General features: G+C 59.6%; 433 protein-coding genes, 15 tRNA genes, 3 rRNA genes, 9 pseudogenes and 1 riboswitch (2 of these 461 running past the window's edge). Of the genes and pseudogenes, 285 read left to right on the top strand and 175 right to left on the bottom strand.

The window, feature by feature from the left end:
• From CGLUCO_RS11780 to CGLUCO_RS11765, 4 genes are all read right to left on the bottom strand, one after another.
• Positions 1–126, bottom strand: the 5' portion of a protein-coding gene (locus tag CGLUCO_RS11780; protein ID WP_040428702.1) for a hypothetical protein. It extends 66 nt beyond the left edge of the window; 126 of the gene's 192 nt are visible here — the first part of the coding sequence; it begins with the start codon at positions 124–126; its stop codon lies beyond the left edge, outside the window.
• 62 nt (positions 127–188) lie between these two features.
• Positions 189–1385 (bottom strand): hypothetical protein, encoded by a 1197-nt coding sequence (locus CGLUCO_RS11775; protein ID WP_084037110.1) that lies wholly within the window; start codon positions 1383–1385, stop codon positions 189–191.
• Positions 1386–1491: 106 nt separating this feature from the next.
• Positions 1492–1565 (bottom strand) — tRNA-Gly (locus tag CGLUCO_RS11770).
• 65 nt (positions 1566–1630) lie between these two features.
• A complete protein-coding gene (locus CGLUCO_RS11765) occupies positions 1631–3151 on the bottom strand; it encodes a bifunctional ADP-dependent NAD(P)H-hydrate dehydratase/NAD(P)H-hydrate epimerase (RefSeq protein ID WP_084037108.1) in 1521 nt (506 codons plus the stop codon).
• Positions 3152–3184: 33 nt separating this feature from the next.
• On the opposite strand from CGLUCO_RS11765, the gene dcd reads away from it, so the two are divergent.
• The 4 genes from dcd to CGLUCO_RS11745 all read left to right on the top strand — a co-directional run bounded on the left by dcd (position 3185) and on the right by CGLUCO_RS11745 (position 7940).
• Complete coding sequence (gene dcd, locus CGLUCO_RS11760; protein ID WP_005388416.1) at positions 3185–3748, top strand: dCTP deaminase; 564 nt, start codon at positions 3185–3187, stop codon at positions 3746–3748.
• 34 nt (positions 3749–3782) lie between these two features.
• Positions 3783–5105 (top strand): UDP-glucose dehydrogenase family protein, encoded by a 1323-nt coding sequence (locus CGLUCO_RS11755; protein WP_084037180.1) that lies wholly within the window; start codon positions 3783–3785, stop codon positions 5103–5105.
• Positions 5106–5116: 11 nt separating this feature from the next.
• On the top strand, positions 5117–6718 hold the full coding sequence (locus CGLUCO_RS11750) for an inorganic phosphate transporter (RefSeq protein WP_084037106.1): 1602 nt from the start codon (positions 5117–5119) through the stop codon (positions 6716–6718).
• A gap of 91 nt (positions 6719–6809) precedes the next feature.
• On the top strand, positions 6810–7940 hold the full coding sequence (locus CGLUCO_RS11745; protein ID WP_198481466.1) for an HNH endonuclease signature motif containing protein: 1131 nt from the start codon (positions 6810–6812) through the stop codon (positions 7938–7940).
• A gap of 54 nt (positions 7941–7994) precedes the next feature.
• On the opposite strand, the gene CGLUCO_RS11740 is transcribed toward CGLUCO_RS11745, so the two are convergent.
• From CGLUCO_RS11740 to CGLUCO_RS11730, 3 genes are read right to left on the bottom strand one after another with little or no spacing between them, the layout of a single operon-like run.
• Positions 7995–8408, bottom strand: a complete 414-nt coding sequence (locus CGLUCO_RS11740) for a hypothetical protein (protein ID WP_005388432.1) — start codon at positions 8406–8408, stop codon at positions 7995–7997.
• Positions 8405–8893 carry a hypothetical protein gene (locus tag CGLUCO_RS11735; RefSeq protein ID WP_005393431.1) on the bottom strand — a complete coding sequence of 163 codons (489 nt, stop codon included), beginning with the start codon at positions 8891–8893 and terminating at the stop codon, positions 8405–8407. Before CGLUCO_RS11735 ends, CGLUCO_RS11740 begins: the two co-directional genes overlap by 4 nt.
• A gap of 53 nt (positions 8894–8946) precedes the next feature.
• Positions 8947–10176, bottom strand: coding sequence for a pyridoxal phosphate-dependent aminotransferase (locus tag CGLUCO_RS11730; RefSeq protein WP_084037102.1), 1230 nt, complete (start codon positions 10174–10176; stop codon positions 8947–8949).
• Positions 10177–10230: 54 nt separating this feature from the next.
• Here CGLUCO_RS11730 and CGLUCO_RS11725 point away from each other — a divergent pair, with 54 nt between their 5' ends.
• Together CGLUCO_RS11725 and CGLUCO_RS11720 are read left to right on the top strand one after the other, a co-directional pair.
• Positions 10231–10917, top strand: a complete 687-nt coding sequence (locus CGLUCO_RS11725; RefSeq protein ID WP_084037100.1) for a hypothetical protein — start codon at positions 10231–10233, stop codon at positions 10915–10917.
• 15 nt (positions 10918–10932) lie between these two features.
• Complete coding sequence (locus CGLUCO_RS11720) at positions 10933–11517, top strand: RBBP9/YdeN family alpha/beta hydrolase (RefSeq protein ID WP_084037098.1); 585 nt, start codon at positions 10933–10935, stop codon at positions 11515–11517.
• A 3-nt stretch (positions 11518–11520) separates the two neighbouring features.
• Here CGLUCO_RS11720 and CGLUCO_RS11715 read toward each other — a convergent pair whose 3' ends face one another.
• Complete coding sequence (locus CGLUCO_RS11715) at positions 11521–12045, bottom strand: DUF1707 SHOCT-like domain-containing protein (protein WP_084037096.1); 525 nt, start codon at positions 12043–12045, stop codon at positions 11521–11523.
• A 23-nt stretch (positions 12046–12068) separates the two neighbouring features.
• Positions 12069–14606, bottom strand: a complete 2538-nt coding sequence (locus CGLUCO_RS11710; protein WP_084037094.1) for a (Fe-S)-binding protein — start codon at positions 14604–14606, stop codon at positions 12069–12071.
• Positions 14607–14722: 116 nt separating this feature from the next.
• Here CGLUCO_RS11710 and CGLUCO_RS11705 point away from each other — a divergent pair, with 116 nt between their 5' ends.
• The gene (locus tag CGLUCO_RS11705; protein ID WP_084037092.1) at positions 14723–17431 is read left to right on the top strand and encodes a choice-of-anchor M domain-containing protein; all 2709 of its coding nucleotides are present in this window, start codon (positions 14723–14725) and stop codon (positions 17429–17431) included.
• Between the two features lie 99 nt (positions 17432–17530).
• Here CGLUCO_RS11705 and CGLUCO_RS11700 read toward each other — a convergent pair whose 3' ends face one another.
• The 5 genes from CGLUCO_RS11700 to CGLUCO_RS11680 are packed head-to-tail and all read right to left on the bottom strand — an operon-like array spanning position 17531 to position 22044.
• Positions 17531–18394, bottom strand: a complete 864-nt coding sequence (locus CGLUCO_RS11700; RefSeq protein ID WP_084037090.1) for an anchored repeat-type ABC transporter permease subunit — start codon at positions 18392–18394, stop codon at positions 17531–17533.
• Complete coding sequence (locus CGLUCO_RS11695; protein WP_084037088.1) at positions 18388–19056, bottom strand: metal ABC transporter ATP-binding protein; 669 nt, start codon at positions 19054–19056, stop codon at positions 18388–18390. The genes CGLUCO_RS11700 and CGLUCO_RS11695 overlap by 7 nt, the downstream gene beginning before the upstream one ends.
• On the bottom strand, positions 19053–19808 hold the full coding sequence (locus CGLUCO_RS11690; RefSeq protein WP_084037086.1) for a choice-of-anchor M domain-containing protein: 756 nt from the start codon (positions 19806–19808) through the stop codon (positions 19053–19055). The genes CGLUCO_RS11695 and CGLUCO_RS11690 overlap by 4 nt, the downstream gene beginning before the upstream one ends.
• Positions 19805–21223: an anchored repeat ABC transporter, substrate-binding protein gene (locus CGLUCO_RS11685; protein WP_232621963.1), complete on the bottom strand. Its 1419-nt coding sequence runs from the start codon at positions 21221–21223 to the stop codon at positions 19805–19807. Before CGLUCO_RS11685 ends, CGLUCO_RS11690 begins: the two co-directional genes overlap by 4 nt.
• A gap of 29 nt (positions 21224–21252) precedes the next feature.
• Positions 21253–22044 carry a choice-of-anchor M domain-containing protein gene (locus CGLUCO_RS11680; protein ID WP_084037082.1) on the bottom strand — a complete coding sequence of 264 codons (792 nt, stop codon included), beginning with the start codon at positions 22042–22044 and terminating at the stop codon, positions 21253–21255.
• A 215-nt stretch (positions 22045–22259) separates the two neighbouring features.
• Between CGLUCO_RS11680 and CGLUCO_RS11675 the strand changes: the two genes are divergently transcribed.
• From CGLUCO_RS11675 to CGLUCO_RS11645, 6 genes are all read left to right on the top strand, one after another.
• Complete coding sequence (locus CGLUCO_RS11675; protein WP_084037080.1) at positions 22260–23930, top strand: nitrite/sulfite reductase; 1671 nt, start codon at positions 22260–22262, stop codon at positions 23928–23930.
• Between the two features lie 225 nt (positions 23931–24155).
• Entirely contained in the window at positions 24156–24920 is a 765-nt protein-coding gene (locus tag CGLUCO_RS11665) for a phosphoadenylyl-sulfate reductase (protein ID WP_005393471.1), read from the top strand.
• A complete protein-coding gene (cysD, locus tag CGLUCO_RS11660; RefSeq protein ID WP_070739376.1) occupies positions 24920–25813 on the top strand; it encodes a sulfate adenylyltransferase subunit CysD in 894 nt (297 codons plus the stop codon). The genes CGLUCO_RS11665 and cysD overlap by 1 nt, the downstream gene beginning before the upstream one ends.
• Entirely contained in the window at positions 25813–27018 is a 1206-nt protein-coding gene (locus CGLUCO_RS11655; protein WP_084037078.1) for a sulfate adenylyltransferase subunit 1, read from the top strand. Before cysD ends, CGLUCO_RS11655 begins: the two co-directional genes overlap by 1 nt.
• Positions 27019–27044: 26 nt before the next feature.
• Positions 27045–27746, top strand: coding sequence for a sirohydrochlorin chelatase (locus tag CGLUCO_RS11650; RefSeq protein ID WP_084037076.1), 702 nt, complete (start codon positions 27045–27047; stop codon positions 27744–27746).
• Entirely contained in the window at positions 27743–28639 is an 897-nt protein-coding gene (locus CGLUCO_RS11645) for a sulfite exporter TauE/SafE family protein (RefSeq protein ID WP_005388468.1), read from the top strand. Before CGLUCO_RS11650 ends, CGLUCO_RS11645 begins: the two co-directional genes overlap by 4 nt.
• A gap of 94 nt (positions 28640–28733) precedes the next feature.
• Here CGLUCO_RS11645 and CGLUCO_RS11640 read toward each other — a convergent pair whose 3' ends face one another.
• Entirely contained in the window at positions 28734–29561 is an 828-nt protein-coding gene (locus CGLUCO_RS11640) for an AAA family ATPase (RefSeq protein WP_232621964.1), read from the bottom strand.
• Positions 29562–29646: 85 nt separating this feature from the next.
• Between CGLUCO_RS11640 and CGLUCO_RS11635 the strand changes: the two genes are divergently transcribed.
• Positions 29647–30192: a nucleosidase gene (locus tag CGLUCO_RS11635; RefSeq protein WP_005393478.1), complete on the top strand. Its 546-nt coding sequence runs from the start codon at positions 29647–29649 to the stop codon at positions 30190–30192.
• A gap of 52 nt (positions 30193–30244) precedes the next feature.
• Entirely contained in the window at positions 30245–30532 is a 288-nt protein-coding gene (locus tag CGLUCO_RS11630) for a hypothetical protein (protein ID WP_084037074.1), read from the top strand.
• Positions 30533–30609: 77 nt separating this feature from the next.
• Here the strand turns inward: CGLUCO_RS11630 and CGLUCO_RS11625 are convergent, their stop codons facing one another.
• The 3 genes from CGLUCO_RS11625 to CGLUCO_RS11615 form a co-directional block, all read right to left on the bottom strand.
• Positions 30610–31125: an META domain-containing protein gene (locus CGLUCO_RS11625; protein WP_084037072.1), complete on the bottom strand. Its 516-nt coding sequence runs from the start codon at positions 31123–31125 to the stop codon at positions 30610–30612.
• 98 nt (positions 31126–31223) lie between these two features.
• Entirely contained in the window at positions 31224–32606 is a 1383-nt protein-coding gene (locus CGLUCO_RS11620) for an AI-2E family transporter (RefSeq protein WP_005388476.1), read from the bottom strand.
• Between the two features lie 122 nt (positions 32607–32728).
• The gene (locus CGLUCO_RS11615) at positions 32729–33871 is read right to left on the bottom strand and encodes a saccharopine dehydrogenase family protein (RefSeq protein WP_005388477.1); all 1143 of its coding nucleotides are present in this window, start codon (positions 33869–33871) and stop codon (positions 32729–32731) included.
• Here CGLUCO_RS11615 and CGLUCO_RS11610 point away from each other — a divergent pair.
• The 5 genes from CGLUCO_RS11610 (at position 33870) to CGLUCO_RS11590 (ending at position 38916) form a co-directional block, all read left to right on the top strand.
• Positions 33870–34553 carry an MOSC domain-containing protein gene (locus CGLUCO_RS11610; protein WP_084037070.1) on the top strand — a complete coding sequence of 228 codons (684 nt, stop codon included), beginning with the start codon at positions 33870–33872 and terminating at the stop codon, positions 34551–34553. The genes CGLUCO_RS11615 and CGLUCO_RS11610 overlap by 2 nt on opposite strands.
• Positions 34554–34751: 198 nt before the next feature.
• Positions 34752–36599: a molecular chaperone DnaK gene (dnaK, locus tag CGLUCO_RS11605; RefSeq protein WP_034988741.1), complete on the top strand. Its 1848-nt coding sequence runs from the start codon at positions 34752–34754 to the stop codon at positions 36597–36599.
• Entirely contained in the window at positions 36599–37264 is a 666-nt protein-coding gene (gene grpE, locus CGLUCO_RS11600; RefSeq protein ID WP_084037068.1) for a nucleotide exchange factor GrpE, read from the top strand. Before dnaK ends, grpE begins: the two co-directional genes overlap by 1 nt.
• 41 nt (positions 37265–37305) lie before the next feature.
• On the top strand, positions 37306–38481 hold the full coding sequence (dnaJ, locus tag CGLUCO_RS11595) for a molecular chaperone DnaJ (protein WP_084037066.1): 1176 nt from the start codon (positions 37306–37308) through the stop codon (positions 38479–38481).
• A 36-nt stretch (positions 38482–38517) separates the two neighbouring features.
• Positions 38518–38916, top strand: coding sequence for a heat shock protein transcriptional repressor HspR (locus tag CGLUCO_RS11590; RefSeq protein WP_005393490.1), 399 nt, complete (start codon positions 38518–38520; stop codon positions 38914–38916).
• A gap of 115 nt (positions 38917–39031) precedes the next feature.
• Here CGLUCO_RS11590 and CGLUCO_RS11585 read toward each other — a convergent pair whose 3' ends face one another.
• Positions 39032–39667: a hypothetical protein gene (locus CGLUCO_RS11585; protein WP_084037064.1), complete on the bottom strand. Its 636-nt coding sequence runs from the start codon at positions 39665–39667 to the stop codon at positions 39032–39034.
• A gap of 48 nt (positions 39668–39715) precedes the next feature.
• On the opposite strand from CGLUCO_RS11585, the gene CGLUCO_RS11580 reads away from it, so the two are divergent.
• Entirely contained in the window at positions 39716–40489 is a 774-nt protein-coding gene (locus CGLUCO_RS11580) for a carbon-nitrogen hydrolase family protein (RefSeq protein WP_084037062.1), read from the top strand.
• On the opposite strand, the gene CGLUCO_RS11575 is transcribed toward CGLUCO_RS11580, so the two are convergent.
• The 5 genes from CGLUCO_RS11575 to CGLUCO_RS11555 form a co-directional block, all read right to left on the bottom strand.
• Positions 40486–41130, bottom strand: coding sequence for a response regulator transcription factor (locus tag CGLUCO_RS11575; protein WP_005388489.1), 645 nt, complete (start codon positions 41128–41130; stop codon positions 40486–40488). The genes CGLUCO_RS11580 and CGLUCO_RS11575 overlap by 4 nt on opposite strands.
• Before the next feature lie 3 nt (positions 41131–41133).
• The gene (locus tag CGLUCO_RS11570) at positions 41134–41256 is read right to left on the bottom strand and encodes a hypothetical protein (RefSeq protein ID WP_256381078.1); all 123 of its coding nucleotides are present in this window, start codon (positions 41254–41256) and stop codon (positions 41134–41136) included.
• 71 nt (positions 41257–41327) lie between these two features.
• A complete protein-coding gene (locus CGLUCO_RS11565; protein WP_231285995.1) occupies positions 41328–42455 on the bottom strand; it encodes a sensor histidine kinase in 1128 nt (375 codons plus the stop codon).
• A 265-nt stretch (positions 42456–42720) separates the two neighbouring features.
• Complete coding sequence (locus CGLUCO_RS11560) at positions 42721–43869, bottom strand: FAD-binding oxidoreductase (protein ID WP_005388494.1); 1149 nt, start codon at positions 43867–43869, stop codon at positions 42721–42723.
• The gene (locus CGLUCO_RS11555; RefSeq protein WP_084037058.1) at positions 43862–45094 is read right to left on the bottom strand and encodes a YibE/F family protein; all 1233 of its coding nucleotides are present in this window, start codon (positions 45092–45094) and stop codon (positions 43862–43864) included. Before CGLUCO_RS11555 ends, CGLUCO_RS11560 begins: the two co-directional genes overlap by 8 nt.
• A 179-nt stretch (positions 45095–45273) precedes the next feature.
• Here CGLUCO_RS11555 and clpB point away from each other — a divergent pair, with 179 nt between their 5' ends.
• The 5 genes from clpB to CGLUCO_RS11530 all read left to right on the top strand — a co-directional run bounded on the left by clpB (position 45274) and on the right by CGLUCO_RS11530 (position 50920).
• The gene (clpB, locus tag CGLUCO_RS11550; RefSeq protein WP_005388496.1) at positions 45274–47829 is read left to right on the top strand and encodes an ATP-dependent chaperone ClpB; all 2556 of its coding nucleotides are present in this window, start codon (positions 45274–45276) and stop codon (positions 47827–47829) included.
• Between the two features lie 91 nt (positions 47830–47920).
• A complete protein-coding gene (locus CGLUCO_RS11545; RefSeq protein ID WP_084037056.1) occupies positions 47921–48622 on the top strand; it encodes a queuosine precursor transporter in 702 nt (233 codons plus the stop codon).
• 125 nt (positions 48623–48747) lie between these two features.
• Positions 48748–49338 (top strand): hypothetical protein, encoded by a 591-nt coding sequence (locus CGLUCO_RS11540; protein ID WP_143336972.1) that lies wholly within the window; start codon positions 48748–48750, stop codon positions 49336–49338.
• A gap of 359 nt (positions 49339–49697) precedes the next feature.
• Positions 49698–50165: a pentapeptide repeat-containing protein gene (locus tag CGLUCO_RS11535; RefSeq protein ID WP_084037054.1), complete on the top strand. Its 468-nt coding sequence runs from the start codon at positions 49698–49700 to the stop codon at positions 50163–50165.
• Positions 50144–50920, top strand: coding sequence for a pentapeptide repeat-containing protein (locus tag CGLUCO_RS11530; RefSeq protein WP_234985042.1), 777 nt, complete (start codon positions 50144–50146; stop codon positions 50918–50920). Before CGLUCO_RS11535 ends, CGLUCO_RS11530 begins: the two co-directional genes overlap by 22 nt.
• A gap of 15 nt (positions 50921–50935) precedes the next feature.
• Here the strand turns inward: CGLUCO_RS11530 and CGLUCO_RS11525 are convergent.
• A pseudogene (locus tag CGLUCO_RS11525) lies at positions 50936–51920 on the bottom strand (LLM class flavin-dependent oxidoreductase).
• 181 nt (positions 51921–52101) lie between these two features.
• Here CGLUCO_RS11525 and CGLUCO_RS11520 point away from each other — a divergent pair.
• From CGLUCO_RS11520 to CGLUCO_RS11490, 7 genes are all read left to right on the top strand, one after another.
• Positions 52102–52932, top strand: a complete 831-nt coding sequence (locus CGLUCO_RS11520; protein WP_005388507.1) for a sulfurtransferase — start codon at positions 52102–52104, stop codon at positions 52930–52932.
• A gap of 3 nt (positions 52933–52935) precedes the next feature.
• Positions 52936–53697: a type III secretion system chaperone family protein gene (locus CGLUCO_RS11515; RefSeq protein WP_084037052.1), complete on the top strand. Its 762-nt coding sequence runs from the start codon at positions 52936–52938 to the stop codon at positions 53695–53697.
• On the top strand, positions 53694–54227 hold the full coding sequence (gene pyrE / locus CGLUCO_RS11510; RefSeq protein WP_005388509.1) for an orotate phosphoribosyltransferase: 534 nt from the start codon (positions 53694–53696) through the stop codon (positions 54225–54227). Before CGLUCO_RS11515 ends, pyrE begins: the two co-directional genes overlap by 4 nt.
• Positions 54220–54861 (top strand): TrmH family RNA methyltransferase, encoded by a 642-nt coding sequence (locus tag CGLUCO_RS11505; protein WP_084037050.1) that lies wholly within the window; start codon positions 54220–54222, stop codon positions 54859–54861. The genes pyrE and CGLUCO_RS11505 overlap by 8 nt, the downstream gene beginning before the upstream one ends.
• A gap of 42 nt (positions 54862–54903) precedes the next feature.
• Positions 54904–56094: a glycoside hydrolase family 76 protein gene (locus CGLUCO_RS11500; protein WP_084037048.1), complete on the top strand. Its 1191-nt coding sequence runs from the start codon at positions 54904–54906 to the stop codon at positions 56092–56094.
• An 85-nt stretch (positions 56095–56179) separates the two neighbouring features.
• Positions 56180–57211: a class II fructose-bisphosphate aldolase gene (gene fbaA / locus CGLUCO_RS11495; RefSeq protein WP_084037046.1), complete on the top strand. Its 1032-nt coding sequence runs from the start codon at positions 56180–56182 to the stop codon at positions 57209–57211.
• A gap of 187 nt (positions 57212–57398) precedes the next feature.
• A complete protein-coding gene (locus CGLUCO_RS11490) occupies positions 57399–58472 on the top strand; it encodes an FUSC family protein (RefSeq protein WP_070739444.1) in 1074 nt (357 codons plus the stop codon).
• Here the strand turns inward: CGLUCO_RS11490 and CGLUCO_RS11485 are convergent.
• On the bottom strand, positions 58469–59374 hold the full coding sequence (locus CGLUCO_RS11485; RefSeq protein WP_084037044.1) for a hypothetical protein: 906 nt from the start codon (positions 59372–59374) through the stop codon (positions 58469–58471). The genes CGLUCO_RS11490 and CGLUCO_RS11485 overlap by 4 nt on opposite strands.
• A 27-nt stretch (positions 59375–59401) precedes the next feature.
• Here CGLUCO_RS11485 and CGLUCO_RS11480 point away from each other — a divergent pair, with 27 nt between their 5' ends.
• Both CGLUCO_RS11480 and CGLUCO_RS11475 read left to right on the top strand, forming a co-directional pair.
• On the top strand, positions 59402–60685 hold the full coding sequence (locus CGLUCO_RS11480; protein ID WP_005388523.1) for an adenylosuccinate synthase: 1284 nt from the start codon (positions 59402–59404) through the stop codon (positions 60683–60685).
• A gap of 269 nt (positions 60686–60954) precedes the next feature.
• The gene (locus CGLUCO_RS11475; RefSeq protein ID WP_084037042.1) at positions 60955–63375 is read left to right on the top strand and encodes a leucine-rich repeat domain-containing protein; all 2421 of its coding nucleotides are present in this window, start codon (positions 60955–60957) and stop codon (positions 63373–63375) included.
• A 301-nt stretch (positions 63376–63676) separates the two neighbouring features.
• Here CGLUCO_RS11475 and CGLUCO_RS11470 read toward each other — a convergent pair whose 3' ends face one another.
• Positions 63677–64816 carry an HNH endonuclease signature motif containing protein gene (locus tag CGLUCO_RS11470; protein WP_084037040.1) on the bottom strand — a complete coding sequence of 380 codons (1140 nt, stop codon included), beginning with the start codon at positions 64814–64816 and terminating at the stop codon, positions 63677–63679.
• 234 nt (positions 64817–65050) lie between these two features.
• On the bottom strand, positions 65051–66604 hold the full coding sequence (locus tag CGLUCO_RS11465; protein ID WP_005393519.1) for an MFS transporter: 1554 nt from the start codon (positions 66602–66604) through the stop codon (positions 65051–65053).
• 600 nt (positions 66605–67204) lie between these two features.
• Here CGLUCO_RS11465 and CGLUCO_RS11460 point away from each other — a divergent pair.
• Complete coding sequence (locus tag CGLUCO_RS11460) at positions 67205–68200, top strand: ATP-grasp domain-containing protein (protein ID WP_084037176.1); 996 nt, start codon at positions 67205–67207, stop codon at positions 68198–68200.
• Here the strand turns inward: CGLUCO_RS11460 and CGLUCO_RS11455 are convergent.
• From CGLUCO_RS11455 to CGLUCO_RS11445, 3 genes are all read right to left on the bottom strand, one after another.
• Positions 68190–68636, bottom strand: a complete 447-nt coding sequence (locus tag CGLUCO_RS11455; RefSeq protein ID WP_084037038.1) for a GNAT family N-acetyltransferase — start codon at positions 68634–68636, stop codon at positions 68190–68192. The two genes, CGLUCO_RS11460 and CGLUCO_RS11455, sit on opposite strands and share 11 nt — an antisense overlap.
• A gap of 48 nt (positions 68637–68684) precedes the next feature.
• The gene (locus CGLUCO_RS11450) at positions 68685–69173 is read right to left on the bottom strand and encodes a GNAT family N-acetyltransferase (RefSeq protein ID WP_005393526.1); all 489 of its coding nucleotides are present in this window, start codon (positions 69171–69173) and stop codon (positions 68685–68687) included.
• A 101-nt stretch (positions 69174–69274) separates the two neighbouring features.
• Positions 69275–70645, bottom strand: coding sequence for an FAD-dependent oxidoreductase (locus tag CGLUCO_RS11445; protein WP_005388536.1), 1371 nt, complete (start codon positions 70643–70645; stop codon positions 69275–69277).
• 353 nt (positions 70646–70998) lie between these two features.
• On the opposite strand from CGLUCO_RS11445, the gene pta reads away from it, so the two are divergent.
• From pta to CGLUCO_RS11410, 7 genes are all read left to right on the top strand, one after another.
• Positions 70999–72399 carry a phosphate acetyltransferase gene (pta, locus tag CGLUCO_RS11440; RefSeq protein WP_084037036.1) on the top strand — a complete coding sequence of 467 codons (1401 nt, stop codon included), beginning with the start codon at positions 70999–71001 and terminating at the stop codon, positions 72397–72399.
• A complete protein-coding gene (locus CGLUCO_RS11435; protein ID WP_084037034.1) occupies positions 72400–73596 on the top strand; it encodes an acetate kinase in 1197 nt (398 codons plus the stop codon).
• A gap of 734 nt (positions 73597–74330) precedes the next feature.
• On the top strand, positions 74331–77090 hold the full coding sequence (locus CGLUCO_RS11430) for a COG1361 family protein (RefSeq protein ID WP_198481468.1): 2760 nt from the start codon (positions 74331–74333) through the stop codon (positions 77088–77090).
• Between the two features lie 646 nt (positions 77091–77736).
• On the top strand, positions 77737–78384 hold the full coding sequence (locus tag CGLUCO_RS11425) for a hypothetical protein (RefSeq protein WP_232621966.1): 648 nt from the start codon (positions 77737–77739) through the stop codon (positions 78382–78384).
• The gene (locus CGLUCO_RS11420) at positions 78385–79872 is read left to right on the top strand and encodes a Rib/alpha-like domain-containing protein (protein WP_232621967.1); all 1488 of its coding nucleotides are present in this window, start codon (positions 78385–78387) and stop codon (positions 79870–79872) included.
• A gap of 10 nt (positions 79873–79882) precedes the next feature.
• Positions 79883–80956 carry a thrombospondin type 3 repeat-containing protein gene (locus tag CGLUCO_RS11415; protein WP_232621968.1) on the top strand — a complete coding sequence of 358 codons (1074 nt, stop codon included), beginning with the start codon at positions 79883–79885 and terminating at the stop codon, positions 80954–80956.
• 491 nt (positions 80957–81447) lie between these two features.
• Positions 81448–84885: a Rib/alpha-like domain-containing protein gene (locus CGLUCO_RS11410; RefSeq protein WP_198481469.1), complete on the top strand. Its 3438-nt coding sequence runs from the start codon at positions 81448–81450 to the stop codon at positions 84883–84885.
• A gap of 103 nt (positions 84886–84988) precedes the next feature.
• Here CGLUCO_RS11410 and CGLUCO_RS11405 read toward each other — a convergent pair whose 3' ends face one another.
• The 3 genes from CGLUCO_RS11405 to CGLUCO_RS11395 are packed head-to-tail and all read right to left on the bottom strand — an operon-like array spanning position 84989 to position 89677.
• Complete coding sequence (locus tag CGLUCO_RS11405; protein WP_005388546.1) at positions 84989–87301, bottom strand: serine/threonine protein kinase; 2313 nt, start codon at positions 87299–87301, stop codon at positions 84989–84991.
• Between the two features lies 1 nt (position 87302).
• Positions 87303–88313, bottom strand: a complete 1011-nt coding sequence (locus CGLUCO_RS11400; protein ID WP_084036488.1) for a glutamate ABC transporter substrate-binding protein — start codon at positions 88311–88313, stop codon at positions 87303–87305.
• Entirely contained in the window at positions 88310–89677 is a 1368-nt protein-coding gene (locus CGLUCO_RS11395; protein ID WP_084036489.1) for a GlnX family signal transduction membrane protein, read from the bottom strand. The genes CGLUCO_RS11400 and CGLUCO_RS11395 overlap by 4 nt, the downstream gene beginning before the upstream one ends.
• A 494-nt stretch (positions 89678–90171) precedes the next feature.
• On the opposite strand from CGLUCO_RS11395, the gene CGLUCO_RS11390 reads away from it, so the two are divergent.
• The 8 genes from CGLUCO_RS11390 to CGLUCO_RS11355 all read left to right on the top strand — a co-directional run bounded on the left by CGLUCO_RS11390 (position 90172) and on the right by CGLUCO_RS11355 (position 99201).
• Positions 90172–90633 (top strand): NUDIX domain-containing protein, encoded by a 462-nt coding sequence (locus CGLUCO_RS11390; protein ID WP_084036490.1) that lies wholly within the window; start codon positions 90172–90174, stop codon positions 90631–90633.
• 18 nt (positions 90634–90651) lie between these two features.
• Entirely contained in the window at positions 90652–91623 is a 972-nt protein-coding gene (locus CGLUCO_RS11385) for an ABC transporter ATP-binding protein (protein WP_198481470.1), read from the top strand.
• A 5-nt stretch (positions 91624–91628) separates the two neighbouring features.
• Positions 91629–92405, top strand: a complete 777-nt coding sequence (locus CGLUCO_RS11380) for an ABC transporter permease (protein ID WP_005393553.1) — start codon at positions 91629–91631, stop codon at positions 92403–92405.
• Positions 92406–92564: 159 nt separating this feature from the next.
• Positions 92565–93005 (top strand): Lrp/AsnC family transcriptional regulator, encoded by a 441-nt coding sequence (locus tag CGLUCO_RS11375; protein WP_005388556.1) that lies wholly within the window; start codon positions 92565–92567, stop codon positions 93003–93005.
• A gap of 127 nt (positions 93006–93132) precedes the next feature.
• Entirely contained in the window at positions 93133–94503 is a 1371-nt protein-coding gene (locus tag CGLUCO_RS11370) for an aspartate aminotransferase family protein (RefSeq protein WP_232621969.1), read from the top strand.
• A 592-nt stretch (positions 94504–95095) separates the two neighbouring features.
• Positions 95096–96241: a class II histone deacetylase gene (locus tag CGLUCO_RS11365; RefSeq protein ID WP_070741492.1), complete on the top strand. Its 1146-nt coding sequence runs from the start codon at positions 95096–95098 to the stop codon at positions 96239–96241.
• A 2-nt stretch (positions 96242–96243) separates the two neighbouring features.
• Positions 96244–97695 carry an APC family permease gene (locus tag CGLUCO_RS11360; protein WP_084036492.1) on the top strand — a complete coding sequence of 484 codons (1452 nt, stop codon included), beginning with the start codon at positions 96244–96246 and terminating at the stop codon, positions 97693–97695.
• A 198-nt stretch (positions 97696–97893) separates the two neighbouring features.
• Positions 97894–99201 carry an aromatic amino acid transport family protein gene (locus CGLUCO_RS11355; RefSeq protein WP_005393562.1) on the top strand — a complete coding sequence of 436 codons (1308 nt, stop codon included), beginning with the start codon at positions 97894–97896 and terminating at the stop codon, positions 99199–99201.
• Here the strand turns inward: CGLUCO_RS11355 and CGLUCO_RS11350 are convergent.
• The 3 genes from CGLUCO_RS11350 to gabT are packed head-to-tail and all read right to left on the bottom strand — an operon-like array spanning position 99182 to position 103553.
• On the bottom strand, positions 99182–100696 hold the full coding sequence (locus CGLUCO_RS11350) for a PucR family transcriptional regulator (protein ID WP_231285998.1): 1515 nt from the start codon (positions 100694–100696) through the stop codon (positions 99182–99184). The two genes, CGLUCO_RS11355 and CGLUCO_RS11350, sit on opposite strands and share 20 nt — an antisense overlap.
• A gap of 46 nt (positions 100697–100742) precedes the next feature.
• Entirely contained in the window at positions 100743–102197 is a 1455-nt protein-coding gene (locus CGLUCO_RS11345) for an NAD-dependent succinate-semialdehyde dehydrogenase (protein WP_070741498.1), read from the bottom strand.
• 21 nt (positions 102198–102218) lie between these two features.
• Positions 102219–103553 (bottom strand): 4-aminobutyrate--2-oxoglutarate transaminase, encoded by a 1335-nt coding sequence (gene gabT / locus CGLUCO_RS11340; RefSeq protein WP_034988754.1) that lies wholly within the window; start codon positions 103551–103553, stop codon positions 102219–102221.
• Positions 103554–104346: 793 nt separating this feature from the next.
• Here gabT and CGLUCO_RS11335 point away from each other — a divergent pair.
• Genes CGLUCO_RS11335 through CGLUCO_RS11325 form a run of 3 tightly spaced genes read left to right on the top strand, consistent with a single transcriptional unit; the run spans position 104347 to position 108365 of the window.
• On the top strand, positions 104347–105297 hold the full coding sequence (locus tag CGLUCO_RS11335) for a universal stress protein (protein ID WP_070741501.1): 951 nt from the start codon (positions 104347–104349) through the stop codon (positions 105295–105297).
• Positions 105297–106967 (top strand): APC family permease, encoded by a 1671-nt coding sequence (locus CGLUCO_RS11330; RefSeq protein ID WP_232621970.1) that lies wholly within the window; start codon positions 105297–105299, stop codon positions 106965–106967. Before CGLUCO_RS11335 ends, CGLUCO_RS11330 begins: the two co-directional genes overlap by 1 nt.
• 21 nt (positions 106968–106988) lie before the next feature.
• Complete coding sequence (locus CGLUCO_RS11325) at positions 106989–108365, top strand: NAD-dependent succinate-semialdehyde dehydrogenase (protein WP_084036493.1); 1377 nt, start codon at positions 106989–106991, stop codon at positions 108363–108365.
• An 89-nt stretch (positions 108366–108454) separates the two neighbouring features.
• Here the strand turns inward: CGLUCO_RS11325 and CGLUCO_RS11320 are convergent, their stop codons facing one another.
• From CGLUCO_RS11320 to CGLUCO_RS11305, 4 genes are all read right to left on the bottom strand, one after another.
• On the bottom strand, positions 108455–109375 hold the full coding sequence (locus CGLUCO_RS11320) for a Na/Pi cotransporter family protein (protein ID WP_005388577.1): 921 nt from the start codon (positions 109373–109375) through the stop codon (positions 108455–108457).
• Between the two features lie 21 nt (positions 109376–109396).
• Entirely contained in the window at positions 109397–110860 is a 1464-nt protein-coding gene (locus tag CGLUCO_RS11315; RefSeq protein ID WP_005388578.1) for a phospholipase D-like domain-containing protein, read from the bottom strand.
• Positions 110861–110939: 79 nt separating this feature from the next.
• Positions 110940–111641 (bottom strand): exodeoxyribonuclease III, encoded by a 702-nt coding sequence (locus CGLUCO_RS11310; RefSeq protein ID WP_070741510.1) that lies wholly within the window; start codon positions 111639–111641, stop codon positions 110940–110942.
• 17 nt (positions 111642–111658) lie between these two features.
• Positions 111659–112195 (bottom strand): peptide deformylase, encoded by a 537-nt coding sequence (locus tag CGLUCO_RS11305; RefSeq protein WP_034988756.1) that lies wholly within the window; start codon positions 112193–112195, stop codon positions 111659–111661.
• Positions 112196–112241: 46 nt separating this feature from the next.
• Here CGLUCO_RS11305 and CGLUCO_RS11300 point away from each other — a divergent pair, with 46 nt between their 5' ends.
• The 5 genes from CGLUCO_RS11300 (at position 112242) to CGLUCO_RS11280 (ending at position 116253) form a co-directional block, all read left to right on the top strand.
• A complete protein-coding gene (locus CGLUCO_RS11300) occupies positions 112242–112436 on the top strand; it encodes a DUF3263 domain-containing protein (protein ID WP_005388585.1) in 195 nt (64 codons plus the stop codon).
• Positions 112437–112439: 3 nt separating this feature from the next.
• Entirely contained in the window at positions 112440–113168 is a 729-nt protein-coding gene (locus CGLUCO_RS11295) for a LytR C-terminal domain-containing protein (protein WP_084036494.1), read from the top strand.
• A 7-nt stretch (positions 113169–113175) separates the two neighbouring features.
• Positions 113176–114246 (top strand): glutamate--cysteine ligase, encoded by a 1071-nt coding sequence (locus tag CGLUCO_RS11290; protein WP_084036495.1) that lies wholly within the window; start codon positions 113176–113178, stop codon positions 114244–114246.
• A gap of 499 nt (positions 114247–114745) precedes the next feature.
• Positions 114746–115351 carry a hypothetical protein gene (locus CGLUCO_RS11285; protein ID WP_232621971.1) on the top strand — a complete coding sequence of 202 codons (606 nt, stop codon included), beginning with the start codon at positions 114746–114748 and terminating at the stop codon, positions 115349–115351.
• A 287-nt stretch (positions 115352–115638) separates the two neighbouring features.
• Positions 115639–116253 carry a M20/M25/M40 family metallo-hydrolase gene (locus tag CGLUCO_RS11280; RefSeq protein WP_084036496.1) on the top strand — a complete coding sequence of 205 codons (615 nt, stop codon included), beginning with the start codon at positions 115639–115641 and terminating at the stop codon, positions 116251–116253.
• A gap of 41 nt (positions 116254–116294) precedes the next feature.
• Here the strand turns inward: CGLUCO_RS11280 and CGLUCO_RS11275 are convergent, their stop codons facing one another.
• The 6 genes from CGLUCO_RS11275 to CGLUCO_RS11250 are packed head-to-tail and all read right to left on the bottom strand — an operon-like array spanning position 116295 to position 122902.
• Entirely contained in the window at positions 116295–116849 is a 555-nt protein-coding gene (locus tag CGLUCO_RS11275; protein WP_084036497.1) for a monovalent cation/H(+) antiporter subunit G, read from the bottom strand.
• Positions 116849–117112 carry a monovalent cation/H+ antiporter complex subunit F gene (locus tag CGLUCO_RS11270; protein ID WP_005388595.1) on the bottom strand — a complete coding sequence of 88 codons (264 nt, stop codon included), beginning with the start codon at positions 117110–117112 and terminating at the stop codon, positions 116849–116851. The genes CGLUCO_RS11275 and CGLUCO_RS11270 overlap by 1 nt, the downstream gene beginning before the upstream one ends.
• A complete protein-coding gene (locus CGLUCO_RS11265) occupies positions 117109–117672 on the bottom strand; it encodes a Na+/H+ antiporter subunit E (RefSeq protein WP_005393585.1) in 564 nt (187 codons plus the stop codon). The genes CGLUCO_RS11270 and CGLUCO_RS11265 overlap by 4 nt, the downstream gene beginning before the upstream one ends.
• A complete protein-coding gene (locus tag CGLUCO_RS11260) occupies positions 117669–119390 on the bottom strand; it encodes a Na+/H+ antiporter subunit D (protein ID WP_005393587.1) in 1722 nt (573 codons plus the stop codon). Before CGLUCO_RS11260 ends, CGLUCO_RS11265 begins: the two co-directional genes overlap by 4 nt.
• Complete coding sequence (locus tag CGLUCO_RS11255) at positions 119387–119935, bottom strand: Na(+)/H(+) antiporter subunit C (protein ID WP_005388600.1); 549 nt, start codon at positions 119933–119935, stop codon at positions 119387–119389. Before CGLUCO_RS11255 ends, CGLUCO_RS11260 begins: the two co-directional genes overlap by 4 nt.
• Complete coding sequence (locus CGLUCO_RS11250; protein WP_084036498.1) at positions 119936–122902, bottom strand: Na+/H+ antiporter subunit A; 2967 nt, start codon at positions 122900–122902, stop codon at positions 119936–119938.
• Between the two features lie 352 nt (positions 122903–123254).
• On the opposite strand from CGLUCO_RS11250, the gene CGLUCO_RS11245 reads away from it, so the two are divergent.
• On the top strand, positions 123255–123851 hold the full coding sequence (locus CGLUCO_RS11245; protein ID WP_005393593.1) for an Ltp family lipoprotein: 597 nt from the start codon (positions 123255–123257) through the stop codon (positions 123849–123851).
• A gap of 150 nt (positions 123852–124001) precedes the next feature.
• Here the strand turns inward: CGLUCO_RS11245 and CGLUCO_RS11240 are convergent, their stop codons facing one another.
• Positions 124002–125357 (bottom strand): M20/M25/M40 family metallo-hydrolase, encoded by a 1356-nt coding sequence (locus tag CGLUCO_RS11240; protein WP_005388609.1) that lies wholly within the window; start codon positions 125355–125357, stop codon positions 124002–124004.
• Between the two features lie 181 nt (positions 125358–125538).
• On the opposite strand from CGLUCO_RS11240, the gene groL reads away from it, so the two are divergent.
• The 4 genes from groL (at position 125539) to ppk2 (ending at position 129070) form a co-directional block, all read left to right on the top strand.
• Positions 125539–127182, top strand: a complete 1644-nt coding sequence (groL, locus tag CGLUCO_RS11235) for a chaperonin GroEL (RefSeq protein WP_034988764.1) — start codon at positions 125539–125541, stop codon at positions 127180–127182.
• 448 nt (positions 127183–127630) lie between these two features.
• Positions 127631–127822, top strand: a complete 192-nt coding sequence (locus tag CGLUCO_RS11230; RefSeq protein WP_005388613.1) for a hypothetical protein — start codon at positions 127631–127633, stop codon at positions 127820–127822.
• 40 nt (positions 127823–127862) lie between these two features.
• Positions 127863–128048, top strand: a complete 186-nt coding sequence (locus CGLUCO_RS11225) for a hypothetical protein (protein ID WP_005388614.1) — start codon at positions 127863–127865, stop codon at positions 128046–128048.
• Positions 128049–128173: 125 nt separating this feature from the next.
• Positions 128174–129070 carry a polyphosphate kinase 2 gene (ppk2, locus tag CGLUCO_RS11220; RefSeq protein ID WP_005388615.1) on the top strand — a complete coding sequence of 299 codons (897 nt, stop codon included), beginning with the start codon at positions 128174–128176 and terminating at the stop codon, positions 129068–129070.
• Here the strand turns inward: ppk2 and CGLUCO_RS11215 are convergent.
• A complete protein-coding gene (locus tag CGLUCO_RS11215; RefSeq protein WP_198481507.1) occupies positions 129067–129561 on the bottom strand; it encodes a MarR family winged helix-turn-helix transcriptional regulator in 495 nt (164 codons plus the stop codon). The two genes, ppk2 and CGLUCO_RS11215, sit on opposite strands and share 4 nt — an antisense overlap.
• 67 nt (positions 129562–129628) lie before the next feature.
• Entirely contained in the window at positions 129629–130111 is a 483-nt protein-coding gene (locus CGLUCO_RS11210; RefSeq protein ID WP_005393598.1) for an inorganic diphosphatase, read from the bottom strand.
• Between the two features lie 81 nt (positions 130112–130192).
• On the opposite strand from CGLUCO_RS11210, the gene dacB reads away from it, so the two are divergent.
• From dacB to CGLUCO_RS11170, 9 genes and pseudogenes are all read left to right on the top strand, one after another.
• On the top strand, positions 130193–131437 hold the full coding sequence (dacB, locus tag CGLUCO_RS11205) for a D-alanyl-D-alanine carboxypeptidase/D-alanyl-D-alanine endopeptidase (protein WP_005393600.1): 1245 nt from the start codon (positions 130193–130195) through the stop codon (positions 131435–131437).
• Position 131438: 1 nt separating this feature from the next.
• Positions 131439–132326 carry a tRNA lysidine(34) synthetase TilS gene (gene tilS / locus CGLUCO_RS11200; protein ID WP_198481471.1) on the top strand — a complete coding sequence of 296 codons (888 nt, stop codon included), beginning with the start codon at positions 131439–131441 and terminating at the stop codon, positions 132324–132326.
• Positions 132323–132883, top strand: coding sequence for a hypoxanthine phosphoribosyltransferase (hpt, locus tag CGLUCO_RS11195; protein WP_005393603.1), 561 nt, complete (start codon positions 132323–132325; stop codon positions 132881–132883). Before tilS ends, hpt begins: the two co-directional genes overlap by 4 nt.
• A 4-nt stretch (positions 132884–132887) precedes the next feature.
• Entirely contained in the window at positions 132888–135218 is a 2331-nt protein-coding gene (gene ftsH / locus CGLUCO_RS11190; RefSeq protein WP_084036501.1) for an ATP-dependent zinc metalloprotease FtsH, read from the top strand.
• Positions 135218–135787 (top strand): GTP cyclohydrolase I FolE, encoded by a 570-nt coding sequence (gene folE / locus CGLUCO_RS11185; protein WP_005388630.1) that lies wholly within the window; start codon positions 135218–135220, stop codon positions 135785–135787. Before ftsH ends, folE begins: the two co-directional genes overlap by 1 nt.
• A gap of 3 nt (positions 135788–135790) precedes the next feature.
• Positions 135791–136630, top strand: coding sequence for a dihydropteroate synthase (gene folP, locus CGLUCO_RS11180; protein ID WP_070741557.1), 840 nt, complete (start codon positions 135791–135793; stop codon positions 136628–136630).
• Positions 136623–136976, top strand: a pseudogene (gene folB / locus CGLUCO_RS13085) (dihydroneopterin aldolase); the annotation flags it as partial. The gene folP and the pseudogene folB, both read left to right, overlap by 8 nt.
• 15 nt (positions 136977–136991) lie before the next feature.
• The gene (folK, locus tag CGLUCO_RS13080; protein WP_363325319.1) at positions 136992–137402 is read left to right on the top strand and encodes a 2-amino-4-hydroxy-6-hydroxymethyldihydropteridine diphosphokinase; all 411 of its coding nucleotides are present in this window, start codon (positions 136992–136994) and stop codon (positions 137400–137402) included.
• Entirely contained in the window at positions 137399–137860 is a 462-nt protein-coding gene (locus CGLUCO_RS11170) for a DUF3180 domain-containing protein (RefSeq protein ID WP_005388634.1), read from the top strand. The genes folK and CGLUCO_RS11170 overlap by 4 nt, the downstream gene beginning before the upstream one ends.
• 96 nt (positions 137861–137956) lie before the next feature.
• On the opposite strand, the gene CGLUCO_RS11165 is transcribed toward CGLUCO_RS11170, so the two are convergent.
• Together CGLUCO_RS11165 and CGLUCO_RS11160 are read right to left on the bottom strand one after the other, a co-directional pair.
• Positions 137957–139087 carry an HNH endonuclease signature motif containing protein gene (locus tag CGLUCO_RS11165; RefSeq protein WP_198481472.1) on the bottom strand — a complete coding sequence of 377 codons (1131 nt, stop codon included), beginning with the start codon at positions 139085–139087 and terminating at the stop codon, positions 137957–137959.
• Between the two features lie 144 nt (positions 139088–139231).
• A complete protein-coding gene (locus tag CGLUCO_RS11160) occupies positions 139232–139909 on the bottom strand; it encodes a pantoate--beta-alanine ligase (RefSeq protein WP_070741566.1) in 678 nt (225 codons plus the stop codon).
• A 73-nt stretch (positions 139910–139982) separates the two neighbouring features.
• Between CGLUCO_RS11160 and CGLUCO_RS11155 the strand changes: the two genes are divergently transcribed.
• From CGLUCO_RS11155 to CGLUCO_RS11145, 3 genes are read left to right on the top strand one after another with little or no spacing between them, the layout of a single operon-like run.
• Positions 139983–140936, top strand: a complete 954-nt coding sequence (locus CGLUCO_RS11155; protein WP_084036503.1) for a DUF6779 domain-containing protein — start codon at positions 139983–139985, stop codon at positions 140934–140936.
• A 2-nt stretch (positions 140937–140938) separates the two neighbouring features.
• A complete protein-coding gene (locus CGLUCO_RS11150; protein WP_084036504.1) occupies positions 140939–141481 on the top strand; it encodes a hypothetical protein in 543 nt (180 codons plus the stop codon).
• Between the two features lie 48 nt (positions 141482–141529).
• Positions 141530–142156, top strand: a complete 627-nt coding sequence (locus CGLUCO_RS11145; RefSeq protein ID WP_143336905.1) for a hypothetical protein — start codon at positions 141530–141532, stop codon at positions 142154–142156.
• Here the strand turns inward: CGLUCO_RS11145 and CGLUCO_RS11140 are convergent.
• Both CGLUCO_RS11140 and CGLUCO_RS11135 read right to left on the bottom strand, forming a co-directional pair.
• Positions 142116–142316: a type II toxin-antitoxin system antitoxin gene (locus CGLUCO_RS11140; RefSeq protein WP_084036505.1), complete on the bottom strand. Its 201-nt coding sequence runs from the start codon at positions 142314–142316 to the stop codon at positions 142116–142118. The two genes, CGLUCO_RS11145 and CGLUCO_RS11140, sit on opposite strands and share 41 nt — an antisense overlap.
• Positions 142316–143197: an SPFH domain-containing protein gene (locus CGLUCO_RS11135; RefSeq protein ID WP_084036506.1), complete on the bottom strand. Its 882-nt coding sequence runs from the start codon at positions 143195–143197 to the stop codon at positions 142316–142318. Before CGLUCO_RS11135 ends, CGLUCO_RS11140 begins: the two co-directional genes overlap by 1 nt.
• A gap of 128 nt (positions 143198–143325) precedes the next feature.
• Between CGLUCO_RS11135 and lysS the strand changes: the two genes are divergently transcribed.
• Genes lysS through CGLUCO_RS11120 form a run of 3 tightly spaced genes read left to right on the top strand, consistent with a single transcriptional unit; the run spans position 143326 to position 145690 of the window.
• Entirely contained in the window at positions 143326–144870 is a 1545-nt protein-coding gene (lysS, locus tag CGLUCO_RS11130; RefSeq protein WP_084036507.1) for a lysine--tRNA ligase, read from the top strand.
• A gap of 42 nt (positions 144871–144912) precedes the next feature.
• Positions 144913–145479 (top strand): hypothetical protein, encoded by a 567-nt coding sequence (locus CGLUCO_RS11125; protein WP_084036508.1) that lies wholly within the window; start codon positions 144913–144915, stop codon positions 145477–145479.
• On the top strand, positions 145469–145690 hold the full coding sequence (locus CGLUCO_RS11120; protein WP_005388649.1) for a type II toxin-antitoxin system Y4mF family antitoxin: 222 nt from the start codon (positions 145469–145471) through the stop codon (positions 145688–145690). Before CGLUCO_RS11125 ends, CGLUCO_RS11120 begins: the two co-directional genes overlap by 11 nt.
• On the opposite strand, the gene CGLUCO_RS11115 is transcribed toward CGLUCO_RS11120, so the two are convergent.
• Entirely contained in the window at positions 145665–146618 is a 954-nt protein-coding gene (locus tag CGLUCO_RS11115) for a Sir2 family NAD-dependent protein deacetylase (protein WP_084036509.1), read from the bottom strand. The two genes, CGLUCO_RS11120 and CGLUCO_RS11115, sit on opposite strands and share 26 nt — an antisense overlap.
• Positions 146619–146637: 19 nt before the next feature.
• Between CGLUCO_RS11115 and CGLUCO_RS11110 the strand changes: the two genes are divergently transcribed.
• From CGLUCO_RS11110 to CGLUCO_RS11055, 12 genes are all read left to right on the top strand, one after another.
• Complete coding sequence (locus tag CGLUCO_RS11110; protein ID WP_005388653.1) at positions 146638–147528, top strand: nucleoside hydrolase; 891 nt, start codon at positions 146638–146640, stop codon at positions 147526–147528.
• 42 nt (positions 147529–147570) lie between these two features.
• Entirely contained in the window at positions 147571–148302 is a 732-nt protein-coding gene (locus CGLUCO_RS11105; RefSeq protein WP_084036510.1) for a glycosyl transferase family 9, read from the top strand.
• Complete coding sequence (locus CGLUCO_RS11100; protein ID WP_084036511.1) at positions 148299–148943, top strand: energy-coupling factor transporter transmembrane component T family protein; 645 nt, start codon at positions 148299–148301, stop codon at positions 148941–148943. The genes CGLUCO_RS11105 and CGLUCO_RS11100 overlap by 4 nt, the downstream gene beginning before the upstream one ends.
• Positions 148940–149800 carry a P-loop NTPase family protein gene (locus CGLUCO_RS11095; protein ID WP_084036512.1) on the top strand — a complete coding sequence of 287 codons (861 nt, stop codon included), beginning with the start codon at positions 148940–148942 and terminating at the stop codon, positions 149798–149800. The genes CGLUCO_RS11100 and CGLUCO_RS11095 overlap by 4 nt, the downstream gene beginning before the upstream one ends.
• A gap of 24 nt (positions 149801–149824) precedes the next feature.
• Positions 149825–150829, top strand: a complete 1005-nt coding sequence (locus CGLUCO_RS11090) for an L-lactate dehydrogenase (protein WP_005393625.1) — start codon at positions 149825–149827, stop codon at positions 150827–150829.
• 85 nt (positions 150830–150914) lie between these two features.
• Complete coding sequence (locus CGLUCO_RS11085) at positions 150915–151538, top strand: mismatch-specific DNA-glycosylase (RefSeq protein WP_070741595.1); 624 nt, start codon at positions 150915–150917, stop codon at positions 151536–151538.
• Between the two features lie 9 nt (positions 151539–151547).
• Positions 151548–152276 carry a hypothetical protein gene (locus CGLUCO_RS11080; RefSeq protein WP_084036513.1) on the top strand — a complete coding sequence of 243 codons (729 nt, stop codon included), beginning with the start codon at positions 151548–151550 and terminating at the stop codon, positions 152274–152276.
• Positions 152277–152534: 258 nt separating this feature from the next.
• A complete protein-coding gene (locus tag CGLUCO_RS11075) occupies positions 152535–154667 on the top strand; it encodes a glucose PTS transporter subunit IIA (protein WP_260322331.1) in 2133 nt (710 codons plus the stop codon).
• Between the two features lie 30 nt (positions 154668–154697).
• Positions 154698–155546 carry a PRD domain-containing protein gene (locus CGLUCO_RS11070; protein ID WP_005388667.1) on the top strand — a complete coding sequence of 283 codons (849 nt, stop codon included), beginning with the start codon at positions 154698–154700 and terminating at the stop codon, positions 155544–155546.
• Positions 155539–157224 carry a phosphoenolpyruvate--protein phosphotransferase gene (gene ptsP / locus CGLUCO_RS11065; protein ID WP_005393636.1) on the top strand — a complete coding sequence of 562 codons (1686 nt, stop codon included), beginning with the start codon at positions 155539–155541 and terminating at the stop codon, positions 157222–157224. Before CGLUCO_RS11070 ends, ptsP begins: the two co-directional genes overlap by 8 nt.
• A gap of 211 nt (positions 157225–157435) precedes the next feature.
• Positions 157436–157849: a hypothetical protein gene (locus tag CGLUCO_RS11060; RefSeq protein WP_084036515.1), complete on the top strand. Its 414-nt coding sequence runs from the start codon at positions 157436–157438 to the stop codon at positions 157847–157849.
• A gap of 224 nt (positions 157850–158073) precedes the next feature.
• The gene (locus CGLUCO_RS11055) at positions 158074–158463 is read left to right on the top strand and encodes a hypothetical protein (RefSeq protein WP_005393640.1); all 390 of its coding nucleotides are present in this window, start codon (positions 158074–158076) and stop codon (positions 158461–158463) included.
• Positions 158464–158908: 445 nt separating this feature from the next.
• On the opposite strand, the gene CGLUCO_RS11050 is transcribed toward CGLUCO_RS11055, so the two are convergent.
• Together CGLUCO_RS11050 and CGLUCO_RS11045 are read right to left on the bottom strand one after the other, a co-directional pair.
• Positions 158909–159850: a zeta toxin family protein gene (locus CGLUCO_RS11050; protein WP_232621973.1), complete on the bottom strand. Its 942-nt coding sequence runs from the start codon at positions 159848–159850 to the stop codon at positions 158909–158911.
• Complete coding sequence (locus CGLUCO_RS11045; RefSeq protein ID WP_084036558.1) at positions 159850–160095, bottom strand: hypothetical protein; 246 nt, start codon at positions 160093–160095, stop codon at positions 159850–159852. The genes CGLUCO_RS11050 and CGLUCO_RS11045 overlap by 1 nt, the downstream gene beginning before the upstream one ends.
• A 269-nt stretch (positions 160096–160364) precedes the next feature.
• Here CGLUCO_RS11045 and CGLUCO_RS11040 point away from each other — a divergent pair, with 269 nt between their 5' ends.
• From CGLUCO_RS11040 to CGLUCO_RS11030, 3 genes are all read left to right on the top strand, one after another.
• Positions 160365–161660, top strand: a complete 1296-nt coding sequence (locus CGLUCO_RS11040; RefSeq protein WP_084036517.1) for an ATP-binding protein — start codon at positions 160365–160367, stop codon at positions 161658–161660.
• 160 nt (positions 161661–161820) lie between these two features.
• The gene (locus CGLUCO_RS11035; protein ID WP_084036518.1) at positions 161821–164433 is read left to right on the top strand and encodes an ATP-dependent Clp protease ATP-binding subunit; all 2613 of its coding nucleotides are present in this window, start codon (positions 161821–161823) and stop codon (positions 164431–164433) included.
• Positions 164434–164519: 86 nt separating this feature from the next.
• The gene (locus CGLUCO_RS11030; protein WP_232622017.1) at positions 164520–164981 is read left to right on the top strand and encodes a hypothetical protein; all 462 of its coding nucleotides are present in this window, start codon (positions 164520–164522) and stop codon (positions 164979–164981) included.
• Between the two features lie 750 nt (positions 164982–165731).
• On the opposite strand, the gene CGLUCO_RS11025 is transcribed toward CGLUCO_RS11030, so the two are convergent.
• From CGLUCO_RS11025 to CGLUCO_RS11015, 3 genes are all read right to left on the bottom strand, one after another.
• A complete protein-coding gene (locus tag CGLUCO_RS11025; RefSeq protein WP_005393652.1) occupies positions 165732–166439 on the bottom strand; it encodes a pentapeptide repeat-containing protein in 708 nt (235 codons plus the stop codon).
• Between the two features lie 92 nt (positions 166440–166531).
• A complete protein-coding gene (locus CGLUCO_RS11020; RefSeq protein ID WP_143336907.1) occupies positions 166532–166945 on the bottom strand; it encodes an LGFP repeat-containing protein in 414 nt (137 codons plus the stop codon).
• 109 nt (positions 166946–167054) lie between these two features.
• Positions 167055–167660 carry a pentapeptide repeat-containing protein gene (locus CGLUCO_RS11015; RefSeq protein ID WP_005388689.1) on the bottom strand — a complete coding sequence of 202 codons (606 nt, stop codon included), beginning with the start codon at positions 167658–167660 and terminating at the stop codon, positions 167055–167057.
• 155 nt (positions 167661–167815) lie between these two features.
• On the opposite strand from CGLUCO_RS11015, the gene CGLUCO_RS11010 reads away from it, so the two are divergent.
• The 4 genes and pseudogenes from CGLUCO_RS11010 to CGLUCO_RS13075 all read left to right on the top strand — a co-directional run.
• Positions 167816–168412, top strand: coding sequence for a peroxiredoxin (locus tag CGLUCO_RS11010; RefSeq protein ID WP_084036520.1), 597 nt, complete (start codon positions 167816–167818; stop codon positions 168410–168412).
• A 4-nt stretch (positions 168413–168416) separates the two neighbouring features.
• On the top strand, positions 168417–168941 hold the full coding sequence (ahpD, locus tag CGLUCO_RS11005; RefSeq protein WP_005393661.1) for an alkylhydroperoxidase, AhpD family: 525 nt from the start codon (positions 168417–168419) through the stop codon (positions 168939–168941).
• Positions 168942–169210: 269 nt separating this feature from the next.
• Positions 169211–169834, top strand: a complete 624-nt coding sequence (locus tag CGLUCO_RS11000; protein WP_198481473.1) for a type IIL restriction-modification enzyme MmeI — start codon at positions 169211–169213, stop codon at positions 169832–169834.
• Positions 169758–170006 (top strand): annotated as a pseudogene (locus CGLUCO_RS13075) (type IIL restriction-modification enzyme MmeI); the annotation flags it as partial. The gene CGLUCO_RS11000 and the pseudogene CGLUCO_RS13075, both read left to right, overlap by 77 nt.
• A gap of 224 nt (positions 170007–170230) precedes the next feature.
• Here the strand turns inward: CGLUCO_RS13075 and CGLUCO_RS10995 are convergent.
• Together CGLUCO_RS10995 and CGLUCO_RS10990 are read right to left on the bottom strand one after the other, a co-directional pair.
• Positions 170231–170839 carry a DUF7768 domain-containing protein gene (locus CGLUCO_RS10995; RefSeq protein ID WP_232621974.1) on the bottom strand — a complete coding sequence of 203 codons (609 nt, stop codon included), beginning with the start codon at positions 170837–170839 and terminating at the stop codon, positions 170231–170233.
• A gap of 68 nt (positions 170840–170907) precedes the next feature.
• The gene (locus CGLUCO_RS10990; protein WP_005393664.1) at positions 170908–171756 is read right to left on the bottom strand and encodes a phage antirepressor; all 849 of its coding nucleotides are present in this window, start codon (positions 171754–171756) and stop codon (positions 170908–170910) included.
• 315 nt (positions 171757–172071) lie between these two features.
• On the opposite strand from CGLUCO_RS10990, the gene CGLUCO_RS10985 reads away from it, so the two are divergent.
• Complete coding sequence (locus CGLUCO_RS10985; protein ID WP_005388703.1) at positions 172072–172989, top strand: Abi family protein; 918 nt, start codon at positions 172072–172074, stop codon at positions 172987–172989.
• Positions 172990–173062: 73 nt separating this feature from the next.
• On the opposite strand, the gene CGLUCO_RS10980 is transcribed toward CGLUCO_RS10985, so the two are convergent.
• Both CGLUCO_RS10980 and CGLUCO_RS10975 read right to left on the bottom strand, forming a co-directional pair.
• Positions 173063–173245 carry a hypothetical protein gene (locus CGLUCO_RS10980; protein WP_005388705.1) on the bottom strand — a complete coding sequence of 61 codons (183 nt, stop codon included), beginning with the start codon at positions 173243–173245 and terminating at the stop codon, positions 173063–173065.
• 185 nt (positions 173246–173430) lie between these two features.
• Complete coding sequence (locus tag CGLUCO_RS10975; protein WP_084036521.1) at positions 173431–174222, bottom strand: hypothetical protein; 792 nt, start codon at positions 174220–174222, stop codon at positions 173431–173433.
• 760 nt (positions 174223–174982) lie between these two features.
• Between CGLUCO_RS10975 and CGLUCO_RS10970 the strand changes: the two genes are divergently transcribed.
• Positions 174983–176713, top strand: coding sequence for a DUF262 domain-containing protein (locus tag CGLUCO_RS10970; protein WP_005388708.1), 1731 nt, complete (start codon positions 174983–174985; stop codon positions 176711–176713).
• Between the two features lie 723 nt (positions 176714–177436).
• Here CGLUCO_RS10970 and CGLUCO_RS10965 read toward each other — a convergent pair.
• Positions 177437–177789 (bottom strand): annotated as a pseudogene (locus tag CGLUCO_RS10965) (hypothetical protein); the annotation flags it as partial.
• A gap of 256 nt (positions 177790–178045) precedes the next feature.
• Between CGLUCO_RS10965 and CGLUCO_RS10960 the strand changes: the two are divergent.
• From CGLUCO_RS10960 to CGLUCO_RS10950, 3 genes are read left to right on the top strand one after another with little or no spacing between them, the layout of a single operon-like run.
• Entirely contained in the window at positions 178046–178423 is a 378-nt protein-coding gene (locus CGLUCO_RS10960; RefSeq protein ID WP_005388710.1) for a GntR family transcriptional regulator, read from the top strand.
• Positions 178416–179261: an ABC transporter ATP-binding protein gene (locus tag CGLUCO_RS10955; protein WP_005388711.1), complete on the top strand. Its 846-nt coding sequence runs from the start codon at positions 178416–178418 to the stop codon at positions 179259–179261. Before CGLUCO_RS10960 ends, CGLUCO_RS10955 begins: the two co-directional genes overlap by 8 nt.
• Positions 179258–179887 carry an ABC-2 transporter permease gene (locus CGLUCO_RS10950; RefSeq protein ID WP_005388712.1) on the top strand — a complete coding sequence of 210 codons (630 nt, stop codon included), beginning with the start codon at positions 179258–179260 and terminating at the stop codon, positions 179885–179887. Before CGLUCO_RS10955 ends, CGLUCO_RS10950 begins: the two co-directional genes overlap by 4 nt.
• 43 nt (positions 179888–179930) lie before the next feature.
• Here CGLUCO_RS10950 and CGLUCO_RS10945 read toward each other — a convergent pair whose 3' ends face one another.
• Positions 179931–180389 (bottom strand): hypothetical protein, encoded by a 459-nt coding sequence (locus tag CGLUCO_RS10945; protein WP_196793906.1) that lies wholly within the window; start codon positions 180387–180389, stop codon positions 179931–179933.
• Between CGLUCO_RS10945 and CGLUCO_RS13070 the strand changes: the two genes are divergently transcribed.
• The 7 genes from CGLUCO_RS13070 (at position 180276) to CGLUCO_RS10910 (ending at position 188341) form a co-directional block, all read left to right on the top strand.
• The gene (locus tag CGLUCO_RS13070) at positions 180276–181073 is read left to right on the top strand and encodes a type IIL restriction-modification enzyme MmeI (protein ID WP_331252799.1); all 798 of its coding nucleotides are present in this window, start codon (positions 180276–180278) and stop codon (positions 181071–181073) included. The two genes, CGLUCO_RS10945 and CGLUCO_RS13070, sit on opposite strands and share 114 nt — an antisense overlap.
• 77 nt (positions 181074–181150) lie before the next feature.
• On the top strand, positions 181151–182656 hold the full coding sequence (locus CGLUCO_RS10935) for a DUF3375 domain-containing protein (protein WP_143336909.1): 1506 nt from the start codon (positions 181151–181153) through the stop codon (positions 182654–182656).
• Positions 182649–183251 (top strand): DUF4194 domain-containing protein, encoded by a 603-nt coding sequence (locus CGLUCO_RS10930; RefSeq protein WP_005388720.1) that lies wholly within the window; start codon positions 182649–182651, stop codon positions 183249–183251. Before CGLUCO_RS10935 ends, CGLUCO_RS10930 begins: the two co-directional genes overlap by 8 nt.
• Positions 183244–186600 carry an ATP-binding protein gene (locus CGLUCO_RS10925; protein WP_084036522.1) on the top strand — a complete coding sequence of 1119 codons (3357 nt, stop codon included), beginning with the start codon at positions 183244–183246 and terminating at the stop codon, positions 186598–186600. The genes CGLUCO_RS10930 and CGLUCO_RS10925 overlap by 8 nt, the downstream gene beginning before the upstream one ends.
• Positions 186587–187702, top strand: a complete 1116-nt coding sequence (locus CGLUCO_RS10920; protein ID WP_005393688.1) for a DUF3322 domain-containing protein — start codon at positions 186587–186589, stop codon at positions 187700–187702. Before CGLUCO_RS10925 ends, CGLUCO_RS10920 begins: the two co-directional genes overlap by 14 nt.
• A gap of 30 nt (positions 187703–187732) precedes the next feature.
• Positions 187733–188134: a pyrimidine dimer DNA glycosylase/endonuclease V gene (locus tag CGLUCO_RS10915; protein ID WP_005393689.1), complete on the top strand. Its 402-nt coding sequence runs from the start codon at positions 187733–187735 to the stop codon at positions 188132–188134.
• Between the two features lie 33 nt (positions 188135–188167).
• Entirely contained in the window at positions 188168–188341 is a 174-nt protein-coding gene (locus CGLUCO_RS10910; protein ID WP_005388727.1) for a DUF4236 domain-containing protein, read from the top strand.
• Positions 188342–188455: 114 nt separating this feature from the next.
• Here CGLUCO_RS10910 and CGLUCO_RS10905 read toward each other — a convergent pair whose 3' ends face one another.
• Positions 188456–189298 carry an HhH-GPD family protein gene (locus CGLUCO_RS10905; protein ID WP_005393691.1) on the bottom strand — a complete coding sequence of 281 codons (843 nt, stop codon included), beginning with the start codon at positions 189296–189298 and terminating at the stop codon, positions 188456–188458.
• Positions 189299–189323: 25 nt separating this feature from the next.
• Here CGLUCO_RS10905 and CGLUCO_RS10900 point away from each other — a divergent pair, with 25 nt between their 5' ends.
• Both CGLUCO_RS10900 and CGLUCO_RS10895 read left to right on the top strand, forming a co-directional pair.
• Positions 189324–189911 (top strand): carbonic anhydrase, encoded by a 588-nt coding sequence (locus CGLUCO_RS10900; RefSeq protein ID WP_070741690.1) that lies wholly within the window; start codon positions 189324–189326, stop codon positions 189909–189911.
• A gap of 56 nt (positions 189912–189967) precedes the next feature.
• Positions 189968–190660, top strand: coding sequence for a hypothetical protein (locus CGLUCO_RS10895; protein WP_005388733.1), 693 nt, complete (start codon positions 189968–189970; stop codon positions 190658–190660).
• Positions 190661–190808: 148 nt separating this feature from the next.
• Here the strand turns inward: CGLUCO_RS10895 and CGLUCO_RS10890 are convergent, their stop codons facing one another.
• From CGLUCO_RS10890 to CGLUCO_RS10880, 3 genes are all read right to left on the bottom strand, one after another.
• Entirely contained in the window at positions 190809–191366 is a 558-nt protein-coding gene (locus CGLUCO_RS10890; protein ID WP_084036523.1) for a hypothetical protein, read from the bottom strand.
• 18 nt (positions 191367–191384) lie between these two features.
• Complete coding sequence (gene radA, locus CGLUCO_RS10885; RefSeq protein ID WP_084036524.1) at positions 191385–192758, bottom strand: DNA repair protein RadA; 1374 nt, start codon at positions 192756–192758, stop codon at positions 191385–191387.
• A 286-nt stretch (positions 192759–193044) separates the two neighbouring features.
• Entirely contained in the window at positions 193045–193548 is a 504-nt protein-coding gene (locus tag CGLUCO_RS10880; protein WP_231286002.1) for a hypothetical protein, read from the bottom strand.
• A 382-nt stretch (positions 193549–193930) separates the two neighbouring features.
• On the opposite strand from CGLUCO_RS10880, the gene CGLUCO_RS10875 reads away from it, so the two are divergent.
• From CGLUCO_RS10875 to CGLUCO_RS10850, 6 genes are read left to right on the top strand one after another with little or no spacing between them, the layout of a single operon-like run.
• Positions 193931–194512, top strand: a complete 582-nt coding sequence (locus CGLUCO_RS10875; protein ID WP_005388737.1) for a CarD family transcriptional regulator — start codon at positions 193931–193933, stop codon at positions 194510–194512.
• A gap of 10 nt (positions 194513–194522) precedes the next feature.
• A complete protein-coding gene (ispD, locus tag CGLUCO_RS10870) occupies positions 194523–195245 on the top strand; it encodes a 2-C-methyl-D-erythritol 4-phosphate cytidylyltransferase (protein WP_005388738.1) in 723 nt (240 codons plus the stop codon).
• On the top strand, positions 195223–195699 hold the full coding sequence (gene ispF, locus CGLUCO_RS10865; RefSeq protein ID WP_081446673.1) for a 2-C-methyl-D-erythritol 2,4-cyclodiphosphate synthase: 477 nt from the start codon (positions 195223–195225) through the stop codon (positions 195697–195699). Before ispD ends, ispF begins: the two co-directional genes overlap by 23 nt.
• 10 nt (positions 195700–195709) lie before the next feature.
• Positions 195710–197065 (top strand): cysteine--tRNA ligase, encoded by a 1356-nt coding sequence (gene cysS, locus CGLUCO_RS10860; RefSeq protein ID WP_005393704.1) that lies wholly within the window; start codon positions 195710–195712, stop codon positions 197063–197065.
• The gene (gene rlmB / locus CGLUCO_RS10855) at positions 197058–197966 is read left to right on the top strand and encodes a 23S rRNA (guanosine(2251)-2'-O)-methyltransferase RlmB (RefSeq protein ID WP_005388742.1); all 909 of its coding nucleotides are present in this window, start codon (positions 197058–197060) and stop codon (positions 197964–197966) included. Before cysS ends, rlmB begins: the two co-directional genes overlap by 8 nt.
• 12 nt (positions 197967–197978) lie before the next feature.
• Positions 197979–198239 (top strand): hypothetical protein, encoded by a 261-nt coding sequence (locus CGLUCO_RS10850; RefSeq protein WP_005388743.1) that lies wholly within the window; start codon positions 197979–197981, stop codon positions 198237–198239.
• Between the two features lie 26 nt (positions 198240–198265).
• Here the strand turns inward: CGLUCO_RS10850 and CGLUCO_RS10845 are convergent, their stop codons facing one another.
• The 3 genes from CGLUCO_RS10845 to CGLUCO_RS10835 are packed head-to-tail and all read right to left on the bottom strand — an operon-like array spanning position 198266 to position 200669.
• Entirely contained in the window at positions 198266–199096 is an 831-nt protein-coding gene (locus CGLUCO_RS10845; protein ID WP_005393706.1) for a metal ABC transporter permease, read from the bottom strand.
• Positions 199093–199752, bottom strand: a complete 660-nt coding sequence (locus CGLUCO_RS10840) for a metal ABC transporter ATP-binding protein (protein ID WP_084036525.1) — start codon at positions 199750–199752, stop codon at positions 199093–199095. The genes CGLUCO_RS10845 and CGLUCO_RS10840 overlap by 4 nt, the downstream gene beginning before the upstream one ends.
• 2 nt (positions 199753–199754) lie before the next feature.
• A complete protein-coding gene (locus tag CGLUCO_RS10835; RefSeq protein WP_232621975.1) occupies positions 199755–200669 on the bottom strand; it encodes a metal ABC transporter solute-binding protein, Zn/Mn family in 915 nt (304 codons plus the stop codon).
• Positions 200670–200740: 71 nt separating this feature from the next.
• On the opposite strand from CGLUCO_RS10835, the gene CGLUCO_RS10830 reads away from it, so the two are divergent.
• On the top strand, positions 200741–201763 hold the full coding sequence (locus CGLUCO_RS10830) for a LacI family DNA-binding transcriptional regulator (protein WP_005393708.1): 1023 nt from the start codon (positions 200741–200743) through the stop codon (positions 201761–201763).
• On the opposite strand, the gene otsB is transcribed toward CGLUCO_RS10830, so the two are convergent.
• The 5 genes from otsB to thrE are packed head-to-tail and all read right to left on the bottom strand — an operon-like array spanning position 201723 to position 206003.
• The gene (gene otsB / locus CGLUCO_RS10825; protein WP_084036527.1) at positions 201723–202406 is read right to left on the bottom strand and encodes a trehalose-phosphatase; all 684 of its coding nucleotides are present in this window, start codon (positions 202404–202406) and stop codon (positions 201723–201725) included. The two genes, CGLUCO_RS10830 and otsB, sit on opposite strands and share 41 nt — an antisense overlap.
• Before the next feature lie 8 nt (positions 202407–202414).
• Entirely contained in the window at positions 202415–202807 is a 393-nt protein-coding gene (locus CGLUCO_RS10820) for an META domain-containing protein (protein WP_232621977.1), read from the bottom strand.
• A gap of 8 nt (positions 202808–202815) precedes the next feature.
• A complete protein-coding gene (locus CGLUCO_RS10815; RefSeq protein WP_005388761.1) occupies positions 202816–204135 on the bottom strand; it encodes an alpha,alpha-trehalose-phosphate synthase (UDP-forming) in 1320 nt (439 codons plus the stop codon).
• Positions 204135–204524: a hypothetical protein gene (locus CGLUCO_RS10810; RefSeq protein WP_005393716.1), complete on the bottom strand. Its 390-nt coding sequence runs from the start codon at positions 204522–204524 to the stop codon at positions 204135–204137. Before CGLUCO_RS10810 ends, CGLUCO_RS10815 begins: the two co-directional genes overlap by 1 nt.
• A 39-nt stretch (positions 204525–204563) precedes the next feature.
• Complete coding sequence (gene thrE / locus CGLUCO_RS10805) at positions 204564–206003, bottom strand: threonine/serine exporter ThrE (protein WP_005388764.1); 1440 nt, start codon at positions 206001–206003, stop codon at positions 204564–204566.
• Between the two features lie 71 nt (positions 206004–206074).
• On the opposite strand from thrE, the gene CGLUCO_RS10800 reads away from it, so the two are divergent.
• The 7 genes from CGLUCO_RS10800 (at position 206075) to CGLUCO_RS10770 (ending at position 213511) form a co-directional block, all read left to right on the top strand.
• Positions 206075–206147, top strand: a tRNA-Thr gene (locus CGLUCO_RS10800).
• Positions 206148–206366: 219 nt separating this feature from the next.
• Positions 206367–207581, top strand: coding sequence for an ABC transporter substrate-binding protein (locus CGLUCO_RS10795; RefSeq protein ID WP_084036528.1), 1215 nt, complete (start codon positions 206367–206369; stop codon positions 207579–207581).
• 3 nt (positions 207582–207584) lie between these two features.
• Positions 207585–208631, top strand: a complete 1047-nt coding sequence (locus CGLUCO_RS10790) for a FecCD family ABC transporter permease (RefSeq protein ID WP_005388767.1) — start codon at positions 207585–207587, stop codon at positions 208629–208631.
• Entirely contained in the window at positions 208622–209422 is an 801-nt protein-coding gene (locus CGLUCO_RS10785; RefSeq protein ID WP_084036529.1) for an ABC transporter ATP-binding protein, read from the top strand. Before CGLUCO_RS10790 ends, CGLUCO_RS10785 begins: the two co-directional genes overlap by 10 nt.
• Complete coding sequence (locus CGLUCO_RS10780) at positions 209422–211173, top strand: pyruvate dehydrogenase (protein ID WP_084036530.1); 1752 nt, start codon at positions 209422–209424, stop codon at positions 211171–211173. The genes CGLUCO_RS10785 and CGLUCO_RS10780 overlap by 1 nt, the downstream gene beginning before the upstream one ends.
• 244 nt (positions 211174–211417) lie before the next feature.
• Complete coding sequence (locus CGLUCO_RS10775; protein WP_005388772.1) at positions 211418–212119, top strand: response regulator transcription factor; 702 nt, start codon at positions 211418–211420, stop codon at positions 212117–212119.
• 6 nt (positions 212120–212125) lie between these two features.
• On the top strand, positions 212126–213511 hold the full coding sequence (locus tag CGLUCO_RS10770) for a sensor histidine kinase (protein WP_084036531.1): 1386 nt from the start codon (positions 212126–212128) through the stop codon (positions 213509–213511).
• Here the strand turns inward: CGLUCO_RS10770 and CGLUCO_RS10765 are convergent.
• The gene (locus CGLUCO_RS10765; RefSeq protein WP_005393731.1) at positions 213508–213768 is read right to left on the bottom strand and encodes a 2Fe-2S iron-sulfur cluster-binding protein; all 261 of its coding nucleotides are present in this window, start codon (positions 213766–213768) and stop codon (positions 213508–213510) included. The genes CGLUCO_RS10770 and CGLUCO_RS10765 overlap by 4 nt on opposite strands.
• Positions 213750–214148 (bottom strand): HIT family protein, encoded by a 399-nt coding sequence (locus CGLUCO_RS10760; RefSeq protein ID WP_005393733.1) that lies wholly within the window; start codon positions 214146–214148, stop codon positions 213750–213752. Before CGLUCO_RS10760 ends, CGLUCO_RS10765 begins: the two co-directional genes overlap by 19 nt.
• A 27-nt stretch (positions 214149–214175) precedes the next feature.
• Here CGLUCO_RS10760 and purD point away from each other — a divergent pair, with 27 nt between their 5' ends.
• Positions 214176–215420 carry a phosphoribosylamine--glycine ligase gene (gene purD / locus CGLUCO_RS10755; RefSeq protein ID WP_084036532.1) on the top strand — a complete coding sequence of 415 codons (1245 nt, stop codon included), beginning with the start codon at positions 214176–214178 and terminating at the stop codon, positions 215418–215420.
• Complete coding sequence (gene purB, locus CGLUCO_RS10750) at positions 215420–216847, top strand: adenylosuccinate lyase (RefSeq protein ID WP_084036533.1); 1428 nt, start codon at positions 215420–215422, stop codon at positions 216845–216847. The genes purD and purB overlap by 1 nt, the downstream gene beginning before the upstream one ends.
• A gap of 150 nt (positions 216848–216997) precedes the next feature.
• Here purB and CGLUCO_RS10745 read toward each other — a convergent pair whose 3' ends face one another.
• Together CGLUCO_RS10745 and CGLUCO_RS10740 are read right to left on the bottom strand one after the other, a co-directional pair.
• Entirely contained in the window at positions 216998–217357 is a 360-nt protein-coding gene (locus CGLUCO_RS10745) for a hypothetical protein (RefSeq protein ID WP_070741742.1), read from the bottom strand.
• Positions 217354–218181: a hypothetical protein gene (locus CGLUCO_RS10740; protein ID WP_070741745.1), complete on the bottom strand. Its 828-nt coding sequence runs from the start codon at positions 218179–218181 to the stop codon at positions 217354–217356. The genes CGLUCO_RS10745 and CGLUCO_RS10740 overlap by 4 nt, the downstream gene beginning before the upstream one ends.
• A gap of 134 nt (positions 218182–218315) precedes the next feature.
• Here CGLUCO_RS10740 and CGLUCO_RS10735 point away from each other — a divergent pair, with 134 nt between their 5' ends.
• The 10 genes from CGLUCO_RS10735 to CGLUCO_RS10690 all read left to right on the top strand — a co-directional run bounded on the left by CGLUCO_RS10735 (position 218316) and on the right by CGLUCO_RS10690 (position 228827).
• The gene (locus CGLUCO_RS10735) at positions 218316–219209 is read left to right on the top strand and encodes a phosphoribosylaminoimidazolesuccinocarboxamide synthase (protein WP_084036534.1); all 894 of its coding nucleotides are present in this window, start codon (positions 218316–218318) and stop codon (positions 219207–219209) included.
• 113 nt (positions 219210–219322) lie between these two features.
• On the top strand, positions 219323–221410 hold the full coding sequence (locus CGLUCO_RS10730; protein WP_084036535.1) for a S9 family peptidase: 2088 nt from the start codon (positions 219323–219325) through the stop codon (positions 221408–221410).
• 115 nt (positions 221411–221525) lie between these two features.
• Positions 221526–222200, top strand: a complete 675-nt coding sequence (locus CGLUCO_RS10725) for a DUF2334 domain-containing protein (protein WP_084036536.1) — start codon at positions 221526–221528, stop codon at positions 222198–222200.
• Positions 222200–222442 carry a hypothetical protein gene (locus CGLUCO_RS10720; protein ID WP_005393757.1) on the top strand — a complete coding sequence of 81 codons (243 nt, stop codon included), beginning with the start codon at positions 222200–222202 and terminating at the stop codon, positions 222440–222442. Before CGLUCO_RS10725 ends, CGLUCO_RS10720 begins: the two co-directional genes overlap by 1 nt.
• A 143-nt stretch (positions 222443–222585) precedes the next feature.
• Positions 222586–223704, top strand: a complete 1119-nt coding sequence (locus tag CGLUCO_RS10715; protein ID WP_084036537.1) for an ABC transporter ATP-binding protein — start codon at positions 222586–222588, stop codon at positions 223702–223704.
• 5 nt (positions 223705–223709) lie between these two features.
• Positions 223710–224930 carry a DUF4032 domain-containing protein gene (locus CGLUCO_RS10710; protein ID WP_005393761.1) on the top strand — a complete coding sequence of 407 codons (1221 nt, stop codon included), beginning with the start codon at positions 223710–223712 and terminating at the stop codon, positions 224928–224930.
• 192 nt (positions 224931–225122) lie between these two features.
• Positions 225123–226460 (top strand): ABC transporter substrate-binding protein, encoded by a 1338-nt coding sequence (locus CGLUCO_RS10705; protein WP_196793908.1) that lies wholly within the window; start codon positions 225123–225125, stop codon positions 226458–226460.
• A gap of 58 nt (positions 226461–226518) precedes the next feature.
• Positions 226519–227364: a carbohydrate ABC transporter permease gene (locus CGLUCO_RS10700; protein WP_005388804.1), complete on the top strand. Its 846-nt coding sequence runs from the start codon at positions 226519–226521 to the stop codon at positions 227362–227364.
• On the top strand, positions 227364–228248 hold the full coding sequence (locus CGLUCO_RS10695) for a carbohydrate ABC transporter permease (protein WP_005393764.1): 885 nt from the start codon (positions 227364–227366) through the stop codon (positions 228246–228248). The genes CGLUCO_RS10700 and CGLUCO_RS10695 overlap by 1 nt, the downstream gene beginning before the upstream one ends.
• Complete coding sequence (locus CGLUCO_RS10690; protein WP_084036538.1) at positions 228249–228827, top strand: MusI family membrane protein; 579 nt, start codon at positions 228249–228251, stop codon at positions 228825–228827.
• A 42-nt stretch (positions 228828–228869) separates the two neighbouring features.
• Here CGLUCO_RS10690 and CGLUCO_RS10685 read toward each other — a convergent pair whose 3' ends face one another.
• From CGLUCO_RS10685 to CGLUCO_RS10670, 4 genes are all read right to left on the bottom strand, one after another.
• Positions 228870–229460 carry a hypothetical protein gene (locus CGLUCO_RS10685; protein ID WP_232621978.1) on the bottom strand — a complete coding sequence of 197 codons (591 nt, stop codon included), beginning with the start codon at positions 229458–229460 and terminating at the stop codon, positions 228870–228872.
• Positions 229461–229704: 244 nt separating this feature from the next.
• On the bottom strand, positions 229705–230733 hold the full coding sequence (trpD, locus tag CGLUCO_RS10680; protein ID WP_232621979.1) for an anthranilate phosphoribosyltransferase: 1029 nt from the start codon (positions 230731–230733) through the stop codon (positions 229705–229707).
• 125 nt (positions 230734–230858) lie between these two features.
• Positions 230859–231008: a hypothetical protein gene (locus CGLUCO_RS10675; RefSeq protein WP_232621980.1), complete on the bottom strand. Its 150-nt coding sequence runs from the start codon at positions 231006–231008 to the stop codon at positions 230859–230861.
• Between the two features lie 145 nt (positions 231009–231153).
• Positions 231154–231489, bottom strand: a complete 336-nt coding sequence (locus CGLUCO_RS10670; protein ID WP_232622018.1) for a TetR/AcrR family transcriptional regulator — start codon at positions 231487–231489, stop codon at positions 231154–231156.
• A 268-nt stretch (positions 231490–231757) separates the two neighbouring features.
• Here CGLUCO_RS10670 and CGLUCO_RS10665 point away from each other — a divergent pair, with 268 nt between their 5' ends.
• From CGLUCO_RS10665 to purM, 7 genes are all read left to right on the top strand, one after another.
• A complete protein-coding gene (locus tag CGLUCO_RS10665) occupies positions 231758–232885 on the top strand; it encodes an alpha/beta hydrolase (protein WP_084036540.1) in 1128 nt (375 codons plus the stop codon).
• On the top strand, positions 232878–235160 hold the full coding sequence (locus CGLUCO_RS10660; protein WP_005393775.1) for a bifunctional lysylphosphatidylglycerol flippase/synthetase MprF: 2283 nt from the start codon (positions 232878–232880) through the stop codon (positions 235158–235160). Before CGLUCO_RS10665 ends, CGLUCO_RS10660 begins: the two co-directional genes overlap by 8 nt.
• Before the next feature lie 116 nt (positions 235161–235276).
• Positions 235277–236461: an HNH endonuclease signature motif containing protein gene (locus CGLUCO_RS10655; protein WP_084036541.1), complete on the top strand. Its 1185-nt coding sequence runs from the start codon at positions 235277–235279 to the stop codon at positions 236459–236461.
• A complete protein-coding gene (locus CGLUCO_RS10650; protein WP_005388815.1) occupies positions 236458–236829 on the top strand; it encodes a sterol carrier family protein in 372 nt (123 codons plus the stop codon). Before CGLUCO_RS10655 ends, CGLUCO_RS10650 begins: the two co-directional genes overlap by 4 nt.
• Positions 236830–236887: 58 nt before the next feature.
• Positions 236888–237577, top strand: coding sequence for a VIT1/CCC1 transporter family protein (locus CGLUCO_RS10645; protein WP_005388816.1), 690 nt, complete (start codon positions 236888–236890; stop codon positions 237575–237577).
• A 17-nt stretch (positions 237578–237594) separates the two neighbouring features.
• A complete protein-coding gene (gene purF / locus CGLUCO_RS10640; protein ID WP_005388817.1) occupies positions 237595–239103 on the top strand; it encodes an amidophosphoribosyltransferase in 1509 nt (502 codons plus the stop codon).
• Positions 239104–239117: 14 nt separating this feature from the next.
• Entirely contained in the window at positions 239118–240170 is a 1053-nt protein-coding gene (purM, locus tag CGLUCO_RS10635; RefSeq protein ID WP_005388818.1) for a phosphoribosylformylglycinamidine cyclo-ligase, read from the top strand.
• A gap of 52 nt (positions 240171–240222) precedes the next feature.
• Here the strand turns inward: purM and CGLUCO_RS10630 are convergent, their stop codons facing one another.
• The gene (locus tag CGLUCO_RS10630) at positions 240223–240408 is read right to left on the bottom strand and encodes a DUF3073 domain-containing protein (RefSeq protein WP_196793910.1); all 186 of its coding nucleotides are present in this window, start codon (positions 240406–240408) and stop codon (positions 240223–240225) included.
• Positions 240409–240535: 127 nt separating this feature from the next.
• Positions 240536–241561 carry a CAF17-like 4Fe-4S cluster assembly/insertion protein YgfZ gene (gene ygfZ / locus CGLUCO_RS10625; protein WP_232621981.1) on the bottom strand — a complete coding sequence of 342 codons (1026 nt, stop codon included), beginning with the start codon at positions 241559–241561 and terminating at the stop codon, positions 240536–240538.
• A 33-nt stretch (positions 241562–241594) separates the two neighbouring features.
• On the opposite strand from ygfZ, the gene CGLUCO_RS10620 reads away from it, so the two are divergent.
• A complete protein-coding gene (locus tag CGLUCO_RS10620; RefSeq protein WP_084036543.1) occupies positions 241595–242467 on the top strand; it encodes an aminodeoxychorismate lyase in 873 nt (290 codons plus the stop codon).
• Here the strand turns inward: CGLUCO_RS10620 and CGLUCO_RS10615 are convergent.
• The gene (locus tag CGLUCO_RS10615) at positions 242464–243117 is read right to left on the bottom strand and encodes a heme-binding beta-barrel domain-containing protein (RefSeq protein ID WP_301386955.1); all 654 of its coding nucleotides are present in this window, start codon (positions 243115–243117) and stop codon (positions 242464–242466) included. The genes CGLUCO_RS10620 and CGLUCO_RS10615 overlap by 4 nt on opposite strands.
• A 38-nt stretch (positions 243118–243155) precedes the next feature.
• On the bottom strand, positions 243156–243854 hold the full coding sequence (locus CGLUCO_RS10610) for an LmeA family phospholipid-binding protein (RefSeq protein ID WP_084036545.1): 699 nt from the start codon (positions 243852–243854) through the stop codon (positions 243156–243158).
• Positions 243855–243870: 16 nt separating this feature from the next.
• Here CGLUCO_RS10610 and mshD point away from each other — a divergent pair, with 16 nt between their 5' ends.
• The 5 genes from mshD (at position 243871) to pstB (ending at position 249126) form a co-directional block, all read left to right on the top strand.
• Positions 243871–244662 carry a mycothiol synthase gene (gene mshD / locus CGLUCO_RS10605; RefSeq protein WP_084036546.1) on the top strand — a complete coding sequence of 264 codons (792 nt, stop codon included), beginning with the start codon at positions 243871–243873 and terminating at the stop codon, positions 244660–244662.
• 330 nt (positions 244663–244992) lie between these two features.
• Positions 244993–246132: a phosphate ABC transporter substrate-binding protein PstS gene (gene pstS / locus CGLUCO_RS10600; protein WP_232621982.1), complete on the top strand. Its 1140-nt coding sequence runs from the start codon at positions 244993–244995 to the stop codon at positions 246130–246132.
• Between the two features lie 156 nt (positions 246133–246288).
• Positions 246289–247407, top strand: coding sequence for a phosphate ABC transporter permease subunit PstC (gene pstC / locus CGLUCO_RS10595; protein ID WP_005388832.1), 1119 nt, complete (start codon positions 246289–246291; stop codon positions 247405–247407).
• A 15-nt stretch (positions 247408–247422) separates the two neighbouring features.
• Positions 247423–248334: a phosphate ABC transporter permease PstA gene (pstA, locus tag CGLUCO_RS10590; RefSeq protein ID WP_084036560.1), complete on the top strand. Its 912-nt coding sequence runs from the start codon at positions 247423–247425 to the stop codon at positions 248332–248334.
• A 15-nt stretch (positions 248335–248349) separates the two neighbouring features.
• Positions 248350–249126 carry a phosphate ABC transporter ATP-binding protein PstB gene (gene pstB / locus CGLUCO_RS10585; protein WP_005388835.1) on the top strand — a complete coding sequence of 259 codons (777 nt, stop codon included), beginning with the start codon at positions 248350–248352 and terminating at the stop codon, positions 249124–249126.
• Positions 249127–249181: 55 nt separating this feature from the next.
• Here the strand turns inward: pstB and phoU are convergent, their stop codons facing one another.
• Both phoU and dusB read right to left on the bottom strand, forming a co-directional pair.
• Positions 249182–249910 (bottom strand): phosphate signaling complex protein PhoU, encoded by a 729-nt coding sequence (phoU, locus tag CGLUCO_RS10580; RefSeq protein WP_084036548.1) that lies wholly within the window; start codon positions 249908–249910, stop codon positions 249182–249184.
• Positions 249911–249964: 54 nt separating this feature from the next.
• Positions 249965–251080 (bottom strand): tRNA dihydrouridine synthase DusB, encoded by a 1116-nt coding sequence (dusB, locus tag CGLUCO_RS10575; RefSeq protein ID WP_084036549.1) that lies wholly within the window; start codon positions 251078–251080, stop codon positions 249965–249967.
• 191 nt (positions 251081–251271) lie between these two features.
• Between dusB and scpC the strand changes: the two genes are divergently transcribed.
• Complete coding sequence (scpC, locus tag CGLUCO_RS10570; RefSeq protein ID WP_005388839.1) at positions 251272–252780, top strand: succinyl-CoA:acetate CoA-transferase ScpC; 1509 nt, start codon at positions 251272–251274, stop codon at positions 252778–252780.
• 125 nt (positions 252781–252905) lie between these two features.
• Here the strand turns inward: scpC and CGLUCO_RS10565 are convergent.
• Positions 252906–252978, bottom strand: a tRNA-Lys gene (locus CGLUCO_RS10565).
• A 72-nt stretch (positions 252979–253050) separates the two neighbouring features.
• On the opposite strand from CGLUCO_RS10565, the gene CGLUCO_RS10560 reads away from it, so the two are divergent.
• The 6 genes from CGLUCO_RS10560 to CGLUCO_RS10535 all read left to right on the top strand — a co-directional run bounded on the left by CGLUCO_RS10560 (position 253051) and on the right by CGLUCO_RS10535 (position 254604).
• Positions 253051–253608, top strand: a complete 558-nt coding sequence (locus CGLUCO_RS10560; RefSeq protein WP_084036561.1) for a GNAT family N-acetyltransferase — start codon at positions 253051–253053, stop codon at positions 253606–253608.
• A gap of 45 nt (positions 253609–253653) precedes the next feature.
• Positions 253654–253726: transfer RNA gene (locus CGLUCO_RS10555), tRNA-Glu, on the top strand.
• Positions 253727–253771: 45 nt separating this feature from the next.
• Positions 253772–253848 (top strand) — tRNA-Asp (locus CGLUCO_RS10550).
• Between the two features lie 193 nt (positions 253849–254041).
• Positions 254042–254115, top strand: a tRNA-Asp gene (locus CGLUCO_RS10545).
• 1 nt (position 254116) lies between these two features.
• A tRNA-Phe gene (locus tag CGLUCO_RS10540) sits at positions 254117–254189 on the top strand.
• Between the two features lie 106 nt (positions 254190–254295).
• Entirely contained in the window at positions 254296–254604 is a 309-nt protein-coding gene (locus CGLUCO_RS10535; RefSeq protein WP_084036550.1) for a GNAT family N-acetyltransferase, read from the top strand.
• A gap of 54 nt (positions 254605–254658) precedes the next feature.
• Here the strand turns inward: CGLUCO_RS10535 and epsC are convergent, their stop codons facing one another.
• A complete protein-coding gene (epsC, locus tag CGLUCO_RS10530; RefSeq protein WP_005388844.1) occupies positions 254659–255252 on the bottom strand; it encodes a serine O-acetyltransferase EpsC in 594 nt (197 codons plus the stop codon).
• Between the two features lie 92 nt (positions 255253–255344).
• Positions 255345–256286, bottom strand: a complete 942-nt coding sequence (gene cysK / locus CGLUCO_RS10525) for a cysteine synthase A (protein WP_141759693.1) — start codon at positions 256284–256286, stop codon at positions 255345–255347.
• Positions 256287–256443: 157 nt separating this feature from the next.
• Between cysK and CGLUCO_RS10520 the strand changes: the two genes are divergently transcribed.
• A complete protein-coding gene (locus CGLUCO_RS10520) occupies positions 256444–256899 on the top strand; it encodes a hypothetical protein (RefSeq protein WP_005388847.1) in 456 nt (151 codons plus the stop codon).
• Between the two features lie 125 nt (positions 256900–257024).
• Positions 257025–257852 (top strand): acetate metabolism transcriptional regulator RamA, encoded by an 828-nt coding sequence (ramA, locus tag CGLUCO_RS10515; RefSeq protein WP_260322345.1) that lies wholly within the window; start codon positions 257025–257027, stop codon positions 257850–257852.
• Positions 257853–257905: 53 nt separating this feature from the next.
• Here ramA and CGLUCO_RS10510 read toward each other — a convergent pair whose 3' ends face one another.
• Both CGLUCO_RS10510 and mscL read right to left on the bottom strand, forming a co-directional pair.
• Positions 257906–258478, bottom strand: coding sequence for a cob(I)yrinic acid a,c-diamide adenosyltransferase (locus tag CGLUCO_RS10510; RefSeq protein ID WP_005393799.1), 573 nt, complete (start codon positions 258476–258478; stop codon positions 257906–257908).
• A 66-nt stretch (positions 258479–258544) separates the two neighbouring features.
• Positions 258545–258976, bottom strand: a complete 432-nt coding sequence (gene mscL, locus CGLUCO_RS10505) for a large conductance mechanosensitive channel protein MscL (protein ID WP_084036551.1) — start codon at positions 258974–258976, stop codon at positions 258545–258547.
• Positions 258977–259078: 102 nt separating this feature from the next.
• Here mscL and murA point away from each other — a divergent pair, with 102 nt between their 5' ends.
• The 4 genes from murA to hypE are packed head-to-tail and all read left to right on the top strand — an operon-like array spanning position 259079 to position 262814.
• Positions 259079–260335 carry a UDP-N-acetylglucosamine 1-carboxyvinyltransferase gene (gene murA, locus CGLUCO_RS10500; protein WP_005388854.1) on the top strand — a complete coding sequence of 419 codons (1257 nt, stop codon included), beginning with the start codon at positions 259079–259081 and terminating at the stop codon, positions 260333–260335.
• Between the two features lie 5 nt (positions 260336–260340).
• Entirely contained in the window at positions 260341–260607 is a 267-nt protein-coding gene (locus CGLUCO_RS10495) for a HypC/HybG/HupF family hydrogenase formation chaperone (RefSeq protein WP_005388855.1), read from the top strand.
• A complete protein-coding gene (gene hypD / locus CGLUCO_RS10490) occupies positions 260604–261746 on the top strand; it encodes a hydrogenase formation protein HypD (protein WP_005393804.1) in 1143 nt (380 codons plus the stop codon). The genes CGLUCO_RS10495 and hypD overlap by 4 nt, the downstream gene beginning before the upstream one ends.
• The gene (gene hypE, locus CGLUCO_RS10485; protein WP_084036552.1) at positions 261747–262814 is read left to right on the top strand and encodes a hydrogenase expression/formation protein HypE; all 1068 of its coding nucleotides are present in this window, start codon (positions 261747–261749) and stop codon (positions 262812–262814) included.
• Between the two features lie 117 nt (positions 262815–262931).
• On the opposite strand, the gene CGLUCO_RS10480 is transcribed toward hypE, so the two are convergent.
• Both CGLUCO_RS10480 and hypF read right to left on the bottom strand, forming a co-directional pair.
• Positions 262932–263240, bottom strand: a complete 309-nt coding sequence (locus CGLUCO_RS10480) for a hypothetical protein (protein WP_084036553.1) — start codon at positions 263238–263240, stop codon at positions 262932–262934.
• A 93-nt stretch (positions 263241–263333) separates the two neighbouring features.
• Positions 263334–265619, bottom strand: a complete 2286-nt coding sequence (gene hypF, locus CGLUCO_RS10475) for a carbamoyltransferase HypF (protein WP_084036554.1) — start codon at positions 265617–265619, stop codon at positions 263334–263336.
• 91 nt (positions 265620–265710) lie between these two features.
• On the opposite strand from hypF, the gene CGLUCO_RS10470 reads away from it, so the two are divergent.
• From CGLUCO_RS10470 to CGLUCO_RS10445, 6 genes are read left to right on the top strand one after another with little or no spacing between them, the layout of a single operon-like run.
• Complete coding sequence (locus CGLUCO_RS10470; protein ID WP_084036555.1) at positions 265711–266043, top strand: hydrogenase maturation nickel metallochaperone HypA; 333 nt, start codon at positions 265711–265713, stop codon at positions 266041–266043.
• A 24-nt stretch (positions 266044–266067) separates the two neighbouring features.
• The gene (hypB, locus tag CGLUCO_RS10465; protein WP_198481474.1) at positions 266068–266922 is read left to right on the top strand and encodes a hydrogenase nickel incorporation protein HypB; all 855 of its coding nucleotides are present in this window, start codon (positions 266068–266070) and stop codon (positions 266920–266922) included.
• Positions 266919–268136: a hydrogenase small subunit gene (locus CGLUCO_RS10460; protein ID WP_005388872.1), complete on the top strand. Its 1218-nt coding sequence runs from the start codon at positions 266919–266921 to the stop codon at positions 268134–268136. The genes hypB and CGLUCO_RS10460 overlap by 4 nt, the downstream gene beginning before the upstream one ends.
• Positions 268136–269890 (top strand): nickel-dependent hydrogenase large subunit, encoded by a 1755-nt coding sequence (locus CGLUCO_RS10455; RefSeq protein WP_084036556.1) that lies wholly within the window; start codon positions 268136–268138, stop codon positions 269888–269890. Before CGLUCO_RS10460 ends, CGLUCO_RS10455 begins: the two co-directional genes overlap by 1 nt.
• The gene (gene cybH / locus CGLUCO_RS10450) at positions 269890–270792 is read left to right on the top strand and encodes a Ni/Fe-hydrogenase, b-type cytochrome subunit (protein ID WP_005388875.1); all 903 of its coding nucleotides are present in this window, start codon (positions 269890–269892) and stop codon (positions 270790–270792) included. Before CGLUCO_RS10455 ends, cybH begins: the two co-directional genes overlap by 1 nt.
• On the top strand, positions 270792–271415 hold the full coding sequence (locus tag CGLUCO_RS10445; protein WP_005388877.1) for a hydrogenase maturation protease: 624 nt from the start codon (positions 270792–270794) through the stop codon (positions 271413–271415). The genes cybH and CGLUCO_RS10445 overlap by 1 nt, the downstream gene beginning before the upstream one ends.
• Here the strand turns inward: CGLUCO_RS10445 and CGLUCO_RS10440 are convergent.
• The gene (locus CGLUCO_RS10440) at positions 271390–271728 is read right to left on the bottom strand and encodes a hydrogenase maturation nickel metallochaperone HypA/HybF (protein WP_005388880.1); all 339 of its coding nucleotides are present in this window, start codon (positions 271726–271728) and stop codon (positions 271390–271392) included. The genes CGLUCO_RS10445 and CGLUCO_RS10440 overlap by 26 nt on opposite strands.
• 27 nt (positions 271729–271755) lie before the next feature.
• On the opposite strand from CGLUCO_RS10440, the gene CGLUCO_RS10435 reads away from it, so the two are divergent.
• The 7 genes from CGLUCO_RS10435 (at position 271756) to CGLUCO_RS10405 (ending at position 281446) form a co-directional block, all read left to right on the top strand.
• Positions 271756–272868, top strand: a complete 1113-nt coding sequence (locus CGLUCO_RS10435) for a hydrogenase (protein WP_084036557.1) — start codon at positions 271756–271758, stop codon at positions 272866–272868.
• Between the two features lie 4 nt (positions 272869–272872).
• The gene (locus tag CGLUCO_RS10430) at positions 272873–273112 is read left to right on the top strand and encodes a HypC/HybG/HupF family hydrogenase formation chaperone (RefSeq protein WP_005393823.1); all 240 of its coding nucleotides are present in this window, start codon (positions 272873–272875) and stop codon (positions 273110–273112) included.
• 519 nt (positions 273113–273631) lie between these two features.
• Positions 273632–275156: ribosomal RNA gene (locus CGLUCO_RS10425) — 16S ribosomal RNA — on the top strand.
• Between the two features lie 376 nt (positions 275157–275532).
• Positions 275533–278631: ribosomal RNA gene (locus CGLUCO_RS10420) — 23S ribosomal RNA — on the top strand.
• 135 nt (positions 278632–278766) lie between these two features.
• A 5S ribosomal RNA gene (rrf, locus tag CGLUCO_RS10415) occupies positions 278767–278883 on the top strand.
• The 16S, 23S and 5S rRNA genes sit together here, the layout of an rRNA operon.
• Positions 278884–279117: 234 nt before the next feature.
• Positions 279118–279693: a DUF3558 domain-containing protein gene (locus CGLUCO_RS10410; protein ID WP_084036129.1), complete on the top strand. Its 576-nt coding sequence runs from the start codon at positions 279118–279120 to the stop codon at positions 279691–279693.
• A complete protein-coding gene (locus tag CGLUCO_RS10405; RefSeq protein ID WP_084036128.1) occupies positions 279674–281446 on the top strand; it encodes a hypothetical protein in 1773 nt (590 codons plus the stop codon). Before CGLUCO_RS10410 ends, CGLUCO_RS10405 begins: the two co-directional genes overlap by 20 nt.
• A 270-nt stretch (positions 281447–281716) precedes the next feature.
• Here the strand turns inward: CGLUCO_RS10405 and CGLUCO_RS10400 are convergent.
• Both CGLUCO_RS10400 and CGLUCO_RS10395 read right to left on the bottom strand, forming a co-directional pair.
• Positions 281717–282166, bottom strand: a pseudogene (locus CGLUCO_RS10400) (ABC transporter ATP-binding protein); the annotation flags it as partial.
• A 314-nt stretch (positions 282167–282480) separates the two neighbouring features.
• Positions 282481–283062 carry a lipoprotein LpqH gene (locus CGLUCO_RS10395; protein WP_084036126.1) on the bottom strand — a complete coding sequence of 194 codons (582 nt, stop codon included), beginning with the start codon at positions 283060–283062 and terminating at the stop codon, positions 282481–282483.
• Between the two features lie 268 nt (positions 283063–283330).
• Positions 283331–283596: riboswitch (cobalamin riboswitch) on the top strand.
• A 70-nt stretch (positions 283597–283666) separates the two neighbouring features.
• Here CGLUCO_RS10395 and CGLUCO_RS10390 point away from each other — a divergent pair.
• From CGLUCO_RS10390 to CGLUCO_RS10375, 4 genes are read left to right on the top strand one after another with little or no spacing between them, the layout of a single operon-like run.
• The gene (locus CGLUCO_RS10390; protein WP_084036125.1) at positions 283667–284356 is read left to right on the top strand and encodes an energy-coupling factor ABC transporter permease; all 690 of its coding nucleotides are present in this window, start codon (positions 283667–283669) and stop codon (positions 284354–284356) included.
• Positions 284353–284703, top strand: coding sequence for an energy-coupling factor ABC transporter substrate-binding protein (locus CGLUCO_RS10385; protein ID WP_084036124.1), 351 nt, complete (start codon positions 284353–284355; stop codon positions 284701–284703). Before CGLUCO_RS10390 ends, CGLUCO_RS10385 begins: the two co-directional genes overlap by 4 nt.
• Before the next feature lie 4 nt (positions 284704–284707).
• Complete coding sequence (locus CGLUCO_RS10380; RefSeq protein ID WP_005388913.1) at positions 284708–285421, top strand: energy-coupling factor transporter transmembrane component T family protein; 714 nt, start codon at positions 284708–284710, stop codon at positions 285419–285421.
• On the top strand, positions 285418–286152 hold the full coding sequence (locus CGLUCO_RS10375) for an energy-coupling factor ABC transporter ATP-binding protein (protein ID WP_005388914.1): 735 nt from the start codon (positions 285418–285420) through the stop codon (positions 286150–286152). Before CGLUCO_RS10380 ends, CGLUCO_RS10375 begins: the two co-directional genes overlap by 4 nt.
• Positions 286153–286267: 115 nt before the next feature.
• Here CGLUCO_RS10375 and CGLUCO_RS10370 read toward each other — a convergent pair.
• The 6 genes and pseudogenes from CGLUCO_RS10370 to CGLUCO_RS10345 all read right to left on the bottom strand — a co-directional run bounded on the left by CGLUCO_RS10370 (position 286268) and on the right by CGLUCO_RS10345 (position 290551).
• Positions 286268–287615, bottom strand: a pseudogene (locus tag CGLUCO_RS10370) (MFS transporter).
• 188 nt (positions 287616–287803) lie between these two features.
• Positions 287804–288136, bottom strand: a complete 333-nt coding sequence (locus tag CGLUCO_RS10365) for a fluoride efflux transporter FluC (protein WP_084036123.1) — start codon at positions 288134–288136, stop codon at positions 287804–287806.
• Positions 288130–288432: a CrcB family protein gene (locus tag CGLUCO_RS10360; RefSeq protein ID WP_084036122.1), complete on the bottom strand. Its 303-nt coding sequence runs from the start codon at positions 288430–288432 to the stop codon at positions 288130–288132. Before CGLUCO_RS10360 ends, CGLUCO_RS10365 begins: the two co-directional genes overlap by 7 nt.
• 10 nt (positions 288433–288442) lie before the next feature.
• Positions 288443–288781 carry a FluC/FEX family fluoride channel gene (locus tag CGLUCO_RS10355; protein WP_231286011.1) on the bottom strand — a complete coding sequence of 113 codons (339 nt, stop codon included), beginning with the start codon at positions 288779–288781 and terminating at the stop codon, positions 288443–288445.
• 2 nt (positions 288782–288783) lie between these two features.
• Positions 288784–289119 carry a CrcB family protein gene (locus CGLUCO_RS10350; RefSeq protein ID WP_084036121.1) on the bottom strand — a complete coding sequence of 112 codons (336 nt, stop codon included), beginning with the start codon at positions 289117–289119 and terminating at the stop codon, positions 288784–288786.
• Between the two features lie 13 nt (positions 289120–289132).
• Entirely contained in the window at positions 289133–290551 is a 1419-nt protein-coding gene (locus tag CGLUCO_RS10345) for an alanine/glycine:cation symporter family protein (protein WP_084036120.1), read from the bottom strand.
• 413 nt (positions 290552–290964) lie between these two features.
• On the opposite strand from CGLUCO_RS10345, the gene pgm reads away from it, so the two are divergent.
• The 7 genes from pgm to CGLUCO_RS10310 all read left to right on the top strand — a co-directional run bounded on the left by pgm (position 290965) and on the right by CGLUCO_RS10310 (position 296592).
• Positions 290965–292626, top strand: coding sequence for a phosphoglucomutase (alpha-D-glucose-1,6-bisphosphate-dependent) (pgm, locus tag CGLUCO_RS10340; protein ID WP_084036119.1), 1662 nt, complete (start codon positions 290965–290967; stop codon positions 292624–292626).
• Between the two features lie 76 nt (positions 292627–292702).
• The gene (locus CGLUCO_RS10335; protein ID WP_005388926.1) at positions 292703–293158 is read left to right on the top strand and encodes a MauE/DoxX family redox-associated membrane protein; all 456 of its coding nucleotides are present in this window, start codon (positions 292703–292705) and stop codon (positions 293156–293158) included.
• Positions 293159–293248: 90 nt separating this feature from the next.
• On the top strand, positions 293249–293977 hold the full coding sequence (locus CGLUCO_RS10330; protein WP_231286012.1) for a DsbA family protein: 729 nt from the start codon (positions 293249–293251) through the stop codon (positions 293975–293977).
• Between the two features lie 129 nt (positions 293978–294106).
• Positions 294107–294179 (top strand) — tRNA-Ala (locus CGLUCO_RS10325).
• A 170-nt stretch (positions 294180–294349) separates the two neighbouring features.
• The gene (locus CGLUCO_RS10320) at positions 294350–295360 is read left to right on the top strand and encodes an MDR family oxidoreductase (RefSeq protein ID WP_084036118.1); all 1011 of its coding nucleotides are present in this window, start codon (positions 294350–294352) and stop codon (positions 295358–295360) included.
• Positions 295361–295405: 45 nt separating this feature from the next.
• Positions 295406–295822, top strand: coding sequence for a pyridoxamine 5'-phosphate oxidase family protein (locus CGLUCO_RS10315; protein ID WP_005394265.1), 417 nt, complete (start codon positions 295406–295408; stop codon positions 295820–295822).
• A complete protein-coding gene (locus CGLUCO_RS10310) occupies positions 295822–296592 on the top strand; it encodes a fructosamine kinase family protein (protein ID WP_070738886.1) in 771 nt (256 codons plus the stop codon). Before CGLUCO_RS10315 ends, CGLUCO_RS10310 begins: the two co-directional genes overlap by 1 nt.
• Positions 296593–296637: 45 nt before the next feature.
• Here CGLUCO_RS10310 and nadE read toward each other — a convergent pair whose 3' ends face one another.
• A complete protein-coding gene (gene nadE / locus CGLUCO_RS10305; RefSeq protein WP_084036117.1) occupies positions 296638–297498 on the bottom strand; it encodes an NAD(+) synthase in 861 nt (286 codons plus the stop codon).
• Between the two features lie 11 nt (positions 297499–297509).
• Between nadE and CGLUCO_RS10300 the strand changes: the two genes are divergently transcribed.
• The 5 genes from CGLUCO_RS10300 (at position 297510) to nrdE (ending at position 303006) form a co-directional block, all read left to right on the top strand.
• A complete protein-coding gene (locus CGLUCO_RS10300; protein WP_005388937.1) occupies positions 297510–298865 on the top strand; it encodes a sugar porter family MFS transporter in 1356 nt (451 codons plus the stop codon).
• Between the two features lie 108 nt (positions 298866–298973).
• Positions 298974–299096: a type B 50S ribosomal protein L36 gene (gene ykgO / locus CGLUCO_RS10295; RefSeq protein ID WP_005388940.1), complete on the top strand. Its 123-nt coding sequence runs from the start codon at positions 298974–298976 to the stop codon at positions 299094–299096.
• Between the two features lie 917 nt (positions 299097–300013).
• Positions 300014–300247 (top strand): glutaredoxin-like protein NrdH, encoded by a 234-nt coding sequence (gene nrdH / locus CGLUCO_RS10290; RefSeq protein WP_005388942.1) that lies wholly within the window; start codon positions 300014–300016, stop codon positions 300245–300247.
• A 180-nt stretch (positions 300248–300427) separates the two neighbouring features.
• The gene (gene nrdI / locus CGLUCO_RS10285) at positions 300428–300853 is read left to right on the top strand and encodes a class Ib ribonucleoside-diphosphate reductase assembly flavoprotein NrdI (RefSeq protein ID WP_198481475.1); all 426 of its coding nucleotides are present in this window, start codon (positions 300428–300430) and stop codon (positions 300851–300853) included.
• Positions 300850–303006 carry a class 1b ribonucleoside-diphosphate reductase subunit alpha gene (gene nrdE / locus CGLUCO_RS10280; RefSeq protein WP_084036115.1) on the top strand — a complete coding sequence of 719 codons (2157 nt, stop codon included), beginning with the start codon at positions 300850–300852 and terminating at the stop codon, positions 303004–303006. Before nrdI ends, nrdE begins: the two co-directional genes overlap by 4 nt.
• Before the next feature lie 325 nt (positions 303007–303331).
• On the opposite strand, the gene CGLUCO_RS10275 is transcribed toward nrdE, so the two are convergent.
• Positions 303332–304057: a FadR/GntR family transcriptional regulator gene (locus tag CGLUCO_RS10275; RefSeq protein WP_005388951.1), complete on the bottom strand. Its 726-nt coding sequence runs from the start codon at positions 304055–304057 to the stop codon at positions 303332–303334.
• Positions 304058–304547: 490 nt separating this feature from the next.
• On the opposite strand from CGLUCO_RS10275, the gene nrdF reads away from it, so the two are divergent.
• From nrdF to CGLUCO_RS10250, 5 genes are all read left to right on the top strand, one after another.
• Positions 304548–305555 (top strand): class 1b ribonucleoside-diphosphate reductase subunit beta, encoded by a 1008-nt coding sequence (nrdF, locus tag CGLUCO_RS10270; RefSeq protein WP_005394278.1) that lies wholly within the window; start codon positions 304548–304550, stop codon positions 305553–305555.
• Between the two features lie 665 nt (positions 305556–306220).
• Complete coding sequence (gene ctaD / locus CGLUCO_RS10265) at positions 306221–307915, top strand: aa3-type cytochrome oxidase subunit I (RefSeq protein WP_084036114.1); 1695 nt, start codon at positions 306221–306223, stop codon at positions 307913–307915.
• Positions 307916–307997: 82 nt separating this feature from the next.
• Positions 307998–309110 (top strand): phosphoserine phosphatase SerB, encoded by a 1113-nt coding sequence (serB, locus tag CGLUCO_RS10260; RefSeq protein WP_084036113.1) that lies wholly within the window; start codon positions 307998–308000, stop codon positions 309108–309110.
• On the top strand, positions 309111–309812 hold the full coding sequence (locus CGLUCO_RS10255; RefSeq protein ID WP_005388958.1) for an aminoacyl-tRNA hydrolase: 702 nt from the start codon (positions 309111–309113) through the stop codon (positions 309810–309812).
• Positions 309813–309872: 60 nt separating this feature from the next.
• Positions 309873–310496 carry a hypothetical protein gene (locus tag CGLUCO_RS10250; protein ID WP_005394281.1) on the top strand — a complete coding sequence of 208 codons (624 nt, stop codon included), beginning with the start codon at positions 309873–309875 and terminating at the stop codon, positions 310494–310496.
• Between the two features lie 169 nt (positions 310497–310665).
• Here CGLUCO_RS10250 and CGLUCO_RS10245 read toward each other — a convergent pair whose 3' ends face one another.
• The 3 genes from CGLUCO_RS10245 to CGLUCO_RS10235 all read right to left on the bottom strand — a co-directional run bounded on the left by CGLUCO_RS10245 (position 310666) and on the right by CGLUCO_RS10235 (position 315481).
• On the bottom strand, positions 310666–312075 hold the full coding sequence (locus CGLUCO_RS10245; RefSeq protein ID WP_084036112.1) for a class I adenylate-forming enzyme family protein: 1410 nt from the start codon (positions 312073–312075) through the stop codon (positions 310666–310668).
• Positions 312076–312252: 177 nt separating this feature from the next.
• A complete protein-coding gene (locus CGLUCO_RS10240; RefSeq protein WP_084036111.1) occupies positions 312253–314172 on the bottom strand; it encodes an ATP-dependent DNA helicase in 1920 nt (639 codons plus the stop codon).
• 4 nt (positions 314173–314176) lie between these two features.
• Positions 314177–315481, bottom strand: coding sequence for a nicotinate phosphoribosyltransferase (locus CGLUCO_RS10235; RefSeq protein WP_084036110.1), 1305 nt, complete (start codon positions 315479–315481; stop codon positions 314177–314179).
• A 580-nt stretch (positions 315482–316061) separates the two neighbouring features.
• Between CGLUCO_RS10235 and clpS the strand changes: the two genes are divergently transcribed.
• From clpS to rdgB, 10 genes are all read left to right on the top strand, one after another.
• On the top strand, positions 316062–316364 hold the full coding sequence (gene clpS, locus CGLUCO_RS10230; RefSeq protein ID WP_005394293.1) for an ATP-dependent Clp protease adapter ClpS: 303 nt from the start codon (positions 316062–316064) through the stop codon (positions 316362–316364).
• Positions 316365–316898 (top strand): DUF2017 domain-containing protein, encoded by a 534-nt coding sequence (locus CGLUCO_RS10225; RefSeq protein WP_084036109.1) that lies wholly within the window; start codon positions 316365–316367, stop codon positions 316896–316898. It begins immediately after the preceding gene.
• Entirely contained in the window at positions 316895–317833 is a 939-nt protein-coding gene (locus CGLUCO_RS10220) for a P1 family peptidase (protein ID WP_005394294.1), read from the top strand. Before CGLUCO_RS10225 ends, CGLUCO_RS10220 begins: the two co-directional genes overlap by 4 nt.
• A 256-nt stretch (positions 317834–318089) precedes the next feature.
• Positions 318090–318809 (top strand): rhomboid family intramembrane serine protease, encoded by a 720-nt coding sequence (locus tag CGLUCO_RS10215; protein WP_034989124.1) that lies wholly within the window; start codon positions 318090–318092, stop codon positions 318807–318809.
• Positions 318806–319669 (top strand): hypothetical protein, encoded by an 864-nt coding sequence (locus CGLUCO_RS10210; protein ID WP_005394297.1) that lies wholly within the window; start codon positions 318806–318808, stop codon positions 319667–319669. The genes CGLUCO_RS10215 and CGLUCO_RS10210 overlap by 4 nt, the downstream gene beginning before the upstream one ends.
• A gap of 26 nt (positions 319670–319695) precedes the next feature.
• Entirely contained in the window at positions 319696–320616 is a 921-nt protein-coding gene (locus CGLUCO_RS10205) for a serine hydrolase (RefSeq protein ID WP_084036108.1), read from the top strand.
• Positions 320616–321401, top strand: a complete 786-nt coding sequence (gene murI, locus CGLUCO_RS10200) for a glutamate racemase (RefSeq protein WP_005388980.1) — start codon at positions 320616–320618, stop codon at positions 321399–321401. The genes CGLUCO_RS10205 and murI overlap by 1 nt, the downstream gene beginning before the upstream one ends.
• Before the next feature lie 17 nt (positions 321402–321418).
• Positions 321419–322186 carry an MBL fold metallo-hydrolase gene (locus CGLUCO_RS10195; protein WP_084036107.1) on the top strand — a complete coding sequence of 256 codons (768 nt, stop codon included), beginning with the start codon at positions 321419–321421 and terminating at the stop codon, positions 322184–322186.
• A complete protein-coding gene (rph, locus tag CGLUCO_RS10190; protein WP_084036106.1) occupies positions 322183–322896 on the top strand; it encodes a ribonuclease PH in 714 nt (237 codons plus the stop codon). Before CGLUCO_RS10195 ends, rph begins: the two co-directional genes overlap by 4 nt.
• On the top strand, positions 322893–323456 hold the full coding sequence (gene rdgB / locus CGLUCO_RS10185; RefSeq protein WP_084036105.1) for an RdgB/HAM1 family non-canonical purine NTP pyrophosphatase: 564 nt from the start codon (positions 322893–322895) through the stop codon (positions 323454–323456). The genes rph and rdgB overlap by 4 nt, the downstream gene beginning before the upstream one ends.
• On the opposite strand, the gene CGLUCO_RS10180 is transcribed toward rdgB, so the two are convergent.
• Together CGLUCO_RS10180 and CGLUCO_RS10175 are read right to left on the bottom strand one after the other, a co-directional pair.
• Positions 323428–323787 carry a DUF3817 domain-containing protein gene (locus CGLUCO_RS10180; RefSeq protein WP_084036104.1) on the bottom strand — a complete coding sequence of 120 codons (360 nt, stop codon included), beginning with the start codon at positions 323785–323787 and terminating at the stop codon, positions 323428–323430. The genes rdgB and CGLUCO_RS10180 overlap by 29 nt on opposite strands.
• Positions 323771–324175, bottom strand: coding sequence for a hypothetical protein (locus CGLUCO_RS10175; protein ID WP_005388988.1), 405 nt, complete (start codon positions 324173–324175; stop codon positions 323771–323773). Before CGLUCO_RS10175 ends, CGLUCO_RS10180 begins: the two co-directional genes overlap by 17 nt.
• A gap of 81 nt (positions 324176–324256) precedes the next feature.
• Between CGLUCO_RS10175 and CGLUCO_RS10170 the strand changes: the two genes are divergently transcribed.
• Positions 324257–324341: transfer RNA gene (locus tag CGLUCO_RS10170), tRNA-Leu, on the top strand.
• Positions 324342–324595: 254 nt separating this feature from the next.
• On the opposite strand, the gene CGLUCO_RS10165 is transcribed toward CGLUCO_RS10170, so the two are convergent.
• Positions 324596–325963 carry a GntT/GntP/DsdX family permease gene (locus CGLUCO_RS10165; RefSeq protein ID WP_084036103.1) on the bottom strand — a complete coding sequence of 456 codons (1368 nt, stop codon included), beginning with the start codon at positions 325961–325963 and terminating at the stop codon, positions 324596–324598.
• A gap of 248 nt (positions 325964–326211) precedes the next feature.
• On the opposite strand from CGLUCO_RS10165, the gene CGLUCO_RS10160 reads away from it, so the two are divergent.
• From CGLUCO_RS10160 to CGLUCO_RS10150, 3 genes are read left to right on the top strand one after another with little or no spacing between them, the layout of a single operon-like run.
• Positions 326212–326502: a DUF3618 domain-containing protein gene (locus CGLUCO_RS10160; protein ID WP_084036102.1), complete on the top strand. Its 291-nt coding sequence runs from the start codon at positions 326212–326214 to the stop codon at positions 326500–326502.
• Entirely contained in the window at positions 326499–327086 is a 588-nt protein-coding gene (locus CGLUCO_RS10155; protein WP_084036101.1) for a DUF305 domain-containing protein, read from the top strand. Before CGLUCO_RS10160 ends, CGLUCO_RS10155 begins: the two co-directional genes overlap by 4 nt.
• A gap of 42 nt (positions 327087–327128) precedes the next feature.
• Positions 327129–327404 carry a DUF3618 domain-containing protein gene (locus CGLUCO_RS10150; protein WP_005394328.1) on the top strand — a complete coding sequence of 92 codons (276 nt, stop codon included), beginning with the start codon at positions 327129–327131 and terminating at the stop codon, positions 327402–327404.
• Positions 327405–327453: 49 nt separating this feature from the next.
• Here the strand turns inward: CGLUCO_RS10150 and CGLUCO_RS10145 are convergent, their stop codons facing one another.
• From CGLUCO_RS10145 to uxaC, 7 genes are all read right to left on the bottom strand, one after another.
• Complete coding sequence (locus tag CGLUCO_RS10145; protein WP_005394329.1) at positions 327454–327933, bottom strand: gluconokinase; 480 nt, start codon at positions 327931–327933, stop codon at positions 327454–327456.
• The gene (gene manD / locus CGLUCO_RS10140; protein ID WP_005388996.1) at positions 327933–329162 is read right to left on the bottom strand and encodes a D-mannonate dehydratase ManD; all 1230 of its coding nucleotides are present in this window, start codon (positions 329160–329162) and stop codon (positions 327933–327935) included. The genes CGLUCO_RS10145 and manD overlap by 1 nt, the downstream gene beginning before the upstream one ends.
• Before the next feature lie 53 nt (positions 329163–329215).
• A complete protein-coding gene (locus CGLUCO_RS10135) occupies positions 329216–329665 on the bottom strand; it encodes a peroxiredoxin (RefSeq protein ID WP_005388997.1) in 450 nt (149 codons plus the stop codon).
• 156 nt (positions 329666–329821) lie between these two features.
• Positions 329822–331846, bottom strand: a complete 2025-nt coding sequence (locus CGLUCO_RS10130) for a cytidylate kinase family protein (RefSeq protein WP_084036100.1) — start codon at positions 331844–331846, stop codon at positions 329822–329824.
• Positions 331833–333554: a beta-glucuronidase gene (gene uidA, locus CGLUCO_RS10125; protein WP_084036099.1), complete on the bottom strand. Its 1722-nt coding sequence runs from the start codon at positions 333552–333554 to the stop codon at positions 331833–331835. The genes CGLUCO_RS10130 and uidA overlap by 14 nt, the downstream gene beginning before the upstream one ends.
• Positions 333547–334734, bottom strand: a complete 1188-nt coding sequence (locus CGLUCO_RS10120; RefSeq protein WP_198481476.1) for a mannitol dehydrogenase family protein — start codon at positions 334732–334734, stop codon at positions 333547–333549. Before CGLUCO_RS10120 ends, uidA begins: the two co-directional genes overlap by 8 nt.
• Positions 334731–336140, bottom strand: a complete 1410-nt coding sequence (gene uxaC, locus CGLUCO_RS10115; RefSeq protein WP_084036097.1) for a glucuronate isomerase — start codon at positions 336138–336140, stop codon at positions 334731–334733. Before uxaC ends, CGLUCO_RS10120 begins: the two co-directional genes overlap by 4 nt.
• A gap of 154 nt (positions 336141–336294) precedes the next feature.
• On the opposite strand from uxaC, the gene CGLUCO_RS10110 reads away from it, so the two are divergent.
• Together CGLUCO_RS10110 and CGLUCO_RS10105 are read left to right on the top strand one after the other, a co-directional pair.
• Positions 336295–337422 carry a gluconate:H+ symporter gene (locus CGLUCO_RS10110; protein WP_232621984.1) on the top strand — a complete coding sequence of 376 codons (1128 nt, stop codon included), beginning with the start codon at positions 336295–336297 and terminating at the stop codon, positions 337420–337422.
• A 498-nt stretch (positions 337423–337920) separates the two neighbouring features.
• Positions 337921–338925, top strand: a complete 1005-nt coding sequence (locus CGLUCO_RS10105) for a putative endonuclease domain-containing protein (RefSeq protein WP_234985025.1) — start codon at positions 337921–337923, stop codon at positions 338923–338925.
• Here the strand turns inward: CGLUCO_RS10105 and CGLUCO_RS10100 are convergent.
• A complete protein-coding gene (locus CGLUCO_RS10100) occupies positions 338915–339958 on the bottom strand; it encodes a LacI family DNA-binding transcriptional regulator (protein ID WP_005389004.1) in 1044 nt (347 codons plus the stop codon). The genes CGLUCO_RS10105 and CGLUCO_RS10100 overlap by 11 nt on opposite strands.
• A gap of 97 nt (positions 339959–340055) precedes the next feature.
• Between CGLUCO_RS10100 and CGLUCO_RS10095 the strand changes: the two genes are divergently transcribed.
• Positions 340056–341930 (top strand): hypothetical protein, encoded by a 1875-nt coding sequence (locus CGLUCO_RS10095; protein ID WP_084036095.1) that lies wholly within the window; start codon positions 340056–340058, stop codon positions 341928–341930.
• Positions 341931–342091: 161 nt separating this feature from the next.
• Here the strand turns inward: CGLUCO_RS10095 and CGLUCO_RS10090 are convergent.
• Together CGLUCO_RS10090 and CGLUCO_RS10085 are read right to left on the bottom strand one after the other, a co-directional pair.
• Positions 342092–342164 (bottom strand) — tRNA-Lys (locus CGLUCO_RS10090).
• Positions 342165–342198: 34 nt separating this feature from the next.
• Positions 342199–342271 (bottom strand) — tRNA-Lys (locus CGLUCO_RS10085).
• An 85-nt stretch (positions 342272–342356) separates the two neighbouring features.
• On the opposite strand from CGLUCO_RS10085, the gene CGLUCO_RS10080 reads away from it, so the two are divergent.
• Complete coding sequence (locus CGLUCO_RS10080) at positions 342357–343556, top strand: L,D-transpeptidase (RefSeq protein ID WP_084036094.1); 1200 nt, start codon at positions 342357–342359, stop codon at positions 343554–343556.
• Here CGLUCO_RS10080 and CGLUCO_RS10075 read toward each other — a convergent pair.
• Both CGLUCO_RS10075 and CGLUCO_RS10070 read right to left on the bottom strand, forming a co-directional pair.
• Positions 343475–344464 carry an LLM class flavin-dependent oxidoreductase gene (locus CGLUCO_RS10075; protein WP_084036093.1) on the bottom strand — a complete coding sequence of 330 codons (990 nt, stop codon included), beginning with the start codon at positions 344462–344464 and terminating at the stop codon, positions 343475–343477. The two genes, CGLUCO_RS10080 and CGLUCO_RS10075, sit on opposite strands and share 82 nt — an antisense overlap.
• Positions 344465–344474: 10 nt before the next feature.
• The gene (locus CGLUCO_RS10070) at positions 344475–345125 is read right to left on the bottom strand and encodes a hypothetical protein (protein ID WP_232621987.1); all 651 of its coding nucleotides are present in this window, start codon (positions 345123–345125) and stop codon (positions 344475–344477) included.
• A gap of 66 nt (positions 345126–345191) precedes the next feature.
• Between CGLUCO_RS10070 and CGLUCO_RS10065 the strand changes: the two genes are divergently transcribed.
• Positions 345192–345803 (top strand): hypothetical protein, encoded by a 612-nt coding sequence (locus tag CGLUCO_RS10065; protein ID WP_084036092.1) that lies wholly within the window; start codon positions 345192–345194, stop codon positions 345801–345803.
• Positions 345804–345855: 52 nt separating this feature from the next.
• Here the strand turns inward: CGLUCO_RS10065 and CGLUCO_RS10060 are convergent.
• The 3 genes from CGLUCO_RS10060 to cmrA form a co-directional block, all read right to left on the bottom strand.
• Positions 345856–345928, bottom strand: a tRNA-His gene (locus tag CGLUCO_RS10060).
• A gap of 54 nt (positions 345929–345982) precedes the next feature.
• Positions 345983–346594: an oligoribonuclease gene (orn, locus tag CGLUCO_RS10055; RefSeq protein ID WP_005394350.1), complete on the bottom strand. Its 612-nt coding sequence runs from the start codon at positions 346592–346594 to the stop codon at positions 345983–345985.
• Between the two features lie 13 nt (positions 346595–346607).
• Entirely contained in the window at positions 346608–347408 is an 801-nt protein-coding gene (cmrA, locus tag CGLUCO_RS10050) for a mycolate reductase (protein WP_005389016.1), read from the bottom strand.
• A gap of 38 nt (positions 347409–347446) precedes the next feature.
• On the opposite strand from cmrA, the gene CGLUCO_RS10045 reads away from it, so the two are divergent.
• Positions 347447–348571: an N-acetylglucosamine-6-phosphate deacetylase gene (locus CGLUCO_RS10045; protein WP_084036091.1), complete on the top strand. Its 1125-nt coding sequence runs from the start codon at positions 347447–347449 to the stop codon at positions 348569–348571.
• Here CGLUCO_RS10045 and CGLUCO_RS10040 read toward each other — a convergent pair.
• Positions 348568–349323: a hypothetical protein gene (locus CGLUCO_RS10040; protein ID WP_198481477.1), complete on the bottom strand. Its 756-nt coding sequence runs from the start codon at positions 349321–349323 to the stop codon at positions 348568–348570. The two genes, CGLUCO_RS10045 and CGLUCO_RS10040, sit on opposite strands and share 4 nt — an antisense overlap.
• A gap of 309 nt (positions 349324–349632) precedes the next feature.
• Positions 349633–350418, bottom strand: a complete 786-nt coding sequence (nagB, locus tag CGLUCO_RS10035) for a glucosamine-6-phosphate deaminase (protein WP_084036090.1) — start codon at positions 350416–350418, stop codon at positions 349633–349635.
• Between the two features lie 76 nt (positions 350419–350494).
• Here nagB and CGLUCO_RS10030 point away from each other — a divergent pair, with 76 nt between their 5' ends.
• On the top strand, positions 350495–351385 hold the full coding sequence (locus CGLUCO_RS10030; RefSeq protein ID WP_231286017.1) for an ROK family protein: 891 nt from the start codon (positions 350495–350497) through the stop codon (positions 351383–351385).
• Positions 351372–352043 (top strand): N-acetylmannosamine-6-phosphate 2-epimerase, encoded by a 672-nt coding sequence (locus CGLUCO_RS10025; protein WP_084036089.1) that lies wholly within the window; start codon positions 351372–351374, stop codon positions 352041–352043. The genes CGLUCO_RS10030 and CGLUCO_RS10025 overlap by 14 nt, the downstream gene beginning before the upstream one ends.
• On the opposite strand, the gene CGLUCO_RS10020 is transcribed toward CGLUCO_RS10025, so the two are convergent.
• A complete protein-coding gene (locus CGLUCO_RS10020) occupies positions 352036–352842 on the bottom strand; it encodes a FadR/GntR family transcriptional regulator (RefSeq protein WP_005394357.1) in 807 nt (268 codons plus the stop codon). The two genes, CGLUCO_RS10025 and CGLUCO_RS10020, sit on opposite strands and share 8 nt — an antisense overlap.
• A gap of 216 nt (positions 352843–353058) precedes the next feature.
• On the opposite strand from CGLUCO_RS10020, the gene CGLUCO_RS10015 reads away from it, so the two are divergent.
• The 6 genes from CGLUCO_RS10015 to CGLUCO_RS09990 all read left to right on the top strand — a co-directional run bounded on the left by CGLUCO_RS10015 (position 353059) and on the right by CGLUCO_RS09990 (position 360257).
• A complete protein-coding gene (locus CGLUCO_RS10015) occupies positions 353059–354633 on the top strand; it encodes an ABC transporter substrate-binding protein (protein WP_084036088.1) in 1575 nt (524 codons plus the stop codon).
• A gap of 64 nt (positions 354634–354697) precedes the next feature.
• Positions 354698–355645 carry an ABC transporter permease gene (locus CGLUCO_RS10010; protein ID WP_005389040.1) on the top strand — a complete coding sequence of 316 codons (948 nt, stop codon included), beginning with the start codon at positions 354698–354700 and terminating at the stop codon, positions 355643–355645.
• A gap of 4 nt (positions 355646–355649) precedes the next feature.
• The gene (locus tag CGLUCO_RS10005) at positions 355650–357704 is read left to right on the top strand and encodes a dipeptide/oligopeptide/nickel ABC transporter permease/ATP-binding protein (protein ID WP_084036087.1); all 2055 of its coding nucleotides are present in this window, start codon (positions 355650–355652) and stop codon (positions 357702–357704) included.
• Positions 357701–358519: an ABC transporter ATP-binding protein gene (locus CGLUCO_RS10000; RefSeq protein ID WP_084036086.1), complete on the top strand. Its 819-nt coding sequence runs from the start codon at positions 357701–357703 to the stop codon at positions 358517–358519. Before CGLUCO_RS10005 ends, CGLUCO_RS10000 begins: the two co-directional genes overlap by 4 nt.
• Positions 358520–358529: 10 nt before the next feature.
• A complete protein-coding gene (locus CGLUCO_RS09995; RefSeq protein ID WP_005389045.1) occupies positions 358530–359444 on the top strand; it encodes a dihydrodipicolinate synthase family protein in 915 nt (304 codons plus the stop codon).
• A 3-nt stretch (positions 359445–359447) separates the two neighbouring features.
• Positions 359448–360257, top strand: coding sequence for an alpha/beta hydrolase (locus CGLUCO_RS09990; protein ID WP_084036085.1), 810 nt, complete (start codon positions 359448–359450; stop codon positions 360255–360257).
• A gap of 61 nt (positions 360258–360318) precedes the next feature.
• On the opposite strand, the gene CGLUCO_RS09985 is transcribed toward CGLUCO_RS09990, so the two are convergent.
• A complete protein-coding gene (locus CGLUCO_RS09985; protein ID WP_005389050.1) occupies positions 360319–360588 on the bottom strand; it encodes a hypothetical protein in 270 nt (89 codons plus the stop codon).
• A 138-nt stretch (positions 360589–360726) separates the two neighbouring features.
• On the opposite strand from CGLUCO_RS09985, the gene CGLUCO_RS09980 reads away from it, so the two are divergent.
• Positions 360727–361419, top strand: coding sequence for an AIM24 family protein (locus CGLUCO_RS09980; protein WP_231286018.1), 693 nt, complete (start codon positions 360727–360729; stop codon positions 361417–361419).
• 75 nt (positions 361420–361494) lie between these two features.
• Here the strand turns inward: CGLUCO_RS09980 and CGLUCO_RS09975 are convergent, their stop codons facing one another.
• Positions 361495–361980 carry a hypothetical protein gene (locus CGLUCO_RS09975; RefSeq protein ID WP_005389053.1) on the bottom strand — a complete coding sequence of 162 codons (486 nt, stop codon included), beginning with the start codon at positions 361978–361980 and terminating at the stop codon, positions 361495–361497.
• Between the two features lie 249 nt (positions 361981–362229).
• Positions 362230–362303: transfer RNA gene (locus tag CGLUCO_RS09970), tRNA-Arg, on the bottom strand.
• A 60-nt stretch (positions 362304–362363) separates the two neighbouring features.
• Here CGLUCO_RS09970 and CGLUCO_RS09965 point away from each other — a divergent pair.
• From CGLUCO_RS09965 to CGLUCO_RS09945, 5 genes are all read left to right on the top strand, one after another.
• Positions 362364–364352, top strand: coding sequence for a bifunctional copper resistance protein CopD/cytochrome c oxidase assembly protein (locus tag CGLUCO_RS09965; RefSeq protein ID WP_084036084.1), 1989 nt, complete (start codon positions 362364–362366; stop codon positions 364350–364352).
• 127 nt (positions 364353–364479) lie between these two features.
• Positions 364480–365034 carry a single-stranded DNA-binding protein gene (locus tag CGLUCO_RS09960; protein WP_232621988.1) on the top strand — a complete coding sequence of 185 codons (555 nt, stop codon included), beginning with the start codon at positions 364480–364482 and terminating at the stop codon, positions 365032–365034.
• Between the two features lie 29 nt (positions 365035–365063).
• The gene (locus CGLUCO_RS09955) at positions 365064–365672 is read left to right on the top strand and encodes a cation efflux transmembrane domain-containing protein (RefSeq protein WP_005394373.1); all 609 of its coding nucleotides are present in this window, start codon (positions 365064–365066) and stop codon (positions 365670–365672) included.
• A gap of 81 nt (positions 365673–365753) precedes the next feature.
• On the top strand, positions 365754–367421 hold the full coding sequence (ettA, locus tag CGLUCO_RS09950; protein WP_084036082.1) for an energy-dependent translational throttle protein EttA: 1668 nt from the start codon (positions 365754–365756) through the stop codon (positions 367419–367421).
• 308 nt (positions 367422–367729) lie between these two features.
• On the top strand, positions 367730–367936 hold the full coding sequence (locus CGLUCO_RS09945; RefSeq protein WP_084036081.1) for a hypothetical protein: 207 nt from the start codon (positions 367730–367732) through the stop codon (positions 367934–367936).
• On the opposite strand, the gene CGLUCO_RS09940 is transcribed toward CGLUCO_RS09945, so the two are convergent.
• From CGLUCO_RS09940 to CGLUCO_RS09925, 4 genes are all read right to left on the bottom strand, one after another.
• Complete coding sequence (locus CGLUCO_RS09940; protein WP_084036080.1) at positions 367905–368240, bottom strand: DUF202 domain-containing protein; 336 nt, start codon at positions 368238–368240, stop codon at positions 367905–367907. The genes CGLUCO_RS09945 and CGLUCO_RS09940 overlap by 32 nt on opposite strands.
• Positions 368237–368620, bottom strand: a complete 384-nt coding sequence (locus CGLUCO_RS09935; protein WP_198481478.1) for a YidH family protein — start codon at positions 368618–368620, stop codon at positions 368237–368239. The genes CGLUCO_RS09940 and CGLUCO_RS09935 overlap by 4 nt, the downstream gene beginning before the upstream one ends.
• 253 nt (positions 368621–368873) lie before the next feature.
• Positions 368874–369272, bottom strand: a complete 399-nt coding sequence (locus tag CGLUCO_RS09930) for a globin domain-containing protein (protein ID WP_232621989.1) — start codon at positions 369270–369272, stop codon at positions 368874–368876.
• 8 nt (positions 369273–369280) lie between these two features.
• Positions 369281–370372 (bottom strand): App1 family protein phosphatidate phosphatase, encoded by a 1092-nt coding sequence (locus CGLUCO_RS09925; RefSeq protein ID WP_084036079.1) that lies wholly within the window; start codon positions 370370–370372, stop codon positions 369281–369283.
• A gap of 120 nt (positions 370373–370492) precedes the next feature.
• Here CGLUCO_RS09925 and CGLUCO_RS09920 point away from each other — a divergent pair, with 120 nt between their 5' ends.
• The 3 genes from CGLUCO_RS09920 to CGLUCO_RS09910 all read left to right on the top strand — a co-directional run bounded on the left by CGLUCO_RS09920 (position 370493) and on the right by CGLUCO_RS09910 (position 373529).
• Positions 370493–371317 (top strand): sce7726 family protein, encoded by an 825-nt coding sequence (locus CGLUCO_RS09920; protein WP_143336846.1) that lies wholly within the window; start codon positions 370493–370495, stop codon positions 371315–371317.
• Positions 371318–371333: 16 nt separating this feature from the next.
• Positions 371334–372338 (top strand): sce7725 family protein, encoded by a 1005-nt coding sequence (locus CGLUCO_RS09915; protein ID WP_084036077.1) that lies wholly within the window; start codon positions 371334–371336, stop codon positions 372336–372338.
• A 453-nt stretch (positions 372339–372791) separates the two neighbouring features.
• Positions 372792–373529, top strand: a complete 738-nt coding sequence (locus CGLUCO_RS09910) for an HNH endonuclease (protein WP_084036076.1) — start codon at positions 372792–372794, stop codon at positions 373527–373529.
• 12 nt (positions 373530–373541) lie between these two features.
• Here CGLUCO_RS09910 and CGLUCO_RS09905 read toward each other — a convergent pair whose 3' ends face one another.
• The 8 genes from CGLUCO_RS09905 to CGLUCO_RS09880 form a co-directional block, all read right to left on the bottom strand.
• Positions 373542–373709 (bottom strand): hypothetical protein, encoded by a 168-nt coding sequence (locus CGLUCO_RS09905; protein WP_159447574.1) that lies wholly within the window; start codon positions 373707–373709, stop codon positions 373542–373544.
• Between the two features lie 28 nt (positions 373710–373737).
• Positions 373738–374511: a hypothetical protein gene (locus tag CGLUCO_RS09900; RefSeq protein ID WP_143336845.1), complete on the bottom strand. Its 774-nt coding sequence runs from the start codon at positions 374509–374511 to the stop codon at positions 373738–373740.
• 29 nt (positions 374512–374540) lie between these two features.
• Positions 374541–374966 (bottom strand): DNA cytosine methyltransferase, encoded by a 426-nt coding sequence (locus CGLUCO_RS09895; RefSeq protein WP_232621990.1) that lies wholly within the window; start codon positions 374964–374966, stop codon positions 374541–374543.
• Positions 374967–374969: 3 nt separating this feature from the next.
• A complete protein-coding gene (locus tag CGLUCO_RS09890; RefSeq protein WP_232621991.1) occupies positions 374970–375353 on the bottom strand; it encodes a DNA cytosine methyltransferase in 384 nt (127 codons plus the stop codon).
• Between the two features lie 333 nt (positions 375354–375686).
• The gene (locus CGLUCO_RS13065; RefSeq protein WP_363325314.1) at positions 375687–376007 is read right to left on the bottom strand and encodes an integrase core domain-containing protein; all 321 of its coding nucleotides are present in this window, start codon (positions 376005–376007) and stop codon (positions 375687–375689) included.
• Positions 375964–376173, bottom strand: coding sequence for an integrase catalytic domain-containing protein (locus CGLUCO_RS09885; protein WP_336244995.1), 210 nt, complete (start codon positions 376171–376173; stop codon positions 375964–375966). Before CGLUCO_RS09885 ends, CGLUCO_RS13065 begins: the two co-directional genes overlap by 44 nt.
• Before the next feature lie 2 nt (positions 376174–376175).
• Positions 376176–376502, bottom strand: a complete 327-nt coding sequence (locus tag CGLUCO_RS13060; protein WP_363325318.1) for an IS3 family transposase — start codon at positions 376500–376502, stop codon at positions 376176–376178.
• A 44-nt stretch (positions 376503–376546) separates the two neighbouring features.
• Positions 376547–376783 (bottom strand): transposase, encoded by a 237-nt coding sequence (locus CGLUCO_RS09880; RefSeq protein WP_084036074.1) that lies wholly within the window; start codon positions 376781–376783, stop codon positions 376547–376549.
• A gap of 156 nt (positions 376784–376939) precedes the next feature.
• On the opposite strand from CGLUCO_RS09880, the gene CGLUCO_RS09875 reads away from it, so the two are divergent.
• Both CGLUCO_RS09875 and CGLUCO_RS09870 read left to right on the top strand, forming a co-directional pair.
• Positions 376940–377326, top strand: a complete 387-nt coding sequence (locus tag CGLUCO_RS09875) for an acyl-CoA thioesterase (RefSeq protein ID WP_336244996.1) — start codon at positions 376940–376942, stop codon at positions 377324–377326.
• Positions 377323–377568: a DUF8010 domain-containing protein gene (locus CGLUCO_RS09870; RefSeq protein ID WP_084036072.1), complete on the top strand. Its 246-nt coding sequence runs from the start codon at positions 377323–377325 to the stop codon at positions 377566–377568. Before CGLUCO_RS09875 ends, CGLUCO_RS09870 begins: the two co-directional genes overlap by 4 nt.
• 512 nt (positions 377569–378080) lie before the next feature.
• Here the strand turns inward: CGLUCO_RS09870 and CGLUCO_RS09865 are convergent.
• Positions 378081–379172: an App1 family protein phosphatidate phosphatase gene (locus CGLUCO_RS09865; RefSeq protein WP_084036071.1), complete on the bottom strand. Its 1092-nt coding sequence runs from the start codon at positions 379170–379172 to the stop codon at positions 378081–378083.
• 225 nt (positions 379173–379397) lie between these two features.
• Here CGLUCO_RS09865 and CGLUCO_RS09860 point away from each other — a divergent pair, with 225 nt between their 5' ends.
• The 13 genes and pseudogenes from CGLUCO_RS09860 to CGLUCO_RS09800 all read left to right on the top strand — a co-directional run bounded on the left by CGLUCO_RS09860 (position 379398) and on the right by CGLUCO_RS09800 (position 393144).
• Complete coding sequence (locus tag CGLUCO_RS09860) at positions 379398–379586, top strand: hypothetical protein (protein ID WP_005394392.1); 189 nt, start codon at positions 379398–379400, stop codon at positions 379584–379586.
• 2 nt (positions 379587–379588) lie between these two features.
• Entirely contained in the window at positions 379589–380224 is a 636-nt protein-coding gene (locus CGLUCO_RS09855) for a hypothetical protein (RefSeq protein WP_084036070.1), read from the top strand.
• Positions 380225–380383: 159 nt separating this feature from the next.
• The gene (locus CGLUCO_RS09850; protein ID WP_143336840.1) at positions 380384–380785 is read left to right on the top strand and encodes an acyl-CoA thioesterase; all 402 of its coding nucleotides are present in this window, start codon (positions 380384–380386) and stop codon (positions 380783–380785) included.
• Complete coding sequence (locus CGLUCO_RS09845; RefSeq protein WP_005394401.1) at positions 380782–381309, top strand: DUF8185 domain-containing protein; 528 nt, start codon at positions 380782–380784, stop codon at positions 381307–381309. Before CGLUCO_RS09850 ends, CGLUCO_RS09845 begins: the two co-directional genes overlap by 4 nt.
• Before the next feature lie 511 nt (positions 381310–381820).
• Positions 381821–383812 carry a glycosyltransferase gene (locus CGLUCO_RS09840; protein ID WP_331252980.1) on the top strand — a complete coding sequence of 664 codons (1992 nt, stop codon included), beginning with the start codon at positions 381821–381823 and terminating at the stop codon, positions 383810–383812.
• Between the two features lie 40 nt (positions 383813–383852).
• Positions 383853–385850, top strand: coding sequence for a glycosyltransferase (locus CGLUCO_RS09835; RefSeq protein WP_301386949.1), 1998 nt, complete (start codon positions 383853–383855; stop codon positions 385848–385850).
• Positions 385831–386496 (top strand): hypothetical protein, encoded by a 666-nt coding sequence (locus tag CGLUCO_RS09830; protein ID WP_143336917.1) that lies wholly within the window; start codon positions 385831–385833, stop codon positions 386494–386496. Before CGLUCO_RS09835 ends, CGLUCO_RS09830 begins: the two co-directional genes overlap by 20 nt.
• Entirely contained in the window at positions 386496–387044 is a 549-nt protein-coding gene (locus CGLUCO_RS09825; protein ID WP_198481482.1) for a hypothetical protein, read from the top strand. Before CGLUCO_RS09830 ends, CGLUCO_RS09825 begins: the two co-directional genes overlap by 1 nt.
• Positions 387045–387193: 149 nt before the next feature.
• On the top strand, positions 387194–388441 hold the full coding sequence (gene wecC, locus CGLUCO_RS09820; RefSeq protein ID WP_005394405.1) for a UDP-N-acetyl-D-mannosamine dehydrogenase: 1248 nt from the start codon (positions 387194–387196) through the stop codon (positions 388439–388441).
• A 973-nt stretch (positions 388442–389414) separates the two neighbouring features.
• Positions 389415–389702 (top strand): annotated as a pseudogene (locus tag CGLUCO_RS09815) (ATP-binding protein); the annotation flags it as partial.
• Positions 389703–389808: 106 nt separating this feature from the next.
• Positions 389809–390443 (top strand): annotated as a pseudogene (locus tag CGLUCO_RS09810) (IS3 family transposase); the annotation flags it as partial.
• Between the two features lie 521 nt (positions 390444–390964).
• Positions 390965–391879 carry a DUF6492 family protein gene (locus CGLUCO_RS09805; protein WP_005394412.1) on the top strand — a complete coding sequence of 305 codons (915 nt, stop codon included), beginning with the start codon at positions 390965–390967 and terminating at the stop codon, positions 391877–391879.
• Between the two features lie 740 nt (positions 391880–392619).
• Entirely contained in the window at positions 392620–393144 is a 525-nt protein-coding gene (locus CGLUCO_RS09800; RefSeq protein WP_143336921.1) for a hypothetical protein, read from the top strand.
• Between the two features lie 150 nt (positions 393145–393294).
• On the opposite strand, the pseudogene CGLUCO_RS09795 reads toward CGLUCO_RS09800, so the two are convergent.
• The 10 genes and pseudogenes from CGLUCO_RS09795 to CGLUCO_RS09750 form a co-directional block, all read right to left on the bottom strand.
• Positions 393295–394482 (bottom strand): annotated as a pseudogene (locus tag CGLUCO_RS09795) (IS3 family transposase).
• Between the two features lie 59 nt (positions 394483–394541).
• Positions 394542–395147 carry an ATP-binding protein gene (locus tag CGLUCO_RS09790; protein WP_232621992.1) on the bottom strand — a complete coding sequence of 202 codons (606 nt, stop codon included), beginning with the start codon at positions 395145–395147 and terminating at the stop codon, positions 394542–394544.
• Positions 395148–395303: 156 nt separating this feature from the next.
• Positions 395304–395648, bottom strand: a complete 345-nt coding sequence (locus tag CGLUCO_RS09785) for a hypothetical protein (RefSeq protein ID WP_084036467.1) — start codon at positions 395646–395648, stop codon at positions 395304–395306.
• Entirely contained in the window at positions 395645–396538 is an 894-nt protein-coding gene (istA, locus tag CGLUCO_RS09780; protein WP_159447585.1) for an IS21 family transposase, read from the bottom strand. Before istA (CGLUCO_RS09780) ends, CGLUCO_RS09785 begins: the two co-directional genes overlap by 4 nt.
• The gene (locus tag CGLUCO_RS09775) at positions 396525–396932 is read right to left on the bottom strand and encodes an Lrp/AsnC family transcriptional regulator (protein WP_159447586.1); all 408 of its coding nucleotides are present in this window, start codon (positions 396930–396932) and stop codon (positions 396525–396527) included. The genes istA (CGLUCO_RS09780) and CGLUCO_RS09775 overlap by 14 nt, the downstream gene beginning before the upstream one ends.
• A gap of 422 nt (positions 396933–397354) precedes the next feature.
• Complete coding sequence (locus CGLUCO_RS09770; RefSeq protein WP_005394425.1) at positions 397355–398512, bottom strand: adenine nucleotide alpha hydrolase family protein; 1158 nt, start codon at positions 398510–398512, stop codon at positions 397355–397357.
• An 11-nt stretch (positions 398513–398523) separates the two neighbouring features.
• Positions 398524–399348, bottom strand: a complete 825-nt coding sequence (locus CGLUCO_RS09765; RefSeq protein WP_005394428.1) for an ABC transporter ATP-binding protein — start codon at positions 399346–399348, stop codon at positions 398524–398526.
• Between the two features lie 15 nt (positions 399349–399363).
• A complete protein-coding gene (locus tag CGLUCO_RS09760; protein ID WP_005394431.1) occupies positions 399364–400281 on the bottom strand; it encodes an ABC transporter permease in 918 nt (305 codons plus the stop codon).
• Positions 400244–402361, bottom strand: a complete 2118-nt coding sequence (locus CGLUCO_RS09755) for a glycosyltransferase family 2 protein (RefSeq protein ID WP_159447588.1) — start codon at positions 402359–402361, stop codon at positions 400244–400246. Before CGLUCO_RS09755 ends, CGLUCO_RS09760 begins: the two co-directional genes overlap by 38 nt.
• Positions 402362–402413: 52 nt before the next feature.
• Entirely contained in the window at positions 402414–402983 is a 570-nt protein-coding gene (locus tag CGLUCO_RS09750; protein ID WP_005394437.1) for a hypothetical protein, read from the bottom strand.
• 970 nt (positions 402984–403953) lie between these two features.
• On the opposite strand from CGLUCO_RS09750, the gene CGLUCO_RS09745 reads away from it, so the two are divergent.
• Positions 403954–405123, top strand: a complete 1170-nt coding sequence (locus CGLUCO_RS09745; protein ID WP_005394438.1) for a nucleotide sugar dehydrogenase — start codon at positions 403954–403956, stop codon at positions 405121–405123.
• A gap of 964 nt (positions 405124–406087) precedes the next feature.
• Here the strand turns inward: CGLUCO_RS09745 and CGLUCO_RS09740 are convergent.
• On the bottom strand, positions 406088–406375 hold the full coding sequence (locus CGLUCO_RS09740; protein WP_005394439.1) for a hypothetical protein: 288 nt from the start codon (positions 406373–406375) through the stop codon (positions 406088–406090).
• 779 nt (positions 406376–407154) lie between these two features.
• Between CGLUCO_RS09740 and istA (CGLUCO_RS09735) the strand changes: the two genes are divergently transcribed.
• From istA (CGLUCO_RS09735) to CGLUCO_RS09690, 10 genes are all read left to right on the top strand, one after another.
• Positions 407155–408837 (top strand): IS21 family transposase, encoded by a 1683-nt coding sequence (istA, locus tag CGLUCO_RS09735; protein ID WP_198481485.1) that lies wholly within the window; start codon positions 407155–407157, stop codon positions 408835–408837.
• Positions 408834–409595 carry an ATP-binding protein gene (locus CGLUCO_RS09730; protein WP_198481486.1) on the top strand — a complete coding sequence of 254 codons (762 nt, stop codon included), beginning with the start codon at positions 408834–408836 and terminating at the stop codon, positions 409593–409595. Before istA (CGLUCO_RS09735) ends, CGLUCO_RS09730 begins: the two co-directional genes overlap by 4 nt.
• Positions 409596–409726: 131 nt before the next feature.
• Positions 409727–410146, top strand: a complete 420-nt coding sequence (locus CGLUCO_RS09725; RefSeq protein ID WP_005395196.1) for a hypothetical protein — start codon at positions 409727–409729, stop codon at positions 410144–410146.
• Entirely contained in the window at positions 410073–410699 is a 627-nt protein-coding gene (locus CGLUCO_RS09720; RefSeq protein WP_143336937.1) for a hypothetical protein, read from the top strand. Before CGLUCO_RS09725 ends, CGLUCO_RS09720 begins: the two co-directional genes overlap by 74 nt.
• 134 nt (positions 410700–410833) lie before the next feature.
• Complete coding sequence (locus CGLUCO_RS09715) at positions 410834–411001, top strand: hypothetical protein (protein WP_155806354.1); 168 nt, start codon at positions 410834–410836, stop codon at positions 410999–411001.
• Entirely contained in the window at positions 410973–411284 is a 312-nt protein-coding gene (locus CGLUCO_RS09710) for a hypothetical protein (protein ID WP_005395203.1), read from the top strand. Before CGLUCO_RS09715 ends, CGLUCO_RS09710 begins: the two co-directional genes overlap by 29 nt.
• Before the next feature lie 535 nt (positions 411285–411819).
• Positions 411820–412425, top strand: coding sequence for a hypothetical protein (locus CGLUCO_RS09705; RefSeq protein WP_034989404.1), 606 nt, complete (start codon positions 411820–411822; stop codon positions 412423–412425).
• On the top strand, positions 412409–413422 hold the full coding sequence (locus tag CGLUCO_RS09700) for an XRE family transcriptional regulator (RefSeq protein ID WP_081446691.1): 1014 nt from the start codon (positions 412409–412411) through the stop codon (positions 413420–413422). Before CGLUCO_RS09705 ends, CGLUCO_RS09700 begins: the two co-directional genes overlap by 17 nt.
• A 120-nt stretch (positions 413423–413542) precedes the next feature.
• Positions 413543–415885: a TOTE conflict system archaeo-eukaryotic primase domain-containing protein gene (locus tag CGLUCO_RS09695; RefSeq protein WP_084036704.1), complete on the top strand. Its 2343-nt coding sequence runs from the start codon at positions 413543–413545 to the stop codon at positions 415883–415885.
• Positions 415886–416160: 275 nt separating this feature from the next.
• Positions 416161–416418 carry a hypothetical protein gene (locus CGLUCO_RS09690; RefSeq protein ID WP_005395213.1) on the top strand — a complete coding sequence of 86 codons (258 nt, stop codon included), beginning with the start codon at positions 416161–416163 and terminating at the stop codon, positions 416416–416418.
• Positions 416419–416431: 13 nt separating this feature from the next.
• Here CGLUCO_RS09690 and CGLUCO_RS09685 read toward each other — a convergent pair whose 3' ends face one another.
• The gene (locus CGLUCO_RS09685) at positions 416432–418057 is read right to left on the bottom strand and encodes an SWIM zinc finger family protein (protein ID WP_084036842.1); all 1626 of its coding nucleotides are present in this window, start codon (positions 418055–418057) and stop codon (positions 416432–416434) included.
• Between the two features lie 126 nt (positions 418058–418183).
• Positions 418184–419362 (bottom strand): hypothetical protein, encoded by a 1179-nt coding sequence (locus CGLUCO_RS09680; RefSeq protein ID WP_232621993.1) that lies wholly within the window; start codon positions 419360–419362, stop codon positions 418184–418186.
• A 365-nt stretch (positions 419363–419727) separates the two neighbouring features.
• Here CGLUCO_RS09680 and CGLUCO_RS09675 point away from each other — a divergent pair, with 365 nt between their 5' ends.
• Both CGLUCO_RS09675 and CGLUCO_RS09670 read left to right on the top strand, forming a co-directional pair.
• Positions 419728–421272, top strand: a complete 1545-nt coding sequence (locus CGLUCO_RS09675; protein WP_084036708.1) for a hypothetical protein — start codon at positions 419728–419730, stop codon at positions 421270–421272.
• 111 nt (positions 421273–421383) lie between these two features.
• A complete protein-coding gene (locus CGLUCO_RS09670) occupies positions 421384–422313 on the top strand; it encodes a mechanosensitive ion channel family protein (protein WP_084036844.1) in 930 nt (309 codons plus the stop codon).
• Here the strand turns inward: CGLUCO_RS09670 and CGLUCO_RS09665 are convergent.
• The 3 genes from CGLUCO_RS09665 to CGLUCO_RS09655 form a co-directional block, all read right to left on the bottom strand.
• Positions 422310–422894, bottom strand: coding sequence for a hypothetical protein (locus CGLUCO_RS09665; RefSeq protein WP_084036710.1), 585 nt, complete (start codon positions 422892–422894; stop codon positions 422310–422312). The genes CGLUCO_RS09670 and CGLUCO_RS09665 overlap by 4 nt on opposite strands.
• A gap of 10 nt (positions 422895–422904) precedes the next feature.
• On the bottom strand, positions 422905–423675 hold the full coding sequence (locus CGLUCO_RS09660; RefSeq protein WP_232621994.1) for an HAD family hydrolase: 771 nt from the start codon (positions 423673–423675) through the stop codon (positions 422905–422907).
• Between the two features lie 61 nt (positions 423676–423736).
• Positions 423737–424969 (bottom strand): lipase family protein, encoded by a 1233-nt coding sequence (locus CGLUCO_RS09655; RefSeq protein WP_005389150.1) that lies wholly within the window; start codon positions 424967–424969, stop codon positions 423737–423739.
• Positions 424970–425039: 70 nt separating this feature from the next.
• Between CGLUCO_RS09655 and CGLUCO_RS09650 the strand changes: the two genes are divergently transcribed.
• Together CGLUCO_RS09650 and CGLUCO_RS09645 are read left to right on the top strand one after the other, a co-directional pair.
• A complete protein-coding gene (locus CGLUCO_RS09650) occupies positions 425040–425663 on the top strand; it encodes a DUF4230 domain-containing protein (RefSeq protein WP_070740144.1) in 624 nt (207 codons plus the stop codon).
• Between the two features lie 82 nt (positions 425664–425745).
• Complete coding sequence (locus tag CGLUCO_RS09645) at positions 425746–426369, top strand: mycothiol-dependent nitroreductase Rv2466c family protein (RefSeq protein WP_084036714.1); 624 nt, start codon at positions 425746–425748, stop codon at positions 426367–426369.
• 54 nt (positions 426370–426423) lie between these two features.
• Here the strand turns inward: CGLUCO_RS09645 and CGLUCO_RS09640 are convergent, their stop codons facing one another.
• Positions 426424–427665: a TIGR04053 family radical SAM/SPASM domain-containing protein gene (locus tag CGLUCO_RS09640; protein WP_005389154.1), complete on the bottom strand. Its 1242-nt coding sequence runs from the start codon at positions 427663–427665 to the stop codon at positions 426424–426426.
• Between the two features lie 24 nt (positions 427666–427689).
• On the opposite strand from CGLUCO_RS09640, the gene CGLUCO_RS09635 reads away from it, so the two are divergent.
• The gene (locus tag CGLUCO_RS09635) at positions 427690–428157 is read left to right on the top strand and encodes a ribose-5-phosphate isomerase (protein WP_070740137.1); all 468 of its coding nucleotides are present in this window, start codon (positions 427690–427692) and stop codon (positions 428155–428157) included.
• Between the two features lie 79 nt (positions 428158–428236).
• On the opposite strand, the gene CGLUCO_RS09630 is transcribed toward CGLUCO_RS09635, so the two are convergent.
• Positions 428237–429052, bottom strand: coding sequence for a hypothetical protein (locus CGLUCO_RS09630; protein WP_084036716.1), 816 nt, complete (start codon positions 429050–429052; stop codon positions 428237–428239).
• Between the two features lie 147 nt (positions 429053–429199).
• Entirely contained in the window at positions 429200–429424 is a 225-nt protein-coding gene (locus CGLUCO_RS09625) for a hypothetical protein (protein WP_005389174.1), read from the bottom strand.
• Between the two features lie 411 nt (positions 429425–429835).
• Here CGLUCO_RS09625 and CGLUCO_RS09620 point away from each other — a divergent pair.
• The 5 genes from CGLUCO_RS09620 (at position 429836) to CGLUCO_RS09600 (ending at position 433032) form a co-directional block, all read left to right on the top strand.
• Positions 429836–429907, top strand: a tRNA-Gly gene (locus tag CGLUCO_RS09620).
• A 287-nt stretch (positions 429908–430194) separates the two neighbouring features.
• Positions 430195–430268: transfer RNA gene (locus tag CGLUCO_RS09615), tRNA-Pro, on the top strand.
• A 66-nt stretch (positions 430269–430334) separates the two neighbouring features.
• Positions 430335–431675, top strand: coding sequence for a trigger factor (gene tig, locus CGLUCO_RS09610; protein ID WP_005389176.1), 1341 nt, complete (start codon positions 430335–430337; stop codon positions 431673–431675).
• Positions 431676–431812: 137 nt separating this feature from the next.
• Positions 431813–432397: an ATP-dependent Clp protease proteolytic subunit gene (locus CGLUCO_RS09605; RefSeq protein WP_034989413.1), complete on the top strand. Its 585-nt coding sequence runs from the start codon at positions 431813–431815 to the stop codon at positions 432395–432397.
• 11 nt (positions 432398–432408) lie between these two features.
• Positions 432409–433032: an ATP-dependent Clp protease proteolytic subunit gene (locus CGLUCO_RS09600; RefSeq protein WP_084036718.1), complete on the top strand. Its 624-nt coding sequence runs from the start codon at positions 432409–432411 to the stop codon at positions 433030–433032.
• A gap of 49 nt (positions 433033–433081) precedes the next feature.
• Here the strand turns inward: CGLUCO_RS09600 and CGLUCO_RS09595 are convergent, their stop codons facing one another.
• Entirely contained in the window at positions 433082–433933 is an 852-nt protein-coding gene (locus CGLUCO_RS09595) for an alpha/beta fold hydrolase (RefSeq protein WP_232621995.1), read from the bottom strand.
• A 190-nt stretch (positions 433934–434123) separates the two neighbouring features.
• Between CGLUCO_RS09595 and clpX the strand changes: the two genes are divergently transcribed.
• Positions 434124–435380 (top strand): ATP-dependent Clp protease ATP-binding subunit ClpX, encoded by a 1257-nt coding sequence (clpX, locus tag CGLUCO_RS09590; protein WP_005395269.1) that lies wholly within the window; start codon positions 434124–434126, stop codon positions 435378–435380.
• A gap of 69 nt (positions 435381–435449) precedes the next feature.
• On the opposite strand, the gene CGLUCO_RS09585 is transcribed toward clpX, so the two are convergent.
• Entirely contained in the window at positions 435450–436199 is a 750-nt protein-coding gene (locus tag CGLUCO_RS09585; protein ID WP_005389185.1) for a TetR/AcrR family transcriptional regulator, read from the bottom strand.
• Positions 436200–436634: 435 nt separating this feature from the next.
• Here CGLUCO_RS09585 and CGLUCO_RS09580 point away from each other — a divergent pair, with 435 nt between their 5' ends.
• The gene (locus CGLUCO_RS09580) at positions 436635–437624 is read left to right on the top strand and encodes a malate dehydrogenase (RefSeq protein WP_005389186.1); all 990 of its coding nucleotides are present in this window, start codon (positions 436635–436637) and stop codon (positions 437622–437624) included.
• A gap of 86 nt (positions 437625–437710) precedes the next feature.
• Here CGLUCO_RS09580 and CGLUCO_RS09575 read toward each other — a convergent pair whose 3' ends face one another.
• Both CGLUCO_RS09575 and CGLUCO_RS09570 read right to left on the bottom strand, forming a co-directional pair.
• Positions 437711–438070 (bottom strand): hypothetical protein, encoded by a 360-nt coding sequence (locus tag CGLUCO_RS09575; RefSeq protein ID WP_232621996.1) that lies wholly within the window; start codon positions 438068–438070, stop codon positions 437711–437713.
• Positions 438071–438293: 223 nt separating this feature from the next.
• Positions 438294–440498 (bottom strand): fibronectin type III domain-containing protein, encoded by a 2205-nt coding sequence (locus CGLUCO_RS09570; protein WP_084036724.1) that lies wholly within the window; start codon positions 440496–440498, stop codon positions 438294–438296.
• A gap of 246 nt (positions 440499–440744) precedes the next feature.
• On the opposite strand from CGLUCO_RS09570, the gene CGLUCO_RS09565 reads away from it, so the two are divergent.
• The 6 genes from CGLUCO_RS09565 to ndk all read left to right on the top strand — a co-directional run bounded on the left by CGLUCO_RS09565 (position 440745) and on the right by ndk (position 446937).
• Positions 440745–443405, top strand: coding sequence for a valine--tRNA ligase (locus tag CGLUCO_RS09565; protein WP_084036726.1), 2661 nt, complete (start codon positions 440745–440747; stop codon positions 443403–443405).
• The gene (folC, locus tag CGLUCO_RS09560) at positions 443402–444862 is read left to right on the top strand and encodes a bifunctional tetrahydrofolate synthase/dihydrofolate synthase (protein ID WP_070740115.1); all 1461 of its coding nucleotides are present in this window, start codon (positions 443402–443404) and stop codon (positions 444860–444862) included. Before CGLUCO_RS09565 ends, folC begins: the two co-directional genes overlap by 4 nt.
• Positions 444859–445269, top strand: coding sequence for a DUF4233 domain-containing protein (locus tag CGLUCO_RS09555; protein ID WP_084036728.1), 411 nt, complete (start codon positions 444859–444861; stop codon positions 445267–445269). Before folC ends, CGLUCO_RS09555 begins: the two co-directional genes overlap by 4 nt.
• On the top strand, positions 445269–445589 hold the full coding sequence (locus tag CGLUCO_RS09550; RefSeq protein ID WP_005389196.1) for a hypothetical protein: 321 nt from the start codon (positions 445269–445271) through the stop codon (positions 445587–445589). The genes CGLUCO_RS09555 and CGLUCO_RS09550 overlap by 1 nt, the downstream gene beginning before the upstream one ends.
• 527 nt (positions 445590–446116) lie before the next feature.
• A complete protein-coding gene (locus tag CGLUCO_RS09545) occupies positions 446117–446512 on the top strand; it encodes a hypothetical protein (RefSeq protein WP_084036732.1) in 396 nt (131 codons plus the stop codon).
• 14 nt (positions 446513–446526) lie between these two features.
• Positions 446527–446937 (top strand): nucleoside-diphosphate kinase, encoded by a 411-nt coding sequence (ndk, locus tag CGLUCO_RS09540; RefSeq protein WP_005389202.1) that lies wholly within the window; start codon positions 446527–446529, stop codon positions 446935–446937.
• 72 nt (positions 446938–447009) lie between these two features.
• On the opposite strand, the gene CGLUCO_RS09535 is transcribed toward ndk, so the two are convergent.
• Positions 447010–447765 carry a hypothetical protein gene (locus tag CGLUCO_RS09535; RefSeq protein WP_084036734.1) on the bottom strand — a complete coding sequence of 252 codons (756 nt, stop codon included), beginning with the start codon at positions 447763–447765 and terminating at the stop codon, positions 447010–447012.
• 174 nt (positions 447766–447939) lie between these two features.
• On the opposite strand from CGLUCO_RS09535, the gene CGLUCO_RS09530 reads away from it, so the two are divergent.
• The 4 genes from CGLUCO_RS09530 (at position 447940) to CGLUCO_RS09515 (ending at position 452362) form a co-directional block, all read left to right on the top strand.
• Positions 447940–450633 (top strand): translation initiation factor IF-2 N-terminal domain-containing protein, encoded by a 2694-nt coding sequence (locus tag CGLUCO_RS09530; RefSeq protein ID WP_418884429.1) that lies wholly within the window; start codon positions 447940–447942, stop codon positions 450631–450633.
• A gap of 155 nt (positions 450634–450788) precedes the next feature.
• Positions 450789–451094 (top strand): 50S ribosomal protein L21, encoded by a 306-nt coding sequence (gene rplU, locus CGLUCO_RS09525; RefSeq protein WP_005389206.1) that lies wholly within the window; start codon positions 450789–450791, stop codon positions 451092–451094.
• A 17-nt stretch (positions 451095–451111) separates the two neighbouring features.
• Positions 451112–451378 carry a 50S ribosomal protein L27 gene (gene rpmA / locus CGLUCO_RS09520; protein ID WP_005395302.1) on the top strand — a complete coding sequence of 89 codons (267 nt, stop codon included), beginning with the start codon at positions 451112–451114 and terminating at the stop codon, positions 451376–451378.
• Between the two features lie 60 nt (positions 451379–451438).
• Positions 451439–452362, top strand: a complete 924-nt coding sequence (locus CGLUCO_RS09515) for a D-isomer specific 2-hydroxyacid dehydrogenase family protein (protein ID WP_084036736.1) — start codon at positions 451439–451441, stop codon at positions 452360–452362.
• Here the strand turns inward: CGLUCO_RS09515 and CGLUCO_RS09510 are convergent.
• Positions 452356–452562 carry a hypothetical protein gene (locus CGLUCO_RS09510; protein WP_005389209.1) on the bottom strand — a complete coding sequence of 69 codons (207 nt, stop codon included), beginning with the start codon at positions 452560–452562 and terminating at the stop codon, positions 452356–452358. The two genes, CGLUCO_RS09515 and CGLUCO_RS09510, sit on opposite strands and share 7 nt — an antisense overlap.
• Before the next feature lie 71 nt (positions 452563–452633).
• Here CGLUCO_RS09510 and obgE point away from each other — a divergent pair, with 71 nt between their 5' ends.
• Both obgE and proB read left to right on the top strand, forming a co-directional pair.
• Positions 452634–454109 carry a GTPase ObgE gene (obgE, locus tag CGLUCO_RS09505; RefSeq protein ID WP_034989491.1) on the top strand — a complete coding sequence of 492 codons (1476 nt, stop codon included), beginning with the start codon at positions 452634–452636 and terminating at the stop codon, positions 454107–454109.
• Positions 454109–454240, top strand: the 5' portion of a protein-coding gene (gene proB, locus CGLUCO_RS09500; RefSeq protein ID WP_005389211.1) for a glutamate 5-kinase. The gene runs 957 nt beyond the window's last position; only the first 132 of its 1089 coding nucleotides appear in the window; it begins with the start codon at positions 454109–454111; its stop codon lies off the right edge, out of view. Before obgE ends, proB begins: the two co-directional genes overlap by 1 nt.

Genomic DNA, 454240 nt, shown 5'->3' with positions numbered 1-454240 from the left:
GATCGCAGCGACATCCCAGTAAGAAAGCGACATCGCGCTGCCCGTGACCCACTTGACGAGCATGAATAGGCCGAAGACAAGCGCCATGCTGACAAGGAACGTGACGATGGCCCTGATGAGCCTCACGGACTCTCCTTCCGTCGGTTTAGGTTTTGTCGCCACCCTCCCACTTCCGTGAGGGGGCATGGCTACTTCCACTTCTTGCGGATATCGTCGATCACTTTGTCGTCATAGTCCTGGCCGAGCTCATCGGCGAGGATCTTCAGGCGGCCGAGCTCGACCTTGCTGCATTTGCCGTCGATAACCGCGGCGAGGATGGCGACGTGGAAAAGTGTGGGCGCATCGCTTGTGGGGAGGCGGTTGATCCGCTGCCACAGGTCCCTCTCATCGAGCTCAACCTGGTGTTCAAAGCCGTCCAGGAAGTGGCTGTATTCCTCGCCGTGGGCGTCGTCTTGTTCCGCCGCAATGGTCATGTTGTGGAGGAAGAGGCATTCCTCGTTGCGTGCGTACTGGTCGGCACCCATGATCCACCACATGGTGAGGAGAAACGTCTCGATGTCGGTGGCGCGGGCAACGAGACGTCGAGAAGCCTCAATGATGCGCGCCTCCTTGCGCAACATCGCCTTCGCGTTTCGGCCGGCGACTTTCGTCGTCCAGAAGTTGACTCCGGAAGACAAGGGGATGGACACGCCGGGGATGCTGAACTTCACGATGTTTCGCTGAAGCAGGTATTTGCCCACCCCAGGCAGGGACTTGAGCGCGTTGAGCGTCGGACCGCTGAAGATTTTCTTGACCATAGGCTGCACAACCATCGGCACGCCCTTGGTCACGCCGTTGCCGGCAACCTCCCCGGCCTTGATGCCGAAGGCGAGCCTGACCAGCTTCATCGTGTCCTCCGGATCGTGCAGGTCGAGCGGGATCCCGTAGAGGACGGAAATGTCGTAGGCCATGCGTAGCTGCAGGTAGGACACGTAGCTCAGATCGACGACGAAGCTTGCCCCGCCGGCGGGAAGCGCGAGTGGTGACGCCGCTCCGCCGGAGCCAATCGTGGCTGCAACGAGCCCCGTGTACGCAGTGGAGCTGAGCCCGCCCTCGATAGCGGCGTAGCTCGCGGCGAGGGCGATCCGCTTATCCACAATCGCGTCGGGCGGCAGGTGGGGGTACTTCTTCCGGAAGTAATCGCCGTTTACCTCGCGAACGTACTGTGCGAGGGAGAAGGAAAGCAGTTTGAGAAACCAGTCGCCACTTTTCAAGTCATCCAGCGAGATGCCGGACACGAAGTCGCGGGTGTGCTCCATCTCCTTTTTTACATGGGTTTTGTGATCTTCCGACGCTTCCAGATCCGGGGCATCGAGGAGGTCTTCTGCGGTTTCATCGTGTGCCATGTCGCTTCTCCTACTCACTCACATTTTATTATGACATGAGAAGGTCATCCCCGCTGGCAAACGAAAAATCCGACAGGCGCGTGGCCTGCCGGATGAGAAAAAATTTTGGAGCCGATGACGGGAATCGAACCCGCGTATTCAGCTTGGGAAGCTGACATTCTACCATTGAATTACATCGGCAGGCACTGCAAAGCAGTGCGTTTTAGCCTACCACCGGCGCACGCGGCTACCAAACTCGGGGGTCGCTACCCCTGGAGCTGCAACGCAATGGCCAGGCTGATCGCGTCGACGATCTTGGACGCGCGCGTCGGCGCCGGCCCCGCGGGTGTCCGCGCCGAGAGATACGCGGCCAACGCATGCAGGCACACAGGTCCTAGCGGGGTGAAAAGCTCCCGTGGCGCGCCGGGGTACTGCGCGTGCACGGCCGCCAGCGACGCGCCGATGATACCCGCGAGGACATCACCCGATCCGGGCACGGCGCCCCAGCTGCAGCCGGCGTTGACGGTCGCCACGAACACGTCGCCGTCCGACCACTCGGCCACTGCGGTGATCCGCCCCTTCAACACCACGGTGCACCGCAGATCCTCGGCGAGCGCCCGCGCCCGTTCCGCCGCGGTTCCCGTCGCGTCGCTGAGCCGGGCGAACTCGCCCTCGTGCGGCGTCAGGATCGTGGTCGCCGTCCGCTTCCGCACCGCCTGTTTCAGCAGGTCGGAAGACCCCAGCGCCGTCAACGCGTCGGCATCCACCACCACGGGCACGTCCAGCGCCAACACCTGCGCCAGCTCCTCTGCACACTCGCCGCGCCCCGGCCCAATCACCGCCGCATCAACTTTCTTTAGCTTGTCGACGCTCTCCCGCACCACCACTTCCGGATAGTGCCGAAGTATCGGTTCCCCCGCACCGACGTAATAGGTGAGCCCCGAGTGCGTGTTGAGTGCCGCCCCCGTGCACAGGATTCCCGCGCCGGGGTACTGGGCGCTGCCCGCCAGGATGGCGAGCACCCCGTTGGTGTACTTGTTGTCGTGGATCTGCGGCTCAAACCGCTGCACCATGGTGTGCGGCATCGGCGGGAGCGCTGGCACGCCCTGCAGCTCGGGGTGGGGGTTGACGGCGAGGAAGGTTTCCAGTTCCTCCTCGCCGGAGTACTCAAGATACTCCCCAAGCGTGTCTTCGTCGTCGATCGTCTCGCCGATGTCCGCTACGAACACGGTGCCGCACTCCGGCGCCAGCGCGTGCGCGAGGCGCAAGCCCCCAAAGGTGACGGTGATGTCGGCGGTGACGCACGCGTCGGCCGCCTCACCCGTGTCGGCGTTCACGCCACTGGGGACGTCGACGGCGAGCACGGGGCAGTCGCAGCGGAGGAACAACTCGTAAACCTCGGGCGCGAGCGGTCGGCCAGCACCCAGCCCGGCTACGCCGTCGATAAGCAAATCAAACTCGGGGTCGAGATCGTCGGGGTAGCGGAACACCTCGCCGGTGAACTGCTCGAGCGCCCGCGTGTGTGGCGTGCCGGGGATGACGGCCGTGACATCGGCGCCGTTCTCGATGAGCATCTGCCCGGCGTACAGCGCGTCGCCGCCGTTGCCCCCTGTCCCCACCACGAGCAACACCCGTTTGTCCGTCCCCTGCAGCATCGCCTCTGCCACGTGAGCCACGGCTGCGGCGGCCTCCAGCATGAGCTGATCGTCGAACTCTTGGGCGACGAGGAGGGGGGCCTCGCACTCGCGGATGGTAGCGGCCGGATACGCCTTGCGGGGAATCATCATGCCCCCACTCTAGCCACCAACTACACTGAAGGCGTGCTACTTTCAGACCGCGATATTAAACGTGCCATCGAGGACGGCACCCTGGGCATCGACCCGTACGACCCGGCGCTCGTCCAGCCCTCCAGCGTGGACTGCCGCATGGACAGCTTCTTCCGCGTCTTCAACAACTCGAAGTACACCCACATCGACCCGAAGCTGCGCCAGGACGAGCTGACCACGCTGGTAGAGGTCCCCGAAGGCGACCCGTTCGTCCTCCACCCCGGCGAGTTCGTGCTCGGCTCCACCCTTGAGCGCTTCACCCTCTCCAACACGATCGCCGCGCGGCTGGAGGGCAAGTCCTCGCTCGGCCGCCTGGGGCTGCTCACGCACTCCACCGCCGGTTTCATCGATCCGGGTTTCGACGGCTGCATCACCCTCGAGCTGTCCAACGTCTCCAACCTGCCCATCACCCTGTGGCCGGGCATGAAAGTCGGCCAGCTCGCCATCTTCAACCTGACCTCCCCGGCGGAGATCCCCTACGGTTCCGGCAAGCTGGGCAGCAAGTACCAGGGGCAGCGCGGTCCTACCCCCTCTCGGGCGTATTTGAATTTCCAGTAGCGGGCCGGGGCGAACCCACCTACACTCAGTGTTCATGAAAATGACAGTGATTGGAACTGGGTACCTCGGTGCGACGCACGCCGCCTGCATGGCCGAACTCGGCCACGAGGTCTGTGGCGTTGACGTTGACGAATCCAAAATCGCGGCGCTTGCCTCCGGGCAAGTGCCGTTTTTCGAGCCGGGGCTCCCGGAGATCCTCACCCGCACTGTCTCCTCCGGCCGTCTCTCGTTTACCACCTCCTACGAGGAGGCCGCCGACTTCGCACACGTCCACTTCCTCGGCGTCGGCACCCCGCAAATGCACGGCTCCTACGCCGCCGACCTCACCTACGTCCACGCCGCCATCGACACGCTTGTACCTTTGCTCCGCGGAGCCCACATCATCTTCGGCAAATCCACCGTCCCCGTCGGCACCGCCGCCGACCTGCAGGCCCGCGCCGATCGCCTCGCCCCCGAGGGCACCCATGTGGAGATCGTCTGGAACCCCGAGTTCCTCCGCGAGGGTTTCGCCGTCACAGACACGATCAGCCCGGATCGCATCGTGCTTGGCACCGCCTCGCCCGATTCGCCCGCGATCGACGTGGCCCGCGAGGTCTACGCGCAACCCCTCTCGCAAGGAACACCCCTCATTGTCACCAACCTGCCCACCGCGGAGCTGGTCAAAGTCTCCGCCAACTCGTTCCTCGCCACCAAAATCTCCTTTATCAACGCGGTCAGCGAGATCTGCGAGGTCACCGGCGCCGATGTGGTGAGGCTCGCCGAGGCCATCGGCTACGACGACCGCATCGGCAAGAAGTTCCTCCGCGCCGGCCTCGGCTTCGGCGGCGGGTGCCTGCCCAAAGACATCCGCGCCTTCATGGCCCGGGCCGGCGAGCTCGGCGCGTCGGAAGCCCTCTCGTTCCTCCGTGAGGTGGACTCCATCAACATGCGTCGCCGTGAGCACGTGGTTGAGCTCTCCAAGTTGCTTTGCGACGGCTCGTTGCTGGGCAAAAACATCACCGTTCTGGGAGCTGCGTTCAAGCCCAACTCGGACGATGTCCGCGACTCACCCGCCCTCTCGGTCGCCGGTTCCCTCTCCCTCAAGGGTGCCAACGTGACCGTCTACGACCCAGAGGCCATGGACAATGCGGCGAGGGTTTTCCCCACGCTCGACTACGCACAAAACGTTAATGATGCGTTGTCGGGGGCAGACCTCACCATACTTGCTACAGAGTGGGACGAGTTCCGCCAGCTTGACCCGGAAAAGGCCGGTGAACTGGTGAATCGGCGCGTCATGTTGGATGCCCGCAACGTATTAAGTACCTCTGATTGGTCTGAAAAGGGGTGGCAAGTTAAAGCTTTGGGATGCGGTGAGTGACAATAGGAGGTATGGCCGTCACCTCAAAGCCGCGAACAGGGAAGGGAACAGATAAAGTTCTCCATCTCGTATTCGCGATTCTGCTTACCGCAACAGTCATCTCCTTTACCTTCTGGGCAATCGGAGTCGTTGGGATCAACTCCCACTTTCCCATCCTCATTCTCACCATCCTGTTCGGCTCCTTCATGGCCTTCAACATCGGTGGTAATGACGTGGCAAACTCGTTCGGTACCTCCGTCGGTGCAGGAACGCTCTCCCTCAAACAGGCACTGCTCATCGCCGCTGTCTTCGAAATCGGCGGCGCGATGCTCGCCGGCGGGGAGGTGACGGACACCGTCAAATCCGGCATCGTCGACCTCGACGGCATCTCCTTGAACCCCATGGACTTCGCCTACATCATGATGTCGGCGCTGGTGGGGGCCGCCGTGTGGCTGCTGCTCGCCACCCTCAAAGGCTGGCCGGTATCCACCACCCACTCCATCGTCGGCGGCATCGTCGGCGCCGCCGTCACCACGGGTTTCGTCGCCAGCGCGTCCCGCCACCCCTGGCAGATGGTGCAGTGGGGTGAGATCGGGCAGATCGTCCTCAGCTGGTTCATCTCCCCGCTGCTCGGCGGCCTGTGCGCCTACTTCCTCTTCAAGACGATCAAGAGCTCCATCCTCCGCTACAACGACCAGGCGGAAGAAAAACTCTCCCAGATCCGCGCCGAACGCAACGACTGCCGCCGCCGCAACAAGGAAGCCCTCTCCCGCATGAGCGAGGCCGACCGCGCTGAGCAGACGGCCGCCATGGGCCGCGACACGATCACCATGTCCGGCGAAAACTACAGCCTAGAAGACCTCGAATCCTCCTATTACCAGGAGCTCTACCGCATCAACCAGCGCGCAGAGTCGATCAACTCCCACCGCGCCCTCATCCACGGCACCCCGTTCCTCGCGGCCCTCGGTGCCGTCATCATCGCGGCCATGCTGCTCCTCAAAGGCCTAAAGAACATTGGCCTCGACCTCACCCCGATGACCACCGTCATCGTCCTCATCATGGTGGGCGTGACCGCCTGGTTCGCAGTCCACGTCTTTGCCAAGCAGCTGACCAGCAAGCCCCTGGACATGGCCACCTTCATCATCTTCTCCTGGATGCAGGTCTTCACCGCCGCGGCCTTCGCCTTCTCCCACGGCTCGAACGACATCGCCAACGCCGTCGGCCCCTTCGCCGCTGTTATCGACGTCCTCCACTACAACGCCATCGTCGCCGAAACCCAGGTCCCCCCATTCCTCATGCTCACCGCCGGCGTGGCTCTCATCTCCGGCCTCTGGTTCATCGGCCGCAACGTCATCCACACCGTGGGCACGGGCCTGACCAAGATGCACCCCGCCAGTGGCTTCGCCGCCGAGCTGTCCGCCGCCGCCGTCGTCATGGCGGCCTCGATGCTCGGCCTCCCCGTCTCCTCGACGCACATTCTCATCGGCGCCGTCCTCGGCATCGGCGTGGTCAACCACTCCGCCAACTGGTCCCTCATGAAGCCCATCGGCATGGCCTGGGCGATCACCGTCCCCGCCTCCGCTCTCATCGGCGCAATCACCGTTGTCGTCATCCGGTTCTTCTTCGCCATGTAGTTGTGGATAACTTTTCTGGCCCGGCCTGAGTTATCCACAGTTTTACGGCACTGCGTTTGCGGCCTCCCCAGCGCTGTTTATCCTAAAAGCCATGACCGCTTTAACGGATTGTGCTGTGTTCCTCTCGCAGGCGATGGTGATCGCCGGGGAGGCGTTCGGCATGTCCAAAAAAGCACTCGTCCGGGCAGGCTACGACCCCACTACCGCCCACACCATTAAGAAACTCGCCGACATTTACTACGGCCGCTGTGGCGCACCACGCAAACAAGAACGTACACGCGAGAAAGCCACCACTGCCGGCTGCTCCTTCGCCTCGCTTCAAGCTATTGAACGGTTTGTGGCGAAGCTCCCGAAGAAGCACGCGTGGACGATCCGTGAGGCCCTTGTCCCCTTCGGCCGGGACATCACCGCGATTAACGCGGAGGGCGCGCGTCTCCTGCAGGAGTACACCCGGGCGGATAATCCGGATAAGAAGTTGACGTATCGGGCGATCCCGAATTCCACGTTCGCAACACTCACCTTGACGGCGGAGTCGTCGCGGGTGAAGCAGATTTTTGACCGGGCACAAGCAACGGACACGAAGTGTCCTGCCGATGGTTTGATCAAGCTTGCGCTTGCGGCTAACGATGGGGAGCTTCCCCCTGTTGCTATCCCACTGATGGTGATTCCGTTTACGATGCCGTATGTTCACGTTACGGAGGTGGAGCGGGGGAAGTTTGTTTTCTCCATGACTAACGGTTCTACTATTTCCGGGGCGGAGATTGTGAAGGCGAAACTTGCTGAGGAGCGTCTTGTTGCTCTTGTTAGTCCTTTGGGGCCGAAGGATTTTGGTGTGTATCGGGTGGAGATGACGCCGGATTCTCGTGGTGCGGATCCGTTGGAGCGGTTTATTCAATCAACCCGTAACCCGGTGTGTGCCTGGCCCGGCTGCGGCAGACCCGCATCCAAGTCGCAGATTCACCATATTAAACCGGTGAAGCATGGTGGGAAGACGGTGTCGGAAAACCTGATGGTGTTGTGTGACTACCACAATGGCATTAACGATGATGATCTGGATAAACCGAAGCATGGTCACATGGTGAGAATCAATGGCCTGGAATACTGGAAACCTGCCTTCGGTGGGCCACTGAAGTTGAATATGCACCCGTGTGCCCAAGGCGGTGCGGTGCGTCTTGCCCGGATGCAACTCGGCATCCCCATCGACCCCAGCCCACCGGGCTAGCAACCTAGCCCGCCCAATGACCCGACACCGTCGGGCCATTAGGCATGCGAAAAATTAGACCAAGTCGGGGAGGAGTGTGCCGTTAAGTTCCTCGATATCCCACAGCTTGTCTGGATCGAGCGTTTCGACAATGTCTCCCATACGAGCGTGTTTATGCAAATCGTTCATGCTCAAAGACCAGAATCCGTGCTTACGCTCCTGGGAGAGGATAAGCACGCTAATTTTCTGGTCATCAGCCCTGCCAACGGGGACGATAACCTTCGGTTCCCCGCTTGCAAAGTGGCGCTCAGCCGCTTCGCGAATGTGAACTGCGAGCGTATCGCTTAGCGCTGGAAGAATCGCCGGTAGCTCACTTGCCTCAAGGCTTTCCAGGAATCGAGCTCGATTGCTCCCGCGCCCAATAGAAGTTAGAAAGCGTTGAGCGATGAACATCGTGTCGCGATAACGTTTTTTCTGCTCGTTGTTCACTGCTTGCCTTCTTTCCAATACTTCAAATAGTCGAACGGGTCGTACAGCATCTCAGTGTAGTATTTTTTGAAAGTTCCGCTGACAGTGTGCTGAGATCTTTCCTCTCGCGAACCCCCGGCGAGTTGCTGGTGAACCTCAATCTCTTCATCTGAAGAATGGAGGAAAAACTGATGGCTATGTACCGTGCTGTGCCAGGTGTCGGTACGTCTTACTTGTGCGAAGTTCGGGGCTGCGCCTTTAATTTCCTTGCAAAATTTGTAGTCAGGATGCCCGGCCGTGACATTTAGCATGATGGCGAAATGCTTGACTGAGCCACCTGCGGTTTCCCAGGTTCTCGCGTACACAGCTGTGCAAAACTCCGCATTTTCAATGCAGGTGGTGTCGGGGTCTTTGGATTCATCCGGATCAGGGTATGGAACCTCACCGTCCGGCTGAATGCTCATGTCAGCCAGACGGTAGCTCTTGTTGTTCGCGTTGAGGGGCACGTCTACGGATTGTAGAAGTGTGGGGTCACGTCCGCGCTGCCAGCGAAAATCGCTTACTGCTTGTAGCTCGCCAGGAAGTTCCCCAGCCGCTCGATCGCCTCGGCGAGTTCTGCCGCGTGCGGGAGCGTGACCACACGGAAGTGGTCCGGCGTGGGCCAGTTGAAGCCGGTTCCCTGGACGAGCAGGATCTTCTCCTGAAGGAGCAGGTCGAGCATCATCTTGGTGTCGTCGTGGATCTCGTACACCTCGGGGTCGAGGCGCGGGAACGCGTAGAGTGCACCCATCGGCTTGACGCAGCTGACACCGGGGATGGACGTGAGTTTTTCGTACGCCGTGTTGCGCTGTTCGAGGAGGCGTCCCCCCTCGCCGGTCAGTTCGTAGATGGACTGCCGTCCGCCGAGCGCTACCTGGATGGCGGATTGCCCGGGCACGTTGGCACACAGGCGCGTGCTGGCCAGGAGGTCGAGGCCTTCGATGAAGCCGCGGGCGTGGTGCTTCGGGCCGGTCAGCACCATCCAGCCGACGCGGTAGCCGGCGACGCGGTACGCCTTGGACAGGCCGTTGAGGGTGATGCACAGCAGGTCGGGCGCGAGCGTGGCGATGGAGATGTGCTTGGCACCGTCGTAAAGAATCCGGTCGTAGATTTCGTCGGAGAGAATAAGCAACCCGTTTTCGCGCGCGATCTGTGCGATCTCTTTCAGCACGTCGCGGGAGTAGACGGCGCCGGTCGGGTTGTTCGGGTTGATGACGACGATGGCTTTGGTCTTTTCGGTGACCTTGGCGCGGATGTCCTCCACGGATGGCATCCACTCGTTGTCCTCATCGCACAGGTAATGCACCGCCTTGCCGCCGGCGAGAGAGGTGGCGGCCGTCCACAGCGGGTAGTCGGGCATGGGGATGAGCACCTCGTCGCCGTCGTTGAGCAGCGCCTGGGTGATCATGGTGATGAGCTCGGAGACTCCGTTGCCGATGTACACGTCGTCCACATCGAAGTCGGGGAACCCGGGTATCGTCTCGTACCGCGTGACGATAGCCCGCCGTGCGGGGAGGATACCTTTCGACGTCGAGTAGCCCTGTGCATGCGGAAGTGCCGCAATCATGTCGCGCATGATGACGTCCGGCGCGTCGAAGCCGAAAATCGCCGGGTTGCCCGTGTTGAGCTTCAGGATCCGGTGCCCGTCGAGCTCCATTTTCTCGGCGGCCGCCGCCACCGGCCCACGGATCTCGTACAGAACGTTTTTCAGCTTTTCTGACTGGTCAAACTCTCGCGTCGTCATAGCCATTCACAATACCCTGTTGCGCATGAAAAAATGACGGGCTAGCCGTATCATTCTTTTATGAGCGCACCCTTGAAGCCCCGAAAGCGGAAGCCACTTATCGCTTTTCTCTTCATTTTGCTGCTCGGTTCGGCGTATCCGCTCGGCTTGTTCGTATGGATGGGGATTCCGATGTATTTTAACCACGGCCTGATGCCGGAACAGATCCTCACCGAGGAAATACCTGGGCGTACCGGTCTTGCGCGTGCTGAAAACGGCGAGTGGCAGCTCGTTTACAACCCGTGTGGCGCGGACGTGGATCACGTGGCGGTGTCGGACAACATGACAGGCGTATTCGCCGTGGATAGCAGCGTCGCAGATGCCACAAAAAGGGGGCGGCAGGTGCAGGTGTGGACTCCGCAAAGCCGTGAGGCTGCGGCGCACCCGTTTACGGCACGCCTCTTCCCGCCCGATCCTCCACCGGGTTGGGCGGTCACGGAGAACACTTTTCGGGATAATTCTCCCCAAGACGGTACCGTGACTATTGGTTACACAGCCACCGGCACAACCGCGCTTCCTGCGCGCGTCTCGCACAAGGAAACCGTCGCTCGGCTATCATCGGATGCTGTGCTGGTAGGCGAGTACCGCCCACTGACCATGTCGAGAGCGGACTTTTTCGATTGTGAAACGTTGACGCCACGGATGTCGGACGGTGCGGCGCGCCTCGCGTTGGCCGAGCTTATTTTGACTGGCCAGTATCAGCACTGAGGTACCCTTAAAACCATGTCGATTGAAACGTTCCTCCTCCACCCGCCTGTGACGCAGGTTTTCATGATCCACGGCTACCATTCGTCGCCGCATAAGAAGTGGTTCCAGTGGCTGAACCTGCAGGGCATTATGAAAAGCATCAAGTTCAAGGCGATTGAGCTGCCGGATCCCGACAATCCGGATCCGGAGAAGTGGCGCGAGACGATCGCCCTGGAGATCGGCGTTGTCACCAAGCAGATTGGGATCGTCGGTCATTCTCTCGGCTGTCAGGCTGCTCTTCAGTACCTCGATTCGCTTTCCGACGATCAGTGGAAGCTCGGCCGTATGGTCCTGGTCTCCGGTTTCAACGAGCCATTTGGCGACGATCCCGTACTAAACAACTTCGTCGGCGACGGCGTCGACCTGGGCAACATCAAGGACCACGTCGGCGGCATCACCGTCATTCGTTCCGACGACGACCCCGAAGTCCCCGCAGAGCTCACCGATAAGCTCGCCATCGGCCTCGGCGTTCCCCCGACCGTTGTCCCGGGTGCCAAGCACTTCCGCGATTCCGACGGCGTCGGCCAGGTCCCCGAGGTCCTCGAGGGGCTCGTCAAGTAGCCCTTACTTATCCAGGAACTTCTCCGCGGCGCCAAGCGCCCTGTTCTTCAGGGCGCGCACGCGTTCCTGGTCGCTCTTCTTCTGCTCGAGCGCCATGAGTTTCTGCTGGTACGATAGCTCGCGCAGCCGTGTTCTGCGCAGTTGCGCCGCCGACGGCATGTACCACGAGTCGGGCCCGATCTTCATCACATACAGGAGGATAAACACGACGACGGGCAGTATAACGAATACGGCATCGAGTGCTCCGGTGGCGAACACTGCTCCGACAAATCCCCCCACGATCGACAGCCCCAAAATCCCCGCCTTGGGGTGCCCAGATTCCTTCCGGTATTCCTCAATCTCGCTGACGGTATACGACTCCTCCGGTAGGTCCCGAAACAGCCCCGCCACCTGGTCGTCGGTCACGGCCTCGGCGACCTTTTGCACCCGCTCTTCGTATTCCGCGAGCGTCAGCCGGCCGTCCGCAAAGTGCGTCCCGAGCACGTTCATCGCGCGCGTCCGTTCCTCGTCCGACAACCTGTAGTTCATACCCTCAGCCTACCGCATTTTTCTTACTTGTCAGCGTCCTCCTCTTTCGAATCTACAGCTGTTGGTCGCGGTGCGTTCGGCGTCGGCGCTGCGGGCGTCGGCGTGGGGACGTGGTTTCCTGCCGGGACCTGCGGGGCGGCTGGTACCGGAACGGCTGGGGACGAGGGGGTAGGTGTGGCAGGTGTGGGTGTCTGTCTTGCGGTCGGCTTGGGTACCGCTGGTGCCGCAGGGGTAGGTGTCGGTGCACCTGGCACGGCAGGCGTCGGTGTTGCTGGAGTTGGGGCCGCAGGCTTGGGTGTTGGTACAGCGGGGGTTGGTGCCTTCGGCGTTGCAGCAGCTGGCGTTGGCGCAGCCGGTGCCGTGGGTTTCGGAATCGATGGCGTTGGTGCGCTGGGGGTTGCCGGTGCTGCCGGCGTCGGAATGGACGGCGTGGGTGCGCTCGGTGCGGCTGGTGTAGGCGTTGCTGCGGTGGGCGCGGAAGGTGTCGGCACGGAGGGTGCAGCAGGCGCGCTCGGTGCCACAGGTGGAGTCGACGGCGCCGGTGCTGGCGCAGCTTCCTTGGTTTTCTTCACCGGTCGGATCGGCAGCTGGCCGTCGACGAGGATGGAGTCGCGGAGGCGGACGGCGACGTCGGTGACGGTGGTGGTGTAACCGCCGGATTTCACGCCGGTTTCCAGCATGGTGGAGCAGAACGGGCAGGCGACGGCGATGTCGGTGGCGCCGGTCGAGGCGGCTTCCTCGGCGCGGAAGTCGGAGATACGACGACCGATGTTTTCTTCCATGAACATGCGGGCGCCGCCGGCGCCACAGCAAAACGCCTCGTTGCGGTTGTGGGGCATCTCGGCAAGGTCGGCGCCGGTGGCGGCGAGGAGTTCGCGGGGCGGGTCGAAGACCTTGTTGTGGCGGCCGAGGAAGCACGGGTCGTGGTAGGTGATGCGCTCGCGGTGCTCGGGGCCGCGGGGAGTGGGAGTGAGCTTACCGTCGCGAACGAGGCGGTTGAGCAGCTGCGTGTGGTGGAGAACGCGGTAGTTGCCGCCGAAGTCGGGGTACTCGTTGCTAAAGGTGTTGAAGCAGTGTGCGCAGCTGGTAATGATCGTCTTCACGCCGGCGGCGTTTAGGTTCTCGATGTTTTCGGCTGCGAGCTGCTGGAAGAGGAATTCGTTGCCGGCGCGACGCGCGGGGTCGCCGGTGCAGGTTTCGGATTCGAGGACGGCGAAGGAAACGCCGGCGACGTTCAAGAGTTCGACAAGCGCGCGGGAGGTTTTCACGCCGTTGTCGTCAAGGGATCCGGCGCAGCCGACCCACAGCAGGTACTCGTACCCGTCCGCAGAATCGCCGGGCTTGAGCGCCGGGACGTCGATGCCGTCGCGCTGGGCCTTTTTCACCCACGCCATGCGGTCCTTGCGGTTGCGTCCCCAGGGGTTGCCCTTGACCTCGAGGTTCTTGAACATGCCGGTGAGCTCGCTGGGGAACTGCGATTCCTCGAGGACGCGGTAGCGGCGCAGGTTGGCCACGTGGTCGATGTGTTCGATGTCGACGGGGCACTGCTCGACGCAGGCGCCGCAGTTGGTGCAGGACCACAGGACGTCGTCGGTGATTTCGAGGCCGTCGCGGATGTCGGTGATGACCTTGCGGGGGCTCAACGGCTTGCCGGTGTTCCAGGCGGGGCAGAGATCCTGGCAGCGGTTGCATTCGGTGCAGGTATGAGCGTCGAGAAGCCCCTTCCAGGAAAGGTCCTCTGGCGTGCCGACGCCGAGACGTGGGGCCTCCGAGGCGTTGTCGAGCGTCAACGGTTGGCCGTCGTACTCCAGTGGCGCGAGCGCACCGAGGGCGGGCGCCCCATCGGGGTTGCGCTGCAAGAAGATGTTGAAGAACGCGAGGAAACGGTGCCAGGCCACGCCCCAGGACAGCTGGGTGCCGACGACCCACAGCCAGATCGTGCCGGTGGCGAGCTTGATGAACGCGAACACGGACACGAGCACGGCGGAGGCGGGGAGTAGCTCCGCGACAAAGCGGCTGAAGAAGTCGACGACGGGGTGCCCGCCGCCGTAGGTGGCGATCTTGCCCGCCTTGACGAGGATCATCCCCAGTCCCTCGAGGAGCACGACGAGCTCCACGAAAAGTGCTGCGCGCCAGTTGGTGCCGCGGTGGCGTTTCCCCAGCCAGTGGACGGCCATGAGGACGAGGATGCCGACGACGGTGCCAAGGCCCAAAAGCTCGTCGATGAAGTGGTAGACCGCAGTAGAGCCGACGAGCGGCCAGCCTCCAGCGGGGTTGAACATCTGGATGTAGGCCTCAAACCAGACGACGGAGCCGAGGAGGAACCCGACCATGACAAGCCAGTGCATGGCGGAGACGAGCGGTTTGCGGGCGAGCTCCGTGTGGAAAACGACCTCTTTGATGAGCGTGCCGAGGCGCGTCATGGGTTTGGCAGTGCGCGTGGTGGTGCGTTTGCCGCGCGCGATGGTGGCATACATCGTCCACGCCCCACGCAGGAAGAAGAACCAGGCGGGGAGGGTGATGACGATGCCGATGAGGCCGATGATGGTGGTCGCATCCATGTGCAAAGTGGGTCCTACTCTCGTGTTCGCTTGTGTAGCTTTAGCGTACCTGGCGTGGTGGTGCGCGCGAAACGATGTATAGTTGAAAACGGTTTTCAGCTAATTGGAGGTTTGTCGTGTTCGCTACACCCGTCGTCGGTGCGCTTCTCGCCGCACTCACCGCCCTCGCGCCTACCGTCATTGACGTCGGCCACACGGATTCACCGAAGGCCTATTGGGATGACACTGCGAACACGTTCACCCTCATGACAGATAACGGTGCGCTCGAAAAACCGGTCCCCATCGAGGAGACGGTCTCCTGGTTGAAGGCAGACGACACGTGGACAGTTCCCGACGATGAGGCCTACAGCAGCTTCGGCAACCCGGGCGACACGTACTACGCCTCCCCGGAAAACGTCGGCATGAACTGGGACACGAAGCTGTGGCAGGGTATCGGCGCCGACGCGGGCGTTCCCGTCGATCGCTTCCGCGACGCCACGTTCTCGCTGGATCTCGTCGATTTTTCCGGCCCCGGCGAAATGACGATGTTCCAGGACGCGGTTAATCCCGGAGAATCCCCGGTCATCTTCCTCTCCAGCGCGCGCCCCGGCCGCCAGTGGACACCGCTGACCGCCGGCTCCCACACGCACCTCAACACGGTATTTTCCCGTCCCGGCCTCTACCGCCTCACCTACCGTGCTACCGCCAGGCTTGTCGACGGCTCCGTCATCGCCTCCACCCCGCAGCAAACGACGTGGTGGGTCGGCGACGAGCGCCTCGTGCCCACCCCCGACCCAGATGCCCCGCAGTTCACCGGAAACGTGCGCTTCGACGATACGGGCCTCACGCTCACCGCCGACGCGCCGGGTGTAGCCATCTTCTACGTCGACGGCCACGAACTGGCACAAGTACAGCTCGCAGACGGCACGGCGCACTTCCCCCGCCCGAAGGGGGAGGGGATGTACGAAGCACAGTTCGTTTCCGAGGACGGCGCCGTGTGGGGAACCGTCAGTGAGCCGACGGCGTGGGACAACAAGCCGGAGCTGGTGCAGCATGACCTCGCCGCGCCGGACTACGTCGTCACCAATACCGTCCACGAGGGCTACCACGAGGTCTCAGTCACCGGCCCCGAGCCGGTACGCGTCACCGGTGGGGTGTACAACACCCCAGAAGATACGTACCCCACGTGCGAATTCAACTACGTGGCAACCCCCGACGAGCCCGCGCAGCGCTACACCGACTACTGCACGGAGGGCCTCGTCCGCGCCACCCTCACCCCGCACCCGCTTGTCAATGACGCGCCCTCCCAGCAGGTGTCCTTCCCCGCAGGCGATGGCCAAGCGACGGCGAGCTTCGCTGAGCACGAGGAGATTACCGCCGGCCACGTGGATATCGGCCCTGTGGTGGAAAACGGAACCGTCGTCATGCGCATCATGGACGAGAACATCCACCGCCCGGATTCCACCGCCCTCGTGGTGGACGGGAAGGCCCGCCGCACCCGCAGCACGGGGCGGATGCTGGATTCCGCCTACGATTTCATCGGCCCGAAGGGGACGGAATTTTCCCTCCTGGAACAAAGTGGGGCTAACCAACAGTCGCAGGTGTGGCCTGGTTTCTCCACCGAGCACCTGCCCCTGGAGCTGCGCCAGCAGGGCTGGGATATAGAGGTGGAAAAGGTCTCAGACACTGGGTGGTTCGGGTTCCTCACGGGGCTCTCCGGCCCCACCATGCTCCTTCCCGGACGGATTGAAAACGCCGGACACCTGCACCTCAACTGGATTTTCCTGGACACCGGTGACCACGAGCTGCGCGTGCGGGCGGTGAACCGCACCACGGGCAAAGCAACGGGCTGGGAAACCGTCACCTTCCGCGTCAAGGAGCGCGAAAAGGGTGGGGGAGAGGTCACACCGGAAAAACCGAAGGAAGAAAAACCCCACGAGGGGGAGAACAAACCGGGTGAGGAAGCCGTCGACAAGCATGTTGAGGTCCGCCGAGGACACGTCGACATGGCGTTTAAGAGTGGCCGTGCATACTTCGACATCGACGGGGCCGGCAAACGCGACTCCGGCGCGGTGACCTTCGTCGTGCCGGGCGGGGTCATCCCGTTTACGCAGGATCAGGACCTGCCGTGGCTCGGATTCTCGTGGTCGCCCGTCGGCGGCACCGTGCGCCTTGCGCGGGTGGATGGGCCGGGAACCATGACAGTCTTCACGCCAGACACCTTCGGTGAGCGACACGTCCATTTGGCTAGCGATAGCGACTCCACCCTGCGTCTCGACGGCGACCACGGGCATGCCCACTACGCGTTCACGTTCAGCGCGCCGGGCACCTACGACGCCGACTTCGCCTTCACCGGCGACGATGGCTCCACCGCGACGCTGCGCGCCCGCTTCGACGTGGGCGCAGCCGCAGATGAAACGAATACGCAGGATAATCCCTCCACGCAGGCCACCACGCCGCGCGCGCCTGGCGCTCCGACGAAGAACGGTAAGCCTGCACCGAAAAACGAGATGCGTGCCCGCGGCCCGTATGCGCAAGGCCAGGAGCGGGCGGAACGTGCAAGCGGGGCACCGGGGGCTAAGACAGCGGCCCGGCAGGTGAAGAAAAATACGACCTCGCACGCCGCGCCGAAGCGGAGCCACGATGCGAAGAAACACGCCATACCGCGAGCAGGAGGAACAGGTGAGGCAGGTCAGGTGCTGTCCTCACCGCGGACGGTGCAGGCCAGCGCGGAACCGACACGCGTGACGTGGGCGGCTGGTGTTGCGACCGGCGCAGGAGGCGCATTCCTTCTCGTCGGCGTCGGACTCCTCGGCGTGGCGTTGGGACGCAGGCAGCGGAGCTAGTCGGCTTATCGGTGTGCGGGGTCAGCCGGATCCAGCGCACCTTGAGGAGCGATAGTCCGGTGACCCAGCTAACTCGCAAGCAGCTAACTCGCAAGCTCGTTAGCTGTTTAAGGGAAGGCGGTCGGGATTTTCCCGGCCGTCTTTGCGCTGCGCGACCCAAAAGACGAGGAAAATGCCGGTGAGGGTGAGAACAATGGTTGCACCTGTGGGAAGATCAAGCGCCCAGGACAAGTAGATGCCGGTGATGGAGCCCGCGACACCGATCGCCACCGCCACGGCCATCATCGTGTGCAGGCGCTGGGTGACAAGCCTGGCCGTCGCAGCGGGGGTAAGCAGCAGCGCGAGGACAAGGATGTTACCCACCGTGCGAATCGACAATACGACAGCGGCAGTGACGCAGAGGTAGAGGGCGAGGTCGAGAAGGAAGACGTTATATCCGAGTGCGCGGGCGGTCTCCCTATCGAGGGCGACGATGGTGAACCGGCGGGTGAGTGCGAGGACAAGGGCAATAATGAGCGCGCCGCCTACCGCCGTGATCGTCACGTCGCGGGCAGGAACGCCCGTGATGGATCCGAACAGGAAGCTCGTCAGCGAGGCAGAATAGCCGTCGATACGGCTCATCACTACAAGGCCGCCGGCAAACGCAGCCGCGAAGAAAATCCCGATGAGGGCATCCTCCTTCACGCGTCGTCGCTGCGAAAAATAGGCGACGGCCACAGCCACGGCAGCCCCGGTGAGCGCCCCGCCGAGAAGAACCGACACCTGCAGCGCAAAGGCAATGGCGATGCCGGGGAACACCGCGTGGGCGACAGCATCGCCGATGAACGCCATACCGCGCAGCACGACGTGGCTGCCCACCACCGCGCACACCGCAGAACACACTAGTGCGATGACGAGCGCGCGGGGGAGGAAGGCGAGGGCGGGGTTAGCAAGATCGTGAAGAAACTCAGTGATGGTCAGCACGTGAATCCTCCTAGGACGCGGGTGTACGGAACGTGGAACGTGTCCTGCCAAGCTGAGGCGTTGCGCGAGAGCTCCTCCGGGGTGCCCGTTGCAACGATGGTGCGGTTGAACAGGCTCGCCCGGTCGCAGGCGGTCAGCGCCTCCGCGATGGCGTGGGTGGACATGAGGATGCCGGCGGATAACCCCTCAAAGAGCTGGAGGAGCGCGTCGGTGGTGGGGAAGTCCAGACCGGTGAACGGCTCGTCGAGAAGCAAACAATCGGGGCGCGAGACAAGCGCGCGGGCGATGAGGACGCGCTGACGCTGGCCACCAGAGAGCTCCCCGATGGGGCGGCGGGTGAGGTCCGTAAGACCCACGTGGGTAAGGGCCTCCTCGACGGCGGTGGCATCGTACTTTCGCAATCCGGTGCCCACGCACCGATCGACGGTGATGGGGAAGTCCCAGGCGAATTCGTGGCGCTGCGGCACGTACCCGATGTGCCCGAAGGTGGCGCGCCCGGTCGTGGGGAGCAACCCGAGGATGCCCCGGAACATGGTGGTCTTACCGGCGCCGTTGGGGCCGAGCAGCACGTGCAGCTCACCGGGGGAGACCGTGAGGTTCACGTCCCAGACCACGGCGGGACGGGTCACGGCGAAGTCGGTGAGGGTGAGCGCGGGGTTCATCGGCGCCCCCGCACGACGGCGACGATCCCCACAACCAGCACGAGCGCACCGATGCCGAGGAGCCACCACGGAAGGGAGGATTGCTGGGTGGTGCCGGCTTCCTCGCCCTCAACGGCAAAGCGAAGGGGGACGGGATTCGTCGTCGTCTCGCCGACGGTCACCGACAGGGGCACCGTATGCGTGCCTGGCGCGGTGAACACCCAGTTGGCGTGGGCGTGCGTGCCCGCGGGGACGAACATCGTCTCGGCGACGACTTGCGGGGTAGAAAAGCCACCGTTTTGCAAAAATACGGAAAAGTCGCCGTCGCCTTCGTGTGTGCCAAAGTGGAGTGTGGCATCCTGGCCGTTCAGGGAGGGGTGCTGCGTGTTCCAGCCGAGCCAGGGAACGCCGGTGACCTCCGTCTGGGGAACAACCCAGACACTATCGCCTGCGTGGGCGCCGGTGAAGTCGTAGCCCTTCGCCACGGTCTGCACCGCCTCGTCGGCAAGCACGACGGTGACATCCTCCAGGTAGCGCCACGTTGGCGGTGTCGCGGAGTCGTCGCGAAGCAGGAGCTCCACGTGGCCATCGACGATGACGGGGCCGATGTCCGCGTGCCCCTCAGTGAGCCGGACGGCGGTGCCCCGGGGTGCGATCGGTTCGTCGTCGGTGACCGTTTGGACAAGCGCGGCATCGGTGAGCTGCGCGGATGCCGTTACGGGCGCAAGTGCGGCGACGAGGGTAACAGCGAGCGTGGCTGCGAGCTTCTTCATGAGTTCTCCTTTGCAAGGCAGGTGCGGATGGCGGTGGCGTTGGCATCCATGAGTTCCAGATAGGTGGTAACCGGTGGGGCGAAGGCGTCACCGTACAGGCGGCAGACGCGCACGCCGTGGTCGTGGGCGAGGGTGGTGAGGTGCGTGGGGCGCCGCTCAGCTGCGGGTTCGACGAAGACCGCCGGTGCCTGGAGATCCTGGATCGCCCGGGACAGGGCAGCTAGCCCCGTGGCGGAAGGTTCAATGTCCTCGTTGGGGGAGACGATGCCGGACAAGGCGAGCCCGTACCGGTGGGCGAGGTAGGCGTAGCCCTCGTGGCTGGTAATGAGGTGCCGGTTTTCCTGCGGGACGGCGGCGACGGCTTCCTGCATGCGCGCGTCGGCACCGGCGATGGCCTCCTTGTAGGCCGTGGCGCGGTCGGTGTACCCCGCGGCGTGGCCGGGGTCGATGGCGATGAGCCGCTCGGCGATGACATCGACCATCGCCTGGGCGTTGGGCGCCGATTGCCACACGTGGGGGTCGATCTCCCCGTGCATGTGCTTGCCCGCCACGGCCTGCGGCAGGACGTAGGCCTCCGACCCGGGCTTGCCGATGAACCGGAACGAGGGGTCGCCGGGAATCGTGTCCACGGAGGTCGCCGGCACGGCGATGACCGCCTTATCGACGCCCTCCCCCTCGTACTCCACATCGATCGCACCGGTGGCGTAGTTCGCGCGAACATCCACGTGCCCCTCGGTGATGATCGTGGTGTTTTGCGTGGCTCCGTGCGGGTCGACGCCCACCACCACGTCCAGGTCGAGGGGCTGAAAGCCGGGGGCGCTGAAGCGCAGCACATACCGGCCGGGCTCCGTGAAGGCCCAGCTCATGTGTGTGTGCGCGCCGGTGGGGAGCGTCATGGAGCCGGGCTTTTCTTCGGCGAAGAACCTCTCCGGCGCGCCAAACGTACCGGTGACGTAGGCCGACGCCGCGCCGGGGCCCGAAATCTGCTCGGCGGTGAGTGTCGTCGGGGGCAGGCCGTGGTCGCCGTCGGCGCGGATTCCCAGCCACGGGGTATCGAGGCTGACGTTTTCCACCAGTGGGATGAGCTCCCCGCCGTGGAGGACAATATCCTCAGCGACCGCCACTGGGGGAGTAGCACTTGCTGCATCGATGGCGGAGACCATGGATTGCGGTTCGAGCAACAGGCCGTTGGTGAACACGACATCGGCGTTGGCAATATTCCGCACGGCGCGCAGGCTCGGCTCGTAGGTGTGCGGGTCAGCCTGCGCGGGGATAAGCCCATCCACGTGCGCGTCGTCGCCGGCGATAACGCGCACCATGTCCGTGAGAATCGGGGTCGTCGCCGCCACCCGAATCCCCGCGACGTCCTGCGTGGGGGCGCTCGCGCACCCGGAAAGTACCAGAAGCGCGCTCATCGCTGCGGCTCCTATCGCTTTACGCCAGTTCATGCGCGCCGGGCGGCGACGATGCCCGCGCCGAAGACGACGAGCCCGAGCCCCAGGAAGGCGATGGCGAGGCCCAAGACGGAGATCCCCGTGTCGGCGAGGGCGCGCTGCTCAGCGGGTGCGGAGGTGGGCGTCGGTGCTGAGCTGGCGGGCGACACCGTAGTTGCCGTGGCTGCCGGCGCTACTTCTTCCTCCTCAGCATTGTCAGCATTGCCGACGACCCACCGGTACGTCGCCGTGTTCGTCTCCCGGCCGTCGGGGGCGACGGCCTTGACAGTCATGGTGTACGTGCCGGGGGCGGTAAACGCCCAGTTGGCGTGGACATGGCCGGGGTGGTCCTGGGGGATCGCGGAACCGCTGGTGAGTTCGAGGGAGTCGCCGTCGAGAAGTGGTGCCGTGCCGCCGAAAGTGCCCTGGCTGAACAGGTAGACGGAGCCGGGGCCCTGGACGTCGAGGAACTGGATGGACAGGGCCGTGCCGGATTCGGTTGTGTCCCAGCCGGGCCAGATGAGGGCGGGGTCTTGGGCTTGTGGCAGAAAATATGCGCCTTCGCCCAGGATAGCGGCGGTTTCCTCCCGGTAGGCGGAGGCGGGGATAGCAAGCGTGACATCCTCTGGCGCGTGCAGCCCGGCATCGTCCTTGAGTGTGAGGGTGAGGTCGCTGGTGACATAAAAGGCATCGATGTGGCCCTCGGTGAGGGTGAGGGCGCGGGCGACAGGCGCGGCGGCGAACATGGCGAGTAGCAGCGCGATGGCGACGAGCGCGCGCGGCAGGCGCAGGCGTGTGAGCATGGCTAACCCCTTTTAGTGAAAACAATATGCAATAGCAAAGGTTAGCTTTAATAGAAACCGTTGTCAATTGGATGTAATGGACAGACTGAGTGGTCTGCCGGGTTGGTATTGGCGTGCGAAAACGCCACGTCATAGCAGTGAACTGGTATGTCTATTGCGGGTAGACCGAACGGTATGGTAAAAACGTCTATACACGAACAGAGAGGTTCAAAACCATGACTACACAGCTTGCCATCCACACGGACATCCCCCGCAGGAAACGCTCCGACGGGCAATGGGCCCTGGACGGCCGCGAACCGCTGAACGCAGACGAGGCCATCAAGCAAGAAGACCCCGGCCTCGCCGTCAAGCAGCGGATTATTGAGCACTACTCTCACGAGGGGTTCGACTCGATCGTCCCCGATGACCTCGCACCGCGCATGAAGTGGTGTGGGATTTACACGCAGCGCCGCCAGGATCTCGGCGGGGAGATGACCAACAAACTGGAAAACTCCGAGCTGCAGGACAAATACTTCATGATGCGCGTCCGCTTCGACGGCGGCCTAGCTACACCGGAGCAGCTCCGCGTCGTCGGCGGCGTCTCTCGCGACTTCGGCCGTGGCACGGCAGATTTCACCGACCGGCAGAACATTCAGATCCACTGGATCGAGATCGAGAACGTACCGGAGATCTGGAACCGCCTCGACACCGTCGGACTATCCACGCTGCTCGGCTGCGGCGACATCCCCCGCGTCATCCTCGGCTCTCCCGTCGCAGGTGTCGCGGCAGACGAGATCATCGACGCCACACCGGCCATCGAGCGGATCAAGAACGAATACCTGCCAAGCCCGGAGTTCCACAACCTGCCCCGCAAGTTCAAGTCCGCCATCTCCGGCAACTCCCGCCAGGACATCACCCACGAGATCCAGGACCTCGCCTTCGTCGGTGTCAACCATCCCGAATACGGCCCGGGCTTCGACGTGTGGGTCGGCGGAGGACTCTCCACCAACCCGATGATTGCCCAGCGCCTCGGCGTCTGGGTGCCCCTCGAGGAGGTGCCGGAGGTGTGGGCGAACACCGTCCGCATCTTCCGCGACTACGGCTACCGTCGCCTGCGCAACCGCGCCCGTCTTAAGTTCCTCGTTGCCAGCTGGGGTGTCGAGCGGTTCCGTGCGGTGCTCGAGGAGTACCTCGGCTACCAGCTACGCGACGGCATCGCACCGCCGATCGTCACCGGCAACCGCGATCACATCGGCGTCCACCTGCAAAAGAATGGCCGCTACTACGTCGGCGTGAAGCTCACCGTCGGCCATGCCTCCGGCGACCAGCTCATCGCCATCGCCGACGTGGCCGAGAAATACGGCATCACCCGCATCCGCACAACCCCGGGCAAGGAACTGCTCTTCCTCGACGTGGAAAAGGACGATGTCACACCGCTGCAGGACGAGCTCGAGGCGTTGGGCCTCTACCCGCGCCCGTCCGAGTTCCGCCGCGGCATCATCAGCTGCACCGGCCTGGAATTCTGCAAGCTCGCCCTCACCACAACCAAAGCCCGCGCCATCGAACTCGTCGGTGAACTGGAGGAGCGCCTCGGCGATCTGGACGTTCCCATCACCATCTCGCTCAACGGGTGCCCCAACTCCTGCGCCCGCACACAGGTCTCAGACATTGGACTGAAAGGCCAGATCGTAGAGGGCGAGGAGGGCTTCCAGGTGCACCTGGGTGGAGCACTCGGCGTGCAGGACCCGGAGATCGGCTTTAAACTGCGGGGGCTCAAGGTCAAAAGCCGTGACCTCGGAGACTACGTGGTAAAAGTCGTCGAAAAGTTCAAGGAGCAGCGTCACCCCGGTGAACAGTTCCGTGACTGGGTGCGACGAGCCGCAGAGGAGGACCTGCAGTGGCAGTAAGACGAAAGCCCAACTCCAACAGGAACTTCCCCACGCACTGCCCCTACTGCGCGTCCACCGCACTCACCCCACATGAAGTGGATGAGTTCGGTTGGAAGTGTGGCGAATGCTTGCGCGTATTCTCCGTCCGCTTCCACGGCCAAGATGACCCTGACAACCGCCCCCAACCCTCATCCTCTACGCACGAGGCGCATCTCAAAGATGCGAGAAAAGGAATAAAACGCGATGATTAATCTCACAGGTGGCTCGTTTGTCAGCATCAAACGCCCAGCCGTCACCCCCACCCCGCCGTTGGACCCGGACATCGCCGAAACCAACGCCCGGCTCGTGGAGGACTACGCGGACAGTCTTTACGATGCCTCCGCCGAAACCATCCTCACCTGGGCCCATGAGCACGCACCGGGGCCGCTCGTTGTCACCCTCTCCATGGAAAATACGGTGCTCAGTGAGCTAGCCAGCTGCTACCTCCCGGACGCCGACGGCCTGTTCCTCGATACCGGCTACCACTTCCCGGAGACCCTCGAGGTGGCGGATGCCGTCGAGAAACGCTACCCCAACCAAAAACTCGTGCGCGCGGTGCCCCGCCAAACCGTTGCCGAACAGGATGCCGAATGGGGCACGGACCTCTTTGCCACAAACCCCACCGCCTGCTGCGACCTGCGCAAAGTTGACCCCCTCAACCGCGCGCTCGGCCCGTACACCGGCTGGGTGACAGGCCTGCGGCGCGCCGACGGCCCCACCCGCGCCACCGCACCGGCGGTGAGCCTGGACAAGACCGGGCGGCTGAAAATCTCCCCGATCATCACGTGGACGCTGGACGATACCGAGCGCTACATCCACGAACACAACCTCATCGAAAACCCCCTCACCCACCAGGGCTACCCCTCCATCGGCTGCGCGCCCTGCACCCGCAAGGTGCGCCCGGGCGAAGACCCCCGCGCTGGGCGCTGGGCAGGATTTTCCAAGACAGAATGCGGGCTTCACCAGTAATGCTTTCACCTCACTTAAAAGACCTAGAAAACGAGTCCATCTACATCCTCCGCGAAGTCGCAGGGCAGACCGATAACGCGGCGATCCTCTTCTCCGGAGGCAAGGATTCCTGCCTCGTCCTCGAGCTGGCCAAGCGCGCGTTCGCGCCGGCCGCCATCCCGTTCGATCTCCTACACGTGGACACCGGCCACAACTTCCCCGAGGTCATCGAGTTCCGCGACCGGGTTGCAAGCCAGGCGGGCATCCGCCTCCACGTCGCCCACGTGCAGGACTGGATCGACCGCGGAGAACTGCAGGAGCGCCCCGACGGCACCCGCAACCCCCTGCAGACGGTGCCGCTCGTGGAGACGATCGAGGAGCGTGGCTACGAGGCCGTCCTCGGCGGCGCCCGCCGCGACGAGGAGCGCGCCCGCGCCAAGGAGCGCATCTTCTCCGTCCGCGATTCCTTCGGTGGTTGGGACCCGCGCCGCCAGCGCCCGGAGCTGTGGAACCTGTACAACGCGAAGGTCCTCCCCGGCGAAAACGTCCGCGTGTTCCCTATCTCCAACTGGACGGAGATGGACGTGTGGGAGTACATCGGCGCTCGCAACATTGAGCTCCCGCCGATCTACTTCGCGCATCAGCGCACCGTCTACAACCGCGACGGCATGTGGCTCACACCCGGCCCGTGGGGCGGCCCGAAAAAGGGCGAAGAGCTCGTGGAAAAGACGGTCCGCTACCGCACCGTCGGCGACGGCAGCTGCACCGGCGCCGTCGAATCTACGGCGGCCACGGTGGAGGAGGTCATCGCCGAAATCGGCACCTCGACGCTCACCGAACGCGGTGCCACCCGCGCGGATGACAGACTCAGTGAATCCTCGATGGAGGACCGGAAACGGGAGGGATACTTCTAATGGTTAACACGCTTGAGAATCGAGACAACCTGCGCTTTTGCACGGCCGGTTCCGTCGACGATGGTAAGTCCACCTTCGTCGGTCGGCTGCTGCACGATACGAAGTCGGTGCTCGCCGATCAGCTCGCCTCGGTGGAGGCGACCTCCGCATCTCGCGGTTTCGATGGACTCGACCTTTCCTTGCTTGTCGACGGCCTCCGCGCCGAGCGTGAACAGGGCATCACCATCGACGTCGCATATCGGTACTTCGGCACCGATAAGCGCACGTTCATCCTCGCCGACACCCCCGGCCACGTCCAGTACACCCGCAACACCGTCACCGGCGTCTCCACCTCCCAGGTCGTCGTCCTTCTCGTCGACGCCCGCAACGGCGTCGTCGACCAAACCATCACCCACCTCAAGGTCGCAGCGCTCATGGGCGTGAAGACGGTGATCCTCGCCGTCAACAAGATTGACCTTGTAGATTACTCCCAGGATCGCTTCAACGATATCGCCGCCGCCTTCACTGCCGAGGCCGAAAAATTCGGTGTCGCCGAACCGATCGCCGTGCCGATCTCCGCCCTCAAGGGCGACAACGTCGTGGAGAAGTCCACCAACATGGACTGGTATGACGGCCCCACGGTTCTCGACATCCTGGAGACCGTCCCCGTCACCGGTGGCCGTGCCGAAGGCCTCGGCTTCCGTTTCCCCATCCAGTACGTCATCCGGGAGCACGCCTCCGATTACCGTGGTTACGCGGGCCAGATCGCAGCCGGCACCGTGCGCGTGGGGGACACCGTCGAGTTCGACGGCGGCTCCACCACCATCGCCCGGATCGACACCACCGATGGCCCGGTGGACGAGGCCGTCGCCGGCGACTCCGTCGTCCTCATCCTCGACGGCGAATTCGACCTCACTCGCGGCTCCCTCATCGCCGACACGCTTCCCGAGGCCGTCCGCACCTTCGACGCCACCCTCGTCGGCGTATCCGACGAAGGCATCACCCCCGGCAAGCAGGTCCTCATCCGCTACGGCACCTCGCTCGTCCGCGGCAAGGTGAGTGCTGCCGTCGGCACCAACGACATCGTCCCCGCAACTATCACCCTCGCCGAGCCCCTCCACGTGGAGACCTACGCCGCCCGCGGCGCCGTCGGTTCCTTCATCGTGGTGGACAAGCAGTCCGGGTCCACCCTCGCTGTCGGCCTGGCGGGACCAACAGGCAGTTAGCCGCAACTAGTTAGAAGGTCACCACCATGATCGCCTCCACCGTTTCGCCTTTGGCACCCACAACTCCCGCGCAGCCGGGGGACAATGCGCAGCGCACACCGCTGATCATCTTGTCCCACGGCTCCCGCCACCCGCAGGCAGACAAGGAGGTCGAGACCCTGGCCCAGCACATGTGCCGCCCACAGCGTGATGTGCGCGCCGCCTACCTCGACTTCTCGGAGCAGACCTTGCAGGCGGTCGCCGGGACGATGTGCGGATGCGCGGAGGCCATCGTGGTACCGCTGCTGTTCACATCTGCATTCCACGTCACCGACGATGTTCCCGCCGTCGTCGCGGAGGCCTCCCGCGCGACGGGCGTGCGCCTCCACCTCGCGGCACCGTTGGGAACCGGTGAGGACATCGCCCAGCTCGTCGCATCGCGAATCCCCCATGGTGCCGAAGCCGCCGTCGTCTACTACGTCGGTTCCCGCCGCGCGCACGCCAACGCTGCCGTGGAGTCGCTCGCCGCGCGCGTCGCGGCGCTGACCGGGGTGTCCACCTTCGCGCACCGGGCTACCGGCCGCGATCCGCTGCTGGATGTTGCCCGCGCCCACGTCGTGCCACTGTTCGTTACCCACGGTCTGCTGCTGGACAAACTCCAGCTCCCCGCGGGCTGGACGATGAGTGAGCCCCTGTCGGTCGCGCTCGCGGACATCGTCGCTGCCCGCTACGAGGAGGTCGCAGCATGAACGCCATCATCGTCGCCATCACCGGCTTCCTCGCCCAACTCGTCGACGGCGGCCTCGGCATGGGCTTCGGCGCCACCTCCACCACCCTGCTCATAACCCTGGCCGCCCTCACCCCGGCGCATGCCTCCGCCGTCGTCCACGTCGCCGAACTCGGCACGACGGCGGTCTCCGGCTTCAGCCACTGGCGCTTCGGCAACGTCGACCTCCGCCAGGCCCTCTGGCTTGGCATCCCCGGTGGCGTCGGTGCCTTCATCGGTGCGCTTCTTTTGACATCCATCACGTCCCCCGTGGTTACCGCAGTCATCCTCACCGGCCTCGGCCTGAACGTCATGCGCCGCTTCGCCCGCCGCCACCAAAAACCCACTGCCGGCACGCACTCCCGCAGTTTCCTCACCGGCCTTGGCTTCTTCGGCGGGCTCATCGATGCCACAGGAGGTGGCGGCTGGGGCCCCGTCACAAGTTCCACCATGCTCACCCTGCACAAGCAGGACCCCCGACGCATCGTCGGCACAGTGAACACCGCCGAGTTCCTCGTCACTGCCTCCGCCACCGCCGGCTTCATCGTCGGACTATGGGAGGAGCTGCTCGCCACCTGGCCCCTCATCCTGGCCCTCCTCATCGGTGGCAGCATCGCAGCCCCCTTGGCCGCCTGGATCGTGAGCCGCTTCAACCCGAGCTTCCTCGGCGTTCTCGTCGGCACCCTCCTCGTCGTCCTCAACGTGCCCCGCATCTTCCCCGATGTCACCATGTGGCCCGTTCAGTTGATTATCATCGCTTTCGGCGTATTCCTCGGCTGGCGCAGCTGGCGCTACGAGCGCGCCCACCGCCGCGCCCGCCAGGATCACGTCAACTCGACCGAACCGGAAAGTCTCGTCGCGACGGTGGGCTCCTAGAACAGGGGCGTGACAAAACGTGGGCGTTTAAGAATTGGGCTCACCCATTGAGCCAATCCGTCACATCTGCTATTCCACAAACGCCCATCAACTGTCACGCGTAAAGGTATGTCTCTACCGGGATGAAGCGGACCTCGTCCAACATGAAGTCCTCCGACCCCTGGTAGATGACCTGCCGGCGGGAGGCATCCACACCAAGTTTGTCGCCCACCGTGTTAACCGCATCTGCACAGTCCACCCGTGGCATAGTTGACGGTTCGATCCCCGTCAGTGTGAGTGTCTGCGGATTGATCCCATTGACGAGTACACCTCGGTACCAAAACAGATTGTTTTCCGCTCCCTGGTTGGTGAGGTTCTTTGCTGTTTCGGCGACGACGAAATTCTCAAAGATGGCGGGATCGGCTGCATCACTGCCTAAGAGCCCCGTGTTCCAAAAATACCGCTTGGTCTCCTCGCATGATGGGGACGCCTGCAGGTCGAAGGTGGTGTAATTCGCTTCGCTCGGCTCTTCCGGGTAGTCACCACTGGTATAGAGCAGAAACTCGTCAAGGGGGAGCCCCATCTCCCGAAACGATAGCGGCGGGAGGTGAACGAGCCCCACCCTGCCTGCAAGAGATTCCGTGACGGAATCAAGTCGGAGGTAATTCACAGAACCGGAGATGATGAACTGGGCAGGTTTTTCAGATTCGTCGGCCACCACTTTGAGTGCTCGGAACAGTGCCGGCACGTTTTGAACTTCGTCGAGAATCAGTTGCGAACCATGCTCCCGGAGGAAACCGATGGGATTCGCGCGCGCTTTCTCAGCTATAGCCCCATTTTCGAGATCGAGGTAGTGGTAGTCCGGGAACATCCTTGTGAGAAGAGAGGTCTTCCCGCAACCACGAGCGCCACCTACGAAGACGATGGGAAACCAGGTCGTCATGTTCCGTAGGTGGGGCTCAATTTCGCGCGCGATGTACTCCACGGCTCCCCATCCTAACCTCGATAGACCACGTACAATACTGACTATGACAACGTTGTTCGTGTCCGCCACCGCGGAAGAGGCAGTCCACCTGCCACAAGATAAGCAGATCATCGTCACAGGTGTGGGCCTTGTCGCCGCCGCTACTGCGGTTATGGAAGCCGCCATCACCACGCGCCCCGACCGCATCGTCAACCTTGGCACCGCCGGCGCACTTGCCGACGGCCACTCCGGCGTCTACGAGATCACCCACGTCGTCCAGCACGACTTCGCCGGAACCGGCATGGACGACGACTTCGCCCAGAAGGAATTCGAGCTCGTCACCTCCGGTGAACTCCCCACTGCCCGCCTGGCCAGTGGCGACCACTTCGTGTCCTCCACCGAGGAGCGCAACCGCATTGTCCAACTTGCCGAGCTTGTAGACATGGAAGGTTTCGCCGTTGCGTGGGTCGGTAACCGCCTCGGCATCCCCGTGACTCTCCTCAAGCAGGTTTCCGATCAGGCCGATGAGGCAGCAGCCGCCAAATGGGCAGGCGCTGTGGAACCGGGCGCAGTTCAGCTAGCCAAGGCCGTCGAGAAGCTCGGCCTGTAATTCTGTAGAGTGGGGCGCGTATTCCACACAACATCGAAAGGAGCACGCCCGTATGCGGCTTTTACGGATAGCCCTTAGCTGGATCGCCTTCCTCGCCCTCGTCATCTACCTTTTCACCAGGCCCGACCATGACTGGCTCATTTTCGTCGCCCTGGCAGGCATCGTCCTGTCTGAGGTGTTTAACTGGATCGACCGCAAAAACGGCTCCGACCCGTTGCGGGGATCGTACGATGGCGGAAAAGTCACCGATGAGCAGATAAAGCAGGCGCGAAGGCTGCGGGAGGAAGACCCGAGCATCTCCATCCCGGAGGCGCTGAATCAGGTGAAGCGGAACGCATAGACCGGGAGCATGCAAAAAGTGGGGACGGTGTAGCCGTCCCCACTTTTCACGTTTTTACCTACATTCACGTTCGAGTTCTAGCGGATGAACTCGATTTGCTTGTCGCCACTCTTCAGGACGAGCTGACCATCGGCACCTTTCAGCACCTGCGGGTGGGCGAGCAGGACGCTGCGCAGCGCTGCGCCGAGCTCGTCGTCGCGCGGGGAGCAGGCCATGAGGGTTGCGCCACCGCCGGTGACGGTGAGGTTGCCGTCGGCAAGGGCCACATCGGCCTGGGTGACGGGGTTGCAGTCGCCCTGGTAGGTGAGCTTGTTGTGACCGTAGAAGTCGAGGGTCACCTCGTCCGGGAAGATGGCGGAACGCCAGTAGCCGGCGAGGAGCTTCTGGGCTTCCTCGTTGTTCGGGACGGTGGTTTTGACAGTGGATGCCGTCAGAGCTGCGGGGACGGTCGGCGCTGTAGTGGCGACGTTGGTGATGGCATCGGAGCTCATGTTCTCAGCCATGGGGACCCCCATATCGCTGGATAGCGCAGTGGCGAAGGCGACTGCGGCTGCGGAAATGGACTTAGCGATTGGGAATAGTGTTATTGCCATGGCAGCTACGCTAGCAGAAACCGCTGGCAGCAGGTGCTCTAACGGAAAAACGCCCGGCTCAGAGCACTGAGCCAGGCGTGTGGTTACGCGTCGACGGTCTAGTCGTCGTCGCCTTCCCGCTGCTTTTCGACGGCAGAGTCAACGACCGTGCGGGCCTTCGTGCGGCCACCGCCCATGCGCTTGAAGCGGGCGCGGACGTTGGCAAACGCCTCCTCGGTGGTAATCGAGGGGTCGCCGTCGGCCGTGGAGATCTTGATGTCGTCGTAGGTGATTTCCCCGGTTCTCAAGGAAACCATTTCCTGGTGGTAGCGGATCCACACGGCAACGGCAGCGGCGACCGGGACGGCAAGGAAGGCGCCGATGATGCCGAACAGGCCACCACCGACGGTGACGGACAGCAACACCACAACCGGGTGCAGATCCATCGCCTTGGATTGCAGCATCGGGGAGAGGATATTGCCCTCCAGCTGCTGGACGAGGACGATGAGGATGAGGGCGAAGATAGCGGTCTTGAGACCGCCGTCGACAAGCGCAATCAATACAGCCAGAGCGCCAGCCGAGAACGCACCGACGATCGGAATAAAGCCGGCGAAGAACGTGATAACGGCGAGGGCAAGAGCCATCGGAACCTTGAGGATCCACAGGCCAAGGCCGATGATGACAGCATCGATGGCGGAGACAGCAGCCTGTGCGCGGATGTACCCACCGAGGGTATTCCACGTGCGGGTGAGAACCTCAGACAGGTGCCAGCCAACATTCTGGCCAACGACGCCACGGATCGTCGGCAAGAGCTTGGAGCCATCCTTCAAGAAGAAGAAGCTCAAGATCACAGCAACACCGAAGGTGACCAACGCGGAGGAGGCAGCCGACAGGCCGCTGAACACACCAGAGGCGATGTTCGATGCCTGATCCTGGAGCCACCCGAAGACCTCGTCGATGACCTGGTCAACCTGCTCCGCCTGGGCGTTCAGTGGCGGGCCTTGGATCCAGTCGCCGAGCTGGTACACACCTTCCTTACCCGATTCGAACAGGCGCTTGCCCTGGGTGCTAAACGTCGGCGCGATGGCGGCGACCACGGCGGAAAAGATCGCCACAAACCCGAGGAGGGTGAGGATTACAGATAGCGTAATCGGGATCTTGTGATCCTTCATCCACTTCGTCGGTGGCCACAAAACCGTACACAGCAAAACGGCGATCAGGATGGGGAGGATACCAGCCCAAATGGAGCCGATGACCTTGCCCAAAATCCACATGGCAATGGCCAGACCGATGAACCGCCACGCCCACGCAGCGACGAGCTTTGCGTCGGCACTCAACACGACGGAGCGGTCGGCACCATCGGCACCGGACTCGGGCCAAGGATCCTTGCGCGGGTCTGCGTCGTTGGCATCCTCGAGGGACTCCTCGATGGCCTCGTGAAGCTCCTCGCGGGTGCGGCCGTCGACGTTGTCGTCGGCTGTAACTTTCCTACTTGAACTCATGACTACTTTCAGGGTTATACAAAATTACTAGTAACGGTGGGAATCTTAACGCAAAACGGCTGTAGTTAATAGTCAGAGCTTCATTGCCGTTATCGAGGGGCCGGATTTTCCGGGCCCTTTATTTACACCACCGTCCGCGTCGTAATCGTGAACCCGGCTGCGCGCAGTCGGTCGAGGTACGGTGCGCCGAGGCCGGAGGCGGGGGTGAGGATGCCGCCGCCGATTCCGTCGGCGACGTTGTTGAGGAGCGTCATCGCGGCCTCGCCGAGGAATTTCGCTGTGCCTTTATATCCGGGGTCCTCGTCGCCGTGGAAGGTGGCGGTGACGTGCGTGCCGCTGACGGTCAGGCCGTGGTGGACGGTGGTGAAGTGGCCGGCGTCCTGGGCTTTCGGGCTGGGGCCCTCGCCCGGCTTGGGGATGAGCTTCTGCCACGGGCCGTCCTTGCTCGCGGCTTTAAAAGCCGCCGTCAGGGCGCCGGCCAGGGCGTAGGCGGCGAGCTTGGAGCCGGTTTTCTGGCGCTCCGTGTAGCGCAAGTTAAAACCGTAGGCGTGGTCGAGGAGGCTGTTGGAGCGGCGCACGACGCGCGTGTTGAAGCTGGCCATGAAGAAGGGGCCCGCCCAGCCCTCCGGCGTGCGGTCAATGTCCATGTCCTTCTGTCCGACGAGGTTTGCCTCCTTGTCGGGGTCGGGGCACAGCGAGTACTTGCCGTGCAACGCGTTCTCGCCGTCCTGTTCTGCGAGCGCTGCCTTCATGGAGGCGATGGTGCCACCGGAGAGCCCGCCCTTTAAGTCGGTGACCACCATCTGCACGCGGGTGAATTCTTCGCCGGCGGCCTCGGAAAGCGCGAACATGCCCATGTCGCTGGGCACGGAGTCGAAGCCGCAGGAGTTAACAATCCGCGCCCCCGTCGACACCGCCTGCGCGTGGTACCGGTCGATCATGCGCCGGATGAACGGCGCCTCGCCGCACAGGTTGACGTAGTCGGTGCCACGTTCGGCGCAGAACCGAATGAGGTGTTCACCGTAGTGCGTGTACGGGCCGACGGTGGAGATCACCACGCGGGCGTGCTCAGCGAGGAAGTCCATGTCGGCTGGGTCGTCGGCGTCGGCGATGATGAGCGGGGCATCGATCCCCAGCGCCTCGAGCTTGTTCTGGTTCCTCCCAGCGAGCGCAAGGGACAGGTCCGGGTAGGTGGCGTGCAAGTAGCGGGCGGTGAGCTGACCAACGAAGCTTGTCGCGCCGAAGATGATGACGTCGAAATCCATGCCCCCATTGTGGCACGCGGGATACGATTGCCTCATGGCACACGTTCTGTCCTGCAATAAGGCGATTCCGCGCACCGATCCAGGCGGTACGGCGCGCGTTTCCGGCATGCACAAGGTCCCTGTTGATTCGCTCGAGCTGTTCACCCCCGGCCCGAATTACGGCGACGGCCCGGGGGTTGTGGGGGATACGGTCGGTGACACGAAGCACCACGGTGGCGCGCAGAAGGCGGTCTACGCGTTCGCCCGCGAGGAGCTCGATTGGTGGGAGGGGGAGCTCGGCATGTTGCTTGTCGACGGCTCGTTTGGCGAAAACCTCACAACTTCCGGCATTGTGTGGGAGGAGGCCATTGTCAACCAGCGTTTCCGGGTCGGTACCGCGGAGCTGGAAGTGTCGGTGTCTCGCACCCCCTGCCGGACGTTTGCTGGCTGGATGGGCGTTCCCGGGTGGATAAAGAGGTTCTCGGCGCGTGGTCGCACGGGCAGCTACCTGCGGGTCGTGGTTCCCGGTGTCGTCCACCCCGGCGACGAGCTGGTGGTCCTCCACACCCCGGACCACGGCATGACGATGGGCGATGTCTTCGCGGGGGCGCTCGGCGATAAAAAGGTGGCGGAAAGGCTCGTGGCGGCGCACTGTTTGCCGGACATGTACCACCAAAGAATGGTCAATTTACTGCGGAAATAGAAAAAGTTGAGTCGAGGGGGAATAACTTTAGGGAGTCTGCGTTGTACTGAGTGTGAGATTGAGTAGCACACGCTCAAGGCGGCTGGTACAGTTGCTGTTGAAGTTGAGTGAGACTCAATCAAGTCACACCGGCTAGGCGGTGACAGGCCAGGCTGGATGACAAGACAAACGGATTTCGAAAAAGGAGAAGATTTTATTATGGGACGCGCAGTAGGTATTGACCTCGGTACAACCAACTCTGTAGTTGCAGTACTGGAAGGTGGAGATCCCACCGTTATCGCCAACTCTGAGGGCTCCCGCACCACCCCGTCGGTGGTCGGCTTTGCCAAGAACGGCGAGGTACTCGTCGGCCAGTCCGCCAAGAACCAGGCGGTCACCAACGTCGACCGCACCATCCGCTCCGTCAAGCGCCACATGGGCACCGACTGGACGGTAAATATTGATGACAAGAAGTACACGCCGCAGGAGATCTCGGCACGTACACTCATGAAGCTGAAGAGGGACGCGGAAAGCTACCTCGGCGAGGATGTCACGGATGCCGTGATTACCGTCCCCGCATACTTCGAGGACGCACAGCGTCAGGCCACGAAGGAAGCTGGCCAGATCGCCGGACTCAACGTCCTGCGTATTGTGAACGAGCCGACGGCTGCAGCTCTTGCTTACGGCCTGGAGAAGGGCGACAAGGATCAGACGATCCTCGTGTTCGACCTCGGTGGCGGCACGTTCGATGTGTCCCTGCTGGAAATCGGCGACGGTGTCGTCGAGGTGAAGGCCACCGCCGGTGACAACAAGCTCGGTGGCGATGACTGGGATCAGCGCATCGTTGACTGGCTCGTTGACAAGTTCAAGGCCTCCCACGGCATTGACCTGACCAAGGACAAGATGGCCCTGCAGCGTCTGCGCGAGGCAGCGGAGAAGGCAAAGATCGAGCTGTCCTCCTCCCAGTCCGCAACGATTAACCTTCCGTACATCACCGTGGATGCGGAGAAGAACCCGCTGTTCCTGGATGAGACCCTGTCTCGCTCTGAGTTCCAGAACATCACCAAGGACCTGCTGGATCGCACCAAGCAGCCGTTCAACCAGGTGGTCAAGGACGCGGGCATCTCCACGTCGGACATTGACCAGGTCGTCCTTGTCGGTGGTTCCACCCGTATGCCCGCCGTGGCCGACCTCGTTACCGAGCTGACCGGCGGCAAGAAGCCGAACAAGTCCGTGAACCCGGACGAGGTTGTGGCCGTCGGTGCTGCTCTTCAGGCTGGTGTTCTCCGCGGCGACGTGAAGGACGTCCTGCTTCTCGACGTCACCCCGCTTTCCCTCGGTATTGAGACCAAGGGCGGCGTGATGACGAAGATCATCGAGCGCAACACCACCATCCCGAAGCGTGAGACGCAGACCTTCACCACGGCTGAGGACAACCAGCCGAGCGTGCAGATCCAGGTCTTCCAGGGCGAGCGCGAGATCGCTGCTCACAACAAGCTGCTTGGCTCCTTCGAGCTCGGCGGCATTGCCCCGGCACCGCGTGGCATCCCGCAGATCGAGGTCACCTTCGACATCGACGCCAACGGAATCGTCCACGTGACCGCTAAGGATAAGGGCACGGGCAAGGAAAACACGATCACCATCCAGGACGGCTCCGGCCTCTCCCAGGAGGAGATCGACCGCATGATCAAGGATGCGGAGGAGCACGCCGACGCCGATAAGAAGCGTCGCGAGGAGCTCGAGATCCGCAACCAGGCTGAGTCCATGGTCTACTCCACTCGCTCCTTCATGGACGAGAACAAGGACAAGGTCTCCGAGGACATCCGCACCAAGGTGGAGGATGCAGCCAAGGAGGTCGAGAAGGCTCTCGAGGGCGACGATATCGACGCCGTGAAGACGGCCGTCGAGAAGCTGTCCACCGAGTCCCAGGAGATGGGCAAGGCCATCTACGCCCAGGAGGCAGCACAGGGCACGACCGAGGCAGGCGCCGCAGGTGCCGCCGGTGATGACAACGTTGTCGATGCCGAGGTTGTTGACGAAGACGACAACAAGGATGGTGACAAGTAGTGATGGACCCCGAGAACCGCGAGCACCCCACACCCGAGGAGCCCGAGGTGACGGAGTCGGCTGCTGATGCCACCCCCGGTGAGGGCACACTGCCGGAGGCCGATATTGCAGACACCGCCGCAGACGCGGCGGCGGCCTCGCAAACTCACGCTCAGGAAAGCGGAGCACCTGAGGCTAGCGAAGCGCCTAAGACAGCCCCGGAGCCGTCTGCGGAGGAGAAGCTCACCGCGCTCCTCGCAGAGCGCACCGACGACCTCCAGCGCATCAGCGCCGAGTACGCCAACTACCGCAAGCGGGTCGCCCAGGAGAGGCAAGCAACCATCGACCAGGCGACGTCGAATGCGGTGCAGAAGTTCCTCCCCGTCTTCGATGACCTCGATCTGGCGGAGCAGCACGGGGACCTCGCCGAGGGGCCGCTCAAAGCGTTCGCTGGCAAACTCACCGGCATCCTCACCGACCTGAAGGTGACCGCCTTCGGAGAGAAGGGCGACGAATTCAACCCGGAGATTCACGAGGCCGTCCAAGACCTGTCCTCCGGCGACGAGAAGCGCCTCGGTGTGGTTCTGCGCAAGGGCTACATGATCGGCGACCGTCTCCTGCGCACCGCGATGGTCATCATCGACGATGTCGAGGACATCGAGGATGCCAAAACAGACGAAGAATAACTAAATAACGACACAAATTTAAGGAAAGGAGGAGATGCCCAGTGGCAGAAAGCGAATGGGCTAATAAAGACTATTACGCGGACCTGGGGGTCTCCTCGTCCGCAAGCGCGGATGAGATCAAGCGGGCCTACCGAAAGCTGGCGCGTGAGAACCATCCGGACACTAACCCTGGCGATCCCGCCGCAGAAGAGAGGTTCAAGAAAGCCGCCGAGGCCTACGACGTTGTAGGCGATGCCAAGAAGCGCAAGGACTACGACGAGTTCAAAGCCATGGTTGGTTCCGGCCGATTCTTTGGCGGAAACGGAGGCCCGGGCTTCCCGGGCGGGTTTCGCTCGTCGACGAACAGCGCGCCCGGCGGGTTCTCGGACTTCTTCGCCCAAGGCGGATCGGGATTTGCTGGAGAAGGTGGCTTTGGGGATATCCTCGGTGGTCTTTTCAACCGCAGCGGGTCTGCTTCTCGCACGGCGCAGCCGTCGCGGGGGGCCGACGTCGAAACGGAAATAACGCTCGACTTCCGCGAAGCGGTGGAGGGAACCGTCATCCCCATCCAACTGACCGGCGACGCGCCCTGCGGGACGTGCCACGGGTCAGGCTCGAAATCCGGGAATCCCACCACGTGCCCCACGTGCCACGGGTCGGGATTCACCTCAGAGCAAAAAGGTGCGTTCGGTTTCTCCGCCCCCTGCTCCGATTGCGGTGGCAGCGGGCAGAAGATCACCGACCCGTGCACCAACTGTCACGGAACCGGAACCGTGCGCCGGACTCGATCCATCACCGTCCGCATCCCCGCCGGGGTTCGCGACGGTCAGAAGGTTCGACTCGCCGGACAAGGTGAGGCAGGCCCCAACGGGAAACCTTCGGGCGACCTGTTTGTCAACGTCACCGTCCGGCCGGACAAGGTGTTCACCCGTGAGGGCAACGACCTCGAAGTGACGGTCCCCGTCACCTTCGCCGAGGCTGCCCTCGGCGACACCATCACCGTGCCCACCCTGGGGAAACCCGTGAAGGTGAAACTCCCCGCGGGCACCCCCACCGGCCGCACGCTTCGGCTCAAGGGGCGTGGCGTGAAGGGCGGCGACCTCATGATCACCGTCACCGTCACCGTCCCCACCAACCTCGACTCGGCGGCGGCAAGCGCCCTGCGCACCTACGCCCAGGCGGAGAAAGACTCCGGTTTTTCCCCGCGCGAGGATTGGATGAAAAAGAATAACCAGTAGCAGCAACAACCACGAGAATGGCAAAGGAGGTGACGGATGTCTGAGGAAAACAACGCACACGATACCGAAGTCTTCGTCATCTCCGTGGCCGCCGAGCTCGCCGGGATGCACGCCCAAACACTGCGCTCCTACGATCGCATGGGCCTTGTCACCCCGCAGCGCACCCGCGGAGGCGGGCGGCGGTACACCCGGGATGACGTAAAACAGCTCCGGGAAATCCAACGGCTCAGCCACGATGAAGGCGTCAACCTCGCCGGCATCAAGGCGATCACGCGGCTGCAAGAGGAAAAGTCCCGGCTCGAAGCCAAGCTGGCCGAGCTCGAGGCAGAAAACGAAGCACTGCGCGTGAAGCTGGATCGCTCCCCGCGCCGTGGTGGTGAGCTGGTCCACGTGCCGAGCTCCACCGCCGTGGTGTTGTGGAAACGCCGTCGCTAGCTACGAACAAAAAATGGGAACCCCCTGATGGGTTCCCGTTTTTTATGCCTTAATCTTTTTGCCTAGGTTTATTTCCCAGATTTTTGCCTAGGATTGTTCCCCAGCTGTTGCGCCTCTAGGAGGAGCTGGAGGAGGTCGCTTCCTCCGGGGCGTTCTCGGGTTCGAGCGCAATGATCGGGCTGCCGAAGACGAGTCCCGGGTACACGGGGGAGGTGCCGTGCTTGGGGGTGATGGTGATGGTTGTTGCCTCGCCCGGGTTGAGGTACACAGACCACAGCTGGCCGCCGAAGGTGTTGCCCATTTCCTTTTGCGTGGGCTCGTCGACACTCGGCCGGGTGATGGTCACCATGTACGGGGCCTTGGTGCGCCCGCCGACGGTGTTTTCATCGTCGTAGCCAAGGTGGAAGTACAGGGTGGCCTTCTTCGGTGACGTGACGGTCAGCGTCGGGCTTCCTTTGCCCAGGGAGGTGTAGGACTTGGGGCAGTCGGAGCGGTCGAGGTACGTGTCGCCGAAGGTGAGGTCGGTGAGTTCCACCGTCACGGTTGAATCTGCAAGCAGCTTGTTGGTTGTGCCATTGATCAGGGGAAGGTCGTCACCAGCCCAGTTGCAGGTCGTTTCCTTTTCCGGCGCGGGCTGCGTCGCCGCGACACTGATCCCAATAATGGTGGACAGCAGCGTGATGACGCCGAGGACGGCGCCTGCTACCTGTGTGATGTCGAACTGGCCGAGGCCGGGAATGGTGATTTTCATACTCGCCTTTCATGCACGGGTTGTTGTGTTAAGTCTACAATCGCTGCCATGAAAGTTGCGTTGTGTCAGATCAATAGTTCCGGAGACATCGATTCGAACCTCGCCCTCGTGGAGGAGAACGTGCGCACGGCGGCCGCGGAGGGCGCGCGGCTCATCGTGTTCCCTGAGGCCACGATGCACGCCTTCGGCGCCGGTCCCCTCACCGGTTCTGCCGCCCGTTTCGGTTGGTTCACCACCGCCATCCAGTCGCTTGTCGACGACCTGTCGGTTGCGGTTGTCTGCGGCTGCTTCCGCCCGGAGGAGGGGGAACGCGTGTACAACACCGCGCTCATCGCCCGCCCGAACGAGGAACCGCTCCTCTACGACAAGACCCACCTGTACGATGCATTCGGTTTCGCCGAGTCGGACACCGTCGCGCCGGGAGAAAACGTGGTGACCTTCGACTGGGAGGGCATCACCTTCGGTGTCGCCATCTGCTTCGACATCCGCTTCCCCGCACTGTTCAAGAAGATGGCCTGCGCGGGTGCGCAGGCCATTATCGTCCCCACAAGCTGGACGCCGGGCGAGCAAAAGGTGTACCACTGGCGGCTCCTGTCCCGCGCCCGGGCCCTGGACTCCGCCACCTTCATCCTCGCGACGGACCAGGCCTTCCTCGACGACGGCCGCACCGACCCCGTCGGCGTCGGCTACTCCAGCGTCATCGACCCCCTCGGCCAGGTCGTCGCCGAACTGGAGCAAGACGAGGGAATCCTCTACGCAGAACTCGACACCACGGCGGTGGAGAAGGCGCGCCAGAGTCTCCCCGTGCTGGGTGCGGACTAGCCCCCGAACCCGGAACGCAGCGCCTTGACCACGAGGTTGAGGCGCGAACTCGCGCCAAAGTGAGCAATGAGCTTAGACACCTGCTTCTTCACGGTGGACTCGGAATAGCCGGACTTTTCGGCGATTTCGCTGTTGGACAGGCCGTCGCAAAGCAAATCCAGGATGAGACGCTGCGCCTCCGGCAGGTCCTCCGCCACAAGAGGCGGGGCGACGTGCGTCGTGGGGAGGTAGCCCACGAGCCGCGACATAGGCTCGGGGGAGACAACCGTCCCACCGTGTGCGGCCTGGCGGACCGTTTCGATGATGAACGATGCCTCGGCCGATTTGATGATGTAGGCGGCGGCACCATGGGACAGCACCTCAAGCATGATCTCGTCGGAGTCAAGCGAGGTCATGGCCACAAATGTGGGGGGATGCGACATCCGTTTCATGGCACGCAAAAGTTGCACCCCGTCCATGCCAGGCATGTGGATGTCCGCCACGATGACATCAGCCAGGGTGGAGTGCAGAACATCGAGGGCTTCCGACCCATTGCTGGCCGTGCCGACAGTCACGATGTCCTCGGTCGTGGCAAAGTACCGCTCTAGAGTGTCGGTAACAATGTGATCATCGTCAACGACGATGACACGAATCTGGTCCAATTCCTACCTGCACCACACGTTCCCAGGGCAGGTGAAGAACTCGTCGGCGATAGAGATCGCGCTTGCTGCAGGGGCTGCTGCGGTGATGGTAAGAACGGTCAGTGCAGAGGCGATGAAACGCTTCATGAGTAACTCCTTTGTGATTGCTGCCCTCCTATACTAGGCAGCTCGGTCGCAATTTTCCACCTGAGCCGGATTTAGGGCGTGGGCAGGGTCAGCGTCAGTGTCCACATCCGGCCATCATTCTCGGTGTGCACATTTCCGCCAACTCTCTGCGCAAGTTCCGTGATCGAGGGCAGTCCCAAGCCAGAGCTGAACGCCGACGGAGTGAGGGGCAAAATGGAGCGATCCGCGTCGCCGGTCAGCATCTCGTTTTCCATGGAGATAGCCACGGTTTGCTTGCGGTCTGTCACCAAAAGCGTCACCGTCGATCCGGGTTTAGAGTATTTGATCGCATTGATCGATGCCTCGTTGAGGATGTCCGCTATCGCCCGCAAGGTCCGCGCGTTGAAGCGAAGGGCCTCCGCCGGTGCCATGGACACAACATCCACATGCAACCCCACGGACTCGAGCCGCTCTGTGACGATCTCGCAGATCGCGTGGAACGTCGTGGGGGAAGCGGAGTCCGTATGCAGGGCATCCATATCGTTTGTGGACAGCACCTTCATGAGCGCCCGTGTTTCCGACATCGCAGACCGCACGTCCTGCGCGATTTGGTTAAGCTCATGTGCCAACGCCTCATCATGAGCCCGCTCAAGCGCGAGGGCCTCCGAGCGCATCGCGGTGGCGGTGAGAGAACTAGCGACGGAATCGTGCAGGGCCAGCGCCAGTGCCTTGCGGTGCTTGGCCAAGTCCTCCGTCCACTCCTCCACGAGTTTCTCGTGCTTGCGCTGGTAGCGTCCCGCGGCCCAGCCGAACGCCGTGCCCGCGCCGATGATTGCACCCCACACGAGAATGCCCTGTGCACTGGTGCCGTGCTGGAGATCCCGGGGGTCGATGACGCCGATCCCCCACAAACCCAGGCTCACGCAGAGCGTGAGGATCCGGCGGCCCCGAAACGCCACCACGCCCGCAAGGATCGGTGCCAGGAGAACGGAACTCACCAGCCGGTAATCGCTGGCGGCGATGGTGAGGAAGACGACGATAAACAGCGCGGAGCTGACAATAGGGAAGCGGAACGCGGTGAGGGTGAACACGACGAGTGCCGTTCCGGAGGCAATCACCACGGGGTGGACGGCCTCTGGGCGTAGCAGCAGGTTGATGATGAGGACGGTGATACCCGTCATCGCGACGATGACGACCGGCCTGTTCCGCAAGAGATCCATAACACCACAAATAATAAACGCCGCCACCGGCATCGTCTACGGTCGTGCCGGTGGCGGCGTCATCTGTGAGATGATCCCGCGGATATTTGGTAGCTTAACGCCCAAGAAAGGCTACCCCGGTCCGGGACCACCCAAATAAAGGGTGGTTTAGGGAACTCCCCTTTATTATGACCCACCCGCCGGTAGCCAAAGGGGTGTCAAAAGTACCCACTTTGCGGAACTTTCGTTCCCCTTTCGGATACTTTTGGTCCGTGATGGGAGGGGGCTACAGCGCGTTGTACAAGATGTTCTCAGGCGGGGTGCCGCCTTCGACGAGGGCATCGCGCATGTCGGGGATCCAGGCAGGGGGCCCGCCGATGAGGATCTGGCGGTCCGCCCACGTGCCGTAGCGGGGGAGAACCTCCTCCAACGTGCCGTGCTCTGTGAGATTGAGACCGCGCGGGCACTGCGACCACTCGGTGGCACGCACCCACCACTTGTCGGTGTCATGCTCCACCACAGGGGTGACCGTAAGCCACGGGGCGGTTGCGGCGACCTCCCACAAAGTGCGCAGATCGTACAGTTCACCGGGGTACTCAGCGCCAAAGAACAGGTGAACGCGCGCAGGATTCAGCTGGCCCACCTGGGAGAGGATAAGGGAGCGAAGCGGCGCGAGCCCCACGGAGTTCGCAATCATGAGCACATCCCTGTCTCCGTCGATAGACGCGCGCCCGTACGGGTTGCCCAGCAGCCACTTATCGCCGATGCGGGAATTGGCCAGTGGCACGGAGGACAGACCACCCTCATTCGTGCGCACGTGGAATTCCATTTCCCCGGTCTCCGTCGGTGGCAGGGCCGACGTGTAGAAGCGCCAGATGCCGGGGGTGACCTCCGAAGAAATGGGGAAGTAGGAGCCGGGTTGGAAGTCGATGGGCGTGCGCGTCTTCAAGCGGACGACGGAAATCCGCCGGCAGCGGCGCTGCACATCGACAACGGTGGCGGTGTAATTGCGGGGAATACCTGCGGCATCATCACGCGCGATGGACCGCGCAAGCAAGGTGGACACCTCACCGAGGGCGGTGTCGGCCCCGTTGAGATACTTAAACTGCAGGTCGGAGCACAAAGTGAGAAGCGAATCGCGGAGGCACTCCACAAAGGGGTGGAAGTAGCGCGGCGAGACATTATATTTACGGTGATCTTTGCCTAGCTGGGTGATGAGCGTGCGCATCTCATCGGTCAGGTGCCCGTCCACCGGCGTGCGGTCGAACACGAAGGAGAGAACTCGCCCCAGGTCTGCATGGACATTTTCCTTGTGCAGTGGGAATACGAGCATCGTCTCCGGGCACTTGTCAAAGAAGTTGGCGCGCACGTGTTCATGGAACTCGGGGGAAACAGAACGCAGCCGCTCGGCTACGGGTGAAAGCGTGTCATTCACTGTGCGTCGTCCTTTGGGCGTGATTTAGCCATTGCTTACTTTTATCGTAGTGTAATGACTTTTTGCGCGCGGGGATGACGAGTGCCGCAATAAATGTGGTTAAGGGGACAGCGCACACAATCGCCAGCGCGCCGGTGCCGGAACGCAGCAGCTCTGTGGCCACCTGGTCGCCGGTGAGGATGAGGCCGGCGGAGCGCGAGGAAACGGACTGTAATAACAGCATCGGCAGCGCGGTGCCCGTGTACGTCAAGACGAGTGTGTACGTCATGGAGGAGACGTGGTCGCGGCCGACCTTCATGGCGGAGGTGAATAGTGACCACGGCCGCGCGCCGGGGTCGGCGGTGGACAGCTCCTGCACGGTGGATGCCTGGGCAACCGTGACATCGTTGAGGCCGCCGACGGCGCCGATGATGAAGCCGCACAGCATGACGCCGAGGATCTGCACCTCAGGGAGGTAAAGGACGAGGTTGAGATTCTCGTCGTCGCCAAGCCCCCGCAGGTTGGTGGTGCCGATCGCCCACGTGGCGAGGACGGCGGTCACGAGGATGGACAGCAAGGTGCCGGACAGTGCCGAGGCGGATTTCCAGTTGAGGCCGTGGACGAGGGGGACGGAGACGATGATGATGGCGCTCACTGCGGTGACGGCCAGGGGGATCGCGGGTTCGCCGTGGAGCAGCGCGGGCACAAGAAACACGACGACCACGCCCAGGGAGTAGGTGAGCCCGATGAGAGAGCGGAGTCCGTACCAGGCGGCGAGGGCGATGATGGCGAGCCCGATGACGATCCCCCAGATCGCCAGCGGGATGGCGCGCTGGTAGTCCCCGAAGGCGTAGGTGTAGCCGTCGGGGGTGGCGGTCTGGGTGAGGAGAATCTTGTCGCCGACGTTAAGCTGCGGTTCGCCGACCACGTCGTGGGTGACGAGCTGCGTGGAGATGCCTTCGTTGGGCCCACCGGTGATGGCCACGGTGTTGCGCTTGCAGCCGGTGTCGTTGGGCGGCGGGCAGCCGCCCTCGTCCACGGTGGTCACCGTGCCGGGGACGTAGTTCTGGTTGAGGGCGAAGTTGGCGGTGAATGACTCGTTGATGGCGGGCGCGGTGGACGGCGGCCAGTAGGCGGCGAGTCCGATGAGCGTGAGGAGGGTGCTTATGCCGATGAATACGAGGAGCGCCAGCTGCGCGCCGGTAAAGCCGCTGCGGCGACTGTCCTGGTGTCCGTGTTTGGCCATCGTTGTGCTCCTAAGCCGTGGGGATATCGAATCCTAACTAGGATACGTTTTCAATAACCGGAGGGGAAACCGAGGAGTAAAGTTGAGTCAAAGCGACTCAAAAATATTTTTCCTTGAGTGGAACATACTCAACTTGTGGTGCGTTATAGATGATAGGTAAAGAAAAGGAGCAATAAACCATGAGTGATTTCACACCAACAACTAAAACAGGGGAGGCCCTGCAGACAGCACTGCAGCTCGCTTCCGGAAAAGGTAACCCGGATATCCGCCCCGCGCATATCCTCGTCGCTATCGTTGAGCAGCAGGACGGCGTCGCCGCCCCGGTGCTTAAGGCCGCAGGCGTAGACCCGCAGGTGATTGCCACCGAGGCTCGCAAGCTTGTTGAGGGCTACCCCTCGGCGTCGGGCTCGAACATGACGAACCCGAACTTTAACCGCAGTGCCCTCAACGCCTTCAACGCCGCGCAGGAACTCGCCGGTGAACTAGGCGACGAATATGTGTCCACCGAGGTGCTCCTCGCGGGCATCGCGCGCGGCGATTCGGATGCAGCAAAGATGCTTGCCCGCCACGGCGCCACGTACGAGAACATTAAAGCGGCTTTCGAGCAGGTCCGCGGTGGTCACAAGGTCACCAACGCCGATCCGGAAAACCAGTTCCAGGCGCTGGAGAAGTACTCCACGGATCTGACGGAGCGCGCCCGCCAGGGCAAGATTGACCCGGTGATCGGCCGTGATCAGGAGATCCGCCGTGTTATGCAGGTGCTGTCCCGCCGGACGAAGAACAACCCGGTGCTCATCGGCGAGCCCGGTGTCGGTAAGACGGCTATCGTCGAAGGCCTTGCCCGCCGCATCGTTGCGGGCGATGTCCCGGAGAGCTTGAAGAACAAGCGCCTCATTAGCTTGGATTTGGGCTCGATGGTCGCCGGTGCGAAGTACCGCGGCGAGTTCGAGGAGCGCCTGAAGGCGGTTCTTGAGGAGATTAAGAACGCTGAAGGTGAGATCGTCACCTTTATCGACGAGCTGCACACTATCGTCGGCGCGGGTGCGACCGGTGATTCCGCAATGGATGCCGGCAACATGATTAAGCCCCTGCTCGCCCGCGGTGAGCTGCGTCTTGTCGGTGCGACCACGCTCGACGAGTACCGCAAGTACATCGAGAAGGATGCAGCGCTGGAGCGCCGCTTCCAGCAGGTGTACGTCGGCGAACCGTCCGTCGAAGACGGCATCGGAATTCTCCGTGGCCTGAAGGAGCGTTATGAGGTGCACCACGGCGTCCGCATCCAGGACTCTGCCCTAGTCGCCGCCGTGACGCTGTCCGATCGCTACATCACCAACCGCTACCTGCCGGATAAGGCCATTGACCTGATCGACGAGGCCGCGTCCCGCCTGCGCATGGAGATCGACTCCTCGCCGCAGGAGATCGACGAGGCCGAGCGCATCGTCCGCCGCCTCGAGGTGGAAGAGCTGGCGCTGCAGAAGGAGACGGACGCCGCCTCCAAGGAGCGTCTGGAAAAGCTCCGCCGCGAGCTCGCCGACGAGAAGGAAAAGCTCTCCGAGTTGCGCGCACGCTGGGCCAACGAGAAGGAGGCTATCAGCCACGTGCAGAAGGCGAAGGAGGAACTCGACCGCCTGCGCACGGAAAGCGAGGAGGCGGAGCGCGAAGGCGACCTGGCCAAGCTCTCCGAGATCCGCTACGGCAAGATTCCGGCTGCCGAGAAGGCCCTGCAGGAAGCCGAGGATGTGGTGAACAAGGAGCAGGACACGATGCTGACGGAGGAGGTCACCCCGGACACGATCGCCGAGGTTGTCTCCGCCTGGACGGGCATCCCCGCCGGCAAGATGCTGCAGGGTGAAACCGAGAAGCTGCTTTATATGGAGGATGTCCTCGCCGGCCGTGTTGTCGGTCAGAAGCAGGCCGTCACCGCGGTCTCGGATGCGGTCCGCCGCGCCCGCGCCGGTGTCGCCGATCCGAACCGCCCGACCGGTTCCTTCCTCTTCCTCGGCCCCACGGGTGTGGGTAAGACGGAGCTGGCCAAGGCGCTCGCGGAGTTCCTCTTCGACGATGAGCGCGCCATGGTCCGCATCGATATGTCCGAGTACGGCGAGAAGCACTCCGTTGCCCGCCTCGTCGGCGCTCCCCCCGGATACGTCGGCTACGACCAGGGTGGTCAGCTCACCGAGGCTGTTCGTCGCCGCCCGTACACGGTTGTGCTTTTCGACGAAGTGGAGAAGGCCCATCCCGACGTCTTCGATATCCTCCTGCAGGTTCTCGATGACGGCAGGCTTACCGACGGCCAGGGGCGCACGGTCGACTTCCGCAACACGCTGTTGATCCTCACCTCGAATCTTGGTGCCGGTGGTACCAAGGAGCAGATGATGGATGCCGTGAAGCGGACGTTCAAGCCGGAGTTCGTCAACCGCCTCGACGATGTGGTGATCTTCGACTCCCTTACAAAGGAGCAGCTCACCGGCATTGTCGACATCCAGGTTGGCCAGCTTGCCGAGCGCCTCGCCGCCCGCCGCCTCACGCTGCAGGTCTCCGACGCCGCCAAGAGCTGGCTTGCCGACCGCGGCTACGACCCCGCCTACGGCGCGCGCCCGCTGCGTCGCCTCATCCAGCAGGCCATCGGCGATACCCTCGCCCGCAAGCTGCTGGCCGGCGACGTCCGCGACGGTGACACCGTCCACGTCGATGTTGCAGACGGTGGCGAGCACCTCGACATTGAATCGAGGTAACGCACAAAAAATCCGCAGTTCACGCGAACTGCGGATTTTTGTCGGTTCTGGGTGCGCCTCAGGCTAGCAGCTACCTGTACCCTTTTAGTCCATGACAACGAATAACCCCGGGTCTGGGCAGGGCGCAGTCGCAGCGGCTGCGTCCGGTAACACCAGGCACATTGAAATCCAGCGATCGCTGTACACCCCGCTCGTGGTGGTGTTTGTGGTCGTTTTCCTTATCTCTAACATCAACGCGACCAAGGGCGTGGAAATCGGCCCCTTCGTCCTCGACGGCGCGTTCTTCCTCTTCCCGCTGGCCTACGTCGTCGGCGACGTGCTCAGCGAATGCTTCGGTTTCCGCGCCACCCGCCGCGCCATCTTCTTAGGCTTCGGCTGCATGCTCCTCGCTGTGGTTGCCTTCTATATCGGCATCGCCCTTCCGCCGGCCTCCTTCTATGACGGCCAGGAGGCCTTCGCCGCCGTCGTCGGGCTTGTTCCCCAAATCGTCGCCGCGTCTCTCGCTGGCTACCTCGTGGGCCAGCTCCTCAACTCGTGGACGCTCGTCAAAATCAAGTTTCGCACGGGCGAAAAGACCCTGTGGGCACGCCTGATCGGCTCAACCGTGGTGGGGGAGCTCGGTGATACGGCCATCTTCTGCACCATCGCCGCGCCCGTCATCGGCATCGACTCGGTGGGTGCCTTCCTCAACTACGTCATCGTCGGCTTCGTCTGGAAGACCATGATCGAGGTCATCATGCTCCCCATCACCTATCCTGTGATCAACTGGGTTAAGCGCCGGGAGAATTACTAGATGTGAAGCAGTTGTGGACCTTCTCATTCAGTTTGATCCCAATTTGAAACGAGAGAAAAGGCGTGGTTGATAGTGTTTCTGTAAACTGAGATTCAGAATATGCTTCAAACCGGTCGGAGAAATTCATGAAAGGGCTACTACTACTCGCGGTTGCACTTGCTAGTTTGCTCTCTTCGTCTTTTGTCTTTCCAGCTGTGGCATTGGAATCGACACCTGCGGATGATTATGTTGCGAATAGAAACGAGCCTTCGATCGAAGAGAAGTTAGAGTCTCTGGCGAACGCTCGTCCTGATAGAGATGATGCGGGCTGGGGGTGGGAAAAAATCTCTAAGAAACACAACATAAAAAACGTCAAAATTTTAGAAGCAATTGTGCGTTTGGATCGGGCACCTGTTGAGAGTTCGATAGAAAAAGGGAATTTCAAGTCAACCTCCAAGGTTAGGTTTTACGACTGTGGCTTTGTAGTTAACGGGGTAGGGGGCCAATGTCGCCAAATTTATACCCCAATTTTCGTAAGCGAGGTATTTCGTCCACTTTCCCAACCATATTACAAAGGAGTTCGTGCTCAAACGAGAAAGAGAGGCGTGAAAGATAATCATCCGGTAGGCGTTGTAACCGCATGGTGTCACCGTGATTCAGAGGACGCTTCTGGGAAGAACTTTTCCCGCTGTCCTGATTATGTCAATACGACTAAGGAGTTTGGGAAATGGCAGTAGACTCCGCAGCCGAATTCAGGTTGAGCTCTCTTACGCTGTATTCTCATGATTTGGCTTCCGCTAGACGGGCTGTCAATCGTTTATTTGAACTGCTAGATGGTGACACAACTGGAAGTGGTGCGCTCTCGCAAGCAATAGTCACATCGCTTATTTCTTTCGCGCAAGATGGCGAGGCGCGCATTCCTCCCGCCGCGAGGACTCAGCTGGTTAGCGATATTCTAACTGGACTTTTTTTACGAATTGAAAGACCTCTGTTTAGACAGTGGTCTGCGTATGGGTCAATTCGGAGAACACTGCAGAGCGAGACTCGGAGGGGATACGCTAGGAATATTCACCTGATGAATGGCAGAGATGTTTGCATGCCTATTTCATTTCTTCATGCTGATGGGGGCAAGGTCGGAGGAGGAGACCTTTCACAGCTTGATGCGCAGTATTCAAGTTTTCAGAACGCAGAGTTCAGTGGTGTCACGGCAGTGGGAACGCTCTTCGCTGCAGCCACCTTCTCGGCAGCGATATTGGAAGGCGATTTTGAGGGTGCGGATTTCACGGATGCTATCATGTGCGGAAGCCGTCTCTGCGGTAACTTTCGCAATTGTATCTTCCATGGCAGCGATCTGAGAAAATCTGACCTTAGCGGTAGCGACCTCTTAGGGGCGGATTTCTCCGATTGTGACGTTTCAGGAGTGAGTTTTCGCCATTGCCGTGTAAGCACCGATTTTCTATTGGGCGTTGGAATTTTGGAGGGCGTAACGCTCCCTAACGGGAGAAGAAGTGACAGGTTTACCCCGCAGCAATTATCGGAAATGTGGCCTGGTCTGGGGTGTTAGCGATGGATTTGGCAAGTCATGAATTTCCGGCTCATGAGATATCGCTTCTGTATACGATGTTTGACGAATGTGACAAAAGTGTGAAGATATCTCAAAATTTAGGGGCAATTATTGGGTTGCTGAACAGGCCTGGCAGATTCGCGGAAAGTCGTAGCTTCGAGTCTGTGAGAACGTATGCGTTAAGTGGTCTGCTGGATCGGATCTACTATAAAAATGGAAATTTTTACTTCTGTACTGACCAGGTCGAATTTTCCTGGGAATGCCTGAAAAACGTGAAAATTGGATATTGCTCGGTGGATTTTTCTGCTATGACATTTGCCAACGTGGAGCTGCATTTTGGGATTGATTTGGTTGATACCAGGGAATTGTACTTCGACCATTGCGATCTCTCGGGCAGTCAATTTAGTGGCGAAATGAAGGAATGCAGTTTCGAAGGCTGTGATTTGCAGAGCGTCTATTTCGAATACGTAGATTTCGACTGCGTGCAATTTGTAGACTGCGATTGTCGTTATGCTTCGCTGCACTGTTGTGATTTGGATGGGGTTTGTTTTGTTGGAAGCGATCTCCGTGGTGTCCAACTAAATACTGGTGACTTTGCGTATGGGGTTGATGGTACTTCTGCTGAAAATGTCACTTTCCGTGATGTACTGATTGATAGGTGGACCGTGCTTCCTGATGGTATGACGGTGGGTAGAAACGGTGCTGAGGATGTCCAGCACCGTTGGCCAGGAATAGTTGTGGAAGATTGCGACTAAGTGTGAGAAGGCCTTCTAAGTATTAGCGGGCTCCCACCCCAGCGCCGGGGCAACGTGCTCGGCGAAGGCCTGCAAAATTTTTACATTCAGGTCGACCCCATGGTGTTCGGAGCGGTCAGCATCAACGTATCTGCGTCCATCACCGCACGGTCTGCTCGGAGCTTTTGGACGAGCACATCCGGCTCAGCCGCATACGTCTTCCCAAACGTGACCTGCCTGCCCTCACCCAGCGGCCCAATCTGGTCCTTGCTGGAACCCTGAAGGGAGAAGAGACGGCGAGTCTCGTCGTCGACAAGCGAAAAGACGGTGCGGGAGACGGAGACCCGGGGGCTCCCAGTTGTGGCCTAGGCCTCGCGGTACTGGCGGATCTGCTCGGCCTGGATGTCGCCGAGGGTGGAACTCATGAGGCTGACGCCGTCCTTTGCGGCCTTTACGGCCGTGGCGTTCGTGCCGGAGCCCCACCAAATGCGCCGGTCGAGGCCCGGGGAGTGGGGCCGGGCTGGTACATCTGCGGGTACTGGTTTTCCAGCGAGTCAGCCTCGGCGGTGCCCTCGCCGCGGATGGCAGACAGGAAGAGCTTGAACTTGGCGCGCGCCATGTCGGAGGCGTTGGCTTCCGCAGCGGCGTAACCGAAGACGCGCCAGCCGTCCTTGGCGGGCTCGGGTGACCCGCAGGATACGCCGAGTGCCACGCGCCCGTCCGCGAGCTGATCCAACGCCGCCGCCTCCTCGGCGAGGTAGAGCGGGTTTTCGTAGCGCATGTCGATAACGCCGGTGTCCACCTCTATATGTTTGGTGGAGTCGGCTATCGCGCCGAGCAGCGGCATTGGGGAAGCCGCCTGCGGGGCGAAGTGGTGCACGCGGAAGTAGGCGCCGTTTACGCCGAGGTCATCGGTGGCCTGTGCGAGGTCAAGAGATTGTTTGAGGGCGTCCGCGCCGCTGATGCCGCGCTGGCGGCCGATTGCGAAGTCTCCAAAGCTCAAGAATCCAAATTTCTTCATGCCGCAATTGGATGTGACGTGTCAACAAAATGGAAGGTGGCGGGGAAAGTGGTAGGACACGTGTCCAGGTTTCCTGGGGCTTTGGTCGGCGGGTGGCTCTGGCCCGTGGCGAGGTGCCTGGGATCCCTCGGCAAACGCGGCAGGGTAGGCAAAATGCGGGGAGGCATTTAAAATTGGGGCCATGAGTATCCTCGTGACCCCTGAAGAGCTGAAAGCCAACCTGCAAAAGGGCGGGAAGCAAATCCTCCTACACGCGATGTACGAGGAAACCCGCAGCGACGGGTTTGCCATGTTCAACGCGTCCCACATCCCCACCGCGCTGTTCTGCGACGCGGCCAACGCGCTCGCCGGCACCCCGAGCAAGCTCGGCGGCCGCAACCCGCTGCCGAATCCGGATATCCTCCAGCGCTGGTTCGACCGCTGGGGCCTGGGCGATGATCACCACGTCATCTGCTACGACGAGGCGCGCGGCATCCTCGCCGCCCGCGCCTGGTTCGTGCTGCGCTGGGCGGGCGTCAAGAACGTCTCCGTCCTCGACGGCGGCCTGACCAAGTGGCGTGAGCTGAAGTACCCGCGCATGGGCGGCCCCGGCAACCCGCGCTCGCTGGGGGCGCTGAAGGTCGATCCGGGCCACATGCCGATCGTGACCACGGAGGACGTGAAGAAGCATTCAGGTCTGCTCGTCGATACGCGCGGGCGCAACCGCTTCACCGGCAAGACGGAGCGCCTGGATCTCAAGGCGGGCCACATCCCGGGCGCGGTGAACGTGCCCACGGCGGATTTCCTCAACGAGGACGGCACCTTCAAGGATCCGCAGGTCATCCGCCAGGCCTTCGACTCGAAGGGGATTACGGACGCCTCCGATGTCATCATTTACTCGGGCTCCGGCCTGCACTCGGCGCAGGGCCTGATCGCCATGGAGCTGGCGGGCCTGCCGGGCGCCGCCACCTACCTCGGCGGCTGGTCGCAGTGGTGCGCCGATCCGAAGAACCCCGTGGCAACGGGTGATTAGTTCATGCGGCTAGCGCTTATTGTCCTTGCCCTCGTCCTCCTCGCCGTCGGCATCTACCTGCTGCGCGCGCCGGGCGGTCGGGGGCAGCTGAAGGCGTGGGCCGCTGCTAACGGCTTCGAGGTTGTCCCGTCGGTGCCGGGTTTTCCGGCCTCGCCCGCAGCCCGTGGCATCGTTGGTGGCTACGAGGCGGCCGCCGGTAACTGCCTGTGTGGCCTGCGCCGCGACGAGTCGGCAGGCCCGTCGGTGACGTTCACGCGCGGGGCCGATGGGTTCTCCGTCGAGGCCAGCGAGCCCGCGGGTCGCCGTTTCCTCGACTCGCGTGTCGACGCCGCCCTGGCCACCCTTCCCGCCGAGGTCACCCGTGTGTCCGTCGATGGGGAGTGGGTGCGTGCTGAGGGCAGCCCAGACGCCTTCGAGTCCCTCCAATTGCTTGCCGACGCCGCCTACGCGCTTCCTCCCGCAGGTGGCTACCGCGAACGCACCGCCCCAGAGTCGGACCCGACGCGCCCGGTGCGGGCCATTCGCGCCCAGCGGGACGACCAGGGCGTCGACAAGCCAAAGGTAGAGCTCCCACAACGAGCCGTCGGGGCGACGCTCGGGCAAGCCGACGACTACGTCGTCGCCGCAGATGACGTGGTACCCATCGCCGACGGTTCCCGCCGTATCGATCCGGCACCCCAGACCGGCCCCGCGCCGGCGAAAGCCACCCGCAAGATGGAGCCGAGCTCTATTTTTGACGAGGGCTGTGGCACACTAGATTCGTGACTGAAAAAGAAGAACTCGCCCAGCTTGTGACCGACCTCTGCGTAGTCCGCGGAAAGGTCACCCTGTCCAGCGGCAAGGAAGCCGATTACTACGTCGACCTGCGCCGCGCCACCCTCCACCACCGCGCCTCGAAGCTCATCGGAAAGCTCATGCGCGAGATGGTTGCAGACCTTGAGTTCGACGCCGTCGGCGGCCTCACCATGGGCGCCGACCCGGTCGCCGACGCCATCATGCACGCCGACGGCCGCCCGATCGATGCCTTCATCGTGCGCAAGGAAGCCAAGAAACACGGCATGCAGCGCCGGATCGAGGGCCCGGACATCGCCGGCAAGAAGGTGCTCGTCGTGGAGGACACCACGACCACCGGCAACTCCCCGCTGACCGCCGCCAAGGCCTGCGTCGAGGCGGGCGCCGAGGTCGTCGCCATCGCCACCGTCGTCGACCGTGAGACCGGTGCCGACGCCGTTCTCGCCGAGGCCGGCTACGAGTACCGCCACCTCCTGGGGCTGAAGGACCTCGGCCTTGACTAAAGGCCCAACCGAATGGGGAGAAGGCCGCCACGGGGTTGGCCCCTGGGACGGCCCGCTTCCCACAGATCCCCGCTACGACCCGGAACTACTCGCCGAGGGTGACCACCGCAACGTCGTCGACGCCTACCGGTACTGGACCCGCGAGGCCATCGTCGAGGATGTCGACACGCGCCGCCACCCGCTGCACATCGCGATCGAAAACTTCGAAAACGACATGAACATCGGCACCGTCGTGCGCACCGCCAACGCGTTCGCTGTGGACACCGTCCACATCGTGGGCCGTCGGCGCTGGAATCGTCGCGGAGCCATGGTCACCGACAGGTACCAGCACCTCATGCACCACGACACCATCGCCGACCTCATCTCGTGGGCAAATGAACAGGACCTTCAGGTCCTGGCGATAGATAACATCCCCGGGAGCGTTCCACTCGAGACCGCGACGCTACCCGAGCGCTGCCTCCTCCTCTTCGGCCAGGAGGGCCCCGGCGTCACCCCAGAAGCCCAGGACGCGGCGGTGATGACGCTGTCCATCGCCCAGTTCGGATCCACCCGCTCCATCAACGCCGGCGTCGCCGCGGGAATCGCCATGCACACCTGGATCAGGCAGCATGCGGATCTCAGCCGGGCGTGGTAGAACTCATGTAATAAACCAACGCGCGTCAGCGAAGGAACTAATGTGTTAGAGATTTGGGCCCACAGGGCCGACCTTGCAGAGGCCGCGATCAACGATCGCCACGCCTCCAAAGTGTGGGGTATCCCGGGAACCAACCTGGGCGTTGTCGCCTGGCCGTCGGCCAGCCGCGATGAACTTTTCTTGCACTGGCATTACTGGTGGCAAGCCCACTACCTCGACTGCCAAATCGATGCTTTCAACCGCGGTGCCACCAACGTCCGCGCCAAACGGCTCACCCGCACGGTGCGCGGCATCCGCCTGCGCAACCTCGGCCCCCTGACACGCAACCGCTACTACGACGACCGCGCCTGGATGGCCCTCGCCCTCGGCCGGATGCGCGGCCTTCCCCGTGTCCACCCGCCGTCAACGCTCGACGCCCTGGAGATGGACATCATCGCTGGCGTCGACCCCAACCTTGGCGTCCTGCCCTGGAAGACGGGTGCTAGCTTCTTCAACGTGCCCGCCAACGGCCCGATGGCCATCATGTGCGCCCGCAGCGGTCGCCTCGACCTCGCCGTCTCCGTCACCGACTGGATCAGCCGCAACCTCATCAACGATGACGGCATCGTCATGGACGGCGTCCGCATGAGCATGCACGGACCCGAGGTCGTCACCGATATCCACCCCTACAACCAGGGCACCTTCATGGGCGCGGAGCTGGAGATCGCGCTCGCACTGCGTGGACAGTCCGCCACGCCCGTCGAGAACCTCGAGTACGCCGAGGCTGACTCCGCCGACGCCTACATCCCGCACATCATGCTCATCCGCGACCTCGTGCAGTCCACGGCAACCCACCTCGCCTCCACGCACTACGTCCTCAACTGGCCCACAACCGGCGGCGACGGCGGGCTATTCAACGGCATCCTCGCCCGCTACCTCGCAGACATCGCCCTGCGCCTGCCCGCCGATAGCCACCTGAACCGCGCCACTAAGCGCCTCGCCGCCCGCATGGTGCTGAACTCCGCCGAATCCGAGTGGCGACACCGCCTCGAAGTCGACGGCCTGCCAGTTTTTTCCAACCACTGGGACACCGATGCCCAGCTGCCGCGCAATGCCGTTCCCGCCACGAGCGAGCGCGGAACGATTCTTGGCTCGACCGTGCCGGAGCGTGACCTCTCTGTCCAGCTGTCCGGCTGGATGCTCATGGAGGCCGCCGCGCGGGTGTCGGAGAAATACTCCGCTACGCGTGTGTGATAACGGTCATGGACGACAAATTCTCCCGCGAATTGTGCATAATAGAGGGTAGACACGTCTAAAAACTCCTGAGGAGGAAAACTACATGCCAATTGCAACTCCGGATATCTACAACGAGATGCTGGATAAGGCCAAGAAGGGCGGCTTCGCCTACCCGGCCATTAACTGCACGTCCTCTGAGACGATCAACGCCGCGCTGAAGGGCTTCGCTGAGGCCGAGTCCGACGGCATCATCCAGTTCTCTACCGGTGGTGCCTCCTTCGGCTCCGGCCTGGCCGTGCAAAACAAGGTGAAGGGCGCTGTCGCCCTCGCGGCGTTCGCACACGAGGCTGCGAAGAGCTACGGCATCAACGTTGCGCTGCACACCGACCACTGCCAGAAGGAAGTTCTCGACGAGTACGTCCGTCCCCTCATCAAGATCTCCCAGGATCGCGTCGACGCCGGCGAGCTCCCGCTCTTCCAGTCCCACATGTGGGACGGCTCCGCTATCCCGATCGATGAGAACCTGGAGATCGCCAAGGAGCTCCTGGCCAAGGCCCACAAGGCCAACATCATCCTCGAGCTCGAGATCGGCGTCGTCGGCGGCGAAGAGGACGGCGTTGAGGCCAAGCACGGCGCGAACCTCTACACCTCCGCCGAGGACTTCGAGAAGACGATCGATGCCATCGGCACCGGCGAGAACGGCCGCTACCTGCTGGCCGCTACCTTCGGCAATGTCCACGGCGTGTACAAGCCGGGCAATGTGCAGCTGCGCCCCGAGGTCCTGAAGATGGGCCAGGAAGTCGCAGCGAAGAAGCTCGGCCTCGAGGCCGGCGCACAGCCTTTCGACTTCGTCTTCCACGGTGGCTCCGGCTCCGAGAAGGAGAAGATCGAGGAGGCCCTGACCTACGGCGTCATCAAGATGAACGTTGACACCGACACGCAGTACGCCTTCACCCGCCCGATCGTGTCCCACATGTTCTCCAACTACGACGGCGTTCTGAAGATCGACGGCGAAGTGGGCAACAAGAAGGTTTACGACCCGCGTTCCTACATGAAGAAGGCCGAGCAGTCCATGTCCGAGCGCGTCATCGAGGCCTGCAAGGACCTGCACTCTGTGGGCTCCCACAACAAGTAAGTTTTTACGCTTCACGCGCCGCATGACTTCGGTCGGCGGCGCGTTTTGCTATTGGCAGAATTCCACCCCAGGCGCAGTCTTGCATAGTATGTAAGGGACGAAAGGAGTCAGTATGCATATTCCATCTGCCAGGGAAGCGCGCTCGTACGTGAGCGACAGAGTGGACATTCCGCACCGGCTGCGGCGGATGCGCAGCTCCATTTTTCCCGCGATCCAGGGCGGCATCGCTGCGGGCCTCGCGTTCTACGTCGCCCGCCACGTCGTCGGCCACGCGCAGCCGTTCTTCGCGCCGATGGCGGCGATCATCATCTTGTCGATGTCTGGCGGCGGCAAGGTCAAGCGCGCGGTGCAGATGGTCATCGGCTCCTCCCTGGGCGTGGGGCTCGGCGATCTCATCATCTCCAACATCGGCTCCGGCGCGTGGCAGATTTCGCTGGCCGTGATGATCGCGTTGACGCTTGCCTCTTTCGTGGACACGGCACCCCTCGTCATGAACCAGACAGCGATCGGCGCGGTGCTCATCGCCACGATCATGCCGCCGGGGACTTCTGGCGGCACAGACCGCATGGTGGACGCGCTCATCGGCGGCGTGATCGGCATTATCGTCGTGGCGTTCCTGCCGCAGTCGTCGATTCACGGGGAGCGGGAGATCGGCAAGGTGTTGGCCACGGCGTCGGGCGTGTTGCACGACGTGTCCCGCGCCCTGCACACCAAAGACGCGGAGCTCGTCGGCCTCGCCCTTAACCGTGCGCGCGGCTCGCAGGCGGGGATCAACAACATGATTACGCGCGCGAAGGCGGTGGAGGAGCAGACGAAGGTGTCGCCGCTGAAGTGGAAGAACCGCCGCCGGATGGTGAGCCTCTTGCTGCTTCTCGGCCCGGTGGACAACACGATGCGCACGACCCGCGTGTTGGCTCGCCGGGCGCAGGTGTTGGTGGAGGACCGGGACGAGGTCGCCCCGGAGCAGGTGGAGCTCATCGCGAAGCTGGCGGATATCACGCAGCGGTTGGCGGAGGTGTATCTGGAGGAGAGCGATGATGCTGCGGAGACGATCGGCGAGCTCGCCCACGAACTCCGCGAGCTCGGCCCGCAGACCCCCGAGACGCTCGCGAAAGGCCGCGTGTTCTCCGCGTATTCGATCCTCGCGCAGACCCGTTCGCTCATCGTGGACTTGCTCATGGTGTGCGGTCACAACCTGCATTCCGCCCGTGCGGTGCTTGCCCCCACGTCGGATACGCCGGCGGTTCCGCCGGAGAATTAGCGCACGATTTGCATGTCGCGCAGGTGGCGGTAGAACGTCACGCGCGTGAGCGGTCGGGGGTGCGCGATGCCGTCGATGGTCACCCCGAGGTTTTCGCCGCCGGCCTGCACGGCCCTGCCTGTGCATACGCTTGTCGGGTCGCTGAGGCCTGTCACTGCTCCCCGCATTTGCTTGCCGACGACGGGTAGCGCCGCGAGCCTCTGCCTTTCTTCCGGCTCACGGCCGGCGAAGGGGCCGCTGGGCGGGTCTGCCTCCAGCGGGGAGGTGAGTCGCACGGCGGCGATGCCGGGGGCGTCCATCATGGGCACGAGGCGGGCGCCGAAGGTGCCAAAAAACCGCGCCGCGGGGTCGGCGCCGTGGTGGACGAGGACGTGATCGTCAACGATGATTTCGCCGGAGATCTCCGTGCGCCGATCCATATTGGTGATGGTCGCCGCCCCGGCGACGACGGTGCCGAGGTCGTTGCGGACGACGGGGGTGGGGACGGCGACCGCATCCACCGCCTGCCCAGCGTCGACAAGCCCAAACGTGGTGAGAGACTTACCGGTAGGCATGAAGGCGACCTCCACCCACATCGTGTCCGCCCGCATGAGACGGGTGAGTACCGCGCTGAGCGCCGCGTCCGACCCGCAGACGATGAGCCGCACGGGCTCGCTGGGGTGCTGTGGCGCGGGCTGGGGGTGCCCGAGGTGCCTGACATCGGGCTGGGCGGCGATCTCGTCCAGCGACGGTGTGGGATCGTGGGGGAGCGCCTGACGCGCCAGCTCATCGACGGGGCGCAGCTGCTGGCGAGTGGGGACGTTGTCGCAGTGGATGGCATCGATGCCGGGGATAGACGGGGTTCCGCAGGCCACACAGAGGAGCTTCATACTGTAAGAGAGTACAATGCCTAGACGGTTCATAAGGCAACGAGTGATTTGGAAACCAATATGGCTGTAATCGTAATTGTGGGCGCCCAGTGGGGCGACGAAGGCAAGGGCAAGGCTACCGACATTCTCGGCGGCAAGGTCGACTACGTGGTCAAGCCCAACGGCGGCAACAACGCCGGGCACACCGTCGTGGTGAACGGCGAAAAGTACGCCCTCAAGCTCCTTCCGGCCGGCGTCCTCAGTGAAAACGCCGTCCCCGTCCTGGGCAACGGCGTGGTCATCAACCTGGAGGCGCTTTTCGACGAAATGGACGGCCTCCTCGCCCGCGGCGCCAAGGCCGACCGCCTGAAAATCGCCGCCAACGCCCACGTGGTGGCCCCCTACCACCGCGTTCTCGACCGCACCCAGGAGCGCTTCCTGGGCAAGCGCGCGATCGGCACCACCGGCCGCGGCATCGGCCCGACCTACGCCGACAAGGTCTCCCGCGTCGGCATCCGTGTGCAGGACATTTTCGACGAGTCCATCCTCCGCCAGAAGGTGCAGTCCGCCCTGGACGTGAAGAACCAGATGCTGGTGAAGATGTACAACCGCCAGGCCATCGACGTGGAGGAGACCGTCCAGTACTTCCTCTCCTACGCCGACCGCCTGCGCCCCATGGTCATCGAGGCCGAGCTGGAACTCAACAAGGCGCTTGACGCCGGCAAGTCCATCCTCATGGAGGGCAGCCAGGCCACGATGCTCGACGTTGACCACGGCACCTACCCGTTCGTCACCTCCTCCAACCCGACCGCCGGCGGTGCCTGCGTCGGTTCTGGCATCGGCCCCACCAAGGTGACGCACTCCCTCGGCATCATCAAGGCGTACACCACCCGCGTCGGCGCCGGCCCGTTCCCCACGGAGCTTTTTGACAAGTGGGGCGAGTACCTCCAGACCACCGGCGGTGAGGTCGGCGTGAACACCGGACGCAAGCGCCGCTGCGGCTGGTACGACTCCGTCGTCGCCCGCTACGCTGCCCGCGTCAACGGCTTCACGGACTTCTTCCTCACCAAGCTCGACGTGCTCACCGGCATCGGCGAGATCCCGATCTGTGTCGCTTACGATGTCGACGGCACGCGTTACGACGAAATGCCCGTCAACCAGTCCGATTTCCACCACGCGGAGCCCATCTACGAGACGATGCCCGCCTGGGAGGAAGACATCACCGGCTGCCGCACCTTCGACGAGCTTCCCGAGAAGGCCAAGGACTACATCCTCCGCCTCGAGGAACTCTCCGGCGCCCAGATGAGCTACATCGGTGTCGGCCCCGGCCGCGAGCAGACGATCGAGCGCTTCCCGATCCTCTAATACAAACCCACTGAGGTTCACCCCGCACCTTTATGGTGCGGGGCTTTTTGTGTTTGGGATATTCTGCCGCCACTGAAACCAGCACAGAAGCTGAGCGCGAAAGTAAAGAAACCTGTCAAAAAATTGAAAAAAGAATCAATATGTCGCAAGATGAAATAAAAGGACATGGACGCGATTTCCGGATTCTGAGGGCATCTTCGTTTGGAAAAACCATTCCGGAATGGTCGACCATGCCATTTTTGTAAACCGCAAGTTTGGAAGGAAAAGATATGGTGTGGAAAGCGCCAAAAAAGCGTCCAACACAAAAGAAAGTGATTGGTCTCATCGCTGGCTTAGCGATGGCAACTTCTGTCGTTACTCAACCAGCCCTGGCTCAGCCACAGGAGCCCGTCGGTAATGAAGTATCCGTGACCAACGATGCATGGAGTGGCCAGCCGACAAACGCCCCAATTGATTACGGGGATTCGCAAGCAGGTTCAAATCTGCCACCAGTACAAAGGTATGCTCAGCCACTCTTCGACCCCGCCGCAATGACTGTCAATATCGGTGGCAACGTGATTCCCCTGCCACAGGTTGTCGGCGGTGCCGTTCTTGCTCTCGGCGTTATTGTTGGCATCATTCTAGGTGTCATCTACGGTGGAAAATCCCAATCTGCGGACGCCGATAGTGGGGAAACGCCCAAACCAGGAGGAGATGGATCTGGCAGTCCATCGACGGAGAAGCCAGAAGCTCCTGCCCTAAAAGACGGTGAGATCCAAGTCAACCCCAAAGCGAAGGGGATGGAAACTTGGCAGGCGACTGATCTTTTCGGGAGCCTGGAAGGCCTCGGAGATACCAAGAAAGAATTCATAATCAGGCAAAGTGAGCTAAATTCCGCGGAAGTTTCTGAAGGAAGCGTTCTGTCGCTCCCGCCATCCTCGTCTTTACCTGAAGGACGGATCATCCGAGTTTCTTCTGTGGATGATAGTTCGCCATATTATGCCAAGGTCACAGTCGAAAAGGGTGATTTAGGTGACATCCTTGAAAACACCGGAGGCATGGTTGCTCTTCCCGTAGTGGGCGTAGAAACTACAAGACTCGACCCGGGCTACGGAGTGAGTGTGACCCAAGGGAGCCATTCGCCGTACCGGGATAGGGCCTCTTTTTCAGGAGAAGAATCATTCTCAGAGGATATAGTTAATGTCAATTTGGCGAGACACATTCCTAAGCTGAAAGGTCTTGATACCGCCACAGTTAAGTCGACTATCACAGCAACATCGACACTTGAAGTTGAAGTCAAATCCAAAGATATTAAACAACTCAAGACTGGTGTTGATGTTTCTTCTAGAACCGAAATTGATCTCAAAAAGACTGGCCACTTTGAGGACTCCGTTGGTGGAGATCTGTTCGGGACAGATAAGACCTTTACATTTATGGCGGGCCCAGTTCCTGTTTGGCTTGTAGCTAGCTTCGACGTGAAATGGGAAGTAAATCTCGAGATCGACGCTGAAGCGCGCTTCAACCCCATTATTGAAGGTGGCATCGGCGCTGGTGTCACGTACAAGGATGGCGTGATAGAGCCTTATAAGGAAGTGCAGCCACTTACTCAGACGAACCCCAACGTGATTGCTCTCACTGGTAGTGCAACTCTTGAGCCTTCTCTGCCCATTGAATTCGGCCTTAAGCTGTATGACCTGATTGGGGCTACAGGAGGCATAACACTGGGGGCCAGGTTTGGGGCTCAAGCAGATTTCTTAGCACCTTCCCTCGTCTGCTCAGGATCGTATTACTTACGCCCCCGACTTGAGTATGGTTTTTATTTCCCCGATCTGGATTTTGATTGGCCTTGGAATCGGTGGTTTGAAATGGACGAGGAGGATTTGCCTCAGGGCACGGATAAATTTGTAAAGGATGTAAATTTCGATCCCATAACGTTACTGGACACGGGAGATGTGTGTGGATCCTGGGATCTTGATGAAACTCTCAACGTTGTGCCGGATGAGCGCCTACGGAGCCAGATCAACCGGAATGTTTTCGGAAAGTCGGGGAACCGGCAACTTGAATCGATAACCAAGAAGCAAATGGAGTCGATCACCCAGCTTGAAGTTGCTGAAGGAGCTGACCTAGCAGATCTGAACTACACAGGACTTGAATTCGCAAGCAACCTGAAGGAATTGACCATTCGTGGAGCGACTAAATTCCCGGAGCAAACAACGAAGTTGTCGAATTTGAAGTCACTGAAGTTGACCAGGTCCACGTTCTCAGAAATTCCCGAAAGCATTTCTAACCTCAGTGGTCTTGAGACATTCAAATATGATGGTTCAAACCTGACTAGATTGCCGGATGGATTTTCGAAGCTGATGTCTCTCAAGCATTTGAAGCTGTCAGATAACTCCATTGAAGAGCTTCCAGATTTCCTTGGTTACTTTGCGGATTTGGAAATTTTTGAGTTTTATGGCGACGGTGTTACTCGTGTTCCTTCCAGTCTAGGAAACCTCACTGAAGTGCATGAGTTTAGCCTCGATGGAAACGGTATAACAAGTGTGCCTGAGAGCTTGGGTAATCTTCACAGAGTACGAACCATGAGCTTGGTTAGTAGGAATCTCCGTTCAATACCAAAATCATTGGGAAATCTAAATCTGCAGAAGCTCTACCTGAGTTACACTACGGAGTATCCGAGTTTCATCAAAGGCCTAATTATCTGGAAGTAAAACACGGAATTCTGTGTTGGTCTCCTTGAAAGTGCAGTCCTTATTGTCACACGCAAGAGGTTAGTTGAGCACGGGGAATCCAACGACGAAGTGTCGTATAGCAGGTTGAAGAGGCTGCCAAGGACTGCGGACCAATCTCGGCTCCGGACGTGAGCAGGCAAGGGCACAACCCGATTATCTGACGAGGTGCTCTGAGATTTTCAATCTCTCTCGTTAGCTACCGTCCTCCGCTTCTTGCGAGCATGTCGAGGAACCCGATGACCATCGGGTTCCTCGACATTTTTGCAGTTTTCCTTACACCTTAGCCTGGTGGGCTGGGGTCGATGGGCATGCCGAGTTGCATCCGGGCAAGACGCACGGCCCCGCCTTGGGCGCACGGGTGCATGTTCAACTGGAGCGGCCCACCGAACGCAGGCTTCCAATACTCCAACCCATCGATACGCACCATCCGGCCGTACATGGGTGTAGCCGGATCATCATCATTGCGACCGTTGAAAAACTTACACAACAACATCAGGTTAGAGGAGATTGTTTTGCCTCCGAGTTTGACGGGCCAAATGTGGTGCACCTGGCACTCACTAGCAGGAGTCGAACACCCCGGATGCGGACACACCGGATTACGAATCGACTGGTTAATAAACTCCAACACATCCGCAAACCGGGAATCCTCCGTCATCTCAAACGAGTAGAGGCCGAAGTTTTCAGGAGCAAGAGGGCTGACAAGAGCAATAATCCCCTCTTTTTCAAGCTCTGCTTCCACAATCTCCTTACCCGTAATAGTCGCACCGTTGGTAGCCGAGAACACGAACTGGTTTCGTTCCTCCTCCGTGTAGCCTATAAAGTCCATAGTGAACGGGAGCACAAACAGAGGTTTGCCAACAGTGGGAAGCGACCCATCTGATTCAGACAAAGCTAGCTTGACTAACCCATCAGCAGGACACGTCTTGTCCGTGGCTTTCGCACGATCATAAATCTGCTTCAACCGGGAGGATTCTGCTGTGAGCGTCAAGGTGGCGAACGTGGAGTTTTTGATCGCCCGATACGTGAGTTTCTTGTCCGGGTTATCGGCCCGGTGCTCATTCAACTCCTGGAGGAGGCGTGCGCCTTGCGCGTTAATCGAGGTGATATCTGCCCCGAGTGGCGTTAGTTCTTCGCGCACACGCCACGCGTAGGCCTTCTTTTCGAGCTTCGCCACCTGAGACTCAATGGCCATGAGCGACCGGAACGTGTGTCCCGCTTGGCGAGCCGCTTCCCGAGCACGCTCCTGCTTGCGCGGTGCCCCACAATGCCCGAAGTAAATGTTGGCGATCTTCGTGATGTGCGAGGCGTTGACAGTGTCGATTCCGCGACACACAAGCGCGGCCTTGGACACCCCGTAGAGTTCCTCAGCGACATCTATCGCCTGTGCTAGTACCCGGATATAATCCCCCGCTATGCTCACGCCTGACACTATAAAACAGGTCGCTCAACCTTGCATGACAAGTGCCAAAACCGCAGGAAAAAGGCCCCGCACCGGGGTGCGGGGCCTTCGCGTAGGTTTCCTTAACAGCTTAGCGAGCGAAGCGAGCTAAGCTGCGAGCTAAGCTGCGAGCTAAGCTGCGAGCTAAGCTGCGAGCTAAGCTGCGAGCTAAGCTGCGAGCTAAGCTGCGAGCTAAGCTGCGAGCTAAGCTGCGAGCTAAGCTGCGAGCTCGTCATCGGCAAAAACCGCGACTCCCTCGGGGCAGTCCTTGCAGGGACGGTGGGCGTCGAGATCCTCGGTGTTATCAAGGGTTTCGGAGGTCTGGGTGACCTTCGGGATGAACACGAGGATGAGGGTGATGGCGATGGCGCACATGACGGCGTTCGTGCCGAGGGCCATGAAGCCTGCCTCGCGGATCGTGATGTTGTCCTGGCGGCCGACGAAGTCGAGGATGTACGTCGGCAGGGCGGAGCCGGTGTCCCGCAGCGCGGTGTAGGTGGCGGCGGCGATGGCTGCGCCGAGGCCCGCGCCGAGGGAAGAAGCCATCTTGAAGATGCCGGCACCGGAACCGTACTGGTCTTCCGGCAGGCCGCAAAGGGCGGCGTCGGTGACCGGAGTGGCGAAGAGGCCGAGGCCGAGGCCGTAGAGGCTGAAGGCGACCGCTGCGATGATGACGTAGGTGCCGGTCATGACGTTGGTGAACATGAGCATGATGATGGACACGAAGACGATGGAGCAGCCGAGGAGCATCGGGGTGCGGACGTTGTAGCGCTGCATCATCTTTTCACCGACGCGGATGAACGCGACAACGAAGATGGCGTACCCGAGGGTGATGAGGCCGGCTTGGCCGGCGGAGTAGCTCGCACCGTCCTGCATGACCCAGAGGAACGCGGCGAGGATGCCGCTGGTGGCGTTCATGATGGCGTTGACCACGCAGGTGGCGGAGAACGTCTTGTTGCGAAACAGGCGGAAGTCCACGAAGGCGCTGTCGTTGGAGGTCTCCATCCGGACGAAGAACCAGAAGGCGGCGATGAAGGTGACGAACAGGCCGATGACGGTCGGGGACAGCCAGCCGAAGGAGGCGCCCTGCGTGATGATGAGCTGGAGGGCGACGATCGTGATCATCAGGCTGAGGATGCCGTTGAGATCGAAGCCGGAGGTCTTGACGTTGGCCTTGGCTTCGGGCATTTCGCGCATGAGGAGGATGGATGCGACGGAGACGGCGGCGCAGAGGAAGAAGATAGAGCGCCAGCCGAGTGCGGAGGATGCGAGTACTCCACCGAAGACGGCGCAGATGCCGCCGCCGCCCCAGGAGCCGATGGACCACATGGACAGGGCGCGCTGCCTGTCGCGGCCGCGCCAGTACGTCTGGACGAGGGCCATGGTGGAGGGCATGATGGATGCTGCGGCAATGCCCTGGAAGATGCGGCCGCCGATCATCATTGTCGTGCCGAACGGCCCGAAGGCGGTGGCGACGAGCAGGGAGCCGACGATGTTGATCAGGTTACCGATCATGGCAACGCGCTTGCGGCCCCACCGGTCGGCGAAACCACCGGCGACGACGATGCACATGCCGGAGAAGAGTCCGGATGCGGAGATCGCCACGTTCATGATGTGCATGGGGATTCCCACGTCTTTGGCCATGAGCGGGCCGACGTTGAGGGTGGACTGGGCGAACAGCCAGAATGTCATCACTCCCAGGACGATGCCGACGAGAGCCTTGTCAGTACCTTGGTACGTCTCCCGTGTGGCAGCTTGTGTGTTAGTCATGGTTTTAACCGCCTCAAGAGTTGTCGTGTCGTGGTTTTTAAATCAGCATTATCTTTTTTAGGAATACCTTTACGCTACCGGGGAAAACGACGACTTTATGCGAATTGCCAAAAGTTTTAAGTCACACTTTTTCTTTACTACCCCCGAAAGTGATAAGACTTTTCGGCGGATTGTCCCCTATTTTTAGCGCGGGCACGCGCGGTGGCCTGTGGTAATCACAAATGCTTTAGTTTTCGAGTAAAAGTAGACCAACATCACACTTGGGGGTATGTTCACTTTTTGTGAATGTGGGGGTGGTTGCGGGGTTAGCGGGTGGTTGCACGATGTTGCTCCTTGTTTGGGGCGAGATAGACATTTTCATGCGTGTAAAACACGTGGTCGGTATTATTTCTCCGCATTTTTTAGGATGGAGTTGCATAATATACATCGTTGCCAAGGATTGCCACAAGACTTCTGGAGCTTCCGTGCCCGTTTGGCAACAGTGAAGTAGTGATTGTGCTGCGTATTTCCCTATTGGTCGCGGAGAATTGCCCTCTAGTCACGGGAGTGCATTGTGCGTCTCCCTTTGGCCTCGTTGCCTCCGCGTGGGATACTGGGGGCATGAATGAGACGTCGCCAGAAAATGATTCGGCATCGCCCAGATACGCGGGGGCGTACGGGCGCGGGCGCTACATCACCGACGAAGGGCCTGAGCTTCCGGACGCGCCTGTGGGCTCCTCGGAGGCGGTTACCGCCATGCATGATCACGAGGCGGCCGAGGCGCTGTCCCACCTGGGGGACGTCGCCGCTGAGCTGACGCCACGGGATTTGCGGCCGATTTCCTTCAATCGCGCAGATAGTCGCTGGCTTGCCGGGGAGTCTTTGGGCAGCCCGGTGGTAAAAACCCGGACGGCGACGTCGCTGGATCAGGTGCAGGCTGCGGTGGAGTCGGTGGGCGTGCCCGCCCGGCTGGTGCCGGCCGTCGGCCCCTATTCCTATATTGAGGTGCAGTCCGTGGAGGATGCCCAGCGTCACTGGAATGGCCAGGACACTCTCGTGGAGGAGGTCATTGAGGGCGTCGAGCTCGTCACCATTCAGGTGGTGCGCAGCGTGGATCCCTCGACGGGGGAGGAGGCCTCCTGGTTCTCGGAGCCGATTGGCCACGATGTGTCGCAGGCGGTGCAGCCAATGCCGATTTCGTCTGCGGCGCGGGACGCGGCGCATTCCATTGCGGTGCGGATTGTGCAGTCGATGAACGACGGGCGCGGCCTGTATTCGGTGACCATGTGGGTGGCGGGGGACTGCTGCTATTTTGAGGACGTGGTGTACGGCCCCCGCCGTATCGGGCTGGTGACGCTGTACACGCAGCGCTATTCGCAGTATGAGTTGCACGCCCGCGCGAAGCTGGGGTTGCCCGTCGATGTCACGCTGACGTCTCCTGGTGCGGCGATGATTACGGAGCGGACCGTGGATGTGAAAAAGGCCCTCGCCCTCGATGAGGTGGACGTGCGGGCCTGTGAGATCGGGAACATTATCGTGGCGACGGCCCCCTCGGTGGAGGAGGCCGCCGCCCGGATCGCCGAGGTGGAGAACCTGGCGATGGAGGTTACGCGCTGAGCGTCATGGGGACGTGCGTGACGCCGTCCCAGTCGTATTCCTCACCGCTGACGGTAAAGCCGAGCTTCTCGTAGAAGCCCTGGGAGACGACCTGTGCGTCGAGGCGCACGGGCGGGCCGGGGAACTGGCCGTCGATCATGGCGAGGGATTCGCGGACGATGGTTGCGCCGAGCCCCGTGCCACGGTGGTCCTTCCGCACGGCGATGCGTCCGAGGTGGACGGAGTCGCCGTCGCGGTAGACGCGGGCGCAGCCAACGAGCTGTTGGTTTTCCAGCGCGCGGATGTGGAGCGTCGCCGGGTCGGCGTCGCGGTCTTCGAGTTCTTCGTAGGGGCACTTTTGCTCAACGACGAAGATGTCGGTGCGCAGCTTGTACAGGTCGTGGACCTCACGTGCGCTCAGGTGTCCGAGGTGGGACACAGCAAAGTATGTAGTCATGAGCGGGGAGGATAACTCTTCACCTCCCCTATTGCCAAATCGGGTCTGTTATTTCAGGTCGTTGGCGGGGCAGACCATCTTGATGTGGTCGATGCCGCCGAGGTCAAACACCTCTCCGACGGTGTGGAAGCCGTGCTTTTTGTAGAAGTCGATGGCGTGGGTCTGTGCTTCCAGTGCGATGTCGATGTCGTGGAATTCTTTCTTGCACATCTCGAGCGAGTACTCGATGATTGTGCGCCCGAGCCCCTCGCCCCGATATTGCTTGTCGACGGCCACCCTCCCGATCCTTACTTCAATCTCACCCTTGGTCGTGTCGTCGATGCTGGGGGTCAAAAAGAGACGCGTGTAGGCCTTCAGATGGCCCGCCTCGTCGTAGGCGCGGACGTGCCACGTGGTCTCGCGAGAGTCGATCTCGTCGGCCTCCGCCCAGCTGGCGCCCTGCTCCGCAGTGAACACCTCCGTGCGGAGCTTATACAGCTCATGCACCTCATGCGGACTGAGATCCTGGAGGTGCGCGCTTTTGTAGAGTGTCGTCATGTCCACAAAAAATACCGAAAACGGTCTCACCCTTCAATTGGAAGAGCAAAAACGCTGGTAAAAAGAAAACCCCGCCAGCCGGCGGGGTGAGTGAGCGTTAGTTAGTTGTCGCGCTCGGAGTGGGTGTACTTGACCATGTCGTCCCACTCGACAACCTTCTTGCGCTCGCGGCCTTCGGCCTCGCCGAGGGCGCGCTCGTGGGCGTCGAGGTTGTACCAGCCCTTCCATGTGGTGTAGGCGATGCCCCGGTCGTCGAGAAGCTGAAGAACCTCGTCGCGCTCGGGCTTGGCGGGCGCGGGGAGCTTCCCGGTGCGGTAGTCGGACAGGAGCATATCCGTCGTCTCCTTGGCGTCGGACTTGGTGTTGCCGATGAGGCCGACGGGGCCGCGCTTGATCCAGCCGGTGGTGTAGAGGCCGGGGATGCGGTCGCGGGTCTCGGCGTCGATGACGTGGCCACCGTCGTTGGGGATGACGGCGGAGCGGTGGTCGAAGGGCACGCCCTTGACCTCGTCGGAGCGGTAGCCCACGGCGCGGTAGACGGCCTGGATGTCCCACTCGGTGATTTTTCCGGTGCTGCGGATGCCGCCCTTGCCGTCGTATTCCTGGCGCTCGGTCTTCAGCTTGGTCACCTTGCCGTTTTCGTCGCCGACGATTTCGACGGGGGCCTCGAAGAAGTGGATGAACAGCTTGTGCGGGGCGTTCTTCGGCTCGCGGAGGGCGTACTGCTCGAGGGTCTGGCAGACGAGGTCCTGCGTCTTGGAGTCGCGACGGGCCTGCTCGGCGGCCTCGTCGTAGATGATGTCCTCGGGGTCGACGATGACCTCGATGGTGGGGGAGTGGTCGAGCTCCTTGAGCTCGAGCGGGGTGAACTTGGCGTTGCCGGGGCCACGGCGGCCGAAGATGTGGACCTCGTCGGCGGCGTTGGCGCCAAGTCCCTCATAGACGTTGTCGGGGATCTCAGTGACGTGCAGCTCGTCGGCGGTCTTGGCGAGGATGCGGGCGACGTCGAGGGCGACGTTGCCCACGCCGATGACGGCGACGTGCGGGGCGGTGAGGTCCCACTCGCGCTGGAAGTTGGGGTTGCCGTCGTAGAAGCCGACGAACTCGGCGGCGCCGCGGGAGCCTTCGAGGTCGATGCCGGGAATGTCCAGGTCGCGGTCGCCGGTGGCGCCGGTGGCGAAGATGATGGCGTCGTAGAATTCGTGGAGCTCTTCGACGGTGATGTCCGTGCCAATTTCTACGTTGCCCAGGAGTTTGATCTGGGGCTGGTCGAGGACCTTGTGCAGGGATTTAATGATGCCCTTGATGCGCGGGTGGTCGGGTGCCACGCCGTAGCGGATGAGACCGAAGGGGGCCGGCATTTTCTCGTACAAGTCGATGGCGACGTCCTGCCCGGACTTGATGAGGATGTCCGAGGCGTAGATGCCTGCGGGGCCGGAACCGACTACTGCGACGCGAAGTGGGCGAGTCATATTTCTCCTGTTTCGAATACGTGTAAACCGTTACTACCTTAACCCGAAAAACTAAGGCGGGCTAGTACCTGTAAGGTGTGCGGGATTTACATTAGCATACTAAGCGGTCTAGTAAAAGGAAACCGTCTGGTCTAGATGGGACTAAAAAACCAGGAAGCGGACGGTAACGATCGGTCGCGTCTATGATGCAAGACAAACCACCGCCCCTGAACTCGCGCATGTAGTCTGACGTTTTGTAGAGTGGTGTGTTGGCGCCTACTTGGTCACCTTGGGTGTGTCCGGTAACACTGCCGACTGGTTCGGCTAGGGTGGTGGCGCTTCAGACCATGACCTATATATAAGGACTTGCCATTATGAATTCTCCTCGCTCTGCGCTGCTCACCACTGTCGGCCGGACGTCGGCAGACTTCGACGCCAGTGCCATTGCTGCCGACCTCGGCCTCCGCCACCTCGACCTCGTCTCGATCGTTCCCGCGACGGGCGACGACGAGCCGACCCCCATCCGCCGCCTCATCGTGGAGGATCCGCTGGCGGCTGGCCCGGCACTCATCGAGGGCACGGGCAACGTCTCCTACGACTCCGAAGCCGCCGCGGCACTGGGCATTCCGGTGATCTTCATCGTCGACAAGCGTGGACTGACCGAGAAGCTCGCAGTGCGTGAGGCGGGGGGCTACCTCGCCACCGTCGGTGGCGTGTTCACCGAGGGTGAGCTGACGGCCGACGCCATCGCCGAGGCCCTTACGGGCGTCGATACGAAACCCGTCATGAGCCCCGACTACCTCCAGACGTGGCTGCAGAAGAAGGCCCAGGAGAAGACCACCCGCATCGTGCTTCCCGAGGGTGACGACGACCGCATCCTCCAAGCCGCCCACGAGGTGCTCGCCGAGGGCATCTGTGAGCTCATGATCCTGGGAGACAAGGAAACCGTTACTTCGCGCGCTAGCGCGCTCGGACTCGACATTTCCCGCGCGGAGATCATCGACCACCTCACCGACCCGCGCGCCGAGGAGTTCGCCGCCCAGTTCGCCGAGCTCCGCAAGAAGAAGGGTGTCACCCTCGAGCAGGCGCGCGAGACGATGAAGGATGTCTCCTACTTCGGCACAATGCTCGTCCACACCGGCCAGGCCGACGGCATGGTCTCCGGTGCGTCCCACACGACGGCTCACACCATTCGCCCGAGCTTCCAAATCATCAAGACGAAGCCGGGCACCTCCGTCGTGTCCTCCATCTTCCTCATGGCCCTGCGCGGCCGCCTATGGGCCTTCGGTGACTGCGCCGTCAACCCGAACCCCACGGCCGAACAGATCGGCGAGATCGCCGCCGTCTCCGCGCAGACGGCCGCCGCTTTCGACATCGACCCCAAGGTCGCCATTTTGAGCTACTCGACGGGCACCTCCGGTGCTGGCCCCGACGTCGACCGCGCGGTCGCCGCCACCGCCAAGGCCAAGGAACTCGCCCCTGAGACGCTTATCGACGGCCCCCTGCAGTTCGATGCCGCCGTCGACCCGGGTGTTGCGGCCAAGAAGGCCCCCGAATCCCCCGTCGCCGGTAAGGCCACCGTCATGATCTTCCCCGACCTTGAGGCCGGCAACATCGGCTACAAGACGGCACAGCGCACCGGTGGCGCGCTCGCCATCGGACCGATCCTCCAGGGGCTCAACAAGCCCGTCAACGACCTCTCCCGTGGCGCGACCGTCCCGGACATCATCAACACGATCGCCATCACCGCGATCCAGGCAGGAGAAACAAAGTAAATGGCTTACGCTCTCGTTATCAACTCCGGCTCATCGTCCATCAAGTTCCAGATCGTCGATTCCGACGCCGATGCCACCGAGGATCCCTTCGTCTCCGGCGTGGTTGAGCAGATCGGTGAGCCCAACGGCAAGCTGACCGTCAAGACGGGCGGCCAGAAGCACGTGGTGCAGACCCCCATCGCCAACCACACGGAGGGTCTCGACCTCTCCTTCAACCTGCTGAACGACCTCGGCGTCGGCCCCGAACAGGTGGACCTCAAGGCCGTCGGCCACCGCGTCGTCCACGGCGGTCTCCTCTTCTCCCAGCCGGTCGTCATCACCGACGAGGTGATGGGCATGATCCGCGACCTCATCCCGCTGGCACCGCTGCACAACCCCGCCAACATCGACGGCATCGAAGTGGCGCAGAAGATGTTCCCGGAGCTCCCGCACATCGCGGTTTTCGATACCGGTTTCTTCCACACGCTGCCCCCGGCAGCCGCCCTCTACGCCATCAACAAGGACGTCGCCGGCGAGGCAGGCATCCGCCGCTACGGCTTCCACGGCACCTCCCACGAGTTCATCTCCAAGCAAGTGCCCGGAATGATCGGCCGCGATCCGGAGCACACCCGCCAGATCACGCTCCACCTGGGCAACGGTGCGTCCTGCGCTGCCATCCACAACGGTGCCGCCATCGACACCTCCATGGGGCTCACGCCGCTGGCCGGCCTCGTCATGGGCACCCGCTCCGGCGACATCGATCCCGGCATCGTCTTCCACCTCTACCGTCGCGGCATGTCCATCGATGAGATCGACGAGCTCCTCAACCGTAAGTCCGGTGTGAAGGGCCTGTCCGGTGTCAACGATTTCCGCGCCCTGCGTGAGATGATCGACAACGACGACCAGGACGCGTGGGTGGCCTACAACGTCTACATCCACAACCTGCGCAAGTACATCGGCGCCTACATGCTGCAGCTCGGCCGCGTCGACGCCATCACCTTCACCGCCGGTGTGGGCGAGAACGATCAGGACGTCCGCTGGGATGCCCTCGCCGGCCTGGAGAACTTCGGCATTGAGCTCGACCCGCAGAAGAACAAGCTGCCCAACGACGGCCCCCGCTTCATCTCCACCGACAGCTCAAAGATCCCCGTGCTGGTCATCCCCACCAACGAGGAGCTGGCCATCGCCCGCTACGCGGTTGAGCTTGCGGGGGTGTAGAAACACACGCCCGTCACGTGAAGGAGTAGAAGAAGGACAGCACTTTTCCTGAGGAACACATGGCTTTGGTGAACACTCTGCTTTGTCCCCCTCCTAAGGAAAATGCTTTCCCATTACGGTTTAGGCAGTTCCCTGCTGGGGACCCGAGGATTCATGGTTTCTCCCCTTTTGGGGTGGGTTATGTTTGTTCCGGTCCCTGCTTAGCAGCGGGACTCGTCACTGGCTTCGGTATGGCTTGTTTTTGTCCCTGTCTGAAAATGATCCGGGGGGTGATGCCGGCGAAGGCAGTGACATACTTCAACAGCTCAATAGGAACCTGACTCGCCGCAAACCCCCCAAAAAATGTATACGTGTCTACACAGTAAACCCGTTAAATAATTACACTACGTGCGCAAATAGGAGTAAAAAGAAACCTAAGTGTACCTTAATATTTAGTAAGAGGTTAAAGAAACCTGTTAAAAGGTGGACAATCCTCCGAAAATTCTTTAAACTGGGCGATGGTTACGAACGGTGAGGTAGCACTGGTGATTAGCTGCGTTCTAGTCACTAGCGCTAACTGGCAAATTCGTAATAAAGGCTTTCACCTTCAATTTCTTCGAAAGGAACAGTTCTTATGACTGCAATCCGAAACCAACGGGGGGGGGGTCCGTCGCGGAATTAGCATCGCGGCGGCTGCTCTTTCTCTAGCCCTCGTTGCACCTGCGATCCAGCCGGCGGGTCCGATCTCTACCGGTGTGGTCGCGCAAGCTGAAACCGCGCTGCCCACAAAGTTTGATCCAGGCGTTAAAACGCCTAAGCAGGTCAGTTCTCAGGGTACTGAATACTACATTTCCGATGCGGAAAAAGCTGGTGCTTACGAGTCGGTAAATGGTAACGCCTACATTGACGTTACTGGCTGGCCTTCTGGCCTAGACGCATATGACGTTCCGCTGGAGGGCAAAGTTGTTTTTGCGCAGTGGAAGGACTACGCCCCGGTTAAGGACGGTAATGGCCGTATTTCTCCGGTATACGCCGCAACGGTGAAACCGGATGGTTCCTGGGCGATCCACTTGCCTGTGTGGACCGATGAATTGGGGCAGGAGCACAACTGGGAAGCGACAGCTGGCCAGTACCTCCGAGTATGGATTGAAGATTACGATACTGAGAAGTACCAACTGGGCTTTGCCGAATTCCTCGGCCAATGGACTGGTGCGGCCTATCGCCAGAAAGCTACTTGGAAGGGGTTAGCCGCACGCTATGCTGGCCCATATAACATTGCTTTACAGGAACGCCCGCAGAGCTGGCTGACTCAGCCGGAGGATCAGTGGGTCAAGTCCACGGACGTTCAAACCTACGGCAATACTAGTGGTCGTATCTTCCGCGAGAATGAAATCGGTATCGCTACCAGCGGTGGTGTAACCACATTCAAGGGTACCGATGTTGCGCTTCCTAATGAGAAAATTGTTGGTTCGTACCTTCGCGATGAGCTGAAAACACAGCTGGATAAGTGGAAGGAAGCCAATAAGGGCTTCAAGTATGATGAGCTTGTTGCTGAGCAAAAGCGCGCCATCGAGGCCTGGGATGCTGATCCTGCCAATGCTGGCAAGCCTGCTATTGCCGAGACCGTATGGACCACGAGTGACAAGGACGGTAATTACAAGCTCCAGTTCAAGGGAATTTTCAACGATACCCATGAACTAGCTAAAAGCCCCAGCGATGGTGTATTCATCGCCGGAAGCGATGACTTGGTTACAAAGGGTAAGAAGCACGTCAACACGGACTATATGTACGTGTACCCGGCGCTTACTGTTTCGGATGGAAGCACATCGACGTCAGAAAACGGTGCCAACATGCGGACCATGGGTGGCGCCTACTTCAGTGACATCGCTTCTCCCGGTGCGATGGCTACGATTGGGACCGCTGGACGTTCCAACCCAATCAACGTGTTGTTTGCCGTGAATAACGGCTTCCCCAAGTTCGACATCCTGGACTACAACACCACTGATAAGCCCGCTCCGGCTGGTACTAAGGTAACCGCGAAAACAACCTCGTTTAAGTCTGAAATGCCGTACCGCATTGAGTGGTATGTCGACGGTAAGCTGGTAGACAAGGTACAGGGGACAACCAATCGTTACGGAAACCTCGAGGATCACACTTTCACAGTTCCAGAGGGAACCCCGGACAATACGATCGTGGAAGCTCGAATTTACCGGACCACCGAAAAAGAGGGATCCGCGAACTTCGAAGCCGTTGATCAGTTCCGTGTAGAAAATCCGAGGGTTGTTCCGGGTACTGCTGTGGATGAGGTTCCAAACGATGGGACCGGTAAGAAGTTGGATGACACGGTGAAGAATCCGACTGATGGCATGTCTGGCACGGTGACCGATAAGGATGGCAAACCTGTTGAGGGTGCCACGGTGACTGTTGATCCTAAGACTGGTGAGATCACTGTGTCGGTGCCTGAGGGTACGAAGCCTGGTGCTGGTTACAAGGTTCAGGTGAAGGATAAGGACGGTAAGAATGTTGGTGATCCGATTGATGTGAAGGTCACTGATGCTTCTACCACGCCTGCTCCGTCGGTTGTTCCGGGTACTGCTGTGGATGAGGTTCCAAACGATGGGACCGGTAAGAAGTTGGATGACACGGTGAAGAATCCGACTGATGGCATGTCTGGCACGGTGACCGATAAGGATGGCAAACCTGTTGAGGGTGCCACGGTGACTGTTGATCCTAAGACTGGTGAGATCACTGTGTCGGTGCCTGAGGGTACGAAGCCTGGTGCTGGTTACAAGGTTCAGGTGAAGGATAAGGACGGTAAGAATGTTGGTGATCCGATTGATGTGAAGGTCACTGATGCTTCTACTCCGGCGGTTGTTCCGGGTACCAACGACACGGTCCCGAACGACGGGCAAGGTAAAACCATTGATGGAAAAATTACCGGCCCAGTCGACGGTCTGACTGGCAAGGTTGTTGATAGCAACGGTAAGGCGGTTGATGGTGCCAAGGTTGTCATTGATAAAAATGGCAAGGTGACGGTGACGGTTCCGGATGGAACCAAGCCGGGCAAGTACGTTGTTGAGATCACCGACAAGGGTGGCAACAAGATCGGCGAACTGCCCATCACAGTTGTGGATAAGGGTACCGCTGAGGGCTCTATCCCGGGTCTCACTGAAGACCAGGCTCAGGTCTGCGTTGGTGCTTCGGCTGCTTCTGCTATCCCGTTGTTGCTTCTGACCCCGATTGCTCTTGGTCTTGCCATGGACAATCCTCAGGTGAAGGAGCTGACGGCTGGCTTCGGTAAGACGCTCGAGGATATCAACACTGGTATTCAGAAGACTCTGGGTATTTACAACCCGGCTCTTGCACATCAGTTCAAGGTTCAGGTTGCTCCGCACCTGCAGAACCTTGCTCTGGCGGCCGGCTTCATAGCCTCCATCGGCCTGCTGGCTGGTGTCGCGGCAACGCAGTGCACCCCGAACGGTGGCAGCTCCAACGGCTCCACCGCGAACAAGTAAAAACTTCCTCTTTGGAGGAGAAATAGACTCCCTTCCTTGGGAGAACAGTCGCTAGATCTTCTGCAAAGAAGCTAGAGACTACCGTCAAGGATGGCCTCACGTGGCAACGCGTGGGGCCATCTTGGTATCTGTTGGGGGGGGTGACGTTCATGTCCTGGCGTGCAGCGGTCCGCTTCGTGAGTGGCTATCAGTCTTGCTGCGGTGCGTGTTCGGGTTTGGACTCCGTGTGCAGGCAGCGCTCGTATTCTCCTTGTTTTGTGGGGCGTGGTCGCTCGTTGTGAAGTGGGGGAGGAGCTCATAAATATCGGGATTCAATTAGTGCCGAGTGTGTGCGACTCCCTCGATGTGGGGTAGTAGGCTGGCTGATACTGAGGAATTCTGAGAGGGGGATGGGGATCTGGGTTGCTGTTCATTTTTTAGGCGTGACCTTGGATGATGCGGTCCAGTGTGTCGCCGCTGGAGCGCTATTGTGTGGAAAAGTAAATAATTTATTGAGTGGAAGACAGGCAAAAGGGTAAGAAAACCTTAGAAGCAAGTACATACAGATCAAGAGGGCTGGTAAAACGCACGTGAATCGCGGGTTGTCTTAACGGGCTCTTAGGGTTTGAAAAACTCCACAGATAAGTCATTTGAAAGAACCAGACTAATGGCTACCATCCGTACCTGTCACGGGCGTATTCGCCGTGGCATCTCCATCGCTGCGGCCGCATTTTCCCTCGCCGTCGTAGCCCCCACCATTCAGCCCCTCGTGGCACCCCAGTTTGCCGGCGTCGCCAACGCTGAAACTACCCTCACCTACGACGAGGCCGTGAAGATCAAGGACGAGGCTATCGAGGCAGACGGCATCGCCAGCGGCAAGATTACCAGCGCCGCCCAGTTTGGCTACGGGCTCAAGTACGCGGGCCAAATCAATGGCCACGTCTACGAGGCACACCCGAACGGCAACCCGGGCGCCACCTACGATAACGACAACATCCCGGCCACAGGCCAGACCGTGTACCTGCAGCTGCGGGAGAAGGATGCCAACGGAGAGCTCTCCGAGTCGCCGTGGTTCAAGGCTAAGACCCATGACCTCAAGGACGTTGTTGCTGGCAACGGCGGCAAGGGTACCTTCTCCTTCAATAACCCCGACGGCGGGCGACTGAGCTGGGTGGACAAACTCGGCGATAAGCACGAATACCGTGCCCACCGCGGCCAGTGGTACCGCCTGTGGATTGATAACTACACCAACCCGGCTACGGGTAACACCATGATCCCGATGCGTCAGGCTGGCGGCCTCACCGTGGGAGAGTGAGTGAAGTCGGGCGACCAGCTCCTCGGCTCGTTCCAGTACGCGGGCGTGTCCATGCAGAAGGTGGCCCTGTTCATGTACGAGGCCCCGCACGATAAGTTCGTGGCCAAGAACGTGTCCAAGAGCGCAGGCAAGGCGTTCAACCGCTCCCAGGCGCAAACGACCGGCGAGAACGATTTCATCGCCGGCCGCGTGTGGTTGGAAAACGGTGCGGGTTACCAGAACCTGTCTGCCGCCAACGGCCCTCGCTATGACGGCGTGACCAAGGGCGGCGAGGTGCTCGCCAACGGCTACAAGGTGTGGGCTACCACCCTCAACAGCGAGGGCTACACCCGCCTGTCGCAGCTCATGGAATCCGAGCCGAAGGAAACTCAGGTGGCTGCCACGCAGAAGATCCTTAAGGATCACCCCGAGTACCTGCAGCAGACGAAGGTTGCCACCGTCAACGCGGATGGCTTCTACACCCTCCGCTTTGATGAAGTCAACGGCCAGCGCCCGAACATGGAGCGCGTGTACATGTGGGTGACGGACCTGGATGGCAACATCGTTCCTGCCTGTTCCAACTTTGTTAAGGCGATTTTCGTTGCGCCGAACAACGTGGTCATCGGCTCGTGGCGCACCTCGTCCCTCGAGGCGCAGTGGCGCGATGAGCGCAAGGCCTGGGCTGCCATCGACTTCGCGGTTGCACCGCAGGACATCAAGAGCGAGCTTCCCGCGATGGACACCAAGGTAGGGGAGACCGAGGCGAATAGGCACGCGCCGGAATCCGCCCCGCAGACCGTCCGCGTGGGCGAGACCCCGGATGCAGCGAAGTCCCTCAAGGATGCTGCGTTCCTGCCCGAGGGCACTGCGGTCGCCTACGCCACCGATGTGGATACCTCCACTCCTGGTGCCAAAGAAGCCACCGTCGTGGTGACCTACCCTGATGGTTCCACCGACAGGGTTCCGGCCACGGTTACCGTTGCTGACAAGGATGCCGCTGCCTACGCGCCCGGGTACGCCCCGGCATCCGGCAAGGCCGGTCAGTCGGTTGAGGTTTCCCCGAACGGTGCCGAGGAGCTTCCGGAGGGAACCGTGTACTCCACCGATCAGTCCAAGGTTCCGGCCGGTTTTACCGTCGAGGTTGACCCCGTCACCGGTGTGGTCACCGTGACCCCGGGGCCGGATGTTGCGAACAACACGACGGTGGAGATTCCGGTCACCGTCACCTACCCGGACAAGTCCACTGATACCGCACCGCTGAAGTTCACCGTGGGCACGGACTCTGACAACGATGGTGTCACCGACGCCGACGAGGCTTCCGGTGCGCTCAACACCCACTTTGGTAACAAGCCCACCGACCCTGCGAAGGCTGACACTGACGGTGATGGGCTTACCGACGGTGAGGAGCTGGCCGGCAACGCCCAGGTTCCCTCCCTCACTGTGACTGATAAGGACGGCAACGTCAAGGTTGTCGCGGGCCCGTTCTTCACGGACCCGAACAAGGCTTGATAACCCATCCTTGACGTTCACCGTGGGCAAGGACACTGATAAGGACACTATCACCGACGCTGATGAGACCTCCGGTTCCAAGAACGATCACTTCAACAACGAGCCGACCAATCCGAACGAGGCTGATACCGATAAGGATCGCCTGACCGATGGTGAAAAGATCGACGGTAACCCGCAGGCTCCGGATATCGCCTACGTTGATAAGGACGGCAACAAAAAGGTCATCGAGGGCCCGTTCTACACCGATCCGAATAATGCCGACACCGATGGTGACGGCATCACCGATGGTGATGAAATTAAGAGCGGCACGGATCCGACCAACCCTGACACCGATGGTGATGGCACCAACGGTGGCAAGATCAATCCGAACCCGATTGCGGAAGGCAACCCGGCATGGGATGACACCACGGCTCCTGAGGGCGGTAAGTCCGATCCGGTCAAGAATGTCGGTGAAAAGGTTCCAGGGGGTGCCAAGTTCCACGTTGAGAAGAACGGCACGAAGGTTCCGGGCTTGGCGGGGGATGTTAAGGACTTCGCTACCAAGGACGGCAAGATTTACTTCGACCCGCCCACTGGCGATATCACCCTGGACACAAAGGAATACAAGTACGGTGACACCATCAAGGTGACGGTGACCGACAAGGACGGCAACAAGCTCGACGATGTCACGATCACGATCGGCATGTGCGACGATTACCTCGGCATCTGCATCGGTGCTTCCGTCGCCTCCGCCATCCCGTTGCTGCTCCTGCCCCCGGTTGCTCTCAGCCTGGCCGGCAACAACCCGCAGGTAAAGCAGATCGCCGACGGGTTTGCCAAGCAGGTTGAGGATATCAACACCGGTATCCAGAAGACTCTGGGTATTTACAACCCGGAGCTCGCTCTCGCCTTTAAGCAGAACGTTGCTCCGCACATGCAGAACCTGGCTCTGGCTGCAGCGTTCATCGCATCGCTTGGCCTGCTTGTCGGCGTTGCTGCAACGCAGTGCGCACCTGGTGGAGATCAGTTGAGCTCCAACCTGTCGAGCGACAAGGACATGACGAATACGACGAAAACTACGCCGAATGAGAATTCTGGTAAGTAGTACATCGAGTCGCTGGACTTGTTAACAACTAAATAGTGAGTGCCCCTTCCTCCTCAGAGGGGACGGGGCACTTCTTTTTGTGTGTTACCTCACTCGTGGTCACGCTAAGGGATCCTGATAGGAGCATGAGAAGGGCTACGGCTCCGGTCATCTCCAATGAAATCTTGCAGAGTAGGTACATCCCTGCATGGGGGTAGTCGAAGGATTTATATCAGAATGTAATTTAGGCCCATTACCTTATTATTGTGCATATAAACGTGCGTTATTCCCGCAGGGGGTTAAACAATTTTGAGACTTATTGAGGTGTGAATAAGTTACGGAAGGTTAACTTAAACATTAATGTATTTTGGTCTTTCGCTTAGGGGATTTTAAGATAGTAGCGGTTGCGAACTTTGTGTTCCGATTTTGGGACTCGAAGGTATGGTTTTGAATGTGAAAACTCAACCGTCGTAATGAACGAAAATCTCTTTCAAGCTGAGAGGACCAGTTACATGGCTATCCACATGAAGAACGGAAAGATCCGCCGTGGCGTTTCGCTCGCCGCTGCTGCTCTTTCCCTGGCGCTCGTTGCGCCGACTATCCAGCCCGTTGTTGCGCCGCAGTTCGCTGTGACTGCAGCTGCAGAAGAGGCTACCAATGCAAACCCTGACAAGAAGCACTTCTACGGCAGCGTAGACAAGCCGGGCCTGACGCAGCCGAAGCTGCAGGCCGATGGCTCCTACAATGTCGATGCGATTGCATCTGGCCAGATCGCTAAGGCTGTTGATCTCACCAGCGCTCAGACCGCCGGTAAGGACGTAGTTTCCGGCCGTGCACAAATTCTCACCCCTAAGGGTGGCGCCCTGTTGACGGCGAACTGGGGTGGATTCGATTCCATTCCAGCTGGCACCCCGGTTTACATGCAGTGGATGGATAGCGATGGAGCTGTTTCTCCCGTGTACTCCACCAAGACCTCCGATACCATTGCTGAGGAAAGCGATGGAAAGGCCGGTACCGTCGGTGGCAAGGGTACTTACGCGTTCGCTCTTCCCCGGTGGGTAGATGCCGCTGGCAAGACGCACCGTTTTAAGACTCAAGGAAAGCAGCGCTACCGCATTTGGGTCGAGCCGACCCAGAATCCTCAGACCGGTAACACCCTCGTTCCGTTGCGCACTGCTCCTGGCATGATTCCGTTCGCCTACGATCGTGGCAACGGTGGCGGCATCGGCGAGTTCCCAGGTGCTGTTGAGACCAACGGCAACATGGCTAAGACCGGCGTGTGGATGTTTGAGGTTCCCAACGCCGACGGCGTCAACTACATGAAGGCTAAGGGCGACAAGCTCGTCGAGGATCCGGCACACGGCGATTACAACGCGAATGTTCCCGGTTACATGACCCGTACTGTTTCCGGTAGCATGTGGCTGGAGACCGGTAACGAGCGTCAGCTGTTCACCGGTGCAACGAGCACTGCGAACCCGGCGGCTCAGGGTTACACTGTCTTCGCTTCCGCGTTGACCCCGGATGCCATCCAGAAGTACGAGCGCGACGTCCGCTCCCTCCCGGCTGAAAAGCAGGCCGCAGCCACCAAGAAGTTCCTTGCTGAGAATCCGGATGCCATCGCCGGCACCGTCTATGGCAAGACCGATAAGGACGGCCACTACAAGCTTCGCTTCTCCGACGAGATGTTCACTCACGAGAAGACCCTCGGAGCAGCTGACAACTTCCAGAAGTACCTGTACATGTGGGTTGAAGATCCGCAGGGCAACGTTGTTCCCTCGTACTCCACGTACCTGCAGCCGGTCTTCCAGCCGTACGATCAGGTTAACCAGTGGCGTCCTGCTCCGGCTAGCGCTATTAATAACGCCTGGTCTGCTTCTAACAACTCCCGCATGAGTCGTCTGTACAATGTCAACTTCGCTGGCGTTCCTTACAGCCAGGTCAAGCTGGACATCACCAACTTCGACGCGACGGATAAGCCCGCTGCTCCTGGCGATGTCGCTGAGGCCAAGCTCAACGGTGAGCTTCCCATCACCGGTGCCACCATGGAGTGGCGCGACGGCAGTGGCAAGGTTCTGAAGTCCTGCAAGATCACTTCCATCTCCAACCTCACCGATGGTGACAAGGACTGCTCCAAGTTCGAGGTTCCTGCCGATGCTAAGGACGGCGACTTCTTCTACGCTGTCGTGAACAACGGCGCAAACGACATTGCTTCTGACTCCTTCATCGTCACCTCCACCCCGAGGATTGCCGATGTAGCGGACCAGAACGGCACCGTTGACAAGGCCATCGACCCGGTCAAGGTCAACACCACCAACCTCCCTGAGGGCGGCAAGGTCGTTGCTGAGGGTCTGCCTGAGGGCCTCAAGCTCGTCGAGTCCAAGGATGAGAACGGCAAGCCCGTTTATACCATCGAGGGCACCCCGACCAAGGCTGGCAACTACGATGTCACGCTGAAGGCTGTGGACAAAGACGGCAACCCGATCACCGATAAGGACGGCAAGCCGGTCGAGCAGACCTTCAAGTACACCATTTCCGACAAGGAGACGGACGCTTCCAAGTACGATCCTCAGGGCAAGGATCAGACCGTCAACAAGGGTGACACCCCGAAGGCTGAGGACTCCATCGCTAACCTTAACGAGCTTCCCGAGGGCACCAAGACCGAGTTCAAGAAGCCGGTTGACACCACGACCGAGGGCGACAAGGATGCCACCGTCGTTGTGACCTACCCGGATGGCTCCAAGGATGAGGTTCCGGTTGTTGTTCACGTTGGCAAGGATTCCGACAAGGACGGCATCACCGACAAGGACGAAGAGAGCGGCGCAAAGAACCCGTTCAACAACGAGCCCACCGATCCGAACAAGGCCGACACCGATGGCGACGGTATCAAGGACGGCGACGAGGTTGACGGTTCCAAGAACGTTCACTTTGGCAACAAGGCAACCAACCCGAACAAGGCCGACACCGATAACGATGGCCTGACCGATGGCCAGGAAATCAACGGTAACCCGCAGGTTCCGTCCATCACCATCAAGGACAAGGACGGCAACACCAAGGTTATCTCCGGCCCGTTCTACACCGATCCGAACAAGGCTGACACCGATGGTGACGGCATCAACGACGGTGACGAGCTGAAGAACGGCACCGACCCGACCAACCCCGACACCGATGGTGACGGCGTGAACGATGGCGACGAGGTCAAGCAGGGCAAGAACCCCGCCGACGGCACCGACCAGGGCGATGTCAACCCCGGCCCGATCAGCAAGGATACCCCGAAGTGGGAAGACAGCAATGTTAAGGAGGGTGGCGAAGTCACCATCCCGAACACGGGTGGCAAGTACGACCCCAACGCCGGTTACACGACCGAGGTTGAACCCGCCGGTAATGGCGCAACCGCTGAGATCGATCCCAACACTGGCGATCTGAAGGTCAAGCCCGGTAACGCCAAGTACGGTGACACCATTACGGTTACCGTCAAGGACAAGAACGGCAAGGTTATTGACACCGTAAAGATCACCGTTGGTATGGATGACAAGCACCTCGGAGTGTGCGTTGGCGCTTCGGCTGCTTCCGCTGTGCCGCTGCTGCTCCTGCTCCCGGTCGCTCTCGGCCTGGTAGGAAACGTTCCTGAGGTTCGTGGCATCGCTGATGGCTTCGGCAAGCAGGTTGAGGACATCAACACGGGCATCCAGAAGACTCTGGGTATCTACAACCCCGAGCTTGCTGTTGCTTTCAAGAACAACGTTGCTCCGCACCTGCAGAACGCTGTCCTGGGCGCTGGCTTCCTGGCTGCTATCGGCCTCCTCGCTGGTGTCGCTGCTACGCAGTGTGCCCCCGGTGGCGATCAGCTGAGCTCCAACCTCTCCAGCGGTAAGGACGTGAAGGTTGAAGGTTCCTCCACTGAGGACACCACGACCACCACGACCACCCCTGCAGCTGCCGACGAGAAGTAAGCAGTTGATCTCCTAGGAGAATAAAGTCTGGTCCCCGAAAGACCCTCACCATTACGGTGGGGGTCTTTCTGTGTGTCCGGGGCGGATACGCGGAGGGTGCGCTTTAGAAAAGAGTGGAGGGACGCACTGCGTTGGCAAGGTCGACGAGGGCGTAGCGGTGCCGGGCAAAGGGGGCAGTGCGGGCAAGGGCCCGGAGGGTCTCAGAAAGTCCCTCACGGATACCGGTCTGGGTAAAGGAATACTCGAATAGGGGATTGGTGCTGGCTGCGGCGTCGAGGTTGTGGCTGCGCAGGAAGGAAAATGCTGCGGAAAGGACGGCGGCCTTCACCTGCAAAAGACGGGGCTCGTTCGTAGGGATCTCCTCCAACCGACGGGCGGCGCGACGGATACGGGACTCGCTCGGATCGTCGGAGATGAGCGTGACAATCGTTGTCAGTTTGCTCATGCGGTGGTGGCGGGAGCTGGCATTGAGCCGGTCCAGGACGTGGACGGCAAGCTCCACCTGATTCTCCACGACAAGCAGGCGCGACAGGCCGAAAGCACTCGACACAGTCGTAGGGTTGGTCATCCACACGAGGGCGTAGAGGCGCATGGCGTGGAAGCGGAGAGCCGCCGGGTCGATGGTGAGGTGGGACCACGTGTCGCTCATGATCTCCAGGTTGACGGCATCCATCTGCTGGTTGAGGATGGCGGTTGCACGAGACACCTGGTCTTCCAGGAGCGGAGTGCGGGCCATGCCCATGCGTTGCAGGAGTAGTTCGTCGGTGGCGGCGAGGGCGAGTTTCGGTGCGGCTTCACCGGGAAGGATGGCGAGGACGGTGTCGAAGTGGTGCTGGGCGGCCGGGAGGTCGTCGAGAAGCAAACTGGTGATGCCGGATAGCCAGGCGATTTTCCACGTGGTGCCGAGCTCCGATTCGAGGGCGGTGAGCCACGTCTGGGCCTCGGAGGTGAGCCCCATGTCCAGGAGGATACGGACGATGTTGTAGGGGATCTCGTGGGAGGAGCGGTACTCTTCCACCTGCAGGGCCTGCTGCATGGACTCGAGTTCCTCGCCCGGTTCCGCGTAGATGGCGGAGTTGATGATGGGGGCGCCGATGTCGGTGGCATCAATGTTGGGGATGGGCAGTGCCGAGACGATTTCCTGGGGTGTGAGGACGACGGTGCGGTTGATGCCGTCGATAAGCTGATCGGTGCGGAAGATCCGATGTTTGGTGCCGAAGGTGGCGCGCTGCGGGGAAAATAGGGAGTGCTGGGCCGGGAAGAAAGTGTGGTCGCGGACGGCGAGGATTTCCCGCAGCACCCCGTAGAGCTGGGTGGATAGTTCCTCCACGCTCGCCATTCGCTTGGCAGGGTCGGGGTTGGTGGCACGCAAGAGCAGGCGGTAGAGGGAAAGGTGGCGGCGAAACAGTGGCTCTACCTTGGGGGAGGGGATGCCCGGCAGGTAGCGGCCGTCCTCGCCCTTGGGCAAGTCGACGATAAGGCAGGCGAGCGTGCGGCCGATGGAGTAGATGTCGCTGGCTACACTCGGCCCCTCGGTGGGGACCTCGGGGGCGGCGAAGCCTTTGGTGCCATAGATGTATCCGTAGGCGCCGATGCCGGAGACGGCTCCCAGGTCAATGAGTTTGACCTGGTCCTCGGTGAGAATAATGTTCGACGGCTTGACGTCGTTGTAGACCACACCGCGCGAATGCAGGTAGCCGAGCGCGGGGAGGATCTCGAGGATGTAGCCGATGGCGAGGTCGGCGGGGTAGCGCCGGTTCTCGTAGGCTTTGCGCCGTTCCTTGAGGGAGGGGCCGCCGACGTACTCCATGACGATGAAGCCGTCTTCCACGCGCGGGTCGTCGACGAAGTTGTAAATGCGGACGATCTCGGGGTGGGTTATGTCGGCGAGGAATTCCCGCTCGGCGACGGCAGCGCCCTTGTCTTCGGCTTTCACGTCGCCGCGCATGCCTTTGAGCACGACCCAGCGACCGGAGACGTTACGATCCTGGGCGAGATAGATCCATCCGAGGCCGCCGTGAGCGAGGACGCCCTTGACGTCGTACTGGCCGGCCACGACATCGCCGGTGGACAGAGTCGGTGGTTCCACTCCGGTAAACGTGGTGGGATCAACGCACGCGGTGAGCGGGTCGGTGAGCGCGACGAACGGCAGCGTGACCATGCCGTCGGCGACGACGCGCCCGGCACGGTCATCGGTGCGCCGCTTCCGAAATTCCTCAAGTGCGATCTTCCGGTACTTCGCCGAGGGGTCGTTGGTGGTACCTGCCGAGGCCTGCAACGGCCCCATCGCCGATGTCGCCGGGTAGTCGGTGCCGGTGAGATTGTCGATGAGCGCCTGCAGCTCCGTTCCGCCGTACTCGTCCTCGTCGTCATCGTCGTCGAACGGGTTGAAGGCGACAGCTTCGGTCTCAGCCATGTCAGGACCTCCCTTGGCGGTGTTGTTGATCTTCCTGGTAGAGCGGGGTCGGCGGACCCTGGGTGGCGAGATATGGCCCGAACCACTCGGCGAACAGTGACCGCCACGTGCCGTCGGCAATGATGCGCTCAATCGTCTTGTTCACCTGCCGGGTGAGGTTATCGTTGCCCTGCTTGATGCCGATTCCGTAGTAGTCACGCTCCTCCGAGATGACAGTCATGGAGGTGTAGGCATCCTGCGCCGCCATCCCGGCGAGGAGCGCAGTATCACTGAACACGGCATCTACCTGCTGTTGCTGCAGCGCCATGAGGCAGTCCGACCAACTCAGCGTGGTGATGAGGGTAGCGCCCGGGGCGATGCGGGCGACGCGGTACTGGTTAATAGACCCCTGTGCCACGCACACCGTCGCCTTGTTCAGATCGTCGACGGTGGTGACGGAGGAATCCTTGTCCGTGAGGAAGCCCGCAGAGGTGGAGAAATACGGTGCGGAGAAGTCGACGTTATCGGCGCGTCCCTTGGTCATCGTCATTGCGCGGATGACCACATCGACGCGTTCGGTGGGAGGGGCGGATAGCGCCTGCTCCCGGTTAGCGGCATCGACGTAGCGGAAGGCCACCTTGGACGGGTCGCCGAAGATGTCGCGGGCGATCTCGTGGGCGAGGTCGATCTCAAAGCCGATGAGTTCGCCGGTGGCGAGGTCGCGGTAGCTCATGAGGTTTTGGGATTGCTCCACACCGACGATGATGTAGCCCCGCTTGTAGATGTCGGGAATGAGCTCCGACGCCGGCGTGGACACAGGCTTGAGGCTCGGCTCCAGCAGGCCCGAGTCGGTGTCCACGGTATCGACCTCGGAGGCGGGGATTGAACTTGCTCCCTGTGGCAGAGCATCGTGCTGGGTGAGTGCGGGTTCGGTGAACAAGGCGTCGGCGGGCGGGGCCGGCGTAACCGAGCTGCAGCCGGAGGCGACCATGGCGACGAGGCCAGCCAGGGTTGTGAGGGTGGCGCGACTCATAAGTACTCCTGCAATCTTGGTCGGATCCCCAGCCAGATGGCGAGGAGAGCGAGAACGCTGAGGGTGAGTACGCCCACTCCCGTCCCCGTCGTGGACCGCAAGCCCTGCGTAATGTAGGAGCGAGTGCCTGCGCGGGAAGCGTCGATAAGCGTGGTCAGGGCGGCATCGAGGCCCGTGAAGGCCTCCCCGGTCGAGTTCCCCGGCGCCAAAGCGAGCCTTGTCGACGCCTCGTAGTCGCCCTTTTCCAGAGCCTCAACGAAGTCCGCGTGGACGCTCTCCCAGTAGTACAGGGCAGCCCGCGCCGTCGCCACATCCTCCTGCGAGGTCGGGTTTAATGCCGAGTGGTCAAACTGCTTGATCGCATCCTCTACCTGCACTGTTGCGTCATCGAAGCTCACCTGCGACTCGTTGAACGCCCCGCGACGGACGAGCGCCAGCGTCTCGGCCGTGCGGGCCTGCTGGGCGACGATCCGGGCATCGGTGAGCGCGGTATAAGGGGTCGCTGCCTCGTGCGTGCCGACGCTCGCCGCGTGGTAAGCCACGGCATTGCTGCCACTGAGCCACACGAGCGCGATGGCGACGAGAAGGTTCGCAGCAAGGAACCCGATATTCAGCCGCCGCCGCGTCCGTCTCGCCAGCCACAGCTGGGCCAGAACGAGAAGAACGAAGGCGAGCGCAAGCAGCCCCACCGACCACCATTGTGGCATCGTCAGATTCCGGAGCTGGGCCTGCACCCGGTCGGAAGAGGAGCGGAACACCTCACCGGCGGCGGGCAGCAGCTGCTCGCGCATGAGAGCGTTGGCCTCGGCCATGTAGGCGGAGCCGATAGGATTGCCCGCCCGCACGTTCATCCGTGCCGCCATGACGAGCCCCGCGTACGTAGGCAAATTCTGGTTCGCCCTGGCGACGGCCATGAGCTCATCCGCACCGCTGGCGTTGGCGGCGGTCTCGTTGCCGGCGAGCGCCGCCCGGTTGAGCGGTTCGAGGTAGGCAGTCTGCTCCTGCCTCGAATTGCTGCCGAACTCCGCCAGCCCCGTGACGGCGAGGGTGTCCGTCAGGGCCAGGGATGTGTACAGGTTGTGCGCGGCGTAGCTTGCCGGCTCCATCGTCTGCGACAGTTCCTGATACGAGGTTCGCCGGGCATCGGTGGAGGTCAGCGTGACGATTCCGGCGGCGAGGAGGGTGACCGAGATGATGAGGGTCATTGCTGCCATGATGCCGGGGGTTGTGCGGACGAAGTCGCCGGCACCGCGGAGCCACTGGATCGGCTGGCCAATCCACTCCTTGATTTTGTCGCGCCTGCGCACGGCCAGTGTGCGGGGCACATCTAGCCAGCTGTCGTCGGCTCCCACAATCCTCGCCATTCTCCACAGTCTAATAGGTTGCATTGGCGGCCGAAAGAAGTTGCGCAGTATTGCGTGCACCAGCGGTTGGATCTCCCGCTCCCCAGACCCCTTAACTCGCGAATTAGCTTGATTTTGAGGGGAATTGTGGGGTTAGCGATCCTGAGGCGGTGCCGGGTTGCGGGTGGCGGCGGGTGCCGGGTGTGCCAGGTCCTTTAACTCGCGAATTAGCTTGATTTTGAGGGGATTTATGGAGTTAGCGATCCCGGGTCGGTGCTGAGGCGATCCCGGCGCGATGCCGGGATGCGGTGTGGTGGCGGGTGCCGGGTGTGCCAGGTCCCTTAACTCGCGAATTAGCTTGATTTTGAGGGGAATTGTGGAGTTAGCGTTCCCGAGAATCACGCACAGCCACCAAACGCCAAAGCAAATCCCCCACAGCCACCAAGGCCAAAGCAAGCCACCAAGCGCCAAGCAAACCCCAAAGCAGCCACCCGGAAAAAGGTAGGCTGAGGGCTATGCGTGGTGATGGCAACGGTTTCGTGGATGGTTCGGATGGCGTGCGCCGTTGGGGGCGGTTCGGATCTGCGGGGTTATTCCTGGTGTCTGGCGCGGATACGGTGCTCCTGCAGCACCGGGCGCTGTGGACCAACATGGGTGGGACGTGGGCGTTGCCCGGGGGCGCGCGGGATTCACACGAGAGCGCGCGCGAGGCGGCGCTGCGCGAGGCGGAGGAAGAAACGGGGATGGACGTGGGTCTCGTTCACGTGATTGAGGAGCTGGTGACCACGCGCGTGGATGGGTGGACGTACACCACCGTCGTCGCGCGGTGTGCGGAGGAGCTGCCGGTGACGCCGAATGCGGAGAGCTTGGAGCTGCGGTGGGTGCATGTGAATAGCCTGTCAAAACTTCCGTTATTGTCCCCATTTGCTAACAGTCTGCCTAAACTCACACAATTGGTTATGCGCAAAAGTAGCTAACGTGTAAAAATGGTGGTCATGATCGAAGTCAACGGATTGACAAAAGTCTACGGGTCCACCGTTGCCGTCGATGACCTAACTTTTACTGTTAAGCCCGGAGTCGTGACTGGCTTTCTTGGGCCGAACGGTGCGGGGAAATCGACAACAATGCGCATGATCCTGGGACTTGACAAGCCCACCAACGGTTACGCCACTATCAATGGCCAGCCGTACTACAAGTTGAAGAATCCCCTTCGCACGGTGGGTGCCCTCCTCGATGCCAAGGCTGTGCACCGCAAGCGCTCAGCATACGCACACCTCTCCTGGATCGCGGATTCTAATGGTATTCCTCGTTCCCGCGTCAATGAGGTGCTTGACTTGGTGGGGCTTTCCGAAGTTGCCAAGCGCCCGGCCGGCAAGTTCTCGCTCGGCATGGGGCAACGTCTGGGGCTCGCCGCCGCAATGCTCGGCGACCCTGAGGTTTTGCTTTTCGACGAGCCGGTCAACGGCCTTGATCCCGAAGGCATCCGGTGGGTCCGTGGCTTCCTCCGCAACCTTGCGGCCGAGGGGCGCACGGTTCTGGTGAGCTCTCACTTGCTCAGCGAGATGTCGCAGACCGCCGACCGCCTCGTCGTTATCGGCCAGGGCAAGCTTGTTGCAGACACGACCACCCATGAGTTCCTCAAGCGTTCCTCCAAGGTCTCCGTCCGCGTGCGTTCCCCACGCCTGGAGGAGTTCCGCAGTGCCTTGGCGCTGAAGTCGATCCCGTTTACCGACGGCACCGACGAGGATGAGCGTCCGTACGTCCTCGTGAAGGACAAGAACTCCGACGAGGTTGGCGAGGTTGCCTTCGCCGCCGGCGTTCCGTTGGGCGAGCTCACGGAGGTCCACGATTCGCTTGAGGACGTCTTCATGCAGGCCACCTCCGACTCCGTGCAGTACCACGGCGAGGCTTCAGCGGCAGCGAAACCGAAGCCGTCGCAGCACGCGTTGAATGAGAAGGAGCAGTAGAGACCATGTTCGCGCAAACACTGAAATCCGAATGGACGAAGCTCTGGTCGGTGAACTCCATCTTCTGGACAACCGGCGTCTACCTCGTTCTCTGTGTCGGCTTCTCGGCTCTGACCGCCCTGCTCGTGCGGATGGATCCCAACCAGGCCTTGAGTTTTTCCGTTGACAACCTCCTCGTCCTCGTCGGCCAGGCAGGCTTCCTCGTGCTCGCCATCCAGGCCGTGCTCGTGGTGACCAACGAATACAGCAACAATTACCAGTCCGCCACCTTCCTGGCCACCCCGAACCGGCCGCTGGTGGCGCTGGCTAAGTGGCTCATCTACGCCGTGTTCGCGGCGCTGCTCACCTTCATCACCGTGCTGCTGTGCCTGTACATGGCCAAGTTCATCGTCGGTGGCGCCATCGGCGAGTCCCTCGACGTGTGGGGCGACGAGCGCTCCCAGCGCTTCATGTGGCTCTACCCGTTCCAGGCCATCGTGTACGTCACCGTCGGCCAGGCGCTGGGGTGGCTCACTCGCAGCACCGCAGGCTCCATCGCCATCGTGCTGCTCGCCTCTATGATCGAGGGGCTGCTCGGCCTGCTGCCCAAGATCGGCGAGCACATCTTCTACCTCATGCCGTTCACCAACTTCAACGCCTTCATGAGCAAGCACGACGTGACGCACATGATGACGGGCAAGACGGCGCCGTGGGGCTGGGAGGGTTCCCTGTGGTACTTCCTCGCGCTGCTCGCGGTACTGGTCATCTGCTCGATGATCTCGCTGCAAAAACGGGACGTGTAGAGCCCGTGTAGAACCACTGTGTGGATAGGTTAACCGCAACGCCTGGTGCGTTGCGGTTTTTTAGATCGGGAGACATAGCCGGGCTAGGTGTGGTCGATTGTGTGAGCTAATTTGCACATATGCCAAGGGCTAAGGGGAAAATTTAGATACGATGCTTGCATGGACAGTGTGAACCGGAAAATCATCGAGATGCTGCAAAACGATGGCCGGGTGCCGTATTCGGATATAGCCGCGTATGTCAACCTCAGTGAGGCGGCGGTGCGAAAACGCGTGAAAAAGCTCGAAAGCGAAGGGGTCATTGATATTGTCGCGGTCACCGACCCCAAGCAGATGGGGTTTCCTAGGCAGGCATTGGTTGGTATCACCGTGGATGGCGACGTGGAACCGGTGCTTGCCCACCTGCGGGAGCTGGAGGAGGTCACCTACCTTGTCGTGACCACGGGGCGCTATGACATCCTTGCTGAGATCGTCGCCAGGTCAGACGCTCACCTTAAAGAAGCCATATATAAGAAGGTTCGCGCCACCGATGGGGTGCGAAGCACGGAGACCTTTCAGTACCTGGAGATAAATAAACAAATTTACAATTGGGGCGTTATCTAGCAGTTTTAGATACTTAAACGGTACTAAAAACTATAAAAAAGTACGGAAACCGTTCCGTTTGGCGGAAAATTTCGCTAGGCTCGTTGGGGTACACACTCTCGTAATCCATCCCAAGGAGGAGAAAACCGTGACCGTATCACTGGATGAATCCCGTATTGCTAATCTCATCGAGGAACAGGAGAAGATCCTCGATGCCAATACTCAAAAGTCAAAGCAGATGTTTGACGGCGCCGAGCACCTGTCCAATGGCGTTGCTTCCAGCTACCAATCCCGTGACCCGTGGCCCATCTACATCGACCGGGGTCACGGTGCCAAGATTTGGGATGTGGACGGCAACGAATATTGGGACTTTCACAATGGCTACGGGGCTATGGTGCAGGGCCACGGGCACCCGGAGATAGGCAAGGCTATCAATGAACGGTGGCCCAAGGGATCCCACTTTGGTTCCGCCACAGAAGATGACCTCATAGTCTCCACCCTCCTCGCCGAGAGGTTCGGCCTCCCCAAGTGGCGTTTCACCAACTCGGGTTCGGAGGCGACGATGGATGCCATCCGCATCGCCCGCGCATACACCAAGCGCGATACGGTGATGAAGATTTTCGGTTCCTACCACGGCCACCACGATACGGTCATGGTATCCATCGGCATGCCGTACGACAACATTGGCCCGCGCGATCACTACAACCAGCTCCCCTACGGTGGCGGCATCCCGCAGGCCACGGTGGATATGACAGTCCCCGTGCCGTTCAACGATGCCGAGGCGATGGAGAAGCGCATCATTGACCTGGATAAGGAAGGCTGCAAGCCTGCCTGTGTCATCATGGAGGCCGCCATGATGAATCTCGGTGTGGTTCTTCCGGAACCGGGCTACTTGGAGGCGGTTCGTGATATCACCAAGCGCCACGGTATCGTGCTCATCTTCGACGAGGTGAAAACCGGCCTGTGTATCGCAGCAGGTGGCGCGACGGAGAAATTCGGCGTCACCCCGGATCTTGTCACGCTTGCCAAGGCTCTCGGCGGCGGACTCCCAGCCGGCGGAATCGGCGGGTCCGAGGAGGTCATGCGCGTGGTGGAGGATCACACCGTGTACCAGGTAGGCACCTACTCCGGCAATCCGCTATCCATGGCAGCTGCTCGTGCGTCGCTGGAAAAGGTACTCACCCCGGATGCCTACAAGCATCTCGACCACCTCAATGACCGCATCCTCGCTGGCTGCGACGCCGTAATTAAGAAGTACGATATCGCCGCGTACACCGTGGGCATCGGCTCCAAGGGTTGTGTCACCTTCGCGCCGGAAAAGATCACGGATTACGAGTCCTACGCCCGGCTCCAGGCGGGTCCCATCACCGACCTTGCCTGGCTGTGGAACATGAACCACGGCATTTTCATGACCCCTGGCCGTGAGGAGGAATGGACCCTCTCCGTCACACACACCGACGAGGCTATCGATGCCTACGTTGATGCGTTCGATTCTCTCCTGGCTGAGGTAACAAAGTAGCCCGTCACTGCTTCATCACTCGTCCTTTCTTAAAGCCCCATCGGATTATTTCTACCGATGGGGCTTCTTTCTGTGCATGTTCGTTTAGATGAACTGGATCCCTCGCAAAAACTATTGATTATCGTCCAAAAAATCTCCGGTTTTGGGACGTCGTTTGGAGTCACGCTGGAACGTGCACTGTGCGCTGTCATTGTAACCGGAGGGAATGGGGGACGCGGGGGATCGACTGGGAAGTTGAAAACTTTTTGAGAAAATGAAAAATTCAAGTCAGCGAGACCCGCAATAGGCTCGATGTACTTTCTTCAACCTTGATTTAGACACCGTGGCGATGTGAAAAGTGACCCACTTCACGCATCATGGGGCTACCGCAGATGAAAACTCCCCGGCGCCATATGCGTCCGGGCCCGGTTAGGAGGAGGAGAATATACCTCACTCTTTGACGTTGGTGCGGTAGCGGATCGACCAACACGCTGACAGCTACAAGTGCTGTTACTTCCCAAGCGGATATTTAGGTCAAGAAATAGATCCCAGGAATATTTAGTCATGGCTTTCGCCCCACATCGGTGAATACCCCGGAAAGAAGGAGAGGGAAATGTCAGAGAAAGAAATACAAGTGGGCTATGTATGGGATACCCTCTACGGTTGGCATGACACGGGTACTGGCGGAGACATGCCATCCGATCCAGCCCGTGGACTCCAACCGGTGTACAGGCATTACTCTTCGCCGGAACCGAAGCGCAGGCTTAATGAGCTCATCCAGGTATCTAAGCTCAGCCGTGAAATCCAGCACATGCGGGCAATCCCCTGCACGCGAGAGGATATTCTTCGCGTTCACACGGAGGGTCATTGGAACCGTATGGTAGAACAGTCCGCATTGCCTAAGGGAGGGGACTGTGGTGACGGCGCCTCACCGTTAGGGCACAATGCTCTCGATATTGCGGTACTTTCGGCCGGTGGTGCGATGGTGGCTGTCGATGCCGTACTCGATGGCCAAGTGGACCGCGCCTACGCGCTTATTAATCCACCAGGTCATCATGCATGTAAAGACAAGGGAATGGGGTTTTGTATGTTCAATAACTCCTCCGTAGCAGTTGCGCATGCGTTAGAAAGAAATGACGTTTCAAAGGTCGCAATTGTGGATTGGGATGTCCATCACGGCAACGGCACCCAAGACATCTGGTGGGACAACAGCAACGTCCTCACCATATCTATTCACCAGGATCGGAACTATCCAGTGAATAGTGGTTTCGTTGATGAAATTGGAAGCGGGGCCGGTACCGGTTTCAACATCAATATCCCACTTCCCCCGGGAAGTGGAGATGCGGTGTACTGCCATGCCATTACTGACATTGTGGTGCCAGCATTGGAGGATTTCAGCCCCGACCTGATCGTGATTTCCAGCGGCTATGATGCAGCAATGATGGACCCATTGGGGCGGATGATGGTCACCGCTCAAGGATTCAATAATTTGACTCGGAAAATGGTGTCTGCTGCGGAGTTGCTGTGCGATGGAAAGTTAGTGTTCATTCAGGAAGGTGGCTACTGTCAGTATTACGTTCCTTTCTGTGGATTGGCAACGCTTGAGGCGTTAACTGAAAAAAATTCTGGATTTGCTGATGGCTATTCCTATATCGTGGAAGGACAGATAAGGTCCGAAGTAAACGAAGAGCAGAAAAAGTTTCTCACGGCAGCTCGTGATGCCTACATGAATTCACGTGACCAGCGAAAGGCTACGTAAACATGCGGACCCTGAAAACACACCACATCGTTTTCCTGGTCTGTGCTGCTGCCGCCCCACTTACCGTTGTTTCCGCTGGTGTTACTGCTGCGTATGCTGCCTCTGGCCTCGCGGGCGTTCCGCTCGGTTACCTCATCTGCGGCGGTCTGGTGGCGATGTTTGCCCTTGGGTTTTGTGCGATGGCAAAGGAAATCCCGAATACCGCTGCGTTCTTTTCATATGTTTCTGCGGGGCTAGGGGAAAGCCACGGTCTGGCGGCATCCTGGCTTGCCATTATCTCCTACTCCATGATGCAGACTGCACTTGTGTGTCTTCTGGGGTTCATGGCGGAAGACCTCTTACTGAGGGTCACCGGGCGTAGTGTTACCTGGGTTTTATTCTCCATAGTGGCGGTGATACTCGTTGGGACTCTGGGAGTAAGGTCCGCTGACCTCGCTTCTCGGATTATCGGATTTCTCCTTATACTCGAATTTTTAACGGTGTTGTTTTTCTGCATCGTCGTACTGATCAACAGGGGCCACGATCTCGCCGTGGGCACTTTTTCCCCGATGTCTCTTATCGGTGGCGGTACAGGGACGCTCCTTGCTTTCACCATTGCCGGATTTATGGGAATCGAAAGCAGCTCCATGTATGCAGAGGAAACTGAAGACCCGGGAAAGACGATTCCGCGGGCGACCTTGATTTCCATTGCGGTTATTTCGGTGTTTTATGGCTTCTCCTCGTGGGCAATTGCACAGAGCGTAGGGGAAGACAACGTGATTACCGCCGCTCAGGAGCAGGGTTCAACGCTATTTTTCACTTACCTCGGTAGTCATGGATTTACTGCGCTGGTACCGTTCCTACAGGCCTTGCTCGTCACCTCGTTGTTTGCAGCGGTGGTTTCCTTTCACAATTCCATCTCGCGGTACCTCATGGCCTTAGGGAGGGAGCATGTGTTGTGGAAGTCTCTGGGGCGTGTGACAGCTGATGGTGTGCCAAGGACGGCCTCAGTCTCTCAATCATGTTTAGCCATCGTGGTCGTGATAGCAATGTGGTTGACACAAAAGACTTTGTATATGGACGATTCGTTCCCTTCCGACATCGTGTTTTCGTGGGCGAGTAACGCCGGCGGATTCGGGTTGATCTTCCTATTTTTGGTAACAAGTATCTCGGTTCTGCGGTATTTCACGCGGAGGGAAAGAAAATATTCGTCTTTCATTACGACATATTCTCCGGTTGTTGCCATCGTTGGTTTCGGTGCGATGTTTGTCCTTGTCCTTCTCAATTTCAAAAATCTAATCGGTGATGCAGAGCTCTGGTACCTGGTGTTTGTTATCCCTGGTGTGATTTTGAGTTGTGGCATCGCAGGTTTTGCACGTGGGGAGTATTTGAGAAAGAAACGACCAGCCATTTATCAAAATATAGGCAGTGGGCATAGTCCAGAATTGCCTTGTGGCGAGAGCCTGGGTAAGTGAGGGGTCTGTTTCGGCTTCGCACGAAAAGACCAGCGAATGACGAACACATTGTTTGGGGAGTGAGCTGTGGATGAAGTGGGGACTCAGCAGGGACTTGGGACCTGCTGCAGTGGACGAGATGTCTAACAAGAAACTACGAAATGTACGTTACGGCCCTATGGTGCGGTGTTTTGTCCCCCTACGCTGGCAGTAATAAATATGACGCGCATCACAAGGAGGTCGGCTGTGGCGTTAGAAGTGGCGGGAACCACCCCGCGGGAACAGCAGGTGGAAATAGAACAGGTATATGAGCCCGGCGGGACCAGCAGCGCTCAGACCGCGCATGATGCGAGCATCCACCACAACTCGATCACGCCCCTGCAGGGCGTGGCGATAATCTTCGGTACCAACATTGGCGCGGGGATTTTGAGCCTGCCGTACGCGGCCAAGGACGGGGGCTTCGCGTCACTGGTGCTGGCCCTGGTTATTGCCGGAACGCTCACCACATTCTCCATGCTCTACGTGGCAGAGGTGGCGCTTCGAACCAATAAGCCGCTGCAGCTTTCGGGGCTGACGGAAAAGTACCTCGGGCAGGCTGGACGGTGGATAGTGTTCACCGCCGTCATCATCAACGGCGTAGGCGCACTCATCGCCTACGCCTCCGGATCCGGGTCACTTATCGCGAGCTTGACGGGGCTTCCAGAATCCGTGGGCACGGTGGTGTTCTTCGCGGCGGGCGCGGCAATTATGTGGCTGGGCCTCCAAGCCACCGGCGTGGTGGAGGGGGCCATCACCACCGCGATGGCGGTGATACTTGCAGTACTCATCGGGTGGACGCTTCTCGGTCCTGGCATCACCCTTGGTAACCTGTGGGTATTTCGTCCCGGGTTTATCATCCCCATCGTTAACCTCGCCGTGTTCACGTTTCTCGCGCAGTACGTGGTGCCGGAACTCGCCCGCGGGATGAAGGACCACCGCGCGGGGGCCATCCCCGTCACCATCGTTGTGGGCATGTGCATCACCGGGTTTACCCTCGCAGCCGTGCCGTTTGCCGCACTGGGCCTTTTGGGAACGCAGGTGACGGAGGTTATTACGCTTGCCTGGAGTGAGCGCTTGGGGCATGCGGCCTTTATCATGGCTAATATCTTTGCGCTGTGCGCGATGATGACATCGTTTATCGCCATCGGGTTTACCACCATGCGAAACGTGCTGGACATCTTCCACTGGCCGGAGGAGGGACTCTACCGGCATGTGGGGATCGCCATGACGGTGTTCCCGCCGCTTATCATCTTCTTCTGCGGGTTCCACGGTTTTGTCCAGGCGCTCACCTATACCGGTGGTTTCGCGGGCGCGATCATCTCCATCGTCCCCGTCATGCTCCTCACCGCTGCACGACGTTTCGGTGATGTCTCACCGGCGTGGGCGAACACGTGGCAGGCACATCCGCTTATCCGCGGCGCAATCATCGTAGTGTACGGGCTCGCGTTTGTGTACACGGCCCTGAGCATTACTGGAGTGGTGGGTTAAATTCCCGCATGCGGGTGGCAAAAACGAGGGTGAGCTCGGCGCGGGTGAGTGGGTGCGATAGGTCGGTAGACAAAAGCCCCTCCGCCTCGCCGATCCGGGCGCGCATGGTGTGTCGGTGAATGCCGAGGCGGTCGGCGGCGGCGCCGAGGTTACCGTTTTCAAAAAGAAAGGCCGCCACCGCTTCCTTGAGCTCGTCGGCCTTGGCGGAGTTCGCTAGTTTCTCCTCCACCTCCATGAATCGCCCCTGCGTGGCGGCGGTGACGGTGGGGGAGAAAAGCCATTGCGGTGCGTGTCCGCCCGGCTTGCCATAGCCGGCCGGGTTGGTGCGTGCCTCGGCGATGAGCTTGTCCACGCTGTGCCCCGTGAGCGCACCCAAAGGAATCGGTGCTCCTATTCCGAGTCTTACTTGGTCGTGCCACTTTTGAAAATTCTTCACAATCTCCGCCTCACTCGTGGATCCACGCACGAGGTACAGGGTGGTGTTGGGTGCCACTTCCGCCACAAAAAGCGTCCGGCCATCCTCCCACGCGCGCTGCAGCAGCGCCTGGCGGATGGCTCGCATCGTCTTCCTCGTCCGGGTGCACACCACCGCCGGACGCGTGAGCCCCCGCGAGTCCACTACCACACGGAACAGGTCATGCAGTGCAGATTCGTCGCCACTGCGACCGAGGTGGGCAAGGATGGCGGCTTCGTTGACGGCGGCGCGCTGCCCCGCGAGCTCCTGCGGGCGCCCCAATAAGAGATCGGCGAGCCCCGCGCTGTGCCTAATAACCACGCGATCGATGAACCCAAATTCTGCGCGGGAGGCGATGGCCATGGCGCGGTGAACCGTTCCCCGGGTGCGCATCTTGTGAAAGAGATAGTTTACGCCGTCGGCGGATACCGCCTTGCTCGTTCCCGAATAAAGCGACACGGCTGCGGTGATAAGGGTATCGTCGCCGTGGTGGGCGATGATGCGGTTATCGCTATCAATGAGGGCTGCCGTCACGTCTAATGATTGAGCAACCCCACGGACCAAGGCGACCGTATCGCCCGCATTGGCGGCGTCGTTAAGCCTGATGAGAGTGCGGAGAAGCTTCCGCTCGCGGGAAGCCGCGCGGGAGGTGCGCTCGGCTTGCACCGCGGCGAGGATGGAGGCAAAGGACACCTCGCGCGGGACCTCAAACAGCGCGAGGGGAAGGTCGGCCGTGGCCTTAATGAGCTCGTCCGGAATGTGGTCGAACGCGTAGCCCACACCCACACCGATGGCCACGGCGCCGGAGCGGGCCATAGCGCGCACAGCCTCAATGAAACCGGGGAGGTCGCCACGGAACGCGAGCCCCACCGTGAGCACGACGGCTCCGTTTTCAATGAAGGTCTCCGGGTGCGCGATCTCGGAGACCTGCACGCCCCAAAACTCCACCGGGCGGGATACCACCGGGGTGAGGCGAAGATCTGGCTGGCGCATGAGCCACGACAGATCCAGCGGCGTGTACGGGGTGGGAAAGTGCGACACGGTCGTCCTCCTTATTGGCTATTCTTCGGAGGATACTCGCGAGCAATTACTGGAGGGCGATGTAGCGTGTTTCCAGGTATTCCTCTATGCCCTCACTTCCCCCCTCGCGTCCAAAGCCAGACTGCTTGATGCCACCAAATGGCGCCGCCGGATCCGAGATGGCACCCCTATTGATGCCCACCATTCCGGCGTTGAGTGCGCTTGCCAGGTACTTCGCGGTGTGGATGTTCTCAGTAAATCCGTAGGCTGCGAGCCCAAAGGGGGTGTCATTGGCGGTGGCGACCGCCTGGTCGAGATTATGAAAGGAGGTAACCGTTGCCACCGGGCCAAATATCTCCTCGTGCATGATCCGGGAGGTGGGTGCAACGTTAGTGAGAACTGTCGCCGGGTAGAAGTAGCCGGCACCGGTCGGAGTTTCACCACCGATGAGGACGGTGGCTCCGCCAGAAACGGCATCCTTGACAAGTGTGGCCACGCGATCCCTCTGCTCGGCGGTAATGAGGGGACCAAGCGTGGTGGAATCATCAAGGCCGTGCCCGGCAACAAATTCACCCATCCGCGCGGTGAGGCGTTCGGTGAATTCCTTTGCTAGATCCTCGTGTACCAAGAACCTGTTGGCGGCGATGCACGCCTCGCCTCCATTGCGCATCTTGGCGGCAAGTGCTGCCTCGAGGACAAGATCAAGATCGGCATCCCCTGCAACTACAAACGGAGCGTTCCCACCGAGTTCCATAGACGTGCGCTGCAGGTTGTCGGCCGATTGCCGCACCAGGGTTTTCCCCACGGCGGTAGACCCGGTGAAGGTGACCTTTTTCAGCCTGGCGTCAGCCATGAGTTCGGCTGATAGATCTGCCGCGTGTGTGGTGGGGAGAATAGAGACAGTGCCGTCCGGAAAATCGAGGCGACGCAGCACATCGGTTAGGACCTTACCAAGAAGGAGGAGGGTAAGCGGAGTCTCCGCCGCAGGCTTAACCAGAATGGGGCAGCCGGCGGCAAGGGCGGGAGCGATCTTTCGCGTGGCCATGGCCAGCGGGAAGTTCCATGGCGTGATGGCGAGCACCGGGCCCACGGGGTGCTTCGTGGTGGCGATGGTTCCACCACCTGCCGGTGCGGGGGTCACGCGCCCGTTGATGCGGGCGGCTTCCTCAGAAAACCAGCGGAAGTACTCGTTGCCGTAGCTCACCTCACCGCGCGCCTCGGCCAGCGGTTTGCCCATCTCCACTGTCATGGTGGTGGCGAAATCCTCCGTGCGTTCTTTGACTGCCTCGAAGATTTCCCGCAGGGCTTGCGACCGCGCTCTGGCAGGCATGGCAGCAAGCGTTGGTGCGGCCGCGTGGGCGAGGTCGAGCGCCTCGTTCCAATCGGGGGAGGTTGCGTTGGCAACGTGTGCAACAACCTCCTCGGTGGCCGGATCAACTACGGGAAATTCGGTTCCGCCAGATGCAGGGCGTTCGGTGTAACCGATCCGAATCCCGGTGGGGATAGTGGCGCGCAGGCGCATTCGGTCTCCTCCTTCGTGCTTCTATTTGGCGGTTTCGTTCTTGACAGCCTCAACCAGAACGCGCAGGCCGTCGCGGAGAAGATCTTCGGGCATGACCAGCGGGGGCAAGAGGCGGATGACATTGCCGTCGAGCCCGCAGGTGAGGATGAGCACGCCGTTTTGCTTGCACGCGGCGGCCACAGCCTTGCACAGTGCAGTGCCTGGTGCGCCGTCCCGGGTGGAAAACTCCACGGCAACCATGGCGCCGCGCCCGCGGATCTCAGCTACTTCCGGCAGGCCTGCGATTGCCTCGAACTCTTCGCGAATAATCTTCTCCATTTCCTGGGCGCGGGCCGGAAGATTAAGGCGCTTCATTTCGCCGATGGCGGCGACAGACGCGGCGCAGGAGATGGGGTTACCGCCGTAGGTGCCGCCGAGGCCGCCGACTACCGCAGCATCCATGATCTCCGCGCGACCGGTGACCGCCGACAGCGGCAGGCCGCCGGCGATCCCCTTGGCGGTGGTGATGAGATCGGGCACTATGCCCTCCTTCTCGCAGGCGAACCACTGGCCCGTGCGACAGAATCCGGCTTGAATCTCGTCGGCGACGAACACCACGTTGTTTTCCTTGCACCACTCCACAATGGCGGGCAGGAACCCTTCTGCAGGAACGATGAATCCGCCTTCGCCCTGGATCGGCTCCACTACCACGCACGCGAGGTTCTCGGCGCCGAGCTCGTTTTCCATGACCCGAATGGTGCGCTCTGCGGCCTCTTTGCCGGAGAGCCCGTCACGCAGCGGGTAGGACATGGGAACGCGGAACACATCGGAGGCGAACGGTCCGAACCCCGTCTTGTACGGGTTGTTCTTGGCGGTCATCGCCATGGTGAGGTTGGTGCGGCCGTGGTAGCAATTTTCAAAGGTGACCACGCCGAACTTGCCGGTGTAGGCGCGTGCCACCTTCACGGCGTTTTCCACGGCCTCGGCGCCGGAGTTGAGCAGCACGGACTTCTTCTCGTGATCGCCGGGGGTGACCTCCGCCAGGAGCTCCGCCACCTGCACGTATCCCTCGTAGGGGGATGTCATAAAGCAGGTGTGGGTAAAGTGCTTTGCGGCCTCGGCCACGGCCTCGGTGACGGCTTTGTTGGAGGCGCCGACGGATGTCACCGCGATGCCGGAGGCAAAGTCAATCCACGAGTTTCCGTCGGCGTCGACAAGCACTCCGCCGTCGGCATCAACAACGTAGCCGGGGAGACCTGGATGGAGGGCCCGTGCCACGGACTTTTCGCGGCGAGCATCAAGCTCCGTGCTTATTGGTCCGGGAATATCCGTGGTGATGGAGCGGGTTTGGGGGAGCCGGTATTCCAGGTCTTTCATTTTGGTTTTTCCTTTCTTCATGCGTCTTCTCCGCTGCGGGGAAGCCGGTGATTCCGATCCATCTGCGTGTGGGGGAATGCGGCCGGCCCGGTCGGGGGAGTGCGAGTGTCTCGGCACAGAATACGGCGGAAAACGGCCATGTGTGCGTGGACATTATGGATAATTCGTCGAAAGAAAAAATCCAACATGGATATGGAAAACGGGGTGAGAAAGTGATTTATAAAACGGCTAATAAAGAGCGCAAATATGCACGGATGGTTTGTGGAGGGGCAATTCTCGTCCGTCGCGTCGCGAGTGGAGGCTTAAACCTCCCCCATCGGTCGGGTGTGGGGAAAACTAAAATAGGCGAAGCTACCAGGGGATAGGTATGTTGAGTGGAATAAACGCACCGGCCCAGAGAAGAAAATTTCCTCCGAAGGGGTGCAAGTTCTGTTAGAGTGGCACCAACCACATAATGCATAAATTGCATGGAGTGAAAGTTGTGTCCACGCCCACCGCGGTTCCCGTAGCCGGCGTTGGGGGCTCGGACAGGGCCGGTTGAGGCCCGAAACGGATACGTACAAGAAGACAGGACTGGTCAAAAGGATTCTTAAGACTTTAACCACAAGGAAAAGGAGGTCGCGATGCACGGCGTCGAACGTTCGAAGCTTTCCGCATGGGCCACATGGGGGTGGCGCACTGCTGGTGTCACTGGGGGCGGTGGCGCGGGAGGCCTATGTGCTGCGGCCCGCAGTGATATTCCATTAAGGCCGGTTCGGCCCTCGCTTGGATCTCGCGGGGGAGGCACAACGCCATGAGAAGGAAGAAAAGCGTACGAGGCCACTACCGGCCAACCACGGGGCGGTTCCTTGTCGCTTACCAGGCTACCAGGGCTGGGAAAGCGGGCCTGAAGCTCGCCATTAGCCTGGCAGCCGGCAGAGATATCGGGCTTGAAATTGTATCGGTTGAACCGCGCGATGATTCCTATTCCGGGGTATGGGTGGGGGACTCGGGCTATGACGTTGTCATTACCAACCAGCTCCAGAAATGGTTGCGCCAGGCGCTTGATGAGGTACCCCTGGACATTCCCGCGCGGGCGCGGATTGTCACGGGTGAAAACGAGGCCGATGCCATTAGCAGGGCGGCCGAACAATTATCGTGCGACGCCATCATCATCGGGTCGCGTGCCCATCGTGTGTTGAACCGTGTGACCATGGGGGCCACCGTGGATGCCCTCTTGCATTCCGCCACGCGGCCGGTGGCCATTGCGCCACCTGGGTACCACTACACCGGGGAAGTCACCCGGATCACCGCGATGTTCGGGCCGAGACACGGGTGCAATGATGTAGTGGCGCTATGCATGGACCGCGCCCAGCGCAGGGGGATTCCCGCCCGGTTGGTGTCGCTCATGGTGAAGGAAGACAAGAGGCTTCTCAAGCGGCTGAGAAAGTCCCCACCAAAAAATACGGTGGCGGCGCTTAGTGCATACACCGAGGAGTTTCTTGCAGAGCTTGCTACCGAGGCAATCGAGGAGGGTGATGTTGCGGTCGCCACCGCTGCGGGAGCAAGCGTGGCGGAGGCCGTCAAGGAACTCACCTTTGTGCCTGGAGAGATGGTGATCATTGGTTCCTCCCGCCTTGCAGTCCACGGCCGCATCTTCTTGGGCACCACCGGCGCGCAGCTCTTGCACTGTATCCCCGTGCCGCTGATGATCGTGCCCGCCGGATATATGACGGGTAAGGAAGCCACAGGGGGTGAGGGGTGATGTCCATACTCCATAGCGCCCACAGCGCCCTTAGATCTGTAACGTCGTCCGGTGCGTCTCCTGCCTCAGCCCGCCATGCCGTAAAGCGCCCCCGCCACGTACTTGTCACCAGCGATACCATCGATTCACCCGCGTCAGACGGTGACGGCTCCAGTTCCAAGGGGCTTGCAACAGGCACCGTGGGGCTTGTCGGGGCCGTCATCATCGGCATCAGCTGCATCGCACCCACCTACACCTTGACCAGTGGCCTTGGTCCCACCATCTCGGCGGTGGGGCAATACGTCCCCGCAGTATTGTTGCTGGGCTTTCTCCCCATGCTCCTCGTCGCGTTTGCGTACCGAGAGCTCAATAACGCGATCCCGGATTCCGGCACCTCGTTTACCTGGGCCACGCGTGCCTTCGGCCCGTGGGTGGGCTGGATGGGCGGTTGGGGGCTCATTACCGCAACCGTGCTGGTTATCTCCAACCTCGCCGCCGTTGCCGTGGATTTCTTGTTCCTCCTCCTCGCACGGGTAGCGGGCAATGATTCCATCGCCGCGCTGACGGATAACTTGTGGGTGAATATCCCCACCACCCTCGTGTTTCTCGCACTTGCCGCCTACATTTCTTACCGTGGCATGGGTTCCACGCAGAAGATTCAGAACGTACTCGTAGCCATCCAGGTGATAAGCATCATCGTCTTTGATGCGGTAGCGATCTGGGAGGCCTACCACCACCAGGGGTTTGACTTCACCCCCTTCGAGTGGTCTTGGCTCAACCCGGCTGGTGCTGGGGATGTATCCGTCATCGCCGCGGGTATTTCACTATCCATCTTCATGTTCTGGGGGTGGGACGTCACCCTCACCATGAACGAGGAGACAAAAGACCCGGAGACCACGCCGGGGCGGGCCGCCATGGTCACGGTGATCATCATCATCGTGCTGTATGTTCTCACCGCCGTTGCCGTGGTGTGTTGGGCGGGAATTGGCACTGAGGGGCTCGGTGCAGGAAATCCGGATAACCAGGAATCCATCTTCGCCGTCCTATCCGGGCCGGTTTTGGGGCCGTTTTCCATCCTCATCTACGTGGCCGTGCTGTCCAGCTCGTTCGCCTCGCTCCAATCCACCATGGTGGGACCCGCGCGGACGCTTCTTGCTATGGGCTATTACCGCGCGTTACCACCGAGCTTTGCCCGCGTCAGCGCCAAGTTCCGCACCCCGTCGACGGCGACGATCGTGTCCGCCATCGGTGCCGGGCTGTTCTACTCCGTCACCAGGGTGCTGTCAGAAAACGCACTGTGGGATACCATCGCCGCGCTGGGGCTCATGATTTGCTTCTACTACGGCATCACCGCCGTCGCGTGTCTCTGGTACTTCCGCAGGGAGTTGTTCTCCTCTGCCCGCAACATCGTCTTCCGCTTCCTCTTTCCGCTCGTCGGAGGCGGTGCGTTGCTGGTCATGTTCTGCATCACGGCCGTGGACAGCATCGATCCCTCGTACGGCTCCGGCTCCAGCGTCATGGGGATCGGCACTGTCTTCATCCTCGGTGCGGGCATCCTCGGCCTCGGAGTTGTGGTCATGCTCGCCACCCGGGCGTTCTACCCCGAGTTCTTCCGTGGGGAGACTCTTCCCCGCTGCGAATCGACAAGGCCGCGCGGTCCCACCGTAAGCCCCACGTCACCATCAAACTAACCTAAAAAAAGGAGAGAAAACATGTCTACATTCAAGGTTCAAGACCCCACCACCGGCGAGGTCCTGGAGACGTTTGACACCGCGACCGATGCGGAGGTCACCGCCGCCATCGACGCCGCCCACGCCGCCTACGCTGAGTGGGGGTCTCGCCCCATCACCGAGCGGGCCGAGGTCGCGTCCAAGGTTGCTCAGCTTTTCGACGCTAAGAAGGACGAACTCGCAGTTATCGCCGGCCAGGAGATGGGCAAGCCGTATTCGGAGGCCGTGGAGGAGGCCGAGTTCGCCGGCGCCATCATCGGCTACTACGCCGACCACGGTGCCGAGTTCGCAGCCGACCAGGAGATTCCTACCGATTCTGACGGCACCGCCATAATCCGTCGCCGTCCGATCGGCGTCCTTCTTGGCATCATGCCGTGGAACTTCCCGTACTACCAGATTGCCCGTTTTGCGGGCCCCAACCTCGTGCTGGGGAACACGATTCTGCTCAAGGACGCCAACCTTTGCCCGCGCTCGGCGCTGGCCGTGCAGCAGATCATGGACGAGGCCGGTGTGCCGAAGGGTGTGTACACCAACCTGTTTGCTGATCACGACCAGGTCGCCCGGATCATTGCCGACCCCCGCGTGCAGGGTGTTTCGCTCACCGGCTCCGAGAGGGCAGGCGCCATCGTCGCCGAACAAGCGGGCAGGAACCTGAAAAAGGCCGTGCTCGAGCTCGGCGGCTCGGACCCGTACATTATCCTCGATAGCGACGATGTCAAGAAAGCAGCCGATACCGCCTGGGCCACCCGCATGTACAACACCGGCCAGGCCTGCAACTCCAATAAGCGGATAATCGTTATGGAGGACATCTACGACGAGTTTGTGGATAGGCTGGTGGAGCTCGCCAAAGCCATGAAGCCGGGAACGCCGAAGGAGGCCTCGGCCGACGATGTCTACTCGGCGCTGTCGTCCCGCGAGGCGGCCGAGCACCTGTACGAGCAAATCCAAACGGCCGTGAAAGAGGGAGCCACGTTGCGCGCTGGCGGCGAGCTGAGTGACACGGGGGCCTACATTTCTCCCGCCGTTCTCACCGACATCGCGCCGGGGACCAAAGCCTATTCCGAGGAGCTGTTTGGCCCCGTGGCCGCGGTGTACAAGGTAGCAAGCGATGAGGAGGCGTTGGAGCTTGCCAATTCCTCCGACTTTGGCCTTGGAGGCGCCGTGTTCTCCACTAATGTGGAGCGGGCCAAGAAGATCGCCTCCCGCCTCGAGGTGGGCATGGCCAACGTCAACACTCCCGCTGGCGAGGGCGCAGAGCTCCCCTTCGGCGGCGTGAAGCGCTCCGGGTACGGCCGTGAGCTGGGCCCGCTGGGCATGGACGAGTTTGTAAATAAGCAGCTCTACTACGTTAGCCGGTAGGAGCGGACCAAGGATAATCCCCACCACTTCTCTCGGCAGGGTGTCCGGGGAAAAGAAAAAGCGGGGCCGTACACCGAGGCGTCGACAAGCTACACCAGGAACATGGAGGCGAGCGGAAGAGCGAAGAACATCACCGCGAGGAATATGACCAGCCTCAGCGGGGTGGAGTGGCGAGCGCACGTGCGGGCTAGCGCCAGGAACACGTCCGGGAACAGCGCAACCAGGGCCACCATGACCAGGTTGAATACGAGGTGCAGGGTGGCGCCCTCGCTGTTTCCGGTGCGGGCGACAAACAGCCACGCGGTAGTACAGGTACCGAGGTTGGTGCCGGAAATCAGGCGCAGCAGGCGCCGTGCGGAAACGGCCCGCACTGCAGCCATAGGAACAGCTGCAGCGGTGATGGCCGTGGAGGATTGCAGGATCGAGGCCAAGAAAAAGCCCACCCAAAATCCAACGTGGCCGGTCTGACCGGCGGACATGAGGACGCGGAGCTGCACCGTGATGGTGCGGATGGCCACGTAGAGCAGTACGAGCCCCACAATCGACCACACCCAGTGAATAGGGGGGATGGGGTGGAGGTCAGAGGTAGGAAGCTCGGTGATGAAGGGGATAAACAACAACACACCGACGGCGTTCACCCAGAAATGGAGGAAGAACGCCGTGGATGCGCGGAGGAAGGAATGCCGGAACACCACCGCAACCACACCCGCGGTGAAGCAGGTGCCGAGGTTTGCCCCCAAGACCACCGCGCCTGACCCCATGAGCGTAACAAACGAGGAGGATTGCGTGATCGCAGCGGCGATGATGCCGGTTCCCAGCGTGCCCTGGACGAGGATGTGCTCGGCCACCGGGGCAAGCCCCATGGACATGAGCGAGATCGCGCCGATGAGCGCGAGGGTCGCCACAAGGATTATCGCCCAGCGAACGCCAGCACCTAGCGGAGTGAATAATACGTCCTGACCGGTGCTGCGGCGTTGAACCGTGCCAATGGGCGCGGATGAGGAAGGCATAACTACTACTGTACGGGTCCGCTACTGCAAGGCGGAAGTAAGGCGCAGGGCGTTGTCCAGCCACCGGCGCGGGAAACTCCTCTGAGACCATTCTGATTGCGTGAGCCGCCGAGACGCGGAGAGGTACTGGCCGGTGAGCTGGTATAGCTCGCGCGATAGCTTGCCCACTCCCATGAGGGAGACCTCGTAGTTCAGGCCAAATGAGCGCATGTCCATGTTGGATGAACCAAACACAAATACGTTGGTGCGAGACGTATCTGCGGGGTCAAAATCAGGTTCGTCTTCCACCGGATCCACCAGCACAAACTTGGTGTGGAGGACGTACGGCATGGGGTAGAGGTAAATCTCTACACCCGCATCCAGCAGGTTTTGGTAGTACGAGCACTGCGCGTGGTGAACCATGAACTGGTCCGCCTTTTCATTGACAAGAAGCTGCACCTTCACGCCCCTATAGGCGGCCGAGGTGATGGCATCAAGAAGCGAGGAATCGGGGATAAAATACGGGGAACACAGCACCGCGCGCCTCCTCGCGTTGTGGATGACCTCGTTAAATAACCGCAGGTTGGGATCCGCCGTGTAGCCCGGGCCCGAGGGCACCAGCTGCATGACATCCTCGCCGGCGGGCTCCGAGTGCTCGGTGTAGCGCACGATCTCGTCGGCCTCGGAGTACCAATCGGCGGCAAAGATCATCGTCATTGTGGAGACGATTGGCCCCTTGAGTTTCACCATCGCATCCACCCAGGCGCGATCCGAGTGCCTCTTCAGGGCGGTGCGGTAGCTCCTCTCAATCATGTTTTGTGACCCCATGAATGCCACCCGGTTATCCACCACAACGAGTTTGCGGTGATTGCGGAGGTCAGGTCTCCTAAACCGCCACTTAAAGGGCTGCAGAGGCAGCATCGGGCGCCATTCCACGCCGATGGCTGAAAGCCGCCTGCCCAACCGCAGGTACTTGGGGTACTTGAAGGTGCCGATGTGATCAAAAAGGAGCTTGACCGTCACCCCGCGTGAGGTGGCTCTGGCCAGGGCCTGAAAAAACGGATTGGTGGTGTCATCCCAGGCTACGGTGTAAATTTCCACGTACACGTATTCCTTGGCTGCATCCACCGCAGCGACCATCGCCGCGATAGATTCCGCATACTCGTGGTAGAAGCCCACCACCGAGGACCGCAGCGCCGGGATATGTGTCAACGTTCGGTTTTGTCGCATCACGGAATCCAGCTCCGGATTGACCTGAGGGTTATGCCACCCTCTAAACACCTCGTTGATGGCCTCGTTGGCGCGCTTTTGCATCCTGTGGCGGCGGCGATCCACATAATTACTGCCCATGAGCAGGTAGAGGGGGAGCCCCACCGCCGGCAGGAACAAAATGAGAAGCAGCCACGCGTTAGCAGAACCCGGCTTCCGGCCATCTGGGACGAGTCCCACCGCAAGCACCTTGATCGCGTACTCGAGCACAAGGACGCCAATTTCCCAGTTGGACACAGTAGAAAATTCCTCCTTGAGGTGCGGTAATGCGATGAAAATGAGAAGTTACGGGATGTTTACCTGCTTGTTTTGGTTCCTATTCGTACTCGCAGATAACGGGCGCGTGATCGGAACTTTTTGCTGCCCGCTCGGCGCGGTCCACAAAACCGCTGGTGGCAGGGGTGGTGGAAAGATGAAAATCAATCCGCATACCCTGGTCACGGTCAAAACGCCTAGCTTGGTAATCCCAGTAGGTATACCCCGTGGGCGAAACCACGGGAAGAACATCGGTGAGGTACTCGAAGGCGGCGCGCTCAGGTTCGGTGACGTGGGTTTCAAACGGGGATTCATCGTAGACATCCTCGGCTCCGGGGATGACGTTGAAATCACCCATCGCCAGATCCGCGCCGGGCGCCGCGTAGCGGGCGAAGTTATACAAAAACCGCAGCTTGTAATCATAGTGCGGGTGATCGACGGCACGCCCGTTGGGAACGTAGAGGTTCCAGATGCGTTTCCCGCCGCACACTGCGGAAATAGCGCGCCCCTCCTTCTTGCCTTCGTAATCGGGCTGACCGGTGAAGGAAGTCTGGACATCCTTGAGCCCTACACGGGAGAGGATTGCAACACCGTTCCACTGGTTGTACCCCACGTGTGCCACCTCGTAGCCTTTCACCGGCGGAAACTCTTTTATCTTGGTTTCCTGGAGGGCGAGAACATCAATATCGTGGCGCGCGAGCAGCTCGGTGATGCGGCCGAAGCGCGCCCGCGCCGAGTTCACATTCCACGTGGCTATCCTCATGGTGACCAGCCTAGCGTTTACTCGTCCTCGCTGCCCGGCTCGGGCATCCACGTCTGCCCCGGGATCTTCCAGCCGTTGTCTCGGATGGCTCTTTTGGCTTCTCGACGATACCGTCCAATCGTGACGTCGGTGTACACCTGCCCCTTGAGGTGTCCACACTCGTGTTGGAAGCAGCGGGCGAGGAAGTCTTCGCCCTCGAACTCCACGGGGTTGCCGTTTTCATCCGTGCCCGTGACCTTCGCCCACGAGGCGCGGCCGGTGGGGAAGAATTCGCCGGGGAGGCTGAGGCAGCCCTCCAGGTCCTCCTCCTCGTCGGGCATGGTCTCGGGGACCTCGCTCGTTTCCAGCACGGGGTTGACCACGACGCCCTTGACACCTTCGCAGTCGAAGACGAAGAAGGACTGGCTCAGCCCCACCTGGTTGGCGGCCAGGCCGACACCGTTGGCGGCGTACATGGTCTCAAACATGTCGTCGATAAGCTTGGGGGAGAGGGGAGTTTCCACTGGCTGCGTGGGCGTGTGGAGAACCGGATCCCCACAGATAACAATAGGCATAATCACAGTACGATTACGTTACCAGGGATGAAGGAAGGAAGACACGATGGACGACGAAGCCCTTCTCGCGTTTGAGAAGGAACATCCCACGCCAAGCGGGAAAAAGAACGACCTCATCCGCGACCACGGCATCACCCCGATCGCCTATTATCAACGCCTCAACAAGCTCATCGATACCGCCTGGGCGAGAGAAAAGTATCCCGTCATGCTTGCCCAGCTAGAACGGTTGCGTAAAATCTAACCCATGGAGCAATACGACGATGAAACCCAGGTGTACGACGATCGCCCATCTCGCGGCGTGCACGCGGCCGACAGTCCGCGCACGGCAGCCGCAGCGACGGGCGTTCCCCTCCGCGGTATCGGGATGATCGCCATCGCCGTAGCCATCCTCATCCTCCTCTGGGCCATCTTCTTCCTCGGCGGCGATAAGGAAGACACGGCAGCCACCGGAACGCAGACAACCACGGCCCAGGCCGCGCCGGGAAAGACCGCCGCAGAGGAGTCTCCTGCTGGCGAAACAACAGCAGCGACGGTGACAACCGCAACCCATGAACCATCGACGCTCACCGAGCCGTCCGATGGCAATCGTCCCTCGTCCGAAGCTCCCAAGGATGAACACGAGGCACGCCCAGCGGAATCGCAGCAACCGGAACCGGCTTCCGGAGCTCCCGCCCCTGCCCGGCCTGCCGATGCACCGGACACCCACCCCCTGGTCAACGTCCTCAACAACTCCACAGTTCAAGGGCTCGCCGCCGATGTGGCAAACCGGCTCACCTCTACCGGTAATCCCACAGGCACAGTAGGAAACCTGCCGGATGTGGAGACCCCACAGTCCATGGTGTACTACAGCCCCGGTGAAGAAGCGGCCGCTAAGCGCGTGGCCAACCAACTAGGCATTAACTACGGCCCCAAGATCCCCGCAGTGGAGCACTACCCCGGGCTGGTCGTCGTGGTGACGCAAGATCTCCAGTAAGAGGCTCATGGAAGAATTTAACCGCTCCCCCCATCACACCCTCGGCGTGGAATGGGAGGTAGCTTGTGTCGACCCCGAAAGCGGCGATCTCGTCCGCTCCCCGGAGGAATGCTTCGGCATTGACGGGGTCGTCCCCGAACTGCTCACCAACACGCTGGAACTCGTCACCGGTGTCCACACGAGTTCCCCCGGCGCGGTGCGTGACCTTCAAGAAAAGCTTGAGCACGTGCGACCGATCGTCGAAAAGCATGGCAAGAAACTGTGGGCCTCCGGAACCCACCCCACCGCCCACTGGCAGGACCAGGAACTGTCCCACAAATCCCACTATTCGGAGATCATTGAGCGCACCCAATTCTGGGGCATGCAAATGCTCATCTGGGGCCTCCACGTGCACGTGGGCATCCGGCACGAGGACCGCGTGTGGCCGATCATCAACGCTCTCATGGCGCACTACCCGCAGCTACTCACGCTTGCCTGCTCCTCTCCCGGGTGGGACGGGATGGATACCGGCTACGCCTCCACGCGCACCATGCTGTACCAGCAGCTGCCCACCGCCGGCATGCCCTACCAGTTCCAAAGCTGGGAGGAGTGGTCGAATTTCCAGATCGACCAGCAGCGCTCCGGTGTCGTCAGCCACATTGGCTACATGCACTTCGACATCCGTCCCTCCGGCAAGTGGGGCACCATCGAGGTGCGCATCGCCGATTCGCCCACCAATTTCACAGAGCTCCGCGCCATCGTCGCCTTCACGCACATGATGGTCGTCTACTTCGACCGGATGCTTGACGACGGCCCCCTGCCCATCCTCCAGCCCTGGCACGTCTCCGAGAACAAGTGGCGCGCCGCCCGCTACGGCCTCGACGCCGAGATCATCATCGACCGGGACACCAACGAGGCGTGGGTTCGCGACGAGCTCGCCTTGTGGGTGGAGCGCCTCACGCCGCTGGCCCGCGAGTTCGGCTGCGAGGAGGATCTCCGCCAGGTTCTTACCGTCATTGAGCAGGGCGCCTATGAGCGACAGCGGGCTTTGTACAAGGCCGGCGGCTGGATGGATGCGATCCGGGACTCGTACCTGTAGGTTGTGTGCCCGTCCTTAGCGTGGTGCCAAAAATTTAGGTAGCTCTAATGCGTACATGTGTGTATCGGCCCTGGTCGATTTTTCCTGAGAGCGTTAGAGCTACCTAAAAATTTGGTACCTGCTTTTCAAGTGGCACGTGGTGCTGCGCTGTGTCAGAATTCAAACATGAATATCGGGGAAGGTCTCATTTTCACTCGGGGACTCAGTAACTCACAACGCCAAAAACTATCGGCACGTAATCGCCGGGGGGGAATTGATAAAGCTGTCCAGCGGGGTGTACTACCCAAAGAAGCAGTTCTATGGTTTGAAGCCTGGTGAGAAATCCTTTGTTGCGTCTGTCGCAATCGGCGCCGGGCGCCATACTCTGGTGGGAAAATCTGCTGCCGCTGTATTGCTGTTTCCGTATTTAGATCAATGGATAAAATTCGTTCCAGAGGCGCACGGGAGATCGAATCGTTCTCATTCATCCCTCCGGTTCCGGAGTGTTCCCGATGTCGACGTGCATACTGTTGAAATTTACGGCCACCTCATCAAAGTGTCATCAGCTGCGGAAACCGTTGTCGATATCTCCCGCTGGTACGACGTGCCCTCAGCCGTGGCTTTGGGGGACAAGTTGGTGCGGGATTTCAAACTTGATCCTGGAGATTTACAGGAGGCAATCCAGAACCGCAGGTACTGTGACAACGTGGAGTCGGCCGAGGTTGCAGCGCAGCTCATCGATGGGCGGTCCGAGAGTGTGCGAGAAGCTGAGGTGAAAGTCGGGCTTCATACGGCGGGGATTACGGGGTTTATCCAGCAGGTTGACGTGTTCAGTGCTGCGGGGGAGTGGATCGGCCGTGCAGATTTCCTTGATCCGGAATCGTCAGTAGCTTTGGAGTATGACGGACGGGGGAAGTTGGAAGGTCAATTCGGGGTAGAGCCAGCAAAAGCAGCTGTAGACGAGCGGAAGCGGGAAAGGAAATTCACGACGGAGGCAGTTCGCGTTGTGCGGATCGACTCGAAATCGTTCACTTCAGGGGATTGGTTGCTCTCGGTTGAGCGTGCGTTGGAAGAAAACCGTGGGCGGGCGCTGCCAAAAGACCAGTGGAAACCGCACAAATTTTAAAGAAACAAAAATGTTGCGAAATCTGGTCACATCGTCATGCTTAGTACTGCAAAAGGTAGTAACAATTTAGGTTGCAAAACAAATAATGCTACCCAGAAAGGGGATATCTTGGCTGGTCTTGACGAGTTCGGGATTGAAAACCACCGCGTAGGAAATACGGGCGTGGTGGCTATCATCAAAAACGGTGGCCATGTGCGGCGACATTGACGCGCTGCCCGTGCCGGAGCATTCCGGCAAGGAGTACGCCTCGAAGGGTAAGCCACGCGTGTGGACACGATTTCCACATCATGAGCGTGCTCACTGCGCTGAAGCTGTTCAATGACCACAAGGACAAGTGGAGCGGCACCTACGTGGGCGTGTTCCAACACGCGGAGGAGACTGCGCAGGGTGCCCGCGACATGGTGGACAACAATGTTGCTGATGTCCTTCCGCCCCTGGATGTCTACCTTGGCCAGAACGTTTTGGCCTCCATCCCGGGTGGCACGGTCGGCTCAAAGCCGGGTTCCATCTTCACGGCTGCGGCTTCCATCCGCGTGAAGGTGTTTGGCAAGGGTTCCCATGGTTCCATGCCGCAGCTGGGCATTGACCCAGTGGTTCTCGCCTCGTATATCTTCATGCGCTTGCAGACGATCGTCGCCCGCGAGATCGCCCCGAGCGACACGGCCGTCGTCACCGTCGGCTCCATCCAGGCCGGTGCCAAATCGAACATCATCCCCGATGACGCCACGCTGCTCATCAACCCGGTGTTCACCGGCGCGACGGTATCTAACCTGCTCATCAACGCCACCGCCGGACTCATCCCGGTGTCGCTGTGGGTGCTCCAGGCGCGCGCTGCCACCTTGGAAGAACAGATCGCAGAGACGAAGCAGAGGCTCAAAGAAGCGCAAGAAGAATACGCCTAAGAGCAGCAAAATCCCCCAGCAAACCTGCTGGGGGATTTTTTCTAAGAGTCTTCGGAGACGATGTCGGCTTCGCCCTTCTCGTTGTGGCGGAGCTGAATCTCCTTGTGGGCCTCCTCGGCGGCGGCGCGGCGCTGCCGTTTCTGTTCCGCCTCGCGCGCCTTCTTCCGCTCCCCAAGTTTGGCGGGATCGTCCTTGGACGGGTCCTTCTTCTTCTTGGGGTTCTTTTGTTTCAGGTCGTTGCGGGAGAGGTGCTCCGGGTCGTAGAGCTTCTCGCGGCGGGTGATGCGCCCCTGTCGCTGCCCCACGGCGGGTGCGGTGAGCAGGGTGAACATAATGATCAGGGCACAGATTCCGAGGTCACCGCGCTCCGCTGGGCCGAAGGCGGGGCTGGCGGTCACGCGCAGCGCAACACCGAGGAGCGTAAACACGATGCCCAGGGACTGGGGTTTCGTGATCGCGTGGAGCCTGGCCATGGTGTCGTGGAAGCGCACGAGGCCGAGGGAGGCGGAGAGGCAAAGGAACGCCCCGATGAGGATGAAAGTGATCGACAGGGCGTCGAAAAGCCCCCGCCAGGGGAGTGCATTGAGAACATCCATTACTCATCCCTCTTCCTAAATCGGGTGACGGCGACGGAGCTGATGAAGCCCAGCAGCGCGAGGACGACCATGGCATTGACCACGGTGGTGTCGAGCGACCAGCAGATGTAGGCGCCGAGCGCGCACTGGAGGATGGCGACGGTGGTGTCGAGCGCCTGCATGCGGTCCATGGAGTTGGGGCCCACGAGCATGCGGTAGCCAACAAGGAGGAAAGCGACGGCGAACATCACGGCCGCGATGAGGAGCAAAATGTGGTACATCATGCGAGTCCTTTCACCGCCTTGGTTGATCCGTTGGTAGCAGTACTGTCGGCGACGGCGCCACCCTCAAACGCGGCGAGGAGGCGGCGCTCAAGGTCGGCGATATCGGCAAAGCCCTGCTCGATCTTCTCCGGCGTGGAGGCGTCGAGCAGGTGGACGGTCCACTCGTGGCGGGCGAGGTCGATATCGAGGACGGTGCCGCCGGGCTGCAGGTTGTACAGCGATACGCCGGTGACCATGGCGAAGTCCGTGTGCACGCGCATGGGGGCGGTGAGGATAGCGGACTTCGGTGGTTCCTGCGGGCGGATCGCCAGCCACGAGACGCTGACCGCGCCGGAGATGAGGCCGGTGACGAACATCCACATAAGGCCGGCGAGTGCGCCGAGATCGACGTGGACGGACTGCAGCGGCAGCGCCGGTAGCGGGAAGACAAGCTGGATGACGATGCCGATGCCGAGGCCCGCCAGCACGTTGCCGAGGGTTACCTCTCCGTAGAGGAGGCACCACATGGCGGCGAGCCAGATGAGGCTGAAGGGCCGGATGCGGCGAATGAATGCGGTCATTTGTGAGCCCCCTCCAATGGTTCGAGGACGGAGTTTTCGTCCGGCTGGTTCGGATCCGAGTGCTGCATCTCCACGGTGCGGCCGGGCTTGACGGCGGCGGAGTTCTCCGCGGACTGGTCGCCAAGGACGGCGGTGCGGTAACGAGAAACATCCTGTGCAGCCTCGGCTGAGCGCGTGGTGATCGTGGAAATCGGACCGGCGAGCACAGTCACGGCGAGCGACGCGGCGACGAGCAGCGCGGTGGGGGCGACCATGCCGAAGGGCATGCGTCCCACGTCGGTGCGCTCCTTCAGGTCCACGTGGACGGTGACTTCTGTCAGCGGCGTCGGGCGGATCTCCACCTTGGAGCCCTCGGGGGCGTCCTTGCGGTCGCGCCAGAACGCCTTGGACCACACGTTCATCATCGTGTACAGCGTGAGCAGCGACGTGATCACCGCACCGCCGACGAGCAGCCAGTCCAGGCCCGTGCCGGAGTCGGCGGCGGCCTCGATGAGGATGATCTTGCCCAGGAACCCGGAAAACGGCGGGATGCCGCCGAGGTTCAGGGCGGGCACGATGTACAGCGCGGCGAGCAGCGTGGAGCCGCTGGCCAGCGAGCCGAGTGAGCGCAGCGAGGTGGAGCCCGCCTGGCGCTCAATGAGGCCGACGACGAGGAACAATGCTGTCTGCACGAGGATGTGGTGGACGACGTAGAAGATCGCGCCCGATAGCCCCTGTGGCGTGCCGATAGCGATGCCCATGATCATGTAGCCGATGTGGCTGACGAGGGTGAACGACAGCAATCGTTTGATGTCGTTTTGCGCCATGGCGCCGAGGATGCCGACGAGCATGGTGAATAGCGCCGCCCACATGAGCATCGTGTCCAGCGAGCCGTCGGTGAACATGACGGTGCGGGCGCGGATGATGGAGTACACGCCGACCTTGGTCAATAGCCCGGCGAACACGGCCGTAATCAAAGCTGCAGCCGTGGGGTAGGAGTCCGGCAGCCAGGAGTACAGCGGGAACACCGCCGCCTTGATGCCGAAGGCGATGAGGAGCACGGCGAACATGGCGGCTCGGGTGCCGCTGGGGACCTGATCCATCCGCTCGCCGATCTGCGCCATGTTGACGGTGCCGACGGAGGCGTAGATCATGCCGAGGGCAAACAGGAACACCATGGAGCTGACCATGGAAATCATGACGTAGGAGATGCCGGCGGAGACGCGCTTGGCGCTCGCGCCGAGGGTGAGCAGCACGTAGCTGGCCACGAGGAACACCTCGAACCCGACGTACAGGTTGAACAGGTCGCCGGCGAGGAACGCGATGTTCACGCCCATGGATAGCAGCAGGTATGCCGGTAGGAAGATCGCTACTGGTTCTTCCTCGGTGCCGTCGCGCTGCGCCTGGCCCATGGCGAACCACATGACGGAGAACAGCACGAGCGCGCTGACGGACAGCATGAGGGTGGACAGGCGGTCGGCAACAAGTGTGATGCCGATGGGGGCGTCCCAACCACCGACCTGCACGGTTTGGATGCCGTACTGGTCAACGAGGTAGAGCAGCGTGAAGCACAAGATGATGAGCAGCACGTAGGAGAGCATCGTCAGGCCGCGCTGCACGCGCTTGAAGCGGGTGAAAAACAGCACGAGCGCTGCGGTGATCGCCGGTAGCAGAATCGGCATCGGCACGAGGTAGGGAAGGAGGTGGAAGAGGAACATCTCAACATCGTGAAGTGTCATTTATCCTCCTCCTTCTTTTTCTTGCTTGTCGACGCTTCGTCGTCTGCTTCCCCCTCAGCTACATCGTCCTCGTTGGTTACGGGGGCCTCGAAGGATTGCGGCCCGAAGGCGTCGCCCTCGCTCGTCGCCCGCCCGGTCTCCGGGTCATCGGAGGCATCGTGGTCGGGGGCGGCTGCGGCCGTCGGCGGCCGCATGGCGATGGCTGCATCCTCGGCGTCGTTCTCAATGTAATCGGCGCTGCGGTAGCGGTACTGGCGGAACGCGAGCGCAAGGATGAAGGCGGTCATCGCCATGGAGATGACGATGGCGGTCAGAATCATGCCTTGGGCCAGCGGGTCGGCGACCTTCTCGGTGAGCTCGCTGTCCCGGCCGTCGATAGGCGGCTGGCCGGAGCGACCGCCGGAGAGCAGCAGCAGGAGATTCGCGCCGTTACCCATGAGCATGATGCCCATGAGCATCTTGGTCATGGCGCGCTCCAGGAGGAGGTACGCGCCGGCGGAGATGAGCACACCCGCGGTGATGAGCAGGAATAAGTTCGATGCCATTTAGTTCTCCTCCTCTCCTGGTACGTGGTACTTGGCGTGCTGCGCGGCGGCGTGCTGCTTGGCGCGCAGCTTCGCCTTCCGGCGTTCCATCCGGCGGCGCCTGTCGCGGGCACGCTGTTTACGCATGTCCTCGTCGCGGTCGAGCTGCGAGCCGAGCGACTCGATGATGTGCAATACGAGGCCGATGACGATGAGGAACACGCCGGCATCGAAGGCGAGCGCGCTGACGACGGTGACATCCCCGATCCACGGGAGGGGAATCTCCCAGTAGTGGGAGCTCAGCGGCGTGCGGCCGAAGAACATGGGGATCAGCGCGGTGCCGGCGGACAGGAGCAAGCCCGTGCCCAGGACGCGGTTGGCATCGATGGGGAAGGCGAGCTCGAACTCCTCGCGGCCACCGGCGAGGTAGCGCAGCGCGATCGCGAGCGCGGCGACGAGGCCACCGGCGAAGCCGCCACCGGGGGCGTTGTGCCCGGCGAAGAAGAAGTACGCGGCGAGCACCATCATCGAGGGGAACAGCAGGCGTGTGGTCACGTCGATCATGATGGAGCGGCTGCGCTGCACATCCGTGTGTGGCAGCGAAGATAGCCACTGCGAGCCGTTATCCATGAGCACCGGGCGGGCGCTGGTGCGGGTGAAGTCGCGGTTGCGGAACACGATGCTGGCCACGCCCGTAGCCACGATGACGAGGACGGAAATCTCGCCGAGCGTATCCCAGCCACGCAGGTCCACGAGGAGCACGTTGACGGCGTTCGCGCCGTGGCCGATCTCCTTGGCTAGCTCCGGAATGTACACGCTGATCGGTGTTGCCGAGCGCGCGTTGGAGGCGAAGGTGGACAGCACCACGATGACCACGCCGAGAGCCACGGACAGCCACGCCCTAGGGCGGATAAGCTTCTTGTCCGGTGGAACGACGGTGGTCACCGGCAGCTTCCGCAGCACGAGCATGAAGATAACCATCGAGATGGTCTCCACGAGCACCTGCGTGAGTGCCAGATCCGGGGCGCCGTACAGCGCGAAGATCATGGACAGGCCGTAGCCCGTCATGCCCACCATGATGAGGGCGGACAGGCGGTTATCCAGGCGCGTCGCGGCGATGGCGGCGATGATCATGATGAGCGCGATGATCCCTTGCAGCGGCGTGTCCCACAGCACCATGCGCACGTCGGTGCGCTCACCGGCAAGCAGCGCGACGAGTGGCACCAGCATCAAGGTGAGGAAGATAATCGACTGGTTGAGGGGCAGGGAGCCGCGCTGCGTGGATGCCGTCGTCCTCAGCGACAGCCTGCGCAGGCCGTCGAGGACGGCATCGTAGGCGTAGTCGGCGCTGCCGAGGGCCGGCTGCTCGAACTGCAGCTGGGCGACAACGCCCCGCTGCCAGTGCATGATCGCGCCGGCGAGGATGATAAACGCGCTGAGCGCGAGGGCGGGGGTGAGGCCGTGCCACAGCCCCAGGTTCGGCGCGTCCTCCGCCAGCCCCCACATTTGCTCCATGTCCGCCTGGATGGGGACGTCGAGAAGCCCGGGGAACAAACCGAACACAATCGTGGTGAGCGTCAGCACTGTCGGCGAGATGATGAGCTGCGGAACCATCCGATCCATCGTGAGGATCGGCTCCGACGTGCCACCACCCGAGGGGTGGCTGGCGGGCTTGGTGGCGAACGCGCCGTACAGGAAGCGCAGCGAGTACGCCATCGTCAGCACGGAACCCGCGACGAGCCCGACGAGCATGATCTTGCCCGGCATGCCCGTGAGCAGCTCCTCGTTCATCACCGCCGTGAGCGCTGCCTCCTTGGCCACGAACCCGAACAGCGGCGGGATCCCCGCCATCGACGCGGCGACAATCGTCGCCAACACCGCCAGGTACGGGTGCTTCTTGCCCAGTCCACTGATCTTGCGCACATCGCGCGTGCCACTGGTGTGGTCAATCGCGCCGACGATCATAAACAGCGTCGCCTTAAACATCGAGTGCGCAAACGTCAGCGCCAACCCGGCCATGAGCGCCTCCCGCGAGCCGATCGCCACCACGGAAATGATGAAGCCGAGCTGGCTCACCGTGCCGTAGGCGAGGATCAACTTCAAATCCACCTGGCGCAGCGCCATCCACCCGCCCATCAGCATGGTGAACACGCCGAGGGTGATGGTGACGAGGTGCCAGCTGCCGATCTCGTGGAACGTCGGCGACAGGCGGGCAACAAGGTAGATGCCGGCCTTCACCATCGCCGCGGAATGCAGGTAGGCGGACACTGGGGTGGGTGCGGCCATCGCGCCGGGCAGCCAGAAGTGGGTGGGGGCGATCGCAGACTTACTCAGCGCACCGGCCAAAACAAGGACCACGGCGGCGCGGCCGGCCGGGGAATCGAACAATACGCCGGAGCCGGTGAGCTCCGAGAGCGTCCACATGCCCGTGTCGAAGCCCAAGAGCACGATGCCCACGAGCATCGCCAGGCCACCCAGAGTGGTCACCATCAGCGCCTGGCCCGCCGCGCGCCGTGACGACGCGCGCTCGCGGTAGTAGCCCACGAGCATAAACGACAGCACCGAGGTGATCTCCCAGAACACGTACATCTGGAGCAGGTTGTCCGAAATCACAAGCCCATACATCGCCAGCGAGAAGCACGTCATCTCACCGGCGAATTCCCGCAGGCGCTTCGGTGCCGAATCGAAGTACCCCCAGCAATACAGAAGCACCAGCGCGCCGATGCCCAAGATAATGAGGGCGAAGATGGCAGCCAGCGCATCCATCCGGAACTCCAGGTTGAGGTGCGCTGCGGGCATCCACTCGATGGTGGCGGTGAGCCCAGGCTTGTCCCAACCAAACGTCCCGTTGACAAACAGGGACACGACCCAGGCGAAGCCTGCAGCCGGAACAAGAGCAAGAATGCCAAACGCGGCCCGACCCACTACCTTGACCAGTACCGGCGCGAGCGCGGTAGCAATCAGAAGTGTGAGAAAAGTTATTAACACGTGGGCTCAATCATTTGTCGTTTGGGCATTATCGGTTGGCTATACATCCCCCACATGTGGGGTAAACCGTTTTAATTGTACCGGGAAAGGTCTGACCCCGCCGAAGTGGGGTTTGTCATCCTCCACGCACCAGCGTGGGCGTGTCGTGTGTTCGAACATGTTCTAAAAGGTGTAAGAACGCGTGCCCGCCGCTTTTTACTTTTGTGTCATGAACAGCAGCGGGGTCTCTTCCCCGGCACCCCGCCGGGGACCACGCGGTTCATCTAGAGACGCTTCGCTCATCTAGAGACGCTTCGCTCATCTAGAGACGCTTCGCTCATCTAGATGCGAGTAGGAAAAAGGAAAAGTGAACATGACCAATCAATGGCCTGCCAACGCAGAAAACCCGGCCCAGCCCGTGGAAGCACCGAAGAAGCCTTGGTACAAGAAATGGTGGGTATGGCTCATCGCCGCCGTCGTCATCATCGGAATCGCCGGCAGCGGCGGAAACAGTGATAGTGACAAAGATCAGGCCGACACCCCCGTCACCTCCACAGTGACGAGCACGCAGGCGCAGGAAGCCCTCGACGCACCAAGCTCCGAGGCAGCCCCCGCAAAGGAAACCTCGGAAGCACCGGTCACCGAGGAAAAGGAAAAAGAGGCCGATGTGCCCAAGGAGTACAAGAACGCGCTCCGCAGCGCCAAGTCGTACTCAGACATGATGCACATGTCCAAGCAGGGGATCTATGACCAGCTGACAAGTGAATATGGCGACCAGTTCTCGCCCGATGCTGCGCAGTACGCCGTCGACAACCTGAAGGCCGATTACAAGAAGAACGCGTTGGAATCTGCCCGCAATTACGAGGAATCCATGGCTATGTCCCCGTCTGCGATTTACGACCAGCTCGTGAGCGAATACGGCGAGAAGTTCACTGCAGAAGAGGCCCAGTACGCAGTGGACAACCTCTAAAGGTTCGGCCGTTCGGCAGAATGTCCTAACCAACACTTACATAGCGCGCCCAAAGCGCAATGCCCGGAACCACGTGGTTCCGGGCATTGTCTCGTTTATAACGCGTTCGGGAGAACGCGCGAACGCGGGTACACAGCGGGTACGCGCGCGTTAGATCGACAGCAGGAGCAGCGCCTCAGCCACAGCGATGGCGTAAATCTCCTCCGGGTCGACGGACTCGTTGGGGGAGTGGATGTTGGCGGCGGGCTCCTCCACGCCGTACAGGGCAATCTCGGAGTCGGGGTAGAGTCCCTGCAGCTTCGTGGTCAGCGGGATGGAGCCACCCATGCCCACCTTGACTACCTCGGCACCGTCGTAGGCGGCGGAAAGCGCCTCCTCCAGCAGCTGAATGGCAGGGCCGTCGAGCTTGGCGGAAAATGGTTGGGAGACCTCGGACAGCTCGATCTCACACTGGGCGTTGAACGGCACATGGTTTTCCACGTGTGCCTTGAGCTTTTCGGCCACCTCGTGGGCGTCCATCTTCTCCGGCACGCGGAAGTTGACGCGGGCGCGGGCAATGTTGGGCACCGCGTTGACGGCCTCCTCCACCGGGGTGGAGCTAAAGCCGGTGACGGTGACGGCGACGCGGGACCACAGCTGGTCGGAGGGCGTGCCCTTATCGCCGGCAATAATATCTACGCCCTCGAGAACGCCGGCGTCCTTGGCGAAGTCCTCCGCCGAGTACTGCTGGCCCTCCCACCTGACGGTGTTGTCCAGGCCGTCGATGACGACGAAGCCGTCCTCGTCGCGCAGCGAGTCAAGGGTGCGGATGAGGGCGAAGGTGGCATCCGGTGCGGGGCCGCCGAACTCACCGGAGTGGGCGGGGGAGGCCATGGTTGTGATGGTGATGTCCATCTGGCCGCCGCCGCGCAGGCTGGATGTGATGGTGGGCACGCCCGCCTTGGCGTTGCCGGCATCCACGATGCAGATGACATCCGCCTTGAACAGCTCGGGGTTGGATTCGATGAGGGAGTCGAGGCCTTCGCCGCCGACCTCCTCAGATCCCTCGATGACAATGCGCAGGTTGGCTCGTGTTCCTCCCAGCTTTTCGACGGCCTCAAGTACCGCGAGGTGCGTGGCAATATTGCCCTTGCAGTCTGCGGCGCCACGGCCGTACCAGCGCCCGTCGCGCTTGGTGAGGGTGAACGGGTCGGAATCCCACTTCTCCGGATCACCCGCGGGCACAACGTCGTAGTGGGAGTAGAGGAGGACCTCGGGTGCGTCGGCCTCGCCGGCGCGGGTGCCAACAAGCGCAAGCGTGCCGTCGGAGGTCTCGTGGGCCTCCATCTCGATACCGAACTTTTCAAACGCTTCCTTTACCCACAGCGCAGCCTCGCGGTTGCCGGCCTCGCCACGCGGGGAATTGAAGGCCACGAGCTCACTGAGGGTACTAAAGATACTGTCTTTTTGCTTGTCGACGGCTTCGCGCACCGTCTTTCCGTCCAATTTCAATGTCATAACCATCATGGTAGCCCTCGCCCAGGTGAGCGGCTACTGTCTTGCACTCTCGGGGGTTGAGTGCTAAAAATGGTTTTTAGCACTTCCAGTTTGAGAGTGCTAAATGAACGAAGTGTAGGTGGGCTTGATGTCCATCGCCGTCGCGGGCACCTACACAGCACGACAAATAATAAGGAGTATCACTTCCACTATGGCTAAGATGATTGCCTTTGATGAAGAAGCACGCCGCGGTCTTGAGCGGGGTCTGAATACCCTCGCCGACGCTGTCAAGGTCACCCTTGGACCCAAGGGCCGTAACGTCGTCCTGGAGAAGTCCTGGGGCGCCCCGACCATTACCAACGACGGTGTCACCATTGCCCGCGACATCGATCTCGAGGATCCGTACGAGAAGATCGGCGCGGAGCTCGTTAAAGAGGTAGCCAAGAAGACCGACGACGTCGCGGGTGACGGCACGACCACCGCAACCGTTCTCGCCCAGGCGCTCGTCCGCGAGGGTCTGCGCAACGTTGCCGCTGGTTCCAATCCGATGAGCATTAAGCGCGGCATCGAGGCTGCAGTAAAGAAGGTCACCGAGAAGCTCCTGTCCACCGCCAAGGAGATTGACACCAAGGAAGAAATCGCCGCAACCGCTGGCATTTCTGCTGCTGATCCGGCCATCGGCGAGAAGATCGCCGAGGCGATGTACGCCGTGGGCGGCGGAGAGCTGAATAAGGACTCCGTTATCACCGTCGAGGAGTCCAACACCTTCGGCGTTGAGCTCGAGGTCACCGAGGGCCTCCGCTTTGATAAGGGCTACATCTCCGGCTACTTCGCCACCGACATGGAGCGCCTGGAGGCTGTCCTTGAGGATCCCTACATCCTTCTCGTTGGCTCCAAGATCTCCAACGTCAAGGATCTCCTCCCGCTCCTGGAGAAGGTCATGCAGTCCGGCAAGCCTCTGCTCATTATCGCCGAGGACGTCGAGGGCGAGGCCCTGTCCACTCTCGTTGTGAATAAGCTCCGTGGCACCTTCAAGTCCGTCGCTGTCAAGGCTCCGGGCTTCGGCGATCGCCGCAAGGCACAGCTGCAGGATATGGCCATCCTCACCGGCGGCCAGGTCATCTCCGAGGAGGTCGGCCTGTCCCTCGAGACCGCCGGCATCGAGCACCTCGGCTCCGCCCGCAAGGTCGTTGTGACCAAGGACGACACCACCATCGTCGATGGTGCGGGCTCCGCAGACCAGATCAAGGGCCGCGAGCAGCAGATCCGCGCTGAGATCGACAACTCCGATTCCGACTACGACCGCGAGAAGCTCCAGGAGCGCCTGGCTAAGCTCGCCGGGGGCGTCGCTGTCCTCAAGGTCGGCGCAGCTACCGAGGTTGAGCTCAAGGAGCGCAAGCACCGCATTGAGGATGCCGTCCGCAACGCCAAGGCCGCTGCGGAAGAGGGCATCGTCTCCGGCGGTGGCGTCGCACTCCTGCAGGCCGCCGAGGTGCTCGAGGATAACCTCGGTCTCGAGGGTGACGAGGGCACCGGTGTTGCCATCGTCCGCGAGGCACTGTCCGCCCCGCTGAAGCAGATCGCTGCCAACGCTGGCTACGAGCCCGGCGTGGTCGCTGCCAAGGTTGCAGACCTCCCCGCAGGCCAGGGCCTCAACGCCGCCACCGGCGAGTACGAGGACCTCATGGCTGCGGGCGTCAATGACCCGGTGAAGGTCACCCGCTCTGCTCTGCAGAACGCAGCCTCCATTGCGGCCCTCTTCCTCACCACTGAGGCTGTCGTCGCCGATAAGCCGGAGCCCAAGGCTCCCGCAGCCCCCGGCGCCGACGAGATGGGCGGCATGGGCGGCTTCTAAGCCTCCCTCACGCTGACGCGTAAGCGGTAACACATCACGGGCACCTCGTCAGAGGTGCCCGTTGTTGTTTGCGTCGACGATGTAGAAACCGCTGGTTACCCCCGCGCGGGGGAGTGTGCGAAAAATTTTCTGGTTTGAACGCGCCTTATCGCTTTTTGATGCCGTATGCGTTACACAAACGGCAGATTTTTTGAAAATTCTCACCGCGTTTTCAGGTAGTCGATCCGCTAAAAACCCGTCTAGCTTGAAGTATTGTGAAAAGTCACAAAAATGAATGCAAAGTTACGCCTTTGTGGACGCTGACTAAACGTAGCAAATTTGGTGGAAAAGTTTGCAATAAACGCTTGACGGTAGGGCCGTTACCGCCTAAATTAAATCAACGACGGTCGAGAGACGTTATGAACTTGTAATCCCAGCCCCTTGGGGCTGGCCAACCCAAGGAGAAATTATGGATCTGTCTGCAATCAAGGATGCGCTGAGCTTCTTCATCGATCTCGTTGAGGGCATCACCAAGATCTTCACCAACCTGCCGAAGTTCTTCCAGGCCTTCAACCACATTGATGACCCGGACTTCTTCGATTTCGATAAGCTCCTCAAGCCGTTGCCCGAGGCTCCGACTGAGACCAAGCCCAAGAAGTAAGACAACCCCCTAACCGGATCTTTTAAACTAGGAGTTTTTCATGGAAAACATTGCTTACTACGCTGCAGATGCAGATAAGTTCAAGGTTGACGAGGGCTACGAGACCGCAGTGAACAACTGGGGCAACCTCTCCAACAGCCAGGACGGCTTCGGCTGGCTCTTCAGCCTCCTCGACAACCTCGCTGAGGTTGCCAAGGGCATCAAGACCCTCATCGGTCTTGCATAAGCTGAGCCTTTTCAGGCCAACAACGCAATAGCGTTAATCGACTAATCCCCCGCCGATTAGGCGGGGGATTTTTCGCGTTCAATTTCACCCGGCGTGCCGGCTAGTAACTGACTATTATTGTGCGTATGGCCGACGATAATGAGGAAATCCCCGTACTTGACCTAGCTAAACTGCACGGATACCACGTCGATGACAGCGACGAGGACGATCCGGTACTGGTCAAGCCCAATGGAGAACGCGTAGACACGTGGCGCGAAAACTACCCGTACGACGAGCAGATGAAACGCCCGGAGTACGAGCACATTAAACGAGCCCTACAAATCGAGCTCCTGAAATGGCAGAACTGGACCAAAGCAACGGGCCAGCGCCACATCATTCTTTTCGAGGGGCGCGACGCCGCCGGCAAGGGCGGCACCATCAAGCGCTTCAACGAGCACCTCAACCCCCGCGGTGCCCGCATCGTGGCACTGGAAAAGCCGTCGCCGCGCGAGTCCACCTCCTGGTACTTCCAGCGCTACATCGAGCACTTCCCGTCGGCAGGGGAGATCGTGTTCTTTGACCGCTCGTGGTACAACCGCTCCGGCGTGGAGCGCGTCATGGGCTTCTGCACGGAATCCCAGCACGCCGAGTTCCTGCGCGAGGTGCCGATGCTGGAGAACATGATCCTGGGTTCCGGCATTTCGCTGACGAAGTTCTGGTTCTCTGTCACCCAGAAGGAGCAGCGCACCCGCTTCGCCATCCGCCAGGTGGACCCCGTGCGCCGCTGGAAGCTGTCCCCGATGGACCTCGCCTCCCTGGATAAGTGGAACGATTACACGCGGGCGAAGGAGGAACAGTTCCGTTACACGGACACAGATGAGTCCCCGTGGATCACCATCAAGTCGAATGACAAGAAGCGCGCCCGCCTCAACGCGATGCGCTACATCTTGAGCAAGTTCGAGTACACAAACAAGGATCACGAGATCGTCGGCGAGCCCGACCCGCTGCTGGTCAAGCGCGGCCGCGATCAGATCGGCGACTAGTTCTTCTCGTCGGCCGGTGCAAGCACGGCCTTGGACATCTTCCGCAGCTGCTTCAGCTGCTTCTTGGAGGAGTCGTCCAGGGCCGTTTTCTCTGCCTCCGTCACCGCGCTGGCGAGCTTCTTGTGCAGCTTCCGCCCCGCCTTGGTGAGCGCCACCACTTGTCGGCGCCGATCCTCCGCCGCCCGGTCCCGCGTCACCAGCCCTTTGCGCACCAGCTTGTCCAGGATCCGCACCACGTCGGAGGGGTCGATGCCAAGCGCCGCAGAAATCTCCGCCTGCTGCGCGGTGGGCGCGGGTGCAAGACACGTGAGCACCCAATACTCCCGGAGCGTGACGTCCGTGGGCACAAGGGCGGCATCGACCGCGTCGCGGGTCGTTTTGCGGAGCTTCTCCAGCTGAAAAAGCGGGGACTGTGTCAGGAGGCTGGGGATCTCGCTCATAGTGCCAAGTGTAGGTCTTGCGGCCTGGTCTGCGGGCCACTTTGCCCTCATCACGGCCAAAAAATCCGCCACCCGGAACACGTGCGGGTGGCGGCGCGGTGCTTGGCGGTTGACGCGTTTAGCCCTCGTTCTTGAGGCGCTCGATGGCCTCCTTGTAGATGCGCTCGGCCTCGTCCTTGCCGGCCCAGCCGGAGCCGGAAACTTCCTTGTTCGGCTCGAGGTCCTTGTAGTGGACGAAGAAGTGCTCGATCTCGTCCTTGACGTGCTGCGGGACGTCGTCGATGTCCTTGTAGTTCTCGTAGCGGACGTCATCGACAACGCAGAGCAGCTTGTCGTCGCCGCCGGCCTCGTCGGTCATCTTGAACACGCCGAGCGGGCGCGCGGGGACGATGACGCCGGGGAATACGGACTCAGGCAGGATGACGAGGGCGTCGAGCGGGTCTCCGTCTTCGCCGAGGGTGCCCTCGATGAAGCCGTAGTCCTGCGGGTAGGCCATGGGGGTGAACAGGTAACGGTCGAGGTAGACCTTGCCGGTCTCGTGGTCGATCTCGTACTTGTTGCGGGAGCCGGCGGGGATCTCGATGGTTACTTCGAAGCTCATGTGAGTCCTTTCTGTCAAAACGTTTTACTCCGCTCCCATCCTAGTCTGTCCTCGAATTGGTCACCCGCTACAGTGTGTGGGGTGCGAAGAAAAGGTCTTTTCATTGGTGCCATCGTGGCGGTTCTCGCCGTTATTGCGGCGATCGTCGCGGTCGCCGTTTTGTCCGCTGCCCGCGCGACCACGGTAACTCCGGGGATGCAGCCGCCGTCGGCGACGCCGCTGGCGGTGCCCGCTCACCGGGATGGTCCGGTTGATCCGGCGCAGGCCCCAGAGCTGGAGGCGCTGTCGCAGGATCCGGCGCTGGGGGAGTTCTTCGGCATCGTCACGGATGTGCAGACGGGGGAGACGGTGTGGGAGAAGAATGCCGATGTTCCGGGTCGTCCGGCGTCGATCACGAAGGTGCTCACCGCCACCGCCGCGGTCCACGCGCTGCCCGCCGGTCACCGTCTGGTGACGGAGGTGTACGCGGACGGTGATACGAGCTATATCAAGGCCGGTGGGGATGTGTGGCTTTCCGACGCCTCCCTGGACCGGTTGGCTGGTATGGTCACCACCCCGCGGGTCGTCCTGGACACGTCCGTCTGGGACGGTTTCGAGCCCTTCGCCCCCACGTGGGACCCCGCCGACATCGACGCGGGTTTCGTCGCCCCCATCGAGCCGGTCATGATCAATCAGGCGCGCATCGACGCGACGACGGGCGATGTTCCCCGCTCCCACACGCCGGCTCAGGATGTCCTTGCCAGCGTCGCCGCCCGCTCTGGTGCCACCCCCGCAGGCTTGTCGACGGTTCCCCCCACCGCCACCAAGATCGGTACGGTAGAGTCCCCGCGCCTCGACGACCGCCTCAACGCCATGATGGACCACTCCGACAACGTCATGGCCGAGGCCATCGGCCGCGAACTCGCCGTGGCCAAGGGGGCCACCAACCCTGTAGACGCCGTCATCGCCGAGCTGCACGCCCTGTCGATTCCCACCGATGGGCTGAACCTCAACGATTGCTCGGGGCTGAGCGCTGACAATCGGATTGCACCCCGCACCATCGACATTGCGCTCTACACCGCGGCGACAGACGACAAGCTGCACCCGGTGCTGCGCTCCCTGCCTGTGGCCTACGGCTCCGGCACGCTTGCCGAACGCTTCGGCGGCAAGGACGGCCAGGGCTGGGTGCGCGCCAAGACGGGCACCCTCGACGCCACCTCGGGGCTCGCCGGCACTGTCACCGGTGAGGACGGCAGCGTCTACACGTTCGCGTTCCTGTCCAACGGCTCCGATATCCTCGCCGCCCGGGAATCCCTCGACACCCTCGCCTCGGCGCTGCGCAAATAACATGCACCGATTTCCAGAGCCCAGCCCCCATTTCGTGCGGGTAAGAAACGCCGTGAGGCGATGTGTGCCGTCCTCGGTGGCGGTAGGTCTTTCCGGTGGCCCGGATTCGCTCGCCCTCACCGCAGCACTTGTCGCCGAGGGCGTCCACGTCACCGCCCTGTGCATCGACCACGGCCTGCAGGACGGCTCCCGGGAGGTGTCCGAGGAGGCAGCCCGCATCGCCCGCAGCTGGGGCGCGGAGGCCCGCGTTATTCCGATTAATGTGGATCCGCCTACAGAGTCCGCTGCTCGACAAGCCCGCTACCGTGCGTTCGCCGAATGGGGTGGCCCCGTGTGCGTCGCGCACACGATGGACGACCTCGCCGAAACATTCCTCATCGCCGGCCTGCGCGGCATGACGTGCGGCATGAGAGAAACCGCCGAGGTGGAGGGCGCACAAATCATCCGGCCATTACTGGCCGTCCGGCGTACGGACACCGTCGCCACGTGCGCGGAGATCGGTGTCACCCCGTGGCACGACCCGCAGAACGCGGACCGCGCCTTCACCCGCGTGCGCGTGCGCCGGGAGGTGCTGCCACTACTCGGAGACATCGTCGGCGGCGATGCCGTACCGGCGCTGGCGCAGGCGGCACGGCGGACGCAGGCGGAGGCGACCCGCATGACGGCGACCACCGTCCCGCTGGCCACCAAGGACCTGCCGGAGGCTACCCGGCAGGACATCATCGCCGGGGCCCTGCGGGCGGCGGGTGCGAAGGTGAGCAAACCGCACGTCGAGGGCGTCGACAAGCTTCTGACCGAGTGGCACGGGCAGGGGCCGCGGGATGTCGGGGGAGGATTGGTAGCATTGCGTGTATCCGATGCGATAAAGATAGAGGAGAAAAACTCATGAGTGAGTCCCGATACGGCGACGAAGTGCAAAAAGTTCTGCTCAGCGAAGAGCAGCTGCAAACGCGCATCCAGGAGATGGCGGACAAGGTCAGCCAGGAATACAAAGACATCGATGACGATCTCATCCTCGTGTGCGTCCTGAAGGGGGCGGTGTACTTCCTCACCGATTTCTCCCGCAAACTGTCCATCCCCAGCCAGATGGAGTTCATGGCCGTCTCCAGCTACGGCAACTCCACCTCCTCCTCCGGCGTGGTCAGGATTCTCAAAGACCTCGACCGAGAGATCGAAAACCGCCACGTGCTCATCGTGGAAGACATCATCGATTCCGGTCTCACCCTGTCCTGGCTCGTGCGCAACCTCAAGTCGCGCCACCCCGCTTCCCTCAACGTCATCACCCTCCTACGCAAGCCCGAGGCCCAAAAAGCCAAGGTTGAGCTACTCGACGTCGGCTTCGAAATCCCCGACGAGTTCGTCATCGGCTACGGCCTCGACTTCGCCGAGCGCTACCGCGACCTGCCCTACGTAGGAACACTTCACCCACGGATGTACGAGAACTAACACAGTGCCAGATACTTCGAAAAACACCACACCCGCAGACGATAAGAACAAGAAGATCATTCGCTGGGCATCCATCGCCACGATCATCCTCATCGCCCTGTTCAGCTTTTCCGTGCTGACGGACGACACCCGCGGCTTTGCCAAGGTAGACACCTCCGTCGCCATGGCCGAGCTGCACAACGGCAACGTCTCCGAAGCGCGTATCGACGACCGCGAGCAGCAGCTGCGTCTCAAGCTCAAAAACCCGATCACGGTGGAAGAGCAAGAGGGCGTGGAGGAAATCATCGCCCAATACCCCGCCCGCGCCACGGGCCAGGTCTTCGACGCCGTGAGCTCCGCTCAGGTTGATTCGTACAACACGAAGGTGACCAAGGACAGCTTCTTCGGCTCCATGCTGATGATGATCCTGCCCATGCTCCTCATGTTCGGGCTGCTCATCTTCTTCTTCACGCGGATGCAGGGCGGCGGCGGAATGTTCGGCATCGGTGGCTCCCGCGCCAAGGAACTCACCAAGGACATGCCGACGAACTCCTTCGCCGACGTCGCCGGCGCCGACGACGCCCTTGATGAGCTGCAGGAAATCAAGGACTTCCTGCAGGATCCGACGATTTACGAGAAACTCGGCGCCAAGATCCCCCGCGGCGTGCTCCTCTACGGCCCGCCCGGCACCGGCAAGACGCTCATGGCGCGCGCCGTCGCCGGTGAGGCCGGCGTGCCGTTCTACTCCATCTCCGGCTCCGACTTCGTGGAGATGTTCGTCGGCGTCGGCGCCTCCCGCGTCCGCGACCTGTTCAAACAGGCCCGCGAAAACAGTCCCTGCATCATCTTCATCGACGAGATCGACGCCGTCGGCCGCCAGCGCGGCTCCGGCATGGGCGGCGGCCACGACGAGCGCGAGCAGACCCTCAACCAGCTGCTCGTGGAGATGGACGGCTTCGGCGACCGCGAGGGCGTCATCCTCATCGCCGCCACCAACCGCCCCGACATCCTCGATCCGGCGCTTCTGCGCCCCGGCCGCTTCGACCGGCAGATCCCCGTGGTCAACCCGGACCTCAAGGGCCGCGAAAAGATCCTCGAGGTGCACGCCAAGGGCAAGCCGTTCGCACCCGACGCGGACATTAAGTCCCTGGCCAAGCGCACCGCCGGCATGAGTGGTGCGGACCTGGCCAACGTTTTGAACGAGGCCGCGCTCCTCACCGCCCGCATCGGCGGCAACGTCATTACCGCCGATGCCCTCGAGGAGGCCACCGACCGCGTCGTCGGCGGCCCGCGCCGTAGCTCCCGCGTCATCTCCGAACACGAGAAGAAGATGACCGCCTACCACGAGGGTGGCCACACGCTCGCCGCGTGGGTCATGGAGGGCCTCGAGCCCGTGTACAAGGTGACGATCCTCGCCCGCGGCCGTACCGGTGGCCACGCCCGCCTCTCGCAGGAGGACGACAAGGGCATGAACACCCGCGCCGAGCTGTTCGCCCACCTCGTGTTCGCCATGGGGGGCCGCTCCGCCGAGGAACTCGTCTTCGGCACCCCCACGACGGGCGCGTCCGCCGACATCGAGCAGGCGACGAAGATTGCCCGCGCGATGGTCACCGAATACGGCATGTCGCCGGATCTCGGCCCCGTCAAGTACGGCGAGGAGCAGGGAGATCCGTTCGTCGGCCGTGGCTCGGACAGCACCCTCGACTACTCGCCCAAGGTCGCAGCGATTATCGACGAGCAGGTGAAATACCTCCTGGACAAAGCCCACGAGACCGCCTACTCCATCCTCGAGCGCAACCGCGACTACCTCGACACGCTCGCGTCCAAGCTGCTGGAAAAGGAAACCCTGCGCCGCCCGGACCTCGAGGCCATCTTCGACGGCATCGAGACCGTCTCCTCCGGCGACGTGTTCCCCGGCGAGAGCTACCGCTTTGCCAAGCAGATCGGCCGCGACCCGGTGAAGACCCCCGTGGAGCTTGCCGAGGAGCGCGGCGAGGAACCGCCAAAGCGCTTCTCCCTCCTCGAGGCCTCCCGCGCCGCCCGCGCCCGCCGCGAGAAAGAGCGCGCCGAGAAGGAAAACACCACCGGCCCCATCACCCCGCGCGGTGAAAACTCCACGCCGGCGCCCGTCTACGGTGGCACGCCGCCGCCGAAGGATTGGGTTGTACCGGGCTACGAGGAGGCGCCGACACAGTCGATAAGCCGACACGCAAAACCGTCGACAAGCCCGAAGGTGCCCGAAGGCGACCGCACCGACCCGCACAAACACCCCGGCTGGCAGTCCTACGGGGCCGGCCCGGAGGGGGAGGAACAGATTGGGTTCCGCCTCCCGGAGGAAGAAGAAGAGGAAAAGTAGTGGCAGATTTCGATTTTGAGCGCGCACAGGCAGCCGTCCGGGAGCTCCTCATCGCCATCGGCGAGGACCCCGACCGCCCCGGACTGAAAGAAACGCCCCGGCGGGTGGCCAAAGCCTTCGAGGAAAACACCGGCGGACTGCACATCAACCCCGCCGACCACCTGGAAAAGACGTTCCCGGAAAACCACACCGAGCTCGTCATCGTGCGCGACATCCCCATCTACTCCATGTGCGAGCACCACCTCCTGCCGTTCTACGGCGTCGCCCACATCGGGTACATTCCCGGTGGTCACGGTTCCGTCACAGGGTTGTCAAAGCTCGCCAGGCTTGCCGACGGCTATGCTCGCCGTCCCCAGGTACAGGAACGGTTGACCTCCCAGATCGCCGACGCACTCGTCGACCGCCTGGATACGCAGGCCGTCGCCGTCGTCCTCGAATGCGAGCACATGTGCATGACCATGCGCGGCATCCGCAAGCCCGGCTCCAAGACCACAACATCCGCGATGCGCGGAGGATTTAAGACCTCAGCGGCCTCCCGCGCGGAATTCCTCACGCTGATTAGGGGTTAAACCATGGATCTTTTCAACGCCGACCGCTGTCTCGTCATGGGCGTTTTGAACGTCACCGACGACTCGTTTTCCGACGGCGGCAAATGGAACACCTTCGACCGCGCCATCGCCCACGCCCACGACCTCGTGGACCAGGGCGCCGACATCATCGACGTCGGCGGTGAATCCACCCGCCCCGGCGCCACCCGCGTGACCGAGGAACAAGAACTCGCCCGCGTCGTGCCGGTCATCGAGGCGCTGTCCAAGGAAGGCATCGCGACCTCGGTGGACACGATGCGTGCCGCCGTTGCTCGCGCCAGCGCTTCGGCCGGCGTGACCATTTTGAACGATGTCTCCGGTGGCATGGCCGATCCCAATATGTTCGCCACCATGGCCGACACGGGCCTGCCCGTGATCCTGCAGCACTGGGACGTGACCAACTTCGGCGACGCCGCAGGCGACACGCTTGCCGGCAAGGACGTAGTGGCCGAGGTCCTCCGCCTCCTCGGTGAACTTGTTCACCGCGCCCAAGACGCGGGCGTGAAGAAGGACAACATCATCATCGACCCGGGCCTGGGCTTTGGTAAGTCCCGGCTTGCGGATTGGCAGCTCCTCAACGCGCTGCCGAAGCTCGTGGAGACCGGCTACCCGGTGCTCATCGGCCAGTCCCGCAAGCGCTTCCTCGGCGACATGCGCGCCGAGTACGCTCGCGACGAGAACACCGCCGTCGACCGCGACGACGCCACCCACGCCGTCTCCGCGCTATCCGCCTACCACGGTGCCTGGGCCGTCCGCGTGCACAGCGTCCGCGGTTCCCGCGACGCCGTCGAGGTGGCAGCCCGCTGGAGGAACCCGCGTGGCTGATCGGATTGAGCTCACCGGGCTTAAGGCAACCGGCTACCACGGGGTCTTCGACCACGAAAAGCGCGATGGCCAGGAATTCTCCGTGGACATCACGTGCTGGCTGCCGTTTCCGGACACCGACCACGTGGAGGACACCGTCCACTACGGTGAGCTCGCCGAGATTGCCTACCGCACCCTCGCCGGCCCCGCCTACGACCTCATCGAAACCGTCGCGGGCCTGATTGCCGACGAGGCGATGCTCGCCTTCCCGCTCCTGCACGCCATCGAGGTCACCGTGCACAAGCCGCACGCCCCGATCCCGCACGACTTTGCCGACGTCGCCGTCGTCCGCCGCCGCAACCGCAAGAACGCCTTCCGCGCCATCCTGTCCCTCGGCTCCAACATCGGCGACTCCGAAGAGATCTTGCGATCCGCAACGAATCGTCTCCACCCGACGAAGGTTTCCACCATCCACAAAACGGCCCCCTGGGGCGGGGTGGAACAGCCCGACTTCTTGAATCTCGCCCTGGAGCTCACCTGGTGCGGCACGCCGCTGAGTCTCTTGCGCTACTGCCAGCACCTGGAAAAGTGCGCGCACCGCACCCGCGAGATCCACTGGGGCCCGCGCACCCTCGACGTTGATGTGGTGCAAATGTACGGCGCCGAGTCCACCTCCCCGGAACTCATCGTCCCGCACCCGCATGCCCATGAGCGCGACTTCGTGCTGCGCCCCTGGGAAGAAATTGAACCCGACGCTGAATTGAACGGAACCCCCATTTCGGAGCTGCCATGAACCTCACCGACATCCGCGCCCTCATCGCCACCGGAGGATTCTTCGCCGCCGCAGCGGCCATCCTGACGTGGCGGTTCTACGGCGCGATCGGTGGTTTCTCCGCTGCAGCAAGCGTGACACTGTGGGCGATCGCCGCCCTGTGCGGATACTTGGGTTGGCGGGTGCGTCGCGCGATGAAGGATGACAACATCGGACAGGACCGCTCGCAGCTCAACCCGGTGACGGCGGCGCAGTGGCTGGTCATCGGCAAGACATCCGCCTGGACGGGCGGCATCGTCGGTGGCGCCTACGTCGGCGTCCTCATCGTCCTCCTCTTCAACCTGCACCTCGCCTCAGCTGTCGACGATCTGCCCGGTGTCATCGTCTCCACCCTCGGTGGCCTTGCCGCCTCCGCCGCCGGCCTGTACCTTGAGCGCGGGTGCCACATTCCGCCGGCATCCTCGGCAGAAGGAGCGTAATCATGGGCAGCGATTTCATTAGCGCTGCAATCTGGATCGCCCTTGTTTGGCTGATTTAAGGAGTAGGGCATGCCGGATGACCCGACTTTGGTCGGGTTATCCGTGTGCGTATGCCATGCCTGGTGGAGACGGGTCTATGGGGATGCCGAGTTGTCTTCGGGCTATTCGTATGGCGCCACCTTGGGCACACGGGTGCATGTTCAACTGAAGTGGTCCGCCGAAGGCAGGCTGCCAATACTCCAACCCATCAATTCTGACCATGTGGCCATGTTTGGGCTTATCCAGGTCATCATCGTTTCGTCCGTTGTGGAAGGGGCACAACACCATCAGGTTTTCTGTTGTGGTTTTGCCTCCGTGTTTGAACGCTTTGATGTGGTGGATCTGGGACTTTGTGGCCGGTTGGCCGCATCCCGGCCACGCGCACACGGGGTTGCGAAGCGCTTGGAAAAACCTTTCCTTCCCATCAGCAAAGCGGGGAAACTCGATGTCAAAAAGTCCAAAGTTTTCCGGCCCCAAGGGATTAACCAGAGCGCCGGTTACCTTTTTGGATAGTTCTGCCTCGAATAATTCCTTCGAGGTCATGGTGGCACCGTTAGTCAGCGAGAAAACATAGTCACCATCATCAGTTTCTGTGAAGGGAAGATCCGTCCCGATAATCACACAGGCTGTCGCAGCCGGTGGAAGCGTGCCATCATTGGCTGCCAGCGCCAACGTGATTAAACCGTCAGCGGGACATTTCGTGTCCGTTTCCTGAGCCCGGTCATAGATCTGCTTCACACGCGATGACTCTGCAGTTAACGTGAGCGTTGCGAACGTGGAGTTAGGGATAGACATGTAGGTGAGTTTCTTATCGGGGTTGTCAGCTTGGCGATAGGTCTGTAGGAGGCGAGCGCCTTCTGCGTTAATTGCGGTGATGTCCCGACCATAAGGGACCAAGGCTTCACGGATTTTCCAGGCGAACTTCTTAGGAAGCTTTGCAACAAATCGTTCGATGGCGTTCAGAGAGGCAAAGGAGCAGCCGGCAACTTTTGCTTTTTCGCGGGAGCGTTCCTGACTCCGCGGGGCGCTTGCGCGCCCGTAGTAAATGTTCGAAAGTTTCTTAATGGTGTGGGCGGTGGTCTTATCGTAGTCCAGGCGAACAAGTGCTTTTTGGGACATGCCAAACGCTTGCCCGGCGACGGTCATCGCCTGGGCAAGCAATTCAGCAATAGCACAAAGTTCGTTCATGCCACCGACGATAAACCACAATCAACACACGTCAAGAGCGGTGATACGGACCTGTGGATAACTCACCCACAGTCCCAAAAGTTATCCCCAGACCAGGTCGCATCCATGGGCCAGGACCTGGACGCAGGGTAGCGTGGGAGGGTTTTATTCGTTGAGGCGGATGTCCATGGTGTCGACAAGCTCGTGTTCGCCCACCGTGGCACGCGCAAACAGGCGGCCGGAGAGGATTTCCAACGAAGTGAGGGTGATGTTGGGGGCGACGTCGAAGACGGCACGCGCGGCGGCGAGGACGGCGTCGTCCCCCTTGGGTGCTTCGTGGGCGCCGGCGGTGAGTGCTGCGGAGAGGGCGAGGGCTGCGTGCCTTTCGTCGTCGGAAAGCAAGGCGTTGACGCGGGCGAGTGCGATGCCGTCGGGTTCGCGGAGGGTGGGCAGCGTGTGGACGGTGACCTCAAGCGCGAGGTCGGTGATTGTCTGTTGGAGGCGCAGGACTTCGTCGAAGTGGAGTTCGCTGACCATGATGTCTGTGCAGTGGGCGAGTCCGATGAGCCGTACGGTGCGGGTGAGGGAGGGGGAGTCGTCGACAAGCACATGAGGGGCGGGGGTGGAGTCGACGAAGACTACATCAGCGGGAAGTGCACCTGACGGCGCACTGGAAGCAATCGAAACAACTCCGACCACAACCGCCCGCGGGATCCGCCGCGCCGCCTGCATCAACACCTGCTGGCCGGCATCGGAATCGGGGACGAGGACGACGGGGCGCGCGGTTTTGCGCATGGCGCGGGTGTACATGGCGAGGCGGGCGGGGTCAGTAATCGTTTCCACGGGGTGTAAGCCTACCCGGGCGCGCCCGGGAACCTACCGCAGGTCGCGGACTGGGGAAGGTACCATAAGCACCATGAATATCAAGGGCAGTGAAGTTTTTCTCTGGGTGCTCATCGGGCTGGCTATCGTGGCGAGCGTCCTGATGATGTTTTCGGACTCCGATGCCTGGCAGAAAATCGCTGTTCTTGCCGCACTGTGGGCCGCAGCCCTTGGCGCGTTCCTTGTCATGAAGATGCGCGGCGAATCCAAGGCCGACGCCGACCGCGTCGCAGAGCTGGAAAATCAGCTTGACCGGGAGCGTGCGCGTGCAGATGAGGAGCGCGCCCGCAGTGAGCAGGCCATCGCCCGTTCCGAGGAGTCCGACGAGACGCTGGCCGCGATCCGCGAGCAGCTCGACGCGATGCGCGCCCAGTTGGAGGAGCTCACCGGCCGCACGTACGAGTACGAGCCGAATTCCATCACCGCCTCCGCCACGCGCCTGCGGGAGATCGGTTCGACATCCTTTACCCCGCCGGAGCCGCCTGCGCCGGAGCCGCCGCGTGAGGAGCCTGAGGACGCCGAGGTTGTTACGGCGGATCCGGATCAGGGTGGCAGCCACACGGCGGGGCACGCTGCAGAGGAGTCGAAGAGTGAGCCGGCGTGGTCGTGGACGCCGCCGTCGAGTTCCTATGTTGAGCCGTCGGAGTCTGCTGACACGTATCATGGGCGTCGCCGCAAGGAAGACGATTCGTTCGACTTCCTGCAGGAACCTGCAGTCGAGGAGGAGTCGTACCACGGCCGTCGCCGGAAGGAGGACGAGCCGCGTCGTTTCGGTGGTTGGACTCCGGTGACGGATCCGGTGGCTGCGGATGATGAGTGGCACGCGCCCGATATTGAGGACATTGTTACGGCGAAGTCTGACCAGACCGCCCAGATTCCGCCGGTTCCGGAGGCCCAGGAGCGGTCCTCGGGGCACGGCCGTCGGCGCGCAGATGACCGCGAGGGTGGCGTGTCGGTTGCTGATCTGCTCAAGAATCTGAAGAAGTAGTTGTGGCTTCACCCGCGCAGCGCGTCTGCCACATCGGCTCCGATCCGCACGTCGCCGAGGGGCTCGCCCGCACGCACCATACGTTGGTTTCCCGCCCGGAGGACGCGACGCTCATCGTTCTTTCTACCCGCGGTGATGGGCTTTTCGACGCCATTTCCTCCCTCGAGTCCCTCATTCGTCCCGGTCAGGTTGTGGTCCACACCGACCCACGCATGGGCGCGCAGGTGCTCGATCCTCTGGAGGTGCGCGGCGCGCTGTGCGTGGCGCTCGGCGCGCTGGGGGATATGTGGTGTGTGTCTGCCGTCGATGAGCTGGGGACGACGATCGGCACGCTTTTGGCCTCGGAGATGGGTGGGGTGTCGATCATTGTTGATGACGCGGACCGGCCGCTTGTGGGGCGCGTCGCAGCTGCACTGGACAGTGCGGGGGACGCGTACGCCGAGGCCCACCGGATTCTTGTCGACATCACCGGCAGCGAAGATCTCACCGGTCGCGTCCTCACCGAGCACATGGAGATGATCGCCCGCAGGCTGGGACTGGGGTAACCGAAGGGTTGGGGGGGAATGCCCGATTGCGGTAATAGGATTGCCCGTGTGCAAGCTAATAGGATCGACTTTTTAGACGCATGGCTCGTCATTGCGAACAACGTCATCGAGTCTTTCAATGGCGTGATGGTGTCGCTGCTTATTGTTTTGTGGTTGACGCTTGATTTTCTGTCGGCGACGAATTTGGATCCGCCGGCGACCATTTCTTTGTATTTAGCGCTGGTCGGCCTGGTGGTATTGGTTGTCTTCGCGCGTTCGGGGCAGATCGCTGACAGGTTTGCGCCACATAAGGTGGCGGAGCTATCGCAGTACCTTAGCATCGCGTCGGTGGGGCTGTTTATCGCTGTCGGACCCGAACCCATGGATGTGGACACCTGGGGTGAAAATTTGATTGGGTTTGATCTCGGTGCGGTGAGTGCGGCGAAATCCGCATATTTCACCATTGTTTCCACTGGCGGTTACCTGATTTGGGCGGCGTTTGCCTGGTGGGGAAATTCTGTTGGTCCTACGTTCATGGCGGATTATGGCTACCGCATCGCCTCATCGTCGTTGGTGGTTTCATCTTCGTGGCGGCGGTGTCCTCCATCCGGCTGTACCGGAACGTGGACTGGACCGGCGAGGCAGAACCAGCGTCCTAGTTCGCGTTTTTTGGCGGTCTGCCACGGCGCGGGATAGGTTGCACGTTTGTGGGTAGGCGCCCATTTTTGCGCAGCGCATCGCGTAGCAGCCGTTCGATCTGCGCGTTGACGCTTACGAGGTCATCGGCCGCCCACTTCGCCACTGCCTCGTAGACGGCGGGGTCGAGGCGCAGCGGGACGGCCTTGCGTTTTGCCATTAGTACAGGCTACCTGCGTTCACCACGGGCTGTGTGTGGTTGTCGGAGCACAGGACGACGAGGAGGTTGGACACCATCTGGGCGCGGCGCTCGGGGTCGAGGTCGACGATGTCTTTCTTCTCCAGTTGGTCAAGCGCGGATTCCACCATGGTGACCGCACCCTCGACGATGGTTTCACGGGCGTCGACAATTGCGGAGGCCTGCTGGCGCTGGAGCATGGACTGGGCGATCTCCGGGGCGTAGGCGAGGGTGGAGATGCGGGCCTCGATGATCTCAACGCCGGCGAGTGCTGCGCGGGCGGCCACCTCGTTGGCGATCTCGCCGGAGATCTGGTCGGTGGAGTTGGATAGCTGCGTGTACGTGTAGTTGGTGGTGACGTGGCGCAGTGCGGACTCGGACTGGGAGTGGATGAATTCTTCTACCTCCTCCACGGCGAAGCTGGCTTTGGCGGTGTCGGCGACCTGCCACACGACGATGGCACCGATGTTGAGCGGGTTGCCGTTGGCATCATTGACCTTGAGCTCTGCAGTCTCGAAGTTGCGCACACGCACGGACACGTTCTTGGTGGTGCACAGCGGTGGGACGAGGCTGAGGCCGGTGCGCCGATTGGTGCCGACGTAGCGGCCGAGGAACTGGTTGACCTGCGTGTGGCCGGGGGACATGATGCGGAACATGGAGATGAGCAGGACAGCGATGATGACGAACGGGATATAGAGTGCAGGCAGGGTGAAGAGCGGCACGACGAGCAGCGCGATGATGACAACGAGGTTGATGATTGCTGCTGCGGGGCCTGCGACCCATGAGGGGTGTTCGGTGATTGAGACTTTGGTGCCGTCGTGGCCGACGGGTTTTTCGGAGACGGTGGGTGCGGCGGTTTCCATAGTGGGTCCTTCCGGTGCGGAATGTGATATCAATTTTTGAATGTGATATCACATTAACTTGGTTTTGCCGATCACGCAAGTGCACCTAGAACTGGAAACCTTTAGCGGGTGGGGTACTCTATGGTGCTATGACTGACGTGAAGAATGATTTGCCCGAACAGGTGCGCATCCGCCACGAGAAGCGCGAGCGCCTGCTAGCTAGTGGCCGGGATCCGTACCCGGTCGAGGTTCCCCGCACGATTTCCATCGAGGACCTTGTTTCGAAGTACCACGTGGTCAAGGAGGACGCGCCCGCCGTGGAGGGGGCGACGAACCTCGAGGTGGGTGAGGAGACGGATATCGTTGTTTCCGTCGCCGGTCGTGTGATCTTCTTCCGTAATACGGGCAAGCTGTGCTTTGCCAAGCTGCAGGCGGGCTCCGGTGCGTCCGTGCAGGCGATGATTTCGCTGGCAGAGGTCGGCGAGGAGTCGCTGAAGAATTGGAAGGCCGATGTCGATCTCGGCGATATTATTTCTGTTACCGGTCGGGTTATTTCCTCCAAGCGTGGCGAGCTGTCCGTCATGGCTACGGATTGGCAGATGGCCTCGAAGGCGCTGCGCCCGCTGCCGGTGGCGCACAAGGAGATGAGTGAGGATCAGCGGATCCGTCACCGCTACACGGATCTGATCATGCGTGAGGAGGCCCGTAAGAACGCGCTGACGCGTATTAAGGTCATGCGTGCGCTGCGCCACTTCCTGGAGTCGGAGGGCTTCCTGGAGGTGGAGACCCCGATGCTGCAGACGCTGCACGGTGGTGCCGCTGCTCGCCCGTTCGTCACCCACTCCAACGCCATGGACATGGACCTCTACCTGCGTATTGCGCCGGAGTTGTTCCTTAAGCGGTGCGTCGTCGGCGGCATTGAGCGGGTCTTTGAGGTCAACCGTAACTTCCGCAACGAGGGTGTGGATTCCTCGCACTCCCCGGAGTTCGCCATGCTCGAGACATACCAGGCGTGGGGTGATTACAACACCGGCGCTGACCTTATTAAGCGCCTCATTCAGTCCGTCGCCACGGAGGTGTTCGGTTCCACCACCGTCACGCTTGTCGACGGCACCGAGTACGACTTCGGCGGCGAGTGGACGACGCTGGAGATGTATCCCTCCTTGAACGAGGCGCTGGCCCGCAAGTTCCCCGGCCAGCCGGAGGTCACCATCGATTCTTCTGTAGAAGAGCTGGAGGCCATCGCCGACCACATTGGCCTGGAGAAGGGCAAGGGCTGGGGTCACGGCAAGTTTGTCGAGGATATCTGGGAGTTCCTCTGCGAAGATCAGCTGTACGGCCCGGTGTTCGTCCGCGACTTCCCGGTGGAGACCTCGCCGCTGACTCGCCAGCACCGGTCCAAGCCCGGCGTGACCGAGAAGTGGGACCTCTACGTCCGCGGCTTTGAGCTGGCCACCGGCTACTCGGAGCTGGTCGATCCGGTGATCCAGCGCGAGCGCTTTGAGGATCAGGCGCGTCTTGCCGCCGGAGGCGACGACGAGGCGATGGAGCTTGATGAGGACTTCCTGTTCGCGATGGAGCAGGCCATGCCTCCGACATCGGGCAACGGCATGGGCATCGATCGTCTCCTCATGGCCCTTACTGGCCTGGGCATTCGCGAGACCGTCCTGTTCCCGATCGTGAAGCCGGAATAAGTACGTCAAGCAAACTTTGGCCCGACAAGCCATAATGAGGGCATGGCACCTCTTCTTACCCAGCTTCCCTCGGCAGGGTGGGTGAGTGTCGGGCCGTGGGTAGGAGCGTCACGGGACCTGACCCAACCACCGCAGTACCGCCACGGTGTGACCACCTACGTTGTGGTGCGCCATGGCTGCGTGCTCGTCGAGGATTCCAGCGGGTTCAGCGCTGACGTGTCGCAGGGCATGATTGCCGCGGTACCCAGCGGGCTCACAGTGCGGATTCAGCCGTACGGGGATTCCGTGCGGGGTGCCCAGCTGCTGCTGGCCAACACCGCGCTCACCTCCTCGTGGCTCAACCCACCGCTTCATGCGGGGTTCCTCACCACCGTCGATGAGGCGGTACCAGCGGGCAGCGAGGTCGCGTCCATCGTCGACGCGGGGATTGCCATCGGTTCCAGTGAGGCTGGAATCATCTTCGGTGGTGAGCCCCTCACCACGCCTTTTATTCTTTGGGACGGCATTCTCGCAGCCAGCGACGAGGAACTTCGTCGCTTCTGCCGCACCGCCCCCGCACGGCCCCTCAAACCCCGACTAAACCGCCCGTGGAGGAAACATGAGCATTAACAATCTTGGCGAGACCATCCGCAAGCGTCGCCGCAAGCTCGGAATCAACCAGCTGGACCTCGCCGAGAGGTCGGGCGTGTCCGACCGCTTCATCCGCGACCTCGAACACGGCAAGATGTCCCTGCGCCTAGATAAGCTCATCGATCTGCTGGAGGCGCTCGATCTCGACCTCACCCTGACGGAGGTCAAGCGACATCCAGGGCAGCACTAATCTGCTCGAATGCGCTGGCCACATCGGTGCGCCACACCACGTCGGCCTTCTTGTCCCCGCGCCCCGGCCCGCCGTTGATCACGGCGACGGGCTTGCCCTGCGCCCGCGCGTCGAGGACGAACGTGTAGCCACTCATGACGGCAAGTGAGCTCCCCACAACGAGGAGCGAGGAGGACTTGTCCAGGAGTTCCCGCGCCCGGGCCTTGCGGTTAGCCGGGACGGGTTCGCCGAAGTAGACAACATGGGGCTTGAGCTTCGTGGAGCCACAATTTTCGCACTCGGCGAGGTGGAACGCGGCGACGTCCTCGTCCCTAAGCGCCACGTCTCCGTCGGGGTTGACCATAGATGTGTCCACGTGGATGGACTCCACATATCCGGGGTTGGCTGACGCCAACCGCTTATCAAATCGCGTGCGCTTCTCCCGGTGACCGCACGTGAGGCAGCACACCGAGCCCAAGTCGCCGTGCAGCGGGATGACGGTGCGCGAACCAGCCTGCGTGTGCAGGCCGTCGACGTTTTGGGTGATGAGCCCCGAGACGAAGCCGCGCGCCTCAAGCGCGGCGATGGCGCGGTGAACCGAGTTGGGGCGCGCCTCATCCATGTGCCGCCAGCCGATGAAACTGCGGGCCCAGTAACGTCGCAAAGCCTCAGGGTCGTGCTGAAACTCCTGGTAAGTCATGGGGCGGTGGCGGGTGAGCGAACCGTTGGGGCCGCGATAATCGGGAATCCCCGAGTCGGTGGAGACCCCGGCCCCGGTGAGAACGAGGCAGCCGGTGGCCCGCAGCTGGCGGAGGATGAACGCGAGCGCCTGCGCAGGTGGGGTGGGGGTCACCGTCTCGTGGACGACGCGGGCGATGGATTTGAGGGCGGAGTCGTGTGCGAGTTGGACGGCGGGGTCGTCGAAGTGTTGGGTGCTCACGCAGCCCATTGTATGGAAGAGTAGGGCTATGAGCTTTGTTCTTGATTGTGATCCCGGCATCGACGATGCCTTCGCGCTCATTTACATGCAGCGGACCGGGCAGCTAGACGCCGTCACCACCACGGGTGGGAACGTCGGCACGGCACAAACGGCCACGAACGCCCGCTGGCTTCTCGACGCCCTAGGTGGGCCCACGGTCCCCGTCGCGCCGGGGGAACCCGCCCCCATCGCCCGGGAGCTCATCACCACTCCGGAAACCCACGGTGAGTACGGCCTCGGCTACGTTCACCCGACACCGGGCACGCTGCACCCGGGGCCGTGGGAGGACCTGTGGGGGTCGAAGCTTATCGTCACAGGTCCCCTGACTAACCTCGCCCGGTTCCGCGAGCGCTGCCCCGAACGGTACGCGGCCATTGAGGAGCTGACCATCATGGGCGGGGCCATCGATTACCCGGGAAATACAACCGATCACGCCGAGTGGAACATCTGGGTGGACCCCGAGGCCGCCGAGGACGTGTTTGGGCACCTCCCGCCCCACGCCCGGGTGACGCTGTGCCCGCTGAACGTGACCGAGGGGTTCCGCATCGACCCGGCGCGGCTCACGCCCATCGCGGAGGCACTGGGCGGGGAGGTCGGTGCCGCGCTTCCGGAGATCATGCGGTTCTACTGGGAGTTCCACGAGTCCCATGGCATCGGCTACACGGCGCAGATCCATGATCTGCTCACCTGCCTGATCGCGTGCGACGCCGTGGACTACGCGGTAGAGGAGGTGGCACTGACGGTGGACACGGGCGCAGACCGTGGCGCGGTGACGCAGGTGGCACACCCGGAGGCGGGCCGCCTGCCCGTGCGGGTGCTGACCGGCGTGGACTACGAGGAAGCACATAGGGTATTCTTCGATTCGATTGCCCCGAGGTGACATAGGGGCCCCTTCGCATTACTCACGCGCATTGGAGGCCGTATGTCTACAACCAAAAACACCATCCTCATCTGGGCCGGGGCCCTCGTCATCGTGGCGACGTGGCTCTTCCTCGTCCTCACCCGCCCGACCGATTGGGAATCCATCGGCGGGTCGACGGAGGCGATCGTGACGCTCGTGGGCTACGTCGGCGGGGCCGTCCTCCTCATCGCCGGCATCCTTCCGCGCCTTACCGCCCGCGAACTCGGGCTCATTCCCGTGGCGCTGGTTATCAACATGATTGTCGGCCAGATCGTGGGGTCCACCGGCCTGCCGCTGTACCTGGATTCGGTGGGGACGATGCTCGTGGCGGCGCTGGCCGGTCCCGCCGCCGGCCTGGCCACGGGCGCGTTGACGAGCGTCGTGTGGGGTGTCTTTAACCCGATGGCGCTGCCCTTTGCCGCCGGGTCCGGGCTGACAGGCTTGCTTGCTGGCCTCGCCATCCACAAGTTCAAGAGCTTCGAGCACCCGTGGCGCATCATCCCGGCCGGTGCCGTCATGGGCATCATCGTGGGCATGCTGTCCGCGCCTGTGGCGGCCTTCGTCTACGGAGGTACCGCCGGTGTGGGCACGGGTGCGGTGGTGTCCGCTTTCCGGGCGATGGGAAATTCGCTGCTGGAGTCGGTGACGTTGCAGTCGATGATCAGTGACCCGCTGGATAAAATCGTCGTGTTGTTCGTCGTGTGGGGGATCGTGAAGGCGCTGCCGGCGTCGATTGTGAAGCCCGCGCGGTGAATCCGCTCTCGGTAGCGTCGCTGGCCACGACGGCGTGGATCGTCGTCCTCGGCACAAATCGGTGGTGGCTTTCCGTTCTTGTTGCCATCGTGGCGGCATCGGTGGGCCGTGCGTGGGGGAAGACGCTCCTGGTGACGCTCCCGATGGCCCTCTCCCTCCTCGTCATTCACGCCCCGCACGGTCAGACGCCGATCGCCCCGCTTGTGACCGTCGAGGGTGTGGTGGCAACCGGCGCCCTGACCGCCCGCTTTGCCGCGTGCGTGGCCAGCGTGTTCGCGGTGGCCCGCTACGTGCGGGTGGAGGAGATGGTGAAGGCGATCCAGCAGGCGGGTTCGCCGCGGCTTGCCTACCTTGTCGGTTCCGCCTTCGCGGTGTTGCCGGAGGGGAAGCGCGCACTGGCGGAGGTCCGTGAAGCCGCCGAACTGGGCGGAATGAAAGCACCGAAACGGACGGTGGTGACGGCGGTTATCACGCTCCTCCTCGTGCGGGCGACGGAGCGCACGACGGCGCTCACCCACCTGGCGATAGACCGGCCGGGGCCGCGCACCATGTACGCCCCGGTGCCGCCCCGTGCGTGTTGGACGCTTCCGCTGCCGGCGGTGGCGCTTATTGCCGTGGTGGTGAAGGGAGCGGTCGGATGATCGATTATGTCTGGTACGACGGGGATATTCCGCGCCCGCTGTATCCCGCAGTTGGTGCCCGCCCGGTGCTCAGTGGCCTGCGCGCTACCGTGGCCGAGGAGATTGCCCTCCCGATGGAGCAGCGCGGTGAGACGCGAGCAGACATGCGGGAGCGCGTCGACACGCTGACACACGCGTTGGGAATCGAGCACCTTAAGGAAAGGGACCCACGGCACCTGTCGGGCGGTGAGACGCGCCTTGTCGCCGTCGCCAGCCTGCTCGCCTCCGGGGAAAAAGAAATCGGTTTGATCACACCGATGGCGGGGCTTGCGGAGCAGGCCGTGGAGCGGTTGCGGGCGGCGTGCGAAGCGACCTCACAGACCGTACACTGGCTGGACTTCTCGGACCGCCCGCGGACGCTGCCGCAGCGAGTGGAACCATCCGGCGCGCGGGTCGAGCGGGAAGGGATCCCGCTCACTGCCGGTGGCGTGACGCGCCTGGTCGGCCCCAACGGTGCCGGGAAATCCACCACGCTGCGCAGGCTTGCCCGCGCCCTTCGCGCCCCGCTGTCCATGCAGTTCCCGGAGGCGCAGCTCATCCTCGCGCGGAAGAGTGTTGAGGGGCCGCATCCCCTCGATTTGTCGCTGGGGGAGCAGCGCGTCGTGTCCGTAAAAGCGGTGACGGGCGCGCCCTACATGCTCATCGACGAACCGGATGCGGGCATCGGCCCCGCCCATTGGGAAGAGATCCACGCGCTTCTCGCCGGTGCGCTCGCGCGTGGTATCGCGGTCGTTTTGGCCTGCCATGATGAACGTTTTGCCGCAGATGTTGAGACGTACGCATGTGTCGAAACGATCACAATTTTGCGCCAGCCCTAGCGTGCGGGTAAGAGAAGCGCTAAGATGATGCCCGACCGGACAAAACCGGAAATAAGCAAAAACTTACCGCAAGGAGAGCTCGTGGGAAAGCAAGTTACGAACAAGGTAGTACTCGTTGGTGCAGGCGATGTGGGATTGGCCTACGCCTACGCACTGGTTAACCAGGGGACCGTCGATCACCTGGCAATGATCGACATCGACGAGAAGCGCCTCAAAGGCAACGTCATGGACTTGAACCACGGCGCCGTGTGGGCCGGTGGCTCCACGACGGTTACCGTCGGCTCCTACGAGGACTGCGCCGACGCTGACCTGCTCGTCATCTGTGCTGGTGCCGCCCAGAAGCCCGGCGAGACTCGCCTGCAGCTTGTGGATAAGAACCTCAAGATTTTGAAGTCCATCATCGAGCCCGCCATGGCCAACGACTTCGACGGCATTATCCTCGTTGCCTCCAACCCGGTGGACATTCTCTCCTACGGTGCATGGAAGTTCTCCGGCCTGCCGGCAAAGCGCGTCTTCGGCTCCGGCACGATCCTTGATACCGCCCGCTACCGCTGGATGCTGGGCGAGATGCACCACGTTTCCCCGTCCTCCATCCACGCTTACATCGCCGGTGAGCACGGCGATTCTGAACTTCCCGTGGTATCCACCGCCAACATCGCCGGTGTTCCACTTCGTGCCTATGCTGATCGCCAGGAAGGCTACGCCGAGAAGATTGAGAAGGTCTTCCACGAGACCCGCGACGCCGCCTATGACATCATCGATGCCAAGGGTTCTACCTCGTACGGCATTGGCATGGGCCTTGCCCGCCTGACCAAGGCCATTTTCAAGAACCAGTACGTCGCACTCCCGGTTTCTGCCCTGCTCAAGGGTGAGTACGGCCAGAGCGATATCTACCTCGGCACCCCCGCCATCATCAACCGCGGTGGCGTCAACCGTGTCATCGAGCTCGACCTCGATGAGCACGAGAAGGAGCTCTTTGACAAGTCCGCAACGCAGCTCCGCGAAATCATGGACGAAGAGTTTAAGTAGTTCGACTTCGTCAAGTTTGACTACGTCAAACTGTTAAATGGCCAGCGCCTTTTAGGCACTGGCCTTTTCGCGTTAACGTGGAAATATGCAGTTTGCTTCTCGACGTCCCTCCCCACTGTCTGGTGCCAAACCCACCCGAGTCGATCTTGCGGGCTTCCGAAGGAAACCCGTCGACGATCTCCTCCCCGTCGAGGGGGAAACGGAGCGGCTCGCACTCCTTATCGTCGGGGTGAACCCCAGCCCGTGGACTGCCGCCGTCAACGCGCCGTTTGCCCATCCAGGGAACCGATTCTGGCCGTCGCTTTACCGCGCGGGGCTCACTCCCTACGAGGTGGATGCCTCACGGGGCTTAAAAGACGATGACCTTCACATGCTGGAGGAGCGTCGCATCGGCATCACCAACTTCGTTTCTGGCTTGGCAACGTCGAAGGCCTCGGAGCTCACCGCCGAACAACTACGTGAGGGCGCGCAGGGGGTGCTCCGACTCGTCGAAAAGCTACAACCCGAAAAGGTGGCCATCGTCGGCATCACCGCCCACCGGCAGGCCTTCCGCAAGCCAAAGGCGAAGCTAGGAAGGCAGGAAGGGGAGTTTATCCCCGAGGGATGGCCCGCCACCGTGGAGTTGTGGGTGGTGCCGCAACCGAGTGGCCTCAACGCGCACGAGACGATCGATTCGTTGGCCGAGAAGTGGCAGGGTGTGATGGAATAAAATAAGGCTATGAGTGCGTCCCAAAAAACTAGCGCGAGCAATGTGCCCGCGCGTGTGGACACTGTGCCCGCGCGTGTGGCTAAGGTGCTGACGCGGTTTGCCTGGTTTCTCATGGCTATACCGCTGGTCATTGGGGTTTTCTACGTCTTTATTTGGGCGGGAATCCCCTTCAACCACGGGTACAGTTTCCTTGTCTACACTCCTGGAACGATCGAAGGCCGAGTGGGAATCGCCCGTGCAGACGACGGCGCGACGGAACTGCTGTACCAGCCGTGCGGTACCGATGCCCACAAACTCGTGGTGACGAACTTCGAGGGGCCAGCCACGGGAGTGGAAGCCAAGCAGCCACTCGGCTCAAACGCTCAGGTGTGGGTGCGAACAGGCGAAACAAACGAGCCCTTTACCGCGCGGCTATTTCCGCCCACTCTGCCACCGGGGTGGTCTCTCGAATCCAACACATACCCGCCAAGCGGCAGTAACGGACCATCGCAACCATTGGCCGCTTACACCTACACCGATGGTGAGGGCAGGAGTCTGACCGGCATGCCGGTACGGGTGACGGCACAATCGAAAATTGAGCACCTGGGGCCCGACAAGGTGCTCGTCAATGAGTACAAGCCCCTGGTCATGACACGGGAGGACTTCTTTAACTGCAAAGTCGCCACCCCAGAGCTTCCCGAGCCCCTTGTCTCCATCTACGGCGGGCTGTGGCTCCTATCCGGCGTGTACACACACTAAATGCCCTGGATGAGCTTTAACGTTCACCCAATGTGACAAAGCGGACTTTTCAAACTCCGATGTGACGTGTAGAGTCATCAATTGAAAAGAACAACACGTCAGGGTTGTTACTTGAACGGTAAAACGTATTGAGGCAAGACCTGAGGTTTAACAAAACGCACACCTTTTTCGTGTGCGCGGTTTGTTAAACCTCGGGTCTTTTTTCATGCGTCCACATTAATTAGTCACGATCGAAGGAGAATGTAAGTGGCTACAACAATGAAGAACGCGGCGGCGGATATCCTCGCTGGCGTGGGCGGTGCGGACAATATCCTCGCCGTCACGCACTGCGCGACGCGCCTGCGCTTCGAACTTAACGATGCCTCCATCGTCGATAAGGATCGTTTGGAAAAGAACGAAAAAGTCCTCGGTGCTGTCCCCCAAAGTGGTGACCGATACCAGGTCATCGTCGGTGGCGACGTTCCGAACGTGTACAACGCGCTCACCGCCCTACCGGAGATGCAGAACCGCTCCACCAGCGGGAACAGCGGAAAGAGTGGGGAGCGTTCCAACGACGACGTCAAGGCTGAGGCCCGCGCCAAGAGCAAGGGCTGCTTCCCCTGGTTGGATAACTTCTTCGAATTCCTCTCGGACTCGTTCCGCCCGATCATCGGCATTCTCCTCGGCGCGTCGCTCGTCATTGCGTTCACCGCCGTGATGGAGGCCTTCGGTGTGGTCGATACCCGCTCCGAGGACAAGGCCCCGGTGTGGTTCTTCCTTGATGCCATGTGGCGTTCCGTCTTCTACTTCCTGCCGGTCATGGTGGCTTACAACGCAGGTAAGCGTCTGAAGATCGACCCGTGGGTCTCTGCGGCGATCATGCTCGCACTCATGACACCTGAGTTCATGGGCCTGCAGGACAACCCCGCTGCCACATGCGTGACCAATGACGCCCTGGGTACGGAGACCTGCTCCATTCCGATCCTGGGGATGAAGCTGCTGCTTAATAACTACGGCGGCAACGTGTTCGTGCCGCTCATGATGGCTGCCGTCGCGGCACTTGTATACCGCTTCTTCCAGAAGGTCATTCCTTCCTCGGTACACATCGTGTTCCTGCCGTTCCTGACCCTCGTGATTGTCATGCCGATCACCGCATTCCTCATCGGTCCGTTTGGCATCTGGTTGGGCAACATCATCGGTACGGGCCTGGCGTGGCTGAATAGCAACGCCCCGTTCGTGTTCGCCATCCTCATCCCGATGCTGTACCCGTTCCTCGTTCCGCTGGGCCTGCACTGGCCACTCAACGCCCTCATGCTCATCAACATCGATACCCTGGGCTACGACTTCATTCAGGGCCCGATGGGTGCCTGGAACTTCGCCTGCTTCGGCGCCACTGCCGGTGTGCTCGCCCTGTCTATGCGTGACCACGACAAGGTCATGACGCAGACCGCAGGCTCCGCCCTTGCTGCCGGCCTCATGGGTGGTATTTCCGAGCCGTCCCTTTACGGCATCCACCTGCGTTTCAAGCGGATCTACCCGCGCATGCTCGTGGGCTGCTTCGCCGGTGGCCTCACCATCGCCATCCTGAGCCTTGCCACTAACGGCGTGACCACGAACGCGTTCGTGTTCACCTCGCTGCTTACCATCCCAGTGTTCAAGCCGATGGGTGTGTATGCCATCGCTGTCGCTGTCGCCTTCTTCACGGCTTTCGCCGCCATTTACTTCACCGACTACCTCAACAAAGAGGAGCGTGAGGAGCTCCGCAAGCGCCTCGAGGTCGATTACGAGGGTGGCGAGACGTACGCGGACACCGATACTGCCCCCGCCGCAGTTCCCGCAGCCGTCGGCGCGGGTGCTGGTGCAACCGCCGTTTCCTCTGCCGGTACGTCCGCTGAGGCGTCCGCTTCTGCATCTTCCGGAGCGCCCGCTTCTGCATCTTCCGGAGCGCCAGCGGAGGAAGATGTGACCGTCGTCGCTCCGGTTTCGGGCACTGTTATTTCGCAAAAGGATCTGAAGGATCCGGCGTTTGCGGCAGGCGCGCTGGGCACAGCGGTGGGGGTAGTCCCCACGGACGGAACCGTAGCTGCTCCGGTTTCGGGCAAGATCATCTCGGTGGCCAAGACCGGGCACGCCTACGGCATTAAAACAGACGATGGCGTGGAAATTCTCGTCCACATCGGCATCGATACGGTGAAGATGCAGGGTGAGGGATTTACCCCCCAAGTGGAAAAGAGGGATCGCGTCAATGTTGGCGACACTCTTGCCACCGTCGATTTCGATGCCGTCACCAAGGCTGGTTTCGACACCACTGTCATCGTTACGGTTGTAAACTCGAAGTCACTAGAAAGTGTGACGGAGACCTCATCCGACGCAGTTCAGGCCGGTGAACCTGTACTCTCAGTAAGGATGTAGGTACGACTCCATGTGGGAAGGTGTGAGCCAGTGAAAATACTGCGTGTGTTTAACAACAACGTCGTGCTGGCCAAGTCTTCCTCGGGAGAAGTGATCGCTACCGGTCGCGGGATTGGCTTCCAGGCGCATCGGGGCGACACCGTCCCACAGGAAAAAGTCCAACGAGTCTTTGTCCCCACGGACGGTCGCGACCCCGATCACCTCGCAGAGATGTTGGCCTTTATTCCGGCGCGGCACATCGCCGTCGTGTCGGAGGCCCTCGAGGAAGTCGATCCAGTCGGCCAGTTGAAAGACAAGATCACCCTGATCACGGCACTCGCCGACCACCTTGGATTTGCGATCCAGCGCGCGAAAGACCATGAGCCGATGGTCTACCCGCTCAAAAGCGAAGTGGAGAATCTGTACCCGGACGAGTACCGGCTCGCACAGGCCGTCATCGCGGCTGTGAATCGGAAGATCGAGGTGGAGCTGCCGGATTCAGAGTCTGTTGCAATTGCCCTTCACCTGGTCAACGCTGGTTTCGCTAGTGGTGACCTTTCCTACACGTACCAAATGACCGGTGTCATTCAGCAGATGCTGGAAGTGATCAGTTCGCACTACGGTGTCCCGCTGGATTCGTCTACGATGAGCGTTGCCCGGTTCATTACGCACCTGCGGTACCTGTTCGTGCGGTTGGCCCGTGGTGACCAGCTTGTCGACGAGAAATCGCAGCTAGCGGACCATATATTTACCCTCTATCCGGATGCTGCCGGATGCGTGGAGCAGATTGTTTCCATCATCGAGCTCCGGTTCGACACAGAACTGACAAAGGAAGAAATCGCGTACCTCACCCTGCACGTTGCGCGGCTGGGTACGACGGAAAGGATTCGACATGAATGATCGCGTAGTACTTCACGGTATCGGCGTTTCGTCCGGCACCGCCCATGGCCTTGCCGTGCGCATTACCCCTGCTGCAGGTGTGGATACCAACGAACCGGCGTGCACCGATGTAGAGGCTGACGGCCAGCGCGTCCGCGACGCTTTTAGCCAGGTAGCCGAGGGCCTTGCTGCCCGCGCCGAGAAGGCGCCGGAGGCCTCCAAGGCGATTCTTACCGCCACCGCCGGGCTTGCGCGTGACAAGGCGCTCGTCAAGGGCGTCGATAAGCAGCTGAAGAAGGGCATGGGTGTGACCGCCGCAGTGCACGAGGCCGTCGAGGTCTACGCCGGCAAGCTCCGCAAGATCGGTGGCTACATGGCTGAGCGCGTCACCGACCTCTACGACATCCGCGACCGCACGATCGCTCGCCTGCGTGGCCTGCCGGAGCCGGGCGTTCCCGAGCTCTCCGAGCCCGCCGTCCTCGTCGCGCATGATCTCGCACCTGCTGAGACCGCGACGCTCAACCCCGAGACCGTCCTGGGTATTGTCACCGCCGCTGGTGGCCCCACCTCCCACACGGCGATCCTCGCGGCACAGCTGGGCATCCCGGCCGCTGTCCAGGTCGTTGGCGTGGAAGAGCACCTCGAGGAGGACACGCACATCGCGCTCGACGGTGGTGTCGGCGAGGTCATCGTCAACCCGACGGAGACGGACACCCAGGAGCTGGAGGAGCGCTCCCGTCGTCGCGCCCGCGCACTGGCCGGTTCCTCCGGCGAGGGCTCCACGCGAGACGGCCACAAGGTGAAGCTGCTGGCTAACATCGGCACCGCCGACGATGCCCGCAAGGCCGCCACCTTCGACCTCGAGGGTTCCGGACTGTTCCGCACCGAATTCCTCTTCCTCGACCGCGACTCCGCTCCGACAGTAGAGGAGCAGGTGGAGACCTACACGCAGGTCCTCGAGGCCTTCGGCGACCGCCGTGTCGTCGTCCGCACGATCGATGCCGGCGCCGATAAGCCGCTGAGCTTCGCTAACCTCGGCGAGGAGGAGAACCCCGCACTTGGTCGCCGTGGCATCCGGCTCACGCAGGCTAAGGAAGAGCTTCTCGACGACCAGTTGGAAGCACTTGCCCTCGCTCACCGTAAGACCAATGCTGAGCTGTGGGTGATGGCTCCGATGGTGGCCACCGTCGATGAGGCCAAGTGGTTCGCCTCCAAGGCGCGCGGCTACGGCCTGCCCAAGGTGGGCATCATGGTGGAAACCCCGGCTGCGGCTATCCGCTCCCGCCAGGTCCTGTCCATCGTGGACTTCGCCTCCATCGGCACCAATGACCTGTCGCAGTACACGATGGCCGCCGACCGCATGCAGGGCGAGCTCGCCCACCTGCTCACCCCGTGGCAGCCGGCCGTGCTCTCCATGATCAAGGAGACCTGCAACGGCGGTAGCAAGACGGGCAAGTACATCGGTGTCTGCGGTGAGGCCGCCGGTGACCCGCTGCTCGCCCTCGTGCTTGTGGGCCTCGGCGTGTCCAGCCTCTCCATGGCGCCGAAGAAGGTCAACGCCGTGCGCGCCGCACTGCGCCTGCACGACATGTCCACCTGCCAGCAGATGGCCGCCTACGCCCTGGATTCCTGGACGGCAGAGGACGCCCGCGAGGCCGCCCTCAACGTTGCCGACCCGGTTATGAAGGACCTGCTCTAGGGCCTATAAGGCCTCTAAGACACTGTGGCCAGCAACGCCTGAGTGCTGAGTAAGCCCCTTTCGCCCAGCGGCGAAAGGGGCTTTATTATGCAAACTTTTCCGATTAGTGGGTTGATTGATACGGTTACGGATTAAACACTAAGGAAACGGTTGAGGTGTCAGACCCAATGACACTTGTTGGTTGCCAAAAATTAGGCGCGGAAGGAAAAACATGTCGTTTTCTACACGCGCATTCGCGTCTACAACCGCACTTTCTCTTGCTCTCGTCGGTGGCACCGCCGTCGCCCCTGCAGCGGGTGCCACGGAATGGACGGACAGTTTTCAAAGCTGTATGAATGTTACTGATAATCTTGTGAAAGGTGGCGAGAAGGTTGACGGATTTCTTGACACGAAGCTTGCCGATAAGGGCTGGAAAGCGTACAAGCTGGCCACGGACAACAACGGCTCGTCAGCTCCCGGTGATTCTTTCAGCCTGTGTATGGAACAAGCTTTAGCTTCAAAGGACCCGGAGAAGCAAGGTCCTGCTATCGGTATCCTCCTTGCCATCTTTGCGGGCGCGCTCGGCCTCGCTGGTGTCCTTGCAAGCCTTCTTGATCAGCAGGGAATCATCAACCTTCCTCGATAATTAAATACCCTGCAAGAACCGGCAAATTGATGGCTTGGGAGAAAAGCTCCCAGGCCTGTTGTTGTTTATGCTGTAGAGATAGTTGCATTTAGGTTGTAAACAAATCAAAGGGGCGTAAATGTAAACTGGTAAAGGCCTGCAAAGCAGCTGTTAGGTTTGGTAAAGTGAGAAAAACGGCGCGGAAAGGCCGCGCTATACCTCTACGTTTCTGTAAGGAGAAACCCATGAAGCTTCGAGCGATTGCTTCCGCAACTGTCCTCTCTGTAGCCCTTGCTGGTGGTTCTGTTGTTGCCCCGACGGCAGGAGCTGAAACTCCATCCTGGGGAGAGCAAGCCGGACAAACCTCTTCAGCGTTTCTGACGTGCGGATCAGTTTTGAAGGCAGTAGCTGAAAAAGGAGGTAGGAGCGACGAATGGATCGAGGCAAACTGGGATTCTATTAAGGAGGATATGGGATCTAAAGGTTCTTCCGCCCCCGGTGATTTCTCCACTTTGTGTTTCGAGTCGGGTCTGGCGAGTGACGATCCTGAGCTAGCAGCAGCATCCTGGTCTCTTCTGATTTTCCTCATTCTCTTGGGTGTCGGTGCTGTCTCCACGGTCGTAGCTCCGAGGTAAATGAAAGAGTAAAGGTTTCTTTTCCGCACACGATACGAGGGGAGAATTAAGTTTCGCCCGGTAGGTCTACCGGGCCGTTTTTCGTTCCTTGACTCCGAAGTCCGCAGATAGGGGCGATGGCTGCTACATTTTCAGGTATCGAAGCAAAAGCCCGCCGTGGTCCTGGTGGGTATTGCATGATGAAAGGCAAAGGAAAAATGAAAACTCGTGGAATCGCCGCAGCAGTGGCTACGAGCCTCGCACTAGCCGGTGGAGTTGTAGCAGCACCCGGTGCGGTGGCAGAGGAAAAAAGCTCGGAAAACGCAAAGGTCTTTGAGGCGTTCCAACAGTGCATGACGCAGGTGGACAGAGAAAAGGAAAAACTCGGCCACGACTTCACCGAAGAAGAGTGGGCTGGATTCAAGGGAGACACCAAGGGGTCCTCCGCGCCGGGTGATTCCTTCAGCTACTGTGTGGAAAGCGGGCTATCCTCTGACAACGTTGACCGGATCGCACAATCCTGGATCATTGTTGTGGGAATCAGCGTTGCCGTGACTGCGGTGCTCGGCATGTTTGGCAGCTTCCGTCTCGTCTCCTTCGAAAGCCCCTTCAGGTAATCGTAGAGGGGGCGAACTTTTTCTGAACACGCCGCGAGGGTCGCAATGTGGGGTAGAGTGGCGCGGAGCTCAGCCTGGAATGACGCGTTGCCGTGGGCGCCAGCGAGCTGCCGGAACCGGAGCAAAGATGCACGGGCCTCCTCTGCACTGGTGAACGTGCCAACGCGTTCCCCGTCGTGCCAAACGTGAAAGGTGTCGATGGCATCGTCGAGAGGGAGGATGGCATCGGGGACAGCATTGTAGCCGCGGTCGTGCCCGGCGATGCTTGTCCATCTAGGAAAGGGGAGTCCGAGCTGCTTTTGGGCAAAGTATCGCTGAGCGATGCCGAGGCGGCTGACCTCACCGGGAGTGGCAACGAGTTCCACGACGATGGAGTAACCATCAGCGACGAAGTCGCACACCGTGCGCTTAACAGTCGCCGTGTTAGTAAGCGTGTTTTCCAGATAGGCGTTAAACCGGTTTTCGCGGCATCTTTCGAGGATGCCAGCGAAGACGAAACCGACTGGTTCATTGGATAGCACATCCATCCGCATCTCATCGGCGTCCACAATCTCGTCGAGACGGGGGTGGAGCAGCCGGATCTCGTCGGAATCGACCACCACGCCCGGGCGGGTGCGCTGCAGTCTGCTCACCATGTGGCTCTTGCCAGCGGCAGATTGGGCGGACACGTAGGTTAGAACCGGTTCGTCCGCTGGTACTTGGTCAGCGGAGACAAGGTCCCACGCGGTATCAAGCATCGTGCGCTTATGCTCATCGGTAGTGGCAAAGTCCTGTGGAGAAAGTGCGGTCATTACTCGCTCATCTCCTTTTCCAGTTCGGCCGAAAGGATGTGGGCCGCAGACTGAATTTCTTTCGGATCGTCGCAGTTAAGGTCGAGGTAAAAGCGTCGAAAAGCAAGTGCCTTCTGACGTAGAAACAGCGCGGTGGCGTGGTTGGTCTCAACGGCGGCGCGGCGCAGAAGGCGGGTGGAAAGTGTGGTCGCAGCATCATGGACCGCGTCGAAAAGCATGATGTAGCTATGCGGAAGGGAACTCATGGAACCGAGACTAGACGAGGCAGTCACGCGGAACGGTCAGGTATCGAACAGAAGGGTGATGGAGAAACCATCTCTCATACGAAATATTGAGAAAAAATCCACAAATCCGGAAGTAGAACCGCCACAAATCCGGAAGTAGGACCGCCACAAATCCGGAAGTAGGACCGCCACAAATCCGGAAGTAGAACCGCCACAAATCCGGAAGTAGAACCGCCACAAATCCGGAAGTAGGGTTTATTTCCGCTCGTAAACGCGCTATATTTGACCGCATGGATGTGAAGGAATTTACCGGTGTAGATTACAGCCGACGTGTGATTGATAGAGAGGTCGAAAACCTCATTAAGACGGTGCCTGCCATCGTCATTGAAGGGCCGAGGGGATGCGGAAAGACAATGACGGGCCTGAATTTCGCACGCTCTGCCGCTTTCTTGGACTCTCCCGAGACAGAACTGCTGGCGGCAACCGATCTGTCACTTCTGACCGAAGGTGAAAATCCGCGATTGCTGGACGAATGGCAGCTTTACCCGGCCCTGTGGAACGTAGTTAGGCGAAGAATAGACTTTGGTGGAAGCTACGGCTCTTTCATTCTCACGGGGTCTGCGGTTCCAAATGATGATGTGCGACGGCATTCGGGTGCAGGACGGTTCATCCATCTGAGGCAGCGCACGATGACCGGATTTGAAAAATCATTGTTGCGCGAAAATAGGGGTGAAAAATCTCCTGATGATGGCGGCGAGGTTTCCCTCCGCGGGTTGTTTGCAGGAGAGGGGGTTAAAGCTGACACCTCCAGCTCCGCGATTACAGATGTGATTAGCCAACTGTTAACGCCGGGGTTTCCGAACATGGTTCTGATGGAACCATCGGCGCGAAGAAGAATGCTGGAGGGGTACATTCAAGATATTTCAGAGGTCGATATTCAGAGGTTGGCGGATGTGCGTCACGATCCCCACTCAATCAGAGCACTTCTAGCTTCGCTGAGTAGGCATGTCTCCACCAGTGTTAGTTGGGAGACACTCCGAAAGGATCTCCGCAATGTTGATGTGGAAATTTCCGTGAAAGGAGTGCAACGTCTGATTGAGTTACTCGAGCGGATGTACGTGGTGGAAAGCGTTCCTGCGATGCGTACGCAGCTACGGTCACGGGCGGTACTGCGCAAATCATCTAAGTTTGTTTTAGCTGATCCGGCGCTTGCTGCAGCTGCACTTCATGCTGATGAAGAGGCATTATTGGCAGATATGGAGACGACGGGCTTCCTATTTGAGTCAGCGGTGATCCACGATCTTGCCGTGTTTGCGCAGGCGCTGGAAGGCAGTGTGGGGTACTACCGAGATTCCAATAATCATGAGATCGATTGTGTGATCGAATTAGAAAACGGGGCTTGGGCTGCCATAGAAGTGAAGCTTGGACTCAACCAAATCGAATACGGGGCAGAAAGACTTTCTTTGGCCGTTGATCAGATTGACAAGAATCCGCCTGCGTTTAAAGCTGTCGTGACCGGTAATGGACCAATATTGCAATTGAAAGACGGGACATTTACCTTTCCGCTTCATGCGCTGCGTCCATAGCTAGGTCGGGGGCAAGTGCCTCGTTCGCTACCGGCGTACACCCCACTGAACTGGGGGAATGGGAAATTTAGGGGAAAATGGAAAATAATCTGGGGCGGCGAACGGTTAAGGTGGGTAGCAGTTAGATAAAGGTAGTAGTACACGCGAAGGGGAAACATAAGTGTTCGAACGGTTTACGGACCGCGCCCGCCGAGTCATTGTGCTCGCGCAGGAAGAAGCGCGGATGCTCAACCACAATTACATCGGCACCGAGCACATCCTGCTCGGCCTCATCCACGAGGGCGAAGGCGTGGCCGCCAAGGCCCTCGAATCCATGGGTATTTCGCTTGAGGATGTGCGCAAGGAAGTAGAGGAGCTCATCGGCCCCGGCTCGCAGCCGCCGAGCGGGCATATTCCGTTTACGCCGCGCGCCAAGAAGGTGCTCGAGCTGTCCCTGCGCGAAGGCCTCCAGATGGGGCACAAGTACATCGGCACCGAGTTCCTGCTCCTCGGCCTCGTTCGCGAGGGTGAAGGTGTTGCTGCACGTGTGCTGGTGAAGCTCGGCGCGGATCTGCCGCGTGTGCGCCAGACGGTGATTCAGCTTCTGTCCGGCTACGAAGGCCAGCAGGGTGGCGAGGCACCAGAGGGTAGCGGACTCGCGGGTGCGGGTGCTGCCCCCGGTGGTGGCGCGTTCGGTGGACGCCAGATGGGCGGCCCCGGTGAGCGCTCCAACTCGCTGACGCTGGATAAGTTCGGCCGAAACCTCACGCAGCTGGCCAAGGACGGCAAGCTGGACCCGGTTGTGGGGCGTGAGAAGGAAATCGAGCGCATCATGCAGGTGCTCTCCCGCCGTACCAAGAACAACCCGGTGCTTATCGGTGAGCCGGGCGTCGGCAAGACGGCCGTGGTCGAGGGCTTGGCGCTCGACATCGTCAACGGCCGTGTTCCGGAAACGCTGCGTGATAAGCAGCTGTACTCGCTGGATCTCGGCTCCCTCGTTGCGGGTTCCCGTTACCGTGGTGACTTTGAGGAGCGCCTGAAGAAGGTGCTCAAGGAGATCAACCAGCGTGGTGACATCATCCTGTTCATCGACGAGATCCACACCATTGTTGGTGCGGGTGCCGCCGAGGGCGCGATCGACGCTGCTTCGCTGCTGAAGCCGAAGCTCGCCCGCGGTGAGCTGCAGACCATCGGCGCGACCACGCTGGATGAGTACCGCAAGCACATCGAGAAGGATGCCGCACTCGAGCGTCGTTTCCAGCCAGTCAACGTGCCGGAGCCGTCCGTCGAGGACACCATCCAGATCCTGAAGGGCCTGCGCGACCGCTACGAGGCGCACCACCGCGTGTCCATCACCGACGGTGCACTCGCTGCCGCCGCCAGCCTGTCGGATCGCTACATCAACGACCGTTTCCTCCCGGATAAGGCCGTTGACCTCATCGATGAGGCTGGTGCCCGCATGCGCATCAAGCGGATGACGGCGCCGGAGGGCCTGCGCGAGATCGACGAGCGGATTGCCAAGGTGCGCGGCGAGAAGGAAGCCGCCATCGACGCTCAGGACTTTGAAAAGGCCGCGGGTCTTCGCGATAACGAGCGCAAGCTCACCGAGGAGCGCGCCGAGAAGGAAAAGCAGTGGCGCAATGGTGAGCTGCAGGAAATCGCCGAGGTAGGCGAGGAGCAGATCGCCGAGGTGCTGGCCAACTGGACCGGTATCCCCGTGTTCAAGCTCACCGAGGAGGAATCCTCCCGCCTCATCCACATGGAGGACGAGCTGCACAAGCGCATCATCGGCCAGGAGGACGCAGTCAAGGCCGTCTCCCGCGCCATCAGGCGCACCCGTGCCGGCCTCAAGGATCCGAACCGCCCGTCCGGCTCCTTCATCTTCGCTGGTCCGTCCGGTGTGGGTAAGACGGAGCTGTCCAAGGCCCTCGCTGAGTTCCTGTTCGGTGACGATGACTCGCTCATCCAGATCGACATGGGCGAGTTCCACGACAAGTTCACGGCCTCGCGCCTGTTCGGTGCTCCCCCCGGATACGTCGGCTACGACGAGGGTGGTCAGCTCACCGAGAAGGTTCGTCGCAAGCCCTTCTCTGTGGTGCTTTTCGACGAAATTGAGAAGGCACACAAGGAGATCTACAACACCCTGTTGCAGGTCCTCGAGGAAGGCAGGCTTACCGACGGCCAGGGACGCGTGGTGGACTTCAAGAACACCGTCTTGATCTTCACCTCCAACCTCGGAACGCAGGATATCTCCAAGGCTGTGGGCATGGGCTTCACCGCCAACAACGAGACGGACGACGACGCCAAGTACGAGCGGATGAAGGACAAGGTTACCGACGAGCTGAAGAAGCACTTCCGCCCCGAGTTCCTGAACCGTATCGATGAGATTGTGGTGTTCAAGCAGCTCACCCGCGACCAGATCGTGCAGATGGTCGACCTCCTCACCGCACGCGTGGCCAAGATGTTGCGGGAGAAGGACATGGGCTTGGAGATCACCGAGAAGGCCAAGAACCTTCTGGCCAAGCGCGGTTTCGACCCGGTGCTCGGTGCCCGCCCGCTGCGCCGCACCATTCAGCGTGAGATCGAGGATGCGCTCTCCGAGAAGATCCTCTTTGGCGAGGTCGGTGCCGGCGAGATCGTCACCGTCGACGTCGACGGCTGGGACGGTGAGTCTGAGGACACGGACAAGGCCACCTTCACCTTCACCCCGAAGCCAAAGCCGCTGCCGGGCGTTGAGGATGAGGCCCCCGCCGAGTCCGGCGACCACGCTCAGGCAAGCGAGGGCGACGAGTAGTTCGCCTCCACCTTCTACGTGCTCCCACCTTCTACGTGCTCCCATCTTTTAAGGTGGGAGCACCTCTTTATGCCTCAGCTACGATGATGAGTGTGACAAGGATTCCTCGACCCTTACTCGCCTTCCTCGGCGGGCTCACACTGTTTGTTATCTTTTGCGTTGTTTGGCTGTGGAACGCGGATCCTCTGAAGCAAGCTCTGACTCGGGCGTCGGCCGAGAACCCACCGGTGGCCGTGAACCTCGCGGAGATCTATCACTTGAACGCCACCGAGATCGCCGTGCAATGCGGGTACCAGAGCAACTCCGATGCTTCGCGGGCGCTCGGTATCTCCGCGCGACAGGCCCGCGACCTAAAAAATAACGATGCTGACAAGGTAGTCTATTTCCGAGACGCGCGTTCTTCACTGCTCAAGGTTGTCACCCTCCCCAGTAACGCCAAGATCTGTGATGACATCACAAGCCTCACATGGATTCCCAACACTCCAGTGTGTTTCACTCCGGACGAGCGCTGGCCCGGGTTGTGGCGGGGGAGGCTGTGCGCAGTTTAGCCTGCGCCACCGACGGGCAGGTGATTCTCAGGCCTTGTTTAGTTTTGAAAAAGCTAAGAAAACTAGGTTGATTGTGGTGTGGTGATGTAGCTAAGCCTCGTCATCTACTTGTTTGGCTGCGGGATGCGCGAGGATCGCGCAGTAGATGAAGTCACCACTGGTGATGGCGTATACGGTGGAAAGAATCGATAAATCAGCGGTGTTGCTGAAATGACTATCAACGTGAGTAGTAGAGCGACAACGATGTGCCGATACCCAACAACGTGCATGTTCAGTGGGGCTACTGTGTGTCCGGCATCCTACGCGGCATCACTTTTCTTTGTTGCGGTGGTGCGGACACCAAAAAAACCGTTGCTTGGGTTAGTTCCGTTGATCTTGGGCCCGCCAGAGTTTTAACAGAATAAACTCCAGGAGCGCTAAATGAACGGCTGAATCGATGAGGGAAATGTCCATGTTCTTCTTCTTTCGGTGTATCGGGTTGTGAGTGACACTCGAACTGGCAGTCTTGAAGAACTACTTGCTACCACCTATGGAGCTAGCGAAAGGGAACACGCAGCATGATGGGTGACAATGGAACGAAATGTGGAGTTGTAGTTGGGGAGTCGGTGGAAGAAAAGAGCTCTTTATGGTCTTCAGTAACGAGGACTAGGACGGGTATTTTAAAGTACTAGCTTGCGGTATTTACTGAATCTTCCGCTGCGCTGAGGTGGAGCCTCATCTATCACGAAATAAAGAAACGGAAGCTCCCGTTTAGTGCGGGGAGCTCGTAAATGAAATTCCGCGTTGCTCTGCAGGATTGAAACTTGCCTCTGTTAAATCGCAATCAATGAATGAAGCATCTCTGAGGTTTGCCCCCATCCAGTTTGAGTGGGTGAAATTTCCAGTGAAAAACGCCCCCGGTGCATCGGCACCCACAAAGCGACATTCGGAAAAATCACCGGAGAGGATTGCTCCAGCTAACTGAGCATTTTCAAAGTATGTTCGGTGAGCATCTACGTTTACCAACCGTGCCTTTTCGAGCCGAGCGAAGTAGAAAGACGTCTCCGAAATGCACGCGTCGTTCAAAATGGCGTGGTCCAACAAAGCAAATTCAAAGTCGATGTGTGCTGTGATGTGATCACGTATGAAATGAAAATTCAGTGCTGTATCTATCGCGATACTAAACCCATTGTCCCGCCACCCGTCATACGGGCCAAAGCCGGGAACTGATGTCAGAATGCGGGATCCGAGCTCCGCGAAAATGTAGTTTCTTACCGGGCTCGCAATCGATCTATCTTTCGTGATTTGCAATAGGAGGTGAGCATATGGGCTGATGAGTCTTGAGGCAGCGGGCGGGGTGAGATTACTTTGATTAGCGATTGTGTCCAGACGACAAAAAATGGTGTCAACGAATTGCTTGTCTATCTTATCTAGTGAAAATGTAAATCCATCGATTGGATTCAAAATACTGGGGGACATTGGTTACCTACACCTACGGAAGTAGATCTCCGAATCTTTTTGTTGTGTTGACATATTCCGGGCAGGGAGGAGACTTGTACTCTAGGCCCCGATTAAAAGGGTTGGCAGTGCACCAAGTAAATAAAACCATTTATGAATTCCGAGCGTTTCCCCGATGTGTCAGGGTTGGTCAGCTCGTCGGAAATTGGAGGTCCGAGCCAGGAGTGCTCCGCGCCGATAGCTTGGTAATGGTTGTGGATCTCCCCGCAAACTGATTTATGAGCAGGTGCAAATGATTTACACCCTGGGCTGCGGTTTGCCAAACGTATGGTGGGATTTGTTGGGATTTCTGGGCTAATTTGTTCCACTTGTCTTTTGTGTTTTATCAAGAGGTCCGGACGATTGTGCTGTAGCTCTTCCAGTTGCTCGCTTGGGGTTGGGGAGAAACGGTCGCTGACATAGTCATCCGGTGTGGTCGTTGATGATGGGATGCGGGCTTGTGCGGTGCATGTTGAAATGGTGAACATCAGGAAAGGCTCAAAGTACAAACCAACGTGGCTAGAAATATTAGGTTGGTACTCAAGGACTGTTCCGTTGTTTGGCCGAGCCGCATTTGTGTCTCCGTTTCAAGTGACTTCACCACTTATTATAGTGTTCTGTGGTGTTTTTCTGGGCGGATGTAGTCTCAACCTTAGGCTTGGGATCAGCGTCAAAAGCACAGTTGCGCACCGTAGCTGGTCCGAAGCTAGTCATATCGAACGTCGAACCTAAAAATGAGCAATTGAAAAAGGTAGAACGTTTGGTAATACCTAAGGCGAGAAAATCTGTTTTAGTGAAATCGCAGTCTATGTAGGTGCCGGTTAGTACCCCGTTGTAAAATTTGGTGCCCGAGAAGTTGCAACGAGTGACGGTGGCGTGCGACAAGATGAGGTAGTCAGCCCACATATTTCGGCAATCAATCCCATCCATGACGGGAGCCTCTATAGCAATTTGGCGCAGATCGGCTCCGCAGAGGTTGAGGGGGAGAATATCGTTGCGCTTGAGGAGTTCTGACAAGGCGACGCTGCGAACTTGATTGTTAGTGAGGCGAAGGCCTGATATAGCGCGTAGAAGTGAGTTGGCGATCTCGGTGCGGTCAGTCGGGGAGCATGTCGGATCGTCGGCAAGCACAAGGAGTGAGGAGACGAAGAACTGCTGAGTTAGCGGTGAATCCGATGAGCGGGGGAGGGGTGGCAGCTTCATGACTTAAGGGTACCGCCTTACAAATAGCGAAAAACGATGAAAAGAAAATTAGTAATACCGGCTACCTCTTGACGGTGGTCAAATTTGTGTGTATAAAGGGTTGTGACGGAGAAAACACTCTCCGCAGGTCTAGTTTCTAACAGAGGAGACAAATCATGGCACTTCTGACCATCGGCGATAAGTTCCCAGAGTTCAAGCTCACTGCGCTTAAGGGTGGCGATCTGCACGACGTTAACGCCCAGAAGCCGGAGGATTACTTTGAGGAGATTTCCAATGACTCCTTCCGTGGGAAGTGGCTTGTATTCTTCTTCTACCCCAAGGACTTCACCTTCGTCTGCCCCACCGAGATCGCAGCCTTCGGCGAGTTGGATGAGGAGTTCCAGGACCGCGATGCGCAGATCATCGGTGGCTCCATCGATAACGAGTTCGCACACTTCCAGTGGCGCGCAACCCACAAGGATCTGAAGTCCATTCCGTTCCCCATGGTCTCCGATATCAAGCACGAGCTCATCCGTGCTCTTGGTGTGGAGAACGCTGACGGTGTTGCTGACCGAGCAACCTTCATTATTGACCCGGACGGCATTATCCAGTTCGTGTCCGCCACCCCGGATGCCGTGGGCCGCAACGTCGACGAGGTTCTCCGTGTCCTCGACGCCCTCCAGTCTGAGGAAGTTTGTGCCTGCAACTGGGAGGCCAACGACCCGACCAAGAACATTGACAAGATGGACGTCCTGAAGGAAGAGCTGAAGTAAAAATATGGCAATCGAAAACCTCAAGAACGCGCTGCCCGAGTACGCGAAGGATCTCAAGCTGAACCTCAGCTCGCTGACCCGTTCCAAGGAACTTTCCGAGCAGCAGCTATGGGGTTCCATGCTGGCAGCGGCAGCCGCTACCCGCAACGCCCAGGTGTTCAAGGAAATCCGTGAGGAGGCAGCGGAGCACCTGTCCGAGGAGGCTATGAACGCCGCCTCCATGTCCGCCTCCATCATGGGCATGAACAACATTGCCTACCGCGCCCAGGAGTTCCTCCCGGACGAGTACGCCACCATCCGCATGGGCCTGCGCCAAAACGGCATGGCCAAGCCCGGCGTGGACAAGGTTGACTTTGAGCTGTGGAACATCGCCGTCTCCGTGATCAACGGCTGCGGCCGCTGCACCGCCGCCCACGAGCACACCGTGCGTGAGGAGGGCCTCAAGGAGGCCCAGGTGTGGGAGGCTGTCAAGGTGGCAGCGACCCTCCAGGGCATCGCCCAGGCTCTGTTCATTGAGTCCGCGAAGTAACCCTTAGGGCACAAAACAACGTACACATTCCGGATCCCATTGAGGGGTCCGGAATTTTTTATTCGGCTTTTACTCAGGTCTGGCGATGGGTTAGCTTGTTGCGGTGTATTTCGGGAGCGGGGCCAATCGCAAGTACACAGTCGGGTTGCGGATTTAAGAAACTGATGTCCGTGGCTCGGGCAGCTTTTGAGGCTTGTCGACGCTTTGTGGTCGCCGAAATCTTTCAATTCCGCTGTAGTTCGGTGGGTACGGTCGGTACCATAAGCTCTATGGCAGCAGCCACCAGAAATAGCAAAGTTAAGAGCGCGGTTGAACAAAGACTGGAGCGTGCGGATGCCGCGCGGTCATTTGTAGCAACGTGGTCAGGGCGTGGCTATGAAAAAGGAGATACAGCTTCTTTCTGGATTCAGCTCCTATCGCAGGTAGTAGGCCTAGAAGATGTCGTCACGGCGGTGCATTTCGAAGAGCGAGTGAGCACTGGAGGCTTTATTGATGCCCATATTCCCTCAGCGAAAACACTGATTGAGCAGAAAGCTCTGGGGGTTAATCTGGGTAAGCCAGAAATGCGCCAGGGGCGCTTGGTAACCCCGTTCGAACAGGCTAAGGCATACGCCGACGAGATGAAGAACTCGAACCGGCCTGACTACATCAGTGTTTCGAACTTCTCCCATTTCCGCATCCATGATCTAGACCAAGAGCGTCCGGCAGAGAACTACGTTGAGTTCTCGCTGGAGGAGCTGCCAGAGCAGTTTCATCTCCTAGATTTCATTGTCACAGGACAAAAAGCCCGCAGGGTAAAAGAGCAGCAAGCTTTCTATGCATGCGGGCGAACTCGTTGGCATGCTGTACAAGAGTTTGGCTGCTCAATACATAGATCCGGAGAGCGAACGTAGTCGGCATTCTCTCAACGTGTTATGTGTTCGGCTCGTATTCTGCTTATTCGCGGAGGATGTGGGACTCTTCGGTAAGGATTCGTTGTACCGCTATCTCTCTGGGGTACCTACTGAATACATGCGGGGAAAGATGATCGAGTTCTTTCGTGTGCTGGATACTCCCTATGATGATCGTGATGCGTATATTTCGGACGAGCTATCGCAGTTCCCCTATGTGAACGGCGGATTATTCCGCGAGGAAGACATTGAGATTCCGCAATTCACTGAGGACATTGTCTCTTTACTGGCAAACGAGATCTCACGTGACACCGACTGGTCAAAAATCTCTCCAACCATCTTTGGTGGGGTATTTGAGTCCACACTAAACCCGGAGACCCGTGCCAAGGGCGGGATGCACTATACGAGCCCGGAAAACATCCACAAGGTCATCGACCCCCCTTTCATTGACAGTTTGAAGCAGGAGCTGGAATCGATCCTGACGGATCCAGAGATGACTCCGCTTAAGAAAACAAGGCGGCTGAAAAAATACCACGATAAGTTTTCCGAGGAGATGAAGCTCGCAGACGAGCGCCGGTCGTTGGTGTAGGTGGTGGCGACGTGATCCAACCTGGCCACCTGCTCCAGCCCGGCTTGGTCGGTGATCTGGTGATGGTTCGGGTAGTGGTTGTTGTGCGCATTGCCGCTACTGGTGGCGGCGCATAGGGTGAACGGGGTCATGCGGGGTGCACCTCCTGGAAGTCGGCATCGAAGAAGCGGATCGGGGATGTCCATCTGGTGTGCCCAGCCGATCTCGGCGCGCATCCCAGCGCTGACCCGACCGATGTATGCCCATAGTTGTTCGCATTTCGACAGCAGGATGCGGTTGAAGAACATGGCCAGCTCGCGGGCGTCCGGGGCGGTCTTTTCCATGAACTGCGGGTAGTGCAGATGTGGGGCGAGCGGGATCTGGCGTGCTGACACCGCGAACGCGCTGACCCGGCGGGCAAGCACGATGTTCGCCTCCACATCGCCGGAATACGGGGAGCAGATGTAAACCAACGGTCGGCACCCGTACTCGGCGCGCTGAATCGCTTTCAGCGCGCGGTAGCAGGTCGGGTCGGGGTATCCTTCGACGTTCTTCTTCGGTATTCCGGTATCAAGAAGCGCAGTGGTGGGTATTTGGTGTCCTCGCTTTCACGCTCGATCACCGGTGGCAGGCCACGGGTGTTCTTCAACAGGTCATAGATGAACAGGCGGCCTTTCTGCGCCCAGTACATGTGGGTGCGGGTCTTGCCCTCGTCGTACTCGTGCGTCTTGGACTGGGTGTAACCCTGCTCAGCAAACTTGGCGTAGAGGAACCAGCGCCCGGACTGGTGAAACTGCACCTGCTCCTCGCGCAGAATCTGGTTGAGCTTCTTCGCCGACAAGCCGTAGTCCTTGGCGATCTCGGTGGTGGTGATCAGCGACGGCGACACCAGCATCACGTCGTAATACGACACCTTCGGTGCCGCCTCCAGCAGTGCTTGCTCGGCGGCGAGCCGCTTGGCCCGCTCGGCGCGCAGGGCGGCGATTGCTCGCTCCAGGAACAAATCATCATTGAGCAGCTCGTCGATGGCGTACATGCCGTGAAGGCGGATGGACGGGAGGACGTCGTCGAACACCCACGCCTCGAACTGCCGGGCGGCGGGCAGCTTGGAGGAGACGATCAGCCGGTACGGGTCGCCTTCGCTGATGAACCTGACCTGCTGGATGCCGCCAGCCGTTTCTAGGGGGTAGTGATTCACGACCACCCCCTTGCAGTGACGCGCCAGGGCATCTTTCGTGTTGGCGTAGCCGAGGGCGGTCGCCACGTCCTTGCCGCAGAACAGGACCTGCCCGCCCGAGGTGATGGTTCGGATCGTACCGAACTCGTGGTTGGTGAACGCATGTAGCGCGGTAGCCATGACCGGTTCCTTTTCTGAGAGCCGGGTAGACAATCGTGGGCGCGGGATGCGCCAGGCTCTCACCTGTCAGGCACGGAAGGCACCGAAACCGGACACGGTGTGAGGAAGGCTCTCGCCCATACGGCCCCCGAGCACCGACAAATCCGGACGGGTCAGAGGACACACTGGTGTGTGAACGTACCGATCTCCGTGCCCCGTGCTCTTGCTTCCGCGTCATCAACCAGGTAACCTTGTAGTCAACATGACCGGTTCCGCTGCCCGCCTCGGTGGGAGTCCAGGGCCGGTCTTCGTTTTTCGTATTAAACAGGGGTGCGCGTGGAGCAGGTGAAGCAGTTCAAGACCTACGGTGAACAGGTCGAATTGCTTCGTCAGCGTGGGATGCGAGTGAATGATCCTCAGCATGCTGAGACGCTGCTGGCGCGATTGAACTACTACCGCTTGTCCGGATACTGGTACCCGATGCGCCGTTTCTCCCAAGGCGACGGCACTGCCCAAAATGAATTCGTTGACGGAGCATCGTTTGACCTGGTGGTAGCCCTCTACGGGTTTGACGAGCAATTGCGCCACAGCGTGTTCATCGAGCTTGATCGCGTGGAGTTGGCTATTCGGACCAAGCTCGGTCACGAACTGGGCCACCTCGACCCGCTGATCTATTTGGATCCCCAGCGTTTGAGCGCCCGGGCACGGCAGCGAAACAAAGACGGGCGTAGCGTGCACGAGGTGTGGCTGAGAAAGTACCAGTCGGCATTGAAAGCGTCGAAGGAGGACTTCGTCGCCCACCACAAATCCAAATATGGCGGGACTCTACCCATCTGGGCGGCCGTCGAAATCATGGATTGGGGAATGCTGTCATACCTGTACGGTATGTCGCCCAATATCGTGCGCAAACGGATTGCCGAGCCCTGCGACCTAACTGGTCCTCAGCTTGAATCATGGCTGAAATCCTTGAATATTCTGCGTAATTACGCAGCTCATCATGCAAGGATGTTCAACCGTGTTTACGGCATCAAACCGAAACTGAACAATGACGTCAGGCTGGCTCCGGTAGCTGAAGGGATGAATCGCGTGTTCGGGCAGCTCTCCCTTATCCAATACTTGCACCGCCAACTGGACTTGTCTCCAGCCGACCGGCTACCGAAGCTGTTCGACACTTACCCGCACAATCCTATCGTGCCGTTTTCTCGCATAGGCGCACCTGACAACTGGCGCGAGTTGCCTCTTTGGCGTGTCTAATCCTTGCGGTAGTAGTCGCATTCGTACCCGTCGGCGTTAAGTGGGAGCCCTGCTGCCCAGTCGGGTGGGGTCGTCATGAGGACGCAGGCATCAGCGACCGTAAACCAGAACCAACAGGTTCGTCGCGGACGTGCATGACAATCTTGTGCCCAGCCTGAGCGACGAGTGTCATGGCGCGGACGAGAAGGTCACGAGCAACTGCTTGGACGATGTTCTCGACGAGCTTGCCGCCGTAGGTTTCCAGCCGCGGTATCACTGGCAGAAAGGCCCGTCCAACCCTGCGTCAGCTGCACGATCGCAATCCGCCCCGCAGTCATGCTCACGGAGGGTAGAAATCCCTGAAAAAGCTGTAAGCTCTCCCCTTTCCGCTTCCCGACGCCCACCTCTCGTCCATCCTCCCTCCCCGCAGGCCCCCCGATCCCCCGATCGGAGAAAAGCAGCCTACGCAGCGGGCAGCAGCGCGAGGATCTGCGGCGGCATGAGTGCGCGCACGGCCGGCACGTAGGTGATGAGCGCGGCGATGATCCCCACAAGCGCGAGCACGCCGGCGGTGACGCTCAGCCCGATGGCGGCCTCCTCGGAGAGCCCTGCGGCTTCGGCACCCGCGGCGAAGCTGGTATCGCCCGATCTGCCTTCGACGCACCACCGCGCGTTGATTAGTGCCAGCTTTTCAAGCTTGTTCATGTAAGCGTACTGAGCGTCGATCATCTTGCTCAGCATGTTGTCCACCTCGGGGATGCCAAACTTTGCTTCCGGTGGCAAAACGGGCTTCGGGCTCACTCCGCGGTCAATGAGTTCCTGGGCTTTTGCTTTGGTGAACGTGGTGGACTGTCCGATTGGAGTGTTGTTCATTTGGATTGCGGCGTCGGCGATTTTGCCGTACGCGTCCATGATTATTTGGGCCAGTTCGGTCCCGCCTGATTTGTCGCGTGTCTTGTTGTACAGCGACATAGTGACGTTGTAGATCTTCGTCTCGTTGGTGGTGGGCAATTTCCCTGTCCACAGGCTTGCAAGGTCTTGATAGGTGCCGGGAGTGTAAGAGTCGTAGGCGCGTGCGATCTCAAGCCAAAAATCTTTGGTGGCTTGGATCCCATAGTCCGTGTCGGCTTGGGTACCAGTGAACGTGCACGTGCCATTTGGGTTGACGGTGATTTGATACGCCTCAGCCTGCGGAACTGCAACGCCCGCGAGGCTGACAGCGACTGCCGTGGTGACGGCTGCGATCTTCTTCATGGTGGGAACCTTCCGGTTTTGGGGGTGTTACTTTTAGCGTACGCGCTACACATGAATTTGGCAGGCATCTTTAAGTAGTCCCAAAGAACTACCCCCGACGGTTACGACGGCCCCGACGTTCACGGCCCCGACGTTCACGGCCCCGACGCTCGCCCTTCCTCTAGCTTGTCGACGCCCACCTCTCCCCCACCATGTCACCGCGCGGCGCGCCGAGTCTCCTAATAGACGCGCCCGGGGTCCAGGAGATCACGCCCCTTGGTTGACATAGATGGCGATGCCGGTGGCGTCAGGGAACGCGGCGGGGTGGGGTCGGCTGTTATCGTCTGGAGGTTAAGAAAGCCGATTATTTGTTGGTTAGCCCTACGGTGGGGAACTGAAGTTGATGGCTTTGTCTCTCTTCGGGGCAGGTTAAAGGGGCTTTCGTTACCTGTTTTGTAGTGGGGCTAATCGCTGGCTTCAGTTTGGCTTGTTGCTGTCCCCGGCTAGAACTGATCCGGAGGTTGGTGCCACCGAAAGCGGTGGCATGTTTCAACAGCTCAATAGGAACCTGACTCGCAGACTTTCGCTGCGGAGTCTCACGTTATGTGGATGTTAGCGTAAATATGTCCGATGATCTTGAGTGTTGAATGGCCTCGTTAGTCCACAGCGATGTAAGTCTCTAGACTGCGGCGGGAACTTGGGTGCACGGATGAAAACAAATCGACACACGGGTGTGTCGGTTGTAGATATAATTTTCTCATAATCCAGAAGAGGCGGTGCTATGTCCAAGCTGAATATCGACCAAAAAACCGTGGCTGATCTATTCTCCGATAAGAAGTCAGACTTTCTCATTCCCGATTACCAACGTCCTTACGCGTGGGAAGAAGACGAGCTGTCTACGCTGTGGGATGACATCTTTAGTTTCGCGATTCCTGATGGGGATGCGGAAAATTTTGACGAGGATGAAGAGTACTTCCTTGGGCCCATCGTTACGTTCCGCAACGAGGACAAGAAGCTAGAGATCATCGACGGCCAACAGCGTCTCACCACGCTCATGCTCTTGCTTCGCGCCTATTACTCGCGTCTGGAGAAAATGAAGGACCGTAACACTCAAAAGACCAGGCAACTGATTGAGAAGTGCGTGTGGAAAACGGATGAGTTCGGTAACGCACTGACTGATAAGCTCAAAATTGACTCAGAGGTAGCCTCCGACGATGATAAGCAGGATTTTCTTTCGATCCTGCGTACTGGAGAAGCTAGTGGTAGTCAAAAGAGTCGTTACGCCGAGGCGTTTAACTTTTTTGTAAAGAAGATTGATGAGTTCATCCAAGAGTATCCCTCTTATACTCCGCACCTTGCCACGAGAATCCTGAATAACGTGGTCCTTCTCCCAATCGAGGCTGAGTCACAAAGGACTGCGCTGCGAATCTTCTCAACGCTCAATGACCGCGGCCTGCCGCTGGCTGACGCTGATATTTTTAAGTCTCAGTTGTACAAGTTCTACAACGACAAGGGCGAAAAAGATGAGTTTTCCAAACGGTGGAGAGAGCTGGAGACTTGTTGTTCTTCAATCTTTCAAAAGTCGCGTAACAATCCAATGGACGAGCTGTTTGCACGTTATATGTACTATGAGCGCGCAAAGATGGGAATCCGCGATACCACGACACAAGGCTTGAGAGATTTCTACGAGAAGAATTCATACTCATTGTTGCGTAACGATGAGATTCTCGGCCGCCTGGAAGTTCTCGCCCAATTCTGGAAGTGCGTTTACACGCGAGAAGGTTTCTCTGATCGTATTCTGCACCGTCTCTTTGTTCTTGATTTCGCGCCCAACAGTATGTGGACTTACCTGGTGTCGGTCTATTTCATGCAATATCACGACGCGGATGGAAACCTAGAAGAAGATGCTTTCTACCGCTTCCTTGAGCGCATTACAGGTTTCATCTGGGCCTATTCGGTGGTCCGATCTGGCGTAAACGCACTGCGTACGCCAGTGTTCCCGGCGATGATTCAGATAGTCAACGGGCAGGAAGTGACTTTCGAGGGCAACAAGTTTTCGACTGACGCACTCCGCAAGCAACTCGGTGTATTTCAGTTCAAGAACAACCGCCCAGTGACCAAGTCAATGTTGGTGTGGTGGGCTTTCGAGAATCCGAAGCAACAGCTTTTTGAAGTCGACGTGAAACTTGATATCGAGCATATCTATGCAAAAAAGCGCGCTGCGTTTGAAAACACCCTTTCGGATGAGAACCTGCTTGAGGCGTTGGGCAATAAAGCGGTCCTGGAAAAGCGGATTAATGTTCGCGCTTCGGACTACCAGTTCAAGGCGAAGCGGTCCCTTTATCTTGGCGAGAGTGGTCGCAAGAAGAACGCCGAACCGACAAAGAACCAGGAGTTGCTGGACCTCGTCGATAAAAAGTCCGATTTCACTGAAGCAGATATCAAAAAGCGTACGGATCTGATCTTTGATTCCTTCATCAATTACCTGGAAGCGGCTGATCTGCTGAAATGATGTGTCGTATGTCTCAGTACTGAGGCCCTGGATCGTGGTCTGTGGAGGCAAGAGATCCTAGAACTGTCCGGGTGATATGCCAGATCCAAGCCAATTCAATCCGGGCGGCCCTCTCAGCGGGCGAGTCTGTCCATGCACTGTCTCGGTTTCTCACCCAAGAACTAGAAATGGATCCTGACATCACCCTTGCCCGGCAGGTTACACAGATCGAGCCACCCGGTTGCCTCCCGCCGAACCGGATTTTCGAAGTCCACCGCTCCCCAAGCGGGTGTTCTTAGTCGCGCCGGATCTCTTCCTTTTCGCACCCGGGTTCCCGAAATCACGCTCCGTGGTTGACCCGGATGGCGATGCCGGTTGTAGCAGACAAGAGCGCTTGCGCATTCTACGTAGCGGTGACCCGGGCACAGTACTCGGTAGCGATCGTCATCAACCGAAGCCGAAAGAATCTCATCGCGTCAGCACCGCTGGGCCTCCAAGTATGGACTCTCCAGCACGAATGCTTAACCTTTTGACACCGCTGCATATCTTTCGACGGCTCTGCTTGTGGCCGTTGAACTAGGTGCAAACGCGCGACGGGAAGCATGAAGAACGTCGACTACGAGCCGTTAACAGCCACGTGGATTGGGGTGAGGGGTCTGGATTCCGCCGTTGGACTAGTGGTTACGCTGCGAGCGCGTACTCGCACACATCGTTATCTCGTATCAATAAGCCCAACCAACGTTTACCCACGATAACATGAATGGGGGCTTGTTTTTGTTTCCGTATTCGGTCGTTGCTGTCCCTAAACACTTCAAAGTCCAGGGGATCACCATCTTCCGAGGCTTGGAACGTATCGGCAAGGGCGATCCCTTCAAACGGTACGTAGTTCGGATCGGGCTCACTGTTTCGTTTATTTCCTCCAGTTTGAGAGCATTGTAGGTGGATTCAATGTTGACAGCTGCCACATAGTAGGCAAGCAGCATGAGCTCCGTGGCATGTAACTCGCTGGCGTACTTGCAGACCATATCTTTAGGTGTGATGATCCCCGACTGCTGCAAGCGCACCATGAACGTGCCGGTGCCGGTAAAAGGGTCCAACTGGACTCCGTATTTGATAAGTAGTGGGTTGCGTTAGCGAGTGCGCTCCGAGGGGGTGTGGAAAATAGCCTGCGTTAGCGGGTATCGCGTTTTGCGTTAGCGTTTGCAGCGTTTCTCCTAATCAAGCATGGTTTTATGGCTTGACCTAGCACTACTGAGTGCCGCAGCGGTCTCGTTTAAGCGTTTTCCTAGAGTTTGGGCGTCTCGCCCAAATCAGCCAACTGTTCATGTACACTATGAACACTAGGAGGTGTTTATGGATATTGTTGTCAGCAACGCAAGTCCTGACCCGATTTATGCCCAGATTAAGGATCAGCTCAAGGCTGCGATCATTAACGACCAGGTTGTTCCTGGCGAGAAGCTGCCGTCGATTAGGCGTTTGGCGTCCCAGCTTCGCGTGTCGGTTATTACTACCAAGCGTGCCTACGACGAACTAGAACTTGAGGGTTTTATTGATTCTGTGCAGGGGCGGGGTAGTTTCGTTGCTTCCAAGAACACCGAGTTACTCAAGGAAGAACAGCGCAAAAAGGTCGAAGACCATTTGAAATCTGCCCTCGCGGCAGCTCCAGCCGCTGGCCTATCTATTGCCGATTTGAAAGAACTTATTGACGTGTTGGGAGTAAGTGATGAATAGTATTGAAATCAGCGGTCTGGTGAAAAACTATCCAGGCTTCACGCTCGGTCCGCTTAATCTTCAAGTTCCTCAGGGCTCAATCGTGGGCTTCGTGGGTGAAAATGGTGCGGGTAAATCCACGACACTACGACTCATCCTTGGCCTAGCACGCCCTGATGCGGGCACGATTCGTCTGCTCGATCAGCCCGCTGGCCCGGGTCATCCAGAAGCGCGTGAGCGGGTGGGGGTGGTTTTCGACGACATCAGCCTGCCAGCCAATTTCACCGTTAAGAACGCTTGCGAGTTTGGCAAGCGCCTTTACAAGAATTGGGATTCACAAGTCTTCGCCAGTTACCGGCAGCGCTTCCAACTTGCTTCTGACAAGCGAGTTGATCAGCTCTCTCGCGGCATGCGTATGAAACTCGGGTTAGCGATGGCGCTGTCCCATGCGGCAGATTTGCTGATTTTTGATGAAGCAACCAGTGGTTTAGATCCGGTGATCCGCGATGAGGTACTCGACATTATGCTCGAATTCATCGAAGATCCGAGCCACTCTATCCTGTTTTCTTCCCACATCGTCTCCGATATTGAAAAAGCAGCTGACTACATTGCTTTCATCCACAACGGCAAGTTGAAGTTAATGGAGCAAAAAGACGAACTCTTAGAGGCTTGGCGAATAGTCGCGCTAACCAACGAGCAGGCTAACCAGCTTGATTCCACGCAAGTATTAGGGCGTCGCCGTCATGATTTTGGTCAAGAAGTAATCGTCCGTACCGGGGCAGTTCCTACTGGTGTGCAAGCTGGTAGACCCACGATTGAAGACATCATGGTTTATGCGATTAAAGGAGAAGACCAATGAGAGCCGCATTCTATAAAGACCTTATTGCGAATCGAACCTATCTGATCGTCCTAGGCGTGATAACGGCCGCAATGACAGGCCTTGGTGTTTACGCTAACGAGTTGATTATTTTCCCTTTCCTTTTCGGTATGATCGGAATGCTGCACTTCACAGGCACCTTTGCTCGTGACAGTGAGTCCAAGGTGAACCGAACGATCCTGGCTGGTCCTACTGCCAGAAGCGAACTCGTTAATCTCAACTACCTGATTACGCTCATACTTGGTGCGGTAGCATTCACGATCACAGGAGCCCTCGCCTTCCTCATGGCCGAGGTGCCTTGGAAAGACACTGTTTTGGTAGCTAGTTTCGCTTTTGCAGTAACGTTACTTTTGGTCATTATTCAGCTACCGTTGTTTTACAAATATGGCCCAGAAAAAGCCAAGCTTTTCTTCGTCGCAGTGTTTATTGTTGTTTTCGCTGGCTCATCATTCATCGGCTCTAACAAGCAAATCATCTACGACTGGATCGCAAAAGCACTTACCTGGCCGCCGCTGGCTAGTGCAGGAATACTTCTAGCAGTGACACTCGCGTTCACCGCAGCTTCCCTATGGTTGAGCCGAAAGATTGTGGCAGGTCAAGAATTCTAAATTTTTAGGCATCTGGCCTTGGACAAATTCGACCATGCTCAAGTCATAGTTCGACAATAATTTCTGCGCCGGTTCTGAATACGAACCGGATCTCACCCTCATCAACCACGGCGTGGTCGATGAGTGCGGTCCACTGGGACGGCTGAAAGTGTTTGATCGGCTGGTCGGCTAGCTGTCGGTAGACGGCGATGATTGTGGCTCGACGGGCGTCTTTGGTTCTGATCTGCTCGTGGGTTTGCTGCCTGTCGGCTAGGGTTTGCTGGTATTCGGCTTCTAGTTTGGTGAAGCGGTGTAGGTAGTCATCTTGGTTTTGGCTAGCGGTCTTGATCTCGTGGATCGCAGCACGCCCATCTGTGATGTGCCGAGAATGGGAATTGGAAATAAGCCGATCGACGGTGGCAATTACCTTTTCACTGATGATCAGTTCCGTGAGTTCCTCTCCCGCGATCCAGAGGCCAGGCAGTACTTCCACCCGTGGATTGGCTGCAATGAATTCCTTCACGGGTATCACAGACGGGTTCTGTGGACAGGGGATATGTCCCCTGCTGAGTTAGAAGCTCACCCATTTATCGCGGAACGAGTCAAGGCAGTGCATGACTTTAGATTGCAGAGTTCGAGTACACAGACTGTCAGACTCGCAGGTAAACCTCAACGGTTCCACGTTGAAAATATGCCGGATGGAAAATCAATTGTGGTTCCCAAAGTCTCATCGGAACGGAGGAGGTACATTCCTCTGGGGATGATTGAGCCTGAAACCTTCGCATCGGATTTGGTTTTCCTTATCCCGAACGCGTCGTTGTTCCTCTTTGGGGTTCTCCATTCTGAGATTCATAACGTGTGGATGAGAGCAGTTGCGGGGCGGCTGAAAAGCGATTACCGCTATTCCGCAGGAGTTGTCTACAACAACTTTGTCTTCCCCGGGGTTACGGATAAGCAACGAAAAGACGTGGAGGAGGCAGCACAGCGGGTTCTGAACGCGCGTGGGAATTACAAAGACGTGACGCTTGCGGACATGTACGACCCGGATGATGAATGGATGTACCCGGAGCTCTTCGGGGCACATTCCGAACTCGACAGTGCAGTGGCGCAATGTTACAGCTTTGCACTGGATGGCCTAGAACACGATGAAAGGGAACAATTCATTCTCTCAGAACTTCTGACACGCCACGCCAAGATAGTCTCCTAGGGGCTATTCTCACGCCCCGTACGGTTGTTCTAACTTGTTTGCGGTGGATGTGGCATGGCCTTGCTAAGTTGTAAGGCATGAGTCGGATGTTGGCTGTGGCAGACGCACTGAGACTGGTGCGGGTGCGGGAAGAATCCCCCGCTTGGTCGCTGCTCGCGGCCACAAACGCGCCGGTGATACTGGCGGTGCTCGCAGAAGTCTTCCGCGGAGACAACCGCACGCTGACGGGAACAGAACTTTTCCTCGCCGTCGACCCGCTGCTTGTCGATATCCGCGAATCCACCGGCCTCCCACTTCCCAAGTCCGCGGTGGCCTACGTGGGGGACTGGGTGAAAGCCGGCTACCTCGTTCGGCGCAGCCCCCAAGGTGAAACAGAAGAATTTTACGAACTCTCCTCAGACGCGCACGTAGCACTCGACTACATCGCCGAAATTGTGGAACCACAGCGCGTGGTCACAGGCTCCCGGCTAGGAACCGTATACACGGGGCTCAGCGATCTGGCAGCAGACACCGACCCGGATGAGCAGGCGGCAATCACCCGGCTGGAAGCACAGCGTGATCAGCTCCAAGAACGGATCGACACTATCCGTGAACGGGGTATCAGCGTCGTCGACGACGACCGGGCCGTGGAAAAAGCCCGCGAGGTGCTGTCACTCGCGCGGGTGCTGCCCACAGACTTTGCGCGCATGCGCACGGATGTGGAAAAAGTAGACAGCAGCCTGCGCGAATCAATCGTGGAATCGACGCTCAACGCCGGAGAAGTGCTAGACAACGTCTTCCGAGGAGTTGATCTCATCCAGGAATCCGAAGCCGGGCGGGCCTTTAGAGGGTTCTACGAGGTGTTTCTCAATAACGAACGCTCCGCACGGATCGACGCGGTCATCGATTCCGTCATGGAACGCCCATTTATGCAAAAACTCTCCGTTGAAGAACGCGACGAACTGCGCAGTCTCATGCGCATCCTCGACGAATCCTCCGGCCAGGTGCATGACTCCATGACGGGGCTTTCCCGGTCGCTGCGTAGGTTTGTGCAGTCACGCGAAGCGGAATCCCAGCAGGCGCTCATCACCTCCATCAACGAGGCAGGACGGCTCGCAATGAGAGTTGGGAAGGCGGGAATCGCCTCCAACGCAAAGATCGGTGAGGAGCTCGAGCTGACCACCCGGCTACCGCAGTCCATTGCCTCCTGGAACCTCTACGATCCATCCGATTACCGCATCGAAAGTGACCTTGTTGAAGCGGAGGCCGGAACCATTGACCTCGAGGCGCTGCAGCGGCGCATCCGAGAAACAGAAATCGACTGGCAGGAGTTGTCTGGCAACATCAACGCGCTTGTCACACGCCGAGGCCAGGCCACGATCGCTGATGTGCTGACCGAATTCCCCGCCACGCAGGGGCTCGCCAGCGTCGTCGGTTTAATCAAGCTGGGTGCCCGTCATGGGCAGCGCGCCGATGGCAGCGAACTCCTTCGGTGGACATCGGCAACCGGGAAGAAGAGACAAGCACGCGTAAATCGGTGCGTTTTCACCGAATGTGTGCCGGAGACATATCACTCGCGGATCTTTGGAGGTAACCATGGATGAGCAGATTCACCTGACGGAAACAGACACAGGAACGCTCACCCTCAGCCAGAGAAAAGCTCTCGTCAAGCTGATCAAGGGACCGTTTATCACCACCACAACCCCAGCAGACCGAGAGGACTTCCGCGTGATCGTCGAGTCACGCACGCTGCTTTCGCAGCAGCTCGATAACCTCTTCCTGACCCTCGTCGTCGATGAAACGGCGGGAGTCGCCTACACCAAGGTATGGGATACAGAGGTCGACGGTGCCCGCACGCTCCTGCGCGCAAAGCCGTTGACCTTCGTAGAGACGGTCATCATCCTGCACTTGCGCCGGCAGCTGGCAAAATCGAACCCAAATGAGCGCACGATTGTGGAAAAACAGGAGGTCTTCGAAGCCACCGCCCCCTACCAGACGGCGCAGGGAACTGACCACACGAAGCAGGAGAAGCATTTCGACACGGCATGGAACTCCCTAGCAAAGGCGAGAGTTGTCACTGAGACATCAACACCCGGGCGCTGGGAAGTGTCCCACGTCCTGCGCGTGGCATTTTCCAGCGACGAGATTAAGGCCGTGACCGCAAGCTTTACCCACCTTCTGGAGGATTCCCATGACTAGCACCATCGCCCCAGGCCAGTACCGCCTCACCACCCTGCAGGTGTACAACTGGGGTACATTCAACGGTCTCCACACGGTCGACGTCGCGCGCGCCGGGTTCCTCATCTTCGGCCCCTCTGGGTCGGGCAAGTCCACGCTTATCGACGCGGTTTCGACCATCCTGGGTTCCCCCGGACGTCACCGTTTTAACGCCGCAGCAACCGAATCCGGGAAGAAATCCGGCCGAGATCTGGTCACCTACTGCCGTGGTGCGTGGCAAAAGGAACACGACGCGGATCTTGATGATGTTACCCGATCCTTCCTGCGCCCCGGACCGATGTGGAGTGGGGTAGGTCTCCACTTCAGTGACGACGACGGCGGGGAGATCACTGCACTTCGCATCATGTGTCTGACCGCCAATACGACGACGCAGTCGGAGGTGAAAAACCTCTTTCTGCTTCTCCCCGGCAAGGTGAGTCTCGTCGACTGCGAGGAGCTTGGCAAACACAGCGCCGGGCAAGCCGATGCCAAGAAACAGTTCCCGGACCTCATCGCCATCAATCGCAACCTGTCACCCTTTTCTGCAGCGTTGCGCAAACGCTTGGGGATCGCGGATGAAAAGGCCATCGAGCTGTTGCAACGCACACAATCCGCAAAGACCCTGGGCGATTTGAACCAGCTCATGCGGGACTTCATGCTGCCGGAGCCCGCGACATTCAAGATCGCTGACGATGCTGCCGAGAACTTCACGGAGCTAAAGACGGCGCATGCAACGGTGGTGACAGCCCGCAACCAGATAAACAAGCTCCGCCCCATCCGAGACAGCGCAGATAAACACGCGGAGCTCACGAAAACGATTCGTGACTACACGATGGATCTGGATGCCGTCCCCGTATACGCCAACACCCAGCGGCTCGGCTTCGCCCGGTCGGATCTGCGTACGAACCAGGGGGAACTCGACGATGCCCAGGCAAGCCTCGAAACCGTGCAGGAAAAAGCGGCGGAGCTGGCCGAGAGGGTGACGAACCTCCACGTCGCGATCAGGGGAGAAAAAGACGACGGAATTACGGCCGCAGAACACCGCCGTGACAAGCTCCGCGATGAGTGCGCTCGCGTCGAAAATGAAGCGAAGAAGTTCTTTACCGTTCTGTCGGAACTGACTCCGTTCCAACCCGCCAGCCAAGAAGACTTCATTAACCTCCGCGTACAGCTGGAAGAAGAGATTGCGGACATTGAAGCAAGGCAACAGACCTACGGGGACACCCGCACCGATATCTACTCCCGCCTCAGTACCCTCAAACAGGCAATCGACCAGGGGGAAAAAGATATCAGAATGGCGGAGAAGTTCCGGTCCAACATGGATCCTCGGCTTCTTCGCGCCCGAGAACGCATCTGCGAGATCACAGGAATTGCCCGAGGATCCTTGCCGTTTGTCGCTGACCTCATTCATATCGCCCCAGCTTTTGCGCAGTGGCAGCCCGCAGCCGAACGGGTCATGGGAGGGTTTGCCAGGATGCTCCTCGTCCCCGACGAGTTTTATCCCCAGGTCGCAGCCGCTGTGGACGCCACGCATCTCGGCACAAAGCTCACCTACCAGGACATTGATGCGAAGCTGGCATCCCTGCGGCCGCAAGCTATTTCCGCGCGGAGTCTAGCCGCCACCATCGTCGTTGAGCATGGACGCTATGAAGGCTGGATCCAGCACCAGCTATCCACCTGCTTTGATCACGTTCGCGCGGAATCGATCGAGGAGTTTTGCTCCCACCGGCGCGCAGTCACCAAAGCCGGGCAGCTTCGCGACGGTAGCCGCCACGTCAAAGATGATCGCTCCCGTATCGACGACCGTTCCCGGTGGGTACTGTTCGAAAACTCAGATGCCCGCATCGACGTGCTCACCGCCCAACAGCGCCAGCGGAAAAACGAACTGAACGCCGTGGCGGAGGAACAAAAACAGTTCGAATCCAAGGCAAAAGCCGATGCGGCCCGCATCGTCAGCGCCAGGCGGGCGCTGGAGACAGAAAAATTTGCGCAAATCGACGTTTCTGGAGCCCAAAACTTGCTGGACGAGGCGCAAAAAGACCTCGATGCCCTGGTAGACAACAACGATCGGCTCGCCGGACTACAAGCAGAGCTGCGGACCGCGCTTGGTTTGACGAACCTCCAGGAGACAGAGAAGGCCAACCTGCAACAGCGGATCGGTGTTGCCCGGGATCGCGTATCGGAGGCAACGGCTACAATCGAGCGGCTGACAAGTCAGCTCGCGGGTGCCGAGCCACTTCCACCGGATGTCGAAAGACGGATCGCCGGTCGGATGAAGGCGTACGCTCGTGCCATCAACGCGTCCAATATCGATGCCGCAACGATTGAGGTGGAGAGGAAAATACGGGCAGACAAGTCCGCCGCAGAGGGGCAGTGCTCCAACCTCCACAACTCGATCAAGCTTGCAATGAACCGTTACCTTGATGCCTGGCCTGAGCGTCAGGGTGATCTCACCCCGGAAGTTGAGGCGCTGGGTGATTTTCTCGCAGAGCTGCAACGGTTGGAGGATGACGATCTTCCCCGGTTTGAATCTAATTTCCGCGAGCTTCTTTTTGACCAGACGAACACCCATCTGGGGCGGTTACGTCGAGAGATCGCCACGGCGGCGAGCTCCATCCGGAAAGAAATCGACCGGCTGAACGAGTCGCTGACCCTTGTGGATTTCTACCCCGGTCGCACACTGCAGATTGAAGTCCGTGAGTCCCAACCTGCGGAAGCGAGGGACTTTGCCCGCAAACTCGCCGCAGCAGTCGACGGCACTCTTGAAAACGACGAAGGTGCTGCAGAACAGCGCTTCGAGCGGTTATCTGCGGTCATCGAGGATCTCGTAGAAAGCGATACGACAACCGCCAGGCAGCGTAAACTTCGCCTAGATACGCGCTGGCACGTTGCGTTTTACGGAGTGGAGGTGGATGCCGACGGCAATCGCGGTGCCGTCTACGACTCCGCCGAGGGACTCTCCGGTGGACAGGCGCAGAAGCTTTCCAGTTTCTGCTTGGCGGCGGCACTCCGTTTCCGGCTCACGGGTATGGGGGAACCACCGGCGAAAGCGAGGAAATCCCGCGTGGTCATCGGCGAGGATGTCTATCCCCACTACGGCACGATTATTCTTGACGAGGCCTTCGACCGCGCCGACGCGGAATTCACCCGTACCTCCATGGAGGTCTTTGATCGCTTTGGTTTCCACATGATTCTCGCCACACCGGAAAAGCTCCTGCAACCGGTGGAGGACTATATCGGCGGCGTGCTTATGGTGGAGTGCCCGGACCGGAAGCACTCCCAGACGGCTGCCCTCACCATCGAGGAAGCTGAGACGTATGCGGACGACTAAGGATGTAGAGAAACGCGCAGCAACCTTCTATCGGAATAACAGCACCGATTGGCTGGCTGGTAACTTTTCACCACTTGCAATAAACCTCCAACCACCGACAGCCCGCGACGTTGACAAAGACGGCGGAGAGGCATTCCGCCGGTGGAAAGGGGAGTGGGCGAGTCACTGGGCACCGGTGGAATACGCGGACAAGCGACTGGGAGTGTACGGCGTGTACTCGGTGCCCACCCGCCTTGTCATCGATTCACCGGAGATGGCAGCACGCCTAGCCGGCACCACACACCAGTGGGAGCACCTCGTCAGGGTGCTGGAGCTCCTTGTCGCAGATTTAGGGGAGGAGATTCCCAGCACTACGGTGCGCGAGGTGCTGGCCCGCAAAGCCACGGCGTGGGAAACGTGGAGCGATGTGACTGTCGACCAATTCGTCGCCGTTACCCGCTGGCTACACACCCACAACGCGTCAGCCTACTACCAGCGTGAACTTCCCATCATGGGGGTGGATACCAAATGGTTGGAAAACCACGGAGGACTCGTGCGCGCGTTAGTCGGCGAACCGGTATTCAAACCGAAGCCCGTCATGGTGGAGCTGCGGAGCCTCGATCCGGAGGTGCCGGTAATCGGCGGGCTCGATCACGTCAGTGCCGAGGCCGCGGCACTTTCTGGTGTACCAGTCGGTTTTGCACAGGTTGTGATTGTGGAGAATTACACCACCTTTATTGCACTGCCGCAGTTGCCAGAGACCCTCGCTGTATACGGTGGCGGCTTCTCGGTTTCCGAACGAATCGGCTTCATCGGTGCAAACGTACCGGTTTGGTATTGGAGTGACCTGGATACCGCCGGGTTTGCCATGCTCACCCGCGTGCGCTCCCGCCTGCCCCAGGTGCGATCTGTACTCATGGATCTCGACACCACGCTAAGTCATCTCCCCTTTGCCGTAGAGGAAACGCAGACAACGGCCGTCTCCGAAGAGCTGCTACACGCAGACGAACAGGCGACACTCGCCCTGCTCCGCGAGCGGGCCGAGGGTTCCTGCTTGCGCATCGAGCAGGAACGCATCGGGTTCGCGTGGGCGACGCAAAAACTGCAGGAACTTTCCTGGTAGAGCCAGCAATCCTACGGGTAGGGTGGGGGTATGCGTTTATGGTCCCTCCACGCCAGCCACCTCGACCGCCAAGGGCTTGTTGCCTGCTGGCGGGAAGCGCTGCTCGCCCAGAAGGTGCTGGCAGGCAAGACGACGGGCTACCGCAATCACCCGCAGCTGACGAGGTTTCGGCAGCAGCCGGATCCGATGGCTTCAATCGGCTGTTTTCTCGCTGGCATACAGGCCGAGGCGACGGCGCGGGGCTACAACTTCGATGCCTCGAAAATTGGGGTGCAGGGTGCCGCTGGCGTGCCACAGATCCCGGTCACATCCGGCCAACTGGACTACGAGTGGGAACACTTGGGCAAGAAGATCGCCGCGCGGTCGCCGGAGTTTCCGCGCGCGCCACACCCCACCCCGCACCCCTGTTTCATGTCGTGCCAGGGGGTGTAGCCGATTGGGAGGTGACAGGATAAAATACGGGCCATGGGTTTGAATTACCGCCAGCGCAAAAAGACTGGCAAGGACAGCTGGATTAACATCTCCGGCTCTGGCGCATCTTTTTCCAAGCGCATTGGGCCGGTGACCTTCAACTCCCGCGGAGGCTTCTACGTCAACCTCCCCGGAGGGATGCACTACCGGGGTCGCTGGAAGAAATAGCAAAAATAACAGGCGGGTGGCTCCGTGCCATCCGCCTTTTGTCTGCCTAAAACTCCCGGTTTCTGCGGTAAACCCCGAGGTGGTTGCCCATATCCGTGGTGAAGGGGTGGGGGTTTAGCGGGGGAGGCAGTACCGGCCGTCGGGAAGCTGCTCCGCCAGACCATCCTCCAGCAGGCTGTAAAGCGCCCGGGAGCGCTGCGCCGCATCGGGCCACGCATGGTCGATGGAGGCAAGTGGCTCGTCGGCATCCCGCAGCAGCGCCATGATCTTGCCACGCACCTGCCGGTCGGTGCCCGCGAACTTCTGCACCCGCTTCCTCTTCTCTGCCTGTTCGGCTTCCGTCGGCATCGGCTTGTCGGACGCCACCCACGCGCACTGGTCAGCCAGCGGGCAGGACTCGCATTGGGGGTTCGTCGCCGTGCACACGAGCGCCCCGAGTTCCATGAGCGCCACGGAAAGCTCCGGTTCTGGCGCCGTAATCCGTGCTAGGTCCCCCTTTCTTGCGGGTGGGGTGAGGTAGGTGGCGTCGAACAGCCGGTAGTGCACCCGCCTCACGTTCACATCCACCACGGGCACGGGCGCACCGAACGCGAACGCCGCCACGGCCCTTGCCGTATAGTCCCCGATTCCCGGTAGCTCCAGGAGCTTGTCGACGCTTCGGGGTACGGTACCCTCCATCTTCTCGGCTGCCTGTTTGAGCCACAGCGCGCGCCGCGGGTACCCGAGGCGGCCCCAGGACCGCAGCACGTCGGCGGTGTCCGCGGCGGCGAGATCCGCAGGGGTCGGCCACTTGTCCATCCACTCCCGCCAGGCGGGGATGACGCGGGAGACGGGGGTCTGTTGGCTCATGACCTCGGAGACGAGGACTGCCCACGCACTCGTGCCTTCTTCACGCCAGGGGAGATCCCGGCCGCAACGCCGGTACCACGAAATGAGGGGTAAGTAGTCGAATTCCACGCTCTTGACTGTAACAATAGTGTGTATGACACCAAATGAAGCGTGGAATGCGCTGGAAGAGGGAAATACTAGATTCGCTGAGTCCAAGGTCACGGCACCGCACCGCGATGAGCCGCGGCGGGCGGAGCTCGTGGAAGGCCAGAAGCCATTCGCGTGCGTTTTGGCCTGTTCGGATTCGCGGGTACCGGTGGAGCTCATCTTTGACCAGGGGCTGGGCGACATTTTCGTCATCCGCACCGCCGGCGAGGTCGTAGACATGGGCGTGCTTGCCTCCCTCGAGTTTGCCGTCGAGGGGCTCGGCGTGGATATCGTTGTCGTGCTCGGGCACGAGTCCTGTGGCGCCGTCGGTGCGACGAAGAAGGCGCTGGAAGGTGGGGGCATTCCCGACGGCTTCCAGCGCGTGTTGGTGGAAGACATCGCGCCGAGCCTCTTCGCCGCCCGCGACGAGGGCAAGACAACCGCCAAGGACTACGAGGAACGCCACGTGGTGGAGACCGTCAGCCAGATCCTGTCGCGCTGCCCGAAGATCCGTGAGGCTGCAGATGCCGGGGACTGCGCCGTTGTCGGCGCGCGCTACGAGCTCGGCAGCGGCCGGGTGACACGCCTGGTTTAGACACGCGGAACCCATTATCCGCAGATAATCGCCGGTAGGGGCATAAGCTTGTGGCTATGAGCAACAAGAGGCCCCTGCCGGACGTTATCTACACCCGCCGACGCGTCGCCGCCATTGTCGTGGTGCTCGTCGTCATTGCCCTCATTCTGCTGCTATTTAACCTGCTCGGTGGCAAGGATAAGCAGGCCGACCCGGCCGCCGAAACCACCGTGTCCCAGACCTCTGAGCCGTCGCTGACGTCGCAGCCGTCCACCACCACGGAGACCTCGACGGCGACGACGGTGACGGAGACGACAACGGGAACCACCGGAGCGTCGACAAGCCACACCACCACGACCAACGCCGCAGCCAACAAGAAAACGTGTGAGCTGAAGGACCTGGAGGTCACGGCAAGCACCGACCAGCCGAACTACACCGGCGACCAGCGACCCACGTTCTACGCCACCGTCCACAACCCGACGGGTGCCGACTGCGAGATCAACCTCAACGATCACCCGCTCGCCTTTGAGGTGTACAACCTCGCCACCAATGAGCGCGTGTGGAGCGATATTGACTGCAACGATTCCGAGGGTCGCGGCAGGGAGACCTTTGCCAAGGGCACTGACAAGTATTACCAGGCGGTCTGGTCCCGCGCCGGGTCCGCCCCGAATGCCTGCGACAACCGCCAGCAGGTTCCCCCGGGCAGCTACTACCTTCACACCCTCGTCGGCGACAACCACTCCGACGCGGTGACGTTCAATATCCGCTAGTTGTCCAACGAGTTGGACACGTTTTAAGGACAAGCTCTGAGGACAAGTTTTAACGAGTTGGACAAGCTTTAAGGACAAGGTCACAGGATGGCGCCATGTAGTGCAATCTAGTCAAGAAAAGGACGGTGCGGCACAACGCACCGTCTTTTTAATACCCCGTCACCACCCACATAAACTCCCGCGCCTTCGTCAGCGGATGCTCCGGGAAAAGCATGTCATACTGGATCTGCTCGCCACGGCTCAACGCGAAACCACCCGTTTCACCCGTATACGGATCCTCCGTCCACGGCGTCACATTATCAAACCCCGTATTCGCGAACACCGCCTTATCCCGGTAGCCAATATCCCCAATTTCAGAGAATAACGCCTGGATCTCGCGCATTTCCTCTCCGTGGAGTTGGATGGAAACCATATAATCTGTCCCACCCGTCTCCCCATTCTTCACCTTCGCAATAACAGCCACGCACCGCGTGTCACTCGCCGTGAACCCCGGAGAGGCATATAACAACGCCGCATTTTCCGGCAATTGTTCCTGGACAGCCGGGATAAGCGTGGCAATGTCCGTCGGCAGCATCTCGTCGGCAGGAAGCGGACTGAAAACGGCGAAGCCCTCGAAGTGCTCCTCATGGAAGAGGTACGTTGTCGCGTCTTCCGGGGCATCGCCGAGAGTAGCCTCCGTCTTCTTCATGTACTCGGGCAGGTGCATTTTCTTCACGCTGCCACCCTAGCGCAGGATTTTCAGGGCCTCGGTGAGCGTGGCGACCTGCCTTACCCCCATACCCGCCACTTTTGGCTTATCACCTGCGGGAATGATCGCCATTTTGTAACCCAGGCGGGCGGCCTCCTGGAGCCTGCGGGTGATGTTGGGCACGCGCCGGATCTCACCGGCAAGGCCCACCTCCCCAAGGACAACGAGGCGGGCGGGCAGGCTCGTCTTCTTCATCGCCGAGGCGGTGGCCAGCGCGACGGCGAGGTCGGTGGCGGGCTCCTTAATCTTCATGCCACCGACGGTTGCCACGTAGGCATCCTTATCGGAGGTCTTCACACCGGCGCGGGATTGCAGCACAGCCAGCACCATTGGCACCCGGTTATAGTCGAGGCCGGTGACCTGGCGGCGGGGATTCTTGGTCTGCGTCTCCACCATGAGGGCCTGTACCTCAGCGAGCATGGGGCGCACACCGTCCATGGCGACGGTAACGGCGGTGCCGTCGGGGGTGGCATCCCGGTGGGAGAGGAACAGGCCACTGGGATCCTCAACCTCCTTGATGCCGTCGGATTGCTGCTCAAAGCAGCCAACCTCGTCGGTGGCGCCGAAGCGGTTCTTGATGCCACGGAGCATTCGCAGGTTGGAGTTCGCGTCGCCCTCAAAGTTGAGCACAACATCGACGAGGTGTTCGAGGACGCGGGGGCCGGCGACGTTGCCGTCCTTGGTCACATGGCCAACAAGCAGCAGCGGGATGCCCGTCGTCTTTGCCAGCGCAGTAAGCTGCGCCGTGACGGCGCGGGATTGGGCGACACCGCCGGCAACGCCCTCCACCCCCGGGGCGTGCATCGTCTGCACGGAGTCCACGATCACAAGCGAGGGCTTCACCTGGTTGAAATGCCCCGCAACCACATCGAGGTTCGACTCGGCGGCGAGGAACAGCGTGTCGTGCAGCGCGCCCGTGCGTTCCGCACGCATCCGCACCTGCCCCGCCGACTCCTCGGCGGTCACGTACAGGGCGGTGCGCCCAAGCGATGCCCAGCGGCTGGCGACCTCCAGCAGCAGCGTGGACTTGCCCACACCCGGTTCCCCGGCAAGGAGAACAACGGACCCCTTGACAATCCCGGCACCCAGCACGCGGTCCAGCTCCCCGATGCCGGTGGGGACGGCCTTTGCGGTTGCACCCTTCACCTTCGTGATGGGGGTCGCAGGCGAGGTGGGGGTGAGCGCCTGGATCGTGCGCGCCTGCCCGGAGCGGGAGCCGGACGGGCTCGTAGCCACGGCCTGCTCCTCGAGGGTTCCCCACGCGCCGCACTCGGGGCAGCGCCCCAGCCACTTCGGTGTTGAATACCCGCACTCCGTGCACACATGCACGCTTTTCTGCTTCTTCGCCACAGGTAGAATCCCCTTTCTTCTTTTCACACTCTAACCGATGGCCGGGTCGCGTGTCCGTGCATGTTGCAGGGTGGTGGGCAGGCCGGTGACATCACTGGTTCCGCCCTGCGTGCTGGGCCGCACATTCGCCGGTGGACAGGGTTGGACGGGGGAGCTAGAGAGCAGCGCGGTGCGCCACGCTGTGGTGGTCACAGCGCGGGGCAGCACGCTGTGTTGGTATGTCGGCGCACACAAAAGCACCCCGCGAACGATCGTGCGGGGTGCTGGGTTCGCCCGGGGCGAAAAGTTAGAGTTCCTTGGAAACAGGAGCGTTGACGGTGATGTCGCCGTTGGAGAAGCTAAACGTCACGGTGCGCTGCTGGCCGGGAACCGCACCCGGATCGGCGATGGTGGCGATACCGTACTCGGCGCACATCGCATCGCGGGATGCAGACGGCTGCACCTCGTTCTGGCGAGGCGTGTTGATAACCAGCGAGCAGCCAGAGCCAATGTGCGGGTTAGCAGCAACATTCACGGGCGTGTTCTCCACCTTCACGCCCTGAAGAACAACAGCCTCGCCGGCCTTCTTCTCGTCGTTCATCGCGGTGAACTTCAGGGAAGCCTGGTTGGAGTCATTCACCAGCACCGTCACGTCGCGGACGTACACGGCAGCGTCCTCGGTCTGGCCGGAAGCCCCGTCGACGGCTGCAACCTGGTCAGCGGTTTGAGAGATCTGGCCTGCGCCACAGGCGGTGAGGCCGAGGGATGCAGCGCCAAGCACTGCGACAATGAGAGCGGAGCGGGTCTTCACTAAAGTTTCCTCCAACTGAGAAGTTCTTTATAATCGTCTACTCACTCACCTTAATCTTTCTGCACATTGATTACCTACCAGGTAGGGGAGAACGGGGGCAATCAAATAGGTGACAACGTAGTACAAAAGGGTGTAATGCGTCATCTGGTAAAATGTGGTAACGCACGACGGACCCGTGCCGGCTGAACGGCGTGGTACAGGTCAGTGGTGTAGATGTCAGCCACACGAGTGACCCAGGTGACCTGGGGGACCCGGTTGGCATAGCATGGCATCACATTACGGAACATCGCCTAAGTAGGCGTAACCCCGTGAGATTCAGTACTATGCTGGGGACGTTCGGAACGTTCACGGAGACGTTCAAGGAGAGGTTCGAGGAGAGACTATGGAATTCAACGTCGGGGATATTGTTGTCTACCCGCACCACGGCGCCGCTGAGGTCGCAAAGACGGAGCAGCGTGAGCACAAGGGGGAGATGACAGATTTCCTGGTCTTGAAGATTCTCCACTCCGACCTCGTGGTTCGCGTCCCCGTCGCCAACGCCGAGTACGTCGGTGTGCGCGATGTCGTGGGCAAGGAAGGCCTGGAGAAGGTCTTCGGCATGCTGCGTGAGACGGACGTGGAAGAGGCCGGCAACTGGTCCCGTCGCTATAAGGCGAACCAGGAGCGCCTGGCGTCTGGCGACGTGAACAAGGTTGCCGAAGTCGTTCGTGACCTGTGGCGCCGCGATCAGGATCGTGGGCTTTCCGCTGGCGAGAAGCGCATGCTGGCCAAGGCTCGTCAGATCCTCGTCGGGGAGCTTGCGCTTGCTGGTCCTGTCGACGATAAGCTTGCCGACGATTTCGAGGCGCGCCTCACCGAGGAGCTGAACCGTCAGCGTGAGGCACGCGCCCCCAAGCTCGCCTCCGAGCTGGAGCCAGAAGAGGCCGACATCGACCTCGACGATATCGATTTCGACGACGAGTAATCATCGACGCATGGAGATGAGGATCTACGCTCTGGTCGCCGCCGCAGGAAAGGGCACCCGGCTGGGAGCCGACTTGCCCAAGGCCTACGTTTCCTTGCGTGGACGGACGCTGCTCGAGCGCTCCGTCGCGGCGATCGAGACGGCCGAGGTTGCCGACGAGATCCTCGTCATCATTCACCCCGAGATGGAGGACTACGCGCGTCGTGTCCTCGACGGCCACGACATCACGTTTGTGCACGGTGGTGCCGAGCGTTTCGACTCCGTCGCCCAAGGCCTCAAGGCCATACCTGATGCCGACGGCGTCGTCCTCATCCACGATGCCGCCCGTGCGCTCACCCCGCCGGGGCTCATTGCTCGCGTCGCCCGCGCCGTCCTCGAGGGTAACGAGGCGGTCATTCCGACGATCCCGGTCGCCGATACGATCAAGGTGGTCAAGGACCACGCCGTTATCGACACCCCGGATCGTTCCACGCTGCGCGCCGTTCAGACCCCGCAGGGCTTCAACCTCGCTGCCCTCCGCGCCGCCAACGAGGAATTCTTCGCCCACCCCTTCGACGCCACCGACGATGCCTCCATCATGGAGCACGCCGGCCATACAGTGACCACTGTCACCGGCGACCCGATGGCCTTCAAGATCACCACGCCCATCGACCTCCTGCTCGCCGAGCACATCGCCGGCGAGGCGGAGGAGACAGTTTTCGAGGTCCCCAGTGAAACTACAGAAACTCCCTAGAACCGGCATCGGCTTCGACGCCCACCGCATCGAACCCGGCAAGCCCTGCATGATCGCCTGCCTATCCTTCCCCGCCGACGACGGCTGTGAGGGCCACTCCGACGGGGATCTCGTCGCCCATGCGCTTGTCGACGCCCTGTTGTCCGCATCCCACCTAGGAGACCTCGGTTCGTTCGTCGGTGTGGACCTCCCGGAAACGAAAGGCATTTCTGGTACTGCTTTGCTCAAGGCTGCTCGAGCAAAGCTCGAGCAGGAGGGGGTCACCATCGGTAACGTCGCCTGCCAGCTCGTGGGTCAAACCCCAAAGATGGGGCCGCGCCGAGCGGAGGCGGAAGCCGCGATAGAGAAGATTCTCGGCTGCCCCGTGTCCATCTCCGCAACGACGACGGACCACATGGGCTTTACCGGCTCCGGTGAGGGGAGAGCTGCGGTAGCGACTGCGCTCGTCTACTAGACTGTGGTGCGTGACTTTCCGCATTTATGATTCCAAGACACGCACGCTCCAGGACTTTGTCCCGGTTCGCCCCGGGCACGCATCTGTGTACCTGTGTGGCGCCACCGTTCAATCGATCCCGCACATCGGCCACGTCCGCAGCGGTGTTGCCTTCGATATCTTGCGGAACTGGCTGGAGGCCAAGGGGTTAGACACGGCGTTTGTCCGCAACGTCACCAATATTGATGACAAGATCCTCACCAAAGCCGCAGAAAACGGCCGCCCCTGGTGGGAGTGGGCGGCAACGCACGAGCGCGCCTTCAACGAGGCCTATCGCATCCTCGGTGTCACACCCCCATCGATCGAGCCGCGCGCCACGGGGCACATCACCGAGATTATCGAGTACATGCAGCGCATTATCGATAACGGCCACGGCTACGCCGCCGACGGCAACGTTTACGCCACCCCTGCCACCATTGAGGGCTACGGGGAGCTGTCCGGCCAGCGCATCGACGAGCTGGACCAGGGCGAATCGGCGGGCACCGGCAAGCGCGATCCGCGCGATTTCACCCTCTGGAAGGCCGCCAAGCCCGGCGAACCCTCCTGGCCCACCCCGTGGGGCCCCGGCCGCCCCGGCTGGCACATCGAGTGCACGGCCATGTCCACTAAGTACCTCGGGTCAGAGTTCGACATCCACTGCGGTGGCCTCGACCTCAAGTTCCCCCACCACGAAAACGAGATCGCCCAGGCCACCGCCGCCGGCGACAAGTTCGCCCGCTACTGGATGCACAACGGCTGGGTGACGATGTCCGGCGAGAAGATGTCCAAGTCGCTCGGCAACGTCCTCTCCGTCCCCAACGTCGTCGAGCTCGTCCGCCCGGTGGAGCTGCGCTACTACCTGGGCTCTGCACACTACCGTTCCATGCTCGAGTACTCCGAGGGTGCCCTCCACGAGGCCGCCGTCGGCTACCGCCGCATCGAGGACTTCGTCAACAGTCAGGGCCCGGTCACCCCGGGAACGCTGCCCGAGCAGTTCGTCAACGCGCTTGACGACGACCTCGGTGTCCCCGCCGCCCTCGCCGTCGTCCACACCACGGTTCGCGAGGGCAACGCCCACCCAGAGAAGGCCGCAGAGCTTGCCGGCCAGGTCCGCGCGATGACGGCCATCCTCGGCGTCGACCCGCAGTCGGAGACCTGGGCATCCGCCAATTCGGATTCTTCCGACGCATTGGCTAAGCTCGTCGAGGTTCACATCCAACAGCGCCAAAAGGCCCGCGAAGAAAAAGACTGGGCCACCGCCGACGCTGTGCGCGACACCCTCGCCGCAGCAGGCATCGAACTGAAAGACGGCGCCGACGGCACGACGTGGAAGGTAGTAAATGGTTAAGAGGATTAAGGGCTCCGGCGGACAGCGCCGGCGTGGACTAAAAGGCAAGGGGCCGACCCCGAAGGCCGTCGATCGCGTCTACCACAAGGCCCACAAGGCGGCCGAGGCGAAGAAGCGGTCCGATTCCGGCCGCCACTACAAGCCAAATATGTCCGATGAGCTCGTCGTCGGCCGTAACCCCGTCATCGAGTGCCTGCACGCCAAGGTGCCCGCCGTCGCCATGTTCGTCGCCATCGGCACGAAGAATGACCAGCGTCTTGTCGAGGCCGTGAACATCGCCGCTTCCCGCTCCATCCCGATCGTCGAAGTGTCCAAGCAGAAGCTGGACGAGATGACGGGCAACGGCCTCCACCAGGGCATTGGCCTGCAAATCCCCGAGTATCACTACGCGGACCTCGAAGACCTCATCACCCACGACGGCATGGTTGTCTTCCTCGACAACATCACCGACCCCCGCAACCTCGGCGCCGTTATCCGCTCCGTGGCGGCCTTCGGTGCCGACGGTGTTGTCATCCCCGAGCGTCGCTCCGCCTCCGTCACGGCCGTGACGTGGCGCAGCTCCGCCGGAACCGCAGCCCGCGTGCCGGTGGCCAAGGTCACCAACATGACGCGCGCCCTGAAGCAGTTCCAAGAGGCCGGCTACCAGGCGATCGGCCTCGATGCTGGCGGTGAGCACACCCATGACTCCTACGACGGCACGGGCCCCGTGGTCATCGTCGTCGGCTCCGAGGGCAAGGGACTGTCCCGCCTGGTGAAGGAGACATGCGACACGATCGTCACCATCCCGATGGAGGGTTGGGTCGAGTCCCTCAACGCCTCCGTGGCAGCTGGTGTGGTGTTGGCAGAGTTCGCCCGCCAGAGGCGCAACAAAGCGGCTGCAGCCGTAGCAGAAGAGCAATAAAGGAGCTGAGCGATGCTCTGGATCATCCTCTTAGCGCTGACCCCGTATTGTTTTTATGCGGTGTCCGGGCCGGGCGACAATCGTCACCGCACCGGATGGAAGGTTGTGTTGGGGCTCGTGGGTGTTATGGCGCTCCTCCTTCTCGGAGGGGTTCTTGGGCATGTCTCCGATGTACCTGCCCGGTTGCAGGGCTTATGCCTTCTGCTATTCGGCAGTGCGCAGCTGGCGGGCCTCTTCTTCCGCTGGGATAACGCTCGTCGACGCAGGCAGTAAGGGGTAGTCCCCCGACCTGGAGAGTCTCACTCAGTTTTGCGCAGTGCCTTTTTCCGCTGCCACCCCACGAGCCTGCAGACGAGGTAAATAACAAAACTGATCGTCGTCACGAACACGCTGACGGGCAGTCCTGGCGCGAGCGACAGAACAAACCCGCCGACGGCTGCGACAAGCGCAAACGCCGTCGACAGGGCGATCGTTACCCGCGGGTTGCTCGTCACCGCGCAGGCGGCGGCCCCCGGAGTGATCAAAAGCGCCATGACAAGCAAAGCCCCCACGATCTGTACCGACTGTGCTGCCGCCAAGCCGACGAGGACGGCAAACAGCACAGCGTAGGCGCGCAGGTTCAGCCCCGTTGCCGCGGCCATGACCGGGTCTACCGACGTGAACAGCAGCTGCCGGAAAAACACCGCCACCGTCGCGATGACGACCAACGCCACTAGCCCCAAAATCCACGCAGACGTGCTGGATACGCCCACAATCTGCCCGGTGAGGAGAGACATCGCTGCCTTCGAGTTCCCCGGATACAGGTAAATGAACAGCACGGAAAGCCCGAGCCCGAAGCTCATGATCACGCCGACGACGCTGTCATGGTGGGATCCGCCTTGGAAGAGCGCCAGGAGGATGGCGGCGATGACGGAGCCGATGACGGCACCGGCGTTGACGTTGAAGCCGAAGAGAAGGGCGGCGGAGGCACCCATGAGGGCGAGTTCGCTCGTGCCGTGGACAGCGAAGCTCATGCCACGCATGACGATGAGCGGCGCGATGATGCCGCTCATGAGGCCGAGGAGGGCAGCGGCGATCAGACCTGTTTGCACGAATCCTACGCTGAGCAGGTCAATTGTTTGAGAAATCATGCGATGACGAGCTTTCCTCCGATGGTGGCGACGGTGACCTCGTGCCCGTGGAGGCGGGTGAGGACCTCACTGGTGAGGACGTCCTCTGGCGTGCCGAGGGCGTGGCCGTGCGGCCCGATGTACAGGACGCGGTCGGTGTGGTCGATAACGGGTGCGATGGCGTGGGTGACCATGATGACGGCTGCGGGGTGTTCCACCAGGCGGTTGACGGTGGCACGCTGGGCTTTCGAGTCGAGGGAGAGGAGGGGTTCGTCGGCAAGCACAAGCTCTGGCTCCTGGGCGAAGGCCTGCGCCTGCCGGATGAGCTGTTGCTGCCCGCCGCTCATCGTGCCCACTTTCAGCGTGGCGAGATTCATTGCGCCAACGTAGTCGAGGTACTTCTTCGTTTCTCCACGGCGGGTGCTCAGCCGCACGAGGTCCACCCCGCGCAGCGGCAGGTCCCGGGGGAACATCTGCTGCTGGGGGATGTAGCCCACCCGCGCGTCGCACGTGTACGAGCCGCCGGTGAGGCGCTGCTGGCCGAGGAGGACTCTCAGAAGAGTAGATTTACCCACCCCGTTGGGGCCAAGGACGGTGATGAATTCACCGTCAGCGACCTCGAGTGTGAGGTCGTGCCACAGGGGGTGGGCGCTAGCGTGAGCGAGGGCTACATGCACAGTTAGGAGAGGGCTTCTTTCAGGGCGGTGAGGCGGGTATCGAAGTAATCGAGGAAGTTCGTGCCTTGCGGCGGAACCTCGGCGATCTCCACTATTTTAACGTGTGACCTTTCAGCAGTCTCGCGGATCCGCTTGCTCGTATCCGTCGCTGTCGACGGGTTGAAAATGAGCACGTCGACCTTTCCGGAGCTGAGCGTGGTGAGGAACTCGTCGAGCGCTGCGGCCGACGGCTCTGACTCTTTCAGCGTGGTATCCCTAAACGCCGCCGGGGTGATGTCGGTGAGGTCGGAATCCTCGATGATGGAATCGGCAATCGGCTCAGTCTGCATGACCGTCCCAGCAGGAAGCTCCGCGACGTCCTTCTCCAGGGCCTCCGCCTTGGCAGTTGCCTCCTCGACGGTCGCGGTGCCGCCGAGTTCGGTGATCTTCTTAGCCACGTCGTTCATGACATGCTCGATGGCGTGCGGGTCGTACCACACGTGCTCCGAGCCATGCTCGTGATGGTGGTGGTGTTCCTCCTCCCCGTTTTCAGCGTCCCCGTGCTGGTGAGCGCCACTTTCCTCTCCGTGGGGGGTGAGGGGGAGCGGCGACACAACATTCGCCTTCTGGTCCGCATCCAGGTTTGCGTACGCCCACGCATCGTAGCCACCACCGTTGGCGACGATGATGTCGGCGCGCTCGAGAGCAGCCATATCGCTGGCGACGGGCTCGAAGGAATGCGGGTCAACGTCTTTCCCGCTAATAATGGGGGTGACGTGTGTGCCGTCTCCGGCTACCGCAGCTGCGACATCCGCCCAGACGGAGGTGGTGGCGACGAGGGAGATGCCCTCCTCGTGGCTTGTTTCTGCCTCGTTGGTGGAGGAGCAGCCGGTGAGGGCGAGGAGCGCGCACGCGCACGCTATTGAAAAACGTTTCATGTTGGCTATGATAAGGTTCTGAAAATCATTGTCAACTTGGGTGAGGAGAAATCGTGCCAAAACGGGTAACCATGGCCACGGTCGCGGCCCACGTCGGCGTATCTGTTGCCACCGTATCCAACGCCTACAACAACCCCACGCAGCTCAGCCCCGCGACGAGGCGGCGTATCCTCACGGCAGCGAAAAAACTCGGCTACCGCGGCCCCAACGCCACCGCACGCAGCCTCCGCACACAAAAGACGGGCAACATCGGTGTCCTGTTTACCGACGACCTCACCTACGCCTTCGAGGACAAAGCCTCCGTCGACTTCCTCGCCGGCATGGCGGAGGCAAGCTACGGCACCAACTACGCACTCACCCTCGTGCCAGCCTTCGGCGAGACGCTGGCACCTGCAGAACTCATTGGGCGCACCGCCGTCGATGGGTTCGCCGTGTATTCGGTGGGGGAGCGCGACCCGTACCTTGCCGAGGTGCTCCGCCACCACCTACCGGTTGTAGTGTGTGACCAGCCATATTGTCCGGAAAACGTGCCGTTTGTGGGGATCGATGACCATGCCGCCATTGCGCCGGCGGCGCAGGCGCTCGTGGACGCAGGCCACACGCGTCCGGGGATCGTGTGCATCCGCTTGGATCGGGAGCGTCACGACGGTCTTGTCAGTTCCTCCCGCCTGGGAAACGCCACCCACCACGTGCAGCGCTCGCGGGTGCAGGGGGCATTAGAGGTGTTCCACGCCGCAGGTATCTACGATGTTCCGATCATCGAGCGCTACATCAACAACAAGCACACGGCGGTCAGCGCCACACGCGAGCTGCTCGAACTCTTCCCCGACCGTGACGCGATTTGTTGTACGACAGATTCGCTTGCTCTTGGGGCCTACGCGTGCACCGGTGGCAGGCTGGCCGTCACCGGTTTCGATGGGGTGGAGGAGGCGGTCAATCTGGGAATTACAACTGTTGATCAGCATAACAAGCGCAAGGGGGCGGAGGTGGGGAAGATGCTCAATGCGCTGATTGCTGGCGCGCCTGCGCGCCACGCCGTGTTGCCGACAGAGTTTATTCCTGGGCGGACCGCAGGGATTCGACGAGATCTGTGAGGTAGTGGCCCACTTCTTCTACGTCGGCGAGGCGAACGGTTGCCTTCGTCTCGCCCGCGCCGACTTTGATGCCCGTATCGCCGTCGGCCAGTACGGCGAAGCCCGTCTCATCGGTGACATCGTCGCCAAGGAAAATGACGCTTTCACCCGGCTTGCGGTTCGCGCGGATCCAGTCGCCTTTCGACGCATTGGAGACGGAGAACTCCACCACGGCCTTGCCCTCCTGCAACCTGCCGCCAAAGGGGATGCGCTTCGCCTGGGCTTCAAGCTCTGCCGCACCGGAGGTCATTGCCCGCGTGTGGAGGACGCGCCCAAAAGGCTTGACCTCCACCCAGGCACCACCGTGGAGGAGCTTATCTAGCTCCTGGTCCAGCTTTTTCAACTGTTCCTGCTGTTCAGCGCAAGGAACCGTGTCCAAGCCCAACGTCTCTGCCCCATGGGAGCCGGCCAGAATGACCGCGTCGGAAACGTCGACAAGCTGAGTGAGATGTTCCAAAGACCGCCCGGACAAAATAGCGACCCGAACCCCAGGAAGCGCGGCGAGCTCGTCGAGGGCGCGCATCGCCGTGTGGTTGATAGGAACGTTCATCGGATCCGTGCTGAACTCCGCCAGCGTTCCGTCGAAATCAGAAATAACAAACATCAGTACACTCAGTAAACCATGTGAATAGATTCGCCCGCATCGTTGCGCAACGTCAGCTCATCGCCGTCGCGATCCTCATGCAGGGTGCCGGTAAAGAAGCGGAGGAATTCATCGTGGTAGAACTCCGCCGCGCCCTCGCACGTCAACCGATCAGGGGTGCGCACGCGCACCACCGTAATCGTGTGCTCCTTCTCATCCGTACGCAACCGGCCATTGATCGGGCCACAGCCCGTATCGCCAGCAAACGAGCTTGTGCCCAGCACGAGGTACATCGGTGCCGGGGGAGTCGGGGTCGCAGCGGAATGCAGATACACCTGCGACACCTGCCACATGTGGTCACTGCGCTGCGGCGCGCACGCCGACACCGGCAGGGACAGCGCCCCGGCGAGAAAAGCAGCCACTAACCGTCTCATCGTGTTCGCCCCAATTCCTGCAAGAAATCATTCGCCCACCGGTGAACATCGAACTCAGACACGCGCGCGAACATCGCCCGCATCGCCGCCACCGGGTCGCCCTCGCGGCGCGCGGCGGAGGCCAGTGCATCGGCAATCGACTCAACATCAAACGGATTACAAATGTAGGCCTGCGTCAGCTCCTCGGCGGCACCGGCAAACTCGCTGAGGACAAGGGCACCGGAGCCGTCCGCGTGGCAGGCAACGTACTCCTTGGCCACCAGGTTCATGCCATCTTTGAACGGGGTCACGAGCATGATGTCGGCGGCGGCGTAGAGGGAGTACAGGTCGGCGGCATCGACAGTGCGGTGCACATACCGCACCACCGGGCGGAAAAGGTCTCCGTACAGGCCGTTTATCCGAGAAACGTGGCGCTCCACCGCCGCGCGCGTCTTCTCGTAGTGCTCAACGCGCTCGCGGGACGGCGTGGCAATCTGCAGCATCGTCGTTGTATGCGGGTCGAGCTCGCCACGCTCGAAGCAAGTTTCCAGCGCAAGCAGGCGCGGCAGGATCCCCTTGGTGTAATCCAACCTGTCGACGCCCAAGATAAACGTCTCCGGACTGCCCAGTTTCTCACGGATATCCCCAGCTTGCGCCACAGAAGCTATCCGTGGGGTGTCGATGGAAATCGGCAACGCCACCGTCCGCGGCGGCGTTCCGGCAAACCGCGTCGCGCATTCCGCAAAGTTCTGTGCCGACCGCGCCGTGTGAAAGCCGACGAGGTCGGCGTGCGCAAGCCCGCGGATGAGCTCCTCACGCCATGGCAGCTGGGCGAAGAGGTCAGGGGAGGGGAAAGGGATATGCAGGAAGAAGCCGACGGTGATGTCGGGGCGTAGTTCCTTCACCATTCCGGGGACGAGGTGGAGTTGGTAGTCCTGCACCCACACGGTCGCGCCGGGAGCGGCGAGGGCGACGATTTCTTGGGTAAAACGCCTGTTCACAAGTTGAAAGCGTTCCCACCACTGCGCGTTGTACACGGGCTGCACAATGAGGTCGTGGTACAGGGGCCACAGGGTGGCGTTGGAAAATCCCTCGTAGAACCCGCGGTAGTCGTCTTCGTCGAGGGCGACGGGGTGGAGGGAGATCCCGGAGTCAGTGGTGAACGGTTCGGGCGCGTCGCCGGGGGTGCCGGCCCACCCGATCCATGTGCCACTGTGCTCGGCGAGGATGGGGGTCAGTGCGGTGACGAGGCCACCGGGGCTGACACGCCAAGAATCGCCGCGTCGCTCCACGGGGAGACGATTCGCGGCGATGAGAAAGGAGGCGCTACCGGTCACTACTTCTTGGTGGTTTTCTTCGTCGTCTTTTTCGACGTTTTCTTTGTTGTCTTTTTTGTCGACTTCTTCGCGGTCTTCTTGGCGGTTTTCTTTGTCGTCTTTTTCGACGTCTTCTTGCTGGACTTCTTTGTCGACTTCTTGGTGGTTTTCTTTTTCTTCTTACCGTCCGTCGTCGGCATCTCGATGCCCTCGGACTCGGCGAACTGTGCATAGACGAAGCCGTCCGGGGTGATCCCCAGCATGGATGACAACATGACGGCATCGTGGTAGTCCTCGGAGTACGAGGCTACTACCCTGCGTGCAGCCGTAGCGGTCTCTTCCTCCAGCTGCTGCTGCGCTTCTGCTTCCGCTTCGCGATCCCGGGACGTCCTAAAAGCCACGAAAATCAAACCTCCGATAGATAACTACTTCTTCGGCGCCATTGTACGCTACCGACCACTACGTTTAAAGCTATACCGCCTGCGAATGATGTTCTGATAGGGCTTGAACGGCTTCGGGCGACGGATCCGGCGTGCCATCCACTCGCCGAGCACAATGCCGGCAGCCAGAGCGATCGCCGTAGCCAAGGCGATGGCCATGGAGGAAATGCCGACGAGGAGCTGCTCGTGGATGATTGCGTAAATGGAGCGGTAAATGCGCAGGCCGGGCAGCAGGGGAGTGACACCGGCGATGGCGATGATCAGCGGGGGGATCAAAAACCTGCGGGCAAGGAGGCCACCGATGAGACCGATGAGCGTCGCAGCGAGCCCAGCCCCGAAGATGCCACCGAGACCCATGGGGAGGAAGAGGAGATAGTAGGCGGCGGAACCAATCATCGTCGTTAAGCCGGAGACCCACACGGAGGTCCATTCCGAGTAGCACGCCAGCGAGTACCCGGCGGCGGCGATGCCGCCGAGGACGATCTTCACCGGCACGTGCTGGAAGTCCGGGGCTGTTTGCGTCTCAATCGCCGGGAGCATGATGCCGAGGGCGAGGGATAACTGCACGCCGAGGGAAACCCCGGCGATGATCGCACCCGTGTTGAGCATCGCCTCAAAGAATCGCGCCGAGGCGGTGACCGGCGCACCCATGATGGCATCCTCCAGCGATTGCACGAGGGTCAGTCCTGCCACCAAGACGACGATGCCGGAGGCAATAATGAGCGACGGGTTGATGGACGAACCGGATTCGCTGGCGAGCCAAAACGCACCGGCTGCGGGGATGACGGAGATGAAGCCGCCGGCCATGAGCGAGAAAAAATCGCCCAGCCCCACCTTTCCGATGAGCTTGTACACAGCCATGATCACCATGGCTGTGATGAAGGCGACGATTCCCACCACCGGCGTGCCACCGAGCACCATGGCGAAGCCACCAGCCAGGGCACCCCAGCCGATAAGCTCAAGCCCGACACCGTACGGGGACTTGGAGTTCCACAGGTCCGTCAGCTGCATATCGGCGGTAGTCGGATTGGTGGCACCGGCGCGGATTGAGCGAATGAGGCGGTCCAACTTCGCCAGCTTGGAAAAGTCCATCGCGCCACGGCGGACGACGCGCAGCACGGTGACGGGCGTGGTATCGCCGTCCTCGTTGCCGATGTGTGTGGACAGCTGGATGGTGTTAAGGGTGACATCGATGTGCACGTCATACAGGCCGTAGGCGTTGATGACGCTGCGCATCTGTGCCTGCACATCCCTGTTGGCCGTTCCTGCGGAGATGAGGATTTCGCCGACGCGGGCACCGATGAGGAGCACGCCGGCCACCTGGTGCTCGTTGGTTAGCTCAACGGGTTGCAGCGGGGACGGTGGTGGCGCTGCCTTGGCCGCATCGATCGTCGCGATGCGGGCGTTGGTATTTGCCCGTAAACGGAGGGTACGCAGGATATTTCCCATGGGTTCAGCCTGTCACACGCGGGTCGACTTCTTTAAAAGTAGTCACAACTGGTACGATACAACCTCAGCCCGCTGGAGTGGCGCAATCGGTAGCGCAACGGTCTTGTAAACCGTAGGTTGCGAGTTCAAGTCTCGTCTCCAGCTCTCTCACCCCCGCCTCGTGCGGGGGTTTTTGCTTGTCGACGCTTTCTCGTACTGTGGTCTGCGACACTTCCGGTCGCCACCATGTAATCCATCATGTGCCACGTGCATAGCCTGCGCAAACGTCTGCCCTTCCACGCCTTTCCCATTTTTATGTTGGTTAGGCTAACCTAAGGCGCTATGCTCAAGGCGTAACGATTAGGTATCACCAAGGAGACACGCATGTCCTTTTCCCGCTCCCGACGCCGCTTCGCCGGCCTCGTCGCCGTCGCAGCGCTAGCCGTCAGCGGTTTGACCGCCTGCGGCACTGAAACTGCCGAGACCACCTCCGAGCAGTCCACCTCCACCACCCAGGCCGCAGCCCTCACCTTCACCGACATCACCGGCCGAAATATTTCCCTTCCCGCAGCTCCCGAGCGCATTCTGCTCGGTGAGGGGAGGAGCGTCTTCGCCACCGGCATCCTCGACAAGTCCAACCCCCTGGACAAGGTCGTCGGCATCGGCACGGATCTGAAGGACAACGTCCCGGACTACATGGCCCAGCTGGAGCAGACGAACCCCGAGGTGAAGGATCTGCCGGAGGTCGGCGGTTTCATGAAGGGCGATGTGACGGTGGAAAACCTGCTGTCTCTGAAGCCGGATATCATCCTGCTGTCGCTTGACGAATACCAGGCCAGCGAGAAGACCGGCCTCATCGAGTCGATGGACAAGGCGGGGCTGACCTACGCGGTGACGGATTTCCGCGCCAAACCCCTGGAGAACACGACGCGCTCGATGGAGATCTTCGGCACGGTCTTTGGCAAGGAGAAGGAAGCGGCCGCGTTCAATAAGGATTGGCAGGAGACGGTGGACCTGGTGAAGGGCCGCTCCGCCAAGTTGAAAGACGAGGACAAGCCGACGGCGTTCGTGTGGCGTGCGGCGGGGCTGTCCGATTGCTGCCAGACCTGGAACGATTCCAACATTTCTCAGCTGGTTAACGTCGCCGGCGGTAAGAACATTGGCGATGCCGTCATCGAGGGTGAATCCGGTGCCATGACCCCGGAGAAGGTCATCAGCGATAACCCGGATGAGATTTTCGCCACCGGTGGCGAGTGGTCGGCAAAGCGTAATAAGGAAGGAAACCCGGTGGGCTACGCGGCCCTCGGCTACCGCATTTCTGATGAAGATGCCCAGGTCAGCGTGAATAACCTTCCCAAGGGGCAGAAGGGCTTCGATACGTTGTCCGCAGTGAAGGACGGCCAGCTGCACGGTCTGTGGCACCAGTTCTACAACTCCCCATTCAACTACCTCGCGCTCCTGCAAATCGCCGCGTGGCTGCACCCGGAGGACTACTCGGATATTGATGTCCCGGCGGAGTGGATGAAGGCACAGGAAAAGTACTCGCCGGTCTCCGGCGAGGGCGTGTTCTTCTCTACGTCGACTCCGGCAGGCGAGTAGGGCGTGAACGAGGTCGATCTTGTCCACGAACACCGGCGCCTGACAGCGCGCCGGGTGGCGATCGTCGTGGGGCTGTGCGTTGTCGCGGCCGCCGCGTTCGTCATGAGCAACATGGTGGGTGCGATTTCTCTGACCCCCTCGCAGGTCATCGGCGGAATCATGGTGCCCTCCTCCCTCGATGAGCAAACGCATACGGTTCTGTGGGACCTCCGCTTGCCGATGGCCGTCATGGCGCTCCTCATCGGTGTGTCCCTGTCGCTCGCCGGCGCGGAGATGCAGACCATCCTGGGTAACCCCCTCGCCGAGCCGTTCACCCTGGGGATCTCCGCTGGCGCTGCCTTCGGCGGCGCGACGGCGATCGTCCTCGGCTGGCAGGTGGTCACCAATCCTCAGCTAAACCTCGCGGTCATCGCCTGGATCTCCTCCGTGGGGGCGACAGCGGTCATCGTCATCGCCGCCATCCTCCGCGGCGCCCGCGCTGAGACGATGGTGCTGCTCGGCATCGGCCTGGTGTTCTTCTTCCAGGCATTGCTGGCGCTCATCCAGTATCGGGCGAGTGCGGAGGCACTGTCGCAGATTGTGTTCTGGTCGCTGGGGTCGATGACGCGTGCGACGTGGGTGGCCAATGCTTTGTTGGCCGTAGTGCTTGTCGTGGTGTGTCCGCTGCTCGCGTCGCAGTCGTGGAAGTTGACGGCGCTGCGCTTGGGGGATGCGCGGGCGCAGTCGATGGGCGTAAATACTTCGAGGTTGCGGATTGTCGTGTTGGTGTTGTCGTCGCTGTTGGCGTCGACGACGGTGGCGTTTGCCGGCATCATCGGCTTTGTGGGGCTTGTTGGTCCGCACATTGCCCGCATGTTGGTGGGGGAGGACCAGCGCTATTTCATCCCCGCGTCGATGGCGTCGGGGGCGGCACTGATGTGCTGTGCGCACGCGGTGAGTCTCATGGCGAAGCCGGGGTTGGCGATTCCGATCGGCATTGTGACCTCGCTTCTGGGTGTCCCGTTCTTCCTGGGGATTGTGCTGACGAGGAGGCGCGCGCTGTGGAGTTAGCGATTCGCGATCTGGTTGCGGGTTACGGTCGCCACCGGGTGCTGGACGGCGTGACGGTTGCGCCACTTACCGGCGGCCGGGTGGTCGGTGTCCTCGGCCCGAATGGGTCGGGCAAATCGACGTTCATGCAGACGGTCGCTGGCCTGCATCCGGTTCGTTCGGGTGAGGTTTCTTTGCTTGTCGACGCCCAGGTGGTTCCTCCCCGCGCTCGCCGCAAGGCGATCGGGTACGTGCCCCAGGGCCTTCCCGAGTCCGCAGCCTTGCGGGCCTTTGAAGCGGTGCTGATTACTAGCCGTCGAGAAGCGGTAGCCAACCCCGTCGAGCACACAGCGGAGGTCATGCACCGACTGGGGATGGATGCCTACGCCCACCGCTACCTGTCAGAACTGTCCGGTGGCCAGCGACAACTCGTCGCTTTGGCACAGATGATGGTGGGGACACCGGCGCTCATGCTTCTCGACGAGCCGACCTCCGCCCTCGACCTCCACCACCAGCTTTTCGTGCTGGACACGGTGCGGAAGAAGGCGCACGAGGACAACAGCCTTGCCCTTGTCGCCATTCACGACATCAACCTTGCTTGCCGCATGTGCGACGAACTCATCGTTTTGCACTGCGGCGAGATCCTCGCGCAGGGTGTTCCCAACGAGGTCATCACCCCTGAACTCATCGAGCGGGTGTACGCCGTGAAGGCGGATATTCTGCAGCACTGTGGGGTACCGATCATTGCCGCGCATGCGGTGACGAAAACGCCTACCATGGGAGAAAACGATAGAAAGGGGATACGTCACTAATGGCGGATACACTCGCAGACATAATTATCAAGAAACTAGAGGAAACCGGGGTCACCCGTATTTTCGGCCTCGTGGGGGACTCGCTGAACCCCATCGTTGATGCCGTGCGTCGCAGTAAGCAGATTGAGTGGATCCACGTGCGCAACGAGGAGGCCGCAGCCTTCGCCGCCGGGTCCTACTCGCTAGCTACCGGCGAGCTTGGCGTATGCGCTGCCTCCTGCGGCCCCGGCAACACCCACCTCATCCAGGGTTTGTACGATTCGCACCGCAACGGTGCCAAGGTTCTCGCCCTGGCATCCCACATCCCCTCCCGTCAGATCGGGTCGCATTACTTCCAGGAGACGCACCCCGAGCAGATCTTCGCGGAGTGCTCCGGCTACTGCGAGATGGCGAACTCCGCCGAGCAGGGCGCCGTCATCCTGCACCACGCGCTGCAGTCCACCCTCGGTGGCCATGGCGTGTCCGTCCTCGTGGTCCCCGGTGATGTGACGATGGAGAAGACGTCCTACGACGGCATCATCGCCTCCGAGATCGCGACAAGCGCGCCGACGGTTGTGCCCCCGGCAGACCAGGTCAAGGACCTGGCGGATGCTATTAACAAGGCCGATACCATCGCCCTGTTCTGCGGTCGCGGCGTGATGAACGCCCGCGATGAGGTGCTTGAGCTGGCAGGCAAGGTGAAGTCCCCGGTGGGACATGCCCTCGGCGGTAAGATGTTTATCCAGCACGACAACCCTTACGACGTGGGCATGAGTGGTCTGTTGGGGTACGGCTCCTGCCACGAGGCCTGCACCACTGCGGACCTCCTCATCATGCTGGGCACCGACTTTCCCTACAGCGACTTCCTCCCAGATAAGAACGTCGCCCAGGTGGACATCAACGCGGCTGCCATCGGCCGTCGCACCCGCGTCACGCACCCGGTTGTTGGCGATGTGGGAGCAACAATCCGCGCCGTTCTGCCCCTCATTGAGGAGAAGACAAACCGCAACTTCCTGGACAAGATGCTGAAGAAGCACGCCCAGCTGCTGGAGAAGATCGTCGAGGCCTACACCGACGGTGTGGAGGAGCACACGCCGATCCACCCCGAGTACGCCGCCGACATCCTCGATGACCTCGCCGCCGACGATGCCATTTTCACCGTCGACACGGGCATGAACAATGTGTGGGCCGCCCGCTACGTCACCAACCAGTCGGGCAAGCGCAGCCTCCTCGGCTCGTTCCGCCATGGAACGATGGCCAACGCGCTGCCGCACGCTATCGGTGCCGCTTACTCCGGCCGCCAGACCATCGCCATCTGTGGCGACGGCGGTCTTGGGATGCTGCTGGGTGAGCTCCTTACGGTGAAGCTCCACAACATCCCCGTGAAGATCGTTGTGTTTAACAACTCCTCGCTGGGCATGGTGAAGCTGGAGATGCTCGTTGCTGGCCTGCAGGAGTTCCAGACCGACCACAACAAGGTGGACTTTGCTGCCATCGGTAACGCCATGGGAATTCCCTCCGTGCGCATCACGGATCCCAGGTGCGTACGCGACAAGCTCGCACATGCCCTGTCTGCTCCTGGCCCGCAGCTTGTTGATATCGTCACCGATCCCAATGCCCTGTCCATCCCGCCGGACATCACGATGAGCATGCTCTACGGCTTCGGTCGCGCGGCTGCTGCCACGGTTCTCGACGGTGGCGTGGGCAAAATGTTGGACATCGCAAAGTCCAACCTCCGTAACATCCCCGCCTCCCTCACGGAGCTCACCTAGGTCCACCTAGGCTTACTGCAAACGGCCAGCGCCCCATGGTGCCGGCCGTTTTTGCTTGTCGACGCTCGATCCCTCCCTCCCCGCATATCTCACCGCAGGCTCGTCCTAACTCCTTCCAGTTCCAGGAAAGCCTGCCAGTTTTTTACGCTGATTGCCAGGTCACGGGCGAATTCCTCTCCGTGGGGGAGGAAATACCCATTACCCTTTAAGGCGGGTAAAAGAAAATAATGGAACAATAGTATTCATGACTGATGCACAAACGAAAGTTCTAGTTGTTGACGACGAGCCGAACATTGTCGAGCTACTGCAGGTTTCTTTGCGCTTCCAAGGATTCGACGTCGTGACTGCTAGCGGCGGTGAGGAGGCACTGAAGGTCGCGGAGGAATCCCGTCCGGATGCGTTCATCCTCGATGTCATGATGCCCGGGATGGACGGCTTCGAGCTGCTTACAAAGCTGCGGGAGACCGGCCACGATGGCCCGGTGCTCTTCCTTACGGCGAAAGACGCGGTGGAGGATAAGATCCACGGCCTGACCATCGGTGCCGATGATTACGTGGTGAAGCCCTTCTCCCTAGAAGAGGTGATTACGCGGCTGCGCGTGATTCTGCGTCGTGGGAAGGCGGAGGAAACCGAAGAAGCCAGTGGTGTTCTGACGTACGCGGATCTGACCCTGAACGACGAGACGCATGAGGTGACGAAGGCGGGGACAATCGTCGACCTGTCTCCCACGGAGTTCAACCTGTTGCGGTACCTCATGCTGAATGCGGAGGTTGTCGTGTCCAAGGCGAAGATTTTGGATAACGTGTGGCACTACGATTTCGGTGGCGACGGCAACGTGGTGGAAAGTTACATCTCCTACCTGCGTCGCAAGATTGATACACAGGAGCCGCAGCTCATTCAGACAGTGCGTGGCGTGGGTTACGTTCTGCGTCAGCCGCGCAAGTAACGCTCGATGCGCGTTCCAAGAACAAAGGATCCCACATCGCGCATTTCCCTCAATGCGTCGTTGGTGATCCTCGTGCTGGCATTGGCCATCGTTGCGATTGGTGGGACAGGAATCGTGGTCACCGCAATCATGCGGGACTTCACCTATTCTCGCGTGGATGAGCGCCTCATCGGTGCCGTCAACGGCTGGGCGTGGGATGTGTATCCGGCGGAGGAGCCGCTTGCACACACCCGCCCGCCGTCCAACTTTTACGTGCAGCGGCAGATGCCGAACGGGGATCTCGTTGTCATGAATGATCGCGACTCCGCCCCGGATTTGTCCACGATCGTCACCAATGGGCAGCCGTACACGGTGGTTCCGGCAGCAGGTTCTAATTCGTCCGCGTATTGGCGGGTGCTTGCCGTGCGCACCGGCGGGACGACGACGGTTGTCGCCCAGTCGCTGGAAGAAGAGCAATCGACGGTGAAAAACCTCATCAAGACTCAGGCGAGCATCGGCCTGAGTTCTCTGCTCCTCGTGGCGCTCATTGCGATCCTTGTCATCTACCGGGCATTGCGCCCATTGCGGACCGTGGAGTCGGTGGCGCAGGCGATCACCGACGGGGACATGAACCGCCGTGTCCCCGCCTGGCCACAAACCACAGAGGTGGGCAAACTGGCGTGCGCGATCAACACCATGCTCGAGCAGCTGCAGGACTCACTGCAGAAGTCGCACCGTCAGGAAAAGGAGATGCGGCAGTTCGTCGGCGACGCCTCGCACGAGCTACGCACGCCGCTGACCAGTGTGAAAGGCTTCGCTGAGCTGTATAAGACCGGCGCTACAGACGATGCCGATTGGGTTTTGTCGAAGATCCAAGAGGAGGCTGGTCGCATGACGACGCTCGTGGAGGACCTGCTGGCCCTCACCCGGGCGGAAGGCAACCCGCTGGAGAAGCAGAAGGTTGACCTCATGGAGGTGATCGAGTCGCTCGGCACGTCGCTGCGAGTGGCATACCCGGACCGTGAGATCACCGTCGGGGAATCTGAGCCCCTGTACGTGCTGGCCGACGAGGAGAAAATCCGTCGCGTATTCACCAACCTCATGGTCAACGGCCTCGTTCACGGCGGGAAGGACGTTTCCGTCCTGCCCACGGCAGATGACACGGATGTCATCATCGATGTGCGCGACAACGGCCAGGGGATGGCCCCGGAGGATCTGGAGCACATCTTTGATCGCTTCTACCGCACCGACGAGTCCCGCTCCCGCCAGTCGGGCGGCTCGGGGCTGGGGCTGTCCATCGCCAAGTCGCTCGTCGAGGCCCACGGAGGCTCCCTCTCGGTCACCTCAACAAAGGGCGTGGGCTCGACGTTTACGGTTCGGCTCCCCCGGCTTATCGACGAAGAGTCCGCCTAAAAGACGCTCTCCACCTCGAACGGCCCCTCATCATCGCGCAGCGTCTGGCACGCCAGCGTGACGCCCTCCCCGGGCTCGTAATCGTGGGGCCGCATGTGCGAGGCCCCACCCTCGATGTACACCTGGCACGATCCGCACTCGCCCTGGCGGCAGGAGTAGTTGGCGGGAATTCCCGCCGCCTCCATCGCCTCCAGGAGCACCGTGTCGGCGGGCCAGGCAAACTCATATTCCGTATCGTTTACAAACGCTTTATGCACTCGGCGAGCCTTTCCGCAATCTCGTCCTGCTCCTGGTCGCTGACATCCACCTTGTGACCCAGGTTGTAGGCCTCCATGTCGTTGGCGGGGAACACGTGGATGTGCGTGTGCGGCACGTCAAAGCCGGCAATGATGAAGCTGGCCCGCTCGGAGCCGAACACCTCGATGACCGCTTTGCCCACCTTCTGGGCCACCTCCGTCAGGTGCTGCCACGTGGCCGGGTCGAGATCCGTCCAGCGGTTCACCTCTTCGACGGGAACCACCAGCGTGTGCCCCTTTTGCTGCGGCGCCACGTCCAAAAACGCGACGACGGTATCGTCCCTGTACACAAAACGACCGGGAATCTCACCGGCGATAATCTTCGAGAAAATGCTGCTCATGGTTTAAATCCTAGTACGCTTAGGCGCATGCGTATTTTGGTAATCGGATCGGGCGCCCGCGAACACGCCCTTGTCAACGCCCTGGCCCACGGCAACGGGGCCGGAAACGATGTCCACGCTGCCCCCGGCAACCCCGGCATGACGGCGGCCACGTGCCACCCGGACATCCACACCACCGAGCAGATTGTGGGTCTGTGCAGGGATCTTTCCGTAGATTTGGTCGTCGTCGGCCCTGAGGCTCCGCTCGTTGAGGGGCTTGCCGACATCCTCCGCGCCGAGGGCATCGACGTGTTCGGCCCCTCCAAATCCGCCGCCCGCATCGAGGGCTCCAAGGCCTTTGCCAAGGATGTCATGGCCAAGGCCGGGGTGGCGACTGCCCGCGCCGAGCAGATTACCGAGGAACGCGATGTGGATGAGGTGCTCAGCCACTTCGAGGCGCCCTATGTAGTCAAAGATGACGGGCTTGCCGCCGGCAAGGGCGTCGTCGTCACCGAAGACCTGCAGGCCGCGAAAGCCCACGCCCACGAGGTGCTCGCAGCCGGCAACCCGGTGCTTGTGGAGAGCTTCCTCGACGGCCCCGAAATTTCGCTGTTCTGCCTTGTCGACGGCGAAACCGTTGTCCCCCTACTGCCCGCCCAGGATCACAAGCGCGTGGGGGACAACGACGAAGGCCCCAACACGGGCGGGATGGGTGCCTACGCGCCGCTGCCGTGGGTGAGTCAGGACAACGTTGACCGTATCGTCAACGACGTTGTCCGCCCCGTCGCCAAGCAAATGGTGGCGCAGGGCGACCCCTACAGTGGCCTCCTGTACGCGGGCCTGGCCTGGGGCAAGAAGGGCCCCGCAGTGGTCGAATTCAACTGCCGCTTCGGCGACCCAGAAACCCAGTCCGTGCTTGCCCTGTTCGGTTCGGATCTGAGCGAATACCTCCTGGCCACCGCACAAAACAGGTTGAGCGGGATGGGTCCGATTACCTGGAAGCCGGGCTACGCCGTCACCGTCGTGCTCGCCGCCGAGGGGTACCCCGAACACCCCATCAAGGGCGACCCGATCACCGGCGCCGAGGGGACTCTGCACGCCGGGACCGCCGTCGTAGACGGCCAGCTTGTATCCAACGGTGGCCGCGTGCTCTCCGTCGTCGGGCTGGGGGAGACTCTGGAGGAGGCCCGGGCCACCGCGTACGAGCAGATTTCCCGCATTGAGCTGCGCGGAAGCCACTATCGCACGGACATCGGCCGGAAGGCCGCCGAAGGGAAGCTGAGCGTGCAATAATGAGCGCTGTGAGTATCCCAAATGTGTTAGCCAGCCGGTACGCCTCCCAGAAGATGAAGGACCTGTGGAGTGCGGAAGCCAAGATCAAGATGGAGCGTCAGCTCTGGATTGCCGTCATGAAGGCCCAGAAGGACCTCGGCGTGGACATCCCCGAGGAAGCCATCGCCGCCTACGAGGCCCACGTGGACGAGGTGGATCTGGACTCCATCGCCGAGCGCGAAAAGGTCACCCGCCACGACGTGAAGGCCCGCATTGAGGAGTTCAATGCGCTCGCCGGCTACGAGCACATTCACAAGGGCATGACGTCTCGTGACCTCACCGAAAACGTCGAGCAGGTGCAGATGCACCAGTCTATGACGCTCATCCGGGACAAGGCCATCACCGTCCTTGCCCGCCTGGCCGAGAAGGCCACCGAGTACCAGGGGCTCGTCATGGCTGGTCGCTCCCACAACGTTGCCGCACAGGCCACCACCCTGGGCAAGCGCTTCGCATCGGCCGCCGATGAGATGCTCGTGGCCGTCGAAAAGCTCAACAACCTCCTCGAGCGCTACCCCCTGCGCGGAATCAAGGGCCCCATGGGCACCTCCCAGGACATGCTCGACCTCATGGGCGGCGACGAGGCAAAGCTCGCCGAACTCGAATCCCGCATCGCCACCCACCTCGGCATCTCCCGCGTCCTCGACTCCGTCGGCCAGGTCTACCCCCGCTCCCTCGACCTCGATGTCGTCTCCACCCTCGTGCAGCTCGGCGCAGGCCCCTCCAGCTTCGCTCACACCATCCGGCTCATGGCCGGCAACGAAACCGTCACCGAGGGCTTCAAGAAGGGCCAGGTCGGCTCCTCCGCCATGCCCCACAAGATGAACGCCCGCTCCTGCGAGCGCGTCTGCGGCTTCCAGGTCATCCTCCGCGGCTACAACACCATGGTCGCCGACCTTGCCGGCCAACAGTGGAACGAGGGCGACGTGTTCTGCTCCGTCGTCCGCCGCGTCGCGCTGCCGGATGCCTTCTTCGCCATCGACGGCCAGTTCGAGACCCTCCTCACCGTCCTCAAGGAATTCGGTGCCTTCCCCGCGATGATCAACCGCGAACTCGAACGCTACCTCCCCTTCCTCGCCACCACGAGGATCCTCATGGCCGCCGTCCGCGCCGGTGTCGGCCGCGAAACCGCCCACGAGGTAATCAAGGAAAACGCCGTCGCCGTCGCCCTCAACATGCGCGAAAACGGCGGCGAGCAAGACCTCATCCAGAGGCTTGCCGACGATCCCCGCCTCCCCCTCGACCGCGCCGCCCTCGACACCGCGCTTGCCGATAAGCACGCCTTCATCGGCGCCGCCGGCTCCCAGATCGCCAGCGTTGTCGACCAGGTCAACGCCCTTGTCCAGGCACACCCGGAGGCTGCCTCCTACACCCCGGGTGACATCCTCTAACACCCACAAGAAACAGGCCGCGACCAGCACAGGTCGCGGCCTTTTCGGCACCCATAGGTCGCAGGCAAAAAAGAACCCCTGACCAAAACACGCCAAAATAAAAGTAGTGACGCAGGTCAAGGGGTAGAACCGTTACACAGCCCCTAGCGGCTACGCGCCTGCGGGAGCCTTCTCCTCGTCCGCAAACTTCCCCAAAGCCAAGGCAAACTGCGTGACGAGGCCCATGATAAACGTCACCAACTTTGCGGTCTCCGTCGGCGTCGCGGTGGAAAACTGTAGACCAATAAGCCGCAGCAGATCCCCCACAGACCCATTCGCTGTGGATGACCCCTCCGGGGCTCGCTGCGGGTAGACCTGGGCCGGCCCCGTGAAATCGTCATCTGCGGTCGCCCCTTCAAGAGGGGAACCCTCACCCACGGTGACGAGGACATCCGTCGTGGCTGCTGATGCCGGTGCGGTGATTGCAGATGCAGCAACAACACCACACACCGCTAATGCTGACAGTCTCATGGAAGGATCCTCCTCACATCGAAGTGTTTTGCAATAGTGTACAGCCAGCCGATGAGCCCCGTGAGACTAAGCGCCCCAACAACAATCCCAAAAATCTCGACAGGCCGAAACTCCGCACCGGCAGGCTCCCTCACAAAAGACCCCGCACTCGTCCCATTTCTCGCGTCAATGCCCTGCTCACACGCCAAAAGCGCTTCGTGGTAGGAGGGGGCATCAAACCTCACTCTCGCCGCTTCCTCCCGCACTCGCTTGTCGACGCGCCTCGCTTCCTCCTGCAACGGTTCCGACGCGTCTGACGGCACGAGGAGAGAATCCTGGGAAAGCGCCGCTTCCAGCTCGGCGGCGAGCTCATCCGCCGATGTCCGTGCGGCCGCCTCCCGGGTGTAGGTGGCGCCAACGGCGGTATCCTCCACCACACCGAGAGGAATGTCTGTACTAGCTGCGGGGATACTCGAGAAAAGGAAGTCCAGTTCGGAGGCTTTGAAGCCGTCGGCGGTGAGGATGCGGGCCATGGTCGCTACGTCGTGGTCGAGGATTTTATCGGCTGCTTCTGATTGGCCGAACTTGTTGGCGTAGGCGATCCGGTGGTCGAGGGCGGTGATGTCCTCGGCGTGGTCGTGGTAGCGGTGGAGGAGGTTGGTGCGTAGCTCGGTGCGGGCCCGCTGTAGTTCGGTAAAGAACTCTTTGCCCGTGGGGGGTTCTGGGGTGATGGTGCACATCCAGGCTTGGGGTTGTCCGGCGAGTGGTTCGTTCGTGTCGGGGGTGAAGGTGACGGTGTAGTTGATGGGGAGCGTGGCCGCTAGCGTGAGGGCGATGAGCTTCATGTCTTTTACGCTACCGCGCGGGCCTGGGTGGGGTAGACCGTTAGTCGCACGGGGTGGTGTGGGGCGTGCGGTATCACTCATGGGGCGGGTGGCTACGTGGCGAATTGGTTTTGATGGGTCTAGAGTAATAGGTCATGCGACCAGAACTATCCGCATATGAGCATTTTTCTGCAGGTAAGGTGCGTGAAATCTACGAGGTAGATGACGAGACTCTCCTGCTTGTTACGAGTGACCGCATCTCGGCATACGACTACATCCTTGATTCGGAGATTCCCGATAAGGGTCGCGTGCTCACTGCGATGAGCAACTACTTTTTTGAGCACCTCGATTTTCCCAATCATCTGGCGGGCCCGATCGATGACGAGCGGATCCCCGAGGAGGTCCTCGGCCGCGCGATGGTGTGCCACAAGCTGAAAATGTTGCCGTTCGAGTGCGTCGCCCGTGGTTACCTCACGGGCTCGGCACTGGTTGAGTATCAGGAAAAGGGTTCGGTTTGTGGGATTGAGCTTCCCGACGGCTTGAAGGAGGCGTCGCGTCTCCCGGAGCCCATCTTCACCCCGGCCACGAAGGCCGACTACGGTGAGCACGACGAGAACGTCAGCTTCGAGGCGGTCGTCGAAAAGCTCGGTGAGAAGCTTGCCACCCAGCTCCGCGACGCTACCCTCGACCTCTACACCCAGGGTGCCGAGATTGCCATCGCCAAGGGTGTCATCGTCGCCGACACGAAGTTCGAGTTCGGCCTCGACGAGAACGGCACCCTCACGCTTGCCGACGAGGTCCTCACCCCCGATTCCTCCCGCTACTGGGACGCCGACACCTACGTCGAGGGCAAGGTTCAGCCCAGCTTTGACAAGCAGTACCTCCGCAACTGGCTCACCGGCCCCGACTCCGGCTGGGACCGCGCCTCCGGCGACAACCCGCCGAGCCTCCCCGGCTCCGTTGTCGAGGCGACCCGCGAGCGCTACATCGAAGCCTACGAGCGCATCACCGGCACCAAGTTCAAAGACTGGATCGGCCACTGCGCCTAAAAACCGCACCTCACACCCCCTGGAAACGGATTTACCGCCTGACCAGGGGGTTTTTCTAAATTTTGGAAAACCCCTGTTCAGGCACTCTTTCCTCCCGTGTAGAGTAAGGGGTCATGACAAAGCCATCCGCACCACGTGCCCCCAAAATTCCCACTATCCGCTCCTTCCACGGCCGCGAGTTTGTCGACGACTACGAGTGGATGCGGGACAAGGACAAGGCGCTGGAGTTCTTAAACGCCTCCAACACCCACGCAGAGGAATCGATGGCCCACCTGGGCACCCTTTCCCAGAATCTTTACGACGAGGTGTTGAGCCGCATCCACGAGACGGATATGTCGCTGCCGAGCAGGGGGCGGGGATACTGGTACTTCTTCCGCATCGAAAAGGGGGAGAACTACGGCAGAATCTGCAGGGTTCCCGCAGGCGAGGGCTGGATTCCTCCGCAGGTGCAGCGTGATTCCGCGCTTCCGGGAGAACAGGTTATCTTCGATTTGGAGAAGGAATCCGAAGGTCAGGAGTTCTTTTCTCTCGGTGCGGCGGCGGTGACCGATTCAGGCCGCTACCTCGCCTACTCCCTCGACGTGGAGGGCAACGAGCGTTACACGTTGCGCATCCGCGATTTGTCCACGGGTGAGGACCTCGACGATGTGTTGGAAAACATCTCTTCTGGGTGTACCTGGGTGGGGGAGGAGTACATCTTCTACGAGACGGTGGATGATGCGTGGCGGCCGGATTCCGTGTGGCGCCACCGGGTGGGGACCCCGCGCAGTGAGGATGTGCGTGTGTTCCATGAGCCGGATGAGAGGTTCTGGGTCGGCGTCGGCTTGAGTGTGTCGGATAAGTATCTGCTCATCGGGTGCTCGTCGAAGGTGACGAGTGAGTATTACTACTTGCCTGCCGACGATCCGGAGGGCGAGTTTCGTCTCATCCGGGAGCGGGAGGAGGGCGTTGATTACGACCTGACGCATGCCGTTGTCGGTGGGGAGGACATGTGGATCGTGACCCACAACAAGCTGAGCCCGAACTACTCGTGTGGCCTGTCGCCCGTCGGCAAGCCCCTTGATCTGGGGGAGGAGTTGATGGCCCACTCGGACGAGGCGCGGATTACGGGGGCTGCGGCCTACCGTGACTTTTTGCTTCTCGGCCGGATGGAAAATGGGTTGGCGAAGAGCTACGTCAAGCGCGGCGAGGGGGACTGGGAGCTTCTCCATATCGGTGATGAGGAGTTGTCCTCCACGTCGATTTCCGGTGGCAGTCTGTGGGAGGCACCGGTGTTCCGTGCCTACTACACCACGTACACAAACACGCCGGCGATCTACGCCGTCGACGTGAAAACTGACGAGAAGACCCTGCTCAAGCAGGAAAAGGTGCGTGGAGGGTACGACCCCAGCCAGTATGAATCGCGTCGCCTGTGGGTGCCCACCCCGGATGGCAAAAAGATTCCCGTGTCCATTGTGCAGCGCCGCGATCTCGACCCCGATGTTCCGCACCCGACCCATATGACGGGCTACGGCGCGTACGAGGTGAGTTCCGGCCCGGCGTTCAGTTCTGCGCGAGTGTCCCTGCTAGACCGGGGAATCCGCTTCGTGGAGGTGCATGTTCGCGGCGGCGGCGAGATGGGCCGCCTCTGGTACGACAACGGCAAGGGCCTGAACAAGAAGCACACGTTTGAGGATTTCATCACGGTGGCGGATTACCTGATTGACCATGGCTACACCACCCCCGCGATGTTGGGTGCTTCGGGGGGCAGTGCCGGCGGTCTCCTCATGGGCGCTGTGGCGAACATGGGTGGGGATCGGTTTAAGGCGATTCGTGCGGATGTGCCGTTTGTGGATCCGTTGACGTCGATGTTGAAGCCGGAGTTGCCGCTGACGGTGACGGAGTGGGATGAGTGGGGCGACCCCTACCACGAGGCAGATGTGTACGACTACATGGCAAGTTACGCCCCGTATGAGAATGTTGAGGCGAAGCCGTACCCGAATATTTTGGCGACGACGTCCTTGAATGACACGCGTGTGTTGTATGTGGAGCCGGCGAAGTGGATTGCGAAGTTGCGGGAGGTGGCTACGGCGGGTGAGTTCCTGTTGCGCACGGAGATGGTCGCAGGTCACGGTGGGGTGTCGGGCCGCTACGACGCTATTCGACGCTCCCGTGAGGACGCCGCCTGGCTTGTCAATCAGATCACGGGCCTCACAAAATAACGTGCGCGCTAGCGCATGCGGAGCGTAGGCGCGCCAGCGCACGCACGCAGCGCACGCACGCAGCGCGTGCGCGCATGCGCTGCGCGCCGGAACAATCGGTGTGATACTGAGGGACGTGAGCGCAACCCTTTTGGTATCTATTTCCTCCGTCTTCACGGAGACCCGCACGCCGGCGGCGCACTTCATGCGCGAGCTGGAGGCGTGGGGTGTTCCCGTCAGCCTCCTCATCGCCCCGCACATCGACGGCAACTGGCACCTGGCCAAGGACGCAGATACGCGGCGCTTTTTTGAGCGCAAAATCGCAGCTGGGGACGCTTTTGTTCTCAACGGGTTCGACCAGGCCGTCCAGGGTCGCCGCGCGGAGTTCGCCACCCTCCGCGCCCACGAGGCCCGCCTGCGCCTCACCGGTGCCGTCGCCCAGATGGAGCGCCTCGGCTTTTCGACGCCCATCTTCGCCCCACCTCGCTGGCGCCTCTCGGAGGGCACCCTCGCCGTCCTCCCCGAGCTCGGCTTCACCCGCGCACTGTCCACCAAAGGCATCCACATTCTGAACACAAACACCCTGGTCCAGGCACGAAACCTCTCCGTGGGGGAGGGGTATGGCGCCTCCCGCTGGTGGCGCTCCACCATCACCCGCTCCGTCGAGAGGACGGCGCGCCGGGGCGGCGTGATCCGGCTGAGTGTCTCGGCGCGGAACCTCGTGAAGACGAAGGTGGCCAAAGATGTCGCGGCGGCGGTGGCGGTGGCGCTAGAGTTGGGGGCAAAGCCAAGTACCTACGTGGAGGTGTAATGATGCTGTTCCCTCAGTATGCAGAACATGTTGTGATGGTCTATTCGGACGATGAGTTTGAAGAACTCATCGAGGAGTTCACCCCGCGGGGGTTCTTCGCTGTGAAGGCATCTGAGGATGCACACTTTTCGCTTCTCGACGGCTCCCCGTGCGCAATTCTGGACACAAAAGGTGAGCTCGCCGGGCGTTTCGATGATATCGATGAGGCGGCGGATGCGATTGATCCGCTGCTGCCGCTGTAAGAAACATCACACGGCGTTTTGTGGTTATGACCGGGCTGTCGGGCTAGCCTGGGTTACTGAGTGGGGTCGCTTATGGCCCCTCCTCTTTCACTCGGATCGTTTGGCACGTACCTGCCAATGAAAGTAAAGGAAACAGTAAGGTCATGGCTGAAGTTCGCTTCGTGAATGCGACACGTATCTACCCCGGTGCCACCGCCCCCAGCGTGGACAGCATCAATCTGGACATCGCGGATGGGGAGTTCCTCGTCCTCGTCGGCCCGTCGGGCTGCGGCAAGTCCACAACCCTGCGCATGCTTGCAGGCCTGGAGGATGTCAACTCCGGGCAGGTGTTCATCGGGGACCGGGATGTGACGAATGTGCCGCCGAAGGATCGCGATATTGCGATGGTGTTCCAGAACTACGCCCTGTACCCGCACATGACGGTGCGGGAGAACATGGGCTTCGCGCTGAAGATCGCCGGTGTGGATAAGACGCAGATCAACGAGCGCGTGGAGGCCGCGGCGCGGACGCTGGATCTGACGGAGTTTTTGGATCGTAAGCCGAAGGCGCTGTCCGGTGGCCAGCGTCAGCGTGTGGCGATGGGGCGTGCGATTGTGCGCAAGCCGCAGGTGTTCCTCATGGATGAGCCGCTGAGTAACTTGGATGCGAAGCTGCGTGTGCAAACCCGTACGCAGATCGCCTCGATGCAGCGTGAACTCGGCGTGACCACGCTGTATGTGACCCACGATCAGACGGAGGCGCTGACCATGGGCGACCGTATTGCCGTGCTGAATAAGGGTGTGCTGCAGCAGGTGGGCACGCCCCGCGACCTGTATGAGCACCCGCAAAACGAGTTCGTCGCGGGCTTCATTGGTTCCCCGGCGATGAACCTCGGCACGTTCACGGTGGAGGGCCGCACCGCCCGGCTGGGAGAAGCGCAGGTAGAGCTGCCAGAGTCCCTCGTGGGGAAGGTGGATGGCCCCGAGGTCGTCCTCGGCTTCCGCCCGGAGGCCCTGGACGTGGACCCGAACGGGCAGATCCCCGTGAAGGTGGACTTCGTCGAGGAGCTCGGCAGTGATTCCTACCTGTACGGGACACTCGTCGGCGGAGGAAACCTGTCCAGTGGCACCGACAGCAACCCCGATGCGTCGACAAGCAACAATATTGTCGTGCGCACCGCGCCCCACACGGCGCCGAAGCCCGGGGACACCGTGCGGCTGACGATCAAGCCGGGGATGCTGCACGCCTTCTCCGCGACGACGGGGAAGCGGATCGAGGAGTAGTCGAGATGCCGGAGAGGATGGATATCTCCGGCACTGCCCTGGCGCCGGCGCTGTTGCAACTGCCGTGGGAGCTGCCGTTGGAGCAGTGGCCGGAGAGGGTCATCACCACCCTACCCAGAGGAATTAGCCGCCATACAGTGCGTTTTGTCACACTTGGCGATGGGGAGGGGACGAGGGTCATCGCCGTGAAGGAGATTGGCGAGAAGGTTGCCCACCACGAGTACCACATGCTGCGGGAGCTCAACCGGATCGGCGCGCCATCGGTGCGACCCCTGGCTGTGATTACGGGTAGGCGCTCGGCGGAAGGGGAGGAACTGACCGCGTGTCTGGTCACCGACCATTTATCGTTTTCCCTTCCCTACCGGGCAGTTTTCTCTCAAAAACTGCGACCAGAGGTGGCCGGGAAGCTCATTGATTCGCTCGCCGTCCTGCTCGTGCGCTTGCACCTCGTCGGGTTTTATTGGGGCGACGTCAGCCTGTCCAACACCCTGTTCCGCCGCGATGCCGACACTTTCAGTGGCTACCTCGTCGACGCGGAGACCGGGGAACTGCCGGGGTGCCTATCGGATACACGGAGGATGTACGACGTCGACGTGGCGCGCGTCAACATCATCGGCGAGCTCATGGATCTCGAGGCAGGGGGCCTCATGGATGAGTCGATGGATCCCATCGACATCGGTGGCCGAATAACCCAGCGCTACGGGCAGCTGTGGGACGAGCTGACCGGAGAGGAAGCGATCGCTGCGGACGAGACGTGGCGGGTGAGCGACCGTATCCGCCGGCTCAATGAGCTGGGGTTCGATGTGGGTGAGCTGAAGGTGGAAAAGGACGATTCGGGTCAGACGGTGACGATTCGCCCACGGGTGGTGGACTCCGGCCACCACAACCGGGCACTTATGCGCCTGACCGGGCTCGATGTTCAGGAAAAGCAGGCGCAGCGGATGCTCAACTCGATCCATACCTACCGGGCGCTCGAGCTCCCCGAGCTCCCCCTCGAACAGGTTGCGCACACGTGGCTTCTCGACGTCTTCCTCCCGACCGTTCGCTCGGTCCCACCGGAGCTGGCGAAGAAGCTGGAGCCCGCACAGATCTTCCACGAGGTGATGGAACACCGGTGGTACATGGCCGAGGAACGGGGTGGGGACGTGTCGCTTGCGGAGGCGACGGAGTCCTATATCCAATCGATTCTTCCCGAGCACCGCGACGAGGAGACGCTTCTGGGGTGAACCTCCCCTAAAAGTGGGAATGTAACCTAAATCTCATGTACCAAAAAGGTGTGTCTTTTCCCACCGTAGGGCCGTTTTTGGTCGAAACCGGGCTCTTAAAGGTCAGATATTTGCCTTTTTAACGGTACTTCGCCTGTACGCTAGCTGTGATAGAGGTTTGAAAGACCAACCAAGAATCTGAAAGGTTATAACGTGAAAAAGATGACACGTTTCGCCGCAGTGGTGACCGCTGCAGCAGTCGCAGCCGCAGGTTTGGCGGGGTGCTCGGACTCGAGTAGCTCGGCGGACGGCCCCAGCGTTTACTTCATGAACGCCAAGCCTGAGCAGGACGCGGCGTACCAGGAGATCGCCAAGAAGTACACCGAGGAGACCGGCGTAGAGGTCAAGGTTGTCACCGCCGCCTCCGGCACGTACGAGCAGACGATGAAGGCGGAGGTGGGCAAGAAGGATGCGCCCACGCTCTTCCAGATCAACGGGCCCGCCGGGCAGCTGCGCTGGGAGTCCTACATGGCGGATCTCTCTGACGCGGAGTTCACCAAGCAGCTCAACGAAGATACCCCGCCGCTGAAAAACGACCAGGGCCAGATCATCGGCGTTCCGTTCGCCGTCGAGGGCTACGGCATCATCGTCAACGAGGAGATCTTTGATAAATACTTCGCCCTCCCCGGCGCCACGGCCACCTCGCTGAAGGAGATCAACTCCTTTGACAAGCTGAAGGAGGTTTCCGACGATATGCAGGCCCGCAAGGCGGACCTCGGCATCGATGGCGCCTTCGCGGCCGCCTCTCTCTCCTCCGGCGAGGAGTGGCGTTACCAGACGCACCTCCTCAACACCCCGATGGACCAGGAGTTCAAGGATGCCGGCGTGACGGACATGGACAACATGCAGTTCACGTACAACAAGGAGTTCAAGAACCTCTTTGACCTGTACCTCGAGGATTCCACCGTCGCCCCGTCGCTCACCCCATCCAAAGCCGTGAGCGACTCCATGGCCGACTTCGCGCTCGGCAAGGCCGCCATGGTGCAAAACGGCAACTGGGCCTGGAGCCAGATTTCCGATGTTGACGGCAACGTGGTGAAGGAAGACAAGATCAAGTTCATCCCGATGTACATGGGGCTTCCCGACGAATCAAGCCGCGGCATCTCCGTGGGCACGGAAAGCTACCTTGCCGTTAACTCCAAGGCGAGCGAGGAAGACCAGAAGGCCTCCATCGACTTTGCTAACTGGCTCTACGCCGGCGACGGCATGCAGTATGTTGTCGATGACCTCGGCTTCATCGCCCCGTTCAAGGGCTTCAAGGATCTCGGCACCCCGGACGACCCGCTGGGCAAGCAGGTCGCTGAGGCGATCCAGGATTCCTCACTGAAGACGTACCCCTGGACGTTCCAATACATGCCGTCTCAGCAGTTCAAGGACGACTTTGGCGCTGATCTCGCCCAGTACGCCGCCGGCAACCTGGAGTGGGACGAAGTGGTCAAGGCGTTCCAGGAAAACTGGGCCGCCGAAAAAGAAGCAAACTGGAAGAAGTAACTAGACGCTGTAGTCCCCACCCCCGTGGTGGGGACTTCGGTCAAGGTGGCACACGCTCATGCAAACTAGCCTGAAAAAGTATTTCCCCATCTTTGTTCTGCCCACGCTGCTCGCGTTCCTCATCGCGTTCCTCGTCCCCTTCGTCATCGGCTTCTTCCTGTCGTTTGCGGACTTCACCACGATCACCGACGCGACGTTTGTTGGCATCGACAACTACAAGCAGGCGTTCACCGCCCGCGAAGGGTTCATTGACTCGTTCGTCTTCACCGTGCTGGTGGTCATCGTCTCCATCATCACCGTGAACATTGCGGCGTTCGCCATCGCCTGGACGCTGACCCGCAAGCTCAAGGGAACGAACTTCTTCCGCACGGTGTTCTTCATGCCGAACCTCATCGGCGGCATTGTCCTCGGCTACACGTGGCAATCGATGATCAATGCCGTGCTGGCCAAGTACGGGACCACGATTGTTGCCGATTGGAAGTACGGGTACCTGGGCCTCATCATGCTCATCAACTGGCAGCTCGTGGGCTACATGATGATCATTTACATCGCTGGGCTGCAAAACGTTCCACCGGAGCTCATCGAGGCCGCAGAGATCGACGGCGCCGGCCGCGGGGAAATCCTGCGGCACGTGACCATCCCCATGGTCATGCCGTCGATCACCATCTGCCTGTTCCTCACCCTGTCCAACACGTTCAAACTGTTCGACCAGAACTTGGCTCTCACCAACGGCGCGCCACGAAGTCAAACAGAAATGGTCGCGCTAAACATCGTGAACACGATGTTCAACCGCGTCGGTTCTGAGGGAGTTGGCCAGGCCAAGGCCGTAATCTTCGTGGTGGTGGTTGTTGTCATCGCCATGTTCCAACTCCGCGCCACGCGTTCCCGGGAGGTTGAAGCGTAATGTCGACGAAAACAGTGACCAACAAGCCGTCGAAAAGCGACGAAGCAAAGGTCGGGACAGGAGCAAAAGTGGCCCTGTACACGGTCCTCGTCTTCCTGACCGTCGTGTTCCTCGGGCCGATCTTCTTCATCATCCTCAACTCCTTCAAGAACAAGCTCGCCATTGCCGACAGCCCCTTCGCACTGCCGCTGGGTGAGATGTGGGTCGGGCTGGAAAACTACGCCGTCGGCCTCATGAAGGAAGGGTTCCTGTGGGCCATCCTCTGGTCCTTTGTCATCACCATCTTGTCGGTCGCGGCGATCGTGTTCTTCTCGGCACTCACCGCGTACTACATAACCCGCGTGAAAACGTGGTGGACCTCGGCGCTGTACTACCTGTTCGTGTTCAGCATGGTTATCCCCTTCCAGATGGTCATGTTCCCCACGGTCAAGATCGCAGACATGCTGCACCTCAACAATCCCATCGGGATCGTAGTGCTCTACCTGGGCTTCGGCTCCGGCCTGTCGGTGTTCATGTTCGCAGGGTTTGTGAAATCCATCCCCCTCGACATCGAGGAAGCCGCCATGATCGACGGCTGCAGCCCCCTGCAGAACTACTTCCGCGTCGTGCTGCCCATGCTCAAGCCCACCGCCGTCACCGTGGCCATCTTGAACGCCATGTGGGTCTGGAACGACTACCTCCTCCCGTACCTCGTCATCGGCTTGTCGACGAAGTACAAGACCATCCCCGTCGTCGTCCAATCCTTCGTCGGCTCCAACGGCAACCGCGACATGGGCGCCATGATGGCCATGCTCGTCCTCGCCATCATCCCCATTGTCATCTTCTACGTGGCCACGCAGAAGCACATCATCGAAGGTGTCGCCGCCGGCGCGGTGAAGGGCTAAATGTTCTCACCCGATTCCAGGTTCTACGCCGCGTTTTCCCTCGCGGCGGACCTGGTCATCGTCAATTTCTGCATGGTGATTGCGTCACTCCCGATCATCACCGCAGGAGCCGCGACGAAGGCCGGGGCCTACGTCACACGGCAACTCGCCCACGACGAGGGTTCCCGGCCGTTTGCCACGTTTTGGAAGGCATTTCGTGCATCCTTCCTCCCCCCCACGGGCTACTTTGTGGGTACTACCTGCATCGCAGTGCTAGGAATCTACGAGATTTACGTCATCCGTGGGGCGGGCGAGGGCCTCATCAGTCCCATGGCGGCCCTCGTTTTGGAGTCGGGCATCTGGTCGGGGCTTATTATCCTCACCATCATCACGGTGCGGTTTTATCCCAAGTGCAGCCTCAAAGGTGCGGTATTGGATGCGATGCGTGACTTGCCGCGGACCCTCCTTGCAGCCCTGGGGCTGGCGGCCCTGCCCATTGTCGCCCTCACTACCTCCGTGGGACTTGGGATGATCATTACGTACGTGGTGCTCGTCGGCCTGGCGCTGCCGTGGTACGTTGCCGGTTTGATTCTAAAATAGAGAAAACCGCTCAGGGAGGATTTCTTGTTTTGGGGGCCTGGTCTAGAAGGGGAGTCCCTGCAAGGCGGGGATTGCCTGCTTGATCGCTGGCCACGCGAGGGCTGCAAGAATCACCGCAACAATTGGGACAACGACTGACGGGATTATAACCCCGAGTTTGCCATTCCGGCACTCCGCGAAAGCCTGGTTCTCCAGTTCGCGGGCTTTCTGGTACGGGTAGGAGCGGAAAGCGGTTTGCCTCACCGCGATTTGCACTTCCTGGTTGACCCCGGGAATGTAGAAGGGGTCATCGTCAAATGCGTTGCGAGCGTTGTATTGCTCAGGCTTGTAAACGGTTGGTTCTGAAAAGGCAGCAAGTTGGAAGCCTATAGCCAATGCTGTAATAGTCTCTTGGTTTTTTGTGTTTGACACCCCGCGCACATCAGCGAGTTTGCGCCCCATGTCCTTGTAGCCCGACATGATATTTCTCTGGGCATTCCTGCTGTAATTGACTGTACAGTTACCTGAAACGATGTCGTAGCTTGTGGTGAAATCGCTGGTGGTTGCTGCTGCCGTTGCCTGGGGAGCCATCATGGTGGATAGGGCAACTGCTGTCGCGGTAGCAAGAACGGGCAGTGATGGTTTTGTCTTCACAGTGCGTGACCTTTCAGTTTTTGGACCTTCAGCAAAGTCCAGAGGGGTGTGAGCCGACGGTGGTATCACCATCGATCATTGAGCTGAACCTCGCTCATCCTCTTCCTATATCGAACCATAACCTGCTAAATGATTAAAAGAAGGCGGTGAGGAAACTGTTAGGGGGAAGCGCTGCGATAGCTGAACGGGAGGGTGAATAAAAATGGCGGTGACCGTGCAGGTCACCGCCGGTTTCGTGTTTTCCCTATGCAAGCTCGTTGGAGGCCTTGATAAAGTCCTCTAGCTTCTGGAGGGCCTTGCCAGAATCGATGAGCTCAGCGGCGAGGGCGACGCCGTCGGCAAGCGTTTCGGTCTTGTCGCCGGTGAACAGTGCGGCACCAGCGTTCATGAGGACAGCGGTGCGGTGGGGGCCGCGATCCTTACCGGCAAGAACATCGCGGGTGATCTCGGCATTCTCCTGCGGATCGCCACCGACGAGATCCTTCTTCTCGCAGCGCTCAAGACCGAAGTCCTCGGGCTTGATCACGGAGGTGCGGAAGTAGCCGTCGCGGATTTCGCAGATTGTCGACGGGGCGGACGCGGAAATCTCGTCCATGATGTCCTGGCCGAACACGACGAGGCCACGGCGTACGCCCTGGTGGGAGAGGACCTTGGCCAGTGGCTCAACGAGGTACTCCGAGTACACGCCGAGAACGAAGCGTTCGGGCTTGGCCGGGCTCGTCAGGGGTCCGAGGATGTTGAAAACGGTGCGGAAGCCGAGCTCCTTGCGCAGGTCGGCAACGTGCTTCATGGACTGGTGGTACTGCTGGGCGTACAGGAAGGCGATGTTGACTTCCTTGAGAAGCTTGTTGACGAGCTCCGGGTCCTGGTGGATGTTCACGCCGAGGGCCTGCAGCACGTCGGAGGCGCCGGACCTACTCGTCGCCGCGGCGTTGCCGTGCTTGCACACTGTCACGCCGCCGGCAGCGGCGACCATCGCGGAGGTGGTGGAAATGTTGAAGGTATGGGCATTGTCGCCACCCGTGCCGACAATCTCCAGCACCTCGATGCCGGGGTGCTCCACTTGCGTTGCGTGGTTGCGCATAGCCTCGGCGGAGCCCATGATCTCGTCGATTGTCTCCGCATTGGAAGACTTCGTGGACAGCGCTGCAAGGTAGGCGGCGTTCTGGGTAGGGGTGGACTCCCCACTCATGATCTCATCCATGACGGCATACGCCTCGTCATAGGTGAGGTCTTCCTTAATTACCAGTTTTTTCAGAGCTTCGCTGATCACAGGGCACTTCCTTTGCGTGGGGTATTTTGTAGCCCTCATTCTACGGTCGGGTAGCCCCTGCATACCGGCCTTTTGGTCCAGCGGGGGTGGAAGCGGAGGTAATGATGGGAACAGGTGTGCGAAAATTAGCTGGTTGGTGCCAGCGGCACCCGCAGAAGCTGCTTAGTCGCGCTCAGTACCTGCTCAGTGGGCATTTCTCCCACGTACATGTGGCGATGCTCCTCGTAATACGCCGTCGCCAGCGTGTACTGCAACGAAATGAACTGGTTGTCCACAAATACGGTGAGGAGCTCTGCGGGGATGTCAGTGCGTGCCTCACCGCTTCCTGCCCTCGCTCGAGCACCGCCAGGTACTGTTTCAGTGTATATCGCTCCAGCTCAGCTGCAGTTTCCTTGGCAAAGGCGCGATCGCTGTGTGCGGTCATTGCTTGGTACATCTGGACTGCTTCCCGCTCACTTGCGCTCGTCTCGCCGATGACATCCACAAGCTTTCCGACGATCTCCAGCACCCCGCATCCGATTCCATAACCGGGGGTAGTCTTCGCCTCGATGATCTTCGCCCCCTTTCTCGCCGGTAGATGAATAGGTCCGCCTTCGTGGGGAAATACTTGAAAGGTACGCCGACGGAAGTATCGGCCTCCTTGGCAATTCGGTTCGTGTCGGCCTGCTCGTAGCCGTGCCGCGCAAATTCCGTTGTCGCCGCAGTCGTGATGTGCTCACGCTTATCTGCGGGAAGGTTGCAGAATCTGGCCGTCATTGTTGCCGACGCCATAATGCTCCTTGACTCGTGCCCGCGCCCGACAGACACTGTGCATCATCCATTAGTTGTATCCCCTTGGTAGCTATCCAACAGTTTGTCGACACCGAAAAATCTCCAAAACCCACACACTCCGTGCACGTCAGCCCACAAAAACGTGTCAAAACCCTGTGGGTAATGGGGAGTAACGCCACAAGTTCCACACGAGTTTGCCCGGAACCCGCTTTCCCGCTTTTCTCCCGCCCGCAGCCGTGCGTATATTCACTACATGCTTGAGTCAGTAGAGTTGACCGGCCCCACACAGTCGGTCCTTTTTTGGGCTGCGCTCGTCGTGCCGGCCCTCTTCCTCCTCACCCGGCAGAAGTGCCGCCTGACCATGGCATCCGTTCTCATTATTGGGATTGTCGTTGCCGTTGCTTGGGCTCTCCACGCGCCCCCGGCGCTCGCCGTTGGCGGCGGGCTTCTGCTGCTTCTCCTTTCTGCTTGTCGGCGCCCCGTGCACGCCCTCTTCGTCGCCGTCGCCGTCGTCGGCTCGATCGGCATCATCAACACCCAGTTCCAAATGGTCCCCACCGTTGGCGCGATCACCAACTGGGTGGATTACGTCCCCTACAGAGACCTCGCCAGCGTCCGTCCCGGCCAGAGCGTCCGCACGAGTCTCGTCCTCGGCCGTGGCCGCCCCGCCGAGGTTTACCTCCCACCCGCCTATTTCGAAGGCAAACGCCCGCCCGTCCTCGTCCTCATGCACGGCAATCCCGGCTCACCCTCCATGTGGATGGACGAGGGCCAGGCACCACAGCTTTTCGACGAGTTCCAGGCCACCCATTCCGGCATGGCCCCCGTCGTCGTCTCCGTCGACGCCACCGGCTCCTTTACCGGTAACCCCCTCTGCGTCGGCTGGGCCCACGACTACATTTCCGACGAATTACCCCAGGCCATCACCCAATTCTTCCGGGTGGATGAGGACCGCAGCCACTGGGTCCTCGGTGGCCTCAGCTACGGAGGCACATGCGCCCTCCAGATCGCAACGACCGCTCCCGACGCCTACGGCGGCTACATCGATATGTCGGGCCAACGCGAGCCTCTCGCAGGAACGAAGCAAGAAACCGTCGATAAGTACTTCGGCGGTGACCCCCAAACCTACCGAGAGAATAACCCCCGTGACCTGCTTGGCGACACCAGAAAATACGTCGGCATCCCCGTCCGCTTCATCGTCGGCGAAGACGACCGGGGCTACCGCCCCGGCATCGAGGAGCTGTACGGCTTGGCACAGCAAGCGGGCATGAACGCTACGCTTGCCGTCCTGCCCGGGGGCCACGATTTCCGCGTCTGGCGGGAAGGCCTCATCGATTCCCTGGATTTCATCGCCACAATCGGAGGCATCGACCATGCGTAGGGTACGTTTCGTTGTCACAAGCCTTGCCCACGCAGCCAGCGGTGCCCCGGTCACCTGGACACTCGTCGCGCTGGGTTGGATCCTGTTTGCCGTTTGTTCGCGCACGGATTCATTGAGCTCGCTGAGTCTGGGCGACCCGATGAACGTCACAGACATCCTCACCTCGGGCCTCACCTTTGCGACGCTCCCCGCCGGCATCGTCGCCACCGCTCTCGCGTTGACCGGCACCACCTACACGGAGAGGAAAGTGGGCTCTAGCTGGTATGTCGCTGTAATTTTGCTCATCCAGGTGGTGGGTGGGGTGGCGGGCGCCTTCATCGCGTGGGCTGTCGTGAACCCGCTGACCCCGTGGGGCATGGAGCTGCGTGGCCAGGAACTCCTCAGCCCGCTCATGTGGATCGTCGGCGCCTCAGCGATGGGATCGGCCCGCTTTCCGGTGTTGTGGCGCCGACGTGTGCGCATGCTCATTGTCGCCCCGGTGATCACGGTTGTCCTGTACTCCGGCACCTTCACTCAACTGTGTGTTGCCGTTGCCACGTTTGTTGGGCTTGGCCTGGGGATTCTGCTCTGGAATCGGCCACTTCGCCTTTCTCGCCCCTCGTGCTCGCTCTCGGAGGCGCGCGTCCTCGTCGCCCTCATGGTTGCCGGTATCGGATTGGGGCCACTTATCGCAGCGCTCAGCCCGTATTCTGCGGGGCTTCTGTCGGGGCTTGGCAAGCTGGCAGATCTCGCCGAGGCGTACGCGCAGTGCGAATCGGTGGAGGGCTGTGTCTCCGAGGAGTCCGTCAACAACGCAGCCATGGCAGTTTTGCCGGCAATCATCGTGGTCATCCTCGTTTTCGGGTTATTCCGTGGCCGCCGCCTCGCGTGGTGGGGTACCGTCCTCACGTTTCTGTTTACCCTCCCCATCGTCGTCATGGAGGCGAGCTTTTTCCACGCATTGCCGCAGGACCCGGCGTGGTTCTTCTCGGTGAGTGTGACGTCGGTTGCCGTTCCCTGGATCCTCGGCCTCGTCGTCCTCTTCGCCACCGCGCGCCTGTTCCGTGTCAAGGGTGGTGAGTTACTCTTCGCTCGCATCGTGCTTTTCGACGCCATCGTGGCTGGTCTCCTCTGGTTTCTTGCGGGTGGGGTGGGGGGTTGGCCGTCCCTCCCCCTCGTCTTCCTCCCGCCGATGCTCCGCGAGATCATCTTGGGGACGGCCCCGTCGTGGCGGTTTGTGCTTGCGTCCTCGGTGTTTTGGATTATTTTCGCCGTCGGCCTGTGGTGGGTGTTGCGCTGTCCGCCGCGTCGGGAAGGTGATGATGATCGGGCCCGTGCGCTGGCGTTTTTGGATGCGGGCCTCGGCGATCACTTGTCGCATATGACGTTGTGGCCGGGTAATCAGTTCTTTTTCACGGATTCTGGCTACGTTGCGTACCAGGTGCACAATCTGGTTGCGGTGACTGTTGGTAGTCCGGTTTCGTCCAATCCGCCGCAGCTTGCCGACGAGTTTGAGGACTATTGTCGCAGCCAGGGCCTCAAATGTGCCTGGTACTCGGTGCCCACTGCCTTCGCCGAAACTCGCCCCGGCGCCCGTGTCCAGGTTGCCGAGGAATCGATCATTGATGTGTCGGACGTATCTTTCCGAGGCAAGAAGTTCCAGGATGTCAGAACTGCGACAAACCGCGCGGTCAAGGAGCATATCCGCTCCGTGTGGGGGAGGTGGGACGATTTCGATCCGCTGACCCACCAGCGCATCCGCGCCCTCTCGGAGGAGTGGGTGTCGGAGAAGTCGCTGCCGGAGATGGGTTTCACCCTCGGTGGGGTGGAGACCCTCGCCGATCCTCGTGTCCGGCTTATGGTGGCGCTTGACGACGCGGGCCGGGTCCACGGTGTGACCAGTTGGCTGCCGGCTCCCGGTGGCTGGGTTTTGGACCTCATGCGCCGGGATACGGAGGGTTTCCGCCCGGTGGTGGAGTTCCTCATCGCCGAGACCGCCCGCCGCGCCCATGCGGATGGCCTGTCCTGGATTAGTTTGTCGGGTGCCCCGTTGGCGCATTCGGCACCGGGGGAGTCGTCGGCGGTGGATAGTTTGTTGGATCGGCTGGGTGCCCTGTTGGAGCCTTGGTACGGTTTTCGTTCTCTAGCTGCGTTTAAGCGTAAATTCCAGCCGTCGCATGAGAAGTGGTGGTTGTGTTATGGGGAGGTGGCGGACTTGCCGGCGGTGGGTCTTGCGGTGACGAATTGTTATGTGGATGTGCGGGATGTGGCTCGGGTGGCGTTGCGGCGTCGATAGGTGGCGGTAGGTGGTTGTGAATAACTTTCGGGGCGGTTTTTCTGATCTTTGACAGTTATCCACAGTTCTGGTTGTGTGCCTGTTGCGCGGGGTTTTTCGACTTTATCGTCCGGGGTATGAAGCGAATAAACAAGATTGTATCTGCATTTCAGGGTCCGGAACTTCTCCGTGAGGTGTGGCGGGCCCGCAAGACTCATCCGGATTTGGCCCGCGAGTGGTCCCGCCTGTACGGGCTGTCTGAGGAGATGGTGCGCGAGTGGGAGCATGCAGCGAAGAATTGGGGTCGGTTTTCTGACCCGGAGGTGCTGGCTGAGGCGGAGAAGCTCTCCGTGGCGAAGTTGGTGTTGATCTCTAAGGCGATGAATAACGTGGCGAAGGAGGAGCGTGAGGGGTTGCGCGCCCGGTTGGTATCGATTGCGGGTGGTGTGACCTGGCAGGAGCTGAAGGCGAGGGCGGCGCAACTGGCGAAGGAGATGCGGCAGCCGTCGACAAGCTCCTCGGTGACGGTGTCGAAGGTGGCCGACGGGCAGGGCATGAAGCACGCCCACGTGCGGTTGAAACCGCCGGTCATGGAGAAGTTCATCGCCCGCATGAAGCAGCTCAGCGTGGCGCCGCCGGGTGCGGACGAGTCGGTGGTGTTGGGTTCCGGTTTGGAGCAGCTTATCGACGCCGCGTCGTCCGGTCTCCCCGATGTTTCCGGTTCCTTCGAGCGGACGCTGGGGCCTGCCTTTATTCTGGCGATTCCCGGCACGAAGTACATCGGCGACGGCAAGTATGCGACAACTGACGGGGAGATCATCATCGGAAAGGAGGCAGCCCAAACCCGGCTGTCCCCATATGGCTGGGTCGTTATCTACGACGGCACGAACCATATCGGGGAGTGCTACGAGTTGGAAAACGACCGGTTTGCCTCCCTGATGCTGCGCCAAGCGATCACCATTGATCAGATCTTCTGCGCGCACCCGGGATGCACCCAACTGGCCTCCCATTTCGAGATGCACCACACCATTTCCTACAAGGACGGCGGCAAGACGAACGCAGTCGAGATCATCGGCACGTGTGTGAACCACAACCGGCAAAACGACGACGATCCTGACAAGGTGAAAAACGGCCGCCACATCCGTGACGACAACGGCCACGCTGGCTGGATTCCCCCGGAGGGCGGCGCAACCCTATACAACCAGCTGCCTGCCACCGACTACTCCGGCAACGCCATCGCCCGCCGGATCCTTAACGCAGAAAACGGGGATGAACAGGAGAAACAATTTCAAAATGGGGGAGAACCTAAACTGAAGGAATGACCGAGTCATCCCTTGACAACGCACGCGCCGCCCTCGAACGGGTCCGCTCCTACGCCGAGCACCCCGACACCACCCCCAAACCCGAGCGGAAACTCCTCAAGGAGGCCGTAAAGCTCTCGGTGGGGGAGATCGGTGTCCGCGCCCCCGGCCACTCCGTGGAACTGCGGGTGCCCCCATATGCCGCCGTGCAGTGCATCGAGGGACCCCGTCACACGCGGGGCACACCGCCCAACGTGGTGGAGATGTCTCCCCTGGTGTGGCTGCGGTGTGCCCTTGGCCTGCAAACCTTTGCCGACGGCCTCGCCACGGGGGAGATTTCCGCCTCCGGCAACCGGGCCGCTGAAGTAGGTATGCATCTCCCAATTTAGCGCTAGGTTAGCTTAACCTAGCGTGAAAAAGTCTGTGAGCTGCGTTAATGTTGCGCCCATGGGTGAAGAACAATCAATTGCCGCCAAGCTGAACTGGCTGCGCGCCGGGGTGCTTGGCGCGAACGACGGCATCATCTCCACAGCCGGCGTCGTCATGGGCGTCGCCGCCACCGGCGCTGCCCTCGGTGAGATCGCCACCGCCGGAATGGCAGCCGTAACCGCAGGTGCCGTGTCTATGGCTCTCGGTGAGTATGTGTCCGTGTCCGCCCAGCGCGACACCGAGCGCGCCATGATCGCCCAACACGCGGAGGAAGTCCGCGAGACCCCGCACGATCTGAAGGCGGACATCGTGTCGACGTTGCAGAAGCGTGGCCTCCACCCGGAGACCGCACGCGTGGCGGCGGATGAGCTTGCTGCGGGGGATCTTTTGCACGCGCATCTCATGGTGCACCACAATGTTGATTCCACGGAGCTCACCAACCCCTGGATTGCGGCATTCAGTTCTGCAGTATCGTTCCTGCTTGGCAGCGTATTCCCCTTGGTGGCGGTGGTGCTTGCTCCAGCCGGCTGGCGCGGCGGCATCACCCTTGTGTCCACCGTCCTTGCCCTCATGGTGACGGGTGGGATTTCGGCGGCGTTGTCGGAGGGGTCGGCGACGCGGTCGGTTGTGCGCCTCATTGTGGGGGGTGCGTTGGCGATGTCTATTACCTACGGACTGGGTTATCTCTTTGGTGAGGTGGCCTTGTAGCTACTACTCTGGGGGTCGTGGTATCGAATAACCCAATTCTCGACGATCAGGCCCACGACGAATGCGGTGTCTTCGGCGTGTGGGCTCCGGGCGAGGATGTAGCAAAAATTACGTACTATGGTTTGTTCGCCCTCCAGCACCGTGGCCAGGAAGCTGCCGGTATTGCTGTGGGGGATGGTGAGCAGGTCGTCGTTTTCAAAGACTTGGGCCTGGTCAGCCAGGTTTTCGATGAACAGTCTTTGCAGGCTCTCCAGGGGCATTTGGCGATTGGCCATACCCGTTACTCCACGGCGGGGGGTGTGAAGTGGGAGAATTCGCAGCCGATTTTCCGCACAACGCCGGCGGATACGGATGTTGCCCTTGCCCATAACGGCAATCTGATTAACCATTTGCAGCTCATGAAGCTGGCCCGCGAGAGGGGGGTTGTTCCTGCGGACGGTTACCCCTCGGACTCTGAGGTCACCTGTGCTTTGCTTGCCGACGGTGCCACCTCCGACACCACCGTCCTCCAGTCCGCTTTGGACTTATTACCCACGCTAGAGGGCGCATTCTGCTTGGTGTTTACGGATGGTCACAACATCTACGCCGCCCGCGACCGCAACGGCGTGCGTCCGCTGTGCCTTGGCCGCCTGGATCGCGGCTGGGTTGTCTCTTCGGAGACGTGTGCTTTGGATATCGTTGGTGCGTCGTTTGTGCGCGAGATCGATCCGGGCGAGTTGGTGGTGATTAACGATTCCGGTGTGTCGTCGATGCGTTTTGTGGAGCCGGAGCGTAAGGGCTGCATCTTCGAGTACGTGTACCTGGCGCGTCCGGACTCTGACCTGCGGGGACGGTCGGTTAATACGACACGCGTGGAAATTGGGCGTCGACTAGCAAAAGAAGCCCCAGCAGACGGTGACCTTGTCATTCCCGTCCCGGATTCCGGAACGCCCGCGGCCGTCGGCTATGCGCAAGGTTCGGGGCTACCGTACGGGACCGGCCTGGTGAAAAACGCCTATGTGGGGCGGACGTTTATTCAACCGACGCAGATGCTGCGACAGTTGGGTATCCGGTTGAAGCTGAATCCGTTGAAGGATCAGATTCGGGGCAAGCGTCTGGTTGTTGTCGACGATTCGATTGTGCGGGGAAACACCCAGCGTGCGCTCATTAGAATGCTCCGTGAGGCGGGGGCCGCCGAAGTCCACGTCCGCATCGCCAGCCCGCCGGTGAAATGGCCCTGCTTCTACGGCATCGATTTCGCGTCGCCGGGTGAGCTCATCGCTAATGCGGTGGATTCATCGCGGCCGGAGCAGATGGTGGAGGCCGTGTGCCAGGCCATCGGCGCGGATTCCCTGGCCTACATTTCAGTGGACGCGATGGTGGAGGCGACGGAGCAGGATGCGACCACGATGTGCTGCGCATGCTTTGATGGCGATTACCCGCTTGGCCTGCCGGAAGGAAATAATAATGCCGATTTGGTGCGTGCGATGAAGGCCGGTACGTACCCACTGCCGCTCGTTGGCAGTGACTACGATTCAGCCCACTAATTTTTCTGCAAAGGATGACCATGACTGACAACACGTATGCCGCCGCCGGCGTTGATATCGAGGCTGGGGATAAGGCTGTGGAACTGTTCGCGCCGCACGCCAAGAGGGCGTCTCGGCCGGAGGTGCGCGGGGGGCTGGGTGGTTTCGCCGGTCTGTTCGCGCTGGGGAAGTACAAGAAGCCGCTGCTTGCCGCAGGTTCTGACGGTGTGGGAACGAAGCTGGTGATTGCCCAGAAGCTGGGGATCCACAACACGATCGGCATTGACCTTGTCGCCATGTGCGTGGATGACTTGGTGGTGTGCGGTGCGGAGCCACTGTTCCTGCAGGATTACATCGCTATCGGCAAGGTTGTGCCGGAGCATGTCGCCCAGATTGTGGAGGGCATTGCCGAGGGCTGTGTCCGAGCAGGGTGTGCCCTCCTCGGCGGTGAGACGGCGGAGCACCCCGGTGTGATGCCGGAGGACGAGTACGACATCTCGGCAACAGCCGTCGGTGTCGTGGAGGAGGACGAGGTGCTGGGGCCGCAGCGTGTCCGCGGGGGCGATGTGGTCATCGGTATGGCCTCCTCTGGCCTGCACTCCAACGGGTACTCCCTGGCCCGCTACGTGCTCTTGGAGCAGGCTCAGCTGCCGCTCGATACGCACATCGACGAGCTTGGTCGCACGCTCGGTGAGGAACTTCTCGAGCCGACGCGCATCTACGCCCTCGACTGCCTGGAGCTCATTAACGAGTGCGAGATCCACACCTTCTGTCACGTCACCGGTGGCGGTCTGGCGGGCAACCTGGCGCGCGTCATCCCCGACGGTCTCATCGCCCGGCTGTCTCGCGGAACGTGGAAGCCGTCGCAGGTCTTCCGCTATATCCAGTCGGTGGGGAAGGTGGAGCGCTCCGAGATGGAGAAAACTTTCAACATGGGCGTCGGCATGGTCGCCGTTGTGCCTGCTGCGGAGAAGGAGCGCGTCCTGGCGATACTTGCCGCCCGCCACGTGGATGCGTGGGAGTTGGGCACGGTGGAGGAGTCTGCCGGTGCTGATCGCGTTGTGCTTGAGGGTGAGTACGCGGAATAGGGCGTGAAAAATGGGGAGCCTCGCAAGTGGGGCTCCCCATTTTTTTGTTTAGTTATTTGTCCTCGTCGGGATCGTAGTCAATCCATGCAGCGTATGGATCGTCCTCCTCCTCACGGCGCTTATCATCGATTTGTCCTGACAGTTCGCGCTGGAGCGATTCCAAGTCCATTTCCGGTGAGTTGTACTTCAGCCGACGTGCGACTTTCGTTTGCTTAGCCTTGGCACGGCCGCGACCCATGGCCTGACCCCCTTGGAGTTCCAAGAGACACCCGGGTATTTTTGGTGCCCCATTATCGTGCAGTTACTAAATATAAATACCTGTGTACACTTTAGCGGGTTTGCGCGCAAATTGCTGTATTTACCCCCTAGGCTCGGGGTTTGTCCCCGCGTAGCTGGTTGATCGCGTCTCTTCCGGCTCCCGATGATGGGCGCGGCAGGCTGTGCTTGTCGACGCTCATCGCACAGTCCCCTGCCATAAACTCGCCCGAGCGTTGGAGTGCGCTCGCCTTGATCGTGGCCAGCGCGATGGGACCGAGTTCGTGGTGGTGCACCACACTACCCAGCGTTCCTACCGTGCGACCTGCGAGTGTGACGGGAGTTTGGGGGGCGGGAAGCTGGGGGACGGAGCCGTCGAGAAGCGTGACGACGAGCGCCCGGGGTGCGCGACCCAGGTTCTCCACCCTGGCGACGGTTTCCTGGCCGCGGTAGCAGCCCTTGTCCAGGTCGACGGCCTCGGCGAGCCACAGGCCCACCTCGTGGGGGATGGTCTTCTCGTCGCAGTCGACGGGGTGGTCGGGTTCGCCCCGGGCAATGCGGTAGGCCTCAAAGGACATCAGGCCCGCGAGCTGGCCGTTTTGTTGCAGAATTGCGTCGGCTGCGGCCTCCACATCGCGCACACCGTAGTCGGTACGCAGCGGGGTGCCGGGGATCATGCGGGCGAAGGCGGCGTCGAGCGGGGTGTGCTTGCCGAAGACGGTGACGAGCTGTAGCGGGGAAACGGTGATCTCTACCTTGGACCAGAAAATCATGGCAACCAGGTGGTCACGCAGTGTTTCCGCTTCGTGGGGGGAGACGATGAGGAACACCTCGTCCTCCGTGACGGCCACGTCCATTTCGTGCTGGATGCGGCCGTTGGCGTCGAGATCGAGCGCCATGGTGGCCCCGGGGGCGATGATTTTGCTGAGGAGGTTGGTGAGGAAGGCTTCGCGGTCGTCGCCGGTGACGGAGAGGATGACGCGGTTGGAGCGGTCGACAAGCGAGAGGGGGGCGCGTTGCTCGCCGAAGGGGTTGCCGTAGTGCCAGGGGACGCCGGCGGTGTGCGGGGCGAGGTGGTCGGCGGGCGCGGGTTGCGCGCCGTGCGCGGAAAGCAGTGGCGAAGCGTAAGTAGACATGTACGCCATCGTAGTGGTGGCATAATCGGATGTATGGGACATGCGCCAGTGATCGTTGTTGTTGAGCCGTTCGGTGGGTCGTCGCGTAGGCAGAGCCCGCAGCTTCCCCATATTTTTTGGGATGATTTGGGGCTTACGCGTGCCGACGGCATTTTCGAATCCCTTCTTGTGCACGAGGGGCGGGCGTGCAACGTAGAGCGACATGTGGATCGCTTCCTTGCGGGGGCGAAGAAGCTGCAGCTGCCGGAGCTGGGGCGGGACTTGGTGCTGAAGGCGACGGCGGAGGCCGTTGAGGGGTGGGTTGAACAGTGCGGGGAGGAGTCGGTTGACGGCAAGCTCGTGTGGACGTTCACCCGCGGCCGGGCGTCGACAGGCATCCCCTCGGTGTGGATGACCGTGACGGATGTGCCCGAGGGCAACGCCAAGCTGCGGGAAAAAGGGGTGAAGGTGAAGCTGTGTGAGAAGGGGATCACCCTGCACCCGGAGAAGGCACCGTGGATTGCCTCGGGGGCGAAATCCCTCGGGTACTCGGCGACGATGGCGGCGCTGCGGGCTGCGAAGGCGGAGGGGATGGACGATGTGATCTGGGTTGATGGCGACCGGATACTCGAGGGGGCGACGAGTACGGTGATTTCCATTAAGGGGAAGAAGGTCCGCACCCCACCCAGCGGAACTGACGTGCTATCTGGGACGACGCAGCAGGCTGTGTTTGAGACGTTGAGCCAGGCGGGCTATGCGTGCAAAGAGAAAGCACTGAGCGTCGACAAGCTAAAAGAAGCCGACGGCGTGTGGCTCGTTTCCTCGGTGCGGGGGGCGGTGCCCGTGCGGTCTATCGATGGGCACAAGCTTCGCCGCGACACCCCCGATGATATGGCCGGCCTGCTCGCCGAGGCGATGTTTAGCTAGCCGACGACGCGGGTGAGCTCCGCGGACCGCTGTTCCTCGGCTCGCTCATCCACCCAGCCCAGGTGATTGTTCGGCATGAGACCGTACATCCGCTTGCCCGGGCCGAGTGCCTGTGGGCCGGTCTCCGTCACCATTGTTGAGGCGGACTGCAGCGACCACGAACGCTCGTTGTACGGCTCGCCGTAGAAGATCTCCACTACGCCATCGGCGCGGACGCTGATGAGCTCGATCTCATCCTTGTCATTGACCCGCCAGAACCCATACGCATTCGTATCGGGACCTGCGTATTTACCCTCGGAATCGAGCTTCCACGTGCGCGAATGGTAGCTCAGGTAGTTCTCGCCGTTGTGGGCGATCACAAGCTCCTGCCCGAACGCGAACTGGCCCTCATCTGTGGCGGCCTGGCCCTCGCCGCGCCACACGCCCACGAGGGGGAGGAGGGCGAGGAGGCCGTCGTGAAGATTGGGCCCCTCCCGCAGGTTAGCTGTGTCAACCGGGTGCGGGGTCGCATCCAGATCGGCGATATCAGCCGTATCCAAGATATTCTTTGTCGACGTCGACTTCGCTGCCTCCGCAGCCCTGCCGATAGCTTCATTTCCATCCAACGATGCAGACTCACTCATGCCCATCGAGCTTACACGTATGGGCATTCCACAACACGCGCGGGCGAGCGCGCGCGAGTGAATGTCTACAGGTCTGTCGAAAAGTCCTCCGTGTCGAACCGCACATTCCGCAACTCCGATTCAATATAAATAGAGCCACCCCCACAAAACACGTGCGATGCTCTCCCCGTCAACGGCAGCTTTTCTGAACTAATCTCCCAGCTAAACGCATTATTGCCTGAAACAGGTTGAAAGCGAACCACGCCGTCGACAATCCGCAGCTTCACCAACTCCTGCTGCTTCTCCGACGCACCCGGCGGGGTCCCAGTCAACAGCGCCTCCGCCGACGGCGAAGCGGAGGGAGAAATGTCATCCGGGTTGGCGATATCCAGGTCCGTCATGCCGATCTGGGCACCGAGGGCGACGCCGTCGAGGCGCACCGTATACACCAAGCGCTTTGCCGTCATATCCTGCAGGTTTCCGCTCAAAATCTGGGCGGGCGGAACCTCCACATCGAACGCTTCTGATTTCTTATTAACGAGTCCGAAGCCCTCCTCCTGCACATCGATCATCTCTGTGCGGATGGAATCAATAGAACCACCCAGGGCAGAAACAATAAACGGAGTGCCACTCATTGTCACCGCCGGTTTGATGTCGAGCCCTTCGAGGCGTTGGAGTTCTGCGGAGACGTTGCGTTCGGTGTTGGTGGCAACGACTCCATCCACGAAGAGGAAAGTACCCGCCACCACGGCGGCTCCGATAAAAACAGGGACGAACTTAGCCACACTATATTTGTAGCGTATGGATATCCTTTCGCGTGCATTTGAAGTTGACGGCGTGGAGCCGCTGAGTGAGCAATTCGTTCGCGGTCTCACGGAGAACATGGGCCATACCCACCACAAAATTGAGGAAAACGGCCAGGTAGTCGCCCTTTTCGCTACCGACGGTTCGACGGCGGAGCTCGTCGTTGATCCCGCTTTTCGACGCAGAGGTCTCGGCTCACGGTTATATGAAAAGGTCGGCAAACCTCCGGTGTGGGCACACGGGGACCTCCCCGCAGCCCGTGCCTTTTCTCAGCACTTTGGCCTAGTCGCGACCCGAATCCTCTTGGTGATGGGGAGGGATGGCTACGAGCCGCAACCAGCCACGCTTCCTGCGGGCTTTCGAATCGTGACGGCTGCCGAGGAATGCGAAGATGAGCAGTGGGTTCGTGTAAATAATGAGGCGTTTTCGTGGCATCCGGAGCAGGGGGGATGGAACGTCGACAAGCTTCGTGAGGCGCGGGCGACATCGTGGTACGACCCGACAGGAGTCTTCTTCCTCTACGAGGGCGACCACCTGGCGGGGTTCCATTGGACGAAGCGGGTTGACGGTGTGGGGGAGGTGTACGTCATCGGTCTCGGCGATGGGTACCGGGGGCGTGGCTTGGGGCGACCCCTGTTGACAGCCGGTTTGAACGCGATGGCCGAGGATAAGCGCATAATCCTGTACGTGGAGGGGGATAACGATGCCGCCGTTGGAATGTATTCCGCCCTTGGCTTCACCGAAGAGGAGCGCCACGTCGTGTATGAGGTACCAGCGGGCGACAAGTAGAACACCCATAGACCGGCGACGGTTGCGATGCTGGCGGTTTGGGGGCGCTGGCATCGTCAGATGGGGTAGCTGGTGGGGGTGGTGCTGTCGCCGGTGGCGCGCCATCGACGAAAAAACTTAGCCAAACCTAAATTGTGCAGGTAAGGGTGTGAAGTTTCGTTGGAGCTGGGAAAAAATTTGGGAAAACTTCGGAATTAACCTTCTGTTCACCTGAATTCTTATTGTTGGACATGTCGAGCCGTTAGTGTTTGCACGCGAAGCGAGTTGATGTGCGAGTAGCACGTCGATCGTTGCTACAGCATGAATTGAAACTACCGGAGGTTTATACCCGTGAAAAGCACTATTATGCGCTCCCTCGCCGTGTTCGGCGTCGCAGCAGTAGGCACCCTCGGACTCGTCGGTTGCTCGTCTGATTCCGCATCGGATGCAGCATCTGACGTTTCCACCGCCGCATCGTCTGCAGCCCAGGATGCGAAGGAAAGCATCCAGGGCCTGAGCGGCCAGTCCGGCACCCTCAACGGCGAGGGCGCATCCTCGCAGCAGAACGCGATGGAGTACTTCAAGGTGCAGTACGCCAACGCTGTTGATGGCGCAAATCTGAACTACACGGCTTCCGGCTCCGGCTCTGGCCAGAAGCAGTTCATCGCTGGCCAGGTTGATTTCGGTGGCTCTGACTCGCCGCTGAAGGACGACCAGATTGAGCCCGCCAAGGAGCGTTGCGGTGGCAACGATGCATGGCACCTGCCGCTCGTTATCGGCCCGGTTGCTGTTGCCTACAACCTGCAGGGCGCTGACGATGTCACGCTGTCCCCTGAGGTCATCGCCAAGATCTTCAACGGCAAGATCACTAACTGGAATGACCCGGCTATCGCCGAGCTCAACGGCGGCACCGCTCTCCCGGACAAGGACATCAAGGTCATCTTCCGTTCTGAGGAGTCCGGCACGTCCGATAACTTCCAGAAGTTCCTCAAGGCCGCCGCTCCTGCCGAGTGGGACACCACCGGTAAGGCCTTCCCGTCCAAGGTTGGCTCCGGCGCTAACTCCTCCACCGGTGTTGTTGGTGAGGTAAAGAAGACCGACGGTGCTATCACCTACGTTGAGTCCGGCTTCGCTAAGAACGAGAACCTCGGGATTGCCAAGATCGACTTCGGCAACGGCCCGGTCGAGCTCAATAAGGAGTCCGTCAACAAGGCTCTGGCTAACATCGACTTCGCCGGCGAGGGCCACGACCTCGTTGTCGACGCTGAGAGCCTCTTCCAGACCAACGAGGCGGGCGCATACCCGCTGGTTCTGACCACCTACGAGATCGTCTGCTCCGCCGGTTACGACGCTGAGACCAGCGCCCGCGTGAAGGACTTCCTCACGGTTGCTCTGAACAACCAGGATGAGAACCTGGAGAAGATCGGCTATGTTCCGGTCGATGGTGAGTACAAGGCAGCTCTCGAAGAGGCTGTGAACGCCATCCAGTAAGTGACGGTGGTGCCACACTGTGGCACTTTCCTTCCCAGTCACGGTTACACTGCGGCCCCTTCAGGCTCGGATTTCTCAACCCGGGTGCTCTGGGGGCCACACGTGTGTGGGACTGAATAACCAAAACCTCGTACATACTACTGAAGGAACAAGCCTATGGTTAGCAATAAACCGCTGGTAGACGGCGGCGCGCCGGGTGGCGGTGGCGCAACTGGCGTCGCAACCCGATATACGCCCGACTCACAGGGGACGGACAACCGCACACAGAATGCTGCGGCTGGATCAGCGACAACCCCTGACGAAAATAAGGATGTTCAGATCCAGGCCCGGGGTAGCTCCGTTAAGCGAGTCGGCGACCGCGTCTTTGAAACATTTTCCACCGTTTCGGCAGCAACCATCACCGTGATTATTGCGGCCATCGGCCTCTTCCTCCTGTGGCGTGCAATTCCCGCGCTCATGCGGAACGCAGAGGGACTGGGTGGATTCTTCACCTACGCCGGCGACTGGAACACGGCGGACACCGAGGCAATGTACTTCGGTATTCCGAACCTGTTCTTCTCAACGGTTCTCATTTCGCTCGTCGCCCTGGTGCTGGCGATGCCGGTGGCTTTGGGTGTCGCAATCTTCCTTTCCAACTACGCACCGAAGAAACTGGTTAAGCCCCTTGGATTCCTCGTGGATCTGCTGGCTGCCGTTCCGTCTATCGTCTACGGTCTGTGGGGCGTCACCGTTCTCGGACCGACGATCGGCCCCCTCTACGAAAAGATCGCTAATTCTTTCCTGGGGAACTTTTTCCTGTTCAAGGTGTACGAAAACTCCCCGTCGTTTGCCACCTCTCGCAACATGCTCACCGGTGGCATCGTCCTGGCCATCATGATCCTCCCGGTCATCGCCGCCACGGCCCGAGAGGTCTTCGTCCAGACCCCGAAGGGGCACGTCGAGGCCGCCCTGGCTCTCGGCGCGACCCGCTGGGAAGTGGTGAAGATGACGGTTATTCCGTTCGGGCTTTCCGGCTACGTCTCCGGCGCCATGCTCGGTCTCGGCCGTGCACTCGGTGAGACGATGGCACTCTACCTTGTTGTCTCGCCCTCTTCGGCGTTCCGCGGTTCGCTTTTCGACGGCGGCACGACGTTTGCTACGGCCATCGCCAACGCCGCCCCGGAGTTCAACGATGACATCAAGGCTGGTGCGTACATCGCCGCTGGTCTGATTCTGTTCCTCCTCACGTTCGTGGTCAACGCGGCGGCCCGCGCGATCGTGAACAAGAAGAAGTAAGTGGGAGTGACTGACATGACTAACACAGCTACGCAGCAGAAAACGCCCGCAACCTCGGCGTTTACCCCGATTTCGGGTGGTCGCAAGGTTGCTAACCACGCGGCCACGGTGATCATCACCCTCGCCATGGCGCTCGCCATGATCCCGCTTATTTGGGTGCTTTTCGACGTCTTCCGCTACGGTTTTCCCGTCATTACGCAGGCAGATTGGTGGACGAAGGACATGTCGCAGGCCATGGCCATCCTCCCCGGTGGCGGTGCAAAGCACGCTATCATCGGTACGTTCGTTCAGGTGGCGATTACGTCCGCTCTGTCCATCCCGATTGGTATCTTTACCGCCATCTACCTTGTGGAATACTCCCAGGGTGGACGACTTGGCCGGGTTACCACCTTCATGGTCGATATCCTGACCGGTGTTCCCTCCATCGTCGCCGCTCTGTTCATCTACTCTTTCTGGGTCGTCCTGTTCGGGTTCGACCGTTCCGGTATGGCAGTGTCCCTGGCGCTGGTCATCCTCATGGTTCCGGTGATCATCCGCAACACGGAAGAAATGCTCCGCGTTGTTCCGCAGGGGCTGCGCGAGGCGTCGTACGCGCTCGGTGTTCCCAAGTGGAAGACCATCGCGAAGATCGTGCTACCGACGGCTCTGTCTGGCATCGTCACCGGTGTCATGCTGGCTATCGCCCGCGTCATGGGTGAGTCTGCTCCGGTGCTCATCTTGGTGGGTATGACATCGTCGGTGAACTGGAACGCCTTCGATGGCAACCAGTCCTCACTGCCTCTGTTCATGCTGGAAATGTACAAGTCCGGCTCCTCCGGTCCGATGATGGACCGCATGTGGGGTGCAGCTCTCACACTGATCATCCTCATCGGTGCGCTGTACCTGCTGGCACGTTTCATCTCCGCCCGCTACTCGGTCAAGAAGTAAAAGGAAATCCCGAAAATGGCTAAACAACTCGATCTGAAAGATCTCAACATTTACTACGGCGATTTCCACGCCGTGCAAAACGTCAACCTTCACGTTCCGCCGCGCTCGGTGACGGCTTTCATCGGGCCCTCCGGCTGCGGTAAGTCCACGGTGCTGCGCACCCTCAACCGCATGCACGAGGTCACCCCCGGTGCATACTGCAAGGGTGAGGTGCTTCTCGACGGTGAGGATATCTACGGCCCGAAGGTCGATCCTGTCGCCGTGCGTAACACCATCGGCATGGTGTTCCAGCAAGCTAACCCCTTCCCGACGATGTCTATCGAGGACAACGTCGTGGCCGGCCTCAAGCTGTCAGGTGAGAAGAACAAGAAGAAGCTGAAGGAAGTCGCCGAGAAGTCCCTTCGTGGTGCGAACCTGTGGGACGAGGTCAAGGACCGCCTGGATAAGCCGGGTGGCGGCCTCTCTGGTGGTCAGCAGCAGCGTCTGTGCATCGCCCGCGCCATCGCCGTCGAGCCCGAGGTGCTCCTCATGGACGAGCCGTGCTCTGCTCTGGATCCGATCTCGACGCTCGCCGTGGAGGATCTCATTCACGAGCTGAAGGAAGAATTCACCATCGTGATTGTGACCCACAACATGCAGCAGGCAGCCCGTGTGTCCGATCAGACCGCTTTCTACTCCCTCGAGGCAACCGGCAAGCCGGGACGCCTTGTGGAAGTCGGGCCGACGAAGAAGATCTTCGAGAACCCGGATGAGAAGGAGACCGAGGATTACATCTCCGGTCGCTTCGGCTAACTCAAAATAAGCCCAAAAATGAGCCGTGACCCCAGGTCACGGCTCATTTCCTGTTTTAACCCCGGAAGCGTCTTTCGAGCTCTTGGAATTTGGCTGCAACCTCCGCCTCGGCCTGCTCTTCCTTGCGTCGCTCGAGGTATTCCTCGGAGCGGAGGCCGGTGACCAGGTAAACCACCTGTGTGGCCACATTGACGCAGTGGTCGGCGTAGCGCTCGTAGTAGCGAGACAGAAGCGCCACCTCGACGGCGGACCTGGTGCCGTGCTCCCACGGTCGGTTGGTGACGAGGGAATTGAGGTGTGCATTGATATCGTCGACGGCATCGTCCTCGGCATCCATGGTGATGGCCTTATCCTCGTCCGGCACCACGAGAATGTCGCGCACCTCGCTGAGCATATGCGCACACAGCCGCGCCATCTCATCGAAAAACCCCTGCACATCGGCCGGAACTGCTCGGTTAGGGTGGCGACGGCGGGCGAGCTTCGCGATGTGGCAGGACAACTTGAACATCCGGTCGAAGTCCTGGACGATGTAAATCGAGCTGACAACCTGGCGCAGGTCGCGAGCCATGGGGTTTTCTAGCGCAAGGAGATCAACGGCCCGATCCTCGCACCGTTGCCGGAGTTCCTCGGCGTGGTCGCTGAGGCTTAACACATCTTCTGCCGGCTGCAGCTCGGCCTTGGTCAGGGCTGTAGAGGCCATGGTCATAGCCTTATCCGCGAGGTCGCAATAGAGGATGAGGTCGTGGGAGAACGTGTCTAAAAGTTGCCGATACACCGTACGCATACCGATACCTTAGCCCGGTTTTACTCACTCCGCACGGCAAGTTTGTTCCGAAACCTAGGAGTCGTGAACGAGGGGGAGATCGCCCGTGTCATCGAGCCATCCGTCGGGAAGCGCAACCTTCTTGGCCGAGCCCTGGCGGCCACGGGGGCCGTCGGCATCGTTGGGGAGAGCGGGAGAGTCCCGGAACGGTTCCAGGAGGGCGTCGAGAAGCGCGAGAGACGTCACCGACGACAACGAAGCGCGGAACGAACCACCGACAGCGTAACCACGGAAATACCAACCCACGTGCTTGCGGATGTCCCGACACGCGGAAGCTTCCCCTTGGTGAATGGCCAAAAGCTCGGCGTGGCGGCGGAGAATTGTGCACACCTCCCCGAGCGTCGGGGGAGGCGGTACGGGACGCCCCGACAGCGCCAACGCAAGATCGGAAAACAGCCACGGGCGACCGAGACAGCCCCGACCAATCTCAATACCGTCACATCCCGTCTGCTCAAACATAGCCAGGCCGTCAGCAGCGGAAAAAACATCGCCATTGCCAAACACCGGGACATCGAGAGCCTGCTTCAGCTCGGCGATGCGCTCCCAGTGGGCCTGCCCCGAATAACGCTCCGCAGCGGTGCGGGCATGCAGCGTCACTGCCGCAGCACCCTCCTCCTGCGCGATGCGGCCAGCATCCAGCATCGTCTCGTGCTCCGCGTCGATTCCAATGCGAAACTTCACGGTCACGGGAATATCCGTGCCAGAGACACCACGCACCGCGGCATCGACAATCCGCTTAAAAAGCTCCCGCTTATAGGGAAGGGCAGCGCCGCCACCCTTGCGCGTCACCTTCGGTACCGGGCAGCCAAAGTTCATGTCCAGGTGATCGGCCAGATTCTCTTCGGCGATCATCTTGGCCGCCTTGTAGGTGTACTCGGGGTCGGTGGTGTAGAGCTGCAGGCTACGCGGCTCCTCCACCGAGGAGAATGCGGCCATGTGCAGGGTCTTTTCGTTTCTTTCCACCAATGCGCGGGCGGTGACCATCTCACAGACGTACAGCCCCGAAACGCTGCCCGCTTTCTCTAGCTCCTGCTCACGGCAGAGGAGCCGGAAGGCAACGTTGGTGACGCCGGCCATGGGGGCGAGGACGACGGGGGAGGTGAGTTCGATGTTTCCGATTCTGACAGCCACGGGGAAGATTGTTGCATTGACGTGGGATAAAGCGCAAGAAATGGGGAGAGTGTGGGATTTCGTGATGCTAAAGGTCACTTCAAAAGGTAAAAGTAAGGACATAGGCGAAGGTTTCCAACTATTGTGGGGTTAAGAAAATGAAACCCGTCCTTTGCAAAGAGGATGGGCCGATTCACCACCGAGGAGGAAAAATGTCAGAACGTATCCACCATGCTGTCTTGAAGTCGAAAGTGATGACTGCTGAAGAGGCCACCCAGTTCATTCATAACGGTGACCGTGTGGGTGTCTCTGGCTTCACGGGCTCGGGATACCCCAAGGCCATGCCGACCGCCATCGCTGAGAAGTCCAAGGCGGAGCGCGAGAAGGGCAACGAGTACAAGATTTCCCTTTTCACCGGCGCATCCACCGCTCCGGATTGCGACGGCGTGCTGGCTGAGGCAGGTGCCCTCAACCTGCGCTCCCCGTACCAGTCGGATCCGACGATGCGTAAGGCCATCAACAACGATGAGATGCAGTACGTGGACGTTCACCTGTCCCACTCTGCACAGCAGATCCAGGCCGGCTTCTTCGGCAACCTGGATGTTGCCATCGTCGAGGCCTGCTCGATCGACTCCGAGGGGCACATCGTGCCCTCCTCGTCCGTGGGTAACAGCGTGGAATACCTCGACTCCGCCGACCGGATCATCATCGAGGTCAACGAGTGGCAGTCTGAGGAGCTCAACGGCATGGCCGACATCTGGCGCATGCCGATGGCCCCCAACCGCATCGCCATTCCGATCACGGACCCGGGTGACCGCATTGGCACCACCTACATCGACATCGACATCGACAAGGTGGTCGCCGTTGTCGAGACCAACCACGAGGATCGTAACGCCCCGTTCAAGCCTCTCGACGAGACCTCCAAGAAGATCGCCGGCTACTTCCTCGACCTCCTCGAGTCTGAGGTGAAGGCTGGCCGTCTCTCCTACGACAAGTTCATCATGCAGTCCGGCGTGGGCAACGTCCCGAACGCCGTGATGGCAGGCCTTTTGGACTCCAAGTTTGAAAACATCAAGTCCTACACCGAGGTCATCCAGGACGGCATGATTGACCTCATCGACGCCGGCAAGATGACCGTTGCCTCCGCAACGGCCTTCTCCCTCTCGCCTGAGTACGCCGCCAAGATGAACAAGGAAGCAGGCAAGTACGCCAAGGAAATCGTCCTGCGCCCGCAGCAGATCTCCAACCACCCTGAGGTCATCCGCCGCACCGCCCTCGTCGCCTCCAACGGCATGATCGAGGCCGACATCTACGGCCACATTAACTCCACCAACGTCTGCGGCTCCCGCATGATGAACGGCATCGGGGGGTCCGGTGACTTCACTCGCAACGCCGGCCTGTCCACCTTCATCTCCCCGTCTACGGCCAAGGGCGGCGACATCTCCGCCATCGTTCCGTTCTGCTCCCACGTCGACCACACCGAGCACGATGCCATGGTCGTCATCACCGAGTACGGCTACGCCGATCTCCGCGGCCTCTCCCCGAAGCAGCGCGCCAAGAAGATGATCGCCATCGCGCACCCGGACTACCGTCCGCTGCTCGAAGAGTACTTCGATCGCGCCGTGTCCAAGTGTGGCAAGACCGCCCACGAACCCCACGATCTGAGCACCGCCCTCAGCTTCCACGAGCGCTTCCTCGAGACCAAGACGATGAAGAAGTAACGTCCACAAGGGCCACATAAACGCAGGTCAGACACGATAAACAAGAAATCGTGTCTGACCTGCACTTTTCTGTTAGAAATGGAAAAACCGGAGTTCGCAGCACGTGAACTCCGGTTTCCTATCGGTAGGCCCCGAGGGTCTCGAACCCTCCACCCACGGATTAAAAGTCCGTTGCTCTACCCGATGAGCTAGAGGCCCACACGGAATAACCGTGGTACCTATCGTAGTGGGCAACTCGGCTCCGACCAAATTGCGGTATATGCTGTGACGATGCAGTTGAATGGTAGATGGCCGGAAAAAGGAATCATCCACACCGAGGGGATTGTTACGTTGACGTGGATTGATGATGAGCTTTTGGGGGAGTTGGCGGAGTTGGCGGCAGAGGGGATCTTTCCGCGGCCGTATCCGTCGTATGCCTTTGGGTGGGCGAAGGGAGACGCAGAGACGGTGCGGGGCAACGTCATTGAGTACCAGCGAGGGGTGCGGACGACGTGCGGGCCGGAGGAGTGGAGGCTCGAGTGTGCGGTGATCGTCGATAAGCAACCAGTAGGAGTTGTTGGTATCGGAGCGAGCGAGTGGGGGGAGCGCAAAGTGGCTGTGAGTGGTTCGTGGCTGGGGCGTCGGTACCAGGGGCGAGGAATTGGGTTTGCGGCTGCGAGAGGGCTTCTGAGGGTCTATTTTGACCAACTGGGGGGACAGGAGGCGCGTCGACTTGTGTACCCGGAGAATACTGCGTCGCTGCGCGTGGGGGAGAAGCTTGGGTATGTGCGCGCGGAAGACAACTGGTTTTCGCTTACAAAGGAGCAGTTCAGGGCGCGATTTTGTTAGGACGGAGTTGTCACGTATTGTGTTAAGCGCTGCACAACGTGGCACGCTCCCATCGTCTAGGGGCCTAGGACTCCGCCCTTTCACGGCGGCAACACGGGTTCGAATCCCGTTGGGAGTACGGCTTCCTCTTTTGGGAAGCGCCTTTTAAAGGAAAAATAAATATGGCCCTGTGGCGCAGTTGGTTAGCGCGCCGCCCTGTCACGGCGGAGGTCGCGGGTTCAAGTCCCGTCAGGGTCGCCAAGGGAATCGTCTCGCTTCGTGTGGGACGATTTTTTCGTGTGTAGAGTGGGGCAGTGCGCTCATGGTGGTAGGGGATCGGCGGGCACCCTTTGCACAAGAAAGCCGTTGTAACCTGCGGATTTGCGACAATAACGGGGCGTTGTATACACTTACAACTCGTGCATACGACACCCCAGCGGGTGTCCTTGTATGTGGCCCTGTGGCGCAGTTGGTTAGCGCGCCGCCCTGTCACGGCGGAGGTCGCGGGTTCAAGTCCCGTCAGGGTCGCGGCACGGTAGCTCAGTCGGTAGAGCGTCCGCCTGAAAAGTGGAAGGTCGACAGTTCGATCCTGTCCCGCGCCACCTTCTAAAATCCCCCGGAGATCCTCCGGGGGATTTTTTGGCATACTGGAAGATGCGTCTTTCGCGAGGCGCGGTACATGGTTGTAGAGAGTAAGGAGTAAGAATTATGGTCGAATCCGAAATCAACAAAGAGATCCGCCACGATGCAGATAATTCCCGCTACACCGTCCAGGTGAACCAGGATGTGGCCGGCTACGCCACCTACGAAGAGTCTGACGGTGTCCGCAACTTCAACCACACGGTGATTGAGGGAGACTACCGCGGCCAGGGGCTGTCCAAGGAGCTCATCGCCTTTGCTCTCGACGACACGCGCGAGGCAGGCTTGAAGATCATCCCGACGTGCTCTGCTGTGGCAGATTTCATTGCCAAGAACGGTGAGTACGCGGATCTCATTGCTGGTGAGGACGAGCGCTAGAATTTTCGCGCAAAGCAAAAGCCGGAGCCTTTCGGGCTCCGGCTCATTTTTGTTCTAGATAATCCAGGTGCCAAACTCCTGGGCGATGTAGACATCGGGGTCCACGAGCTTTTGCTGCTCGTGATGCATCCGGGGGCGGTTCTTCGCCGGGATGCCGACCGCGATGTGACACGGGGGCACATCCTTCGTGACGACGGCGTTGGCGCCGATAGCGCACCCGTCGCCGATAGTAATGGGGCCGAGCACCTTCGCGCCTGCGCCCACGGTGACGTTGTTTCCGAGCGTGGGGTGGCGCTTGGTCTTGGTCAGATCCTGCCCACCGAGAGTCACACCGTGGTAGAGCATGACATCATCGCCAATTTCTGTCGTTTCACCGATGACGATGCCCATGCCGTGGTCGATGAAGAAGCGGCGGCCAATCGTGGCACCGGGGTGGATTTCAATTCCCGTGAAGAAGCGGTTCAACTGGGAAATGATGCGGGCGGAAGTACAGTGTCCGTTTTTCCATAGCCAGTGTGCGATGCGGTGAACCCAGATGGCGTGAAGGCCCGAGTAGACGACGGCGATTTCGGCGTCGCCACGGGCAGCCGGATCATGGTCCCTGGCGGCCTTGAGATCCTCGCGGATCATGGAAATTACACGAAACATGGGTACATGGTAACGGACGGGCGGGGGTGCGTGTTGGGCATCAACCCAAAATAAAAAATGCCCCGCAGGTAGCGGGGCAAATCCTGTGGGTGTTAGGACCACTCGGTGCGGATATCCTCAAACAGGACCGTCGACACATAGCGCTCGCCGTAGTCGGTGATGACGGTGACGATAGTCTTGCCCTTGTTCTCGGGCTTCTTGGCCTCCTCGAGGGCGACGAAGACGTTGCCGCCGGAGGAGATGCCGCCGAGGATGCCCTCATCGGTGGCGAGTTTGCGGGCGGTGTTAATGGCGTCGTCGTTGGTGACGGTGCGGAATTCGTCGATGACCTTGCGGTCCATTACTTCGGGGATGAAGTTTGCGCCGATGCCCTGGATCTTGTGGGAGCCTGCGCGGCCTTCGGAGAGGAGCGGGGAGTCGGCGGGTTCGACGGCGATGATTTGGGTGTCGGCGTTGTTTTCCTTGAGTACTTCGCCAACACCGGAGACGGTGCCTGCGGTGCCGAAGCCGGCGATGAAGATATCGACCTTGTTGTCGGTATCGGCGAGGATTTCCTTGGCGGTGGTTTCGCGGTGAATGGCGGGGTTGGCGGGGTTGGAGAACTGGTTGGCGAGGATGGCGTTGTCGGTGGAGGCGAGGATCTCGTTGGCCTTGTCGACGGCACCCTGCATGCCTGCTGCGCCCGGGGTGAGGACAATCTCGGCACCGTAGGCGCGGAGCATGACGCGACGCTCGAGGGACATGGTCTCGGGCATGGTGAGGATGACCTTGTAGCCGCGGGCTGCGCCGACCATGGCGAGGGCGATGCCGGTGTTGCCGGAGGTGGCCTCGACGATGGTGCCGCCGGGCTTCAGTTCGCCGGACTTCTCGGCTGCGTCAATAATGGCCTTACCGATGCGGTCCTTGACGGAGTTGGCGGGGTTAAAAGACTCGACCTTGACGAGCACGTCGGCCTCGAGGCCTTCGGTGAGCTTGTGAAGGCGAACAAGGGGGGTGTTGCCAATGGTGTCGGTGATGTTTTCGTAGATAGCCATGGAAAGTGTCTCCTTAACGTTGATTGCTTTTGTTGGTTGCCACTGTACACCCGCCAACCTCCATTGTCTAGACTGAACGGTTCTCATAAGATAGACTAGGCGGTCTGTTTAACGAGTTTTCGTGCCGGAAAGGGGCAATAGCTGTACCGTTAACAGCATGACCGAAAGGCGAGAAGCAACCCATACGATCAACGCCTCCCTCGAGGAGATTCACAGCTGTTTGCTGCATCCGCAGTTTTACTCGTCGACAAGCGAGGAGGGTGAGGAAGAAAACAACGTCAGCGTGACGCAGACCTTTACTGGTGCCTACCTCATCAACGTCGATAATGCGGGCGCGAGCTTTACCTACACCCTTGAGCCGTTCAATACCACAGGTTTCACTCAGACGGGTGAGGGAACTGCGACGGGGAAGCTGAAAACCACGCGAACGCACACGTTCACCCCCATCGACGAGACCACTACTGAAGAACACGTCGAAGCCGTATATACCGTGGATATTCCTATAATCGGCGGCATGGCGGAGGCGCGCTGGGCTTCCATGCTCGAAGAGGAGCTGAAGGGGAGAATCTCCACGATGGAGGCCTACGCGGAGTGGAAACGAGGGCAGAAGTAGAGAGGGTATTTCTTTTTACCCCCATGGGTGGTTTATACTTCACGTAGAAAGCTGTATAACCACCCCACTAAGGTGTACCTAGTTGGGGGTATAACGCAGGAGGAATTCTCGTGGAGATCCAGCGCATGAAGGATGATGATGACGCCATCCGCGCGTCGCTGACCAATTTGAAAACGGCAACCGGCATCCCTGTGACCATGTATTCCATGGTCGCAACAGACGGGTCGCTACAAATTACGTCCTGGGTGGGCCTGCGTACACCGGCTCTCCAAAACCTCACCATCGCTCCTGGCTGCGGTGTCGGCGGCCGCGTTGTGAACACCCGCCGCCCCGTCGGTGTGACCGACTACACGCGCGCCGGCAACATCACCCACGAGCATGACCGTGCCATACAGGACGAGGGGCTGCACTCCATCGTCGCCGTTCCCGTCATTGTTCAGCGGGACATCGTCGGTGTCCTCTACGTTGGTGTTCACTCCCCGGTCCGCCTTGGGGACAAGGTCATTGAGGAGGTCACGATGACCGCTCGGGCGCTCGAGCAAGACCTCGCCATCAATCATGCTTTTCGACGCTCGGACACCACCCGTCCTTCCTCTCTCAAGCACGGGCGTTCCCTCAACGGTGCCGAGTGGGAGCAGGTGCGCTCCACGCACTCAAAGCTGCGGATGCTTGCAAACCGCATCACCGACGAGGAAGTCCGCAATGAGCTGGAGGTTCTCTGCGATCAGATGATCGCCCCCGTGCGGATCAAGCCGACGACGAAGCTGTCCGCCCGCGAACTCGATGTCCTGAGCTGTGTCGCTCTCGGCCACACCAACGTGGAGGCCGCCAAGGAAATGGGCATCGGCGCGGAGACAGTGAAGAGCTACCTGCGCAGCGTCATGCGTAAGCTCGGCGCCCACACCCGCTACGAGGCGGTCAACGCCGCCCGCCGCATCGGCGCACTGCCGTAAAAATCCCCACGTTTTAACGCCCCCGACGCATGTCAGGGGCGTTTTCTTGTGGGTTAGCGGCTAGCGCCGGGCACCCACTTCACGTCACCGCCGTCAGCCTCCACGCGGCCGATAACGAAGAGGAGATCGGACAGGCGGTTCAGGTACTTGGCGGTGAGCACGTTGGTGGTGTCCGGGTTCTCATCGATGGCCCGCCAGGCGCAGCGCTCGGCGCGGCGGGTGATGATACGTGCGGAGTGAATAAGCGCAACGGTGGGGGAGCCACCGGGCAAGATGAAGGAGTCCAGGTTGGGGACGTTCTCGTTGAGCTCGTCGATTTCCTGTTCCATCCGCTCGATGTAGGAAGCCTCCACTCGCAGGGGCGGGTACTTGGGGTTTTCCTCCACGGGCGTGGCTAGATCGGCGCCGCAGTCGAAAAGCTCGTTTTGGACGCGACGCAGGATACCGGCGGTCTTTTCGCTCGGCTCGCCGAGGGCGAGGACCTGGCCGATCATGGCGTTGGCCTCTTCGCAGTCTGCGTAGGCTTCCAGGCGGGAATCGTACTTGGGGACGCGGTCGAAGTTGGACAGCCCCGTCGTGCCGTCGTCGCCTGTGCGGGTGTAAATCTTCGTAATGTGTACAGCCATAGTTTCCAGGGTACAGACAAAAAAGACCCCGCAACCAGGATTGCGGGGTGAAAAATCAGAAGCAGGTTATTGTTGCTTCTTCTGCTCGGCGAGCATGAGGTCGCGGATTTCCTTGAGCAGGACGACGTTTTCGGGGGTTTCCTCCGCCTTGGGGTCGAGGCCGAGCGTCTTGGCGCGCATTTCCTTGTACTTGTTCATGGGTAGAACGAAGAGGAAGTACACGACGGAGGCGACGATAAGGAAGTTAATGACGGCGGTGATGAGGGCGCCGAAATCGATAAACGTAGCGTCGTTGCCGGCGATGATGTGGATGCCGAAGCCCTTCACCTCTGCGCCACCGAGGGCGGCGATGAGGGGGTTAATGATGTTGGAGGTAAAGGCGTTGACGATGGAGGTGAACGCAGCGCCGACGACGACGGCGACGGCGAGCTCGACGACGTTTCCTCGCATGAGGAAAGCCTTGAAATCTTCAAAATTCTGTTTGATAGCGGACGACACAATAATTCCTTTCTTATGCTTTTAGCCGGGAACATTCTAATACTGTCTTGCATCAGAGTTGCAAACTGCGACCCTCGCAGGTGGCAAGTAGGCTAGGTAGGCGTGAGTGAACGTTTTATTGTCCATGGTGGCGCCCGCCTGGAAGGCGTGGTCCGTGTCGACGGCGCCAAGAACTCTGTCCTTAAGCTGATGGCAGCGTGCCTCCTCGCGGAGGGTGAAACTACTTTAACCAATTGCCCGGAAATCGGCGACGTACCGCTCATGCGCGACGTCCTCGAGGGCCTCGGCTGCACGGTGACGATCGATGGTTCAACGGTCACCGTGAACACGCCGAAAGAAGTCAACTACCGCGCCGATTTCCAGGCCGTCCGGCAGTTCCGCGCCTCCGTGTGTGTCTTGGGTCCCCTCACCAGCCGCTGCAAGCGCGCGATGGTGGCTCTCCCCGGCGGCGATGCGATTGGCTCCCGCCCCCTGGACATGCACCAGTCGGGCCTGGAGAAGCTCGGTGCCACGACCCGCATCGAGCACGGCTGTGTCGTTGCCGAGGCCGAAAAATTACAAGGTGCGCAGATCAAGCTCGCTTTCCCCTCGGTGGGGGCGACGGAGAACATCCTCACCGCAGCCGTCCTCGCGGAGGGCACGACGACGCTGTACAACGCCGCCCGCGAGCCGGAGATCTCCGATATCTGCGCGATGCTCAATTCGATGGGCGCGCGGATCAGTGGCGCGGGGACGTCAACCTTGACCATTGAGGGCGTCGACAAGCTCCATCCGACAACCCACGAGGTGGTGGGCGACCGCATCGTGGCGGGGACGTGGGCGTACGCGGCGGCGATGACCCGCGGCGACATTACTGTGGGCGGGATTTCCCCGCAGCACCTCCACCTCGTGTTGCAGAAGTTGAAGATGGTGGGTGCGTCGGTGGAGACGTACGATCGCGGTTTCCGCGTGCGTCAGGATGCGCGTCCGCGTGGCGTGGATTACCAGACGCTGCCGTTTCCTGGCTTCCCCACGGATATGCAGCCGATGGCGGTCGGGCTGGCATCGATTTCTGAGGGCAACAGTATTATCACGGAGAACGTGTTCGAGGCACGTTTCCGCTTCGTGGACGAGATGATGCGCCTCGGTGCCGATGCGACGATCGATGGGCACCACGTCCTCATTCGCGGTGTGGATCGACTGAGTTCCACACCGGTGTGGGCCTCCGACATTCGTGCGGGTGCGGGCCTGGTGTTGGCCGGCCTCGTCGCCGACGGGGACACAGAGGTCAATGACGTGTATCACATCGATCGCGGATACCCGCACTTCGTGGAGAACCTGAACGCCCTCGGGGCGGATGTGAGGCGGGTTGTAGACTAGGCACCATGTGTCTAGGTGTTCCCGCGCAAGTCGTTGACGTTGTCAACGAATCTCGCGCTCAAGTGTCCATGAGTGGTGTCACCCGTATGATCGCCACTGATTTGCTTGCCGACGCCCCACTCGCCCCCGGCGATTGGGTCCTGGTTCATGTGGGCTTCGCTTTGTCGATGATCGACGATGACGAGGCCCAGATGACGCTGCAGCAAATCAAGCAGCTGGGTGGCAACACGTATGAGGATGAGCTCGAGAGCTTCAAGGGGTCCAGGATTTGAAATACGTAGACGAATTCCGTGACCCGAAGGCCGCGAAGGACCTCATCAAGGCGATCAAAGAAGACGCGGCCAAACTTGAAAAGCCCATCAACCTGATGGAAGTGTGCGGTGGTCACACCCACACCATCTACCGCTACGGCCTGGAAAATCTCCTGCCGGAAAACGTCAACCTCATCCACGGCCCCGGCTGCCCCGTGTGCGTCATCCCAATGGGGCGCGTCGACGACGCCATGTGGCTTGCCCACCAGGAGGGCGTTATCCTCACCACCTTCGGTGACATGATGCGCGTGCCCGGTTCTGACGGCACATCCCTCCTGCAGGCACGTGCCGCCGGGTGCGATGTGCGCTTTGTGTACTCTCCTCTCGACGCTCTGGAGATCGCCCGCCAGAACCCGGACAAGCACGTGGTGTTCTTCGCCGTCGGCTTCGAGACGACGGCACCGTCAACCTGCGTGACGCTGCAGAAGGCGAAGGAGGAGGACATCGATAACTTCTCTATCTTCTCCAACCACGTCACCATCCAGCCACCGCTGCAAAAGATCGTTGACGGCGGCGGGGCAAAGGTCGACGGCTTCATCGGACCCGGTCACGTGGCCACCATTGTGGGCACGGATGCCTTCGAGTTCCTCCCCAAGGACTACGACCGGCCCGTCGTCGTCGCAGGCTTCGAGCCTCTCGACGTGCTGCAGTCGGTACACATGCTCGTCCAACAATTCCTGCGTGGCGCAGCCACGGTGGAAAACGAGTACTCCCGTGTGGTGAAGCCGGAGGGGAACCTCGCTGCATTGAAGATGATGGATAACGTCTTTACCGTCCGCGATACCTTCGAGTGGCGCGGTCTCGGCGAACTCGACGATTCCGGTCTGGGGATCTCCGAGGAGTACGCCAAGTGGGATGCGGAAAAGCGTTTCGACCTGCCGGGCAAGCGCGTCGAGGATCCGAAGGCCTGCGAGTGCGGTGCCGTGCTTGCCGGCCACATTAAGCCCTGGCAATGCAAGGTATTCGGCACCGCCTGCACCCCCGATACACCGATCGGTACGTGCATGGTGTCGCCGGAAGGTGCCTGCGCCGCCTACTACAACTTCGGCCGCATTGACCGCGAACTGACACTCAAAATCGCCGCGAAGGGCGGAAAGTAAATGGAACCAAAAAATCGCCTCAACGAGGATGAAACCAAGGTCAACGCCAATATTGACCGTGTTCGCTCCCGGGGCTTCAGGCTTCGCGACGACCACATCACCCTCTCCCACGGCGCCGGGGGCAAGGCCTCCGCAGCGCTGACAGCCCACGTCTTCCAGGAAGCCTTCGGCAACCCCGAGGGCGACGGTGCGCTCGCCGAGCTGGGCAGTGGCCGTGTCGCCATGTCCACGGACTCGTACGTGGTCAACCCTATTTTCTTCCCCGGTGGGTCGATCGGTGATCTGGCCGTCAACGGCACCGTCAACGATCTTGCCATGATGGGCGCCACCCGCCCCGTCATCACTGCCTCCTTCATCCTGGAGGAAGGCCTTGACATCGAAACACTGCACACGGTCGTGGCCGATATGAAAGCCGCCGCCGATGCTGCGGGTGTGACGATCATCGCCGGCGATACCAAGGTGGTGCCGAAGGGAAAGGCCGACAAGCTCTACATCACTACTGCCGGCTGTGGTGCGACGGACCTCACCGTCGGCTACGGAGAGGTTCAGACCGGTGACGTTGTGATTTGCTCCGGTCCCATCGCAGATCACGGCATGGCTGTGATGATGGCTCGCGGGGATCTCGCTATCACCGCGCCGATTGAGTCGGACACCCGCGCCCTCAACGGGGCCGTCGAAAAGCTTTCTGCGGCCGCCACCGTCCGCTTCATGCGCGATGCCACCCGCGGTGGGGTGGCGACGGTCCTCAACGAGCTTGCCCAGGGCTCGGGGAAGGGGCTTGTGCTTGACGACGATTCCATCCCGGTCCGAGACATGACCCGTGCGGCCTGCGACATGCTGGGCATTGACCCGCTGTATGTGGCCAACGAGGGCACCTTCCTTGCGGTTGTCGACCCTGCTGACGAGGACGCAGCCCTGAATGCACTTCGAGCAGCTGGCTTTGAGGCAGCAACCCGGATCGGCGAGGTAGCAGACGAGCCGGCTGGTTCCGTCGTGCTCGTCACCGGCTTCGGTGGCACCCGCATGGTGGACATGCTTGTTGGTGACCCGTTGCCGCGCATCTGCTAGATAACGGCATACGACGCGCCCTGTAGGGACGCCTCGTGACTCGGAAACCACACAGCTCAGCCCCGTGCTCTCCTTGCGAGTGCACGGGGCTGAGCTGCAGGGAGGTCTCGACGCCGTCTAACCTTCTGCCTGTTGCACTTTCCGCCCCATGACAATGGCGACGGCAAACGAAAGGATCCCCAACGCCAGAGAGTAGATGATGCTCGAGGACCCAAAGTTGGCCGCGACGATAACGAAGAAAATGCCGAGCCAGTATAAAGAGGTCTCTTCTCGGATTACGAGGCGCAGGCCATCTCGCCGGAATTCAACCACAGCTAGCGCTATGAGAACGACACAGAAAATGATGGCTCCTATGACCATTTCAGCCGATGTGCAGAAGATGAAGCCACCAAAGGCAACGGATGCGAGCAGGTGCAAAAGATTCATTGATGAGCCTTTCGTCGGAGATAAGGGATGCGACTCCAGCGTACCGTGCTATCAATGCTATTGGCAATGTACCGGCAAACCTTACGCCGCCAGCTACAGGAGTCTGCCGTAGAGCGCCTGCCCAAGGCTCAACCCACCATCGCCTGGGGGAACGATGTGATGGGTAAGGAGGTTCTCCGTACCTACCTGGTCTTTTATTGCAGAAACAAGGAGCTGGTTGGCGGCACAGCCGCCGGTCACACCGAAGCGGGTGGCGCCTGTGGACATGAGCTCCCGGCCGATGACGCGGCCGATCGCAAGGTGGAAGCGACGCGCCGCGCGGGCGGGGTGATCCGTGTCGCCGAGAAGCTCCTCGATGGCGGTTTTGGGGGAATCGGCCGAGGTCGTGACAGGATTCCTCTCCGTGAGGGCGAGGGCCTCGAGCTCCATTGCCGCCTGCCCCTCATACGTTGCGCCGTGCGGGGTGATGCCGAGGAGGAAGGCCGCGGCGTCGAAAAGCCTCCCGAGGGAGGAGGTGGCGACGGTGCCGATGTTGTGGTCGAGTTGGTGGTTGACCTGGGGGATGGGGGTCGGTTCGGGGAGTCCCCAGTCTCTGGTGAGCCCAAGAGCGATGCGGTGCGGGCTTTTCACGGCAGCATCGCCCCCGACAAGCCGGAAGGTAGGCAGGTGCCAGGCGCGGGTGAACGTGGTGCGGTCAGCGGGAAGGAGGAGAATCTCTCCACCCCAGATCGTGCCGTCGGTGCCATAACCAGTCCCATCGAGGGCAGCGATGGCGATGGGTTCGGCAGGAAGCGTTGGATTTTCGGAGATGAGGGAGAGCGCGTGGGCGTGGTGGTGCTGGACCTGAACGAGGGGGACCCCGAGCTCGTCGGCGAGGTTCTCAGCGATAGTCACCGTGGCGAAGTCGGGGTGCATGTCACTGACGATGAGCTCCGGATAGGCGCCGGTGAGGGTGCGCAGCTGCGCGAGCGCTGTTTCAAAGGTGCGCCGGGCGGCAAGCGAGTGCATCTCCCCGATGTGTGGGGAGACGTGGGCGTAGTCGCTGGTGGTAAGGGTAAATGTGTTCTTCATATCGCCGCCGACCGCGAGGACGCGACGGGTTCCCGGCAGGTGCACGGGAAGGGGCGCGAAGCCGCGGGAGCGCCGGATAGGCAGCGTGTGCGAATGCGCCTCGGAGGAACCCATGGGCCCGTTGGTTGTACTGATGACCACGGAGTCTTCGACGGGGAGGTGGATGGGCCGGTCGTGGAGGAGGAGGGCATCGGCAAGCGGCTGGCGGGCAGCCGGGCCGAGGAAACGGCGGGCACCGTCGTTAGTCGTGATGAGTGGCTCGCCGGAGAGGTTGCCGGAGGTGGCGACAAGCGGGCGGTCGCAGATGAGCTCGTGGAGCGGTGAGTAGGGGGAGAAGATTCCGACGCGGGCCAGACGTGGGTTGACGGAGGGGGCAAGTGGTGCCCCGAATCGTTTGAGGTGGCGGGCGACCACAGTGGCGTCGATTAGCTCGATGGGGGCGGCGGCAGATTGCTGGCCGAACGGTCCCAGCTCCTGTTGGTTGCTGCTTTCCCCCTGGGTGGGGTAAGGCCGGGGCACCATGACGGCGAAGGGCTTGTCGGGGCGCTGCTTCCGCTTCCGCAACGTGGCGACGGCCTGTTCGTTGCGCGCATCGCACATGAGGTGGAAGCCGCCGATCCCCTTGACAGCGACGATTGCGCCGGAATCAAACAGCGCGCCGATGTCCGTGCGGAGTTTTTCTACGCGCTCCTGCGTCAGTTTTGCGGGACGATCCACGGCGGTGTCCCGCTCGATCCACGCGGTTGGGCCACATTCGTAGCAGCTGATGGGCTGGGCGTGGTAGCGGCGGTCTGTGGGGTCGGTGTACTCGTGTTCGCAATCGGGGCACAGTGGGAATCCCGCCATTGTTGTGCGGGGGCGATCGTAGGGGAGATCTCGGATGATGGTCAGTCGCGGGCCGCAGTTCGTACACGTAATGAATGGGTAGTGATAGCGCCTGTTCGTGGGGTCATGAAACTCCGCCCGGCAATCGTCGCACATGGCGGTATCGGGCGGGAGGAGTGTTTTGGTTGTGCCGTCACGGTGCGAGGGGAGGACCGAAAAGGTACGCTCCTCCCCATCGACGGGGGTAATACTTTGCACGGTTGTGAAACTTATAAAAGCCAGTGGTGGAACGTTCTCAGTGATGGCGGCTAGTGCCGCGTCCACCTCTTCGGGGTCGCCCTGGACCTCGACGATGACGCCGGCATCCGTATTTGTGACATAGCCACTCACTGCATGTAACCGGGCATTTTGCACCACATGTGGACGAAATCCCACGCCCTGAACCACGCCAAAAATCGTCATTCGCTTGCGCACCACTGTCATGGTATCCAGCCTATCCTGTTGCTCTTTCGGTACAGATTATTCATCGAGGTGAACAAAAAGTGGAGGGGTAACCGTACTCTAATATTGGGGTGTGCATGAGGTAGCCTTAAGTGAGCAGTTGGCTCGAGTGGTGTCTCGCGCAGCGTGTGGGCGCCCCGTAACCGCCATCCGGTTGGATATCGGGGCGCTTCGTCAGGTTGTGCCAGAGACGCTCGTCCACGCGTGGACCTTTGTTAGCGCCCGCAGCGGACTCGGTGGCAGCACGCTCATAATTAATGAGATCGATGCGGTTGTGGAGTGCGAAAATGGGCACACGAGGGTTCTTCGTGGTGTTCCCGATGTCACCTGCCATCGGTGCGAAGCCCCAACGCGAGTCATCGCTGGAAATGAGTTCCGGGTTGTCAGCATTGATGTGAAGACATAAATACCGGAGAGGATCAGGACTTTCATGGGACGCTTCCACCGCCATGACGACGGGACCGTTCATGCGCATCATCACTTGCACGACCATGATCACGGCCATACACATGACCATGACCACGGCCATTCGCATGAGCACGACTACGGGGATCACTCGGGATATGACACGGGTGAGGAAAGAATTGATGTTCTCGAAGACATCTTTAGTGAGAACGACCGCAAGGCAGAAGCAAACCGTGCTGCCCTCGATGCCGCGGGAGTCATCTCCATCAACCTCATGAGTTCGCCGGGGGCAGGCAAGACAGAGTTTGTTCGCCGAGTACTGGAGAAGACGGCGGAGACGACCCGGTACGGCATCATCGAGGGAGATATCGAGACCTCGCTCGACGCTGATCGTTTGGAGGGATTCGGGGCCCAAATTTCCCTTCTGAACACAGGCCACGGCTTCGGTGGGGAATGCCACCTCGACGCGCCTATGGTGGCGCACGCGCTGGAGGGGCTGGATCTCCCCGCGCTTGACGTGGTTCTCATCGAGAACGTCGGCAACCTCGTATGCCCCGCAGAATTCGAGGTCGGCGAGCATGCCAAGGCAATGGTCTTTTCCATCACCGAGGGGGAGGACAAGCCCCTGAAATACCCGGTGATGTTCCGCTCCGTGGGGGCCATCTTCGTCAACAAGATGGACCTCGCTCCGTACTTAGATTTCGACATGGATCTGTTCAAACGCAACGTCCACACCGTCAACCCGGACGCGGAGCTGTTTTTCGTCTCTGCGAAGACGGGGGAGGGGATGGATGAAGCGATCGGCTGGCTGGAAGCCGCGCGCCAGACCGCACACGCTGCGGGTAAGGAAAACGGAATGAAAGAAGATGAACACGCATGAGCCTGACAACAGCATGGCAAGAGCCAACACTGTGGGAGAACGTCGAGCGCCACGGCTTTTCGCGGCGTGACTTCCTCGGTCTGTGCACGTCAATGGCGGGAATCTTCGCCTTCGGCGCGCCGGTTACCGCCGCAGCGGACTCGCTGCACCCGGCGGCCGAGGAGATCGCCAACAAACTGGGCGGGGTGCAAAAACCCAACGTCGTGTGGCTGCAGCTGCAGGAGTGCACAGGATGTATGGAGTCCGTGCTGCGCTCCGGTGGCACCACCATCGAGGAACTCGTCCTCAACCTGCTGAGCGTGAACTACAACGAACTCGTCATGGCCGCCTCCGGCCACGCAGCAGACAAGGCGATGACCGACACGTTTGAGCAGCCACACATCCTTGTGGTCAACGGCTCGGTTCCGCGCAAGGAAGACGGTGCCTACTGCACGATTGCTGGTCGCTCCGTTGAATCCATCCTCAAGGACGCGGCGAAAAACGCCGAGGTTGTCCTCGCCGTTGGCGCGTGTGCGGTGTACGGCTCCGTGCAGGCCGCCAAACCGAACCCAACCGGAGCTGTTGGCGTGGACGAGATCATTAAGGACAAGCCCGTCATCAACGTCAGTGGCTGCCCGCCGATCGGCGAGGTCATCACCGCCACCATCACCTACATCTTGACCCACGGAAAGCCACCGAAGGTGGATAACGAGGGGCGCCCGCTGTTCGCATACGACCAGCGCATTCACGATTCCTGCCCGCGCCGCGCGCACTACGATGCCGGCCAGTTCGTCCACGCCTTCGACGACGAGGGCGCCCGCAACGGCTGGTGCCTGTACGACGTCGGCTGCAAGGGGCCGTCCACATTCAGCCCGTGCCCGATCATCCAGTGGAACATGAAATCCGGCTGGCCCATCGGTGCCGGTCACCCGTGCATCGGCTGCACAGAAAAAGACTTCTTTGACAAGTTCACCCCGTTTTATGAGACGTTGCCCAACATCAAAGGCTTCGGTGTAGAAACCACCGCGCAGAAGGTCGGCTGGGGCCTAATTGGTGCTGCCACCGTCGGCGTGGGTGCACACTTCGCCGGCACGATGATCAAGGAAGTTCGCCTCAATACCAAGGACGGCGAGGACCGCGTCCTGGAAACCTACGATGGAGTGCGTAAGCCCCAGGAAACCGGAACCGCAACGGCGGTTAGGACGTCGACAAGCGACGAGGAAGGAACGAAGTAGTGGCAACCGAACGAGTAGTCGTCGACCCGATCACCAGGATCGAAGGCCACCTCCGCATTGAGCTTGAGGCAGACGACAAGAAAATTTCTAAGGCGTGGGCCGAGACCACCCAGTTCCGCGGTATTGAGACCGTGGTCAAGGGCCACGACCCCCGCGACGTGTGGGCCTTCGTCGGCCGCATCTGCGGTGTGTGCACCGGCACGCACTCCATCGCCAGCGTCGCAGCCGTCGAGGATGCCTTCGACATCACGCTGCCTGACCAGGCACGTCGCATCCGTGAACTGATCCTCGAATCCCAGGAAGTCCACGACCACGTCGTTCACTTCTACCACCTGCACGCGCTGGACTTTGTCAACGTGGTCTCCGCAGCCCAGGCCGACCCGCAGAAGGCAGTCGACTTCGCTAACTCCATCGGCTCGACCTGGTCCGGGAACAACGTCGACCGCTTCGCCGAGGTGAAGAAGACGGTTCAGTCCATCCTCGACTCCGGCCAGCTGTCCGTGTTCACCGGCGGCTACTGGGAGCACCCGGATTACCGGCTTCCCCCGGAGGCCAACCTCATGGCCGTCAGCCACTACCTGGATGCGCTGCAGTTCCAGCGTTCCATCATCCGCATCAACACGGTGTTCGGTGGCAAGAATCCGCACCCGAACTTCCTCGTCGGAGGCATGGCCTGCTCCATCGATCCGGACAAGTCCGAGACCGTCAACCAGGTGTCCCTCGACCAGATCAAGAAGTGGACGAAGGAAATCCACGACTTCGTGCGCAACTGCTACTTCCCGGATGCCGTTGCCATCATGAGCGTGTACAAGGACTACTTCGACATCGGACAGAGCTCCCCGAACTTCCTCGCCGTGGGTATGGCCGGTGCGACCTACTCCGGTGATCCGGCCGAATCCAGGATCCCCACGATCCACCCGGAGATTAAGCCCGGCGTTTTCCTCGACGGCGACCTGCACACCGTGCATCCCTTCGAGCCCTGGAAGATCACAGAGGGAATTTCCTCCGCGTGGTACACCTACTCTGACGGCGACGAGGCACAGCTCACCCCCGACGTTGGTGAGACCACCCCGCAGTACACGGGCCCGACCCCGCCGTACGAGTGGCTTGCCGACGACCAAAAGTACACGTGGTCGAAGGCTCCACGCTACGACGGTCGCGCCATGCAGATGGGGCCCATCGCCCGCGTTCTACTCGCCTACAACCAGGGCGAGTCGACGACGGTGAAACTCGTCGATGACGCTCTCAAGACCCTCGGCATCACCCTCGAGCAGCTGAACTCCACCGGCGGCCGCACGCTCGCCCGCGCGGTGGAATCCGTGACTACCGCGGACTACATGATCGAGAAGACACTGCCGGAATTCCTCGATGGCATCGCACACGGCGACATCGACGTGTTCAACGGCTCCAAGTGGGAGCCGTCGAGCTGGCCGAAGGAGACCAAGGGTATGGCCTTTGTTGAGGTGGCGCGCGGCATGCTCAGCCACTTCATTCACGTGAAGGACAGCAAGGTGGAAAACTACCAGGCTGTTGTTCCGACTACCTGGCTGGCATCGCCGCGTGACAAGACCGGTCAGCTCGGACCGTACGAGGAGGCACTCGCCGGAAACGGACAGCACCCGCTCGTGCGCAACGACGAGCCGCTGGAGGTGCTCCGCACCATTCACTCCTTCGACCCGTGTATGGCCTGCGCCGTCCACATCATGGACCCCGAAGGCGAAGAGTCCGGTCCCTTTACGGTGGTGACCGGATAATGAACGGCTCCAAGAAGTACGCTCCGCGCGGTGACGCATTCCTCAAAGCGGAAACTGCGAAGATACACCGCGTTGAGGAAGAAAACGCTCCCCAGCACGTTGAGGTGGAGGAGGAGCGGCGTAGCCGCCCCTGGAAGCCTCCGCAGGAGAACTATCCATCCGTCAAGAGCCAGGCCAGTGAGAAGACGCGCCTCATGGAGGACGGCGACTTCATTGAGCTCCACCTGTGGCCCGCGGGCCTGCGCATCACACACTGGCTGAACCTGTTCGCCGTGATGATGCTCTCCGTGACGGGTTACTGCATCATGGATCCGTTCCTGTTCTCCACCAACACTGGATCGACAGATACGGGCTTCCTCTTCGGCACGATCCGCTTCATCCACATTTGCTGTGGCTTCCTGTGGTGCGCGATCGGCATCGTCCGTCTGTACCTGCTGTTTGTGTCCAAGGCGAAGCAGACGCGCTGGCGTGGCCTGTGGCCGTGGTGGAAGAAGGAAGACGTTATCAACACGGGCCGGATGGCCATGTACTACGCCTTCCTGCGCAAGGATGCGCCCTTCTATGTGGGGCACAACCCGCTGCAGCAGCTTGCCTACACCGGTATTTACATCCTCTGCATCATGGAGGTCATCAGCGGTCTCTCGCTGTACTCCCTGGCGCTGGTCAACGATAACTGGTTCTGGGCAATGCTTGCGATGCCCGCGCAGTGGCTCGGCATCCCGACGATGCGTCTCCTGCACGCCAGCTTCATGTTCTGCATGTGGGTGTTCGTCATCATCCACGTCTACCTCGTCTTCCGCGCCGAGGTAGTCGAGCGCCACGGTGCCCTGAGCTCCATGGTCGGTGGCACCAGCTGGGTGCGCGCCTCCGTCCGCCCGGTGGACCTGGACGATATTTCGTAATGGCACTGGACTCGGAAGCTGACGGCTCTGACTCGCAAGCTCGCGGCTCTGACTCGCAAGCTCGCGGCTCTGACTCGCAAGCTCGCCAGAGCCGGGGAGGGGAGGCGCAGAAACGTGTGACGGTGCTGTATGTGGGCAACCCAATCATGGGCGACGACGGCATTGGGCCCGCCATCGCACGGGCGCTCGTCGGTGCCCCCGACGAACCCGTGCCCCTGTCATCCGCGCACCCCGAGCCCCAGGAATTCTCCTTGCCTGGGGTAGAGCTTGTCGACGGCGGAACCTCCGGCATGGAACTCCTGCCCGCCATCCTCGACTCCGGCGAACTCATCCTCATCGATGCCGTCACCGTTCCCGAGGCACGCCCAGGCGACATCATCGTCCTCGAAGGCGATCAGATACCCCGCCTGCGCAAGACGAAGCTCTCACCCCACCAGGTGGGGCTCCTGGACCTCCTGTCCGCCGCGAAGCTCATGGGGCATAACCCCAGCTACCTCGCCGTTGTCGGCATCGCACCCAAAAAGGCGGACCTTGGCGTCGGGCTGAGCCCGGAGGTCGAGGCAGCGGTCCCTGCGGCCGCGAACACCGTGCGAGACATTATTTCTCAACGTCAATCGATGTGAGCTGGAATTCCCTGCCGTGGCGCATGTCCGCGGTCGGGGTTCCACACACGGGGCACGTTAGGGCAAAAAACTCATCAATTTCCTGCTCGCCGTTACAGCCGGGGCAAAAAACGGTCGCGGGGATGATCGTCAGTTCAAGTTTCGTGCCCGCCAGGGGAGTGCCCTCAATAGCGATCGGCCACGTGTTCTCCAGAATGTCGGGCACGGCACCGGACATCGTTCCCACATCCAGGTTCACCTGCTTAACCGTTCGTCCGGCGGCAGCTTCGACCGCCGCGTCAACAACTCCGGCCAACAAGCTAAGCTCATGCATGACCCCATCTTAAGATAAGGAAAAGTAGTGACGGAAACGCTAGGTATCGACCTCGATATCAATCCTTTCGAGGCTGTCGTCGTGGAAGAAGAGGACGGGACACGCCACTTTGATCTCTCCACATTCCCGCGGGTAGAACACCTGCTCATTGGCAAACCCGTGGACGTAGTCGCCGATTCCGTAAAGATGCTGTGCGGCATTTGCCCCATCTCCCACCATCTGGCGGGGATGCGGGCGCTCGACCAGATCTACGGCGCAACTCACCTGCCAGAAACCGCCCTTGACGTGCGGCTCCTCCTTCATTATGCGTCCGTTTTGGACCTCGCCGCCGGGCGCCTCCTGTTCACGAATCGGGAGGTAGCTGTTGCCGCGAAGAAGGTGGCGCGCGACGCGTGCGCAGCCATCGGCATGACGGGGCACTTTCCCTCGGTTGCGGTCCCCGGCGGAGTGACGCAGGCGGCGACCGAATGGGATCTGGAACCGCTTCACCGGCTCGTCGGAAAGCTTAAAGAGGTGCTCAACACCTCGCCGGCGCACGTCTCCAGCGGGTACGTGGGCACGAACGTGGCGCTTGTCTCGCGCAACGGTGAGCTCAACCCCCTCGGCGATATCGTCGGAGTCATCCGCGACGGGAGCTTCAGCTCGTTCCCCGTCACCGATTGGACCGCGCGCGTTGTCGAGTCCCGCCCCGGCTCCGTGTCACCCTTCCCGCTTCTCGACGGCCAGTCGTACCGCGTCGGCCCACGCGCTCGCGCTGCCTTCAGCTCTGTCGACGGCGACACCATCGCTGAGCTGTACGATGCCGCCGTAGCGATGGTGGAACTCGCCGCCAAGCCCAGCCTCTACGGCGATGACTTACGAGCGGACGTGTCCGAAACTCCCGTATCCCAAACCGGAACCGGGATCGTGGACTCTCCGCGTGGCATCCTCGTCCACCACTACGAAATCGACGAAAACGGGATCCTCACTGGGGCGCAGATCCTCACGCCGACCGCGCAGAACGATCCCTGGCTCACCCAGATGCTTACCGACGCGCACACCGAAGAAGAGATGGAACGCGCGATTCGAATCGCGGACCCGTGCGTGCCCTGTGTGTCCGCGCCACCCGGAAAAATGACGATCAAGGTGAAAGAAGACTAGACCCATGTGTTTTGGAATCCCCGGAAAGATTATTGAGCGCACCGACGGGCCACTGCCCACCGGCACCATCCAGTACGGCGCGGTGACGAAGCGGTGCTCACTGATGTACCTGCCGGAGGCGGAAATCGGCGATTACGTCCTCGTTCAGAACAAAATCGCGATGACGCTCATGAACGAGGAGGAGGCGCAGGAGTGTATCGACGAGCTCAACGCCAACGATCTCCTCACAGATCTCCCTCAATAAAAATGCTTTAACCTGCGGAGTTGTGGGAAGCTGGTGGGGTGTGTATATTCATTCCACGTTGCACAGAGCGGTGCGAATGAAACCGGCTGTGAAACATACTTCAGATCGAATTTCAACCGGGTTTTGACAATTCGCGTGATGTTCATCTAAAGTTAACAAAGCGCTCAGCGATGCGGCTTCAAGTTGTGAAGCCTGCAGGTTGGGTGTGCATGTTGTGTGAGAACTCGATAGTGTGTTGATGTACTACTTTTTGTTTGTTTGACAGGTTTTTGTGGTGCTTGTTGGGTGTGGTTTTCTGGTTTTGTGGCTGGGGGGCTGTCATCTGGCTCTGTACAAGGCGTTTCCGTTTTGGTTTCGTTTTGGTGGATGTGGCGCTTCAAGAATTTTGTTGACATTGTGGTGGTGGTTTTCTCGTTGAGGCCATCATTGTTTTTTGTTTACTTTTTTCTTTACGCTTTTGTTCTTTTGGAACGTTTTATTTTTTTTGGTTTGAGCTGTTTTTTGCTTGTTCAACTTTTTTTGTTGGAGAGTTTGATCCTGGCTCAGGATGAACGCTGGCGGCGTGCTTAACACATGCAAGTCGAACGGAAAGGCTCCAGCTTGCTGGGGTGCTCGAGTGGCGAACGGGTGAGTAACACGTAAGTGATCTGCCCTGCACTGGGGGATAAGCTTGGGAAACTGGGTCTAATACCCTATAGGACCGCATCGTGGTTGGTGTGGTGGAAAGGTTTTTCTGGTGTGGGATGAGCTTGCGGCCTATCAGCTTGTTGGTGGGGTAATGGCCTACCAAGGCGGCGACGGGTAGCCGGCCTGAGAGGGTGTGCGGCCACATTGGGACTGAGATACGGCCCAGACTCCTACGGGAGGCAGCAGTGGGGAATTTTGCACAATGGGCGGAAGCCTGATGCAGCGACGCCGTGTGGGGGATGAAGGCCTTCGGGTTGTAAACTCCTTTCGTCAGGGACGAAGTTTTTTTGACGGTACCTGGATAAGAAGCACCGGCTAACTACGTGCCAGCAGCCGCGGTAATACGTAGGGTGCGAGCGTTGTCCGGATTTACTGGGCGTAAAGGGCTCGTAGGTGGTGTGTCGCGTCGTCTGTGTAATCCAGGGGCTTAACTTTTGGTTGGCAGGCGATACGGGCATTGCTTGAGTGCTGTAGGGGAGACTGGAATTCCTGGTGTAGCGGTGAAATGCGCAGATATCAGGAGGAACACCGATGGCGAAGGCAGGTCTCTGGGCAGTTACTGACGCTGAGGAGCGAGAGCATGGGTAGCGAACAGGATTAGATACCCTGGTAGTCTATGCTGTAAACGGTGGGCGCTAGGTGTGAGTCCCTTCCACGGGGTTTGTGCCGTAGCTAACGCTTTAAGCGCCCCGCCTGGGGAGTACGGCCGCAAGGCTAAAACTCAAAGGAATTGACGGGGGCCCGCACAAGCGGCGGAGCATGTGGATTAATTCGATGCAACGCGAAGAACCTTACCTGGGCTTGACATATGTGAGATTGGGCTAGAGATAGTTCGTCCCTTGTGGCTCATTTACAGGTGGTGCATGGTTGTCGTCAGCTCGTGTCGTGAGATGTTGGGTTAAGTCCCGCAACGAGCGCAACCCTTGTCTTATGTTGCCAGCACGTTGTGGTGGGGACTCGTGAGAGACTGCCGGGGTTAACTCGGAGGAAGGTGGGGATGACGTCAAATCATCATGCCCCTTATGTCCAGGGCTTCACACATGCTACAATGGCTGGTACAGTGCGTGTGCGACACCGTGAGGTGGAGCTAATCGCGAAAGCCAGTCTCAGTTCGGATTGGGGTCTGCAACTCGACCCCATGAAGTCGGAGTCGCTAGTAATCGCAGATCAGCAGTGCTGCGGTGAATACGTTCCCGGGCCTTGTACACACCGCCCGTCACGTCATGAAAGTTGGTAACACCCGAAGCCCATGGCCCAACCGGTTTTCCGGGGGGAGTGGTCGAAGGTGGGATTGGCGATTGGGACGAAGTCGTAACAAGGTAGCCGTACCGGAAGGTGCGGCTGGATCACCTCCTTTCTAAGGAGTTTTATTTATTATTTTTTTCTTCTACTGGCACTCATGGTTGGTAGGGGATGCAGGTGTTTGTGTCGCCGCAGGTGTGACCGCGCCTAAAGTTTTGAATCCAGCGTGGATGCAAAACGGGTGAGCCGCCCAATATGTGGGTGCTGCAAGGATTGTGTTGAACGTGAAAAACATGTGGTGGTGCATTGGCATGCTGTTGGGTGTCTGGGGCAATATGTGTTGTTCCTTTTGGTCACCATGGTTGAAAGACAGGGTTTTTGTTTTCTTGTTTTTTGGTTGTGGTGGTGTGGTGTGTGTGAATTGTATAGTGGACGCGTGTGATTTCTTTTTTGTTCATGTTTTAGTTTTTTGATTGTGGCATTGTGTTTGTGTTTTTTATTTTTTAGGCACACGGTGGATGCCTGGGCATGGCAAGCTGATGAAGGACGTGGTGGGCTGCGTTAAGCCTCGGGGAGTTGCCGTATGAGCGTTGATCCGAGGATGTCCGAATGGGGAAACCTAGCCCTCAGTGATGGGGGTTACCGTATGATGAATTCATAGTTGTGCGGGAGTGGCCGGGGAAGTGAAACATCTTAGTACCTGGTGTGTAAGAAAACAATTGTGATTTTGTGAGTAGTGGCGAACGAAAGCGAATTTTTGACTAAACTGCATGCAGCGTGATGCCTTGGTTGGGGTGTTGTGTGTGGGGTTGTGGGGTCTGCGTTGGTGGTCAACCTTTTTGCCACCAGCCTTTAGCGCATGCGTAGCGGAAGTGGTGTGGAATCGCCTGCCGGAGTAGGTGAGAGTCCTGTACGTGAAATGTGTGTGCTTGGGTGTGCGTGGTGTCCCCGAGTAGCAGTGGGCTCGTGGAATCTGCTGTGAATCTGCCGGGACCGTCCGGTAAGTCTGATAACTTGCTTGTGACCGATAGTGTATGAGTACCGTGAGGGAATGGTGAAAAGTACCCCGGGAGGGGAGTGAAATAGTTCCTGAAACCGTGTGTTGACAATCCGTCAGAGCCTCTTTTAATGGGGTGATGGCGTGCCTTTTGAAGAATGAGCCTGCGAGTCAGCGGCATGTCGCTTTAAAGTTAACTATTTGTTGTAGGTAGCTGGAGGGAAACCGAATCCTAACCTAGGGTGTTGGTGGCATGTTCTGGACCCGAAGCGGGGTGATCTACCCATGGCCAGTGTGAAGCAAGGGTAAGACTTTGTGGAGGCGCGAACCCACGTAGGTTGAAAACTGCGGGGATGAGTTGTGGGTAGGGGTGAAAGGCCAATCAAACTCCGTGATAGCTGGTTCTCCCCGAAATGCATTTAGGTGCAGCGTCGTTGGTAGTGCTGCGGAGGTAGAGCTACTGGTTGATTGAGCGGGATTTTGTCTTAGTGACGTCAGCCAAACTCCGAATGCCGTATGTATGGTCCACGGCAGTGAGACTGCGGGGGATAAGCTTCGTAGTCGAGAGGGAAACAGCCCAGATCGCCGGTTAAGGCCCCTAAGGGTGTGCTAAGTGGAAAAGGATGTGTAATCGCGATGACAGCCAGGAGGTTGGCTTAGAAGCAGCCATCCTTGAAAGAGTGCGTAATAGCTCACTGGTTAAGTGGTTGTGCGCCGACAATGTAGTGGGGCTTAAGTACACCGCCGAAACCGCGGCAAGAATGTTTTTTGTTTTTGGGTAGGGGAGCGTCGTGCATTGTGTGAAGCCTGCTGGTAACGGTTGGTGGATGTGTGTGCGAGTGAGAATGCAGGCATGAGTAGCGAATGGTAGGTGGAAATCCTACCCGCCGGATGACTAAGGGTTCCTGGGTGAAGCTGGTCTTCCCAGGGTGAGTCGGGACCTAAGGCGAGGCCGACAGGCGTAGTCGATGGATAACCAGTTGATATTCTGGTACCCGCGCATGTGCGACAAATGGTGAATCATTGATACTAACCACCCATGGAGATCAACGTTTTCCTGCATTTTTGATGTGGGGTGTTGTTTTTTGTGTGTGGGACCTGATGTGGTAGTAGCCACGTGATGGGGTGACACAGTAGGGTAGCCGCGCCACTTAGTGGATTGTGGTGTAAGCGTGTGGCACGAGGACGTGTTAAATGCCGTTCTCATTATGTGTGAGGCGTGATGCGTAGCCTGTTAAAGGGTGATGGTGGTGATCCTGTGCTGTCGAGAAAAGCCTCTAGCGAGTGCAAGTGTGGCCCGTACCCCAAACCGACACAGGTGGTCAGGTTGAGAATACTAAGGCGAACGGGTGAACTATGGTTAAGGAATTCGGCAAAATGCCCCCGTAACTTCGGGAGAAGGGGGACCCATGACCGTTGCTGACAGCAACTAGTGCGGTTGTGGGGCGCAGAGAATAGAGGGAAGCGACTGTTTACCAAAAACATAGGTCTGTGCGAAGAAGGTTAATTCGATGTATACGGACTGACGCCTGCCCGGTGCTGGAAGGTTAAGAGGACCTGTTAGATCATTTTGTGGTCGAAGCGGAGAATTTAAGCCCCAGTAAACGGCGGTGGTAACTATAACCATCCTAAGGTAGCGAAATTCCTTGTCGGGTAAGTTCCGACCTGCACGAATGGCGTAACGACTTCTCTGCTGTCTCGACCATAGGCCCGGTGAAATTGCAGTACGAGTAAAGATGCTCGTTTCGCGCGGCAGGACGAAAAGACCCCGGGACCTTCACTATAGCTTGGTATTGGTGTTCGGTTCGGTTTGTGTAGCATAGGTGGGAGACTATGAGACGGGTGCGCTAGCACCCGTGGAGTCGGAAGGTGAAATACCACTCTGATCGGATTGGATGTCTAACTTCGGGCCATGATCTGGTTTCAAGGACAGTGCCTGGTGGGTAGTTTAACTGGGGCGGTTGCCTCCCAAAATGTAACGGAGGCGCCCAAAGGTTCCCTCAGCCTGGTTGGCAATCAGGTGTTTAGAGTGTAAGTGCATAAGGGAGCTTGACTGTGAGACGGACATGTCGAGCAGGTACGAAAGTAGGGACTAGTGATCCGGCACCGATGTACGGAAGTGGTGTCGCTCAACGGATAAAAGGTACCCCGGGGATAACAGGCTGATCTTCCCCAAGAGTTCATATCGACGGGATGGTTTGGCACCTCGATGTCGGCTCGTCGCATCCTGGGGCTGGAGTAGGTCCCAAGGGTTGGGCTGTTCGCCCATTAAAGCGGCACGCGAGCTGGGTTCAGAACGTCGTGAGACAGTTCGGTCTCTATCCGCCGCGCGCGTTAAGAAACTTGAGAAAGGCTGTCCCTAGTACGAGAGGACCGGGATGGACGTACCTCTAGTGTGCCAGCTGTCACGCCCGTGGCACGGCTGGTTGGCTACGTACGGGAAGGATAACCGCTGAAAGCATCTAAGCGGGAAGCCTGTTTCAAGATAAGGTTTCTTAGGTTCCCTATAGACGATGGGGTTGATAGGCCAGAATTGGAAGGTGGGTAACCACCGAAGGTGACTGGTACTAATAACCATACTTTTAAAAAACACTATAACCTGCTACAAACACTAAACGCGAACAACGAATCACACGTGGTCCACTATGCAATATCAGACACACCACACCGTCGGCTGACGCCGACGACGAAAAGATAAATGAAAAACAACACGCCCAAAATAAGACTTGTCGGTGGCGATAGTGGTTGGGAAACGCCCGGTCCCATTCCGAACCCGGAAGCTAAGCCAACCAACGCCGATGGTACTGCACCCGGGAGGATGTGGGAGAGTAGGACACCGCCGACCACAAACAACAAAGGGAGGAGCAGAGAAACAATCTCTGCTCCTCCCTTTTTTCGCATACCCACACTCCAATTTCATTAGGCACACTTGTCCTGCGGTGTTCTTCTAAGAGTGGTTTACTTCGTTTACATTCACCGTGTTTCGCTCGGACCAGATTTTTCAAAATTAACGGAACCAAAGCGGTCTCATACCGCGTCTAAGTGGTGAAGGCATCTTCTCATCGGCAAAGGAGGCCCCATGGTCCGAACCCCCACCAAAGTGATGAACACCGTACTACTTCTGCTCTTACCACTGCTCACCATCACCGGCTGCGCCAAATTTTTGGGCGTGGAGGAGGGCCTTGCATCAGGAGACGAGCCCTACCTTTTTGACCGTTGGGATCCAGACTTCCACCTAGCTGAACCATGCCACGACATCAGCGATACCAGGTTAAGGGAACTTGGTCTTCGCAGGATTGAAAACGAAGGTACCGTCGTTGAGAAGGACGGACTGAGCTTCTGTACCTTCGCTACGGAGGACAGTAATGAATGGATTGATGTCTCCGGCGTTGCTGTGAAACTGGCTCAATTTCGAAGAAACGGCATTCTCGTGGACTACCAACTTAATGAGTCCAAGGCTCCGTCGTTGGCATTTCGCCAGGACGAATATGACGATGGGTGCAGGGTTGCTGCAGAAACCCCACGGGGATCGGTTCAGGTAGGTTTCAATTCCTTTGCTTTGGAAGATGAGCAACTAATTGAAAAGTGCCAGAAGGCCGAAGAATATTTTGACTTGCTAATCGGGGAAAAACTCTATGATTATCGTACAAATTGACAAAAACCAGCTCCAGGGTGCTGCGCGGTTGGTGAAAGATATTTCAGCTTCGCTTGAAACTGGCCTCGCGGGCGGATGGAATACAACCCAGCTAAACGGCTTCACCCGCGTCTCCGGCCTGGATCAGCTGGGGAGGGAGCACGCGGGTGTGCTGGACTCGGGGCCGGGGTCCGCGCGTGCCGTCGTTCAGGGATTGGGGGAGGTCATCGGCGGGCTTGCCCGAGGCCTGGAAGCGACTGTGCAAGGATTCGAGGCGCAGGAGGATGTGTTCACCCGGTCGCTGGATCGGCTGCACGGGGGTTGCGGGGAAGGGACGGGTTCAGGCTCTGTGTCGGCTGAAAAACTGGGTGTTATAGCCCTTCCGGAACACATGACACCGGTGCCCGTCGCCGTGGGCGCTAAAGTCGTCATTCCACCACGGAGTGTCATCGCGCTTCTGCGCGACTACTTCACCACCCACACGTCCGCCATCGGGGAAGCAACCACGGCGTGGAAGGGATTGCACGCGTCGATGGTCGATGCGACCGATCGCTTGCGCATCATCGCCAACGACATTGCCAGTGCCAACCGCGGCGAGGTGATCGACGCCATCGTCGATAAGCTGCGGGCAACAAGCGAGGCGACCGAGTCCTTCGGCTTGAACGCGGAGGCGATGGCCAGGTGGTCCGGGCGGATGGGCCTGACACACAAGCTTGGCAGTGCAGCCGCCGGTGCAATCAACGGATCGGTGATGACAAACCCCATCCCCGGTGCCCGTGAGCTACAAGAGCGGCTGGCGCTTCTGGCCTACGCCAAGGTCGCCATGCCCCCACTGTTGTCGCTGGCTGAGCCTCGCGTTGGTTCGCTTCTCGACGCCGTTGTCCCACCGTCTTCTGGCGGGGCACTGGAGGCAGAACTGGCGGATCTAGCCACCCAATCGAAGCGGGACTTTGACGGGCAGCTGGAAAAAATCCGCATCGGCGACCCGGACCCAGCTCTCGTACACGCAGCACAACAATTAAATGGTGCCACCCACGGCGACACCAGCGGTGGGCAGACCACAGTCGCTGGCAGTGCCGCGCCCACCGTCACCCAGGCCGTAGCACCAGCGCCTGGAAACAGCGCGTTATCGTCTGGTGTAGGGCCTGTACCAGGTGCGGGTCTTGCCTCTTCTATTGGTGCACCGGGGATCGGCGGAGTTCCGCACGCCTCAGCCATAGGTACTACCCAGAGGGGAGGTGGCGCCGTCCCCGTTGCCGGTCGGGCAGGTCAGGGTGCAGGAGCAGGCTGCGGAGGTACCAAGAAGACCGCCACCAATCCGAGGCGCGCCGTCACGCGCCCGGCAGCTGTAGCCGGGCGAGGCTCATCCATAGCTGGGCCATCCCGGCTCACAACCGAGCGTCCGAAGAAAGGCGGGCGTGTAGCAAACGGCTTTGGTGCAGGTGTTTCCAGTGGCGGTGTAGGTGCTGCGGGAACAGGTACCGGTAAGCTCCCGAACCTGTCAGAGGTCGGAGGAAAAGGTGGTGGTTCGGCTGGCGTGCCACGCGGAAGCCTGGGAACAGGCAGCGCCAGTAGTGGTGCCGGTGGCCGTTCTGCAGGTGGCTTCGGCCGCGGCATGATGCCCGTGGGCATGGGAGCACACAAGGATCGGAAGAAGTCCCGGGCAGTGAAAACCGTCCTCTCCGAGTTGGAGCAAGACGCCAATACCAAAGCAATCCTCGGAGAGACGCCACCCATGGTCCCCGGCACCATCGGCGCATGGGCGAGGAACTAATCACCTACACAACAAAAAATCACGCTCCTACCCGGTAAGGGAGGAGCGTGACGCATGTTCGCGCGCTTACAGCACGGGCAAGAACACGAACCGGCGGATGCCCTCGACGTCGCCGGGTGTGGCCCGCACACCGAACACCTCTTGGATGCGTTGCGGTGTCAATACGTCGCTCGGCGCCCCAAAACAAACGGATTTACCCTGGTCAAGTGTGAGAACATTGTCACAGTATCGGGCGGCGAGGTTGAGATCGTGGAGAACGAGGACCGTCGTCTAGCCGGCGTTTTTGATCAGCTCCAGAAGATCGAGTTGAATCTTCAGATCGAGGTGGTTCGTCGGCTCGTCGAGGAGCAAAAAATCCGTGTCCTGGGCAAGCGCCCGGGTAATCGCCACCCGCTGCCGCTCACCGCCTGATAACTCCGTGGTCAGGCATGCTTTCTTATGGGTGAGATTGGTGGCCTGCAGCGCCTCCTCCACCCGCCGCGCATCCTCGGCGCTTTCGATAGCCGCGTACCCGCGCCGAAACGGGAGCCTGCCCAGCGCAACGGAGTTGCTCACGGGGAGGGGAAGCCCCGCCTCGTCTGCTTGTGCGACGACCGCGACGGTCATAGCGATGTCGTGCCGCGTCATGGAATGAGGCGGCGTGCCCTTGTATTTGATGGTGCCGCCTTCGATGGGTAGCGCGCCGATGAGTGCCCCTATGAGCGTCGATTTCCCGGAACCGTTGGGGCCGGTACACGGTAGTGATGGCGAATTGCCACCGTGCGAGCTCCACGAGGTCCACGGATACTCCTAGCTGCTAGTTTTCGGCGGTGCGCGTCGGGTTGGCGTGCTGCCGTTACGGTTTGGGTAGGGGCCGCCGGTGGGGCGGCCCCTCTCACCCTAATAGTCGGATTTTTGTGAGCAAAAGTGCCGCGTGGGGGTGGACAGCGGGATAGTCGGGGGTTCTACAAACGAATGAACCCCCGGTCACAGCCTTTCCGTCGGCTGGGATCGGGGGTGATGTGTCTGCGGGGCAGTGCGCCCGTTGTGGCGAGTTATGCCGGGCAGCTCACCTTCACGTCGAAGGGGATAGCGGTGGACTCATCGTCGTCGTAGTGACCCTCACCGGTGATCGTCCAAGTGGAGCCGTCCTTGGTTACCGTGGCGGCGTTTTCCTGCGCGTCGGTGAGTTCAAACTCCTTGTCGTTTGCGCGCTCCACCGACAGGCCGGTCAGGCGTGGCGTGCCCTCGGGATCGGTGATCTCAACCTCGAGCTCATCGCGCTCGGCTTTATCGGACTTGTCGCCCGCGTCGATGTTCAGCTCCTGCTGGCCATCGTCGGTGTCGAGGGTGCAGTGGACGGGCGTGAACGTGCCCGAAACCTGCTTGCCGTCGATGGTGATGGACGGGGCTTCGTCGCTGGATGCGGCCGCTGCCGAGGACTCGGATGCGTCGTCCTTGTCGTCATCCTTGTCGTTGTCGCGCGCCGTGGTGTTGGCATCCTTGTCCGTGGTGACCGTGGTGGCCGGGGCGGTCTCGGTCACAGTCTCCGTCTCGGATCCGTCGCCACACGCGGTCAGTCCGAGTGCCAGGGTGGCAGTGGCGAGAACGGCGGCCATCTTCTTCGTCACGTTCATAATGTCAACCTTCCAATTTGCGAAAATGCGTTCAACACCAATCTATAGAAGATACCTAGCAAGTGCAAAGTATTGTCCGCGAAAAAACCTTTGGGTGGGTGTTTGTTTCTGGGGTGCCGTTTCTGGGGTGCCGTTTCTGGGGTGCCGTTTCTGGGGTGCCGTTCCTGGGGGTGCCGTTCCTGGGGTGAACGCGGGAGGGAGTGTGTCTGTCCTGTGGCTGATTCCGGTCGTGGCTGCGGGGGAACTATTGGAATTGTCTGTGAGGGGGAGTATCCTAACCACCGAAGTGTTCATTTCACGGTAGTGAACGGGAATCCCGGTGCGACCCGGGAGCGATCCTCGTCACTGTGTGGCTTCAACGTGGGCTTCGGCCCGCGCCTGAGACTTTGGAAACGGTGTGCACGTCCTGCGTGGGGCATCGTTGGTCACTGCGGTCGCTTGCGACGCGTGGGAAGGCTGAAAGGTTATCGGGTCCGCGCGACTGCGCGCGGGGAGGGGCTAAGCCAGGAGACCGGCTACCAGCGGAGGGCGCTTCGGTAAGAAACAATTCAGTTTGTGACTGGCGAGGTACCGGTTACCGGAATTCATAAAGGACACCAATCCTATGCATATTGCAGAGGGCTTTTTGCCTGTTGAGCACTGCGTTGGGTGGGCCGTAGCGGCGACGCCGTTTGTGGTCTACGGCGCATCCAAAGTGCAAAAACAAATTAAGGAAAAGCCGGAAACGGCAATGCTGCTCGGCGCAGCGGGCGCATTCAGCTTCGTGCTGAGCGCCATTAAAATGCCGTCGGTGACGGGATCCTCATCCCACCCGACGGGTACGCCTCTGGGGGCGATCCTCTTCAAACCGCCGGTCATGGCGGTGCTTGGTGCCATCGTGTTGCTCTTCCAAGCGCTGCTTCTCGCCCACGGCGGAATCACAACATTGGGCGCAAACATCTTCTCCATGGCGATCGTCGGCCCGTGGGTGGCCTACGGCGTATTCGTGGGGCTGCGTAAGTGGAACCAGACCGCGGCGGTGTTCCTCGGCGTGTTCCTTGCCAACGTGGGCACGTACGCCACGACGGCGCTGCAGCTCGCACTCGCACACCACGAGGGTGGCCTCCTGCAATCCGCAGGTACCTTCCTCGCACTGTTTGCCCCGACCCAGGTGCCGCTGGCCCTGGTGGAAGCGATCATCACCGTCATCATCATTAAGACGCTGGAGAAGGTCGCCATCCCGGAGCTGACATCCCTGGGCTTCCTGCGCCCTGCTCATACGTCCGCTCAGCGCGCACAGGAGGTCACGGCGTGAAAACCAGGAATCTAATTCTTTCCATTATCGCCATCGTCTTCCTCGTCGTTCTGCCGTTCTTCGTGGCGGGCAACGATGCTGACTTTGGTGGTGCCGACGACAAGGGCGGCGACCTCATTGAGCAGGAGAATCCCGGCTACGAGCCGTGGTTTGAGTGGCAGCCGGAGCTTCCCGGCGAAGTCGAGTCCGGACTGTTCGCCCTGCAGGCTGCGCTCGGCGCTGGCTTCGTGGGCTACGTGCTGGGCTTTTACAAGGCACGTCGCAAGAACGTGACGGAGTCGGGTGCAGTTTCCACCTCCAACAACGTCACCGGATCGGGAGACGCGCCGCTGACGAGAGTCGAGTAGCCCGATGTTTGAGCTCGAAGCGGCGGCTGCGAGCTCGCCTATCTCCCGTGTACCAACGGCGGAGAAAATGCTCCTGTTCGTCGGGCTCACGGTCTGCGCCGTCGCGGTTAATCCCACCGTGGTGGCCGTGCCGTTGATCATCAGCTTCTTCTGGGCTAGGCCCCCACTGAAGCTCTATCTCCCGATCCTCGGTTTCAACGCAGTCTTCGTGGGTGTGGGAATGTTGGCGCTGGTGTGGAACCTCACCAGCCACGGCATTGTCTACGTCCCCGGCGGAGCATCTCACGCCGCGTCCGTGTGGTGGCGCTGTGTGGTGGCAGCCTCTGGAACTCTGCTGTTCGCCTGCACAACGCCACTGTCGGACATCATCTCCTGGGCGCGACGCGTCCACGTCCCCGTCAGCCTCACCTACGTGGTGCAGATCATTTACCGGATGGTCGGCGCCCTGTGGCAAACATCGGTGAGTATGCGGGATGCGGCCGCGCAGCGCCTGGCAGAACGCACGTTCTCCACGCGTATTCACTCCACGGGGCTCATCGGGGCCTCCCTTTTCGTCGTCGCCTTTATGCGTGCGCGCTCGATGCAGGAGGCTCTGGAGCTGCGGGCGGATCCGCTGGATATTAAAACTTTTCATTCCTACGCGCCGGCACGGCCCCTGCGGTTGGTCCTCATCGGGCTGGTGCTGGTTGCGGTTAGTGTGCTAGGCGTTACGGTATGAGCCTTCAAGGTACCAACATTCTTGTCGACGCCGTCCTGGACGGTCTCGACGTCTCCGTTACGGTGGGCTCCCGGCTGGGCATTGTGGGGGCAAACGGATCCGGGAAAACCACCCTCTTCCGTGTTCTCGCCGGTGCCCTCAAACCTTCCTCCGGCAGCGTGCTTGTTGACGGCACAGCGCTCGACTACTCCCGCAAGGGTCGCACGGCCCACCGCGAGAAGGTACAGCTTGTTTTGCAGGAACCGGACGCGCACCTGATTTCCACGTCGGTGGAATCGGATGTCTGCTTCGGTCCCATGAATCTGGGCCTGCCTCAGGATGAGGTGCAGGCGCGGGCGCAATCGGCAATGGAGCAGCTCGGAATCGCGGATCTCGCTCACCGCGTCCCGCACCAGCTCTCTTTTGGACAGAAGAAGCTCGTTGCGCTCGCCGGGGCGCTTGCTATGCAGCCGCGCTATATTCTCCTCGACGAGCCGACGGCAGGCCTCGACTACTACGCGGCAGATCTGCTCACGCAGGCACTGAGTCGCATTGAAAACGTGGGGATTATCTTCACCACCCACGAGATCGATTTCGCCTACGAGTTTGCCGATGAGATTCGCATCCTTCATAAAGGCACCCTGCATCCGTGGGGCCTGGAGCTGCTTCCTGCAGCCCACCTGCGGTTGCCGTGGGCGCCGGTGGTGAGCGATGCACTTGGGCGAGCTGTGCGTCGTCCCGAAGACGTATAAAAAATAGACATCGGCCGCAGGTGTCAGTGTGAGTACTGACACCTGCGGCCTTGTGCTGCTTATGCTCTGCCGATATCTTTCTCGCTCGGTCTTTCTTTGCGGGCTCGTGGAGGCGTTAGTGCATGAGCGCGCGTTCGCGCTTGCCGACGATCACCATGAGAATGACGGCGACCACGACAACGCCGAGGAGGAACAGGTAGGTGACGTTCCACCCGAAGTTGTGGATGAGCAGTCCCACGCCGGAGGATGCCAAGGTGGTACCCAACAGGTAGCCGAACAGGCCGGTGAACCCGGCAGCAGTGCCCGCAACGTTGGCGGGCGACAGGTCGATGGCCTGCAGACCGATGAGCATGACCGGGCCGTAGATGAACCCGCCGATGATGGCGATGAGGAGATAGAACAGCCACAGCGGGGCGGTCGGCGGGAGCTGCCAGTAGGCAAACAGGGCGATTCCGACGACGACGAGGGCGAGGATGCCTGCGCCGGAGCGCCAGCCGTGGAACACCGTGTCTGAGAGCCACCCGATGAGCAGCGTGCCGAGGATGCCGGCAAGCTCCTATACAGCGAAGCCGATGATGCCGTCGGAAATATTGGCGGTATCGGTGCGCTCGCTGAGGTAGATCGGGATCCAGTTGAGCACGCCGTAGCGCACCGTGTAGATGAACACATTGGCCAGCGCGAGCATGACAATGATCGGGTTGGTCAGCACGTGGTGGGTGACCACCTGCAGCCACGTGCCCTCGGCGGTGTCGACGCTCTCGACCTTGGCGGGATCGTCGTGGTATTCCTCGATCGGGGGCAGGCCGATTGCCTCCGGGCGGTCGCGGATTAGGAGGAAGGCGATGACGGCGATGGTGAGGGCGACGATGGCCGGCACGTAGAAGGCCGGGCGCCAGTCGGCCTCGTCTGTGGCGAACGTCGTGAGTGCCCACGCGGAGAGGAACCCGAGTCCGCCACCGCCGACGTTGTGGGCGCAGTTCCAGATGGATGTCTTCCAGCCGCGTTCACTGGTGGAGAACCAGTGCACAAGCACGCGGCCAGACGGAGGCCAGCCCATGCCTTGGAACCACCCGTTGATGAACATGAGGGTGGCGAACAGGGTAATGGATCCCGGTGATCCCGGGGACGGAGGCAATGAACAGGTTCATCACCGCAGACAGGGCGAGCCCCAGTGGCATGAAGTAGCGCGCGTTGGAACGGTCCGAGAGCATGTCCATGAAGAATTTGCTCAACCCGTAGGCGAACAGTACGGCGTTGGCAACGATGCCGATGCCGACGGCATTCATGAGGCCGTGTTCCTTCAGGATGGCGGAAACGAGCGAGACGTTGTTCCTGATGAGGTAGAACGCCGCGTATCCAAGGAAGATTCCCATGAAGACGTTGAAACGCCATGTCTTGTATGTTTTGTCGAGGCGCTCCTCGGGGATGCGGGGTGCAGCCGGGGGCGCGGAGAGGAATGACATAGGGCCCCTATCACCGAAAATACACTTACCTACCGGAAAGTAGGTTACTTATCCGTAGTGTATTTTCAGGCGACGGCAATAAAAAGTAATGGGGGTGGTCGTTCCGATTGTTGATTGCATTAAAAACCGGAAAACGCCAGTACATTACGAGGAAATGTCATTGAGGTTAAATTTAGATTAATCCCCCGCTAGAGCCCTAAAACCGTTCGGTGGGCGAAAGACATGGCGAGCAGCCCGCCCCCAATGTGCGCACCCGCGAACCAAAAAAGAGCGCGCCACTGATGTTTTTGGATGAGGAGTCCTGTCTCCTTGGCAAGCGTCGACCACGTAGACAGCGCCCCAGCGAGCCCGGTGGCCACAAGCGCAGGGTGGAAGGAAAGGAGCGTCGACAAGCCGAGAACATAGCAGGCGACAAGGTTGGCGACGAGCACACCGCTGCGGCTGCCGAGCCACCGCGTGCAACCGTAACGCAGGAGACCACCGATGGCTCCCCCGACGAATACTCCGAGCGCGGTCAGCATGTGCGCCTCCGAATAGCGTCCCCCGCAAACCAAGCGGCAACACAGATAACAGCGGAAGCAAAGAGGTACAGCGCCGAGCGGTCGGTGAAGCTGACGAGCATGTACGTGGAAAACGAGGTGAACCCACCGAGGAACCCCGTCGACCACCACGCGGGCGAGGGCTTGGCGCCGATGAGGAGGCACCCCACGGCGTTAATCGCCACGAGGGTGAGCGCATCACCTGCGGGCAGCGCGGTGAGCGCGTAGCGGGCGAGCGCACCGAACCCAGCAGCGAGCGCAATTGTCAGTTTTTCCACACGTGACAACCTACCACGGGGCAGCGGCGAGCCCCCCCAGGTAGGCAGCGAGGTTGCCGAGCGCCAGGTTCGCGCCTAAATAGAACGCAAACAGAAGGTAGCGCCCGGATTTGAGTTCGCGGCCGAGCTCCGCAGCAAGCGCCGGCCACGTGGATAACGCCGCAGCAACACCGGCCGTCACGATGAGGTTGAGGGCACCGTGCGTGGTGCCCGCCCCGACGAGGAAACACGCCAGCGAATTCGCCATCGCGATGCCCCAGAGGTTCCCGAGCGCGCTGGTCAGCACGTAGCGGATGATGCCCCCGGCGAACCCGCCGGCGGCGACGATGAGGAAACTCCAGCACACCACGGCTACGCCTCCGCTTTCTCGTGGGCGCGGCGCAGATGGTCATGGACGACGTCGCCTAAAAACCACGCGCCGAGGCAAAAAATTACCTCGCTTACCAGGTAGGCGGCGCTTTCTGCTTGGTAGGTCATGACGAGGTAGGTGGAATAGGAGGAAAACCCGCCGAGGAACCCAATCGTCCAAAACGGCCCCGGCTTCATCGCACCGATGGCGAAACATCCGCAGATGTTGATCAGCGTGACGGTGACGAAGCTGGGGCCGAGGAGGAGGACGGTGCCTTGCCGCGCGATGGAGCCGAGGGCTGCGCCGCATCCGACGATTAGCGCATTTTTCAGGCTCATGGCGGGAAGGAAATCACGTCCATTCTGGTATGTGGCGGGCGTTGAACTCTTCCACGGAGGCGGGATCCTTCCGCAGCAGCGGGTCGAAGTTCAAATAGTCCTTGGTTTCTCTTGCTACAAGTCCTGATAGTAGCAAAAGGCCAATGAGGTTCGGAATCGCCATGAGGCCGTTTGCGATATCGGCGAGAACCCAGGCCACCTGGATCTCGGAGATCGCGCCGACGAATACGACGCAGGTGAAGATCATGCGGTAGGGAAGTGAGCCGTGCATGCCGACGAGGGCGATGAGGCAGCGCTCGCCGTAGTAGGCCCACGCCACGATGGTGGAGAAGGCGAAGAACATGGTGGACACGGAGACGATGGTTCCGCCCCAGTGGCCCGGTAGTCCACGTGAGAAGGCCTCCGCCGTCATGGACCCTGCCTCGCTGGCTCCCATCGTCCACGCGCCGGTGGTGATGATGGTGAGGCCGGTGAAGGTGACCACGACGAGCGTGTCGATGAAGGTCTGCGTCATGGAGACAAGTCCCTGGCGTACGGGGTGGTTCGTCTGCGCGGCGGCGGCGGCGATGGCGGCGGAGCCCATGCCGGACTCGTTGGAGAAGATGCCGCGGGCGACACCCATCTGCAGGGCGACCATGATCGTGGAGCCAACAAACCCGCCGGTGGCGGCGGTGCCGGTGAACGCGTCGTGGAAGATGAGCGCCAGCGCGCCGGGGATGCCGGAGGCGTTGGCGATAAGCACGACGGTGCCGCCGGCGATGTAGATGATGATCATGAGCGGGACGAAGGCGCTGGTCACCCTGCCAATCGTTTCGATGCCGCCGAGGAGCACCATGCCGATGAGGAAGAACAGGATGACACCCGTGGACACGGGTTCGAGGCCGAAGGCATCGTGCATCGCCACGGCGACGGCATTAGCCTGCGTGAGGTTGCCGATGCCGAAAGAGGCGATCACGGCGAAGATGCCGAAGGCGAGAGAAAGTACCACGCCCTTCCTTCCGCCGATGCCTTTGCGCAGGTACTTCATGGGGCCACCGAGGATGTGCCCGGTGGAGTCTTCCTCGCGGAAGCGGACGCCGAGGTAGGCCTCTGTGTATTTACTTGCCATGCCGACAAGTCCGGTGACCCACATCCACATGAGTGCGCCGGGGCCACCGATAGACAGGGCGGTGGCGACACCGACGATGTTGCCTACTCCGACGGTTGCGGCGAGGGCGGTGGTGAGTGCCTGGTAGTTGGTGATGTCGCCTTCGCCGGTCGGATCGCCGGGGTCAATGAGCCCGTGCCTAAAGGCGACGATCATCTTTCTGAATTGCAGGCCGCGTAGCCGAATTGTCAGCCACAGGCCGGTTCCCAAGAGCAGTGGGATGAGGAGTAAAGGGCCCCACACCACTGAATCCACGGAGTTTAAGGTGTCCATGATGGATTCCATCTGAGCCCTCCTTTATTGTGCAGTCATTATGTAGTTAATCTTTTCTTGGGGGAGAAAAGATTGGGAATATTTTCCAGTGGCGTGCCCGTTTTGCCAATTAGTTGAACACATTTTTCCCTCATGCGGGGGTAATCGCTGGTGTGACGGGAGCCCGGATGTGCGAACGGGGGGAGTGCTACAGCCAGCTGCCGTCGCCACGCTGCCGACAGCGCCACGGGGAAGCCAACTATTGGAGGGTAAGGCCGGGAAGGCAGGGTGCACGTTCCGGCCGGGGTGGAGCGGGGCGGTATTGCTGCAAAAAGTAAAGAAACAGGCCAAGATGGAAGGTGAGACCAAAACGACGGTATGCCAGACGGCACGCCCCGAGACGGCGGCACCGGAAAGCGGCCGGAAAGTGAAGGAGAAACGATCACATGGCGCACGAAAGAGCAGGCCAGCCCGCACGTGAGGAAGACCTCATCGATGTTGAGGCCGTGACCAAGGCCTACTACAGCAACAAGCCGGACCCCGAAAACCCCGACCAGCAGGTCAGCTTCGGTACCTCCGGGCACCGCGGTTCCAGCCTGGATACCGCCTTCAACGAGGATCACATTCTCGCCACCACGCAGGCGATCGTGGAATACCGCGCGAAGGAGCACATCGAGGGCCCCGTTTTCATCGGCCGCGACACCCACGCCCTGAGTGAACCGGCGATGCTCACCGCGATGGAGGTTCTGCTGGCCAACGATGTGGAGGTGCTTGTCGACGACAAGGGTGCCTACACCCCGACCCCTGCGGTCAGCCACGCGATCCTGCAGTACAACAAGGAGCTTCCCGGCGGTGTGACCGGCACCGACGCGAAGCGCTCCGACGGCATCGTCATCACCCCCTCGCACAACCCGCCCCGCGACGGTGGTTTCAAATACAACCCGCCGACGGGTGGCCCGGCAGGCACGGATGCGACGGACTGGATCGCCGACCGCGCCAACGAACTGCTCCGCAGTGGCCTCGCAGATGTCAAACGCGTCTCGGTGGAATCGGTCACCGATCAGCGCGCGCAGGCCTTCGACTTCCTCGGCTACTACGTGGAGGATCTGCCCCATGTGGTGGACCTGAAGGCCATCGCGGATTCGCAGATTTCCATCGGCGCAGACCCCATGGGCGGTGCCTCCGTTGACTACTGGGGTGCGATCGGCGAGCGCTACGGCCTCAACCTCACGGTGGTGAACCCCGAGGTTGATCCCACCTGGCGCTTCATGACGCTCGACACCGACGGCAAGATCCGTATGGACTGCTCGAGCCCCAATGCCATGGCCTCCCTCATCCACAACCGTGACAAGTACGACATCGCCACGGGCAACGACGCGGACAGTGACCGCCACGGCATCGTCACCCCCGACGCGGGACTGATGAACCCCAATCACTACCTCGCCGTCGCCATCGAGTACCTGTTCAGCCACCGCCCCGGCTGGTCCGAGTCGACCGCCGTGGGCAAGACGCTCGTCTCTTCTTCGATGATCGACCGCGTCGTCGCCTCGCTGGGGCGCACGCTCGTCGAGGTCCCCGTCGGATTCAAGTGGTTCGTCCCCGGGCTTATCGACGGTTCCATCGGTTTCGGTGGCGAGGAATCCGCCGGTGCATCCTTCCTCCGCACGGATGGCACCGTGTGGTCGACGGATAAGGATGGCATCATCCTCGACCTCCTCGCCTCCGAGATTCTCGCGGTTACGGGCGAAACCCCGTCCAAGCGGTACGCGGCCTTTGCCGAGAAGTTCGGCGCGCCGGTCTACGCCCGCACAGATGCCGAAGCCAACCGTGAGCAGAAGGCAATCCTGAAGAAGCTGAGCCCCGACCAAGTGACGGCAACAACGCTGGCTGGCGAGGAGATCGTCGAAAAGCTGACAGAAGCCAAGGGCAACGGTGCAGCCATCGGTGGTCTCAAGGTCGTAACCGAGAACGCCTGGTTCGCCGCCCGCCCGTCCGGCACTGAGGACAAGTACAAGATTTACGCCGAAAGCTTCAAAGGTGAAGAGCACCTGAAGAAGGTGCAGTCCGAGGCTCAGGAGCTTATCTCACGAGTTCTTGGCAATAAGTAACTAGCATCCTGTGAATTCACCCCGGATTCTCCCGGGGTGAATTGCATTTGATAGCCCCTGTTATATATTAGTTGACGTGACCACGTCCAAAATTCTCGCCGTCATCTCCGCAGTGTGCCGATTTGGGCTCGCTGCGGTGTGGCTTATCAGTGGCTACCTCAAGTTCATTGATCCCGTGGAAACCAAGAAATCAGTCGAGGCCTACGAGCTATTCCCCGTAGATGTTGCCCAGATGATAGGCACGGTTTTGCCTCTGGCGGAACTTGCCCTCGGGGTCCTCTTGCTGCTGGGGGTATTTCTCAGGCCTGTGGCAGCCGTTTCCGCACTCATGTTTGTGGGATTTGCTATCGGCATCGCCTCGGCGTGGGCACGGGGCTTAACCATTGACTGTGGTTGCTTTGGCGTGGGTGGGGAAAATCCCGATGCAGGCGCAGGAACGTACATGTTAGGCATAGGAAAAGACATCCTCTTCCTTATCATGGCGGCGTGGACCGTGAAACGTCCGTTTGCGCGATGGGCCGTCTATGCTTGACCGTAACCAGGCACCTTGTGCTGACTACAGCATCTGTAATGCAATAATAGACCGCAAAAGTTAGTAAAACATTCGATGAAGGAGACTATCGTGAGCACTACGAGGGTAAAGAACCCAAACGAGAGGGGCAACGGCTTTATTTGGGCCCTGGTCATCCTTGGCTTGGTTATCGCAGTCGTTATCGGGTACATACTCTTCACGGGAAGGACAGCTCAGACGGAAAAGGTCCTCGATGGAGTAGACGTACAAGACGTTGCCTTTGACGTTCAGTACCAAGACAACGCCATCAAGCTGGTGGGCAAAGACGCCACCGAGGACACTCCCCAGATTGACCTGTATGAGGACTATTCCTGTAGCTACTGCGCCAAGCTCGCTGCACGCTCCGATGGGGACATGAAGAAGGCTGTGGAGGACGGCAAGCTCGTGGTGAATATCCGCTCGCTTAACTTCCTCGACCGTGGCCAGGATGGGCACTCCACGCTCGCCGGCGCTTCTGCCGATGCGCTCGCTCAGGCCGGTGATGCCAAGGCGTACTGGACTCTGCGGACAACCCTGCTGGAAAAGCAGGAGGAGATTTACGGTAAGTGGCAGGCCGATAACATGGCCGATGTCTCTGAGGCTCTCGGGGCCCCCGCTGACGCGGTGAAGGCTATCCGCGACCGCTCCAACATTGAGCATTACAAGCAGGTGGCTACCGAGAACGCTGAGAAGCTCAAGGCGGCCGATCCTAAGGGGCAGGTTTCCACGCCGCGCGTGCTGAAGGACGGCGTCGACGTCGAGCTGGATGAAAACTGGGTGGACGAGGTTTCTGCCAAATAGGTAAACGTCCGAACCGGATCTGACAAAGGGGGCGCCATTGTGCGCCTCCTTTTTTGGTAACTACCTGGCGATTTGTCCTATCCCCCCGCGCGCCTGTATATTAATTCTCGTTGCGAAAATCGCAGCTTAGGGGCTATGGCGCAGCTGGTAGCGCACCACACTGGCAGTGTGGGGGTCACGGGTTCGAATCCCGTTAGCTCCACTTTTGAAACAATCCCTGATCGCAATGACCAGGGATTTTGCTTTATCTACCTCGCTCCTTTCGGGTTTCTCGGTGTATCCGGTCACAGCTTCAGCGAAGAGGTAACGCCCCAAGTTCACTGGCTACTGAGTTGGCGACGCTCTTAATACCCAATCTGTAGACTTGTCTGCATGACAAGAGCACTCATTGTAGACAAGAAAATCGACGAAAACACCGGAGAAATTGATAAGAATGCGCCGGTCACGGTAGAAATCCGCTCCGTGGGGGAGGAGTTTTTAGGCGAGGGCGACACGGTCCTCGCCGTCAGCCACTCGGCCCTCAACTACAAGGACGCGATGGCGCTCGAGGGCGATCGTGGCGTGGCCCGCATCTTCCCGCTCGTTCCGGGGATCGACGCGATCGGCACGGTCGAGTCCACCACCGCAGAGGGGTTCGCAGAAGGTGACCTCGTCGTTCTTAACGGTGCAGGGCTCGGCGAGTTCCGTCACGGTGGGTATCAGGATCGCGTTCGCGTCGATTCTGCTTCACTCATTGCGGCGCCAGAAGGATGGACGGCGAAGGATCTCGCGGCGGTGGGAACCGCAGGTTACACGGCGGCGCTGTCTGTGCTTGGGCTCACCGATCAGGGAGTGCGTCCGGAGGACGGGGAGATCCTCGTCACAGGCGCAACCGGTGGCGTGGGTTCGGTGGCGCTCATGCTGCTGAAGAAGCTCGGGTACACAACGGTGGCCTCCACCGGTCGCAAGGATGAGTTGGGTGACTACCTCACCGGCCTCGGTGCGGCACGTGTGATTGACCGTGCTGAGCTCGCGGAGAAGGGGAAGCCTCTGCAGAAGGCCACCTATGCCGGCGCGATTGACTGCGTCGGATCGACCACGCTGGCCAACGTTCTTGCGCAGGTTTCCTGGGGCGGAACCGTGACGGCGTGTGGTCTCGCGCACGGTGCTGACCTGAAAACGACCGTTCTTCCCTTCATCCTCCGTGGCGTGAAGCTCGTGGGAATTAACTCCGTGGATGCCCCGAAGGAGCTACGCCAGCGCGCCTACGACCTTCTGGCGGAGCACCTTGACCTGGCTGTGTTGCACGAGGCCACAACGACGGTCACCCTCGAGGAAGTCGCTGAGGCAGGCAAGAATCTGTTCGCCGGTGGCATTCACGGGCGCACGATTGTTCAACTTTAAGCGCTCTTCTATGCAGGTAGGCTGGTTTAATGTAAGAATGGGAGTATGAGCGATACTCCCATTGTGGCCCTCACTGAGGACCAAGCATTAGAAAAACTGCAAGGTAATAGTTTTGGACGGATCGGCGTCCGCCACAACGATGACGTTGAGGTGCTGCCACTTAACTACGTCATCGAGGATCGGAAAATCTACTTCCGCACTGCGGAGGGGACCAAGCTGTCCCTCATCGCCGCGAATCCCCGAGTGGCGTTCCAGACAGACGAGGTCGGCGTGGATAGCGCATGGTCTGTGCTGGTCAAGGGATCCGCCACACGGGTCACCTCGACAGAGGAAGAGAACCACGCCGAGGGACTTGGGCTGGAGCCGTGGGTTCCCACACTCAAGTACAACTGGGTCCGCATCGATATCGAGTCCATTGAAGGGCGTGCCTTCAACCTCGGCCCGGAGCCCGCGCGGTACTAGTGGCAGCAGACACGTTTTCCAAAACACCCCGCGAACCCGGTGCCGCTGGTGCCGAGGCTGCGGGCTTGCGCTGGCTCGCCGAGGGTTCTGACTGCGTGGCGGACGTCATCTCCGTGACGGACACCACGCTCGTCACGCGTCGTTACAGCCCTACCCCTGCTACCGCAGCAGCGGCAGAGGAGGCGGGGCGACAGCTGTACGCCATCCACCGCGCAGGGGCGCCGTCATTCGGCTGCCCGCCGGAAGGGTGGGACGGTCCGAACTACATCGGCACCCAGCGCCAAGAATGCACGCCGCGCGACACGTGGCTGCCCTTCTACGCAGAGCAGCGGGTGTTGCCCTTCGTCCGGTCTGCGGTGGACAACGGCAACCTGGAGGCCGGCGGCGCCCGGGACGTTGAGCGTGCCTTGGAGGCCGCTGGTGCGGCCCCGGCCGACGACGTGGAGCCTGCGGATGGACCCGCGCGCATCCACGGAGACCTGTGGGCAGGCAACCTCCTGTTCACCACGGTGGGGCCACGGTTTATCGATCCGGCTGCCCACGGCGGTCATCCCGAGACGGATTTGGGGATGCTCGCGCTTTTTGGGGCGCCGTACATTGACCGCATCTTCTCCACCTACGCAGAGGTTTCGGGTCTTGACCAGGGCTGGACTGAAAGAATTCCGCTGCACCAGCTGCACCCGCTCGCCGTCCACGCAACCACTCACGGCCCGAGCTATGGGGTCGCGCTCGTGCGGGCAGCGCGAGAGGTCATCGCCCTGTTTGGATAGGTGGGCACGGGGCGTTGGCGCACGCCCGCCCCGTTTTGGGGGCGACTAGCGCCACCAGGTGTCGAGGGGTGTGACGGGGAGGTGGCGCTTGTGCTCGTTGATGCGCCAGTGGCGTTCGATGACAGCACTGGCTGCGGGGGAGATCTCCTCGCCAAGAAGGTAGGCATCGATCTCAGGGTAGGTGACACCGAGTGCTTCCTCGTCGGGAAGCGCCGGACGATCCTCCTCCAGGTCTGCGGTGGGGACCTTCTTCCACGTACTCTCCGGCGCGCCCATGTGACGGAGGAGCTCAGCGCCCTGGGACTTGTTCAGTCCCCACAATGGAAGGATATCGGAGGCACCGTCGCCGAACTTGGTGAAGAACCCTGTGATGTTCTCGGCGGCGTGGTCGGTGCCGATGACGAGACCACGGTGCTCCCCCGCGACGGCATACTGCGCGATCATTCGCGCGCGTGCCTTCACATTGCCCTTGTTAAAGTCCCCGAGGTGCGCCATCCCGAGGGCTGCAGCCGTGGCATCGGAGAGCACATCGACGCCCTCCTTGATGTTGATCTCGAGGGTGTGATCCGGGGAAATGAATTCGAGGGCCACGTCCACGTCGTTGGCATCGGACTGGATGCCGTAGGGGAGGCGCACGGCGAAGAACTCGGTGTCAGTTCCGCTCTCCCGCAGCTTTTCGACGGCCATTTGGGCCAGCTTGCCTGCCAGAGTGGAGTCCTGACCACCCGAGATCCCCAACACATAGCTGCCTAGACCCGTGGAGGAGAGGTAATCGGCGAGGAAAGTGACCCGAGATTCAACCTCTTTTACTGAATCGATTAAGGGGCGGGTGCCCAGCGCTTTTACGATGTTTTTCTGCAGGTTGGGTGTGTTTTCGGTCACGACAATGCCTTTCGTCTTTGGCACAATAACGGTTCATGAATGAGATTAATCGCCCGCAGTCCGGGCTGTTTACGCGTCCGCACGTGGTGGCGCTTATCGCCGCGCTTGGTGGGCTCCTGTTTGGATACGATACCGGGGTGATGAGCGGCGCGTTGCTGTTCATCACACCCGAATTCGATATGACACCCGTGCAGGAGGGCTGGGTTACCTCCATGCTGCTCGTCGGTGCAGCTGCTGGTGCCCTGTTCGGCGGGCGCATCGCCGATTGGATTGGGCGCCGGATGACTCTCATCGTCGGTGGCATCATCTTCATTGTCGGCTCCGTGTGGTGCGCCATGGCCCCAGGAGTCATGCAGTTGGGTGCTGCCCGCACACTGTTGGGGGTGGCAGTCGGTGCCGTCTCCATCGTGTCGCCGATGTTTATTTCTGAGATGGCACCGCCCTCGGTTCGCGGGCGACTCGTCTCCATGAACTCGCTGGCGATCGTCGTTGGCCAGCTCGTGGCCTTCACCGTCAACTCCGCGCTCGCACACACGGGAAACTGGCGGCTCATGTTGCTCCTCGCATTCGTCCCTGGCGCGATGCTCGCCATTGGCATGCTCTTTGTCACAGATACCCCGGAGTGGCTTGCTGCCAAGGGGAACCCAGACAAGGCACGCGCCGTAGCCACGGCGATGGGGATGAAGGAAGGGGAGTACAACTCCTCGGAAGCAACCTCGGCATCCGTGAGTGAACAATTGCAGGCACTGCGCGTTCCGTGGATTAGGGCCGCCGTCATCATTGCCGTGCTCATCGGCGTGACACAGCAGATTTCTGGGGTCAACGCCATTGTCTACTTCGCGCCGACACTCATGAATCAGGTCGGGTTGCCTACTGAAAACGCCGTGTATACCTCCATCATTATCGGTGTTGTTTCGGCGGTGTCGTGTTACGTGGGTCTGAAAATCGTGGACAAGGTCGGGCGCCGTCGGCTCCTCCTCGTGGGGCTTGCCGGCAACGTCACGTCTCTCGTTCTTCTCGCAGTAACCTTCCGATTCGCGCACGGCAGCTTCGCCGTGGCGATGCTGGCCTTGTTCCTCATGGCTGTGTTCATTGCCTTCCAACAGGCCTCCGTCTCGCTTGCCACATGGCTGCTGATCTCGGAAATCGTGCCGTTGCAGGTGCGTGGCTTTGGCATGGGTATCGCCGGGCTCGGCCTGTGGGCTGCTAACTGGGCGGTCGCGCAGTTTTTCCTCCCGCTCGTCGATGCGATCGGCGGGTCACTCACCTTTGGAGCCTTTGCTGTACTAGGCGCTCTCGCGTTTATTTTCGTGCGCGGATTTGTTCCCGAAACTACCGGCAAAACGCTGGATGAGGTAGGGTCAGAGTTCCGCCGGAGGTACCGCGGTTAGAGCCGGGTTTGGAGATTTGACCAAACCTCGCTATCATGGTTCCTCGTGTTCGTACTGGGCCACCGTGGCTCAGTAAATGATGATGCGCAGACGAGAAAGGAGCGCCCAATGAAGGTCCGTAACTCCCTTCGGTCGCTGAAGAAAAAGCCGGGCGCCCAGGTTGTGCGCCGTCGCGGTAAGGTTTACGTGATTAACAAGCGTGACCCGCGATTCAAGGCTCGCCAGGGCTAGAAGCTAGCGGCCTGTAAAGCGCCGTCCCACACGGAATGTGGGACGGCGCTTTTTGTCGTCTCGGTGTCTCCGTGGTCTTCGAGCGGCTGACGCGGAGCTTGGGGCTACGCACCGCATGAGGTTTGGGCAGGAGGGTGGGCTATTGGAAGCCAAAGGCGGGCGTACGTAGCGGAAAGTAGGCGTGCGTGCCGGAAGGTGAACGTACATACCGGAAAGATGGGTGTACGTAGCGGAGGGCAGATGTTGCGAAAAGCGTCGTGGCTGAACTTTGGGTGGCTCCGCCTGTTGTTCGCGCGTAGCTTTGTTGCTGGCCCTGTCACAGGCCTTGTCGCTGGCGTGGGTGTTGCTATGGCCGGTCGCTTGCCGTGCCACTAGGGTGGTTGCTGGCTCGGCATTGGCTCGGAATTGTCTCGGCAAGGGCTCGCTAGCCACCGACGATTCTGCGGGGGTAGACGGCTCGGGAGATGATGGTGGTTTGGTGCCTTCGTTTGCCGCCGTGTGGGGTGTGACCGTTTTGTGACAAGAATGTTTCTGCGTGTTTTCGCATCCTGTTTACTTCTGTAATCTTCTGAGAAGAGAGTGAACTTCCGTGAAGGGGTGAGGGACCTCACAATCCTCGTTTATAACGATTTGATAACGGTGCTTCTCGTTGACCAGCGGTTACGTGAGGCGGAATCGACTCTCTGTAATTTCACTCGTGTAACTCGCGTCAAGATGTAGTGGCTCGGCGGAAAACAACCTGCGAATTTCACTTTTGTAACTACTATATGTAGTAGATATTGCGAAAACTCACCCCAACGGATAGTGTTAGTACCTGTTACGAGCTACAGCCTGGTTCCGGTGCTCAACCACCGGTGTACACCGTGTTTGTAGTTCTGAAGAAGATAAACCTGGATTTGAGTAGAAGGTAAAGCGCGATGTCTATCACCCTGTACACCAAGCCCGCGTGCATGCAGTGCCGAGCAACCAAGAGGGCACTGGATAAGGCCGGCCTGGACTACACCGTTGTGGATATCTCCATGGATGACGAGGCACGCGACTACGTTATGGCTCTTGGCTACCTTCAGGCACCTGTTGTCACCGTCGACGACGATCACTGGTCTGGCTTCCGCCCCGACCGTATTCGTGAGATCGCTGCCAAGGCTGCTTAAGCCGCATAAGCGCGACGTAAAACTTAAAACCATGAGGCCAGCTCCCGCGCGTGGGGCTGACGCGGTGCCACTGTAGTGGCACGGATAATGTGAGCCCGCTTGATAACTTCGACCCAATTCGTCCTTATCGGGCGGGCTTTTCAGTGTGTAATGCAAGCGAAGAAGAGGTGGAAACGAGTCATGCTCGTGGTGTACTTCTCATCGACGACGGAGAACACCCGCAAGTTCGTCGACAAGCTGGGACTACCGAGCGCGAGAATACCGCTCAAAAGGAAGGACCCGGCCCTCATCGTCGACGAGCCGTACGTGCTCATTTGTCCGACGTACGGGGGAGGGGTGAGCATGCGCGGCGAGCCACCGAAGCCCGTTCCCGTGCAGGTTATCCACTTCCTCAACAATAAGCACAACCGCGACCTCATACGTGGCGTAATCTCGTCGGGGAACCTGAACTTCGGACCGGACTACGGAACATCGGGAACCGTGATCAGTCAGAAGTGCAAAGTGCCGTACCTTTATCGATTTGAACTGTTAGGAACCCCCGAGGATGTCGAGCACGTCCGCCGGGGAATAGTAGACAATGCTGAAAGGCTAGGACTGAAACCATGAGTGACCTGGGGAAAACAGTAGCGGAACCGGTGATGTCCGGTGAACAGCTGGATTACCACGCCCTTAACGCTCTCCTGAACCTGTACGATGCCGATGGCAAGATCCAATTTGATAAGGACCGGGCTGCCGCTCGTCAGTTCTTCCTCCAGCATGTCAACCAGAACACGGTCTTTTTCCACAACTTGCAGGAAAAGCTCGATTACCTGGTAGATAACGACTACTACGAAAAGGAAGTTCTGGAGAAGTACAACTTCGAATTTATCAAGAGCCTCTATGACCAGGCCTACGGGCACAAATTCCGGTTTAAGACCTTCCTCGGCGCGTACAAGTACTACACCTCCTACACGCTGAAAACCTTCGACGGACAGCGCTACCTGGAGCGCTTCGAGGATCGTGTATGCATGGTCGCGCACACCCTCGCAGCCGGCGACGAAGACCTCGCACGCAACCTCGTGGACGAGATCATCCTCGGCCGTTTCCAGCCGGCGACGCCGACGTTCCTGAACTCCGGAAAGAAGCAGCGCGGTGAGCCGGTGAGCTGCTTCCTCCTGCGTATCGAGGACAACATGGAGTCCATCGGTCGTGCTATCAACTCCGCACTGCAGCTGTCCAAGCGCGGCGGTGGCGTCGCTCTGCTTCTCAGTAACCTGCGCGAAGAGGGTGCCCCGATCAAGAAGATCGAGAACCAGTCCTCCGGCGTCATCCCCGTGATGAAGCTTCTTGAGGATTCCTTCTCCTACGCCAACCAGCTCGGTGCCCGCCAGGGCGCAGGCGCTGTGTACCTGCATGCACACCACCCGGACATCATGAAGTTCCTGGATACCAAGCGCGAAAACGCCGACGAGAAGATCCGGATCAAGACTCTCTCCCTCGGTGTCGTTATCCCAGACATCACGTTCGAGCTGGCCAAGAAGAACGATGACATGTACCTGTTCTCCCCGTACGACGTTGAGCGTGTGTACGGCAAGGCATTCGCCGATGTTTCGATCTCCGAGCACTACTACGAGATGGTGGAAGATCCGCGGATCCACAAGACGAAGATCAACGCCCGGCACTTCTTCCAGACCCTGGCAGAGATCCAGTTCGAGTCCGGCTACCCCTACATCATGTACGAGGACACCGTGAACCGCGCGAACCCGATCGAGGGGTGCGTCACACAGTCGAACCTGTGCTCCGAGATTCTCCAGGTAGCAACCCCTTCCGAGTACAACGCGGACCTCAGTTACGCCACGGTGGGCGAGGACATCTCGTGTAACCTCGGCTCCCTCAACATTGCGATGGCAATGGATTCGACGGATTTCGCGACGACGATTGAGACCGCCATCCGTGGCCTCACCGCCGTCAGTGAGCAGACCTCCATTGATTCCGTTCCCTCCATCAAGAAGGGAAACGACAACGCGCACGCCATCGGTCTCGGCCAGATGAACCTGCACGGCTACCTCGGTCGCGAGCACATCCATTACGGCAGCGAGGAAGCGCTGGACTTCACCAACGCGTACTTCGCAGCCGTTATGTACCAGTGCCTGCGCGCGTCCAACAAGATTGCCAAGGAGCGCGGCGAGACGTTCACCAAGTTTGACACGAGCGACTACGCCTCCGGTGCGTTCTTCGACCGCTACGATCCGGCGGAGTTCGCTCCCAAGACGGACAAGATCAAGGCGATCTTTGACGCGTCGACAGTGCACGTTCCCACGGCTGAGGATTGGGCAGAGTTGAAGCGTGATGTGATGGAGAACGGCCTGTACAACCGCTATCTGCAGGCTGTCCCACCGACGGGGTCGATCTCTTACATCAACAACTCCACGTCCTCGATCCACCCGATTGCCTCCCGCATCGAAATCCGCAAGGAGGGCAAGATCGGTCGTGTCTACTACCCAGCACCGCACATGGACAATGACAACTTGGAGTACTTCCAAGATGCCTACGAGATCGGCTACAAGGCCATCATCGACACGTATGCGGTAGCAACCAAGTACGTCGACCAGGGCCTGTCGCTCACCCTGTTCTTTAAGGACACGGCATCGACGCGCGATATCAACAGGGCTCAGATCTACGCCTGGACTCACGGCATTAAGACGCTGTACTACATCCGACTCCGCCAGGTTGCCCTCGAGGGAACCGAGGTTGAAGGCTGCGTGTCCTGCATGCTGTAGGGCGAACCAAAACACCCCCGCCGGGCATATCCGTGTTGGATTGTGCTGCCAGGCGGGGGTTGTTTTTCCGTTTTGCAGATGACGTGTGGTCTAGAATTTGCGCTTACTGCGGGGGTAAGTGGCCGGGGCGCGCCCGTCCGCGTTCCCTTTCTCGCAGCAGGCGAGGCACAAACACCACACGGCGTGAGCCGTTACGAGCCATTACTGAGCTGTTACTGATCCATTCACCACGCGGTTATCACACCCACGGTCATCCGGTGCACGGCTATTTGCACACATAAACTCGCCTGCCGTCTTGCGCGTCGGCAGATCGTTGTTTGCCTGCCTACTTGCTCCCCGCAGTCAGTGCGTCGCGTACCTCGGCAAGGATTGCTTGCGCGGAACGCTCCGCCCGGTCGGGGTCGTGCATTGTGATCGCGTTGGCTAGTTCCCTATGCATATGCATGGCCGTCGGATGCGGTACATGTGGCATCCGCCCTGAACGGGTGCGGCCAACGAGGACGGCTGCGATCGTCGGGGCAAGATTAATGAACATCTCGTTGCCACTGCCCTCGAGGAGCAGCGTGTGGTAGCGGATATCCGCGTCGAGGAATTGGTCACTGTTGCCCATGCCGCGGGACCCGAGCTGGTGGATCTTCTCACCGAGGACGCGGAGTTCCTTACGCTGTTCCTCCGTCGCCCTGCAGGCCATAAGCCGGGCAGCGATGGGCTCAATGCCTACGCGGAGTTCTGTGAGGGACAACAACTGATCATCCCGTTCCGTTTCGGAGGCGAGGCGCCAAGAAATAATGTCATCATCGAAAACTGCCCAATTATCCTTGGGTAGAACGGTGATACCCACCCGCCGGGAGGACTTTGCCAGGCCAAGCTGCTCAAGCGCACGCATCGCCTCGCGTGCGACTGTGCGTGATATCGAGTATTTGTCTGAAAGATCCTGAAGTGTGAAGACGGTACCTGGGGCAATCACGCCGGAGACAATGTCTGAGCCGAGCGTGTCCAGAACCGACTCCAATTTCGGCGTGGCCTGATTTGTGCGACGTGACAGGGCCATGGGGGTCTCCTTTATTGGCGGGAGTCAAATAGAAAGTCGAATAGGTAACTGGATAACTAATGATCATCCTATTGCTTTAGTGTCCGAAAATTTTAAAGATCCTACGATTGTCCTCGTATTTTTCTGATGTTTCATTCCTTGGATTACCCCCTAAACGGCTGCTATGTGTAAGAACCAGGGGTGAATACTCCGCCGCGAAGGCTGAAGGTGGGGCCGTAACCTCGGGTTGCTCGCTCCTGCACTTTCATCAACCATCATTGATTTTCGGCGCACGCAGGTGGGGTGTGTGTGCCTGGCATACGCGACGTAGGTGGGCATGTGTGGCGCAGAGGGGAGAGGAACAGGCGATGGGAGCCGCAAGGGATGAGAGACACCGGGGATGAGGGGGTGATGCGTCGAGCAGGGGGAGGGGGAAACAGGCGAGGCAAAGGGTTGGTTGAATCCGGGTACTATAGAGAAGAAAGTTCGGTTGTCTGAAAGGAATTTGTCAGTGGCATACCAGCACTCACCATCGCCGGCGCAGCACATTGCAAAGCGGGATTTTAGCGCGCCGTTGTCCGGAATTAACTGGAACGAGATTGAGGACGAAAAGGATCAGGAGGTCTGGGATCGTCTGACCGGTAACTTCTGGCTTCCGGAGAAAATTCCGGTGTCTAACGACATTCCGTCTTGGAACACGCTCAATGAAACCGAGCAGATCGCAACCATGCGGGTGTTTACTGGGCTGACGCTCCTGGATACGATCCAGGGCACGGTGGGTGCTGTCTCCCTCATCCCTGATGCCGTCACGCACCACGAAGAGGCCGTCTACACCAATATTGCGTTCATGGAGTCCGTACACGCGAAGAGCTACTCCAATATCTTCATGACTCTGGCATCCACGCCGATGATCAACGACGCGTTCCGTTGGTCGGAGGAGAACGTGAACCTGCAGCGTAAGGGTGAAATCATCCTGCGCGACTACGACGGAAAGAACCCGTACAAGCGCAAGATTGCGTCCACCTTGCTGGAAAGCTTCCTCTTCTACTCTGGCTTCTACCTCCCCATGTACTGGTCGAGCCACGCAAAGCTGACAAATACCGCCGACATTATTCGTCTCATTATCCGTGATGAGGCGGTTCATGGTTACTACATCGGCTACAAGTACCAGCGGATGCAGGATAACCTCAGCCAGGCGGAAAAGGATGAGCTGAAGGACTACACCTACGATCTCACCCTGGACCTCTACGATAACGAGGAACAGTACACCGAGGACATGTACGACGAGCTCGGCTGGACAGAAGACGTGAAGCGTTTCCTCCGCTACAACGCGAACAAAGCGCTCAATAACCTTGGCTACGAGGCTCTGTACCCGTCGGATGAGACCCGAGTATCCCCGGCCATCCTCTCGGCACTCAGCCCGAATGCCGACGAGAACCACGACTTCTTCTCTGGCTCCGGCTCCTCCTACGTCATTGGCGCGGTGGAGAACACGGAAGACGCGGACTGGGATTTCTAAAAGGAACTCGCCACCGCTCTCGGGAACCGGCACCTCTATAAAAAACCGGGAGTATCGGAGGCCGGTAGATCCTGAAGGGAATGGGACTCGGGGAAGAGACCCGGGCTTTCCATACCGAGCCGTGTGGTTGTCTGGTGTGTCGCCCGCTATCGTCCGGGGCGCGTCCCGAGGGCGAGCGGGTGGCACGAAGTGAAAACAGAATCAACCGCCGACGGAGCGCTTTGCTCCGTCGGCGGTTGTGTTGTTTGAGGCTTCTATATATAACGGTATGTGGCTGTGAGCGTTGCCGTAAACATAGCCGTACACGAATGTGAGGGGCGCAACACTACCATGGAGTCCGTTGAACAATCTGGCCGTATCAACCATTTGATTTACTTAGAGCGGGGGACAACTAAAGCCTTATTGGGGCAACCTTTTTGGCCAGGTTTTTCGGAAGGGAAAAGCGATCCGTCGCGGTTGGGAAAAAAGTGGGGCGCACCTACCTGCAGGTTCGTGTCACATTAGTCACACCGGGGTGAAAAACACGGGGTTGAAGTGAATTTTTGGGGCTCTCTGGGCACTGGAAAATGTGGGGGGCATTGGATTAAAGTTCAAAGAAGTATGAAACGAAAGCTGTCGCGGTGTGTAGCTAGTTGCACACCACGGCGCTAAGTCAGGAGGAACTAATGACCGCTGTTGCGCCAAGGGTTGACCGTCCGGTCGCACCCGAACGGCCACTTCCGCACGGTACCGGTCGTAGGGGCAATATCTTCTGGGAATTGCTCACCACGACGGACCACAAAATGCTGGGCATTATGTACATCGTCATGTGCTACGTATGGTACGTGATCGGTGGCATCATGGCCCTTCTTATTCGTGCTGAGCTGTTCCACCCCGGAATGCAGTTCTTGTCTAACGAGCAGTACAACCAGCTGTTCACCATGCATGGCACGATCATGCTGCTGGCATACGGCACGCCAATCGTGTGGGGCTTTGCTAACTACATTGTTCCTCTTCAGATCGGTGCCCCCGATGTTGCTTTCCCGCGTTTGAACGCCTTCGGCTTCTGGATCACCCAGATCGGTATCGTTGCGTTCTGTGCTGGCTTCGTCACCCCTGGTGGCGCCGGTGACTTCGGCTGGACGATTTACGCTCCGCTGAGCGATGCTATCCACTCTCCTGGTGTTGGCACTGACTTCTGGATTGTCGGTGTGGGTGCTACCGGTGTCGGTACTCTTGCCTCCGCCATCAACATGGTCACCACCATCCTGTGCCTCCGCGCACCAGGTATGACGATGTTCCGTATGCCGATCTTCGTCTGGAACATTTTCGTTGCTTCTGTTATCGCGCTCCTCATCTTCCCGGTTCTGACCGCCGCCGCTCTGGGCGTGCTGTACGACCGCAAGCTGGGTGGCCACATCTTCTCGGCCGGCAACGGTGGCGCACTCCTGTGGCAGCACCTGTTCTGGTTCTTCGGACACCCTGAGGTGTACGTCCTGGCACTGCCGTTCTTCGGCATCGTTTCCGAGATTGTCCCGGTATTCAGCCGCAAGCCGATGTTCGGCTACGTTGGCCTGATCTTCGCAACGCTGTCCATCGGTGGCCTGTCCATGGCTGTGTGGGCTCACCACCTATACCCGACGGGCGCTGTGCTCCTTCCGTTCTTCTCCTTCATGACGTTCCTCATCGCCGTTCCTACCGGCATGAAGTTCTTCAACTGGGTGGGCACCATGTGGAAGGGTCACATCACGATGGAGACCCCGATGCTCTGGACCGTCGGCTTCCTGGCAACGTTCCTCTTCGGTGGCATGACCGGCATCATGCTGGCTTCCCCGCCGCTGGACTTCCACATCGCTGATTCCTACTTCCTGGTGGCACACTTCCACTACACCCTGTTCGGTACCATCTTCCTTTCCGCTACCGCTGGCGTGTACTTCTGGTTCCCCAAGATGACTGGCCGTATGCTGGACGAGACGCTGGGTAAGATCCACTTCTGGCTCACCTTCATCGGCTTCCACGCAACGTTCATGGTTCAGCACTGGCTGGGCAACATGGGCATGGCTCGTCGTTACGCCGACTACCTCGACACCGACGGCTTCACCCTCCTCAACCAGGTTTCCACGGTTGGCTCCCTCATCCTCGGCATCTCGGTTCTCCCGTTCTTCTGGAACGTGTTCAAGAGCTGGCGCTACGGCGAGGTCGTCACCGTCGACGATCCGTGGGGCTACGGCAACTCCCTCGAGTGGGCAACCTCCTGCCCGCCGCCGAGCCACAACTTCACCTCTCTGCCGCGCATCCGCTCCGAGCGTCCGGCCTTCGAGCTGCACTACCCGCACCTCGTTGAGCAGGCCCGCGCTGAGATGCATGTCGGAAGGCACTAGGAGCTTAGGAACTCCTGTTAACAACTAGCACTATCCCCGTAGGTACATACTTACGGGGATTCGCTTGTTAAAGTAGTGGTTTATGACCGCTTCCCACATCCTCTCCGTCGGCCCGAACATCTACTCGGCAACGGAAACACTCCTCACAGGCCTGGGTTCACACCCACTCGCGAGCCTCACCATCCGTCGCATCGGCGACCAGCTCCTCATGAGCACGGAAGGCTCCTTCGAGAACACGGACGGCATCGAGGACAACCTCTTCAACGTCGGACAGCGTCCCGAAACAACGCTCGCTACGCCCCACGAGCGGCCGACGCACCGGCTTGTTCTTCAGGCTCCGCACTTCACGGGGCCCGGTCTCTTTGAGCTTCTCGACGCCCTCACGGACCTCACCGAGATTCCCTCTCGCATCGATCTGGTGAGCACCGAACCTCTGAGCGTTGTTGTTGCACACGTCGCCCTTCCTACCGAGCCAGGGGAGAACACCACACAGGCGATCCGTGACCTCTCCGCACGCACCGGGGTGGACATCGCGCTTGTGCCGGGCGGTCGCTATCCGTTCGCGCGCAAGCTCGTCGTCATGGACTGCGATTCCACCCTCATCGATGCGGAAGTTATCGACGAGCTTGCGAGCTTCGCCGGAAAGAAAGCCGAAGTGGCTGCGATCACCGACCGCGCCATGCACGGCGAACTCGACTTTTCGGAGTCCCTGCGGGAGAGGGTCGCCTGCCTGGAGGGGATCCCCGACAGTGTGTTCGCGGAGGTCGCCGATGCGATTAGCTTCAACCCGGGCGCCCTCGACCTCGTGGCCGCCTGCAATGAGCTGGGGTGGTCGACAGCCGTCGTCTCCGGCGGGTTCACCCCCGTCTTGGATCGTCTCGTGGCCCGCGCGGGGATCACCTATGCGCACGCGAATACCCTCGAGGTGCGCGACGGGAAGCTGACAGGAAAGGTCGTGGGGACGATCGTCGATAAGCATGAAAAGGCACGCTTTGCCCGTGCGTGCGCTGAGCGGGAGGGGATTCCCCTCGAGCGCGTTATCGCCATCGGCGATGGAGCCAACGACATGGAAATGGTGGGGGCAGCGGGCCTCGGGGTGGCCTACATGGCGAAGCCGGCCTTGAAAGCGGTAGCCGACACGTCCCTCAACCACTCCCGCCTCGATGCTGTGCTGCCGATCGCGGGGGTGCTGTAGATGCGACGTTCCTACGACGCTCTCGTCACCGGCCTGCACGACAGTACGCACAGTGACGGCGACGAGGAATACGCCATGGCCCTCGTTGTCAACCTACCCAAGCAGGACAAGCCACACCGCAACGATGTACTCGTTGCGGCTGGACAGGCCGTTGTGGCGACGGTGCTCGACCCGCGGGCAGCGGACAACCCGGAGTTTGCGCGCTGGTACGGAAAGCGGATTAGGAAGATCACGCGGCGGGCGCGCAACATCGCCTGGGAGCGCGTACAGGATGTCCCCGGAGTGACGGTTACCCACGGCACCGCCTCCGTCCGTGCCTTCGTCCCAGCGCCCGTTCATGCAACCGACCCCCGTGTAGATAAATTGCAGATTGGTGGCACCGATCTTCCGTTTGATGAATACCAAGGGAGTTCCCAGGGAATTTGTGGGGTATTCATTGATACGTCCCTTAAAATGTCCCTTGGAAAAGCAACAGCCCAAGTTGGGCACGCGACAATGCTCTTCGCTGCGTCACGGCCATACTCAGAGGTCGAGGCGTGGGCCACGGCAGGGTTCCCACTCACAGTGAGGGAAGTCAGCCATGAGGAGTTTATCGCAGAGGCCTCCCGCGCCGATGCCGTGGTTGTCCACGATGCCGGTTTTACGGAGGTAGCTCCAGGCTCCGCTACGGTTGTTGCCGTACCGCGAGGTGCAGACACCTAGGCCATAACGCCCATTTTCGTGGCCCGCCGGCACCTCGACGCTATCTGTGAGAGGAGACGCATGTCTTTAGCCACGAAGGAGCGGGTAACCTATTCCCGCTTCAGCCCGATCACTGCCTTAAAGGTGGCGTGGGACCGCTTCGCCTGCGATCTTTGGTGCTGGTCGCTCCCTTTCCTCCTCTATAGCGGGCTATCAATCGTGGTGGGGGCCAAGCTTCAGTTTGGCGATCGGATCCTGTTGACTACCGTCGTTGCCGTCCTCATGGGCCTCTGGCACGGCATCGTCGCCGATGCATCCACGCACGTCTGGCGCGGTGAGAAAAATGCGTGTTTTTATTTTCCCTGCCACTGGCAACCGGCGGCGGCCGGAATCATTCTGTGGACCGTGTCCTCGCTGAGCTCCCTATTTATCCCGTTCGCGGGGCTGGTGCTGCCATTCTTCTTCACAATTGGTGTCACAGCGGCAGCTGCGGATCGTTCCCTGCGGTCCTTTGTGGTGGAGCCATTGAAAATGTTTAGGGCTGTGCCTGTTCGCACTTTCTTCCTTATCCTGCTTGCCAGCGCGCTAGCCATCATCGGCGTGTTCGCGCTTTTCATCGGCTCTGCAATCACGTATCCGCTGGCAATCATGTTGCTTTCCGCAGGGTTCTTTATGTCCCGTGGAGAAAAAGACCGCGACGTGTAAGAGGTGTCCTGATCGATAAAACCACCAACACGGAGAGGGCTGTGGCATAAGCGAAAAAGAAAACGTCCGCAGCTTGTTGCTGCGGACGATGTGTTATCTGACGTGCTCTCTAGTGTTTTGCCTCTGCCTGCACCGTGGTATCCCAGATGAGGCGGGCAGCCTGGGCGGTTTAGGAAACCTGGGTGTCCCGAGCACGCAGCTCCCGGCGGAGGATTTTGCCCGCTGCCGAACGGGGGATGGCCTCCACATGGTGGACGGCGCGGATCTTCTCATAGCCGGGGACGCGCTCGGCGACGAAGGCCATGATCTGCTCCGCCGTTGCGGTTCCCACGACGTAGGCGGCGGGGATTTCCTCGCCGTCGTGGAGCTCCCGGACGACAGCTGCATCGGTGACCCCAGGGCAGGCGGTGATGAGTGCCTCGAGCTTGACGGGTGAGACCTGGTAGCCGTGGTACTTGATCACGTCTTTCAGCCTGTCGACGATCTCCACCTCGCCCCCGGGCAACACGCGCGCGAGATCGCCCGTGCGCAGCCACCTGCCCACAAGCGTCGCATCGGTTGCTGTGGGGTTGTGGTAGTAGCCCGCCATGACCTGGGGACCTGCGACCCACAACTCACCGACCTCACCCTGGGGCACGTCCGTAATCGTGCCGGGATCGACGATGCGCTGCTCCGTGTCCGGTAGCGGGTGCCCGATTGAACTCAGCGGAGTGGTCGAGGCGGTGGTCAGGTGGGTGACGGGGGAAGCCTCCGTCATGCCGTAGCCCTGCAGCATGCGTGAGCCGGTCCGCTCCGCCGCCTTTGTGCCGTCGGCTACGTTGAGGGCAGCCGCGCCCACGATCATGTATTTCAGAGAGGAGAAGTCGGTCGAATCGACGAGCGGGTGGCGGGCAAGGAGCGTGGCCAGGGGCGGGGCGATAAACGTGGTATGCACGTGATATTTCTCGTGGGCGGTAATGAACCGCTCCGCCTCAAACGGCATCGCCACGACGGTGGCACCGAGATACAACGGCACATTCAAGAGGGCGGTGAGCCCATAAATGTGGCTAAATGGCAGGACAGACTGGCACACGCTGCCGTGCGGCACCGGTACCTTCGCGCCAAATTGGACTGTGTTGGCCACGAGGTTGCGGTGGGTCAGCACCACGACCTTCGGTGCCCCGGTCGTGCCGGAGGAAATGGGGTAGCAGCATGGCCCGTCGAGGTTCACAGGCACGGAGCCGATTTCGATCCGCTCCTCGCATGCGGCGAGCGCCGGGTAGGTGGAGGTATCCATGATGTAGGCCGGCCGGGGGTCATCCGGTACTTCCCCGCCGATGGGCATGACGATCACACCGGCGACGATGCAGGCGTGGAAGGCAGCGGCGAAGTCGATGGAATTGGCCAATCGCACGCCGACGACATCCCCAGGCTCGATGCCGACTGCGCGCAGCCCAGCGGCGACGTGCTCGATTTCGAGGGCGAGGTCGCCGAAGGTGATGGACCGGTTGGTGTCGATCATCGCCGTTGCCGTGAGCTCATTCTGGTGGGAAAAGACGAGCTCGGGCAGTGTTTCCTCAGGGTAGGAGAGGGCGGTCATGGGAATACGGTTACCTTTCTATCTAAGAACTTTTGTTCTGGTCGTTGTCGAGTAGTAGCCGAGTAGTAGCCGAGTAGTAGCCGAGTAGCAGCCGAGTAGCTGTCGAGCAGCTGTTGTCGAGAACGGTTGTCAAACAGTGGTTGTTGAGCATGGTTGTTGCGTCGTGTGGTGTGGCTCCTACCCTTTGTGCCGTGCGGCGATGAGCCGCTTGAGGGCACCGGTGACGGTGTCGAGGTCGGTTGTGGTCCACATGGGCGGGATGGAGCGCAGGATGAAAGATCCGTAGCGCTTCGTGGCGATGCGGGAATCGAGGATCGCGACAACACCCCGGTCGGTGGTTGCACGCAGCAGACGGCCCGCGCCCTGCGCCATGAGCAGGGCGGCGTGCGATGCTGCCACCTGCATGAAACCGTTTCCTCCGCGGGCATCGGTGGCCTCCTTGCGGGCCTGGCTGAGGGGGTCGTCGGGGCGGGGGAAGGGGATGCGGTCGATGGTCACCAGCGAGAGGGACGGTCCCGGCACGTCGACACCCTGCCAGAGGCTGAGGGTGCCGAAGAGGCAGGAGTTCTCGTTGGCGGCGAACTGTTCGATGAGCGCGCCGATGGCGTCGTCGCCCTGGCAGTAGATGTCGAAGGGGAGGCGGGGGCGCAGCGCCTCGGTGGCCTCGACGGCGGCGCGCTTTGAGGAGAACAAGCCGAGTGTGCGGCCGCCGGCGGCGAGGATGAGGTGCTCCAGTTCGTCGAGAAGCTCGTCGGTGAGCCCGTCGCGCCCGGGCGGGGGCAGATGCCTGGACAGGTACATGATGGCGGAGCCCTGGGTGTCGAAGGGGGTGCCCACGTCGAGGGAGTCCCACGGCAGGTCAGTGAGCCCCCAGGCGCGTGCCATGGCGTCGAATTTGCCGCCAAGTGCGAGGGTGGCGCTTGTGAGGACGGTCGTGTTGGTGCCAAAGAGGTTGTCGGCGAGGACGCTGGCAACGGATAGGGGCGCCACCATGAGGCGGCGTTCGTCGCGGAGGTCCTTTTCCAACCACACGACATCAGCGTCGGAGCCTTCAAGCATCCGCTCGAGGCCGTCGATCAGCGTTTGGACGTGGCTCATGAGGCTGCGTTTTTCGGCGTAGCCCTCCGGGTCGCCCTCGGCATCGTCTTCGGTGAGGGAGAGCTCGGTGTACACAGCATCCAGGGCATCCCCCACGCCCGCCAGCGGGGCCTTCGCTTCGTCGGGGGTGGACTCCTCCCACCGGCCGAGTGGCAGCGCGGGGAGGATCTCCTCCAGGTCTCCTGTCACTTCACGCAGCTTGTCCACACCGTCCGAGTGCTTGCCGACGATCTTCTCCGCCCGCGTTGCCGCCATCTTCAGCGCCATCACACTGATGGTGGCTGTGGAGACGTCGGTGATCTTGTCCACGAGCTCGTGCGCCTCGTCGATGACGACGGCATCGTGGGCGGGAAGGATATCGATGGGGCTGGTCGCGTCGATGGCGAGCAGCGCGTGGTTGGTCACCACCACGTCCACGCCACGGGCTTGCGCCTTCGCTTTCTCAGCGAAGCACTCGTCGCCGTGCGGGCAAACGGATGCCCCCGGGCACTCCTGCGCGGTGGTGGACACCTTTGCCCACACCTGCTGCGGAACCCCGGGGTCGAGGTGATCGCGGTCGCCTGTGTCGGTCTCGTCGGCCCACTCATACACGCGGTCGAGGTGGGGTTTCATCCACTGGTAATCCTCGGCACCAATGAGCGCCGTCTCGACGGCGAGCTTGTTCAGGCACACGTAGTTGGAGCGGCCCTTCAAGATGGCGTAGGTGTAGTCCCCATCCAGGGCTTCTACCAGCCGCGGCAGGTCGCGTTCGACGAGCTGCCGCTGCAAGGCCAGGGTCGCCGTGGCGACGATGACACAGGCATCCTCCTCGTGGGCATAGTGCAGCGACGGCACGAGGTACGCCAGCGACTTGCCGGTTCCTGTCCCCGCTTGTACAGCGAGGTGGCGGCCGGAGTCAAAGGCGTGCGCCACGGCATCGGCCATCTTTTGTTGGCCGGGTCGTGGCGATCCACCAATGGCTTCGACCGCCTGAGTCAGAAGCTCCTGGATTTCCTCCAAGGCCTTAGAAACCCACGAATCGGGTGCCGATGGCCGGCTCGTCCTTGCTCAGCGCGAGGCCCTCCCACGGCAGGGAGACGAGGTTTTCCGCGAGCAGCTTGCGGGACTCTTCGATCGTCGGCTGGTCGTCGACAACCTCACCACTGCGGATGAGCGGGCGAGTGAGTTCCTTGTAGTGGAAGTTGCCCACGTCCGGAATCTCGTTGTGGAACGGGAAGACGATCTCCTCCACGCACGTGCCGGAGGCACGGCTGGTACGGATGGCGCGCTTGGCACCCGGCACCATCTTCTTGGCGGAGCTGCGCTTGGCCACCGGAATGCCGTCGACCTCCACGAGCTTGTACACCATCTCCGCCGTCGGTGCCCCGGAGCCGGTGACGACAGAGGTGCCAACACCGAAGGAATCGACCGGGTCGCCGCGGAGGCCGGCGATGGAGAACTCATCGAGGTCGCTGGATACGACGATCTTCGTATCCACCGCGCCGAGCTCGTCGAGGAGCTTGCGCACGCGACGGGTCATCGGTCCGAGGTCGCCGGAGTCAATGCGGATGCCGCCGAGCTTCGGGCCGGCAACGTCGATTGCCGTGCGGACGCCCTTGTCGATGTCGTACGTGTCCACGAGCAGGACAGTGTCGAGACCCATCGTCTCAATCTGGGAGCGGAACGCCGCCTCCTCGTTCGGGGTGCCGTCGGGATTGACGTGCACAAGCGTCCACGCGTGGGCGGCGGTGCCGGATGCCGGGATGCCGTAACGGTAGGCCGCCTCGAGGTTGCTCGTGGCGGTGAAACCAGCGAGGTAGGCTGCGCGGGCTGCGGTCACGGCGTTGTGCTCGTGCGTGCGGCGGGAACCCATCTCGATGATCGGTCGGCCGTCGGCTGCTACCACCATGCGGGCGGCGGCCGTGGCGACGGCGGAATCCGCGTTCATGATGGAGAGGATGACGGTTTCGAGCACAACGCACTCGGCGAAGGTGCCACGCACGGTGAGCAGCGGGGAGTTGGGGAAGTACAGTTCCCCCTCGGGGTATCCGTCGATATCCCCAGAGAAGCGGTAATTGCGCAAGAACTCGATCGTTTTCTTATCCAGGAAGTCGAGGCTTGCGAGCTGTTCCTCGCTAAAGACGAAATTCTTAACTGCTTCAAGAACGCGCGCTGTCCCGGCAACAACGCCGTAGCGGCGCTGGTTGGTGAGGCGACGGGTGAAGACTTCGAAGGCGCACTGACGGTCGGCGGTGCCATCCCTCAGTGAGGCCTGGAGCATCGTCAACTCGTACATGTCAGTGAAAAGCGCACTGGACTTGTTTTCCATAATGTCATGGTAGACCGGCCCCCACCTTCACGGGGCAGGGGCGTGGTCTTCTGCGTAAAATCCCCCACTAAACGGGTGCCGTGGGACGCCCTCGTGGTGGGCTTCGGCGGGGTTTCACGGCGGCGGTTGTGGGCACCGCCCGCAGTGGGGTTCTGTCGGCCTGCGCATGGTGAGAGGCGAGGGTGACCCCGGGACGTCGACAAGCTTCCCCGTGTGCGACCTGCGATGGAATCCCCAACAAGCGCCCCGGATCCAGGCGTGCCTCTGTCGCTTCGCTGGAGCTCGGACCGAAACAGCGGCGACCGTCCCACCCGTTGTCGTTGCCCGCAGTGGAGGCGTGGCCCGGCCGTGTCACACGGTGGAGGCGCAGCCCGGCTGTGTCACACGGTGGAGGCGCGGCCCGGCCGTGTCACACGGTGGAGGCGCACCCCGGCTGTGTCACGCGGTGGGATGAGTGGCCTGAAGGGTGGCTGTCGTACACGCCCGCGAATGGCTGCGCCGTGTGTACGCCTACGCGCCCCGATTCCGCAAAGCTCACTACACTGGGGTGCATGACTTACCGTTTAGGAGGTGACCGCGCATGAGCATGCCCGCTTCGCCACTGGCAACACCCGACGTTGATGTGGACGTGGAGGTTGCGACCTCGGAGAACCTGCCGTGGATGTGCATCGTCTGGGATGACCCCGTCAACCTGATGAGCTACGTCACGCACGTGTTCATGACCATGCTGGGCTACTCGCGCAAGCGAGCCACGGAGCTCATGATGCAGGTACACACGGAGGGGAAAGCTGTTGTCTCCTCCGGCGAACGCGACAAGGTAGAAGCTGACGTCAAGAAAATGCACACAGCCGGGCTGTGGGCAACAATGCAGCAGGGGGGATAAATGGAAGCGTGGAAGAAGAAAAAACCGTTCATGCGGCCCGCGCACTTTGAGACAGTGCTCGGCCCCATGGAGCGGGAAGTGCTCGGCAACCTCGCCTCCGTCGTCGCCGAGAAACTCATCGACCGCACACAAAGCGCACCCAAGGATCCGCTCGAGGAAATCACGGGCATGAGCTCCGGACACAAGGAGCCGCCGACCGATCCGGGGCTAGCCCGCCTCCTGCCCGATTTTCAGCGCGCCGAGGACGAAGAATTCGACGGCGACAATGCCCTCATGCGCAGCCTGACGGAGAACGACATCTGCCGGGCGAAGCTGGAAAACCTGCAGGTGATTGCGCAGAAGCTCGGTCCCGACGGCAACGTTGCTGTGCAGCTGACCCCGGAAGAAGCCAACCAGTGGGTGGCAGCCGTCAACGATATCCGTCTCTACATCGCCTCCTCCGCCCCAATGAACGGGACGAGCGAAGAGGATCGCCAGCGGCTCGTGGAGTGGCTGGCCTACCACCAGGACTCACTTTTGGAGGCCATGCTGTGATCCACGTAGGACACGCCACACTGGGGGACACAGGCTGCACGGTCATCGCGTGCCCGGAGGGGGCCTTGGCGGCCGTGGATGTTCGTGGTGGTGGCCCCGGCACCCGCGAAACGGACCTCCTGGAAGCCCACAACACAGTAGAAAAGGTGCACGCCATCGTCCTCTCCGGCGGTTCCGCCTTCGGTCTTGCCGCCGCCGACGGTGTCATGCTCGGGCTGGAGGAACGCGGCATCGGCTTTCCCGTCATCGACGGCGGGCCGGTGGTTCCGATCGTTCCCGCAGCCGTCATCTTCGACCTCTTCGTCGGCTCGTCTACGCACCGCCCCACGCTTGTCGACGGTCAAACCGCCCTTTCCGCAGCCCTAGCCGCCGACGGTGACCCGGCGAAGGTAGACGTCGGCTCCGTGGGTGCCGGCACAGCAGCGACCGCAGGTAGGATCTCCGGCGGCTTCGGCACAGCCACCGTTTCTGCAGGAGAATACGAGGTCACGGCGTATATCGTCGCCAACCCCATGGGGGATGTTGTCGACCCTGCAACGCACTGCCTGTGGGACACAGATCTAAAGGTCGATTACGAAAAGTTCTCTGCCCTCACCCCGCCTCGCCCGAAGCTCAACACCACCATCGGCTGCGTGACAACGAACGCGCCGGTCGCGCCGGGGCAGCTGAAGCGCCTGGCGATGGTCGCCCACGACGGGCTCGCCCGCGCCGTCCGCCCGAGTCACTCGCCCCTCGACGGTGACACGATCTTCGCGCTAGCTGATCCCGTAGACCCCGGCGCATCCACAGGAATTGGCGCAGGCAATGGCCCAGACATCGATATGGTGACGCTGTGCGCGGCTAGTGCCGATGCGACTCAAAAGGCCATCCAGTGCGCGATCACCCATGCTGCGGGCACACACGGGCGGCTGGCGTTTCGGGACATCGCGCTGTAGACATCGCGCTGTAGACACCGCGCTGTAGACACCGCGTTGTAACGGCCTTGTAACCGCTTCCTAACCGGCTGCCGGGGGCCGGACATGGCTCCTCCGTGCGCCCCTTGTGCCCCTTGCGCCCTTAGCAGTGGGGACAGGCGGACGCGGGGCAGGGGTACCGACGCGGGTTGCCGTAGTACGTGGATGCGGTCATCATGCGCTATCGTTTACGGCGAAAGTTTTCATGGATATCTCGTGTAAAAGGACAGCGGTGCAGATGAATAGTTTTTCTTCCTCTGATAACCCCCGTGGCGGGTACCGCACACCCGGGTACACCAGCCAGTTTAATCAGTACGGACAGTCACCACTCGTGCCGGGCACGCCCGCGCCCGCACCCCAACAGCCCCGTCAACGGGGTGGCATCAAGGTTGGGCTGCGCATCGCGGTAGGGTTCGTCATCGTCATCTGGGCAGTATTCATCGCCACCTATCTCACTGGTGGGTTCCTGTCCAATTTCGGCATTCACCCGCTGGATCCCTCCTCACTGCCGTTCATCCTCACCTCCCCGCTGCTGCACGCCAATCTGTCACACATCATCTCCAACACGATGGCAGGGGCTGTGTTCGCATTCCTCGTCGGCTGCTCCGGCAAGCGGGTGTTCTGGGAAGTTACACTCATCTGCACCGTGATCGGTGGATTCGGAACGTGGGTATTTGGCGGAATCGGCACCAACCATATCGGTGCCTCCGGAGTCATCTACGGATGGCTCGCCTACCTCATCGTCCGAGGTATCTTCAACAAGTCCCTGCGAGAAATCCTCCTCGGTGTCGTTCTCGCATTCACCTATTCCGGTCTCATCTGGGGAGTCCTCCCCGCAGATCCGTCGGTGAGCTGGCAGGGCCACCTGTTCGGCGCAATCGGAGGGATTCTCTGTGGCATTTTCCTCACCTCCGATGACCCGATTCGCCCCGAAAAGACGGGGGTACAGCAGGGATGAGCCAAAAGGCAACCGGACGTGTTGTCGCCTGCTTATTCGCTGCCACCATGGCAGCCGGTGCGCTGACTGCGTGTCAGAACGCAACCACCCAGGCTCGCGTCACCACCGTGCCAGCACAGGAGGCTGACACGAGCCCCACCCCGGCGGAGATCGCTGTGGACGCGGCGATGGATGACGGCTTTGACGGGGAGTTCGGAGTCGTTGTCATTGACGGCTCAGGAACGTACGAGGCAGGTGATCTGGCCACAACGAACGCCTGGTCCACCATCAAGGTTCCGATCGTCCTCGCCGCTGTCGATGCCGATGCAGACCTGGCCGATAGCGACCTTGTAGAGGCGACGCTGCGCTGGTCCGATAATGACACGGCGTGGACGCTGTGGAAGACGCTGGGGAGCACGCCGGAAGAGCGCGCCGCAGCCGTCGAGGATGTGCTCGTTGCGTCGGGTGACACGGCGACGAAGGTAAAGATTGCCCCCAATGAACCCTACGGCGCAACCCAGTGGAGCCTGCGCCACCAGGCGAGGTTTATGTCCAACCTGCGCTGTTTGGACAATGCCGATGCCGCCCTCAATTACATGGGCGACGTTATCGACGAGCAGCGCTGGGGTCTCGGTGAGCTGAAGAACGCGGAGTTCAAGGGTGGCTGGGGTCCTGACGATGACGGCACGTACCAGGCCCGGCAGATGGGGATTGTGCCTGTTGCCGACGGAAGAGACGTGACAATCGTCCTTGCCACGAACGTGGAATCCGAGGAGTATCGCGAGGATGCGGAAGATGCGTTGTCGCGTGCAGTGAAGGCTCTCCGCCCGTATCTGAAACAGGCGGTGGGGCGCGACTGCGCCGTCACCTTCAGATCCTAAGAGGTACACATTTTAAGGTGGTAGTTGTGAAAAAAATTCTCGTAGCGCTGGCATGCGTGGCAACAGCAGCCACAGCGGTTCCGTCCGTCGCGTCCGCAGCCGTCGCCCAAGCCGATCTGGATCGGGTCGCCGCAGAAGTCACCGCTGAAACGGGGGTTCCCGTGGGTATCGCGCTTCACGACGCCTCGGGCACCCGGTCAGCGGGAACCATCACCGATTTCCCCGCCTACTCCACAGGCAAGGTTCCCCTGGCCATCGCCGCCCTGCGCCACAACCCAGCCCTTACAGGCGATGCCACCGCCGCGATCACCGTCTCCGATAACGCGGCTGCCGACAGGCTCTGGTCGGCACTCGGCGGCTGGCAGGCCACGGCCAAAGTCAACGCCGTGCTCCGCGATGGCGGGTCCACCACCGTCAACCCCGGCTGGTGGGCGATGCCTTCGTGGACTGTTGCTGACCAAGCAGCTTTCTTCGCAGCCATCCCATGCGTGGACAAAGGCCCAGAGGTGGAAGCCATGATGGGCAACGTCGTGGACTACCAGCGGTGGGCTTTCGGCGGCTTCCCCGGCGCGAAAATCAAGGGTGGCTGGCTACCAGAGCACGGATATTCCCTGCGCCAGGGCGCAATCCTCCCCGTGGGTGGGGGATGGGTGGGTGCCTCCGTCGCCGTCCGCACCCCGGATAACACCTTCACCCGCGCCTCCGACGCCGCCACCCGTGCAGCCAACAAGCTGCGCCCACTCCTGGATAGCTCCGAGCCACTCACGTGCGCAGGTCCCGTGCAGACGCAGGCGGCCTCCGGCGCGCCTACGGCACCCACAGCACCCGCCGTGCCGACCGGGCCCATCGGACACATCGCCATCCCTATTCCCGGCGCGGAGCCGCTCGTTGCCTGGGCGAACGGGCTCATCGATCAACTCAACGTCCAGCTGCGGAGGTTCATCTGATGGATGCACGGCCAATTGGGATCTTCGATTCCGGGGTTGGCGGGCTGACGGTTGCCCGCGCGATCGCGGATCAGCTGCCCCACGAGTCCATCCACTACCTGGGGGATACGGCGCACGCGCCCTACGGGCCGAGGACGGCAGATGAGGTGCGCGCACTGAGCACATCCGTTGCTGATCAACTTGTCGCCCGGGACATCAAACTGTTGGTCATCGCCTGCAACACGGCAACAAGCGTGTTCCTCGATGAGGCGCGCGCACTCTACGATGTTCCCGTTCTCGGCGTCATCGAACCGGCGGTGCGCAGGGCGGTACAGGTGACCAAGAACGGCAAGGTTGCTGTTCTGGGGACGGTGGGCACCATCCGTTCCGGTGAGTACCAGCGGCAGATGGAAAGCTACGAGGGCGTCACGTGCTACGCCGCGCCCGCGCCCCGTTTTGTGGACTTTGTGGAACGGGGTATCACAACGGGCCGCCAGATCCTCGGTGTGGCGCAGGCGTATGTGTCGCCCCTGCAGGAGGCGGGGGTGGATACATGTGTCCTCGGCTGCACGCATTACCCCCTCCTGTCCGGAGTGATCCAGCTGGCGATCGGCGATCACGTCACACTCGTCAGTTCCTCGGAAGAAACAGCGAAGGCGGTGGTTCGCCTGCTCATGGAGGAGGACCTGCTCGCGCCGGAGGATGCGGAACCCGAGCGCAGGTACGAAACCACAGGGGACCCGCGTCTTTTTGCACAGTTAGCCAGTCGGTTCGTGGACACCGGCATCAACTGGTTTGAGATGTAGCGGGTAGACTTAGCGCCATGAAGCTGACGATCCTTGGGTGTACTGGTTCCGTGGGAAGCGCGGTGGGTCCGTCTTCCGGCTATCTTCTCCAGGACGGGGAGCGCCCGGCCATCGTCATGGATATCGGCTCCGGTGTCATGGCGGAGCTTGAGCGCCGCATCAACCCCGCGGAGGCGCACGTCCTGTTTAGTCACCTGCACTCGGATCACTGCGCCGATTTCCCCAGCCTCCTGGTATGGCGGCGTTTCCACCCCACGCACAAGGCCGAGGGGCGGCATCTCTTGTTCGGCCCGCCGGAAACCCCGGGGCGCATGGGTAGGCTGATTAGCGATGACCCCGAGGGCATCGATGACATCACGGATACGTTCGCGTTCGGGCCGTGGCACGTGGGAACGAAGGAGATCGTCGAGGGCTTCACCGTCGAACCGTTCCATGCCATCCACCCCATTGATGCCTACGCACTGCGTCTCACGCACCGCCATTCGGGTACGGTTCTTGCCTACTCGGGTGACTCCTCCGCCACCGATGATCTCGTTGAGTGCGCACGCGATGCGGACCTGTTTATCTGCGAGGCAACATGGGGCGCGTCGAGCGCCGGACAGCCCGCAGACATGCACATGTCCGGCGGTGAGGCGGGCGATATTGCGCGCCGGGCCAGTGCGAAGCGTCTGCTTATCACCCATATTCCGCCGTGGGGTGACCGCGAGGGTGCGGTCAGTGCTGCGAAGGCGGAGTTCCCCGGGGAGGTGCTCGTCGCGCGTCCCGGGTTAAGCTTGGAGCTATGAGTGAAACCTTTACCCGCGCGGATGGCCGCGCAACTGACGAGCTTCGAGAAGTAAAAATCACCCGCAACTTCACCACGAACCCGGCTGGGTCCGTACTGGTGGAGTTCGGTCGTACCCGGGTCATGTGTACGGCGAGCGTGCAGGAGGGCGTGCCCCGGTTCAAGAAGGATTCGGGCGAGGGGTGGCTGACGGCCGAGTACGCCATGCTCCCGGCCGCCACCAACGAGCGCAATCCGCGTGAGTCTGTCAAGGGCAAAGTTAAGGGGCGGACGCAGGAGATCTCCCGCCTCGTCGGCCGGTCCCTGCGGGCAGCGATCGACCTCACCAAACTGGGGGAGTACACCATTGCGCTGGACTGCGATGTCCTGCAGGCAGACGGTGGCACGCGCACGGCCTCCATCACGGGTGCGTACGTTGCGCTCGCTGATGCGCTGGCCTCCATCGACAAGACGGATGCGCTGCTCCCACCCGTCGCCGCTATCTCCGTGGGGCTTATCGACGGCCACCCGTGCCTCGACCTCCCGTACGAGGAGGACTCCCGCGCCGAGGTGGACATGAATATCATCATGAAGGAAAACGGCACGTTCGTGGAGATCCAGGGCACCGGCGAGCACGGTGACTTCTCCCGAGAGCAGCTGGGAACCCTCCTGGATCTTGGTGAAAAGGGCTGCCGGGAGCTCGTCGAAAAGCAAAAAAAGGCCCTCGCGTGATCCTCCTTGCCAGCCACAACGCGGCTAAAGCCGCAGAATTGAAGAGACTCACCGGCCTCGAGGTCGTCACCCCCGATTACCCCGAGCCCGTCGAGGACGGCCTGAGCTTTAAAGAAAACGCCCTCATCAAAGCCCGCGCCGGTGCCAAGGCCACCGGCCTTGTCACGCTTGCCGACGACTCCGGCCTCACCGTCGAAGCCCTAAACGGCATGCCGGGGATCCTCTCCGCCCGCTGGTCAGGCACCCACGGCGACGACGAAGCCAACAACAAGCTCCTCCTCGCCCAGCTCACCGACCTCCCCCGCGAGGCGGCGTTCGTCTGCTGTGTGGCACTTGTCACCCCCGACGGCGAGGAATACGTGGAGGAATGCCACTGGGAGGGCACCATCGCCACCGAGCCCCGCGGCGAGAACGGCTTCGGCTACGACCCGATTTTCATCCCCCACGACGGAAACGGAAAAACCTCCGCCGAATTGACGGCGGAGGAAAAAGACCGACTGTCCCACAGGGGCCAAGCGATGCGAAAGATCGCTACGCGTTTAGCTCAAATTTCTCAGTAACTTCCTTGCGGCGGTAATGCTCCGCCACGAAGGACAGGAACGGAATCGTGCCCGCAAGCGCGGTGAGGAACGCCTTGGTGAGATCCCACCGTGCCTGCGTGGTGAGGTTCACCGTAGCCACGAGGTAAATGATGTAGAACAGGCCGTGGAGCGGGCCGATCGCCGAGGCCCAGGCCGGAATCTCCACGCCAAAGCCGTAATCGCAGATCATGCGCGTAACAAGGACGAGGAGCCACACACCCGTCACCCACGCGGCGATGGAATAGAAGCGCAGCGCCTTGGCTACACGTTTCTTCCTCCCCGGGTGAATCTTCTTAGTCGTCTCCGTCATGTCGATCCTTTCGTCGGCGAGGCGCAAACTTCTCGTTGTACGCCTCGATGTCTGTGTTGACTGGTGACGGCATCCACTCGGAGGACACCGTCGTCACCTTCTTTTTCCCCTTCTTCTCGGAGTTCTCCTCCTCCAGCTGCTCGAGTTCCTGGCTAAACTCGTCTTCGTTGAGGCGGTCGTTTTCGTAGTCCCGCACCTTGAGGTAGAAGAAAACGAGGAAGCCGCCGAAGATGGGCCACTGAATGGCATAGCCCAAGTTCTGCACACTGCCGTCCGGCGAGGTGTACCTCTGCCACTGCCAATACGCCGCGACCAGCGTGAACGCGACGCCGAGCGTGAGAAGAAGGATGTGGGAGAAGCGTACCTTGAACTTCTTTTTCCCAGTCATACTTTCGGATTATATCCGATTAGGTTTTTATCCCCTATTCGCGTTACTATATCTTTCGCCGTCGTACGTGTGAGACGGCAGGCGCCCGTGGCGGAATTGGCAGACGCGCTAGATTTAGGTTCTAGTGCCTTAGGGCGTGGGAGTTCAAGTCTCCCCGGGCGCACCACAATCTCCTCCGTACACGCAGCTGGAATCTCCTCCAGACATACAACTGGCGGACCCGGAAAGCACAAACGAATAGCGATAGGCCACATGCGCTTCGGTGCATGTGGCTCTTCGGTGTTCAGGGCCACGTTCGGGGCTTAAGCAGGGCTGTCGGGGCGCACATGAAAAACCCGGGGAGCGAGCAAGCCGAACCCCGGGGCTAATACCTCGGGGTGGACACCCCGACCCCGGGGCGGACAATTGCGCGGACGTGGTCTAGAACACGAGGCTGAGAAGAAGGACAAAGACGAGGCCGAAGACGGAGATAAGCGTGGTGATAAGCGACCACGTCTTGAACGTCTGGCCGACGGTCATTCCGAAATACTCCTTGATAAGCCAGAAACCCGCATCGTTGACGTGCGAGAGGAAGTTTGACCCCGCACCGACAGCAAGCACCATGAGGGCGAGCTCGGGGGAACTGAGCCCCTCCGCAAGCGGTGCCGCCAAGCCTGCCGCGGTGATCGTCGCGACGGTTGCGGAACCCGTAGCCAGGCGGATGAACACTGCGATGAGCCAGCCAGCAAGAAGCGGAGAAATCGGCTGGGCAGCTAGCCACTCGCCGAGAACGGTGGCGATGCCCGAATCCACGAGCGTTTGCTTGAACCCGCCACCTGCGCCCACGATGAGGAGAATGCCCGCGATTGGGGCGAAGGCCTCGCCGATGAGCTTATTGGCACCGCGGAACCCGCGCCCACCGCGCGTTCCCAGTGCAAACATGCCGTAGATGATGGCGGATAACAGTGCCATGAGGGGCTTGCCAAAGAAGTGTACGAGGGTGGTGACAACGGGAATCTCAATGGCGAAAATCTCAAAGATAGCCTGCACCAGCATCAACACAACGGGGATCGCCACAATAGCAACGGAGGTGGCGAAACTGGGGCGTTCCTCCTCCGGAACCGGCTCCTGATCCGCGCCGATGGTGAGGTTCGGGCCGATCGGCACCCAGCGGGAAGCAAAAGTGCCAAGCACTGGCCCGGAAAGGATGAGCACGGGGATGCCGATGATAATGCCGAACGCGAGGGTGATACCCAGGTTCGCGCCGAGCGTATCGATGGCGATGAGCGGACCGGGGTGCGGCGGCACGAAGCAGTGCAACGTGGACAGTCCGGCGAGCGCCGGCACCCCGAGGAGGATGGGGGATAAGCCGGTCCTCTTAGCCATGAGCATGACCACCGGGATGAGCAGCACGACACCGACCTCAAAGAACAATGGTAAGCCGATGATCATCGCGATGAGCGCCATCGCCCAGGCGAGCTTGGCCTTGGGTGTGTGCGAGATGATCGAATCGACGATCTGGTCCGCGCCACCCGAGCGAACGAGCAGTGTGCCGATCATGGAGCCGAAGACAATGAGGACGCCGACACCACCCACGGTGGAGCCGAGACCGTCGGTGAAAGAGTCGAAGGCATCCAAAAGGGGAGTGCCTGCGACAATTGCCATGACGAACGAGCCCGCCAGCAGCGCGAGGAATGCGTGCGTTTTGGCGACGGTAATGAGTAAAACAATGGTGGCGATGCCCACCAGGGCGGCGATGACCAGCTGGCTTGCGCTGGTTGTGGCCGCCTCTGCGAGTGCGAGGGGCACAGCGGCTCCTTTCCTATGCGTTTTTGCTTTTAGATGCGCGTGGTTTGTGTTCTTGTGAGTTGTGTTCTCGCGGGTTGCGTTCTCGCGAGTTTTGTTCCTAGGTGTGATTATAATTTCGCGCCTCTGGGCCGCCTTTTCAGGCCGAGGTGCCGGTTGGTGCACCACCCATCGTGCTAAAGGAATGACAAACGTTGATTGGGGACGCAGTTGTTCCAGTCAATGAACCGTGCATCGCTATACTGATAGGCATGGCACGAGACATTCACGATATTGAGCGCGACATTGCCCGTCACCGCGAAGAACTAGCCCGCACGCTGGACAAGCTGGTCGAGGAGGCCTCACCGAAGAAGGCCGGCCAGCAGTTTGCATCGCTTGCGCAGGCGAAGGTGAAAAACGAGGACTTCCAGAAGAAGATCCTCCTGGGGGTGGCGGCTCTCGGTGTCGTTATCGTCGCCACGGTGGTGACGAAGAGGCGCGATAAGAAGCAGGTGGAAAAGCTCCGGTCGCTCATCCAAGCGCGCCGTGAAGCGCTGAGGTGAAACGCCTCGTAGCTACTGCCCTCGTTGTGTTGACCTGTGCCACTGGCTGCGCGCAGATGTCAGGGCAGGGTAATCCCTCCGAGGTCGCCGGCTTTACGCGCAGCGGCTCGATGCCGGCCGAGGCCAACATGGTCGACGTGCTATTCCTTGCGCTCATGGTGCCGCACCACCAGCAGGCGGTGGACATGTCGGATATGGTCCTGGCGGATCCGTCGATTAGCCCAGAGACCAAGGATCTTGCGCAACGGATCCAGACAACCCAGTCCCGTGAGATCGAATACATGAACCACCTCGCCAGTGAGTGGAATCAGCAGGAGCTTATGCGCTCCCACGCCGACCACCTCTCCATGGGCATGATCAGCCAGCAGCAGATGGACGAATTGCGCAACTCCACGGGTGCTGGCATGGAACGTCTCTTCCTGCGCCTTATGTATCTTCACCACGAGGGTGCCATCAAGGAGCTGGGTAACTTGGTCAAAAACGGCGGCTATGAGCCACTGCGCGAGCTGGCGCAGCACATGAAGGATCAGCAGCTCGCGGAGATGGATGAGATGCAGTCTCTGCTGGGCGAGAAACCTGTGTAAACTGAGACAACGTAAACAAAAGTGATGTAAGGATTTATTTTCATGGCTCGTTCCCTCGATGACATTCAGGCAGACATCGACCGCACTCGCGCGCACCTCGCTTCTACTCTTGATCAGCTTGCGGCACGCACGAAGCCGGAGGCGCTTGTCGACGATACGAAGGCTCAACTCACCGCCCGCGCAAAGGAACCGCAGGTTCAGGCGATCCTCGCAGCAGCAGGTGCCGTCATTGTCGTGGGACTTATCGCATCGCTTGCGCGAACCTCGAAGAAGCGCAAGGAGATTAAGCGCCTCACCGCGTGGCTCGAGGATAAGTAAGTAGATAGACGTATGCCCCGCTCACAGCGTGAGCGGGGCATCTTTTTGTCTACTGTACGGCCTGGTAGGCGGCTTCAACGATGTCGTCGACGGGCTGGTCGATGTCGATGAGCACGCCAGGCTCGTCGTCGCAAAGCATCTCGAGGGTGGCCATCTGGCTGTCCAGCAGAGAGGAGGGCATGAAGTGGCCCTCCCGACAGGTCACCCGTGAGAGGTGCACGGTGTAGCTCCCGTGGAGGTGCACAAAGAACGTGTCTGGGGCCGCCGCGCGGATGATGTCTCGGTAGGAGCGCTTCAGAGCGGAGCAGGCGATGACACCGTCTGCGCGTTCGTGCAGCCACTCGCCGACGAGCGTGAGCCAGGGGGCTCGATCCTCGTCGGTGAGCGGTATGCCCGAGGACATCTTGTCAATGTTTTCCTTCGGGTGCAGCTCGTCTCCGTCCTTGTACTCAATACCTAGCCGGGCGGCGAGGTCGTGGCCGATAGTTGACTTCCCACAGCCACTCACACCCATGACGACGATGTGCATTACCAGTTGTGCACCGTCCCGTCGGCAAGCCTGTTGTAGGGAAGGTACGCCTGCTCGTAGGGGAACTTCTCGGCGATCTCCGGGTGGAATTCCACGCCGAGGCCGGGCTTGTCACCCGGGTGCAGGAAGCCGTTTTCGAAGGTCATGGACGTCTCGAAGACCTCGAGGGTTTCCTTGGAGTGCGTCATGTACTCCTGTGCGCCGTAGTTGTGGATGTTGATGTCCAGGTGCAGCTCGGCGGCGAAGCCGATGGGGGACACGTCCGTAGGTCCGTGGAAGCCAGACTTGATCTGGTACGGCTCGGCCTGTGCCATGACCTTCTTCAGCGGGGTGATGCCGCCGAAGTGGGTGGTGGCGCAGCGGACGTAGTCAATGAGCTGATTGTCAATGAGATCCTTGATGTCGTACACCGAGTTGAACACCTCGCCGATGGCCAGCGGGGTGGTGGACTGCTGGCGCACGTAGCGGAGGTTCTCCTGGTTCTCGCCGAGGGTGACATCCTCCAGCCAGAACAGATTGTACGGCTCGAGGGACTTGGCAAACTGTGCGGCCTCACGCGGGGTGAGGCGGTTGTGGCCATCGTGCAGGAGGGGCAGCTCCGGGCCGAACTCGTTGCGCACGGCCTCGAAAACGGTGGGAACGTGGCGCATGTAGGCGGCGGAGTCCCAGTCCTCCTCGACGGGCCAATCGCCACGGTTGGCGGGCTCGAAGTCGTAGCGCATGCCGGAGGACTGATCCTGAGCGGCAACGCCGTACAGCTTGTTGATGCCCGGCACGGATGTCTGGACGCGGATCATGGTGTAGCCGAGGTCCATCTCGTAGCGGATGGAGTCGAACAGGCTCTCCAGATCGGTGCCGGAAGCGTGGCCGTAGGCGCGAGCGCCCTTGCGGCAGGCACCACCGAGCAGCTGGTAGACCGGCATGTTGGCGACCTTGCCCTTGATGTCCCACAGGGCCATGTCCACGGCGGCGATGGCGGCCATCGTGACGGGGCCACGGCGCCAGTAGCAGGAGCGGTAGAGGAACTGCCAGGTGTCTTCGATGTTCTGGGCATCGCGGCCGACGAGCAGCTGGCACACGTGATCCTTGAGGTAGTGCGCGACGGCGAGCTCACGGCCGTTGAGGGTGGCGTCGCCTACACCGACGACACCGTCCTCGGTTTCGAGGCGGAGGGTGACAAAGTTACGGGACGTGGAGAATACGTACACGTCGGCTTTCGTGATCTTCATGTCTCCAGTTTCGCCCGGAACGTGCCCGCTAATCTAGTTGTTGCCAGAAGTTGTCACAGGCCCAGATCGCGGCGGACGCGGTCCACGTGACCCTTGGCCCGCACGTTGTACCAGGCGTGTTCGATCACGCCGTCAACCACGTAGAACGTGGAGCGGATGATGCCCATCGTCTTCTTGCCGTAGTTGTTCTTTTCGCCATATGCGCCGTACGCGGTGGCCACCTCGTGGTCCGGATCGGACAGTAGCGTGAAGTTCAGGCCGTGGTCATTGATAAACTTCGCAAGCTTTTCCGGCTTATCGGGTGAGATGCCGTAGACCGGCAGCCCCAAGGACTCGATGTTGTCGCGAAAGTCGCAGGCCTCCGTCGTGCACCCTGGGGTGTTGGCGCGCGGGTAGAAGTACACGATGACCGTGCCTTTCTTGGGCAGGCTCACGTCCTTTCCGGTAGCGTCGGCCAGGGTAAAGGTGGGGGCGGGATCGCCCTGTTCAAGTCGTTTCGTCATGTGCCCAAGTGTAGGTGAAAAGCTGTAACCTAGGCTCAACGTGCCTAGTATTCGTGCTCAGTATTCGTCCAGCTCTGGTCGAGTTGAGGCTCGGGCAGAAGGTTGAGCGGATAAGAAAAGGGCACCCGAAGGTGCCCTTGTGACGCGTACTAGCCGTTAGCGTTCTTGCTGCGCTTCGGGGTACTTGTCGTAGTAGACGTCGGCGATGATCTCCACGATCTGCTCGTAGGTCACACTGGACGTGTTGAGGACGAGGTCGTAGGACTCATCGGAGTTCGGATCCCACTGGTAGAGGGCGCGCGCCATCTCAGTACGGATCCGATCCTCTGCGTGGCACTGCTCCTCCGCCTCAGCGGCGTTCAAACCCGTCTTGTACATGACGCGCTCCACGCGCTTGCCCAAGGGTGCGACGAGGCGGATGTGCAGGGCGCCGACCACGTGGCGCAACACGAGCGCACCGTTGCGGCCGAGCAGCACACCACCGTCGTTGACGGCCTCCAGCACGAAGGCGGTGTTATCAGAGGCGATCTTCCGGTCTGCGGCGATGCCGGCGGCATCGTCATGCGAGGACACAGACCGCATCCAGCGGCTGAAGGCACTGTCGCTGATGAGCGCGTCGCGGTCCACCTGAGACAGGGTCTTCGAGCTGAAGGCCTGCTGGACGTAGGGAACGCCGAGGCGCTCAGCAAGGGCCGGGGCGATCTCCGAGGCGCCGGAACCACGCTGGCCAAAGACGGTGACCACCGGTGGGAGGTGTTCGCCCTCCCGGCGCATCCGCAGGTTACGGCCGTCGCCACTGTTATCCGTGATGACGCGCTCTGCGGGGACACCGGCGTGGGTGGCCACAGCCTTCTGTGTGCGGCGCTTGTTCAGATCGTTGACGATGCCGGTGTGGGTATCCACATCGAGGCGGTAGAAGAACATGACCACGATGGCGAGTACCGCAAGGACCGCGGGGACAGCACCGGTGGCGATGCGAATGCCCTGGAGGGCCTCCACAGACTGGGTATCGGCCTTGGCAACGTAACCGAAGGCGCCGATGACAGCGCCGCCGATCCAGCCGCCGATGCCCTGGCCACACTTGCGGATGAAGGAGAGGATGGAGTACGAGCCGCCCTCTGCACGGGTTCCGGACTTCCACTCGCCGTAGTCCACGGTGTCCGCCTGCATGGAGAACATGAGGGAGTTGGTGCCACCCGTGCCCACACCGAGGAGGAACCAGGCGATGATTGCCATCGGCAGGGAGCCACCGGGCATGAAGAAGATGATGAGGTAGCCGGCGATGGCGACCACACCAGCAGCCATGTAGCCGTTGCGCTTGCCCATGCGAGCCGTGATTTGCGGAACGAAGCTGGCGATGAGAACCGTGCCCACGGTCTGCGCGAGCATGAGGTAGGTGAACCAGCCGGCATTGCCGATGACGTAGCGGGCGTAGTAGATGCCCACGGCGTTCATGGTGAACATGGCGCCGAGAAGGAAGAATGCGCCGAGGCAGAGGGTGATGAGCGGGCGGTTCTGGCCAATCATCTTGAAGGTCTTGCGCATGTTGATCTTCTCACCACTGCGCGGCACGACCTCCCTCGCGTTGGCGAAGCAGATGAGGTACAAGATGATGGCAATGACACCGAGGATGGCGCAGGTGATAGTGAACTTCAGGCGTACGCCATCAGCGGTGGTGTCCTGGAACTGCGGGGAGATGACAGCCGAGAGGGCGACACCGGTGACCGCAGAGGCGATGGCGCGGGCGCCGGACAGCTTGGATCGGTCGACGGGGTCCTGCGTCATTGCGGCAGATAGAGAGCCGTAGGGGATGTTCACCAGCGAGTAGGCGAGCTGGAAGGCGGCATCGAAGAGGAAGATCCAGGCGACGGTTGCTGTCGGTCCAAGCCCTGCGGGCACGGAGAACAGCAGCACGAAGACAATAGCCAGTGGTGTGGAGCCGAAGAGGATCCACGGGCGCAGGCGACCCCAGCGGGTGTCGAAGCGGTCCACCATTTGTCCACTGAACAGGTCTGTAAAGCCTGCCCACACCTTGGTTACGCCGTAGATGGTGCCGGCGACGCCGGCGGAGAGGCCGGCAATGTCCGTCATGAAGACCATGAGGAACATGGAGGTCATCATGAAGGAGAGGTTGTTGGCTACGTCGCCGAGCGCGTAGCTGAAAACTTTACTTGTTTTCATTTGTCCACCTGTTTCGTAGGTAGCGGGCGGCGGCCTTGGGACGACGGTCCCGGGTGAATGCACCCTTCTTGTTGCCGTCGACGCGGGCGTAACCCGGTTTGGTTTGGAAGTCGGCGAAGTTCCACATGTGCTCGCCGATGACATTGTCACAGTTGTCGAAGACCTCAGAGTTCGCCTCCAAGTAGGCAACCTGATAATCCTCGGTAAACAGGGAATTGTACAGTGAGTGCAGGCCAGAGACGGTATCCGCTCCGTACTCGGTGATGATGATCGGCTTGTCGCCGAATCTCTCGACCCAGCCGGCGAGCTCCTCTGTGAAGTGCTGCTTCGCGGTCTCAAGGTCGCCGGCGTCGACGTACCAGCCGTAGTAGCGGTTGATCATCATGACATCGAACAGGTCAGTGATTTGGCACTTGTCGTAGGGGCTGGTCATGACGTTGACGTAGCCGATGGGGCGGGTCGGGTCGCACTCGCGCGCGAGCTTGGCCAGGGGTTCGAAGTAGGCGCGGGAGTCGGGGTCAGTCGTGTCCGGCTCGTTGGCGATGGACCACAGCACCACGCTGGGGCGGTTCTTATCGCGGGCGATGAGCTCGCGGATGGTGTCCGCGTGGTGCGCCTGCGTCTTCTCATTGACGCTCTCGGGGCTGTACGTCTTCTTGGCGGTGGTGCCGAGGATGCCGCCGGCGACGGCCATGTTGAGGCCCACGGCCGGGGTCTCGTCGATGACGACGATACCGTGCCTGTCGCAGTAGTCCATCCACTCCTCTGCGTAGGGGTAGTGGCTGGTGCGCAGGGAGTTTGCACCGATCCAGTGGAGGAGCTCCATGTCGCGCTGTACGGACACGTCGTTGTGTGCCTTGCCCAGCGTCTCATGGTCCTCGTGCATGCCGAAGCCTGTGAAGTAGAAGGGTTTGCCGTTGATGAGGAACTCGTGTCCCCTCACCTCGACGGTGCGGAAGCCGAACTGCTCACGGTAGTAGTCGACGACCGACTCGCCGTCGAGAAGCTCGATCCGCAGGGTGTACAGGTTACCCTCGCCGGGGGCCCACAGTGTGGGCTTGTCGACGGTGAGTGTTCCCTTGTCACCAGTACCCGTGACCTCGGCCTCTTCGATGGTCACCCGGACATCGCCCGGGGCGGACTGCGTGACCTCGTAGTGGCACACGCCGTCCATCCCAGCAACGATGCGCACATCGCACACGTGGCGCTCCGGCTTGTTTACCAGGTAGATGGTGCGGTGAATGCCCGTGTAGTTGTAGAAGTCGTGCATATACTCCTGACGCAGGCGACCGTCCGGAAGCTCCACGATCTCGCCCGGAGGGATGCACGTCATGTCCAGGCGGTTGTCCACCTCGACGATGACCTCGCACGTCGTGCCCGGGGTGACACGCTCGGTGATGTCGCACTCGAACGGCAGGTAGCCACCCTTGTGACGGCCCACCTCCTCGCCATTTACGCGCACGACAGCGTGGTGGGTAGCAGACCCGAAGCGGAGGCTGACCTTGTCGGTGAAGGAGCGGGGGATGAAGATCTCCCGCTTGTAGTAGTAGACGCCCACGTGGTCGCGGACCTCAGAATCGGCGAACACGTCGTTGACGGAGCCCGGTACGGCCATCTCGCGGTCATAGTTCGTCCCGTCGAGGGAGAACTGCCAGAACCCATCGAGGGGCAGCAGGTCGCGGGTTTCATTTTGCTGAGGCTTAAGCATTCTGGATCTTCTCTACGTGTGCGCGGATCTTCTCGTCGGCATCGATGCCAAGCACCTGGCACAGAGCCTGGACCGGATCGGACTGTCCCTTCGCTTCGTTGATCTCGTCGGCGCGGGTGTCCTTTATGTCCTCGGTCGTCAGGCAGTAGACGATCCACGCGGCGATGGAGAATGCAGCGCCGTCGCCGTGGGCGATGCCGTAGATCGGTACCGCGCGGTTCTGCTGCTTCGTCGCACCGTCGATGGCGATCTGCGCGAGGTTGTGGCGGATGTTCGGGTTTTCAAAGCGCTCGATGAGGCTGGCGCGGTAGTCGGTCACATCCATGGGCAGGCCCTGAGCGGCCTCGTCCCACAGGGCTTCTACCTTCTCGTGCACGTCGGGATCGCAGATCGCGTCGGCGACGGTCTCGTGCCCCTTGAGCTGCCCGTAGTAGGCCATGAGCGAGTGGGAACCGTTAAGTAGCCACAGCTTGCGGTGCTCGAAGGGCTCGATATCCTCAACGAACTCCACGCCGGCCTTTTCCCAGTTCGGGCGGCCTGCGGGGAATTCGCCCTCGATAACCCAGCTGGCAAACGGCTCGGTGACAACCGGTGCCTTATCCGCAAAGCCGGTCTCCTTTTTCACCAGCTCGATGAGCTCATCGGTGGTGGCGGGGGTGATCCTGTCGATGGACGTGGTGGGGAAGGTGACGTTCTCGTCCATCCACGCCTTCAGCTCGTCGTCTGCCACGGCATAGACGGCCTGCTTGCACTTTTCCCCGTTTCCGGAGACGTTGTCGCAGCTCATGATCGCGATCGGGCCGGCACCGGAGGCCTTGCGGGCGGTGAGCCCCTTCGCAATCCTCTGGGGCGCGGAGTTGTCCGAGGTGTCGTCGTAGCCGGCCTCGGTAATCGTGAGGGTGACCACCTTCACGTCGGAGCTAGCCATGAGCTCCATCAGGCGCTCCACGTTGGCAGCGGGCTGCGTTTCCGTAATCGTCTCAATGAGATCAAAGGTGTCGCCGTCCTTAGAACGGGTGACCAGCATGTACTTGTTGTCCTGCGCGGTGAGCAGGTCGCTCATGCGGGCAGAGCGGCCGGTGAAGGAGACGTAGTTCCAATCCGGGTCCGCCTCGTGTGTGTACCAGACCTGGTGGGCGCGGTGGAAGGCACCTAGTCCGAGGTGTACGAGTGTGCTCATAGCTTGAATACCCTCCTGGGTGAATTGTCAATAAGGTCTACGATGATGTCCGCTGCACGATCCTCCGTCAGGCGGTGCTCGGCAACGAGACGTGCGAGGTAGCCTGCCTCCACGCGGCGCGACGTATCGTGACGTGCGGGGATGGAGCAGTAGGCGCGGGTATCATCAATGAATCCCGAATAGCGGGAGAATCCTGTCGTGCCGGTCGTGGCGGCGCGGAAGCGTTTCATGGCATCGATCTCGTCGATGAACCACCACGGCGCGCCCACGTAGGCGGCGGGGTAGTAGCCGGCGATTGGGGCGATCTCGCGGGAGAATGCCGTCTCGTCCATGGTGAACATGACGAAGTGGAAGTCCGGGTTCTCGCCGAAGTCCGCGAGCAGCGGCTGCAGGCCGTTGATGTAGTCCAGTGCGAAGGGGACATCGTGGCCGGTGTCGGGGCCAAACTTCTTTAGCGCCGAAGGCGAGCTGTTGCGGTAGACGCCGGGGTGGATCGTCATGACGAGGCCGTCGTCCTGGCTCATCTCCGCGAAGCGGTAGGTCATGTTCCCCTCGAAGGCCAGTGCCTCCTCGAAGGTGGCTTCGCCGCGCATCCCCTTATCCAGCAGTTCCTGCGCCCCAGCAGCAGAAAGTGGCTGGGTTTGGCAGTTGTGGATGCCGTGGTCGGTGCTCACTGCACCGTGGTCGATGAAGTACTGGCGGCGGTTCCGCATGGCCTGCAGGTAGCCCTCGTAGCCGGTCTTTCCGTCGCCCGCAGTATCGATGAGCTTTTCGACGTTCCCCTTGAAACCCGGGTTGTACATCTTGGTGTAGGCATCGGGGCGGAACGTGGGGAGCACGCGCGGGGTGAAGGAAGCATCGGTGCGCAGGGTGGCGTGTGCCTCGAGGTCATCGAGCGGATCGTCGGTGGTGGCCAGGACGTCGAGCTTAAATGTGTCTGCGAGCTCGCGCGGGCGGAAGTCGGGCTGAGCCAGAACCTCGCTGAGATCGTCGTAAAGCGAATCTGCCTGCTCCGAGCAGATCCGGGAGGGATCAATGCCGAAGACGTGGGCAAACTCCTGCTCGACCCAGTACCCCGTGGCGGTGCCGGCGTAGAGGTCCCAGTTCTCGCAGAACAGGCGCCAGGCGTGTCGCGGACCCTTGCCTTCGTGCCCACCGACTTGGAGTTCCTCCATGTCGATGCCGGCGGAGTGCAGCACGCGGGTGAGGTAGTGATCGGGGCTGATCAAAAGCTTGGTGGGGTTCGGGAACGCCGTGTTGTCGACGAACATCTGCGGGTCCAGGTGTCCGTGCGGGCTCACGATGGGCATATCCTCCACGTAAAGGTACAGGCGTCGGGCAATGTCGCGCGTCCCCGGATCTGCGGGGAACAGGCGATCAGGATTGTATGCGGGATGCGTGTTCATGCCTTCAACCTAGCTGGGAGAACGCGGCATAGCCGCGTAGTTGCCAACAGTTGCTGTGTGGCTCAAGTCACTGAAATATTTTGACCTGCAGAAATAACACAAAGGTCGTTTCTTTATGTCGCCGGAACTACATATGGTCCAAAATATGCACATTATGGGGGTCGTACTTGGCATCGCTCTCATGCTGGTGCTCAACATGAAATTCAAGGTCAACGCCATGGTGTCGCTCCTCATTGCGGCTCTGACGATCGGCTTCCTGGAGCGAATGGGGCCGGCGGAGCTCTTGGAGACAATCCAAACCGGATTCGGCTCCACCCTCGGCTCGCTGGCAATCATCGTCGTCTTCGGCGCAGTGATCGGCAAACTCATGGTGGACTCCGGTGCCGCCACCCGGCTTGCCGACACCCTCATCGAGAAATTCGGCGTAGGCAAGGTCAAGGTGGCCATGGTCATCGTCGGCCTCGTCTTCGGCCTGGCGATGTTCTACGAGGTCGCCTTCATCATCCTCGCCCCGCTCATCATCGCCGTCGCGGTGGAAGCCAAGGTCCCGTTCCTCAAGATCGCAATTCCCGCAGTGGCCGCCACCACCACGGCGCACTCCCTCTTCCCGCCACAGCCTGGCCCCGTCGCTCTTGTCGACGCCTACGGTGCCGACACCGGCATGGTCTACATCTACGCCCTCATCGTCGCCATCCCCACCGTCATCATCACCGGCTGGGTGCTGCCCCGCTTCCTCGGCTACCTCGACCGCCCCGTCCCCAAACTCATGCGTCCCGACGAGGACATCCCCGCCGACCAGCGCCCAAGCTTCGCCCTCTCCCTATTCGTCCCCCTCATCCCCGCAATCGTGATGATCTCCGCCACGATCACCAAGGCCTTCATCAGCGAGGATTCTGCTGCCTACGAGTGGGTGAGCTTCATCGGCTCCCTCATGACCGCGACGAGCATCTCGCCCTACATCATGGCCTGGGCAATTACCGTCCTCATCCGCCTTGCCACCGGCCAAGGCGTGGTTTCTGCCATGACCGCCACTGGCATCATCTCCGCAGCGCTCATGGATCCGGTGACGGGCACCATTACCGCCGCGAACCCTGCCCTCCTTGTCGTCGCCACGGCTGCCGGTTCCAACACTTTCACCCACGTCAACGATGCCTCCTTCTGGCTGTTCAAGGGATACTTCGACCTCTCCGTCAAGGACACTCTCAAGACGTGGGGTCTCCTCCAGCTCTGCAACTCCATCGTCGGCCTCGTGGTTGTGATGGGCATCTCCGTATTCGTGTAGGAGCTTTTCCCTCCCGGCTAGATCCCTTAACTGCGTAATTGGGTCGGTTTTGGGGGGATTTGTTGAGTTAGCGATCCTGGGTTGGGGTGTGCATGGTGTGGGTGGTGTGCGGGCTCGGGCTTGCGCGTATGGCTGGATCCCTTAACTGTGTAATTGGGTCGGTTTTGGGGGGATTTGTTGAGTTAGCGATCCTGGGTTGGGGTGTGCATGGTGTGGGTGGTGTGCGGGCTCGGGCTTGCGCGTATGGCTGGATCCCTTAACTGCGTAATTGGGTCGGTTTTGGGGGGATTTGTTGAGTTAGCGATCCTGGGCTGGGGTGTGCGTGGTGTAGGTGGTGTGCAGGCTCGGGCTTGCGCGTACGGCTAGATCCCTTAACTGCGTAATTGGGTCGGTTTTGGGGGGATTTGTCGAGTTAGCGATCCCGAGCACGCGGGTTCCGCGCACCCAAACCCCGCGCACCCAAACCCGTGCACCCAAACCCCGCAGACCCAGCCAGCCGTGCCGAAAAACCACACCTTGCACAGCGGAACTCCCCGGAATGTGTTTAACTTTGGAAAAAGAGAAAACATCGGGAGGACCTGGGAGGGAATTGTGCATTATCAGGGGGTGCCGTTTTATGAGCAGGCAGAAAACAGTTGGGAGAAGAAAAGACGTATGGAGAAGCTTCGTCGCGATCTTACGGCGGAGTCGCTGTCGAAGAAGTTCCCGGGTTTGATCCTGGCGGGGAAGTCCGTGGCCGAGCGGTCCTCGGTGGCGCTTCTCACCCCACCTGCGGAGATAGAGTTTTTGCGGTGTCATGGTTCGAAAGGACAGACACCTGGGGAGACCGTAGTGCATAGGTTGGGGGCTCTGGGGACGCGGGAGGTTCTCCAGAATGAGGAGCCTCCGTATTTGGAGTGCAGCCTAGCCACGGCGTTGCTGGATATTGCCCGGTGGCACGGTGTACGGGAAGCGGTAGTTGCGATGGATGATGCGCGACGGCGGAACCTGGTGAACTGGGATGAGGTTCTTCGTTTGCTAGGTGAGCAGGAGGGGCGTCTGCGCGGAACGAAGGCTGCGCGGATTGCGTGTTTTCTTTCCCATCCGGGCGCGGAGTCGGTGCGGGAGTCGTTGGTGCGGTTGGAGCTGTATGTGAATGATTTTCCTGCGCCGCTGGTTCAGCCGAAGGTGCTGGATGTAACGGGAAGGTTCATAGCGCGGCCGGATTTGTTGTTCCGTGATGAGTCTGTGGCTGTGGAGTATGACGGCCAGGGGAAATATAGGGGTTTGCATGGTGTGGCCCCGGCTGATGCGGCGCAGGATGATATGGAACGTCAGCATGAACTGGGGACGCTGGGCATCAATGCTTTTCGCCTGGATAAGAACGGTTTTAGGGATCCGGCATGGGTGGATAATCTGCGCGCTGTCCTGAGGCGGAATGCGAAGAGGCCTTTTCCGCTTGCGCAATTACGGAATATAGAAAAGGCGTGGCCGATCCGCCCGGGGCCGAGGTTTAGGATATGACAGGCCCTGTCGATTCGCGGACGATGAGCCGGGTGGGCAGGCGACGGGGCTTGGATAGGGGAACGTTCATGCCCTCAATCAGGGCGATGAGGTTGGCAGCGGCGACGCGGCCGACGGTGCGCAGAGGGCCTGCCACTGTGGTGAGTGTGGGGGAGTTGACCACGGTCATTTCGGTGTTGTCGAAGCCGATGACCTTGACGTCGTCAGGCACCTGGATGCCGTGTGCCTGGGCGCCTTTGATGAAGCCGATGGCGGCGAGGTCGTTGTAGCAGATGACGGCGTCGGAGGGGTTTTCCTTCCAAATCTCAAACGCACGTCGCCCGCCGGTGATTGTGGGCTGATCCATGCGCAGTTGCCGAACTTGGATGCGCGCTAGTTGCTCTGTTTGCTTGGCCGTTGGTTGGAGGCCACGTCCGTAGTCGCGGTCGGGTGCGTTGACAGCGTCGATGACTCCGCGCCAGCGCATGCCGTCGGCCCAGGCGCCTTCGGGGCCGGCGAGGTAGGTGACGGTGGTGCAGCCGTGGGCTTCGAGGTGGAGCATGGCTTTGAGGGCGCCGTCGTGGTTGTCTACGAGGACGCTGGGTACGCCCTGAACCGGGCGGTTGCAGACAACGGTGGGGATGCCACGGGCAATCTTTTGGATGTCGGCGGCGGCGACGCGGGTGGAAGCGAGGAGGAGGCCGTCGACAAACGGTGCGAGCTTGTCTACGGCAGTACGCCCACGGACGGTGGATTCGTTGGTGTTGACGGTGGCCACGAGCATTTGGTGCGTTGCTGCGGCGTGTTGTGCGCCGCGCGCCAGTTCTAAGAAGAAGGGATTGGCGATGTCCGCTACGACAAGCCCAAGGATCTCGGTTTTGCGGTTGGTTCCCGCACGAACCTCGAGGTCCTGGTGGTAGCCGAGTTCTACTGCGGCGCGTCGAATCTTCTCCGCAGTCTTGAAGCTCACACGGTCTGGCCGGGAAAAAGCCCGGGAAACGGTGGAGGCTGCAACACCCGCGCGTTCAGCTACGTCGTAGATAGTTACGTCCATACCCCTACTTTAGGTCAAACCCCCTCCTGTTTACGTTTGTTTCTTTATCCCCTAACCTGTTTAGTGGAAGAGAATGTATGGAGGTAATGAGGTAGGTATGGCTCACAAGAAGGCTTTGGCTGCGTTGACGGCAGCTGCACTAGCGGTGACGGGAGCCGTCGTGGTTCCTGCCCCGGCGCTGGCGGCGTACGCGAAGCAGGGCACGGACAAGCACGTGGAGGACGTCTTCTGGCTTGATTTGGCTGGTGTGACGGGTCCTGACGGGCGCATCATTCCGGGCAAGGAGGCAACAGTCCCTGGTCTCGAGGGGTACACCGTGAGGGTGAAGGTTGGTGACGAGCAGTCGCCAATCGCCACGGATAAGAAGGCCGCAGCTTTCGACATTGATGGTGTGTCTACCCTGGTAAGCGCCGATAAGGAGGCGACCCAGAAGATCACGGTCACTCTGACCAAGGACGGCAAGCCGGAGCCACTGACCCTTGTTGTTCCCGACCTGAATGGGCAGAAGGTGAAGGTCACCACCTCCGCTGAGGACTGGAAGGGGCTGGCTCTCGAGGTTGCTCCCGACCGTCTTGGGCACAAGGACTTTTCGACGATCACTCGTTCCGGTTCCACGGATGTTCCGCTGGTCCGGACGGATAATAAGGACAACTCCACAACCCTCACCCTTGAGCTTGGGGCAGGGGAGCAAAAAGCGATGGTCGGCATCCTGAAGAAGCGCCCGGCTTCCGCGGAGCCTTCCGCTACTCAGCCGACCCCAGATAAGGCAGCCGCTGCTGAGGATCTAGGAAATAGCATTATGGCATTTTCTGCGGCGGTGGGTGAGATCGGCGCTCTCGCGGACCGTGCTGCAGCCCCGTCCACAGAAACCTCAGGGTCGACACCTGCCCCTTCAGCCACCACTACCTCCGAAACAACGACGGCAAGCACCGAGTCCAACACCTCGAATACGGCCGCCAGGGCGGCTGCACCCAAGGCGGATGCCGAGTCCAGCCCAGCTACCCCAACTACGGAGACGGCCACCGCGAACGTCACGAAGCCGAAGACCGACGAACCGGCCGCAGAGACGAAGCCTGGCGCAGAGACGAAGCCTGGCGCAGAGACGAAGCCTGGCGCAGAGACGAAGCCTGGCGCAGACAACGCGAACGTCACGAAGCCGAAGGCTGACGAACCGGCCGCAGAGACGAAGCCTGGCGCAGACAACGCGAACGCCACGAAGCCGAAGACCGACGAACCGGCCACTGAAGTTAAGCCAGGCACAGGCACCGAGTCTGATGGGAAACCACAGCCGAAGGACCCGGTCATTCCGGAAGGAAACCCGAATAACCCGAAGCCTGATGGAGATTCTGGTTCCGCAGGTACCCAAGGTGATAGCGGTTCCGACGCTGAACCCGGCATGACCGTGCCGGATCCGCAAAAGCCTGGTGACCATAGTTCTAATGGTTCCTCCGGCTCAGTGAATACCGACGCGATCATTGGTTCCGTCATCGGCGTGCTCACCGTCGGCGGCCTTGGTGCCGGACTTCTTGGTGGCGCGGTGGACAAGGTCCTCTCGCCCGCATCGCCGTCGAAGGGTAAGAGCGATGCAGCGAACCAGAAGCATCAGCAGAAGAAGCCGAAGATCACTGTTAAGCAGCCCAATGGTGAATCGTTGACTCTGGCTCAGATGCGCAACCGCAACTCCAAGAGCGCGACGACGACGAAGGCCGCATCGCTTGGTGGTAAGCCGAAGGTGTCCACGAAGGCGAAGTCGAAGACGTCGACGCGTATGGCGCAGCAGAAGAAGCCGCGCATCTCTGTGGGGAAGAAGAGCACCACGAAGAAGGCTGCCAGCTCGTCAAAGAAGAAGACGAGCAAGAAGAAGCTTGCTGATACGGGCGCACCGATCGGGCTGCCTGTGGGGCTTGCATCGCTGCTCATTATGAGTGGCATCGTGCTCCTCGGCGTACGTCAGCGTCGGGGCCAGATCTAAAGGCCAGATTAAGCAGCAACCCCCTTCCTCCTAACCCGGTTCTTTCCGGCCCCTCCCTTTTAGCTCCTTCTCCTCGAAGGAGCTAAAAGGAAGGGGTCGCCCGTATGTGGGCAAGGGGGTGTAAAGCAAAAACCCGGCTCGTGGAAGCCGGGTTTTATCTGTGCGCCATCAGGGACTCGAACCCCGAACCCACTGATTAAGAGTCAGTTGCTCTGCCAGTTGAGCTAATGGCGCAATATTAAATTGGGCGAAACGGTGTTTCGCTTTGTGCGCCATCAGGGACTCGAACCCCGAACCCACTGATTAAGAGTCAGTTGCTCTGCCAGTTGAGCTAATGGCGCATTGCCTTGCGACGAGACTTAAATATAATCATTCGCCCGAGTATTGTAAAATCGTCTGGTCACGGCAACATTCGAAGGAGTATGAGTGAAGATTAGACGGTACGCGACAGTGCTGGTTGCTTGCGCTGGGGTTTTGGCAGCGAGTGCGTGCACTATTCCTACCGGAAGTCCAGACACAAATGTTGCGGTTCACGAGACCTTGCACATCCCACCGGCGTTCACCGTCGGTGATGGTGCGACTGTGCAACCAAACCAGGACATTGAGGTGCACACGTTCGGTGCGGAGCTGGTAGCAGCGAAGCTCGTTAACGACGCCGATGAGGTCGTCGCAGAGCTGGGGGGCGGCGGAAAGGTGAGCTCCGATACGTCGAAAAGCTCCTGGAGATTGACCGAACCGCTCGGTTACGGGCGGACCTATACCCTGACAGCCAGGGACTCCGAGGGCCAGACGGTGGAGTCGACGTTCACCACCGTGACACCCACCTACAAGGCCGAGGTGTACGTCTCCCCTGACGGCGCTGAAGTCGGCGTCGGGCAGACGGTGAACATCCAGTTCGATACCGCCATCGCCGATGAATACAAGGAGGAGGCGGAACGTACCGTCACGGTGACCGCCGACCCGCCGACGGAGGGTGCCTTCTACTGGGTGAACCAGTCGCAACTGCGCTGGCGTCCGAAGGAGCACTGGCACCCCGGCACGAAGGTGCACGTGGAGGCGAAGCCATTCGGGCACCGGCTGGGCAAATCGACGTGGGGTGGGGATAACGCCCAGGCCGAGTTCACCATCGGCGACGAGGTCATCTCCTACGTGGACAACAACACCAAGATCATGACCGTGACCAAAAACGGCGAGACGATCAAGACGATGCCCGTGTCCATGGGGCGCGACGGTGGCCGCTGGTCCACTCCTCCCGGAACCTACATCATCGGTGACAAGAACCCCTCGATGATCATGGATTCGGAGACCTTCGGGCTCTCCCACGAGAAGGGTGGCTACCGCACGAAGGTGAATTACGCCACGCAGATGAGCTACTCGGGAATCTACGTGCATGCTGCGCCGTGGTCGGTGTGGGCGCAGGGAAACACCAACACGTCCCACGGCTGCATCAACGTCTCCACAGAAAACGCCAAGTGGTTCCAGGAGTTTGTGAAGCGTGGCGATCTCGTCGTGGTGACGAACACCACGGGAGAAACGTTCAGCCCCTATGACGGGTTGGGGGACTGGAACTTCGACTGGGCGACGATATCCAAGGATTCGAGCAGCGAGGACTCGTCGTCGTCCTGAATCGAGAGCATGAGCTCGTCGGCGCGGGAGAGTTTGGCGAACTTGTCTAGGTACGCCGACACCTCCTCCGGGTTGCCCACGGCGTTGTAGTGCAGCATCTGGGTGACCTGGTGGCCGGCGAAGCTGTTGACCAGCTGGTCGAGCTGCTCGGTGCTGAGATCCCGGCCACGCGCCACCATCGAGTGGACGCGGCGACGGTACACCTCCTGGAGTTTCTCCTTAGCCTCTTCGGTTGTGCGCGCGGCGGTGACGTTGACCGCGGCGATGACGTAGGGTTCGGGGTGCTGCTCACTGGGCTGGTACGTGCGCCGGTAGGTGTCCACGGCTTCCTCCAGGTGAGCGGGGGTGAAGTGGCTGGCGAAGGCGTACGGCAAGCCGAGCTGTGCAGCGAGCGTCGCGCCGAAGAGGGAGGACCCGAGGATAATGATCGGGACGTTCGTGCCGGCGCCGGGCATCGCGTGCACGCCGGACAGGAGGGGCTCGTCGGCAAAGTAGCCGCGCAGCTCCTGCACATCCTGGGGGAAGCGATCGGCGGCGCCGGGGACGCGCCTGATAGCGCGTAGCGTCTGCTGGTCGGTGCCGGGGGCGCGACCGAGCCCCAGCTCAATTCGCCCGGGGAACATCTCGGAGAGGGTACCGAACTGCTCGGCCACGATGAGTGGCGCATGGTTCGGTAGCATCACACCGCCCGCGCCTAAGCTAATCGACGACGTGTGGGAACCCACGTACGCAATAAGCACGGCCGGCTGTGACGAGGCGATCGTCGTCATATTGTGGTGCTCGGCGTACCAGATGCGGTCGAAGCCTAGCTCCTCGGCGTGCTGGGCGAAGCGCACGGAGCGCTCAAACGCGGCGCGCGGGCGCTCGCCCGGATAGATGGTGGCAAAGTCAATGAGCGAATACTTCATGCTCTCTAGCCTACCTATCAACCCCCAGTATCACATGGTCTACCGGCTCGCCGACAATCGGTTCCCACAGGCTCGACTCGTCGCCCGAAGAGTAGAAGATGACACCCGCGTAGCGATCCCGGCGGAAGGATTCGAAGCTCGCCGCCTCCGCATCGTCCGGGGAGAGACTGAACTCGCGCAACTCCAACCCGCCCGTGCCCTCCTGGAGCACCTCGGCGAGGCTGCGGAACTCCACCCGGAACTCGTGCGGGGTGGCCAGCGTAAAGATGACATCCTCTGGGTTGACTGCGGTGGAGCTTTCTGGCAACGTGTACGCCGTCTGGTTGTACCAGCCTGCGGGGATCATCACCTTCCATACCGGGTCGGTTCCCTGGAAATGCGCGAAACACGTGGGACGATCTCGGTAACGCGCCAGCGCCTCCCGCTGTAGCCTGGGAAAGTCCGCGAGAGTCCCATGCCGTCCGGAGGCGTACATGCACGTCACCTCCGCGGGCTGAAACCTCCGCGAGATGCCCAAGTCCAGGAAGAAAACTTCCTCCATGCTGGGGATTTCAAGATCTTCCCCGTCGCGTGGGTCGAACCCCTCAGTGCAGTCATTTATTCCCGCGACACTGGTGGCGGGCGTCCTCACATACACGTATTGGGGGTCAACGGAAATCATGACATAAACCATAGACCATAGCCTGGGAAAAGTTACATTTTTGCGCTCCCAAGCGATGCTCTGGGTATGAGAAGAGTAGCACTCCTTACCGCGTTGGCAGTGGGACTCGCACCCGTGCCCGCCATCGCCGATGTACCTAACCCCATCACGGAGCTCCGGTTGGACATGTGCGAGAACAAAAACCCGCACTTCAACGGCGTTTTCTTGCGTGATGCTGTCCATGCTGCCGGCTTTAGTAGCTGTGCTGATTACGCCCGCGTTCGCAGCTCCGAGGAGCTGGATCGTCTTGCGTCTCACGCCCTAGACGGAAAGACAACCGACGGCACGACCACCCTTATCGCCCGTGGTGAGTCCTCCGCCACGGCTTTCGGCACAACGTGGTCGCTGGCGCAGCTGCCCGGGCTGGAGCACGCCAAGGGCTACTCCACAACGTCCACCTCGCAGTTGCATGACCTTTTGGATCCGGAGCTCACCACGTGGGGCATCGCCTCCGATGCGCGTGGCACAGCGGCCGTTGCCAAGGGCCAGGGCGCGACCCCGAAGGAGGAGTCCGAAACGCGCACGGTGCTCCTTGCCCTCCTGGGCGTTGCAGGTGCCCTGGGCACATTATTCTTCTTGGTAAAGGCAGTAATCGACTTCGTGGAGCAGAACCTGCACATCCAGATCCTGCCCCGGTAAGCGGAGCAACGAAAAATCCCCCGGCGCGAGGCCGGGGGATATTTTTCATCGGGGTGGATGACGGGGCTCGAACCCGCGACACCCAGGATCACAACCTGGTGCTCTACCAGCTGAACTACATCCACCATTACCGCCCATTGGGCAGCGAGGGATATAGTACCTCACACCCCGCTATAACATCAAAACGCCAGGTAATCAGCGTAACGGGCGGTGGTCTCCTGGGCTGCCTTCTCCGTGTCACCGGGTTCGTCGCGCAGGAAACAACGGCGGTAGTAGTCGAGCTCCTTGATGGACTCCACAATATCGGCAAGCGCCCGGTGGGCGAGTCCCTTCTCCGGTTGGTGCGAGTAGATGGTGGGCATCCACTTGCGTGCCAGCACCTTGAGGGAGGAGACGTCGATCATCCGGTAGTGGAGGCGCTGATCCAGGTCCGGCATGTATTCGCGGATGAAGCTGCGATCGGTGGCAATGGAGTTGCCCGCAAGCGGCGGGTGTCCGTCGCAGTGCTCGTCGATGTAGGCGATGATCTGTTTTTCCGCCTCCGCGCAGCTCAGGGGGGATTCCCGGATTTCGTCGATGAGCCCGTTCGAGGTGTGCATCTTGGTCACAACCTCGTCCATTTCCTTCAGCTCGTCCTCTGTTGCGTGGATGACGAGGTCCAGGCCGTCTCCGAGGATTGTCAGATCATTGTCGGTGATGTGTACCGCCGCCTCGACAATGACGTGGCGCTTGGGGTCGAGGCCCGTCATCTCCAGGTCGATCCATACGATGCGATTGTCTTTGTTACTCATAACGCTTTCAACCTTAGGCCATCTTGGCGTAGAACCAGCCCATGACCGGGGACAGAAGGCCCCTCGGTGCGACGAGGCTGACGGCGTTCATGGCCTTGCTCAGCGGGCCGGGCACCACGCGGCGCTTGTTTTTCGCTAACGCCTCGAGGGATTCCTTCGCGCAGGACTCGTACGTCGTCCACAGGAAGTCGGGGACGACCTTGTCCACGATGGACTGCTCCTCCTCGGGGATCGTCGCCTCGCGCACGGGGCCGGGGGCCAGGAGCGTGCAGGCCACGCCGGTGCCCTTCAGCTCGTAGTGGAGGGATTCGGTGAAGGTGTTCACGCCTGCCTTGGTGAACACGTAGGTGGCGTTGTTCGGGATCGGCATGTTCCCAGCCGCGGATCCCACATTGAGGATCGCGCCCTCGCCACGCCCGAGCATTCCCGGCAGGACCGCACGCGTCAGCTCGAACACGGCCGTGGCGTTGAGCTCGAACTGCTTGGTCTCGTAGCCCCAGTCCTGGTCCATGAAATTGCCAAAGGAGGCGATGCCGGCGGAGTTAATGATGATGTTGATCTCACGCTCGCGGATCTCGCTGATGAGCTCCGCGCGCTGCGCTTCGTCCGCCAGATCGACAGCCCGCACCTCGCACTCGGTGGGCAGCTCACGGGCTAATTCTTCCAGTACTTCCTCTCTCCGTGCGACGAGGATCAGGTTGTGGCCGCGCTGGGCGAGCTCGCGCGCGATAGCGCGGCCAATGCCTTGGCTGGCGCCCGTGACCAGGGCGCGGGCGGTGGGGCTGGGGGAGGGGAGAGCTGTGTGCGTTGTCATGGTTCCAGCTTACAGTGGCGCGTTGTACTCTAGGACGTATGACAACCTCAGCTTTTCACGCCGCGACCATCGTCGATGGAACCATCGGCGGGACCCACACAGATGCCTACCTGGTGGTGCGCGATGCCACCGTCGTCGGCATCGCCAACGAGGCACCGCAGGGCAGCGAGATCACCGAGTGCGGGGATGCCGTCATCACCCCGGGCTATATCGATATCCACTGCCACGGCGCCAACGCCACCTCCTACGACGTGGGTGCCTCTGAGTTTGCTGCAGTGAAGGAGGGGCACCTCTCCCACGGCACCACCCGCGGCGTGATGAGCTTCGTCACCGCCTCCGTGCCCCGCCTGGTTGAGCTCCTCCATGGTGCCCGCGAGATCACCGACCCGTGGCTCCTCGGTGTTCACCCGGAGGGCCCATTCCTCGCCGAGTCCCGCAAGGGGGCCCACGATGCCGCGCTGCTCATCGATCCGGAACCCGCCGTGGTCTCCACGCTTCTCGACGCCGCAGACGGCCTGATTCGCCAAATCACCATTGCCCCCGAGCGCGCCCACGGGCTCGACGCCATCGCCACCTTCGCCGAGAACGGTGCCGTCCCCGCCGTCGGCCACACCGAATGCGACTATGACACCGCCCGCGAGGCCTTCGACCGCGGCGCCCGCATCCTCACGCACGCCTTCAACGCGATGCCGTCGATCCATCACCGCGCGCCGGGGCCTGTCATTGCGGCGCTGCGTGACCCGCGGGTGTGGATCGAGGTCATCAACGACGGTGTCCACGTCCATCCCGCCGTCGTGCGCAGCCTCTTCGAGGAGGCCGCTGAGCGAATGGTCCTCGTCACCGATGCGATGGCCGCCACGAATTCCCCCGACGGTCACTACCTCCTCGGTGAGCTCGACGTCGAGGTGAAAGACTCCATCGCCCGGCTTGTCGACGGCGGAAACATCGCCGGTTCTACCCTCACCATGGATCGCGCCGTCGCCCGCGCCATCACCGAGGTCGGGGTCCCCCTGGATGTCGCCGTCGCTGCCGCCACCTCCCACCCGGCAGCCGCCATCAACCTCGAGGATTCCTACGGCCGCCTGGAAGCAGGCTTCCCTGCCGACTTCCTCGTCCTCGACCCGGAGACCTACCTCCCCACGCAGATTCACACGAGCTTCTAGGCGCTGCGCCACTGGCTGGCTGGGAACGCGCCCCGCAGGTGCCACACCCTGGCCAGCTCGGTCAACCAGATCCTCGACACAAACGACTCATTCGTCACTCGGAGGGGGTTAACCCCCTCCGAGATGAGCCTGCGTTCTCGATCGCGTTCCTTATTGATCGCTCGATACGGATCACCCCCGTAGATTCCCCTGGTCTTGTCCCTGCCGTCGTACTCGATGGCGATCGATCGCTCCGGGTAAAAAGAAGTCAACCCTGCCGATAAAGCCCCACACACGTCTACTATTTCCACCTGTTGCTTGGGCGGTCGGAATCCGTTTTCCCACAGCGTCACTCTCACGTCGCTTTCCCGTGGACTCGCTGCACGGCCGTTGATCAGGTTCAGCGCGTGGCGTGCCTTTTCTGCCCCGCTTCTGTGCCCCCGCAGTCGCATGCAGCGCTCAATATCCGCCTGTGTGGCCCGCCCTTCTCGCACCACCTCGTCGCCCACGCGGATAGCTTCCCCGGCGCTGTGCCAGCGCGCGTTGTCTACCACCGTCATGGCCGGGGAGGTGATCCTCACCTCGTGCCCAAAGATAGTGGCGACAACAACGTCATCTGGAGGCAGCCTGCGCAGGACGAGCCCGTCTCGCCTGCCGTACCCCATGATCTCGACCGGGCAGTTCCCGTTGAACAGGACGGGGAGTTTCAGCAGGCAGCCCGCTGAGCGGTCGACAAGAGTTCGTCCTTCGATTCCGCAGGCCAGGCTCCTCAACCAAAACCGCGTGCGGAACGGATGATCCGAATAATCGTTCGTGGGCTAGTACACGCCCCTGGCCAGCTTCGTGAGCACCCGTTCCCTGTGGAGCTTGTAAATGGACTTCTTCTGGTGAGTGGTCAGCGACTGCACACAAATGAGATTTTCCCCCGGTTGCATGCCCCGAATTATGGCATGGGCATGACAAGCGCGCCAGCGCACCTCCAATACTCGGCCGAGTGTACGATACGCACGTGCATCGCCCCAGGTGGGCGCGAGCGGCAAAACAAATTCGGCCGAGTTTTGGAGATCTCCCCGCCTAGCCTCCTATACCCGCTGCCACTCGGGCTTGTTCTCGTAGGCGAAGCGGTAGTACGAGGCGTACGTCAGAAGGGATGCGGCCTCCTCGTCGATGATGACGGTGGCCGTGGGGTGCAGCTGGAGCGCCGAGCCGGTGCACACCGCAGACACGGGCCCTTCCACCACGCCCTTGATAGCCTCGGCTTTGCCCTTTCCGCTTGCTAAAAGCACCAGGTGGCGAGCCTCCAGGATGGTGCCCACGCCCTGGGTGACGCAGTGGTGCGGGACCTGGTCGATGTCATCGTCAAAGAAGCGGGCGTTATCCTTTCGGGTCTGCTCCATGAGGGATTTCAGCCGCGTCCGCGATGCCAATGATGATCCGGGCTCGTTGAAGGCGATGTGGCCGTCGGTGCCCACGCCGAGGATCTGCAGGTCGATTCCGCCGGCCTTGTGGATGGATTCCTCATAGGCCGCGCACGCTGCCTCCATATCCTCTGCGGCGCCGTCGGGGCCGAAAACACTGGTGGAGGGGATATCAGTGGGTTCAACAAAGTGCCGTTCGATGAACGTGCGGTAGCGCTCAGGGTGGTCCGCAGGGAGTCCGACATACTCGTCCAGCATGAAGGCGCGCGCCCGGGAAAGGGATAGCTTGCCTGCGGCAACACGTTTCCCAAGCTCCTCATAGAGCCCGAGTGGGCTGGAGCCGGTGGCCACGCCGAGAACGGCAGCGGGCTTTGTGGAGATCAGACTTTCGATGTAGTCGGCGGCGATGGGTCCGATGTGGTCTGGGTGTGAGCAAATAACGACTTCCATGTTCCGTCCTTGTGGTAGGAATCTGATACTCTTACGATGTCTGATGTTAGCTGTTTTTACAAGTAAAAGGAACAAAATGGCAACAGTAATTGGGCTGGACATCGGCGGCACGAAGATCGCGGCCGCCAGGGTGACCGACGGCGTAGCCGAGAACATCATCACCACCCCGACCCCCGCCACACAGGGGCCGGAGAAAATCCTCGATGCCGCAGCAGGCCTTGCTGCCCAGCTGGGTCACGGCCCCATCGGGGTCTCCTCCGCCGGTCTCATCGATCCGTTTAAAGGGACGGTGCAGTTCGCTACAAGCCAGCTCACCGGCTGGAAGGGGACAGACGTCGCCGGGGGGCTTTCGGCCCGGCTCGGGGCTGAGGTCTCCGTGCTTAACGACGTCCAGGCGCACGCCCTTGGCGAATACCTCCACGGAGTGGGGCGAGGGCACGAGTCCATGCTGCTCGTCGCGCCGGGCACCGGTATCGGCGGTGGCGTGATCCTCAACGGGCGGCTCCTGCTCGGTGCCCACTTCGCGGCAGGCCACGTCGGCCACGTTGATTCCCACGGCGCCGAAGGCGTCGCCTGCACGTGCGGGAGGGATGGCCACGCGGAGGCGATAGCCAGCGGTTTCGGTATCGAGCGGGCCTACGAGGAACGGGTGGGGATGCACCTTACCGGAAGGGATATCTCGCAGGAGGATAGCGCCGTAGCGCGGGAGATTCTCGCCACTGCCGGGCGCACCTTCGGGCGACTCATCGGCGGGCTCGTCAACGTCTTCGATCCGGGGCTCGTGGTCACGGCGGGATCTGTCATGAAGGCGGGAAAGGTCTGGGAACAGGCGTTTAGGGAGGGCTTCGACGCGTCGTGCATGGAGCTGTTGCAGGACACGCCCATTGTCAGTGGAACGTTGGAAAACGCGGCACTCGTCGGAGCTGCCGCGTGGGTTAGCGAAAGGAAAAATTATGAAGTTCAGTGATCTGCAGGGCAAGCTCGTCGTCTCCTGCCAGGCGTACCCGGGGGAGCCGATGCGGCACCCGGACACGATGGCGCAGGTGGCGGAGGCTGTGGTCGAGGGAGGGGCCGCGGGCGTTCGTCTGCAAGGACTGGAGGACATTAAGGAGGCGCGCACGCGTGTCGACGTCCCCATCATCGGTCTGGTGAAAGAGGGCTACGAGGGCGTGTACATCACCCCCACGCTGGAGCTGTGTATCGCCGTCGCCGATGCCGGCGCGGACGTGGTCGCGCTCGACGCGACGACGCGGCCCCGCCCCGATGGCCTCACCTTCCCGGAGACCGTGCACAAGTTGCGTGAGGCGCGTCCAGACGTGCTCATCATGGCCGATTGCGACTGCATGGAATCCGCACGTCAGGCGGTGGACGCAGGCGTCGATGTCATTTCCACTACCCTGGCGGGCTACACGGAGGCGCGGCCGAAGACGGAGGGGCCGGACCTCGAGCTGCTGCGTGAGATGCACGACACCTACCCCGACGTTCCGCTTATCTGTGAGGGCCGGATCCACTCGGGCGCGGATGCGAAAGCGGCCCTCGACGCCGGTGCGGACACCATCGTGGTGGGCACCGCGATCACCCACCCGACCTCGATTACGTCCTGGTTCGTGGAGGCGATTAGCTAATCTCAAGCCCACGCGCCTTGTTGCGTGCCTCGTCGAGGTTGCGCAGCAGGGGCGCGTAATGGGAGAACACAGCTTCCTTGTACTTCTCCAGGTTCCCCTCCTCGGCGGCGGCGAGGATATCGCCGTGGGCGGAGGCGGTGAGGAGGATGTCCTTCGCCGTGGCGACTTGCAGCATCGGCTGGATGGCCGTGTGCACGTCCCAAAATGCTTCGGTGAGCTGGCGGAACAGCTGGTTATCGAGGGGGCTCAACAGTTTGGTGTGGAAGTACTTGTCCTCTTCGGGGAAGGAGTCTCCGCGGGCGGCGATTTCCTCCATCTTCTCCACCACCTTGTGGAGGGCAGCCGAGCGCTTGCCTTTCCAGGCGCGAACGACGGCGGGGGCAAAGGCAAGGTCGAGGGCCTGGCGCACCTCGACAATTTCGATGAGGACGCGGTAGTCGGATCCCGGGTTCAGAAGGCCGCGGAAGACGAGGAGTTCCACCATGGGTTCCATGGAGGCGTTGGCGACAAAGGTGCCGTAGCCGTGCCGGACCTCGACGATGTCCAGCGCCGTGAGGTTGGAGATCGCCTCGCGCACGCTCGAGCGGGATACCCCCAGGTCCTCACAGATGGAGGCCTCGGTGGGGAGCGGATCGCCGGGCTGCAGGTTGTTCTGCAAGATGTAGTCCTTGATGGCGGCCATGGTCTCATAGCTCCGCCCGTGCTTGCGCGTGGGGGAGTGCGTGAGCTTTCTGTCTGCCCCGCCTGTCATGGGACGGAGGGAGGGTCTGTCCTTCGGTGACTTGGACGTTTTCGCCATGGTTTTCTCCTGTCTCAAAAAAGTGCCTACGTCATACTATAGGCCATGTCCTTATCTGATGTCGGGCAATGGGGTGAACTTGGTCATATGCGGGTGTGACGAACGAACTACCCCCGAACTCTAGAAACTTCTTGTGTTTAGATGTCTGACATCTTATGCTGGGTATAACCATCCGAACAGACCGGACAGATTCCGGCCTGATACAGAGAGGTCACTATGAAGAATCTCAAGAAGGGCGTCGTGGCAGTCGTTGCCTCACTGGCCCTTACGCTGACCGCCTGTGGCGGTTCCTCTGAAACTTCCTCATCTGCCGCCGGCGGGGACACCGCCACATCTACCCAGGGTGGAGAAATCAACCTGGGTGTGGCGTACGAGACCACCAACTATGACCCGTCGAGCACCTCCTCGGCGCTGGCTATGGGCACCAACTGGCACGTGGTGGAGGGCTTGTACGAGCTCAACATGAGCGACTACAGCACCCGCAACGCGCTGGCCAAGGATGCCCCTGTTAAGATCAGCGACACCGAGTACGAGGTCACCCTGCGTGACGGCGCGAAGTTCTCCGACGGCACGCCCGTCACCTCCGCTGATGTTGTGGAGTCCTTCAAGCGCGCTGCCGCAGAGGGCAACATTTACGCCTCCTTCCTGGACTTCATCGATTCCGTGGAGGCCAAGGACGACACTACGGTGACGATTAAGCTGAAGACCCCCTTCTCGCTCGTCGAAAAGCGTCTGGCCACGGTGAAGATCATCCCAGCAGCCTCCACCAAGGACGAGATGACGTCGATGCCGATCGGCTCCGGCCCGTGGAAGTACGAGTCCATCACGGATTCCAAGATCACCGCCGTGCCCAACGAGCACTACAACGGTGACGAGAAGTACGCGGCCAAGGCGGACAAGATGGTCTGGGACGTGATCAAGGACGACACCGCCCGCACCACCGCCGCCCAGTCCGGCACCATCGACATCATGGAGGCCGTCCCCGCAGACAACGCCCAGATGCTCGAGGCAGCGGGCATGAAGGTGGACGAGGTCGACGGCTTTAACCTCCCGTTCCTCCTCTTCAACACATCCAAGGCTCCGTTCGATAACGCCAAGGTCCGCCAGGCCTTCCTCTACGCCGTGGACACCGACAAGCTCATCCAGAACAATATGAGCGGCAAGGCCAAGGCGGCCACGAGCTTCCTGCCGGAGAGCCATCCGAACTACCACAAAGCAGCCAACCAGTTCACCCACGACCCGGAGAAGGCCAGGGCGCTCCTCGAGGAAGCGGGTGTGAAGGACCTGTCCGTCACCCTGCTCACCACCGACCACCCGTGGATCTCTGATCTCGCACCGCAGATCAAGTCCGATCTCGAGGCCGTGGGCATTGCCACCTCCATCCAGTCCGAGGCATCTGCGTCCCTGTACGCCAACAACCTCGACGTGGAGAACCCGACCTTCGACCTGGCGCTGGCGCCCGGCGATCCGTCCGTGTTCGGCAATGACCCGGCACTGCTCATCAACTGGTGGTACGGCGACAACGTCTGGACCAAGCAGCGCACCTTCTGGCAGAAGTCCGACCCGGCAAAGTTCGCCGAGCTGAAGGCACTCATGGATGAGTCCACCCAGCTTGAGGGCGAGGCCCAGCAGGCCAAGTGGAACGACGCAATGGATCTCATCTCTGAAGAGGTTCCGCTGTACCCGCTGTTCCACCGCACCATGATCACCGGTTACAACGCAGACAAGTTGAACGGCTTCGCGCCGATCGGCACCACGGGCCTGTGGGCCCTGGGTGTTTCCACCAAGTAGTAACCACGAAGCGCCGCCTTTTGACGTGAAAACGGCGGCGCTTTTTGTGTAAAGGAGAACACAGGTGAACACACTTATCCGCCTCATCGGGAGGCGACTTGTGGCCCTGCCGCTCATGATCCTGGGCGTCACCTTCCTCGTCTTCGTGCTCATGAGTCTCTCGCCGATCGACCCGGCGTACTCGGCACTGGGGGAGAACGCGACGCCGGCGGCGTTAGAGGCCTACCGTGAAAACCACGGGCTCAATGATCCGTGGATCGTCCAATTCGGCAGCTACGTGGCTGGCCTCTTGCAGGGTGACCTCGGCACCTACGGTGTCGGCGAGGATTCCGTTTCCGCCAAGGTCTTCACCGCCCTCCCCATTACGATGCAACTGACCTTCATCGGCCTGTTCATCGCCATCATCTTTTCCTTCCCGCTCGGTGTCCTGGCCGCCCTCTACCGCGACCGCTGGCCCGACCAGGTGATCCGCATCGTCTCAATTGCCTGCCTGGCTACCCCGAGCTTCTGGCTCGCCATCCTGCTCATCCTCGTATTCATGGGCAAGCTGCCGGTCGCCGGCGCATTGCCCGCGTTCGGCGATGACCCGGCTGGCTGGTTCCAACGCATGCTCCTGCCCTCGTTTGCCCTGGCTGTGCCCGTCATCGGCCAGATGACCCGCATCGTGCGCACCTCGATGGTGGAGGAGCTGGATAACGACTACGTCCGTACGGCGCTCGGCGCCGGCATCCCCAAGCACATCGTTGTCAGCCGAAACGTGCTGCGCAACGCGCTGATCACCCCGGTGACGGTGCTGGGTCTGCGCGTCGGCTACCTCATGGGTGGCGCCGTCGTCATCGAGATCATCTTCAACCTGCCGGGCATGGGCCGCGTGCTCATCGACGGCATCACGCAGAACTGGGTCACCGTGGTCCAGGGAGCAACCCTTGTGGTCGCCATCGCGTTCATCATCGTGAACATCGTGGTCGACCTGCTCTACATCCTCATCAACCCGAGGATCAGGACGGTGTAGTGAAATGACAAAGCTGGAAAAAGTTACCGCCCCGGGCGTCAAGTTCCAGGGCCTCAAGCGGATGAGCACAGGTTCCAAGATTGCGTTGGTGATCCTCGCCCTCATCGCGCTGTCCGCGATTTTTGCGCCGCTTCTCGCGCCGCACGACCCCACGGCCATCGATATGAAGGGTCAGCCGCCGTCGAGTGAGTTCTGGTTCGGCACCGACAACCTCGGCCGCGATGTGTTCAGCCGCCTCCTCTACGGTGGCCGCTACTCGCTCACCGTGGGGCTTGCCGCGACGGGACTTGCCCTGCTAGCCGGGGCGATCTTCGGCTCCATCGCCGCAGTGTCCGGCAAGGTGGTGTCCGAGATCATCATGCGCATCATGGACATCATCATGTCGATCCCCGGCATCGCACTGGCCGCCGTGGCCGTCGTGGTGTTCAAGAACCCCGAGCACCCGGAAAAGATGCTGGGTGTCATCATTGCCGCCATCGGCTTCGTGTACATTCCGCAGCTCACCCGCATCGTACGGGCAAACGTGTTGAGCGAGTACGGCGAGGATTACGTCAACGCCGTTGTCGTCTCCGGTGCCCGCGCGCCGTGGATTTTGACCAAGCACGTGGCGCGCAACACCGCGGCCCCCGTGCTCGTGTTCGCCACGGTGCTCGTCGCCGACGCGATCATTCTCGAGGCCTCGCTGACCTTCATCGGCGCCGGTCTGCAGGAGCCGACCCCCACGTGGGGCAATATTCTCAGTTCCGCGCAGCAGGGCGTGCTGCGCGGCGAGTGGTGGCAGGCGCTGTTCCCGGGCCTGGCCATCATGATCACCGTGCTGTGCCTCAACATTTTGAGCGAGGGCATCACCGACGCGATGGTCGCGGCCCCCACCGGCCCCGTCGTCGCCGAGCACCGCGAAGAAGATCAGCTGCTCACGGACCCCGTCAAGGCATACGCCACGCAGCACGATGCTCTCGTCGCCCGCCTGAACAGGCTCGCCGAGGTGGAATCGCAGCGCACCGACCGCTACGCGCCGGAGCCCGGTACCACGCCGCTGCTGGAGGTGAAGGACCTGTGCATCCGTTTCCCGCGCCACGGCGATGTGAATGTGGTTGACCACGTGAGCTTCTCCGTTGCCGCTGGTGAGACGATGGGTCTTGTCGGTGAGTCGGGATGTGGCAAGTCGATTACCGCCTTCGCCATCATGGGTCTCCTCGATCCCAAAGCCGAGATCAGCGGCGAGGTCTATTACAAGGGTGAGGACCTCCTACAGATGGACGTCGACAAGCGCCGTGGACTCCTCGGCCACGAGATGGCGATGATCTACCAGGATGCCCTGTCCGCGTTGAACCCCTCGATGCTCATCAAGTCCCAGATGGCGCAGCTCACCAAGCGCGGGGGCACGCGTAGCGCCGAGGAGCTCCTCGAGCTCGTGGGGCTCGATCCCAAGCGGACGCTGGAGAGCTACCCGCACGAACTGTCCGGCGGCCAGCGCCAGCGCGTCCTCATCGCGATGGCGTTGACCCGCGACCCGAACCTCATCATCGCCGACGAGCCGACGACGGCCCTCGACGTGACGGTGCAGAAGCAGGTCATCGAGCTCATCAAGAACCTGCAGGAAAAGCTCGGATTCACGATGGTGTTCGTGTCCCACGACCTGGCCCTGGTGGCCGAGGTGGCCTACTCCATCACGGTGATGTACGCCGGGCAGGTCATCGAGCAGGCCTCCACCCGCGAGCTGCTCACCGACCCCCAGCACGAGTACACCCGCGGCCTGCTCGGCGCGGTGCTGTCCATCGAGGCTGGCTCCGGTCGCCTGCACCAGGTGCCGGGCACCGTCCCGAGCCCGCAGGACTTCCCCGTGGGCGACCGGTTCGCGCCGCGCTCCTCGCACCCCTCGGTGGGGCTTACCACCCCGCGGGTCATGCGCACGGTCCCCGGTACGTACCACGTCTACGCCGATCTTCCGGACGAGCTCCAGTGGGCCGCGCAGGAGGAACGCGCCGGTAGGCTCACCCCCGGGCTTACCGACGAAGACTATGCCGAGCTTGGCAAGAAACATGAGGTGACCAAATGAGTACCACGCCGATCATCCAACTCGATGACATCAAGGTTCACTTCCGCAGCCGCACTGGCCCGCTCCTCCACCCGAACATCGTCAAGGCCGTCGACGGCGTGAGCCTCACGCTCATGCCCGGCGAAACAATCGGCATCGTCGGCGAATCCGGCTGCGGCAAATCCACCACCGCCAACGTCATGTGTGGCCTGCAAAAGCCCACGAGCGGCACGGTGTATTTCCGCGGCGAGGACGTGACCAAGCGCACCGCCAAAAACCGCAAGAAGATAGGGCGCGTGGTCTCCGTCGTGTTCCAGGACCCGTCCACCGCGCTGAATGCGCGCATGACGGTTCGGGACCAGCTGAAAGACCCCCTCAACGTGCACAACGTGGGGGAGAAGTCTGAGCGTGACGGCGAGGTAGAAGAGCTCATCGCGCTGGTGGGCCTGCCGCACTCGACGCTCGACGCCCTGCCTGGCCAGCTGTCCGGCGGGCAGCGGCAGCGCGTGGCCATCGCCCGCGCGCTGGCGCTCAATCCCGACGCGATCATCGCCGACGAGCCGACCTCGGCCCTCGACGTCTCGGTTCGTGCCCAGATCTTGAACCTGCTTACGGATCTCAAGAACAAACTGGGCTTGTCCATGGTGTTCATCTCCCACGATATCCAGACCGTGCGCTACGTCTCGAACCGGATCATCGTCATGAACCATGGCCACATCATCGAGGAAGGTCCTGCTAGAGAGATCTTCTCCAACCCGAAGGACGACTACACGCGCGCCCTCCTCGGCGCCGCGCCGTCTCTCCTTCACCCCGACATGACAAAGATAGAAAGTTAAGTACCCTCCCATGACTGATTTCCATGGAGTCATTCCCCCCGTCGTCATCGCCCGTCACGACGACGGCAGCTTCGACGAGGAATCAACCACCAAAAACCTCACCCGGCTCATCGACGCCGGCGTCAACGGCCTGTTCATCCTGGGCAGCTCCGGCGAGGGTGCATTCGTCACCGATGCCGAGCGCGACCAGGTGGTGAAAAATGCGATCAGTGTGGCCGCCGGTCGCGTCCCCGTCCTCGTCGGCTGCATCGACACGCAGACGAGCCGCGTCATTGAACACATCAAGCATGCCGAGGCCTGCGGCGCCGACGGTATCGTCGCCACGGCGCCGTTCTACGCCCTGGGTGGGCTTGCCCAGGTGGAGCGCCACTTCCGCTGCCTGGCACAGGCAACCACGCTGCCGATCTTCGCCTACGACATCCCCGTGTGCGTCCACGTCAAGCTCCCCCCGGAGCTCCTGGTCAGGCTCGGCCGCGACGGCGTGCTTGCCGGTGTGAAGGATTCCTCCGGCGACGATGTCTCCTTCCGTTTCCTGTCCCTTCTCAATGAGGAGGCAGGCCACCCGCTGAAGCTGTTCACCGGCCACGAGGTCGTCGTCGACGGCGCGTACCTCTCCGGCGCCGACGGCTCCGTCCCGGGGCTGGGCAATATCGACCCGTGGGGCTACGTCCGCCAGTGGAAGGCCTTCACCGAGGGCGACTGGGAGACCGTGAAGAAGGAGCAGGACCGGTTGGCGCGCCTCATGCGCATCACGTCGGTCGCCCACTCGGTCACCGGTTTCGGTGCCGGTGTTGGGGCCTTCAAGCAGGCCCTCAAGCTGCAGGGGATCTTCGCTTCCGCGCGCATGCCGGAGCCGGTCCCACAGCTTGTCGACGACGAGGTAACGTCCATCCGGGCGATCCTCGACGCCGAGGGAGTGCTGTAAAAGATGTACATTGACCCGGACATCGCCTCCTGGCTGGATTCCCTCGTGCCCCTGGATATCGCCGATCTCCCCGCCGCCCGGCAGGCCTCGGCGAAAAACCAGCAGGGTGCCGCATTCCCCGGCACCCACGACGGCAGGATGAAGGTCATGGGGGACGGCTCCCGGGTCATTTTTAACATCCACGGCGGCGGCTTCGTCCTCGGCTCCACCTCCGGCGATGACCCGGAAAACGCGCTCTTGGTGGACGAACTCGGCGTCACCGTCGTCTCCCCGGAATACGGCCTCGCCCCCGAGAACCCGTATCCGGGACCCGTCGCCGAATGCTGCGAGGCGCTCGAATACATCGTCCGGCAGCTCGACCCGCACCCACTCATCATGGGGCACTCTGCTGGCGGTGGGCTGGCGGCGATGGTCACCCAGTGGGCGCTGGAACAGGGGATTGCCCCCGCCGCGCAGGTGCTCATCGAGCCGGAGCTTGACCCGGCGTGCGCGTCGGAAAGCATGCGAACCTACGCCGCAGGCCCCGTGTGGACGGCTGCCAACGGCCGCCTCTCATGGGACTACCTGCTTAACGGGAAGGAGCTTACGATTCCGGCGCGCTCAGCCCCTGCCACCTACGCCATCGTGAACCAATCCGATCCGCTTCGCGATGAGGGGCTCCGCTACGCCCTGGCCCTGGCCGATGCCGGCACTCCCGTCACCATCAAAATGTATCCGGGCACCGTCCACGGATCCATGAGCTGCATGGGGGCGGGCGTGACCGCCCACGCTTACGAGGAGCTTCTCGCCTTTATCCGGCAGGTTCTGCAGTAGAGCGAAAATACAATTCAGCCGACATGTTCACCATGTCGGCTGAATTGTGTAAGAAGGTTTTCTAGAGACGAGGGGCGGGAACCGCGCTATTGTCTGTGCCATCTAGATCGTCAATCTCGTCCTGGAAGACGGGGGAGGTGTTAGCGGCGTGATCGAGGATGAACTTCGAGCCGAGGATGATGATGCACACGGCCGTGATCGTGAAGGTGGGGACGGAGAAGAGCGCATCCATAAAATCCCACCCGTACGCCATGAGGATGGCGAGCATACCGAATGCCCAGCAGCCGACGATTGTCAGCGAGCAAACGGTTTCTGTGCTCTTCCATGTCATGCTTTAAGGATATGTTAAGAAACGTCTCAACTTGCAGCAGATGGTCTAATCGACCCTCGTTTGGGGGTATGTCCACAGTCCGGAATGAAAGAAACGTGCACCAGCGGGGCCGGGACGTTTTTCTCTACACTGGGCACCATGAGGTCACCACTTTTTGAACAGTCCAACATGGAAAACGAGACGCGTGAGCGCTGGACCATGCAGTCAAAGAAGATGCTCAGGGTTGTCGTCACGGAGGATAACCCCGTGATCGCCACGGCCGGCGCCATGGTCGCCTACCAGGGACGCGTGAAGTTCAACCACCAGTCCTCCGGCTCCCTGGGGAAGTTCTTCAAGAAGCATCTCACCGGCGAAGACACCCCCATGATGCGGGTAACCGGTGACGGGGAAGTGTTCTTCGCCCGCGATGCCGCCAACGTCTTCCTTATGGAACTCGAGGGGGGAAACGACGGCCTGTCCGTCAACTCAAGCTCGCTCCTGGCCTACGACCCGACCCTCGACGACGACATCCGCAGGCTTCGTGGGGCGGGCTCCCTCCTCAGTGGAGCCGGCCTGTTCAACGTCAACCTCACAGGCCGTGGCATGGTAGCGCTGTGCTCGAAGGGCACACCCCTGGTGCTGGACTGCTCGCAGCAGGACACATTCGTTGACCCGCAGGCTGCTGTCTGCTGGTCGGCGAACCTTGCTCCGGAGATCACCACGGACATCAACCTCAACACGTTCATCGGCCGGGGTTCCGGCGAAGCGTTCCAGATGCGCTTCTCCGGCCCGGGCTTTGTCGTCGTGCAGCCATCCGAGGGGATCGGCACCCCCGTCCTGAAGGCAGAATAAATCGGGTAGCCGGCTACCCGTAGCTGGCTACCCATAGCCGGGGGAGCCGGCTGCCCGGGTGGGGGAATCGCCGAACTACAGCCGGGCCTCTGCGGCGGTGAGAGTAAAGCTGTGGGCGCCGGTGCCGCAGATGACACGGTCGGGATCGACCTTGCAGTAGTTGTCACCCACCTGCACGCGCCGCCCCTCGGTGAGCCGCAGGTTGCCCCGGGCGGTGGCATCGAGGTGTGTCCACCCAATGCCGTCGGCGGTGGACACAAGTGCGTTGAGGTCTCCCGCAGCGTCGGGGTGAACAGGGGTTTTCACTGGCGCGTCAGCCCGGCAGGCTGCACCGTCAGCGGTGACCTGGCATAGCGCGCGGGCATCCGGCCCGACCTGGGCGAGGAATCCCGGGCCGAAGACGGCGGCATCGACGTTGGCGTAGCCGTCATCGTGGGCGACGGCGAACGCGTCCTGGGGGAGGATATGGGAGGCGGCCTCGTAGGCGTCCCCGCACACCGGGGCACCCGTTGCCACGCAGGCGGAGGTGAGAAAAGAGACAATTGTTCCGAGAATACTCATGGCGACCAGCGTAACGGAAGTGGTTCCCGCGATGCGTAGGACATCTTCTAAAAAGGAAAGGCAATAGGGCCGGAAAGAACAGGGCCGGAAAGAACAGGGGCGGAAAAACGAGGACGGAGAGAACGGAACGGAAAGAAACGAGGCAGGGAAAGAAAAAGGCGTGAGGTCTGCGGATGTGTCACAGACCTCACGCCGGATATTGCATACCGGGTGCAATTTATTGCGCCCCAGACGCGTGCCCCAGACGTGTGCCCCAGACAGGATTCGAACCCGCGACCAGCCGGGTAGAAACCGGATGCTCTAATCCGCTGAGCTACTGGGGCAGTGGATAACATCGTACCCTTAGTTATCGCAAAATCAGAATACGGGTTAGCCTGTCTAGTATGAAAGCTCGGCGCTCACTCCCGGTCTACACCGTCTTTGTCGTGGTAGCGGGAATTATCGGTGTCATCGTGTCCACCGTGTTCCTCGCTCAGTCCCTGGCAGCACTGGGCATTCCCGATCCAGGGCCGGCCACCACGGCGGGCCTCCCCTTCTTCCGCGCGGCGGGCCTCATGCTCGCGTGCCTGGGCGTGGGAAACTACCTTCTGGCGGCGTTTTTCATCCACCCGCAGGAGCGCACGGAGCTCCCCACCACGCGGCTCACCGTCGACGGGGCAATCGCCGTCCGCTCGGGGAGCTGGGCGATGCTCGCTTGGGCGCTCATCGCTGCGTTCATGATTCCTCTTTACCTTTCCGACGTCTCCGGGGAACCGCTTACAAAAACCCTCCAGCCCGCCATGTGGCCGGTCGCCATCGACCAGGTATCCACATCCCTCGCGTTCGAGTGGGTCGCCATCTTCGCGTTCATCACGGGAGCTGCAGGCCTGGTCGTCCGCCGCTGGCTGCCCACCCCGTTTTTGCTGGTGGGGGCGATCCTTACCATCGTCCCGCTTGGCCTCGAGGGGCACTCGGCTACCGGTGGTAACCACGACTACGGTACGAACTCCTACCTCTGGCATCTGCTCTTTCTTGTCCTGTGGGTCGGCGGGCTCATGGCTCTCGTCGCCCACGCGCGCAGGCGCGGCCCGGAGCTTGACCTTGCCGTGAAGAGGTTTTCTCCGATGGCCCTCGTGGCGATCATCGCTATGGCTGCCTCCGGCCTCATCAACGCCGGCATCCGCCTCCACTTCATGGACTGGTTCACCTCCGGATACGGCCTCGTGCTGGTGGGAAAGACCGTTCTCATCCTCGTCTGTGGCGTGCTGGGCTACCTCCACCGCGAGCGAACGATGCCGTATCTCAAGGAAAAACCCGAACTGTTTACTCGCATCGCCGTTGTCGAGGTAATCGTCATGGCGGTGATCACGGGTCTTGCAGTGTCCCTCGGTCGCACCCCGCCCCCGCCTCCCCGCACCGTGGATATCAACTCCATGGATATCCTCATCGGCTATCGCCTGAAAATTCCCACCACTTTCTGGAATGTGTGGACGATGTGGCGCTTTGACCTCATGTTTGGCACGATCGCCATCGTGCTCGCCGCCATCTACCTGTGGAACGTGCGCAAGCACTCCTACTGGCCGTGGCAGCGCACCATGTGGTACATGATCGGCTGTGCGATGCTGCTGCTCACCATGTGTAGCGGCATCGGCATGTACATCCCGGCCAGCTTCTCCATGCACATGGTGGGACACATGATCCTCTCCATGGGCGTTCCCGTCTTCTGGGTGCTCGGTGGTCCGCTCACCCTCATCAAGGAGACGCATAAGGGCGAGGATATCGAGTACATCATTGATGCCCTCGTGAACTGCCGCCTTATGAAGGTGATCATGCACCCAGGGTTCAACACTGTGCAGTTCGTTGTGGTGTACTACATCCTCTATGTCACCCCGCTGTACGAGTACCTCGTCTGGGAGCACGCCGGGCATCTCGGGATGAACGTGGTGTTCATCCTATCCGGCACCTTCTACTACTGGCAGCTCATCGGCGTCGACGAGCACCCGCATGGTCACAAGCCCATGAATAATCTCTGGTGGCTCATGATCTCCCTGCCGTTCCACATGTATTTCGGCATCTACCTCATGCAACTCGGCGATGTCATGGCTTTCGACTTTTACAACGCGCTGCAACTGCCGTGGAACCCGGATTTGCTCTGGGATCAGCGCGTCGGCGGTGGCATTGCGTGGGCTGCCGGGCAGTTCCCGCTCATTATTGTCTTCGGTGCGCTGCTATGGCGGTGGTTTACGGAGGACAAGAAGGAACAGGCTGAGTATGAGGAGCGCGCCATCATTAATGACGACGCTGACCTGCGCGCCTACAACGAGTACTTGGAACAGATGCATCGCGGTGAGGTTCCCGACGCGGAATACTTCAACAAAGAAATCAAAAAATAGCTGTGGAATTCGCTCGTTATCCACAGGTATCGGAATAACCATGCCGGCCCCTGTTGCGGGGGTCGGCATGTGCCTGTTTTCTGGTAGTGCAACTGCACACCGCCAACCAGAAAGGCACATATTCACCATGTCAACCACCAATGTCACCCTCGTGGGTAACATCTGCAGCAAGCTGGAGCTGAAGGATATTCCAGCAAATAAAGGTATGTCCGCAACACAGGTCTGCACCTTCCGCGTCGCGTGCGACAAGAAGATCCCGACGGGACAAACCGACGAAGACAATCGGCCCATCTATGACTCCGCCGATGTGCTTTACATCGGCGTGGAGTGCTGGGGTGAGCTGGCCAAGAACGTCAACTCGACGCTCAACATCGGTTCACCTGTGGTCATCAGTGGCAAGATCGTCACATCCTCGTGGGAGGAGAAGGTTGATGGGGACAAGACCGTCAGGCGCTCCATCATCCGCTGCCGGGCCTACCACGTGGGTCCCGATCTGCTGCGTGAGGCATTCATTTCTCGGGGAGAAATGATGGATCTCGCTGAGGAGACAGCGCAAAAGCGGCTGAAAAAACTGGTGGAACAGCACCAGCAACAGCAACGTCAGAAGCAAACGCAGCAAGGCCAGCAACCACAAGTCAATCGGGAGCGTGCGCGGGTGAACCCCTCCAGCAACGCCGCGTAGCTGAACCTCGGTGGGTAGAATAGACCACCATGCCTACCGAGACGTTGAAGAAAACCCTGATCATTGTCGCCGCGCTGAACTTCGCGTACTTCTTCGTGGAGTTCGGCGTGGCGATTGCCATTTCATCGGTGTCCCTCATCGCGGACTCCGTTGACTTCCTTGAGGACGCGTTTGTTAACACCCTCATCGTCATCGCGCTTGGGTGGTCACTGAAGCGCAGGGCGCTTGTGGGCAAGATTATGACGTTCATCATCTGCCTTCCCGCGCTGGTAGCGGGAATACAAGCCATCCTAAAGGCGTTGAATCCAGTGGTACCGGATCCGTGGGCGCTCGCCGCTACGGCAGGCGGGGCAGCAGTGGTGAACCTTGCCTGCTCCCTCATCCTCATGCGTGTGCGCCACCACGGTGGTTCCATGACGCGCGGTGCGTTCCTCATCGCCCGCAACGATGTAATCGTGAACCTTCTCATCATCGCCTGCGGGTTTGTGACGTACTGGACGGCGTCCGGCTGGCCCGACATTATTCTCGGCGTGGTCATCATCGCGCTCAACGTGAGCGCGGCCAAGGAAGTGTGGGAGGCCGCCACCGAGGAGGAGCTCGCCGCCAAGGCGAAGGCAGGGGAGTTCGACGACGACTAAAACGAAGTCGAACCGAACCGCAGAATACGGTAGCCTTAGCGGAGGAATTACGAGGGTTAGACAAGAAAGGCGTTGAACCCAGTGGGTGAATTTATTTACACGATGAAGAACGTGCGGAAGGCGCACGGCGACAAGGTGATCTTGGACAACGTCACCATGGCGTTTTACCCCGGGGCGAAGATCGGTGTGGTCGGCCCCAACGGTGCGGGTAAGTCCTCCATCTTGAAGATTATGGCCGGCCTGGACCACCCGTCCAACGGCGAGGCCTTCCTCGATCCGGGTGCCACCGTCGGCATCCTTCTGCAGGAGCCGCCGCTCAACGAGGAGAAGACCGTCCGCGGAAACGTAGAAGAGGGCCTCGGCGAGATTTATGAAAAGCTGCAGCGCTACGAGAAGATCGCCGAGGAAATGGCGACGAATTACACCGACGAGCTCATGGAGGAAATGGGCACGCTGCAGACGGAGCTGGATGCGGCCGACGCGTGGGAGATCGATTCCAAGATCGACCAGGCTATGGATGCGCTGCGCTGTCCGCCCGGCGACGCCCCTGTCACCAACCTTTCCGGTGGTGAGCGCCGCCGCGTGGCACTTGCCAAGCTCCTGCTCTCCGAGCCGGATCTTCTGCTTCTCGACGAGCCCACCAACCACCTCGACGCCGAGAGCGTTCTCTGGTTGGAGCAGCACCTGCAGAAGTACCCGGGCGCCGTCCTCGCCGTCACCCACGACCGCTACTTCCTTGACCACGTCGCCGAGTGGATCTGTGAGGTTGACCGCGGCCAGCTGTACCCCTACAAGGGCAACTACTCCACCTACCTGGAGACCAAGGCTGAGCGCCTTGAGGTCGCCGGCAAGAAGGACGCCAAGCTGCAGAAGCGCCTGAAGGACGAGTTGAAGTGGGTGCGCTCCGGTGCGAAGGCCCGCCAGGCCAAGAACAAGGCTCGTCTGGAGCGCTACGAGGAAATGGCGGCCGAGGCCGAGAAGTACAAGAAGCTCGACTTCGAGGAAATCCAGATCCCGACCCCGCCACGTCTGGGCAACCAGGTTGTGGAGGTCAAGAACCTGTACAAGGGCTTCGACGGTCGCACGCTCATCAAGGACCTCTCCTTCACCCTGCCGCGTAACGGCATCGTCGGTGTTATCGGCCCGAACGGCGTGGGCAAGACCACCCTGTTCAAGACGATCGTCGGCTTGGAGGAGCCGGATTCCGGTGAGGTCAAGGTTGGTCAGACGGTGAAGCTCAGCTACGTCGACCAGAACCGTGAGAACATCGACCCGGAGAAGACGGTGTGGGAGGTTGTGTCCGACGGCCTCGACTACATCCACGTCGGCCAGAACGAGATGCCGTCCCGCGCCTACATTTCCGCCTTCGGTTTCAAGGGCCCGGACCAGCAGAAGCCTGCCGGCGTCCTCTCCGGTGGTGAGCGCAACCGCCTCAACCTCGCGCTGACGCTGAAGAAGGGCGGCAACCTCATCCTCCTCGACGAGCCGACCAACGACCTCGACGTCGAGACCCTGTCCAGCCTGGAAAACGCCCTCACCAAGTTCCCGGGCTGCGCCGTGGTCATCTCCCACGACCGCTGGTTCCTCGACCGCACCTGTACCCACATCCTCGCCTGGGAGGGCAACTTCGAGGAGGGCAAGTGGTTCTGGTTCGAGGGTAACTTCGAGGACTACGAGAAGAACAAGGTTGAGCGCCTCGGCCCCGACGCCGCCCGCCCCACCGCCGTTCACCGCAAGCTCACCCGCTAAGTAGCTTGTCGACGACGGGGTGCACGCCGCTAGCGCGGAGTGCATCCCGTTTTTCGTGCCTGGACCCGAAAAACCCATTCCTTCAAAATTATATCTGATGAGGAAATTGTGGTGAAACCTCGCGCAAACGCTGGAGGAGCCTCGCGCAAACCGTGGTGAAACCGGGGGCAAGGTTTCTACCTGCGGAAGTATGGGGTGAGCTACTTTTTGAGGGATAGCGGGTTTCACCTAGAAGATATGCGCAAAATATTGTGGGACGGCGTGTGGTGTGCGCACGATAGGATGGGCGGGGAAAGAGGCGCTGACGTATGACCGGCCCAGTTCTTGAGACGCTTTCGACAGATGAGACTCGCCGGAGGATGACCGACCTAGAAGAAAAGATTAAGCCGATGACTTTCGATGGTTACCGGCGCCTCCGCGATGCTGGCGCAATTCCCACAGAAGAGGAGGAAGATCTGGATCTGTACGAGACCTACGCCTGGCTCATCCAGGATTTGCCGCCAGCATCAGCGTGATCGTAATCGCCCCAAAGCACAGGACGAGGATCGTCAAGCTCAACACGCCAATGGCGTTGGGCTCGACGGAATCATCGTTGATGCCCTCCACCTTCACGGCGTAGCGGTGCCGCTGCGTGACCAGGATCGCGACCGCTCCTAAGAGCAGCACAAAAACCGCGATGAAGACAGCGGGGCTGAAGGTCTCTACGAACTTCACCAGCGTGGCTGAGCACACGCACGTAGCCAAAACGGTACGTGACCAGGACAGCGTGGTTCGTTCCGGCTGAAGTCCCGGGTCGTCGTGTGTAGGAAGCGTACTCATCGCAGGAACAACACGATCACGACGGCGCAGGCAACAAACGCTGCAGCGGACAAAAGCGGGACGATGGCGGGCATCGGTAGCGGGCGCTCATTGCGCATGGCGCGCTCCACGCGTACCCAACGAAACGCCGCGCCCCCGGCGATGAACATGCCGACCGCCGTGACGAACACCGCCAACCACATGCGCACCGTCGGCCCGAGTCCCGCGATGGGGAACGCCTCGATGGCCACCCCGCCGGCAAGAAACGCCAACGACGTGCGCGTCCACGCAAGAAACGTGCGCTCGTTGGCGAGCGTGAAGCGCGGGTCGGGTTCGCTCCCCGTGGGGAACACGGCGCGCGCGAGGCGGGAACGGTTATCGGGCTCAGTCACGCTCCCCATTGTAAAGGTCCTTTCGCTTGTCGACGCTACGCCCCAGCCCCCACGTCCCTCGCCCGAGCCCCTTTCTCCTTCGTCGTTTTCCTTCCCGAGGGGCTGCAAATCCTCGCGTAAGCCTTTGACCTGCTGTTTTTTATGTGCGGTTGCAAGGGAGATTATGATCCCTCGGCAAAGCAGTTTCTGGCACGGGACATCCTTGATGAATCGCCACTTCTTGCTGTGTACCGTGCGCGAGACTCGGAGGATTCACAAATATCTAGGTGTTCAGCATCGCCGCTGCGGCGCGGGTGAAGTAAGCCTCCATCTGCGGGCGTACGGACTCCGGGGTCTCCGCTTTATCCAAAGCGTGGCGCATATTACTAAGCCAGTGCTCCATCGCCTCCTGATCAACGGCAAAGGGCATGTGGCGCCGGCGCAGCATGGGCGCGCCACGGTTCTGGCGGTAGAGCATCGGGCCACCGAAGTACTGGATCAAAAACCACGCAAGCCGGTTGCGCGCACCCTCCAAATCATCCGTTGGGTACATGGGCAATAGCACGTCGTCCTCTCGTACGCCCTCGTAAAAGAAAGCGGCAAGGCGGTGGAAGTAGTCCTCACCAAGCTGTTGATAAATGGTGGCGGACATATCCTGCATGTGCGGGTTTCCCAAATCCATACAGGGAATTATACAAAAGGGGTCCTTTGGTATTCCTGGATGAGCGTGTAGCCATCTTGGGCCGTGATGGTGGGAATGTCTTGAGGCAAAGAGAGGTCCCGCTGAACCATGGAGCTCAAAGAGCCGTGGGAGAGAACGTGCTCGCGCCGGGAAAGCTCGCGGATAGCCACGCCCGCAACGCGCTCGGGATGATCCACCATCGCCTCGCCGTAGATAAGCGGATCATGCTGGCCATCATCGCCTACGAGGATCCAGCGGATCTGGGGAAACTCCAGCATGAGGTTGCGTAGCTGCACCTTCTTGTGCTCCTGGCCGGAGCGGAAGAGTCCCGTGGGAGTGGGGCCCCAATCGGTGAGGAGCATCGGCCCCACGGGAAGCTTGTGCAGGGTGAGGAAGGTTTCCAGCATCTCATAGGTGTTCCACGCCCCGGTGGAGAGGTAGAACACCGGCGCGTGCGGGTGATTCCCCAGCACATGCTGGTAGAAATCCCCCATGCCGGGCACGGGCTTGCGGGCGTTGGTGTACTGCACCCAGGACACGTAGGCGGCCTGGAGGCTGCGGGGGAGGTTGGTCACCATGATCGTGTCATCGATATCGGAGATGAGCCCCACCTCGGTCTCATCGGAGATGATGAGGACGCGTCCTGTCACCGGTTTTGCGTTCTCCGCCTCGATTCTCACCTCGTGCCAGCCGGGCTCGAGGCCGTGGTCGAACACGGTGACGTCGATGTAGCCGTTGGGATTCGTGCGCGTAGTGACCGTCTTATTCCCGCAGGTGACGCTCACGGGGAGGTCTCCCACCTGGATGGTGAAGAATTGGCGGAACCCCCGCTGGGCCTCCTTGGAGGCGCGGTGGGCCGATTCAAAAAAGTCGTCGACAAGCCCGAGCGCAGTGTGGGCCCCAGGAGGAATGATGGGGGAGTAGTCCGCGTCAAGCGTCGGATCCTCCATGAGAACCCTGCCCAGGATGTGCGCCTTGTGCCTAGAGCCGTACCCGGAGAAGCCGGTGATCGCCGGGCGCCAACCGGCGCGGGTGGAGCGAGCCGTCCCGATCTTATTTGTCAGCGCCTCCACACGGCGCGCGATATCCGCCAATGCCATAGGTTCATCGTAGCCCGGCGGGGCGATGGGAGAGGTGGAAAGTGCAGGCTGGTCATCGCCAGGGGATCAACCGAATGGAATACACTGAAATGCCAGACACGGTGTGCAAGGAGGCGTGCTATGAGTTCTGAAGGTGATCTGGCAACCTTGTTTTCCCCGTCCATGACTCGCACCTTCGCGATGGGTAAAGAACCTGCTTTGTTCAGGGAACTCTTGGAAGAAGCAGGTCTGAACAAGCTAGACGAGGCATTCAAGGTGCTGGCCAAGCCAGGCAACCGCAATGATTATGTGTTTCGCTCCGCAATCGTACAAAAGCTCGTAGTGGGGAAGAACAAGCTGACAACCTCGGCGCTGCTAAATGAATTTCGGGTGCGAAATTCACGGGTGGACATCGGGGTCGCTGATAGTACTCTCACTGCCTATGAGATAAAGTCGGACCGTGATTCGTTCGCACGATTGCACACGCAGTTGAGTGACTACGCCCGGTTCTTCCGGCAATGCTACGTGGTTGTTTCTGAAGCTCGTGTGAAATCGGCGATCCGCAATGTTCCCCCCTGGTGTGGAGTTATCTCTCTCACTGACAAGTTCACGCTTCGCACGGAAAAACCCGCAGAGGATCTCCTTAATTCCAACTGCCCTGAGGTTTTGTGCAACTGTTTACGCATCACAGAGGCTCGGCAGGTTGTCACCGCTTTAGACGGTTCGTTTCCTGATCTGCCCAACACGTTGCAGAGGACGTACGCACGAGAGTGCTTCGTGCGAGCAGATATTGCCGAATTAAGCGACACTGTTCGAACCACTCTTATAGCGTCTAGAAAAAGCTCCACCCAACGTGCTGAGGAAGTAAGAGAGCTACCCTCCGCGTTGCGTGCAGCGTACCTGGCTGCACACTTCAACAAGAAGCAGGAAAACAATTATTTTGCTACCCTAAGATCAATAATGTAAAAGTCAAGGGGGATAGGTGTATTTTCCGTACTTTAGAGGTAAACAATTCGAGCTTCTGGCGCTTCGTGAATTTTCTTCCCGCGATAGCGCTGTTCCCGCAGGGAGTTTTCAGCCGATTGTGGAACCGGTGAGAGAAAATCTCAATACCTTGCAAAAGACTCTTCTTGAGCTGTCCAAGAATGGGCAAAGGTGTCATGTTGTGCTCAATCCTCGCTTGGGGCAGCTGAGTGGGCAAGCCCTCAAATTGAGCGACCTGGCGCCCGAGGATATCACTGAGGAAGACCAGGACCTGGTGAAGAGATTCATCGTTCCAGCCGTTCTCGTTACCGCTGATCATCGTGCTGAGCAGTGGCTTCCGATCGCTTCGAGAATCGAAGGCGATGATATTACCCTGATCCACGATGGAACTGCCCGACTAGATGAGGAGGTGCAGGTACTGAGCCGTTTTGACAAGATCACCCATGTGTTTGTCGGAACTGGGTTGGACGTGTACGCGTTACGCTGCAAGCAGCTACGGCAAGAAAAGAACGACGATTTTGTACGGGTCCTCGACGGATTTAGGTCTGCTGATAGGAATAGCGAATACCCGGAAGATGATTTTTTCTCAGAAAATCATCTTACGTACGTCTATCAGGACTACCAGGGATTCGGCGATTTTCTCACGATCGGGGATTCCTATTCTGAAACAGGAGGACCTGCGAGGGCGGTAGCGATTCACCTCACATACATTGACAAAAAGGATCTCAATCGAATGCGTTGCAGACACTTCGTCTCAGATACAAATGATTCGCCGGACGATCCAGGCAACAAATTCCTCGAGGCGGACAAGAAGCTCGTCACTGCGGTTAAACAGCCTCGTACGAGCGTTGAACTAACTCCCGCAGTCGGAGAGTTTAAACGTCTTTTCCATCAGCAACACTTCCCGGGGCTTGGATATGTAAAGAAGCTATCGATGTTGCATCATCTCTACACTATGGAACACTTTTTGGGGGACAATCCATGCAAGGAAAACAGCAAGTAAAAGCTCAATGGTGTTGTGAGCGCCACTTCAACGATAGTTTCCTGAATAGAAACGTCTTCACCGCGCAAGACCGCACGTGCTTTATGTGCGGATCTCAAGGCGAAAGGGGAGCCCTGACGAGTATTTTGCGGCCCTTGTTTAGGTCAAGTCCATTTGTGTGGTGTATCAACTGTTCCGTCCGACCGCTTATATATTGATGCCATTGCCGAAACACTGTCTATTGAGAGTGGGCACTTCTGGCATAAAGCATTTGAACGCAACGAGACCGTCCAGGCCCTTCAGCGGATCGGAAAACAGCTTTCCCATGTTTCGCTACTCATAATGACTGTGAATGGTTCTGAACGCTCTGAGCTGGATCAAGTAAACATCGAATACCTAAATAAAATCATCAAAGCAAAATAGGCAATAGCCAAAACGTTCAATACAAGTGCTGATCCGGGTAACTTCTTTTCCATGAGTAATTTCGACTTTGCTCCTAACAAACACGAGTACCCTGTTGAGGCTTTTACACCGGACGGTGAGCTGTGGTGGGAGTTCACGCAACGCGGATTAACCGGAGTTGTGGCACGCATGGTCTCGTGGTTGCGCTGGAATGTCGAAATCGGCGGACGGTTCACCACTCGTCAACTTCGTGAGACTCTCGGCATCTCCAACGAGCATGCCCAGCGCCGCCAACGTGAGCTTCGTGACTACGGGTGGGAGTACCTATCCACCAAGGAAGAACCTAGCCTGGGCGAGGACTGCATTCTTGAGAAGTACGGATGGTGGCCTGGTGACGGTCCGCGTCCCAAGCGGGACACCATCTCCGCGAAAGTGCGCCGACAGGTCTTTGAACGTGACGGTGGACGGTGCGTGCTCTGCGGGCGTGCCGCAGGCGAGAAATACGATGACGGCTCGATTGTCGTGCTTACCGCCGGCCACATCAAAGCGAACTCACACGGCGGAGCTGCCACGCTCGATAACCTGCAAACGGAGTGCCGAGTGTGCAACGAGTCAGCCAAAGCTGACACGGGCTCTGCTGCTGATCCGCAGGCGGTAGTCGAGCAGGTCAAGTCATTGAAGAAAACCGACCGCCTGGAAATGCTGTCGTGGATTCGAGCCGGTCAGCGTTCCCGAACCCAACTCGACCGAGCCTTTGATGAGTATCGGCTCGGTGGCCCCTCGTGCAGCAGGCGGTCCTTGACTACTTAAAATCAGTTGAATCTAGATAGATTTGTATCCCGCATCAGCGAGAACGCGACGGAGCATGCTAGACTGGCGACCCCTCTGCTTCTTCTTGAAAAGCCGTGTCGAGTTTGCGAGGTTATCTCGGCGCGCCTTGGCAATTTCAGGGTCTACGGGAAAACTCCTGTCCACAAGTTTGTTTGCCATGGATGTACCTTTCATTTCGCCTTTTCTTTTAGTTTACATGTTTTCCACGTAAAGCTGCATCCAAAAATTGACCTATCAACTTGGCTGCAAGCAATAGATTCTGCTCATCATCTTCACTAAATGGAAATTCACTAGCTGTATCCATTGTGAGTAACCCGTATCCAACCTCCCCACCAGACCCCGTCACACAGGCCGAAACAAAACTCTTATAGTTTCTTTCCTTGATGTGGGATTCGGAACTAGTCTCTTGAGATGAATTTATTAGCTTCATAAAGTCATGGAACCGTGGGTCATCCTCATTATGTGTTTTCGCGGGTCTATGTTCGCAGCCAAAGGTATCTACTGGCGTGAAAAACTGCGGGTCACTCGACACGTCTAATTCAAAATAGATCACTCGAAGGCTTTCGATGTCATCATAAATTTGTTCCCCAAGACGTTGAATAATTTCCGCCCTAGTTTCGATAGCTCGCTCTTCTCGCTTTATGCGACTAAGAGAACTGTCAACAGGAATTTTAGAAATCAACTCCGCTGCTAATTTCAGCGTCTCCGTCTCCCGTTCACGAGCTCGAATCTCGAAAATTGACTCTTTAGCTTGATTCGACACTTTAATTGCCAATGGTACGGTTCCTAAAAGAATCAAAAATAAAGCTGCCCATGTATTCCAGTTCGATAAGAATTGGCCAATTCCGCCAGGAGCGCTTACAGCCTTAGAAAGAAAAATGCTCCCCAGCATTGGAAATATCCAAGGTCCGACTTCAATAGCAAAAGCTAGTGCCCTGGCAATCCATATTTTCCTACCCATGCAATACCAATCCAAGTCGCTAGGGCCGACTATCGGCCACTTTGATTACCATCGTAGTGAAAATCCGTAGTCTCAAAGGCCAAACGAATCTGCGTACCGACAGCCTTTGCCACGGGAGGCGGAAAAGCATTGCCAATCTGACGGCAGGCATTCGTCTTGCGGCCCGTGATCTCCCACGAGTCAGGGAAACCTTGAATACGGGCGAGCATCTTCGGGTTCATGCGAGGCTGACCAACGAAGCCCTTTTCTGGAGCTTCATCTGCGATGGTGGTGCCGATAACGTTCATCTCCAGCCAGGCTTTGCGTGCACGAGTAGGTCCCAAGTCCGGACCACCGTGCTTCTTCGATCCGCCCACGAGGGTTGGAGCAGTGCGATTCGCAGTCTTGGCCCAGGCTGCAGCACCTTCCCAGCCGTTTGCGCCCATGAGATCCACAACGGTCTCTCCCACGGTCACCGCTTATTCTGGGTGCTTCTCGGGCCACGTGAAGTTCGCCTTGTCCTCAGGATTCAAAGCTACAAGGATGGCACGCGGACGCAGCTGTGGAACCCCATAGTCTGCGGCGTGAAGCAAACGCCACTCCCCCTCGTATCCCGCGTCAGTTAGCCGCGCCAAAATTTCGTTGCGGTAGTCCTCGAACTTCGGATCGAGCAGTCCACGGACGTTTTCAAGCATGACTCCACGAGGCTTGATCTCTTCAATCAAATCAACAGCTCTAGTGAAAAGATCGCGCTCGTCTTCTTTGCCTAACTGCTTACCCGCAACGCTAAACGGTGGGCAGGGGACACCACCAGCGAACAAGTCAATGCCGTAAAGCTCAGGGGTCGGCTCCCACTCATTCAAGTCAGCTCCATTCAGGGCGGTTGTGACGCAGAGTGTTGGTGCCCCACGACTCCAACTCGATAAGAAGTTCATGCCTAAAGCCGGCCATTTCAAGACCCAATGCCTGTCCACCAACACAGACCTCGATGGACGAGTAGTTGTGATCCATGACTTCTCTTTCGTTGTGGCCGCATCGCCTCTCATAATGCAGCGATACGACCAGTTATTGCATTCGAGTAAAAAGGCTACCCGAGTGGGAGGACATGACCTCTAACTGCACAACCGAACAAACTTTCACGAGCCCAGTAGTCTCAGCCATCCACTGGGGTGGTCTGGTTTTTCGTGCCAGTCTGCTTAAGCGGCTTCCGGTGAATAGTGTTTCCGGTACTCCTGCGGCGATACAAATCCTAACGCCGAATGAGGATGGTATGTTTTATACCGGTTCGACCACAGTTGCAGGCAATGCCTCGCATGGGGGAGACCGTCGAAGCATTCCTGCTCGAACAACTCATCCCGCATCCGGTTGTGTAACGATTCCACAAACCCGTTATGCCACGGCTGGCCTGGAGGAATAAACGCCTGAATCGTCGCATCCTCACCAGCCCATTCTGCCAGTACAGACGAGATAAACTCAAGATCCGTTATCCATGCGTAGTACCCTCGGGCGTGTTCCATGCTTGCAGGCAACGACATCCAGCAATTCGGTGACTTTCACCGCGTCGATACTGCGTTCAAGGATGAACCCGATGTGTTCCCGGGTGTACTCGTCAATAATGTTGCACACCTTAAACGCTTTACCCCGGTAGTCGGAATCGAATTGGGAAATCCAGCGCCCACACATCATCAGGACACTGCGCGCGCTGCACCCTGGGGTGTTGGTTCGGGTAGTGTCCTACGCTTTTTACGTTTACGTGGCATCACGCGTAGCCCCTCCTGACGCCACAAGCGCCGGATAACATCCCGACCAACATCAAAACCCTCTTCGCGGGCTTTGACCCAGGTACGACGATACCCCCATCTCGGGTGGGAGGCAGCCCAACACACCAACCAGGCCCGTAGATCGGCATACTTATCAGTCGCTTGTGGATTACTGGTTTGTTTACGGGAGTGGTTAAAAGCACTTCTGGAAACCCCCACTATCGCGCAGGCACTACGTTGCGAGCATCCCATGGTATCAATCAGATACTGCACCGCTTCATACCGCCTGGTGGGGGTCAGAAGTTTCCCTCAGCCAACTCCTTGAGCGCAGCCTTTTCCAATTCGGATTGACCGAGTAGGCGCTTGAGCTTATCGTTTTCCTCCCGCAGTGCTTTCAGCTCCCGGGCTTGACGACGATCAAGCTGACCATAAGTTCTATACCACCGCGCCAGCGTGGCCTCACTAATCTGCAAATCACGGGCAACTTCAGCATTGGTGCTGCCAGCATCTTTCAACTTGGTGGCACGCTCCAACTAGATCACAATCTGTTCGGGGGTGTGCTTCTAAAACTTTTTCATCAAACTCCATCTTCCTATCCTCTACGGGATAATCAAGGAAGACACTCAAGTCAATTGAACCGAAAAACCCAGCCCATGCCACAAGGAAGGTGAGCACATGACTGAAGGCCAATCCATTCCACCCGGATCCCCATCCGCTGGAGCGATTTTGACCGCTACGGGCACCTCAACAACAACTCCTACATTGAGATCGCGCAAGAAGCCCGCGTGAAGTTCGCCCAGGACCAGTTCGTTGCCCGCAGCTACGACATGCCCACCGTCTTCGTACGACGGATCGGCGCCGATTTTATGCGCCCCATCATGCCCGACACCCAGGAGGCGGAGGTACGCACGCAGGTGGTGCGCGTGGGCAACACGAGCTTTGACACCCGCCAGGAGGTCCTCGACCACTCCGGCCACGTCTGCGCCGTCATCGAAGTAGTCAACATCTCCGTCGACGTCGAGACCTCCCGCCCCAAGGCGATCACCGCGCACGAGCTGAAAATCCTCACCAAATGATCGAGGAGGCTCTTCTCACTCGCGCTCGTGTTCTCTCCTCTGGTGCGCTCGTACGCACCCGTGGCCGCCAGGTCTTCGTCACCACGCCTTTCGACGTCCTCGCCTGCCGCACCGCCCCCGCCAATGTTCCGCAGCGCACCGCACGGGTTTCTACGCTTCTCGACGCTGAGTGGCAACGGAGTGGATATTCGACACGCGACGACGAGCTCCCACATGTAGGTGACGAAGGAGCGTGGCTGTAGCCCGGTGTGCTTCTTCCTTCCCGAGACCGGATTCGAGCCGTTGGATATGGTGAGCATGGAGGATGCGGTAGCGCTTGCTGAGGAAATCCCCGACCAGGTCTGCGGGCGACCAAGGTTCCCGCGAGTCTTATCAGCCGACAATCGCTCACTATCTCCGGCCTCGGCATCCCCAACTGCGTCATCATAGCTGCCCATTCCCTTGGTTTCCTCCCTAGCCCCATGTGGGTACCGCGTGATGGACGGTGGATAATATTAATGGGACGGTTGACTGGGGTAGAAACTTGCTTTTCCTAAGGCACAGGAATGGTGTGGAATTTGGGGGTTAAGGTGCAAATTGGCCAAGTAGCTAATGCCCTCAGAAGGGCTACTTGTCGCCTAGACATTGCCATGTACGGAGATAGATAAGGAACATTTCTAATCCTAAGTTCTGTTCGAAATGGACTTCGGTTCAAAGGGCATTGTACGAAAGTCCCAAAAACCCACAAAACCCCAACGCAATCCCCACCAGGAACCTACACAAACGGCTTCTTGTCGTACTCTTCGATGAGCGCGTACCCATCCCCGCCAGAGATCACGGGAATGCTCTTCGGCCGTGAGGGGTCTGGCTGCATCATCGTGGTCAACGAGCCGTGGGAGGCGAGGTGCTCACCCGGGGTGAGCTCCCTGATCGCCACGCCGGCGATCCGGTCCGGGTGGTCGCTCGACGCCTCGCCGTAAATGAGCGGGTCGTGCTGCCCGTCATCGCCCACAAGCACCCAGTTGATCTCCGGAAATTCCAAAAACAGGTTCCGCAACTGCACCTTCTTGTGTTCCTGCCCGGAACGGAACAGGCCGGTGGGCGTCGGCCCCCAGTCCGTCAGCAGCATCGGTCCCACTGGAAGCTTGTGCAGCGTGAGGAAGTTTTCCAGCATCTCGTAGGTGTTCCAGGCGCCGGTAGAGAGGTAGAACACTGGCGCGCCGGGGTGCCCGGCGAGCACGTGCTCGTAGAAGGCACCCATCCCGGGCACAGGCTTGCGCGTGTTGGTGTGGCGCACCCAGGAGATCCACGCCGCCTGCAGCGCCCTGGGGAGTTTGGTCACCATGATGGTGTCATCGATGTCGGAAACAAGTCCCACGCGCGCCTCGGGGGAGACGATGAGCACCCTACCCGTCACCGTTTTCGCGCCCTCGGCTTCGATGGTCACCTCGTGCCAGCCGGGCTCCAGCCCGTGGTTGAACACACGGATGTCGATGTAGCCGTTGGGGTTGGTGAAGGTTTCCACCGTCTGCTTGCCGCACGTCACACGAACAGGGAGGTCGCCGACCTGCACTGTAAAGAACTGTCTAAAACCGCGCTTCGCCTCCGCGGAAGCGTGCCGAGCTCTGTGCTCCATCTCCTCGATGAACCCCAGGGGCGTATGCGTGCTCGGGGGGATGAATGTCGGATCGTCGTCGTCCTCGTCGGGGTGAACCATGAGCACCCTCCCGAGCACGTGCGCCTTGTCCACGCTCCCGTACCCGGAGAATCCTGTTATCGACGGCACCCACCCCGCCTTGCGCGTACGAGCGTTTCCAAAAGCGTTGATTGCGGACTCAATCCGCCGCGCGACATCCGACACAGCCATAGCTCTATCGTACCGGTCACCGTACTTTTTGCTTGTCGACGATCACTCAGCCCAATCTAGGGGTAAGCCTTCCAAACAACGGGATTTTTGAACTCGGGCTGCTCCGAAGCCTGGTTGTGAGCACGTGGGTTCTAAAAATTTCCCCTTTGGGGGTTGGTGGGGATATAGACTGTGTATAGAACCAACTCAACAGGAAGTCCGAATTGGAGATAGGAGGCGTTTGAAATGTCTGCACCACTCTTGAGGCCACAGTCTCGCGAAGAGATTGAAAGAAAGATTGAGCAATTTGAAAACAAATACTCGGCAAAAGAGTTAGCTTACCTGCGCCGACTTCAAGCTGCTGGAGCTACCACTGCAGAAGAGGATCAGGAGCTTCATTCCTATGATGCCTGGCAGTGGGTACTCAACGGTTAGATATGGAGCCATCGATTTTCGCAGAGCAGGTTTTGTCCTTCACGGATGAAATCCGCGAAATTCTCGATGGCTGTCTCTTGGGAGAGCTGTGTTTTGAACAGGATGCCTACCTGCCGGAGGTGTACCGCATTGCTTTTAAAGTCAAGAAGCAGCTTCATGTTGCTTCTGTGGACGTGCCGGTGGCCGAGTTACATGTTCGATATGCCTTGACAGTGAATTCCACTGGTAATCATCTTGCTGTAAGAAACAGCAGCTTCAAGTTGGTTTACTCACGCGGTAAAGCTCAAAGCCCAGTCTTACGGTATGAATTTGACCGTGAAACTCGGAATAAGCCTTCCTCCCATCTGCATTTCCACTCAGAATCAGTTCCGATAAGCCTTCTACTTGCCTCTGCTGGTGAATATAAACAAGCCTTCGAACAGCAAAACATTCATTTTCCTCTGGGGAATAAGCGGTTTAGATTGTGTCTAGAAGATGTGGTGGAGTTTCTGATTAGGGAGCTTCATTTCACAGCCCAGCCTGGTTGGGACCAGGCTATAGCGAGAACTCGCGCCGACTATCTCAGAAAACAAACTGAGACAGTTATCAGAAAAAATCTAGATTTGGCACGCGAAATTATGGCAGAGGAAGCAGAATAATAACTACGTTTGCCTCCATGAACTATCTACGTGCACCGTAGCGAACTAGCGTATTTTTGTGGGATTTATCTCGTAAGTCCAAGCACTTCGTAACGCCCCAGTGACAAACTCGAAAAAATCACTAAAGTCGTACGGTACAACGCCTCGAAGGAGAAAAACGTGACCGAAGGACCTATCCACACAACGACGATTCCCGTGCGCTGGAGCGATTTTGACCGCTACGGCCACCTGAATAACAACTCCTACATTGAAATTGCGCAGGAAGCGCGCGTGAAGTTCGCCCAGGACGAGTTCGTTGCCCGCGGCTACGACATGCCGACCGTCTTCGTTCGCCGGGTCACTGCGGACTTCCTGCGCCCGGTCATGCCCGACACCCAAGAGGCCGAGGTGCGCACGCAGGTCGTCCGCGTGGGCAACACGAGCTTTGACACCCGCCAGGAGGTTGTCGATCACAATGGCAACGTGTGTGCGGTGGTGGAGGTCGTCAACATCTCCGTCGATGTGAAAACTTCCCGCCCCAAGTCCATCACCGCCAACGAGCTGAAGATCCTCACCAAGTGATCGAGGAGGCTCTTCTCACCCGCGCCCACGCCCTGGACACGCGGCCCATCGTGCGCACCCGTGGCCGACAGGTCTTCGTCACCACGCCTTTCGACGTCCTCGCCTGCCGCACCTCTCTCGTCGACATCCCGCAGCTAACTGCCACGGTCTCTTCGCTTCTCGACGCTCCCTCCACCAGCACCCCGCCCAATGACGCAGCCTTGCTATGGCCAGGGGCGCTCCCGCCAGAAAAAGGCTTTGAGCTCCGTGACATGATCCCCGTCGGCGATGCCCTCAACCTCGCAGAAGCTATCCGCGAGAACATCCGTGGGCTGAGCAAAGTACCGGCCCAGCTTCTCGACCAGGAATCACTCAAGGTTTCCGGCCACGGCATTCCGAACCGCCTGCTCCTCGCCGCACACGCGATGGGCTTCCTCCCGAGTCCGCTAGGGGTATCCGTAACTGAATTATGGGCGCGAATCGACTGCTTAAATGGAACGATCTACCAGGAGCTCTTCAAAGTAGAGGTCAGAAGAACATTTTGAGGAGCAGTTGCAGTGATGAGACAAGCATAATGTGGAATCGGGCTTGGAGTGTTTTCAACTTAGAAAAGATCACACAGTGTTCGGGAGATTTGTGGGAGTGAGCTGCTCTGGAAAACTGCCGAATTTAGTCAATCGAATGATCGAAAAAGCTTTGAAAATGCGTATATGAGCAGGTATTTTTCAAGTACGAGAAGTCAAAGAGAACAAATTTGTATAGTGATCGGGTGACACAATGACTTTGAATTTATGGATTATGCGACCAGTGCGTGAGTTGCGCAAAGACTGATTGAGAAAGAGTCAGAAACTACTAGCACCTGAAAGTCGGAAACACAGAAAATAAGTATCAGATACACGAATCCGACTAAAATGTCAGACTGTGATAATTAAGGTGTTAAATCTTTCGGTAAACGTTAATCAGCGGTAATCTAATTGTTGGTTCTGGAGCTGGCAAAATTAAAGCTCCGCCGATGAACGAGTACAACCTACAATTGCTTTAGAAAGTTTTCGAAAATTGCTCACGTTGTCTGCTGTCCTCCCTATTCGAAACCGAGATCCGGAGAGAGTATACCAAGCTGGGAAAAGTCTTCTGAACTCTGATTTTACGGGGAATATGGAGATCATAGTTTCAGACCTGGGGTCTGATAATGCCGAGGAGCTAAGAGCAGTAGCAAAGGAGCTTGGAGCTAAGTACATTCGAACGGAGCTAGATCATTGGAACAAACCTATTTGTCTAAATCGTGCGATTTCTGAAGCTTCAGGTAGGTTCATACTTTGTGCCGATATTGACGTAATTTGGCACCCAAAGGCGTTATCTCATGGGTTAGCTCGGGTAGCGGAGACCTCTACCGCGCGCGTCCTCGCATTTCAATCACGAGATTTACCTCGTAAACTAACTCCCCTAATCCTTAACAGTAAAAAAAATATCGATTTTGTCGACCTAGACAAGGTTGCAGTACTTCATTCCACATGGGGAAATGGAATTTTACTTTTCCCAAGAAGTCTTTGGCAAAGGGTCGGTGGATATGACGAGCGACTGAGTATATACGGTGTGGAAGACGTGGATTTTTGTCGCCGGCTTCAGTTCGCAGGTGCAAAGTTCATCTGGTCAGACCCGAGTGTGGCTAAAATTTTCCATGTTTGGCATCCCACAGTTCATTCGACTTCAAAGCCGAAAAGCTATGAGCGAGCTTTAAACAGAAACAAGGACGTATGGCGTCATGATTTTTCTGTGGTGAGGAATACTACTGGTTTGCCAGGGGATAGTATTGGTAGTGTTCCTTTAGTTTCTGTGGTGATTGCGACTTCTGGACGTTCTGAGCTTTTAGAGACGGCGATTTGTTCTGTTCTTTGCCAAACTGTTCAGGATTTTGAAATTATTGTAGTCGACGATGGCTGCCTTGATAACACTGAAGAGGTTGTCGATGGTTTTTCGGACCCTCGTATTAGGTATTTTGGTCTGAGTGAGCAGCGTGGGATTTCATACGCGCGTAATTTTGGTGGTGGGAAAGCTCGGGGTGAATTTATTGCGGTAATGGATGATGACGATATTTCTCTACCAAATCGTTTCGAGGATTCAATTGCGGCTATAACTCGTGGTCTTGACGGTTGTGTGGGAGGGTTTATCACTTTCCATAATGAGGATGGGAAAGTTTATTCCTGGGATGATCCTTTCCCGGATTTGCAGGGGGCTTTTGCCCAGGGTGGGTTTGCTGGCCATCCAACTTGGTTTTTACGGAGGGAAGTGTTTCAGTCTTTTTCGTACGATGAATCTTTTACATCTGCGGTAGACAATAATATTGCTATGCGGATGCTCGTGTCTGGTGTGCGGATGACGCATATGGGCAAGCCGGCTATTTTGCGAAGAGTTCACGAGGGGCAGGTAACTAATAAGGATAGCCAATTTCAGGGTTTTGGCGCAAAGCTCAATAAGACATGGTTATGGTCCGGTTATAATCGTGATGCTTACAATACGTTGGTTGTAGAGTCAAAGAAAAAGGCCCCGAAGAATGCTGCGCGATTGTATGAAATTGAGTATCTTCCGTATCTGCCAGACAATTTGGTGAGTCGCACTGTGGATGTGGATATTTGGTCTCAAGATGAATTGAACTTTGTGAAGAAACTTGAGGGGACGTCTGAGATTCTCACGGTTTGTGATTCTGGGGGGAACTTGGTTTTCGGAAGATTGCGGACGGTGGGGACGTGGCGAAATATGGCAAGATTGTCGCAGCAATCTTTGCATTTTGCGATCACAGGATTCGAGACAACTAGCGACTTGACTGCGAGGCATTATGTGCCAGAGAGACGTGCTTTTGCACGGGCAGTGCCATGGAAAGAAGTTTTGCAGAAATCAGATGAGCAAGTATTTAATCTTGAATACGGAAAGCTCGTCAAGGGGTTGTGGGAGGCGGAGAGTTATTCCTGCAATCGAGAAAAAGACAGTCAAACAGTAATCCTCAACGATCAACCCAGAAAAAGGTACCACTATGAAAACGTTGGATTGTAGGATAATCTGTAGCACACGACGTTCAGAAGGAAAATACTAGATGGCTCACGATTTGGGAGTGATTATCCCCTTTAGAGATCGCCCAGAGTGGCGTCTTGAACTCGCGATACGTTCAATAGCGAATAGTCGGGGGGAATTAGATGCCGAAGTCATTATCGTTGATTACGGAAGTAGAAAGCCTTACAAACTTTCATATGAATTGGTGAACCTAGAATCCGTTCGCGTAATACGTGTAGAGGCGGATTTTTGGGATAAATCTGATGCCATCAACCATGGCATAAAGGATTCAGATTGTAGTGTTTACCTGATTTCTGACGCAGACTTGATTTGGCCAGATGGAACAATCCCGTCAACCTATAAAAAGTTGATGGTGGACGAAAATTCTATGATCGCATTTGATGTGAGGTACCTCCGTGAAAACACTCCTAAGGAGCTAATTTTTACGGACAAATATGATCCGGCTGACTTAAACCAGTGGGCAGATCTGAATCCAAGATGGGGCGATGGTATCTGCATGGTCAGACGCGATGATCTCCTAAGGATTGGAGGTTATGATCTGCGGTATTCGATATACGGATACGAGGATAACGATCTAACACGTCGGCTGAGAGCTACAGGAATTCGAACCATTTGGGCAGATTTCTTGACTGCACCTGTCTATCACGTTTGGCATGTTCCGGTTGGAAAAGTGGTTTCTGTACAGGACCCAGCGGTTGGTCGTGCTTATCGTCGTAACAAACAGATTTTTGAAAATGATTTTTCTGTGGTGAGGAATACTACTGGTTTGCCAGGGGATAGTATTGGTAGTGTTCCTTTAGTTTCTGTGGTGATTGCGACTTCTGGACGTTCTGAGCTTTTAGAGACGGCGATTTGTTCTGTTCTTTGCCAAACTGTTCAGGATTTTGAAATTATTGTAGTCGACGATGGCTGCCTTGATAACACTGAAGAGGTTGTCGATGGTTTTTCGGACCCTCGTATTAGGTATTTTGGTCTGAGTGAGCAGCGTGGGATTTCATACGCGCGTAATTTTGGTGGTGGGAAAGCTCGGGGTGAATTTATTGCGGTAATGGATGATGACGATATTTCTCTACCAAATCGTTTCGAGGATTCAATTGCGGCTATAACTCGTGGTCTTGACGGTTGTGTGGGAGGGTTTATCACTTTCCATAATGAGGATGGGAAAGTTTATTCCTGGGATGATCCTTTCCCGGATTTGCAGGGGGCTTTTGCCCAGGGTGGGTTTGCTGGCCATCCAACTTGGTTTTTACGGAGGGAAGTGTTTCAGTCTTTTTCGTACGATGAATCTTTTACATCTGCGGTAGACAATAATATTGCTATGCGGATGCTCGTGTCTGGTGTGCGGATGACGCATATGGGCAAGCCGGCTATTTTGCGAAGAGTTCACGAGGGGCAGGTAACTAATAAGGATAGCCAATTTCAGGGTTTTGGCGCAAAGCTCAATAAGACATGGTTATGGTCCGGTTATAATCGTGATGCTTACAATACGTTGGTTGTAGAGTCAAAGAAAAAGGCCCCGAAGAATGCTGCGCGATTGTATGAAATTGAGTATCTTCCGTATCTGCCAGACAATTTGGTGAGTCGCACTGTGGATGTGGATATTTGGTCTCAAGATGAATTGAACTTTGTGAAGAAACTTGAGGGGACGTCTGAGATTCTCACGGTTTGTGATTCTGGGGGGAACTTGGTTTTCGGAAGATTGCGGACGGTGGGGACGTGGCGAAATATGGCAAGATTGTCGCAGCAATCTTTGCATTTTGCGATCACAGGATTCGAGACAACTAGCGACTTGACTGCGAGGCATTATGTGCCAGAGAGACGTGCTTTTGCACGGGCAGTGCCATGGAAAGAAGTTTTGCAGAAATCAGATGAGCAAGTATTTAATCTTGAATACGGAAAGCTCGTCAAGGGGTTGTGGGAGGCGGAGAGTTATTCCTGCAATCGAGAAAAAGACAGTCAAACAGTAATCCTCAACGATCAACCCAGAAAAAGGTACCACTATGAAAACGTTATATGCTGACAATAACTTCAACCAGGTTGGATTTTTTCCAACTCCAGAGGAGCAAGACGCATTTCCGAGGACTGTTGGTCTGTTTACTAACCTAGCCCCTACATACTTTAGCGGTGCGAGGAAGGGATTGGCCTGTTCTCTTGCATATTTGACATCGGTCTCTGGTTCTTTAAGCTTCAATAGTAAACTATCCCCGCTTACAGCATCTCTATTACAGCAGCTTTTGCCGTCTCGAGAAATTTTTATTGATACAGCTTGTATCGAGTTTAAACCAATCGATATGCAACTTGGTCAGTCTACTATGCACGTAAAGGCAGTTGACAGTCTAACAGAAGCTGCTAATTTCAGTTATCACCTTGGAAGGCAAGACAGTTTTGGTCAAACAACCTTAGCAGTGCTGAAAAATGATGGGGTATCTGGTTTTATTTCAATGCCTAGGCGACGCATCGTAGCTTCCAATTTGTGGATGTCTAGCGAATTGGAATATCCCCTTGACACCTTTTTGAAAACTTGCAGTATTGCGCTGATGTATTCAGAAGATCTGGTAGCCAATCGAATCGTGCTACACAACCAAGCCGACGGTGTCAGTAAACGAGATATAAACCTCATTACGGAATTATTTTATTCTGTTGGAATATCTTTGGAGATAAAATAATGGAAAAGCCTAATCAGATACGTTTCGATATTAGGAGTAGCTTAGATAGCCCCACTTTGACCCTCCGATTGGTTGGCATCAAACGTGCAATTCCAAAAAAGAGCTTGGTTTTGTACAGTCCAGGCATGAGGGCAGGTGGAAGCTGGGGCTATTCTGAGCCTCTTCAAGGCGCGTATCGCTATGTATCTCCTGATTCCTCAAGAAAGGAATTTTCATTCGGAATTGAAGGTATCGATTCCTTTGTAGCCGATGGGATAGTCCTGGTTCTGAGTACGTTCGGAAAGCTAAATTGCCCTTTGAAAGACGTTGTTGAATTCGTGGCGATAGATATCCATGGTTTTGAGAAAGGGACATGCGAAGAATGCGTAGAGTCCTATGAAATGAGTCTTCCAAGTGCTAGTTCCGCGAAGAACTTAGTACCCACAAGTAACCAATTTGTTGGACGTCGTTCGGGAGAAGTTGTCGCCAAAAATGGTAGCAGTCGGATGCGTGCACAGATTAAGAGAATTCCTGGTGCTGTGACTCTTTATAGAACACTTAAGGGCTAAAATGCTTAGATGGATTGATTTGTAGTTTGATTTCATGACGAGGCGCGCTGCGCCAACAGGTGTAGAAAAGGAAAACGTGGTTTTCGATTTTTCGCCCTGAAATATCAAACGGCTTCACAGGGAAATGGCAAAGCTGCTAAAGGAATTTCATGGATAAAAGTATTTGTTTTGTTGGCTTAGGCTACATTGGTTTGCCGACCGCGGTCGCATTAGCAAACTCAGGAGCTAACGTGGTTGGCTTTGACATTAATGAAAAGCTGATCGAAAAAATCAAAAGTGGGAATTTGAATTTAAAGGAGCCAAATCTCCGTAAAGAACTGAAAGTGGCACTGGATTCGGGGAATTTAAAGGTAAGCTCGAAAATTTCCAGCCATGATGTTTACGTAATTGCGGTGCCAACCCCTTTTCTCGAAGACCATTCCTGCGATTATAGCTACATTGACTCGGCTATTAGATCCATTTCAAAGGAGCTAAAGGGGGGCGAGTTAATTATCCTAGAGTCTACGTCGGCGCCTGGAACTACACGCCGTATAGCGAATTTGGTAAGTCATTTGCGGCCTGATTTAGATAAGGAAGTTAATAACCGGTCCGATTCAACGGAAGTTGAATTTGCCTATTGCCCAGAGCGAATACTGCCAGGTAACGCAATAAATGAGTTGCGATCCAATGACAGGGTAATCGGTGGTTTGACAGAGCGTGCAGCTATCCGTGCGAAGAAGTTCTACAAATCGTTTTGTCACGGTGAATTATTGCTGACTGACGCTGAAACTGCCGAAATGGTCAAATTGGTTGAAAACTCGTACCGCGATGTGAATCTAGCTTTCGCGAACGAAATCTCGATGCTTTCGGACAATTTCGATGTAGACGTACGAGAATTGATCCAATTGGCTAACCATCATCCTCGTGTAAATATTCTGCAGCCAAGCGCAGGAGTAGGTGGTCATTGTATAGCGGTTGATCCCTGGTTTCTCGTATCGAGCAACCCTGCGGAGTCAACCCTAATTGCCACTGCCCGAAAGGTGAATGATCGAAAGCCATTTTGGATAATAGACAAGATCGAATCTTCTGGTTTCATTGAAAGCCCCAGGTTAGCGTTACTTGGGATTACTTTTAAACCCAACATAGATGACCTTAGGGAATCGCCAGCACTGCGTATTTGCGAAGAGCTAGCTAGAGAAAACCCCAACACACTTTTTGAAATTGTAGAGCCGAATCTCTCTGAACTTCCTAGTAGCCTTTCAAAATTTCCTAATGTGGAACAAATAGACTTAGGTGTAGTTGTTGACAGCAAGGATCCACTCGTAGTTCTTGTTGCTCATGACGAGTTTAAGGCTCTGAGAGAGCTAAAGGAAGGAAAAATTCCGATTCTTGATTTTACAGGTATATTGCATGGGTAAAATCGAGCTGCTCTATGGTGGCGTGGAATAAGATTCATTTTTGCGAAATCGTTGTTCCTGTCGAAAAATCTTTTCCATTTTAGGTGTCTACTGGTTAAGTTGGTGTTCACCCCTGGAAAATGGAGAGCTTGAAGAGCGTATTCCGACTTAGGCCACGTGCAGGTGATGAGGATCACCTGCACGTGGCCTAAGTCGGGATAGGTTTCCAGTCTCATGTTGGTGCCGTTGAGGTTGAAGATTTTCTGCTTTGCCGATAATGACGGTTGAGCAGTGATTCAGCGATGACGGTGTCGGGTGTAACCCGACTTAGGTCATTTTAGTGCCCCCTTGGTGGGTGGAGGAAGTTGTTGACGAGGGTTTGGATGTTGTCGGGTAGGGTACGGTGGCATGGATGGTTTGTCCGTTGACTTCTAGTTCGAAGCTGCGGTAGCGGCGGGGTGTTCGTGCCAGTTTCTTGAGTGACATGCCGGAGTACTCCGCCATTTCGTGAGCGACAACGAGTGCTGCGGTGACGATGGTGATGTGGGCGTTGATGGAGTCCTCGGTGCGATGATAAATGGGGAGGGCTTTCAGTGACGGGTGCCGGTGTTCGGTACAGGGTTTCTTGTATCGGGTACTGCGGAATCTGTGTATCGGGTACCGGAGACGACCTGTGCACAGTGGATGCGAAATAGGGGTTGTTGGTACTGGTTGTCTGCGTAGTTGGTGTAAAGTGTCAGCACCTCGTGCACGGTGAGTGTCATCAGGTGGTGCACACTGGATGTCAGGAGGTTGTGCACACTGTGTCTCATGGGTGTGTGTACAGTCCTGCGTGTTGTATTGGAGTAGTTCGTCTGGGCTAATGGTGGAGAATCGCTTTTGGGCATTTTCGCGTTTGATACGCCATTGTTTGGGTGGATCCTTCATCCACACCCCTTTTATGTTGTAGGAGTTGATGTATGCCTTTGTCTTTGCAATAGCGACCACAGGAAGCGACAAAATGAGAAAACTATGCAACATCGATGTGCTTATCATCGATGACTTCCTCACCATCGGAATAGACCAACGCGGACAAGAAGACCTAACCCGCATCGTATTCGAAAGAGACGGGCGTCTGCCCATCATCGTCTCCTCACAATCCACCGCCGCATACTGGCGAGAAACCCTCCCCAACCCAGTCGGCGCAGACTCGCTAGTAAGCAGACTCAACAATGGTCAACGCATCAAAATTGGCCAATACGATATGAGAAAACACCTCAACACCCAAAACGCCGAAAACTAACCCACCCCTGGCCCCTGCCTCACACTGGCAGGGGCCAGTACCAACAACGCACAACCCCCCAGTACCACATCAACACAAACCCAGTACCAACTCACCGCTCTTGGCACGTGTGGCCAGGATCATGAAGAATGTGGGCCTTTGCGGGTATACCAGGCGACGAAGAGTAAAAACTACCGTGCGGGCTAAGGGCCGACATGTGTTTGCTGACCTTGTACGCCGCAGGTTTTACGCCGAAAAGCTGAACAAGCTTTATGCCCACGGACATCACCTACCTGCCTATCGCTGACGGGTCGAACATGTATCTGGCGACAGTATTGGATTGTTGTTCTCGCAGGCTTGTGGGCTTTGCTTTTCAATGACCACATGCGGAGCTTGCTTGTGATTGAGGCCTTGAACAATGCATGCGCCACCCGTAGAAGCCTTGCAGGATCGGTGTTTCATTTGCGACCACGGCAGTGTGTATACCTTAAGATGAGTTCAAGAAAACCTGCAGCGACCTTGGTGTCACCCAATCGATGGGGTCTGTGGGAACCAGTGCTGATAACACGTTTGCTTCAGTCGTTTAACTCCACGTTGAAAAGAGAGGTACTTCAGGATCGGGAAACCTTTGCAAACCAGCTTGAATGCCGCAGACAAGTGTTCCGGTGGTGTGCCCGCTACAACACATCCAGGCGCCACAGTTGGTGTGGCTATGAGACCCCGAACACTTTCGAGGAGAAACAGATGTACCGTGTCGCCTAACCACGTCTGCTAAGATCAAACCCAATTAATTTTTCACCCCAGGTGTCCACATCCAAGGGGTCGGGTCCCTGTCACTCCATCATCCGATTGTGTCCGACACCAAAAATAGTTTATGAAACTGTGCCCAATGTCATGACACTAGGCATAAACAATGTCATGAGATCAAGCGTGCAAAAGGTAGTGACACATAACACCAACAACGCAAAACCCCCAGTACCACATCAATACAAACCCAGTACCAACTCACCGCTCCTGGCACACTTCCCGGTGAATCCCCATCCCTCCCTTAGTTAACCACAACCAATACCCGCACGGGTCAATAGCAGGAAAACTGCATGCACATATCCGTAATACGACTTCAAGGTGTAAAATAGTGTGTTAATCCAACGTAAAGTGGTACCGGTGCCAATATTTTCTCTTTTCATCCAACACTCAATCAAATCCACTACGATGATCAAACAAAAAAGGGAAAGCCCGGTCTCCGCTTTGCCAGAAAATAGCGAAAGAGGAAGGCAACTTTAATGCGGAAAATTGCTCTAGTTACAGTTACTTTCAAAGATGACTTTAGACTCACCCTTTTACAGGCAATGTCTATCGACCGTCTGGTAGATTTGTCAACAATTTCGAGATATATCTTGATCGTTAATTGCACAGACGCTGATTTTCAAGCTCACCATGATTGGATCGTAAGCAGCTTAGAAAAGGCGATCTCCACAGAGTTGCTGGCTAAAACTCAAATTCTCAAATGGACAGATTTCTTCCCAGAAAGTCTAAGGATTGGATTCTACGATCAGCAGATCCTCAAACTTTCGGTAGCCAAATTCATATATGAACCATATTACGTCCTACTCGATGGAAAAAATCACTTCGTCCGAATCGCTTCCAGCGATTCTTTTTTTAAAGACGGAAAACCGATTGCACAAATCGTAAATACGTCAAAATATTGGGAGACTAATGCACAAGGTTCTTTCCGGGCGCTTCAGGTAGACAATCCTGAAAAGTACTGGGAAAAAATGATTCCATCGATAACCCCATTTGTAATGAATACAAAAGTCGTTAACCAGCTCCTTGATTACATCCATGCGACATATGGACAGAGTCTCCCGGAATTTTTTAAAGGTAGGGAAGGTACAGCAACTGAGTTTCTCCTCTACTACAGTTTCCTCTGTAAAGTGGACAAGCTTGCCGATTATTACTTAACAGAACATACACAAGTACATACTTTGTTCGTCATCTCACCCGAAGATCCAAAAATACTAGATCGAATGGTGCGGGAGGCAAGTAACCGAGAGGTGCTAATGTTTGGCCTCCATCGCAAACGAATCCCAAACCTAAGCAACGTTCAAAGGGAATCAATTCTTAGCATGTGGAAAAACTCGATTCTCTATGCTTGGGAGGACGCTTCCTGGTTTATGAAACTAGAAGAGGGGCTCTAAAGCACAAGTTAGGAGCCTTATTTCTCCTAACATTTGGCGCATCATGATGAACGTTGGGAAGCAGCACGGAGCGGACTGTGAAGCGCTAAGAATTAGGCTCTATTAACGCCCCATAGACCAGATCCTCAGTCGTGGATCTTCGGGTTTGAATACACAACTCTGATCGTCACATCCGGACGATACACACTGCACCGAAGACTTTAGTAACCTTTCTTGCTTGCTACAAGCTGCCCAAGGTCGCTCGTACCAAACAGCTTCAACTCACCTCGTGGCGAAGAAAATGTATGATGCTACGGCCCAATGTTTAGTAGCTGTTGCGGGGAGTTCGAAAAGCGGATGCGGATCGGCCACGTTTCGATTGAGACTAAAGTGAACCTGTCGATTCGGGGCAGGTGGTAGGTTGTGTTCGCGTTGTTGGTAGGGGGTTTCCGGGTAGGTGGTAGGGGTGGGGTTTTGTCTCATAGTTGTGGTTGGTGGCATCGGAATTCGCCGACGTTGCGTCAAATTCGATTATGGGAGGAGATAGTCCCCGCAATGCGAAATAGGGGTTGTTGGTACTGGTTGTCTGCGCAGTTGGTCTGCGTAGTTGGTGCGTAGTTGGTACTGGGGGTGTGCGTAGTCGGTGTTATGTGTCACTACTTTTTGCACGCTTGATGTCATGGCATTGTTCACGCCTAGTGTCATGACATTGTGCACAGTTTCATGAACTATTTTTGCTGTGTGTCGGACACAATCGGATAATGAGTAAGGCAATTCCTCCGGAGATTCGCCGGAAAATTATTGAGTTCGACCCTTTCGACGGTCACGGTCTATCTATCACCGCGTTTTGTGAACAGTTGAAGATCTCCCGCCGCACGTTCTACAACAATCGTGCCCGATACGATGAAGAAGCAGGTGGCGCGTTGCATCCTCATTCCAGTGCCCCGATCAACCCAGCAAGAACCTACGACGAGCATGTGACCACAGCACTGCTTGCGATCCGTAAGCGTTTGAAAGGCCAGGGTTGGGACTATGGTCCCATCTCCATTCGGTTTGACGGTATTGCATCAGGAGAGCTAACGGATCCGGTGCCTTCCGTATCCACGATTGCTCGCCTGTTGCGGGCGGCGGGAGCTGTGGAATCCAACCCGAAGAAACGCCCCACAATCACCCGCGTTCGTTTCCAGCGTGGTCAAGCCATGCACATGTGGCAAATCGATGGGTTTTATTATCGCCTCCACGATGACAAACGAACACCTGTCACCATCTATCACATCAATCGATGATGCCACCCGCTTTGATGTCGGCACCTGCGCCTATGCGGCACACGAAAACTCCACAGAGGCCACAGATGCCGTGCGCAAAGCCGGACCCGACCCCTTGGATGTGGACACCTGGGGTGAAAAATTAATTGGGTTTGATCTTAGCAGACGTGGTTAGGCGACACGGTACATCTGTTTCTCCTCGAAAGTGTTCGGGGTCTCATAGCCACACCAACTGTGGCGCCTGGATGTGTTGTAGCGGGCACACCACCGGAACACTTGTCTGCGGCATTCAAGCTGGTTTGCAAAGGTTTCCCGATCCTGAAGTACCTCTCTTTTCAACGTGGAGTTAAACGACTGAAGCAAACGTGTTATCAGCACTGGTTCCCACAGACCCCATCGATTGGGTGACACCAAGGTCGCTGCAGGTTTTCTTGAACTCATCTTAAGGTATACACACTGCCGTGGTCGCAAATGAAACACCGATCCTGCAAGGCTTCTACGGGTGGCGCATGCATTGTTCAAGGCCTCAATCACAAGCAAGCTCCGCATGTGGTCATTGAAAAGCAAAGCCCACAAGCCTGCGAGAACAACAATCCAATACTGTCGCCAGATACATGTTCGACCCGTCAGCGATAGGCAGGTAGGTGATGTCCGTGGGCATAAAGCTTGTTCAGCTTTTCGGCGTAAAACCTGCGGCGTACAAGGTCAGCAAACACATGTCGGCCCTTAGCCCGCACGGTAGTTTTTACTCTTCGTCGCCTGGTATACCCGCAAAGGCCCACATTCTTCATGATCCTGGCCACACGCTTGTGGTTTAGAGGAGTAGAACCTGGATCATCATTAAGTTTAAGCCGTGATGCGTTTTGCACCGTAGCAGCCGTTTTCACGGCGGAAAACCTCCTCAATCTTCACACCTAAAAACGCATCTGACAAAGCCTTGTGACCCCGCCTTTCGCGTCTACTACGCCAGGTGTTGTAGCTACTGCGGTGAACCTTCAAAACAGCACACATCCGCTTGACCGAGTACACGGTGCGGTGGTCGCGGGCAAACCTTCAAGCGGATCACCAGTTTGTCTCTTCCGCGAAATATTTCGTGGCCTTGACCAAAATATCCCGCTCCTCACGAAGCCTCGCATTGTCTTTCCTTAACCTGCGGATTTCCTTTTCCACAGTGGGATCAACATCCGGCTTCTCCACAGCAACAGGTGTTGTCTTCTTACCAGTTCCAAACTGGTCAATCCAATAACGCAGTGTGCCTCGATTGATCCCCACATCCTTGGAGACCTGGCTCATCGACACATCGGGGTCGTTTGTAACGGAGTGCCTTCGAGTAGCGGTCGCGGGTTGGTCGGGTAACAGTTTGGGGGCTACCTGATAACGGTTTGGGATGTATCGGGTAGCGGTGTTTTCCAGCGGGTTTATTGTTGCTGGATTCTGAGGTTAGGGCCGTTGAGTTCGATGGTTTCGGCTCCTCCGATGAGTCTGTCGGGGATCGATTCTGCTAGTACTGCATCACTGATGGATTTGTACCAGTCATGCGCCCCGAACTGGCTTGTGACCAGTGTGGAGGCTGTTTGTTCTCGTGCAGCCAGCACGTTGAGGATGATGGATGCGGTGGTGGTGTTGACTTCTGTGGTTAAGAAATCATCTAGCACCAGCAGATCCACGCGTTTCAGGTTTTTCAGCAGCTTGTAGCGCTGTTCCGATTCTTCACCCCAGATCGCTAGTTGCGCTTGCAGGTCATCAACGCGGGTGAACAGGGCACTGTAATTCTTCCTGCAGGCCTGGTTGATCAGCGCTTCCGCAAGGTAGGTCTTGCCAACACCGGTGGATCCGATGATGATGAGGTTGTTGCCTTTGTCGATCCACTGGCATTGCGCGATGCGTGAGATTAGTTCACGATTGATGTTGCGGTTTGGCAGGTAGCGTAGTTCCTCTATGCAGGCTTTTGGATGTGGTGTCTGGGAGGCCTTGAGTAGTTTTTGGGTTCTGCGTTCCTGTCCGGCCTTTACTTGTTGCAGCATGCAGTAGCGGATTTTGGCTTAAGAAACTCCACTGATCAAAATCAGGGTCGTTTGCAATATCGATGGCGGCTTTCCCAAAAGCAGTCATTCGCTGTTGGGTAAAAAGACCGAGGTCATCGTCGATGAGATGCTGGTCGAAGTCAGAGTAGCTCAGTGTCATTTCGTCTCCTTTGGGGTAGGTAGGCTGAATGCTTCAGCGCCACGTAGATGCGCTGATGTGGCTTGCCGGTTGTTGGCAGGTGCCGGTGTGCGCGGGCTGGGGTCGGGTTTTGGTGGTGTGGTGGTTGGGCGTTGGCGTTGTTTTTCTCTTTCGATCGCCATCGTGTTTTTCACCGCTGTGTAGGTCACCGCCCGACGCCGGGTGGTATCCCCGACAAGTTCTCGGCATGCCGCTTCAAGGATGGGGGCGTTTTGTTGGGTTTTGCCCAGATCCAAAATGTTGCGGCAGGTTTTATACCCCTGCGCCTCAATGACATGACTGTCCAGCACACTGGTGATCACAGCAACAGTAGCGGGTCCGATTTTTCGTGCTTGACGTTCAAAAACGCCCGTGACCACAGGTTGGTGTACTCTTGAAAATAGTCCGGCTGGTGATCCACATCAGTGACATACCGGCGCGTAGACGCATGTGACAGTGTGTGGGAACACACCAGATCACCACCGATGAAAATGTCCATCTGCTTGCCACGGATACGCACATCAGCTGTTTTACCTGCATACCGAAACGGAACTGAGTAGCGGAAGCGCTGATATTCCACGTGGAAATCACGTGCGACAACACGCTTCAACCACAGTGTTTTCTCACAACGACGTGTAGGAAGCTTATGCAGATACTGTTTCTCATCCGTATCGAAGACCTCCTGCCTGCTGGTGTTTCTCCGCCGAAACGGAGACCGCTGGTTAATGGCATCCACCAACTCTTGTACCTGGCATTGACAATCATCCATGTCCACAAAACCCGTACCAGCCAACACAGCAATCACCTCCGTGGTGATCACCCTCACACAGGCCTCCACAGCACCTTTATCTCTAGGATGGCGTGCCCGTGCCGGCACTGCAGCAGTGTCGTACCACTGCAGAAACTCCTCGTAGGTTTTATTGACCTGCCTGGCGCGCGAAGAACCATCGATACGATTCGATGCCGTAGATGCGTTATCTGGAACAACCAGATCAGGAACCCCACCGAAGTACTCGAAAGCCTGACGGTGACAATCCAGCCACGCATCCATCTTCTCGTCTTCACACACAGCGGCAAACACCATCCCCGAATACGGTAACGCCGCCACAAACACATGCAGCACCACAGGCTTCGCGGATGCCGCATCCACCAGCTTTAACCTGGTGCCAGCCCAATCCACCTGCATCACATGACCCGGCTCATGGTGAATCACAGCAACCAGATCCTGAAGCCAACACATACTCGTTGACAAGTTCGCGAAACCGATCAAACCCATACAACCGTTTGCCTTCAGCAACCGGCTGGGAACAGTACGTCAGCCACAAGGATTTCAAACTGGGCTTCGACACAAAACTACGAGCCCTACAGATCGCCGCGAAGTCAGGAGTGACAAACTCCTCACTCACGCTACGACGACCATCCACAAACCATGAGGCTACATCCTCATCCGACAGCTTGTCCACATCCGCTATGGTGAACACACCCCGGCGAGTAGCCTCTGCTTTCACACGCGCCACCGTCTGATGAGAACATCCCACTGCGGTAGCAATCTGACGATACGACCGCTGCCGCACCACCAGAGAAAGAATCTTCCGAAAATCAGTCACGGAAAAGACCTCCAAAGTTAACACCAGCACCCTGTGTGCTGGATGCAAACAGTCTTAACCGCTACCCGACCGACCCGCACCCGTTATCCGACCAACCCGCCCCCGCTACTCAAAACCTCGCCGTTACATCGTTCTCATACATCGCGACCGCATCACGCTTGAACTCCTTAAGAAAAACTTCTACGGGGCATGACAGTAAACTACCTTTCCCCCGACCCAACAAGCCGGGAATCAGGGGTCCACACAAACGGGGTCAGCTCCACATTAGGCATAAACAATGTCGTGACATCAAGCGTGTAAAGGCAGTAGTACATAACACCGGCAACTCGGTTTAGCCTTTCTAGCTAACCGGATCTGACGTGTCGCAAGAAATAAGCTAGCATCTTCAGCCCGAAACTCGCATTTATGATAGGCAAAAGCGGTTAACCGAACCGGTATTTTACGTGGGGAGCGAGTCTTTCTTTAAGGACGGCAATTTCGGTATAATCATCTGTCGAATACCATGATATGCCGGCAGACGAGAACACCTTTTCTAATTCTGGTCTTAATTCGGCGGGGTACTGCGTGTAGTAGTTTTGATCAGCCTTAAGCATAAAATCGAGAGTTAAATCCTGCATCACATCCTGCAAGTAGCTTGGAATGCGTCCGACCAACATCCTGGCCAATTCATGTTTTTTACGGGAAAGGAAGAAGAGTGTTGTCAGGTCAACGGTAAAATTCTCCCCAAAAGAGTAGTGAATTCGGTTTCCAATATCTGAGGGGGGCGGGGTAAATGGGAACCCTAATTCACTGCCCACTAGATCGGCAAGAGCATTTTTTCTGATGTATTTTTCCTCCCCTGGTAAGGCCACAGACAATAGTGACTGTTTGAGAAGCTTGGGGAAGAAAGTGGCAACGATGGCAATTGTTCCTGCTTCTGATATACCGGCTACTGAATTCGCGATTCTATACTTGGCCATTTTAAACGGCGGAAATGTTAGCGAGCTTTCTTGTGGAGCGTTGGAGTGAAAGCCTCCCGCCTCGAGGACTGAGCCGAAAGTGATGAATTGTCCTTCAAGAATGTTCCTAAAAAGTAGAGATCCTAGTCCCATGAAAGACCAACTATTTGCGCGGAGACTAGTTTCGATAAGATTGGTCTTAATTATCTTAGTGTCAAAATTTTTAAAGAACCTTCTTTCGCGAGCAAAGCGGCCCCCGAAATCTAAAGAAACTAATTCAGTCTGATCTCCAAGACACGCTAAGCATGCTAGAGAATCGAGACCGCCACTGAAATTGAGGACGCTAACTTTGTTTGAAGCCGAAAAATCTGTAGTCAGATTATTTGAGTGGGCTGCGTGTACTTCGGCACCAGTCCACTCCGATATCCCTTTTGAGGTAGAAACAGAAATGGGCCAATCAAAGATAATTCGTTTAAACTTTCGACCACAGAGCGTGGACAAGGCGATAGACAAGGTGTCCTCATCTATTCGGGGATCCTCTGAGAATTTGAAAATGAGATCCTCTACTTTGCTGAAGCTTTTAACTTTTAACTTCAAGAGGTGTCTGGAATAGGTATTTATTTTGAAGCTGATTTCATTCATTTAGGTTCATACTATTCTAACGAGGAAATACTGATCGGTTCCAGCTCTTTTTGTACTATTTTGACTAGGGCTGCGGCTTGATTGGGCTTTTTCCCCAGCAAAGAAATCCATTCAGTGTATCTTGGCACCACGGTTTCTGTAGGCCCGTCAGCGATAATTTGTCCATTGTGAATCCAAATTGATCTAGCGCAATTCTCAACGATTTGAGCTGTCGCATGTGACACAAGGAAGAGAGTGCCTGCCTCGGAAAGAAGTCCGGCCATCCTGGCTTTCGCTTTTTCTACGAATGCTCCGTCTCCTGTAGATAAAGCTTCGTCTATGAGAAGTATTTCAGGATGAACGGCTGTTGAGATTGCAAAACTTAATCTGGCCATTTGTCCTGCAGAGTAGGTGTTCATTGGTCTCTCGATGGCATCACCGATATCTGCCCACTGTGAGATTGAGGGTTCTAATTGTAGGGCTTCATCTTTAGCCATACCAAGAGCGAGACATCCCAGGATGATGTTTTGGCGTCCACTGAGATATGGTTGGAGTGCAGGGGCTACCCCCAGTAGCGTTGGGCGACTCGAGACGAGAACTTTGCCTTCGGTGGGAGGTTCAGCACCCGCGATGAGTTTAAGTAACGTTGATTTTCCGGATCCATTGCGCCCGATCAACCCTACGGATTCTCCAGCTCTTACAATCAAGCTAACGCCTTTAAGCGACTTGACTTCTTTAGTCTTCTTGCTCATTTTTGCAAAAAATGATTTGGCATCCCTAGAGCCACCTTCTGTTACAACATAGGTTTTCTTGACGTTGTCGACGACAACGGCGGGATCCGTGATAACTTTTTCCATACCGTGTTCGCTTTCCTAGCTCTCCTGTTTGTACCTGTCCTCAGCTTGCCAGAAGAAAAGGATACCGAACGAAAAGGTTCCGATTCCCCAGCAAAAAAGACTCGTCCATTCTGATACTGATGGAATTTGGTTGTATAAAAGGCACTTTCGAAAAGCTGTAATGTACTGGTAGGCGGGATTTGCGGAGAAAAGATTGTAGACAAGGGGGTTCGTAGCATAGCGCTCCATGGAATAGAAAATTCCTGAGGCAAACATCCAGCCTCTGCTGAAAAGCTCTAGAATTGCTCTGAAATCCGGTAAGAATGAAGTCAACCGAGCTGTAATAAAGGTTAGCCCTGCGCCAAATAAGAGTGTTAAGGCAAAGACGATAACCGCAAAGAAGGCAGTTGCACCGGGAGGAGTGAAATTTAGCTGAAATAGTAGCGCAACAATCGAAGCTATGATTACCGAGGGTGTTAGATCATAGATGTACCTTAGAATCACAGAAAAAGTGATGGCAGCTGTTGGGAAAGAAAATGCTCGAATCATTCCCTTGTTTGCTTCGATTAGCCCAACTCCTGCCATAAGGAGTCGGTTCATAGCGCCGAAAAGAGTGATCCCTATGATGACAAAACCAACAAAGTTTTCCACCCCCCTTGAGGTCTTGAGCAAAACCCCAAACATAAATCCATAAAGTAGAGCCTCAAGCAAAGGGCTCCCGATTAGCCAGAATCTCCACCACTTGTAGTCTCGTGTTGTTCGGAAAGCCTTTGCCTTAGCGTCAGCAGTAATATAATCCCTGCGAGCCCAAATTTCCTTTAAATACGGGACAAGACCCTTACTCGAGCCCACTTCCTGGAGGCCAGAAGTATCTACGCGACAGATCGTAAACTTCTCCGTCTTACCGTTGGTTGTATCACTTTCCACTGTAGTCCTCTTGGAGATCATCTTCATTAGCTTGGTTGGAACTTAAGTTCATTATAATTTCACGCAAAACGCTTTCTGTCGAGGCTATATTGCCAGTGCTGCTCCTAAAATCTAAAGGTTGATTGGATAATGGTGATCCTTCTTCCACGATTCCCCAGATCGGGGTCCCAGAGCCTCTATAGTCGGAATATTTGGAGGGAAGAAAGGGATTAAGATCGAAATAATTTTTCGAAACGGAATCAATTACGAGCAGGCAGTCCATCTCGGTCAACGCTGACAAGAACTCCAAGTAGGGTAGTTGCTGGTGAAATTTTAAAAATTGTTTTGCAATATCTGAATGATAGGAAGTAGTCAAGTCATTTGGTGATGATGTGAAAACATTGAGCGTTAGCTTTGCCGCATCGGAATTAATAGCTCGTAGTGGATCAAGTATTTCTTGTATGCCACGGTTTTCGTAAAAATTGCCGAAGTAGCCAATGTTGATAGTGTCCTTCGGTAAATCAAGATTTAGTTCTCGAAGTGCGTAAAGCGTTGGGGGAGGAGTTTCATGCTGCGCCACTACGCTTTTCTTCATCAGCGTTGAAGAAAGACTGCTTGGTATAGCGGATGCCATAACTTTGCGCTGATTCTCGTTTGTAAATCGCACTTCATCTGCGAGCACATAGGTTACAGTCTCAAGTAGCTGAAAAAGAGTCCATGTCTTCTCTGGTTGTATTCCAATGGATTTCAAGTAGTCTATAAGCGTCTTTGACGTAGTGTTTTCGGTCAATTGGCCTCCGCGAATTTGCCCCTGCACATCTACAGTTAATGGGTCGGACAATTCAGCGATCCATTTAACTTCAGGATGTTTGAGTTTGTACAAAGCGCCCGCTGCAAGGGAACCAACCCAAAGAGCTCGAGAAAATATTTCGGTGTAATACGATTTCTGGATTTCTGCCCATTCAACTGCTTTTTCGGCGAAAACAGAAACTCCTTCCCAGTTCGCGAAGGTAGTCGGTGTACGTAAGATTTCCTGCTTGTGAATGTACGGTTTGCAAACCTGCCAGAAATCCAAATCTTGGTTTCGTACCGTCGACATGTCGTTGCAGACTACATCGGCAATTTCATTGCGATTTAACAAGTATTTTGCAGCAACGTTTGCTGAGGCATCCGCATAAGGCGGAAAACAATAGCAGAAGAACAGTAGATTGCAGTTGATGGAACTTACAACATCCCAAGGAAAGTCTGGAATTGATGCTTCGGTAACAGCTTCGATGATCCTCTTGCGTAGTTTCGGGTTTTTCTTACTGAATCGTTCAATAAAACCGGCCTGGGAGCGTACAAGCTGTTCTAGGCCTGGAAGATTCTCTGGAGCTACTGTGATGTTTCTGAGCGCCTTTATGCAAGCTAGCCTTTGGTCGACGCAAAAGTCGAAGGTTTCCTGAGCTCTTGAAACTGAGTTTTGTGTCAATGCTCGGTTGTAATAAGAATTTGTATAGTCATCAAGGAATTTTGCCGTTATACCTGATTTTCTTAAAAAATGCGCAAAGAAAACGACATCCTCGCCTGATTTTAAGTCCTCATCAAACCCCTCCCTCGGAATCAAGCGAGTCGGGATGCTTTTGCAAGCATTGAATCCAAGGCTCCAGGAAGCCTGTCCAAGTGGGCGGGACGTACCTTTTCCGGCCTCCAATTTGTGACGAAGAGCACTTGCTTTTGGCTTGCTAGTGGTGTCAGGGGCGAATTCGTTTAGCCCTGTTATCGTGATACAGTTCATACTTGACTTTGAAAGCAGGGCCTCGAGGTAATTCGGATCTAAATAATCGTCGTCATCGAGAAATGTAAGATATTTTCGGTTTGCCGTCCGAATTCCGAGGTTTCTTGCTCTGCTAGCTCCGGTATCCGCACAGTAAAGCTGAGTGAGGTTGCCACCATGATTCAACCACTCTGATCGAAATTCTTGACTGAAATTATGTGCACTTTCGGGTCCGCTGTACACCAAAATGACCTCGAATAGCGACTTATTGAGAGTTTGATCCAGCAGGGAACTTAGTGATTTCTTTAAGTAGGATATATTGCGGTTGGTCGGTATGACGACGCTGATGCCATCTTCGAATTGTCGGTCCATGTACATGATTTTGCCCTTAGTATGTGAAGTCCCAGATGTTAAGCTTGCGTAATTACTTAGAAATTTTCCGCCACAAGGTAAGGAGTAGGGGAAAGAGGGCCTTCGGAATGTACTCACCGTATTTCCGGTTAGCTCGTAATGCGAGCTCTCGTGTTAACATTCGTGCACTGATTTGTGGTTGCTGACTAGATACTCTTGGTTTTTTTGATTTTTGTGCGATCAAATTCTCTTGAAGAAGTGTTATCCTTCTCTCTAGCATGGGGATTTGTTCGATTATTTCCCTAGAAACCTGGAAAACGGGCTGATTATTGTGAAAAGTTCTAGTGCACCAGTAGATGTCCTTTTCCATCGTTAAGACGGTTAAGTTCTGGGCAACCAGAGTGTTAAGTAAATCTGTATTGCCGAGGTTGGAACTTGAGAGGAATAGGCGGATTTTCTGGAGGGTTGAATCGTCCAAACTCGTGATAGCCGGCAGCGGTAGTTCCCCAAGATTAACAACATCGCCCTCCACGACTTTTCTCGGATCGAATTGCGAGATTTTGAAAACTACGGCTCCGTCACGAATAGCAGAGAGCGGAATTGAAACTACGCTGTCGCTGTAGATGTGAGTCTCTGTGTACATCGGCTTCCTCTTCACCTCGACGTGCTATATCTCCTTGTGAATAATGTTACTTTAGGCGGTTAGTTGCGTGGGATCATAGTCTAAAAGCAGGTAGCTGCTATGGGTATCGTTCTTAACCTGAGTTCCTTCGAAATTCTGCAACACTGTTGTTGTCTCCTGTAGCTAGTTGGTAATAGAGTTTTCCTGCACATGGGTCGGAATGCGTTCTGAAGCATTGGCAGAGGAAATTTTTGGGATGCCCCGGTCTTTTTCACTACGGTTTGGACAGCGTGGTAGTTCGGCGGGGAATCGTAGCTTTCCATCTTTATTCGGGGTCCCATACCGACATGGCTGGCGAGCGAGACAGCGATAACCTACCTGGAAGCGTACGGTGTCAGAAACTGGTTTCAGATTGGGAGGCTTCGAAGGCTAGTAGTCTGCTGTCGCGGGCACTGTAACGTCGGTAGATTCCGACTCTTCTGGTCACAACTATAAAGGAGTGGTCCAGAATGCTATTAGGGAATTCTACTAGCAATGCAGGCGTTCCTGGTTTTCTAATACGAATAGGATGTGGTTGCGGAACTAGTTGGTAACAATTGGAAATTTTTCTGTAAGGGTATTACTGTTGGTGAAATAATTCAGAAATTTTCGCCTGCCAGTCCGAGGGTGAATTTTTCTTATTGCGCCACTGATAAAATGCTTTACGTAATAAAGATGCTTGGATCCGGAAGAAGGAATAGGGTGAAGATTGGAGTCATTGTTTCAATCTCATTCGGTTTTGGTTCGTCACCTCAATAAAAGGATGCCATCTCAACGTGCGAAACACGTAGCTCTAAAATGAGATGGCATCCTTAAGTAGAGTACCTAACTGGTAGCCGTTTTTAAAGTGTGTTCGGGAAAAATCTGCTCGGCATAACAAAGGCGCACCTTCTAGCTAGGATCTAAGATAAATCTGTTGCAAATGTGTCCTATTTTTCGAAAGGCGTAAGCGGTGCATATTGTCGTATTTGGTCTAGGATATGTCGGCCTATCTAACGCGGTTCTTCTTGCTGCTCAAAATGATGTGGTAGGCGTTGATCTGGATAAGAACAAAGTCGAACTTGTAAATCACGGAGCTTCGCCGATTGTTGACAAGGATATTCAGGAGGCTTTGCAGGCCGGAAACCTTAATCTTCGAGCAACGACAGACGGAGATTCAGTACTAGAGGAAGCGGACCTTACTGTAATAGCCACGCCGACAGATTACGATGTAGAGACTGAATACTTCGATACAAGTTCGGTGGAGTCAGTGCTGGAACAAGTATCCAATGTGAAACCGTGGGCGTCAGTCGTAATTAAGTCCACAGTTCCGATCGGCTTCACAAAGAGCATGGCTAAGCGTTTTCCAGGGCTCACTTTGGTCTTTAGCCCTGAGTTCCTGCGTGAAGGAAGGGCGCTGTATGACAACCTACATCCTTCACGTATTGTTACATCATCTGTAGATAGGGAAGCAGCTAAATCGGTTGCGACTCTCCTTAAAAACGCGGCTTTAGACTTTGACGTGCCGGTTCTTGTAACTGACCCGACGGAGGCTGAGGCTATTAAGCTTTTCGCTAATACATACTTGGCTATGAGAGTTGCGTACTTTAATGAGTTGGATACTTTCGCTAGGCAGATGGGACTCAACTCTAAGCAGATCATTGATGGGGTCTCACTTGATCCTAGAATCGGTAACCACTACAACAACCCTAGCTTTGGTTATGGTGGCTATTGTCTGCCAAAGGATACTCGCCAATTGTTGGCTAACTACAAGGACATTCCGCAGTCACTAATCTCGGCGATTGTGGAGTCAAACGATCAACGAAAGGCTTTCATTGCTGACAGGGTTATTGCCATGAACCCAATTATCGTCGGTGTTTATCGGCTTACGATGAAGTCAGGATCTGATAATTTTCGGTCTTCCTCTATTCAGGATGTCATTAACCTGCTTATAAATCATGGGATCACCGTGAAGATCTACGAGCCTACCTTGGATGGGGCGGAATTCAGTGGTTGTCCGTTGGTTGCTGATCTGGACAAGTTTCTAGAGGAGAGTGACGTAGTCCTGGCTAATAGGTGGTCACCTGATCTCGCCGGTTATGACGGCGAATTGGTGACTGCTGACCTTTACCAGCGAGATTAGGTGGACTTGCGATACGCGAAGATTTTACAGCCAGTAGTATCTGCTACTTTAACCGGGGAAATTGATAGTAGGTCTGATTGATTCCGGGAAATTTTGGCCTTGAGCATCGCTTTAGAATTTGAAGTCGTTTGTCTGATGAACTGTAAACCCACACTACGTTGTACTAAATGTGTTCTAGATCTTTCATTGCTCTAGGTATTTTGAAATTTGTTTTCAAACAATCTAGTTCGTTTGGAGCATTGCTTTACTGATTTAGTGTTCTACTAATGCCTTTTACTGTGAAACCACCTGTAAATGGGTGACAAAGCGCAATCCGGTAATTGAAGGTAGCGACAAGTGGCTGTTGATAGAAGGAGTGAGGTGCTTTACAATCTCTGGCATTTTTAATGCTTCTATAGCGTGTGTATGTCGAAAAATGTGGAGCGCTGAACTATATAGAGTTTGGCATTTTCCAGAAACTCATTGTTGTAAAGTTCGCTCCGCAGAAGGTGCCGAGAGGTGCAGGTGGGGATTAGACTTCTTTGAAGAAGGATGATGCACTATAAGTCGGCGGGAAAGCGATCCCAGCGCTGTGACTTGCCGTCGAGTTGCTAAGGAGAGGCACTTGTCTTAGTAACACTTCGGGGACGAATCGTAGTGGAGTAGATTATTGCAAGCTGTTCCATTTATCCTAACGGAATAATTTCCTTGTCGGGGGATGGATGCGGAAAGGTTTGGAGGAGGAAAGTTGGTGGTGATGTCGTTGAGTAGCTTGTATAACTGGGCTGGGTGTGGGAGGGCGACGAACATGGTGCGGGGTAAGCAAGGTAGGTCACGATGGTAGGGGCGTCGGTTTCTGGAATGAGATCTGCTGATGAGGTTTCTGGCGAGGAGGACGGAGGCATCAGGATGGATAAGCTAGTTGGTCCTCGGCGATTGTTATGGTGTCGTCGACAGGAGCGAACAAGGGTTCTGTCTTAAGTAGTTAGAGAGCATCGTCGGTCTTGTAGTGGTAGATGTTGGCGGAGGATAGGGGCATTTGAGTGTGGAGTGCCTCGGAACGGTCGTCGTTGATGGTGGCTGTGGCTTGCTCGCAGGGATGCCTGGTGGGGGGTGAGGATGATGTACCGGGGCCTGTCCGAATAGTAGTATGTGTCGCCGTAGTACGTGGCGAGGAAGTTACGTTCGGAGTGTCGTCGAAAAGCTTGGGAGAGAAGTAGAGGACCTCGTTATTGGAGTTGTGGAAGCGGTTGAAAGTCGTGGCGACCCGCATGAGATGAGGAAGGGTGTCTGGGGGAAAGCTTAGGTGGGGAGTGAGGGACGATTTCTATAATGGTGATTTCCAGTTAGGTGAAGAGATTGCTGGAACTGGTTTGAACGTGTGGCAGTGTTGCTGGTGGCGAGTGAAAGTGGAGGACCAGTTGCGCTCCTGGGGGTAAACAGCGTGAGTGGTCTCAGGAGGAAGAGGATCGCATCGCCTGGTGGTGGGAATCTTGGTAATAAGGCTGTCGGGGTTCGGAGTAAGGCTGGCCACGTTGTACCAGGAGGTGTGGATTACTGGTGCGGTTATCGTGTGGTGGTGCTCGTCGGTATTGGTTTCGCCGGCTTGAACACTGAGTCTCTCCTTTCTGTGGCGTGCTTCGAAAATCGTATTTTTGTGGGGCTTTCTCTAGGAATATGGGTGGATATACTTCGATTGCTGGCTCCGGCGTATTGCGGATGCCACCTCGCCTGTGGGACGGCGACATGATTGGGGATACCTGACGAGAAACGAAATGCAGCGCACGGTGTGGCTGTGCTATGTGGCGACCGCCGGCGCTACTTAAGTTGAACAAAGTTTCTGTAGGAGTGTCGCTCCTGTGCCTGCGGTTTTGTAGCGTGGGGCTTGGTTACACGTGCGAAATAGGGGTTGTTGGTACCGGTTGTCTGCGTAGTTGGTACTGGGGGTGTGCGTAGTCGGTACTGGGTGGGTTTTTCCTTCATTGTTGTTAGTGGCGGCGTCATGTTCTTGTGGCGTCGTGGCTAGTTTCAACATGGAAGGGGTTGGTCTTTGTGGCTAACTTCAAAGAGATTATGGCGATGTGTCTTGATGGTGCGTCGTATTCTCGGATTACTACTGTTCTTGGCTGTTCGCGGCGTGATGTGTCGCGGGTGAAGGCCATCATCGCGGAGGAGTCGATCACGGCTGAGTCGTTTCGTTTGCTGCCTCCGGGTTGGTTTGTTTCCAGGTTTTCCGATGGGCGCAGTAACCGGCGTCAGGCGTATGACCAGCCAGATTTCAAAGCTCTGGCACAGCGTCTGAAGAACAATCGGCACCTGACAAGGAATCAATTGTGGATGGATTACTTGGCGGCCGAGTCTGCGGATGGGGAGGTGAAGTACCAGTATTCGCAGTTTTGTGCGGGGTTGCGTGACTATCTGCGGGTTAATGACCTGGATGGGGTGGTTGAACATGAACCAGGCCAGGAACTGTATGTGGATTGGGCAGGCGATAAGGTCCCGATCGTTGATGCTGCAACCGGCGAGGTGGGGATGAAAGCGTCGTTGTTTGTGGCGGTGTGCCCGTATTCCGGGTTGATGTTTGTTACTGCGAAGGCTAACGAGAAGATGCCAGCGTGGTTGGAGTGCCATGTTCAAGCCTTGGAGTATGTAGGGAAAGTGCCATCTGTTGTGGTGCCGGATAATGCACCAACAGCGACGTATCGCCCGAAGAAGCATTCCACGTATCGTTTGGTGTTGCCCAAGTATCAGGAATTGGCTGATTACTACCAGATGACAATCGTGCCGACACGGCCTGCCCGCCCGAAGGATAAGGCAGCTGTTGAGCGTGCTGTGCAGATTGCCTACACCAAGATCATGGGCTATTTCGATGGAGTGACGTTTTACAGTCTGGATGATCTTAATGAGGAGATCGCTATCCGGCTGGAGGACATCAACAGTGGTCTTACCCGCCCGGATGGCACTACCAGGCGTAAGCGGTTCGATGAGGAAGAAGCACCGGTGATGCGGGATCTTCCCGCAACGGCGTTTACTGATGTGGTGTGGAAACACCCCAAGGTGGATCGTAACTGGCATGTCATGTGCGACTACCAGTACTATTCGGTTCCTTTTACGCTGGTCGGTAAACGACTTACTGCACGGATCACTCCAGGGCTGGTGACCTTGTTTGACGGGGAGCATATCGTCGCGGAACATGTGCGGCTTACAGGTTTTAAATACCGGTATTCAACCGATCCTGCCCACGGGCCTGCCGATGGGGACACCAGCCATAATGTGCTTACCCGGGATGAGCTTATCTCCTGGGCATCCTCGTTCGGGCCGGCAACGCTTACCGTTGTCACAATGATTATTGACAGGAATCAAGCAGCCACTCCCAAAGGGTTGTTCCAGGTACGCAATATTCTTGCCAAGCTGGGCAAAAAGCACGGTAAAACAACCCTTGAACCGGCCTGCCGTGAAGCTTTAAACAAAAAGCTTGTCCCCACCATGACGGTATTGCAGCGACTGCAAACAACGATCGCCCATGAGATGAAAAACGGCCACACCCCGCACCGCAGCGGTTGTGATGTGGCACGCACACCACAGTCCACACCGGTGGACATAACGCAGTTCAGTGCCAATGACGTGTTCATCCGACCGATCGAACACTACGCAGACGACGGTGACACCGGCCTTGTAAACGATGTGTTCCCATACGGCACACACACAAGCCAGGAAGGAGGAAACCTGCAATGACACGCTTTGAGGTCGACGAAACAACACGTCAAAAAATGCGCACCCTACGCGTATCAACCTTTGCTGACGTCTTCTTTTCCATTGTCACTGATGAAGCACACACCGATGCGCTTGCAGAGGATATCTTCCCAGCCGCAGTAGATGAGGCCTTCGCGCAACGCACCGCGAGAAACATCGACAAAGCGATCACACAAGCAAAATTTCGCTACCCAGATGCCACCCTCCACGAAGTTATCCACCCAGACCAACGTGGCATCAACATGCGGCAATTGAAAAGGCTGGCAGCAACCAACTGGCGGGAAAACCCCACCAACATTCATATCCTCGCCCCCACAGGAACAGGAAAAACCTACATTGCCTGTGCCCTAGGCATTGCCGCCTGCCAAAGTGGGTTCAGTGTCGCGTACTACCGGCTTGACCAGCTTGTAGATGAACTAGCGGTCTTCCTGCCGACAGACCAAGGCTATATCGACAAAATGAGAAAACTGTGCAACATCGATGTGCTTATCATCGATGACTTCCTCACCATCGGAATAGACCAACGCGGACAAGAAGACCTAACCCGCATCGTATTCGAAAGAGACGGGCGTCTGCCCATCATCGTCTCCTCACAATCAACCGCCGCATACTGGCGAGAAACCCTCCCCAACCCAGTCGGCGCAGACTCGCTAGTAAGCAGACTCAACAATGGTCAACGCATCAAAATTGGCCAATACGATATGAGAAGACACCTCAACACCCAAAACGCCGAAAACTAACCCACCCCTGGCCCCTGCCTCACACTGGCAGGGGCCAGTACCAACAACGCACAACCCCCCAGTACCACATCAACACAAACCCAGTACCAACTCACCGCTCTTGGCAACACGTGGGGAGAAAGGTCAGGGACATGCCAGGGATGGATTTGGAAGATGCAGGCAAGCTCGTCCGGTTGTTTGTGGGCGTGATGAGCAAGGAGGGGGTCGACGTGCTGGAGTTCGTGCGCGAGAGGATGTCACTCGTGCGGGAGAAGCAGTCGACGCTGTTCGAGCTGTCGCCGTCGGATCCGAACGACGCGGACGTGGCCAACCAGGTGACAACCGTCGTGCCGATGCACCCCAACGCCGATGGAGGATTCATCGTCGTGGGTGTTGACCCGTCGCAGATGGAGATCGTCGGCGCCGGTATCGACGCGGACTGGTTTGTACCACAGGCTACGCCGCACTGTCAACGCGTCGCTCGACGTGGGGCGGTGGGTGATCCGCGGTGTTCGCGTCCTCGTTGTGCGCATGGGCGGCACCGGCTCATCCGTCTGGGGCAAGGGCGGTAACTTCCCTCTCCCAACAGGTGAGGTCAACCGCCGCCAGTGGTGGCAGCGCAACGGCACCGATGTGTCGGCGAGTGTCGTTCGGCCGGAGACGGTGGAGTGCGTGCGGTGCCTCGTCAGTGAAATGAGGGAGCGCGACGGTGACGAGATGCTCGATGACGGAGATCTCCTCACCCACATTGGTGTGGTGACCCCGGTGGGCGCGCTCACTGATGTTGGTGTGTACGCGCTTGCGCCCACAACCGAGCCACGGTTTTGGGCCAACAGTCGATGCATCGGCGGGCGCCGTATGATTGACCAGATGGCGCAGGTGGAAGAGATCCTGTCGGATCTCAACGCGCCGGTGGAGTGGGGTGTGGGTGGCCTGTCCATCACCGCGAGTCCCGTCCCCGAGTCCGCAGTCCGTAACGCGCTTGTGTACGCGCTCATCGCAAACAAGTACCACCATATGCTGGAGATCTCATTGAAGTACAGCGCCCTCGTTTTTCGAGTGCGTCTCCAACGAGCACGCGAACCGCGACCTGTTGGATCTCCTCCGTGCGCTGGGAATCGCTGAGCCGACTCTGCTGAGACAGCCAGGCTATCCCATCGACTCCTGGGAGCTCATCACGGGGGTTGTGTGCGCCGGGCTACTCCGAGACCCGGATCTGCCTCTTCGGTGGTGAGCCGGACTGGAAGATTGTCCGCTCCATGCGCGAGATTCGTCCCGGTCGTCTCATCGGCAACGAGTTGGTTGTGCGAGCGTTTGGTGTGCTTTTCGACAAGACCTACGTCTCAACCGGAACCCTCGCCGATCGGCTCAGCATTGGCGGGGAGAGATGTCCTGAGGATGATGTCGGTTGCCGCCGCCGGTGGTGAGCCGCTGCTGGAGCGGCACTATGAGGGCTGGAGGCTCGGCGACGGTGCACGCGACCTTTTTGGCGCTCGGCTGTCGTATTTACGGCTGGCCACCTTCGAAGCCCTGACAGGACTTAAGACGTTCCTGTCCGAATTTCGCACCATCAACTGCGATGACCTGGTGGCGTTGCAGGGTGGCGGCGAGCAGGAGTCCGAGGATATCCTCAGGGAGCTCGTGATTGGTGGTCGACTTGAGGAGAACGCGCCGGGCGAGGTTACGTTGGTACGGGAGCAGCGAATGTAATTGTGTCCTACAGAGTCATCCTGGGCTTAGGCGGGCGAGGCTTGCCGTGTCACTGGGTTGAGGCGATCTTCAGTGTGCTACGGGATTGGCGACGACAGGCAGAGTCGAACTTGTGCTACCAGAAAATAGGCCCTGTAGTCGGTGCCCCGTTGCTGGCTCAAAGGGCACTAGGAGAGACAACATGGGCTTCATTTTTCCTGGTGGCTTAGCGATTTCCCCACATAAAACCAAGTTGCCACTGTGCAACGTCGGCTTCGGGGAGTGGGTATACGGTGGCTTGCAAGGATTCCGCGAGTAAATAATTGCTGGATCTGGGTAGAAAAAAGCACCCTTACTGCGGGGTGGGGTATGTTCTCCTTGAACGGCGAGAACCGGTTAATTGCAAGAGAGTCTGAGCTCTGAAATGTACTGGTTAAGCTGCTTGCTGCCAAATTCCCGGCCGCGGGGCGCTTTGCGATTTCACGTGTTTAAAAATGTGGTATAATATTTGATAATGATATAGAATTCACGTTATTGAAACATTGGAGGCTTTAAGGTGAGACACAGTATTGAGCAGTTTGCGGACACTATGAGTAAGCTGGCCGTGCCCATTCAGCGCGCTCTGACATATGGTTATGACAATGCCCAAGAGAAAAATCCAATCACGCTCCGCCCTGACAAGAAATCGTTGCTATCTCATCTAATCCGTAGCGATGTTTTTGAATATTTAAGAGAAAATCCCGTCGATGGGTTTAAGCTGGGGGAAGATGTGCATAGGCTGAATCAATCAGTCTGTCTCTGGGAGGAGTCAACTGGTCTCGAGATTCGACTCGCCAAAGTAATCCTCACTCATGTGCGAACCCCTATTCCTCAACTTGATTCAGATCCGTCTCTTCAATGTGAAATCCCCTTTTCTAAGTCGGAGCTTGAAACTCCTGGTCTTGCTTTTGTGAGTTGGAAAGTGCCGGATGCCACGAGCTCTTATAATTTCAATCTCCAAGCGATTAGGCAATCGTTGAATGGAAATTTGCGCAAGGGGCAGGCTGACCTTGTGATTCCTCTGAATCCTGATGTTGACGGTCTTATTCCTAAGACCTCCTTTGACCCGAATGCGATTTACGAATATGAACTAGAAGACGAGAAGGATGAGAATTTTTCATAGCAGGAGACTGAAAGATCTTCGGCTTTATTTGGGCATGACGCAGAAGGAGTTTGCGCAGCGACTTGGATGTTCGCAGCCTGCACTTTCGGCAGCGGAGAACGGTCGCAAACAAATCGCAGAGCTAATAGAAAAAGCGGTTTTTGCGTTCAAAGTTCCTCCTTCTTACTTTGAAGCTCCACCTTCACCGTATGGTTCTGATTCGCTAAATTTCCGTACGAAGAGGATCTCAGCGAAGGTAAGGCGCGCATTTTCGTCGACGTTCTATGAGGCGGAGCGAGCCATGCTCTCGGCACCGGCGAAAGTTCCTGTTGTTAATTTGGCTGATGAAAACCTGCCGAATCGAGCCTATTCACTTCCTCTGTCCGTAATTGAAACAGTGGCGGCACAAGCAAGGAACCAACTAGGGGTCAGTCCCACTGGCCCGGTATTTAATGTCACTCACGCAATCGAAAAGGCTGGACATAGAGTCTGCACGCTCACCAATGATTTTGTTGATATTTCCGATATTGACGGAGCGTCGAGTCCCGAATTCAATCATGATGGTCTCGGGCTGATCGCAACAACTGAAAAACACGACGGTGGCCGTGTCCGATTTACTCGTGCTCATGAGCTCGGTCATCTAGTTATGCACTCAACGTTTCGTCCAAGTGATGAGAAGGCGCGTGAGGATGAAGCAGATTTCTTTGCTGGCGCATTTCTTTTTCCGGAAGAAGATGCCAAGGAAATGCTTAGTGAGTCTCTAACCTTGGAGGGCTATGCGAGAATTAAATCTCAGTACGCTGTGTCGATCGCGGCACTCATTCACCGTGGTCGTGATCTCGGAATAACATCTGCGGAGCGATACCATTCGCTGATGATACAGCTGAGTTCCCGGGGTTGGCGGATAAACGAGCCCGTAGAAGTTCCAGTAGAACGTGCAACAACTATTAATGCCATTTCGCTGCGGAAGGAATCAACAACCCAAGGAGATTTAGCTGCACTGCCGACGCTTTTTTGATTCCTGATGGTTCCCGGTCATGGCGCAGGAACGTTTCGTCGCTTTACTCTATTTTTCTGTATTCTTCCCGCATAGAGAGTAATCAGCGAATCTAATACTATCTTCGCGTACCCTTAACCTATGGATCTGGATTCGCGCTTGGGACGCCTGGAAGCGACGTGTGAGCAGATGCTGCACGAGATCCGTGAAATCCGGCTGTTGTTAGGCGAAGAACCTCAGAAGCCGACTGTCACATTGCAGCAACCTGTATCAGAGCCGAATTCTTCGTTCCACGTTCCGCTGCAGCAGCAAACTGGGCAGCACCAAATTGCGAACAAAATTACCCAAGTTCAGTCCGCCCAAACCCAACGTAGCCGAAACCGTGAGCATAACCTCGATCTGTACATGTCTCTGTTCGCTGGACGTGAAGATGTGTACGCCTACGCGTGGGAGAATGTGGCGAAGGGGACTAAGGGATGGGCGCCAGCACGGGAGTATGCGCCGGGGAAAGATAAAGAGGAAAAGGCTTTCTTGCCTTTGACGCGGGACATCATTAGGCGGCACATGTGGGATGTAAATGCGTCGCACAAGGGGATCTACGTCATGTTGCCGGGAGATAGGTGCAAGCTCTTGGTGTGTGACTTCGATGACGGGGATTGGCGAGCAGATGCCCGGGCGTATGTGGAGGTGGCGCGGGCGAGGGGGCTGGATCCGCTGCTGGAGCTGTCGCGAAGTGGCGATGGGGCGCATGTGTGGTTGTTCTTTGAGAAGCCGGTGTCGGCAGCACTTGCGCGGAGGCTCGGGTACCGCCTGGTGGAGGAGGCTGCGGAGAAACGTCCTGACCTGCGCCTGCACTCGCTGGATCGTTTCTTTCCCTCGCAAGACACGCTGCCGGTGAAGGCGAAGAAGAAGGCGGCGCGGCTCGGCAACCTCATCGCGCTGCCACTTCATTTGGGTTCGTGGAAGTCGAAGCGGACAACGGTGTTCGTCGACCCGGAAACGTTCTCGGAATACGCGGATCAGTTCGGGCGGCTCGCAGAGGTCAGACGCGTGCAGGTGGAGAAACTGGAGGAACTCACCGACACTGAAGCACCGTCGCAGATAGTGCTTGGTGGTGGGGAGGAGCCACCGAAGCGCGAGCCGTATGCGCGCATCGTGAAGGGTGAGAAAGTGACTCTGCGGGTGGGGGAGCGCATTGCGGTACCAGGGGACGTCGACAAGCGTGTGCTTGCTGAGCTGAAGTGGCAGGCGACGATTCCCAACCCAGAGTTCTACCGCAAACAAAACTCGAGGTTGAGTACGTATGGAACACCGCGCATCATTCGCCGCTACACCAAGGATGGGGAGTTGAGCATTCCTCGGGGGCTTGTCGACGTCGCACTTCGCGTCCTCACCACCGCCGGCTACGAGGTCACGGTTTCTCGTCCCCGTCCAGCGCGAAAAATTGATGTGGAATTCACTGGTACGCTTCGCCCCAGGCAGCGCAAAGCAGTGAAGGCGATGGAGAAAGACCCGATCGGTATCCTTCTTGCCGATCCAGGCCAGGGCAAGACCGTCATGGCGTGCGCGCTCATCGGGCGCAGGAAGGTGCGCACGGCGATTATTGTCCACCGGCGGGAGCTCAAGACGCAGTGGGAGAAGCGGCTTGAAAAGTTCCTCAGCACGACGGAGGGGATCGAGGTCTTCTCACAACAGAAACTCGCACGCCAGGGTGCGGAGCTTCTGCGCGGGTTCGACCAGATCATTGTTGACGAGTGTCATGCTGCCGTCAGTCCGCGCGCGGAGGCCGCCTTCGAGGACGTTCGGGCGCGTTACTGGGTGGGATTAACGGCGACGAACTACCGCTACGACAGGTTGGACCGGCTCATCACCTTCCAATTCGGTCCCGTCCGCGCGCAGCTCCCAGCGGAGGTGACGGCGCGCCGGGATGTTGTTGTCCACCGCACGTCATTCGAAAGCGACGCAGTGGATATTGCGGGGCTGTACAACGAGCTTGCCGTTGATTCGGACCGGAACCTGCAGGTTGCAGCGGATGTTGTGGAAGCACTTTCTGGAGGACATAGCTGCCTGGTGCTGGTAAACCGCCTTGATGCGCTAAGCAACATTGAGAGCAATATTCGTGAGCTGTGTACGGCGGGCGGGGTTTCGGTGCCGGTGGTGAGTTTGTCCGGGGCTTCGTCGCCGGAGGACCGTGAACGTGTGCGCGACGTAGTAGGACGTGGGCAGGCATGTTTGGTCGCGATGGGGCAATCCGCAGGTGAAGGTGTGGACATGCCGAGCATGGACACGCTGTTTCTTGCAGCGCCGTTCCGGTTTAAGGGTCTGGCCATTCAGTACACAGGCCGGGTCACGCGTGACCCGAACCGCGACGCAGTGGTCCACGATTACGTCGATGCCAATGTACCCATGCTTGTTCAGATGATGACGGGGCGGCACTCGGCGCTGAAGAAGACAGGGTGGGAGCTCGTAAAGGATGCCTCCTGATCGCGCTGCCCGTATTGTGGGTTTGAGCAGGTTACTGTGTATCAGTGAGGCCAAATTCGATGGCGGAGGAGTTACTAGGCACCACCGGATTCTGGTCGAGCCAAAGTTCCACGAGCTCAGATCGCAAGCTTTTCGGAAGTTGGCGGAATCCGAGTTGGCCCGAGCAAAGGCGGCGAGGGCAAATCTTCAGACTCTCGATGCCTTGCAAGATTTACATCAATCGCTAACTGAGCTAAGAAAAGCAGTAACAGGCCAAGAAGGAAGGGAGTGATCGTATGAAAGACTTTGTTTTGATTTACAACCGTATTTCTGGAGCTCTGCGGCTCTCTGAGTTTGATGATCCAGCAGAGGCTGTGCGTGTTCGGCTGGAGCGCGAAAAAGAGCACAGGGATGACCCGAACACAGAGGTTGTGCTCATTACCGCTGAGAGTCTCGATGACATTAAGAAGACGCACTCCCGCTATTTCATGGACGTAGCGGACAATTTCTCCCTTTCCGGGGAATACGACCTCGTTGGTGTGGAAAAGGCATAGCACTCGGCTCGTGTTAAGCGTCCCAGCCGGGTATGAGCCCACGGGTTGCGAGGCTTCTGCGAAGTTCCGGATCGTAGGGGTGGGCGGAGAGGATCTGTTTGAGAAGCTTGTAAAACTGGGTAAGTGCATCAGGGGAGGTAGAGATCATCGTGCGAAGGCGGGCAAGGTAGTCGGAGACAGTCACAGTGTCGCCTTCGTCGGCACGGCTGTGGATGCGGTTGCCGAGGAGGGACACGCACTCCATGGGGTTGGTGTGTGCTACCTGCTGCTCAGCAAAGATGAACACCTCTTCTGTGGTCGCGATGGGATTGCCTGTGTGTAGGAGGGCGAGTCCGTCCTCGGTCTTGCGGTGGAAGGATGCTGCGGCAAACAACAGCTTCTGTCGGGTGAGAAGGTCGATGTCCAGGGAGGTGATGATTGCGACCACGTCGTCGTAGGGCATGCCCGGATGGTGGGTGAGCGCGCGGGTGGCGTCCGTGTTGCCGACGTGCGCTTCGTCGACAAGCCAGTGGAGGTACTCCTCCTCCCCGCAGTAGAGGCGAATGAGGGGGCCGAGATTTTTCGCGGGGATGAAGACCTTCGAAGCGGGATCCTGCGCCCGGTGGATGATGTCACGGGCTTCGTCGTTCTTGCCCGAGCGCGCGTAATGCGTGGCGAGCGATACCCAGGCACCGCGCTGTGCGAGGAGCGCACAATACGGGGCATCGTCGGCGATCATGAGGGAGAGGTAGGCATCAAGAACCGGGTTCTCGGCCGTACGTGCGCGGGTGATTGCGGCGGAGAGATCCAGAGAGTCCACGCACAGCGAGTAGGGGGAAAAGTCATAGGTTGGCAGTTGTGCTACGACGCGCTGAATGATGGTCTCCAGCCAGGAAATGAGGTGGGTGGAGCCTGCGTCGTAACTGGTGCAGTAGTGCTGGTGAATATCGAGAGCACGTGCGAGGAGAGGAACGTAGGAGTCGTCTTCCTCTGTGAGCTCACACAGCGTGTCCACGGTTTTCTCGATGGATGGAAGGAGGAAAGCGCCCCGGCCAGCGGCAAGATAGTCGGAGAGCTTGTGGAGGGTCGCATCCCAGTCAGAGTACAGGTCATTCACGCTCCACATGTCTCCGTGCCTGCGCGAAGTGATGAGCGTGTGTCGTGACTCGTCGGCCAGAGATTTCACGGACTTGGACATGAGCACGCTCACTTCTTGCGGGGTGCCCACGCTGGCGATCGCGGAAATGATGAGTGGGCGGTCGTCCGGCTGCAGATCCTTCCGGAGAGAAATGAGCAGGTGTATCAGTGCTTCGCGCGGTGCCATTGCAAGGAAGCGGGCGAAAACGGCATCGTCGTCCAACCGTGGCTCGCACGGCTCGCCTACGTCTGGGCAGAGCCGGAGGCCGACGGCTACGGCATGCTTGCACCAGGCCCACTCCACCGGGCACGTGCAGGAGGGGATAGCAATCGTGCCCTGTGCCTTAATTGTGACGGTGTAAGGTTCATCGGCGGTTCCCCGCACACATGCCTCGACGTGTGTAGGGGTCTCCTCCACGATGTCTACGGTGCGGATGGTGAGCGCCCGCTCAAAGCTGCGGTCATCGGTAGCCCACATCAGGTAGTCGTACGAGAGGATCTCTGCGAGGGGAGTGGTGTTCATAGGGCTCACTGTAAGCGTGCCGAGCCACACGAAAGGCAGCGTGTGCGAACGGTTTTCGATGCGCGTCGAAAATCCCACCGGTCAGCTCCGCAAAGGAAGGTCATCAAGCCCTCCTGCAGGCACAGGCTACTCCGTCACTGGGGTCAGGCGGATGAGCACAGCAAGCTCGTCGGGGGCGATGGTGACTCCGGAATCCGGGTTCTGGGCCTGGGCGATGATCTCCCGCGCCTTGTCCGGCTGGCCGGAGACAATGTAGTGGCAGGCGAGGGTATACCAGTCGCCGCGCTCGGCGAGGAGGGCTCGGTACGGCTCGGGATCGTTAGCCATGAGGGAAAAATGGGCGGTGAGAACCTTGTCGTGGGCTGCGACGGCACGTTTTTGAGCGGTAGCCAGGTGCGTGGCAGCGACAAATCTCGCATAGTACGAGAAATCGGTACGGGGGAGGTAGGAATCTATGGCCACGATGTTGTCCTCCAGCCAGGAGACAAGATGGCTCGATGTGACATCGAATATGCTGCAATAACAGATGTGTACAAACGCCGCTTGTTTCAGCAGAACAACGTACTGTTCGTCCCTCTCTGCGAGTATGAGTAGTGCGTCCACCATTCTTTCTATTGCAGGCAGGGTACGCGCCGCCCGCCCGGTAGCGAATGACCGGTGGAAGGAGGCAATCAGTTTCTGCCAATCGGCATAGCACCTGCGCAGCGCCTCGTCCGTCGCAGAGGCTCCGCTGTGAAAGCGGGTAGCCCCCGTGCGGGCGATGAGGTCCCGCACCATTGCGGACATCAGCTTCCCTATTTCTTTCTGATTCCCAACACGGAATGTTGCAGGCATCATGAGCGTGTCATTGACGGGTGCGTAGGCATCCCACATGGAGCTCAACATCTCAACGAGCTCTTGCTGTGACGCTTTCTTGAGAAAGCGCCTGAAGATGCGCTCCCTGTCTAACCACGGTTTAGCCGGGTCTTTCACATCCGGGCATAAGCGCAGCGCAACGGCGACGCTGTGCATGCACCACTGCTGGCCGATGGGGCAGGTGCAGGTGGGGGCAGCTGTGGCAACGGTGTCCACGTTCACCGCATCGATCGTCACCCTGTGCTCGTTTTCCCCCGGGGCCGTGACCAGAGCCTCGACGTGAGTGGATGACTGATCAACTATCTCGATGTCAGCGACGGAGTGGGCTTTTTCGAAACTGGATGTGTCTGCGGACCACATGAGGTAATCGTGGGTGAGGATTTTTTCCAGTGGGGGTGCAGAAGATTCACGGTCGGATTGTGCAGGGGGCGGCGTGGTGGGAGCATTCATGGCGCTAACAGTAAGCTATGAAGCGGTGGTGTGCAGGGCACGGTGTCTCTTGGGGTTTCTTGGGTGTTCGAAAAGGGTGTGAAAAGCGCATCCGGCGTGGAGGTGGCGGGTTATACTGATGGCGTTGGTGTTCGTAGAGACGAACAGCTTCTCGCCCACGGGATGGGGCGAAATCTTCCGGGGAAATCATATTTTTGCTTTGCGGCGCGCAGGTTCGGCGACCGCTGACGTGGTCGCTTGTTCGTTGTCGCGCGGCAACAACTGAATAACCACAACCGACAACCTGGCCGTCAGCGGCCAGTGCTGCGCTGCGGCCCATCTGTCTTCTTGCTGTGGGGCCACGGTGCACAAAGAAAGGACAGATCATGGAAACCAAGCTGAGCATGGGGCAGTTGGAAGAACTCGTACGCATTTTCCTCTCGTGGGTGGGGGAGGAAGAACCACAGGTGCCGGAGTACGTGCGGGACCGGATGACGATCGTGGCGGAGACGCAATCGACGTTGTTTGAGCTTGGGCCGTCGAACATCCACGACTCGGACATCGCCGACCAGGTATCTGCAGTCGTACCGATGCACGCCAACGCCGGTGGCGGGTTCATTGTGGTCGGCGCGGACCCGGCGACGCTGGAGCCACTCGGTACCGCCATTGACTCGACGTGGCTGAAGGCCCGGCTGGTGCGTACCGTTGATGCGGCTGTGGAAATGAAGAAGTGGGTCGTGTGCGGCGTGGAGATTCTGGTGGTGTTTGTGCTGCCAGGGGTGTCGCCTGTCAGCGATGAGCGCGGGATGCTTGTTCTACCATCCGGCGTGGTTGATCGAGGTCAGTGGTGGTCGGATGCGGAATCCAATGAGCCAGCCAGCGCCGTGTCAGCAGAGACAATGAATATCGTGCGCGAGTGTGTGGGGGAGTGCGGCGACATGTCCGACGAGGAGGTGCTCGCCCACATTGGTGCGGCAACACATGATGGAACGCTCACCAATATGGGCTTCTACCTTCTGGCGCCGGTGGGTGTGCCCCGGTTCAGCCTGAACAGCCAATGGGCGGAGGGAGGCAGCACGTTGGAGGGGCTTGTGAACGTCGAGAAGCGGATCAGTGAGCTGAACAAACCGGTGGAGTGGGGCGTGGGTGACCTGCAGGCTACCTCCCGGCCTGTGCCCGAGCAGACGGTGCGTGACACGCTGGCCTACGTCCTGAGTATGAACAAACTCAACCACCCGGTGGAGATCACGTGGAGCAGTGACAACGCCCTCACCTTCGAGTACATGCCCCGTGAGCACACCAGCCGTGAGATGCTGGACCTCCTGCGGGCATTGGGGCTTGCCAACCCGCGCATGCAAGGCCGACCGAAATATCCCATCGACGGCCGGGCAATGATCACGCTTGGTCTCACCCCGCCTCGCTTCGATGACACCCATCTATACCTGTTCGGCGGGGAGCCGGATTGGAATGTCGTCCGCTTTTTGCGGGGCATCCGCCCGCAGCGGATCCTGGAAAATGAGCTGGTGCTGCGCGCGCTGGACCTGTTCTTCCAGGAGCCGTACGTGACGGCGGCGTCCCTGGCGGCGGCGCTGTCCATCGATGAGGGATCGGCGCTGGACGTGCTCATCGTATTGTCGGTGTCTGGTGCCGGTGGCAGCGGGATAATTAGGGGGCACTGCCATGGTTGGGTTCTCGGCGACGGTGCACGGCACCTGCTCGGCCACCGACTGGCGTACCTGCGCCCGGCGAAGTACGACGGGTTAACCGGCTTGCGTACCTTCCTCGACCAGTACGGCACGGTAAATGAGGATGACCTTGTTGCCTTGCAGGGCGCGGACGCGGAGGAGGCGGAGCAGATTCTCTTTGAAATGGAACTAGATGGGATGCTCGAGGAGCAGACTGTCGGCGAGTATGCGGTGAAGGCGCACTGACACCGGCTCCCGCCAGCTCCCGTTGGCTCCCGTCTGCTCCCGTCGGCGGGAGCGTCGGAAGGTCAGGTGTTCACGTGGAGCGCTACGGGCACACCGGGTACCCTGGGCACCATGTGGGACAAGATACAAATTATTTTTAATAACTGGTGGAGTGACCCCGATACACAGATGTGGCTCATCCAGCGCCCCTTCAAGATCCTGCTCACGATTGTTATCGCGTTTGTGGGCCAGTGGGTTGTCAGCTGGGCGATTAGGAAGTTCAGCAGGTACCAGAAGGAGAAGCCGCTCCACAGTTTTCTCCCCGTGAGGAGCACCAAGGAGGCGGAGATCGCCGATTACGAGGCGAAGGCCCGCCAGGAGCGCAAGCAGGGGCGCATCGACACGCTTGCCTCCGTGGCCAGGTCGACGGCCTTCATCGTCATCTGGGCGTGGGCGGCGCTGGAGATCCTCCGCAACCTCGGAGTAAACGTTGCCCCCATCATTGCCTCCGCCGGTGTTGTCGGCTTGGCAGTCGGCTTTGGCGCCCAGTCCCTGGTGAAGGATTTCCTTGCCGGCATCTTCATGCTCATGGAGGACCAGTACGGTGTGGGCGACACCATCGACGTGGGTGAGGTCGTGGGCGACGTGGAGGATGTCACCTTGCGGCTGACCACGCTGCGGGATATCGACGGCACCGTGTGGTTCGTCCGCAACGGCCAGATTGAGCGCGTGGGCAACTTCTCCCAGGGCTACGCGCTGGCCCGCATCGATTTCCCCATCGGCCTGCAAAACGATTTCCACACCGCCCGCGAGGCCATCGAGGAGGCGGCCAAGGCCGCCGTCCAGGCCGAGGACATCAAGAAGATGGTGCTGGACGAGCCCTCTGTCCAAGGCATCGTGAGCGTCAAACCCGATCACGCGAACATCCGCATCTCCGTCAAGACCCTGCCCGGCCGCCAGTGGGCCGTGCAGCGGCGCATCTACGCGGAGATCTTCCCCAAGATCCAGGAGTACGGCGTCACCCCGCCGAACCCCTTCCTGTACAAGGGTAGCTCTGACTAGCGGAAGTATTTGCGGATCGTCTTGTACAGCGCCATGAGGAAGAGGACAACGAAGGCGACCATGAGGGCGAGCAGGATGCAGCCCATCACCGCAGCTGCCGTGTCGTCGTCGAAATCCACAGTCCCGGCACCGACGATGGCGATGGCGAAGAACGCGACGGTCACCCCCAGAACAGGTTTCCACGGGTTCTTTTCGTCCGTGGGCACGACGGCGGAGCTCGTCGAGCCGACCTCTGCGGGCAGGGGCGTCGGTGTCGTGCTGGGGAAGCTCGGGTAGGAGGGCGCCGTCACCGGGGGAGCGGTGGCCGCCTGCGGGGTTTGCTGCCACTGGGGTGCGGTGTCCCGCGCGTCCAGCATGCCGTCGGCCCAGGCGGAAAACTCGGCGTGGGTGGCGGTGCCGCAGCCGGGGATGGGGGTATCGGACACCACGAGGTCTACGCCGTGTGAGGGGTCGGTGACGTGGGTGAGCCCCAACTGCGTGCAGAGCACCGTCAGCGGCACACCGTCCGGGACACGCTGCCCTCGCACATGGACCGGGCCATAAAAGGCGACGCGCGCGCCGGGGGAGAGGTGAGCGTTCATGGTGCCCAGTCTATCGGAGTTGTTCCAGTGGCTTTTCGACGCCTGTTACCACGTGAGTTGTCTTCTCCTGCACCTCTTGGGGAGACCAAGTAAAGCTGAAGCTCTCGTCGGCGACTGCGTGCATGGAGAGGTCGTTGAAGCTGTCGCCGAAGGTGTAGAGCTCCACTTCGTGCCGCGGCACACCCAGGTGGCCGGCAAGCCAGGCAAGTCCCGCGCCCTTCGTGCACCCGGTGGGGATGATGTCGATGAAGTCCTGGTTGGTGACGCACTCAACGGGGACTGTGTCCTGGATCCACGCGACGAGCCGCTTTTGCAGGGTGTCGTTTCCAGGAACCCTGATGGGTAAGCCGATGAAATGATGCTGGGGGATCTCGCTGGGATCCATTTCCTCGTACTCTAACTGGATTGCGCTGACCGCGTCCTTTGCACACCGGTCAGAAAAAAGGGCATCGAGCTTACCTAGGCGCGTGCCGTAGACGGCGATTCCTTCCTGCGTGGAAAGTTCGGCTACCACGCGTTGGACAGTCGGCGTGTCGAGGTAGGTTTCGTGCAGGACAGCGCCAGCACGGTCGGTGACGACCGCACCGGTGTAGAGCACTGAGTAGTCGAACCGGATATCGTAGCCCCGGAGTACGTACTCAGCAGCAGTAAGCGACCTGCCTGTTGCAGCCACGGCCAGATGGCCTGCCTCCTGCCAGCGGTGGATCGCCTCTCCGATAGTGTCAGGGATGCGGCCGTCAAAGAAAATGGTGCCATCAAAGTCGAACGCAGCGATTTTCATGGCACCCATATTATCCAGTTGTGGCAACAGTTTGTTGCTTGTGGCTTGCTTCTTGACGCGACTAGATTTGCCCGCAGTCGCTTGGCGCGGGGAGCCCCTTGAACCTGTCGATGAGCCAGTTGATGGACAGCGGTGCATCGCCGAAAGTGGGGCCGATGTGGTTGAGGACGAGCTTGCCGGGCACGAGCGGGGTGAGGTTGGCGTTGAAGTCCACGGTGGCGCCGAGGTCGCAGTAGTCGCGGGCCATCTGGCGTACCTGTTCGTTGGGGATCGCGTCGTCAGTGTTGCCGGAATTCACAAGGATCGGGGCGGTGGGCTTCATCTGGCCCAGGCGCTGCTGCTGCAGGGCGTTGCGGAACTCCGGTGAGCCCCAGGCGAGCTCGGGGAAGGATTCGCCAGTTGTGGTCAGTGTCCGGGTGTCTGTGAACGCCCAGCGCAGGGAGAGATCTGCAACGCAGGAGGTCTTTGCCTCGCGCAGGAGCTGCTTGCCGCGTTCGTTGAACTTCTCGTCCACGACCTTCCGGATCTCAGGGTAGCGGTCCATGTACCCGTTGGTGGACATGCCCAGTACCCCGGCGATGGCAGACGTGTCGATGGCGGGCATAACTGCGAGAAGGTTCGCAGGGGCCGCGCCGGAGTAGGTGCCCTTGACGTTGAGCTCGGGCGCGTACGTGCTCACTCGCTCGGCGGCGGCTGCTGCGGCACCTCCGCCTTGGGAATACCCATGGAAGCCGAGGGGCGAGTCAGCCGGCAGGCCACGGAGGCGGAAAGCCGCCCGGGCCGCGTCGATAAGCGCGTTGCCCTCCTCGTCAGTGACCGTGTAGCCGGGAACCCCCGGAGTGCCCACGCCGATGTAGTCCGTGACTACCACCCGGATGCCCGACAGTGATGCCGCGATGTGAATAGGGGACTCGTAGTTCGTTCCCAGCGCCCCCGTCAGTGGATCAAACGTGCCGATGAGCGAGTTGGAATTCGCACACGCATCGCCATCGCCGCGGGTACCGGGCGCGAACGCGATCGTCGGAACAGGGCCGGGGCCCGGCCAGGGGGCTGACGGTTCGAGCACCATGCCACCGGAGTAAGCTGTGCGCCCGTTGTGATCCGTCGTTGTGTACACGAAGCGGAAGCCGTTGCCGTAGCGAAGCGGAGTGGAGGAGACCACCGTCCCGGGAGCCACCTTCTCAGAGGCGACGGGCGGGGCGATGGCCTCGGCAGACGCGCAGGTGGGGACAAAAACACAGGCGAGGGCGGCGAGTACAGCCGCGCCTTTCTTCAGCTGCAGACGAAGGTTCATACCAGCTAACTTATACTTATTACTGGTTGGGTGAAAACCCAGGGAACGAAATAGTGAAAAGGAATACCCCATGTTGAAAGCAGTCTCTCGGATCATCGCGGCTCTCCTCGTCGTAGTTCTCATCCTTGCAGCAGGCTTCTGGGTTGGCACGCGTGGAGGACTCATCCACAACGCCAAGCCGATTGTCAGCTCCACCCAGCTGGGTGCCAGCTACAAGGACATCGCGGAGCTTTCCGTTGAGGAGTACGTGTTCACCAATGTGGCTAAGCGTGAAGATCCCGGCAAGATCATTGCCGGGTGGGGCATCCCGTTCACCGGCAACAACATCATGTTCACCTACGACGGCACCGTCAAAGCAGGCATCAAGGACGCCTCCAAGATTGACGTGAAGGTCAACGACGGCTCCAAGAAAGTGACCATCAACAGCCCCAAGGTGGAGATCACTGAATCAAAGATCGACCCGGCCACCATCACTGTCTACGACCAGTCTATGAATCCCTTCAACCAGATCAAGGTGCAGGAGACCATGGAGTTCGTGGCACAGGAGGAGGATGCCGCCCGCCAGAAGGCAATTGACAGTGGCCTGCTCGACCGCGCAGAAAAGCGCTCCGCAGAGCTTCTTGAGTCCCACACAAAGGCGCTGCTCGCCGGTACTGACGCAGCCGACTACACCGTAGAGGTGAACTGGAAATAAGGGGGGTACCGTACCAGCGAACCCGGACAATATCAGTGCAATCTCGGTAGAATTAACCCACGTTTGAGCTAAGGAGGAAAACGTGAAGGTTGAAGATACCGTTCAGTTTTGGTTCGATGTGAGCTGCCCGTTCTGCTGGATCACGTCCCGCTGGATTAAAGAGGTCCAGGATGTCCGCAATATCAAGGTGGACTTCATTCCCATGAGCCTGTCCGTCCTCAACGAGGGACGCGACGAACTCCCCGAGGACTACAAGGAAAAGATGAAGGCCAACTGGGGGCCTGCCCGCGTCTTCGCGGCGGTGAAAACCAATTACCCCGAGAAGATTGACCAGCTCTACACCACGATGGGCAATAAGGTGCACATCGGCCAACGCGTCGCCTCCGGTTACGGCGGATACGGTGCCGTGATCAAGGAATCCCTCGAAGAGGTCGGCCTCCCCGCGAGCCTTGCCGAGGTAGCAAACACCGAGGAATACGACTACAAACTTCGCAAGTACCACCGTGGTGCAATGAAGGCCGTGGGCAACGATGTGGGAACCCCCGTCATCAGCCTGGGCAAGACCGCATTCTTCGGCCCCGTCCTCACGCGCATCCCCACGAAGGAAGAAGCCGGCGAGCTTTTCGATGCCGCCGTCCGTCTCGCGCAGTACCCGCATTTCTTCGAGCTGAAGCGCTCCCGCACGGAAAAGCCTGAGTTCGACTAACTCATCGCACACAAAAAGCGCCTTCACCACAAAGGTGAGGGCGCTTTATGCGTCTTAGTAGCTTTCGGGGACGGTGACGATCTCGCCTGTGCGAGAAATCTGAATCCCCGTGCCGTGCTCCGGGTGGACACGGGTGCCACCGGCATCGAGCCACGCCTGCGGGACGTAGCAGCACTGGTCATCCGATGCTCGGACATCTCCGGTCAGGGCGTAGGCAGTGGAGCGGGAGCCACCGCAGACATCGTGGAAATCGCAGTACGCGCACTTGCCGCGCCAACCCTCCGGGTGGCGAAGCGAGACGAACACGGGGGACTCAGCGTAGATCTCGTTGATGGTCTGCTGCTTGACGTTGCCACAATGGAAGGGCAGGAATCCGTTGGGGTACACATCCCCGATGTGGTCGATGAAAGCAAAACCAGAGCCGGAGTTGACGGCCATCGGGGCGCGAGGCTTCCGCTTCTTGTAGGGGGCATCGCCGAAGATACGCTCGGTCTCCTCGGTGAGGTAGCGGTAAAGCTCGCCTCCTTCGTACGGCGCTAGACCATGTTCACGGCGCAGCTTCTGCTGGATAACAACGCGCCGGTATTGGGGCGCCTCGGTGGTCTTGATGGCAATGCGATCAGAAATGTCATCGAGCCAGACGAGGGTGTCCTCGCGCTCCTTGGGGCTGAGCGCGTTGAGGTCCGCGCCACGGCCAGTGGGCACGAGGAAGAAGACATACCACATCTTTGCCTGCATCTCGATGACGCGCTTAAGTAGCGCAGGCGCCTCGTGGATATTGCCCTTAGTCAGCGTCGAGTTGATTTGTAGACGGTACCCCTCGGCATTAATGAGCGGTGCCTTTTCCAACGTGGCATCAAAGGTGCCACTGAAACCGCGGAATGCATCGTGGGTTTCGGGGGTTGCACCGTCAAGCGACATGCTCATCGCCTTGCCGCCTGCTTCGCGGAGTTCGTGCAGCCGTTCGGGGGTCACCTTGGGGGTGACCGAAGGTGAGAGGCTGATAGACAAGCCAAGGTCCGTGCCGTACTGGCAGAGCTCTGCTAGGTCGGAGCGCTCGAAGGGGTCGCCACCGGTGAAGACGACGAGGGGGTAGGGCTTCTCATAGCTGGCCAGCTGGTCTAGCAGGCGCTTTCCCTCTTCCGTCGTGAGCTGATCCGGGTGGGGCTCGTGTTGTGCGTCTGCCCGGCAGTGCTTACATACGAGGGCACAGGCGCGCGTTACCTCCCAGATAACGATGAACGGCTTGGTCTCAACATTATGGCGTACCTTGCGTACAACTGGAGCATGGGACATAGGTACCAGTGTACATTTAGGGGTATGCATATTTATTTGGGTGCTGACCACGCAGGATACGAGGCTAAAGAAGCTATCAAGGCCCACCTGATCGAGGCCGGCTATGAGGTGACGGATTGCGGCGCGCACGAATACGACGCGCAGGATGATTACCCGGCTTTCTGCATCGCCGCGGCTGAGGCTGTGGCCAAGGATCCGGGTTCGCTCGGTTTCGTGCTCGGCGGTTCCGGCAACGGCGAGCAAATGGCTGCCAACAAGGTCAAGGGCATCCGGTGTGCCCTCGGCTGGAATGAGGACACCGCCCGTCTTGCCCGCGCACACAACAATGCGCAGGTTCTGTCCATCGGTGGGCGCCAGCATTCCGAGGAAGAGGTGCTCAAGCTTGTCGACGCTTTCCTCGACGAGTCCTGGAGCGAAGAGGAGCGCCACCAGCGGCGCATCGATATTCTCGCCGAGTACGAGAAGACCGGCGTCGCTCCCGAGGTCAAGTAATCGCCTTTTTATAAAGAAAAATCCCGGTTGTGGTTGACTCTTCCACAGCCGGGATTTTTGTGCGCTTATCAGCGCTTATTTAGAAGTCGAAATCAAAGTCGAATCCGCCGCCGTCGCCACCGAAGAGGCCACCGTCGAAGAATCCTCCGCCGTCGCCCATGTCGCCCATATCTCCCATGTCTCCACCGACATCGCCCATGTCGCCCATATCTCCGCCTGCGGCTTCGAAGCCATCGGCGTACCCGTCGCCGTAGCCCTGCTCAAACCCGGCTGCGCCGTAGCCAACACCGGCCATTCCGTTGAACATCGCGGAGAACATCATCACTGAACCTGCTGTCCACATGCCACTAACGAGGGCGGGTGCCCACCACGGCTCGGAGTACCAGCCAGCGGGGACCGGCCTGCCAGCCACGCGACCACCGGGGTAGTAGTTCGGCGTCTGTGCAGAGGAGTGTGGCGAGGCGGTGATTTGGCGCCCGTCGTAGTTAATGGTGCGCTCTTCGGTCACCTTACCTGCAGCCTTCTGCCCCTCGAGCGGGGGAAGTTCGGGGCCTTCAGGGAGTCCCATAATCTCTCGGGCGGCCTTAATATCGTGCAGACCTTCGAGAGCTGACTCGCGGGCGAGCTGTGCCTGGCGCACGGACTGGGCCTGTGAAATCTGAGAATTCGCAGCTGTATAGCGCTCGGAGGCATCGGCAATCGCCTGAGAACTAGCAGTATCTGTGCCTGTGAGGTTGAGTACCTGCCCGCCGAGGCGTTCGATCCATCGCCGCGCATCAGCCTGAGCATCTTCGAAGCTCAACTGATTTACCTGTCGTTGGCCACGCGATTGGCCACGTGATGTAGCCGCGACTAGCCCGATGACGATGAGGGCAATGAGCAGCATTCCGAGCATAGAGAGGGGACCTTTCTTAGCAGTAATTCTATACGTATCAACGTACAAGCGGTCTGGAATGTTCCATGTCTGTCTGGGGCGATCCAGAATGACAAAAGCGCCGTCCATCAATCGTGACGGCGCTATACCGAAGTGCCTCGTAGCCGCTTAGTAGTTTACTCCGCGGTTCCCCTTGGATCGCTCCTCGGTCCACTCAATAATATCCTTTGAGTTCCACAGGGTCAGTCCGTGGAGCTTCGCTACGGGCTTGGGTGCCCTGCCGCGGCCAGCGTAGCTAGTGAATGTGCCACGCGCGGTGTTCGAGTATTCCGCGCATTCCACAGCAGTCCAGAGGGGCACCTGGGTGTCTGCATCAATAATTACTGGTTTCATGGTGTTGTAGTCTAACCATCCCCGCTCTCATTAATTCATACACGCACCTGCAATTTTCCTGCTTACTGCCCCATTTTTTCCCTCTTAACTGCTGTTTTACGCCCTAAAACCTGGAAAGAACCTGAAAGTCTACACGGGTGGGAAAGATTGATTATCAAAGGTGGATCTATTGTGAAAGCTATTTGCCGTGGTCGACAGGGTTTTCTCTGAGTGTAACGCAAAGACAAGTGGATGCACGGAGGTTGGGATAGTCACACTGCTGCTACCCCGTATTGTCATTAAATTAACAGCCGGGGAATTGTGTTGACCACTCGTTGCACTACACCTTTAGGGGGAGAATGGTTCGACGGGTGCGGGGAGTGAACTGGCAATTTGTCTACCTGGTTATCGGAATGTAACCTAGAACGCACTGGGAATGTCGTATAGTGGCTATTACCCCAGCCTTCCAAGCTGGTGACGCGGGTTCGATTCCCGTCATTCCCTCTCCTAGGTTCAGGCCGGTCTCCGATTCTCGGTGACCGGCCTCATTTTGTTTATCTACTCCGAATTGGGCGTGTGGAGGGTTAATTAGGGGTGAACGAGAGTGCGTGATTGTGGCGGACTACAATCTTCTCCAGCGCGAAACCGAGTGTGTGAAAGGCGATATCCGTCATTCCTCTTGTTGGCGAGTAAAGCCAGGTTAAGTGCATTTAAATGAATAAAGAGACCCCATGTAAGCGCAAGTTTACAGAGGTTTAGTACAATTCCCTTCTAGCAAATCGAATTGCACACGGGACATGGCGCAGCTTGGTAGCGCACCTGCTTTGGGAGCAGGGGGTCGCAGGTTCAAATCCTGTTGTCCCGACGAAAGGGAAGGTCTAACCTTCCCTTTTTGTACCTAATCAACGTTTACAGATCAGGAGAATGACTCGTGAAGAGTTCCGTCGACAAGTTGAACGACACTCGCGTCAAAATCACGGTTGAGGTTCCCTTCGAGGAGCTCACCCCTGAGATTGACCAGGCCTACAAGGCCCTCGCCCAGCAGGTGACCTTCAAGGGCTTCCGCAAGGGCAAGGCACCCCGCAAGCTTATTGACGCTCGCTTCGGCCGCGGTCCGGTTCTGGAGCAGGTTGTTAACGACATGCTTCCGTCCCGCTACGGCAAGGCAGTAGAGGACAACGACCTCCGCCCGCTCGGCCAGCCCGCCATCGACATCACCAAGCTCGAGGACGGCAAGCTCGTAGAGTTCACCGCCGAGGTTGATGTCCGCCCGGAGATCACCATCCCGGACTTCTCCACTTACGAGATCGAGGTCCCGGAGCTTAAGGTCACTGACGAGGACGTGGACAAGGCCATCGATTCTCTTCGCGAGCGCTTCGCCGAGCTGAAGGCCGTCAAGCGTAAGGCCAAGAAGGATGACTTCGTCACCCTCGACCTCAAGGCCACCGTTGATGGCGAGGAGATTGAGGAAGCCGCTACCGAGGGCCTCAACCACCGCATCGGCTCCGATGAGCTTATCGACGGCCTGGACAAGGCCGTCAAGGGCCTCAAGGCCGGCGAGGAAGCCACCTTCACCTCTTCCGACCTTAACGGTGTTGAGGACGGCAAGGAGGCCGAGGTCACCGTTACCGTGAAGGATGTCAAGGAGCGCAAGCTTCCGAAGGTTGACGAGGACTTTGTCCAGATGGTCTCCGAGTTCGACACCGTCGAGGAGCTCCGCGAGGACACCGAGAAGAACCTCACCGAGCAGAAGAAGGTCGAGCAGGCCTCTGCCATCCGCGACGAGGTTCTGAAGAAGGCTCTCGACGAGGCTGACTTCCCGCTGCCGGAGGCAGTCGTGGAGGAGCAGGTGCAGGGTCAGCTGCAGCAGCTCATCGCCCAGTTTGGTGGCGACGAGTCGATGCTCGACCGCGTCCTGGACATGCAGGGCACCACCCGCGAGGAGTTCGACAAGGAGTCCCGCGAGAACGCCGAGAACGCCGTTCGCACCCAGCTGTTCCTCGATGTCCTGGCTGAGCAGGAAAAGCCGGATGTTACCCAGCAGGAGATCCACGAGCACATCATGTTCACGGCTCAGCGCTACGGCATGAACCCGCAGCAGTTCCTGCAGCAGATCCAGCAGACCGGCCAGACCTATAACCTGGTCGCCGATGTCCGCCGCGGTAAGGCACTGGCAACCGCTATCTGCCGCGTTTCCGTCAAGGATGACGCCGGCAACAAGGTTGATCCGGAAGACTACTTCGGTGAAGAGGAAGTCGAAGGCGAGGAGTAATCCCCCTACTGACGAGGCCGCCCGCTCTGCGCGGGCGGCTTTTTCGTCGCGATAACGCTATGAGCGAACAACCTTTATCCGGCGGGCTCGGTAAAGGTAGGGTGGTGGAGTAAATGAAACGAAAGGATGTTTAGACAATGGCTGATTCCGCACCAGGAATGAACCTGGGGGATTCCGTGTATGAGCGCCTGCTGCGCGAGCGGATTATCTTCCTTGGCTCCGAGGTCAACGACGAGATTGCAAACAAACTGTGCGCACAGATCCTCCTCCTGTCCGCCGAGGATCCCACGAGGGACATTTCGCTGTACATCAACTCGCCCGGTGGCTCTGTTACTGCCGGTATGGCCATCTACGACACGATGAAGTACGCGCCGTGCGATGTGGCAACCTACGCCATGGGCCTCGCGGCCTCGATGGGGCAGTTCCTGCTCACCGCAGGCACGAAGGGCAAGCGTTACGCCCTGCCACATGCACGCATCCTCATGCACCAGCCGTCGGCCGGTGTGGGTGGTACCGCATCCGATATCGCCATCCAGGCGCAACAGTTCGCGCTGACGAAGAAGGAGATGGCCGAGCTCATCGCCGAGCACTCGGGCCAGACCTTCGAGCAGATCAGCAAGGACAGCGACCGTGACCGTTGGTTCACCGCCGAAGAGGCCCGTGACTACGGCCTGTGCGATCACGTTATTTCCCACGCCACCAACGATCAGGTTGGATCCTAAGGAGAGTAGATATGGATATGCAAAACATGCCTCAGTCGCGATACATTCTCCCGAGCTTCGTGGAGCACTCCTCCTACGGTGCCAAGGAATCCAACCCGTATAACAAGCTCTTCGAGGAGCGCATCATCTTCCTCGGCGCGCAGGTGGATGACACCTCCGCCAACGACATCATGGCGCAGCTCCTCGTCCTCGAGGGACTCGACCCGGACCGTGACATCACGATGTACATTAACTCCCCGGGCGGCTCCTTCACCTCGCTTATGGCGATCTATGACACGATGCAGTACGTCCGCCCGGATGTGCGCACCGTCTGCCTCGGCCAGGCGGCCTCCGCAGCGGCAGTGCTCCTTGCCGCTGGTGCGAAAGGCAAGCGTGCGGCGCTGCCGAACGCCCGCGTCCTCATCCACCAGCCGGCTACGCAGGGTACGCAGGGTCAGGTTTCTGACCTGGAGATCCAGGCGCGCGAGATCGAGCGGATGCGTAAGCTCATGGAGGACACGCTGGCGCACCACACGGGCCAGACCTCGGAGCAGGTCCGCATCGATACGGACCGCGATAAGATCCTCACCGCCCCAGAGGCTGTGGAGTACGGGCTTATCGACGAAGTCTTCGATTACCGCAAGCTCAACAAGTAAGTAGACAGAGAAAAACCGCCGGCAACGCCGGCGGTTTTTTGGCTTTTTGTTACTTCTCTGAGTCGTTGACCTCGCCGAAGACCTCGGTGGGGTACTGCTCGTGGTAGGTCTCGGAGGAATCCTTGAGCAGACTATCGTCGTCGATTCCGAAGTGGCGGGCGAGGAGCGTGGTGACCTCTTCAGCGGCCTCGACGTTGGACAGGTGCGCAGCCGACTCGATCACCGTGTAGGTGGAATTCGGAATGGACTCGGCCATTGTGCTCATGACCTCGGGGGTGCAGCCGCCGTCGTGGCCGCCGGGAACGACGAGGGTGGGGACGGAAATATCCTTCAGGCCCTCCCAGTTGTCCCACGCGGCGAGTGCCTCGCAGGCGCGGGCGTAGCCCTCGCTGGGGGTGCAGTCCATGAGGTGAAGGACATAAGCGAGGCTTGCGGGATGCTCCTCGCGCCAGTCGGCGGTGAACCAGTTGGTGATGGTGGCCGCGTTTGCCTCGTGGAGGCCGCCGTCGCGGACGGAGGCCGCCTTACTTGTCCACGCCTCCGGGGTGCCGAACTTGGCATTCGTGGAGAGGAGCGCGATGCTCGTCACGCGCTCGGAGTGTGCGCCGAGATACTGCGCCACGGCCCCGCCGAGCGAGAGACCGACGAGCTGGAAGCGGTCGACACCGAGCGTGTCCAGCGTGGAAAGAACGAGATCGCCGAACTCGGGGATCGAGTGGACGTCGAAAAGCTCAGAGGCGCCATGCCCCGGATGGTCGATCGCGATGACGCGACGGTGGTGGGAAAATGCGTCGAGCTGCGGGGACCAGAACCACGCGTTGGCGCCAAGTGAACCGAGGAAGACGATGGGGTCGCCCTCGTTGGACGATCCGAATTCTATGCTGTGCAAAACGTTAGTCATACCATCCAATGTACGTGCGAATTGCTCATCGTGCGAGGGCCTCCGCCGTGCTGTGGTTCCGGTGTGCGATACTGGAACTGGCCCTTCCCCTGCGGAAATATAAGGCGGTATAACCGCGTTGACAGTGTGGGGTAGGCTAAAGCCTCACGTCCAGAAAACCAACGAACTCAAGGAGTGGTGAAAGCACCATATGTCGCGCATGCAAGAGACCGCTGACCTGCTTAAGTGTTCCTTCTGTGGGAAGAGCCAGAAGCAGGTAAAGAAGCTAATTGCCGGGGGCGGCGTGTACATCTGCAACGAGTGCATCGACCTGTGCAACGAGATCATCGCCGAGGAGCTCTCCGCCGAACGCGCCACCAAGATGGACAAGGAATCGCTCCCCACGCCGAAGGAGATCAAGGAATTCCTGGACGAGTACGTCATCGGGCAGGACGAGGCCAAGAAGGTCCTGTCCGTCGCCGTGTACAACCACTACAAGCGCGTGAAGCTGCAGAACGTTTTCGGCTCCGATGACGGGGTAGAGCTGCAGAAGTCCAACATTTTGCTGCTGGGACCCACCGGCTGTGGCAAGACGTACCTGGCGCAGACGTTGGCCAAGAAACTGGACGTGCCGTTTACCATCGCCGATGCGACGAGCCTGACCGAGGCCGGCTACGTGGGAGAGGACGTGGAGAACATCCTGCTCCGCCTGCTCCAGGCCGCCGACTTCGACGTGAAGAAGGCTGAGCACGGCATCGTGTACATCGATGAGATTGACAAGATCACCCGCAAGGGGGAGAACGTCTCCATCACACGCGACGTTTCCGGCGAGGGTGTGCAGCAGGCTCTGCTGAAGATCCTCGAGGGCACCGTCGCGTCGATTCCGCCGCAGGGCGGCAGAAAGCATCCCAACCAGGAACTCATCCAGGTGGATACGTCCAATATCCTGTTCATCGCCTCCGGCGCGTTCGCGGGCCTGGAAAAGGTGATCCAGGAGCGCGTGGGCAAGAAGAGCCTGGGCTTCGGTGCGGATATCCGCTCCAACGAAGAGCTGGAGAATGCGAATATTCTCCAGAAGGTGCAGCCGGAGGACCTGGTTAAGTTTGGCCTCATTCCCGAGTTCATTGGTCGCCTCCCCGTCACGGCGACGGTGAACCAACTGGACAAGAAAGCCCTCGTGTCCGTCCTTACGGAGCCGAAGAACTCCCTGGTCAAGCAGTACCAGAAGATGTTTAGCTACGACGACACGGAGCTCGTCTTCACCGACGGCGCGCTGGGCGCGATCGCGGAGAAGGCGCTCGCCCGCAAGACCGGTGCCCGTGGCCTGCGCGCCATCATGGAGGAGATCCTCGTGCCGGTCATGTACGACATCCCCTCTAGGGAGGTGTCCAAGGTGACTATTGATGCCGGCGTGGTCAACGGCACCGGCCGACCGAAGCTCGTGGGTAACAAGAAAAAGGCCTCGTAACAACTACCGAAAAGCCTCCCCACTGTGAACTGGGGAGGCTTTTGTCGTAGTTAACTGGGTGGGAGCTAGCTATTCGTAGACGTCGCCGAAACCCTCCTCGGCGGCGTAGAGATCGCTCTCCGCGGACCCGTTCTCGCGTGCCTCGTTGCGCTCGGATTGGAGGTACGTCTCCCCGCCCGTGGGCGGAAGCTGCGCGGTGAGGAACGAGATGACTTGATCCTGGGCTTGGTTCCGCAGCGCCTCCGTGTTGATGGCGGAGGAGAGGTCCGTGTTGTACAGGTTCCGGAAGACGAGGTTCCAGGAGTAGGGGAGCAGGCAGAGGCCAACGATGGAGGCGTACATGTCCAGTGCGGAGATTCCGGGGCGGAACGCGCCGGCATCCTGGCCGAGCATGAGGAGCTTGTTCAGCTGGAGGAACAAGTCGGAGTGGTCTGCCAGCGGGGGCAGCTCTTCTGCATCCACGTGGTGGTAGATGGACTCGGTGAGGACCAGTTTCACTGCGTCGGGGTGCTGCTCGAAATGGTCGAAGACAACAGAAACAATCTTTTTAGCCGATTCTACAGGGACGACCGACTCGAGCTCGAGCTCTTCCTGGCTCGGGCGGAGCTGTGTGACGGCAAGTGTGAGGGCGGCGATATACAGCCCCTTCTTGTCTGTGAAGTGGTAGTGGATCATGCGCTTGCTGATCCCGGACTTGGTGGCTACCTGCTCGAGTTTTGTCTGCTTAAACCCCTGATTGGCAAACAGCGTCAGCGCGAGCTCGACCACGCCGTCTTTCGGTGACTCTGTGGAGGGGAAAGAATCGTGTGACGAAGTCATCTTCTCTCTATTCTGGGAAGAAAATTCTAATGGTTTCTAGGACAATTAAACGCCTAAATTCCCGTTTTGACGCGCGTGCTCCCCCTGTATGGGTGGTGCTAACGACGTTTTTGTCCTACGTTGACCCATATATGTGAGAATTATCACAAGGCGAACCCTTTAATAGCCCCCGGAATAGGGGAGATTTTTCGGTGGTCTGCTGTCTTTTTTCGGATTTTGGGGGGAGGGCGGGCGTAGTTACATGAACAAACGCACTCGATTGCGGTCATTGTGTAACAAGAAAAAGTCCGGATGGAGCATTTTCCTGCCAAAAATCCGCTCGTCGCCGTGCGGTTTTGTCGAGTACGCTCTCTGTTAGTGCGGAAAAGTTAGTCCGTTCAGATTATCGTAGACTTCACATTCCGTTAGAACCGACGTTTTACTGAGAGGATTGTCATGTCGACCAATGAGACCAAAAAAGTAGTTGTCACCGGCGCCGCAGGTCAGATCGCGTACTCCCTGCTGTTCCGCATCGCTAACGGCGATGTCTACGGCAAGGACACTCCCGTCGAGCTGAAGCTCCTGGAGATCCCCCAGGCTGTGAAGGCAACCGAGGGCGTTGCTATGGAGCTTCTGGACTCCGCCTTCCCGCTCCTCACGGACATCGAAATCACCGACGATCCCAACAAGGCGTTCGACGGTGCAAACATGGGCTTCCTCGTCGGCGCAAAGCCGCGTGGCAAGGGTATGGAGCGCGCAGACCTGCTTGCTGAGAACGGCAAGATCTTCGGCCCGCAGGGCAAGGCCATTAACGACAATGCGGCCGACGATGTGCGCATCCTCGTCGTGGGTAACCCCGCGAACACGAACGCCCTCATCGCCCAGCAGCACGCGCCGGACGTTCCCGCTTCCCGCTTCACCGCGATGGTCCGCCTCGACCACAACCGCGCGATGAGCCAGCTGGCCACCAAGCTCGGCTGCAGCTCCACCGCCCTGGAGAACATCGTGGTGTGGGGTAACCACTCCGGCACCCAGTTCCCGGATCTCACCAACGCCACCGTGAACGGCGAGTCCGTCATGGACAAGATTGACCAGGATTGGTACACCGGCGAATTCATTCCGAAGGTTGCCGGCCGTGGTGGTGCCATCATCGAGGCGCGCGGTTCCTCCTCCGCTGCTTCCGCTGCTTCCGCCGCTGTGGATCACATGCACGACTGGGTCAATGGCACCAACGGCAAGTGGGTTTCCGCCGCTCTCCCGTCTGACGGTTCCTACGGCATCCACGAGGGCATCGTCTCCGGCTTCCCAGTCACTTCCAACGGTGGCGAGTGGGAGATCGTCCGCGGCCTGGATCTCACGGACTTCCAGAAGGAGCGCATCGCCAAGACCGTGGAAGAGCTCGACAGCGAGCGCGCCACCGTCCGCGAAAACGGCCTCATCGACTAGTTAGCTCGCGAGCCTAAAAGAGCTAGATAAAAAGAGCCTGCCCCCGTCCCATAACAGGTCGTTGGGGCAGGTTTTTGTATGTGGAGTTACGTGGTTCGGTCTCCGTGGTACCTCCTGCGAAACTCCAGGATGAAACGGACAATGACGGGGATGACGATGGCGAAATAGCCGGGCCAGCCGGGTGTACAGAACCCAACGGCAAGGAGCGCCAGCGCGAAAGCGAGTTCGCGGTAACCGGTCCAGTGCGCGGACACGGGATTGTTGCGCCTGCAAAATTCCGACATGCACAGCGCTGCGGTGGATAAGACGATAAGCACGACCGCAGCGGTCACCGTATCGACGCGGTCGGAGGCGTAGTACACGAGGTGTTGGGCTTCTCGCGCGGCGATTCCCGGTGTAAGGAAGTACCAGGGGGACATCGCCCATCTACGTAAAAACTCTGGCAAACCAGGACTACCTTTCGTTCGGTGACACCTAAAGCGTTGACGGGGAAGCACTTCACCTGCTTCTCAGGAGGGCGTGTTGAAAATACCTGAGGCGAAGGCGGTGAGAATCCTTTTTCAGTCATCTCCGCCCCACATCTCAGTCGGTTCACAGCAGTTTGTAGCTCCGCAGTAGCGCAAAAACGGCCCGCACCATGTGTGATGGTGCGGGCCGGGTCGATGACCGTTAGATGTAAATCCCTGCCTGGGCAAGGTAGGGGCGTGCATGGCCAAGCACGTTGCCGATGAGCCAGCCCAACAGGCCAGCAACGGCAATCATGCCGAAGAATCCGCCGACGCCGACCCATACCATGTTCTCGGCAGAAGATCCGTCGGAGCTTCCGTCTGTGTCATTTCCTGGCTTAGGCTTCGGTGTGGTCTTTTCGACGGTGACGGTGATCGGGTCGCCGATGTTGGTGCCGCCGTCGGTCAGCTGCACGGTGTAGTCTCCGGCCTTCGCGTCCTTGGGGAGGGTGACGGTCACCTTTCCTTGCTTATCGACGTTCACCGTTGCGCCAGTGACCTTGGTGCCTGCGGCGTCGAGGACCTCGCCGGTAATGCTGTCGGTGGGGTTTACGACCGTGTCATCGAGAACGGTGGCCTTACCGGGGGTGATCTTCTCCACCGTCGTGCCCGGCCTCATGCTAGGTTCTGGGGCATTGACGGTGACTGTGATCGGGTCGCCGACGTTGGCACCGCCGTCGGTCAGCTGCACCGTGTAGTCTCCGGCCTTCGCGTCCTTGGGGAGGGTGACGGTCACCTTTCCTTGCTTATCGACGCTCACCAATGCGCCAGTGACCTTGGCGCCTGCGGCGTCGAGGACCTCCCCGGTGATGGTGCCGGTGGGGTCTACGACCGTGTCATCGAGGACGGTGGCATTCCCAGGAATGACCGTCTCCACCGTCGTGCCCGGTTTCAGACTCGGGGTGGGGGCCGGCTCCTCAGTAGTAGGTGTGGGCTTCTTCGAGGTGGTCGGTGCGGGTTCCTTTGTAGAGGTCGGCTTGGCCGTTGTCGGTGTGGGCTTCTTCGAGGTGGTCGGTGCCGGTTCCTTTGTAGAGGTCGGCTTGGCCGTTGTCGGCGTGGGCTTTTTCGAGGTGGTCGGCTTAGCCGTTGTCGGCGTGGGCTGCTTCGAGGTGGTTGGTGCCGGTTCCTTGGTGGGGGTCGGCTTGGTCGTTGTCGGTGCAGGGTTCTGTGTCGTCGTGGTGGCTGTTTCTGAAGCGATCGGGGCGGGCTTAATCGGATCCTTCTGTGAGAGCGTCACCTTGTCGATGACAGCACCCGTAGCCACATCGCGAGTAGTGATGGTGAGCTCCTCAGGGCTGACCTTCACCGTGGTGTAGTCCGGCGTGCCATCCTGGGACGTTTTCGCTAGGTCCTCGGACGCGCCCGCAGGTTGTGCGAAATTGCTGTTCGAGGCTGAGTTGAGGGAAACAAACAGAGTTCCCTGATCCTTCTTGTACAGGACATTGTCCTCGGCCTTTGTCGCAGCATCCGCCGTCAGCAGGTGAGAACGGCTGTAGTAGTAATCGCCACCGGTCAAGACCAGGTCAATACCGGCCTCACTGGCAGCTTGACGGAGCTCCTTACTCATAGAATTCATGCCGTAGAGCACCAGCCAATCCGTGCTTGGCTTCAGGCGGGCAGCCTCGTTGCGGATCAGCGTGGCTGCGCCGGCGGCATCTGTATCAGAAACGTTGATGAAGCCGACGTTATTGAAGATGAAAGCAGCATGATTCTTGAGGCCACCGGGGAGCTGGAAGTGCCAGCCGGTTTCGCCGCCTTTGTCGCCACTGTGAATGCCGATGGCGGTAGGGACATTCTGTAGAGCAGGAGAAGCAGTGAACGTGTCGCGCTCAAGGTTCGAAGACATATCGGAGGTGGCGTTTCCGGTCACCACCAGGAGCTCAGGGTGAGCCGCTGTGGCCGCCGTGGCGGTGGAAGCCCAGGTCGCGTCGTCGACTAGCGTATTCGGCGCGCCGGTGGCAGCAAAAGACCAGGACGTGCTGCCACTGCCTGCGGTAAACGTCATCGGCTCGGACCAGCCAGCCATATTACTGCCAATGCGGTAGGTGTACGTCTTACCAGGAACGAGGTTGCGAACAACCGCCTTGCGGTGCTGGTACGTCTGCAACGAGCGGTTCGACGGCATATTTGGCGTGGTGAAAATTCCCTCGTAAGTCGAAGAGGCATCGGCGGTATCGTCGGAGGTGATGTCAACTCCGGTTACCACACCCGACTTTTGATCCCACGTGAGGGTAACGGAGGTTTCGTCGCTGCCCGGTCCGAGCGCGACGTTATAGAAGCCATTACCGTTATCGCCGGCGTGGGCCATCGGAGCAACAATGAGAGAAGCTGCCAAAGACACGGCTGTAAGCAGTGCTGTTTTACGCATGATGTCTGGTCCTTACTTTATGGTAAAACACTGTGTGAAGTTCTAAGAAACATTCACCATTATCTGAGTAAATCTTAGGATAGTCCATTTTCTTTCGTATGGGATAATTGCGTATCAAAAAATCTACAAAATCTCGTTGAGCTGTTATGGTGCGAGGTAACGCCGTTGCGGTCAGGGGTAGTACGGGGGTAGTAACGGGTTAAGGGAATCATCAGGAATGCCCTCAGGTGGAAGAGGGTGCTGGAGATGTTACCCGCAGGTTATAAGATGGCTACCGTGACTGATAACCGGGAAATGCGCGAGCTCCCCAGCAAATGGGAGCCGAAGGAACACGAAGAGAAACTGTATGAGACGTGGGTGGAGAAGGGCTACTTCACGCCCGATGCTCACTCGCCCAAGCCGGCGTTCTCGGTGGTGCTGCCGCCCCCGAACGTTACCGGTCAGCTCCACATGGGGCACGCATTAGACCACACCCTCATTGATTCCATCGTGCGCCGCAAGCGCATGCAGGGTTACGAGGTGCTGTGGCTGCCGGGCATGGACCACGCCGGCATCGCCACCCAAACCAAGGTGGAGGCCAAGCTCCAGGAGGAGGAAGGCAAGCGCCGCTGGGATTACGAGCGTGACGAGTTCGTGGATAAGGTCTGGGAATGGAAGGAAGAATACGGCGGACGTATTCTCTCCCAGATGCGCGCCATCGGCGACTCCGTGGACTGGACTCGTGAGCGGTTCACCATGGACGAGGGGCTGTCTCGCGCCGTGCAGACCATCTTTAAGAAAATGTACGACGAGGGCATGATCTACAGGGATTACCGCTTGGTCAACTGGTCCCCGGTTCTCGAGACCGCCGTATCCGACATCGAGGTTGTGTACAAGGATGTCGAGGGTGAGCTCGTCAGCTTCCGCTACGGCTCGATGAACGACGATGAACCGCACATCGTCGTTGCTACCACCCGTATGGAAACGATGCTCGGCGACGTGGCCGTGGCCGTTCACCCCGACGACGAGCGCTACACGGACCTCGTCGGACAGGAGTTCCCGCACCCATTCCGCGACGACCTTACTATTAAGGTCATCGCCGACGACTACGTCGACATGGAATTCGGCACCGGCGCTGTGAAGATCACCCCGGCGCACGACCCGAACGACTACGCCATGGGCCAGCGCCACAACCTGGACATGCCCATCATCCTGGATTCCACCGCGCACATTTGCGATACCGGCACTCGTTTCGACGGTATGACCCGTGAGGAAGCCCGCCACGAGATTTGCGAGGCCCTGCGTGAGCAGGGCCGCATAGTCAAGGAGATTCGCCCCTACGTCCACTCCGTCGGCCACTCGGAGCGCTCCGGCGAGCCGATTGAGCCCCGCCTGTCGCTGCAGTGGTTTGTGAAGGTGGAAAAGCTGGCAAAGATGGCTGGGGATGCGATCCGCGACGGCAAGACCACCATCCACCCGGCAGCGCTCGAACCCCGGTACTTCGACTGGGTGGACAACATGCATGACTGGACCATTTCCCGTCAGCTGTGGTGGGGCCACCGGATCCCGATCTGGTACGGCCCGAACGACGAGGTTGTCTGCTGCGGCCCGGACGATACACCACCGGAAGGCTACACGCAGGACCCGGACGTACTGGATACGTGGTTCAGCTCCGCGCTGTTCCCGTTCTCCACGATGGGGTGGCCGGATTCCACCGACGATCTGAAGAAGTTCTACCCCACGAGCGTCCTCGTCACCGCCTACGACATTCTCTTCTTCTGGGTTGCCCGCATGATGATGTTCGGCACCTACGCAGGCCAGATGACGGAGGGCCTCGGCGAGGTTCCGTTCACCGACCTGTTCCTCCACGGCCTCGTCCGCGATGAACGCGGCCGCAAGATGAGTAAGTCCCTGGGCAACGGCATTAACCCGATGGACTGGGTGGAAGACTACGGTGCGGACGCACTGCGCTTCGCCCTGGCTCGCGGTGCCAACCCCGGTGTTGACCTGCCACTTGGCTCCGATGCCGGTTCCTCTGCCCGCAACTTTGTGACCAAGCTCTTCAACGCCGCCCGCTTCGCGCTGTCCCGTGGTGCCGACGCTTCTGCCGAGCTGCCTGCGGAGCTTTCCGATGCCGATCGGTGGATCCTCGACCGCCTGAACGAGGTCACCCGCGACGTCAATGAGCTTCTCGACGACTACCAGTTTGCCAAGGCTAACGAGGAAATGTTCCACTTCGTGTGGGACGAGCTGTGCGACTGGTACCTCGAGCTGTCCAAGACGAACTTCCAGCCCGCTGTCATGGGGCACGTCCTCGACCAGGTACTTCGCCTCCTGCACCCGACGATGCCGTTCGTCACCGAAACCCTGTGGACGGCCCTGACCGGCGAGGAGACCATCACGTTCGCCCAGTGGCCTGAAGCGGCTCCTTATGACGGTGCGGAAGCGGAGCGACGCACCGCTTCGCGCCGCATCGCTGACGTGCAGAAGCTTGTCACCGAGGTTCGCCGCTTCCGTTCTGACCAGGGTGTCAAGCCCTCTCAGAAGGTGCCGGCACGCATCGACTTCGCTGCAGCTGACCTCGCTGGGCTGGAGGATGCCGTCCGCGATATCGTCCGCCTGACCCCGCCGGAGGAGGACTTCACCCCGACGGCCTCCATCGAGATCCGCCTGGCTGAAAAGACTGTCCTTGTCGAGGTCGATACCTCCGGCACCATCGACGTCGCTGCCGAGATTAAGCGCTGCGAGAAAGACATTGCCAAGCAGGACAAGGAATTGGAGACCACCGGCAAGAAGCTCAGCAATGAGGCCTTCTTGTCCAAGGCACCCGAGGCCGTAGTGGAGAAGATCAAGACCCGCCGCGAGGTTGCACAGGCTGAAAAGGAACGCCTAACCGCACGCCTTGCACAGCTGGAGAAAATGCAATGAGCCTAGAGTTCAACGAGTCCGGTCTCACCCTCAACCTATCTGAAAAGGAAGAGCATGTTGAGCACCGGCCTGTGACCAAGGACGATCTCGCGCGCCTTGCCGAGGTTGACGCCGAGCACAACGAGCGCTGGAGCGAGATCCACATCGATCCCACGCTGTCGCGCATCGCAAAGCTCATGGATCTTCTGGGGCACCCCGAGCAGGCGAGCCCCATGATCCACGTGGCTGGCACCAACGGCAAGACGTCGACCGTGCGGATGATCGAATCCCTGCTGCGGGCATTCTCCCGCCGCACGGGACGCACGACGAGTCCCCACCTGCAGCTCGTGACCGAGCGCATTGCCATCGACGGTGAGCCGATGCACCCCGCCGACTACGTCCGCATCTGGGAAGAGATCAAGCCCTACGTGGAAATGGTGGATGCAGAATCGGAATACCCGATGAGCAAGTTCGAGGTACTCACCGCCATGGCCTTTGCAGCCTTCGCCGATGCGCCCGTCGACGTGGGAGTCGTCGAAGTAGGCATGGGTGGTCGCTGGGATGCCACCAACGTGTTGCACGCAGACGTGTCCGTCATCACCCCGGTTGGCCTTGACCACCAGGGGATGCTGGGTGACACCATCGGTGAGATTGCTGGCGAGAAAGCGGGCATCATCAAGCCGAAGTGGGACAGCGGTGACCTTCTGCGCCCAGGGCCGGTCACGGTCGTCGGCAAGCAAGATCCCGAAGCCATGCGCGTCATCCTGGAGAAGGCCGTGGAGGCGGACAACTCCGTTGCACGACTGGGACAGGAGTTCGGTGTTACCGAGTCGACCGTTGCCGTCGGTGGCCAGCAACTGACTATCCAAGGACTTGGCGGAACATACGAGGGCATCTTCCTTCCGCTTTCCGGCGCGCACCAGGCGGAAAACGCCGCCGTGGCGCTCGCCGCCGTCGAGGTATTTTTCGGCGCAGGTTCTGGTCATCAGCTGGACATCGACACGGTTCGCCGCGGCTTCGCACAGGTACAGTCGCCCGGCCGCCTCGAACGCGTCCGCGCGACACCGACCACCTTTATCGACGCGGCCCACAACCCGCACGGCGCGAAGGCGCTGGCTGGTGCGATGTCCCGTGATTTCGACTTCCGCCGCCTCATCGGCGTTATGGCCTGCCTCGGTGACAAGGATGTCGACGGCGTTCTCACACAGCTCGAGCCAGTTATGGACGAAGTCGTGTGCACCGTCAACAATTCACCTCGGTGCCTTCCCGCAGAAGAGCTGGCCGACAAGGCCCGCGCCATCTTTGGCGAGGAACGCGTCCACCTGGCGGAGAATCTTCCTGCCGCCGTTGAGCTAGCGGTGGAGCTTGCCGAGGACCCCACGGAGGGTGATACGGTCTCCGGTGGTGGCATTCTCATCACCGGTTCGGTTGTCACTGCCGGCGAGGCGCGTACGCTGTTTGGAAAGGACCCCGCATGACAGACACCCCCGAATACGGCCCACTAGGGCCTGGACAGGAGCCGGTTAAGGATCCGATCAAGGGCCTGCGCGGCGTGATGAGCAGTGTTCTCATCACCGAAGCGATCACCCTGGGGTTGGTTCTCACCGTGATCTCCAAGTTCGGCGACCTGTGGCAGCCGGCCAACATCTGGTTCGTTTCCCTCGTCACCGTGGCGCACGTGGTGGCCGCGTTCCTCCAGCGATTCAGCTGGTCCATCTGGCTCAACATTGCCCTGCAGGTGGTGGCCCTCGGAGGGTTTTTCATTCACTGGTCAATGGGTGCCGTGGTGATCATGTTCATCCTCTTGTGGATCTTCGTGTTCTACCTGCGCAACGTGATTATTGAAAGGAAGAAGCGTGGGTTGCTCACCACGCAGCACACATAATGAAGTTTATTTATGGTTTTGCCACGATCTGCTTCCTGCTCACCGCCGTCACCTATTTCATGGGTGGTCGTTGGGGCTGGGGCGCAGCAATCCTCATCCTGGGGATTGGGCTAGCAGTCCTCACGTTCATTGAGTTCAAGAAGCCTCCCCGAGTGGAGTTCACGGCCTCGGTGGCGGCATCCATCCCGGATGAGACGAAGGTGGACATCGTGCGGCTCAAGCGCGACGGTGACTCAGTTTCCGCAGTCAGGGCCCTCCGCGAGGCCGTCCCCGGCTTATCTCTCCCGGATGCGAAGGATGCCGTAGATAGATTCTTCTAGTCCCCGGGTGCCCCCAATTGGTATGACCGCTGATTGGGGGCACATCCGTCATTACCATAAAAAACGCGGATAGTCAGCACACGATAGAGACCTCGTTGTGAACACCACGGCCAGTAGTGGGGCTCAACGCACACTCGCATCACCGCCGACCCATCCTGAGGAACATACCTATGACAGAAAGAGAAGGAACTCCGCATTTTTGTGGAATAGCTCGCACCCCATTGATTACTGTTACAGTGTTTTTTCCTGTCCGCTGGGTTTCGGTGCGTGGGAGTTTTCCACATGCGCGGAGGCGTTACCACCATTACCACCTCGAACCTTAGAAGGGTGGGGGACTATAAAGAAAAAACAGCACCGAGTAGCCGTATGTGGCAATCCCCGCCAGGATAGCCCCGTGCATAACGTGAAACAGAGCGGTAATGGTTGGGATGTCGAAATGAGGGGGAAAACCCTGCACCTCGAAGAGACGCATTTTGCGGGGGCAGAAGGGCAGTGGGATGCCCTGGATCAGGAAGGGTGGGATCGCCATGCCACGATTTATTGGCAGCTCCGCTGATGTGGGAAGTGAGATCGCACGGCGGATGGTGAGCGGGCATGTTCCCCGGCAGGCGTTTAGTTTCCCCGGAAGCGTGGGGGAGGTTGCCTTCAGCTTCGAGGAACCGATCTTTCCTGTGCAGGCGGAGAATGCGACAAAGCATCAGCTTGGTGCCACGGGATGGATTTCGGTGATTCGGTTCCGCTTACAGCATCGGGACGTTCCTGTACGCGGGTGCCTGTGGGCGGACTCCGCGTGGGTTGTTCATCTCTCACTCACCCCAGATATCGAGGTAACGGTGCGGATGGGGGACGGCGACCCGCATGCCGGTGAAGAGGGTGTGGAGAAAACGTACTACGGTTGGCATGCCGTCACCGCAACTATCTAGTAAAGTTGACCACCATGACTGAACGTACACTCATTCTTATCAAGCCCGACGGTGTCAAGAACGGCCACGTGGGCGAGATCATTTCGCGCATCGAGCGCAAGGGCCTGAAACTCGTCGCTCTGGATCTGCGCGTTGCTGACAAGGCCACCGCCGAGAAGCACTACGCAGAGCACGAGGGCAAGCCCTTTTACGGTGAGCTCGTTGACTTCATCACCTCCGCACCGCTCATCGCCGGTGTCGTCGAGGGCGAGCGCGCCATCGAGGCATGGCGTCAACTGGCCGGTGGCACTGATCCGGTGTCCAAGGCAGCGCCCGGCTCCATCCGTGGCGACTTCGCTCTCACCGTTGGCGAGAACGTTGTCCACGGCTCCGATTCCCCCGAGTCCGCCGAGCGCGAGATTAAGATCTGGTTCCCGAACCTGTAACGGCTGTTTTCGTCCACTGCCTGGTAGCCCTACGTCACGTGGGGCTTTTGCAATTGTGTGACGGGGCAGCGATCATTCCGCGTGGCGTGCCTGAAATTCTCGGGCCTGAGTGGAGTACTTGATTGTCTCCGCTCTAATGACCTGATCAAGGCCGCTCGACGTAAGCTCCACGTTCCAATGGTGGGGCTTATTTTGATAGCCGATGGTGCTGATGGTGACGGCACCGTTTTTCTGCAGGTTTTCGCAGGCCGTGATCACATCGTCGGGGTCGGCATTAATCCTTTTTGCGAGAGTTTTTATCTTCATCCGCCAGCCACCGGTGACTCCATGGTTGCGAAGTGCCTCCAGGGCGTCACGCTCTATGTCGGAGGTGGGGGCGGGGAGCTCTCGTGATGGTTGTTTCAATACTCTTCTGATCCGTTTCTTGATGGATAGGTATTTTCTGCGCGCATCGGCGATCATGCCAAGCGAAAGCGTGACAGACCACAACGCGAAGAGGCCGTACATCCGGACCTGGGGTGAAAGATCAAAGTGGGGCACCGCCGAATCGCCGATGATATCCATAAAGATGGTCGCCGCGAACGCTGCGGCCAGTGCGGAAGGCTTCCTTTCGACGCGATCCTCGGCGCGCGCCTTCACCGGGAACACCCCTGATTCAAACGAATGTCTAAAAGTGAAGCCTCCGACAAGCACGGTGAGGATGCCGAAGATAGCAATCCACAGGAAGTTTTCCATTTCCAGCGCTACGCGGCAGGCCGCAAGGGCAACGGCGGGGGCGACGTACGTTAACGGTTGAAAAGGTGGGAAGGGTACAGGGTTTTGGGACATGTCAAAAGTCTACATTATTGCCGAAGGCTCTCACGCTGTGCAACAATAGGTTAACGGTGCGTTCGCCCGGTCAGCCGGAACGCTGAACCACCCCATAAGACTTTTCGATATCCCGAGAGGCGGCGGCAGGAGAACCTGTCAGCGCCCGGGTACAAACAAATAAAAGGAGAACCCGTGGCACTCACCACCGGTGAACTAACACCCGTGAACCCAGATGACCTGGGTGACAAGGTGCGAGTCTATGACCTCGCACGCATGCTCAATACCGATTCAAAAACGGTTCTTGCTGGTCTAGAAGAGATCGGAGTCGAGGGGAAGAAGGCGCAGAGCTCCATCCATAAGGAGGAAGCAGAAAAGCTGCTCGCCCACCTATTCCCTTCTGCCAAGAAGTCGGCTAAGAAAACCTCCAAAAAGTCTGCCAAGAAGACCGTCAAGAAGTCGGCACCGAAAAAGCAGGAAAAACAGAAGGAGAAGGTTAAGCCCACCAACAAGAAGGGCAAGACCGATGAGGAAAAGCTCCGCTACCGCGTAACCAAGAACGTGGAGAACGAGATCCACCAGATCGAAGAGAAGGTGGAGAAGGCGTTGGAGGAGCGCCTGGAGGACGGTGCCGATGAGACGGAAGCACCCGTTGCCGTCACCCCCGCCCCCGAGCCGTCGGAGGAAGACGTGACAATGACTCCGATGTTCGTTGCGCCGACGTTCATTGCCCCGGAGCCGATCGTCGAGGAACCGGAGGATACCTCCGTCGATGAGGAAGACGATGAGCCGGCACCGCAGCCCGAGCAGTCGACGCGGAAGCGTCGCCGTGGCCGCCGGGGGACCGGTCGCGGGCGCAAGGAGGAGCCGAAGGACAAGCCGGTTGAGCAGATCACCGAGCCGAAGGCGATCAAGGGGTCGACGCGTCTCGAGGCGCAGCGTCGCCGCCGGCACGAGCGCCGCGTGGAGGATCGCAACAACCGCCACATTGTGACGGAGTCGGAGTTCCTCGCCCGCCGCGAATCCGTGGAGCGCACCATGGTCGTGCGCGAGCGTGAGCGTACGGATCACGAAGGCCTCGTCACGCAGATCGGTGTTCTTGAGGACGAGATGCTCGTCGAGCACTTTGTCACCTCCAACACCGCCGCATCCCAGGTGGGCAACATCTACCTCGGCCGCGTGCAAAACGTGTTGGACTCCATGGAGGCCGCCTTCATCGATATCGGAACCGGACGCAACGGTGTCCTGTACTCCGCCGACATTGACTGGCGCCAGATGGGACTCGGTGGCCGCAAGCGTCGTATCGACCAGGCCCTGAAGTCCGGCGACCAGGTGCTGGTGCAGGTATCTAAGGACATTGTCGGGCACAAGGGTGCCCGCCTCACCATGCAGATTTCCCTCGCCGGCCGCTACCTCGTGTACGTGCCACGGGGACGCAATGCGGGCATTTCCCGCAAGCTCCCCGAGCCGGAGCGTAAGCGCCTGAAAGCCATCCTCAACGATGTCATCCCCAACGAGGGTGGCGCGATCGTGCGCACCGCCGCCGAGGGGGTGTCCGAGAAGGAGATCGCCGCCGACGTGGAGCGCCTGCACTCCCTGTGGGAGGACATTGCGCAGCGGACGGAGGAGGAGAAGGCCTCCAAGGGGGCCAAGCCGGTCACCATGTACGAGGAGCCGGATGTGCTCGTTCGCGTTGTGCGTGACCTGTTCAACGAGGACTTCTCCACCCTCGTGGTGGAGGGCGACAGGGCCTACAACACCGTGTCTGACTACGTGAATACGGTCGCTCCTGACCTCGCCGAGCGCGTGGTCAAGTACGAGGCGGAGAACAACGACGGCAAGGACGTGTTTGAGAAGTACCGCATCGATGAGCAGCTGCAGAAGGCGCTGGGCCGCAAGGTGTGGTTGCCTTCGGGCGGCACGCTCATCATCGACCGCACGGAGGCCATGACCGTCATCGATGTGAACACCGGAAAGTTCACCGGCTCCGGCGGCAACCTCGAGGAGACGGTGACGAAGAACAACCTCGAGGCCGCCGAAGAGATCGTTCGCCAGATGCGTCTGCGCGACCTCGGCGGGATGATCGTGGTGGACTTCATCGACATGGTCCTGCCGGAAAACCGGGACCTGGTGCTGCGTCGCCTGAAGGAGGCCCTCGGCCGGGATCGCACCCGCCACCAGGTTTCTGAGGTTACGTCCCTCGGCCTCGTCCAGATGACGCGCAAGAAGTTGGGCACCGGGCTGCTGGAGACCTTTGCCACCACGTGCGAGGCCTGCGATGGACGTGGCATTATTCTGCATGAGGATCCGGTGGAGCAGCAGGAGAAGCGACCGGTGTACGGGCGCAATAAGAAGCGCCGTTCGAAGCCCGAGCACGATCCGCGCCAGCACCCGACGGCTCTTGCCATGCATCATGAAGACGACGAACATGATGAGGACGAGCACCACGAGCATCACGAAGCAGCTCCGGCGAAGGAAGAAAAGCCGCAGCGGGAGCGTCGTCGCTCGCACAAGAAGCACGAAGAGCCTCAGGAAGAGGAGCGCACCGAAACCTACGAGGAGGCGAAGGAGCGGTTTGAGAAGTCGCCGCGCCGCCGCCGTCGCACCCGTGGTAACTCGGTGAGCGACCACGCGCCGGATCCGGCCGACTTCGCCGAAAAGAAGCCGGAACCAGAACCGGAGCCGGAACCTCAGCCCGAGGAGAAGCCCGCTCCGAAGAAGGCCTCCGGTCGCCGTCGCCGTGCGGTGCGCAGGGCGGCGTCGAAAAGCGTGAGCAAGCCGAAGGCGGTGGCCAAAACCGAGCGGCAGCCCGAGCCTGAAACGGATAAACCGCAGCCGCAGACGAAGTCGAGGCGTCGCCGCGTGGCGCGTCGACAAGCGAAATCCTAGGGAATTTGGTAAAACGGCGACTGTCGGGGTAGTCTTGGGCAGTCGCTGTTTTAGGCGCGCAATTTGGTGCGCGACTAGCAGGAAAGTAACTGTAAGCATTCGCGGGTGCCGTAGTGTGCCCGCCACGAGTTTTGAGAAATGGGGTAACCCTCATTATGTACGCGATCGTCAAGACCGGCGGGAAGCAGTACAAGGTTGCCGAAGGCGACCTCGTCAAGGTCGAGAAGATCGAGGGTGAGCCGGGGACGTCCGTGGCTCTCACCCCCGTTCTGCTCGTCGACGGTGCTAACGTCACTACCAAGGCTGATGACCTCGCTAAGGTGAAGGTTGATGCCGAGATCGTCGAGCACGTTAAGGGCCCGAAGATCAAGATTTTGAAGTACAAGAACAAGACTGGCTACAAGAAGCGTCAGGGCCACCGCCAGAAGCTTACCGTGGTCAAGATCAACGGAATTAAGTAAAAGGAGGCGAATCCCACATGGCACATAAGAAGGGCGCATCTAGCTCCAGCAACGGTCGCGACTCACAGGCAAAACGCCTTGGTGTGAAGCGCTACGGTGGCCAGCAGGTGAAGGCAGGAGAGATCCTCGTTCGCCAGCGTGGCACCAAATTCCACCCCGGTGAGAACGTTGGACGCGGCGGCGACGACACTCTGTTCGCTCTCGCAGCTGGCGCAGTGGAGTTTTCCACCCGCAACAAGCGCACGCTCGTGAGCATCGTTCCGGCTGAGGCACAGTCCGCATAAGCGTTAAAGCTTTTATCCCCCGTGTAAACGGGGGATTTTTTTATCGGTACGCTGGTAGCCATGAAGTTCACAATGTTGCCCGATGTATGGAAAGAAACTATTGATCAGCTGACCGAACGGGGCCACGAGTACCTTCCGTTCGAGGGGGCGGTGCCGGACGGCTGCGAGTTCATTGTGTTTAATGGCACGGCCGCGGACTTCCCGGAGACGCTGCCGGAATCGGTAGGGTTCGTCCACACCCACTTCGCCGGTGTCGATGGCCTGGTGAAGGCCGGCTACCTCAAGCCGGGGAAGCTGCGTTGGTCGAACGCGCAGGGGCTGTACGCGGACACGGTGGCCGAGTCCACTCTGGGGCTGCTGCTCGGCGTCACTCAGATGCTGAGGACGGCCATCACCACTGGTTCCTGGGATGCTGCGGAGACCATGCACGAGAGTAAGCGGTGGCTCTTCGAAAGCACCGTTGCCGTCATCGGTGCCGGCGGGATCGGCTCGGCGATTGTTCCCCTGGTGAAGGCCTTCGGGGCGAAGGTGATTGCCGTTACCCACTCGGGCAGGGAGATTGAGGGCGCAGATGAATCGCTGTCGATGGACGAGTTCGAATGGGACAGTGCCGACATTCTGATCACCGTCACCCCGCTGACGAAGGACACGTACCACACGGTGAACGAGGAGTCCCTGAAGAAGATGAAGGATAGCGCCATCGTCATCAACGTGGGGCGTGGCCCGCTCGTGGATACGGATGCGCTCACTGAGGCTTTGACCTCTGGCGAGATCGCCGCTGCCGGACTTGATGTGTTGGACCCCGAACCGCTTCCGGCGGACCACCCGCTGTGGAAGTTAGAGAATTGCATCGTCACGCCGCACGTGGCCAATACCAACCCGGTGATCCGTCACCGCACTGGTCTTGCTGCCGCTGCGAGTGCTGATGCGTTTGAAAAGGGCGAGAAGATGCCGACCGAGGTCGACGTTGCGAGGGGTTACTGATCGAGCCCTGCGGCGATGCGGTCTGCCTCCCCGGAGCCGATCTCCCCGTAGCTGGTACCCCATGTGATGAGGAAATCTCCGGAGGGGGCCGGCCGCCAGTAGCCGTCGCGCCGCTCGTCAACGCTGGCGGGAATGTAGCGCTCGTAGTACTCGCCATTGTGGCGGAGTAGGTTTTGTTTGCCGTCAGTGTAAAACTTCATACGACAACTCTAATGCTAATTTTGTGTGCTTGCTGGTAAACTATCGTCCTCATGCGATTAAAGGAGTGTTCGTGGCTAATCGATTTATAGATCGTGTCGTTTTGCACCTGTCTGCCGGGGACGGCGGCAACGGGTGTTCGTCCGTGCACCGCGAGAAGTTCAAGCCGCTGGGCGGTCCCGATGGAGGCAACGGCGGCCACGGCGGGGACATCATCCTGCGTGCCTCCACCCAGGTACACACTCTCCTTGACCTGCACTTCCGTCCGCACCTCACGGCCTCCCGTGGTGCCAATGGTGCCGGTGATCACCGCAATGGTGCCCGTGGTGAGGATCTGATCCTCGAGGTTCCCGCAGGTACCGTCGTTTCTACCACCGACGGCGAGGTCCTGGCTGATCTCACCGATCCCGGCATGTCCATCATTGCCGCTAACGGTGGTCACGGTGGCCTCGGCAACGCCGCGCTGGCTTCCCGCGCCCGCAAAGCCCCGGGCTTTGCTCTCAACGGCGAGCCGGGGGAGTCCCTCGACGTTGTGGTTGAGCTGAAATCGCTTGCCGACGTAGGTCTCCTCGGCTTCCCGTCCGCCGGCAAGTCCTCGCTGGTCTCTGTCCTGTCGGCGGCCAAGCCGAAGATTGCCGATTACCCCTTCACCACGCTGCAGCCCAACCTGGGTGTCGTCAACGTGGGCCACGACGCGTTCACTATCGCCGATGTACCCGGCCTCATCCCCGGTGCCTCCGAAGGCAAGGGCCTCGGCCATGACTTCCTGCGCCACATTGAGCGCTGCGCCGTCCTCGTCCACGTTGTTGATACAGCCACCCTGGAGCCCGGCCGTGATCCAGTCAGCGATATTGAGGCCTTGGAGAAGGAGCTTGCCGCCTACAAGGAGCTGCTTCCCGAGGATTCCGACCTCCTTGAGCGTCCCCGTTTCATCGTCTTGAACAAAACCGATGTGCCGGAGGCCTTAGAGCTTGCGGAATTCGTCAGCGAGGACCTGAAAGAGAAGTTCGGGTGGCCGATCTTCATCATTTCCACCGTCGCACGAAAGGGGCTAGACCCACTGCGGTACGCGCTCATGGAGGCCGTAGCCGAGCGTCGAAAAGCAGAACCAAGGCGCAAGCGAGTAGATACCGTGCTGGTCAAGCCGAAGCGTCAGCAACTTGACGTGCGGAGAAGTGACGACGGCGAGGGCTGGATCGTCACCGGCGACAAGGTCGAGCGGTGGGTGCTCCAGACCGACTTCGAAAACGATGAAGCCGTCGGCTACCTCGGGGACCGCTTTGCCAAGGCGGGGGTAGAGGACATGCTGTTCAAGGCGGGTGCCCGCGCCGGGGATGCGGTCACCATCGGAGAGATTACCTTTGAATGGGATCCGCTCACCGCCGCCGGCGTAGACCCGCTGCTCACCGGGCGCGGAACCGACATCCGTCTGGAGCAGACCGGTCGTGCCTCTGCCGCCGAGCGCAAGCGTGCCTCGCAGGTGCGCCGTGGCCTCATTGAGGCCGAGGACTACGGCCAGGAAGCCGACACCGAGCGCTGGGAGGGATAATGGACCTCCGCGAGCAGCTCGCCACCGCGCGAAAAATCGTCGTCAAAGTCGGTTCCAGCTCCATTTCCACGCCCGAACACCGCGTGGACACCAAAGCAATCGACCGGATCGTCGATGCGATCACCGGCCGC

Source organism: Corynebacterium glucuronolyticum DSM 44120 (genome assembly GCF_030440595.1).
Classification (GTDB): domain Bacteria; phylum Actinomycetota; class Actinomycetes; order Mycobacteriales; family Mycobacteriaceae; genus Corynebacterium; species Corynebacterium glucuronolyticum.
The sequence above is the reverse complement of the archived record's forward strand: the minus strand, read 5'-3'. Positions and strand labels throughout refer to the sequence as shown.

Excerpts from the sequence above, each read along its gene's own strand:
- CGLUCO_RS10930 (WP_005388720.1), top strand. The coding sequence starts at position 182,649 with ATGGATGAGCAGATTCACCTGACGGAAACAGACACAGGAACGCTCACC.
- CGLUCO_RS11540 (WP_143336972.1), top strand. The coding sequence starts at position 48,748 with ATGAAAGGGCTACTACTACTCGCGGTTGCACTTGCTAGTTTGCTCTCT.
- cmrA (WP_005389016.1), bottom strand. The coding sequence starts at position 347,408 with ATGACAACGCACACAGCTCTCCCCTCCCCCAGCCCCACCGCCCGCGCC.
- CGLUCO_RS11310 (WP_070741510.1), bottom strand. The coding sequence starts at position 111,641 with ATGAGGATAGCCACGTGGAATGTGAACTCGGCGCGGGCGCGCTTCGGC.
- CGLUCO_RS11335 (WP_070741501.1), top strand. The coding sequence starts at position 104,347 with ATGAGAAGGAAGAAAAGCGTACGAGGCCACTACCGGCCAACCACGGGG.
- CGLUCO_RS11625 (WP_084037072.1), bottom strand. The coding sequence starts at position 31,125 with ATGGCAATAACACTATTCCCAATCGCTAAGTCCATTTCCGCAGCCGCA.
- CGLUCO_RS10025 (WP_084036089.1), top strand. The coding sequence starts at position 351,372 with ATGAAGTTCAGTGATCTGCAGGGCAAGCTCGTCGTCTCCTGCCAGGCG.
- CGLUCO_RS10145 (WP_005394329.1), bottom strand. The coding sequence starts at position 327,933 with ATGCACATCGTCGTCATGGGTGTGAGTGGCTGTGGGAAGTCAACTATC.
- CGLUCO_RS11445 (WP_005388536.1), bottom strand. The coding sequence starts at position 70,645 with ATGACTCGCCCACTTCGCGTCGCAGTAGTCGGTTCCGGCCCCGCAGGC.
- gabT (WP_034988754.1), bottom strand. The coding sequence starts at position 103,553 with ATGAAAGACCTGGAATACCGGCTCCCCCAAACCCGCTCCATCACCACG.
- CGLUCO_RS11270 (WP_005388595.1), bottom strand. The coding sequence starts at position 117,112 with ATGATGTACCACATTTTGCTCCTCATCGCGGCCGTGATGTTCGCCGTC.
- pstC (WP_005388832.1), top strand. The coding sequence starts at position 246,289 with ATGGTTAGCAATAAACCGCTGGTAGACGGCGGCGCGCCGGGTGGCGGT.
- CGLUCO_RS11135 (WP_084036506.1), bottom strand. The coding sequence starts at position 143,197 with ATGGAAACCGCCGCACCCACCGTCTCCGAAAAACCCGTCGGCCACGAC.
- CGLUCO_RS09755 (WP_159447588.1), bottom strand. The coding sequence starts at position 402,361 with ATGGACCGACAATTCGAAGATGGCATCAGCGTCGTCATACCGACCAAC.
- CGLUCO_RS09670 (WP_084036844.1), top strand. The coding sequence starts at position 421,384 with ATGTGGGACAAGATACAAATTATTTTTAATAACTGGTGGAGTGACCCC.
- CGLUCO_RS10720 (WP_005393757.1), top strand. The coding sequence starts at position 222,200 with ATGATGCTGTTCCCTCAGTATGCAGAACATGTTGTGATGGTCTATTCG.
- CGLUCO_RS10895 (WP_005388733.1), top strand. The coding sequence starts at position 189,968 with ATGAGCAACAAGAGGCCCCTGCCGGACGTTATCTACACCCGCCGACGC.
- CGLUCO_RS13065 (WP_363325314.1), bottom strand. The coding sequence starts at position 376,007 with ATGGAACACGCCCGAGGGTACTACGCATGGATAACGGATCTTGAGTTT.
- hypF (WP_084036554.1), bottom strand. The coding sequence starts at position 265,619 with ATGACAGTGGTGCGCAAGCGAATGACGATTTTTGGCGTGGTTCAGGGC.
- CGLUCO_RS09600 (WP_084036718.1), top strand. The coding sequence starts at position 432,409 with ATGGATATGCAAAACATGCCTCAGTCGCGATACATTCTCCCGAGCTTC.
- CGLUCO_RS11050 (WP_232621973.1), bottom strand. The coding sequence starts at position 159,850 with ATGACCGCACTTTCTCCACAGGACTTTGCCACTACCGATGAGCATAAG.
- nagB (WP_084036090.1), bottom strand. The coding sequence starts at position 350,418 with ATGGAAGTCGTTATTTGCTCACACCCAGACCACATCGGACCCATCGCC.
- CGLUCO_RS11410 (WP_198481469.1), top strand. The coding sequence starts at position 81,448 with ATGGCTATCCACATGAAGAACGGAAAGATCCGCCGTGGCGTTTCGCTC.
- CGLUCO_RS11300 (WP_005388585.1), top strand. The coding sequence starts at position 112,242 with ATGGACGACGAAGCCCTTCTCGCGTTTGAGAAGGAACATCCCACGCCA.
- CGLUCO_RS10795 (WP_084036528.1), top strand. The coding sequence starts at position 206,367 with ATGTCCTTTTCCCGCTCCCGACGCCGCTTCGCCGGCCTCGTCGCCGTC.
- CGLUCO_RS10920 (WP_005393688.1), top strand. The coding sequence starts at position 186,587 with ATGCGGACGACTAAGGATGTAGAGAAACGCGCAGCAACCTTCTATCGG.
- tilS (WP_198481471.1), top strand. The coding sequence starts at position 131,439 with ATGCACCGATTTCCAGAGCCCAGCCCCCATTTCGTGCGGGTAAGAAAC.
- CGLUCO_RS10630 (WP_196793910.1), bottom strand. The coding sequence starts at position 240,408 with ATGGGTCGCGGCCGTGCCAAGGCTAAGCAAACGAAAGTCGCACGTCGG.
- CGLUCO_RS10835 (WP_232621975.1), bottom strand. The coding sequence starts at position 200,669 with ATGAAACGTTTTTCAATAGCGTGCGCGTGCGCGCTCCTCGCCCTCACC.
- CGLUCO_RS11015 (WP_005388689.1), bottom strand. The coding sequence starts at position 167,660 with ATGAAGCTGCCACCCCTCCCCCGCTCATCGGATTCACCGCTAACTCAG.
- CGLUCO_RS11380 (WP_005393553.1), top strand. The coding sequence starts at position 91,629 with ATGTTCGCGCAAACACTGAAATCCGAATGGACGAAGCTCTGGTCGGTG.
- CGLUCO_RS10250 (WP_005394281.1), top strand. The coding sequence starts at position 309,873 with ATGTCTTTAGCCACGAAGGAGCGGGTAACCTATTCCCGCTTCAGCCCG.
- otsB (WP_084036527.1), bottom strand. The coding sequence starts at position 202,406 with ATGTTTGTTATTTCTGATTTCGACGGAACGCTGGCGGAGTTCAGCACG.
- CGLUCO_RS09930 (WP_232621989.1), bottom strand. The coding sequence starts at position 369,272 with ATGGATTTGGGAAACCCGCACATGCAGGATATGTCCGCCACCATTTAT.
- CGLUCO_RS11690 (WP_084037086.1), bottom strand. The coding sequence starts at position 19,808 with ATGAAGAAGCTCGCAGCCACGCTCGCTGTTACCCTCGTCGCCGCACTT.
- CGLUCO_RS11695 (WP_084037088.1), bottom strand. The coding sequence starts at position 19,056 with ATGAACCCCGCGCTCACCCTCACCGACTTCGCCGTGACCCGTCCCGCC.
- orn (WP_005394350.1), bottom strand. The coding sequence starts at position 346,594 with ATGAGTAACAAAGACAATCGCATCGTATGGATCGACCTGGAGATGACG.
- CGLUCO_RS10130 (WP_084036100.1), bottom strand. The coding sequence starts at position 331,846 with ATGAAAACAAGTAAAGTTTTCAGCTACGCGCTCGGCGACGTAGCCAAC.
- CGLUCO_RS10970 (WP_005388708.1), top strand. The coding sequence starts at position 174,983 with ATGTCCAAGCTGAATATCGACCAAAAAACCGTGGCTGATCTATTCTCC.
- CGLUCO_RS10445 (WP_005388877.1), top strand. The coding sequence starts at position 270,792 with ATGGCACTGGACTCGGAAGCTGACGGCTCTGACTCGCAAGCTCGCGGC.
- CGLUCO_RS09570 (WP_084036724.1), bottom strand. The coding sequence starts at position 440,498 with ATGCGTAAAACAGCACTGCTTACAGCCGTGTCTTTGGCAGCTTCTCTC.
- CGLUCO_RS09535 (WP_084036734.1), bottom strand. The coding sequence starts at position 447,765 with ATGTCCCAAAACCCTGTACCCTTCCCACCTTTTCAACCGTTAACGTAC.
- CGLUCO_RS10760 (WP_005393733.1), bottom strand. The coding sequence starts at position 214,148 with ATGAGCAGCATTTTCTCGAAGATTATCGCCGGTGAGATTCCCGGTCGT.
- CGLUCO_RS11615 (WP_005388477.1), bottom strand. The coding sequence starts at position 33,871 with ATGGATTTCGACGTCATCATCTTCGGCGCGACAAGCTTCGTTGGTCAG.
- CGLUCO_RS11345 (WP_070741498.1), bottom strand. The coding sequence starts at position 102,197 with ATGCGCCTGCGCGCCACTATCCCCACCGGGATTCGGATCGGTTACACC.
- CGLUCO_RS10735 (WP_084036534.1), top strand. The coding sequence starts at position 218,316 with ATGCGACCAGAACTATCCGCATATGAGCATTTTTCTGCAGGTAAGGTG.
- CGLUCO_RS09965 (WP_084036084.1), top strand. The coding sequence starts at position 362,364 with ATGAAAGCTCGGCGCTCACTCCCGGTCTACACCGTCTTTGTCGTGGTA.
- CGLUCO_RS10345 (WP_084036120.1), bottom strand. The coding sequence starts at position 290,551 with ATGGAATCCATCATGGACACCTTAAACTCCGTGGATTCAGTGGTGTGG.
- CGLUCO_RS10110 (WP_232621984.1), top strand. The coding sequence starts at position 336,295 with ATGGGGGTCGTACTTGGCATCGCTCTCATGCTGGTGCTCAACATGAAA.
- CGLUCO_RS11155 (WP_084036503.1), top strand. The coding sequence starts at position 139,983 with ATGAATATCAAGGGCAGTGAAGTTTTTCTCTGGGTGCTCATCGGGCTG.
- dnaK (WP_034988741.1), top strand. The coding sequence starts at position 34,752 with ATGGGACGCGCAGTAGGTATTGACCTCGGTACAACCAACTCTGTAGTT.
- ykgO (WP_005388940.1), top strand. The coding sequence starts at position 298,974 with ATGAAGGTCCGTAACTCCCTTCGGTCGCTGAAGAAAAAGCCGGGCGCC.
- folC (WP_070740115.1), top strand. The coding sequence starts at position 443,402 with ATGAGCCTAGAGTTCAACGAGTCCGGTCTCACCCTCAACCTATCTGAA.
- CGLUCO_RS10245 (WP_084036112.1), bottom strand. The coding sequence starts at position 312,075 with ATGACCGCCCTCTCCTACCCTGAGGAAACACTGCCCGAGCTCGTCTTT.
- CGLUCO_RS09770 (WP_005394425.1), bottom strand. The coding sequence starts at position 398,512 with ATGAATGAAATCAGCTTCAAAATAAATACCTATTCCAGACACCTCTTG.
- CGLUCO_RS09900 (WP_143336845.1), bottom strand. The coding sequence starts at position 374,511 with ATGGGTAGGAAAATATGGATTGCCAGGGCACTAGCTTTTGCTATTGAA.
- CGLUCO_RS09825 (WP_198481482.1), top strand. The coding sequence starts at position 386,496 with ATGGAAAAGCCTAATCAGATACGTTTCGATATTAGGAGTAGCTTAGAT.
- CGLUCO_RS09960 (WP_232621988.1), top strand. The coding sequence starts at position 364,480 with ATGTCAACCACCAATGTCACCCTCGTGGGTAACATCTGCAGCAAGCTG.
- CGLUCO_RS11650 (WP_084037076.1), top strand. The coding sequence starts at position 27,045 with ATGATCGCCTCCACCGTTTCGCCTTTGGCACCCACAACTCCCGCGCAG.
- CGLUCO_RS11020 (WP_143336907.1), bottom strand. The coding sequence starts at position 166,945 with ATGTTCACCATTTCAACATGCACCGCACAAGCCCGCATCCCATCATCA.
- CGLUCO_RS11635 (WP_005393478.1), top strand. The coding sequence starts at position 29,647 with ATGACAACGTTGTTCGTGTCCGCCACCGCGGAAGAGGCAGTCCACCTG.
- CGLUCO_RS11680 (WP_084037082.1), bottom strand. The coding sequence starts at position 22,044 with ATGCTCACACGCCTGCGCCTGCCGCGCGCGCTCGTCGCCATCGCGCTG.
- CGLUCO_RS09665 (WP_084036710.1), bottom strand. The coding sequence starts at position 422,894 with ATGAACGCTCACCTCTCCCCCGGCGCGCGCGTCGCCTTTTATGGCCCG.
- CGLUCO_RS09870 (WP_084036072.1), top strand. The coding sequence starts at position 377,323 with ATGATCGAGGAGGCTCTTCTCACTCGCGCTCGTGTTCTCTCCTCTGGT.
- CGLUCO_RS11280 (WP_084036496.1), top strand. The coding sequence starts at position 115,639 with ATGAGCGTGCTCACTGCGCTGAAGCTGTTCAATGACCACAAGGACAAG.
- CGLUCO_RS10890 (WP_084036523.1), bottom strand. The coding sequence starts at position 191,366 with ATGCACCTGCCCGAGTACATGAAGAAGACGGAGGCTACTCTCGGCGAT.
- CGLUCO_RS10650 (WP_005388815.1), top strand. The coding sequence starts at position 236,458 with ATGACCGAGTCATCCCTTGACAACGCACGCGCCGCCCTCGAACGGGTC.
- CGLUCO_RS11215 (WP_198481507.1), bottom strand. The coding sequence starts at position 129,561 with ATGAGGGCAAAGTGGCCCGCAGACCAGGCCGCAAGACCTACACTTGGC.
- CGLUCO_RS11645 (WP_005388468.1), top strand. The coding sequence starts at position 27,743 with ATGAACGCCATCATCGTCGCCATCACCGGCTTCCTCGCCCAACTCGTC.
- CGLUCO_RS09945 (WP_084036081.1), top strand. The coding sequence starts at position 367,730 with ATGACCGGCCCAGTTCTTGAGACGCTTTCGACAGATGAGACTCGCCGG.
- pgm (WP_084036119.1), top strand. The coding sequence starts at position 290,965 with ATGGCGCACGAAAGAGCAGGCCAGCCCGCACGTGAGGAAGACCTCATC.
- CGLUCO_RS11090 (WP_005393625.1), top strand. The coding sequence starts at position 149,825 with ATGATGCCCGACCGGACAAAACCGGAAATAAGCAAAAACTTACCGCAA.
- CGLUCO_RS09680 (WP_232621993.1), bottom strand. The coding sequence starts at position 419,362 with ATGAATGCTCCCACCACGCCGCCCCCTGCACAATCCGACCGTGAATCT.
- CGLUCO_RS09545 (WP_084036732.1), top strand. The coding sequence starts at position 446,117 with ATGCCACGATTTATTGGCAGCTCCGCTGATGTGGGAAGTGAGATCGCA.
- thrE (WP_005388764.1), bottom strand. The coding sequence starts at position 206,003 with ATGGGAAATATCCTGCGTACCCTCCGTTTACGGGCAAATACCAACGCC.
- CGLUCO_RS10215 (WP_034989124.1), top strand. The coding sequence starts at position 318,090 with ATGAATAGTTTTTCTTCCTCTGATAACCCCCGTGGCGGGTACCGCACA.
- CGLUCO_RS11305 (WP_034988756.1), bottom strand. The coding sequence starts at position 112,195 with ATGCCTATTGTTATCTGTGGGGATCCGGTTCTCCACACGCCCACGCAG.
- CGLUCO_RS11655 (WP_084037078.1), top strand. The coding sequence starts at position 25,813 with ATGGTTAACACGCTTGAGAATCGAGACAACCTGCGCTTTTGCACGGCC.
- CGLUCO_RS10615 (WP_301386955.1), bottom strand. The coding sequence starts at position 243,117 with ATGCCCATACGTGTAAGCTCGATGGGCATGAGTGAGTCTGCATCGTTG.
- CGLUCO_RS09740 (WP_005394439.1), bottom strand. The coding sequence starts at position 406,375 with ATGCGGGTCGCCACGACTTTCAACCGCTTCCACAACTCCAATAACGAG.
- CGLUCO_RS09925 (WP_084036079.1), bottom strand. The coding sequence starts at position 370,372 with ATGGCATTGGCGGATATCGCGCGCCGTGTGGAGGCGCTGACAAATAAG.
- CGLUCO_RS09985 (WP_005389050.1), bottom strand. The coding sequence starts at position 360,588 with ATGACATGGAAGAGCACAGAAACCGTTTGCTCGCTGACAATCGTCGGC.
- CGLUCO_RS10560 (WP_084036561.1), top strand. The coding sequence starts at position 253,051 with ATGCAGTTGAATGGTAGATGGCCGGAAAAAGGAATCATCCACACCGAG.
- CGLUCO_RS09675 (WP_084036708.1), top strand. The coding sequence starts at position 419,728 with ATGGAAACCAAGCTGAGCATGGGGCAGTTGGAAGAACTCGTACGCATT.
- CGLUCO_RS11745 (WP_198481466.1), top strand. The coding sequence starts at position 6,810 with ATGACCGCTTTAACGGATTGTGCTGTGTTCCTCTCGCAGGCGATGGTG.
- CGLUCO_RS09550 (WP_005389196.1), top strand. The coding sequence starts at position 445,269 with ATGAAGTTTATTTATGGTTTTGCCACGATCTGCTTCCTGCTCACCGCC.
- CGLUCO_RS10960 (WP_005388710.1), top strand. The coding sequence starts at position 178,046 with ATGGATATTGTTGTCAGCAACGCAAGTCCTGACCCGATTTATGCCCAG.
- murI (WP_005388980.1), top strand. The coding sequence starts at position 320,616 with ATGGATGCACGGCCAATTGGGATCTTCGATTCCGGGGTTGGCGGGCTG.
- CGLUCO_RS11435 (WP_084037034.1), top strand. The coding sequence starts at position 72,400 with ATGGCTTACGCTCTCGTTATCAACTCCGGCTCATCGTCCATCAAGTTC.
- CGLUCO_RS11515 (WP_084037052.1), top strand. The coding sequence starts at position 52,936 with ATGCGGCTAGCGCTTATTGTCCTTGCCCTCGTCCTCCTCGCCGTCGGC.
- CGLUCO_RS13060 (WP_363325318.1), bottom strand. The coding sequence starts at position 376,502 with ATGGGATGCTCGCAACGTAGTGCCTGCGCGATAGTGGGGGTTTCCAGA.
- CGLUCO_RS11030 (WP_232622017.1), top strand. The coding sequence starts at position 164,520 with ATGAGTGTGACAAGGATTCCTCGACCCTTACTCGCCTTCCTCGGCGGG.
- CGLUCO_RS11245 (WP_005393593.1), top strand. The coding sequence starts at position 123,255 with ATGACCAATCAATGGCCTGCCAACGCAGAAAACCCGGCCCAGCCCGTG.
- CGLUCO_RS11750 (WP_084037106.1), top strand. The coding sequence starts at position 5,117 with ATGGCCGTCACCTCAAAGCCGCGAACAGGGAAGGGAACAGATAAAGTT.
- CGLUCO_RS10070 (WP_232621987.1), bottom strand. The coding sequence starts at position 345,125 with ATGATTTCCGTTGACCCCCAATACGTGTATGTGAGGACGCCCGCCACC.
- ppk2 (WP_005388615.1), top strand. The coding sequence starts at position 128,174 with ATGGCCGACGATAATGAGGAAATCCCCGTACTTGACCTAGCTAAACTG.
- CGLUCO_RS11385 (WP_198481470.1), top strand. The coding sequence starts at position 90,652 with ATGATCGAAGTCAACGGATTGACAAAAGTCTACGGGTCCACCGTTGCC.
- CGLUCO_RS11490 (WP_070739444.1), top strand. The coding sequence starts at position 57,399 with ATGCGCAGCTCCATTTTTCCCGCGATCCAGGGCGGCATCGCTGCGGGC.
- CGLUCO_RS09790 (WP_232621992.1), bottom strand. The coding sequence starts at position 395,147 with ATGCTGCAACAAGTAAAGGCCGGACAGGAACGCAGAACCCAAAAACTA.
- CGLUCO_RS11325 (WP_084036493.1), top strand. The coding sequence starts at position 106,989 with ATGTCTACATTCAAGGTTCAAGACCCCACCACCGGCGAGGTCCTGGAG.
- nrdE (WP_084036115.1), top strand. The coding sequence starts at position 300,850 with ATGAGTGACCTGGGGAAAACAGTAGCGGAACCGGTGATGTCCGGTGAA.
- CGLUCO_RS11675 (WP_084037080.1), top strand. The coding sequence starts at position 22,260 with ATGACTACACAGCTTGCCATCCACACGGACATCCCCCGCAGGAAACGC.
- pta (WP_084037036.1), top strand. The coding sequence starts at position 70,999 with ATGAATTCTCCTCGCTCTGCGCTGCTCACCACTGTCGGCCGGACGTCG.
- CGLUCO_RS11630 (WP_084037074.1), top strand. The coding sequence starts at position 30,245 with ATGCGGCTTTTACGGATAGCCCTTAGCTGGATCGCCTTCCTCGCCCTC.
- uidA (WP_084036099.1), bottom strand. The coding sequence starts at position 333,554 with ATGCTTAAGCCTCAGCAAAATGAAACCCGCGACCTGCTGCCCCTCGAT.
- CGLUCO_RS11170 (WP_005388634.1), top strand. The coding sequence starts at position 137,399 with ATGAACCTCACCGACATCCGCGCCCTCATCGCCACCGGAGGATTCTTC.
- CGLUCO_RS11480 (WP_005388523.1), top strand. The coding sequence starts at position 59,402 with ATGGCTGTAATCGTAATTGTGGGCGCCCAGTGGGGCGACGAAGGCAAG.
- serB (WP_084036113.1), top strand. The coding sequence starts at position 307,998 with ATGACCGCTTCCCACATCCTCTCCGTCGGCCCGAACATCTACTCGGCA.
- CGLUCO_RS11355 (WP_005393562.1), top strand. The coding sequence starts at position 97,894 with ATGACGCGCATCACAAGGAGGTCGGCTGTGGCGTTAGAAGTGGCGGGA.
- CGLUCO_RS11640 (WP_232621964.1), bottom strand. The coding sequence starts at position 29,561 with ATGACGACCTGGTTTCCCATCGTCTTCGTAGGTGGCGCTCGTGGTTGC.
- rlmB (WP_005388742.1), top strand. The coding sequence starts at position 197,058 with ATGGTTAAGAGGATTAAGGGCTCCGGCGGACAGCGCCGGCGTGGACTA.
- rph (WP_084036106.1), top strand. The coding sequence starts at position 322,183 with ATGAGTGAAACCTTTACCCGCGCGGATGGCCGCGCAACTGACGAGCTT.
- CGLUCO_RS11140 (WP_084036505.1), bottom strand. The coding sequence starts at position 142,316 with ATGGCAAAACGCAAGGCCGTCCCGCTGCGCCTCGACCCCGCCGTCTAC.
- CGLUCO_RS09595 (WP_232621995.1), bottom strand. The coding sequence starts at position 433,933 with ATGACTAACGTTTTGCACAGCATAGAATTCGGATCGTCCAACGAGGGC.
- clpS (WP_005394293.1), top strand. The coding sequence starts at position 316,062 with ATGAGCATGCCCGCTTCGCCACTGGCAACACCCGACGTTGATGTGGAC.
- CGLUCO_RS10135 (WP_005388997.1), bottom strand. The coding sequence starts at position 329,665 with ATGACGAAACGACTTGAACAGGGCGATCCCGCCCCCACCTTTACCCTG.
- CGLUCO_RS09765 (WP_005394428.1), bottom strand. The coding sequence starts at position 399,348 with ATGGAAAAAGTTATCACGGATCCCGCCGTTGTCGTCGACAACGTCAAG.
- CGLUCO_RS09580 (WP_005389186.1), top strand. The coding sequence starts at position 436,635 with ATGTCGACCAATGAGACCAAAAAAGTAGTTGTCACCGGCGCCGCAGGT.
- CGLUCO_RS10710 (WP_005393761.1), top strand. The coding sequence starts at position 223,710 with ATGCCGGAGAGGATGGATATCTCCGGCACTGCCCTGGCGCCGGCGCTG.
- ctaD (WP_084036114.1), top strand. The coding sequence starts at position 306,221 with ATGACCGCTGTTGCGCCAAGGGTTGACCGTCCGGTCGCACCCGAACGG.
- CGLUCO_RS10875 (WP_005388737.1), top strand. The coding sequence starts at position 193,931 with ATGGAATTCAACGTCGGGGATATTGTTGTCTACCCGCACCACGGCGCC.
- CGLUCO_RS11580 (WP_084037062.1), top strand. The coding sequence starts at position 39,716 with ATGAAAGTTGCGTTGTGTCAGATCAATAGTTCCGGAGACATCGATTCG.
- CGLUCO_RS11230 (WP_005388613.1), top strand. The coding sequence starts at position 127,631 with ATGGATCTGTCTGCAATCAAGGATGCGCTGAGCTTCTTCATCGATCTC.
- CGLUCO_RS10535 (WP_084036550.1), top strand. The coding sequence starts at position 254,296 with ATGGTCGAATCCGAAATCAACAAAGAGATCCGCCACGATGCAGATAAT.
- CGLUCO_RS10390 (WP_084036125.1), top strand. The coding sequence starts at position 283,667 with ATGCATATTGCAGAGGGCTTTTTGCCTGTTGAGCACTGCGTTGGGTGG.
- CGLUCO_RS10015 (WP_084036088.1), top strand. The coding sequence starts at position 353,059 with ATGAAGAATCTCAAGAAGGGCGTCGTGGCAGTCGTTGCCTCACTGGCC.
- CGLUCO_RS10925 (WP_084036522.1), top strand. The coding sequence starts at position 183,244 with ATGACTAGCACCATCGCCCCAGGCCAGTACCGCCTCACCACCCTGCAG.
- CGLUCO_RS09750 (WP_005394437.1), bottom strand. The coding sequence starts at position 402,983 with ATGTACACAGAGACTCACATCTACAGCGACAGCGTAGTTTCAATTCCG.
- CGLUCO_RS09955 (WP_005394373.1), top strand. The coding sequence starts at position 365,064 with ATGCCTACCGAGACGTTGAAGAAAACCCTGATCATTGTCGCCGCGCTG.
- CGLUCO_RS10645 (WP_005388816.1), top strand. The coding sequence starts at position 236,888 with ATGGGTGAAGAACAATCAATTGCCGCCAAGCTGAACTGGCTGCGCGCC.
- CGLUCO_RS11095 (WP_084036512.1), top strand. The coding sequence starts at position 148,940 with ATGATCGATTATGTCTGGTACGACGGGGATATTCCGCGCCCGCTGTAT.
- CGLUCO_RS10740 (WP_070741745.1), bottom strand. The coding sequence starts at position 218,181 with ATGAAGCTCATCGCCCTCACGCTAGCGGCCACGCTCCCCATCAACTAC.
- CGLUCO_RS10395 (WP_084036126.1), bottom strand. The coding sequence starts at position 283,062 with ATGAACGTGACGAAGAAGATGGCCGCCGTTCTCGCCACTGCCACCCTG.
- CGLUCO_RS10150 (WP_005394328.1), top strand. The coding sequence starts at position 327,129 with ATGGCTCGTTCCCTCGATGACATTCAGGCAGACATCGACCGCACTCGC.
- CGLUCO_RS11425 (WP_232621966.1), top strand. The coding sequence starts at position 77,737 with ATGGCTACCATCCGTACCTGTCACGGGCGTATTCGCCGTGGCATCTCC.
- CGLUCO_RS11775 (WP_084037110.1), bottom strand. The coding sequence starts at position 1,385 with ATGGCACACGATGAAACCGCAGAAGACCTCCTCGATGCCCCGGATCTG.
- CGLUCO_RS10405 (WP_084036128.1), top strand. The coding sequence starts at position 279,674 with ATGATTATCGTACAAATTGACAAAAACCAGCTCCAGGGTGCTGCGCGG.
- CGLUCO_RS11320 (WP_005388577.1), bottom strand. The coding sequence starts at position 109,375 with ATGCCTTCCTCATCCGCGCCCATTGGCACGGTTCAACGCCGCAGCACC.
- CGLUCO_RS11765 (WP_084037108.1), bottom strand. The coding sequence starts at position 3,151 with ATGATGATTCCCCGCAAGGCGTATCCGGCCGCTACCATCCGCGAGTGC.
- CGLUCO_RS10910 (WP_005388727.1), top strand. The coding sequence starts at position 188,168 with ATGGGTTTGAATTACCGCCAGCGCAAAAAGACTGGCAAGGACAGCTGG.
- CGLUCO_RS09760 (WP_005394431.1), bottom strand. The coding sequence starts at position 400,281 with ATGAAGATGATCTCCAAGAGGACTACAGTGGAAAGTGATACAACCAAC.
- CGLUCO_RS10160 (WP_084036102.1), top strand. The coding sequence starts at position 326,212 with ATGGCACGAGACATTCACGATATTGAGCGCGACATTGCCCGTCACCGC.
- CGLUCO_RS11395 (WP_084036489.1), bottom strand. The coding sequence starts at position 89,677 with ATGGCGAGGATTGTGGGAGCCGACGACAGCTGGCTAGATGTGCCCCGC.
- ramA (WP_260322345.1), top strand. The coding sequence starts at position 257,025 with ATGAAGGATGATGATGACGCCATCCGCGCGTCGCTGACCAATTTGAAA.
- CGLUCO_RS09865 (WP_084036071.1), bottom strand. The coding sequence starts at position 379,172 with ATGGCTGTGTCGGATGTCGCGCGGCGGATTGAGTCCGCAATCAACGCT.
- CGLUCO_RS11475 (WP_084037042.1), top strand. The coding sequence starts at position 60,955 with ATGGTGTGGAAAGCGCCAAAAAAGCGTCCAACACAAAAGAAAGTGATT.
- CGLUCO_RS10120 (WP_198481476.1), bottom strand. The coding sequence starts at position 334,734 with ATGAGCACACTCGTACACCTCGGACTAGGTGCCTTCCACCGCGCCCAC.
- CGLUCO_RS11295 (WP_084036494.1), top strand. The coding sequence starts at position 112,440 with ATGGAGCAATACGACGATGAAACCCAGGTGTACGACGATCGCCCATCT.
- CGLUCO_RS11125 (WP_084036508.1), top strand. The coding sequence starts at position 144,913 with ATGGCACCTCTTCTTACCCAGCTTCCCTCGGCAGGGTGGGTGAGTGTC.
- CGLUCO_RS10845 (WP_005393706.1), bottom strand. The coding sequence starts at position 199,096 with ATGATTTCTCAAACAATTGACCTGCTCAGCGTAGGATTCGTGCAAACA.
- CGLUCO_RS10100 (WP_005389004.1), bottom strand. The coding sequence starts at position 339,958 with ATGGACGTAACTATCTACGACGTAGCTGAACGCGCGGGTGTTGCAGCC.
- CGLUCO_RS11485 (WP_084037044.1), bottom strand. The coding sequence starts at position 59,374 with ATGAACCGTCTAGGCATTGTACTCTCTTACAGTATGAAGCTCCTCTGT.
- purB (WP_084036533.1), top strand. The coding sequence starts at position 215,420 with ATGAGCGCTGTGAGTATCCCAAATGTGTTAGCCAGCCGGTACGCCTCC.
- pstA (WP_084036560.1), top strand. The coding sequence starts at position 247,423 with ATGACTAACACAGCTACGCAGCAGAAAACGCCCGCAACCTCGGCGTTT.
- CGLUCO_RS09655 (WP_005389150.1), bottom strand. The coding sequence starts at position 424,969 with ATGAACCTTCGTCTGCAGCTGAAGAAAGGCGCGGCTGTACTCGCCGCC.
- groL (WP_034988764.1), top strand. The coding sequence starts at position 125,539 with ATGGCTAAGATGATTGCCTTTGATGAAGAAGCACGCCGCGGTCTTGAG.
- CGLUCO_RS11055 (WP_005393640.1), top strand. The coding sequence starts at position 158,074 with ATGAAGCTTCGAGCGATTGCTTCCGCAACTGTCCTCTCTGTAGCCCTT.
- CGLUCO_RS09975 (WP_005389053.1), bottom strand. The coding sequence starts at position 361,980 with ATGAGTATTCTCGGAACAATTGTCTCTTTTCTCACCTCCGCCTGCGTG.
- CGLUCO_RS10440 (WP_005388880.1), bottom strand. The coding sequence starts at position 271,728 with ATGCATGAGCTTAGCTTGTTGGCCGGAGTTGTTGACGCGGCGGTCGAA.
- CGLUCO_RS10620 (WP_084036543.1), top strand. The coding sequence starts at position 241,595 with ATGGGACATGCGCCAGTGATCGTTGTTGTTGAGCCGTTCGGTGGGTCG.
- uxaC (WP_084036097.1), bottom strand. The coding sequence starts at position 336,140 with ATGAACACGCATCCCGCATACAATCCTGATCGCCTGTTCCCCGCAGAT.
- CGLUCO_RS11260 (WP_005393587.1), bottom strand. The coding sequence starts at position 119,390 with ATGACACTTCACGATGTTGAGATGTTCCTCTTCCACCTCCTTCCCTAC.
- lysS (WP_084036507.1), top strand. The coding sequence starts at position 143,326 with ATGACTGACGTGAAGAATGATTTGCCCGAACAGGTGCGCATCCGCCAC.
- CGLUCO_RS09650 (WP_070740144.1), top strand. The coding sequence starts at position 425,040 with ATGTTGAAAGCAGTCTCTCGGATCATCGCGGCTCTCCTCGTCGTAGTT.
- CGLUCO_RS11725 (WP_084037100.1), top strand. The coding sequence starts at position 10,231 with ATGAGCGCACCCTTGAAGCCCCGAAAGCGGAAGCCACTTATCGCTTTT.
- CGLUCO_RS09555 (WP_084036728.1), top strand. The coding sequence starts at position 444,859 with ATGACAGACACCCCCGAATACGGCCCACTAGGGCCTGGACAGGAGCCG.
- CGLUCO_RS11720 (WP_084037098.1), top strand. The coding sequence starts at position 10,933 with ATGTCGATTGAAACGTTCCTCCTCCACCCGCCTGTGACGCAGGTTTTC.
- ispD (WP_005388738.1), top strand. The coding sequence starts at position 194,523 with ATGGAGATGAGGATCTACGCTCTGGTCGCCGCCGCAGGAAAGGGCACC.
- CGLUCO_RS10655 (WP_084036541.1), top strand. The coding sequence starts at position 235,277 with ATGAAGCGAATAAACAAGATTGTATCTGCATTTCAGGGTCCGGAACTT.
- CGLUCO_RS11120 (WP_005388649.1), top strand. The coding sequence starts at position 145,469 with ATGAGCATTAACAATCTTGGCGAGACCATCCGCAAGCGTCGCCGCAAG.
- CGLUCO_RS10775 (WP_005388772.1), top strand. The coding sequence starts at position 211,418 with ATGACTGATGCACAAACGAAAGTTCTAGTTGTTGACGACGAGCCGAAC.
- CGLUCO_RS09940 (WP_084036080.1), bottom strand. The coding sequence starts at position 368,240 with ATGAGTACGCTTCCTACACACGACGACCCGGGACTTCAGCCGGAACGA.
- CGLUCO_RS10700 (WP_005388804.1), top strand. The coding sequence starts at position 226,519 with ATGCAAACTAGCCTGAAAAAGTATTTCCCCATCTTTGTTCTGCCCACG.
- CGLUCO_RS09920 (WP_143336846.1), top strand. The coding sequence starts at position 370,493 with ATGAGTTCTGAAGGTGATCTGGCAACCTTGTTTTCCCCGTCCATGACT.
- CGLUCO_RS10300 (WP_005388937.1), top strand. The coding sequence starts at position 297,510 with ATGAATGAGATTAATCGCCCGCAGTCCGGGCTGTTTACGCGTCCGCAC.
- CGLUCO_RS10075 (WP_084036093.1), bottom strand. The coding sequence starts at position 344,464 with ATGAAGTATTCGCTCATTGACTTTGCCACCATCTATCCGGGCGAGCGC.
- CGLUCO_RS09830 (WP_143336917.1), top strand. The coding sequence starts at position 385,831 with ATGAAAACGTTATATGCTGACAATAACTTCAACCAGGTTGGATTTTTT.
- CGLUCO_RS11115 (WP_084036509.1), bottom strand. The coding sequence starts at position 146,618 with ATGGGCTGCGTGAGCACCCAACACTTCGACGACCCCGCCGTCCAACTC.
- CGLUCO_RS11520 (WP_005388507.1), top strand. The coding sequence starts at position 52,102 with ATGAGTATCCTCGTGACCCCTGAAGAGCTGAAAGCCAACCTGCAAAAG.
- CGLUCO_RS10480 (WP_084036553.1), bottom strand. The coding sequence starts at position 263,240 with ATGAATCTTTTGCACCTGCTCGCATCCGTTGCCTTTGGTGGCTTCATC.
- CGLUCO_RS10950 (WP_005388712.1), top strand. The coding sequence starts at position 179,258 with ATGAGAGCCGCATTCTATAAAGACCTTATTGCGAATCGAACCTATCTG.
- CGLUCO_RS11105 (WP_084036510.1), top strand. The coding sequence starts at position 147,571 with ATGTCTACAACCAAAAACACCATCCTCATCTGGGCCGGGGCCCTCGTC.
- ahpD (WP_005393661.1), top strand. The coding sequence starts at position 168,417 with ATGGCAATCGAAAACCTCAAGAACGCGCTGCCCGAGTACGCGAAGGAT.
- hypB (WP_198481474.1), top strand. The coding sequence starts at position 266,068 with ATGGGACGCTTCCACCGCCATGACGACGGGACCGTTCATGCGCATCAT.
- CGLUCO_RS10955 (WP_005388711.1), top strand. The coding sequence starts at position 178,416 with ATGAATAGTATTGAAATCAGCGGTCTGGTGAAAAACTATCCAGGCTTC.
- CGLUCO_RS10670 (WP_232622018.1), bottom strand. The coding sequence starts at position 231,489 with ATGACGGCCAGATTCTGCAACCTTCCCGCAGATAAGCGTGAGCACATC.
- CGLUCO_RS09710 (WP_005395203.1), top strand. The coding sequence starts at position 410,973 with ATGATGTCGGTTGCCGCCGCCGGTGGTGAGCCGCTGCTGGAGCGGCAC.
- CGLUCO_RS10460 (WP_005388872.1), top strand. The coding sequence starts at position 266,919 with ATGAGCCTGACAACAGCATGGCAAGAGCCAACACTGTGGGAGAACGTC.
- CGLUCO_RS10375 (WP_005388914.1), top strand. The coding sequence starts at position 285,418 with ATGAGCCTTCAAGGTACCAACATTCTTGTCGACGCCGTCCTGGACGGT.
- CGLUCO_RS09835 (WP_301386949.1), top strand. The coding sequence starts at position 383,853 with ATGGCTCACGATTTGGGAGTGATTATCCCCTTTAGAGATCGCCCAGAG.
- wecC (WP_005394405.1), top strand. The coding sequence starts at position 387,194 with ATGGATAAAAGTATTTGTTTTGTTGGCTTAGGCTACATTGGTTTGCCG.
- CGLUCO_RS11210 (WP_005393598.1), bottom strand. The coding sequence starts at position 130,111 with ATGAGCTTCGAAGTAACCATCGAGATCCCCGCCGGCTCCCGCAACAAG.
- cysK (WP_141759693.1), bottom strand. The coding sequence starts at position 256,286 with ATGGCTATCTACGAAAACATCACCGACACCATTGGCAACACCCCCCTT.
- CGLUCO_RS11010 (WP_084036520.1), top strand. The coding sequence starts at position 167,816 with ATGGCACTTCTGACCATCGGCGATAAGTTCCCAGAGTTCAAGCTCACT.
- CGLUCO_RS11255 (WP_005388600.1), bottom strand. The coding sequence starts at position 119,935 with ATGGCATCGAACTTATTCCTGCTCATCACCGCGGGTGTGCTCATCTCC.
- CGLUCO_RS11290 (WP_084036495.1), top strand. The coding sequence starts at position 113,176 with ATGGAAGAATTTAACCGCTCCCCCCATCACACCCTCGGCGTGGAATGG.
- CGLUCO_RS10850 (WP_005388743.1), top strand. The coding sequence starts at position 197,979 with ATGCTCTGGATCATCCTCTTAGCGCTGACCCCGTATTGTTTTTATGCG.
- CGLUCO_RS11390 (WP_084036490.1), top strand. The coding sequence starts at position 90,172 with ATGCGTGGTGATGGCAACGGTTTCGTGGATGGTTCGGATGGCGTGCGC.
- CGLUCO_RS09885 (WP_336244995.1), bottom strand. The coding sequence starts at position 376,173 with ATGTGTGGGCGCTGGATTTCCCAATTCGATTCCGACTACCGGGGTAAA.
- CGLUCO_RS11710 (WP_084037094.1), bottom strand. The coding sequence starts at position 14,606 with ATGGATGCGACCACCATCATCGGCCTCATCGGCATCGTCATCACCCTC.
- CGLUCO_RS09585 (WP_005389185.1), bottom strand. The coding sequence starts at position 436,199 with ATGACTTCGTCACACGATTCTTTCCCCTCCACAGAGTCACCGAAAGAC.
- hpt (WP_005393603.1), top strand. The coding sequence starts at position 132,323 with ATGAGTGAGTCCCGATACGGCGACGAAGTGCAAAAAGTTCTGCTCAGC.
- CGLUCO_RS09695 (WP_084036704.1), top strand. The coding sequence starts at position 413,543 with ATGGATCTGGATTCGCGCTTGGGACGCCTGGAAGCGACGTGTGAGCAG.
- rpmA (WP_005395302.1), top strand. The coding sequence starts at position 451,112 with ATGGCACATAAGAAGGGCGCATCTAGCTCCAGCAACGGTCGCGACTCA.
- CGLUCO_RS10665 (WP_084036540.1), top strand. The coding sequence starts at position 231,758 with ATGCTTGAGTCAGTAGAGTTGACCGGCCCCACACAGTCGGTCCTTTTT.
- CGLUCO_RS11610 (WP_084037070.1), top strand. The coding sequence starts at position 33,870 with ATGCCCCCATTGTGGCACGCGGGATACGATTGCCTCATGGCACACGTT.
- CGLUCO_RS11730 (WP_084037102.1), bottom strand. The coding sequence starts at position 10,176 with ATGGCTATGACGACGCGAGAGTTTGACCAGTCAGAAAAGCTGAAAAAC.
- cysD (WP_070739376.1), top strand. The coding sequence starts at position 24,920 with ATGCTTTCACCTCACTTAAAAGACCTAGAAAACGAGTCCATCTACATC.
- CGLUCO_RS11365 (WP_070741492.1), top strand. The coding sequence starts at position 95,096 with ATGTCAGAGAAAGAAATACAAGTGGGCTATGTATGGGATACCCTCTAC.
- CGLUCO_RS10225 (WP_084036109.1), top strand. The coding sequence starts at position 316,365 with ATGGAAGCGTGGAAGAAGAAAAAACCGTTCATGCGGCCCGCGCACTTT.
- CGLUCO_RS11040 (WP_084036517.1), top strand. The coding sequence starts at position 160,365 with ATGGATGTGAAGGAATTTACCGGTGTAGATTACAGCCGACGTGTGATT.
- CGLUCO_RS11240 (WP_005388609.1), bottom strand. The coding sequence starts at position 125,357 with ATGATGGTTATGACATTGAAATTGGACGGAAAGACGGTGCGCGAAGCC.
- CGLUCO_RS11465 (WP_005393519.1), bottom strand. The coding sequence starts at position 66,604 with ATGACTAACACACAAGCTGCCACACGGGAGACGTACCAAGGTACTGAC.
- CGLUCO_RS09725 (WP_005395196.1), top strand. The coding sequence starts at position 409,727 with ATGCCAGGGATGGATTTGGAAGATGCAGGCAAGCTCGTCCGGTTGTTT.
- CGLUCO_RS09565 (WP_084036726.1), top strand. The coding sequence starts at position 440,745 with ATGTTACCCGCAGGTTATAAGATGGCTACCGTGACTGATAACCGGGAA.
- CGLUCO_RS09730 (WP_198481486.1), top strand. The coding sequence starts at position 408,834 with ATGACACGCTTTGAGGTCGACGAAACAACACGTCAAAAAATGCGCACC.
- CGLUCO_RS10020 (WP_005394357.1), bottom strand. The coding sequence starts at position 352,842 with ATGGCGAAAACGTCCAAGTCACCGAAGGACAGACCCTCCCTCCGTCCC.
- CGLUCO_RS10695 (WP_005393764.1), top strand. The coding sequence starts at position 227,364 with ATGTCGACGAAAACAGTGACCAACAAGCCGTCGAAAAGCGACGAAGCA.
- CGLUCO_RS10900 (WP_070741690.1), top strand. The coding sequence starts at position 189,324 with ATGACACCAAATGAAGCGTGGAATGCGCTGGAAGAGGGAAATACTAGA.
- CGLUCO_RS11330 (WP_232621970.1), top strand. The coding sequence starts at position 105,297 with ATGTCCATACTCCATAGCGCCCACAGCGCCCTTAGATCTGTAACGTCG.
- rplU (WP_005389206.1), top strand. The coding sequence starts at position 450,789 with ATGTACGCGATCGTCAAGACCGGCGGGAAGCAGTACAAGGTTGCCGAA.
- CGLUCO_RS10520 (WP_005388847.1), top strand. The coding sequence starts at position 256,444 with ATGACCGAAAGGCGAGAAGCAACCCATACGATCAACGCCTCCCTCGAG.
- CGLUCO_RS11080 (WP_084036513.1), top strand. The coding sequence starts at position 151,548 with ATGAGTGCGTCCCAAAAAACTAGCGCGAGCAATGTGCCCGCGCGTGTG.
- CGLUCO_RS11400 (WP_084036488.1), bottom strand. The coding sequence starts at position 88,313 with ATGAGTCGCGCCACCCTCACAACCCTGGCTGGCCTCGTCGCCATGGTC.
- CGLUCO_RS11275 (WP_084036497.1), bottom strand. The coding sequence starts at position 116,849 with ATGGATGTTCTCAATGCACTCCCCTGGCGGGGGCTTTTCGACGCCCTG.
- CGLUCO_RS10065 (WP_084036092.1), top strand. The coding sequence starts at position 345,192 with ATGAGAAGAGTAGCACTCCTTACCGCGTTGGCAGTGGGACTCGCACCC.
- CGLUCO_RS10690 (WP_084036538.1), top strand. The coding sequence starts at position 228,249 with ATGTTCTCACCCGATTCCAGGTTCTACGCCGCGTTTTCCCTCGCGGCG.
- CGLUCO_RS10495 (WP_005388855.1), top strand. The coding sequence starts at position 260,341 with ATGTGTCTAGGTGTTCCCGCGCAAGTCGTTGACGTTGTCAACGAATCT.
- CGLUCO_RS10030 (WP_231286017.1), top strand. The coding sequence starts at position 350,495 with ATGGCAACAGTAATTGGGCTGGACATCGGCGGCACGAAGATCGCGGCC.
- CGLUCO_RS10315 (WP_005394265.1), top strand. The coding sequence starts at position 295,406 with ATGAGCGATACTCCCATTGTGGCCCTCACTGAGGACCAAGCATTAGAA.
- clpX (WP_005395269.1), top strand. The coding sequence starts at position 434,124 with ATGTCGCGCATGCAAGAGACCGCTGACCTGCTTAAGTGTTCCTTCTGT.
- CGLUCO_RS10770 (WP_084036531.1), top strand. The coding sequence starts at position 212,126 with ATGCGCGTTCCAAGAACAAAGGATCCCACATCGCGCATTTCCCTCAAT.
- CGLUCO_RS09690 (WP_005395213.1), top strand. The coding sequence starts at position 416,161 with ATGAAAGACTTTGTTTTGATTTACAACCGTATTTCTGGAGCTCTGCGG.
- clpB (WP_005388496.1), top strand. The coding sequence starts at position 45,274 with ATGAGTGATTTCACACCAACAACTAAAACAGGGGAGGCCCTGCAGACA.
- CGLUCO_RS09910 (WP_084036076.1), top strand. The coding sequence starts at position 372,792 with ATGAGTAATTTCGACTTTGCTCCTAACAAACACGAGTACCCTGTTGAG.
- CGLUCO_RS09980 (WP_231286018.1), top strand. The coding sequence starts at position 360,727 with ATGAGGTCACCACTTTTTGAACAGTCCAACATGGAAAACGAGACGCGT.
- CGLUCO_RS11715 (WP_084037096.1), bottom strand. The coding sequence starts at position 12,045 with ATGAACTACAGGTTGTCGGACGAGGAACGGACGCGCGCGATGAACGTG.
- CGLUCO_RS11225 (WP_005388614.1), top strand. The coding sequence starts at position 127,863 with ATGGAAAACATTGCTTACTACGCTGCAGATGCAGATAAGTTCAAGGTT.
- CGLUCO_RS10410 (WP_084036129.1), top strand. The coding sequence starts at position 279,118 with ATGGTCCGAACCCCCACCAAAGTGATGAACACCGTACTACTTCTGCTC.
- CGLUCO_RS10210 (WP_005394297.1), top strand. The coding sequence starts at position 318,806 with ATGAGCCAAAAGGCAACCGGACGTGTTGTCGCCTGCTTATTCGCTGCC.
- CGLUCO_RS10045 (WP_084036091.1), top strand. The coding sequence starts at position 347,447 with ATGACAACCTCAGCTTTTCACGCCGCGACCATCGTCGATGGAACCATC.
- CGLUCO_RS09635 (WP_070740137.1), top strand. The coding sequence starts at position 427,690 with ATGCATATTTATTTGGGTGCTGACCACGCAGGATACGAGGCTAAAGAA.
- CGLUCO_RS11085 (WP_070741595.1), top strand. The coding sequence starts at position 150,915 with ATGCAGTTTGCTTCTCGACGTCCCTCCCCACTGTCTGGTGCCAAACCC.
- CGLUCO_RS10255 (WP_005388958.1), top strand. The coding sequence starts at position 309,111 with ATGCGACGTTCCTACGACGCTCTCGTCACCGGCCTGCACGACAGTACG.
- CGLUCO_RS09905 (WP_159447574.1), bottom strand. The coding sequence starts at position 373,709 with ATGGCAAACAAACTTGTGGACAGGAGTTTTCCCGTAGACCCTGAAATT.
- folP (WP_070741557.1), top strand. The coding sequence starts at position 135,791 with ATGGATCTTTTCAACGCCGACCGCTGTCTCGTCATGGGCGTTTTGAAC.
- CGLUCO_RS09515 (WP_084036736.1), top strand. The coding sequence starts at position 451,439 with ATGAAGTTCACAATGTTGCCCGATGTATGGAAAGAAACTATTGATCAG.
- phoU (WP_084036548.1), bottom strand. The coding sequence starts at position 249,910 with ATGCGTACGGTGTATCGGCAACTTTTAGACACGTTCTCCCACGACCTC.
- CGLUCO_RS11620 (WP_005388476.1), bottom strand. The coding sequence starts at position 32,606 with ATGAGTTCAAGTAGGAAAGTTACAGCCGACGACAACGTCGACGGCCGC.
- CGLUCO_RS11665 (WP_005393471.1), top strand. The coding sequence starts at position 24,156 with ATGATTAATCTCACAGGTGGCTCGTTTGTCAGCATCAAACGCCCAGCC.
- CGLUCO_RS09700 (WP_081446691.1), top strand. The coding sequence starts at position 412,409 with ATGAGAATTTTTCATAGCAGGAGACTGAAAGATCTTCGGCTTTATTTG.
- scpC (WP_005388839.1), top strand. The coding sequence starts at position 251,272 with ATGTCAGAACGTATCCACCATGCTGTCTTGAAGTCGAAAGTGATGACT.
- ygfZ (WP_232621981.1), bottom strand. The coding sequence starts at position 241,561 with ATGTCTACTTACGCTTCGCCACTGCTTTCCGCGCACGGCGCGCAACCC.
- CGLUCO_RS10990 (WP_005393664.1), bottom strand. The coding sequence starts at position 171,756 with ATGGCTACCGCGCTACATGCGTTCACCAACCACGAGTTCGGTACGATC.
- CGLUCO_RS11060 (WP_084036515.1), top strand. The coding sequence starts at position 157,436 with ATGTCGTTTTCTACACGCGCATTCGCGTCTACAACCGCACTTTCTCTT.
- CGLUCO_RS09510 (WP_005389209.1), bottom strand. The coding sequence starts at position 452,562 with ATGAAGTTTTACACTGACGGCAAACAAAACCTACTCCGCCACAATGGC.
- CGLUCO_RS10365 (WP_084036123.1), bottom strand. The coding sequence starts at position 288,136 with ATGCTGACCGCGCTCGGAGTATTCGTCGGGGGAGCCATCGGTGGTCTC.
- CGLUCO_RS11685 (WP_232621963.1), bottom strand. The coding sequence starts at position 21,223 with ATGAGCGCGCTTCTGGTACTTTCCGGGTGCGCGAGCGCCCCCACGCAG.
- hypE (WP_084036552.1), top strand. The coding sequence starts at position 261,747 with ATGGAACCAAAAAATCGCCTCAACGAGGATGAAACCAAGGTCAACGCC.
- pstB (WP_005388835.1), top strand. The coding sequence starts at position 248,350 with ATGGCTAAACAACTCGATCTGAAAGATCTCAACATTTACTACGGCGAT.
- CGLUCO_RS09990 (WP_084036085.1), top strand. The coding sequence starts at position 359,448 with ATGTACATTGACCCGGACATCGCCTCCTGGCTGGATTCCCTCGTGCCC.
- purD (WP_084036532.1), top strand. The coding sequence starts at position 214,176 with ATGCGTATTTTGGTAATCGGATCGGGCGCCCGCGAACACGCCCTTGTC.
- CGLUCO_RS11000 (WP_198481473.1), top strand. The coding sequence starts at position 169,211 with ATGGCAGCAGCCACCAGAAATAGCAAAGTTAAGAGCGCGGTTGAACAA.
- CGLUCO_RS11565 (WP_231285995.1), bottom strand. The coding sequence starts at position 42,455 with ATGGATCTCTTGCGGAACAGGCCGGTCGTCATCGTCGCGATGACGGGT.
- CGLUCO_RS11455 (WP_084037038.1), bottom strand. The coding sequence starts at position 68,636 with ATGACTACATACTTTGCTGTGTCCCACCTCGGACACCTGAGCGCACGT.
- CGLUCO_RS09605 (WP_034989413.1), top strand. The coding sequence starts at position 431,813 with ATGGCTGATTCCGCACCAGGAATGAACCTGGGGGATTCCGTGTATGAG.
- CGLUCO_RS09685 (WP_084036842.1), bottom strand. The coding sequence starts at position 418,057 with ATGAACACCACTCCCCTCGCAGAGATCCTCTCGTACGACTACCTGATG.
- CGLUCO_RS09660 (WP_232621994.1), bottom strand. The coding sequence starts at position 423,675 with ATGAAAATCGCTGCGTTCGACTTTGATGGCACCATTTTCTTTGACGGC.
- CGLUCO_RS09805 (WP_005394412.1), top strand. The coding sequence starts at position 390,965 with ATGCGGAAAATTGCTCTAGTTACAGTTACTTTCAAAGATGACTTTAGA.
- CGLUCO_RS11265 (WP_005393585.1), bottom strand. The coding sequence starts at position 117,672 with ATGACCGCATTCATTCGCCGCATCCGGCCCTTCAGCCTCATCTGGCTC.
- CGLUCO_RS11755 (WP_084037180.1), top strand. The coding sequence starts at position 3,783 with ATGAAAATGACAGTGATTGGAACTGGGTACCTCGGTGCGACGCACGCC.
- manD (WP_005388996.1), bottom strand. The coding sequence starts at position 329,162 with ATGAAGATCACGAAAGCCGACGTGTACGTATTCTCCACGTCCCGTAAC.
- CGLUCO_RS11405 (WP_005388546.1), bottom strand. The coding sequence starts at position 87,301 with ATGGCTGAGACCGAAGCTGTCGCCTTCAACCCGTTCGACGACGATGAC.
- CGLUCO_RS10380 (WP_005388913.1), top strand. The coding sequence starts at position 284,708 with ATGTTTGAGCTCGAAGCGGCGGCTGCGAGCTCGCCTATCTCCCGTGTA.
- CGLUCO_RS11460 (WP_084037176.1), top strand. The coding sequence starts at position 67,205 with ATGAATGAGACGTCGCCAGAAAATGATTCGGCATCGCCCAGATACGCG.
- CGLUCO_RS09860 (WP_005394392.1), top strand. The coding sequence starts at position 379,398 with ATGTCTGCACCACTCTTGAGGCCACAGTCTCGCGAAGAGATTGAAAGA.
- fbaA (WP_084037046.1), top strand. The coding sequence starts at position 56,180 with ATGCCAATTGCAACTCCGGATATCTACAACGAGATGCTGGATAAGGCC.
- CGLUCO_RS11590 (WP_005393490.1), top strand. The coding sequence starts at position 38,518 with ATGTCTGAGGAAAACAACGCACACGATACCGAAGTCTTCGTCATCTCC.
- CGLUCO_RS11375 (WP_005388556.1), top strand. The coding sequence starts at position 92,565 with ATGGACAGTGTGAACCGGAAAATCATCGAGATGCTGCAAAACGATGGC.
- CGLUCO_RS10175 (WP_005388988.1), bottom strand. The coding sequence starts at position 324,175 with ATGACTGGGAAAAAGAAGTTCAAGGTACGCTTCTCCCACATCCTTCTT.
- CGLUCO_RS11555 (WP_084037058.1), bottom strand. The coding sequence starts at position 45,094 with ATGGCCAAACACGGACACCAGGACAGTCGCCGCAGCGGCTTTACCGGC.
- CGLUCO_RS10095 (WP_084036095.1), top strand. The coding sequence starts at position 340,056 with ATGGCTCACAAGAAGGCTTTGGCTGCGTTGACGGCAGCTGCACTAGCG.
- CGLUCO_RS09625 (WP_005389174.1), bottom strand. The coding sequence starts at position 429,424 with ATGAAACCAGTAATTATTGATGCAGACACCCAGGTGCCCCTCTGGACT.
- CGLUCO_RS09715 (WP_155806354.1), top strand. The coding sequence starts at position 410,834 with ATGCGCGAGATTCGTCCCGGTCGTCTCATCGGCAACGAGTTGGTTGTG.
- CGLUCO_RS10745 (WP_070741742.1), bottom strand. The coding sequence starts at position 217,357 with ATGAGACTGTCAGCATTAGCGGTGTGTGGTGTTGTTGCTGCATCTGCA.
- CGLUCO_RS11075 (WP_260322331.1), top strand. The coding sequence starts at position 152,535 with ATGAAGAACGCGGCGGCGGATATCCTCGCTGGCGTGGGCGGTGCGGAC.
- CGLUCO_RS09995 (WP_005389045.1), top strand. The coding sequence starts at position 358,530 with ATGACTGATTTCCATGGAGTCATTCCCCCCGTCGTCATCGCCCGTCAC.
- CGLUCO_RS10000 (WP_084036086.1), top strand. The coding sequence starts at position 357,701 with ATGAGTACCACGCCGATCATCCAACTCGATGACATCAAGGTTCACTTC.
- CGLUCO_RS11570 (WP_256381078.1), bottom strand. The coding sequence starts at position 41,256 with ATGAAGCGTTTCATCGCCTCTGCACTGACCGTTCTTACCATCACCGCA.
- CGLUCO_RS11585 (WP_084037064.1), bottom strand. The coding sequence starts at position 39,667 with ATGAAAATCACCATTCCCGGCCTCGGCCAGTTCGACATCACACAGGTA.
- CGLUCO_RS09855 (WP_084036070.1), top strand. The coding sequence starts at position 379,589 with ATGGAGCCATCGATTTTCGCAGAGCAGGTTTTGTCCTTCACGGATGAA.
- CGLUCO_RS11535 (WP_084037054.1), top strand. The coding sequence starts at position 49,698 with ATGCCTATTTCATTTCTTCATGCTGATGGGGGCAAGGTCGGAGGAGGA.
- CGLUCO_RS09630 (WP_084036716.1), bottom strand. The coding sequence starts at position 429,052 with ATGCTCGGAATGCTGCTCATTGCCCTCATCGTCATCGGGCTAGTCGCG.
- epsC (WP_005388844.1), bottom strand. The coding sequence starts at position 255,252 with ATGTTTCGTGTAATTTCCATGATCCGCGAGGATCTCAAGGCCGCCAGG.
- CGLUCO_RS10730 (WP_084036535.1), top strand. The coding sequence starts at position 219,323 with ATGACAAAGCCATCCGCACCACGTGCCCCCAAAATTCCCACTATCCGC.
- CGLUCO_RS09800 (WP_143336921.1), top strand. The coding sequence starts at position 392,620 with ATGAGTAAGGCAATTCCTCCGGAGATTCGCCGGAAAATTATTGAGTTC.
- CGLUCO_RS10715 (WP_084036537.1), top strand. The coding sequence starts at position 222,586 with ATGGCTGAAGTTCGCTTCGTGAATGCGACACGTATCTACCCCGGTGCC.
- CGLUCO_RS10005 (WP_084036087.1), top strand. The coding sequence starts at position 355,650 with ATGACAAAGCTGGAAAAAGTTACCGCCCCGGGCGTCAAGTTCCAGGGC.
- CGLUCO_RS10320 (WP_084036118.1), top strand. The coding sequence starts at position 294,350 with ATGACAAGAGCACTCATTGTAGACAAGAAAATCGACGAAAACACCGGA.
- CGLUCO_RS11025 (WP_005393652.1), bottom strand. The coding sequence starts at position 166,439 with ATGTCCCCCAGTATTTTGAATCCAATCGATGGATTTACATTTTCACTA.
- CGLUCO_RS10350 (WP_084036121.1), bottom strand. The coding sequence starts at position 289,119 with ATGAGCCTGAAAAATGCGCTAATCGTCGGATGCGGCGCAGCCCTCGGC.
- CGLUCO_RS09640 (WP_005389154.1), bottom strand. The coding sequence starts at position 427,665 with ATGTCCCATGCTCCAGTTGTACGCAAGGTACGCCATAATGTTGAGACC.
- CGLUCO_RS11110 (WP_005388653.1), top strand. The coding sequence starts at position 146,638 with ATGAGCTTTGTTCTTGATTGTGATCCCGGCATCGACGATGCCTTCGCG.
- CGLUCO_RS11165 (WP_198481472.1), bottom strand. The coding sequence starts at position 139,087 with ATGAACGAACTTTGTGCTATTGCTGAATTGCTTGCCCAGGCGATGACC.
- CGLUCO_RS10510 (WP_005393799.1), bottom strand. The coding sequence starts at position 258,478 with ATGGCTGTACACATTACGAAGATTTACACCCGCACAGGCGACGACGGC.
- ndk (WP_005389202.1), top strand. The coding sequence starts at position 446,527 with ATGACTGAACGTACACTCATTCTTATCAAGCCCGACGGTGTCAAGAAC.
- CGLUCO_RS10180 (WP_084036104.1), bottom strand. The coding sequence starts at position 323,787 with ATGACGGAGACGACTAAGAAGATTCACCCGGGGAGGAAGAAACGTGTA.
- CGLUCO_RS11545 (WP_084037056.1), top strand. The coding sequence starts at position 47,921 with ATGACAACGAATAACCCCGGGTCTGGGCAGGGCGCAGTCGCAGCGGCT.
- CGLUCO_RS10830 (WP_005393708.1), top strand. The coding sequence starts at position 200,741 with ATGGCCACGGTCGCGGCCCACGTCGGCGTATCTGTTGCCACCGTATCC.
- CGLUCO_RS10660 (WP_005393775.1), top strand. The coding sequence starts at position 232,878 with ATGCGTAGGGTACGTTTCGTTGTCACAAGCCTTGCCCACGCAGCCAGC.
- CGLUCO_RS10780 (WP_084036530.1), top strand. The coding sequence starts at position 209,422 with ATGGCGGATACACTCGCAGACATAATTATCAAGAAACTAGAGGAAACC.
- CGLUCO_RS11045 (WP_084036558.1), bottom strand. The coding sequence starts at position 160,095 with ATGAGTTCCCTTCCGCATAGCTACATCATGCTTTTCGACGCGGTCCAT.
- CGLUCO_RS10430 (WP_005393823.1), top strand. The coding sequence starts at position 272,873 with ATGTGTTTTGGAATCCCCGGAAAGATTATTGAGCGCACCGACGGGCCA.
- CGLUCO_RS10275 (WP_005388951.1), bottom strand. The coding sequence starts at position 304,057 with ATGGCCCTGTCACGTCGCACAAATCAGGCCACGCCGAAATTGGAGTCG.
- ptsP (WP_005393636.1), top strand. The coding sequence starts at position 155,539 with ATGAATGATCGCGTAGTACTTCACGGTATCGGCGTTTCGTCCGGCACC.
- CGLUCO_RS11450 (WP_005393526.1), bottom strand. The coding sequence starts at position 69,173 with ATGACGACACTCTACAAAAGCGCGCACCTCCAGGATCTCAGTCCGCAT.
- nrdI (WP_198481475.1), top strand. The coding sequence starts at position 300,428 with ATGCTCGTGGTGTACTTCTCATCGACGACGGAGAACACCCGCAAGTTC.
- mshD (WP_084036546.1), top strand. The coding sequence starts at position 243,871 with ATGGATATCCTTTCGCGTGCATTTGAAGTTGACGGCGTGGAGCCGCTG.
- purM (WP_005388818.1), top strand. The coding sequence starts at position 239,118 with ATGACCATGACTGACAACACGTATGCCGCCGCCGGCGTTGATATCGAG.
- CGLUCO_RS10915 (WP_005393689.1), top strand. The coding sequence starts at position 187,733 with ATGCGTTTATGGTCCCTCCACGCCAGCCACCTCGACCGCCAAGGGCTT.
- CGLUCO_RS10975 (WP_084036521.1), bottom strand. The coding sequence starts at position 174,222 with ATGAAGAAGATCGCAGCCGTCACCACGGCAGTCGCTGTCAGCCTCGCG.
- nrdH (WP_005388942.1), top strand. The coding sequence starts at position 300,014 with ATGTCTATCACCCTGTACACCAAGCCCGCGTGCATGCAGTGCCGAGCA.
- cybH (WP_005388875.1), top strand. The coding sequence starts at position 269,890 with ATGAACGGCTCCAAGAAGTACGCTCCGCGCGGTGACGCATTCCTCAAA.
- CGLUCO_RS11360 (WP_084036492.1), top strand. The coding sequence starts at position 96,244 with ATGCGGACCCTGAAAACACACCACATCGTTTTCCTGGTCTGTGCTGCT.
- CGLUCO_RS10935 (WP_143336909.1), top strand. The coding sequence starts at position 181,151 with ATGAGTCGGATGTTGGCTGTGGCAGACGCACTGAGACTGGTGCGGGTG.
- CGLUCO_RS10195 (WP_084036107.1), top strand. The coding sequence starts at position 321,419 with ATGAAGCTGACGATCCTTGGGTGTACTGGTTCCGTGGGAAGCGCGGTG.
- CGLUCO_RS10235 (WP_084036110.1), bottom strand. The coding sequence starts at position 315,481 with ATGGAAAACAAGTCCAGTGCGCTTTTCACTGACATGTACGAGTTGACG.
- CGLUCO_RS09935 (WP_198481478.1), bottom strand. The coding sequence starts at position 368,620 with ATGGGGAGCGTGACTGAGCCCGATAACCGTTCCCGCCTCGCGCGCGCC.